Annotated in this window: 417 protein-coding genes, 4 tRNA genes and 2 pseudogenes (2 of these 423 running past the window's edge); 199 read left to right on the top strand and 224 right to left on the bottom strand. The window is 61.8% G+C overall.

The window, feature by feature from the left end:
- The 4 genes from cysK to ligD form a co-directional block, all read left to right on the top strand.
- On the top strand, positions 1-44 hold the 3' portion of the coding sequence (gene cysK, locus M9924_06970) for a cysteine synthase A (GenBank protein MCO5064145.1). 922 nt of this gene lie to the left of the window's left edge; the window shows 44 of its 966 coding nt (coding positions 923-966); the start codon falls outside the window, past its left edge; its stop codon occupies positions 42-44.
- A gap of 888 nt (positions 45-932) precedes the next feature.
- On the top strand, positions 933-1,439 hold the full coding sequence (locus M9924_06965; protein MCO5064144.1) for a ferritin-like domain-containing protein: 507 nt from the start codon (positions 933-935) through the stop codon (positions 1,437-1,439).
- Between the two features lie 60 nt (positions 1,440-1,499).
- Positions 1,500-2,330, top strand: coding sequence for a Ku protein (locus M9924_06960; GenBank protein MCO5064143.1), 831 nt, complete (start codon positions 1,500-1,502; stop codon positions 2,328-2,330).
- A gap of 3 nt (positions 2,331-2,333) precedes the next feature.
- Positions 2,334-4,808, top strand: coding sequence for a DNA ligase D (gene ligD, locus M9924_06955; protein ID MCO5064142.1), 2,475 nt, complete (start codon positions 2,334-2,336; stop codon positions 4,806-4,808).
- A gap of 12 nt (positions 4,809-4,820) precedes the next feature.
- Here ligD and mutS read toward each other — a convergent pair whose 3' ends face one another.
- Positions 4,821-7,520, bottom strand: coding sequence for a DNA mismatch repair protein MutS (gene mutS, locus M9924_06950; protein ID MCO5064141.1), 2,700 nt, complete (start codon positions 7,518-7,520; stop codon positions 4,821-4,823).
- Positions 7,521-7,683: 163 nt separating this feature from the next.
- Between mutS and M9924_06945 the strand changes: the two genes are divergently transcribed.
- The 4 genes from M9924_06945 to M9924_06930 all read left to right on the top strand — a co-directional run bounded on the left by M9924_06945 (position 7,684) and on the right by M9924_06930 (position 13,906).
- Complete coding sequence (locus tag M9924_06945; protein MCO5064140.1) at positions 7,684-9,966, top strand: NADP-dependent malic enzyme; 2,283 nt, start codon at positions 7,684-7,686, stop codon at positions 9,964-9,966.
- 174 nt (positions 9,967-10,140) lie between these two features.
- On the top strand, positions 10,141-10,410 hold the full coding sequence (rpsO, locus tag M9924_06940; protein MCO5064139.1) for a 30S ribosomal protein S15: 270 nt from the start codon (positions 10,141-10,143) through the stop codon (positions 10,408-10,410).
- Between the two features lie 257 nt (positions 10,411-10,667).
- Entirely contained in the window at positions 10,668-12,809 is a 2,142-nt protein-coding gene (gene pnp, locus M9924_06935; protein MCO5064138.1) for a polyribonucleotide nucleotidyltransferase, read from the top strand.
- A gap of 74 nt (positions 12,810-12,883) precedes the next feature.
- The gene (locus M9924_06930; GenBank protein MCO5064137.1) at positions 12,884-13,906 is read left to right on the top strand and encodes a class I SAM-dependent methyltransferase; all 1,023 of its coding nucleotides are present in this window, start codon (positions 12,884-12,886) and stop codon (positions 13,904-13,906) included.
- On the opposite strand, the gene truB is transcribed toward M9924_06930, so the two are convergent.
- The 6 genes from truB to rimP all read right to left on the bottom strand — a co-directional run bounded on the left by truB (position 13,903) and on the right by rimP (position 20,850).
- Entirely contained in the window at positions 13,903-14,835 is a 933-nt protein-coding gene (gene truB / locus M9924_06925; GenBank protein ID MCO5064136.1) for a tRNA pseudouridine(55) synthase TruB, read from the bottom strand. The genes M9924_06930 and truB overlap by 4 nt on opposite strands.
- On the bottom strand, positions 14,835-15,236 hold the full coding sequence (gene rbfA, locus M9924_06920) for a 30S ribosome-binding factor RbfA (protein ID MCO5064135.1): 402 nt from the start codon (positions 15,234-15,236) through the stop codon (positions 14,835-14,837). The genes truB and rbfA overlap by 1 nt, the downstream gene beginning before the upstream one ends.
- 90 nt (positions 15,237-15,326) lie before the next feature.
- Positions 15,327-17,912: a translation initiation factor IF-2 gene (infB, locus tag M9924_06915; protein MCO5064134.1), complete on the bottom strand. Its 2,586-nt coding sequence runs from the start codon at positions 17,910-17,912 to the stop codon at positions 15,327-15,329.
- Complete coding sequence (locus M9924_06910; protein ID MCO5064133.1) at positions 17,909-18,562, bottom strand: RNA-binding protein; 654 nt, start codon at positions 18,560-18,562, stop codon at positions 17,909-17,911. Before M9924_06910 ends, infB begins: the two co-directional genes overlap by 4 nt.
- A gap of 33 nt (positions 18,563-18,595) precedes the next feature.
- Positions 18,596-20,191 carry a transcription termination factor NusA gene (nusA, locus tag M9924_06905; GenBank protein MCO5064132.1) on the bottom strand — a complete coding sequence of 532 codons (1,596 nt, stop codon included), beginning with the start codon at positions 20,189-20,191 and terminating at the stop codon, positions 18,596-18,598.
- 41 nt (positions 20,192-20,232) lie between these two features.
- Positions 20,233-20,850, bottom strand: coding sequence for a ribosome maturation factor RimP (rimP, locus tag M9924_06900; GenBank protein ID MCO5064131.1), 618 nt, complete (start codon positions 20,848-20,850; stop codon positions 20,233-20,235).
- A 271-nt stretch (positions 20,851-21,121) separates the two neighbouring features.
- On the opposite strand from rimP, the gene M9924_06895 reads away from it, so the two are divergent.
- A complete protein-coding gene (locus M9924_06895; protein ID MCO5064130.1) occupies positions 21,122-21,277 on the top strand; it encodes a hypothetical protein in 156 nt (51 codons plus the stop codon).
- Between the two features lie 49 nt (positions 21,278-21,326).
- Here M9924_06895 and M9924_06890 read toward each other — a convergent pair whose 3' ends face one another.
- The 11 genes from M9924_06890 to miaB all read right to left on the bottom strand — a co-directional run bounded on the left by M9924_06890 (position 21,327) and on the right by miaB (position 32,624).
- Positions 21,327-22,868, bottom strand: coding sequence for a tripartite tricarboxylate transporter permease (locus tag M9924_06890; protein ID MCO5064129.1), 1,542 nt, complete (start codon positions 22,866-22,868; stop codon positions 21,327-21,329).
- Positions 22,869-22,876: 8 nt separating this feature from the next.
- On the bottom strand, positions 22,877-23,359 hold the full coding sequence (locus M9924_06885) for a tripartite tricarboxylate transporter TctB family protein (GenBank protein MCO5064128.1): 483 nt from the start codon (positions 23,357-23,359) through the stop codon (positions 22,877-22,879).
- Positions 23,356-24,300: a tripartite tricarboxylate transporter substrate binding protein gene (locus M9924_06880; GenBank protein ID MCO5064127.1), complete on the bottom strand. Its 945-nt coding sequence runs from the start codon at positions 24,298-24,300 to the stop codon at positions 23,356-23,358. The genes M9924_06885 and M9924_06880 overlap by 4 nt, the downstream gene beginning before the upstream one ends.
- A gap of 54 nt (positions 24,301-24,354) precedes the next feature.
- Positions 24,355-25,077 (bottom strand): tRNA (guanine(46)-N(7))-methyltransferase TrmB, encoded by a 723-nt coding sequence (locus M9924_06875; protein ID MCO5064126.1) that lies wholly within the window; start codon positions 25,075-25,077, stop codon positions 24,355-24,357.
- An 11-nt stretch (positions 25,078-25,088) separates the two neighbouring features.
- Complete coding sequence (metK, locus tag M9924_06870; GenBank protein ID MCO5064125.1) at positions 25,089-26,351, bottom strand: methionine adenosyltransferase; 1,263 nt, start codon at positions 26,349-26,351, stop codon at positions 25,089-25,091.
- Positions 26,352-26,459: 108 nt separating this feature from the next.
- Entirely contained in the window at positions 26,460-26,879 is a 420-nt protein-coding gene (locus M9924_06865) for a helix-turn-helix transcriptional regulator (GenBank protein ID MCO5064124.1), read from the bottom strand.
- 109 nt (positions 26,880-26,988) lie between these two features.
- On the bottom strand, positions 26,989-28,566 hold the full coding sequence (gene lnt, locus M9924_06860; GenBank protein MCO5064123.1) for an apolipoprotein N-acyltransferase: 1,578 nt from the start codon (positions 28,564-28,566) through the stop codon (positions 26,989-26,991).
- Between the two features lie 112 nt (positions 28,567-28,678).
- Positions 28,679-29,731, bottom strand: coding sequence for a hemolysin family protein (locus M9924_06855; protein ID MCO5064122.1), 1,053 nt, complete (start codon positions 29,729-29,731; stop codon positions 28,679-28,681).
- A gap of 26 nt (positions 29,732-29,757) precedes the next feature.
- On the bottom strand, positions 29,758-30,252 hold the full coding sequence (gene ybeY / locus M9924_06850) for an rRNA maturation RNase YbeY (GenBank protein ID MCO5064121.1): 495 nt from the start codon (positions 30,250-30,252) through the stop codon (positions 29,758-29,760).
- A gap of 12 nt (positions 30,253-30,264) precedes the next feature.
- Positions 30,265-31,311, bottom strand: a complete 1,047-nt coding sequence (locus M9924_06845; GenBank protein ID MCO5064120.1) for a PhoH family protein — start codon at positions 31,309-31,311, stop codon at positions 30,265-30,267.
- Positions 31,308-32,624 carry a tRNA (N6-isopentenyl adenosine(37)-C2)-methylthiotransferase MiaB gene (gene miaB, locus M9924_06840; GenBank protein MCO5064119.1) on the bottom strand — a complete coding sequence of 439 codons (1,317 nt, stop codon included), beginning with the start codon at positions 32,622-32,624 and terminating at the stop codon, positions 31,308-31,310. Before miaB ends, M9924_06845 begins: the two co-directional genes overlap by 4 nt.
- A 297-nt stretch (positions 32,625-32,921) precedes the next feature.
- Here miaB and M9924_06835 point away from each other — a divergent pair, with 297 nt between their 5' ends.
- From M9924_06835 to M9924_06800, 8 genes are all read left to right on the top strand, one after another.
- Positions 32,922-33,953, top strand: a complete 1,032-nt coding sequence (locus M9924_06835; protein MCO5064118.1) for a BMP family protein — start codon at positions 32,922-32,924, stop codon at positions 33,951-33,953.
- 38 nt (positions 33,954-33,991) lie between these two features.
- Positions 33,992-35,539 carry an ABC transporter ATP-binding protein gene (locus tag M9924_06830; protein ID MCO5064117.1) on the top strand — a complete coding sequence of 516 codons (1,548 nt, stop codon included), beginning with the start codon at positions 33,992-33,994 and terminating at the stop codon, positions 35,537-35,539.
- A complete protein-coding gene (locus M9924_06825; protein ID MCO5064116.1) occupies positions 35,529-36,578 on the top strand; it encodes an ABC transporter permease in 1,050 nt (349 codons plus the stop codon). The genes M9924_06830 and M9924_06825 overlap by 11 nt, the downstream gene beginning before the upstream one ends.
- Positions 36,579-36,582: 4 nt before the next feature.
- On the top strand, positions 36,583-37,524 hold the full coding sequence (locus M9924_06820; GenBank protein MCO5064115.1) for an ABC transporter permease: 942 nt from the start codon (positions 36,583-36,585) through the stop codon (positions 37,522-37,524).
- A gap of 103 nt (positions 37,525-37,627) precedes the next feature.
- A complete protein-coding gene (locus M9924_06815) occupies positions 37,628-38,125 on the top strand; it encodes a MarR family transcriptional regulator (GenBank protein ID MCO5064114.1) in 498 nt (165 codons plus the stop codon).
- A gap of 1 nt (position 38,126) precedes the next feature.
- Entirely contained in the window at positions 38,127-39,299 is a 1,173-nt protein-coding gene (locus M9924_06810; protein MCO5064113.1) for an HlyD family secretion protein, read from the top strand.
- A gap of 37 nt (positions 39,300-39,336) precedes the next feature.
- On the top strand, positions 39,337-40,866 hold the full coding sequence (locus M9924_06805) for a DHA2 family efflux MFS transporter permease subunit (protein ID MCO5064112.1): 1,530 nt from the start codon (positions 39,337-39,339) through the stop codon (positions 40,864-40,866).
- A 101-nt stretch (positions 40,867-40,967) separates the two neighbouring features.
- Positions 40,968-42,056 carry a pilus assembly protein gene (locus tag M9924_06800; GenBank protein MCO5064111.1) on the top strand — a complete coding sequence of 363 codons (1,089 nt, stop codon included), beginning with the start codon at positions 40,968-40,970 and terminating at the stop codon, positions 42,054-42,056.
- Positions 42,057-42,121: 65 nt separating this feature from the next.
- Here M9924_06800 and M9924_06795 read toward each other — a convergent pair whose 3' ends face one another.
- Together M9924_06795 and M9924_06790 are read right to left on the bottom strand one after the other, a co-directional pair.
- Positions 42,122-43,126 (bottom strand): cytochrome d ubiquinol oxidase subunit II, encoded by a 1,005-nt coding sequence (locus M9924_06795; GenBank protein MCO5064110.1) that lies wholly within the window; start codon positions 43,124-43,126, stop codon positions 42,122-42,124.
- 21 nt (positions 43,127-43,147) lie between these two features.
- Positions 43,148-44,509, bottom strand: a complete 1,362-nt coding sequence (locus tag M9924_06790) for a cytochrome ubiquinol oxidase subunit I (GenBank protein MCO5064109.1) — start codon at positions 44,507-44,509, stop codon at positions 43,148-43,150.
- Between the two features lie 179 nt (positions 44,510-44,688).
- Here M9924_06790 and M9924_06785 point away from each other — a divergent pair, with 179 nt between their 5' ends.
- From M9924_06785 to M9924_06770, 4 genes are read left to right on the top strand one after another with little or no spacing between them, the layout of a single operon-like run.
- Positions 44,689-45,615, top strand: coding sequence for an ABC transporter ATP-binding protein (locus tag M9924_06785; protein ID MCO5064108.1), 927 nt, complete (start codon positions 44,689-44,691; stop codon positions 45,613-45,615).
- Positions 45,612-46,373 carry an ABC transporter permease gene (locus M9924_06780; protein ID MCO5064107.1) on the top strand — a complete coding sequence of 254 codons (762 nt, stop codon included), beginning with the start codon at positions 45,612-45,614 and terminating at the stop codon, positions 46,371-46,373. The genes M9924_06785 and M9924_06780 overlap by 4 nt, the downstream gene beginning before the upstream one ends.
- 60 nt (positions 46,374-46,433) lie before the next feature.
- A complete protein-coding gene (locus M9924_06775) occupies positions 46,434-46,772 on the top strand; it encodes a hypothetical protein (protein MCO5064106.1) in 339 nt (112 codons plus the stop codon).
- On the top strand, positions 46,769-47,491 hold the full coding sequence (locus M9924_06770) for a phosphatase PAP2 family protein (protein ID MCO5064105.1): 723 nt from the start codon (positions 46,769-46,771) through the stop codon (positions 47,489-47,491). The genes M9924_06775 and M9924_06770 overlap by 4 nt, the downstream gene beginning before the upstream one ends.
- 16 nt (positions 47,492-47,507) lie before the next feature.
- On the opposite strand, the gene M9924_06765 is transcribed toward M9924_06770, so the two are convergent.
- Positions 47,508-47,996, bottom strand: coding sequence for a CYTH domain-containing protein (locus M9924_06765; GenBank protein ID MCO5064104.1), 489 nt, complete (start codon positions 47,994-47,996; stop codon positions 47,508-47,510).
- A gap of 128 nt (positions 47,997-48,124) precedes the next feature.
- Here M9924_06765 and M9924_06760 point away from each other — a divergent pair, with 128 nt between their 5' ends.
- From M9924_06760 to M9924_06745, 4 genes are read left to right on the top strand one after another with little or no spacing between them, the layout of a single operon-like run.
- Complete coding sequence (locus M9924_06760; GenBank protein MCO5064103.1) at positions 48,125-48,805, top strand: CerR family C-terminal domain-containing protein; 681 nt, start codon at positions 48,125-48,127, stop codon at positions 48,803-48,805.
- The gene (locus M9924_06755) at positions 48,802-49,746 is read left to right on the top strand and encodes an HlyD family efflux transporter periplasmic adaptor subunit (GenBank protein ID MCO5064102.1); all 945 of its coding nucleotides are present in this window, start codon (positions 48,802-48,804) and stop codon (positions 49,744-49,746) included. The genes M9924_06760 and M9924_06755 overlap by 4 nt, the downstream gene beginning before the upstream one ends.
- 4 nt (positions 49,747-49,750) lie before the next feature.
- Positions 49,751-50,668, top strand: coding sequence for an ABC transporter ATP-binding protein (locus M9924_06750; protein ID MCO5064101.1), 918 nt, complete (start codon positions 49,751-49,753; stop codon positions 50,666-50,668).
- Entirely contained in the window at positions 50,665-51,804 is a 1,140-nt protein-coding gene (locus M9924_06745; protein MCO5064100.1) for an ABC transporter permease, read from the top strand. Before M9924_06750 ends, M9924_06745 begins: the two co-directional genes overlap by 4 nt.
- A 10-nt stretch (positions 51,805-51,814) precedes the next feature.
- Here M9924_06745 and M9924_06740 read toward each other — a convergent pair whose 3' ends face one another.
- From M9924_06740 to M9924_06695, 10 genes are all read right to left on the bottom strand, one after another.
- Positions 51,815-53,092, bottom strand: a complete 1,278-nt coding sequence (locus tag M9924_06740) for an L-fuconate dehydratase (GenBank protein MCO5064099.1) — start codon at positions 53,090-53,092, stop codon at positions 51,815-51,817.
- A 139-nt stretch (positions 53,093-53,231) separates the two neighbouring features.
- A complete protein-coding gene (locus tag M9924_06735) occupies positions 53,232-53,960 on the bottom strand; it encodes an SDR family oxidoreductase (GenBank protein MCO5064098.1) in 729 nt (242 codons plus the stop codon).
- A gap of 4 nt (positions 53,961-53,964) precedes the next feature.
- Positions 53,965-54,411, bottom strand: a complete 447-nt coding sequence (locus M9924_06730) for a dehydratase (GenBank protein ID MCO5064097.1) — start codon at positions 54,409-54,411, stop codon at positions 53,965-53,967.
- Position 54,412: 1 nt separating this feature from the next.
- Positions 54,413-55,480: a Gfo/Idh/MocA family oxidoreductase gene (locus M9924_06725; GenBank protein ID MCO5064096.1), complete on the bottom strand. Its 1,068-nt coding sequence runs from the start codon at positions 55,478-55,480 to the stop codon at positions 54,413-54,415.
- A 27-nt stretch (positions 55,481-55,507) separates the two neighbouring features.
- Positions 55,508-55,837, bottom strand: a complete 330-nt coding sequence (locus tag M9924_06720) for an L-rhamnose mutarotase (GenBank protein MCO5064095.1) — start codon at positions 55,835-55,837, stop codon at positions 55,508-55,510.
- 4 nt (positions 55,838-55,841) lie between these two features.
- Entirely contained in the window at positions 55,842-56,954 is a 1,113-nt protein-coding gene (locus M9924_06715) for a mandelate racemase/muconate lactonizing enzyme family protein (protein ID MCO5064094.1), read from the bottom strand.
- A 2-nt stretch (positions 56,955-56,956) separates the two neighbouring features.
- The gene (ugpC, locus tag M9924_06710; GenBank protein ID MCO5064093.1) at positions 56,957-58,054 is read right to left on the bottom strand and encodes a sn-glycerol-3-phosphate ABC transporter ATP-binding protein UgpC; all 1,098 of its coding nucleotides are present in this window, start codon (positions 58,052-58,054) and stop codon (positions 56,957-56,959) included.
- Positions 58,055-58,090: 36 nt separating this feature from the next.
- Positions 58,091-58,957, bottom strand: coding sequence for a carbohydrate ABC transporter permease (locus tag M9924_06705; GenBank protein MCO5064092.1), 867 nt, complete (start codon positions 58,955-58,957; stop codon positions 58,091-58,093).
- Positions 58,958-58,962: 5 nt separating this feature from the next.
- Positions 58,963-59,859, bottom strand: a complete 897-nt coding sequence (locus M9924_06700; GenBank protein ID MCO5064091.1) for a sugar ABC transporter permease — start codon at positions 59,857-59,859, stop codon at positions 58,963-58,965.
- Positions 59,860-60,076: 217 nt separating this feature from the next.
- The gene (locus M9924_06695) at positions 60,077-61,393 is read right to left on the bottom strand and encodes a sugar ABC transporter substrate-binding protein (GenBank protein MCO5064090.1); all 1,317 of its coding nucleotides are present in this window, start codon (positions 61,391-61,393) and stop codon (positions 60,077-60,079) included.
- Between the two features lie 184 nt (positions 61,394-61,577).
- On the opposite strand from M9924_06695, the gene M9924_06690 reads away from it, so the two are divergent.
- Positions 61,578-62,366 (top strand): IclR family transcriptional regulator, encoded by a 789-nt coding sequence (locus M9924_06690; GenBank protein MCO5064089.1) that lies wholly within the window; start codon positions 61,578-61,580, stop codon positions 62,364-62,366.
- Complete coding sequence (locus tag M9924_06685) at positions 62,363-63,199, top strand: amidohydrolase (protein MCO5064088.1); 837 nt, start codon at positions 62,363-62,365, stop codon at positions 63,197-63,199. The genes M9924_06690 and M9924_06685 overlap by 4 nt, the downstream gene beginning before the upstream one ends.
- Here the strand turns inward: M9924_06685 and M9924_06680 are convergent.
- From M9924_06680 to gyrB, 9 genes are all read right to left on the bottom strand, one after another.
- Positions 63,196-64,320: an extracellular solute-binding protein gene (locus M9924_06680; GenBank protein ID MCO5064087.1), complete on the bottom strand. Its 1,125-nt coding sequence runs from the start codon at positions 64,318-64,320 to the stop codon at positions 63,196-63,198. The genes M9924_06685 and M9924_06680 overlap by 4 nt on opposite strands.
- On the bottom strand, positions 64,317-65,507 hold the full coding sequence (locus M9924_06675) for a CoA transferase (GenBank protein MCO5064086.1): 1,191 nt from the start codon (positions 65,505-65,507) through the stop codon (positions 64,317-64,319). The genes M9924_06680 and M9924_06675 overlap by 4 nt, the downstream gene beginning before the upstream one ends.
- Positions 65,508-65,612: 105 nt before the next feature.
- Entirely contained in the window at positions 65,613-66,452 is an 840-nt protein-coding gene (locus tag M9924_06670) for an aldo/keto reductase (GenBank protein ID MCO5064085.1), read from the bottom strand.
- A 70-nt stretch (positions 66,453-66,522) separates the two neighbouring features.
- On the bottom strand, positions 66,523-67,314 hold the full coding sequence (locus M9924_06665; GenBank protein MCO5064084.1) for a 1-acyl-sn-glycerol-3-phosphate acyltransferase: 792 nt from the start codon (positions 67,312-67,314) through the stop codon (positions 66,523-66,525).
- A 3-nt stretch (positions 67,315-67,317) separates the two neighbouring features.
- Positions 67,318-67,806 (bottom strand): GNAT family N-acetyltransferase, encoded by a 489-nt coding sequence (locus M9924_06660; GenBank protein ID MCO5064083.1) that lies wholly within the window; start codon positions 67,804-67,806, stop codon positions 67,318-67,320.
- A gap of 1 nt (position 67,807) precedes the next feature.
- Complete coding sequence (tsaB, locus tag M9924_06655; protein ID MCO5064082.1) at positions 67,808-68,479, bottom strand: tRNA (adenosine(37)-N6)-threonylcarbamoyltransferase complex dimerization subunit type 1 TsaB; 672 nt, start codon at positions 68,477-68,479, stop codon at positions 67,808-67,810.
- A gap of 14 nt (positions 68,480-68,493) precedes the next feature.
- Complete coding sequence (locus M9924_06650) at positions 68,494-70,677, bottom strand: malate synthase G (GenBank protein MCO5064081.1); 2,184 nt, start codon at positions 70,675-70,677, stop codon at positions 68,494-68,496.
- A gap of 81 nt (positions 70,678-70,758) precedes the next feature.
- Entirely contained in the window at positions 70,759-72,798 is a 2,040-nt protein-coding gene (locus M9924_06645) for a hydantoinase/oxoprolinase family protein (GenBank protein ID MCO5064080.1), read from the bottom strand.
- 22 nt (positions 72,799-72,820) lie between these two features.
- On the bottom strand, positions 72,821-75,265 hold the full coding sequence (gene gyrB, locus M9924_06640) for a DNA topoisomerase (ATP-hydrolyzing) subunit B (protein MCO5064079.1): 2,445 nt from the start codon (positions 75,263-75,265) through the stop codon (positions 72,821-72,823).
- 211 nt (positions 75,266-75,476) lie between these two features.
- On the opposite strand from gyrB, the gene M9924_06635 reads away from it, so the two are divergent.
- On the top strand, positions 75,477-76,847 hold the full coding sequence (locus M9924_06635; protein MCO5064078.1) for a cytochrome P450: 1,371 nt from the start codon (positions 75,477-75,479) through the stop codon (positions 76,845-76,847).
- On the opposite strand, the gene M9924_06630 is transcribed toward M9924_06635, so the two are convergent.
- From M9924_06630 to rph, 5 genes are all read right to left on the bottom strand, one after another.
- Positions 76,844-77,203 (bottom strand): YraN family protein, encoded by a 360-nt coding sequence (locus M9924_06630; GenBank protein ID MCO5064077.1) that lies wholly within the window; start codon positions 77,201-77,203, stop codon positions 76,844-76,846. The two genes, M9924_06635 and M9924_06630, sit on opposite strands and share 4 nt — an antisense overlap.
- Positions 77,196-78,065, bottom strand: a complete 870-nt coding sequence (rsmI, locus tag M9924_06625) for a 16S rRNA (cytidine(1402)-2'-O)-methyltransferase (GenBank protein MCO5064076.1) — start codon at positions 78,063-78,065, stop codon at positions 77,196-77,198. The genes M9924_06630 and rsmI overlap by 8 nt, the downstream gene beginning before the upstream one ends.
- A gap of 259 nt (positions 78,066-78,324) precedes the next feature.
- A complete protein-coding gene (gene hemW, locus M9924_06620) occupies positions 78,325-79,473 on the bottom strand; it encodes a radical SAM family heme chaperone HemW (GenBank protein ID MCO5064075.1) in 1,149 nt (382 codons plus the stop codon).
- The gene (rdgB, locus tag M9924_06615; protein ID MCO5064074.1) at positions 79,470-80,117 is read right to left on the bottom strand and encodes an RdgB/HAM1 family non-canonical purine NTP pyrophosphatase; all 648 of its coding nucleotides are present in this window, start codon (positions 80,115-80,117) and stop codon (positions 79,470-79,472) included. The genes hemW and rdgB overlap by 4 nt, the downstream gene beginning before the upstream one ends.
- Positions 80,118-80,120: 3 nt before the next feature.
- A complete protein-coding gene (gene rph, locus M9924_06610; protein MCO5064073.1) occupies positions 80,121-80,837 on the bottom strand; it encodes a ribonuclease PH in 717 nt (238 codons plus the stop codon).
- Positions 80,838-81,008: 171 nt separating this feature from the next.
- Here rph and hrcA point away from each other — a divergent pair, with 171 nt between their 5' ends.
- The 9 genes from hrcA (at position 81,009) to M9924_06565 (ending at position 88,246) form a co-directional block, all read left to right on the top strand.
- On the top strand, positions 81,009-82,079 hold the full coding sequence (hrcA, locus tag M9924_06605) for a heat-inducible transcriptional repressor HrcA (protein ID MCO5064072.1): 1,071 nt from the start codon (positions 81,009-81,011) through the stop codon (positions 82,077-82,079).
- An 85-nt stretch (positions 82,080-82,164) separates the two neighbouring features.
- The gene (gene sppA, locus M9924_06600; protein ID MCO5064071.1) at positions 82,165-83,115 is read left to right on the top strand and encodes a signal peptide peptidase SppA; all 951 of its coding nucleotides are present in this window, start codon (positions 82,165-82,167) and stop codon (positions 83,113-83,115) included.
- Between the two features lie 80 nt (positions 83,116-83,195).
- Positions 83,196-83,480, top strand: coding sequence for an integration host factor subunit beta (locus M9924_06595; protein MCO5064070.1), 285 nt, complete (start codon positions 83,196-83,198; stop codon positions 83,478-83,480).
- A 37-nt stretch (positions 83,481-83,517) separates the two neighbouring features.
- Entirely contained in the window at positions 83,518-83,844 is a 327-nt protein-coding gene (locus M9924_06590; protein ID MCO5064069.1) for a LapA family protein, read from the top strand.
- A gap of 15 nt (positions 83,845-83,859) precedes the next feature.
- Positions 83,860-84,828: an ornithine cyclodeaminase family protein gene (locus tag M9924_06585; protein ID MCO5064068.1), complete on the top strand. Its 969-nt coding sequence runs from the start codon at positions 83,860-83,862 to the stop codon at positions 84,826-84,828.
- 154 nt (positions 84,829-84,982) lie between these two features.
- Positions 84,983-85,921, top strand: a complete 939-nt coding sequence (locus M9924_06580) for a class I SAM-dependent rRNA methyltransferase (GenBank protein ID MCO5064067.1) — start codon at positions 84,983-84,985, stop codon at positions 85,919-85,921.
- A complete protein-coding gene (locus tag M9924_06575) occupies positions 85,918-86,760 on the top strand; it encodes an RNA methyltransferase (GenBank protein ID MCO5064066.1) in 843 nt (280 codons plus the stop codon). Before M9924_06580 ends, M9924_06575 begins: the two co-directional genes overlap by 4 nt.
- The gene (lspA, locus tag M9924_06570; GenBank protein ID MCO5064065.1) at positions 86,757-87,227 is read left to right on the top strand and encodes a signal peptidase II; all 471 of its coding nucleotides are present in this window, start codon (positions 86,757-86,759) and stop codon (positions 87,225-87,227) included. Before M9924_06575 ends, lspA begins: the two co-directional genes overlap by 4 nt.
- Before the next feature lie 23 nt (positions 87,228-87,250).
- The gene (locus M9924_06565; GenBank protein MCO5064064.1) at positions 87,251-88,246 is read left to right on the top strand and encodes an oxidoreductase; all 996 of its coding nucleotides are present in this window, start codon (positions 87,251-87,253) and stop codon (positions 88,244-88,246) included.
- A gap of 42 nt (positions 88,247-88,288) precedes the next feature.
- Here the strand turns inward: M9924_06565 and M9924_06560 are convergent, their stop codons facing one another.
- The 6 genes from M9924_06560 to M9924_06535 all read right to left on the bottom strand — a co-directional run bounded on the left by M9924_06560 (position 88,289) and on the right by M9924_06535 (position 91,910).
- Positions 88,289-88,618 (bottom strand): hypothetical protein, encoded by a 330-nt coding sequence (locus tag M9924_06560; protein MCO5064063.1) that lies wholly within the window; start codon positions 88,616-88,618, stop codon positions 88,289-88,291.
- A 29-nt stretch (positions 88,619-88,647) separates the two neighbouring features.
- Positions 88,648-89,316, bottom strand: coding sequence for a L,D-transpeptidase (locus M9924_06555; GenBank protein ID MCO5064062.1), 669 nt, complete (start codon positions 89,314-89,316; stop codon positions 88,648-88,650).
- Positions 89,317-89,324: 8 nt separating this feature from the next.
- Positions 89,325-90,260 carry an amino acid-binding protein gene (locus M9924_06550; protein ID MCO5064061.1) on the bottom strand — a complete coding sequence of 312 codons (936 nt, stop codon included), beginning with the start codon at positions 90,258-90,260 and terminating at the stop codon, positions 89,325-89,327.
- Between the two features lie 117 nt (positions 90,261-90,377).
- Positions 90,378-91,082 (bottom strand): SDR family oxidoreductase, encoded by a 705-nt coding sequence (locus M9924_06545; GenBank protein ID MCO5064060.1) that lies wholly within the window; start codon positions 91,080-91,082, stop codon positions 90,378-90,380.
- A gap of 97 nt (positions 91,083-91,179) precedes the next feature.
- A complete protein-coding gene (locus M9924_06540; protein ID MCO5064059.1) occupies positions 91,180-91,629 on the bottom strand; it encodes a universal stress protein in 450 nt (149 codons plus the stop codon).
- Positions 91,630-91,670: 41 nt separating this feature from the next.
- Positions 91,671-91,910: a YdcH family protein gene (locus M9924_06535; GenBank protein MCO5064058.1), complete on the bottom strand. Its 240-nt coding sequence runs from the start codon at positions 91,908-91,910 to the stop codon at positions 91,671-91,673.
- A 227-nt stretch (positions 91,911-92,137) separates the two neighbouring features.
- On the opposite strand from M9924_06535, the gene M9924_06530 reads away from it, so the two are divergent.
- Positions 92,138-92,530: a hypothetical protein gene (locus M9924_06530; protein ID MCO5064057.1), complete on the top strand. Its 393-nt coding sequence runs from the start codon at positions 92,138-92,140 to the stop codon at positions 92,528-92,530.
- A 79-nt stretch (positions 92,531-92,609) separates the two neighbouring features.
- Complete coding sequence (locus tag M9924_06525; GenBank protein MCO5064056.1) at positions 92,610-94,979, top strand: phosphoketolase family protein; 2,370 nt, start codon at positions 92,610-92,612, stop codon at positions 94,977-94,979.
- Here M9924_06525 and M9924_06520 read toward each other — a convergent pair.
- Entirely contained in the window at positions 94,976-96,775 is a 1,800-nt protein-coding gene (locus M9924_06520) for an acetate/propionate family kinase (protein MCO5064055.1), read from the bottom strand. The genes M9924_06525 and M9924_06520 overlap by 4 nt on opposite strands.
- 276 nt (positions 96,776-97,051) lie before the next feature.
- On the opposite strand from M9924_06520, the gene M9924_06515 reads away from it, so the two are divergent.
- Together M9924_06515 and M9924_06510 are read left to right on the top strand one after the other, a co-directional pair.
- Positions 97,052-97,309: a type II toxin-antitoxin system prevent-host-death family antitoxin gene (locus M9924_06515; GenBank protein ID MCO5064054.1), complete on the top strand. Its 258-nt coding sequence runs from the start codon at positions 97,052-97,054 to the stop codon at positions 97,307-97,309.
- Positions 97,306-97,689, top strand: coding sequence for a type II toxin-antitoxin system VapC family toxin (locus M9924_06510; protein ID MCO5064053.1), 384 nt, complete (start codon positions 97,306-97,308; stop codon positions 97,687-97,689). The genes M9924_06515 and M9924_06510 overlap by 4 nt, the downstream gene beginning before the upstream one ends.
- Positions 97,690-97,738: 49 nt before the next feature.
- On the opposite strand, the gene M9924_06505 is transcribed toward M9924_06510, so the two are convergent.
- A tRNA-Ser gene (locus M9924_06505) sits at positions 97,739-97,828 on the bottom strand.
- A gap of 153 nt (positions 97,829-97,981) precedes the next feature.
- Between M9924_06505 and M9924_06500 the strand changes: the two genes are divergently transcribed.
- From M9924_06500 to M9924_06490, 3 genes are all read left to right on the top strand, one after another.
- Entirely contained in the window at positions 97,982-98,296 is a 315-nt protein-coding gene (locus M9924_06500; protein ID MCO5064052.1) for a hypothetical protein, read from the top strand.
- Positions 98,297-98,356: 60 nt separating this feature from the next.
- Positions 98,357-99,022, top strand: coding sequence for a peptide-methionine (S)-S-oxide reductase MsrA (gene msrA, locus M9924_06495; GenBank protein ID MCO5064051.1), 666 nt, complete (start codon positions 98,357-98,359; stop codon positions 99,020-99,022).
- 170 nt (positions 99,023-99,192) lie between these two features.
- Entirely contained in the window at positions 99,193-100,182 is a 990-nt protein-coding gene (locus tag M9924_06490; GenBank protein ID MCO5064050.1) for a BMP family ABC transporter substrate-binding protein, read from the top strand.
- Positions 100,183-100,246: 64 nt separating this feature from the next.
- Here the strand turns inward: M9924_06490 and M9924_06485 are convergent, their stop codons facing one another.
- Entirely contained in the window at positions 100,247-100,453 is a 207-nt protein-coding gene (locus M9924_06485) for a SlyX family protein (protein ID MCO5064049.1), read from the bottom strand.
- Positions 100,454-100,585: 132 nt separating this feature from the next.
- On the opposite strand from M9924_06485, the gene M9924_06480 reads away from it, so the two are divergent.
- The 5 genes from M9924_06480 to deoA are packed head-to-tail and all read left to right on the top strand — an operon-like array spanning position 100,586 to position 105,943.
- Positions 100,586-102,118, top strand: coding sequence for an ABC transporter ATP-binding protein (locus tag M9924_06480; protein ID MCO5064048.1), 1,533 nt, complete (start codon positions 100,586-100,588; stop codon positions 102,116-102,118).
- Positions 102,115-103,254 (top strand): ABC transporter permease, encoded by a 1,140-nt coding sequence (locus M9924_06475; GenBank protein ID MCO5064047.1) that lies wholly within the window; start codon positions 102,115-102,117, stop codon positions 103,252-103,254. Before M9924_06480 ends, M9924_06475 begins: the two co-directional genes overlap by 4 nt.
- 1 nt (position 103,255) lies before the next feature.
- On the top strand, positions 103,256-104,224 hold the full coding sequence (locus M9924_06470; protein MCO5064046.1) for an ABC transporter permease: 969 nt from the start codon (positions 103,256-103,258) through the stop codon (positions 104,222-104,224).
- Positions 104,225-104,617, top strand: a complete 393-nt coding sequence (gene cdd, locus M9924_06465; protein MCO5064045.1) for a cytidine deaminase — start codon at positions 104,225-104,227, stop codon at positions 104,615-104,617.
- A 6-nt stretch (positions 104,618-104,623) separates the two neighbouring features.
- A complete protein-coding gene (deoA, locus tag M9924_06460) occupies positions 104,624-105,943 on the top strand; it encodes a thymidine phosphorylase (GenBank protein MCO5064044.1) in 1,320 nt (439 codons plus the stop codon).
- Here deoA and M9924_06455 read toward each other — a convergent pair.
- Together M9924_06455 and upp are read right to left on the bottom strand one after the other, a co-directional pair.
- Positions 105,937-106,491: a TIGR02281 family clan AA aspartic protease gene (locus M9924_06455; protein ID MCO5064043.1), complete on the bottom strand. Its 555-nt coding sequence runs from the start codon at positions 106,489-106,491 to the stop codon at positions 105,937-105,939. The genes deoA and M9924_06455 overlap by 7 nt on opposite strands.
- Before the next feature lie 126 nt (positions 106,492-106,617).
- Positions 106,618-107,247: a uracil phosphoribosyltransferase gene (gene upp, locus M9924_06450; GenBank protein MCO5064042.1), complete on the bottom strand. Its 630-nt coding sequence runs from the start codon at positions 107,245-107,247 to the stop codon at positions 106,618-106,620.
- 168 nt (positions 107,248-107,415) lie between these two features.
- Here upp and ubiE point away from each other — a divergent pair, with 168 nt between their 5' ends.
- The 3 genes from ubiE to coaBC are packed head-to-tail and all read left to right on the top strand — an operon-like array spanning position 107,416 to position 111,030.
- A complete protein-coding gene (ubiE, locus tag M9924_06445; protein MCO5064041.1) occupies positions 107,416-108,192 on the top strand; it encodes a bifunctional demethylmenaquinone methyltransferase/2-methoxy-6-polyprenyl-1,4-benzoquinol methylase UbiE in 777 nt (258 codons plus the stop codon).
- Between the two features lie 13 nt (positions 108,193-108,205).
- Positions 108,206-109,780 (top strand): 2-polyprenylphenol 6-hydroxylase, encoded by a 1,575-nt coding sequence (gene ubiB, locus M9924_06440; GenBank protein ID MCO5064040.1) that lies wholly within the window; start codon positions 108,206-108,208, stop codon positions 109,778-109,780.
- A gap of 32 nt (positions 109,781-109,812) precedes the next feature.
- Positions 109,813-111,030 (top strand): bifunctional phosphopantothenoylcysteine decarboxylase/phosphopantothenate--cysteine ligase CoaBC, encoded by a 1,218-nt coding sequence (gene coaBC, locus M9924_06435; GenBank protein ID MCO5064039.1) that lies wholly within the window; start codon positions 109,813-109,815, stop codon positions 111,028-111,030.
- A gap of 1 nt (position 111,031) precedes the next feature.
- Here coaBC and M9924_06430 read toward each other — a convergent pair whose 3' ends face one another.
- Genes M9924_06430 through M9924_06420 form a run of 3 tightly spaced genes read right to left on the bottom strand, consistent with a single transcriptional unit; the run spans position 111,032 to position 113,845 of the window.
- On the bottom strand, positions 111,032-112,105 hold the full coding sequence (locus M9924_06430; GenBank protein ID MCO5064038.1) for an ABC transporter ATP-binding protein: 1,074 nt from the start codon (positions 112,103-112,105) through the stop codon (positions 111,032-111,034).
- Positions 112,106-112,112: 7 nt separating this feature from the next.
- The gene (locus M9924_06425) at positions 112,113-112,934 is read right to left on the bottom strand and encodes an ABC transporter permease (protein ID MCO5064037.1); all 822 of its coding nucleotides are present in this window, start codon (positions 112,932-112,934) and stop codon (positions 112,113-112,115) included.
- Positions 112,931-113,845, bottom strand: a complete 915-nt coding sequence (locus M9924_06420; GenBank protein MCO5064036.1) for an ABC transporter permease — start codon at positions 113,843-113,845, stop codon at positions 112,931-112,933. The genes M9924_06425 and M9924_06420 overlap by 4 nt, the downstream gene beginning before the upstream one ends.
- 210 nt (positions 113,846-114,055) lie before the next feature.
- On the opposite strand from M9924_06420, the gene M9924_06415 reads away from it, so the two are divergent.
- The 8 genes and pseudogenes from M9924_06415 (at position 114,056) to rpsA (ending at position 122,507) form a co-directional block, all read left to right on the top strand.
- Positions 114,056-115,453 (top strand): aminotransferase, encoded by a 1,398-nt coding sequence (locus M9924_06415; protein ID MCO5064035.1) that lies wholly within the window; start codon positions 114,056-114,058, stop codon positions 115,451-115,453.
- 158 nt (positions 115,454-115,611) lie between these two features.
- Positions 115,612-116,637: pseudogene (locus M9924_06410) on the top strand (SAM-dependent methyltransferase).
- 35 nt (positions 116,638-116,672) lie between these two features.
- The gene (locus tag M9924_06405; GenBank protein MCO5064034.1) at positions 116,673-116,966 is read left to right on the top strand and encodes a DUF2849 domain-containing protein; all 294 of its coding nucleotides are present in this window, start codon (positions 116,673-116,675) and stop codon (positions 116,964-116,966) included.
- Positions 116,967-116,999: 33 nt separating this feature from the next.
- On the top strand, positions 117,000-118,670 hold the full coding sequence (locus tag M9924_06400; GenBank protein ID MCO5064033.1) for a nitrite/sulfite reductase: 1,671 nt from the start codon (positions 117,000-117,002) through the stop codon (positions 118,668-118,670).
- A complete protein-coding gene (locus tag M9924_06395) occupies positions 118,645-119,397 on the top strand; it encodes a phosphoadenylyl-sulfate reductase (protein ID MCO5064032.1) in 753 nt (250 codons plus the stop codon). Before M9924_06400 ends, M9924_06395 begins: the two co-directional genes overlap by 26 nt.
- Positions 119,398-119,422: 25 nt before the next feature.
- A complete protein-coding gene (locus M9924_06390; protein MCO5064031.1) occupies positions 119,423-119,962 on the top strand; it encodes a DUF934 domain-containing protein in 540 nt (179 codons plus the stop codon).
- Positions 119,963-120,011: 49 nt separating this feature from the next.
- The gene (gene cmk / locus M9924_06385; protein ID MCO5064030.1) at positions 120,012-120,677 is read left to right on the top strand and encodes a (d)CMP kinase; all 666 of its coding nucleotides are present in this window, start codon (positions 120,012-120,014) and stop codon (positions 120,675-120,677) included.
- Between the two features lie 132 nt (positions 120,678-120,809).
- On the top strand, positions 120,810-122,507 hold the full coding sequence (gene rpsA / locus M9924_06380; GenBank protein ID MCO5064029.1) for a 30S ribosomal protein S1: 1,698 nt from the start codon (positions 120,810-120,812) through the stop codon (positions 122,505-122,507).
- 391 nt (positions 122,508-122,898) lie between these two features.
- On the opposite strand, the gene pncA is transcribed toward rpsA, so the two are convergent.
- Positions 122,899-123,498 carry a bifunctional nicotinamidase/pyrazinamidase gene (gene pncA / locus M9924_06375; protein ID MCO5064028.1) on the bottom strand — a complete coding sequence of 200 codons (600 nt, stop codon included), beginning with the start codon at positions 123,496-123,498 and terminating at the stop codon, positions 122,899-122,901.
- Positions 123,499-123,658: 160 nt separating this feature from the next.
- On the opposite strand from pncA, the gene M9924_06370 reads away from it, so the two are divergent.
- The 7 genes from M9924_06370 (at position 123,659) to M9924_06340 (ending at position 131,029) form a co-directional block, all read left to right on the top strand.
- The gene (locus M9924_06370) at positions 123,659-124,510 is read left to right on the top strand and encodes a xanthine dehydrogenase family protein subunit M (GenBank protein ID MCO5064027.1); all 852 of its coding nucleotides are present in this window, start codon (positions 123,659-123,661) and stop codon (positions 124,508-124,510) included.
- Complete coding sequence (locus M9924_06365) at positions 124,507-127,248, top strand: molybdopterin-dependent oxidoreductase (protein ID MCO5064026.1); 2,742 nt, start codon at positions 124,507-124,509, stop codon at positions 127,246-127,248. The genes M9924_06370 and M9924_06365 overlap by 4 nt, the downstream gene beginning before the upstream one ends.
- Positions 127,245-128,768, top strand: coding sequence for a 6-hydroxynicotinate reductase (locus tag M9924_06360; GenBank protein MCO5064025.1), 1,524 nt, complete (start codon positions 127,245-127,247; stop codon positions 128,766-128,768). The genes M9924_06365 and M9924_06360 overlap by 4 nt, the downstream gene beginning before the upstream one ends.
- Positions 128,765-129,646: a UPF0280 family protein gene (locus tag M9924_06355; GenBank protein MCO5064024.1), complete on the top strand. Its 882-nt coding sequence runs from the start codon at positions 128,765-128,767 to the stop codon at positions 129,644-129,646. The genes M9924_06360 and M9924_06355 overlap by 4 nt, the downstream gene beginning before the upstream one ends.
- Positions 129,639-130,220 carry an amino acid synthesis family protein gene (locus M9924_06350; GenBank protein MCO5064023.1) on the top strand — a complete coding sequence of 194 codons (582 nt, stop codon included), beginning with the start codon at positions 129,639-129,641 and terminating at the stop codon, positions 130,218-130,220. The genes M9924_06355 and M9924_06350 overlap by 8 nt, the downstream gene beginning before the upstream one ends.
- On the top strand, positions 130,217-130,675 hold the full coding sequence (locus tag M9924_06345; protein ID MCO5064022.1) for a MarR family transcriptional regulator: 459 nt from the start codon (positions 130,217-130,219) through the stop codon (positions 130,673-130,675). Before M9924_06350 ends, M9924_06345 begins: the two co-directional genes overlap by 4 nt.
- 129 nt (positions 130,676-130,804) lie before the next feature.
- Positions 130,805-131,029 (top strand): hypothetical protein, encoded by a 225-nt coding sequence (locus M9924_06340; protein ID MCO5064021.1) that lies wholly within the window; start codon positions 130,805-130,807, stop codon positions 131,027-131,029.
- 9 nt (positions 131,030-131,038) lie between these two features.
- Here the strand turns inward: M9924_06340 and M9924_06335 are convergent, their stop codons facing one another.
- Positions 131,039-132,736: a hydantoinase B/oxoprolinase family protein gene (locus M9924_06335; protein MCO5064020.1), complete on the bottom strand. Its 1,698-nt coding sequence runs from the start codon at positions 132,734-132,736 to the stop codon at positions 131,039-131,041.
- Positions 132,733-134,820: a hydantoinase/oxoprolinase family protein gene (locus M9924_06330; GenBank protein ID MCO5064019.1), complete on the bottom strand. Its 2,088-nt coding sequence runs from the start codon at positions 134,818-134,820 to the stop codon at positions 132,733-132,735. The genes M9924_06335 and M9924_06330 overlap by 4 nt, the downstream gene beginning before the upstream one ends.
- 142 nt (positions 134,821-134,962) lie before the next feature.
- On the opposite strand from M9924_06330, the gene M9924_06325 reads away from it, so the two are divergent.
- Positions 134,963-135,787: a ferredoxin--NADP reductase gene (locus M9924_06325; GenBank protein MCO5064018.1), complete on the top strand. Its 825-nt coding sequence runs from the start codon at positions 134,963-134,965 to the stop codon at positions 135,785-135,787.
- Between the two features lie 188 nt (positions 135,788-135,975).
- Here the strand turns inward: M9924_06325 and ugpC (M9924_06320) are convergent, their stop codons facing one another.
- From ugpC (M9924_06320) to M9924_06300, 5 genes are all read right to left on the bottom strand, one after another.
- Positions 135,976-137,091, bottom strand: a complete 1,116-nt coding sequence (gene ugpC / locus M9924_06320; GenBank protein ID MCO5064017.1) for a sn-glycerol-3-phosphate ABC transporter ATP-binding protein UgpC — start codon at positions 137,089-137,091, stop codon at positions 135,976-135,978.
- Positions 137,092-137,112: 21 nt separating this feature from the next.
- A complete protein-coding gene (locus tag M9924_06315; protein ID MCO5064016.1) occupies positions 137,113-138,777 on the bottom strand; it encodes an alpha-glucosidase family protein in 1,665 nt (554 codons plus the stop codon).
- 2 nt (positions 138,778-138,779) lie between these two features.
- Complete coding sequence (locus M9924_06310; GenBank protein MCO5064015.1) at positions 138,780-139,946, bottom strand: carbohydrate ABC transporter permease; 1,167 nt, start codon at positions 139,944-139,946, stop codon at positions 138,780-138,782.
- A gap of 1 nt (position 139,947) precedes the next feature.
- Positions 139,948-140,958: a sugar ABC transporter permease gene (locus tag M9924_06305; GenBank protein MCO5064014.1), complete on the bottom strand. Its 1,011-nt coding sequence runs from the start codon at positions 140,956-140,958 to the stop codon at positions 139,948-139,950.
- Between the two features lie 122 nt (positions 140,959-141,080).
- The gene (locus M9924_06300; protein ID MCO5064013.1) at positions 141,081-142,436 is read right to left on the bottom strand and encodes an ABC transporter substrate-binding protein; all 1,356 of its coding nucleotides are present in this window, start codon (positions 142,434-142,436) and stop codon (positions 141,081-141,083) included.
- Positions 142,437-142,678: 242 nt separating this feature from the next.
- On the opposite strand from M9924_06300, the gene M9924_06295 reads away from it, so the two are divergent.
- The gene (locus M9924_06295) at positions 142,679-143,701 is read left to right on the top strand and encodes a substrate-binding domain-containing protein (protein MCO5064012.1); all 1,023 of its coding nucleotides are present in this window, start codon (positions 142,679-142,681) and stop codon (positions 143,699-143,701) included.
- On the opposite strand, the gene nagA is transcribed toward M9924_06295, so the two are convergent.
- The 4 genes from nagA to M9924_06275 are packed head-to-tail and all read right to left on the bottom strand — an operon-like array spanning position 143,698 to position 147,527.
- Positions 143,698-144,858, bottom strand: a complete 1,161-nt coding sequence (nagA, locus tag M9924_06290; protein ID MCO5064011.1) for an N-acetylglucosamine-6-phosphate deacetylase — start codon at positions 144,856-144,858, stop codon at positions 143,698-143,700. The genes M9924_06295 and nagA overlap by 4 nt on opposite strands.
- On the bottom strand, positions 144,855-145,880 hold the full coding sequence (locus tag M9924_06285) for an SIS domain-containing protein (GenBank protein MCO5064010.1): 1,026 nt from the start codon (positions 145,878-145,880) through the stop codon (positions 144,855-144,857). The genes nagA and M9924_06285 overlap by 4 nt, the downstream gene beginning before the upstream one ends.
- The gene (locus M9924_06280) at positions 145,877-146,653 is read right to left on the bottom strand and encodes a GntR family transcriptional regulator (GenBank protein ID MCO5064009.1); all 777 of its coding nucleotides are present in this window, start codon (positions 146,651-146,653) and stop codon (positions 145,877-145,879) included. The genes M9924_06285 and M9924_06280 overlap by 4 nt, the downstream gene beginning before the upstream one ends.
- Positions 146,643-147,527, bottom strand: a complete 885-nt coding sequence (locus tag M9924_06275; protein MCO5064008.1) for an N-acetylglucosamine kinase — start codon at positions 147,525-147,527, stop codon at positions 146,643-146,645. The genes M9924_06280 and M9924_06275 overlap by 11 nt, the downstream gene beginning before the upstream one ends.
- Positions 147,528-147,702: 175 nt before the next feature.
- Here M9924_06275 and M9924_06270 point away from each other — a divergent pair, with 175 nt between their 5' ends.
- The 6 genes from M9924_06270 to M9924_06245 all read left to right on the top strand — a co-directional run bounded on the left by M9924_06270 (position 147,703) and on the right by M9924_06245 (position 153,900).
- Positions 147,703-148,653 carry an N-acetylmuramic acid 6-phosphate etherase gene (locus M9924_06270; protein MCO5064007.1) on the top strand — a complete coding sequence of 317 codons (951 nt, stop codon included), beginning with the start codon at positions 147,703-147,705 and terminating at the stop codon, positions 148,651-148,653.
- Between the two features lie 47 nt (positions 148,654-148,700).
- Positions 148,701-149,909, top strand: a complete 1,209-nt coding sequence (locus M9924_06265) for an ABC transporter substrate-binding protein (protein ID MCO5064006.1) — start codon at positions 148,701-148,703, stop codon at positions 149,907-149,909.
- A gap of 145 nt (positions 149,910-150,054) precedes the next feature.
- On the top strand, positions 150,055-150,987 hold the full coding sequence (locus tag M9924_06260; protein ID MCO5064005.1) for a sugar ABC transporter permease: 933 nt from the start codon (positions 150,055-150,057) through the stop codon (positions 150,985-150,987).
- A 7-nt stretch (positions 150,988-150,994) separates the two neighbouring features.
- Complete coding sequence (locus tag M9924_06255; GenBank protein ID MCO5064004.1) at positions 150,995-151,834, top strand: carbohydrate ABC transporter permease; 840 nt, start codon at positions 150,995-150,997, stop codon at positions 151,832-151,834.
- On the top strand, positions 151,831-152,892 hold the full coding sequence (locus M9924_06250; protein MCO5064003.1) for a Gfo/Idh/MocA family oxidoreductase: 1,062 nt from the start codon (positions 151,831-151,833) through the stop codon (positions 152,890-152,892). Before M9924_06255 ends, M9924_06250 begins: the two co-directional genes overlap by 4 nt.
- Before the next feature lie 24 nt (positions 152,893-152,916).
- On the top strand, positions 152,917-153,900 hold the full coding sequence (locus tag M9924_06245; protein MCO5064002.1) for an ATP-binding cassette domain-containing protein: 984 nt from the start codon (positions 152,917-152,919) through the stop codon (positions 153,898-153,900).
- 2 nt (positions 153,901-153,902) lie between these two features.
- Here the strand turns inward: M9924_06245 and M9924_06240 are convergent, their stop codons facing one another.
- From M9924_06240 to M9924_06220, 5 genes are all read right to left on the bottom strand, one after another.
- The gene (locus M9924_06240) at positions 153,903-154,211 is read right to left on the bottom strand and encodes a HigA family addiction module antitoxin (protein MCO5064001.1); all 309 of its coding nucleotides are present in this window, start codon (positions 154,209-154,211) and stop codon (positions 153,903-153,905) included.
- Positions 154,201-154,485: a type II toxin-antitoxin system RelE/ParE family toxin gene (locus M9924_06235; protein ID MCO5064000.1), complete on the bottom strand. Its 285-nt coding sequence runs from the start codon at positions 154,483-154,485 to the stop codon at positions 154,201-154,203. The genes M9924_06240 and M9924_06235 overlap by 11 nt, the downstream gene beginning before the upstream one ends.
- Positions 154,486-154,542: 57 nt before the next feature.
- Positions 154,543-156,915 carry an aldehyde dehydrogenase family protein gene (locus M9924_06230; GenBank protein ID MCO5063999.1) on the bottom strand — a complete coding sequence of 791 codons (2,373 nt, stop codon included), beginning with the start codon at positions 156,913-156,915 and terminating at the stop codon, positions 154,543-154,545.
- Between the two features lie 14 nt (positions 156,916-156,929).
- Positions 156,930-158,057 carry a deoxyribose-phosphate aldolase gene (gene deoC, locus M9924_06225; protein ID MCO5063998.1) on the bottom strand — a complete coding sequence of 376 codons (1,128 nt, stop codon included), beginning with the start codon at positions 158,055-158,057 and terminating at the stop codon, positions 156,930-156,932.
- Between the two features lie 119 nt (positions 158,058-158,176).
- Positions 158,177-158,929 carry an SDR family oxidoreductase gene (locus M9924_06220; protein ID MCO5063997.1) on the bottom strand — a complete coding sequence of 251 codons (753 nt, stop codon included), beginning with the start codon at positions 158,927-158,929 and terminating at the stop codon, positions 158,177-158,179.
- Positions 158,930-159,066: 137 nt separating this feature from the next.
- Here M9924_06220 and M9924_06215 point away from each other — a divergent pair, with 137 nt between their 5' ends.
- The 8 genes from M9924_06215 (at position 159,067) to M9924_06180 (ending at position 166,687) form a co-directional block, all read left to right on the top strand.
- Positions 159,067-159,975: a LysR family transcriptional regulator gene (locus M9924_06215; GenBank protein ID MCO5063996.1), complete on the top strand. Its 909-nt coding sequence runs from the start codon at positions 159,067-159,069 to the stop codon at positions 159,973-159,975.
- A 126-nt stretch (positions 159,976-160,101) separates the two neighbouring features.
- The gene (locus M9924_06210) at positions 160,102-161,259 is read left to right on the top strand and encodes an ABC transporter substrate-binding protein (protein ID MCO5063995.1); all 1,158 of its coding nucleotides are present in this window, start codon (positions 160,102-160,104) and stop codon (positions 161,257-161,259) included.
- A 119-nt stretch (positions 161,260-161,378) separates the two neighbouring features.
- The gene (locus tag M9924_06205) at positions 161,379-162,377 is read left to right on the top strand and encodes an ABC transporter ATP-binding protein (protein MCO5063994.1); all 999 of its coding nucleotides are present in this window, start codon (positions 161,379-161,381) and stop codon (positions 162,375-162,377) included.
- Positions 162,374-163,339 carry an ABC transporter permease gene (locus tag M9924_06200; protein ID MCO5063993.1) on the top strand — a complete coding sequence of 322 codons (966 nt, stop codon included), beginning with the start codon at positions 162,374-162,376 and terminating at the stop codon, positions 163,337-163,339. The genes M9924_06205 and M9924_06200 overlap by 4 nt, the downstream gene beginning before the upstream one ends.
- A gap of 179 nt (positions 163,340-163,518) precedes the next feature.
- Positions 163,519-164,334 (top strand): ABC transporter permease, encoded by an 816-nt coding sequence (locus M9924_06195; GenBank protein MCO5063992.1) that lies wholly within the window; start codon positions 163,519-163,521, stop codon positions 164,332-164,334.
- 20 nt (positions 164,335-164,354) lie between these two features.
- Positions 164,355-165,782 carry a gamma-aminobutyraldehyde dehydrogenase gene (locus tag M9924_06190; protein ID MCO5063991.1) on the top strand — a complete coding sequence of 476 codons (1,428 nt, stop codon included), beginning with the start codon at positions 164,355-164,357 and terminating at the stop codon, positions 165,780-165,782.
- 289 nt (positions 165,783-166,071) lie between these two features.
- Complete coding sequence (locus M9924_06185) at positions 166,072-166,212, top strand: hypothetical protein (GenBank protein ID MCO5063990.1); 141 nt, start codon at positions 166,072-166,074, stop codon at positions 166,210-166,212.
- A gap of 169 nt (positions 166,213-166,381) precedes the next feature.
- Complete coding sequence (locus tag M9924_06180) at positions 166,382-166,687, top strand: hypothetical protein (protein ID MCO5063989.1); 306 nt, start codon at positions 166,382-166,384, stop codon at positions 166,685-166,687.
- On the opposite strand, the gene M9924_06175 is transcribed toward M9924_06180, so the two are convergent.
- Positions 166,672-167,205 (bottom strand): Panacea domain-containing protein, encoded by a 534-nt coding sequence (locus tag M9924_06175; protein MCO5063988.1) that lies wholly within the window; start codon positions 167,203-167,205, stop codon positions 166,672-166,674. The two genes, M9924_06180 and M9924_06175, sit on opposite strands and share 16 nt — an antisense overlap.
- A 198-nt stretch (positions 167,206-167,403) precedes the next feature.
- The gene (locus M9924_06170; GenBank protein ID MCO5063987.1) at positions 167,404-168,168 is read right to left on the bottom strand and encodes a DeoR/GlpR family DNA-binding transcription regulator; all 765 of its coding nucleotides are present in this window, start codon (positions 168,166-168,168) and stop codon (positions 167,404-167,406) included.
- Between the two features lie 160 nt (positions 168,169-168,328).
- Between M9924_06170 and M9924_06165 the strand changes: the two genes are divergently transcribed.
- From M9924_06165 to M9924_06140, 6 genes are all read left to right on the top strand, one after another.
- On the top strand, positions 168,329-169,300 hold the full coding sequence (locus M9924_06165) for an ABC transporter substrate-binding protein (GenBank protein MCO5063986.1): 972 nt from the start codon (positions 168,329-168,331) through the stop codon (positions 169,298-169,300).
- Positions 169,301-169,390: 90 nt separating this feature from the next.
- On the top strand, positions 169,391-170,401 hold the full coding sequence (locus M9924_06160; GenBank protein ID MCO5063985.1) for a betaine/proline/choline family ABC transporter ATP-binding protein: 1,011 nt from the start codon (positions 169,391-169,393) through the stop codon (positions 170,399-170,401).
- Between the two features lie 7 nt (positions 170,402-170,408).
- Positions 170,409-172,397: an ABC transporter permease subunit gene (locus tag M9924_06155; GenBank protein ID MCO5063984.1), complete on the top strand. Its 1,989-nt coding sequence runs from the start codon at positions 170,409-170,411 to the stop codon at positions 172,395-172,397.
- Between the two features lie 34 nt (positions 172,398-172,431).
- Entirely contained in the window at positions 172,432-174,885 is a 2,454-nt protein-coding gene (locus M9924_06150) for an FAD-dependent oxidoreductase (GenBank protein MCO5063983.1), read from the top strand.
- Positions 174,882-177,299: an FAD-dependent oxidoreductase gene (locus M9924_06145; protein MCO5063982.1), complete on the top strand. Its 2,418-nt coding sequence runs from the start codon at positions 174,882-174,884 to the stop codon at positions 177,297-177,299. Before M9924_06150 ends, M9924_06145 begins: the two co-directional genes overlap by 4 nt.
- Positions 177,296-178,216, top strand: a complete 921-nt coding sequence (locus M9924_06140; protein ID MCO5063981.1) for a phosphotransferase family protein — start codon at positions 177,296-177,298, stop codon at positions 178,214-178,216. The genes M9924_06145 and M9924_06140 overlap by 4 nt, the downstream gene beginning before the upstream one ends.
- Positions 178,217-178,256: 40 nt before the next feature.
- Here the strand turns inward: M9924_06140 and M9924_06135 are convergent, their stop codons facing one another.
- Complete coding sequence (locus M9924_06135) at positions 178,257-178,589, bottom strand: metalloregulator ArsR/SmtB family transcription factor (GenBank protein ID MCO5063980.1); 333 nt, start codon at positions 178,587-178,589, stop codon at positions 178,257-178,259.
- Between the two features lie 150 nt (positions 178,590-178,739).
- On the opposite strand from M9924_06135, the gene M9924_06130 reads away from it, so the two are divergent.
- On the top strand, positions 178,740-179,318 hold the full coding sequence (locus M9924_06130) for a hypothetical protein (protein ID MCO5063979.1): 579 nt from the start codon (positions 178,740-178,742) through the stop codon (positions 179,316-179,318).
- Between the two features lie 5 nt (positions 179,319-179,323).
- Here M9924_06130 and M9924_06125 read toward each other — a convergent pair whose 3' ends face one another.
- From M9924_06125 to M9924_06115, 3 genes are read right to left on the bottom strand one after another with little or no spacing between them, the layout of a single operon-like run.
- Positions 179,324-180,211, bottom strand: a complete 888-nt coding sequence (locus M9924_06125; GenBank protein MCO5063978.1) for a dienelactone hydrolase family protein — start codon at positions 180,209-180,211, stop codon at positions 179,324-179,326.
- A 59-nt stretch (positions 180,212-180,270) separates the two neighbouring features.
- On the bottom strand, positions 180,271-181,869 hold the full coding sequence (locus M9924_06120) for an urea amidolyase family protein (protein ID MCO5063977.1): 1,599 nt from the start codon (positions 181,867-181,869) through the stop codon (positions 180,271-180,273).
- 10 nt (positions 181,870-181,879) lie between these two features.
- Positions 181,880-182,641 carry a LamB/YcsF family protein gene (locus M9924_06115; protein ID MCO5063976.1) on the bottom strand — a complete coding sequence of 254 codons (762 nt, stop codon included), beginning with the start codon at positions 182,639-182,641 and terminating at the stop codon, positions 181,880-181,882.
- Between the two features lie 103 nt (positions 182,642-182,744).
- Between M9924_06115 and M9924_06110 the strand changes: the two genes are divergently transcribed.
- The 3 genes from M9924_06110 (at position 182,745) to istB (ending at position 186,522) form a co-directional block, all read left to right on the top strand.
- Positions 182,745-183,782, top strand: a complete 1,038-nt coding sequence (locus tag M9924_06110) for an NAD(P)-dependent alcohol dehydrogenase (protein ID MCO5063975.1) — start codon at positions 182,745-182,747, stop codon at positions 183,780-183,782.
- A gap of 426 nt (positions 183,783-184,208) precedes the next feature.
- Complete coding sequence (istA, locus tag M9924_06105; GenBank protein MCO5063974.1) at positions 184,209-185,738, top strand: IS21 family transposase; 1,530 nt, start codon at positions 184,209-184,211, stop codon at positions 185,736-185,738.
- On the top strand, positions 185,728-186,522 hold the full coding sequence (gene istB / locus M9924_06100) for an IS21-like element helper ATPase IstB (GenBank protein ID MCO5063973.1): 795 nt from the start codon (positions 185,728-185,730) through the stop codon (positions 186,520-186,522). The genes istA and istB overlap by 11 nt, the downstream gene beginning before the upstream one ends.
- Before the next feature lie 65 nt (positions 186,523-186,587).
- Here the strand turns inward: istB and M9924_06095 are convergent, their stop codons facing one another.
- The 7 genes from M9924_06095 to M9924_06065 form a co-directional block, all read right to left on the bottom strand.
- Positions 186,588-186,878, bottom strand: coding sequence for a SapC family protein (locus M9924_06095; protein ID MCO5063972.1), 291 nt, complete (start codon positions 186,876-186,878; stop codon positions 186,588-186,590).
- Positions 186,879-187,472: 594 nt separating this feature from the next.
- The gene (gene iolB / locus M9924_06090) at positions 187,473-188,270 is read right to left on the bottom strand and encodes a 5-deoxy-glucuronate isomerase (GenBank protein MCO5063971.1); all 798 of its coding nucleotides are present in this window, start codon (positions 188,268-188,270) and stop codon (positions 187,473-187,475) included.
- 2 nt (positions 188,271-188,272) lie between these two features.
- Positions 188,273-188,479, bottom strand: coding sequence for a DUF3329 domain-containing protein (locus M9924_06085; GenBank protein ID MCO5063970.1), 207 nt, complete (start codon positions 188,477-188,479; stop codon positions 188,273-188,275).
- A gap of 11 nt (positions 188,480-188,490) precedes the next feature.
- Entirely contained in the window at positions 188,491-189,408 is a 918-nt protein-coding gene (gene iolE, locus M9924_06080; protein ID MCO5063969.1) for a myo-inosose-2 dehydratase, read from the bottom strand.
- A gap of 31 nt (positions 189,409-189,439) precedes the next feature.
- Positions 189,440-191,290: a 3D-(3,5/4)-trihydroxycyclohexane-1,2-dione acylhydrolase (decyclizing) gene (gene iolD, locus M9924_06075; GenBank protein ID MCO5063968.1), complete on the bottom strand. Its 1,851-nt coding sequence runs from the start codon at positions 191,288-191,290 to the stop codon at positions 189,440-189,442.
- Between the two features lie 22 nt (positions 191,291-191,312).
- On the bottom strand, positions 191,313-193,247 hold the full coding sequence (iolC, locus tag M9924_06070) for a 5-dehydro-2-deoxygluconokinase (protein ID MCO5063967.1): 1,935 nt from the start codon (positions 193,245-193,247) through the stop codon (positions 191,313-191,315).
- Positions 193,248-193,346: 99 nt separating this feature from the next.
- Positions 193,347-194,186, bottom strand: coding sequence for a MurR/RpiR family transcriptional regulator (locus tag M9924_06065; protein MCO5063966.1), 840 nt, complete (start codon positions 194,184-194,186; stop codon positions 193,347-193,349).
- 140 nt (positions 194,187-194,326) lie between these two features.
- Here M9924_06065 and M9924_06060 point away from each other — a divergent pair, with 140 nt between their 5' ends.
- Positions 194,327-195,436: a Gfo/Idh/MocA family oxidoreductase gene (locus M9924_06060; GenBank protein MCO5063965.1), complete on the top strand. Its 1,110-nt coding sequence runs from the start codon at positions 194,327-194,329 to the stop codon at positions 195,434-195,436.
- Between the two features lie 12 nt (positions 195,437-195,448).
- Here the strand turns inward: M9924_06060 and M9924_06055 are convergent, their stop codons facing one another.
- The 7 genes from M9924_06055 to M9924_06025 form a co-directional block, all read right to left on the bottom strand.
- Positions 195,449-196,243 carry an SDR family oxidoreductase gene (locus tag M9924_06055; GenBank protein MCO5063964.1) on the bottom strand — a complete coding sequence of 265 codons (795 nt, stop codon included), beginning with the start codon at positions 196,241-196,243 and terminating at the stop codon, positions 195,449-195,451.
- Positions 196,244-196,252: 9 nt separating this feature from the next.
- Entirely contained in the window at positions 196,253-197,254 is a 1,002-nt protein-coding gene (gene iolG, locus M9924_06050; protein MCO5063963.1) for an inositol 2-dehydrogenase, read from the bottom strand.
- Between the two features lie 40 nt (positions 197,255-197,294).
- Positions 197,295-198,065: an ATP-binding cassette domain-containing protein gene (locus M9924_06045; GenBank protein MCO5063962.1), complete on the bottom strand. Its 771-nt coding sequence runs from the start codon at positions 198,063-198,065 to the stop codon at positions 197,295-197,297.
- Between the two features lie 4 nt (positions 198,066-198,069).
- Positions 198,070-199,143, bottom strand: a complete 1,074-nt coding sequence (locus M9924_06040; GenBank protein ID MCO5063961.1) for an ABC transporter permease — start codon at positions 199,141-199,143, stop codon at positions 198,070-198,072.
- 61 nt (positions 199,144-199,204) lie between these two features.
- Positions 199,205-200,146, bottom strand: coding sequence for a substrate-binding domain-containing protein (locus M9924_06035; GenBank protein ID MCO5063960.1), 942 nt, complete (start codon positions 200,144-200,146; stop codon positions 199,205-199,207).
- Between the two features lie 325 nt (positions 200,147-200,471).
- The gene (locus tag M9924_06030; protein MCO5063959.1) at positions 200,472-201,005 is read right to left on the bottom strand and encodes an SRPBCC family protein; all 534 of its coding nucleotides are present in this window, start codon (positions 201,003-201,005) and stop codon (positions 200,472-200,474) included.
- Positions 201,002-201,367 (bottom strand): metalloregulator ArsR/SmtB family transcription factor, encoded by a 366-nt coding sequence (locus M9924_06025; protein MCO5063958.1) that lies wholly within the window; start codon positions 201,365-201,367, stop codon positions 201,002-201,004. The genes M9924_06030 and M9924_06025 overlap by 4 nt, the downstream gene beginning before the upstream one ends.
- Positions 201,368-201,607: 240 nt before the next feature.
- Between M9924_06025 and M9924_06020 the strand changes: the two genes are divergently transcribed.
- Positions 201,608-201,937 carry a hypothetical protein gene (locus tag M9924_06020; protein MCO5063957.1) on the top strand — a complete coding sequence of 110 codons (330 nt, stop codon included), beginning with the start codon at positions 201,608-201,610 and terminating at the stop codon, positions 201,935-201,937.
- A gap of 11 nt (positions 201,938-201,948) precedes the next feature.
- Here the strand turns inward: M9924_06020 and M9924_06015 are convergent, their stop codons facing one another.
- Positions 201,949-202,425, bottom strand: coding sequence for a hypothetical protein (locus M9924_06015; protein MCO5063956.1), 477 nt, complete (start codon positions 202,423-202,425; stop codon positions 201,949-201,951).
- On the bottom strand, positions 202,403-202,927 hold the full coding sequence (locus M9924_06010; GenBank protein MCO5063955.1) for a TetR/AcrR family transcriptional regulator: 525 nt from the start codon (positions 202,925-202,927) through the stop codon (positions 202,403-202,405). Before M9924_06010 ends, M9924_06015 begins: the two co-directional genes overlap by 23 nt.
- Before the next feature lie 186 nt (positions 202,928-203,113).
- On the opposite strand from M9924_06010, the gene M9924_06005 reads away from it, so the two are divergent.
- From M9924_06005 to M9924_05995, 3 genes are all read left to right on the top strand, one after another.
- A complete protein-coding gene (locus tag M9924_06005) occupies positions 203,114-203,947 on the top strand; it encodes an N-acyl homoserine lactonase family protein (GenBank protein MCO5063954.1) in 834 nt (277 codons plus the stop codon).
- Positions 203,948-204,075: 128 nt separating this feature from the next.
- Positions 204,076-206,274, top strand: a complete 2,199-nt coding sequence (locus M9924_06000; GenBank protein ID MCO5063953.1) for an extracellular solute-binding protein — start codon at positions 204,076-204,078, stop codon at positions 206,272-206,274.
- 199 nt (positions 206,275-206,473) lie between these two features.
- Complete coding sequence (locus tag M9924_05995; protein ID MCO5063952.1) at positions 206,474-206,791, top strand: hypothetical protein; 318 nt, start codon at positions 206,474-206,476, stop codon at positions 206,789-206,791.
- 189 nt (positions 206,792-206,980) lie between these two features.
- On the opposite strand, the gene M9924_05990 is transcribed toward M9924_05995, so the two are convergent.
- Positions 206,981-207,056: transfer RNA gene (locus M9924_05990), tRNA-Thr, on the bottom strand.
- Between the two features lie 232 nt (positions 207,057-207,288).
- On the opposite strand from M9924_05990, the gene M9924_05985 reads away from it, so the two are divergent.
- Positions 207,289-208,479, top strand: a complete 1,191-nt coding sequence (locus tag M9924_05985) for a hypothetical protein (GenBank protein MCO5063951.1) — start codon at positions 207,289-207,291, stop codon at positions 208,477-208,479.
- Positions 208,480-208,484: 5 nt separating this feature from the next.
- Here M9924_05985 and M9924_05980 read toward each other — a convergent pair whose 3' ends face one another.
- Both M9924_05980 and M9924_05975 read right to left on the bottom strand, forming a co-directional pair.
- Positions 208,485-210,083, bottom strand: a complete 1,599-nt coding sequence (locus tag M9924_05980; protein MCO5063950.1) for a cisplatin damage response ATP-dependent DNA ligase — start codon at positions 210,081-210,083, stop codon at positions 208,485-208,487.
- Positions 210,083-211,093 carry a ligase-associated DNA damage response exonuclease gene (locus tag M9924_05975; protein ID MCO5063949.1) on the bottom strand — a complete coding sequence of 337 codons (1,011 nt, stop codon included), beginning with the start codon at positions 211,091-211,093 and terminating at the stop codon, positions 210,083-210,085. Before M9924_05975 ends, M9924_05980 begins: the two co-directional genes overlap by 1 nt.
- A gap of 75 nt (positions 211,094-211,168) precedes the next feature.
- Here M9924_05975 and M9924_05970 point away from each other — a divergent pair, with 75 nt between their 5' ends.
- Positions 211,169-212,077, top strand: a complete 909-nt coding sequence (locus M9924_05970) for a methyltransferase domain-containing protein (protein MCO5063948.1) — start codon at positions 211,169-211,171, stop codon at positions 212,075-212,077.
- Here the strand turns inward: M9924_05970 and lepA are convergent.
- From lepA to M9924_05955, 3 genes are all read right to left on the bottom strand, one after another.
- On the bottom strand, positions 212,074-213,888 hold the full coding sequence (lepA, locus tag M9924_05965; GenBank protein MCO5063947.1) for a translation elongation factor 4: 1,815 nt from the start codon (positions 213,886-213,888) through the stop codon (positions 212,074-212,076). The genes M9924_05970 and lepA overlap by 4 nt on opposite strands.
- Before the next feature lie 58 nt (positions 213,889-213,946).
- On the bottom strand, positions 213,947-216,085 hold the full coding sequence (locus M9924_05960) for a penicillin-binding protein (protein ID MCO5063946.1): 2,139 nt from the start codon (positions 216,083-216,085) through the stop codon (positions 213,947-213,949).
- A 201-nt stretch (positions 216,086-216,286) separates the two neighbouring features.
- Positions 216,287-216,592 carry a hypothetical protein gene (locus M9924_05955; protein ID MCO5063945.1) on the bottom strand — a complete coding sequence of 102 codons (306 nt, stop codon included), beginning with the start codon at positions 216,590-216,592 and terminating at the stop codon, positions 216,287-216,289.
- A gap of 208 nt (positions 216,593-216,800) precedes the next feature.
- On the opposite strand from M9924_05955, the gene M9924_05950 reads away from it, so the two are divergent.
- Positions 216,801-217,307: a DUF3280 domain-containing protein gene (locus tag M9924_05950; protein ID MCO5063944.1), complete on the top strand. Its 507-nt coding sequence runs from the start codon at positions 216,801-216,803 to the stop codon at positions 217,305-217,307.
- Between the two features lie 64 nt (positions 217,308-217,371).
- Here M9924_05950 and M9924_05945 read toward each other — a convergent pair whose 3' ends face one another.
- From M9924_05945 to M9924_05935, 3 genes are read right to left on the bottom strand one after another with little or no spacing between them, the layout of a single operon-like run.
- Positions 217,372-217,617, bottom strand: a complete 246-nt coding sequence (locus M9924_05945; protein MCO5063943.1) for a hypothetical protein — start codon at positions 217,615-217,617, stop codon at positions 217,372-217,374.
- A 58-nt stretch (positions 217,618-217,675) separates the two neighbouring features.
- Positions 217,676-218,296 (bottom strand): ribonuclease D, encoded by a 621-nt coding sequence (locus tag M9924_05940; GenBank protein MCO5063942.1) that lies wholly within the window; start codon positions 218,294-218,296, stop codon positions 217,676-217,678.
- A 7-nt stretch (positions 218,297-218,303) separates the two neighbouring features.
- Positions 218,304-219,695 (bottom strand): M20/M25/M40 family metallo-hydrolase, encoded by a 1,392-nt coding sequence (locus tag M9924_05935; GenBank protein ID MCO5063941.1) that lies wholly within the window; start codon positions 219,693-219,695, stop codon positions 218,304-218,306.
- A gap of 391 nt (positions 219,696-220,086) precedes the next feature.
- Between M9924_05935 and polA the strand changes: the two genes are divergently transcribed.
- Positions 220,087-223,017: a DNA polymerase I gene (gene polA / locus M9924_05930; GenBank protein ID MCO5063940.1), complete on the top strand. Its 2,931-nt coding sequence runs from the start codon at positions 220,087-220,089 to the stop codon at positions 223,015-223,017.
- A gap of 8 nt (positions 223,018-223,025) precedes the next feature.
- On the opposite strand, the gene M9924_05925 is transcribed toward polA, so the two are convergent.
- The 6 genes from M9924_05925 to aroA form a co-directional block, all read right to left on the bottom strand.
- Positions 223,026-224,210, bottom strand: coding sequence for a Gfo/Idh/MocA family oxidoreductase (locus M9924_05925; GenBank protein ID MCO5063939.1), 1,185 nt, complete (start codon positions 224,208-224,210; stop codon positions 223,026-223,028).
- 10 nt (positions 224,211-224,220) lie between these two features.
- The gene (locus tag M9924_05920; protein ID MCO5063938.1) at positions 224,221-225,276 is read right to left on the bottom strand and encodes a sugar phosphate isomerase/epimerase; all 1,056 of its coding nucleotides are present in this window, start codon (positions 225,274-225,276) and stop codon (positions 224,221-224,223) included.
- A gap of 171 nt (positions 225,277-225,447) precedes the next feature.
- Positions 225,448-226,497 (bottom strand): L-glyceraldehyde 3-phosphate reductase, encoded by a 1,050-nt coding sequence (gene mgrA, locus M9924_05915; protein ID MCO5063937.1) that lies wholly within the window; start codon positions 226,495-226,497, stop codon positions 225,448-225,450.
- 10 nt (positions 226,498-226,507) lie between these two features.
- Positions 226,508-227,923, bottom strand: coding sequence for an NADP-dependent phosphogluconate dehydrogenase (gene gndA / locus M9924_05910; GenBank protein MCO5063936.1), 1,416 nt, complete (start codon positions 227,921-227,923; stop codon positions 226,508-226,510).
- Positions 227,924-228,033: 110 nt separating this feature from the next.
- Positions 228,034-228,465 (bottom strand): transcriptional repressor, encoded by a 432-nt coding sequence (locus M9924_05905; GenBank protein ID MCO5063935.1) that lies wholly within the window; start codon positions 228,463-228,465, stop codon positions 228,034-228,036.
- A 57-nt stretch (positions 228,466-228,522) separates the two neighbouring features.
- The gene (aroA, locus tag M9924_05900) at positions 228,523-229,869 is read right to left on the bottom strand and encodes a 3-phosphoshikimate 1-carboxyvinyltransferase (GenBank protein ID MCO5063934.1); all 1,347 of its coding nucleotides are present in this window, start codon (positions 229,867-229,869) and stop codon (positions 228,523-228,525) included.
- Positions 229,870-230,073: 204 nt separating this feature from the next.
- On the opposite strand from aroA, the gene M9924_05895 reads away from it, so the two are divergent.
- The gene (locus tag M9924_05895; GenBank protein ID MCO5063933.1) at positions 230,074-230,463 is read left to right on the top strand and encodes a TIGR02300 family protein; all 390 of its coding nucleotides are present in this window, start codon (positions 230,074-230,076) and stop codon (positions 230,461-230,463) included.
- Positions 230,464-230,554: 91 nt separating this feature from the next.
- Positions 230,555-230,630: transfer RNA gene (locus M9924_05890), tRNA-Ala, on the top strand.
- Between the two features lie 172 nt (positions 230,631-230,802).
- On the opposite strand, the gene M9924_05885 is transcribed toward M9924_05890, so the two are convergent.
- The 3 genes from M9924_05885 to M9924_05875 form a co-directional block, all read right to left on the bottom strand.
- The gene (locus M9924_05885; GenBank protein ID MCO5063932.1) at positions 230,803-231,768 is read right to left on the bottom strand and encodes a LysR substrate-binding domain-containing protein; all 966 of its coding nucleotides are present in this window, start codon (positions 231,766-231,768) and stop codon (positions 230,803-230,805) included.
- 190 nt (positions 231,769-231,958) lie between these two features.
- Entirely contained in the window at positions 231,959-232,339 is a 381-nt protein-coding gene (locus tag M9924_05880; GenBank protein MCO5063931.1) for a carboxymuconolactone decarboxylase family protein, read from the bottom strand.
- Between the two features lie 118 nt (positions 232,340-232,457).
- Complete coding sequence (locus M9924_05875) at positions 232,458-233,696, bottom strand: CoA transferase (GenBank protein MCO5063930.1); 1,239 nt, start codon at positions 233,694-233,696, stop codon at positions 232,458-232,460.
- A 390-nt stretch (positions 233,697-234,086) separates the two neighbouring features.
- Here M9924_05875 and M9924_05870 point away from each other — a divergent pair, with 390 nt between their 5' ends.
- The 11 genes from M9924_05870 (at position 234,087) to M9924_05820 (ending at position 246,950) form a co-directional block, all read left to right on the top strand.
- Positions 234,087-234,518, top strand: coding sequence for an OB-fold domain-containing protein (locus M9924_05870; protein MCO5063929.1), 432 nt, complete (start codon positions 234,087-234,089; stop codon positions 234,516-234,518).
- Positions 234,519-234,571: 53 nt separating this feature from the next.
- Positions 234,572-235,774, top strand: coding sequence for an acetyl-CoA acetyltransferase (locus M9924_05865; GenBank protein MCO5063928.1), 1,203 nt, complete (start codon positions 234,572-234,574; stop codon positions 235,772-235,774).
- A 40-nt stretch (positions 235,775-235,814) separates the two neighbouring features.
- Positions 235,815-237,440 carry an AMP-binding protein gene (locus M9924_05860; protein ID MCO5063927.1) on the top strand — a complete coding sequence of 542 codons (1,626 nt, stop codon included), beginning with the start codon at positions 235,815-235,817 and terminating at the stop codon, positions 237,438-237,440.
- Positions 237,441-237,442: 2 nt separating this feature from the next.
- Positions 237,443-238,315, top strand: a complete 873-nt coding sequence (locus M9924_05855) for an SMP-30/gluconolactonase/LRE family protein (GenBank protein ID MCO5063926.1) — start codon at positions 237,443-237,445, stop codon at positions 238,313-238,315.
- 50 nt (positions 238,316-238,365) lie between these two features.
- The gene (locus tag M9924_05850; GenBank protein MCO5063925.1) at positions 238,366-239,292 is read left to right on the top strand and encodes an NAD(P)-dependent oxidoreductase; all 927 of its coding nucleotides are present in this window, start codon (positions 238,366-238,368) and stop codon (positions 239,290-239,292) included.
- 20 nt (positions 239,293-239,312) lie between these two features.
- The gene (locus M9924_05845) at positions 239,313-240,107 is read left to right on the top strand and encodes an N-acyl homoserine lactonase family protein (protein ID MCO5063924.1); all 795 of its coding nucleotides are present in this window, start codon (positions 239,313-239,315) and stop codon (positions 240,105-240,107) included.
- 501 nt (positions 240,108-240,608) lie between these two features.
- Positions 240,609-241,157: a TRAP transporter small permease gene (locus M9924_05840; protein ID MCO5063923.1), complete on the top strand. Its 549-nt coding sequence runs from the start codon at positions 240,609-240,611 to the stop codon at positions 241,155-241,157.
- 5 nt (positions 241,158-241,162) lie between these two features.
- The gene (locus tag M9924_05835) at positions 241,163-242,479 is read left to right on the top strand and encodes a TRAP transporter large permease subunit (protein MCO5063922.1); all 1,317 of its coding nucleotides are present in this window, start codon (positions 241,163-241,165) and stop codon (positions 242,477-242,479) included.
- A gap of 52 nt (positions 242,480-242,531) precedes the next feature.
- Complete coding sequence (locus M9924_05830; GenBank protein ID MCO5063921.1) at positions 242,532-243,671, top strand: C4-dicarboxylate TRAP transporter substrate-binding protein; 1,140 nt, start codon at positions 242,532-242,534, stop codon at positions 243,669-243,671.
- Between the two features lie 149 nt (positions 243,672-243,820).
- Entirely contained in the window at positions 243,821-245,452 is a 1,632-nt protein-coding gene (locus M9924_05825; GenBank protein ID MCO5063920.1) for a GMC family oxidoreductase N-terminal domain-containing protein, read from the top strand.
- 10 nt (positions 245,453-245,462) lie between these two features.
- A complete protein-coding gene (locus M9924_05820) occupies positions 245,463-246,950 on the top strand; it encodes an aldehyde dehydrogenase family protein (GenBank protein MCO5063919.1) in 1,488 nt (495 codons plus the stop codon).
- A gap of 301 nt (positions 246,951-247,251) precedes the next feature.
- Here M9924_05820 and M9924_05815 read toward each other — a convergent pair whose 3' ends face one another.
- Positions 247,252-248,694, bottom strand: coding sequence for a DUF1254 domain-containing protein (locus M9924_05815; GenBank protein ID MCO5063918.1), 1,443 nt, complete (start codon positions 248,692-248,694; stop codon positions 247,252-247,254).
- 119 nt (positions 248,695-248,813) lie between these two features.
- Positions 248,814-250,451, bottom strand: coding sequence for a hypothetical protein (locus tag M9924_05810; protein ID MCO5063917.1), 1,638 nt, complete (start codon positions 250,449-250,451; stop codon positions 248,814-248,816).
- Between the two features lie 201 nt (positions 250,452-250,652).
- On the opposite strand from M9924_05810, the gene M9924_05805 reads away from it, so the two are divergent.
- Positions 250,653-250,943 carry a hypothetical protein gene (locus M9924_05805; GenBank protein ID MCO5063916.1) on the top strand — a complete coding sequence of 97 codons (291 nt, stop codon included), beginning with the start codon at positions 250,653-250,655 and terminating at the stop codon, positions 250,941-250,943.
- A gap of 18 nt (positions 250,944-250,961) precedes the next feature.
- Here the strand turns inward: M9924_05805 and M9924_05800 are convergent, their stop codons facing one another.
- Together M9924_05800 and M9924_05795 are read right to left on the bottom strand one after the other, a co-directional pair.
- On the bottom strand, positions 250,962-252,002 hold the full coding sequence (locus tag M9924_05800; protein MCO5063915.1) for a haloacid dehalogenase-like hydrolase: 1,041 nt from the start codon (positions 252,000-252,002) through the stop codon (positions 250,962-250,964).
- A 137-nt stretch (positions 252,003-252,139) separates the two neighbouring features.
- A complete protein-coding gene (locus tag M9924_05795; GenBank protein MCO5063914.1) occupies positions 252,140-254,065 on the bottom strand; it encodes a tetratricopeptide repeat protein in 1,926 nt (641 codons plus the stop codon).
- Here M9924_05795 and M9924_05790 point away from each other — a divergent pair.
- Positions 254,009-254,494 carry a hypothetical protein gene (locus tag M9924_05790; protein ID MCO5063913.1) on the top strand — a complete coding sequence of 162 codons (486 nt, stop codon included), beginning with the start codon at positions 254,009-254,011 and terminating at the stop codon, positions 254,492-254,494. The genes M9924_05795 and M9924_05790 overlap by 57 nt on opposite strands.
- Positions 254,495-254,523: 29 nt before the next feature.
- On the opposite strand, the pseudogene M9924_05785 reads toward M9924_05790, so the two are convergent.
- The 4 genes and pseudogenes from M9924_05785 to M9924_05770 all read right to left on the bottom strand — a co-directional run bounded on the left by M9924_05785 (position 254,524) and on the right by M9924_05770 (position 258,438).
- Positions 254,524-255,325 (bottom strand): annotated as a pseudogene (locus tag M9924_05785) (transporter).
- 60 nt (positions 255,326-255,385) lie between these two features.
- Positions 255,386-256,378: a haloacid dehalogenase-like hydrolase gene (locus M9924_05780; GenBank protein MCO5063912.1), complete on the bottom strand. Its 993-nt coding sequence runs from the start codon at positions 256,376-256,378 to the stop codon at positions 255,386-255,388.
- A 69-nt stretch (positions 256,379-256,447) separates the two neighbouring features.
- Complete coding sequence (locus M9924_05775) at positions 256,448-258,100, bottom strand: arylsulfatase (protein ID MCO5063911.1); 1,653 nt, start codon at positions 258,098-258,100, stop codon at positions 256,448-256,450.
- 83 nt (positions 258,101-258,183) lie between these two features.
- On the bottom strand, positions 258,184-258,438 hold the full coding sequence (locus M9924_05770) for a hypothetical protein (protein MCO5063910.1): 255 nt from the start codon (positions 258,436-258,438) through the stop codon (positions 258,184-258,186).
- A 242-nt stretch (positions 258,439-258,680) separates the two neighbouring features.
- Between M9924_05770 and M9924_05765 the strand changes: the two genes are divergently transcribed.
- Positions 258,681-260,504, top strand: coding sequence for a tetratricopeptide repeat protein (locus M9924_05765; GenBank protein MCO5063909.1), 1,824 nt, complete (start codon positions 258,681-258,683; stop codon positions 260,502-260,504).
- Positions 260,505-260,566: 62 nt separating this feature from the next.
- On the opposite strand, the gene M9924_05760 is transcribed toward M9924_05765, so the two are convergent.
- Entirely contained in the window at positions 260,567-261,229 is a 663-nt protein-coding gene (locus M9924_05760; protein MCO5063908.1) for a GntR family transcriptional regulator, read from the bottom strand.
- On the opposite strand from M9924_05760, the gene M9924_05755 reads away from it, so the two are divergent.
- Genes M9924_05755 through M9924_05740 form a run of 4 tightly spaced genes read left to right on the top strand, consistent with a single transcriptional unit; the run spans position 261,220 to position 265,571 of the window.
- The gene (locus M9924_05755) at positions 261,220-262,740 is read left to right on the top strand and encodes an aspartate aminotransferase family protein (GenBank protein ID MCO5063907.1); all 1,521 of its coding nucleotides are present in this window, start codon (positions 261,220-261,222) and stop codon (positions 262,738-262,740) included. The two genes, M9924_05760 and M9924_05755, sit on opposite strands and share 10 nt — an antisense overlap.
- Positions 262,741-262,774: 34 nt before the next feature.
- Positions 262,775-263,728: a TRAP transporter substrate-binding protein gene (locus tag M9924_05750; GenBank protein ID MCO5063906.1), complete on the top strand. Its 954-nt coding sequence runs from the start codon at positions 262,775-262,777 to the stop codon at positions 263,726-263,728.
- A gap of 54 nt (positions 263,729-263,782) precedes the next feature.
- Positions 263,783-264,286, top strand: coding sequence for a TRAP transporter small permease (locus M9924_05745; GenBank protein ID MCO5063905.1), 504 nt, complete (start codon positions 263,783-263,785; stop codon positions 264,284-264,286).
- 4 nt (positions 264,287-264,290) lie between these two features.
- On the top strand, positions 264,291-265,571 hold the full coding sequence (locus tag M9924_05740) for a TRAP transporter large permease (protein ID MCO5063904.1): 1,281 nt from the start codon (positions 264,291-264,293) through the stop codon (positions 265,569-265,571).
- 51 nt (positions 265,572-265,622) lie between these two features.
- On the opposite strand, the gene M9924_05735 is transcribed toward M9924_05740, so the two are convergent.
- The 4 genes from M9924_05735 to M9924_05720 form a co-directional block, all read right to left on the bottom strand.
- The gene (locus tag M9924_05735; GenBank protein ID MCO5063903.1) at positions 265,623-267,032 is read right to left on the bottom strand and encodes an adenylate/guanylate cyclase domain-containing protein; all 1,410 of its coding nucleotides are present in this window, start codon (positions 267,030-267,032) and stop codon (positions 265,623-265,625) included.
- Positions 267,033-267,059: 27 nt separating this feature from the next.
- Complete coding sequence (locus tag M9924_05730) at positions 267,060-268,118, bottom strand: methyltransferase domain-containing protein (GenBank protein MCO5063902.1); 1,059 nt, start codon at positions 268,116-268,118, stop codon at positions 267,060-267,062.
- 258 nt (positions 268,119-268,376) lie between these two features.
- The gene (locus M9924_05725; protein MCO5063901.1) at positions 268,377-269,738 is read right to left on the bottom strand and encodes a chloride channel protein; all 1,362 of its coding nucleotides are present in this window, start codon (positions 269,736-269,738) and stop codon (positions 268,377-268,379) included.
- Positions 269,739-269,849: 111 nt separating this feature from the next.
- Complete coding sequence (locus M9924_05720) at positions 269,850-273,806, bottom strand: AAA family ATPase (GenBank protein ID MCO5063900.1); 3,957 nt, start codon at positions 273,804-273,806, stop codon at positions 269,850-269,852.
- 357 nt (positions 273,807-274,163) lie between these two features.
- Here M9924_05720 and M9924_05715 point away from each other — a divergent pair, with 357 nt between their 5' ends.
- Together M9924_05715 and M9924_05710 are read left to right on the top strand one after the other, a co-directional pair.
- On the top strand, positions 274,164-279,815 hold the full coding sequence (locus M9924_05715; protein MCO5063899.1) for an alkaline phosphatase D family protein: 5,652 nt from the start codon (positions 274,164-274,166) through the stop codon (positions 279,813-279,815).
- Between the two features lie 370 nt (positions 279,816-280,185).
- Positions 280,186-280,947 (top strand): response regulator transcription factor, encoded by a 762-nt coding sequence (locus M9924_05710; protein ID MCO5063898.1) that lies wholly within the window; start codon positions 280,186-280,188, stop codon positions 280,945-280,947.
- Between the two features lie 87 nt (positions 280,948-281,034).
- Here the strand turns inward: M9924_05710 and M9924_05705 are convergent, their stop codons facing one another.
- From M9924_05705 to M9924_05690, 4 genes are all read right to left on the bottom strand, one after another.
- On the bottom strand, positions 281,035-282,141 hold the full coding sequence (locus tag M9924_05705; GenBank protein MCO5063897.1) for an NADH:flavin oxidoreductase/NADH oxidase: 1,107 nt from the start codon (positions 282,139-282,141) through the stop codon (positions 281,035-281,037).
- Positions 282,142-282,262: 121 nt separating this feature from the next.
- Positions 282,263-283,315, bottom strand: a complete 1,053-nt coding sequence (locus M9924_05700) for an AI-2E family transporter (protein MCO5063896.1) — start codon at positions 283,313-283,315, stop codon at positions 282,263-282,265.
- Positions 283,316-283,465: 150 nt separating this feature from the next.
- Positions 283,466-283,714 carry a hypothetical protein gene (locus tag M9924_05695; GenBank protein ID MCO5063895.1) on the bottom strand — a complete coding sequence of 83 codons (249 nt, stop codon included), beginning with the start codon at positions 283,712-283,714 and terminating at the stop codon, positions 283,466-283,468.
- A 13-nt stretch (positions 283,715-283,727) separates the two neighbouring features.
- Positions 283,728-284,243, bottom strand: coding sequence for a DUF1269 domain-containing protein (locus M9924_05690; GenBank protein MCO5063894.1), 516 nt, complete (start codon positions 284,241-284,243; stop codon positions 283,728-283,730).
- 158 nt (positions 284,244-284,401) lie between these two features.
- On the opposite strand from M9924_05690, the gene M9924_05685 reads away from it, so the two are divergent.
- A complete protein-coding gene (locus M9924_05685; GenBank protein MCO5063893.1) occupies positions 284,402-285,733 on the top strand; it encodes an MFS transporter in 1,332 nt (443 codons plus the stop codon).
- A 34-nt stretch (positions 285,734-285,767) separates the two neighbouring features.
- Here the strand turns inward: M9924_05685 and M9924_05680 are convergent, their stop codons facing one another.
- Positions 285,768-286,742, bottom strand: a complete 975-nt coding sequence (locus tag M9924_05680) for an AraC family transcriptional regulator (protein ID MCO5063892.1) — start codon at positions 286,740-286,742, stop codon at positions 285,768-285,770.
- Positions 286,743-286,964: 222 nt separating this feature from the next.
- On the opposite strand from M9924_05680, the gene M9924_05675 reads away from it, so the two are divergent.
- The gene (locus M9924_05675) at positions 286,965-288,038 is read left to right on the top strand and encodes a helix-turn-helix domain-containing protein (GenBank protein MCO5063891.1); all 1,074 of its coding nucleotides are present in this window, start codon (positions 286,965-286,967) and stop codon (positions 288,036-288,038) included.
- Positions 288,039-288,083: 45 nt separating this feature from the next.
- On the opposite strand, the gene M9924_05670 is transcribed toward M9924_05675, so the two are convergent.
- The 3 genes from M9924_05670 to M9924_05660 all read right to left on the bottom strand — a co-directional run bounded on the left by M9924_05670 (position 288,084) and on the right by M9924_05660 (position 291,809).
- Entirely contained in the window at positions 288,084-288,536 is a 453-nt protein-coding gene (locus M9924_05670; GenBank protein ID MCO5063890.1) for an META domain-containing protein, read from the bottom strand.
- A gap of 42 nt (positions 288,537-288,578) precedes the next feature.
- On the bottom strand, positions 288,579-290,192 hold the full coding sequence (locus tag M9924_05665) for an alpha/beta-hydrolase family protein (protein ID MCO5063889.1): 1,614 nt from the start codon (positions 290,190-290,192) through the stop codon (positions 288,579-288,581).
- Positions 290,193-290,285: 93 nt separating this feature from the next.
- Positions 290,286-291,809 (bottom strand): hypothetical protein, encoded by a 1,524-nt coding sequence (locus M9924_05660; protein MCO5063888.1) that lies wholly within the window; start codon positions 291,807-291,809, stop codon positions 290,286-290,288.
- A 713-nt stretch (positions 291,810-292,522) separates the two neighbouring features.
- Here M9924_05660 and M9924_05655 point away from each other — a divergent pair.
- The 3 genes from M9924_05655 (at position 292,523) to M9924_05645 (ending at position 297,300) form a co-directional block, all read left to right on the top strand.
- Positions 292,523-294,073, top strand: a complete 1,551-nt coding sequence (locus M9924_05655; GenBank protein MCO5063887.1) for an AbgT family transporter — start codon at positions 292,523-292,525, stop codon at positions 294,071-294,073.
- 47 nt (positions 294,074-294,120) lie between these two features.
- Positions 294,121-295,329 (top strand): M20/M25/M40 family metallo-hydrolase, encoded by a 1,209-nt coding sequence (locus tag M9924_05650; GenBank protein ID MCO5063886.1) that lies wholly within the window; start codon positions 294,121-294,123, stop codon positions 295,327-295,329.
- Positions 295,330-295,464: 135 nt separating this feature from the next.
- Positions 295,465-297,300 carry an SLC13 family permease gene (locus tag M9924_05645; GenBank protein MCO5063885.1) on the top strand — a complete coding sequence of 612 codons (1,836 nt, stop codon included), beginning with the start codon at positions 295,465-295,467 and terminating at the stop codon, positions 297,298-297,300.
- A 29-nt stretch (positions 297,301-297,329) separates the two neighbouring features.
- Here the strand turns inward: M9924_05645 and M9924_05640 are convergent, their stop codons facing one another.
- The 8 genes from M9924_05640 to M9924_05605 form a co-directional block, all read right to left on the bottom strand.
- Positions 297,330-298,481, bottom strand: a complete 1,152-nt coding sequence (locus tag M9924_05640) for an alpha/beta hydrolase (protein MCO5063884.1) — start codon at positions 298,479-298,481, stop codon at positions 297,330-297,332.
- A gap of 152 nt (positions 298,482-298,633) precedes the next feature.
- Complete coding sequence (locus tag M9924_05635; GenBank protein MCO5063883.1) at positions 298,634-300,265, bottom strand: complex I subunit 5 family protein; 1,632 nt, start codon at positions 300,263-300,265, stop codon at positions 298,634-298,636.
- Positions 300,262-301,632, bottom strand: a complete 1,371-nt coding sequence (locus M9924_05630) for an NADH-quinone oxidoreductase subunit J (protein MCO5063882.1) — start codon at positions 301,630-301,632, stop codon at positions 300,262-300,264. Before M9924_05630 ends, M9924_05635 begins: the two co-directional genes overlap by 4 nt.
- 131 nt (positions 301,633-301,763) lie before the next feature.
- Positions 301,764-302,072 carry a cation:proton antiporter subunit C gene (locus M9924_05625; GenBank protein ID MCO5063881.1) on the bottom strand — a complete coding sequence of 103 codons (309 nt, stop codon included), beginning with the start codon at positions 302,070-302,072 and terminating at the stop codon, positions 301,764-301,766.
- Complete coding sequence (locus M9924_05620) at positions 302,069-303,001, bottom strand: DUF4040 domain-containing protein (protein ID MCO5063880.1); 933 nt, start codon at positions 302,999-303,001, stop codon at positions 302,069-302,071. Before M9924_05620 ends, M9924_05625 begins: the two co-directional genes overlap by 4 nt.
- Positions 302,998-303,288 (bottom strand): monovalent cation/H(+) antiporter subunit G, encoded by a 291-nt coding sequence (locus tag M9924_05615; GenBank protein MCO5063879.1) that lies wholly within the window; start codon positions 303,286-303,288, stop codon positions 302,998-303,000. The genes M9924_05620 and M9924_05615 overlap by 4 nt, the downstream gene beginning before the upstream one ends.
- A complete protein-coding gene (locus tag M9924_05610) occupies positions 303,278-303,562 on the bottom strand; it encodes a monovalent cation/H+ antiporter complex subunit F (protein MCO5063878.1) in 285 nt (94 codons plus the stop codon). The genes M9924_05615 and M9924_05610 overlap by 11 nt, the downstream gene beginning before the upstream one ends.
- On the bottom strand, positions 303,555-304,055 hold the full coding sequence (locus M9924_05605) for a Na+/H+ antiporter subunit E (GenBank protein MCO5063877.1): 501 nt from the start codon (positions 304,053-304,055) through the stop codon (positions 303,555-303,557). The genes M9924_05610 and M9924_05605 overlap by 8 nt, the downstream gene beginning before the upstream one ends.
- 869 nt (positions 304,056-304,924) lie before the next feature.
- Here M9924_05605 and M9924_05600 point away from each other — a divergent pair.
- Complete coding sequence (locus M9924_05600) at positions 304,925-306,010, top strand: efflux RND transporter periplasmic adaptor subunit (GenBank protein MCO5063876.1); 1,086 nt, start codon at positions 304,925-304,927, stop codon at positions 306,008-306,010.
- Entirely contained in the window at positions 306,007-309,096 is a 3,090-nt protein-coding gene (locus M9924_05595) for an efflux RND transporter permease subunit (GenBank protein MCO5063875.1), read from the top strand. Before M9924_05600 ends, M9924_05595 begins: the two co-directional genes overlap by 4 nt.
- Positions 309,097-309,128: 32 nt before the next feature.
- Here M9924_05595 and M9924_05590 read toward each other — a convergent pair whose 3' ends face one another.
- The 12 genes from M9924_05590 to M9924_05535 form a co-directional block, all read right to left on the bottom strand.
- Positions 309,129-310,385: an alpha/beta hydrolase gene (locus tag M9924_05590; GenBank protein ID MCO5063874.1), complete on the bottom strand. Its 1,257-nt coding sequence runs from the start codon at positions 310,383-310,385 to the stop codon at positions 309,129-309,131.
- The gene (locus M9924_05585; protein ID MCO5063873.1) at positions 310,382-311,125 is read right to left on the bottom strand and encodes an alpha/beta hydrolase; all 744 of its coding nucleotides are present in this window, start codon (positions 311,123-311,125) and stop codon (positions 310,382-310,384) included. Before M9924_05585 ends, M9924_05590 begins: the two co-directional genes overlap by 4 nt.
- Before the next feature lie 248 nt (positions 311,126-311,373).
- A tRNA-Leu gene (locus M9924_05580) sits at positions 311,374-311,458 on the bottom strand.
- 71 nt (positions 311,459-311,529) lie between these two features.
- On the bottom strand, positions 311,530-312,147 hold the full coding sequence (locus tag M9924_05575) for a 2,3-bisphosphoglycerate-dependent phosphoglycerate mutase (protein ID MCO5063872.1): 618 nt from the start codon (positions 312,145-312,147) through the stop codon (positions 311,530-311,532).
- A gap of 20 nt (positions 312,148-312,167) precedes the next feature.
- The gene (gene dapB, locus M9924_05570; GenBank protein ID MCO5063871.1) at positions 312,168-312,983 is read right to left on the bottom strand and encodes a 4-hydroxy-tetrahydrodipicolinate reductase; all 816 of its coding nucleotides are present in this window, start codon (positions 312,981-312,983) and stop codon (positions 312,168-312,170) included.
- Entirely contained in the window at positions 312,980-314,800 is a 1,821-nt protein-coding gene (locus tag M9924_05565) for an ABC transporter ATP-binding protein/permease (GenBank protein MCO5063870.1), read from the bottom strand. Before M9924_05565 ends, dapB begins: the two co-directional genes overlap by 4 nt.
- A gap of 113 nt (positions 314,801-314,913) precedes the next feature.
- Positions 314,914-315,939: a glucokinase gene (locus M9924_05560; GenBank protein MCO5063869.1), complete on the bottom strand. Its 1,026-nt coding sequence runs from the start codon at positions 315,937-315,939 to the stop codon at positions 314,914-314,916.
- A 22-nt stretch (positions 315,940-315,961) separates the two neighbouring features.
- Positions 315,962-316,291 (bottom strand): methylglyoxal synthase, encoded by a 330-nt coding sequence (locus M9924_05555; GenBank protein MCO5063868.1) that lies wholly within the window; start codon positions 316,289-316,291, stop codon positions 315,962-315,964.
- Between the two features lie 119 nt (positions 316,292-316,410).
- The gene (gene mepA / locus M9924_05550; protein MCO5063867.1) at positions 316,411-317,493 is read right to left on the bottom strand and encodes a penicillin-insensitive murein endopeptidase; all 1,083 of its coding nucleotides are present in this window, start codon (positions 317,491-317,493) and stop codon (positions 316,411-316,413) included.
- A gap of 79 nt (positions 317,494-317,572) precedes the next feature.
- Positions 317,573-318,475 carry an SDR family oxidoreductase gene (locus M9924_05545; GenBank protein ID MCO5063866.1) on the bottom strand — a complete coding sequence of 301 codons (903 nt, stop codon included), beginning with the start codon at positions 318,473-318,475 and terminating at the stop codon, positions 317,573-317,575.
- Entirely contained in the window at positions 318,472-319,632 is a 1,161-nt protein-coding gene (gene queG, locus M9924_05540) for a tRNA epoxyqueuosine(34) reductase QueG (GenBank protein ID MCO5063865.1), read from the bottom strand. Before queG ends, M9924_05545 begins: the two co-directional genes overlap by 4 nt.
- Positions 319,613-320,305, bottom strand: coding sequence for a glutathione S-transferase family protein (locus tag M9924_05535; protein MCO5063864.1), 693 nt, complete (start codon positions 320,303-320,305; stop codon positions 319,613-319,615). The genes queG and M9924_05535 overlap by 20 nt, the downstream gene beginning before the upstream one ends.
- 148 nt (positions 320,306-320,453) lie before the next feature.
- Here M9924_05535 and M9924_05530 point away from each other — a divergent pair, with 148 nt between their 5' ends.
- Positions 320,454-321,260: an undecaprenyl-diphosphate phosphatase gene (locus tag M9924_05530; GenBank protein ID MCO5063863.1), complete on the top strand. Its 807-nt coding sequence runs from the start codon at positions 320,454-320,456 to the stop codon at positions 321,258-321,260.
- A 3-nt stretch (positions 321,261-321,263) separates the two neighbouring features.
- On the opposite strand, the gene M9924_05525 is transcribed toward M9924_05530, so the two are convergent.
- Both M9924_05525 and M9924_05520 read right to left on the bottom strand, forming a co-directional pair.
- Positions 321,264-321,998, bottom strand: a complete 735-nt coding sequence (locus tag M9924_05525; GenBank protein ID MCO5063862.1) for a sulfite exporter TauE/SafE family protein — start codon at positions 321,996-321,998, stop codon at positions 321,264-321,266.
- 29 nt (positions 321,999-322,027) lie between these two features.
- On the bottom strand, positions 322,028-323,002 hold the full coding sequence (locus M9924_05520) for a complex I NDUFA9 subunit family protein (protein ID MCO5063861.1): 975 nt from the start codon (positions 323,000-323,002) through the stop codon (positions 322,028-322,030).
- Between the two features lie 176 nt (positions 323,003-323,178).
- Between M9924_05520 and M9924_05515 the strand changes: the two genes are divergently transcribed.
- From M9924_05515 to M9924_05495, 5 genes are all read left to right on the top strand, one after another.
- The gene (locus M9924_05515; GenBank protein ID MCO5063860.1) at positions 323,179-323,376 is read left to right on the top strand and encodes a CsbD family protein; all 198 of its coding nucleotides are present in this window, start codon (positions 323,179-323,181) and stop codon (positions 323,374-323,376) included.
- A 144-nt stretch (positions 323,377-323,520) separates the two neighbouring features.
- Positions 323,521-323,778 (top strand): acyl carrier protein, encoded by a 258-nt coding sequence (locus tag M9924_05510; protein ID MCO5063859.1) that lies wholly within the window; start codon positions 323,521-323,523, stop codon positions 323,776-323,778.
- A 31-nt stretch (positions 323,779-323,809) separates the two neighbouring features.
- Positions 323,810-324,991: a beta-ketoacyl-[acyl-carrier-protein] synthase family protein gene (locus M9924_05505; GenBank protein ID MCO5063858.1), complete on the top strand. Its 1,182-nt coding sequence runs from the start codon at positions 323,810-323,812 to the stop codon at positions 324,989-324,991.
- A gap of 28 nt (positions 324,992-325,019) precedes the next feature.
- Positions 325,020-325,724, top strand: a complete 705-nt coding sequence (locus M9924_05500) for a glutathione S-transferase C-terminal domain-containing protein (protein MCO5063857.1) — start codon at positions 325,020-325,022, stop codon at positions 325,722-325,724.
- A 101-nt stretch (positions 325,725-325,825) separates the two neighbouring features.
- The gene (locus tag M9924_05495) at positions 325,826-326,305 is read left to right on the top strand and encodes a hypothetical protein (protein ID MCO5063856.1); all 480 of its coding nucleotides are present in this window, start codon (positions 325,826-325,828) and stop codon (positions 326,303-326,305) included.
- 24 nt (positions 326,306-326,329) lie between these two features.
- Here M9924_05495 and M9924_05490 read toward each other — a convergent pair whose 3' ends face one another.
- The 6 genes from M9924_05490 to M9924_05465 form a co-directional block, all read right to left on the bottom strand.
- Entirely contained in the window at positions 326,330-326,938 is a 609-nt protein-coding gene (locus tag M9924_05490) for a nucleoside triphosphate hydrolase (protein MCO5063855.1), read from the bottom strand.
- Positions 326,939-326,962: 24 nt separating this feature from the next.
- Entirely contained in the window at positions 326,963-328,039 is a 1,077-nt protein-coding gene (locus M9924_05485) for a hypothetical protein (protein ID MCO5063854.1), read from the bottom strand.
- A gap of 91 nt (positions 328,040-328,130) precedes the next feature.
- Positions 328,131-329,663 carry a YifB family Mg chelatase-like AAA ATPase gene (locus M9924_05480; protein ID MCO5063853.1) on the bottom strand — a complete coding sequence of 511 codons (1,533 nt, stop codon included), beginning with the start codon at positions 329,661-329,663 and terminating at the stop codon, positions 328,131-328,133.
- A 103-nt stretch (positions 329,664-329,766) separates the two neighbouring features.
- Entirely contained in the window at positions 329,767-330,660 is an 894-nt protein-coding gene (locus M9924_05475; GenBank protein MCO5063852.1) for a D-alanyl-D-alanine carboxypeptidase, read from the bottom strand.
- Positions 330,661-330,730: 70 nt separating this feature from the next.
- The gene (locus M9924_05470) at positions 330,731-332,149 is read right to left on the bottom strand and encodes a sodium:proton antiporter (GenBank protein ID MCO5063851.1); all 1,419 of its coding nucleotides are present in this window, start codon (positions 332,147-332,149) and stop codon (positions 330,731-330,733) included.
- A gap of 82 nt (positions 332,150-332,231) precedes the next feature.
- On the bottom strand, positions 332,232-333,461 hold the full coding sequence (locus tag M9924_05465) for an FAD-dependent oxidoreductase (protein ID MCO5063850.1): 1,230 nt from the start codon (positions 333,459-333,461) through the stop codon (positions 332,232-332,234).
- 227 nt (positions 333,462-333,688) lie between these two features.
- Here M9924_05465 and M9924_05460 point away from each other — a divergent pair, with 227 nt between their 5' ends.
- The 8 genes from M9924_05460 to M9924_05425 all read left to right on the top strand — a co-directional run bounded on the left by M9924_05460 (position 333,689) and on the right by M9924_05425 (position 342,561).
- Positions 333,689-335,029, top strand: a complete 1,341-nt coding sequence (locus M9924_05460) for an MATE family efflux transporter (protein ID MCO5063849.1) — start codon at positions 333,689-333,691, stop codon at positions 335,027-335,029.
- Between the two features lie 51 nt (positions 335,030-335,080).
- A complete protein-coding gene (gene pncB / locus M9924_05455) occupies positions 335,081-336,385 on the top strand; it encodes a nicotinate phosphoribosyltransferase (protein MCO5063848.1) in 1,305 nt (434 codons plus the stop codon).
- Positions 336,386-336,396: 11 nt separating this feature from the next.
- Positions 336,397-337,818, top strand: coding sequence for a hypothetical protein (locus M9924_05450; GenBank protein MCO5063847.1), 1,422 nt, complete (start codon positions 336,397-336,399; stop codon positions 337,816-337,818).
- Between the two features lie 101 nt (positions 337,819-337,919).
- Positions 337,920-339,221 carry an ABC transporter substrate-binding protein gene (locus M9924_05445; GenBank protein ID MCO5063846.1) on the top strand — a complete coding sequence of 434 codons (1,302 nt, stop codon included), beginning with the start codon at positions 337,920-337,922 and terminating at the stop codon, positions 339,219-339,221.
- Between the two features lie 56 nt (positions 339,222-339,277).
- A complete protein-coding gene (locus M9924_05440; protein MCO5063845.1) occupies positions 339,278-340,159 on the top strand; it encodes a branched-chain amino acid ABC transporter permease in 882 nt (293 codons plus the stop codon).
- A complete protein-coding gene (locus tag M9924_05435) occupies positions 340,156-341,136 on the top strand; it encodes a branched-chain amino acid ABC transporter permease (protein MCO5063844.1) in 981 nt (326 codons plus the stop codon). The genes M9924_05440 and M9924_05435 overlap by 4 nt, the downstream gene beginning before the upstream one ends.
- Entirely contained in the window at positions 341,133-341,861 is a 729-nt protein-coding gene (locus M9924_05430) for an ABC transporter ATP-binding protein (protein ID MCO5063843.1), read from the top strand. Before M9924_05435 ends, M9924_05430 begins: the two co-directional genes overlap by 4 nt.
- Positions 341,854-342,561 carry an ABC transporter ATP-binding protein gene (locus M9924_05425; protein ID MCO5063842.1) on the top strand — a complete coding sequence of 236 codons (708 nt, stop codon included), beginning with the start codon at positions 341,854-341,856 and terminating at the stop codon, positions 342,559-342,561. The genes M9924_05430 and M9924_05425 overlap by 8 nt, the downstream gene beginning before the upstream one ends.
- A gap of 14 nt (positions 342,562-342,575) precedes the next feature.
- Here M9924_05425 and M9924_05420 read toward each other — a convergent pair whose 3' ends face one another.
- Positions 342,576-343,214 carry a LysE family translocator gene (locus tag M9924_05420; protein MCO5063841.1) on the bottom strand — a complete coding sequence of 213 codons (639 nt, stop codon included), beginning with the start codon at positions 343,212-343,214 and terminating at the stop codon, positions 342,576-342,578.
- 188 nt (positions 343,215-343,402) lie between these two features.
- Between M9924_05420 and fba the strand changes: the two genes are divergently transcribed.
- Entirely contained in the window at positions 343,403-344,467 is a 1,065-nt protein-coding gene (fba, locus tag M9924_05415; GenBank protein MCO5063840.1) for a fructose-bisphosphate aldolase class II, read from the top strand.
- Between the two features lie 17 nt (positions 344,468-344,484).
- Here the strand turns inward: fba and M9924_05410 are convergent, their stop codons facing one another.
- From M9924_05410 to M9924_05355, 12 genes are all read right to left on the bottom strand, one after another.
- Positions 344,485-345,330 carry an EamA family transporter gene (locus tag M9924_05410; protein MCO5063839.1) on the bottom strand — a complete coding sequence of 282 codons (846 nt, stop codon included), beginning with the start codon at positions 345,328-345,330 and terminating at the stop codon, positions 344,485-344,487.
- Between the two features lie 173 nt (positions 345,331-345,503).
- Entirely contained in the window at positions 345,504-346,133 is a 630-nt protein-coding gene (locus M9924_05405) for a transglutaminase-like cysteine peptidase (protein MCO5063838.1), read from the bottom strand.
- 184 nt (positions 346,134-346,317) lie between these two features.
- Positions 346,318-347,595: a polyhydroxyalkanoate depolymerase gene (locus tag M9924_05400; protein MCO5063837.1), complete on the bottom strand. Its 1,278-nt coding sequence runs from the start codon at positions 347,593-347,595 to the stop codon at positions 346,318-346,320.
- Positions 347,596-347,735: 140 nt separating this feature from the next.
- Entirely contained in the window at positions 347,736-348,029 is a 294-nt protein-coding gene (locus M9924_05395) for a DUF1330 domain-containing protein (protein ID MCO5063836.1), read from the bottom strand.
- A 10-nt stretch (positions 348,030-348,039) separates the two neighbouring features.
- Positions 348,040-348,741 carry an orotidine-5'-phosphate decarboxylase gene (gene pyrF, locus M9924_05390; protein ID MCO5063835.1) on the bottom strand — a complete coding sequence of 234 codons (702 nt, stop codon included), beginning with the start codon at positions 348,739-348,741 and terminating at the stop codon, positions 348,040-348,042.
- Positions 348,742-348,746: 5 nt separating this feature from the next.
- Entirely contained in the window at positions 348,747-349,337 is a 591-nt protein-coding gene (locus M9924_05385; GenBank protein ID MCO5063834.1) for an NAD(P)H-dependent oxidoreductase, read from the bottom strand.
- Entirely contained in the window at positions 349,334-349,939 is a 606-nt protein-coding gene (locus tag M9924_05380) for a class I SAM-dependent methyltransferase (GenBank protein MCO5063833.1), read from the bottom strand. The genes M9924_05385 and M9924_05380 overlap by 4 nt, the downstream gene beginning before the upstream one ends.
- A gap of 123 nt (positions 349,940-350,062) precedes the next feature.
- A complete protein-coding gene (gene dnaJ, locus M9924_05375; GenBank protein MCO5063832.1) occupies positions 350,063-351,193 on the bottom strand; it encodes a molecular chaperone DnaJ in 1,131 nt (376 codons plus the stop codon).
- 102 nt (positions 351,194-351,295) lie between these two features.
- Positions 351,296-353,209 carry a molecular chaperone DnaK gene (gene dnaK, locus M9924_05370; GenBank protein MCO5063831.1) on the bottom strand — a complete coding sequence of 638 codons (1,914 nt, stop codon included), beginning with the start codon at positions 353,207-353,209 and terminating at the stop codon, positions 351,296-351,298.
- 270 nt (positions 353,210-353,479) lie between these two features.
- Entirely contained in the window at positions 353,480-353,911 is a 432-nt protein-coding gene (locus M9924_05365; GenBank protein MCO5063830.1) for a DUF2852 domain-containing protein, read from the bottom strand.
- A 106-nt stretch (positions 353,912-354,017) separates the two neighbouring features.
- Positions 354,018-355,172 (bottom strand): benzoate/H(+) symporter BenE family transporter, encoded by a 1,155-nt coding sequence (locus M9924_05360; protein MCO5063829.1) that lies wholly within the window; start codon positions 355,170-355,172, stop codon positions 354,018-354,020.
- Positions 355,173-355,946 (bottom strand): alpha/beta hydrolase, encoded by a 774-nt coding sequence (locus M9924_05355; GenBank protein MCO5063828.1) that lies wholly within the window; start codon positions 355,944-355,946, stop codon positions 355,173-355,175. It lies immediately after the preceding gene.
- A gap of 238 nt (positions 355,947-356,184) precedes the next feature.
- Here M9924_05355 and infC point away from each other — a divergent pair, with 238 nt between their 5' ends.
- The 9 genes from infC to M9924_05310 all read left to right on the top strand — a co-directional run bounded on the left by infC (position 356,185) and on the right by M9924_05310 (position 363,947).
- The gene (gene infC / locus M9924_05350; protein MCO5063827.1) at positions 356,185-356,721 is read left to right on the top strand and encodes a translation initiation factor IF-3; all 537 of its coding nucleotides are present in this window, start codon (positions 356,185-356,187) and stop codon (positions 356,719-356,721) included.
- A gap of 49 nt (positions 356,722-356,770) precedes the next feature.
- Positions 356,771-357,391, top strand: a complete 621-nt coding sequence (locus M9924_05345; protein MCO5063826.1) for an isoprenylcysteine carboxylmethyltransferase family protein — start codon at positions 356,771-356,773, stop codon at positions 357,389-357,391.
- Positions 357,392-357,555: 164 nt separating this feature from the next.
- A complete protein-coding gene (gene rpmI / locus M9924_05340) occupies positions 357,556-357,765 on the top strand; it encodes a 50S ribosomal protein L35 (GenBank protein ID MCO5063825.1) in 210 nt (69 codons plus the stop codon).
- A gap of 42 nt (positions 357,766-357,807) precedes the next feature.
- A complete protein-coding gene (gene rplT, locus M9924_05335; GenBank protein ID MCO5063824.1) occupies positions 357,808-358,209 on the top strand; it encodes a 50S ribosomal protein L20 in 402 nt (133 codons plus the stop codon).
- Between the two features lie 80 nt (positions 358,210-358,289).
- Entirely contained in the window at positions 358,290-359,168 is an 879-nt protein-coding gene (locus M9924_05330; protein ID MCO5063823.1) for a serine/threonine protein phosphatase, read from the top strand.
- A complete protein-coding gene (pheS, locus tag M9924_05325) occupies positions 359,165-360,250 on the top strand; it encodes a phenylalanine--tRNA ligase subunit alpha (GenBank protein MCO5063822.1) in 1,086 nt (361 codons plus the stop codon). Before M9924_05330 ends, pheS begins: the two co-directional genes overlap by 4 nt.
- A gap of 29 nt (positions 360,251-360,279) precedes the next feature.
- A complete protein-coding gene (gene pheT, locus M9924_05320; protein ID MCO5063821.1) occupies positions 360,280-362,694 on the top strand; it encodes a phenylalanine--tRNA ligase subunit beta in 2,415 nt (804 codons plus the stop codon).
- Positions 362,695-362,753: 59 nt separating this feature from the next.
- Positions 362,754-363,332, top strand: coding sequence for a cytochrome b (locus tag M9924_05315; protein ID MCO5063820.1), 579 nt, complete (start codon positions 362,754-362,756; stop codon positions 363,330-363,332).
- Positions 363,333-363,368: 36 nt separating this feature from the next.
- A complete protein-coding gene (locus tag M9924_05310; GenBank protein MCO5063819.1) occupies positions 363,369-363,947 on the top strand; it encodes a YceI family protein in 579 nt (192 codons plus the stop codon).
- Between the two features lie 18 nt (positions 363,948-363,965).
- Here the strand turns inward: M9924_05310 and M9924_05305 are convergent, their stop codons facing one another.
- Positions 363,966-365,183: a tetratricopeptide repeat protein gene (locus M9924_05305; GenBank protein ID MCO5063818.1), complete on the bottom strand. Its 1,218-nt coding sequence runs from the start codon at positions 365,181-365,183 to the stop codon at positions 363,966-363,968.
- Between the two features lie 202 nt (positions 365,184-365,385).
- On the opposite strand from M9924_05305, the gene M9924_05300 reads away from it, so the two are divergent.
- The 7 genes from M9924_05300 (at position 365,386) to M9924_05270 (ending at position 372,414) form a co-directional block, all read left to right on the top strand.
- Positions 365,386-366,372 (top strand): Gfo/Idh/MocA family oxidoreductase, encoded by a 987-nt coding sequence (locus tag M9924_05300; protein MCO5063817.1) that lies wholly within the window; start codon positions 365,386-365,388, stop codon positions 366,370-366,372.
- 125 nt (positions 366,373-366,497) lie between these two features.
- The gene (locus M9924_05295; protein ID MCO5063816.1) at positions 366,498-367,247 is read left to right on the top strand and encodes a M48 family metallopeptidase; all 750 of its coding nucleotides are present in this window, start codon (positions 366,498-366,500) and stop codon (positions 367,245-367,247) included.
- A 40-nt stretch (positions 367,248-367,287) separates the two neighbouring features.
- Positions 367,288-367,941: a phosphoribosylanthranilate isomerase gene (locus M9924_05290; GenBank protein ID MCO5063815.1), complete on the top strand. Its 654-nt coding sequence runs from the start codon at positions 367,288-367,290 to the stop codon at positions 367,939-367,941.
- A gap of 85 nt (positions 367,942-368,026) precedes the next feature.
- The gene (gene trpB / locus M9924_05285) at positions 368,027-369,247 is read left to right on the top strand and encodes a tryptophan synthase subunit beta (protein MCO5063814.1); all 1,221 of its coding nucleotides are present in this window, start codon (positions 368,027-368,029) and stop codon (positions 369,245-369,247) included.
- Position 369,248: 1 nt separating this feature from the next.
- Entirely contained in the window at positions 369,249-370,088 is an 840-nt protein-coding gene (trpA, locus tag M9924_05280; protein ID MCO5063813.1) for a tryptophan synthase subunit alpha, read from the top strand.
- A 41-nt stretch (positions 370,089-370,129) separates the two neighbouring features.
- Positions 370,130-371,050 carry an acetyl-CoA carboxylase, carboxyltransferase subunit beta gene (accD, locus tag M9924_05275; protein ID MCO5063812.1) on the top strand — a complete coding sequence of 307 codons (921 nt, stop codon included), beginning with the start codon at positions 370,130-370,132 and terminating at the stop codon, positions 371,048-371,050.
- Positions 371,051-371,121: 71 nt separating this feature from the next.
- Positions 371,122-372,414, top strand: a complete 1,293-nt coding sequence (locus M9924_05270; GenBank protein MCO5063811.1) for a bifunctional folylpolyglutamate synthase/dihydrofolate synthase — start codon at positions 371,122-371,124, stop codon at positions 372,412-372,414.
- 48 nt (positions 372,415-372,462) lie between these two features.
- Here M9924_05270 and trxA read toward each other — a convergent pair whose 3' ends face one another.
- The 12 genes from trxA to M9924_05210 form a co-directional block, all read right to left on the bottom strand.
- A complete protein-coding gene (trxA, locus tag M9924_05265; GenBank protein MCO5063810.1) occupies positions 372,463-372,786 on the bottom strand; it encodes a thioredoxin in 324 nt (107 codons plus the stop codon).
- A 74-nt stretch (positions 372,787-372,860) separates the two neighbouring features.
- Complete coding sequence (addA, locus tag M9924_05260; protein MCO5063809.1) at positions 372,861-376,376, bottom strand: double-strand break repair helicase AddA; 3,516 nt, start codon at positions 376,374-376,376, stop codon at positions 372,861-372,863.
- Positions 376,373-379,498: a double-strand break repair protein AddB gene (gene addB, locus M9924_05255; protein MCO5063808.1), complete on the bottom strand. Its 3,126-nt coding sequence runs from the start codon at positions 379,496-379,498 to the stop codon at positions 376,373-376,375. The genes addA and addB overlap by 4 nt, the downstream gene beginning before the upstream one ends.
- Complete coding sequence (locus M9924_05250; protein ID MCO5063807.1) at positions 379,495-380,223, bottom strand: nucleotidyltransferase family protein; 729 nt, start codon at positions 380,221-380,223, stop codon at positions 379,495-379,497. The genes addB and M9924_05250 overlap by 4 nt, the downstream gene beginning before the upstream one ends.
- On the bottom strand, positions 380,220-381,713 hold the full coding sequence (gene tsaE, locus M9924_05245; protein MCO5063806.1) for a tRNA (adenosine(37)-N6)-threonylcarbamoyltransferase complex ATPase subunit type 1 TsaE: 1,494 nt from the start codon (positions 381,711-381,713) through the stop codon (positions 380,220-380,222). Before tsaE ends, M9924_05250 begins: the two co-directional genes overlap by 4 nt.
- Entirely contained in the window at positions 381,713-384,268 is a 2,556-nt protein-coding gene (locus M9924_05240) for an ATP-binding protein (protein MCO5063805.1), read from the bottom strand. Before M9924_05240 ends, tsaE begins: the two co-directional genes overlap by 1 nt.
- Positions 384,269-384,451: 183 nt before the next feature.
- Positions 384,452-385,852: an adenosylhomocysteinase gene (gene ahcY, locus M9924_05235; GenBank protein MCO5063804.1), complete on the bottom strand. Its 1,401-nt coding sequence runs from the start codon at positions 385,850-385,852 to the stop codon at positions 384,452-384,454.
- A gap of 144 nt (positions 385,853-385,996) precedes the next feature.
- Positions 385,997-386,281 (bottom strand): HPr family phosphocarrier protein, encoded by a 285-nt coding sequence (locus M9924_05230; GenBank protein MCO5063803.1) that lies wholly within the window; start codon positions 386,279-386,281, stop codon positions 385,997-385,999.
- 8 nt (positions 386,282-386,289) lie between these two features.
- A complete protein-coding gene (locus tag M9924_05225) occupies positions 386,290-386,691 on the bottom strand; it encodes a PTS sugar transporter subunit IIA (protein ID MCO5063802.1) in 402 nt (133 codons plus the stop codon).
- Positions 386,692-386,814: 123 nt separating this feature from the next.
- Positions 386,815-387,282, bottom strand: a complete 468-nt coding sequence (locus tag M9924_05220) for an HPr kinase/phosphorylase (GenBank protein MCO5063801.1) — start codon at positions 387,280-387,282, stop codon at positions 386,815-386,817.
- Positions 387,283-387,284: 2 nt separating this feature from the next.
- A complete protein-coding gene (locus M9924_05215) occupies positions 387,285-389,063 on the bottom strand; it encodes a sensor histidine kinase (protein ID MCO5063800.1) in 1,779 nt (592 codons plus the stop codon).
- A gap of 40 nt (positions 389,064-389,103) precedes the next feature.
- Positions 389,104-389,805 carry a response regulator transcription factor gene (locus tag M9924_05210; GenBank protein ID MCO5063799.1) on the bottom strand — a complete coding sequence of 234 codons (702 nt, stop codon included), beginning with the start codon at positions 389,803-389,805 and terminating at the stop codon, positions 389,104-389,106.
- A gap of 336 nt (positions 389,806-390,141) precedes the next feature.
- On the opposite strand from M9924_05210, the gene M9924_05205 reads away from it, so the two are divergent.
- From M9924_05205 to lysM, 3 genes are all read left to right on the top strand, one after another.
- Positions 390,142-391,749, top strand: coding sequence for a phosphoenolpyruvate carboxykinase (locus tag M9924_05205; protein ID MCO5063798.1), 1,608 nt, complete (start codon positions 390,142-390,144; stop codon positions 391,747-391,749).
- Positions 391,750-391,808: 59 nt separating this feature from the next.
- A complete protein-coding gene (gene arfB / locus M9924_05200; protein ID MCO5063797.1) occupies positions 391,809-392,249 on the top strand; it encodes an aminoacyl-tRNA hydrolase in 441 nt (146 codons plus the stop codon).
- Between the two features lie 73 nt (positions 392,250-392,322).
- Positions 392,323-392,841 (top strand): peptidoglycan-binding protein LysM, encoded by a 519-nt coding sequence (gene lysM / locus M9924_05195; protein ID MCO5063796.1) that lies wholly within the window; start codon positions 392,323-392,325, stop codon positions 392,839-392,841.
- A gap of 33 nt (positions 392,842-392,874) precedes the next feature.
- Here the strand turns inward: lysM and M9924_05190 are convergent, their stop codons facing one another.
- Genes M9924_05190 through M9924_05180 form a run of 3 tightly spaced genes read right to left on the bottom strand, consistent with a single transcriptional unit; the run spans position 392,875 to position 396,870 of the window.
- Positions 392,875-393,657 (bottom strand): carnitinyl-CoA dehydratase, encoded by a 783-nt coding sequence (locus M9924_05190; protein MCO5063795.1) that lies wholly within the window; start codon positions 393,655-393,657, stop codon positions 392,875-392,877.
- A complete protein-coding gene (locus M9924_05185) occupies positions 393,654-395,705 on the bottom strand; it encodes an acetate--CoA ligase family protein (protein MCO5063794.1) in 2,052 nt (683 codons plus the stop codon). Before M9924_05185 ends, M9924_05190 begins: the two co-directional genes overlap by 4 nt.
- A gap of 1 nt (position 395,706) precedes the next feature.
- Positions 395,707-396,870, bottom strand: a complete 1,164-nt coding sequence (locus M9924_05180) for an acyl-CoA dehydrogenase family protein (GenBank protein ID MCO5063793.1) — start codon at positions 396,868-396,870, stop codon at positions 395,707-395,709.
- A 70-nt stretch (positions 396,871-396,940) separates the two neighbouring features.
- On the opposite strand from M9924_05180, the gene M9924_05175 reads away from it, so the two are divergent.
- On the top strand, positions 396,941-397,918 hold the full coding sequence (locus M9924_05175) for a GlxA family transcriptional regulator (GenBank protein ID MCO5063792.1): 978 nt from the start codon (positions 396,941-396,943) through the stop codon (positions 397,916-397,918).
- A 109-nt stretch (positions 397,919-398,027) separates the two neighbouring features.
- Positions 398,028-399,224, top strand: coding sequence for an aromatic ring-hydroxylating dioxygenase subunit alpha (locus tag M9924_05170; GenBank protein ID MCO5063791.1), 1,197 nt, complete (start codon positions 398,028-398,030; stop codon positions 399,222-399,224).
- On the opposite strand, the gene M9924_05165 is transcribed toward M9924_05170, so the two are convergent.
- The 4 genes from M9924_05165 to M9924_05150 are packed head-to-tail and all read right to left on the bottom strand — an operon-like array spanning position 399,221 to position 403,864.
- Positions 399,221-399,466 (bottom strand): hypothetical protein, encoded by a 246-nt coding sequence (locus M9924_05165; protein ID MCO5063790.1) that lies wholly within the window; start codon positions 399,464-399,466, stop codon positions 399,221-399,223. The genes M9924_05170 and M9924_05165 overlap by 4 nt on opposite strands.
- Positions 399,463-400,695 carry an aminomethyltransferase family protein gene (locus tag M9924_05160; GenBank protein ID MCO5063789.1) on the bottom strand — a complete coding sequence of 411 codons (1,233 nt, stop codon included), beginning with the start codon at positions 400,693-400,695 and terminating at the stop codon, positions 399,463-399,465. Before M9924_05160 ends, M9924_05165 begins: the two co-directional genes overlap by 4 nt.
- Before the next feature lie 3 nt (positions 400,696-400,698).
- Positions 400,699-402,258 (bottom strand): NAD(P)/FAD-dependent oxidoreductase, encoded by a 1,560-nt coding sequence (locus M9924_05155; protein MCO5063788.1) that lies wholly within the window; start codon positions 402,256-402,258, stop codon positions 400,699-400,701.
- Positions 402,245-403,864, bottom strand: coding sequence for an NAD(P)/FAD-dependent oxidoreductase (locus M9924_05150; protein ID MCO5063787.1), 1,620 nt, complete (start codon positions 403,862-403,864; stop codon positions 402,245-402,247). Before M9924_05150 ends, M9924_05155 begins: the two co-directional genes overlap by 14 nt.
- Before the next feature lie 250 nt (positions 403,865-404,114).
- On the opposite strand from M9924_05150, the gene betI reads away from it, so the two are divergent.
- Both betI and M9924_05140 read left to right on the top strand, forming a co-directional pair.
- A complete protein-coding gene (gene betI / locus M9924_05145) occupies positions 404,115-404,804 on the top strand; it encodes a transcriptional regulator BetI (GenBank protein ID MCO5063786.1) in 690 nt (229 codons plus the stop codon).
- Entirely contained in the window at positions 404,801-405,883 is a 1,083-nt protein-coding gene (locus M9924_05140; protein ID MCO5063785.1) for an extracellular solute-binding protein, read from the top strand. The genes betI and M9924_05140 overlap by 4 nt, the downstream gene beginning before the upstream one ends.
- A gap of 4 nt (positions 405,884-405,887) precedes the next feature.
- Here the strand turns inward: M9924_05140 and M9924_05135 are convergent, their stop codons facing one another.
- Positions 405,888-406,163 carry a DUF1153 domain-containing protein gene (locus M9924_05135; protein MCO5063784.1) on the bottom strand — a complete coding sequence of 92 codons (276 nt, stop codon included), beginning with the start codon at positions 406,161-406,163 and terminating at the stop codon, positions 405,888-405,890.
- 260 nt (positions 406,164-406,423) lie between these two features.
- Here M9924_05135 and M9924_05130 point away from each other — a divergent pair, with 260 nt between their 5' ends.
- Complete coding sequence (locus M9924_05130) at positions 406,424-407,377, top strand: Gfo/Idh/MocA family oxidoreductase (GenBank protein MCO5063783.1); 954 nt, start codon at positions 406,424-406,426, stop codon at positions 407,375-407,377.
- An 11-nt stretch (positions 407,378-407,388) separates the two neighbouring features.
- On the opposite strand, the gene mnmA is transcribed toward M9924_05130, so the two are convergent.
- Positions 407,389-408,579 carry a tRNA 2-thiouridine(34) synthase MnmA gene (gene mnmA / locus M9924_05125; GenBank protein MCO5063782.1) on the bottom strand — a complete coding sequence of 397 codons (1,191 nt, stop codon included), beginning with the start codon at positions 408,577-408,579 and terminating at the stop codon, positions 407,389-407,391.
- Positions 408,580-408,690: 111 nt separating this feature from the next.
- The gene (locus M9924_05120; protein MCO5063781.1) at positions 408,691-409,065 is read right to left on the bottom strand and encodes a flagellar export protein FliJ; all 375 of its coding nucleotides are present in this window, start codon (positions 409,063-409,065) and stop codon (positions 408,691-408,693) included.
- A 427-nt stretch (positions 409,066-409,492) separates the two neighbouring features.
- Between M9924_05120 and ctrA the strand changes: the two genes are divergently transcribed.
- Positions 409,493-410,188 (top strand): cell cycle two-component system response regulator CtrA, encoded by a 696-nt coding sequence (ctrA, locus tag M9924_05115; protein ID MCO5063780.1) that lies wholly within the window; start codon positions 409,493-409,495, stop codon positions 410,186-410,188.
- A gap of 66 nt (positions 410,189-410,254) precedes the next feature.
- On the opposite strand, the gene M9924_05110 is transcribed toward ctrA, so the two are convergent.
- Positions 410,255-410,884: a histidine phosphotransferase family protein gene (locus M9924_05110; GenBank protein MCO5063779.1), complete on the bottom strand. Its 630-nt coding sequence runs from the start codon at positions 410,882-410,884 to the stop codon at positions 410,255-410,257.
- A gap of 272 nt (positions 410,885-411,156) precedes the next feature.
- Here M9924_05110 and M9924_05105 point away from each other — a divergent pair, with 272 nt between their 5' ends.
- Both M9924_05105 and M9924_05100 read left to right on the top strand, forming a co-directional pair.
- Positions 411,157-411,726: an EipA family protein gene (locus M9924_05105; protein ID MCO5063778.1), complete on the top strand. Its 570-nt coding sequence runs from the start codon at positions 411,157-411,159 to the stop codon at positions 411,724-411,726.
- A gap of 91 nt (positions 411,727-411,817) precedes the next feature.
- Entirely contained in the window at positions 411,818-412,879 is a 1,062-nt protein-coding gene (locus M9924_05100; GenBank protein ID MCO5063777.1) for a hypothetical protein, read from the top strand.
- On the opposite strand, the gene M9924_05095 is transcribed toward M9924_05100, so the two are convergent.
- From M9924_05095 to M9924_05070, 6 genes are all read right to left on the bottom strand, one after another.
- The gene (locus M9924_05095) at positions 412,874-413,668 is read right to left on the bottom strand and encodes an RNA methyltransferase (GenBank protein MCO5063776.1); all 795 of its coding nucleotides are present in this window, start codon (positions 413,666-413,668) and stop codon (positions 412,874-412,876) included. The genes M9924_05100 and M9924_05095 overlap by 6 nt on opposite strands.
- Positions 413,669-413,727: 59 nt before the next feature.
- Positions 413,728-414,024 carry a metalloregulator ArsR/SmtB family transcription factor gene (locus tag M9924_05090; protein MCO5063775.1) on the bottom strand — a complete coding sequence of 99 codons (297 nt, stop codon included), beginning with the start codon at positions 414,022-414,024 and terminating at the stop codon, positions 413,728-413,730.
- 156 nt (positions 414,025-414,180) lie between these two features.
- Complete coding sequence (locus M9924_05085) at positions 414,181-414,945, bottom strand: HugZ family protein (GenBank protein MCO5063774.1); 765 nt, start codon at positions 414,943-414,945, stop codon at positions 414,181-414,183.
- Entirely contained in the window at positions 414,942-415,703 is a 762-nt protein-coding gene (locus M9924_05080) for a 3-hydroxyacyl-CoA dehydrogenase (GenBank protein ID MCO5063773.1), read from the bottom strand. Before M9924_05080 ends, M9924_05085 begins: the two co-directional genes overlap by 4 nt.
- A 71-nt stretch (positions 415,704-415,774) precedes the next feature.
- The gene (locus M9924_05075) at positions 415,775-416,281 is read right to left on the bottom strand and encodes an N-acetyltransferase (protein MCO5063772.1); all 507 of its coding nucleotides are present in this window, start codon (positions 416,279-416,281) and stop codon (positions 415,775-415,777) included.
- A 165-nt stretch (positions 416,282-416,446) separates the two neighbouring features.
- Positions 416,447-416,941 (bottom strand): NUDIX domain-containing protein, encoded by a 495-nt coding sequence (locus tag M9924_05070; protein ID MCO5063771.1) that lies wholly within the window; start codon positions 416,939-416,941, stop codon positions 416,447-416,449.
- A 52-nt stretch (positions 416,942-416,993) separates the two neighbouring features.
- Here M9924_05070 and M9924_05065 point away from each other — a divergent pair, with 52 nt between their 5' ends.
- Positions 416,994-417,935 carry a metallophosphoesterase gene (locus M9924_05065; GenBank protein MCO5063770.1) on the top strand — a complete coding sequence of 314 codons (942 nt, stop codon included), beginning with the start codon at positions 416,994-416,996 and terminating at the stop codon, positions 417,933-417,935.
- A gap of 17 nt (positions 417,936-417,952) precedes the next feature.
- Here the strand turns inward: M9924_05065 and M9924_05060 are convergent, their stop codons facing one another.
- The 3 genes from M9924_05060 to leuA all read right to left on the bottom strand — a co-directional run bounded on the left by M9924_05060 (position 417,953) and on the right by leuA (position 421,156).
- Positions 417,953-418,612 carry a hypothetical protein gene (locus tag M9924_05060; GenBank protein ID MCO5063769.1) on the bottom strand — a complete coding sequence of 220 codons (660 nt, stop codon included), beginning with the start codon at positions 418,610-418,612 and terminating at the stop codon, positions 417,953-417,955.
- 76 nt (positions 418,613-418,688) lie between these two features.
- Positions 418,689-419,441, bottom strand: coding sequence for an alpha/beta fold hydrolase (locus tag M9924_05055; GenBank protein ID MCO5063768.1), 753 nt, complete (start codon positions 419,439-419,441; stop codon positions 418,689-418,691).
- On the bottom strand, positions 419,438-421,156 hold the full coding sequence (gene leuA, locus M9924_05050) for a 2-isopropylmalate synthase (protein ID MCO5063767.1): 1,719 nt from the start codon (positions 421,154-421,156) through the stop codon (positions 419,438-419,440). The genes M9924_05055 and leuA overlap by 4 nt, the downstream gene beginning before the upstream one ends.
- Before the next feature lie 356 nt (positions 421,157-421,512).
- Here leuA and M9924_05045 point away from each other — a divergent pair, with 356 nt between their 5' ends.
- On the top strand, positions 421,513-422,673 hold the full coding sequence (locus M9924_05045) for an ATP-grasp domain-containing protein (GenBank protein ID MCO5063766.1): 1,161 nt from the start codon (positions 421,513-421,515) through the stop codon (positions 422,671-422,673).
- Between the two features lie 2 nt (positions 422,674-422,675).
- On the top strand, positions 422,676-423,452 hold the full coding sequence (locus M9924_05040; GenBank protein ID MCO5063765.1) for a hypothetical protein: 777 nt from the start codon (positions 422,676-422,678) through the stop codon (positions 423,450-423,452).
- 15 nt (positions 423,453-423,467) lie between these two features.
- On the opposite strand, the gene M9924_05035 is transcribed toward M9924_05040, so the two are convergent.
- The 3 genes from M9924_05035 to M9924_05025 all read right to left on the bottom strand — a co-directional run bounded on the left by M9924_05035 (position 423,468) and on the right by M9924_05025 (position 428,317).
- Positions 423,468-424,376, bottom strand: coding sequence for a cation diffusion facilitator family transporter (locus tag M9924_05035; protein MCO5063764.1), 909 nt, complete (start codon positions 424,374-424,376; stop codon positions 423,468-423,470).
- 40 nt (positions 424,377-424,416) lie between these two features.
- Positions 424,417-426,606 carry an anthranilate synthase gene (locus M9924_05030; GenBank protein MCO5063763.1) on the bottom strand — a complete coding sequence of 730 codons (2,190 nt, stop codon included), beginning with the start codon at positions 426,604-426,606 and terminating at the stop codon, positions 424,417-424,419.
- A 262-nt stretch (positions 426,607-426,868) separates the two neighbouring features.
- Complete coding sequence (locus M9924_05025) at positions 426,869-428,317, bottom strand: helix-turn-helix domain-containing protein (GenBank protein ID MCO5063762.1); 1,449 nt, start codon at positions 428,315-428,317, stop codon at positions 426,869-426,871.
- Positions 428,318-428,570: 253 nt separating this feature from the next.
- On the opposite strand from M9924_05025, the gene aceA reads away from it, so the two are divergent.
- From aceA to M9924_05005, 4 genes are all read left to right on the top strand, one after another.
- Positions 428,571-429,860, top strand: a complete 1,290-nt coding sequence (gene aceA, locus M9924_05020; protein ID MCO5063761.1) for an isocitrate lyase — start codon at positions 428,571-428,573, stop codon at positions 429,858-429,860.
- Positions 429,861-429,941: 81 nt separating this feature from the next.
- A complete protein-coding gene (locus tag M9924_05015) occupies positions 429,942-430,181 on the top strand; it encodes a hypothetical protein (GenBank protein ID MCO5063760.1) in 240 nt (79 codons plus the stop codon).
- 141 nt (positions 430,182-430,322) lie between these two features.
- A complete protein-coding gene (locus M9924_05010; GenBank protein ID MCO5063759.1) occupies positions 430,323-431,756 on the top strand; it encodes a glutamine synthetase family protein in 1,434 nt (477 codons plus the stop codon).
- Positions 431,757-431,760: 4 nt separating this feature from the next.
- Positions 431,761-433,047: an FAD-binding oxidoreductase gene (locus M9924_05005; protein ID MCO5063758.1), complete on the top strand. Its 1,287-nt coding sequence runs from the start codon at positions 431,761-431,763 to the stop codon at positions 433,045-433,047.
- On the opposite strand, the gene M9924_05000 is transcribed toward M9924_05005, so the two are convergent.
- From M9924_05000 to M9924_04975, 6 genes are all read right to left on the bottom strand, one after another.
- Positions 433,044-434,009, bottom strand: coding sequence for a nitronate monooxygenase family protein (locus M9924_05000; protein ID MCO5063757.1), 966 nt, complete (start codon positions 434,007-434,009; stop codon positions 433,044-433,046). The genes M9924_05005 and M9924_05000 overlap by 4 nt on opposite strands.
- Positions 434,010-434,119: 110 nt before the next feature.
- Positions 434,120-435,172: a succinylglutamate desuccinylase/aspartoacylase family protein gene (locus M9924_04995; GenBank protein MCO5063756.1), complete on the bottom strand. Its 1,053-nt coding sequence runs from the start codon at positions 435,170-435,172 to the stop codon at positions 434,120-434,122.
- Between the two features lie 31 nt (positions 435,173-435,203).
- Positions 435,204-435,995, bottom strand: a complete 792-nt coding sequence (locus M9924_04990) for a heme ABC transporter ATP-binding protein (GenBank protein MCO5063755.1) — start codon at positions 435,993-435,995, stop codon at positions 435,204-435,206.
- 2 nt (positions 435,996-435,997) lie between these two features.
- Positions 435,998-437,077: an iron ABC transporter permease gene (locus M9924_04985; GenBank protein ID MCO5063754.1), complete on the bottom strand. Its 1,080-nt coding sequence runs from the start codon at positions 437,075-437,077 to the stop codon at positions 435,998-436,000.
- A gap of 25 nt (positions 437,078-437,102) precedes the next feature.
- The gene (locus M9924_04980; protein ID MCO5063753.1) at positions 437,103-437,966 is read right to left on the bottom strand and encodes a hemin ABC transporter substrate-binding protein; all 864 of its coding nucleotides are present in this window, start codon (positions 437,964-437,966) and stop codon (positions 437,103-437,105) included.
- A gap of 19 nt (positions 437,967-437,985) precedes the next feature.
- A complete protein-coding gene (locus tag M9924_04975; protein MCO5063752.1) occupies positions 437,986-439,038 on the bottom strand; it encodes a hemin-degrading factor in 1,053 nt (350 codons plus the stop codon).
- Positions 439,039-439,234: 196 nt separating this feature from the next.
- On the opposite strand from M9924_04975, the gene M9924_04970 reads away from it, so the two are divergent.
- From M9924_04970 to M9924_04950, 5 genes are read left to right on the top strand one after another with little or no spacing between them, the layout of a single operon-like run.
- Positions 439,235-441,481, top strand: a complete 2,247-nt coding sequence (locus M9924_04970) for a TonB-dependent hemoglobin/transferrin/lactoferrin family receptor (GenBank protein MCO5063751.1) — start codon at positions 439,235-439,237, stop codon at positions 441,479-441,481.
- Positions 441,482-441,506: 25 nt separating this feature from the next.
- The gene (locus tag M9924_04965) at positions 441,507-441,932 is read left to right on the top strand and encodes a hypothetical protein (GenBank protein ID MCO5063750.1); all 426 of its coding nucleotides are present in this window, start codon (positions 441,507-441,509) and stop codon (positions 441,930-441,932) included.
- 54 nt (positions 441,933-441,986) lie between these two features.
- Positions 441,987-442,811: a tonB-system energizer ExbB gene (gene exbB / locus M9924_04960; protein ID MCO5063749.1), complete on the top strand. Its 825-nt coding sequence runs from the start codon at positions 441,987-441,989 to the stop codon at positions 442,809-442,811.
- A gap of 3 nt (positions 442,812-442,814) precedes the next feature.
- Positions 442,815-443,255, top strand: coding sequence for a TonB system transport protein ExbD (gene exbD, locus M9924_04955; GenBank protein ID MCO5063748.1), 441 nt, complete (start codon positions 442,815-442,817; stop codon positions 443,253-443,255).
- Positions 443,252-444,130 carry a TonB family protein gene (locus M9924_04950; GenBank protein MCO5063747.1) on the top strand — a complete coding sequence of 293 codons (879 nt, stop codon included), beginning with the start codon at positions 443,252-443,254 and terminating at the stop codon, positions 444,128-444,130. The genes exbD and M9924_04950 overlap by 4 nt, the downstream gene beginning before the upstream one ends.
- A gap of 266 nt (positions 444,131-444,396) precedes the next feature.
- On the opposite strand, the gene gshB is transcribed toward M9924_04950, so the two are convergent.
- On the bottom strand, positions 444,397-445,335 hold the full coding sequence (gene gshB / locus M9924_04945; protein ID MCO5063746.1) for a glutathione synthase: 939 nt from the start codon (positions 445,333-445,335) through the stop codon (positions 444,397-444,399).
- Between the two features lie 161 nt (positions 445,336-445,496).
- On the opposite strand from gshB, the gene M9924_04940 reads away from it, so the two are divergent.
- The 3 genes from M9924_04940 to M9924_04930 are packed head-to-tail and all read left to right on the top strand — an operon-like array spanning position 445,497 to position 448,245.
- Positions 445,497-446,264 (top strand): SDR family oxidoreductase, encoded by a 768-nt coding sequence (locus M9924_04940; protein MCO5063745.1) that lies wholly within the window; start codon positions 445,497-445,499, stop codon positions 446,262-446,264.
- Complete coding sequence (locus tag M9924_04935; GenBank protein ID MCO5063744.1) at positions 446,261-447,187, top strand: 2-dehydro-3-deoxygalactonokinase; 927 nt, start codon at positions 446,261-446,263, stop codon at positions 447,185-447,187. The genes M9924_04940 and M9924_04935 overlap by 4 nt, the downstream gene beginning before the upstream one ends.
- 5 nt (positions 447,188-447,192) lie before the next feature.
- Positions 447,193-448,245 (top strand): D-alanine:D-lactate ligase-like protein, encoded by a 1,053-nt coding sequence (locus M9924_04930; protein MCO5063743.1) that lies wholly within the window; start codon positions 447,193-447,195, stop codon positions 448,243-448,245.
- Here M9924_04930 and M9924_04925 read toward each other — a convergent pair whose 3' ends face one another.
- The gene (locus tag M9924_04925) at positions 448,246-448,611 is read right to left on the bottom strand and encodes a septal ring lytic transglycosylase RlpA family protein (GenBank protein MCO5063742.1); all 366 of its coding nucleotides are present in this window, start codon (positions 448,609-448,611) and stop codon (positions 448,246-448,248) included.
- A gap of 704 nt (positions 448,612-449,315) precedes the next feature.
- Between M9924_04925 and M9924_04920 the strand changes: the two genes are divergently transcribed.
- The 7 genes from M9924_04920 to M9924_04890 are packed head-to-tail and all read left to right on the top strand — an operon-like array spanning position 449,316 to position 455,747.
- On the top strand, positions 449,316-449,807 hold the full coding sequence (locus M9924_04920) for a hypothetical protein (GenBank protein ID MCO5063741.1): 492 nt from the start codon (positions 449,316-449,318) through the stop codon (positions 449,805-449,807).
- 10 nt (positions 449,808-449,817) lie between these two features.
- The gene (locus M9924_04915; GenBank protein MCO5063740.1) at positions 449,818-451,122 is read left to right on the top strand and encodes an imelysin family protein; all 1,305 of its coding nucleotides are present in this window, start codon (positions 449,818-449,820) and stop codon (positions 451,120-451,122) included.
- A 57-nt stretch (positions 451,123-451,179) separates the two neighbouring features.
- Positions 451,180-451,491, top strand: coding sequence for a (2Fe-2S)-binding protein (locus M9924_04910; GenBank protein MCO5063739.1), 312 nt, complete (start codon positions 451,180-451,182; stop codon positions 451,489-451,491).
- Positions 451,457-451,951 (top strand): bacterioferritin, encoded by a 495-nt coding sequence (gene bfr, locus M9924_04905; GenBank protein ID MCO5063738.1) that lies wholly within the window; start codon positions 451,457-451,459, stop codon positions 451,949-451,951. The genes M9924_04910 and bfr overlap by 35 nt, the downstream gene beginning before the upstream one ends.
- 9 nt (positions 451,952-451,960) lie before the next feature.
- Complete coding sequence (locus M9924_04900; protein MCO5063737.1) at positions 451,961-453,553, top strand: c-type cytochrome; 1,593 nt, start codon at positions 451,961-451,963, stop codon at positions 453,551-453,553.
- Positions 453,553-454,644 carry a peptidase M75, Imelysin gene (locus M9924_04895; GenBank protein ID MCO5063736.1) on the top strand — a complete coding sequence of 364 codons (1,092 nt, stop codon included), beginning with the start codon at positions 453,553-453,555 and terminating at the stop codon, positions 454,642-454,644. The genes M9924_04900 and M9924_04895 overlap by 1 nt, the downstream gene beginning before the upstream one ends.
- Before the next feature lie 2 nt (positions 454,645-454,646).
- On the top strand, positions 454,647-455,747 hold the full coding sequence (locus M9924_04890) for a DUF1513 domain-containing protein (GenBank protein ID MCO5063735.1): 1,101 nt from the start codon (positions 454,647-454,649) through the stop codon (positions 455,745-455,747).
- Between the two features lie 158 nt (positions 455,748-455,905).
- On the opposite strand, the gene M9924_04885 is transcribed toward M9924_04890, so the two are convergent.
- Positions 455,906-456,262 carry a GFA family protein gene (locus M9924_04885; GenBank protein ID MCO5063734.1) on the bottom strand — a complete coding sequence of 119 codons (357 nt, stop codon included), beginning with the start codon at positions 456,260-456,262 and terminating at the stop codon, positions 455,906-455,908.
- 104 nt (positions 456,263-456,366) lie between these two features.
- Here M9924_04885 and hrpB point away from each other — a divergent pair, with 104 nt between their 5' ends.
- From hrpB to M9924_04870, 3 genes are all read left to right on the top strand, one after another.
- Positions 456,367-458,838, top strand: coding sequence for an ATP-dependent helicase HrpB (hrpB, locus tag M9924_04880; GenBank protein MCO5063733.1), 2,472 nt, complete (start codon positions 456,367-456,369; stop codon positions 458,836-458,838).
- Between the two features lie 36 nt (positions 458,839-458,874).
- A complete protein-coding gene (locus tag M9924_04875) occupies positions 458,875-460,200 on the top strand; it encodes an ActS/PrrB/RegB family redox-sensitive histidine kinase (GenBank protein MCO5063732.1) in 1,326 nt (441 codons plus the stop codon).
- Positions 460,201-460,278: 78 nt separating this feature from the next.
- Positions 460,279-460,839 (top strand): ActR/PrrA/RegA family redox response regulator transcription factor, encoded by a 561-nt coding sequence (locus M9924_04870; protein MCO5063731.1) that lies wholly within the window; start codon positions 460,279-460,281, stop codon positions 460,837-460,839.
- A gap of 7 nt (positions 460,840-460,846) precedes the next feature.
- Here M9924_04870 and M9924_04865 read toward each other — a convergent pair whose 3' ends face one another.
- On the bottom strand, positions 460,847-461,347 hold the full coding sequence (locus tag M9924_04865) for an MmcB family DNA repair protein (GenBank protein ID MCO5063730.1): 501 nt from the start codon (positions 461,345-461,347) through the stop codon (positions 460,847-460,849).
- A 9-nt stretch (positions 461,348-461,356) separates the two neighbouring features.
- Between M9924_04865 and M9924_04860 the strand changes: the two genes are divergently transcribed.
- Positions 461,357-461,373: the start of a DUF1902 domain-containing protein gene (locus tag M9924_04860; protein MCO5063729.1), read on the top strand. Its footprint extends 418 nt past the window's final position; only the first 17 of its 435 coding nucleotides appear in the window; its start codon is at positions 461,357-461,359; its stop codon lies beyond the right edge, outside the window.

The raw sequence follows: 461,373 nt of genomic DNA, 5'->3' as shown, positions 1-461,373 counted from the left end.
AGCGGTATCTTTCGACCGTGCTTTTCGAGGGTCTGGGCGCCTAGAGCGTTTCGCAGTTAGTTTGAAGCATTCTGCCGGCGACGGTTTGCGGCAAGGCCAAGGGGTTTGTCGCAGGTCGGGCTGGTGGCCCGGACAAGACAAAGACCGAAGGATTTGGCGCAAACCGGCCCGGCCCACCGACCGCCCCCCGTTGCTGCGCAATGGGAAAGGGCGTTCGGCAGGGAATATCCGATTGTCGATTTGCCTGACGGCAAATCGACAGGCGGGGTTTGCGTTTGGCGGGCACCCACTTCGTCATGCCGCTCGACCGGGCAACCAGCCCGTCCTTCGCGCCCTTCCTTGTGAACCGCCGCGCCAAAACGACAAACAGAATGATTCAAACTAACTGTGAAACGCTCTAGCCGGAGCCTGAAAAACAGACACCCGCGCCCGATAGGCGGGCGCGGGCGCTGCTGCCTGAGATCCGGCTTCGGAAGGGAGTTCTTACTGCGCTGCCGTCTGGCTGAAAGAGCCGCCGAGGCGGCGTGCGCAAGCGGGGCCGGGGCCGCGCATGTAGTGGCGCTCCGGTCGATAGCTTGGAGCTACAAACTCACGAATAGCCGTCGCGCAACGGGCGACCTTGATCCACACAACCATTGCCCTGTCCCCTTCGGATGTCCCTTCCGAATATGGAGCGAAGTTTTACGGTCAACTGGTGAATCGACCGTGAATGCGGTGCGACCAAAGACGCCGGCAAAGGCCGAATTTTGCCCTTTCAAGCTAATTCTTTCGAGGTAGGCGCGCATATCGGGTTTGATGTGCTGTTTTAGCAACAGCACTAAATCGCCGCTTTGAAATGAATCCCGGAACCCGGGCCAAGCTGCCGCGTTGCAAGGGCAGGAAAGCAGGTGCGCGCACGTCATTTCCAAAAAATCTCAAAACAGGAGGCCACAATGGGCTTTTTCTCAAAAGACATCAAAACGTTTGACGACCTGTTCGTGCATACGCTGCGGGATATCTATTACGCAGAAAAGGAGATCAGCAAGGCGCTGCCGGACATGATCGACAAGGCGACCAATCCGACCTTGCGAAAGGGTTTCGAGAAGCACCTTGAGGAAACCAAGGGTCACATCGCCAATATCGAGCAGGTTTTCGAGATGCATGGCGTGAAGGCGAAGGCCGTGCGCTGTCCTGCAATTGACGGTATTCTCGAAGAAGCGAACGAGGTTGCCGGCGAGGTGGACGACAAGCAGGTGCTCGATGCCGCGCTTATCGCTGCGGCGCAGGCGGTCGAGCACTATGAGATAACACGCTACGGCACCTTGATCGAATGGGCGAAGCAGCTTGGTCGCGACGACTGCGCGTCCGTGCTGAAAAAGAACCTGGATCAGGAGAAGGCGACGGACCGCAAGCTCACCGAACTTGCAGAAAGCAAGATCAATCTGCAGGCGGCAGAGTAAACATCTCGCAGGCGGCGCGGAGCAGTTCGCGCCGCTTCGCATTGCGTCAAGGAGGGAAGGATGGCGCCGCGTCCCATTTGGAAAGGCTATCTGAAACTGTCGCTCGTCACCTGCGCGATCGAGCTGTCAAACAGCACCACATTCTCCGAAAAAGTCTCCTTTCATGTCCTGAATCGCAAGACGGGCAATCGAGTGAAGCGCATCTATGTGGATGCCGACACCGACAAGCCGGTCGAAACCGACGAACAAGTAAAGGGCTATGAGGTTGAGGGCGGTGAATACGTGCTCATGGAGGAAAAAGACTTCGACGCGGCGCAGATCGAATCGTCCGATACGGTGAGTCTGGAAAGCTTCGTCGAAAAGAGCTCGATCGAGCAGATCTATCTGGACACGCCCTATTATGTCGCGCCCGGCGACAGGGTTTCCGAAGAAGCCTTCGCTGTCATCCGCGACGCGATGCGGGCGAAGAAGATGGCTGCGCTGGCGCGGATCGTGCTTTATCGGCGCGAGCGACCCGTTGTCATCGAACCTCTCGACAATGGCATGCTGCTGACGACGCTGCGCTACCAGAGCACTGTGCGCAAGCCGGAGACCGTCTTTGACGAAATCCGGAAGGTGAAGCTGGATTCCGACATGCTGGACCTCGCCGAGCACATCATCGACAAGAAGAAGGGGAAGTTCGATCCGGCCGCATTCGAGGACAAGTATGAGAATGCGTTGCTGGAGGTGATAAAGGCGAAGAAGGCCGGTAAGAAGATTGCCGCGCCGAAGAAGGCAGCGAAACCCTCCAACGTGGTCAACCTCTTCGACGCGCTGAAGAAGAGCCTTGCCGAGGATGGCGGCGGAGACACCGCGCCCAAGCCGAAATCGAAAAAGAAGAAGGCTGCATAGGCCGTGGCCGATCCTCTTCAGACATACCGGCAGAAGCGCGATTTTTCGCAGACGCGCGAACCGCCGGGGATTGTTTCAAGCCGCAAGGAAGGGGGCGGCAAATTCGTCATTCACAAGCACGCGGCGACCCGCCTGCACTATGATCTGAGGCTCGAGCACGACGGTGTGCTGTGGAGCTGGGCCGTCACCCGCGGGCCAAGCCTCGATCCCTCGGAAAAGCGGTTGGCGGTCCATGTCGAGGACCATCCCTATGACTACGGAACATTCGAAGGAACGATCCCGAAAGGGAACTACGGCGCGGGCGAGGTGATCGTCTGGGACGAAGGGTCGTGGAAGCCGGAAGGCGATCCGATCCAAGGCATGAAGAAGGGACATATCTCCTTCGAACTGGATGGCCAGAAACTGCATGGCGGCTGGCATCTGGTGCGGTTGAAGCCGCGCAAGGGTGAAAAGCGCGACAACTGGCTGCTCATCAAGGCGGAGGATTCCGCCGCGCGGCCCGAAGGTGATATTCTGGAGGAAGAGCCGCGCTCAGTGGTTTCCGGGCTTTCGGTCGAGGACATCGCCGAGGGCAAGACGCCGAAGGCGGGACGCAGGAAAGGCAAATCCGCCCCCACCACGACGCGAAAGGCGGTCACCGCTCCGATGCCCGACTTCATTCCACCCTGCCTCGCCACACTGAAAAGCGATGCGCCCGAGGGCAAGGAATGGCTCCATGAGGTCAAATTCGACGGCTACCGCATGCAGGCGCATATCGCGGGCGGGAAGGTTCGTCTGCTGACGCGCACCGGACTGGACTGGACCGGAAAGTTCGGAAAGGGGATTGCGGGCGCACTGGCGGCGCTCGATTGCAGCGATGCCATTCTCGACGGCGAAGTGGTGGCGCTGGATGAGACCGGCGGCACATCCTTTTCGCGGTTGCAGCAGGCGCTGTCGTCGGGCGACGGCGATGCGCTGACCTACTACCTGTTCGATCTTCTCTGGCTGGACGGGTCGGACTTGCGCAAGGAGCCGCTGATCGAGCGAAAAGCGGCCTTGAAGGATTTGCTCGGGCCGGAGGCGGAGAATTCGCCCCTTCGCTACAGCGATCATTTTGTGCAACCGGGCAGCATGATGCTTAAGCATGCCTGCCGGCTCGGGCTCGAAGGTGTGGTTTCGAAGCAGGCGGACGCGCCCTATGCGAGCGGGCGTTCGCCCTCATGGATCAAATCGAAATGCACGCAGCGTCAGGAATTCGTGATCCTCGGCTACCTGCCATCGGAATCAACGGGGCGCGGCCTGCGGTCGCTGCTGGTCGGGTACAACGAAAAAGGCAGGCTCAGATATGCCGGGCGCGTGGGCACGGGTTTCACCGTGGCGTCCGGCGACGATCTGTTGGCGCGGCTGAAAAAGCTGCGGGTGGAAAGCCCTGCCTTCTCCGGTGAGGGCAGTCGCCAGAAGGGCGCGGTCTGGGTGCGCCCCGAACTGGTTGCGGAGATCGAGTTTCGCGCATGGACGCAGGATGGTATTCTGCGCCATGCCTCCTATCAGGGGCTTCGCGAAGACAAACCGGCGAAGGAAGTCGTGGAGGAAAGGCCGAAGGACGATGCGTCACGTGCCGTCGAACGTTCACCGGCGAAGGTCGAGACGTCGGTGACGCTTTCCAATCCCGACAAGCCGCTTTGGCCTGACGAAGGGGTCACCAAGCAGGCCCTGCTGGACTACTACGCGCTGGTGTGGCCGCGCATGAAGCCATTTGTCGTTGAGCGGCCCCTTAGCCTTGTCCGCGCGCCTGACGGAATCGGCAAGCAGCGCTTTTTCCAGAAGCATGCGTCGAAGGGAATGGACGAGGCCGTAGGCGTGATGAAGGACGCGAAGGACGGCGAGGAATTGCTGTTCATCCGCGACTTCGACGGGCTCGCTGCGCTGGTGCAACTCGGGGTGGTGGAGGTTCACATCTGGGGCAGCACGACCGCCGAGATTGAACGCCCCGACCAGATCATATTCGATCTCGATCCTGATGAAGGGCTTTCGGTCGAGGATGTCATTGCCGCGACGCTGGATGTGCGCGCACGTCTGGACGATCTCGGGCTGGCGAACTTCGTGAAGCCCTCCGGCGGCAAGGGATACCATGTGCTGGTGCCGCTCAAACCGTCCGCCGGGTGGGACGTGGTGAAGGAGTTCGCGCATCGGTTCGCGAAAGCCATGGAGCAATGCGCGCCGGAAAAATACACGGCGACCTTGTCCAAGGCGGCGCGGAAGGGACGCATTTTCATAGACTACCTGCGCAATGGCCGCGGCTCGACAACGGTTGCGCCCTACTCGTCGCGGGCGAAGAAGGGCGCGACGGTGTCGCTTCCTGTTCCCTGGGCGGACATCGAAAAAGGGTTGCCGCCCAACGCGTTTTCCATGACCGAACTTGCAGAAGTCGAGAGGCGAATCAAGGCAGCCGATCCGTGGGAAGGGTTCTTCGAAGCGGGGCGAAAACTGCCGGGGTGAGAAAAAAGACTGCTACATCAAACTTTTCAGCCGATACAGTGCGTCGAGCGCTGCACGCGGGGTCAGTTCGTCGGGGTTGATCGCTCCGAGCGCATCGCGCACGCCGTCATTCTTCGCAGGTTTCGGCGCTTCGGTCCTCGCTGCTGCGGAGAACAGGGGCAGATCGTCGAGCATCCTGTCGGCCTTTCCCGCGACCTCGCCTTGCTCAAGCTGGTGCAATACGTCGCGGGCGCGCCGGACCACGGCGTCCGGCAGGCCGGCGAGCTTCGCGACCTGCACGCCGTAGCTGCGGTCGGCTGCGCCCATGGCGACCTCGTGGAGGAAAACGACATCGCCTTCCCATTCCTTCACACGCATGGTCACGTTGTGCAGGCGCGGCAGCTTCGCCGAAAGCGCGGTGATCTCGTGGAAATGCGTCGCGAAGATTGCGCGGCAACGGTTCTGCTCGTGCAGATATTCGACCGCTGCCCAGGCAATCGACAGCCCGTCGAAGGTTGCCGTACCGCGCCCGATTTCGTCGAGAATGACCAGCGCTCGCTCGCCCGCCTGGTTGAGGATCGCGGCAGTCTCCACCATCTCGACCATGAAGGTCGAACGTCCGCGCGCCAGGTCGTCGGAAGCACCCACGCGCGAGAACAGCCGGTCCACCACGCCGATATGGGCAGCCTGCGCGGGCACGAACGAACCCATCTGGGCCATGATTGCGATCAGCGCGTTCTGGCGCAGGAAGGTCGACTTGCCGCCCATGTTCGGGCCGGTCAACAACCAGATCGCGCCGTGACGGTCATTGTTCGTAGGTGAAAGATCGCAATCGTTCGCCACGAAGGGTGCTTCGGCGGCGCGACGCAGCGCCTGTTCTACCACCGGATGGCGGCCCCCCTCGATCCGGAAGGCGAGGCTGGAATCCACAGTGGGGCGGCAGTAGGTTTCGGCCTGCGCCAGCACGGCCAGCGCCGCCGAAACATCCAGCGCCGCAATGGCCTCGGCTCCCGCGCGCAAGGCGTCTGCGTGGCCCACCGCCTCGGCGGTCAGCGCGTCGAATACGCGCTGCTCGATGGCCAGCGCCCGGTCGGCGGCGTTGGCGATGCGCGTCTCAAGGTCGGCGAGTTCCGTGGTGGTGAACCGCATGGCGTTCGCCATGGTCTGGCGATGGATGAAGCGGCCCTTGGCGTCGTCCGAACCGTTCAGTGCGGACTGGTTGTTCGACGTCACCTCGATGTAATAGCCAAGCACGTTGTTGTGACGGATCTTGAGCGAGCGGATGCCGGTTTCCTCGATCAGGTCGCGCTCCATGCCCGCGATCACGCGGCGCGACTCGTCGCGCAGCGCCCGCATCTCGTCCAGCTCGGCATCATGGCCGGCGCGTACAAAACCACCGTCACGCTTCAGAAGCGGGAGTTCGTCGTCGAGCGCGGCGGAAAGATTCGCCGCGAAATCGGCGGGCAGGGCCCGCAATGCAGCAACCGCGCGCGCGATCTCGACCGGCGCGACCGAACCCGCCAGCACTTCGCCGAGGCTCGCCGCCGCCTCCATGCCCGCGCGCAGCGCGCCGAGGTCGCGTGGGCCTCCGCGATTGAGCGCCAGCCGCGACAGCGCGCGCGGCATGTCGGCGACACCCTTGAGTAACATGCGTACAGCCTCGCAAAGGCGCGGCTCGCCGAGGAAGAACGCAATCGAATCCAGCCGCGCGCCGATTGCGGCGGGGTCGGTCAGCGGCGACATAAGTCGTTCGGCAAGCATGCGTCCGCCGCCGCCGGTCAGCGTCCGGTCGATCGCCTTGAACAGCGAGCCGTCCCGTCCGCCATTCATGGCGCGCACCAGTTCCAGATTGCCGCGCGTGGCCGGATCGATGAACAGCGAGGAGGCGCTCTGCTCGCGCTCGGGACGGGCGAGCGGAGGGCGCTCCGCCTTCTGCGTCTTTTCCACATAGGCGATCGCGCCCGCGACGGCTGAAAGCTCGGCGCGCGAAAACGCGCCGAAACTGTCGGGCGTAACGACGCCGAAGAAATGGGCGATGCGGCCCGCTGCGCCGGACGATTCGAAAAGCGAGCCGGGCACCGGGCTTGCCGTGCGTCCCAGCACATCGATCACGTGCTTGAGTGCCGCGTCGTAGAAGACAGGTTCCGCCACGATGACCTCACGCGGGTCGATGCGCAAGATATCGGCCAGCAGGCGGTCCGCATTCGTTTCCGCGACACGGAAGGAGCCGGTGGAAATATCGATCCATGCGAGCCCGAAAATATCCTCCGGCGAACTCTTGATGCGCCCCACCGCCATCAGGAAATTGCTCTGGGCCGGATCGAGGAGCTTGTCCTCCGTAATGGTGCCGGGCGTCACCAGTCGCACCACGTCGCGCCTGACGACCGATTTCGAGCCGCGCTTTTTGGCTTCCGCCGGGTCCTCGATCTGCTCGCAGACGGCGACGCGAAAACCGAGCCCGATCAGCTTTTGCAGATAGTCGTCGGCAGCATGGATCGGAACGCCGCACATCGGGATATCCTCACCCTGATGCTTGCCGCGCTTGGTCAGGACGATGCCGAGTGCCCGACTTGCCTTTTCGGCGTCATCGAAGAACAACTCGTAGAAATCGCCCATGCGGTAGAACAGCAGCGAATCCTGGTTCGCCGCCTTGATCTCGATATATTGCTCCATCATCGGCGTCGCGCCCGCAGCCGAGAGCCGTGCGCTGTCAATGGCGGATGCGTTCAGCATGTCGTCACGGCGCGAGGCCCACGTTCAACGGTCGCAAATGTTCTGCGATAAATTCCATTCTTCCTGCTTGGCCCTTCCTTTCCGTCAAGTGTAGCCTTATTCCTCGACGCTCCACAAAAAAGCACTGCCGCAATGCACGGCATGGGTAAGGAAACGCACATTCATGGCACGAAAGACAGACCAGGCGGGACCATCCGTTACCGCTGAAGAAGCGCTCGACTTCCACGCATCCGGACGGCCCGGGAAGCTCGAAATCAGCCCGACCAAACCGATGGCGACGCAGCGCGACCTGTCGCTCGCCTATTCACCCGGCGTGGCCGTCCCGGTCAAAGCCATCGCCGAGGACCCGTCGCGCGCCTTCGACTACACCACGCGCGGCAACATGGTGGCGGTGATCTCGAACGGGACCGCGATCCTCGGACTCGGCAATCTGGGCGCGCTGGCGTCGAAGCCGGTCATGGAAGGCAAGTCGGTGCTGTTCAAGCGATTTGCCGACGTGGATTCCATCGATCTGGAAGTCGACACGGAAGACACGGACGCCTTCATCAATTGCGTGCGCTATCTCGGGCCCTCGTTCGGCGGCATCAATCTGGAGGACATCAAGGCCCCCGATTGCTTCATCATCGAGCAGAAGCTGCGCGAGATCATGGATATTCCGGTTTTCCATGACGACCAGCATGGCACCGCGATCATCGCAACGGCGGGCCTGATCAACGCGCTGGAGATCACGGGGCGCGACATGAAATCCACCAGACTCGTCTGCAACGGTGCGGGCGCGGCGGGCATCGCCTGCATCGAACTGGTGAAATCGCTCGGCTTCGCGCCTGAAAACGTGATCCTGTGCGACACCAAGGGCGTCGTCTATCAGGGTCGCACGGAAGGCATGAACCAGTGGAAGTCCGCGCATGCGGTCAAGACCGACACTCGCACGCTGGCGGAAGCGCTGGAAGGCGCGGACGTTTTCTTCGGCCTTTCCGCCAAGGGTGCCCTGACCCCGAAGATGGTGCAGTCCATGGCGAAGAACCCGATCATCTTCGCCATGGCCAATCCCGATCCCGAAATCACTCCGGAGGAAGTGGCCGAAATCCGCACCGACGCGATCATGGCGACGGGGCGTTCGGACTATCCGAACCAGGTCAACAATGTGCTGGGCTTTCCCTACATTTTCCGTGGAGCGCTGGATGTGCGCGCCACGACGATCAACGACCAGATGAAGGTCGCCGCCGCCCGCTCGCTCGCCGCGCTCGCCCGGGAGGACGTACCCGATGACGTTGCCGCCGCCTATCAGGGCAATCGCCCGAAATTCGGACCGAACTACATCATTCCCGTTCCGTTCGATCCGCGCCTGATCTCGGCCATTCCGGTCGCCGTTGCGAATGCGGCGATGGAGAGCGGCGTCGCCCGCCGCCCCATCATCGATCTCAACAAATATGCGCAGGAACTTTCGGCCCGCCGCGATCCGATCGCCTCCACCCTGCAGCGCATTTATGACCGTGTCCGTCGCCAGCCGAAGCGGGTGGTCTTTGCGGAAGGCGAGGAGCAGCAGGTGATGCGCGCCGCTGTTTCCTTCGTCAACCAGCGGCTCGGCACGGCGATTCTGGTCGGACGCGAGGAGCAGATCAAGGAGAGCGCGCGGCAGGCCGGCGTCGACATCAACAAGGCAGGCATCGAGATCATCAATGCGAGGTTGTCGCGCCGCAACGCCGTCTATGCGGACCACCTGTACGAACGGTTGCAGCGCAAGGGGTTTCTGTTCCGGGACTGCCAGCGGCTCGTCAACAACGACCGCAACCACTTTGCAGCCACCATGGTGGCGCTGGGCGACGCCGACGCGGTGGTGACGGGTGTGACGCGCAACTATTCGACGGTCCTCGACGATGTCTCTCGCGTCATCGACGCCAAGCCCGGACACCGCATCATCGGCGTTTCGATAGCGTTGTGCCGCGGGCGCACGGTCATCGTGGCCGACACCGCCGTCCATGACATGCCGAACGCCGAGCAGATCGCCGATATCGCCGAAGAGGCGGCAGGCTTTGCGCGGCGCATGGGATATGAGCCGCGCGTCGCCATGCTGGCCTATTCCACCTTCGGTCACCCGCAGGGCGAGCGGTCCGAACGCGTGCAGGAAGCGGTCAAGATATTGGACCGCCGCCGCGTCGACTTCGAATATGACGGCGAGATGGCTGCCGACGTGGCGCTGAATTTCAGCCTGATGCAGCGGCAATATCCGTTCTGCCGCCTGTCCGGGCCTGCCAATGTGCTGGTCATGCCGGCGTTCCACTCCGCCAGCATCTCGACCAAGATGCTGCAGGAACTGGGCGGTTCGACAGTGATCGGCCCGCTGCTGGTGGGTCTCAACAAGTCGGTCCAGATCGTGCCTCTCAACGCCAAGGACGCCGATGTGGTCAATATGGCCGCGATTGCCGCCTACAATGCGGGGGCGTGAGAGCGACCCCGAAAACCCACGAACCCGCTGTCATAAAAAACGGTAGCAATTTGGCCCTGCATCCACTATATGCGCGCCAGCATCGCGCAATATTGGCGCGTGCATCATGGCCCCTGCTGGACGACATCCCGGCCGAGGGCGTCCCGTTTCCTCAAAGCAGAAAGGAAAAACACGATGTCGATCACTGCTGAACGCAAGCAGGAAATCCTGAAAGAATTCGCCACAGCCATGGGCGACACCGGCTCGCCGGAAGTCCAGGTCGCGATTCTTTCGGAGCGCATCAAGAATCTGACCGAGCATTTCAAGGGTCACGTGAAGGACAATCATTCCCGTCGCGGCCTTCTCGCCCTCGTGTCGCAGCGCCGCTCTCTTCTCGACTATCTGAAGAGGAAAGACGACGCGCGCTATCAGGCGTTGATCGAAAAGCTCGGCTTGCGCCGCTAAAACGTCCGGCGGGTTTTCGCGAGGAAACCCGCCGGTCGCCAATCAGGGCCGTGAATGGCCCGCAGGGTCCGCGCGAAGGGACGCGGGACCGCCTCATGGACAGGTCATGGGGCAGGATTGCAGGATGCCCGCAGGCTTTTCGAGGCCTGGATCGCGGACCTCCCGTTGTCTTGCCCGTGGCTCGTCCGAACGAAGCCGGGAAAGGTAGGGCGCGCCGAAGGGTCGGCGCGAGCCTTTCCGCATATGAAGGACAAGACATGTTTAATCAACACAAAGTCGAAATCGAATGGGGTGGGCGTCCGCTCATCCTCGAAACCGGCAAGATCGCCCGCCAGGCTGACGGCGCGGTGCTCGCCACCTACGGCGAAACCGTCGTCCTTGCCACGGTCGTATCGGCCAAGGACCCGAAGCCGGGCGTCGATTTCTTCCCGCTTACCGTCAACTATCAGGAAAAGACCTTCGCGGCGGGCAAGATCCCCGGCGGCTATTTCAAGCGCGAAGGCCGTCCCTCGGAGCGCGAGACACTCGTGTCGCGCCTGATCGACCGTCCAATCCGCCCGCTCTTCGCCGACGGCTACAAGAACGACACTCAGGTCATCGTCACAGTCGTCCAGCACGATCTTGAAAACGATCCGGACATCCTTTCCATCGTCGCGACCTCCGCGGCGCTGACGCTTTCCGGTGCGCCCTTCATGGGTCCGATCGGCGGCGCGCGCGTCGGCTACATTAACGGCGAATATGTGCTCAATCCGCATCTCGACGAGATGGAAGAATCGAAGCTAGACCTCGTCGTTGCCGGCACATCCGATGCGGTGCTGATGGTCGAGTCCGAAGCGCAGGAACTGCCGGAAGACATCATGCTCGGCGCGGTGATGTTCGGCCACAAGGGCTTCCAGCCTGTGATCGACGCGATCATCAAGCTGGCCGAAGTCGCGGCGAAGGACCCGCGTGATTTTTCGTCGCCCTCGTTCGGGGACCTCGAGAAGGAAATGCTCGGGCTGATCGAAGGCGAACTTCGCGAAGCCTACAAGAACACCGTGAAGCAGGTCCGCTACGACGCGGTCGATGCGGCGAAGGCGAAGGTCAAGGCGCATTTCCTGCCGGAGGGCGAGGAAGCGCCGAAATACTCCGCCGATCAGGTCGCGGCCGTGTTCAAGGAGTTGCAGGCCAAGATCGTGCGCTGGAACATCCTCGATACCGGCGCGCGCATCGATGGCCGCGACCTCAAGACGGTGCGCCCCATCGTTGCGGAAGTGGGCGTCCTGCCCCGCACGCACGGCTCGGCGCTGTTCACGCGCGGTGAAACGCAGGCGCTGGTCGTTGCCACGCTCGGCACCGGCGAGGACGAGCAATATATCGACTCGCTGACCGGCACGCAGAAGGAAACCTTCCTGCTGCACTACAATTTCCCCCCCTATTCGGTCGGTGAGACGGGCCGCATGGGTTCGCCCGGTCGCCGCGAAATCGGCCACGGCAAGCTCGCATGGCGCGCCGTCCATCCGATGCTGCCGGGTGCGGAACAATTCCCCTACACGCTGCGCGTCGTTTCCGAGATCACCGAGTCCAACGGCTCGTCTTCGATGGCAACGGTCTGCGGCACATCGCTGGCGCTGATGGATGCGGGCGTTCCGCTTGCGCAGCCGGTGGCGGGCATCGCCATGGGGCTGATCAAGGAAGGCGAGCGCTTCGCGGTCCTGTCCGACATTCTGGGCGACGAGGACCACCTCGGCGACATGGACTTCAAGGTCGCCGGCACCGCCAATGGCGTGACTTCGCTCCAGATGGACATCAAGATCGACGGGATCACCGAAGAGATCATGAAGGTTGCGCTGGGTCAGGCGAAGGACGGCAGGCTGCACATTCTCGGCGAGATGGCGAAGGCCATTTCCGAGGGCCGCAAGGAACTCGGCGAGTTCGCGCCCCGCATTGAGGTGATGCAGATTCCGACCGACAAGATCCGCGACGTGATCGGTTCGGGCGGCAAGGTCATCCGCGAAATCGTGGAAAAGACCGGCGCCAAGATCAACATCGAGGATGACGGCACCGTGAAGATCGCTTCGTCCAACGCCAAGGAAATCGAGGCGGCGAAGAAGTGGATCCACACCATCGTGGCGGAGCCGGAAGTCGGCGAGATCTACGAGGGAACGGTCGTTAAAACCGCTGATTTCGGTGCCTTCGTGAATTTCTTCGGACCTCGCGACGGCCTCGTGCATATCTCGCAGCTCGCCAGCGAGCGCGTGCAGAAGACCACCGATGTCGTCAAGGAAGGCGACAAGGTCTGGGTCAAGCTGATGGGCTTCGACGAGCGCGGCAAGGTGCGCCTGTCCATGAAGGTCGTCGATCAGACGACCGGCAAGGAAATCGTCCGCGAGAAGAAAGAGGAAGAGGACGCCGCATAAGCCGCGTCTGATTTGGAAACATGCGGGCGCGGCAGCAATGCCGCGCCCTTTCTTTTGAGCATGAGGCAGATAGTGTGAGCCGGGAAACCGTCCAGACACTTTTTCATCCGTTCGGCATCGGCGAACTCGACATGCCTGCGGGCGGCGCGTCCTGCATCGTGCTCGGCGCTGGCCGCGACTTCGCCATTCCGGGCGGCTTCGACATTGACCCGATATTCGTGCAGGGGTTTCGTCCGGACTTCCTGGCGCTGCAACGGCGAGGCCTCCATGTCGCGCCGGAAGCTGCCGGCGAGGGATTTGCGCTCGCGCTCATCGTTGCGGGAAAACATCGCGGCCAGAACGAGCGTCGGCTGGCGGACGCGATCCGGCGCGTCGTGCCCGGCGGATTGGTCGTTCTGGCGGGCGGCAGGACCGAAGGGATCGCAAGCCTGCGCAAGAGATTGGAAAAGGTGATGCCGTTCGGCGGCCATCTGTCGAAAAGCCACGGCGTCGTTTTCTGGCTCTGGCGAGGGCCGCAAGCCGACGAATGGGCAGAAGCCCTTGTGCTGGAACAGACGAATGCACCGCTCGTCGAAGGTCGGTTCGAGACGGCCCCGGGCATGTTTTCACATGATCGGGTCGATCACGGGTCCCGCCTTCTGGCCGGGACGCTGTCGCATGGCATCGGCGGCATGGTCGCGGATTTCTGCGCCGGTTGGGGCTATCTGTCCGTGGTGCTTGCCGAATACGCGACGCCGAGGCGCATCGATCTCTATGAGGCCGACCATGCCTCGCTGGAAGCTGCCCGGCGCAACTTGGCGCGGCTTGCACCCGATATGGATGCACGATTCCATTGGAGCGACCTTGCGGCCGAGAAGGTAGAGCGCATCTACGACGCAATCGTGATGAACCCGCCGTTCCATGAGGCGCGCGCGGCGGACCCGGCGCTCGGACAAAGCATGATTCGCGCTGCCGCCAACGCGCTGAAGCCTCGCGGGCGGCTGCTGATGGTCGCAAATCGAGGATTGCCCTACGAAGCGCTTCTCAAGACCCAGTTCGCGTCCTGCGAAACGGTCTCGGAGGACAAGGGCTTTCGCGTCTATTCGGCGATTCGCTAACCCGCGAACACTCTCTTCGGCTTGAACATGCCCGCCTCGATTGCGCCGATGGCGACCAGCCTGCCGCGTGCCATGGCGCATGCCTCTTCTGCTTCGAGCGGCGCATCGCGCCCACGGATCACGATAGGGTTCCCGAGCCTTATCTTGCCTGCGGCGTCGTCCGAAATATCGACACGCGGCAGGCATTCGAGCGCTGCGCCGGTGTCGACCAGCAGGTCGTCCAAGGCCGCGAAATCGGGCGCCTCGCCATCGCCGCCGCGCGCCATTTCAAGTTCCTCGACGGTGACGAAATCATCCTGTGTAAACGGATCGACCTCAGTCCGGCGTAGGGTTGCAATGTGACCAAAGCAGCCGAGATCGCGTCCAAGGTCGCGCGCCAGCGATCGCACATAGGTGCCCTTGCCGCACTCAATCTCGAACATGGTCCGATCTCCGGAATGCTCGATCAGGTCGAAACGGTCGATCTCGACTTCGCGGGCGGGAATTTCCACAGTCTCCCCGCTGCGCGCGAGATCGTAGGCGCGCTCGCCGGCAATTTTTATGGCCGAAAATTGCGGCGGCGTCTGCATGATCACCCCGGTATAGTTCGGCATGAGCGCGCGTATGTCGCTCTCGGTTGGCCTCGCGTCCGAGGCTTTCGCGACTTCGCCTTCCAGATCGTCCGTAATCCGTTCTTCGCCCCATGCAACGGTGAAGCGGTAGACCTTGGCGCCGTCCTGCACATAGGGAACCGTCTTGGTGGCCTCCCCGAGCGCAATCGGCAGCATGCCGGAGGCGAGCGGATCGAGCGTGCCCGCATGGCCGGCCTTATCCGCATTGAACAGCCATTTGATCTTCGAAACGGCTTCCGTCGAGCCCATGCCCACGGGCTTGTCCAGAATTACCCAGCCGGAGACCGGCCTGCCCTTTTTCTTGCCGCGTCGCGCCATCAGTCCTTGTCCTCGTCGTCCAGGTCGCGCTTCACTTCCGGCGAACGCAGCAGTTCGTCGATCCTGGCCATGTTGTCGTAGCTCGTGTCGAGCCGGAACCGGAATTCCGGCATGTATTTCATCTGACGGAGCGCCGGAGACATGCGTCCGCGAATGAACCGTGCATTGCGGTTCAGCGCATCCACGACGGCCACGTCATCACCCGCACCCAGCGGAGCAACGAAGGCGGTCGCGATCTTCAGATCGGGAGACATGCGGACCTCCGAAACGGAGATCACGGTCCGCTCGATCAGGTCGTCGCGAATCTCGCCCCGCTGGAGCATTTCCGAAAGTGCGTGGCGAACCTGCTCGCCAACCCGAAGCTGGCGCTGCGAAGGCCCGGAAGATGAAAACCTGGACATTTTTCCAAACCGGGCGGAGGCGGGATGGAACCGCGTCCGCAATCAACATTTCCGGGAGGACGGCGATCCGCCCTCCCGCTCGATCATGTGTTACAGGGAGCGCGTCACCATCTCGACGCGGAAGCACTCGATGATATCGCCCTGCCGGATGTCCTCGTAGTTCTGGAACGCCATGCCGCATTCCTGACCGCCGGGCACTTCCGGCACTTCGTCCTTGAAGCGCTTGAGGGTCTTCAACGTGCCCTCATGGATGACCACATTGTCGCGGATCAGGCGAACGCCCGCGCCGCGCTCCACCTTGCCTTCGGTGACGCGGCAGCCCGCAACCTTGCCGACCTTGGTGATGTGGAAGACCTCGAGGATTTCCGCATTGCCTAGGAAGGTTTCGCGGCGTTCCGGCGAAAGCAGACCCGACATGGCCTGCTTCACATCGTCCACAAGGTTGTAGATGATGTTGTAGTAGCGGATTTCAATGCCTGCCTGCTCGGCGGCCTGACGCGCCTGTGTGTTGGCGCGCACATTGAACCCGATGATCGCCGCGCCCGACGTTTCGGCCAGAGAGACATCAGTTTCGGTGATGCCTCCCGCACCGGAATGAACGATGCGCGCGCGGACCTCGTCGGTGCCGAGCTTTTCCAGCGCCGTGGCGATGGCCTCGATGGACCCCTGCACGTCGCCCTTGATGACCAGCGGAAACTCCTTCAGCCCGCTTGCCTGCAATTGCGACATCATCTGTTCGAGCGAGCCGCGCTGTCCGACATGCTTGGCGACCGCCTTGTCGCGCGCCAGACGCTGGCGATAGGCTGCGATCTCTCGTGCCCGCGCCTCGTTCTCGACGGTCGCGAAACGGTCGCCTGCGTGCGGCGTGCCTTGCAGGCCCAGAACCTCGACAGGCATCGAGGGCGGCGCTTCCTCAAGATGCTCGCCGCGATCGTTGACCACCGCGCGCACGCGACCCCATTCATTGCCGGCAACGATGATGTCGCCGGGCATCAGCGTTCCGGTCTGCACCAGCACGGTTGCGACCGGGCCGCGGCCCTTGTCGAGCTTGGCTTCGATCACCACGCCTTCGGCGGTGCGGTCCGGGTTCGCCTTGAGGTCGAGGATCTCGGCCTGGAGCAGAACCGCCTCGAGCAGCTTGTCCAGCCCCGCGCCGGTCTTGGCGGACACTTCGACGTCCAGCGTCTCGCCGCCCATTGATTCCACGAACACCTCATGCTGGAGCAATTGGGTGCGCACTTTCTGCGCATCCGCCGACGGCTTGTCGATCTTGTTGATCGCCACAATGATCGGGACTCCGGCAGCTTTTGCGTGGCTGATCGACTCGATCGTCTGCGGCATCACCGAATCGTCGGCAGCGACGACAAGGATTGCGATGTCAGTGACCTGCGCGCCGCGTGCACGCATCGCCGTGAAGGCGGCGTGACCGGGCGTGTCGATGAAGGTGATCCGCTGGCCGTTCTTCTCGACCTGATAGGCGCCGATGTGCTGCGTGATGCCTCCGGCCTCGCCGGACACGACATTGGCGTTGCGGATCGCGTCGAGCAGCGAGGTCTTGCCGTGATCGACATGGCCCATGATTGTGACAACCGGCGGCCGCGTCTTGAGGTCTTCCGGAGCGTCCGGCAGGTTGAAGAGGCCCTCTTCGACGTCGGATTCCGCCACGCGCTTGACCGTGTGCCCGAATTCCGCCGCTATGAGTTCAGCCGTATCGGCGTCGATGACGTCGCCCGGCTTCATGATCTGGCCCTGCTTCATGAAGAACTTGATCACGTCGACCGAGCGTTCCGACATGCGGCCGGCAAGCTCCTGAATCGTGATCGTTTCCGGCAGCGTGACCTCGCGCGAAATCTTCTCGCGCGGCTCCTGCTGCATGGCGCGCTTGAACTTCTCCTGACGGCGGCGCGCCGCAGCCAGCGAACGTCCTCGGCTGCCCTCGCCGTCTTCGGACGACAGAGCCGAGGTGACGGTCAAGCGTCCCTGCCGGCGGTCGGCCTCACCCTTTGTGCGGGCGGGGCGCGCCGGCTCGGGGGCTACCGCGCCACGACGCGGCGGCAGGCCGCGCGGTGCGGCGGTGCCGCGCTTTGGCGCGGAAGCGGTCCCCTCTTCTTCATCCTCGCCGGATGTTGCGTCGGCCTGCGGCGTGCGACGGCGCGCATCTTCCTCGGCGCGGCGGCGGGCCTCGGCCTCCGTCTTGATCCGTGCTTCTTCCTCGGCCTGGCGGCGCGCGGAATCCTCACGCTCCTTGCGGCGGCGGTCTTCATCCTCGGCGCGTCGCTGCGCGACCTCGGCGGCCCGGCGGCGATCCTCGGCCTCGCGGGCCTGGGACCCTTCGAGCGCGCGGCGGCGGGCCTCGATCTCGCTATTCGAGAGTTCGTTCAGCACGACAGCAACCGGAGCCGCGGGTGCGGGTTGCGGCTTTGCGACCGGGGCAGGCTGCTGTTGCTGGGGCGGCTGCGGCTGCGGCGCAGGTTTGGGCTTGAAAACCTGCACGGGCTCGGGCCGCTCTCCCGGCTTGACGAATTTGCGCTTGGTTTCGACGACGACCGATTTCGTGCGGCCATGCGAGAAATTCTGCCGCACGGTGCTCTGCTCGATTCCCGGACGCTTCAGCGTGAGCGTCTTCTTGGTGTTGACGTGCAACGTCTTGTCGTCACCGGATTTCGTATCACTCATTCCATATCCTCTGCGGCGCCATCGTTCGGAGCAACTGCCGCACCTATTGCCAGAACTTCCGGGGATCCGCCCCGATACCGGTCGAGCGCTTCAACGCGCTTCACGGCCGCTGTTCCCGCGTCACCCGCGAGGACCGCAGCATGTATCACATTTGTACTGCCCAATGCCAAACCCATTTCGGGCTCGGCGAAAAGTTTATAGGCGGCGATATGAGGGCCGCCGAGATGGACGGTCGCCCGCCTTGCCTGCGTGATTTTCCGGACGCCATCGTCCGCTGCTTCGAACGCGTGCAGCACAAGGGCCGCCGTGCCGGATCGCACGGCATTTTCCACCTTTGCCGCACCGAGGGCAACCTTCCCCGCCTTGCGCGCCAGGCCGAGAGCGCCGAGCGCGGACCTGGCAAGCAGCCTGTCCACCTGATCGGCGAGATCCTTTGGGACATGAACGCCCTTGCGAAGCGCGCGGGCGAACAGCTTCTTCGAAGCGACGGCCTTTTCGATATGCTCCCGGTCTGCGGTGACCCAGCAGCCACGCCCCGGGAGATTGCGCTTCAGGTCGGGAACGACGGTCGAATCAGGAGCGGCCACGAACCGGATCAGCCGATCCGGGTCCGCGTTCTGGCGGGTGACGATGCAGGTGCGATCGTTCATCTCGTCCAAGTGTTGCTCCCGACCGACGCATAATTATGCGTCGGCGGCTTCTTCGGCGGCCTCTTGCTCGGCCGCGAGTTGATCTTCGGTGATCCAGCCGGCTTTCAGCCGGGCCGCAAGCACCATCTGTTCAGCTTCCGCGCGCGATACCTGGTGGGAAGCGAACACGCCGGGAAACTGCTTGGTCTCGCCGTCCTTGCGTTCCTTCCAGCCCACGAGATCGTCGACTGCATAGCCGGCGAAATCCTCGATCGTCTTCACGCCATCCTCGCCGAGCGTCACCAGCATGGCGGTGGTGATTCCGGGAATTTCGCGCAGTTCGTCCTGCACGCCCAGCTTGCGGCGCTTTTCGTCCTGCTCGGCTTCCACCCGCTCAAGATATTCGCGGGCGCGGGTCTGTATCTCGCTCGCGGTGTCCTCATCGAACCCGTCGATGGACGAAATCTCGTCGGCGTCGACATAGGCGACTTCCTCGACGCTCGAAAAGCCTTCGGAAGCCAGCACCTGACCGACGATCTCATCGACGTTGAGGGCATCCATGAAGAGATTCGAGCGCTCGGAAAATTCCTTCTGGCGGCGTTCGGATTCTTCCTGCTCGGTCAGGATGTCGATGTCCCAGCCGGTCAACTGCGAGGCAAGCCGCACGTTCTGGCCGCGCCTGCCGATCGCCAGCGAAAGCTGGTCGTCCGCGACGACGACCTCGATGCGCTCGGCCTCCTCGTCCAGCACGACCTTCGCGACTTCCGCCGGCTGGAGGGCGTTGACGATGAAGGACGCAACGGAAGGCGACCACGGAATGATGTCAATCTTCTCGCCCTGCAATTCGGCAACCACCGCCTGCACGCGCGAGCCGCGCATACCGACGCAGGCGCCGACCGGGTCGATGGATGAATCCCGCGACGTCACGGCGATCTTGGCGCGCGAGCCCGGATCGCGGGCGACCGACTTGATCTCGATGATGCCGTCGTAGATTTCCGGCACTTCCATCGTGAACAGCTTGGCCATGAACTGTGGATGGGTCCGCGACAGGAAGATCTGCGGCCCGCGCTGCTCGCGGCGCACGTCATAGACATAGGCGCGCACGCGGTCGCCATATTTATAGTTCTCGCGGGGGATCAGTTCGTCGCGGCGGATGATCGCCTCGCCACGCCCAAGGTCCACGATCACATTGCCGTATTCCACGCGCTTGACCGTCCCGTTGACGATTTCGCCGATGCGGTCCTTGTACTCATCATACTGCCGGTCGCGCTCGGCCTCGCGCACCTTCTGGACGATCACCTGCTTCGCGGACTGCGCCGCGATGCGGCCGAAATCCATCGGCGGAAGTTGCTCGGCGATGTAGTCGCCCGCCTGCGCGTCGGGGTTGCGCAGGCGCGCATCCTTCACCGAAATCTGGCGCGCGGGCTCCTCGACCGCTTCCACGACTTCCATCAACCGCTGGAGCTTCATTTCGCCGGTCTGGTGGTTGATGTCGGCGCGAATATTCGTCTCCTGGCCATAGCGCGAACGTGCGGCCTTCTGGATGGCATCGGCCATTGCGTCGATGACGATGGATTTGTCGATAGACTTCTCGCGCGCGACCGCATCCGCGATCTGCAACAGCTCAAGCCGGTTGGCACTGACGACCATGTTCGTCTCCCTGGGTTCGCGGACCGTGGGTCCGCCGAAGTTCATTCTTCCTGCGCGGTTTCCTGTGCGGGTTCACCACGGTGCTTCTTCGCTTCCTGCCTTGCCTTCTTGTCGGCCTTCAGGGCATCGCGGATCAGATCGTCCGTCAGAACCAGCCGCGCCTCGGCAATCGCCTCGAATGGCACGACAACGGTGGGCGCGTCGCCGTAGCTTGCCTGGTCACGCTCGATGGTCACGCCGTCTTCGCCTACAGCTGCGATGCGGCCGCGAAAGCGCTTGCGCTCGGCCACCAGCGACGATGTTTCCATCTTCACGACATGGCCGGCCCAGGCGGTAAAATCCGACTTGCGCACCAGCGGCCTGTCGATGCCGGGCGAAGATATTTCAAGGTGGTAAGCCTTCTCGATGGGGTCCTCGACATCGAGCGCGGGGGAAAGCGCGCGGCTTGCTTCCTCGCAATCCTCGACAGTCATCGTGCCGTCTTCGCGCTCCGCCATGATCTGGAGCGTCAGACCGTTCTGCCCGAACAGTCGCACCCGCACCAGCCTGAAGCCGATACCGCGCAGGACCGGACCGACAATCGCGGCAATACGCGCATCGATGCCGCTTTCGCGGATGATGCGATCATCACCGGCAATGTCCGCCACGGAATCGTTCATACAAGCCTTCGAACCGTCGTCGGTAACAAAAAAGAGCGGGACCGGGTGGACCCACTCTTCGTCATACCGACCAAGAATTTGAAGCGCATATAGCGCTGTGTCCGCAGGATTGCAAGTTAAACGTGGCTTTGGGGCGCCGCGCGTACTCTTGCGTCGCGTCCCATGCACAATCGCATGGCAGCCATGCTGCGCTGCACCTAACAAACTGCGTATGGATCACCTATCTATGGTGCACCGCACAATACGATAGTGCGATAGAAAGCAGGAGCAAATGAACAAGCGCGGCACACTTTCGGTCTTCTTCGGTTCGATCGGCAGCGCGATCAATGCGGCTCGTGCGGTGGAAGGAAACAAGCTTCCGACGGCGGGCGATCTCAAGGCACTCGGCATCGACCCGACGCAGTTCCGCAAGATCATGGGCCGCTAACGCGGTTTGAAAGGTTCCGGCGGCAACTGCCGCCGGCAAAGGCGGGTGTTCAGTCGGTATCGCCCGCGATCTGTTCGAGCACCCTGCTGCCGCGATAGCGCATATACATCGGCACCAGCACGGCACATGCGGCGAGCAGCCAGAGAATGACCGCAATCCAGGAATGGAACAGGGCGGTGACATCTCCCTGGCTGATTTGCAGGGCCTGACGCAGGCTCTTCTCGGCCATCGGTCCCAGAATAAGTCCCACCACAACCGGCGCGATCGGATAGTGGAAGCGGCGTAGCAGATACCCCAGAATCCCGAACAGCATCAGCAGCCCGAGCCCGAACGATACGGGTATGCCGGCCAGCGAGAAGGTTGACCCGTCGGCACCGATCGTGCCGAGCGTCGCAAACACGAGAATACCCGCATAGAGCCATGGCCTGGGGATCGTCAGCAATTTCACCCAAAGGCCGATCAGCGGCAGGTTCAGCACGAGCAGCATAAGATTCGCCACCAGCAGACTGGCGATCAGGCCCCAGACCAGTGTGGAATTTGTCACGAACAGCAGCGGCCCCGGTTGCAGGCCGAACTGCTGGAATCCCGCAAGCATGATCGCGGCGGTTGCGGTGGTCGGAAGCCCGAGCGTCAGCAGCGGCACCAGCGTCCCGGCGGCGGATGCATTGTTCGCTGCTTCAGGCCCCGCCACGCCTTCGATTGCGCCATGGCCGAACTCTTCCGGATGCCTTGAGAAGGTGCGTTCGGCCGAATAGGAAAGGAAGCTCGACACGTCCGCTCCGCCCGCGGGCATCGCGCCGATGGGAAAGCCGATGGCGGTGCCGCGCAGCCACGGAAGCCAGGATCGCTTCCAGTCGTCCCTGGTCATCCAGACGGAACCCTTGACCGATTCCACCTTTTCCTCGTCCATGAATTTCTGGCCGGCGACGGCAAAGGTTTCTCCGATTGCGAAGAGGGCGACCGCAAGCGTGGTGACGGAAATACCGTCGAACAGGTTCGGCAGGCCCATCGTCAGCCGCGTCTGGCCGGTAAGCTGGTCAATGCCGATCAGCCCGAGCGCAAGGCCGATCACCAGCGAGGTGATGCCGCGCAGCGCGGAATCGCCGAAGGCGGCCGAGACCGTCATAAAGGCAAGTAGCATCAGCCCGAAATATTCCGCCGGTCCGAACGAAAGCGCGAACTTGACCACAGTCGGCGCGATGAAGGCGAGTCCGAGCGTCGCGATCAGTCCAGCGACGAAAGAGCCGATGGCGGCCGTCGCCAGCGCGGGTCCGCCGCGCCCCTTTCGGGCCATCTTGTTGCCTTCGAGGGCCGTGACGATCGAGGCGCTCTCGCCGGGCGTGTTAAGCAGGATCGACGTGGTCGAGCCGCCATACATGCCGCCATAATAGATTCCCGCGAACATGATGAGCGAGCCCGCCGGATCGAGCTTGTAAGTCACCGGCAGAAGCAGGGCCACGGTGAGGGCCGGGCCGATGCCGGGAAGCACGCCCACCGCCGTACCGAGCGTCACCCCGATCAAGGCGTAGAGAAGGTTGGACCACTGCATCGCGGTCAACAAACCTTGTCCGAGCAGTTCGAACGTATTCATGTGGCTTCCTAAAAGAGCTGTTCGAACGGACCTGCGGGCAAGCTGAGTTGCAGGCCCTTGGCAAAGATCAGCCAGACAATGAACGAAAACACGATGCCGATGGGGATTGTCATCCAGAGCGGCCCCCTGCCGAAGCCTTTGGCGGTCGCAGCAAAAAGCAGTCCGGTCGCCAGCGAAAATCCTGCAGTTTTCATTGTCAGCATCTGAACAGCGAGGCCACCGACGATCCACAGCATCGGGGGCAGGTTCTGTTCCTCGCGTTCGGGGAATTCGCCGCGCAGACCGGCGATCGCGGTGAGCACCGACAATCCCGCAAGCGCCGCCGCGATGATATAGGGCACCGTTTTCGGCCCGACGGGCGAATAGCCCGCCACGCCGCCTTGCTGCGTGGTTCCGTAGAAGATCGCAAGCGCGACCGCCATCAGCACTGCGGCGATCACCAGCACCGCCCGATCGGGGCGATGCTGGTTTCCGGAGCCTTCGGCGCTCATTTCACCAGACCGATATCTTTCAGAATGTCGGTGGTGGAGGCGACGTCCTTCTTGAGCTGATCGGCAAAGGCGTCACCTGCGAGCCAGGTGTTCGCCCAGCCCTTGTCGGCCAGGGTCTTCTGCCAGGTGGCGGATGCATTCATCTTCTCGATGTCGGCTGTAATTGCCGCTTTCTGCTCGTCCGTGATGCCGGGCGCGGCGGCAACCATGCGCCAGTTCTGGATCGACACATCCACCCCGCCTTCCTTGAAGGTCGGCGCGTCGATGCCGGGTACGCGTTCGTCGCTCGAAATGCCAATGACGCGCAGCGTGCCGGCCTTCACCTGCTCAGCGAACTCGCCATAGCCGGAGATGCCGACGGTGACCTGATTGCCGAGAATGGCCGCGAGCGCCTCTCCGCCGCCGGAAAAGGCGATGTAGTTGACCTTGGTCGGATCGACGCCAGCAGCCTTGGCGATCAACCCGGCGGTGATGTGATCCGTGCCGCCTGCCGATCCGCCGCCCCAGGACACGGAGCCCGGATCAGCTTTCAACTTCTCGACAAGCCCCGCCATGTCCTTGATGTCGGACGCAGCCGGAACCACGATTGCTTCATACTCGCCCGTTAGCCGGGCAATCGGAGTGACCTGATCGAGCGTCACCGGCGAGTTGTTGGTCAGGATCGCGCCCACCATGACGTAACCGCCGACGATGAGCTGCGTCGGGTCGCCATTGGTCTGGTTGACGAATTGCGCCAGGCCGATGGTGCCACCCGCGCCCGGCACGTTCGTGACCTGCACGCTGCCGGAAATGCTCTCATCCTGAAGGGCCGACTGCATGGAGCGCGCGGTCTGGTCCCAGCCGCCTCCGGGCGCGGCGGGGGCCATGATCTTGTAGTCCGCCGCAAATGCCGGCACGGCGATTGCGCCGGCCAGAACGGTAGCCAGAATATACTGCTTCACTGATTTTCCTCCCTAGGTACTGAAGCCGACTATGACTCAGCAATTCTCATATTTCTAGCCACGGAGAGCGCCTTTCGCCGCGCTCCGCGCAAAGCTCAAATAGGCGGGCGTCCTTCCCTCGCGCAGCGCCTTGGCCTCGTATCGCGTGCCGGGCCATCCGTCATAGGGCTTGCGCCAGTCGTTTGCATCCTGCGCCAGCCACTCGAATCCGCCGTGCTTCCGGCACTCCAGGAGCGTCCAGTTCACATAGTGATCGATATCCGAGGCAAATCGGAATAGTCCACCCGGCTTGAGCACCCGCCAGATACGGTCGAGATTCGGCTGGCTTACGAAACGCCGTTTCCAGTGCTTCTTCTTGGGCCATGGGTCGGGATAGAACAGGTCGACGCCGGCCAGCGACGAGAGCGGCAGCCAGTCGAGCACATGAATGGCGTCCTCGCCATAGAGTCGCACATTGTCGAGGGGGTGGCCGGCAAGCGAGGCCGTGACCTTTGCCATTCCGTTGATGAACGGCTCCACCCCGATGAAACCGACGGTCGGATTTTCCCGTGCGCGAAAAAGCAGGTGCTCGCCCCCGCCAAAACCGATTTCCAGCCGCACGTCCCGAACCGGCGCCTGAAACAGGTCGGATAAATTGGTGGGAGCGGGCCGGGTCAGGTCGAGAGCATAGCTGTCACGCGCGGCCTCGAAGGCAGCTTCCTGGCTTTGGCGCAAGGGTCGCCCGCGCCTTCGCCCGAAAAACGCACCCTTTGGGGACGGGCCGCTATCTGACGCCATTGTGCGGCACGTCAGGCGGCGAGCGCCTTCTTCAGCGCGCCGGTCAGGTCGGTCTTTTCCCAGGAGAACGAACCGTCACGACCCGGCTTGCGTCCGAAATGTCCGTAGGCGGTCGTCCTCGCATAGATGGGCTTGTTGAGGTCGAGGTGCCGCCGGATGCCGCTCGGCGAAAGGTCCATGACCTGCCGCAGCGCGCTTTCGAGCTTGTCCTCGGGAACCTTTCCGGTGCCGTGAAGATCGACATAGACCGACAGCGGCTGCGCGACGCCGATGGCATAGGAAAGCTGGATTGTGCAGCGGTCGGCAATGCCTGCGGCGACCACGTTCTTGGCGAGGTAGCGCGCGGCATAGGCGGCGGAACGGTCGACCTTCGTCGTGTCCTTGCCCGAAAAAGCGCCGCCGCCGTGCGGAGCCGCGCCGCCATAGGTGTCGACGATGATCTTGCGCCCCGTCAGGCCCGCGTCGCCGTCCGGCCCTCCGATGACGAACTTGCCGGTCGGATTGATGTACCAGTTGCAATCGGCGGCGATCTTGAGATCGCCGAGCGCTTCACGGATATAGGGCTCCACCACCTGCCGGACTTTCCTGGAGTCCCAGCTTTCGTCGAGATGCTGAGTGGACAGAACGATCTGGGTGACCTCGGCGGCTTGTCCACCCGCATAGCGAACGGTCACCTGGCTCTTGGCATCGGGACCGAGCTTTCCCACGTCGCCCTTGCCAGCGTGACGGGCCTCGGCGAGCTTTTCAAGAATCTTGTGGCTGTAATAGATCGGCGCAGGCATCAGGTCAGGCGTTTCGCGGCAGGCATAACCGAACATGATGCCCTGATCGCCCGCACCCTCCTCGCCCTGCCGGTCGGCGGCGTTATCGACACCCTGCCCGATATCCGGCGACTGGCCGTGCAGCAGCACGTCGATCTTTGCGGTCTTCCAATGAAAGCCGGATTGCTCGTAGCCGATGGCCTTGATCGCCTTGCGCGCCACGGACTTGAACTTGGAAGGGTTCACCACGGGATGGCCGGAACTGTCCTTGAGGATATTTCCGTCCTTGTCCTTCTTGAGCAGCGTTTCGGGAACTCGAACCTCGCCCGCGATGATGACCCTGTTGGTGGTGGCCAGCGTTTCGCATGCGACGCGCACCTTCCACGGGTCCATGCCGGTTTTTCGCGCTTCACGGTAAACGAGGTCGACAATTTCGTCCGATATGCGGTCGCAAACCTTGTCGGGATGGCCTTCGGATACGGATTCGCTGGTGAAGAGATAGTCGTTGCGCACAGGTTGCCCTTTAGAAAGAAAAACCGGCCCCCAGCCGGTGGCGTCCTGTTAGCTTTCCCTTATGGCAGCGTCAAGCAAACGCCGTTCTACGAGGCCGGAAAATGCAAATCAGACTTCCGCGCTTGCGCCCGTGCTCAGCGCCTTGACGAGATCGAGCACGCGGCGACGCACCTTGATGTCGTCAATGGCGATATAGGCCCGATTGAGCTGAAGCCCTTCCGTGCTTGTGCAGAACTCCATCAGCGAAAAAGCCTTGTCGGGTTCGGCAAAGCCGTTTCGTGCAGGTTCGGCACCATTGGCGTCCTCGAAGAAAAAGGAAACAGGCGCGCCGAGAATATTCGAGATGGCCTGCAACCGGCTGGCCCCGACGCGATTTGTACCTTTTTCGTATTTCTGAACCTGTTGAAACGTGATGCCAAGCCTTTCACCAAGACGTTCCTGGCTCATACCCATCATATTTCTGCGAAGACGAATACGACTCCCGACATGAATGTCGATAGGATTGGCCTTCTTCTTGTTTTCACCCATTGGTAGCCCCAGAAGAATACAAAGAATATGCACCTACCGGATGCAGGAATAATGCTTGCAACCAGCCCGTGCCCCGTGGTGCATGCGCTACATCTAAATTAGCAAACAGTCAATTTTTGATTTTGCGGTATAGCGCCAGTATTGCCGCCAGCAGAGCAAGCGCAATCGCGATGCCGGCTCCGGTCATTTGCTGCCGCCGGGCGTTGGCTGGACTTTGCGCCGGAATGTTAAGCTGGGCGTCGAGCGCGCCCTGACTGTTTATGGCGAGCGCGTCGAGCACGCGACCCCTGTCGTCTATAAAGGCGGAAATGCCGGTATTGGCCGCACGCACGACAGGCAGTCCGGTTTCGACCGCCCGAACCTGAGCCTGACGCAGGTGCTGATAGGGTCCGGGCGTGTTTCCGAACCATGCATCATTCGTGACATTGAGCACGAAGCTCTTCGCAGGCGCGGGATTTATCATCAGGTCGGGAAAGATGACTTCGTAGCAGATGAAGGGAAGCGCGCTGAAACCTCCGAGGATCGACAGCGGGTGCCTGTTCGCGCCTGCGACGAAATTCATCGGGCCGGAAACGAACCGATTGATACCGATCTGCTCGAAGAAATCCTCGAACGGGACATATTCGCCAAAGGGGACAAGGTGAACCTTGTCGACGGCGTCGACGATCTCGCCCTTGTCGCTGATTGCAACGATCGAATTGTAATAGAGCGTCGAATCCCCGCCGCCTTCGGTTCGCGCGATACCGGCGAGCAGCAACTGTCCCTGATCCAGCATCTCACCCAGCATGCGCAGGCCGTCCGGGTGTTCCTGGAACAGGAAAGGTATCGACGTCTCCGGCCAGACGATGAGCGTGGGCTTCGGCTTGCCAGCAGCAGGCGCCTGCCGGGATAGCGCGATTTCGGAATTGAAGATGCGATCGCGCACCGATTCATCCCATTTTTCGGTCAGGTCGATATTGGGCTGCACGATGCGCACATTCAGCGGCGATCCCGGAACGTCCGGCTGCGAAAGGGCATGGAATCCATATCCGACATGCGCCGCGAGAAGCGCGACCGCCAGAATCGCGCCGACGGCCCTGTGCCTGCGTCCTGAAAGCAGGGCGGGCATGGCAAACACGAAAACAGCCAGCGCATTCATGCCGATCATGCCGACGACGCCCACGCTCTGCATGAGCAGCGGTACCGGCATCAGCCCGAAACCGACCGGATTCCACGGAAATCCGGTCAACAGCGTCTCGCGCAGCCATTCGGCAAGGGCAAAGGAAAAGGCAAGCGCTGCGATGCGCCCGATTCCATCCGTCCAGAGCAGGCGGGCAAGTGCGGCAGCCGCGCCGAAGTAGAGAGACAATATCAGCGGCAGGCCGACGATCGCGAAGGGGAGCGCCCATGCATAGGTCTGGCTCTCGACCATGACCGCGCCGCCCACCCACCAGAGCCCGGCGAGGAAATAGCCGAAGCCGAACCACCAGCCCACGGCGAACGCCGGCTTCAACCGTGCGACCGGGCCAGCGGACACGGGAGGCACCGCGCCGTCCAGCAACCAGACCAGAAGCGGGTAGGAAATGAATCCGGCAAGCACGAAATCGAATGGCGCCTGCGTGAGAACCGCAAAAGCGCCCGCAAGCACCGCTGCGAGCGTACGCTTCCCGCCGGACAATAGGACAATGTTGCCCGCCAGTCGGTTCATAAAGTCCGGGTTCCCTCGAATCACCGGCCTAGAGGTGTATCAGGCCGAAGGGCGGGGGCCAAACATTCCTTGGCTTGCCCGGTTTCTCCCGGCTCCCCAAAAAGGGGAGCATTTACTCCTGCTCGGCCTTGGGCGCGGCGCGACGGCGACGGTCGCCCTTCTGGCTTTGCACGATGCGCACGCGCTTGACGCGGCGCGGGTCGGCATCGAGAACGTGGAATTCATAGCCTGGAATGGGCTGGACGACCTCGCCGCGCGCGGGCACGCGCCCGAGCGCGTTGAAAATCATGCCGCCGATCGTATCGACATATTCGCCATGCTCGCCGGGCGCGAAATCGCCGCCCACGGCCTTTGCGACATCCTCGATTTCGGCCTTCGCATCGACGATGAAAATGCCGTCGCCGGCCTTGGTGATGAGCGGTTCTTCCTCGTCGTGCTCGTCCTCGATGTCTCCCACCACCATCTCGACGATGTCCTCGAGCGAAACCAGCCCGTCCGTGCCGCCATATTCGTCGATGACCAGCGCCATCTGCGTCCGGCTCGTCTGCATGCGCGCCATCAGGTCGGAGGCCAGCATGGACGGCGGAACGAAGAGCACGGTGCGGATGAGGTTGAGCTCCCCGATCGTCTTGCCAAGATCCACAGTCGAAAGGTCGAGCGCGGCATTGCCTGAGGGCTTGCGTCCACGTCCTTTCTTTGCGCGGGCGCTGCGCGTGACGTGGGCAAGCAGGTCGCGAATGTGAACCATGCCGCGCGGGTCATCCAGCGTTTCAGCGTAGACAGGCATGCGCGAATGGCCGCTGTCCTCGAAAATGTTCATCAGCTCGCCGACGGTCGTTCCGATCTCCACGGCCTCTACGTCAGCGCGGGGCACCATGACGTCCTCGACACGTACTTCGCGCAGGCGAAGGATATTGTTGAGCATCGCTCGCTCGCCGGGAGAGAAGGCTTCCCCCTCCGGGGCGGTTTCGGAAAGTGCGTCCGCAAGGTCTTCGCGTAGCGAGTTGCCGTTACGCTGCCGGAAAAGGCCGGCCACTCTCTCGAAAAAGGAATGGCGTTCCGGCGATTGCCCGTGACTTAAGCCGCTACTCGGACCTTCATCGGTCCGTTCAGCCTTGCCGCTTGCCGTCTCCGGCTGCGCGGCGATATCCGTTCTGTCGTTCATTTTCTTTCGTCGCTTGGACCTCCTAATTATTCATAGGGGTCGGGGATGGCAAGCCTTGCTAGCGTTCTCCGCTCCAGGCCTTCCATTTCTTCTGCCTCTTCATCAGTCTCGTGATCGTAGCCGATCAGGTGCAGGAAGCCATGCACGACAAGGTGCAGGAGGTGGTTTTCAAACGGCTTTGCCTCTTCTTCCGCCTCGCGCCGCACCGTTTCCCAGGCCAGGACGATATCTCCCAGCAAGGGCGGAAGCGCGCCGTCCCGTCTTGGCGGAAAGGCCGGGAATGAAAGAACGTTCGTCGCCTTGTCCTTGCCGCGCCACTGCGCATTGAGCGTCCGGATGTGGCGGTCATCCGTGAACAAGATGCTCACTTCGGTGCCGGAAGGCGGAATCTCGCGCCGAAGCTCGGCCTGCGCTGCATCGCAGGCGCGACGGCAGACCGCTTCGAGTTCCGCCAATGGCGGCCAGTCGCCCGCCTCCACCCCGATATCGATCGAGATGTGCGGCTCGCCAGACGGTTTCATGCTCACGTCCGGTCAGTTCTCGTCGACAGGAAGTCCGCGCGCCACCTTGCCTTCGCGGTCATAGGCCTTGACGATCTCGGCCACGAGCGGATGGCGTACGACATCCGTGTCGTTGAACCGAACGGTCACGGCCCCCGGCACGCCGTCGAGAATGCGAAGCGCCTCGACGAGCCCGGACTTCGTGTTGGGCGGCAGGTCGATCTGGCTCGGATCGCCGGTGACGATCATCCGGGAGCCTTCGCCAAGCCGCGTCAGGAACATCTTCATCTGCATCGAGGTGGTGTTCTGCGCCTCGTCGAGTATGACCGCGGCATTCGAGAGCGTGCGGCCGCGCATGAAGGCGAGCGGCGCGATCTCGATGACCTCGGCAGTCATTGCGCGTTCCACCTTGTCCGCAGGCATCATTTCGTAGAGCGCGTCATAGAGCGGGCGAAGATAGGGATCGACCTTTTCCTTCATGTCGCCCGGGAGGAACCCCAGCCGCTCCCCTGCTTCCACCGCCGGACGCGACAGGATGATGCGCTCGACCATGCCACGCTCCAGCAGGCTGGCGGCATAGGCGACGGCGAGAAACGTCTTGCCGGTGCCAGCCGGACCGATGCCGAACACAAGCTCCGACCGCTCCAGCGCGCGCATATAGGCATCCTGGTTCTGCGAGCGCGCATAGATGGTGCGCTTGCGGGTGGCGATCTGCGCCGCCGACACCTTTCCCTTGCGCTCCAGCGTCGGCAGGGTGAGCTGGTCATCGGCGGCGACCGCCATGCGGACAGCACCATCCACGTCGGATTGGGCGATATGCGCGCCCTTCTGGAGGATTCCATAGAGATGGTCGAGCGCGCGGCGCGTCTGCTCGGCTGCCACGGGATCGCCCTTGATGGTCAATTGGTTGCCGCGCGACCGTATGTCGACGCCCAGCTTCTGCTCAAGTCGGGCCAGGTTCTCGTCGAACTGGCCGTAAAGCGCGCTGGCCAGCTTGTTGTTGTCGAAGGTGAGCACAATGTGTGCAAGGTCCGATGCCCCGCCCGGGGCCGACACCTGCTTCAATTCGGCAGCGCTCAAACGTGTCTCCCTTGTGCGGCCTCGCCATACAGGCTGTTGGTTCCGAGCCGCGTGATTCGCACATTCACAATGTCGCCGATTTGGCCCACACTTTCATCAAGAATAACGGGCTGAAGCCATGGAGAGCGCCCGACCGCCTGTCCCTCCCTGCGACCCGGCTTTTCGATCAGGGTTTCGAAGCTCCGGCCGACGAGCGACGCCGCGAATTCATTCTGTTGGCGCGTCAGCAGCGCCTGCAATCGCTGGAGCCGCTCGTCCTTGACGCTTTCGGCAAGCTGGCCGGAAAGCTCCGCTCCGGGCGTGCCGGGGCGCGGAGAAAATTTGAACGAGAAGGCGGACGCGTAACGCACCTCTTCCACCAGCCGCATCGTGTCCTCGAAATCGGCGTCGGATTCGCCGGGAAAGCCGACGATGAAATCGCCCGACATCGCGATGTCGGGCCGCGCGGCGCGGATGCGCTCCAGGAGTTTCAGATAGTCGCCGGCCTTGTGCTGGCGGTTCATCGCCTTGAGGATGCGGTCCGAACCGCTTTGCACCGGCAGGTGCAGGTAGGGCATGAGCATCGGGAGGTCGCGATGCGCGGCGATCAGGTCGTCATCCATGTCGCGCGGATGGCTGGTGGTGTAGCGAAGCCGGGCGATCCCCGGAATTTCCGCGAGCCTGAACAACAGGCGGCCAAGTCGCCATTCCTTGCCGTCCGGACCCTCGCCGTGCCATGCGTTGACGTTCTGGCCAAGCAGGGTCACTTCGCGCACGCCGCCTTCGGCGAGGCGTTCGGCCTCGGCGACGATCTGCGAAACCGGACGCGAAACCTCCGACCCGCGTGTGTAGGGCACCACGCAGAAGGTGCAGAACTTGTCGCAGCCTTCCTGCACGGTGAGGAAAGCAGTGACGCCGCGCCGCGCCACCTCGGCGCGCCTCGGCTGCGGCAGGTGCTCGAACTTGTCCTCGATGGCATAGTCGGTTTCGACCACGCGCTCGCCTGCCCGCGCCTTTCTCACCACCTCCGGCAGCCGGTGATAGGTCTGCGGACCGACCACAAGGTCGACGGCGGGCGCGCGGCGCAGGATTTCGCTTCCTTCGGCCTGCGCGACGCAGCCGGTCACGCCGACGACCATTTCGCGTCCGTCCCTCGCGCGGTCGGCCTTCATCTGGCGGATGCGGCCAAGTTCCGAATAGACTTTCTCGGCGGCCTTTTCGCGAATATGGCAGGTATTCAGGAGCACGAGGTCGGCTTCCTCCATGCTCGCCGTCGCGGCATAGCCGTCCGCCGCCAACGCATCGGACATGCGCTGGCTGTCGTAGACATTCATCTGGCAGCCATAGGTCTTGACGAAGACCTTCCTGGCCTTCCCGACCGGGCGGCCATGACCGGGTTCGCGCGACTCTGTCGCACCCTCCGCCCCAATTGCAGCTTCAAAATCCATGCGCGCGCTTTAGACTATTTCCGCGTGCTGTTGAAGCATTTCAGCGCAACATGTTTTTTTGCGATGCAGGTGGCGCAAGACGCTTGATTGCAGATTGCCGAAGGTGAATAGTTCGTTTACGTTTTACTAAATGATAAAAAATCACTCAGTGTAAACCGCGGCCATAAACCCAGGGGAACTTGCATGAAAAATGCGTCTAGCAGATTTTCGTATCCGTCACGTCGTGACCTCTTGAAAGCGGCTGGCGCCGGAGCGGCGCTGTCAGCGGTTGGGCTGCCGACAAGGCTGTTCGCAGCCGAGCCCGTCAAGGTTGCGGCAATCTATACGGTGCCGGTCGAGCAGCAATGGGTGAGCCGTATCCACAAGGCGGCGAACGCCGCCAAGGAACGCGGCGACATCGAATATGTGTTCTCTGAGAACACCTCAAACAGCGATTATGAGCGCGTCATGCGCGAATATTGCGAGGCCGGGCACAAGCTCATCGTCGGCGAGGTCTTCGGCGTCGAGGAAGCCGCTCGCGGCGTCGCCAAGGACTATCCGGACACGGCGTTTCTGATGGGGTCGAGCTTCAAGCCGGACGCGGCGGCAGCACCGAATTTCTCGACCTTCGACAACTATATCCAGGATGCGTCCTACCTCACCGGCCTGATCGCGGGGGCCATGACCAAGTCGAAGAACATCGGCATGGTCGGCGGCTATCCGATCCCCGAGGTGAACCGCCTGATGAATGCATTCATGGCGGGTGTGAAGGAGAGCGCGGGCGACGTGAAGTTCCAGGTCGCGTTCATCGGATCGTGGTTCGATCCGCCGAAGGCCAAGGAAACCGCCTTCGCGCAGATCGATGGCGGCGCGGACCTGCTCTACGCCGAGCGCTTCGGCGTTTCGGACGCAGCCAAGGAACGCAAGGTGCTGGCTGTCGGCAATGTTATTGATACACAGGCTGACTATCCCGAGACGGTGGTCGCCTCCGCGCTCTGGCATTTCGAGCCGACGCTGGACAAGGCCGTCGCCGAAGTGAAGGCTGGAACTTTCAAGGCCGAGGACTATGGCGTCTATTCCTTCATGAAGCACGGCGGCTGCTCGCTGGCGCCGCTCGGAACCTTCGAGGGCAAGGTGCCTGCCGATGTCATGGCCAAGGTCGCCGAGAAGGAAAAGGCGATCAAGGACGGTTCCTTCACTGTTGAGATCAACGACGGCGAGCCGAAGTCGAGCTAGGCCTTGGAACGTTCAGGGGTCCCCGGCCTGGCAAAGCCATGACCGACGCGCTGCGCCTTGATGCGATCACCAAGCGGTTCGGTCCGCTTCTCGCGAACGATTCGATTTCGTTCTCGGTCGCGCAGGGCGAAGTCGTCGCGCTGCTGGGCGAAAACGGGGCAGGCAAGACGACGCTGATGAACATTCTCTTCGGCCACTATGTGGCCGACGAGGGTCATATCGAGGTGTTCGGCGAACCGCTGCCGCCGGGCGATCCGAAGGCGGCGCTGGCGCATGGAATCGGCATGGTTCACCAGCACTTCACGCTGGCCGACAACATGACCGTGCTCGAAAACATCGTGCTCGGAACGGAGCCTCTTTTCCGGCCCACACTCGACAAGGCAGGCGGGCGGGCCAAGGTGCGCAAGCTCGCGGAGGATTTCGGCCTTGCCGTCGAGCCCGACGCTCCCGTCGCAAGCCTCTCGGTCGGCGAGCGCCAGCGCGTGGAAATCCTCAAGGCGCTCTATCGCGATGCGCGCATCCTGATACTTGACGAGCCGACCGCCGTGTTGACGCCGGCGGAGTCGGACGCGCTGTTCGGCACGTTGAAAATGCTCGTGAAGCGCGGGCTGTCCATCATCTTCATTTCGCACAAGCTTGGCGAGGTCATGGCCGCGAGCGACCGCGTGCTCGTGCTCCGCGCGGGCAGGCTGGTGGGCGAGCGGCGAACGGCCGATACGACGCGTCACGAACTTGCGGAACTGATGGTTGGCCGCGAGGTCAGGCCGCCGACAGTGTCGCCGATGGCGCGGGGACCGGTGCTCGTTTCCCTGCGGGATGTCTCGACCGGCGCCAAGGGCAGCCGTGGACGGCTGGACGGCGTTTCCCTCGATCTCCACGGCGGCGAGATAACCGGCCTTGCTGGCGTTTCGGGCAACGGGCAGGCTGCGCTGGCCGGCTTGATCGCCGGAACGGAGAGGCCTGTCTCCGGCACGATAGCGATCGGGGCTGTGGTGCGGGGCGAGTGGTCGCCGCGCGCTGCCCTTGCGGCAGGCGTCGGTCGCATTCCGGAAGATCGTCACGCGGTCGGGTCCATCGCCGACATGACGGTGACGGAAAACGTGATCTCGGAGCGTTATCGTTCGCCGCGTTTCAGCCGGCATGGGCTGCTCGACTGGCCCGCGGCCCGCGGCTTCGCGGAGAAATTGATCGCCGACTACGACGTCAAATGTCCTTCGCCGGACACGCGCATGCGGCTGCTCTCCGGCGGCAACATGCAGAAGCTGATCCTTGGCCGCGCGCTGGATTCCGATCCGCAGATCGTGCTCGCCAACCAGCCCGTGCGCGGTCTCGATGTCGGCGCGGTCTCCTATGTCCACCAGAAGCTGCTGGAGGCGCGGGCGCGCGGCGCGGCAATCCTGCTGATCTCCGAGGACCTTGACGAGATACTGGCTCTGTCCGACCGCATTCTGGTCATCTCGAACGGCAGGCTTTCGCCGCCGTCGGCGCGCGGCGAGCGCAGTGCGCGCGAACTTGGAGAACTCATGGCGGGCCATTTCGAGCCGTCCGGCGCAACGCCAGCAGCGGAGAGACCGCATGCGTCTTGAGCCGAAGTCAGCTCCTTCGCTTGCCGCGACTTTCGCCTATCCGCTGGCGGCCATTCTGGTCACTTTGGTTCTGACCTCGCTGCTGGTGCTGGCGGCGGGCGCTTCGCCCTTTTCGATCTTCTATCTCGTAGCAAAGGGCGCTGCCGGTTCGCAGTTCGCGCTGCTGGAGACGCTGACGCGGGCGACTCCGCTCATTTTTACCGGCCTTGCCATTGCCGTGGCGTTTCGGGCAAAGCTCTGGAACATCGGGGCCGAGGCGCAGCTTTACGCCGGCGCGGTGGTGACCGTGGTGCTCGGAACGGGCGCGCTGCCGTTGCCATCTGTGGTCCTGATCCCGCTCATCATGCTAGCGGCGATGCTGGCGGGCGCGCTGCTGCTCGCCGGACCGGCTTTCCTGAAAATCCGCTTCGGCGTCGACGAAGTGGTGACGACGCTGCTCCTCAACTTCATCATGCTGCTGTTCGTGTCCATGCTTCTGGAAGGTCCGCTCAAGGACCCGATGGGGCTTGGCTGGCCGCAATCGCAGAAGGTGATCGAAGCGGCGCAACTGCCGCGCATCATCAAGGGCAAGCGCCTGCATCTCGGCTTCATACTTGCGCTGATTTCCGCGTTCGCCACATGGTTCGTAATGAAGAGAACCACGCTCGGCTATGAGATGCGCGCGGTCGGACACAATCCTGAAGGCGCGCGGTTTGTCGGCATTCCGGTCAATTCGGTGCTGATGAAAACCGCGCTGCTCTCTGGCGGCCTCGCTGCGCTCGCCGGCTTTTCGGAAGTCTCGGGGCTAAAGGGAAACCTGACGCTCGACCTGTCGCCGGGCTTTGGCTATTCGGGCATCGTGGTTGCCATGCTGGCCATGCTCAATCCGCTCGGCGTCGTTTTGTCGGCCATTTTCGTGGCGGGCATATTTGTCGGCGCGGATGCCATGAGCCGAGCGGCGGGCGTGCCGAGCTATATTGCCGATGTGATGGTCGCCACCGCCCTCCTCACGATGGTGACGGCCATCTTGTTCTCACGCTTCAGGTTGCGGTGGAGATAGGCTCGTGGAAGCGCTCGACATATTGCTTAGCGCCTCCTTCTGGGTTGCGGCCATCCGTATTGCTTCGCCGCTGATCTTCGCCACGCTCGGCGAGCTGATCTGCGAGCGCGCGGGCGTGCTCAACCTCGGCATCGAAGGCATCATGACCGCCGGAGCTTTTGCCGGGTGGTTCACCGTCTATGCGGGGGGCGACCTGTGGACCGGAATCGCCGTCGCGGCGCTTGTGGGCATGGTGCTTGGCCTGCTCCATTCGACGCTCACCGTTCCGCTCGGCCTGTCGCAACATGTCGTCGGCATCGGGGTCACCCTGCTTGCGACCAGCCTCACCTATTTCGTCTACCGGCTCGCGCTGCCGGAAGTCACCTCTCCGCCCAAGATCGAGCCGTTCCAGGTCTGGGCGATTCCCGGCCTGTCGAGCATACCGATTGTCGGCGAGGCGCTGTTCGCGCAGACGCCGTTGACATATCTGGCCTTCATCATGGCCGGACTTGTGGCCTGGCTGCTCTACCGCACACCGCTCGGGCTGGCGCTGAGGGCAGCAGGCGAAAATCCGTCAGCCGTCGAGGCACAAGGCATCAGCGTCACGGGGATCCGCATGGGCGCGGTGATCGCAGGCAGCGCGCTCATGGCGATCGGCGGCGCTTTCCTGACCATGTCGGCCTTCAACTCATTCTTCTTCGGAATGATCAACGGGCGGGGCTGGATCTGCATCGCACTTGTGGTGTTCGGATCGTGGCGGCCCGGCAAGGCTTTGCTCGGCGCGATCCTGTTTGCGGCCTTCGACGCTTATCAGGTGCGCCTCCAGCAGCTCTCGGGCGGAATCGTGCCCTATCAGGTGTTCCTGATGATGCCCTATGCGTTGTCCATTCTGGCGCTGGTTCTGGTGGCGCGGCGCGCCACATACCCCAAGGCGCTGATGGTGCCCTACCAGAAGGGCGAACGGTAGACCCAACGAATCTTCGGGGTTTCGGGCGCGCCACCATGGGGCGTGCGAAATATTTTTTGCGACGCACAATTTCCTCTTGAAATAGTAAGCATGCTTATAATATATGGCGCTTATGAGCGACCTGTCCGCACCTGTTGATGAAACCGACCGCGTCGGCTTTCTGCTGCACGATGCCTCCCGGCTTCTGCGCCGGAGGTTCGAGACGCGCGCGAGTTGCTTCGGCCTGTCCGCCGCGCAATGGCGGCTTCTGGTTCGTGTCTACAAGGAAGAAGGCGTCGCGCAGGCCCGCTTGGCGGAGCTTCTGGAAATCGAGCCGATCAGCGTTTCGCGCCTGATCGACCGGATGGTTGAAGGCGGATGGATCGAGCGCCGCAGCGACGCCACGGACCGCAGGGTCCGCATGATCTACCTGACTGAAAAGAGCAGGGAGATATTCGGCAGCATGCGCGGGATGGCGACGCAGGTTTTCGACTACGCGCTGAGCGGCCTTTCGCCTGACGAACGCCGAACGACGATCCATGCACTGAAAACCATAATTGAGAATTTGAGTGACGACGACCGGATGGCCGCCGCCCTGAAGACCCCTGGAAAGGCAGCCTGAAATGTCGAGTGCCGCAAACACGAACGAACGCAATGATGCGGAAGTGAAGCAGTTTCCGCAGCCGCAAATGGAGGCGCCCGCCCCCCAGAAGGAGGCAGCGCCCGTCGTCGAGGTCAAGATCGCTCCGAAAAAGCGAAGCCGCCGTTATGTCCTGATGGCCGTCGTGCCGCTGGCGCTGCTTGCGGGCGGCACCTATTTCTGGGTGACCGGCGGCCGCTATCAAGAAACGGAAAACGCCAATTTGCGGCAGGCGCGCATCGCGGTTACCTCGGAGGTGGCAGGGCGTATCGTGGACGTCGGGATCCGTGAAAACCAGGAGGTGAAGAAGGGCGACACGCTTTTCGTGATCGATCCCGAGCCTTATCGCATTGCGCTGGCGCAGGCGGACGCCTCGCTCGCGGCGGCCCGGCTTAAGGTCGAGGAATTGCGCGCCGGCTACAGCCAGGCGATCGCAACCCAGAGGGTTTCGGAAGAAGAAGTGAACTACTTCCGGTCCGAACTCGACCGCCAGTCCGAATTGACGAAGAAGGGCGTCGGCACCACCGCCGCGCTCGATTCCGCGCGCCGCGATCTCATCAAGGCCAATGAAGAGCTTTCGGCGGACAAGGAAGAGGTCGCGGGTGCGCTCGCGGCGCTCGGCGGCAGACCGGACATCGAAACCGACAAGCATCCGACGGTTCTGGCTGCGCTTGCCGCGCGCGACAAGGCGCAATTCGACCTGTCGCAAACGACCATCAAGGCTTCCGGCGACGGCGTGGTCTATCAGGCGGCCTCGATCAAGCCGGGCCAGTTCGTCACGGTCGGCACGCCGTTGTTCACGCTGGTCGAGACAGGCGACACCTGGGTCGACGCCAATTTCAAGGAAACCCAGCTCACCCACATGAAGGTCGGGCAGGAAGCGGAAATCACCCTTGATACCTTCCCGGACCATCCGCTGAAGGCTGTGATCGACTCCATCGGCGCGGGAACGGGTGCGGAATTTTCCGTGCTCCCGGCGCAGAACGCGACCGGAAACTGGGTCAAGGTCACGCAGCGCATTCCGGTGCGGCTCAAGGTGGAATCGCCCGACGCCAAGCTGATGCTTCGCTCAGGCATGAGCGCGACTGTGTCGGTGGACACTGGCAAGGCGCGCGGCTTCGGCAGCCTGTTCGGGACGGCCATGGCGGGCGAATAACGAAACCAGACGGTCAATTTCCCTCAAGAGCGCTCACATGAGCCAGGTCCACTCTTATACCGATGTGCCGCATCGCGGCCTCATCACCGTTTCCATCATGTTGGCGACGGTGATGCAGGTGCTCGACACCACAATCGCCAATGTCGCCCTGCCGACCATGACGGGCGATCTCGGCGCGTCGCAGGACACGATCAACTGGGTGCTCACATCCTACATCGTCGCGGCAGCGATCATGACCCCGGTCACAGGCTGGCTTTCGGATCGGCTCGGGCGGCGTGAACTGTTCGTCGGCTCCATCATCGGCTTCACCATCACGTCCATGCTGTGCGGTCTGGCCTGGAACCTTGAGGCCATGGTCGGCTTCCGGCTTCTGCAGGGTGTGTTCGGCGCGGCAATCGTGCCGCTGTCGCAGACCATACTTCTCGACATCAATCCCCGGGAGCGGCAGGGCTCGGCCATGGCGATCTGGGGTGCGGGCATCATGGTCGGCCCGATCATCGGCCCGACGCTCGGCGGCTGGCTGACCGAAACCGCGAACTGGCGCTGGGTGTTCTTCATCAACCTGCCCGTCGGCATCCTGGCGGTGCTTGGAGCCATCGCCTATCTCCCGAAATTCGCCACGCGTCGACGCGGCTTCGATTTCTTCGGCTTTGCCATGCTCTCGCTCGGCGTCGGCGCGCTTCAGCTCATGCTCGACCGGGGCGCGGAAGTGGACTGGTTTTCGTCCATGGAAATCTGGATCGAACTGGCGCTTTCGATCACCGGCTTCTGGCTGTTCATCGTCCATCTTTGCACCGGCAAGGACACGTTCATGGATGCCAGCATGTTTCTCGACTGGAACTTCGTCGTCGGTCTGATTTTCATCTTCATCGTCGGTGTCATCCTCCTGTCGGGTCTGGCGCTGCTGCCGCCGATGCTCGGGCAATTGTTCAACCATTCGACAACGCTGACCGGCATTGTGATGGCGCCGCGCGGCGTGGGCACCATGATTTCCATGCTGCTGGTCGGCAGGCTCGTGCGCATGGTGGATCCGCGCGGGCTTGTGCTGGCCGGCCTGCTGCTTACCGCGTGGTCGCTCTACATGATGACGAATTTCACGCCGCAGATGGACGATACGCAGATCGTTTTGTCCGGCATCGTGCAGGGTCTCGGTCTGGGTCTGGTCTTCGTTCCACTTTCGACGCTGGCCTTCTCGACACTTGACGCGCGCCACAGGGCGGATGCGACCAGTCTTTTCACCCTCGTTCGCAATATCGGATCGTCGATCGGCATTTCGGTGGTGTCAGTACTCCTTACGCGCAATATCCAGATCAACCATTCGGAGATTGCGGCGGGACTGACGCCCTACAATCAGAATCTGGCGACCGCGCTTCCGGGCGCCATCACCGGCGACACCACGACTTTGACGCAACTCGACCAACTGGTGAATCAGCAGAGTGCGATGATCTCTTATGTCAATGATTTCAAACTGATGATGATTGTCACCCTTTGCGCAATCCCGCTCGTTTTCCTCCTGCGCCGATCTACGGGGCCGAGGCCGGCGGTCGCCGCCGCGCACATGGACTGAATAAACCGTTCCCTACGATTTCGTTTCGATTTGAGTGAATTGGCTTAAACGTCATTTCAGCTTCACGCGCTATGACTCCCGCATAGGCGGAGACGGAGCAAATGAAACTCACATCGAAACTCCTGAGCGGCTTTGTACGCTCGGAAGACGGCAATTTTGCCGTGGTCATGGCGTTGAGCGCGGTGCCGCTGCTGCTCGGCGCCGGCATGGCGGTTGACTACAGCCGCGCCACCAACAATCGCGGCAACATGCAGAACGCGCTGGACGCGGCAACCCTGTCGATTCTGGGACTGCCGAAGACCACGACCGAAGCGCAGCGCAAGACCAAGCTGCAAGAGGTATATGTTGCTGGAGGTGGCGTCGGGACCACTTCGCTCAAGACCTTCAACATCGACAATCTGGGTGCGGCGACTGCAACCACAAGCGCCTCTTTCGACGTTCCGACGACGCTGATGAAGCTTGCGGCGATCGAGGAAGTGAAGGTTGGCGTGAAAGCAGGCGCAAGCAAGCCGCCGCAGCTTACGGAAGCCAATTTCACGCTCGATACGGTTTCGGGGTGGTGGAACAAGACCATGTATCTGTTCGGAAAGCAGTATACCGCCGGTGCGAACGATCCTGACGAGAAGCTGATGCAGATCGACTATACCTACAATGGCTTCGGCGACCCCAAGGGCTACGGCACGACGACGGCCTATGAGGTCACGATCGATCCGAAGACCAACAAGGAAGTGAAGACGAAGGTGCAGGAAGAAGTCTGCACCACCAAGAAGGTTACCAAATGGAGCAACACCACGGGTGTGAAGTTGATCCAGCAGACGTCCGGCAGCACCAAATATGAAACCACCTGCAAGACGAGCTACTACGGAGGCGATACAAAGGGTGCGGTCATCGATGTAAGCACGATGGACAATCTGTACCTGCGTATGGACGTCACCTCCGGGACCAAACGAACCTTCCGTTCGGACGATATGGCAACCTCGGAACATCTCTTCCTCGACGGCAAGGAAGTGGACAAGAATACCAAGGTGGACATCTTCTCAGCAGTGCCTTGCGGGCAGGAAAGCGCGCAGGCCTGGGAGGACGGTGGTAGTGCCCTGCCTGGGCCGGTCACTGCCGCGGACTTCTTCTACAAGGTTACCGGCAAATGCGATTATTCGCAAAAGACGGTTGGAATTCGCCTTACCCAGTAGACCATCGCTGCACAAACTTAAGGCCGCCTTTTCAGGCGGCCTTTTCTTTTGGGCGTCGCATCCGCTCAATCATACGTCAGGTCGCCGGCCTTACCGCCGAAAACCCGATACGCATAGAACGAATAAAACAGGATAATCGGCAGCACCACCGCCGTTCCGGCGAGGATAAGCGCCAGGCTTTCGGTCGCTGACGCCGCCTGCCAGATCGTCACGCGGTCGGGCACCACATAGGGATAGAACGACCAGGCCAGCCCGGCGAAACCCAATGCGAAAATCGCCGACAGTATGAGGAAAGGCGCCAGTTCCTGTCGTCCGTCCGGGCGCGGAAGCTGGAATGTCTTGCGCCAGAGGAGAAGGAAAAGAATAGCGGACAGGATCGGTAGCGGCGACAAATAAAGCAATTCGGGAAAAAGGAACCAGCGGTCGAAAATGCGCGGGCTGGCGAGAGGCGTGGCGATAGAAACCGCAACCATGCCGAACACGGTAAAGACAAGGGCGGAGCGCAGCCACAGCACCGCCTTCTTCTGGAGTTCGCCTTCGGTCTTGTAGATCAGCCACGCTGCGCCCATCGCGACATACGCCGCAGCAAGGCACATCGCGACCAGCGCGCCGAACACGAACGCCGGAAACCCGGTGCGCAGACCGAGCACATACACCCCCAGCATATAGCCCTGCGCAAGGGAGGCAGTCAGGGAGCCAAGGAAGAACAGGCGGTTCCATCGCTGCTTGTGCCCGGCGGGAACCTTGGCGCGGAAGTCGAACGCGACCCCGCGCAGGATGAGGCCGACGAGAAGGATGAACACGGGAATATAGAGGGCGGTGAGGATCGTCCCATGCGCGATTGGAAAGGCGACGAGCAGCAATCCGACCGCCAGCACCAGCCAAGTTTCATTTGCGTCCCAGAAGGGGCCGATAGCGGAAATCATCCGGTCCTGCTCATGGTCGCCGGCGACCGCGAACAGGATGCCGATGCCGAGATCGAATCCGTCCAGAATGACGTAGATCAGGATGGCCACCCCCATCAGGGTTGCGGCAATGAGGGGGAGAATCGTCGGCCAGTCAATCGTCATGCCACTCTCTCCAATTTTCAATCAGCGATCGGCGACGGGTTGTGCCAGCGCCTGTTCGAGCACCGCAGGAAGGGGTGCAGAGTCACCCTCGCGGGCAGCCTTGAGCGCCAGATGCACCAGCACGCCGAGATAGCTGGCCAGCAAACCGGCGTAGAGCAGCAGGTAGATCGCGAGTGTCGTTGCGACATGGCTTGCAGCCACACCGCCGACAGCCTCATCTGTCCGCAGGATTCCCGTCACCAGCCAAGGTTGGCGACCGATTTCGGTCGTGTACCAGCCTGCGAGCGTGGCGAGCCAACCCGACAGGCCCATCGGCACCATCACATAGGCCAGCCAGTGAGGAACGCTGTCGCGCCGCCAGAGGTAGACCGCACCCAGCCATGACACCAGAAGCATCAGCAAGCCGGTGCCGACCATGATGCGGAAACCCCAGAAGAGCGGCAGCACAGGCGGGTGATTGCCTTCGAACTGGTCGAGCCCCGGCACGACGCCGTCGGCATGGTGCCTGAGAATGAGGCTCGCGCCGTTGGGGATGGAGATTTCGAAATGGTTTTCCTTCGCACTTTCGTCGGGCCAGGCAAACAGGACGAGGGGAATGTTCGGACCTGTTTTCCAGTTTGCCTCCATGGCCGCGATTTTTTGCGGCTGATGCTCCAGCGTGTTGAGACCATGCTGGTCGCCCGCGAAAATCTGTATCGGGATCAGGATCGCGCCCGCATAGATGCCGGTGCGCATGGCCTTCATCATCGACTCGGACCGGTCGCCCGCGAGATAGCGCAGCGCGGAAATGCCGGCCATGAGGAAACAGACGGTCAGTCCCGAAGCCAGCAGCATGTGGATGAGGCGGTAGGGGAAGGACGGATTAAAGACGATGGCCCACCAATCGATCGCATGCGCGACGCCATCACGCATTTCGAAGCCCGCAGGCGTCTGCATCCACGAATTGAGCGCCAGGATCCAGAAGGCTGACATCGTCGTTCCGAACGCCACCAGAAAGGTTGCGAGCGTGTGGACTTTGTTGGGCACCCGGCGGAATCCGAAAAGCATGATGCCGAGGAATACGGCCTCGAGGAAGAAGGCGGTAAGGACTTCGTAGGCGAGGAGCGGTCCCGCGATGTTCCCGACGTGCTCCATATAGCCCGGCCAATTGGTGCCGAACTGGAAGCTCATCGTCACGCCCGAAACGACACCCATCGCGAAGGACAGCGCGAACACCTTCACCCAGGTGAAATAGGCCCGCATCCAGGCGGTATCGTGTGTCGAATTGTAGCGAAGCTTGAAAAACAGCAGCACCCAGCCGAGCGCGATGGTGATCGAGGGGAAAAGTATATGGAACGAAATATTCGCCGCAAACTGAATGCGCGAAAACATCACGGCGTCCATGAGGGCCGTCTCCATCAAATTAGCAAGATCAAAAATATTGAGCGTGGGCCTTACAGTCAAAGTGGCATGGCCGCACAGGGTCCGAATGTCGCATGTCCTGTCGGGAACTGTCAGGAGCGAAGTTGACATTTTCCCCCCGGATACGACATGCAAGCGCCTCACAACAGCAAGGCGGCTGCATGCACCCCGTCATATCCGTTTCAGGCGTTTCGAAGACATATGCGTCCGGCTTCAATGCGCTTCAGGACATCGATCTCGAAATCGCGCGAGGCGAGATATTTGCGCTGCTGGGTCCCAACGGGGCAGGCAAGACGACCCTGATCTCGATCATATGCGGCATCGTCAAGCGAAGCGGCGGGACTGTTCTCGTGGATGGGCACGACATCGAGCGGGACTATCGCACCACGCGCAGCCTGATCGGCCTCGTGCCGCAGGAGCTGACCGTGGATACGTGGGAAACCGTGTTCAACGCCTGCGCCTACAGCCGTGGCATATTTGGCAAGCCGCCGAACCCGGACCATATCGAGAAGGTGCTGCGCGACCTTTCGCTCTGGGAAAAGCGCGACGCAAAATCCATGCAGCTCTCGGGCGGCATGAAGCGCCGCCTGCTGATCGCCAAGGCGCTTGCGCACGAGCCGCGGATTCTCTTCCTCGACGAACCGACAGCCGGCGTCGATGTCGAGTTGCGCCATGATTTGTGGGCGATGGTCCGCCGTTTGCGCGACACGGGCGTCACGATCATCCTCACCACGCACTACATCGAGGAAGCCGAGGAAATGGCGGATCGCATCGGCATCATCAACCACGGCAGGATCATGCTTGTAGAGGGCAAGGCCGAACTCATGCGCAAGCTTGGCCGCAAGCAACTCACGCTTCAATTGCGCGAACCGCTGGCGGCGCTTCCCGAGCGCTTCGACCGCTACGCCCTGGAGCAATCCGGCGACGGGAAGCTGCTGACCTACATCTACGATGCGCAGTCTGACCGTCCGGGCGTCGCTTCGCTCCTACGCGAACTCGATGAAGCCGGCATCGGATTTCGCGACCTCGACACCGAGCAAAGCTCGCTCGAAGAAATCTTCGTCGGCCTTCTCAAGGAGAAGTCGTGAACCACTACGCGCTCTGGGCAATATACAAGACGGAAATGGCGCGCACCTTGCGCACGCTGTTGCAGAGCATCGTGTCGCCGGTCATCTCGACATCGCTCTATTTCGTCGTGTTCGGCGCCGCCATCGGCAGCCGCATCCAGGAAGTCGACGGCATTGCCTATGGCGCTTTCATCGTGCCGGGCCTCGTCATGCTTTCACTGCTCACGCAGTCGATTTCGAATGCATCCTTCGGCATCTATTTCCCGAAATTCACCGGCACGATCTTCGAGCTTCTGTCCGCTCCGGTTTCCTATCTCGAGATCGTAACGGCCTATGTCGGCGCGGCGGCCACCAAGTCCATCGCGCTTGGCCTGATCATTCTGATAACCGCCAGCCTGTTCGTGTCCCTGAATATCGAACACCCGTTCTGGATGCTCGCCTTCCTTGTTCTGACGGCGCTGACATTCAGCCTCTTCGGCTTCATCATCGGCATATGGGCCAACGGCTTCGAGCAGTTGCAGATCGTTCCGTTGCTGATCGTCACGCCGCTTACTTTTCTCGGCGGCAGTTTCTACTCGATAGACATGCTGCCGCCGGTGTGGCGCACGATTTCGCTGTTCAATCCCGTCGTCTATCTGGTAAGCGGTTTCCGCTGGAGCTTCTTCGGCCAATCCGATGTGCCGGTGGGCACCAGCCTCGCGGCAACGCTTGGCTTTCTTTTTGTCTGCCTCGCCATCGTCGGCTGGATATTCAGGACCGGATACAGGCTCAAGAACTGATCTCTTGACGTGGCCCCGTACATGGCCCCATTTCGGGCAGGCACAGTTCAGGCAATCACCATGAGCCTTTCCGGCGCACTGCAACTCATCGCTTCGACCCTGATCTTTCTTGCGGCGGCAAGCAGCGCCAAGGCATGGGCGCTAGCGCCAAGCCTTCCCAAGATACTGCTGACGCTCGCGCTCTACACGCTCGGAAACCTCATCATGCTCCGGCTGGTGCGCGAATTCGGCATGTCCGTCGCGTTCAGCCTGTCGGCAGTCATCCAGCTCATCTCCGTCAATCTCGTGGCGCTTCTCTATTTCGGTGAATCGCTCAGCGGCGCGCAGAGCCTCGGCATCGCGCTTGCGATCGCATCGGTGGCGGTGATCAGCTTCGGGCCTTATCTTGGCGGGCGATGAACAAACCCCAGGAACCTGCGCGTGGCTTTGCCCGCCCTTTTGATTTCTTCAACCGGATCGAATTTCCGGTTCTGCTGGCGGGGCTGTTGCTGGCTGGCGGACTGTGGGGGTTCATCGAACTTTCCGAGTTCGCGCGCGACGCGACGCCTCACAGCATCGATACGACCCTTTTGCTGGCGCTGCGCGAACCGGGGCAACTCGACAATCCGATCGGCTCGGAAAAAATCGAGGGATGGGTGCGCGACATCACCGGGCTGGGCGGTGTTGCGGTCTTGGTGCTGCTGACCAGTCTTGTTGTTGTATACCTGCTGATTGCCGGCAAGTGGCAGATTGCCCTGTTCGTGCTGGTCGCCGTTGGCGGGGGTCAACTCGTCTCGACCCTGCTCAAGCTCGGCATCGACCGGCCCCGGCCCGAACTCGTGCCGCACATGGTGCGCGAGACGAGCAGCAGTTTTCCGAGCGGACATGCAATGATGTCGGCGGTGACCTATCTCACGCTCGGCTCGATGCTGGCGCGCATCACGCCGCATCGGTGGCTGAAAATATACTTCCTGTTCGTTGCCGTGCTGCTGACCGGGCTCGTCGGTGCGAGCCGGGTCTATCTCGGCGTGCACTGGCCGACAGATGTGCTGGCAGGCTGGTGCGCCGGGTTCGCATGGGCGATGCTGTGCTGGCTCATCGCGCGATGGTGGCTGAAAAACCGGCCAACCCCGCCCTAGGTTCTGACCTTGGCCTTCAGCTTGCAAGCGCGGTCAATGTCTTCGGGGACTTGTCGCTCAGCGCCAGCACCGCGTTCGAATAGCGCTGGTCTCCGGTAACTTCCCGGCCAATCCATTCGGGCAGCGCGTTTATTGCGACAGGATCGGGTGTTTCGAGTTCGGCCACGATCAACCCTTCCAGATCGCTCGCGAACACATCCACCTCGTAAACATAGCCGCCGAACCGAACGTGGTGCCTTACGTTTTCAATGACCGAGCCGATTGAAAACGCTTGCAGGGCCCGCGCCTCATCGAGCGGGATCGGATATTCATACTCGTCGCGCTCCCTCAGGTTCGAACCGAATTTGAAGGTGAGCCGCGCGCTCGCGCCGTCGCTGATGCGCACGCGCGTGGATCGATCCGAGGCGATGGAAAGGTAGAATTGCCGGATTGCGATGACCTTTGACACGCGGTCGCGCCACGCATCGCTGCAAACCAGGAACTTGCGTTCGATTTCCTTGGCCATCGCAGGGGAATAAACCCCGTCATGTGAAGATGTGCAACGCATAATCTTCGTTGTTTGCGCGCAGGGCGGGAAAAATCATGTCGCACGTCACTTGACTTTAATCAATCGATTGATCTAAGAAGCATGACATGAGCAGCCTGCCAACATCTGCCGACACTCTTTCCGGCCCCGAGCACACCCGCGCGGCGCTGGTGAAAACCGCGCTGCGGCTTTTCGGACGGCAGGGCTTTGAAGGCACGTCGACCCGCGAGATCGCGGCGGGTGCGAAGGCCAATATCGGGTCCATCGCCTATCATTTCGGAGGCAAGGAAGGGCTGCGGCTGGCGGTGGCCGATCATATCGTCGGGATCATCCAGTCGATTGCCGCCAAGGCTCAGCTCGGCATGCCGGCGGACGCCCCGCTTGATCCGGAGGCGGCGGAAAAGGCCATGACCTCCATGATCGAGCGCATGTTCTCATTCTTTGTGACGCAGCCGGAAGCGGGCGAGCTTGTGCCTTTCGTGCTCAGGGAAATGTCCGGCCCGTCGCCCGCCTTCGACCGCGTCTACCACGGCATGATGGAGCCTCTGCACATACGCTGCTGCCAACTTTGGGAGGCGGCGACAGGGGAGCCCGCCGATAGCGACGAAACGCGCATCAACGTGTTCATGCTGATTGGCCAGATCCTCTATTTCAGGCTCGCCCGCGAAGCTGTTCGCCGCCGTATGGGCTGGACGGACATCGGTCGCGACGAGGGCGCGGAAATTACCCGCATCGCGATCGGGAATTTCAAAACCTTGCTGGCGGCAAGGAAGGACCGGACAAGATGAGTTTCTTCTGCTCGATTCCCGTTTTGGCGACGCTGCTGTCCTGCGGCCCGGGTGCGCCGCTGGCGACAGGCTATGTCGAGGGCGAGTTCGTCCGGCTGGCGCCCATCGAAACCGCGCAGGTCCAGTCTGTGGCGGTGCGTCGCGGCGACCGGGTGGAGCCGGGGCAGATCATCGTGCGGCTGGAGGATGCGGATGCCCGCATCGCCGTGTCGCAGGCCGAAGCCGCGCTTGCGCAGGCCGACGCCCAGCTCGCCGACCTGAAGATCGGCAAGCGCCCCGAGGAAATCGACGTGCTGACGGCGACACTGGCTTCGGCCGAGGCGGAGGCCGAGGAGGCCGAGCGGATCGTGGAGCGCACGCAGGACCTGTTCAACAGGGGCACGGCGACGCAGGCGCAGCTCGATACGGCGAAGACGCAGCTCAAGGTCACCACCGCCGCCATCGGCCAGGCAAAGGCAAATCTTGCGGTGGCGAACCTTCCGGCGCGCCCCGAAGCCATCAAGGCTGCGGAAAACGCGGTGAAACAGGCGTCTGCGGCCCTTGAAGAGGCGCAATGGAAACTGTCGAAGCGAAGCCTGAGCGCGGTCAGCGGCGGTCGGGTGGATGATGTGATCCGCGATCCGGGCGACATGGCCGGACCATCGGCGCCCGTCCTGTCCCTCCTGCCCGATGGCGCGGTGAAGCTGAAGGTCTATGTACCTGAGCCGGACTTTTCGAAGCTCAAGGTGGGCGGCGAACTGAAGGTGCGTTGCGACGGATGCGGCGAAGGGCTGACCGCGAGAATCAGCTATGTCTCGCCCGATCCGGAGTTCACCCCGCCCGTCATCTATTCGCTCGAAAATCGCCAGAAGCTCGTCTATCTGGTCGAAGCCCGCCCGGACGGCGACACGCGGCTCCAGCCGGGCCAGATCGTGGATGTCGATCTGGCCGCTTCGGAATAATACGATGAACGTCATCGACGTCCGCAACCTCGTCAAGCGCTTCGGTGACAAGACGGTGGTCGACCACGTCTCGATGCAGGTGCATCAGGGCGAGATCGTGGGCTTTCTCGGCCCGAACGGTTCCGGCAAGACAACCACGATCCGCATCATGTGCGGACTGCTGACGCCCGACGAAGGCGAGGGCGAAGTGCTTGGTTACAACATCGGCACCGACTCGCTGAGGATCAAGCGCGAGGTCGGCTACATGACGCAGAAGTTCTCCTTCTATGAGGACCTGACGATTGCTGAAAACCTTGAGTTCGTGGCGCGGCTCTACGAGCTGAAACCCATGGCGAAATTCGTCGACGACACGCTTGAGGACCTCGGCCTGACGAGCCGCCGCAACCAGCTCGCGGGAACGCTTTCGGGTGGCTGGAAGCAGCGTCTGGCGCTTGCGGCCTGCATCATGCACCGCCCGAAACTGCTATTGCTGGACGAGCCGACCGCAGGCGTCGATCCGAAGGCGCGCCGCGAATTCTGGGACGAGATTCATCGGCTGGCGAATGGCGGCCTCACCGTGCTTGTCTCGACCCACTACATGGATGAAGCCGAGCGCTGCCATCGCATCTGCTATATTTCCTATGGCAAGATGCTTGCGACCGGAACGGTCGACGAAGTAATCCGCGACGCCGGCCTGACCACCTACATCATGACGGGAGCCGCCCTTGGCGAGATCGCGGAAAAGCTTTCCGGCGCGCCCGGCGTCGATCAGATCGCGCCCTTCGGCAACACGCTGCATGTTGTCGGCTCCAACCACGCATTGCTTGAAAAGACGCTTGCCCCGTACCGGAAGCGAAAAGACATCAGGATCGAGCATGGCGAGACCAGCCTTGAAGATGTCTTTATCCAGTTCATGTCCGAATCGAAGGACAACATGACATGAACCATGCGCTGTTTTCGTTCTCGCGGCTCAATGCGCTCCTTAGCAAGGAATTCATCCAGATGCGGCGCGACCGCGTCACGTTTGCGATGATGCTGGGCGTGCCGATGATGCTGCTGATTCTGTTCGGCTACGCGATCAACAACGATCCGAAGCGGCTGCCCGCCGCGCTCGTCGCCACCAGCAATGACCACTATACCCGCGCGATGGTCTCGGCGCTGGAAATGACCGGCTACTACCGTTTTGACCACAGTGTCCAAAGTGCGGCGGAAGCCGAGGAGCTGATCACGCGCGGCGATGTCGCCTTCGTGGTGACCATTCCGTCGGATTTCGCACGGCGTGTCGAGCGCGGCGACAATCCGGAAATCCTGATCGAGGCCGACGCAACTGATCCTGCTGTCGCCAGCGGCGCTATTTCCACGCTTGGAACGGTGGCCGGGCAGGCGTTGCTGCGCGAGCAGGGAGACGAGATCGAGGCTGCCGCCATGGCTGCCAGCCAGCTTCAGGTCATCGTGCACCGGCGATACAACCCGGAAGGCATCTCGCAATACAACATCGTGCCGGGCCTTCTCGGCGTCATCCTGCAAATGACCATGGTGATGATGACCGCGATGGCGCTGACGCGCGAGAGCGAGCGCGGCACCATGGAAAACCTGCTCGCCATGCCTGCGAGCCCGATGGAGATCATGCTGGGAAAGGTGCTTCCCTACGCAGCCGTCGGGGCGGTTCAGGTGGTCGTGGTGCTGACCGCCGCCAAGGGTCTGTTCGGCGTGCCGTTCTTTGGCAGCCTCCCGCTCCTTCTGTCGGCCATCCTCGTTTTCGTGCTGGCGCTGGTGCTGCTCGGATATTCCATCTCGACGGTCGCGCGCACCCAGATGCAGGCAATGCAATTGACGTTCTTTTTCTTCCTGCCGTCAATATTGCTGTCGGGCTTCATGTTTCCCTATCGCGGCATGCCCGATTGGGCGCAGACACTGGGCGAAGTCCTGCCGCTCACCCATTTCCTGCGCATCGTGCGCGCCGTGATGCTGAAAGGTGCGACCTTCCCGGCCATCGCCACCGAAGTGCTTGCGCTGGTGCTGTTCGTGCTCGCCTTCGCAACGCTGGCGCTGCTGCGCTTCCGGCGGACGCTGGACTAGGGTCCTGACCCTAATCCGCAAACGTATAGTCCCTGATCGAATCCGGCTTCATCTCGATGGAAAAGCCGGGGCGGCGCGGCGGCATATAGGCAGCGTTGCTGATGATGCAGGGTTCGACGAAGTGCTCGTGCAGATGATCGACATACTCGATCACCCGGCCTTCCTTGGTGCCGGAGACGCACAGATAGTCGATCATCGACAGGTGCTGCACATATTCGCAAAGGCCGACACCACCCGCGTGAGGCCAGACCGGAAGATTATACTTGGCAGCCATCAGCAGCACGGAAAGCACCTCGTTCAAGCCGCCCATACGGCATGAATCGATCTGCACCACGTCGATCGCGCCTTCCGCGATGAACTGCTTGAACATGATGCGGTTCTGGCACATCTCGCCGGTCGCCACCTTCATCGGCTTCACCGCTTCCCTGATCTTGCGATGCCCGGCTACATCGTCAGGGCTGGTCGGCTCCTCGATGAAGAATGGATTGCAGAAGGCGAGCTTCTTCAGCCACTCGATCGCCTGCGGCACCTCCCAGACCTGATTTGCGTCGATCATCAGGAAACGGTCCGGGCCGATGATCTCGCGCGCGATTGTGAGCCGGCGAATATCCTCGTCCAGATTGGCGCCCACCTTCATTTTCACATGGTTGAAGCCAGCATCGACCGCCTCGCGACACAGGCGCCGCAGCTTCTCCTCCGAATAGCCGAGCCAGCCGGCGGAGGTGGTGTAGCAACGATAGCCGTCGCGCATCAGGATCGCCTCGCGATCCGCCCGGCCCGCTTCCGCCTTCCTGAGGATTGCCAGCGCCTCGTCCGGCGTCAGTACATCTGTCAGGTAGCGGAAATCCACGATCTTGAGGATTTCCTCGGCGCTCATGTCGGCCACCAGTTTCCAGACGGGCTTGCCCGCATCCTTCGCCAGAAGGTCCCAGACCGCATTCACCGCCGCGCCCGTCGCCAGATGCATCGCCCCCTTGTCGGGACCGATCCAGCGCAACTGGCTGTCGCTCGTCAGATGCCTCCACATGCGGCCGGGATCTTCCCTGATCCAGTCGAGGTCGAGGCCGACGAGCAAATGGCGCATGGCCTCGATTGCCGTGACGCAGATTTCATTGCCGCGACCGATGGTAAAGGTCAGCCCGTGGCCTTCGAGGCCCGGCCTGTCGGTTTCCAGCACGAGATAGGCTGCCGAATAATCCGGGTCGGGGTTCATCGCGTCCGAACCGTCGAGGCTGAGTGAGGTCGGGAACCGCAAGTCAAAGGTTCTGAGGTTCGTGATCCGGGTCATGACGCAATCCTTCGCGCGCAAAGAGAATTCCATTCCACTCCGGGGAGTGGAGCAATCGATCGGTAATGTCGGGACGGCGCTCTTGCGCTATGCGTCCGCCTTGAAGTCTGGTTTCATGCTGGTTCCCTGCTCTGCGGGTTCAAACGGACCATCCCCCGTCGATGTTGTAGGCTTGGCCTGTCGTGTAAGTTGCGCCTGCGAGATAAACCGCAAGGTCGGCGATTTCTTCGGGGGTGCCGAGTCGACCCATGGGCTGGCGCGCAACGAACGCCGCCCGCGCCTGTTCATAGTCGCCCTGCGCGCGCATCCGGTCTTGCAGCGACGGACTTTCCACCGTGCCCGGGCAGATGCAGTTGCAGCGAATGCCGCGCGTGATGTAGTCGGCGGCGACCGACTTGGTCAGGCCGATTACCGCCGCCTTGGTCACGCCATATGCGAAGCGGTTCGGCACGCCTTTGACCGAGCTTGCGACCGACGACATGTTAATGATCGCTCCCTCGCCCTGCTCCAGCATTCCCGGCAGGACGGCGCGAATGGTGCGGATCATCGAGCGGACGTTGAGGTTCACCGCGAAGTCGAAATCCTCGTCCTTCATCTCAAGCACGGAGCCGGAATGGACGAAGCCCGCGCAGTTGAACAATATGTCGATCTTTCCGATATCCCCGACCACCGCCCGCACGTCCGCTTCGTCCAGCACATCCATGCGGCGGGCCGTGATGTTTGCGGCATTCAGTTCGCCGAGCAGCTTTTCGTTGATGTCGGTCGCATGGACCGAGGCGCCCGCGGCGGCGAACGCCAGTGCCGAAGCGCGCCCGATGCCTTGCGCGGCGGCGGTTATGAGGACGGTCTTTCCGGTCAGGTCGGTCATGCTGTCAGCTCTTCCTTCGTTCGACGACGTAGATGTGGTCGGCGGCAAGCACGGTTTCGCCGCGCTGGTTCTTCACTTCGAGGCGCTCGATCACGCGGCCTGCATCAGGCCGCTTCGGGTCGTCCTCCTTGGCGGTGATGGTCGTCACGGAATGGATGGTGTCGTTGATGAAGACGGGCCGGATGAAGCGCAGCCTGTCATAGCCGTAGGAGAATGCGACGGGGTTGATGACGTTGGCGGTCAGCCCGACACCGATGGAAAACACCAGCGTGCCGTGCGCGATGCGCTGGCCGAACGGCGTGTCCTTCATGAATTCCGCGTCCATGTGGTGCGGGAAGAAATCGCCCGTGTGCCCGGCATGGACGACGAAATCCGTCTCGGTGATCGTGCGGCCCGACGTTTTTCTGGACGAGCCGATCTCGTAGTCCTCGAAATAGCTGACCACTTCCATCTCAAGGCTTCCTTGCAAGAGGTGTGGCCGGGGCCGCGCTCGACTGATAGGCGGCCTCGATCAACGCCATCGTGTTCCAAGCATCCTCCACGGAGCTGACCAGTTCGCTGTCCTCGGCGGCCACGTAGCGTTGCATATTCGCCATGCGTCCGACGAAGGCGTCAGGAAACCATTCGCCCTTGAGCGGCACCGCAATCCAGTCGCTGCCGCCTTTCGGGCGAATCTCCAGTATGTCGGGTTCGCCGCGCGGATAGTCGAGATTGACGCCGAGCTGGAGCCACGCAGCGCCCTCGGTCCCGCAGACCCGGAATTCGCAAGCCTGATGCCTGCGCCCGAACGCATGGTCATGGTTGATCGACAATGCGCATCGAACGGTCTCGCCATAGTCCAGGATCGCACTCGTGCGGGTCTGCGCCACCGTATGGTTCGGATGGCCGATGGATTTCGCGTGCACGCCCTTCGGGTCACCCAGCACCTGCCGGATGAAGTCGAGATAGTGGATGGAATGCAGCGCGAGTTCCACGCGCGGTGATTTCAACACGAAAGGCCAATGCGGCCATGGCGTGTCCAGCGCCAGCCAGGCGTCGAAATCCACCACCTCGCCCAGCCAGCCCCTTGCGATGGCGTCCTTCAGCGCCAGCATCATGGGCGCGAAGCGAAGCTGGAAGTTCACGGCTGCGGTCAGATTCTTCGCACGGCAGATCTGGAGTATCTCGGTTGCGCCCCGCAGGTCGCTCCCCATCGGTTTCTGAATCAGCGCCGCAGAATTGTCCGGCAGGATTTTCAGGACCGATGCATGGAACGCGGGCGGTGTCGCAAGATCGAAAATCGCATCTTTGACGGAAGCGGCTTCCTCCGCCGTGCGATAGGCGGCAATGCCCCATTCCGATGCAAGCTTTTCGGCCTTTTCAAGGTCGGGATCATAGATCCCCGCAATCGGGATGCCGGATTTCCGATAGGCCGGAAAATGTGCGTCTCCCACGATAGAACCGGCTCCGAAGGTAACCACCGGACGCGGATTCGACGGCGCGGGCCACGATTGAGCGAGGCTTGATGGATCGAATGTCATGCCGGCTGCTCTCTGCAATTCCCAGCCTCAATCGACATGGAACACCTCGTCCATGGTCGCCCACCAATCGCCTTCGGCGCGGGTTTCGAGCGGGACCTGCAACGGCATGTTGATGGCCCACCATTCCTGCGTCTTGGGGTCGGCGGCCATTTTCGCGGAATCGGCGGCGAAATCGGTGCCGTGATATTCGAAATAGGCGAACAGCAAGTTCTCCGGTTGCCGCAGGAAAATCGAATAGTTCCGGATGTTGCAGTCCGCGATCTTGGCGAGAACTTCGGGCCACACATCGGCGTGCAGCCGCTTGTACTCCGCAATTGCCTCGGGCCTGATACCCAGAATCGCTCCCATGCGCCGCATGTGCTTACCTCCCGATCTCGCGCGTGAATTCGGAAACGCTTTTTCCCATCACCGCGTCCCAGTCCCAGTCGACGCCGATGCCCGGTTCGGACGGGGCATAAGCGTGGCCATCCTCGATCCGCAGGCGCGAGGCCGTCAAATCATCGAGCTGGGGGATGTATTCGACGTATTTCCCGTTCTGCGCGGCGCAGACGAGGCTGACATGCAGTTCCATGAGAAAATGCGGGCAGACCGGAATGTCGAATGCTTCCGCCGCATGCGCCACCTTGAGCCAGGGCGTGATTCCGCCGATTCGGCCCACATCCACCTGCACGATGGAGCATGCGCCCTTCTGCATATACTCACGGAAATGCCGGATGGAATAAAGGGACTCGCCCACCGCGACCGGCGTTGAGGTCGCGTTGGACAGGCGCACATGCCCGTCAATATCGTCTGCGGGCAAAGGCTCCTCGATCCATGCGAGATCGAGGTCGCGCAACCGCTCGGCGCGCCGGATCGCCTCGTCCACGGTGAAGCCCTGATTGCAGTCGGTCATGATCTCATAGGCGTCGCCCACCGCCGCGCGCACCGCCGAAAGGCGCGCGACATCTTCCGAAACATGCGGCCTGCCGATCTTCACCTTCGAGCCGGCGAAGCCTTTTGCCTTCGCCTGCACGGCATCCTCGACCAGCGCCTCGGTATCGATGTGCAGCCAGCCGCCCTCGGTGGTGTAGAGCGGGCAGCGCTCCTTTGCCCCGCCCGCCAGTTTCCACAGCGGAAGGCCCTGCTTCTTCGCCCGCAGGTCCCACAACGCGGTGTCGATGGCTGCGAGCGCAATCGACGTGATCGCGCCGATTGTGGTGGCGTGCGTGGCGAATTCCAGATCGTGCCATATCGCCTCGATCATGTCGGCGTCACGCCCGATCAGGCGAGGCGCGAGATGATCCGCCAGCAAGCGCATGACCGAGGAGCCGCCCGTGCCGATCGTATAGCTGTAGCCGGTGCCGGTCGCGCCGTCCGCATCGGTGATCGTGACGATAGGCGTCTCCTGGGAAACGAAGCTCTGGATGGCGTCGGTACGCCTGACCTTGGGAACAAGGTCGACCATACGCAATTCGACACGCTCGATCTTCGCCATTGTCAGGTCCTCAGCGACCTTCCGGTTTCGGCGGAAAACAGATGCGCCTGCGACAGGTCGAAACTCATCCTGACCTTGTCCCCGGATTTCAGCGGCCTGGGGTTCAGCATGCGGGCGACGAGGTCACTGCTGTCGAAATCCGCGAACACCAGCGTCTCGTTGCCCAGCGGCTCGGTGACCGTGACAGGCAACTCCAGCTCATGGACATCGGTCGCCTCGCCGGAATGCAGCCCGTGGTTGGAGGGATAGACATCGTCGGGGCGCAGGCCAAAAACGACCTTGTCGCCCGCGGACACGCCGTCGCGGAATTGACGCGGCAGCGGCAGTGTCGCACCGTTCGGGAAGGCCAGCTTCCCACCGGTCATGGTCGCCTCACGCAGGTTCATGGGCGGCGAGCCGACGAAGCCCGCAACGAAGCGGGTCGCCGGGCGGCGAAACACCTCGTCGGGCGTGCCGACCTGCTCGATATAGCCGTCGCGCATGATGACGATGCGGTCCGAAAGCGTCATGGCCTCGACCTGGTCATGGGTGACATAGACCACAGTGGATCGAACCTTGGCGTGCAGCTTCTTGATCTCGGTGCGCATCTGCGTGCGCAGCTTGGCGTCAAGATTGGAAAGCGGCTCGTCGAACAGGAACACGTCCGGATCGCGCACGATGGCGCGGCCCATGGCGACGCGCTGGCGCTGGCCGCCCGAAAGCTGCGAAGGGCGGCGGTCAAGCAGATGGTTGAGGTCGAGGATGGCGGCGGCTTCGTTCACCCGCTCGTTGATCTCGTTTTGCGCGCGTCCGGCGATCTTGAGCGAGAAGCCCATGTTTTCCCGTACGGTCATGTGCGGATAGAGCGCATAGGACTGGAACACCATGGAAATGTTGCGCGAACGCGGCGGCAGGTCGTTCACCGGCTTGCCGCCGATCTCAACGGTTCCGTCAGAGATTTCCTCCAGCCCCGCGATCATGCGCAGCGTCGTGGACTTGCCGCAGCCGGACGGACCGACCAGTGCGATGAACTCGCGGTCGGCCACTTCGAGGTCGATGCCGTGAACGACCTCCATCGGACCGTAGCGCTTCGTCAGCTTTTTCAGGGAAACGGTTGCCATGCTCAGATGCTCTTTTTCCGTGCGGTCATCTCGGTGTCACCCCTTCACTGCGCCGGAGGTCAGACCGCCGACGAGATGCTTTTGCACAATGAAGGTGAGTGTCAGCGCGGGGATAATCATCACCACCGCCAGCGCGCACATGCCGCGCCAGTCGATTGTGAATTCGGCCGTGTAGTCCAGCAGGCCGACGGGCAGCGTCTTGGAGTTGATGGATCGCGTGAGTTGCGAGGCGAGAGCGAATTCGTTCCAAGACGTCAGGAATGCGAAGATGCCCGCCGATGCGATGCCGGGTCCGGCGAGGGGAAATTCAACCTGCCAGAACGCCTGCCAACGCGTGCAGCCGTCAATCTGCGCGGCCTCGGCGAGGTCTTTCGGCACCTGCCTGAAGAAGCCGTCGATCAGCCAGATCGTGAAAGGAATGTTCAGCGCCACATAGGCGAGGATCAGTCCGAAATGCGTGTCGATGATCCCGACGCGGGCAAAGACGAAGAACAGCGGCAGCGACAGCGCGATGCCGGGCACGGTGCGCGTCAGCATCAGACCGAGGAACATGCCCGACTTTCCCCTGAACCGGAAGCGCGCGAAAGCGTAGCCGCCTGCCATGCCGATGATGATTGCGATCACCGTCGAGGTCACCGAGATGATGAGCGAATTGCGGAAATAGTCGAGCACGGGAATGCCGCCCTTGCCGACGCCGGAAAACATCGCGACATAGGCTTCAAGCGAGAGTTCCCGAGGTATCCAGACTGGCGGCTTGGCCATGATTTCCACGGTCGGCCTCAGCGAGGAAAGGACGATCCAGATTCCCGGCATGCAGATGATGAGCATCGCCAGGAACAGCGCGATCTTGTGCGCGATGGAAAGCAGGCGCTTCTTCGTGCGGGCGGAGGCGTTGGCATCCATGGGCATCACCACTCCGCGCCGATCTGCGTGCGCGCAGCTGCGAGCTTGCGGAAGAAATAGACTGTGAACAGGATCGACAGCAGGATCGAGAAATAGGCCATCGCATTGGCGAGGCCCATGCGTGCGTCGCTGTAGCCGGTGCGCGCAACCAGCGTCCAGATAAGCTCCGTGCGGCCCGCCGGCCCGCCGTCGGTCATGATCTTCACAATGTCATAGGCGCGCGCGACATCAAGCGAACGGATCGTCATGGCGATGTAGGCAAAGGGCATCAGGAAGGGCCATGTCACATAGCGGAATGTCTGCCAGGGGGTGCAGCCGTCGACGCGCGCCGCCTCGATGGGTTCCCTTGGCATGGCAAGCAGGCCGGCGAGGATCAGGATCGCGAATACCGACGCGGACGACCAGACCTCAGCGGTCAGGATCGCGATGAAGGCGAGCGTTCCGTCGATCAGCCACGGGATAGCGCGGTCGGTCAGACCCACCGCCTGCAATGCGTTGTTCACGAGGCCGATATTGTCGTTGAACATGAACTTGAACTGGAACCCGACGAGGATCGGCGAGAACATCATGGGAAACATCATGATGGTGCGCAGCACGCGCTGCCCGCGCGACGCTTTTTCGACCAGAAGAGCAAGGCCGAGGCCGAGCAGCATTTCAAGGTTGAGCGCAACGGTCAGCAGCAGCACGGTGCGACCGAAGGCCACCCAGAAATTCCAGTCGGACAGGATGGTCACGTAGTTGCGCAGGCCGATGAAGACGAAAAAGGTCTCAGGCCGCGTCAGGCGAAACGGCGTGAAGCTGGAATAGAACGACAGCAACAGCGGCACGACCACCACCGCCGCCAGCACGATGAAGGACGGCAGCAGAAGAAGAAGCGGGGCTGAAAGTTTCCAGGATTTCATGGTTTCGTGTTGCTGTTTCTGATGATTGGCATCGCCGCCGCCCCTTATCCGTAGGTTGGGACGAGCGAATTGTTGCCAGCGTTTGTGCCAACCCGCAAATCTCGGCGATTGGCGATGCCGTGATGAAAGTATCTCTCTCCCCGCTTGCGGGGAGAGACGCCCGGCAGGGCAGTGAGGGGCGGCGCAAGCCTTTCAGCCTGCGCCACTCTCGACAGGTTTACAGCTTCCCTGCGTCCTGAAGAATCTGCGTCGCTTTCGCGGCCGCATCGTCAAGAGCCTGCTTCGAAGTCTTGTCGCCGAGGATGGCGGCCTGAAGCTCGGGATAGACCGCATTCGATATTTCGATCCATTCCGCAGTCTGCGGAACCGGGAACGCGTTCTGCGCGGCCTCCTGGAACGCCTTCAGGACTTCCGTCTTGTAGGCGTCTCCCTTGGCCTGCTCGATATCCCATTCCCACACCGCCGTGCGCGTGGGCAAAGGACCGGCGGCGGCTTCGAGTTTCTGGCTGTCCTCATTGGTCAGCCACCAGACCAGCGACGCGGCGGCTTCCTTGTTGGCGCAGTTTTCCGTCACGGAAAAGCCGTGATGGCCCGACCATCCGGTGCGCTTGCCCGAGGATCCCTTGGGCTGCACTTTCACGCCGACATTGCCTGCGACCTTGGACGATTTCGGATCATTGAAGAACCCGGCCCAGCCCGGCCAGTCGAGGTTGAGCGCTACGGTGCCCGAGGCAAAGCCCTGGCCGAGATCGTCCCAGAGGTAGTTTGTCGTGCCTGCGGGCACGGCCTTTGCCTTGTAGAGGTTCACGAACCAGTCGAGCGCGCGCACGCCTGCATCGGAATTGAAGACAGGCTTGCCGTCCTTGTCGAGATATTCGCCACCCTCTGCGACGACCATTTCGTAGAAGCGGCCATTGATGGCCTCTTCCTTGCCTGCGAACTGGGTCCCGTAGAAATCCGGGGGATTCGCAAAGAACTCGGCCTGCCGCGTCACCTCTTCCCAGGTGTCCGGCGGGGTGAGGTCGACGCCGTATTTGTCTTTGTATTCCTTCTTCTTCGCCTCGTCCTCATACAGGCTCTTCTGGAAGTAGAGCGCCGATACGTCGAACTGAGCGCGCGGAAGCATCACCAGCTTGCCGTCGATGGTCGAGGCGGCGATGTTGGCGGGCACGAATGCGTCGATTTCCGATTTCGGCAAGAGCACGGAAAGGTCCGTGTAGATGCCGGGATATTGCGGCGCGAAGGACGAGTGGTTCGACCCGACGCACCAGCTTACCGAACCGGACGCGATGTCGGATTTGATTTCCTTGTCCAGTTCGAAATGATTCTTCTTGGAGAGGACGTTGACCTTCGCGCCGGTCGCCTTCTCCCATTCCGCAATGCGCGCATAGAGCGCTTCGTATTGCTGACCGCCGATCAGCTTGGCGTCAATCGTGACGCCTTCGAACTTTCCGGGCAGGTCCTGCGCCTGAGCGCCACCTGCCAGAGCCAATACGCATACGCCGGCCGCAAGGCCCGCCAACCAGTGTTTCATCTGTTCCTCCCGTTTGTCGGCAAAAGCCGCCACGTCATTGAAGCCGCCGTTGACAAAGCTTCATTCATATACAAAGATTATTTTTACAGGTTGGTCAAGAATAAAGTTCCGGACAGGCGATCCTTCCCTTTTGCGTAGCTTTCTGCATATGTAAGGGAAGAAATTCACTGGAGAAGAGAACAAGGTGGAGGATAGTGACGACCGCTATCGCGCGCCCGCGCTGGACAAGGGGCTCGATATCCTTGAGCTGCTGTCCAGCGTCGATGGAGGCCTGACGCAGGCGGAGATTTCGAAGAAGCTCGGGCGCAGCCCCAACGAGTTCTATCGCATGCTAGACCGGCTGGTGCGGCGCGGCTATGTCACGCGGCTCGACGGCGACCGCTTCTCGCTGACGCTGAAGCTGTTTGGGCTAGGCCAGTTGCACGCACCTGTGCGGCGGCTTGTCTCCTTCGCCACGCCGATCATGCGCGAGCTTGCCGAGGTCACGCGGCAGGCGAACCAGCTCGTCGTTTTCGACCGTGGCGCGGCAGTGGTGATCGCCCAGCAGGAAGCGCCCGGCTATTGGGGCATCTCGATCAGGGTCGGCTCGCATATCAGCCTGTTCGACACCGGCTCCGGCCATGTGCTGCTGGCGTTCCGTGACGACGAGGAACGGCGCATGATGATCGGCGAACACCTGCGCAGCACCGAGAAGCCTGATCGGCCAAAGGAGTTTTTCGAGCGGCTGGATCAGGTGCGCGACCGTGGCTACGAGATGATGGCCTCCATGCAGACGGCGGGGGTCTACAATCTTTCCGCGCCGGTCCTCGCGCCGGACGGCAAGGCAATCGCGGCGCTGACAATTCCCTACATCACCGTCATCAGCCAGCCGCCCGCGCCCGACATAACACGCACCATCGAATTGCTGCTTGGGGCCGTCCAGCACCTGTCACAGCTTGCCGGATATGGAACGGGGGACGCGAACGGCCAATGATCATCGACACGCATCTGCACCTCATCGACCAGTCCGCGCTGAGCTATCCGTGGCTGTCCGGCGTGCCTGCGCTCAACCGCGATTTTCTCTATTCCGAATATGCGCGGCAGGCGCTGCGCGCGGGCATTTCGGGCGTGCTGCACATGGAAGTGGATGTCGCACCGTCCGAAATCGAGACCGAAACGGCCTATGTGGAGAAGCTCTCCCGCACGCCCGGCAACTTGATTCGCGGCGCAATCGCCGCATGCCGTCCCGAGAAGTCAGGCTTTGCCGACTATCTCGAGCGCCAAACGCAGAACCCGTTCGTGAAGGGCTTTCGCCGTGTGCTGCATGTCGAGCCGGACGCCTTGTCGGAAAGCGCCACCTTCCGGGAAAACATCGGTCGCATGCGGGGCAGCGGTCTGACCTTCGACATCTGTGTCCTGCCGCGCCAGATTCCGCAGGCCATGGCGCTGGCCGATGTCGCGCCGGACGTGCAGTTCATTCTCGATCATTGCGGCGTCCCTGACATCAAGGGCAACGCCGAACATCCATGGCGGGAACACATTGCCGAAATCTCCCGACGTCCCAACGTTACGGCGAAAATCTCCGGCGTCGTCGCCTATGCCGATTCTGAAAACTGGACGGTCGATACGCTGCGCCCATACGTCGAGCACGTCATAGCCTGCTTCGGATGGGACCGTGTGGTATGGGGCAGCGACTGGCCAGTCTGCACGCTTGGCGGCGGGTTGGCGCAATGGGTTGCCGCGACCCACGCTCTGTTGCAGGGTTGCTCGAACGAAGAGCGATCCGCGCTTCTGTCCGGTAATGCGAGGCGTATCTGGAAGATCTAGAAGCTCTTCTGAAACAGCCCGTTGAGATCGGCGATCACATCGGACGCCCGGCGTTTCTCCGTCAGGCCCTGATTGATGCAATCGGACGCCCCCTGCTGGAAGTCCATATATCCATCGTGGCGCGGCCGCACCCACGCGCCTTCGAGTGTCTTGCGGGTGGCGCGATAGAAATTACCGGTGGCATCGTTCACGGCATCGTCGTCCCATGCTGCCGCGTGTCCCGGCTGTCCACCCGACTGCGCATAGATCGTGCGCTGCACCTCGCCGCTTGCGACGAAACAGACGAAATCGACGGCTGCCTGCTTCGACCTGCTGAATGCGGAGACCGCGATTCCCGTGCCGCCGAGCGCCGATCCCGTGGGGCCAAGCTCGCCGGCTGCCGGTATGTCGGCAAAGCGCAATCCGCGCGGACGAAATCCTTCCACTGCATAGCTCACATAACCATAGATCAGCGGCGCGCAGGCGATCCGCGATTCGGGCGTCGCCATGCGTTCCGAAACGGCAATCGGGTCCATGTCGAAGCAGATCGGATCGACCAGTTCGACGATTTCGCGGATCATCTCGAACACGCGCGCGCCGTCGCGCGGCTCGACTAGCCTGCCTTCGGTCGCGCATGGCGTGCCGAGATTGGCCGCAAGCGTGAAGAACGTCATGAGCGAATGCGGCGGGCGCATCGGCAGCAGCGCCCGGCCCTGTCGCGCCAGTTCCAAAACCTCGTCCCAGCGATGCGGCGCGGCGTCGATCAGGTCGGGGCGAATGGCCTGGACCTGCGCCGCGGCATCAATTGGAAAAGCCCATTGCCGCCCCTGCCAATTGTAGCTTGGATAGGATTGGCCGACGCTTCCCTTCATCAGCGCGTCGCGCTCCGCTTCACGACCCTCTATGTCCAGCGGTTCGAGGCAATTCTCGGCGGTGATCTGCCCGACATGCGGGTGGTCGATGACGATCAGGTCATAGGCGCGGGCCAGTTGCTCGACCGGAAAGGATTCGAAATCCTGCAAGGATCGCTTGTCCCATTCGATGCCGATACCGGAGGTCGCCGTCCATGCCGCGCTGCAAGCGATCATGGGGTCATAGCCGCGCGGATGGCTCCACGTCATGCCTCTGAGGCGTGCGCTCAAAGCCCGAACTCCTTGCGGATCATTTCGGAATGTTCCCCGACGCGCGGGGCTGCGCGCGAGACACGTGGCCGCACGCCGTCGATGCGAAGCGGTGCGCGCGTCGTGTTGATCGACACATTGTCCTCGCGCTCCACCGTCTGGAGCATGTCGAGAATGGAAAAACCTTCGCTGGCAAGCAATTCCTGCCAGTTCAGCACCTTGGCGCACCAGATGTCGGCCGGTTCAAGCACGGCCAGCCATTCATCCGTGGTCTTTTGTGAGATTCTGCGTGCGATGATCTGCTTGATATTGTCGCGTTCCCTGAACCAGCTCGCCGGATCGTCGGCAAAGGCACCGAGCTCCTCCTTCAGATCCAGGAGCTCGGCAAGCGTCGGGATGGGCGTCATGGCGATGGCGAGAAATCCGTCGCTGGCGGGATATACGCCGTAGGGTGCCGACAGATAGGCATGCGCGGAGCGAAAGTTCGAACGTTTCGGCAGGCGGCCTCCGTCATTGAGATAGGTGGTCAGCACCTCGAACTGGAAATCGACCAGCGCTTCCAGCAGGCTCGTCTCGACATGGCTGCCCCGGCCGCGGACGCTCCGCTTCACCAGCGCCGCCAGAATGCCCTGGCAGGCGGCAGCGCCCGCCAGCATATCGGCCACGGCCAACCCGAAAGGAACGGGTCCCTGCTCTTCATCGCCGTTCAGCCACATCAGGCCGGACCGCGATTGCGCCAGCAAGTCCTGTCCGGGCCGGTCCACCCATGGGCCTTCCTCGCCATAGCCGCTGATCGACGCATATACGATGCCGGGATTGATCTTCCTGACGGCCTCGTAGTCGAGGCCGAGCCGCCCGATCACGCCCGGCCTGAAATTCTGGATCAGCACATCCGCCTTGCCGATGAGCGCTCGAAGTGCGTCGAGATCGGCCTTGTTCTTGAGGTCGATGGCGAGGCTTTCCTTGCCGCGATTGATCGCATGGAACAGTGTGGAATCCCCGCCGATCTCCGTATCGCTCAGGTAGAGCCTGCGCGACAGGTCGCCACCGTCGGGACGCTCGATCTTGATGACGCGCGCGCCCAGATCCAGCAGGCGCAGCGAACAATAGGGACCGGAGAGAAACTGGCTCATATCCAGCACGACGATGCCGCTCAAAGGCAGGTCGTCGTTCGCATCCGCGCCGGATTCGGCCCGAGGCAAGCTCATATAGTCCTCCCATATTCTTTTGTGAATACATTGTTCACATATGGGATAACACCGCAAGAGGCAATGCCAAACCGTTGCGTGCGGTTGGCCTCAACTCGCGCGGCTTCAGATCATTTCGAGCGAACGTTTGCGGTTCGGCGGCGGGAAGGCGCGGTCGAGCTCGGCAAGGTCTTCTTCCGAGAGCATGATATCGGCGGCAGCGCGGTTCTGGCGCACATGCTCCGGCTTCACCGCCTTGGGGATCGAGATGACGCCATCGGCGCGCATCGTCCATGCAAGTGCGATCTGGGCGACGGTCGCTCCGTGGCGCTTTGCCACTGCCGCAATGCGCTTGTCGGTCGTGAGTGACCCCTGATCGACGGGCGAATAGGCCATGACCGGAATGCCCTTGCCGCGAAGCCATGGCAGCAGGTCGAATTCGATGCCGCGCCGCGCGAGATTGTAGAGAAGCTGGTTCGTGGCCACATGCGCGCCGTCCGATCGGGAGCTGATCTCCTGCATGTCGTCGATGTCGAAATTGGACACGCCCCAATGCCGGATCTTGCCCGCCTGCCGCAGCGCCTCCAATGCGCCGACCGTATCGGCCAGCGGCGCGGAGCCGCGCCAATGGTAAAGGTAGAGATCAATACGGTCGGTGCGCAACCGCCTTAGCGAGCGCTCGCAGGCCTCCGGCACGCGCCTGCCCGATGCGTTGGACGGCAGAAATTTCGATACGAGGAAAACCTCGTCGCGTCGCCCCTCCATCGCGTCCGCGACGACTTCCTCCGCGCCGCCCTCGGCATACATTTCCGCGGTGTCGAGCAACGTCACGCCGAGATCGAGGCCGAGCCGAAGCGCGTCGGCTTCCGCGCGGCGCCGGCGCGGGTCGTTGCCCATGTTCCATGTCCCCTGACCGAGGACCGGAACCGATTCGCCCGAAGGCAGCTTTGTGGTGCGCAAGGTCATGGGTGCTCCTTTCGCGATTCGGATACACTGGATCTTTTCTCACGAATGCGAAATGGCTGAGGCAAGGTCGCTACATCGGCTGCGGATGCCTGAGCATCGCGCGAAACATGTCGCGCACCCTGTCCTCGACCTCGCGCGCGGCCTGCTTGCGGCTGCTCGCGGACGTGAAGGCGACCGGCTCGCCGAAGTGAAGTTCCACATCCAGTGCACGTTGGCTCAGGATTTCACGCAGGCTCGGCAACAATCCGGCGTCGCCCGTCCATGAAAGGAACAGCCGCCTGTATCGTCCGAGCGGAAGGGCGTGCAGGCGCGTGTAGGATATGGCGACCGGCTGGATATGAACGGTCGGCGCGCCCTCATCCAGCGCAAGCTTGGCGGCCCCGAAAAGCGTGCTCTTGAAGGGCAGGATGAAATTGCCGTCCGCCGTCGTGCCTTCCGGGAACAGGACCAGCGCATCTCCTCCGATCAGCCGCTGCGCAATCTCTCCCGCCTGTTCCCCGGCCTTGCGCTTCCGATCACGCTCGACGAAAACCGTTCGGTTGAGGCGCGCGATGGTCCCCATGCCTGGCCAGCCCGCCACTTCGGCCTTGGCGATGAAACGCACATCCGCCGTCGCGCCGAGCACCATGATGTCCGCCCATGAAATATGGTTGGAGGCGACCAGCAGGGGCCGCCGGTCGGACAACGACCCATGTGCGCGCACCTTCAGCCCGAGGCATTTCAGTATCAGCCGGTGCCACAGGCGCGGCACGATGTCCGGAGAGAAAAGCCCGCGCAATGCGAGCATCTGCGCCAGTGCGAGAAACGGGGTCGCGGCTGCGAAAAGGGCGATTGCGGCATAGATCCTGACTTTGGCGATCATGGCTCACCGCAGGTCGCGCCGCATGACGAGAGCGTTTGTGCGGCCATGCGGGCCGTTCGATTCGTAGTAGTTGGGTCGCTTGCCGACCTGATGGAATCCAAGGCGGCGGTAGAGCGCGATGGCGGGCGCGTTCGTTTCATCGACTTCGAGGAACAGCGCCTCGGCGCGATCGGCGTGCAGCTTGCGCAACACGGCATCCATCAGCCGCCAGCCCAGGCCCTCCCGCCGTCTTGCGCGCGCCACGGCGACGGTGAGTATTTCCGCCTCGCCCGCCGCCAGCCGCGCCAGGACGAAACCAGCAATATCGCTGCCGGGATAGCCAACCTCCTTACCGCCGAAACCGAAAATCGTGTCTTCGTCGAGCAACGAGGAAAATTCCTCCGAACTCCACGGACGAACGAAATCCTCCTGATGCAGGGCAGACAGCATCCCGGCATGCTCGTGGCCAAGCTCCTCCAGTGCATACTCACGGCTCACGAACGGAATGCGCATATCATGCCCTCGGCAGGACGAAACCTGATTGCGGCTTGGCGTCCGGCTCGCGAAGATAGAGCGGTTTCGGCTTTTCCGCTGCACCCTCTTTCGTCGCTGCCAGGCGGGCATAGGTCCCGATATCGGCGGTGTTTCGCTCGCTGCCGATGGAAAGCTGCAGATCGCCGGCCCCCGCGATACGCCGGGCGGCGGTTCCGGCCAGCAGCGGCCGATGTTGTTCGGCAAGGCGCAGGGCATCCTCCATGTCCAGAATAGCGGGCGCAACCAGAACATTGCCGTCCGCATCATACAGCGCTGCCTGCAATGCGTCGCCTGCGGATTCGAATGCGACCAGCACCGGATCGCCTAACGACGCCCGCGTCTCGGCTGCAACCGCTTCCAGAGTGGAAATTCCGATTGCCGGAACATCGAGCGCGAGCGCCAGACCGCGCGCCGCCGATACGCCGACCCGCACGCCCGTGAACGAGCCCGGCCCGATGGAAACGGCGATGCGGCCGAGCGCGTCGTACCCCACGCCCGCCTCGGCCAACGCCCCATCGATCACCTCCATGAGACGCTCCGCATGACCTTTTCCGAGATCGAGCGCGATCCTGCCGCGTTCGAGGCGGGATGCGGTGTCGAACACGCAAGCGGCACATTGTGCCGCCGCTGTGTCGATTGCGAGTAGCAGCATGTTGTGAGGCGCGCCTACGCCCGATTTGCGCGGCGCTGCTCCTTCAATTCGCGGCGGCGGCGATGCAACACCGGCTCGGTATACCCATTCGGCTGCGCCCGCCCCTGAAACACGAGGTCGCACGCGGCGAGGAAGGCGATGGATTTGTCGAAATGCGGCGCCATCGGCTGATAGTTCGGATCGCCTTCGTTCTGCCGATCCACGACCGAGGCCATGCGCTTCATCGTTTCCATGACCTGCGCCTGCGTGCAGACGCCGTGATGCAACCAGTTCGCGATATGCTGGGCGGAAATGCGCAGCGTGGCGCGGTCTTCCATCAGCCCGACATTGTTGATGTCGGGAACCTTTGAGCAGCCGATGCCCTGATCCACCCAGCGGACCACATAGCCGAGAATGCCCTGCGCATTATTGTCCAGTTCGCGCTGGATGTCTTCCGGCGTCCAGTTCGGGCGCGTCGCGACGGGAATGGACAGGATGTCCTCCAGCTTCGCCTTCTGCCGCGACTTGAGCTTGTCCTGAACGGCGTGAACGTCGACCTTGTGATAATGCGTCGCATGCAGCGTGGCGGCGGTGGGCGAGGGCACCCAGGCAGTGTTCGCGCCTGCCTTCGGGTGCGCGATTTTCTGCTCCAGCATGGCGGCCATCAGGTCGGGCATCGCCCACATGCCTTTGCCGATCTGGGCGTGGCCTTCGAGGCCGCATTCCAGCCCCACATCGACGTTCCAGTTCTCATAGGCCTGAATCCAGGTCGATTGCTTCATGTCGCCCTTGCGGATCATCGGCCCGGCTTCCATCGAGGTGTGAATCTCGTCGCCCGTCCGGTCGAGGAAGCCGGTATTGATGAACACGACCCGCTTTCGCGCCGCCCTTATGCATTCCTTGAGGTTGACCGTGGTGCGGCGTTCCTCGTCCATAATGCCCATCTTGATGGTGTTATCCGGCATGCCGAGCAGGCTTTCAACGCGACCGAACAGTTCCACGGCGAAGGCGACTTCCTCCGGTCCATGCATCTTCGGCTTGACGACATACATCGAGCCTTCGCGCGAATTTTTCCGGCGACCCGCCGGGCCGGTGTCATGCAGGGCAATCAGCGCCGTCATCGCAGCGTCCATGATGCCTTCCGGCACTTCATTGCCGTCGCGGTCGAGAATGGCCGGATTCGTCATCAGGTGGCCGACATTGCGCACCAGCATCAGCGAGCGGCATTTCAGTTCGAAGGAAGTGCCGTCGGGCGCCTTGTATTCGAGATCGGGATTCAAGCGGCGTGTGAAGGTCTTGCTCCCTTTGGACACTTCCTCCTCCAGATCGCCCTTCATCAGGCCGAGCCAGTTGCGGTAAACGACGACCTTGTCCTCGGCATCGACGGCAGCGACGGAATCCTCGCAATCCATGATGGTGGTGATCGCGGACTCCAGCCAGACGTCGGAAATATGCGCCGGGTCGTCCTTGCCGATAGGGGATGCGGCGTCGATCAGGACTTCGATGCCGAGCCCGTTGTTGCGGAGCAGGAATTGCGACGGCGAACCGGTTTCGCCGAGATAGCCGGCAAAGCCGTCGGGGTTTATCAGGCCGACTGTTCGTCCGTCGCCAAGCGCGACTGCCAGCCTTGCGCCCGACACGGCAAAGCTTCTCGCCTCGGTCCATGACGCGCCGCCGAGCGGAGCCGCTTCATCGAGGAAGTTGCGAACCCAATCGACAACCGCCTTGCCGCGCACTGGATTGTAGCCCTTGCCGCGCGCCTTGCCGTCCGCATCGTCGATTGCGTCCGTGCCATAGAGCGCATCGTAGAGCGAGCCCCAGCGCGCATTGGCCGCGTTGAGGGCGAAACGCGCGTTCATGACCGGCACGACAAGCTGTGGTCCGGCGATCACGGCGATCTCGGGATCGACATTTTCAGTCGACACCTTGAAGGCTGGGCCCTCCTCCAGAAGATAGCCGATCCGCCTTAGAAAATCCGTGTAGGCGGCGAGGTCGGACGGAATGCCGTTCGCCCTGTGATACTGGTCGATCTGGTCCTGGATTTCGTCGCGCCGGGCAAGCAGCGCGCGGTTCTTCGGAGCGAGATCGTGCACGATGGCGGCAAACCCGCTCCAGAATTTGGAAGGGTCCACGCCCGTCCCGGGAATTGCTTCGTTCAGGATGAAGTCGTGAAGCTCGCGGGCGACGCGCAATCCGTCGATTGCGATCCGATCTGTCATGTCTGGGCTCCAGATGCGGCTAAGTGGCAATTATTTCGGCGTTTGGCACGGGAGGCAACGCGGGTCAATTGCACAACTTGACTAGGCCGATGCTCGACCGTGATCGGCCAGACGCGGCCTGCCGCTCGCGGTCGCGACGATCTCGGCCTCGATGAACAACCTCTGCCCCTCAATCGTCGATGTGCGAATATCGCGGTCGATACCGATCTCCACGGCATCAGCCCCGGCATCTCGTGCGCGCCTGAGCGCCGTTTCGGAAACGTAACGATCGGCCTCTTCCATCGCATGCGCTTCTTCGCTGAAGTCGGCGATCCGTTCACCGGCAGCAAGTCGAAACACGCCTTCCCGGGGCTGGCTCACCCTTGCGCCGACCTGCACGCGCACCTGCCCGACGATTGCGCCGAGCGCGTTCGCCACGTCCGCATGCACCGGCACAAGGCATTCATGCCCCACCAAAGGCGCAAGGCCGGCATAGTGCAGCGCAGCCGAAGCGCCAAGGCCGATCACCGGACGGTCCAGCGACACGGTGAGGCGAGCCACCCCGGATTTGCCGTCGAGCGCCCGTTGTATGAGGTCGTGGGAAATGGTCGAGGCTCCGTCGAAACCGTCTTCCGCAAAGGCGGATTCGAGGATGGTTTCCGCCGACGCGCGCGTCACCGCCGCAAGCACGCGCTCCGAAATCTCCTCGGCGGATTCGGCGACGGGCTGGCCGCGCCCGTCCCGGCGACGCGCGAACAATTGCGCGCCCAGTCGCGCCGCAGCGGAATCCCAATTGGCCTGCTTGCCCAACACATGCGCGGCGTCCGACGGGGTGAACCCGCAGATTTGCGCAAGGCCGCGCGAAACCAGCCGGTTCAATGTTGCATTCTGCGCATTCGTGGCCAGCACGCGATCCAGCGGAAGCGGCACAGGTCCGAGCAGGTCATAGAGGCGGTTTTCCGCAGGGTTCAATCCGGCGGCGAGCCGGTCCGGCACCCCCGTTCTCAGAGCGAAGCGGCCGTCCATGCGTCCCGGATTGGCGCTGAGCAATTGCCGTTCCAGTTCATCGAGAATCGCCGGGCCATGGACCCGGCCCGCAAGGGCCAGCGGCACGAGGCGACGTGGCCCGAGCAGGATTCGCGGCGAAAGCGCGCCTTCCTCCAGCGCCACCTCGGAATCGCCGCCGAGGCCGAAAGTGTGCATGGCGACCGCTTCCACCATCGTGCGAAAGCCGCCGACCGTCGCGCCTTCGGGATCGACACGGGGGCGTCCGCCGTCCAGTACGGCGATGTCGGTCGTGGTTCCGCCAATGTCCGAGACGACAGCATTGTCCAGCCCGGTCAGGTATTTTGCTCCGACAAGGCTGGCGGCGGGCCCGGAAAGAATCGTTTCGATTGGCCGCTGCCGCGCGAAAGCCGCCGAAACAAGCGCGCCGTCTCCGCGCACCACCATCAACGGCGCGGCAATGCCGCGCAAGGCAAGGAAACTTTCGGTCGCCTCGACCAGCCGGTCGATCATCGATATGAGCCGCGCGTTCAGCAATGTCGTCAGCGCGCGGCGCGGGCCGCCGAGCTTGGTCGTCAACTCGTGGCTTGCCGTCACGGGCAGGTGCGACAGCGTCCGGATGCGCTCGCAGGCGGCAAGCTCATGTGCCGGATTGCGGGTCGCGAAATAGGCGCAGACCGCAAAGCCGGAGACCACGCCGGCAAGTTCGGGAAGCGCTGCCTCCAGCGCCGACAGGTCCAGCGGCTGCGCATTGCCATGCACGTCATGGCCGCCGGGACAGAACACCACCGGATCGGAGCCAACCGCCGCCTTGAGGCCGTCGCGGGACAATTCCTGTTCGGAGAAGCCGATCATCACCAGTGCGACGCGCCCGCCCTGTCCCTCTACCAGCGCGTTCGTGGCAAGCGTGGTGGACATCGAGGTGAGCTTGATGGCCGACGGTGCGACGGAGGATTCGGCAAGCACGCTATCCACCGCGCCGGCTATGCCCTGCGCAAGGTCGTGGCGCGTGGTCAGCGCCTTGGCCTTGGCGAGAATCCCGCCTGCCTCGGACCACAGCACCGCGTCGGTATAGGTGCCGCCGGTGTCGATGCCCAGAAAAACGGGACCGGGGGAAGCGGGCGCGCGTTCTGCCATTCAGTGCTGCAAAGCCGGTGCGTCACACATCGAGGTTTGCGACGCTGAGCGCATTGTCCTGAATGAACTCGCGGCGAGGCTCCACCTCGTCGCCCATCAGCCGGGCGAATAGCGAATCTGCATCGGTGGCGTCGTTCACCTTGACCTGCAGCAGCGAGCGGACATTGGGATCGAGCGTCGTTTCCCAAAGCTGCTCGGCGTTCATCTCCCCAAGGCCCTTGTAGCGCTGCATGGTCACGCCCTTGCGACCGGAGGCGAAAACAGCCTCGAGCAGCGCGAGCGGCCCGGAAATGGCCTCCTGGCTTTCCTTGCGGCGCAGGACAGGCAGCGCGCCATAGACCTCCTCAAGGCGCGGGGCGAAGCGGTGCAGCGCCCGTGCATCGGCGGAATTGATGAGGCCCATGTCGATATGCGCATATTCCTTGACGCCGCGCACCGTGCGCTCGAACACGAACCCGCCCGACCCCTCGTTGGAGGTCGAGGTCCTGCCTTCCCAGCCGCGCTCGGTCTCTTCCGCGATGGCATCGAGGCGGTGCGCGATCGCAGCGGCCTTTTCCGAGGCCGCGCCCAGATCGGAAAGCAGTTCGGGCGCGAGCCCTCCGGCGATGGCGGCCTGTTCGACCACGGTCGGATTGTAGCGCGAATGCAGGCCGCCGATGAGCGATCGTACGGAGATCGCGTCGTTGATGACCTGCAACAGGTCCTGCCCCGTGCGCACCTCGCCATTGCCCAGCGTCAGGGTGGCGTCGTCCATGCCCGAATCGATCAGGTAGGTCTCATAGGCCAATTGATCCTTGAGATATTGGGAGGACTTGCCGCGCGTAACCTTGTAGAGCGGCGGCTGCGCGATGAACAGATGGCCGCGCTCGATGATCTCCGGCATCTGGCGGAAGAAGAAGGTGAGCAGCAGCGTGCGGATATGCGCGCCGTCCACATCGGCGTCGGTCATGATGATGATCTTGTGGTAGCGCAGCTTCTCGATGTTGAAATCGTCCTTGCCGATGCCGGTACCGAGCGCCGTTATCATCGTGCCGATCATCTCCGACGACAGCATGCGGTCGAAGCGGACGCGCTCGACGTTCAGGATCTTGCCGCGCAGCGGCAGGATGGCCTGATTCTGGCGCGAACGCCCGCTCTTGGCGGAACCGCCCGCCGAATCGCCCTCGACGATGAACAGTTCGGATTTCGCCGGGTCGCGCTCCTGGCAATCGGCAAGCTTGCCGGGCAGCGATGTCACGCCGAGCGTCGATTTGCGGGTTATGTCGCGGGCCTTGCGCGCGGCCTCGCGCGCGGCGGCGGCCTGTATGACCTTCTCGACGACAATCTTGCCCTCGGCGGGGTGCTCTTCCAGCCATGTGCCGAGCGCTTCGTTAACGAGGTTCTCCACGACGGGCCGAACCTCGGAGGAAACAAGCTTGTCCTTGGTCTGCGAGGAAAATTTCGGGTCCGGAACCTTGACCGAAAGCACGGCGGTCAGCCCCTCGCGACAATCATCGCCGATCAGCGAGACCTTTTCCCGCTTGGTCTGGCCGGAGCTTTCCGCATAGCCCGTGACCTGACGGGTCAGAGCGCCGCGGAAGCCGGCGAGATGCGTGCCACCGTCGCGTTGCGGAATGTTGTTGGTGAAGCAGAGCACGTTCTCGTGGTAGGAATCGTTCCACCACATGGCCACTTCGACCGTGATGCCGTCGCGCTCGGCCCGGATAGCGACGGGCTTGTCGATCAGCGGCTTCTTGCTGCGGTCCAGATATTTGACGAATTCCTCAAGGCCGCCCTGATAGAGAAGTTCCTGGACCTTGATGTCCGCATGCCGCGCATCCGTCAGCACGATGCGCACGCCGGAGTTCAGGAAGGCTAGCTCGCGCAGGCGGTGCTCAAGCGTGCCGTAGTCGAATTCGGTCATGGTGAACGTCTCGGTCGACGGCAGGAACGTCACTTCCGTTCCCGTCTCGCTGCCCGCTTCGCCGGTCACGGCCAACGGCGCGTCGGCCACGCCATGGGTGAACGACATTTCGTGCACCTGTCCCTTGCGGCGGATCTTGAGCTTCAGCCAGACCGACAAGGCATTGACGACCGAAACGCCGACGCCATGCAGCCCGCCGGAAACCTTGTAGCTGTTCTGGTCGAACTTTCCGCCCGCGTGAAGCTGCGTCATGATGACTTCGGCGGCGGACACGCCCTCGGTCGGGTGCAGGTCGGTCGGAATTCCGCGACCATTATCGGTCACGGTGCAGGAACCGTCCGGGTTCAGCGTCACGGTCACCTTCGTGGCATGGCCCGCCAGCGCCTCGTCGATGGCGTTGTCGACAACCTCGTAGACCATATGGTGCAGGCCGGACCCGTCATCGGTGTCGCCGATATACATGCCGGGGCGCTTGCGGACAGCGTCCAACCCCTTCAAAACCTTGATTGAATCGGCACCGTACTCAGCACTGCCGCCGCTGCCGTTTTCTAGCTCGTCGCTCATGAAAGACTTTCAGTTTATGACGATTGCGGACGTTCAAAAAGATGTAGCGAATCGAACATCCGAGGATGGTTCAAATATAGGCATTTTGGTTCGTTTTTCCAATCGTTTACGCCATTTTCGCGGCAATCGGCGGTGGAAATGCGGCATTCCGCCCGGCCATCGACTCAAATCCGCGTTTGCGCGAAGCCGCGCGCATATCTAACTGTATGAAATGGACACCACTCCCGCACCTTTCGTGCCGCCCGCGCCAAGGCCGCGCACCTCGCCGCCCTCGGCGCTGGAGATGATCCGCATCGTCTACCGCAATCCTCTCGAACTGTGGGGCGAGCCGTCCTACAACGAACCGTGGATTTCGGTGTCCGGCATTGGCGGACCGCTGGTCATCGCCAATGATCCCGGCCTCATCCGGCATGTGCTGGTCGATAATGCGCGCAACTACAAGATGGCGACGGTGCGCCAGCTCATCCTCCGGCCCATCCTGCGCGACGGGCTGCTGACCGCCGAAGGGCAGGTCTGGAAGCGGTCGCGCAAGGCGATGGCTCCTGTGTTCACGCCGCGCAACATCTTCGGATTCGCGCAACCCATGCTGAGGCGCACGCTCGATTTCGCGCAGAAATATCAGGACGAGCCGGGCACCGTGGACATCGCGCACGACATGACGATGCTCACCTATGACATCCTCGCCGAGACGCTGTTTTCCGGCGAGATCGCCGGCGAGCCGGGCAGTTTCGCGCGCGAGATAGATCACCTGTTCGAGACGATGGGGCGCGTCGATCCGCTCGACCTCCTGCGCGCGCCGGAATGGCTGCCGCGCTTCACGCGCATTCGTGGCCGCAAGACCATGGCCTATTTTCGCCAGATCGTGTCCGACACGGTGAAACTGCGCACCGAACGCCTGAGCAGTGGCGACAAGGGCGTGCCCGAGGATTTCCTGACGCTGCTGCTGCGCGCGGAAGGACCGGACGGCCTGACCCGGCAGGAAATCGAGGACAACATCATCACCTTCATCGGTGCGGGGCACGAGACGACCGCGCGGGCGCTCGCGTGGACGCTGTATTGCCTCGCCGAAGCGCCATGGGAGCGCACACCGGTCGAGGCGGAGATTGACGCTGTGCTGGCGCGCGAGCCGGACCCGTCGAAATGGCTGGATGCCATGCCGCTGACGCGCGCCGCCTTCGAGGAGGCGCTGCGGCTCTATCCGCCCGCGCCGTCGATCAACCGGGAGCCGATCGAGCCCGAAACCTACAAGGACCTGTATATTCCGCCAAAGGCGGCGGTGCTGGTCATGCCGTGGACGGTACATCGCCATCGCAAGCTGTGGGACCAGCCGGACGCCTTCATGCCACAGCGGTTCCACCCCGGAAATCGCGAGAAGATCGACCGTTACCAGTACCTTCCCTTCGGTGCCGGACCGCGCGTGTGCATCGGCGCGGCCTTTGCTATGCAGGAAGCGATCATCGCGCTTGCCGTCCTGCTTTCGCGCTACCGCTTCGATACGGTCGAAGCGACAAATCCGTGGCCGGTGCAGAAGCTGACCACCCAGCCGCAAGGCGGCATTCCGATGCGGGTCACGCCGCGCTAACGCCCGTGAAACACATTTTCGACGTGGATCGGCCAGCGCCATGGCAGGACCGCCACCATGTCGAAGCGGACTGAAAGCCGTCCGTAGTCGCGCTGACGCGACAGCCAAAGGTCTGCGGCTGCCTCGATCCGTCGTTCCGATTGCCGGGCGATGGCCTCCATCGCTTCAACGAGCGTCCTTCGCGCCTTGACCTCGACGATCAGCACGAGGTCGCCTCGCCGCGCGATCAGGTCGATCTCGCCGAGCCGGGTGCGGTAGCGGCGCGCAACAATGCGGAACCCCTTCGCCATCAGCGCAATAGAGGCCAGGAACTCGCTGCGATGGCCCCGACGATATGCCCTCAGGCGATCAGCCATTCTTTCCGCGCAGTTCCATGAGGCGGCGGTAGAGATCCGGCTTGTGCAGGCCGGTCATGCGGGCCGCCTCGGCGGCAGCTTTCGAGGCAGGCATTTCGCCCGCAAGCGACAAAAGCAGCGCATCGGTATCTCCGGCGGAAGAAGCCTTCGCGACGGGCGGTCCGACGCACACGACAATTTCACCCTTCGGCTCGTTCTCCCCGGCATAGGCGGAGGCAAGCTCGCCCAGCGTGCCGGTACGCATTTCCTCGAAGGTCTTGGTCAGTTCGCGCCCCACGGCGGCGGCGCGGTCCTCGCCGAAAACAGCACTCATCGCTTGCAGGCTCTCGCGCAGGCGGCGCGGCGATTCGAAGAAAACGAGCGTTGCCGGAATATGCCGAAGCTCTTCCAGCCGGGTGCGGCGCTGGCCGTCCTTCGGCGGCAGGAAACCGGCGAACAGGAAGGCGTCAGTGGGCAGGCCGGAAGCGGTCAGCGCCGCGAGCACGGCGGACGCGCCGGGCACCGGCACGACGCGCATGCCCCGCTCGATCACTTGCCCGACCAGCCTGAAGCCGGGGTCCGAGACAAGCGGCGTTCCCGCATCGGACACCAGCGCCACGCTGCGCCCTTCCTCGATCGCCGCAATCAAGCGCGGACCGGCCTCGGCCGCATTGTGCTCGTGATATGCGACCGGCTTCTGCCGGATTCCGTACCGGTCGAGCAGAACGCGCGTGACGCGGGTATCCTCGCACGCCAAGATGTCGGCGGCGGCAAGCGTTTCCAGCGCGCGAAGCGTAATGTCTCCGAGATTACCGATGGGCGTCGCGACGAGGTGCAGCCCCGTCGCAATTGGCCGGGCGGGAATTTCGGTCCCGCCAATCATAAATGACTTATGTGCGCCGTCGCTCATATCCCTGTCTTGCACGCCGAAACACCGCAGGAAAGCCTTGATGTGGTCGAAGTTTTGTCGCGAGCCGGGAACAAGCTCACCTTGAACCCGTTTGAGGCGCGACAGGGAGGCCACAATGTCGTTGCAGCATCAGGATGTATTCGAGCCCTATTTCGCGCGTCCGGCCGAGGCCAAGGAGACCAAACCGGCAAAGCCCCGTAAACCGGACGAATCCAATCCGAACCGGAGCGCATCAGCGCGCCAGGTCGGCCACGAGCGCATCGAGCACGATCATGCCTTCCGGCGTAGCCCTAAGGCGTGAATTTCCTATCGAAGCCAGCAACCCTTCCTCTTGGAGGATGGAAACGCGCCGCCCCGAAAGGCTGCGTCCGGAAAGCTGCTCGTAGCGCGCAAGGTCTATGCCCTCCGTAAGGCGCAGGCCCATCAACAGGAATTCGTCGGCCTCCTCCTCGCGCGTCAGCACTTCGCCGCCGATGACGCCATGTCCGCGACCTTCTACGAGGTCGAGCCAGTGCTCCGGCATCTTCTCCGTGAATGTCACGATGCGCCGCCCGTTTTCCACGAAACGCCCATGCGCGCCCGGTCCTGCGCCGACATACTCGCCGTAGCGCCAATAGACGAGGTTGTGCCGGCTTTCGGCGCCGGGCCGTGCATGATTCGAAATCTCATAGGCCGGCAGGCCGTGCGCGGCGGTCACGTCCTGCGTCACGGTATAGAGTTCGGCGGCGTGGTCAGGGTCGGGGACGACAATCTTCCCGGCTGCGTGCAGCGCGTGAAATCGCGTGCCTTCCTCGATGGTCAACTGGTAGAGAGACAAGTGGTCGGCGGCGTGGCCGATCGCCGTCTCCAGCTCCTCGGCCCACGCCTCCGGCGTTTGCCCGGGCCTTGCATAGATCAGGTCGAAGGACAGCCTTGGAAAGGTTTCTCGCGCCAGCGCGATGGCCGACAGCGCCTGCTCGACATCGTGCAGCCGTCCAAGGAAGCGAAGGTCGGGGTCGTTCAGCGCCTGCACGCCCAGCGAGACGCGATTGACCCCGGCGGCGCGATAGCCGCGAAAGCGCCCGGCCTCGACCGAGGAGGGATTGGCTTCAAGCGTGACCTCGATGCCGTCGGGCACGTGCCAGTTGCGCGCGACCGCGTCGAGCAGCGCCTCCACAGTGCTCGGCTCCATCAGCGAAGGCGTGCCGCCGCCGATGAAGATGCTGGTGACATCGCGTGGCCCGGTGCGCTCGCGCATGGTGGCAAGCTCGCGCTCGAACGCGCGGACGAACCGTCGCTGGTCGACCGGCTGGTGGCGGACATGGCTGTTGAAGTCACAATAGGGGCATTTGGCCGCGCAGAACGGCCAATGCAGGTAGACGCCGAAGCCGGGGCCGCTCATGGCGATCCGAGCTTCGCACGCGCGAATTTCTGGAAGGCGCGCGCCCGGTGCGAAAGCGCGTCCGGCTGGCCCGGCTTCCAGCCATGCTTCTGTTCGGCGGTCATCTCACCGAACGTCAACTCATGGCCGTCCGGCCTGAAAACCGGATCATAGCCGAAGCCCAGTTCTCCGCGCGGCGGCCAGACCATCGTGCCTTCCACCTCGCCCCGGAAATATTCTGCCTCTCCATCCGGCCAGGCAAGACAAAGCACGGCGACGAAGCGGCCCTTGCGCTGTTGAGGTGCGGTGGCGCCCGCTTCCTGCAGCGCGTCCTCGGCGCGGCGCATGGCTCGCAAAAAATCGCGCTTTCCTTCCGGGCCTTCCGCCCAATTGGCCGTGTAGACGCCGGGCTGCCCGTCGAGCGCATCGATCATCAGCCCGGAATCGTCCGACAATGCGGGCAGGCCGGTTGCGGCGGCTGCAGCATGTGCCTTGATATAGGCGTTCTGCTCGAAGGTCGTGCCGGTTTCCTCCGGTTCAGGCAGGCCGAATTCGCGCGCCGACCGTGCCTCGAAGCCGAAGGGCGCGATCAGGTCTGCGATCTCGCGCAGCTTGCCCTCATTGTGGCTGGCCACCACGATCCTGCGCGCGGAAAGGTCAGGCATTCTTTAGTTGACCGCCATCTGCTGGAGGCTGACGAGGCGTCCGATGCCCTTGCGGGCAAGGCTCATCAGCGTCGCGAACTGCTCTTCCGAGAATGGCTCGCCCTCCGCGGTGCCCTGGATTTCGACGATGCCGCCCTTGCCGGTCATCACGAAATTGGCGTCCGTTCCGGCGGCGGAATCTTCGAGATAGTCGAGATCGAGGACAGGCTCGCCGTCATGGATGCCGCAGGAAATCGCGGCGACATGATCGCGCAGCACCTTTTGCAGCACGATCATCTGGCGGGCTTCCATCCATCTCAGGCAATCGTACAACGCCACCCATGCCCCGGTGATCGAGGCCGTGCGCGTGCCGCCGTCCGCCTGTATCACGTCGCAATCGACGGTGATCTGGCGTTCGCCGAGCGCCTGCAGATCGATGACGGCGCGCAGCGATCGACCGATCAGGCGCTGGATCTCCAGCGTCCGCCCGCCCTGCTTGCCGGATGTCGCCTCCCGGCGCATGCGGTCGCCCGTAGCGCGCGGCAGCATGCCGTATTCAGCCGTGACCCAGCCCTTGCCGCTGTTGCGCAGCCAGCCCGGCACCTTGTCCTCGAGGCTTGCGGTGCACAGCACATGAGTGTCGCCGAACTTCACGAGACAGGAGCCTTCGGCATGCTTTGAAACACCGCGTTCGAAGGTAACGGCGCGCATTTCGTCAAAATCGCGCTTGGATGGACGCATTCTGGTTCCGCTTTTTGAGGATTCGTTGCGGGCTTTTAGCCCCGACCGCGCGGCAGCGCAAAGGAAAAGGGGCGTCAAAGCGCAGGGGCAGACATTGACGCCCGCGCGTGTGTGCGGAAAACGCGGCGAAATCTTGCTCGCACGGCTAAGTTTTCTATATTGTTTTTGACTATGACGAAACCGATCCAAGATCCCACGCTGCAATCGCTGGATATGCGCTCGCGCGATATTTTCCGGCGCATCGTCGATTCCTATTTGCTGGACGGCGAGCCAGTCGGATCGCGCAACCTGTCGCGGATGCTGCCTTCCTCGCTGTCACCCGCCACCGTTCGCAATGTCATGAGCGACCTGGAGCAGGCGGGATTGATCTACGCGCCGCATATTTCGGCGGGCCGCCTGCCGACCCAGAAGGGGCTGCGCTTCTTCGTGGATGCCTTCATGGAGCTTGGCGACCTCACCGACGAAGAGCGCCGCAACATCGAGACCCAGATGAAAGCGTCCGGCTCGGCCAGCAGTCTGGAGCAGGTGCTGACCGAAGCGAGCCAGATGCTGTCCGGCATGTCGCGAGGGGCGGGGCTCGTCGTCGCCGCCAAGAATGAAGTCGCGCTCAAGCACATCGAGTTCATACAGCTTGAACCGACGCGCGCGCTCGTCGTGCTGGTGTCGCAAAACGGGGACGTCGAAAACCGCGTCATCGACCTGCCTGCGGGCGTCACTTCATCGCAGTTGCAGGAAGCGACGAATTTCCTCAACGGGCACATCCGGGGTTTCACGCTGGCCGAGGCGCGCGCCAATATCGAGCGATTGCGCGCCGAAACCAAGCTGGCGCTGGATGCGCTTTCGGAGCAGCTTGTCGACAAGGGGCTGGCGATCTGGGCAGGAGCCGACAGCGGCCTCCCCGCCCGGCTCATTGTTAGAGGCCGCTCCAACCTTCTCGAGAATGTTTCCGAGCAGGCGGACATGGACCTGCTTAGGCATTTGTTCGACGACCTCGAAACGCAGGAAGGGCTGATCCAGCTTCTCGACCTCGCCGAGGAAGGTTCGGGCGTGCGCATATTCATCGGCTCCGAAAACAAGCTCTTCTCCCTTTCCGGTTCCTCGCTGGTGGTTGCGCCATATCGCGACAAAGAGGCGCGGGTGGTGGGCGCGCTTGGCGTAATCGGGCCCACTCGTCTGAATTACGCGCGCATCGTGCCGATGGTGGACTACACGGCGCAGTTGATTTCGCGCCTGCTGCGATAATCACGGTTTTTGCGGGTAGCCCTGCTCACCTGCATCGGCTATTGAGGCGTCTTTCTGAATCCGACTGAACCCTGGGGAATTGCGGATGTCGCTGCCAGCGGAGAACTGGATTGAACGTCGCCAGTTGCGGCGCAAACTCACCTTCTGGCGGGTAGCCGCACTGCTCATCGCCGCAGTCGCGCTCGGCACCGCAGTCTATGTGTCGGGTGTGGAGCGTGGCGGTAGCGCCGCCGATCACATCGCCAAGGTGCGCATCGAAGGCACGATCACCGAGGACGAGGACCTCATCAAGCGATTGGAGGACGTCCGCAAGTCCGCAGCGGTCAAGGGCGTCATCCTGTCGATCGACTCGCCGGGAGGCACGACGGCGGGCGGGGAAGCGATCTTCGACGAAGTGCGCCGCGTCGCCTCCGAGAAGCCCGTGGTCGCGCAGGTCGGAACGCTTGCCGCTTCGGCTGGATATCTGATTGCCAGCGCCGCCGATCACATCGTGGCGCGGCAGACATCCATTGTCGGGTCGATTGGCGTGCTGATCCAGTACCCGGACGTGACCGGGCTGATGGACAAGCTCGGCATCAAGATGGAAGAGGTGAAGTCCTCGCCGCTCAAGGCGGAGCCTTCGCCGTTCAATCCGACGACCGACGAGGAGCGCGCCGCGATACGCTCCATGATCATGGACAGTTATGACTGGTTCGTGGGGTTGGTCGACGAGCGGCGTCCGCTCACCCGGCAGGAAGCCAACCAGATTGCGGACGGAAAGGTCTATACGGGGCGGCAGGCGCTCAACCTCAAGCTGGTTGATGCGCTCGGCGGGGAAGATCAGGCGGTTTCGTGGCTGAAGACGAAGGGGGTCGCGGACGGACTTGAGGTCGTGGAATGGAAAGCACCCCGGACCGGCCTCGCAGCCTATCTCGCTGGCGCTATGGGGCAGGACCAGACCACGAGCCTTGACCTCCAGATACGCGAGTTTCTAAAGGCGCTCGGAGCAAGACGCTTGTTCCTTGACGGTCTCGTGTCACTCTGGCAACCTGAATGAGCGATCGGCAAAGGCCGGAAACTCCATAAAAATCATTGATGTAATCGCGTTAACTGAAAATGGACGAGGGGGAGCTGCTGATGATCAAATCCGAGCTCGTGCAAATTATTGCAAATCGCAATCCGCATTTGTTCCTGAGGGACGTCGAGAATATCGTAAGCGCCATCTTCGAAGAGATCACCGATGCCCTGGCAACGGGCAATCGGGTCGAGCTTCGAGGCTTCGGTGCGTTCTCGGTGAAGAACCGGCCCGCACGTACCGGACGCAATCCGCGCACCGGCGAAGCGGTGGACGTGGACGAAAAATGGGTGCCATTCTTCAAGACCGGCAAGGAACTGCGCGAACGGCTGAACATCGCCAAATAGCTTTGCAAGCAGGATTTGCCTGGACGGGTTGGAACTGATGCTCAATCGCCTTGTGGTCGTTGTGGTTCTCGTGCCTCTTGCGGTGGTACTCATCGCATTCGCGGTGGCAAACCGGGCTGCGGTGCCGATGACCTTCGACCCTTTCAATCCCGGCAATCCCGCGCTGACGGTCGAATGGCCGCTGTTCGTGGTCCTGTTCCTCGCGCTGGCGCTCGGACTGGTGATTGGAGGCGTCGCCACGTGGCTGGGGCAGGGACGGCATCGCAAGCTGGCCAGGCAACGCGGCATCGAGGCCGAGGCGCTCAAGCAATCGCAGGCGCGCATGCTCAAGTCGGTTCCCAATCAATCCGCTTCCCGGCCGTAAGGGCATCGACACAAAATGATGATCGTGTCGCCAGAAGCGATCGACAAGGCCCTCACATTTCCCGCCCTCGTGGAAACCCTGCGCGCAGCCTTTCGCGCAGGCGCCGTGCAGCCGGTCAGGCACCATCATACTGTGGAGCGGCCCGATGGAGCCGCCTCGACGCTGCTGCTGATGCCTGCCTGGACCGATCTTGTGGCCGCCGGCACGTCGCAGGGCGGCTATATGGGCGTCAAGATCGTCACCGTTTCTCCCGACAACAACAGCATCGGCAAGCCCGCCGTCATGGGCGTCTATCTCCTGCTCGACGGCGTGACCGGCGAACCGCTGGCGCTGATCGACGGACAGCGCCTGACGCAATGGCGCACGGCCTGCGCGTCGGCGCTGGCGTCCACCTACCTGTCGAGGCAGGATTCCTCGCGCCTGCTGGTCGTCGGCGCGGGCGCGCTGTGCGGCTTCCTTGCCCGCGCCCATGCGGCGGTGCGCCCGATCCGCGAGGTGCGCGTCTGGAACCGCACCGCCACCAATGCGGTCAGGGCGGCCACCGCGCTCAAATCCTATGGCCTTGCGGCGAAGGCTGTGGAGGATCTCGACGATGCGCTGGCATGGGCGGACATCGTGTCGTCCGCGACGATTTCCGACGTGCCGCTCGTCAGGGGCGCGGTGTTGAAGGCGGGAACCCATGTCGATCTTGTGGGCGCGTTCACGCCGGACATGCGCGAGAGCGACGACGAGGCCATCCGCCGAGCGCGGGTTTATGTCGATACCCATGCGGGCGCCACGAAGGAGGCCGGCGATATCGTGCAGGCGTTGCGGTCGGGCGCGCTCACAAAGGAGCGCATCGTCGCCGACCTGCATCAGCTTGCGCGGGGCGAAAAAAGCGGCAGGCAGTCGCCGGAAGAGATAACACTCTTCAAGTCGGTGGGCGCCGCGCTTGAGGACCTCGCCGCGGGCATCGCCGTCTACGAGGCGGTTCGCCCGACCTGACGGATGCGGCTTTCTGGCGGTTCCGGTGCAACTAATTGCACGGCCTGCACAGCTGTGCCAAAAGCGGCCTCTGTCAATCAGGGACGACCTCTTGAAGCCAGCGCGACATCACCGGAGTGACTCCGCCCGGACGCCGCCGCAGGGAAACGCCCCCGTGGGGCGCGAGCCGCAGGTCCCGCGCAGGCGGGAGGGCGCTTTGCCCGCCGAAAACCTGCCGCTGATTCTCGAAGTTGCGCCCAATGCGGACTACGCACTGCTGGACAGCGGTGCGGGACAGAAGCTTGAACAATATGGACCCTACCGCATCGTCAGGCCGGAAGGGCAGGCGATCTGGCAGCGCGCATTGCCGGAACGCGAATGGCAAAAGGCCGACGCCATTTTCACGGGCGACACCGACGAGGAAGGGCTGGGCCGCTGGCGCTTTCCAAAGGCGCCGCTCGGCGAGACATGGCCCATGCGCCATGACGGGATCGACTATCTCGGACGATTCACCTCCTTCCGCCATGTCGGCGTGTTTCCCGAGCAGGCCTCGCACTGGGACCATATGGCCGGGCTGATCGAACGCGCCCGCAGGCCAGTCAAGGTGCTGAACCTGTTCGGCTATACCGGTCTGGCTTCGCTTGTCGCGGCGCGTGCGGGCGCGGAAGTGACCCATGTGGACGCTTCGAAGAAGGCGATCGGCTGGGCGCGCGAGAACCAGGCAATGGCGCGGCTGGCGGACAAGCCGATTCGCTGGATCTGCGAGGACGCGATGAAATTCGTGGAGCGCGAGCAGCGTCGCGGAAGCCGCTACGACATCATCCTGTTCGATCCACCCGCCTATGGAAGGGGGCCGAAGGGCGAGGTCTGGCAATTGTTCGACGACCTGCCGGCGATGGCCGAGTTGTGCCGTGAAATACTGACACCAAAGCCGCTGGCGGTGGTGCTGACGGCCTATTCCATCAGGGCGTCGTTCTTCGCGATCCATGCGCTGATGCGCGACACCCTTGCGGGCATGGGCGGGACGGTCGAGTCCGGTGAACTCATCATCCGCGAGCAGTCGGCGGGCCGGGCGCTCTCGACCTCGCTCTTTTCCAGATGGGTGGCGGCATGAATGTGCAGCGGCAGGGCGGTCCCGGTCAGGTCAAGGAAATCACCAGCCTGTCCAATCCGATCGTCAAGGACATCAAGGCGCTCGCGCTCAAGAAATTCCGCGACCAGCAGCAGGCGTTCATTGCGGAAGGGCTGAAACTGGTCATCGACGCGCTCGACATGGGCTGGACCATCAGGACGCTGGTCTTCGCCAAATCCAAGCTGGGTACCGCGGCGGTCGAGCAGGTCGCGGCGCGCACGGTCGCGGCAGGCGGTACGGTGCTGGAGGTTTCGGAGAAGGTGCTGGCTGCGATCACCCGGCGCGAAAACCCGCAAATGGTGGTCGCCGTATTCTCGCAGCAACTTGTGCGGCTGGGCGACGTGCAGCCGAAGTCGGGGGACGTCTGGGTTGCACTTGACCGCGTGCGCGATCCGGGAAATCTCGGGACCGTCATCAGGACGGTCGATGCGGTCGGTGCGAAGGGCGTGATCCTCGTCGGGGAAACCACCGATCCTTTCTCGCTTGAAACGGTGCGTGCCACCATGGGGTCGATCTTCTCCGTGCCGGTGGCCAAGGCCACGCAGGAGGCATTCCTCGCATGGCGGAAGGGTTTCCAGGGGCTTGTCGCGGGCACGCATCTCAAGGGCGCGGTGGACTATCGCACCGTCCCTTTCGACGGCAGGGCGGTCGTGCTGCTGATGGGCAATGAGCAGCAGGGGCTGCCGGACGCGCTTGCGGAAAGCTGCGACGCGCTGCTTCGAATTCCCCAGCAGGGCAGGGCCGACTCGTTGAACCTCGCGGTCGCCACGGGCGTGATGCTGTTCGAAATCCGCCGCAACGCGCTGAAGCTCGACGCATGAAGCTGCGCGGATTTGTTCCACTTGCTACGCTTGCCGCGCTCTGCGTGATTGTCGATCAATGGGTCAAGATGCTGGTCGAGACGCGCCTTGTCATGCATGAGCAGGTCGACCTTGTGCCGTTCTTCGCGCTGTTTCGCACCTATAATACCGGCGTTGCCTTTTCCATGTTCTCGTCGATCGGGGACAAAGGGCTGATCGCGATTTCGCTCGCGGTGATTGCTTTCATGCTCTACCTCGCCACGCGCACCTCATCGCAGTTCGCACTGGCCGGCTTTGCGCTGGTGATCGGCGGCGCTGTCGGCAATCTCATAGACCGTGTGGTCCATGGCCATGTCATCGACTACTTCCTTTTCCATACGCCCGTGTGGTCCTTCGCCGTGTTCAATCTCGCCGATGCGTTCATCACAGTTGGAGCGGCGATGATATTGCTCTACGAACTGTTCGGAGCACGCGCAGCCGGCCAATGAGCCGGTACGACAGGGAGGTATTCATGTCAGATCGCTTCAAAGCCATTCTGGTGTCCCGCGATGAGGAGAAACGCCAGTCGGTCGGTGTCGCGGAGTTGACCGAGGCCGACCTCATGGAAGGCGATGTGACGGTCGACATCGAGGCCACCACCGTGAACTACAAGGATGGCCTCGCGATCACCGGAAAATCGCCCGTGGTCAGGCGCTGGCCATTGGTTCCCGGCATCGATTTCGCGGGCACGGTCCGCGCTTCCACCCATGCGGACTGGAAGCCGGGTGACAAGGTTATCCTGAACGGCTGGGGCGTCGGGGAGACGCATTTTGGCGCCTATGCGGAGCGCGCCCGCGTCAAGGGCGACTGGCTGGTGCCTCTGCCGAAAGGCATGAGCGCGCATGACGCGATGGCGATCGGCACTGCCGGCTACACCGCAATGCTTTCGGCCATGGCGCTGGAGCGCTTCGGCATCACGCCCGCGCGCGGCCCTGCCATCGTGACCGGCGCGGCAGGCGGCGTCGGATCGGTGGCCATCTCGATCCTCTCGAAGCTCGGCTTTCATGTCATCGCCTCGACGGGGCGTCCCGCCGAGGCGGATTTCCTGAAGGGTCTCGGGGCTTCAGAGATCATCGACCGCGCCGAGCTTTCGGGCCCGGCAAAGCCGCTGGCGAAGGAGCGCTGGGCCTGCGGCGTCGATGCAGTCGGCAGCCACACGCTGGCCAATGTGCTGTCCATGACATCCTATGGCGGCGCGATTGCCGCCTGCGGCCTGGCACAGGGCATGGACCTTCCCACGACTGTCGCGCCATTCATCCTGCGCGGCGTTTCCCTGCTCGGCATCGATTCGGTGATGGCGCCGAAGGCGCTCCGGCTGGAAGCATGGAAGCGTATCGGCACCGATCTGGATGCATCGAAGCTGGCCGCCCTGTCGACCACCATCGGCTTCGGCGACATCGTCGCCGCGGCACGCGATATCATCGAGGGCAGGATTCGCGGACGCGTCGTCGTCGACATGAAAAAGTAGGCGCGCCCCGAAATAACGTGCCCGCTTCGTGCCTTGACGAAATCAGGCTGGTGTGACGGATACGTTTGTTCCGGTTGCGTCGACGGTGCAGCTCATTGGCTTTCCGTTGGCGTTGAGGTCGACGATGAAGTTGTTGGCGTCGATCTTGCGCGAGGAGACCGGCAGCACCTTCGAGCTTTCCGTCCCGGACTGCGCGGCTGCCGCATTGGCGCACATCAGTTGCAGGTCGGCTGGCGCCGTCTCCAGCGTGGTGCGCGACATCTGGTCCTGGGTCGGCGACGTCGACTGGCAGGCGCTGAGCGTCAACGCCACAAGGCCGGTAAAAGCCGCCTTGCCCGTCCGGTTGCCTGGCTGCTTGCTTCTCTCATGCATGGCTGTGTTCCCTCTCCGAGCCTTGCCCATCACACGCCCTTGTAAAGGGCCGCCCCCTGCATCAGCACGATCACCTTGGCCCCCACCTGGATGCGGCTGTGCAGATCGATAATGTCGTCATTGACCATGCGGATGCAGCCCGACGACACGTTGAGCCCCATCGTCCATGGCTCCGGCGTGCCATGGATGCGGTAGATCGTGTCCTGGTCGCCCTCGTAGAGATAGAGCGCCCGCGCGCCGAGCGGGTTGTCGGGGCCGCCGGGCTGTCCGTTCGCCCATTTCGCGGCTTTCGGATCGCGCGCCACCATCTCGGCGGGCGGCGTCCATGTCGGCCATTCCGCGACGCGCCCGACCCGCACGATGCCCGCCCAGCCGAAGCCGTCGCGCCCGACACCGATCCCGTAGCGGATCGCCGTCTGGTCGGGCTGCACCAGATAGAGAAAATGCTGGTTGCCGTCGATGATGATGGTGCCGGGCTTCTCGGCGGTGCGGAAGCGAACCACCTGCCGCTGGAAGGCCGGCGGCACCTGCTTGTTCTTGCGCCAGTATTTGTAGGCTTCGGTCTTGTTGTAGTCGGTCCATTTGCGCGTCTTGGGGTCATAGACCTGCGTCTCGGCCGCCAGCACGGGAAGCACCGCGCAAAGCGATGCGCCAAGAAGCAATGCGCCCGCTGTCAGCAGCTTGCGGCGGTCCGTCATGGTCGCACTCATTGCTTTGCCCACCCCTTCACACGTTCGCCATGTTCCTTCACCCATTGCTGCGCATAGTCGAGCGGCGCCCGTCGCTCCACCTGCAGCGCATAGCTCATGTCGATCGCTTCATCGGGCGTGAAATCGACATGCTCCAGAAAGCGCACAACGTCGGGATGCCGCTCCTTGAGCGAGCTTGCATAGGCAATGCGGTAGCTGGCCGCGTCCCAGCCGACCGGCGCGTTCGACTTCGAAAGCCAGGCCGGGTCCTCCGAAGGCAGCACGATCTTCCATTTCGACGCATCATAGGCCGGTTCGGTGAGCCGCACGATGTCATGCAGCTTGAACACCGCATTGGGCGCATAGCAGGCAAACACGATCGGGCGATCCACCGCCTCCGCCGCATCGACCGCCGCCATGCCCACATCTTCGGGCATCTCCAGAAGGTCGAGCGTCTTGGCATAGCCGTAGCTGTTGGCGCGCACCCGCTCGATGGCCGTCGACGACCAGGTCTCAGCCCCGATCCACAACTCGCCCTTGCCGTCGCCATTGGTGTCGAGCGCTGCCGTCTTCTTTACGTCCGACAGGTCGGAAATGTCCTTGATGCCGACCTTGTCGGACGCTGCGCGATTGGCGCAGATGCCCTGCCAGGCCGGCACCGAAACCGGGCTCAGCGCAACCGTGTGCGCCTCTTTCACATACCGCTCCACGAGATTGTCGAGGTTCGGCAGCCAGACTTCCGGGTGAACATCCACGCTTCCCGAGTCCAGTCCGGCAAAGGCAATCAGCGTGCCCATCTCGACGACATCGGCATCAAGGCCAAGCTCCTGCTTGATGCCAACCTTCAATATATTCGCGCTCGCCTGGCCAGACGCCCAGTTCGGCATCGCTATCGTCAGATCCGCCGCGGAAGCATTGCCGTGCAGCATCGCCGTCATGCCGAACAGCAGCATTCCCGGAAGTAAAATGCGTCTAGTCATAAATTCCGTCCCTCAATCCCGGATTTCCTGCGCCGGGTGGACGGACGATAGCCTAACTCGCCTTCTGGTTGAAGTGCGTACTGACCGATGTCACACAGAACGCATCAGGCCGCCATCGACCCGCAAGCTCTGTCCGGTGATATAGCCTGCGCCCTCGGACAGCAGGAAGGCAACGGTTGCGGCGATCTCCTCAGCCGTACCGTATCTCTGCATCGGCACAGTTTCCCGGCGCTCCTCGGTTTGAGGCAGACTGTCGATCCAGCCGGGCAGCACATTGTTCATGCGCACATTGCTGGCCGCATACTGATCCGCAAACAGCTTGGTGTAGGCCGCCAGCCCGGCGCGTGCGACGGCTGAAGTGGGGAACATCAGCGAGGGTTCGCTGACCCACGCCGTCGATATATTGACGATGGCTCCGCTCTTTTGCGCAACCATGAGTGGTGCAACCGCTCGCACCGCCCTGACGACATTCATGAAATAGATGTCAAACCCGGCGTGCCATTGTTCGTCGGTCAGTTCGAGCAGGGGCGCGCGCGGCCCGTGGCCCGCGCTGTTGACCAGCGCATCGACGCGGCCCCATTGCGCCATGGCCGCGTCCACAAGCTTCTTGAGGTCGTCATTCGACTGGTTGGATCCGGTGACGCCGATGCCGCCAAGCTCTGCGGCGAGCGTCTCGCCCCGACCGGACGACGACAGGATGGCGACACGGTAGCCGTCTGCCGCCAGCCTGCGGGCGGCAGACGCGCCCATGCCGCTGCCGCCGGCAGTGATGATCGCAACCTTGCTTTCGGGCATTGCCAAGACCTCCCTCGCGAAAAACGCGACTGTGCATGATCCGCGGAGGCTTGGCAAAGCGGCGCGCCGACGTCAATGGTCCGGCGCAGGCGTGGGCCTATTTGACGACGAGAACCGGGATGGGGCTGCTGGCGAGAACTTCCGCCGTCTGGCTGCCGAGAATGAGCCTGCCGAGACCGCGACGGCCATGCGAGGCCATCACGATCAGGTTGCAACCCTCGGCCTTGGCGCTCTGCACGATGGCTTCGGCGGGCCAGGCATCGGGTGCGTGTATGAGCTTGGTTTCCACGCCCAGTTTCTGCGCGGCTTCGCGGACCTTGCCCAGCAATTCGTCCGCTTGTTCCTTCTGCGCCTGTTCATAGCCGGCAATATCGGTTGCGGTCGGCACCCAGCCCGCACCTGCCGCGCCTGCGGGGAAAGGGATGGGCTCGGTTACGCTGATGATGACCACTTTCGCGCCCAATGCCTTGGCAAGGGACAGGCCGTGATCGACGCCACGCTGGGCCACTTCGGACCCGTCAGTCGAAATCAGAATATTGGTGTACATTTAATTCGCTCCGTCAGGTCATGACCCTGAGCTGTTGGATCTCATTTGCCCGCGAGTGCGGCCACGATCTCATCTTTCAACGCCAGCCTCTGCTTGCGCAAGAGGTGTTCGATGTCCTCGCTGACCGGGTCGATCCGCGTCTCGGCGCGATGAATCTTGTCGTTCACCTCGTCATAGCGCTCAAGGATGCGCGCAAATTCGGGATTGCTTCCTTTCAGCGCGTGAATGGCATCCAGTTGGCCCGGAAATTCTTCGCCCAGCGTGTGAGGCGTATTCGACATGGTCTGCTCCTTCAGTCTGTTATTTCCAACATAGTGGGTCGAGGCAATCCGGCCTTGATCCAGGTCAATGCGAACGAATGGCAATGGCTTGCCACGCTTGCCGGATGGTTCTTCGGCAATCGTTCAAAATCACGGCCTCCGGCTTAAATGTTCATTAGGCAAGGCTCGCGTCAGTGCTTGCAACTGAATTCGCCGTGGCGCTTCATCATGTGGGGCGAGGTGAGGCAATGGGACAGGTTTTCTCGATATTGTGGGGTGAGCGATCGCTCCCCTTTACCTATTGGGTCTGTTATATCGGCGGGTCACTGGTCGGCATAGCGGGATTGTATGGGCTGGTCTGGGCGGCGGGCGCATTCGGCAACGCGTCCATGGTCAAATGGGCGCTCTTCTTCAGCGTAAGCTGGGGTCTGTTCGTCACCTATTTCGTCGGAACCGCCGTGGTGCTCAGCGCGCTCAACAGGCAGCCGCAGGACGTATGGTCATTGCTGGCGATCGCCACCGTGGCCCTGATCGCGCTGCACAGCACCTACGACATCATCCGCAAGGACGGGCGCGACACCCAGATGACGCAGGAGCAGATTCTGCGCGGACTGAAATCATTGTCGATGTCGGGCGTGTAAGGGCGAAACATTCGGTTGCGGTCATAAAACCGATAGCGTCTATTGCTAACGGAACAGACTTCAACGGAACCGCCCTCCCATGAACGACCTGACATCTGCCGAACTCGATCTTCTCGACCGCTATTGGCGTGCCGCGAACTATGTTTCGGTCGGCCAGATCTATCTGATGGACAATCCGCTCCTGCGCGAGCCCTTGCGCGCCGAGCATGTGAAGCCGCGCCTGCTTGGCCATTGGGGCACGACGCCCGGCCTGAACTTCATCTATGTGCATCTGAACCGTCTGATAAAGAGGCACGACGCGGACGTTCTCTATATTTGCGGCCCCGGTCATGGCGGCCCGGCAATGGTCGCCAACACCTGGCTGGAAGGCAGTTACAGCGAGACCTATCCGCAGATCACGCCCGACGAAGAGGGCATGAAGAAGCTGTTCAAGCAGTTCTCCTTCCCCGGCGGCGTGCCGAGCCATGTTGCGCCCGAGACGCCGGGTTCCATCCATGAGGGCGGCGAACTGGGCTATGCGCTCGTCCATGCCTTCGGCGCCGCATTCGACAATCCCGACCTGCTCGTCGCCTGCGTGGTCGGCGACGGCGAAGCCGAAACAGGCCCGCTCGCGGCAGCATGGCATTCGAACAAATTCCTCAATCCGGCAGCAGATGGTGCGGTCCTCCCGATCCTGCACCTCAACGGCTACAAGATCGCCAACCCGACCGTGCTCGCGCGCATGAGCGACGACGAATTGCGCCACCTGTTCAGCGGCTACGGCTATGAGCCGTTCTTCGTTGAGGGCCATGAACCCGAGCCCATGCACCGCGCCATGGCCGCAACGCTCGAAACCGCCTTTGCGCGCATCCGTGACATACAGGCGCGGGCGCGCAACGCTGAGTGGAACGGCGAACGCCCGGTCTGGCCGATGATCGTGCTGCGCAGCCCCAAGGGCTGGACCGGCCCGAAGGTGGTCGACGGCCTCAAGGTCGAAGGTTTCTGGCGGTCGCATCAGGTGCCGGTGTCCAATGCGCGCGGTGATTCGGCGCACAGGAAAATCCTCGAGGACTGGCTGCTCAGCTACCGTGCGGAGGAACTGTTCGACAAACAGGGGCGGCTGAGGCCGGAGCTTGCCGCGCTGGCTCCGGAGGGCAAGAAGCGCATGGGGGCGCTGCCGCACGCCAATGGCGGTCTGCTCAAGCGCGACCTCAACCTGCCCGACTGGAAAAGCTTTGGCGTCGCCGTGGATGTGCCGGGCAGGGTCGTTGCCGAAGCCACGCGCGCCATGGGCGTCTATCTTCGCGACGTCATCAGCATGAACGCGGAAAGCCGAAACTTCCGGCTGATGGGACCGGACGAGACGGCATCCAACCGGCTCGACGCGGTGTTCGATGTCACTGAGCGGGTCTGGATGGAGAGGATCGAGCCTTATGATGTCCATCTCGCCCATGAAGGGCGCGTGATGGAGGTGCTATCGGAACATCTGTGCCAGGGCTGGCTCGAAGGCTATCTTCTGACCGGGCGGCACGGCCTGTTCTCATGCTACGAGGCGTTCATCCACATCGTCGATTCGATGGTGAACCAGCATGCGAAATGGCTGAAAAGCTGCGAGGACCTGCCCTGGCGTGCGCCCATTGCCTCGCTGAACTACCTGCTGACGTCGCATGTCTGGCGGCAGGACCACAACGGCTTCAGCCATCAGGACCCTGGCTTCGCGGATTTCGTCGCCAACAAGAAGGCGGAGACGGTGCGGCTCTATTTCCCGCCTGATGCAAACACGCTGCTGTGGGTGACGGACCACTGCATGCGCACGTGGAACCGCATCAACGTCATCACTGCCGGCAAGCAGCCCGCACCGCAATGGCTGACGGTGGAGCAGGCGGAGTCGCATTGCAAGGCGGGCGCCAGCATCTGGGAGTGGGCATGCCACGGCGACGCCGCCGCCGAACCGGATGTCGTCATGGCCTGCTGCGGCGACATTCCGACGCTGGAAACGCTGGCGGCGGTCGAACTGTTGCGCGCCGCGCTGCCGGACCTGTGCATCCGCGTCGTGAACGTCGTCGACCTCATGACGCTGATGTCGCACCAGTCGCATCCGCATGGCTTCACGGACGAGGCATTCGACAGCCTGTTCACGCGCGACCGACCGGTGGTCTTCGCCTATCACGGATATCCCTATCTCATTCACCGGCTGACCTATAAGCGGACCAACCATCACAATCTGCACGTCCATGGATTCCAGGAGGAGGGCACGACCACGACGCCATTCGACATGGTCGTGCTCAACGAGCTTGACCGCTACCATCTGGCGCTGGCGGTGTTGAAATATGTCCCCGGAACGGGTGAGGCGGGCGAGGCGCTTGCAGCGCATCTGAATGCCAAGCTCGACGAGCACTACCACTATGTGCGCGAGCACGGCGAGGACATGCCCGAAATTCGCAACTGGTGCTGGACGCCTTCGCTTTAGACCGCCTTGCGCGGATGGATGGTGGCGGGATGCCCTGGAAGCACTTCGCCATCGGCAGCCTTGCTTATGCCTGCTGCGTTCGCCTCGTCCGTGTCGATGTGCATTTCGGTCACCGAATTGCCGCCGACCCGGACCAGCGTACCCTTGAAGGTCAGGCCGCGATGTTCGTCGCCGACCCGCACGTCGACAAGCTCACCATCCTCCAGCCCGAGCCGCTCGGCATCCTGCGGGTTGGTGTGAATATGCCGCGCGGCCACGATCAGCCCGTCGGTCAACACGCTTCCGCGCGGACCGGAAATCGTGATCGAGGGCGTGCCGTCGAGCTTGCCGCTTTCGCGCACAGGCACGTCGATGCCAAGCGCGAAGCTGTCCGTACGTGAGATTTCCACCTGCGTGCGTGGCCGCAGCGGACCGAGAATGGCGACATGCTCCAGATGCCCCTTGGGACCTTCCAGCGTGACCCGTTCATCGGCAACCCAGTGGCCGGGCTGCCGCAGCGGAGCGACCGGCTTCAATTCGTAGCCTGCCCCGAACAGCGCATCGACGGAGTCGCGGGACAGATGCACGTGGCGGGCCGAAACGGCGACAGGAATGTGAATGTCGATCGGCTGCGGACGTCGGACGGCAGCGGCGGTTTCGCGCGCAATCATCAATTGCTCCGCTGTCTCCGTCACCAGCACCCGGACGCGCGAGCCATAGGCCTGTATCTGCGGTGCGGCATAGTTCGCGAGGTCGACCGCCTGGTTGCGCTCAAAGTCCAGCGACAGGCCCATGAAGCTCAGCCCGTCGCAGATGCGCCGACGCATGGAGGGCGAGTTTTCGCCGATACCGCCGGTAAACACTACAGCATCCAGCCCGCCCATCGCCGCCGCATAGGCGCCGATATATTTGCGGGCGCGATAGGCATAGATTTCGATGGCCAGTTGCGCATCCGGATGCCCGTTGGCCGCGCTCGCCTCGATGTCGCGCATGTCCGATGAGCCGGTCAGCCCCTTCAGGCCGCTGTCATTGTAGAGCGCGTCCTCGATCTGCTGGACCGAAAACCCGAACTGCCGGGACAGGAAGCCGAACGCGCCGGGGTCCACGTCGCCCGATCGCGTTCCCATGACCAGCCCTTCGAGCGGCGTCATGCCCATCGAGCTGTCCATGCTCTTCCCGCGATTGACCGCGCAGACGCTCGCCCCGTTGCCGAGATGCACGCTGACCACCTGAAGGTCGTCAAGCGGTTTGCCGATTTCGCGCGCGGCCCGCAGCGCGACATATTTGTGCGACGTTCCATGAAATCCGAAACGGCGCAGGCCTGCATCGCGCCAATCGCGCGGCACGGCATAGGTCGTCGCGAAGGGCGGGTTGGTGAGGTGGAACGACGTGTCGAAAACGGCGATCTGCGGCAGGTCCGGCCACAGTGCGCGGGTCAGGCGAATGGCCTGCAGGCTCGCAGGGTTGTGGAGCGGCGCAAGCGGCGTCAGCCTGTCGATGCGGGCAATTGTCTGGTCGTCGAGCAGGGCGGGACCGGCAAATTCGCTGCCGCCATGCGCCACGCGGTGGCCGATGGCGTCGATCCGCATGATCCCGAAGCGCGTCAAAACTTCCGGTACGCGCTTGAGCGCTGCGTCTATGTCCGCGCAGTCCGTGACGCCCTTGTCATCCGTCGCGCCGGAGCGGAACCGATAGTCGCACTGTCCGTCCCGGAAGCGGTCGAAGGACCCCTTGAGCGTTTCGACCGCCTCATCGGCAACATGGAAGACGCCGAACTTCAGGCTCGAACTTCCTGCATTGAAGACGAGAATGTTCATCCGCACCCCATATTGCCAGAAACGATCTGCGGATCCTGTACCTTGCAAATGTGAAGGCTGGCGGACAGCGGACGACGAAACCGGGACCTTTCATCTACGCCTTAGCGCTCCATGCCGGCAGAGGTCAAACCAATGTGATGGGCTGCGGCGAGATGTCGAAGTCAGTCTTTGAGGCAGAAGGGAAGAGCACGCGGGCGTACTGTTGATATGGTCCATTCAATAGTCTATCTTTCTCCTGATCTTGGACCATTTAGTGGTCTATATCAGGAGCAAGAGATGCAGATTTCAGTAACGGAAGCCAAGGGTCAATTGACAGAACTCGTCAGGCGCGCCATGGCCGGGGATGAAGTGATCTTGACGCGCTATGGTCACGCCGCTGTCCGGCTTGTTCCAATCAAAACGGTGGTTGATCGGCGATCTCGAAGAGATTTGCTCAACGCTGTCCGGGCATCGGCCGCGCAAAAGGCAGTTGACGGGCCTTCGGCTGCTCGCAGTCAGGATTTTCTCTACGACAATAATGGTCTCCCGGAATGATTGCCGTCGATACCTCTGCGCTGATGGCCATCGTTTTGAATGAGCCCGAAGCGGACGCCTGTGTCGCGGCGCTCGAAGCAGAAGATGACATAATCATTTCGGCAGGCACCGCGGCGGAGGCGCTGATTGTCGCGGACCGTGGAAATGTCGGCGAGGAGATGGCTCTATTGATCGAGGGTCTTGGAATGGAGATTGTGAGCGTAACGCCCGCCGCCGCGCGACGGATCGCGCAGGCATATGCCCGGTGGGGGAAGGGGGTCCACCCCGCAGCCTTGAATTTCGGCGATTGCTTCTCCTACGAAGTAGCCAGGGAGCACGGATGCCGCTTGCTGTTCGTAGGCGAGAATTTCGCGCAGACCGACATGGAAAACGCGATTTAGGCTGTAGGAGGCAAGCGGGGGTGTCGATGGGGCATCGTCTGGCAATTTATGGCGGACAGAGAGGGATTCGAACCCTCGATAGAGTTGCCCCTATACACGCGTTCCAGGCGTGCGCCTTCAACCACTCGGCCACCTGTCCGTATGCGCCGCCGAAAGAGGCGGCGCGCGGGTCATCTAGTCTATCCGGATGTGAATGCCAAGCCTCTGCGCATCGATTGCGCGGAAGAGATGAAAACATTCCGATTGATGCTCGCTGCATGAATGCCTATCTATCCCGCAGCGGAACGGGACGATGATCAGGTTTTTCTTTCGCCTCCTTGCAATTTTCACGCTGGCCGGTGCGGTCGTGATGGCCGTGCTCGATGCTACGCGCACTGTCGCCAACTCGTCCCTGACCATGACGCCGCTTGGCGAAAGCTGGAGCGCGGCCTTTCCCGCTACCCTGGAATCATTGCGCCTGTTCCTCGAAACCCATGCGCCCTGGCTCTGGGATCCGGCATTCGCCGCCCTGCTCAAGCTGCCCGGCTTCCTCGTTCTGGCGGTGATCGCTTTCCTGCTCTATGCCTTCGGGCACAAGCCGGAACATCTGCGCAACGACTGGGCCTGAAAGTAACAAAGCGAGCCTTCCGAACGAATGACGTTTCGGATGCACAAAGAGGAAGAAACCATGTTCTTTCTGAGCGACATGCTGAACAGGAAAATCCAGATGCCGAAGCCCGGCGAAGCGCTGCCCGGCAGGCCGCAGCCGATCCCGACGTCGGCAAAGCACTTCGTATCGAAGCGACCGCTGAAAGGCCCCTATCCCGAAGGCTTGCAGATGGCGCTGTTCGGCCTCGGTTGTTTCTGGGGCGCTGAACGCCTGTTCTGGCAGACCGAAGGTGTGTGGGTCACAGCCGTCGGCTATGCGGGCGGATCGACGCCCAACCCCACCTATCAGGAAACCTGCACGGGGATGACGGGTCACGCCGAGGTCGTGCTGGTCGTATTCGATCCGTCCATCGTCTCGTACGAGACACTGCTGAAGATCTTCTGGGAGGCTCACGATCCGACACAGGGCATGCGGCAGGGCAACGATGTCGGCACCACATACCGCTCGGCGATCTACACGTTTGGCGAGGAGCAGCATCGTGAAGCGGTCGCCTCGCGGGACGCCTATGAAGCCTCATTGCATGAGGCGGGAATGGGCCGGATCACGACCGAGATCGCGCCTGCGCCCGAGTTCTATTTCGCGGAAGCCGAGCACCAGCAATATCTGGCGAAGAACCCCTACGGATACTGCGGGCTGAAGGGAACGGGCGTTTCCTGTGCGATCGGCGAGAAGGTCGCCTCCTGAGGTCCTTCCGACGGCGCTTGGTCGCAGGCCCTTCCACGGGTGAAAAATACCGCGTGAATTTTGCCGGGCGCTGTGTAAGGTGCAGCTAAGCGGAAGCTGGAATACGGCCCGCGATCGCGAGGGTGCCCTTGTGCGCCCGGCAAAAAAACAACCGACAGGGTGTGGATCACATGAAACGTTTTGTATTGGGTCTTCTGGCCGCAACCGCGATGGCCACCTCGGCCTTCGCGGAGGACATTCAGCCTGCGCTGCTCTTCGATCTGGGCGGCAAGTTCGACAAATCATTCAACGAGGCTGCCTATAACGGCGCGGAAAAGTTCAAGTCGGAAAGCGGCATCTCCTATGTGGAGTTCGAGGTTTCGAACGCTTCGCAGCGCGAGCAGGCACTGCGCCGCTTTGCCGAAGACGGGCGCAATCCCGTGGTGATGGTCGGCTTTTCCTGGTCTGATGCTCTCGCGAAAATCGCCGATGAATTTCCCGAAACCAAGTTCGCGATCATAGACATGGTCGTCGACAAGCCGAACGTCCGTTCAGTGGTGTTCAAGGAAGAGGAAGGCTCCTATCTCGCCGGGATCATGGCGGGCATGGCCTCCGGTTCCAAGAAGGTCGGCTTCGTCGGCGGGATGGACATCCCGCTGATCCGCAAATTCGGGTGCGGATATGTTGGCGGCGCGAAGGCTGCCGGCGCGACGGACGTCATCCAGAACATGACCGGCGACACGCCGGCCGCATGGAACGACCCGACCAAGGGCGGCGAAATCGCCAAGTCGCAGATCGACCAGGGCGCCGACGTGATCTACGCGGCGGCTGGCGGCACAGGCGTGGGCGTGCTCCAGGCAGCCGCTGATGCGGGCAAGCTCGGCGTCGGTGTCGATTCGAACCAGAACGGACTCCTGCCCGGCAAGATCCTGACCTCGATGGTCAAGCGCGTGGATGTAGCCGTCTATGACGCGTTCACCACAGCCAAGGACGGCGCGTTCAAGCCGGGCATCAATGTTCTGGGCTTGAAGGAAGACGGCGTCGGCGTCGCCATGGACGACAACAACAAGCCGCTCGTCACGCCGGAAATGATCGCGGCGGTGGACAAGGCCAAGGCCGACATCATCGCCGGCACCGTCAAGGTGCACGACTACATGACGGACAATCAGTGCCCCTATTGAGCATGGGAATCCACTGACTGCGAAAGGGCCGCCGCACTCCGGCGGCCTTTTTCATTGCAGCGCTCTACCAGTGCGGCGGCTTGGTGATCTCATGGCCGGGTGCTGCCTGTTCCTCCAGCGTGAGAAAGCGTTCGGTTAGCGCGTCGAGCTTCTTCTGCAAGCGCTCGATCACTTTCCATTGTTCGGCGATCTGGGCGGAGAGTTCCTCGATCGTGCGCTCCTGCTCCGCCGCGCGCACTTCCAGAACCACCAGACGGCTTTCGTCCCGCATCCTTTTCCTTCCCTCGCGTGAACAACCGCATAATCGATTGTGCGTTTTGACCTGGCCATCCCGACCGGAAATTGACAAGTCCATAAGGAAATGTCGAAACTATGAAGGCAGGAAGCACCCAGGGGTCCGCATATGGCCGAACTCGCCATCGCGCTCAGCGACATAAACAAGAGCTTCGGTCCTGTTCACGCCAATCGCGACATCAATCTGGAAGTGCCCAAGGGCACGATTCACGGCATCATCGGTGAGAATGGCGCGGGAAAATCCACCCTGATGTCCATTCTCTACGGCTTCTACCAGGCGGACAGCGGAGAAATCCGCGTCAATGGCGCGCGCGTCAACATCAAGTCACCCAACGACGCCATCGCAGCGGGCATAGGCATGGTCCACCAGCACTTCATGCTGGTCGAGAATTTCACCGTTCTGGAAAACATCATCCTCGGCGCGGAGGGCGAGGCGCTGCTCGGCAGTTCGATTTCCAAGGCGCGCTCGGAACTCGCCCGCCTCGAACGCGAATACGGGCTTGAGGTCGACCCCGATGCGCTGATCGAGGAACTGCCGGTCGGCCTTCAGCAGCGTGTCGAAATCCTCAAGGCGCTCTATCGCGGCGCGGATATCCTCATTCTAGACGAGCCGACGGGCGTGCTGACGCCTGCCGAGGCCGACCATCTGTTCCGAATCCTCGGGCAACTGAAGGAGCAGGGGAAAACCGTCATCCTCATCACGCACAAGCTGCGCGAGATCATGGCGATCACCGACAATGTCTCGGTCATGCGGCAGGGAACGATGGTCGCCACGCGCGTGACGAAGAAAACAACGGTCGAGGAACTGGCCGAGCTGATGGTGGGCCGCCGCGTCCTGCTCCGCGTGCAAAAGGGCGAGGCGAATCCTGGGGCGGTCAAGCTGTCCGTGCGCAATCTCACCGTGCAGGATTCCCGCAAGGTCACCATGGTCGACAATGTCTCCTTCGACATCAGGGCGGGCGAGATCGTCGGGATTGCGGGCGTCGCGGGCAATGGGCAGTCGGAACTGATCGAGGCTATCGCCGGCACGCGCCGCGCCCTGTCCGGCACCGTGAAGCTCGACGGCAAACCGATAGACGTGACCGGCACCGCCGATCCGGGCGAACTGCGCGACCGTGGACTGGCCCATGTGCCGGAGGACCGGCACCATGTCGGACTGGTGCTTGCCTTCGAGGAAAGCGAGAACACCATCCTCGGCTATCACGACAAGCCGCAATATCTGAACGGGCCGTTTCTCAATCTGGTCGTGATCGAGGAAGACGCCAGGGCGAAGATCGCGGCCTACGACATACGCCCCGCAAATCCGCATCTGAAGACCGCGAATTTCTCGGGCGGCAACCAGCAGAAGATCGTGCTGGCGCGCGAGATCGAGCAGGACCCCGGCGTACTGATCGTCGGCCAGCCCACTCGTGGCGTCGATGTCGGCGCGATCGAATTCATCCACAAGCGGCTGATCGCGATGCGCGACGCCGGAAAGGCCGTTCTGCTCGTCTCGGTCGAACTCGATGAAATCCGCTCGCTGTCCGACCGCATCCTTGTGATGTTTGCCGGGCGCATCGTCGGCGAACGGGGGCCGGACGCGACCGAGGGGGAACTCGGCCTGCTGATGGCCGGTGTCGAACAGAAGGAGGCCGCGCAATGAGCGCCCCCTTCGCAAGATTGCCGCGCTGGGCGGATTACGGCCTGATCCCGCTGATCAACCTTCTGGTCGCCTTCGTCGTCGCCGGTCTGGTCGTGATGCTGGTCGGCGAGAACCCGTTCCGCGCGGCGGTGATCCTCGTTGAAGGCGCGTTCGGGCGCGGCCAGAACATCGCCTACACGCTCTACTACGCGACGAATTTCATCTTCACGGGCCTTGCGGTCGCGGTCGCGTTCCACGCCGGTCTGTTCAACATTGGCGGCGAGGGACAGGCCTATGTCGCCGGTCTCGGCGTCGCCATCGTTGCGCTGTCGCTGGACACGATCTGTCCGTGGTATGTGACCTTTCCGATCGCGCTCCTCGCCGCCGCCGGATTTGGCGCGCTCTGGGCGCTCATACCCGCCTATCTACAGGCGAAGCGCGATTCCCACATCGTCATCACCACGATCATGTTCAACTACATCGCCAGCAGCCTGATGGTCTACATGCTGGTCGACGTGATCAAGCCGCTCGGTTCGATGGCGCCCCAGACCCGCCCCTTCGAGGCCGGCGCGCAACTGCCGAAGCTGAACTGGATTCTCGAACTCTTCGGCGCGAAAATCCGCTCCGCCCCGCTCAACCTTTCCTTTATCGTCGCGCTGGTCATGGCGTGGCTGGTCTGGCTGGTGATCTGGCGAACACGCCTCGGCTATGAAATCAGAACGCTGGGCTTCAGCTCCAAGGCGGCGCGCTATGCGGGCATTTCCCAGTCGCGTATCATCATCATCACGATGCTCATTTCCGGCGCGCTGGCGGGGATGATGGCGATCAATCCGACCATGGGCGACCAGCATAACGTCTCGCTGGATTTCGTGTCGCAGGCGGGATTCGTCGGCATAGCGGTGGCGCTGATGGGCCGGTCGCATCCGGCGGGCATCATTCCGGCTGCGATCCTTTTCGGCGCGCTCTATCAGGGCGGCGCGGAATTGGCCTTCGAGATGCCGAACATCTCGCGCGACATGATCGTCATCATCCAGGGGTTGGTGATCCTGTTCGCGGGCGCGCTCGAACACATGTTCAGGCCGTCGATCCAGACGCTGTTCGCCAGCCTCAGCCCGAAAACGGTGGGGCTTGCACCGGCCAAGAAGGAGGGCGTGTGAGATGGATCTTCTCAACACCCTCGTTCTTGTCCTCGATTCGACCATCCGGCTCAGCGTGCCGTTGCTGCTGGCCTGCCTCGCCGGACTCTATTCGGAGCGGGCGGGCGTTTTCGACATCGGCCTTGAGGGCAAGATGCTGGCCGGAGCCTTCGCGGGCGCGGCAGGGGCTGCCGTGTCCGGCTCGGCATGGCTTGGGCTGTTGTGCGGCATTCTCGTGTCAGTCGGATTCGCGCTGGTGCATGGCTTTGCGTCGATCACCCATCGCGGCAACCAGATCGTCTCCGGCGTCGCAATCAATTTCATCGCGGCGGGATCGACCATCATACTGGGGCAGGCCTGGTTCCAGCAGGGCGGACGCACGCCCGCACTTGGATCGGCCCAGCGCTTCGAGGCTATCGAACTGCCGGGCGCGGCGGCGTTGCGCGACGTTCCGATTGTCGGGCAAATCTACTCCGAGCTTCTGTCCGGCCATTCGCTGCTCACCTATTTCGCCTTTCTGATGGTGCCGTTCACATGGTGGGTGCTGTACCGCACAAGGTTCGGTTTGCGGTTGCGGGCGGTTGGCGAAAACCCCGCCGCGGTGGATACCGCGGGTGTCTCGGTTGCGTGGCTGCGCTATCGCGCGGTGATCTGCACGGGCATCCTGACCGGCATTGCGGGCTGCTATCTATCCATGGTCCAGAATGCCGGCTTCGTGAAAGACATGACCGCCGGAAAGGGCTTCATCGCGCTGGCGGCGCTGATCTTTGCCAAGTGGAAGCCGGTCAACGCCATGTTCGCGTGCCTGCTGTTCGGCTTTCTCGATGCGCTTTCGATCCGCCTGCAAGGCACGCCCATAATGGGCGTGCGCGTGCCGGTGCAGTTGATGCAGGCGCTGCCCTACATCCTGACAGTCATTCTACTGGCTGGCTTCATCGGCAAGGCCATTCCGCCGCGGGCCGGCGGCATTCCCTATGTGAAGGAGCGCTGAATGAGCCACGACCTGTTCGATGCTGCGAACGACGCCATGGCGAAAGCCTATGTTCCCTACTCGAAATTTCCGGTTGGCGCTGCGCTGCGTACCGCCGATGGAAGGGTCTATTCCGGATGCAATATCGAGGTTGCGTCATACCCTGAAGGATGGTGCGCCGAAACCACCGCGCTCGGCCATTACATCATGGGCGGCGGAGGCAAGATTACGGAAATAGCCGTCGTGGCCGAGCGCATGGCGCGTGTGACTCCATGTGGCGGATGCCGCCAGCGCCTTGCCGAATTTGCGACACCCGACACGAAGCTGCACCTTTGCGACGAAACCGGCATTGTCGAAACCGTCACCATGGGCGAAATGCTGCCCTACGGTTTCCGTGGCGATATCCTGAAATAAATGCCGATGCTGCCGCAGGAAATCATACGCAGGAAGCGCGACGGCAAGGTTCTCCTGCCGGACGAGATAGGCCGGTTCGTCGAGGGCATGACAACAGGCGCTGTGAGCGAGGGGCAGGTTGCGGCCCTTGCAATGGCGGTGTTCTTCAACGGAATGAACCGGGACGAAGCCGTTGCGCTGACGCTCGCCATGCGCGATTCGGGCGCGGTGCTGGATTGGTCGGATTTGCCCGGCCCGGTCACGGACAAGCACTCGACCGGCGGCGTGGGTGACAATGTTTCGCTGATGCTCGCGCCCATCGTTGCCAGTTGCGGGGCCTATGTCCCGATGATCTCGGGGCGCGGCCTGGGGCATACGGGCGGTACGCTGGACAAGATGGATTCGATTCCCGGCTATGTCAGCCAGCCGTCGAATGCGCTGTTTCGCAAGACCGTTGTCGAGGCAGGCTGCGCGATCATCGGCCAGACTGCCGATCTCGCGCCAGCCGACAAGCGATTCTACGCCATTCGCGACGTGACGGCGACGGTCGAGTCGATCCCGCTTATCACTGCCTCCATCCTTTCCAAGAAGCTGGCCGCCGGCCTGCAATCGCTCGTCCTGGATGTGAAGGTCGGCAATGGCGCGTTCATGGCGCGGTCCCGCGATGCCACCGCGCTCGCCACCAGCCTGGTCGAGGTCGCGAACGGCGCGGGCCTCAGGACATCGGCGCTGATTACCAACATGAACGAGCCGTTGGCGACAGCGGCGGGCAACGCGGTGGAGGTCGCGAATGCCGTGGATTTCCTGACCGGTCGCCGTCGCGACCAGCGCCTTCTCGCCGTCACACTGGCGCTCGCCTCCGAAATGCTGCTTTCAAGCGGCATTGCATCCACCAATCAGCAGGCCATGCGGCTGGCGCGGGATGCGCTCGACAGTGGGCGCGCCGCCGAATCCTTCGGGCGCATGGTCGCCCTGCTCGGAGGTCCCGCCGATTTCGTCGAGAACATGGGAAAGCATCTTCCGACCGCGCCGCTGACGCGCGCCGTGACGGCGGAACATGACGGTTTCGTGCGCGAAGTCGCCACCCGCGACATCGGGCTCGCCGTGGTCGATCTGGGGGGTGGGCGCACGCGTCCGCAGGACGATGTGGATCATGCGGTGGGCCTGAGCGAAATCCTGCCGGTCGGCGCGGAGGTGCATGCAGGAGACACTCTGGCCATGATCCACGCGCGCACGCAGACCCAATACGAACGCGCCGCGCAGGCGGTTCGCAACGCTTACATGATTGGAGAGGCGAAGCCGACACCGGCACGACCGGTGCAGCGCAGGATCGGGCCTCGCTACTGAACGAGCAGCAAGGTGTGATCCTCGACCTGGAAACGATCCAGCCGCCGCAGGAAACTCATGCCGACAAGGGTTGTGTGCAGCGCATTGTCCTGCAACACCAGCGCTTCCACGTCCTTGACGTGTATGCGTCCGATCTCAAGCGCATCGATCACGGTCGCCGCCGCAAGCGTCCGCCCGTTCGCCGTTTGCACCTCGTGTCGGAAATCGGAAGGTTTGAACCTTATGCCTGCCCGCAGCGCGGTGCTGACATTGATCGCGACCAGCGTCGCCCCCGTGTCGACAAGGGCTTTGACATTGCGACCGTTGACGCGGAACTGCCCTTCGAACTGGCCCTTTCCGTCAGCCGGTATGATAACCTTGCGGCCCAAAGGCTGCGCGATCTCGCGATGCGGCTCGCTGACCGTCACAGGAGATACGGTCGCTTCGTCCGTCGATGGTCCGGTCGCCCAACGGGCGAACTCATGCAGCAGCGCGCCGTTTTCCTGCCCCGCCGAAAACCACGAGAAAACCAGAACCAACCCTGCAAATGCGAGTGCCAGGCGCAGCATGCAGCCCTCCAAACCCTATCCTGCTTACCACGGACTCGTGGCGAAGAGGCTAAGGCGGCAGGGCGCATTTTGGGATCGGCGGTTACCATTCCTTTACGCGTTGGCGGGACGCAAAGCGCGCCGGCACTATTTTGTGCCGTACATCCTGTCGCCCGCATCGCCGAGGCCGGGCAGGATATAACCCTTCTCGTTCAGCTGGCGGTCGATGGAGGCGGTGAACACGGGAACATCCGGGTGCGCCGTGGTGAAGCGCTCGATTCCCTCCGGCGCGGCGAGAAGGCAGAGGAACCTGATCTGAGTCGCGCCTCGCTCCTTGAGCTTGTCGATTGCCGCAATCGCCGAGTTCGCAGTCGCCAGCATGGGGTCGACCACAATGATGAGCCGGTCGGCGAGGTCGCTTGGCGCCTTGAAGAAATATTCCACGGCTTCGAGGGTTTCATGGTCGCGGTAAAGGCCGATATGCGCGACGCGCGCTGCCGGAACGAGGTCGAGCAGCCCTTCCAGAAGGCCGTTGCCCGCGCGGAGCACGGACGCGAAGACCAGCTTCTTTCCCTCGAGCGTCGGGGCGTCCATCGTTTCGAGCGGCGTCTCGATCCGCGTGGTGGTCAGTTCGAGATTGCGCGTCACCTCATAACCGAGCAGCAGCGAAATCTCCCGCAGCAGGCGCCGGAAGCTTGCCGTCGAGGTCTCCTTGTTGCGCATGATGCTGAGCTTGTGCTGCACCAGCGGGTGATCGACGACCGTTACGTTTTTCATGGAACTCTCCACCGGGAAACCCACCCATACTAGCGCTAAGTGGCCGTTGCGAAAGGGCTTCCGGGACATGGCCACAGCTTTGTGGCCGCGTCCGTTCACCGCGTCTTAGGCAATGGTGTGGTTTGCCGTGATCGGCTATTGTCCCGCGCGAACTGGCGATTGGAAAACATGTCTGAGCAAAGAACGACAGCAGACGGCGGAATGCAGACCTCCTTCGGGTTCCGCAGCGTCGCGCCCGGGGAGAAGCAGCCGCTGGTCAACGAGGTGTTTCATCGCGTCGCCAAACGCTACGACCTGATGAACGACCTCATGTCGGGCGGAATGCATCGCCTGTGGAAAGACGCGATGGTGGCGTGGCTCAATCCGCGCCCGCGCGAGGACTGGCGCATGCTCGACGTTGCGGGCGGCACCGGCGACATTGCGTTCCGCATCGTCGAGGCGTCGCGGCGGCAGGCCCATGCCACGATCCTGGACATTAACGGCTCGATGCTCGAAGTCGGCCGCGCCCGCGCGCAAAAGGCCGGCTTTGCCGGGAATGTCGATTTCGTCGAGGCCAGCGCGGAGGAACTGCCCTTTGCCGATGACAGCTTCGATGCCTACACGATTGCCTTCGGGATACGGAACGTTCCCGATATCGACCGGGCGCTCGGCGAAGCTTTTCGCGTGCTCAAGCCGGGTGGCCGCTTCCTCTGCCTCGAATTTTCCGAGGTCGAGACGCCTCTGCTGGACAAGGTCTATGAGGCGTGGTCGTTCAGGGCCATTCCCGAGATCGGCAGGCTGGTGACAGGCGACCGGGAATCCTATGCCTATCTGGTCGAATCGATCCGCAAGTTCCCCGATCAGCGCAATTTCGCGGCGATGATCGAGCGCGCCGGTTTTGAGCGGGTCTCGTTCCGCAACTTCTCAGGCGGCATCGCTGCCCTGCATTCCGGCTGGAAGCTTTGACGAGGCAGGTGCGATGAGCAGTATCGGTGCTGCCTTGCGGCTTGCCCGCGCCGGCTGGATCATGGCCCGCGAGGGCGTGATCGCCGCCCTGCCGGGCGATGAGTTGAGCGGCCTGCCCAGGGCGGGATGGCGCCTTTCGAAACTGTTGACGCGCTGGCGCGTGCGTGGCCGCGACCGGGGCGAACGGCTGGCCGATGCGGTTGCACGGCTCGGGCCGTCCTATGTGAAGCTTGGCCAGTTTCTCGCTACTCGTCCTGACGTCGTGGGTTCCGACATCGCGCGCGACCTGTCAAAGCTTCAGGACCGCATGGCGACCTTTCCGACAGCCGCAGCGGTCGCGACGATCGAGGCATCGCTCGGTCGGCCTGTGGGCGACCTCTATTCCGAATTCGGCGAGCCGGTCGCCGCAGCATCCATCGCGCAGGTGCACCCGGCGAAGATTGATCGCGACGGGCAGTCCCTGCCGGTGGCTGTGAAGGTCATACGTCCCGGCGTGCGCAGGCTTTTTCATCGCGACCTCGAAAGCTACTTCCTTGCCGCACGGCTGCAGGAGCGCTTCATTCCCGCATCGCGCCGCCTGCGCCCCGTCGAAGTGACGCGCACGCTCGCCCAGACGACACGGGTCGAGATGGATTTGCGGCTTGAAGCCGCCGCCTTGTCCGAACTGGCGCAGAACACAGCGGAGGACCCTGGTTTCCGCGTTCCGGGCGTGGACTGGGAGCGCACGGGCCGCGACGTGCTGACGATGGAGTGGGTCGACGGCATCAAGCTGAACGACATCGAAGGGCTGCGCGCCGCCGGCCATGATCTGGAGAAGCTGGCGGCCAATCTGGTGCAGTCTTTCCTCCGCCATACGCTGCGCGACGGTTTCTTTCATGCCGACATGCATCCGGGCAATCTGTTCGTGGAAGCCGACGGAACCATCGTCGCGGTGGACCTCGGCATAACCGGGCGGCTCGGCAAGAAGGAGCGGCGCTTCCTTGCCGAAATCCTCTACGGCTTCATCACGCGCGACTACCGGCGCACGGCGGAAGTGCACTATGAAGCCGGCTATGTACCGCGCATCCACAGCGTCGATGCGTTCGCGCAGGCCATCCGCGCCATCGGCGAGCCGATCCATGGGCAGTCCGCCGAGACGATCTCGATGGCGCGCCTGCTGACACTGCTTTTCGAAGTCACCGAACTGTTCGACATGGAGACGCGGCCCGAACTGCTGATGCTCCAGAAGACCATGGTCGTGGTGGAAGGCGTGGCGCGCACGCTCGATCCTCATTTCAACATGTGGAAGACATCCGAGCCGGTCGTCGGCGACTGGATCAGGAAGAATCTGGGACCGCGCGGCATCATGGAGGACGCGCGCGAAGGCGTGGGCGCGCTGGTATCACTGGCGCGGCAGGCGCCCGACCTCGCCGCCCGCACGGAACGACTGACGCGCGAGATCGACGCCATGGCCGAGCACGGCCTGCGCTTCGACAAGGAGACAGCGCGAGCCATCGGTCGCGCGGAGGCGCGCTATACGCGCAGCGGCCGCATCGCGCTCTGGGTGATCGCGGGCGTTGCCGTTTACCTTGCGTGGATCGTAAGCTGATAGGATGACGACGGAAAACCGGCAGCAAGCGCATGACCCTCGATAGGAAGCGCATACTCCTGATGATCGGCGGCGGCATCGCCGCCTACAAATCGCTGGACCTGATCCGCCGCCTGCGCGAGCGCGGCGCGTCGGTACGCTGTGTCATGACCGCCGCCGCCCAAGAATTCATCACGGCGCTGTCGGTCGGCGCGCTCTCAGCCGACCATGTCTTCACCGACCTGTTCGACCGTCAGGATGAGCAGGATGTCGGCCATATCCGTCTTGCGCGCGAGTGCGATCTGATCGTGGTCGCGCCCGCTACTGCAGACCTGATCGCGAGGCTTGCCAACGGCCACGCCAACGACCTTGCGTCCGCCGTCCTGCTTGCAACCGACAGGCCGGTTCTGTTTGCACCCGCAATGAACCCGAAAATGTGGAGCCACCCGGCCACCCGCCGCAACCGCGACACGCTCGCGCGCGACGGCGTCCATTTCGTCGGACCCGCCCGCGGCGAGATGGCTGAAAGCGGCGAGGCGGGCGAAGGCCGCATGTCCGAGCCGCTGGAGATCGTCGCAGCCGTCGAGAAACTGCTTGCGCCGCAGCCCGGCCCGCTCGCAGGACGCAAGATCATCATGACGTCCGGCCCGACGCATGAGCCGATCGACCCGGTGCGCTACATCGCCAACCGCTCGTCTGGCAAGCAGGGCCACGCGCTTGCCGCAGCGCTGGCGAAACTCGGCGCCGATGTCCGCCTCGTGTCGGGGCCGGTCACCATCCCCGATCCGAAAGGCGTGACAACGCTTCACGTCGAAACGGCGCGCGAGATGCAGGCGACGGTCGAGGACCTGCTTCCCGCCGACGCGGCGATTTTCGTCGCCGCGGTCGCCGATTGGCGTACGGAAAGCGAGGCCGGGCAGAAGATCAAGAAGGTCGCGGGCGAAGGACCTCCGGCGCTGCACATGGTCGAGAACCCCGACATACTGGCCGGTATCGGCCATCACAGGCAGCGGCCCTATCTCGTCGTCGGCTTCGCGGCGGAAACCACGGACCTCGACCGCAACGCGCAGGCGAAGCTGAAGAAGAAGGGCGCGGACTTCATCGTCGCCAACGATGTAAGCCATGCGGGCGGCGTGATGGGCGGCGACCGCAACCGGGTGCGGATCGTCTCGAAACAGGGCGTCGACGTCTGGCCGGATTTTTCCAAGGAAGAGACGGCGGAACGCCTGGCGCGGTTGATCGCCGAGCGGCTGGCAACGATTTCCGTTTGAATCAGTCCGCCAGCGCCACCAGCGCGTCGGGATCGTAGGCAAGCCTGACGGGCGCGCCGACAGGAATGTCGTCGGCCCCGAAATTATTGGTTTCCGACACCGAGAGCGGTTGCTCCATTCCGGGCACCTGCACGATCAGATGGGTGATCTCGCCGAAATAGTGACGGTCGATGACCTTGCCGGCGATCTCGTGCTTGTCGGTCGCATCGTCCCAAAGCACGCGCAGCCGCTCCGGGCGGATGCCGAGCGTGGCGTCCTTGCTCTTCGGCGCATATTGCGCGGGCTTTTCCGTGGTGACGCGGCCGAAGCCGGTGGTCTGGACGGTGATGCTGCGCTGGTCCTCGCCGACGATCCGGGCAGCGACGAAATTCATGCCGCCGACGAAGTCGGCCACCTGCCGGTTGACGGGCCGCTGGTAGATGTCCTTGGGCGTCGCCACCTGCGCGATGTTGCCGCTGAACATCACGGCAATCCGGTCCGACATTGCCAGCGCCTCATATTGGTCGTGGGTAACGAGAATAAACGTGATGCCGACCGCCTGTTGCAGCTTGCGCAGCTCGACCTGCATCTGCTCGCGCAGCTTTTTGTCGAGCGCCGAGAGCGGTTCGTCCAGCAGCAGAACCTTCGGTCGCATCACGAGCGCGCGCGCCAGCGCCACGCGCTGCCTCTGGCCGCCTGAAAGCTCGGTCGCGCCCCGCGTTCCAAGATGCCCCAGCGACACCTGCCCCAGCGCCTCGTCCACCCGACGCTTCTCCTCGGCCCGGTCCAGCCGCAGCCGCTTGAGCCCATAGGCGACGTTCTGCGCCACGTTGAGATGCGGAAAGATCGCGTAGCTCTGAAACACCATGTTGGTTGGCCGCCGGTTGGCCGGAATGCCGGTCATTGGCTGGCCGTCGATCGAGATCGTCCCGGAGGTCGGATTGTCAAATCCGCCGATCATGCGAAGCAGGGTGGTCTTGCCGCAACCCGATGGCCCGAGCAGCGAGAAGAACTCGCCCTTGCGGATTGTCAGAGAGGCATTGTCCAGCGCCTTGAACCCGCCATAGGCCCGCGTCACCCGATCGATTTCGATCATCGGCGTCTCAGGCATAGACACCTCCCTCGTTCTGGGCGCGGCGCGCGGCGCGGCGGCGCATGAATTCCGCAAGCGACAGCAGGACGAAAGAGGCCACCAGCAGCAATGTGCCGAGCGCCAGCACGCTCGGCAACTTGGCCGCAAATCGCAATTGCCCCCAGATATAGACGGGAAGCGTCGGCTCCGTGCCGGCGAGGAAAAAGGCGAGAATGAACTCGTCCAGCGAAATGGTGAACGACACCAGCAGGCTGGAAATGATGGCGGGCGCGACCATCGGCAGGGTCACGCGCCGGAATGTGCCCCAGGGCGACTCTCCGAGATCTGCGGAAGCTTCCTCAAGGCTGCGGTCGAAGCCCTCGAACCCGGAAATCAGCACGGTCACCGAATAGGGAATGCAGATCAATATGTGGCCGAGAACGACGGTGAACAGGGACAGGCCGATCCCCATTTGCAGCAGCACAATCAGCATCGACACGGCGACGATGATTTCCGGCAGCACCAGCGGCGCCATGATCAGGCTGCTGGCCACACGCTGCCCGCGAAAGCGGTACCGGGTGATGGCGCGCGCGGCGCAGATCCCCAGGATCGTGCTGACAATGGATGCGGACAGGCCTACGATCAGGCTGTTCCATGCCGAGGAAAGCAGTTCGGGCGTGTTCGGCAGGCCCTGATACCATTTCAGCGTATAGCCGGTGAGCGGGAATTTCGGCACCGCCGACTGGTTCACCGAGAAGATCGGCAGCAGCAGGATCGGCAGATAGAGGAACGCGACATAGAGCGCGGCATAGGCCGGCAGCCAATTGGAGAGCAATCGGCGCAGGCTGCTCATCGCGCGCGCCTCGCCGCCCATCGCAGGATGAAGACCGTCGCGCCGGCCATCGCCGTCACCACAACCATCGACGTCACGGAAAGGGCCGCGCCGAGCGGCCAGTTCGATGCCTTGCCGAACTGCGCCTGAATGGCGTTGGCGATCATCACGCCGTCCTTGCCGCCGACGAGGCGCGGCGTCACATAGTCGCCCACGGTCGGGATCATCACGATCATCAGCGCGGAAATGACGCCCGGCATGGACAGCGGCAGCGTCACACGCAGAAAGCGGCGCACCGCGCCGTCGCCGAGATCGGTGGCCGCCTCGATGAGTGTCCGGTCTACCTTCTCCAGCGAAACGAAGATGGGGAGGATGGCAAACGCCGCCCAGGCATGCGTCAGCGTGATGATGACCGCGCTGGTGTTGTAGAGAAAGGCCGTCGAGGGCTCGCTGATGATGCCGAGCGCCATCAGGCCGGAATTGAGCACGCCGTTGAAGCCGAGGATCACCTTCCACGACATCACGCGCAGGAGATAGCTCGTCCAGAACGGAATGGTTATGAGGAACAGCCAGAGGCTCTTGTGCCGCCCGCCGTGGAACGAGATGAAATAGGCGACCGGATAGGCCAGCAGCACCGTCACGATGCTGACGGTCAGCGAGACGAACAGCGACCGGAAGAGCAGGTCGCGATAGATCGGCTCGGTCAGCGCGATGCGATAGTTCTCGAGCGTGAAAGTCCGGTCGATCTCCATATAGTTCTGGGTCCAGAAACTATGGGCGAAGGTGATCAGTATGGGGACCGCCAGCATCGCTAGCGCATAGAGAAAGGTCGGGCTGATCAGCGCGATGCCCTGCGCCGCCTCGGATTGCAGAAGGGTCGATCGCCGGGTGTGGTTCACCGCACTGGCCTGCGTCCCTTCCGCCGCGCTCATCGCTGGAGCGTCCCGGGCTTCGCGTCAGGCTCGGCAGCGAACTTCATAAAGGACAACCTCACATGCGACAGAACGGCGTCGCCTCCCGCCAGATCGTATCCAGAGATTGAAATTGAAATCAACCTCTGCGATATTGATTGAACGCTTATTCAAAATGACTGTCAAGAATGCTTGTGAAAAGCGGACTTGGCGCTGATTCGGAGAAGAACGATGGCGGCCTTGAGAGAAATCGACGACGCCGGCGTGGTCGAACTGGCGGAGCGCCATCTGGTGCAGCCCTGGCCGGTGGCGGGGAACATCGGCGCGGAGGCGCGCACGCTGATCGGTGAAGGCGAGGGCATCTACATCACCGACGGCGACGGCAAGCGCCTCATCGACGGCCCGGCGGGCATGTGGTGCACGAATGCCGGTCACCGCAGGAAGGAACTCGCCGAGGCCATGTACGAGCAGGCGATGGCGCTGTCCTACAACACGCCGTGGTATACGATGAACGAGCCGTCGGTGGTTCTGGCCGAGCGGATCGCGGCGCACGCGCCGGGCGATCTCGACCATGTGTTCTTTACGACGGGCGGTTCGTCGGCGGTGGAAAGCGCGCTGCGCTTCATGCAGTTCTACAACAATGTGCGTGGCCGCCGCGAAAAGAAGCTGATCCTGTCGCGCGGCGGGGCCTATCATGGCTCGACCTATCTGTCGGCATCACTCAACGGCAGGCCGCGCGATCTCGACTGGATGGACGGCGCCGACGAGCTTGTCGTCAAGCTCGGTTCCCCCGACCCGTTCCGCCGTCCCGCCGGAATGACGGTCGAGGCGTTCGAGACGCATCTGGTGGAGGAGTTCGAGGGGACCGTCGAGCGTCTCGGCGCCCACCGCATCGGCGCGTTCGTCGGCGAACCGGTGCAGGCGTCGGGCGGGGTCATCGTGCCGCCCGGCAACTATCTGAAACGCATCCGCGAAATCTGCCGGGCGAACGACATCCTCTTCGTTTCCGATGAGGTCGTGACCGCGTTCGGGCGGCTCGGCCATGTCTTTGCCTCGCAGGACGTGTTCGGCATTGAGCCGGACATCATCACCTTCGCCAAGGGCGTGACATCCGGCTATTTTCCGCTCGGCGGAATGGTCGTGTCGGCGCGGCTCATGGAAGATCTGCGCCGCTCCAACCATCCCGACGCCATGTTCGGACACGGGCTGACCTATACGAGCCATCCCGTCGGATGCGCCGTGGCGCTGAAAAACCTCGACCTTCTGGAAGGCGGCCTGCTCGCCCATGCGCGCAAGATTGCTCCCCATTTCCAGAAGCAGCTCGGAACGCTCGAAGAGCTTCCGTTGGTGGGCGAGGTGCGCGGCATCGGGCTCATGGCCTGTGTCGAATGCGTCGCGGATCGCGAGAGCCGGAACCCCCTCAAGCTGGACAAGACGGTCGGCGCGCGCATCGACGCGCATTGCCACGAACTCGGCCTGCTCGTCCGTCCGCTCATCAATATGTGCGTGATGTCGCCGCCGTTGATCATCACCGAGTCCCAGATCGACGAGATGGTGTCGATCCTGCGTGAAGGCATCAGCCGCACGATGGACGATCTGCGCCGCGAGGGCCTGTGGATGGGTGCGTAAATCACCGACCCGGATTGTCCGGTAGACGTGAGAATTATTTTCTTCCCAACCGCCCCTTCCCGGAAAAAACATTGGCAGCCACCCTCGGGCGCGCGAGTGGATTTCTTATGTCCATGGCGTGGAGCGGGTAAAACGGACCCGTCTCAGGAGTCCGAACCGTGACTGTGAAAACGCCAAAGCTGAATGCATTCCCGGTCTTTATCCGCGTCGAGGGCGAAGTCGTCGTGATCGTCGGCGGCGGCGAGGAAGCGCTTGCCAAGGCGCGCCTCATCGGCCAGTCATCCGCGCGGCTGCGCATCGTCTCCGTCGAGGTTGAGCCGGCCTTCGCCGCATGGATCGCGGAGCACGGAGCCGAGCATGTCGCCGAGCCTTATGAAGCGCGGCATCTGGAGGCTGCGCGTCTCGTTTTTGCCGCAAGCGGCGATGCGTTGCTGGACCGCGCCGTCAGCGAGGACGCGCGGCGGCTCGGCATCCCGGTAAACGCAGTCGACCGCCCGGAACTATGCGATTTCTACACGCCCGCGCTGGTGAATCGCGCTCCGGTGTGCGTGGCCATCGGGACAGAAGGGACCGGGCCGGTCCTCTCCCAGATGCTCAGGGCGCGCATCGACCGCATGCTCGCGCCTTCGCTCGGCGCGCTGGCGACGCTGGCCGAAACCTTTCGCGCTTCGGTCGAACGGTTCGTTCCGAAGGGCGCGGCGCGCAGGCGCTTCTGGTCGGACTTTTTTGCCGGCGAGCCGGCGCGCGAAATGGAGATCGGCCATATTGAAGAAGCGCGCGCGGCGGCAACCGAACTGCTGTTGAGACGGCAGGGCATCGTCGGTCATGTGTCGCTGGTCGGCGCGGGTCCGGGCGCCGAGGACCTGCTCACCATGCGCGCGCAGCGCCATCTGATGGATGCGGATGTGATCGTGCACGACGTGGCCGTTCCCGAAGCGCTGGTGGCCATGGGTCGCCGCGACGCCGAGCGGGTTGCCGTCGGCAGGAATTGCGAGGCGGCCAGCCAGTCGGAAGTCAACGAACTGCTGGTGAAGATCGCGCGCGAAGGCAAGCGCGTGGTCCGGCTCAAGCTCGGCGATCTTCTGATGTTCGGCAAGGTCGATGAAGAGATCGCTGCGCTCAGCGCCGCCGGAATTTCGCATGAGGTGGTGCCGGGCGTGGTGCCCGCCTTTGCATCGGTTTCCACGCCTGCCCGCGAACGGGCGCTTGGAGAAGCGGCATGAAGGTGCTGACGGCAAACAGGCTCATCGACGGCGAAGCCATCTGGTATTCGGATGAAAACGGCTGGCAGGAGACGATCGAGGGCGCGGCGCTGGCCGCCGACAAGGCAGCGGAAGAACGCCTCGAAGCCATAGGCAGGGCAGCGTTCGCGGAGAATTTCGCCCTCGATGTCGATCTGATCGATGTGCAACTGGTGGACGGCCGGACCGTGCCGCTGCGGCTGCGCGAGCGCATCCGCGCCGCAGGGCCGACCAACCGGACGGATCACGGCAAACAGGCGCGCGCGGCGTAACCCAGGGCAAGGCGCTCAAGGAAGCAGTCAATCATGTATCGTTATGATGAATTCGACCATGAGTTCGTGAAGGCCAGGGTGGCTGAGTTCACGGAGCAGGTCGAGCGGCGGCTCTCCGGCGAGATTACCGAGGAGCAGTTCCGGCCGCTCCGCCTCATGAATGGCGTCTATCTCCAGCTTCACGCATACATGCTGCGCATCGCGATCCCCTACGGAACGCTCAATTCGCGCCAGTTGCGCATGCTCGCGCACATCGCGCGGACCTATGACAAGGGCTACGGGCATTTCACGACGCGGCAGAACCTGCAATTCAACTGGCCGGCGCTGTCGGATGTCCCGGCCATCCTCACCGACCTCGCCAGCGTTGAGATGCACTGCATTCAGACGTCCGGCAACTGCATCCGCAACGTGACCGCCGATCATCTCGCGGGCGCTGCCGCCGACGAGGTGGCGGACCCGCGCCCCTATGCCGAAATCCTGCGGCAATGGTCCTCCGTCCATCCGGAGTTCTCCTTCCTGCCGCGCAAGTTCAAGATCGCGCTGACCGGGGCGGCGCGCGACCGCGCGGCGATTCAGACCCATGACATCGGCTTGCACCTGAAGCGCAACGACAAGGGCGAACTCGGCTTCACGGTCTATGTGGGCGGCGGGCAGGGCCGCACCCCTATCGTTGCAAAGAAGATTCGCGATTTCCTGCCCGAGCAGGACCTGCTCTCCTACACCACCGCCATCCTGCGCGTGTACAATCTCAATGGTCGCCGCGACAACAAATACAAGGCGCGCATCAAGATCCTCGTGCACGAGACCGGCGTCGAGGAATTCGCGCGGCAGGTCGAGGCCGAATGGGCCGATTTGAAGGACACCGAGCTGGCATTGCCGGAAGCCGACATCCGGGCGATCGACGCCTATTTCGCGCCGCCGGACCTGACCGCGCGTCCCGCAGGCGACGAAGCCGTCAGGCAGGCGAGGCTGGATTCCCGCAGCTTCGGCGAATGGCTGGACCAGAACGTGACCACCCACCGCCATCCCGACTACGCAGCGGTGACGATTTCGCTCAAAGGCATCGGCGAGACGCCCGGCGATGCATCCGACGGCCAGATGGACGCGGTGGCCGACATTGCGGAGCGCTACGCGTTCGACGAAATCCGCATCAGCCACGAGCAGAACCTGATCCTGCCGCATGTGGCGCGCGCCGACCTGCGCGCCGTCTACGACCTTCTGGTGGAGGTCGGCCTGGCGACCGCGAACTCCAACCTCATCACCGACATCATCGCCTGCCCCGGCCTCGATTATTGCGCGCTGGCCAACGCACGCTCCATCTCGGTGGCGCAGGACATTTCCCATCGCTTCGCCTCGCTGGAACGCCAGCGCGACATCGGCGAGCTGAAGCTCAAGATTTCGGGCTGCATCAATGCCTGCGGCCATCACCATGTCGGCCATATCGGCATTCTCGGCGTCGAGAAGAAGGGCGCGGAACTCTACCAGGTGACGCTTGGCGGTTCCGGCGACGAGAACACGTCGGTCGGCGAGATCATCGGGCGCGGCTTCGGGCCGGAGGAAATCACCGACGCCATCGAGACCATCGTCGAAACCTATCTCACCGTGCGGCGGGATCGCGAGGAGAAATTCCTCGACACCTACCGCCGCGTCGGCCCGGCTCCGTTCAAGGAGGCGCTTTATGGCAGCGAAGCCAGAGCTGCTTGAGGCAGAGGAACAGGCGGCGGCGGAAGCTGCCGCGCTGGAAGCGCTCTATGGCGCGGCCTCGCCGCAGGACATCATCGCGCGCTCGGTCGAGCGCTTCGGCGTGACGGGCGTCGCGGCGGTGTCGTCCTTCGGCGCGGATTCCGCCGTGCTGCTGCACATGGCGTCCGGGATCGACCGCGACCTGCCGGTGCTGTTCCTCGACACGGGCAAGCATTTCGGCGAAACGCTGGACTATCGCGATGCGCTCGTCGCCGATCTCGGCCTGCGCGACATCCGCATCCTGACGCCGGAAGAGGCGGCGCTGCGCGACAAGGACCCGGACGGCACGTTGCACCAGCGGGACAACGACGCCTGCTGCGAAATCCGCAAGGTGGAGCCGCTGGCGCGTGGCGTCGAGCCGTTCCGGGCATGGTTCACGGGCCGCAAGCGCTTTCAGGCCGCGACCCGCGCCGGGCTTGCGGCCTTCGAAACGGTCGGGCCGCGCCTCCGTATCAATCCGCTCGCGCGCTGGGGCACGTCCGACCTCGCCGACTATATGCGCAGCCACAATCTGCGTGAGAATCCGCTGGTTGCCTATGGCTATCTTTCGATCGGCTGCTTTCCCTGCACCCAGCCGGTGAAACCGGGCGAGGATGCGCGCAGCGGTCGCTGGGCCGGGCAGGCCAAGGTCGAATGTGGCATTCACCTTCCCGGCCTCGAAAACTCGCTGAACGGCGCAAGCCACTGACACCGGCAGATATGGATGACCACCGATGAGTGAAACCGCCGAGCAGCCCGTAGTCCGCCTGTGGACGCTGGATGGATTTCGCCAGGACAATTGGCGGCACCTCGACGAGCCCGACGCGATCGCCGAATCGGGCGACGTGATCCTGCCGCTGGCCGCCTATCTGGCGCTCGACGCGGAGGCGCGGCGCCGCGCCAATCATCGCATCGGCGTGCGGCTCAAGCCCGGCGACAAGATCGAGGCGCTGGCCGAACATCTCGAATCGCTGCCGCTGGTGGCGTTGGAGTTTCCCGCCTTCAACGATGGCCGCAGCTTCTCAAAGGCGGAAATCCTTCGCCGCCGCTATGGCTATGGCGGCGCGGTCCGCGCGGTGGGGCAGGTGCTGCCCGACCAGTTCTCGCACATGCTGCGGGTCGGCTTCGACGAATTCGAGGTCTCTCATCCGGTCCTGCTGAGGTGGATCGAAGAGGGCCGCATCGACGGTCTCGGCCTCTACGCCCAGCCAGCGGTGCGCGCCGAGAAGCCCGCGGGCATGTATTCGTGGCGTCGCCTGCCCGCGGCCCGCTGAGCGCCATATTTCCTGTTGCGCATTTCGACCGTCTCGGCTTGATGCGCGGATGGATCAGAATCTGCTCATCGCCATCGATGGACCTGCTGCTTCCGGCAAGGGAACGCTCGCAAGGCGGCTGGCCGACTACTATCACCTGCCGCATCTGGATACGGGCCTGACCTATCGTGCGGCAGCGCACCGGATGATTTCCGCCGGCCTGCCGCTGGACGACCCTGCATTGGCCGTCGAGGCCGCGCGCAAGGTCGATCTCGCCAATCTCGACAAGGGCGCGCTGTCGGCGCACGCGGTGGCGGACGCGGCCTCGCGCGTTGCGGTCTATCCCGGGGTCCGGCGTATTCTGGTTGAAAAGCAGCGCGCATTCGCAGCTCAACCGGGCGGCGCTGTGCTGGACGGGCGCGACATCGGCACGGTCGTGTGCCCGCAAGCCGAGGTGAAGCTCTACATCACCGCCAGCCCTGAGGTGCGCGCGGCGCGCAGGCTGCGCGACATCGAATCGCGCGGCGGCACCGCGAATCTGGAAGAAATCCTGGCCGATATCGTGAAACGCGACGAACGCGATTCCGCGCGAACCGATTCGCCGTTGCGTCCAGCCCATGATGCGCACTTGCTCGATACGTCGGAAATGTCTATAGAGGCCGCGTTCCGAGCGGCGCGCGGCATCGTCGATGCTGCGCTGGCCAAACGGGACACTGGCTCTTATATGAGTCCATAAACCAGCCTGCCAGCATTCCACTGCGCCGAACGCCGCCATTCGCGGCAAGGGTTCATTCAACCCGGAGCGCCGGCAGGCCAACGCAACACGAACCACGGCGCCGCCCCAAGGCAGGGGCTTTCAGGAGTTTTAATGTCACAAGCCAACCCCTCGCGCGACGATTTCGCCGCGCTTCTCGAAGAATCATTTTCCGATGGCCATTCCGGTGAAGGCCAGGTCGTTCGCGGCACCATCACCGCGATCGAAAAGGATATGGCCATCATCGATGTCGGCCTCAAGGTCGAAGGCCGCGTGCCGCTGAAGGAATTCGGAGCCAAGGCCAAGGACGGCCAGCTCAAGCCGGGCGATACTGTCGAAGTCTATGTCGAGCGCATCGAAAACGCGCTTGGCGAAGCGATGCTGAGCCGCGAAAAGGCCCGCCGCGAAGAGAGCTGGGTCAAGCTCGAGGAGAAGTTCTCCAAGGGCGAGCGCGTCGAAGGCGTTATCTTCAACCAGGTCAAGGGCGGCTTCACGGTCGATCTCGACGGCGCCGTTGCCTTCCTGCCGCGTTCGCAGGTCGACATTCGCCCGATCCGCGATGTCACCCCGCTGATGCACAACCCGCAGCCCTTCGAAATCCTCAAGATGGACCGCCGTCGCGGCAACATCGTTGTCTCGCGCCGCTCGGTGCTTGAGGAAAGCCGTGCCGAACAGCGTTCGGAGATCGTGCAGAACCTCGAAGAAGGCCAGGTGGTCGAAGGCGTCGTCAAGAACATCACCGATTACGGCGCGTTCGTGGACCTCGGCGGCATCGACGGCCTGCTGCATGTCACCGACATGGCATGGCGTCGCGTGAACCACCCGACCGAAATCCTGAACATCGGCCAGACGGTCAAGGTGCAGATCATCCGCATCAACCAGGACACGCATCGCATCTCGCTCGGCATGAAGCAGCTCGAGTCGGATCCGTGGGGCGACATCGGCTCCAAGTTCCCGCTCGGCAAGAAGATTTCCGGAACGGTCACGAACATCACCGACTACGGTGCGTTCGTCGAACTCGAGCCGGGCATCGAGGGCCTCATCCACGTTTCGGAAATGTCGTGGACCAAAAAGAACGTCCATCCCGGCAAGATCCTTTCCACCTCGCAGCAGGTGGATGTGGTCGTGCTGGAGGTCGATCCGTCCAAGCGCCGCATCTCGCTCGGCCTCAAGCAGACGCTCGAGAATCCGTGGGAAGCGTTCGCGCGCAACCATCCGGTCGGCAGCGTTGTCGAGGGCGAGGTCAAGAACAAGACCGAATTCGGCCTGTTCATCGGCCTCGAAGGCGATGTGGACGGCATGGTGCACCTCTCCGATCTCGACTGGAGCCGTCCGGGCGAGCAGGTCATCGAGGAGTACCAGAAGGGCCAGATGGTCCGGGCGCAGGTTCTCGATGTCGACATCGAGAAGGAGCGCATTTCGCTGGGCATCAAGCAGCTTGAGCGTGACGCCGCAGGCGATGCTGCTGCTTCCGGCGAGCTTCGCAAGAACGCGGTCGTCACCTGTGAAGTCATCGGCGTCAAGGACGGCGGTCTCGACGTTCGCCTTGTCGAGAGCGGACTCGAAACATTCATCAGGCGTTCCGACCTGTCGCGCGATCGCGACGAGCAGCGCCCGGAGCGTTTCTCAGTCGGCCAGAAAGTCGATGCGCGCGTGATCGCCTACGATAAGAAGACCCGTAAGCTGCAGGTCTCTATCAAGGCGCTCGAAATCGCCGAAGAAAAGGAAGCTGTCGCGCAGTACGGCTCGACCGACTCCGGCGCTTCGCTCGGCGACATTCTCGGCGCTGCGCTGAAGAAGCAGGGCAGCTAAGCCCCGCATCCTTCGGGAATCCAGACCCCGCCGGAGCGATCCGGCGGGGTTTTGTTTTGCGTCGGGCAGACATTGCCGCGCTCGCACTGCCCCTCATCCGGCTGCCGCCACCTTCTCCCCGTAAAGGACGGGGAGAAGGGCGATAATCTACAACGCTGATGCCCCTCTCCCTGCACGCGGGGAGAGGGTAAGGGTGAGGGGCGGCGCCGGGCTTTCGGCGATTGCACAACCCCTCATCCGGCTACCGCCACCTTCTCCCACAGGGGGAGAAGGGGACCACCGTCATGTCTCGCAAATCCCGAGTCGTCGGCGATTGAAGCCGGCGCAGATGATATCTCCCTTCTCCCCCTGTGGGAGAAGGTGCCGGCAGGCGGATGAGGGGTGCGGTGCCCTATTTGAGCACAACTCCGGCGTCGCGCATCCGGCCAGTCATTTCCTCCAGCGAGCCGCCAAGATCGATTGCGCGACAGGCGTCCATGTGCACCGCGACCCGGAAGCCGAGCCTTGCCGCATCGAGGGCAGAATAGGCGACGCAATAGTCCGTCGCGAGCCCGACCAGCGTCAGGTCCGAAATCCCGCGCTCGCTCAAATAACCCCCCAATCCCGTTGGCGTCTTGTGGTCGTTTTCGAAGAAGGCGGAATATGAATCGATCGCGCCGCGAAAGCCCTTGCGCAGCACGAGTTCTGCCTTGTCCCAGATCAGTCCCGGATGGAATGCCGCGCCGTCCGTGCCCTGCACGCAATGATCGGGCCAAAGCGTTTGCGGTCCGTAGGGCATGTCGATGGTCTCGAAGGCGTCATTGCCCTCATGGCTCGACGCAAAGCTTGAATGGCCTGCGGGATGCCAATCCTGCGTCAGGATGACGTGCTCGAAATCGGCGATCAGGCCATTCACCAAGGGCACGATGTCGTGACCGCCTTCGACGGCGAGCGCGCCGCCCGGGCAGAAATCGTTCTGGAGGTCGATGACGATAAGCGCGTTTGACGACAATTTGCGGCTCCGGTCGAGAAAGTTTCCAGAGCATATCGCCTGCCCAAACCTGCGCAAGATGCGCGCGTGCTTTGACAAGCACGCCTTTCCGGATATCATTTGTATACGAATGAATTTTGACGCTGCTTGAAGGCGGGTCGGACCCAGGGAACGGCATTGCGTGATCCGTTACGCGAAACCCACCACGGTCGATGAAGCGCTGAGCCTGCTTGGCGAGGCGGACTGGCGTCTGCTCGCTGGCGCGACCGATTTCTATCCCGCTCAAGGCAATCGCCCGATCCGCGAGAATGTGCTCGACATCAATGGACTGGCGGATTTGCGCGGCATTTCGCAGACGCAATCTCATTTCGTGATCGGCGCGCGCACGACATGGATGGACATTCAGCGCGAAGACCTTCCGCCGGCCTTCGACGCGCTGAAACAGGCGGCTCGCGAAGTCGGTTCGGTGCAGATCCAGAACGTCGGAACCGTGGCGGGAAATCTCTGCAATGCGTCGCCTGCGGCAGACGGCGTGCCGCCTTTGCTGACACTGGACGCAGACGTGGAACTGCGTACGGCGCATGCATCGCGCCACGTGCCGCTTCGCGATTTCATTCTGGGAAACCGCAAGACGGCGCGGCGACCGGACGAGCTGCTGAGTATGATCCGCATTCCAAAGCAGGCGGCGCGGGGCGTCTCGGCCTTCCGCAAACTTGGCGCCCGACGCTATCTGGTGATCTCGATTGCGATGGCGGCGGTCCGCGTGGTGACCGACGGTCAACGCATACGGGAGGTGGCGATTGCGGTCGGCGCGTGTTCCGCAGTCGCGCAAAGGTTGAAGCGGTTGGAGGCCGCGTTGGCCGGCCACAGTATCGACAAGGCGAACGGGATTATCGCCGAAACACCTCTCTCCGAGCTTGCACCGATCGACGATGTGCGTGGAAGCGCGGCCTACAGGCTGCAAGCGGTGCGCGAAATCGTGCTGCGTGCGTTCGAGGCGGCGCTTTCTCGCAGCGGGAAGCACGCGCCATGAGCGATTGCACCGTCCGGTTCGACGTGAATGGCGCGCCGGTGGAGGTGGAGGCCGCGCCGCTCACCCGTCTGTCCGGTATCCTGCGCGACAGGCTTCATCTCACCGGCACGAAGGTCGGCTGCGACGCAGGCGACTGCGGCGCCTGCACTGTGCTGCTGGATGGCGAGGCCGTCTGTTCGTGCCTCGTCCCGTTGGCGTCGGCGCAAGGCTGCGAGGTGCGCACCGTCGAAGGTCTGGCTAACGGGCGGTTGACCGCGTTGCAGGAGTCGTTTCTGGCTCATGGCGCGGCGCAGTGCGGCATCTGCACGCCGGGCTTCCTGCTGGCCGCATCCGCGCTTCTGGATGTCAAGCCGAACCCGAGCGAGGCCGAAATCAACGATGCGCTTGGCGGCGTGCTGTGCCGCTGCACCGGCTATCGCAAGATCGTCGCCGCCGTGCTTGCCGTGGCCGGAGGCAACACGGTGCACCGCAAGGCGGAGGCGGCCAAGGCTGTCGCCGTTCACGCAGCCGTCGGCGCATCTCCGATCCGGCTGGACGGCGTGCCGAAGGTGGATGGCCGCGAGAAGTTCGGAGCGGACGGCTTTCCGGACGACGCGCTGGCGGTCGTGGTCATACGCTCGCCGCATCATCAGGCGCGGTTCCGCTTCGGCGATCTGGCGGCGTTTCAGGCGACCGATCCGGCAATCGCGGGCGTCTACACCGCTGCTGACATGCCGGGCGAAAACCGCTTCGGCGTCATTCCGGCCTTTGCCGACCAGCCGGCGCTGGCGGAAGGGATGACGCGGTTTCGCGGTGAAGCCGTTGCGCTTGTGGCGCTTGAGCGCGCCGCGCTGGCGGATTTCGATGCAAGCGCGTTTCCCGTCGAATGGGAGCCGACCGGCCATGCGCTAACGCCCGATTGCACCGTCGATGCGCTCCACGACCACCGCCCGGACAATGTTCTGGTGCGCGGCCATGTGGAACGCGGCGCGCCCGACGAGGCCATGCGGCAGGCGGCCCATGTCGCGAGCGGAACGATCGAGACGTCCTATGTTGAGCACGCTTATATCGAGCCGGAGGCGGGTTTCGCCGTCATGGAGGGCGATACGCTCGTCGTCACCGCATGCACGCAGGCGCCCTATATGGACCGCGACGACACCGCGAAGCTCCTCGGCCTGCCTGTCGACAGGGTGCGGATCGTGCCGACCGCGACCGGCGGCGGGTTCGGTTCCAAGCTGGATATATCGGTGCAACCGCTCGTCGGGCTGGTCGCGCTCAGGACGGGCCGCGCGGCGGCGCTGGCCTATACGCGCCAGGAATCGATGATGTCCACGACCAAGCGGCATCCGGCCAGCATGAAGGCCGAGATCGGCACGGATGAGAATGGCCGTATCGTTGCGATGCGCTTCGAAGGCACCTTCAACACGGGAGCCTATTCGAGCTGGGGACCGACCGTCGCCAACCGCGTGCCGGTGCATGCCTCCGGGCCGTACCGGACGCCGAACTATCGCGCGAACAGCGTCGCGATCCACACCAACGGACCCGTTTCTGGCGCATTTCGCGGCTTCGGCGTGCCGCAGGCGACGATGATGCAGGAGACGCTCTATGACGAGCTTGCCGAAAGGCTCGGGATGGACCGGCTGGAGTTCCGCATCGCCAATGCATTGCGCGACGGCGATGAGACCGTGACCGGCCATGTGCTGGAAAGCGGCGTCGGCATCGGTGCTTGTCTGGAGGCGCTGCGCGCGCAGTGGTTCCGCGCGCTGGCCGATTGCGAAGTCGCCAACCGGGCGAACGGCGTGGCGTGGCGCGGGGTCGGTGTTGCATCCTGCTGGTATGGCTGCGGCAACACCTCGCTCCCAAATCCCTCGACCATCCGCATCGGCGTGTCGGCGCAAGGCCGCATCGTGCTGCATCAGGGCGCGGTCGACATCGGGCAGGGTTCCAACACCGTCGTCGCGCAGATCGTCGCCGATGCGCTCGGCGTGCCGCTGTCGTCCATCGACCTGGTTGGAGCCGACACGGCGACGACGCCCGATGCGGGAAAGACATCCGCGTCGCGGCAGACCTTCGTGACCGGCAAGGCAGCGGAGAAATCGGCGCGTGCGCTGCGCGACAGCATCCTGCGCTTCGCCAACGTGTCCGGCGACGCTTCGCTCGTGCTGGAGAGCGGGCGGCTGACCATCCGCGAGGGCGAGGCGCTGCGCGACATCGACCTCGCCGCATTGCCGCGCCACGCTTCCGGCTACGTGTTCGTGGCCGAGGAGACCTATGACCCGCCGACCAGCGCGCTGGATGAGAAGGGGCAGGGGCGGCCCTATGCGGTCTATGGCTACGGCGCGCAGCTTGTGGAGCTTGAGGTGGACATGCGCCTCGGCACGGTCAGGCTGTTGAAGATCACGGCGGCGCATGATGTCGGGCGGGCGATCAACCCGTTGCTGGCCGAAGGGCAGATCGAAGGCGGCATCGCGCAGGGCATCGGCATGGCGCTGATGGAAGAATATCTTCCGGGGCGCACGGAGAACCTGCACGACTACCTGATCCCGACCATCGGCGACGTGCCGCCCATCGAGACGATACTGGTCGAGGTGCCGGATGCGGAAGGGCCGTTCGGCGCGAAGGGGCTGGGCGAGCACGTGCTCATTCCCACCGCCCCCGCGATCCTCAATGCCATCCGGCACGCGACCGGGGTTCTGGTGACGCAAATTCCGGCCACGCCGCCGCGCGTGCTGGCTGCGATCAGGGAGGCAAGCCGATGAGCGAGCTTTCGGAGCGTTTCGACACGCATGATCCGGGCGAGAAGAAGGTGGCGGAAAAGCTGCGCTGCGACGCCTGCCCGGTCATGTGCTACATCGCGGAAGGACGTACCGGGGCGTGTGACCGCTACGGCAATTTCGGCGGTCGCATCACGCGTTGCGATCCGTTGCGCATCCTCGAGCATGACCGGCTGGTCCCCTTCGAGGGCAGCGAATGGGACGGCAATTTGGTGAATACGCGCCGCCGCTTCGTCTCCGCCATGGGCGCGGGCACAACCTATCCCGACTACAAGCCTGCGCCCTTCATCGTCGGCCAGGAGGTCGAGGGGGTCGATCTGGTGACGGTCGTCACGGAGGGGATTTTCTCCTATTGCGGCGTCAAGGTGAAGATCGACACGGACCGGCACCTTGGCCCGGAAACGGCTGTCGTGCGAGCACAGGGCGAGGCGGTCGGCCATGTGACCACCGCCGAATATGGCTCGCAGATGCTGTCGCTGGGCGGCGTGCACCATCTGACGGGCGGCTCGAAACAGGAAGGCCGCGTCACCTGCGACACGCTTCTGGCGCTGTGCAATCGAGAGCCGGTCGAGCTTTCCATCGAGGGTGGCGCGAGCCTCGTCGTGCAGGCGGGCCAACCGCCGATTATTGACGGCAAGGTCGAGCAGCGCATGCGCGTCGGCTGCGGCTCGGCGACCATCGGCATGTTCGCAAAGCAATGGAGCGGGCTGGTGGACGAGGTGGTCGTCGTGGATGACCATATCACCGGCGTCGTGTCCGAGCATCAGGCGGGAAAGGTGATCGGCTGGCCGGACACCGGCATCAGGATCGTCGGCAGGCGCTCGACGCCCGGACGCTATTTCAAGGTCGCCGAGCCGGGGCTGGGCTGGGGCGGAACGGCCATTGAGGACCCGCTGCAAATTCTCGGACCGTGGAACAGCACGAAGGGCGCGCGTCCCGGCCTTTCGATGATGATGGTGTCCACGACCGGCGAGCAGTTCGCTTATTTCGAACTGGACGATGAACTGAAGCCGGTCCCGAAGCCGTTTCCCGAGCGGCTGAAGAAATCGGTCGAACTGATCGAGCAGAATTGCGAGCCTGCCCTGTGCACGGTGCTGTTCGTCGGCGGGGCCGGCGGATCGCTGCGCGCGGGCGTGGTGGAGAACCCGGTGAACCTGACGCGCTCCGTGCAGGGCTTGCAGACCTATGTGACGGTCGGTGGTGCGCCGGTCTATGTGTGGCCGGGCGGCGGCATCACTCTGATGGTCGATGTTACGCGCGTGCCCGCCAATGCCTTCGGCTATGTGCCGACGCCCGCGCTTGTCGCGCCTATAGAGTTCACGCTCAGGCGGGACGACTACCTGTCGCTCGGCGGCTATGCCGGGGAAATCCGCACGGTCGAGGATGTGCTGGCGCGGGGCGGAGAATATTGGAACGCGCGCGCCGAGGAGGCAGCGTCGCCCGGCAATCCGTGGCCGCCGGAGGCGCAGGTCGAAGTGGCGAGACTGGCGAGGACCATACGATGAAGGCGCCGCAAGCCGCGATGCTCGGGCGCAGGCTGCATCTCAATCACGGCCCCATCGACATCATTGCCGAGGCCTTCGGGGACGAGCCGGAAATACGCCTCGCCTACAGTCAGGCGGTCGCGCGGTTCAGGGCAATCCTCGAGGAACTGGTTGCGGAACTGCCGCAATTGCGCGCGCCCGTGGCGGCTGGACCGCGCCTGTTCTCCGGCCCGACCGCGCAACGCATGGAGTCGGCCGTTCAGCCTTTCTTTCCGGCATTCATCACGCCGATGGCGGCGGTTGCGGGGTCGGTCGCCGATGAAGTCCTTTCCCATATGGTCGCCGGGCGCGCGCTTTCCAAAGCCTATGCCAACAATGGCGGCGACAGTTCACTCCATCTCGCGCAAGGCGAGCACATGACGCTGGCAATCGCCGGAACCGGCAGCGGCCGTGCTGACCGCATCGTTGTCGGGTCGGGTGACGAGGTGCGCGGCGTGGCAACGAGCGGCTGGCGCGGGCGCAGTTTTTCGCTGGGCATTGCCGATGCCGTGACCGTGCTCGCGCGCTCGGGCGCGGAAGCGGACGCTGCCGCAACCATCATTGCCAATGCGGTTGATCTGCCCGGCCATGCCGCGATCCGCCGCGCGCCAGCCTCCAGTCTCCAGCCCGACTCCGATCTCGGCGGTCGGATGGTCACGGTCGGCGTCGGACGGCTCGGCCCGCACGAGGTCGCGGAGGCTTTGGACGCAGGGTTGCAAAAGGCCGAGGAATTGCGCGGATGCGGATTGATCGTCGGCGCGGCATTGTTTCTCGAAGGCGAAAGCCGCACCACAGGGTATATGGCGGCGCTCATGCCGCCACATAATGAAAAAACACCGGGGAGTTTCCAGCATGCCTGAGTTTCCGATCCGAAAGATTGCCGTGCAGGTGGAGGAAATTTTCCACGAGGGCGGGCCGGTCGCAGCCCTTCCCCGCCGCAGGGCGGCGGCGATGGCGCTGGTGAAAAACCCCTTCGCAGGGCGCTATGCCGAGGAGCTTGCGCCCGCGATGGACGATCTCAAGCCGCTCGGCCTGCTGCTGACCGACAGGCTTGTCGAAGCGCTCGGCGGCAAGGATGGCATCGACGGCTACGGCAAGGGCGCGATCGTCGGAACGGCGGGCGAACTCGAACATGGCGCCTTGTGGCACGTGCCGGGCGGCTATGCGATGCGCGAACGGCTGGGCGAGGCCAAGGCCATAGTGCCTTCGGCCAAGAAGGTCGGGGCGTTCGGGGCGCGGATCGACGTTCCTGTCGGCCATATCAATGCGGCCTATGTGCGCAGCCATTTCGATGCCATGGAAGTGGGAATCGCCGATGGGCCTCGACCGGACGAAATCCTCTTCATTCTGGTGATGGCGCGCGGCCCGCGCGTACACAGCCGCATGGGAGGATTGCAGGCGCACGAAATCAAGATCTGGGACGGACAGCGTTGAGCACCGCGGAGAACATTCTCAAGCTGGCCGGTGTCGAGCAGGAGCCGACGCCATATCAGCTTCAGGACCAGGTCGGGTTTGTGCTGCGCAAGGCGCAGCAGCGCCATGTCGCCATTTTTGCCTCACGCATTCCCGACCTGACGCCGCCGCAATTCGCGGCGCTGGCCATGCTCTACGAGATGGGTGACACGTCACAGAACCAGCTTGGCCAGATGGTGGCGATGGATGCGGCGACGGTCAAAGGCGTCATCGACCGGCTCAAGGCACGGGGTTTCGTTTCCGTGGACAAGGACGAGAGCGACAAGCGCCGACTGACGATCCGGCTGACGGCGGAAGGCAAGCAGGCGGTGCGGGAATTGACGCCGTTGGCCCGGGAGATCACCGCCGAAACGCTCTCACCATTGACTTCGCGCGAAGCCGAAACCCTGCTGCGTCTGCTGAACAGGATCGCATGAGGCGATGTTGCATCCGGGGCACGCTTTCCGGGAACAATGCTGCGACCGCGAAGCACGATATTGCAATGCAGCATAAATTGGGTAGGCTGATGTTCAGGGAGGAGCAGAGGTTCGCGAAAGGCGTGCACCATGCTCCAGGTACTCATTCTCGTGTGTTCGGTTTCCGTATCGCCGCCTGACTGCAATTCCGACACGGCGCTGGATGTCATCGTTGGTCCCGATTCCGCCAGCGTCATGTCCTGCATGCTCGGCTCGCAGGCCATGCTCGCGCGCACCGCGCAACTTGGCCAGCGTCCGAAAGAATATGTGAAGGTCCGCTGTTCGCCGCCGCGTCCGCTGGCGCGCAATTCCTAGGTGGTAACCCTAGGTTTCGGCGGGGGCTGCACTGCCGAACAGGGCGCGGGCTTGTTCGGCAGTGTAATATCCAAGCGCGATGTCTCTGCTGACCAATTGCGGATCGCGCAGGCGCGGGTCGCCATATCCACCGCCGCCCGGCGTATCGACGCAAACGCGGTCTCCTGCGTTCAACGGAATGTCCTGCTCCTTCGAGAGATGCTCCGGCACGTGCGCCTCGCCGCCCCGAAATACGGTGACCCTGTTCGGCTGTCCGTCCGCACCACCGAGCGCGCCTTGCGGGCCGAAACGGCCATGATCCATCACGAAGGATGCGCGCGCCTCGCCGCGCAGCAGTTCGACCTCATAGGAAAGGCCAAAGCCGCCGCGATGCGTGCCCGCGCCGCCTGAGCCTTCATGCAGCGCGTAGCGGCGATAGAGCACCGGAAACGCCTGTTCCATGATTTCGACGGGTGGCGATTTGGAAATGCCGATGGTCGAGCAACCATTGCTGAGGCCGTCATGCGCGGCGTTGCCGCCATAGCCACCGCCGGAAATCTGGTACATGACGAAGTCGCGTTTGCGCTCGGGATCGTGGCCCCCAAGCGCGAAATTGCCGCTCGTGCCGGCAGGTGCAGCAGTGACGAGATCGGGTATCGCCTGCACCAGCGCGGCGAACACCGCTTCGGCGATGCGCTGCGAAACTTCCGCGGCGCAGCCGGAAACGGGGCGCGGGTAATGCGCATCGAGAAAGGTGCCTTCCGGCGTCCTGACGATCAGGGGCTCGAAGGCGCCCGCGCTGATCGGCACGTCCGGGAAAATGTGCCGCATGGCGAGATAAACGGAGGAAAGCGTGGTGGCGAGCACGCTGTTCATCGGCCCCGCGCAGGGCTTCGAGGACTGCGAGAAGTCGAATGTCAGCGCATCGCCGTTCTTCTCGACCACCAGCGCGATGGTCAGCGGCTTGTTGACCACGCCGTCTGAGTCGATGAACGCTTTCGAGCGATAAGTGCCGTCGGGTATGCCAGATATGTGCGCCCGCATCTGGCTTGCGGCACGGCGGCGCAGTTCGGCAATCGCTTCGACGACCGTATCGTCGCCGTAGCGGTCCAGTATCGCGGTCAGCCGTTCCTCGCCGACGCGCAGTGCGGCGGCCTGCGCGCGAATGTCGCCGATGCGCTGTTCTGCAACGCGGATGTTGGACGAGATGATCGCGTGGATTTCCGGGTCCAGCACACCCTTCTTGAACAGCTTGACGGGCGGCAGGCGCAGCCCTTCCTGCTCGACCGCCGTGGCCGATGCCGAAAATCCGCCCGGCACCGAGCCGCCCGTGTCCGGCCAATGGCCCGTATTGGACAGCCAGCAGAAAGTCCGGCCATTGCGCCAGACCGGCATGGCGAAGCGCACGTCCATCAGGTGCGTGCCCCCCAGATACGGGTCGTTGACGATGTAGATGTCGCCGGGTTCGGGCGGCAGGCAGCGCCCGTCGCGGATCATGCCGATGATCGTGCGCGTCGAATATTGCATGACGCCAACGAAAACGGGCAGCCCTTCCGACCCCTGCGCGATCAGCGAGCCGTCCTCGGCGGAATAGATGCCGTCGGAGCGATCATTGGCCTCGGCAATGACCGGCGAGAACGCGGCGCGCGAAAAGGTCAGGTCCATCTCGTCGCATGTCTGCTGCAACGCGGCCTGGATGACGGAAAGGGTAATGGCGTCGAGGCTCATGACGATTTCCCCCCGATCTCGATGATGATGTTGCCGTTACTGTCCCCGGAAGCGCGGTCGCCCGGTTCCAGCACCGTCGTTGCGTCGAGTTGCTCAAGGATGGCCGGGCCGCTGATCGCGGCGTCGAGCGGCAGCGCCTGACGGTCATAGACCGGCGTGTCCAGCCATTCACCGTCGAACCAGACGGGGCGGTGCTCGACAAGCGCGCCTTCGGGCGTTGCGGTGCGCCCGGCCGGATCGATCAGCCGCGACAGGTCGACCTGCGGGCGAATGCCGGTCACCGATGTATTGAGGCTGACGAGATTGGCGCGGATTTCCGGCAACTCGACCTTGAACCGTGCAAAATAGGCGCGCTCAAACAGCGTTTGCAGCATCGCGCGGTCGATCTCGCCGGACGGCAGCGGCACGTTGAGGATATGCGTCTGCCCGACGAACTGCATGTCGGCGGAATGCGCGACCTCGATGCGCTCGGGCTTCACCGCTTCCTTGGCGATCAGCGCCCCGCCTTCGGCGCGCTGCGCGGCGAGCATCGCGCGCATGGCGGGTTCGTCCAGCACTGCGACCGGCTGGTTGACCGTGTTGACGAAATCCTGCCTGAGATCGGCAACGACGCAACCGAGCGCATTGGTAATTCCGGGGCGGGCAGGCACGATCACCTTCGGCAGGCCGAGTTCCCGTGCAAGCGCGCTCGCATGGAGCGGTCCCGCGCCGCCGAAGGCAAACAGCGCGAAATCGCGGGGGTCATGGCCGCGCGCCACCGACACCATGCGGATGGCGCCCGCCATCTTTACATTCGCAAGGCGCAGCACGGCGCCCGCGGCAGCCACGCCGCCGAGGCCGGTGGCCTTGCCGATCCGCTCGGCGAAGATCGCCGTCACCCCGTCGGCGCTGACCGGCGAATCGACCGCCAGCAACTTGCGCGCGCTCAGCCTTCCAAGCACGAGGTTGGCGTCGGTGATCGTCGGCTCCGTGCCGCCCCGGCCATAGCAGATAGGGCCGGGCGCAGCGCCAGCGCTTTCCGGTCCGACCTGGATCAGGCCGGATGCATCGACGCGCGCAATCGAGCCGCCGCCGGCCCCCACCGTGTGGACCGCCACCATGGGCACATGGATCGGCATGGCATATTCGATCTCGATCTCGTTCGAGACGGCGGGCCTCGCATCGCGGATCAGCGCCACATCGGTGGAGGTGCCGCCCATGTCGTAGGTCACGATATCCGGATAGCCCGCGCGCTTCGCCGTATAGGCGGCGGCGATGACCCCGGATGCGGGGCCGGACATTACAGTCTTTGCAGCCTCGCGGCTGACGAAGCGGGCCGAGATCATGCCGCCATTGCCGTTCATGATGAGAAAATCGCGGGCGTAACCGCGTTCCGCCAGCACCGCGCGCAGCCGTTCGACATAGCGTTCGAGGATCGGCTGCACCGAGGCGTTGACGGCAGCCGTCACACCGCGCTCGAACTCGCGCGCTTCCGAAAGCAGCGCATGGCCCATGGTGATGTAGCCGTTCGGCCAAAGCCCGGCGGCGATTTCGGCCGCGCGGCGCTCATGCGCCGGATTGGCGTAGGAATGCAGGAAATGAATCACCAACGCTTCGCAGCCCGCGTCGAGCAGGTGCCGGATCGCGCCGCGCAGTTCCTCTTCATCGAGCGCGTCACGCACGCGGCCCGACGCCTCCACGCGCTCTGTGACCTCGAGGCGCAGGTCGCGCGGAATGACGGGCGTGAAGGTGCCGGTCATGCCATAGGCTTGCGGGCGGGTGCGGCGGCCAAGCTCCAGCACGTCGCGAAACCCGCGCGTGGTGATCAGGCCGGTTCGCGCGAGGCGGCGCTCAAGCACCGCGTTGGTGGTCGTCGTCGTGCCGTGGACGATGAGGTCGATTTCGGAAATGTCGAAGCCGGTCCGGTCCAGCGCGGCGACCACGCCATGCGCCTGGTTTTCCACCGTGGTCGGCGTCTTGGCGATGCTGACTGCGCCGGTGCGTCCATCGATCAGCAGCAGGTCCGTGAAAGTGCCCCCGACATCGATGCCGGCCACGACAGCTTCCTTCGATATTTCCGCCGCCGTGGAAAATTTCTTCGCCATCCACAGTTTCCGAAACGCACGACCTTCCTGCACGCCGATGTTTGGAACCGGGTTTCAGGCCGCAATCTTGACCGGATAATCGTTTGTATACTAATAAAACCGCGATACAAGGTCCCGCTGTTTGAACAGGTCCTGACTTCCGATGCAGCATGCAGCTTCGATCGCGGCGGTCGAGTCCGACGCGCCCAGCTTTCCCATTCCGGCCAATGTGTATGCCGAGACGGTCGTCTCCGTGCATCACTATACGGATCGGCTTTTCAAGTTCCGCATCACGCGTCCGCAGAGCTTCCGGTTCCGCTCCGGCGAGTTCGTGATGATCGGCCTGCCGAATGCCGAAAAGCCGGTGTTCCGCGCCTATTCCATCGCCTCGCCCGCATGGGACGAGGAACTGGAGTTCTTTTCGATCAAGGTGCCGGACGGGCCGTTGACCCAGCATCTCCAGCGCATCAAGCCGGGCGACACCGTGCTGATGCGCCAGAAATCGACCGGCACGCTGGTGGTCGATGCGCTGACGCCCGGCAAGCGCCTGTTCATGATCTCGACGGGAACCGGCATTGCGCCTTTCGCCAGCCTCGTGCGCGACCCGGACACTTATGACCGGTTCGAACAGCTCTACCTGACGCACACCTGCCGCGAGGTCGCGGAACTGACCTATGGCAAGGAATTGATCGCGAACCTGGCCGACGACCCGCTGATCGGGGAATTTGCCTCGCGGGTGACGCTATATTCGACCACGACGCGCGAGGAATCGGAGCGCATGGGCCGCATCACCACGTTGATCGAGAACGGGAAATTCAGCGCCGATCTGGGCATCGCGCCGCTCGACCCCGCGACGGATCGCGTGATGATCTGCGGTTCCATGCAGATGATCCAGGATGTGAAGGCGCTGGCCGAAAAGCTCGGCTTCGAGGAAGGCTCGCTCAGCAGCCCGAACAGCTTCGTTCTTGAGCGCGCGTTTGTGGGGTAAGGAGTGGTCTGCGTAGCAGACAAAAAGCCCCGGAATGGGCTTTTTGAACGACGAACGCCCGGAGCCATAGCGTAGGGCCGGGGCGTTCCGCGTAGCAGACAAAAAGCCCCGGAATGGGCTTTTTGAACGACGAACGCCCGGAGCCATAGCGGAGGGCCGGGGCGTTCCGCCGCGCCAGCCCTGCACAGCTACGCCGCCTTTGCCTCCACCTCGTGCGGCACGAAGGATGATCCCTTTCCGTCGAAGATGTGCAGATCACCCGCATCGGCGTCGAGCCGCAGGAATTGCCCGCGCTCGATCCTTGCATTTCCGGGCAGCTTGGCCGTGAGCGGATTTTCCGCGCCGCGACCAATATCGACATAGACGAGCTGCACCTCGCCGAGTTGCTCTATGTAATCGACCTTCCCCTCGAAAAGCGAATCCTTGCCCTTCGCCACGAACAGATCTTCGGGGCGCACGCCGAAACTGATTTCCGTGCCGGCCGCGCCTTGCGGCGTAGCAATCGGCACGGAAACGCTGCCGCCGCCATCGACAGCTACCTCTGTTGCCGCGCCTGCCTTCAGGACACGCGCAGGCAAGATATTCATGGCCGGAGAGCCGATAAACTGGGCGACGAACAGATTGCCCGGCCTTTTGTAAAGCTGCATGGGCGAGCCGACCTGTTCGACGCGTCCGTCCTTCAGCACAACGATCCGGTCTGCCAGCGTCATTGCCTCCACCTGATCATGGGTGACGTAGATCATCGTCGCGTTCGGCATGGATTCCTTGAGCTTGGCGATCTCGATGCGTGTCGCGACGCGGAGCGCGGCGTCCAGATTGGACAGCGGTTCGTCGAAGAGGAAAACCTTGGGATTGCGCACGATGGCCCGACCGATGGCGACGCGCTGCCGCTGGCCGCCGGACATGGCCTTGGGCAGCCGATCCAGATATTTCGTAAGCTGCAATATTTCGGCGGCCTGCCGCACGCGCCGGTCGATCTCCGCCTTGTCTTCGCGTGCGATCTTCATGCCGAAGGCCATGTTGTCGTAGACCGTCATGTGCGGATAGAGCGCATAAGACTGAAACACCATCGCGATGCCGCGCTTGGACGGCGGCACGTCGTTGACGACCTCGTTGTCGATTTCGAGCGTTCCGCCCGTGATCTCTTCAAGTCCGGCGATCGAGCGCAGCAGCGTCGACTTCCCACACCCCGATGGTCCGACGAACACAATGAATTCGCCGGACGTTATGTCGAGGTTGATGCCATGGAGGATTTTCAGGCTTCCATAGGCTTTCTCGACGTTGCGCAGTTTCAGATCCGCCATGTTCTCCTCCCGGATTTCAGCCTACAGGACCCGCCCGAAAAAGGCGCAGTAGGGTTTGAGCTTGATCGTGTCGCCGTTGCGCTCGGAATTGAAGCCGTGGCCGGCGAGCGGCTCGGCCTTCAGTCCGCTTTCAAAGTTCCGGCCTTCCGCGCCGAGATTGAAAACGCACAGAATGGTCTCGTTGCCGAAGCTGCGCAGGAAGGCGACCACATCCTCCGGCGCCTCGATGAACTCGATCTCGCCTTTCGCGAATGCCGGATGCGCGCGGCGAAACGCGATGAAGCGACGATAGTGTTCCAGCACGGAGTGCCTGTCGCCGAATTGCTGGCTGACGGCCATCGGCAGATGCTCCGCCGGCACCGGCAGCCACGGCCTGCCGTCCGAGAATCCGCCATTTTGCGACGTGCGCTCCCACACCATGGGCGTGCGGCAACCGTCGCGGCCCTTGAATTCCGGCCAGAAGCGGATGCCGTAGGGGTCCTGCAAATCCTCGAAGGCAAGTTCCGCTTCGGTCAGGCCAAGCTCCTCGCCCTGGTAAAGGCAGACTGACCCGCGCAGCGACATGATGAGCGCCGAAAGCAGCTTGAGATAGCCTTCGCGATCCTTTTCGCCTGCGCCCCAGCGGGTGGCATGGCGAACGACGTCATGGTTTGAAAACGCCCAGCACGCCCAGCCGTCGCGCGCCACGCGCCCGAAATCCTCCAGCACGGCCTGCACCCTGGCGGCGCTGATCTTTTCGGGCGCCAGGAAGTCGAATGCGTAGCACATGTGGACACGTTCATTGCCCGACGTATAGGCCGCGACGACTTCGAGGCCGCGCTGGGAATCGCCCACCTCGCCCACGGACGCCGCCGCCGGATACTCGTCCAGCACGGCGCGGAACCGCTCCAGGAAGCCGAGATTCTCGGGACGGCTCTTGTCGTAGACATGGTCCTGGAAATTGTAGGGATTGACGGCGGGCGCCGTCTGGTCGTTGCGATCCTCCGGCCTCAGCGGCGGATTGTCCTCAAGGCCCTCGCTGTGAAAATAGAAGTTGATCGTGTCGAGGCGGAAACCGTCCACGCCGCGATCCAGCCAGAAGCGCGCGACATCCAGAAGCGCGTCCTGCACATCCCGGTCGTGGAAGTTCAGGTCGGGCTGCTCGGAAAGAAAATTGTGCAGGTAATACTGCATGCGGCGCGTGTCCCACTGCCATGCGGAACCGCCGAAGATCGACAGCCAGTTGTTGGGAGGCGTGCCGTCCGGCTTCGCGTCGGCCCACACATACCAGTCGGCCTTCGGGTTACCCCGCGAGGAACGGCTTTCCTTGAACCATGGATGCTGGTCGGAGGTGTGGGAGATCACGCCGTCCACCATGACCTTCAGGCCGAGCCCATGCGCCGTGGCGATGAGATCGTCGAAATCCGACAGCGTGCCGAACATCGGATCGATGCCGCGATAGTCCGAGATGTCGTAGCCGAAATCCTTCATCGGAGAGGTGAAGATCGGCGAAATCCAGATCGCATCCACGCCAAGTTCGGCCACATAAGGCAGGCGCTCGATGATGCCGCGAAGGTCGCCGATGCCGTCGCCGTCGGAGTCCTGGAAGCTGCGCGGATAGATCTGGTAGATCACCGCGCCGCGCCACCAGTCGCGGTCGGGCGCGGCTTGCGGCTCGGTTTCCACGCGCTGGACTGCCTGGGCCATCCTCAACCTCCCTTGACGGAGCCGGCCAGCAGGCCGCGCACGAAATAACGCTGCAACGAGAAGAACACGATCAGCGGAACGATAATGGTGATGAAGGCGGAGGTCGTGAGGATTTCCCAGTCGCCGCCGCGTGAGCCGAGCAAGGCATTGAGGCGACCCGTCAGCACCAGTTGGTCGTTGCCGGAACCGAGGAACACCATCGCCACCAGCAGGTCGTTCCAGACCCACAGGAACTGGAAGATCGCAAACGACGCCAGCACGGGGAATGACAGCGGCAGCACGATCTTGACGAAAATCTCGAAGTCGCTCGCACCGTCGATGCGCGCGGACTCCATCAGTTCGCGCGGCAGCCCGGCCATGTAGCTGCGCAGCAGATAGATGGCGAAGGGCAGGCCGAACCCGGTATGCGCGAGCCAGATGCCGAGATAGGTTTTCGACGGCACGCCGAACAGATTGCCGACGCCGTTGTACAATTCCAGCAGCGGTATAAGCGCCATTTGCAGCGGCACGACCAGCAGGCCGATGATGACCGCAATCAGCAGCGCGCGGCCCGGAAAGCGCATCCATGCCAGCGCATAGGCGGCGAAGGCGGCGATCATGATGGGAATGATCGTTGCCGGGATCGTGACGGTCAGCGAATTGAGGAAGGAACGCCCGATGCCTTCCGAAAACAGCACGGTCCGGTAGTTTTCATGCGTGAATTTCGGCGGAACGGTTGCCGCGAAATAGACGCGCCGGCCATTGTTCCCGTCGAAGGCGACGGGCGAGGAATAGACATAGGACCCGTCCTCGTTCACCTGCAGGGTCACGCCGTCCTTGAGGTCGGCCACGTCGCCCGCCTTGAACTCCGTCGGTTGCGCCGAACGCGTGCCGAAGGCGCTCACGGCGGAAGTCCCTGGCGTTTCGAAGAGATTGCCTTCGATGACGAATTTGCCGTCCTTTTCAACCTGCGCCGAAGGCGGTGCGAGTCGTGTTGCGCTGGTCTGCGTCGATGACGCGAAGGAGGTCCACCAGCCCGATCCGACGATCTGGTCCTTGTCGCGCAGAGACGTTACCAGAATGCCGATGGTCGGCAGCGTCCAGAGCAGGACGAAAAACAGCACGGCGAGGTGAACGCCGAAGCGTCCGAAGAAGGATTTGCCGGCCGACTTGCCGCTGGGTTGAGCCATGTCAGCGTCCTCCCTCTTTGTTCGCCTGCCGGATATTCCAGATCATGATGGGCAGCACGCCGATCATGATGACGATGGCAATGGTCGCGCCGCGCCCGAAATCGCCGCCGCCCCGGAACATCCAGTTGAACATCAGATTCGCGAGAACCTGGCTGCTCCACTGACCATTGGTCATGGTCAGCACGATGTCGAACACTTTCAGCACGAGAATGGTGATCGTCGTCCACACCACGAGGATCGTTCCCCAGATCTGCGGGATCATGATCTTCCAGAAAATCTGGAACGGGTTTGCGCCGTCGATCACCGCCGCCTCGATGGTTTCCTCCGGTATGCCCCTTAGGGCGGATGACAGGATGACCATCGCAAAGCCGGTCTGGATCCAGATCAGGATGACCATCAGGAAAAAATTGTTCCAGAAGGGCAGCGAAATCCAGACCTGCGGCTGGCCGCCGAAGGCTTGCACGATGGCATTCAGCAGGCCGATCTGCTCCTGTCCGTCGCCGCGATATTCATAGACGAACTTCCAGATGACCGACGCGCCGACGAAGGAAATCGCAAGCGGCAGGAAGATGAGGCTCTTGGCGATGGTGCCCCACCAGATCTTGTCGGTCAGCACCGCGATCACGAGACCGAGAAACGTGCATGCGGCGGGCACCACGATCAGCCACATGAGATTGTTCAGGAGCGAATTGTGAAACTCCTGATCGCTGGCCAGCCAGGCATAGTTGGAGAGGCCGACGAAATTGTCGCCGCCCTTGTCGTAGAAGGAATAGATGAGCGTCGAGATGACCGGATAGATCAGGTAGACACAGAGGATAAGGATCGCCGGACCGATGAAAAGCCAGGGGCGGATCAGGCCCTGCCGCCTCAGATTGTCCACCGCCGCAGCGCCGCTCACGCCGCGCGAGGGAAAGACGAGATCGACAAGCTTGTTGGCGCCCCAGAAATAGGCAAGGCATCCACCGACGCCGACCACGATCACGATGATTGCCGAAAGAACCTGCGAAGCCATTGTGAGTCCCCTCTCGTCTGATCGTAACGGACCGTACCCTCAATCGTTGGGGGCGGTCGTGGACCCCCGAAAGGGTCCACGACCTCGGGCTGGAGGCCCGGGAGGAACTTGGGGTCGCGATCCTACTTGATCGCGTCCCAGCTCTTCTGGATATCGGTGGCGACCGCTTCCGGCGACTTGCCGCCGACGAGATCGATCATGCCCGTCCAGAAGGAGCCCGCGCCGATCTTGCCGGGCATCAGGTCCGAGCCGTCGAAGCGGAAGGTCGTGGCGTTGACCAGAATGTCACCCTGGCGACGCAGTGCATCATTGGCATAGGCCTCCGGCTTGGCCGATTTAAGTGGCGTCAGGAAGCCGGATTGGGCCATCCAGATTTCATGCGCGAGCGGCATCTTCAGGAATTCGATGAAGGCGCGCGCGGCCTTGGAATCCTTGGTGATGGTGACCAGCGTTCCGCCGCCCAGCACAGGCTTGCCGAGGTCCGCATGCTCCTCCATCGGCGGCAGGTAGAAGAAATCCGCGCCTTCACCGAGCACTGTCCCCTGCGGGAAGAAGGATGAAATAAAAGATGCCTGACGGTGCAGGTAGCATTTGGGCGGAACGGTGAAGAGGCCGCCGGGACTGTCGCGGAAGTCGGTCGCGGCAACCGCCGCCACGCCGCCGTCGACATATTTCGGATTGGTCGCGATCTTGGAGAAGATATCCAGCGCATTTACCACGGCCGGGTCGTTGAACGGAATTTCGTTGCGGGTCCACTTGTCGTAGACGTCGGGCGACTGGGTGCGCAGCATGATGTCCTCGACCCAGTCCGTCGCGGGCCAGCCCGTGGCCCCGCCAGAGCCAAGCCCGATGCACCACGGCACGCCGCCATCCGCGACGATCTGGTCGGACAGCTTCATGAGGTCTTCCCAGGTCTCGGGAACCTCATAGCCGTTTTCTTCAAAGTTTTCCGGCACATACCAGACGAGCGATTTCAGGTCGGCCTTGTAGGGAAAGGCGAAATATTTAGAGCTTCCGTCCTTGTCCTTGTAGGTGCCGAGATCGACCCATGACTGGCCCGCGCCGTAATTGTCCTTGACGAAAGTGGCGGTCGCATCGTCCAGAGGGATCAGCAGCCCCTTGGACGCCAAATCCTGGATAAGGCCCGGCTGCGGCAGGATCGCGATGTTCGGCGGGCTGCCCGCCTGCGTGTCTATGACGATCTGCTGCTCATAGTTCTCGGACGAGGCATAGTTGATCGTCGCGCCTGTGGCTTCCGAGAAATACTCCAGCACCGAACGGATCAGCGCTTCGTCCTCGCCCCGCCATGGGCCGAAGATGGAAAGCGTCTCTCCTTTGAGGTCAACCTTCTTCAGTTCGTCGTAATTGGCCCAGTCGAATTTCGAATCTTCACCCGGCGCGAATTTCAGTTCCGCCGATGCGGGTGCGGCGAAGGCGGCCAGCATGAATGCCGCCCCCAGCATGAGTTCTTTCTTCATGACACTTCCTCCCTGGTCATTCCGAAATGCCGGAACAGGGTCCGGCGGCGCCTTCTCCTCAAAGCGCTTTGGCAATTCGTCATTTGAGCCATCAATGCGCGCAACTGTCAAGTCTGCGAATTGTCTAATCGATTGAATTTTTGCAAGATCGGATTTTTGCGGGCGTATTTTCAGTGGCTTTGATCAAAACGCTTGAAAGTTCGGGGGTGTACACAATAATAAAAGCGCTTTGGGGATTGGTAATGAATCTCAAACAGCTATCGCAGATGCTGGAGCTTTCGCAGACCACGGTCAGCCGTGCGCTGAACGGCTATCCCGAGGTCAACGAGGAAACCCGACGCCGCGTCATGGACGCCGCCCGCCGCCACGGCTACCGCCCGAACCCCAGCGCACGGCGGCTGGCGACCGGCAAGGCTGGGATGATCGGCTATATCCTGCCCACCGGCAATGCGGTCGATATCGACCCCCATTTCGTGGAGTTCCTGTCGGGTCTCGGCGACTATGCGCGGGCGCATGACCTCGACCTCGTTCTGAGCCCCGCAGATGCGCTGGACGAAGAAACGACCTATCGCCGTGTGGTCGCCAACAAGCAGGTCGATGCGCTCTATGTCTCGTCGCCCAGACCTGCCGACAAGCGGGTCAAGTTGTTGGAACAATTGGGACTTCCCTACATCGTCCATGGCCGCAGCGAGGGGCTCGGCTTCGACTATCCCTTCACGGACATCGACAATGAGGGTGCGTTTCATCAGGCCGGGCGACTGCTCGTGCAGCTTGGCCACCGCAGGATCGCCCTCATCAACGGCCAGTCAGCCGAGACCTTTGCGATCTTCCGCGAGCGGGGTTTGCGCACTGCGCTGGAATCCAGCGGGGTCGGGCTCGAAACGGCGATGATCCGCTCGCTCACCATGACGGAGGAGAACGGCTATCGCGCGGCCAGAGGTCTGCTGGAATCCTCGCCGCGACCCACCGGCATATTGTGTTCCAGCCTGATCATGGCGCTGGGGGTGGTGCGCGCAGCACGCGATCTCGAAATCGACATGCCGAAGGACCTTTCGCTGATTGCCCATGACGACGTTTTTCCGTGGCTGAAGCCTGAGAATTTCTCGGTTCCGCTGGCGACCACGAGATCTTCCATCCGCACCGCGGGCGCCCGCATAGCCGAGCGGCTGGCCGCCCGAATTTCCGGCCTTGAGGAAGGAAAGCACGGCGAAATCTGGCCGGTCGATCTGGTCGTTCGCGCCTCGGTCGCGGGCGCTCCGGCCTAGGATTCCGGCGCGGCTTCCCCCGCGATCCAGACGCCCAGAATGTCGAGTTTGTCACCGATATGGACGAAATCGGCGCGCGCGCCATTGCCGAACTGGCCATGTGTTTGCGCGACGCCCGCGACCCGCGCCGGGTAGAGCGAGGCCATGCGTAGCGCCTCGCTGAGATCCACGCCGATCGTGCGAACCATGAACCGCACAGCCGACATCATGTCGAGGTCAGCCCCTGCCAAAGTCCCGTCGAGCAAGGTCAATCGGCCGCCTGAACGCTTGATGGTGCGACCGTTCAAGGTGAACTCGGTGAGGTCGGTGCCCAGCGTCGCCATTGCATCGGTCACGAGGAAGATGTTGCCCGGCCCGCGCTTGGCCCTGAGCGCGATGCCGATGCTTTCCGGGTGGACGTGGTAGCCGTCCGCGATCAGTCCCGCCGACACGCCACCGATTGCGAGGACGGCCCCGACCAGGCCGGGTTCGCGGTTGCCGATCTGGCTCATTGCGTTGAACAGATGCGTCACCGTGGAAGCGCCGGCCTCGAAGGCGGCCTGCGCGGCAGCGAAGGTGGCCTCGGTATGGCCGATGCTGACCTTCACGCCTGCTCCCGCCAGTGCCGCAATCTGCTGCGGCGTCACCGATTCCACCGCGACGGTGGTGAGCAGGACCGGCAATTGCTTGCGCGCCGCAATGAGATTGGCAAGGTCGCTCTCTTCCATCTCCCGGATCAGGTCTGGCTCGTGCGCTCCCTTGCGCGCCTGCGACAGATGCGGGCCCTCGAGATGCAGCCCCAGAAATCCCGGAACGCCCAGCCTTGCGGCCTCGATGCCTGCGCCAACGGCTTCCGCCGTGACCTGCGGCGTGTCCGTGATAAGTGTGGCCAGTAGCGCCGTGGTGCCGAAGCGCCGATGGGCCGCACAAATCGTGCGGATGCCGTCGACGCTGCGGTGGTCGTTCAGCATCACGCCTCCGCCGCCGTTCACTTGCAGATCGACAAAGCCCGGCGCGAGGAATCCATCGGAAAATCTGGTGGTCTCCGTTCCGGCAGGCAGGTCGCCCTGCGGCAGGATCGCCGCGACGGTTCCGTCGGCCACCAACAGCGCGGCATTCTCATGCCAGCGTTCCCCGTCGAAGATGCGGGGCGCAATATATGCGATTTGCCCGGTCATAGTGTCTCCGTGACCTTGCGCAGATTGCGCGGCTCGTCGGGGTTCAGCCCACGGCGCAAGGCAAAGGCTTCGATGAAAGAATAGAACGAAGCGACCAGTGCCAGCGGATCGGTGAGCCAATGGCCCGTCGCCGCATAGGGCAGGCGGGCCGCCGCCTTCACCTTGCCGGATGTCGCAAAGACCGCCGCATGCCGTTCGGCCAGCCCGTCCGCCGATTGCGTGACGGTTTCCTCCGATTTATCGCGGCTCGCCAGCACCAAGACCGGAAATCCGGGTCCGACCAGCGCCAGCGGCCCATGCATGACTTCGGCGGCGCTGTAGGCTTCCGCATGGATCGAACAGGTTTCCTTGAATTTCAACGCGACCTCGTTGGCGATTGCCAGCGATGGCCCGCGCCCCAGCACGAACAGCGAATTTTCGTCGCCCACCGCATCGGCGAACATGGACCAGTCGCAGGCAATGGCGTCTTCGAGATGCCGGGGCAGAGCGTGCAATGCGCGCAGTAGTTGGTCATCCCTGATCCAGTACGCCAGCAGGGCGAGACCGGCCACGGCGGAGTTGACGAATGTCTTTGTCGCGGCGACTGACAGTTCCGGTCCGGCGGCAATGTCGATTGCGTGGTTCGAAACCTGCGCCAGCGGCGACCCCGGCGTGTTGGTGAGAGCGATGGTCAGTGCACCGCCTTCGCGGGCCGTTTTTGCCATCGCCACAATGTCAGGGCTCTTGCCGGACTGCGAGATGGCAAGGCAGGCGGCATTCGTCAGTCTGAGCCGCGCTCCGTAGATCGAGCCGATGGACGGCCCGAGCGACGCCACCGGAACACCTGCCGTCAGTTCGATTGCATATTGCAGGAAGGAGGCCGCATGGTCCGAGGAGCCGCGCGCCACGCTGACCAGAACATGCGGGTCGAGCGCCCGCAACGCATCGCCCGTGCGCTGCATTTCCGCCGCCGAACTGTCCAAGAGGCGCGCCACGGCGTGCGGAATTTCCAGAACCTCGCGCCGCATATGGGTCTGCGTCATGCCGCTGCTCCTTCGCCGGAGCCAAGCCGGAGTTCGGCCACGAAATCATAGGCGTCACCGCGATAGACCGAACGCGTGAACTCGACCACCTTGCCGCTCGGAAGGTAAGATATGCGCTCGATGTTCAGGCTGGCCGATCCCGGCTCGACGTTCAGCAGTTCCGCATCCGCCTCGCCGAGATTCGCAGCCGAAATGCGCTGGACGGCCCTGACCGGCTTGCAGCCCTGTTCTTCAAGTGCGGCGTAAAGGGAAGAGCCGATCATATTCGGATCGGGCAGGAACCCGGCCGAAATGGATGCCCGTTCGATGGCAAGCGGCATGTCGTTCGCGATGCGCAGCCGGCTGACGCGCGACACCATCGCATCGGCGGAAAGGCCGAGCGCCATCATTTCTTCCGGGGAGGGTGCGTAGACGCCGCGGTCCAGCCAGACCGAACGCACATCGAGGCCGCGCCGCGCCATATCCTCGGTGAAGGAGGTCAGCCGCGATAGCGATTGCTCGACCCGTTCCATGCGCGGGGCAACGAACGTGCCGGAGCCGTGGCGCTGCACGAGAACTCCATGCTGAACGAGGTCCTGAATGGCCTTGCGCACCGTGACGCGGGAAATGTCGGCGCTGGCGGCGATGTCACGTTCGGAAGGCAGCGCATCGCCCGGCACCAGCGCTCCGCGCCGGACCGCATCCTCGATCGCCTTGCGCAGCCTGACATAGAGCGGGGCTCCCGGCCCGGCTTCTTTCAGCGGTGCGAGGATCAGCGCGGCGTCACCGGACATCCTCGCCTCCCGTTTCCCCGAACAGCCGCGCCGCCATCGCTACCGCCCCGCCCAGAGCATCCCATTGCGGCGGCTGAAGCAGGGAGCGGAAGCGGCTGGAAAGGCGCGGCGCAAAGAGCGGCGCCATGCCGCCAAGCAGGCAAAGCGGCGCGCCGGGCCGAGGGTCCAGCGCATCCAGCGAGGCCTCGATAGCCTGCCTTGCGCGCTCGACAATGCGCAAGGCCGTCTCATCGCCCTTCGCCGCATGGGCGAACACCATTGGAGCAAATCCGCCGAAGTCGCCGGGCTTGGCGGAAGTGGTGAATTCCACCACGTCACGGGGGTCGTTTCGATAGATCGCAAGCACGGCTTCGGTGAGCGCGGTGGCCTTTACGATGCCGTCATGCGCCAGAAGCGTTTCTTCAAGCAGGTCGCGCCCGATGCGCGCGCCGCTGCCCTGATCGCCGATGATGAACCCCCATCCGCCGATGGCCCTGACTTCGCCGCCCTTGCGCGACATGAATGCCGTTCCGGTGCCGAGGATCGCGATTGCGCCGTCGCCCGCGCCGACTGCGCCCTCAAGGGCGATCAATGCGTCTGTCACGACCCGGCTCGTCCTGAACGGTAGGATGGCCTCGACCTGCTGCGCATAGGTACCCACATTGGCTCCGGCAAGCCCAAGGACCGCGGCGGTCTGTGCGAAGATGTCCACGTCCAGTCCCGCATCGGCCAGCGCGAGTTCCGCCGCCTTGACGATGCTGGCGCGCGCGCCGGACAAGTCCGTGCGAATGTTGGCCGATCCGCTGGAGCCGCGTCCGATGATGCGACCGTCAGCCGCCGCCAGAGCGGCGCGGCAGCTCGTGCCGCCGCCATCTATGCCGAGTACATAAGCCAAACGGGCCTCCCTCTGCGGCAATGATACCAATAAAATACCAATTGCCAAGCGTTAACTTTCGGCCTGCTAAAATTTGAACGAAAATGCGCAATTAAGGGATATTGAATGTCAAATCGTTAACGCCCTCTGGACAAGTGGTATTTTTTTGGTATTACTTTGGAGAAGGAGGATGCGAATGGCGGAACGTCGCACCGAGACGCAGCACAGCAAGGCGCAAGGCCTCGACCTTCGCGCGCCGGAAGCGGTTTTGCGTGTGTTGGCCGATGGTCAGACGGAAGCGGCGCGCGCCGTTGTGGCCGCCATTCCTTCCATCGCCCGGGCTGCCGAGGCGGTTGCGCGCGCCTTGGCGGACGGCGGCAGGATCGCATACGCGGCGGCGGGCAGTTCAGGCCTGATGGCGCTGGCGGACGGGCTGGAACTCCCCGGCACCTTCGGGCTTGCGCGTGACCGCATCGTCATCCTGCTGGCGGGCGGCGCGGCCAATTTCCATGAATTGGCCAATGGCGCGGAAGACGACGCGGATCTTGCGCGCTCGGACGTGGCAAATGCGCGGATCGGTGAGGGCGACTGCCTGATCGCTGTGTCGGCAAGCGGCACCACGCCCTATGCGCTCGGCGCGCTGCTGGAAGCGGGGGTTCGCGGCGCGACGACGGTCGGCATCGCCAACAATGCCGGAGCGCCCCTGTTCGACCTCGCCGATGTGCCGGTCCTGATCGAAACGCCGGCGGAGGTGATCGCCGGCTCGACGCGCATGGGTGCGGGAACGGCTCAGAAGATCGCGCTCAACATGATGTCGACCATGATGGCCATTCATCTCGGCCATGTGCACGACGGCTATATGGTCAATCTTCGTCCAGACAATGTGAAGCTCAAGGACCGCGCCGCGCGCATCGTCGCCGCGATTGCCGGTTGTGCGCCGGAAACTGCGGCCGAGCTTCTCGGGAGAAGCGGTGGCTCGGTCAAAGCTGCAATCCTCATGGCGTCAGGCGCCAGGGATGCGGCGGATGCCGAGCGCCTGCTGAAAAGCGCCGGTCAACGACTGCGACCGGCCTTGGCAATGATCGAGGGGAGCACCGGCTCCAATCATAGCGGGGCGAAAACGCCCAAACAGGGAGAATGCAAATGAAAAACAGAGTTCTGATCGCCCTATTGTTGGGATCGAGTGCTATTGGTATGGCCAGCGGCGCATTCGCGCAGGATGCCACGCTGACCATAGAGAGCTGGCGCAATGACGACCTGTCCATCTGGCAGGAGAAGCTCATTCCGGCATTTGAAGCCGCGAACCCCGGCATCAAAGTGACATTTGCGCCGTCCGCGCCCACGGAATACAACGCGGCGCTCAATGCCAAGCTTGATGCCGGTTCGGCAGGCGACCTCATCACCTGCCGCCCGTTCGACGCTTCGCTCGAACTTTTCAACAAGGGTCATCTCGCTGATCTGACCGGCGTGCCCGGCATGGAGAACTTCACCGATGTCGCGAAGTCCGCATGGACCACCGACGACGGCAAGGCCACCTTCTGCGTGCCCATGGCCTCGGTGATTCACGGCTTCATCTACAACAAGGACGCATTCGACCAGCTTGGCATCGCCCCACCCACGACCGAAGCCGAGTTCTTCGCCGCGCTCGACAAGATCAAGGCCGACGGAAACTACATTCCGATGGCGATGGGCACCAAGGACCTCTGGGAAGCCGCCACCATGGGCTACCAGAACATCGGCCCGAATTACTGGCAAGGCGAGGAAGGCCGCCTGGCTCTCATCAAGGGCGAGCAGAAGCTGACCGATCCGCAATGGGTTGCACCCTTTGAGGAACTGGCGAAGTGGAAACCCTATCTCGGCGACGGCTTCGAGGCGCAGACCTACCCCGACAGCCAGAACCTTTTCACGCTTGGCCGCGCCGCCATCTATCCGGCGGGTTCGTGGGAAATTTCCGGCTTCAACACGCAGGCGCAGTTCAAAATGGGTGCGTTCCCGCCGCCGGTGAAGAATGCGGGCGACACCTGCTACATCTCCGACCACAATGACATCGGTATCGGCATGAACGCCAAGACGGCGAACCCAGAGGCGGCGAAGAAATTCCTCTCCTGGGTGGCCTCGCCGGAATTTGCGACGATCTATGCCAATGCGCTGCCGGGCTTCTTCAGCCTGTCCTCGACGCCGGTGAAGATGGAAGACCCGCTGGCTCAGGAATTCGTGTCATGGCGCGACAAGTGCAAGTCGACCATTCGTTCGACCTACCAGATCCTGTCGCGCGGCACGCCGAACCTGGAGAACGAAACCTGGGTGAAATCGGCCAATGTGATCAACGGCACGGAAACGCCGCAGCAGGCTGCCGAGGAACTGCAGAAGGGTCTGGATAGCTGGTATAAGCCGGCAAAGTAAGGCCAAGGCCCTCACCCTTTCCCCGTTCACGGGGAGAGGGTGGCGAAACCTTGAATGACCGCGTCTCTCTCCCCGCAGGCGGGGAGAGATGTCCGGCAGGACAGTGAGGGGCAGAGCCGCCCGCAAAAGGGTAACGACGACAGCCATGGCGACCGAAACCGCATATGCACGACGCCCCTTCCGCTGGCACATTGCGGTGTTCCTCGCGCCCGCGGTGCTGGTCTATACGGCGGTGATGATCCTGCCGCTGTTCGGCACGCTGCAATTGTCACTCTTCCGGGCAGTTGACGGCATCAGCCGGTTCGTCGGACTGGAGAATTTCCGCACGCTTTTCGGCGACCCGCGCTGGTCTTCCAGCTTCTGGAACGCGCTGGGCAACAATATGTGGTTCTTCATCATCCACATGCTGGTGCAGAACCCGATCGGCATAGCGCTGGCGGCGATCCTGTCGCACCCGAAGCTGCGCTTCGCCGCCCTTTACCGCACCGCGATCTTTGTACCGACGGTGCTTTCCTTCGTCGTGGTGGGCTTCATCTGGAAGCTGATCCTGTCGCCGCTCTGGGGCGTCGCGCCCTCGATGATGGGCCTCGTCGGCCTCAAGAGCTGGTTCACGCCATGGCTCGGCAAGGAGGAATACGCGCTGACGGCGCTCGGCCTGATCTCGGTGTGGCAGTTCGTCGGCATTCCGATGATGCTGATCTACGCCGCGCTGTTATCCATCCCCGACGAGGTGATCGAAGCGGCGGAAATGGACGGCATTACCGGCATGGCGCAGTTCTGGAGGATCAAGCTGCCGCTGATCCTGCCCGCCATCGGCATCATTTCGATCCTGACCTTCGTGGGCAATTTCAACGCCTTCGACCTGATCTATTCGGCGCAGGGCGCCATGGCGGGACCGAACTACTCGACCGATATTCTGGGCACGTTCCTCTACCGCACCTTCTTCGGCTTCCAGCTCCAGCTCGGCGATCCCAACATGGGCGCGACGATTGCGTCGATGATGTTCTTCATCATTCTCGCCGGCGTCTGCGTCTATCTGTTCGCCATCCAGACGCGCCTCAGGCGCTATCAGTTCTGAGGCGAAGATGAGCAAGGCAACATCCTCCCCCGTTTGCTCGATCGCCGCCCATGCGGTGCTGATCGCCTACACGCTGATCGCGCTGTTTCCGGTGTTCCTGATCGTCATCAATTCGTTCAAGTCTAGGAACGCCATCTTTCGTTCGCCGCTTTCGCTGCCGGGGCCGGAAACATTCGATCCCATCGGCTACACGACCGTGCTGAAGCAGGGCGACTTCTTCCTCTATTTCCAGAACAGCCTGATCGTGACCGTGGTGTCGCTGTTCCTCGTGCTGCTGTTCGGTGCCATGGCAGCCTTCGCGCTCTCGGAATACCGGTTCAGGGGCAACACGCTGATGGGCCTGTACCTGGCGCTCGGCATCATGATCCCGATCCGGCTCGGCACGGTGGCAATCCTGCAATTGATGGTGGCGAGCGGGCTGGTCAACACGCTGACGGCGCTGATCCTTGTCTATACGGCGCAAGGATTGCCGCTGGCGGTGTTCATCCTGTCCGAATTCATGAAGCAGGTTTCGGACGATCTGAAGAACGCCGGACGCATCGACGGGCTGTCCGAATACCGCATCTTCTTCCAGCTCGTGCTGCCGCTGGTGCGGCCCGCCATGGCGACGGTCGCCGTGTTCACCATGATCCCGATCTGGAACGATCTGTGGTTCCCGCTGATCCTCGCGCCGTCCGAACAGACCAAGACGGTAACGCTCGGCGCGCAAATCTTCATCGGGCAGTATGTCACCAACTGGAACGCGGTGCTGGCGGCGCTTTCCCTCGCCATCCTGCCGGTGCTGGTCCTCTATGTCATCTTCTCGCGGCAGTTGATCCGCGGCATCACGTCGGGAGCAGTGAAATGAGTGCGCAGAAGCCCTTGCGCGTTGTCGTGGCGGGCCTTGGCAATATGGGCCGCAGCCATGCGCTGGCTTATGAAACCAATCCCGGCTTCAAGATCGCTGCGCTGGTGAACCGTTCGGACGTGCTGCTGCCGGAGCAGTTGAAACATCACGCCATCCGCCGTTCGTTCGACGAAGTTCTGACCGATGAAAGGCCGGATATCGCTTCCATCAACACCTATTCGGACAGCCATGCCGACTATGCGGTGAAGGCGCTTGAAGCGGGCTGCCATGTGTTCGTGGAAAAGCCGCTGGCGACGAGTGTCGCTGACGCGCGGCGCGTGGTGGCGGCCGCAAAGGCGAACGGCCGCAAGCTGGTGATCGGCTATATCCTGCGCCACCACCCCTCCTGGGTGCGGCTGATCGCGGAAGCGCGTGCGCTGGGTGGACCCTATGTGTTCCGCATGAACCTCAACCAGCAATCCAGCGGGCCGACATGGGCAACGCACAGGCAGCTCATGCAGACCACGCCGCCCATCGTCGATTGCGGCGTCCACTATGTGGATGTGATGTGCCAGATCACCGATGCGCGCCCGGTCGAGGTGCGGGGCATGGGGCTGCGGCTGTCGGACGAGATAGCGCCCGACATGTACAATTACGGGCATCTGCAGGTCCTGTTCGAAGATGGCTCGGTTGGCTGGTACGAGGCGGGTTGGGGGCCGATGATCTCGGAAACGGCCTTTTTCGTAAAGGACGTGATCTCACCGAAGGGCTGTGTCTCCATCGTCATGGATGAAAGCGCCAGATCGGACGACATCGACACGCACACCAAAACCTCGCGGCTACGTATTCATCGCGCCGCTACAGGAGCGGATGGGAAATTCACCACGCCGGACCAATTGCTTTCGATGGAAGGCGAGCCGGGGCATCAGCAATTGTGTGACCTTGAGCAGGCGTTCCTGCTGAAAGCTGTCCGCGAGGATATGGACCTTTCCCGCCACATGGACGATGCGGTCAAGTCGCTGGCGGTTTGCCTTGCGGCGGACGAGAGCGTGCGCACCGGGCGCGCGGTGAAGCTATAGGAGTTTGCCGTGGGTTCGCTTGCAATCGAAAAAGTCACGAAGTCCTTCGGCAAGGTGGATGTGCTGAAAGGTATCGACCTTGATGTGAAAGACGGCGAGTTCGTCGTTTTCGTCGGGCCGTCCGGGTGTGGCAAGTCAACTTTGCTCAGGATCATCGCGGGGCTGGAGGACGCGACCTCCGGCGGCGTGAACATCGACGGACAGCGCATCAACGACGTTCCGCCTGCGAAGCGCGGCATCGCCATGGTGTTCCAGACCTATGCGCTTTATCCGCACCTGACCGTGAAGAACAATATGGGCCTCGGACTGAAGCAGGCGGGCGAAGAGGCGAAGGAGATCGAGCGCCGGATCGGCGTGGCGTCCACCATGCTGTCGCTGGAGCCGTATCTTGAGCGCCGTCCCGCCGAACTGTCCGGCGGCCAGCGCCAGCGCGTGGCGATCGGGCGCGCGGTCGTGCGGGAGCCGAAGCTGTTTCTCTTCGACGAGCCTTTGTCAAATCTGGATGCCGCGCTGCGGGTGAACACGCGGCTTGAGATCGCCGAACTGCATCGTCGCTTGAAGTCGACAATGATCTATGTGACGCATGACCAGGTTGAAGCTATGACGCTGGCGGACAAGATCGTCGTTCTGAACGCCGGACGGATAGAACAGGTCGGCGCGCCGATGGACCTCTACAACAGTCCTGCCAACACGTTCGTCGCGGGGTTCATCGGTTCACCGAAGATGAACTTCATCGATGGCGCACGGCTTGGCGAGAAGGTGAAAACCGTGGGCGTTCGGCCCGAGCATATTTCGGTCGATGCCAAAGCGGGCGACTGGAAAGGTGTCGTCATTCATGCCGAGCATCTCGGCGCGGACACGAATCTCTATCTGGATACCGAAAAGGCCGGGCGCATCACTGTGCGCCTGTTCGGGGAATACAAGGTCGAGCCGGGCGCAGTCCTGTACGCTACACCCGCGCCGGGACGGGTCTACAGGTTTGGCGAGGACGGGCGAAGGATTGCGTGATCCTACGCCACTTTCAGGGTTTCGATACCGCTGACGTCGATTTCGCGTTCAGCGTGCCATGTATCGTAGGCCGCCTGCATCCTGATCCAGACACCGGGCCCGTCTCCGAAGAGCTTGCCCAGCCTAACGGCGATTGCCGGGGTAACGGGCTGTTTCCGATTGAGCAGGTCATACAAGGTCTGCCGAGAAATTCCGAGCAGACGCGCGATCTCCGCCTTGCTCTTGCCTGTGGCAGGAATCATGATCTCGCCAAGCATTTCGCCCGGGTGGGCGGGTTCAATGGATGAATGGCGCAACGTCTCAGTCGCCATGATAGTCCTCCATTTCGACATCGGTGGCGTTTTCATTGTCCCATGAGAAGGTGATCCGCCAGTTCCGGGAAATCCAGACGGCGAAGCGCCCCGCCTGCTCTCCTCTGAGCACATGAAAGCCAAATCCGATGACATCCATGTCATCGGGCTCACGAGCCGCATCCAGGCGTGACAAAAGAATACGAACCTTCTTTCGCCAGTCCGGCCTGATCCCGGTGTCGTCCCCCTTGGTCCAGTACCGCTTAAGGGCCTTGCTGCGAAAGCTCTCGATCATTGATGAGTGTAAGCTAACTCCGACAAAGTGTCAAGTTATGCCTTACATATTTCACACTCAATCCCCATAAGGCACCCAGACGTTCTTCACCTCGACGGCGCGGCGCAGGAATGCGTCGTTGTGGGAATCCGATGTCCAGTCGATGGCGCGTCCGTTGCTCGTCCAGACCCGCTTGAGATTGCCGGCGGACTCGGATTCAGCATCGGCGCAGGTCTCTGCATCGGCGACCACCCAAAGCCCGTCCACATCGTCGTGGCGGGCGAGAACCGCAGTCAATTCCGACGGATAGCCGGTCACGATGTTGATCGCACCCGCTGGCAGGTCGGAATATTCGATCACCTCGTAGAGCCCGGTGGCGATGAGCGGTGAAACGGCGGAAGGCACGGCGACGACCGTGTTGCCCATGGAGAGGGCAGGCGCGATCATGGAGATCAGGCCGAGCAGGGGAGCATTGTCTCCCGGGACGGCTGCAAGGACCCCGACCGGCTCGTGCAACGACAGCGCGACTGTGCGCGACGGCGGCTGGTGCACACGCCCTTCGAACTTGTCGGCTATTCCCGCGTGGTAGAACAGCCGTTCAATGGAAAGGTCGACTTCAGTCCGGGCAGCAGCGGGCGCGACTCCTGAAAGCTGTGCGATTCGCGCGGCGAACTCCGCAGCCCGAACGGACAGGTTTTCGGCAAAGTAATAGAGCACCTGCGCGCGGTTGTAGGCGGTCGTCTCGCCCCATGCTTTGCAGGCCCTTGCCGCGGCGACGGCATCGCGTATGTCCTTGCGATTGCCTTGGCCGGATTCTCCCGCCAGCCGTCCCTTCTTGTCGAGGACGGGGAAGGAGTAATTGCCGTCCGGGCGAACCTGCTTGCCGCCGATAAACAGCTTTGCGGTGCGGTCGATAGAGAGGATGTCGTAGTCGCTCTGCCGCTGAAAGCCCGTCTTGGTCACCGGCTTGATCTCGGCTCCCGGCGCGGCCCTCGGCGCCAGATATTCGAACATGCCTTCGCGTCCGCCTTCGCGTCCGAAGCCGCTTTCCCGATAACCGCCGAAACCGCAGGCGGCGTCGAACATATTGGTGCCGTTGATCCACACCACGCCCGCCTTGAGCTGCGGCGCGACGTGCAGCGCAACATTGAGGTTTTCACTCCAGATCGACGCGGCAAGGCCGAAGCGCGTATTGTTGGCAATCTCGATCGCTTCGTCCTGGTTGCGGAAGGTCATCGTGGCGAGAACCGGGCCGAACACTTCTTCCTGCGCGAGGATATTGGATGGCGATACGCCGGTGGCGAGCGTCGGCAGCACGAAATAGCCCGAGGCGGGCAGCGCGAAATCCGGCTGCCAGCAATCCGCGCCCTGCGCGGTTCCTTCGGAAACCAGACCCTTCACACGTTCAAGCTGGGTCTTGTCGGCAAGCGGCCCGATGTCGGTGTTCTTGTCGAGCGGCAAGCCGACGCGCAAGCGCGACATGCGCTGCTTGACCTTGGCGATGAGCGCATCCGCGACGCTTTCCTGCACCAGCAGGCGCGAACCGGCGCAGCAGACCTGCCCCTGGTTGAACCAGATGCCGTCCACCAGACCTTCGACCGCGCTGTCGAGATCGGCATCGTCAAAAACGATGAATGCTGATTTGCCGCCGAGTTCGAGCGACAATTTCTTGCCCGATCCCGCAGTCGCCCTGCGGATGATCTTGCCCACCTCTGAGGAGCCGGTGAACGCGATCTTGTCGACGCCCGGATGGTTGACGATGGCTTCGCCTGTATCGGGTCCGCCGGGAATGATGTTGATGACGCCCTTCGGCACGCCCGCGCGCTCGCAGACCTCCGCGAACAGAACCGCCGTCAGCGGCGTGAATTCAGCAGGCTTGAGGACAATGGTGCACCCTGCCGCAAGGGCGGGCGCAATCTTCCAGGCAAGCATCAGCAGCGGGAAGTTCCAAGGGATGATCTGCCCGACCACGCCGACAGCCTTCTGGTCGGGAAACTCCTTCTCCAGCGTCTGCGCCCACCCGGCATGGTGGAGGAAGTGGCGGATCGCGAGCGGCACGTCCACGTCGCGGCTTTCCCGGATCGGCTTGCCGTTGTCGATGGATTCCAGCACGGCGAAAAGACGCTGATGGCGCTGCATCCCGCGCGCGATCGCGTAAATCACCTTCGCACGCTCGAAACCGGTGGTCGCGGACCATTTCGGCAGGGCCTTCTGCGCGACTGCGACAGCAGCATCGACGTCTGCCTTGGTCGCTTCGGAAACGCGCGTCAGCACCCGACCCGTCGAGGGGTCGCGCGTTTCGAACGTCTTGCCGTCCGAAGCGGCGCGCCATTCGCCGCCGATGAACAGGGCCTTTGAGAAATCCCGTGAGCCGAGCCAGATGTCGGCTTCCTCCCGGCTTTCCGGTGCCAGGCCGTATTCCATTGCGTGGAAGCGTTCGAGAACATTCATGGCCGAACTCCCCCTCAAGCCAGCGCGTGGCGATGGTTGGCCGAGTAGTGGCCGGTTACATGATGTTCGAGCTGACGCTCGATGTCGGTGAGCAGGCTCGATGCGCCGAAGCGGAAAAGCTCCGGTTCCAGCCACGGCCGTCCCAGCTCTTCCTTGATCAGGACGAGCCAGTCCAGCGCGGCCTTGGCGGTGGAAATGCCGCCCGCCGGCTTGAAGCCGATCATGTAACCTGTCTCCTCGAAATAGGCGCGGATGGCGCGCACCATGGCGAGGCCCACGGGTAGCGTTGCGTTGACGTTTTCCTTGCCCGTCGAGGTCTTGATGAAATCGGCGCCCGCCATCATCGCCACCATGGAGGCGAGCGTCACGTTGCGCAGCGTCGCAAGATCGCCCGTGCCGAGGATCACCTTGATATGTGCGTCGCCGCAGGCCGCGCGCATGGCGGCAATTTCATCATAGAGTTCCTGCCATTTGGCTTCGTAGACGAGGCCGCGCTTGATCACGACGTCGATTTCGTCCGCGCCGTCCGCGACCGAAGCCTCGATTTCCTTGAGCCTCGTGTCGAGCGGCGCAAGCCCGTGCGGAAATGCAGTGGATACGGCGGCAACATGGATTCCCGATCCTTTCAGCACGTCCACGGCGGTCGCGACGAAGGGATGATAGACGCATATGGCAGCGGGACGGATCGCGGTCTGGCCGAGCCCGAGACCGAGCGCAATGTCGCGGCGAAGCGGTTGCAGCGCCTTGGCGCAAAGGCGACGGATGCGCTCGTCCGTGTCGCCGGAGTTGAGGGAGGTGAGGTCCATCAAGGCAATGGCGCGCAGCAGCCAGGCCGCCTGGTTGTCACCCTTGATCGAGCGGCGTTTCGCCATGGTCTGGACACGGCGTTCAAGCGCCGAGCGGTTGACGTTGCGCAGCGACTCCACAAAGCCGATGTCGAGCTTCATGCCGGGGTTGCGCGCAATGCCGTGGCCGGTGTGGGCCGGCGTGTTGGCGGGCGCCGGCGCGCTGGCGGGTGCCTTCTTCTCGGCTGAACCCGGAGCGTCACTGCCCTTCGTTGACGGTGGCTCGACGGATTTGCGGATAGGGATCTGCGGGAGGTCGGTTACTTCCGCGTCATTGGGCCGAGCTTTGCCTGTCATGGAGGGTCATCCTCATTCTAGCCGCTGAACGCGCGGATACTATTGAGGTCGAAGCCCGAGCACAAGACAAGCAATGTCTAATATATAAAGAATCTTGCCCCATCCTGACCGCCCCTGCGTCAGACGTGCTGGCCGCCATTGATGTGGATTTCCGCCCCGGTGACATAGGACGACTGGCTGGAGCACAGGAAATAGATGATGTCGGCGACCTCTGCGGTAGAGCCGAGGCGGCGCAACGGGATGCCTTCGACGATCTTGTCCGTTCCTGGCGACAGGATAGCGGTGTCGATTTCGCCGGGCGCGATGGCGTTCACGCGGATGCCGTGCGGGCCGAAGTCGGCGGCCATTTCGCGGGTGAGCGCACCGAGCGCTGCCTTGGAGGTGGCATAGGCCGTTCCTGCGAACGGATGCACGCGGGTCCCCGCGATCGAGGTGACGTTGACGATGGACCCCTTGCCGGCGGCCAGTTCCTTGAACAGGCCGCGCGCCAGCATGATGGGCGCAAAGAAATTCACCTGGAACACGTCGCGCCACACATGCATCGGCGTATCGATCGAGTTCATGCGTTCGCCGCCGTTCGGCAGCTTCGGAGAAATTCCCGCATTGTTGACCAATGCGGTCAATTGACCCTCATTGGCCTCAAGGCGGTGGCGGATTTCGGAAACGGCCACGCCGACATCCTCGGGATCGGCGAGGTCGACCTTGATGTGGTCCTCCGGGCCGGCCGGCCAGGGACAGTTTTCCGCAAATGCCTGGCGGGAGCAGGTTATGACGCGCCAGCCTTCGCGCGAAAAGCGCTTTACGGTGGCGTGGCCGATGCCGCGGCTGGCACCCGTCAGGACGAGGGTCTTTCGTGCGTCAGGACCAGCCATCGGAATCTCCCATGCCGGTATTTCTTTCCGGGCAGACTCCGATTTAGCGCAAAGCGCGAACAAAACAACTGTGGCATCGAAACGCCGGGCGACGATTCCGCCTTCCACGCCGCCCCGTGTCCGTATTTATTGCGGATATGGCGTTCACCCTCAGGCAGTTGCAGTTCTTCGTGGCCGTTGCGGAGCAAGGCACGGTATCGGGAGCGGCGCAGGCATTGTCCATCTCGCAATCCTCGGTGACGGAAGCAATCAAGGAGCTTGAGGCCGACCTCGGCGTGGCGCTGTTCGAGCGGCACCCGCGCGGGCTCAACATCACGCATCAGGGCCACCAGTTCCTGCGGCATGCGACGAAGATACTGACCGGCGTGTCCGACGCGCGCCGCGCTTTTTCCGGCGAGGCGGCGGAGCGCGGGGGGAAACTGCATCTCGGCGTCACGTCGCTGGTGGCGGGCTACGTGCTGTCCGACCTTTTGGCGCGATACCGCCGCGCTTTTCCGGGTGTGCAAGTGTCTGCGGTAGAGGACAATGGCGACTATCTGGAGCATCTCCTCATCGGCGGGGAACTCGACGTCGCCGTGATGGTAATTTCAAACCTGCGTGATCGCATGGCCTTGCAGGCCGAGATCATCGAGGTATCGCCCTACCGGCTGTGGCTGCCGCTTGGGCACCACCTCGCGGGCGCGGAGATCATCGGCCTGCAGGACCTTGCCTCCGAGCCGCTCATCATGCTCACCATCGACGAGATCGAGGAGAACACCGGCAAGCTGCTGGCAGCGCTCGGGCGCAAGCCGCATGTCGCCTTTCGCACGCGCTCGGTCGAGGCGGTGCGCAGCCTCGTCGCGACGGGCGCGGGCGTCGCGCTCCTGCCCGACCTCGTCTACCGGCCATGGTCGCTGGAAGGCGACCGCATCGAGTCGCGCGACATTTCGGGCACGCTGCCCGTGGTGCAGGTGGGCATGGTCTGGCGGCGCGGGTCGGGGCTGACCGCAACGGCGCGCGACTTCATCGCGGTGGCTCAAGGGCAACGCGCGACAAGGCAGCGCTGATCTATCGGAAATTCCGATATCGACGTTCTGACAAATGAATTTGCGAATGGTTGAAATTCAAAGCACCTTTCAACCAGGGGATGACACCGCCGTTTCAGAGCGGGCCCTGCAATGGGAGATGTCACGATGCAATCTATCATGAAATCATGTACCGCACTCGCGTTGGTGCTGAGCTTCACCGCCCATGCTGCTGCGCAGGTCAAGGAAATCGGCGCTGCGGAAGGCCAGGTCAGCATTGTTGCCTGGCCGGGCTATATCGAGCGCGGCGAAACCGACAAGAACTTCGACTGGGTGACCAAATTCGAGCAGGCGAGCGGCTGCAAGGTCAACGTCAAGACTGCCAACACATCGGACGAGATGGTGGCGCTGATGAACGAAGGCGGCTTCGACCTCGTCACCGCGTCCGGCGACGCCTCGCTGCGGCTGGTTGCGGGGAAGCGCGTCCAGCCGATCAATGTCGACCTCATCAAGAGCTGGTCGGCGGTGGACGACCGCCTTAAGGACGCGCCGTGGCACACGGTCGACGGCGTGCATTATGGCGTCCCCTATATGTGGGGGCCGAACGTGCTGATGTACAACACCAATGTCTTCAAGGAAGCGCCGAAGAGCTGGAACGTGGTGTTCGAGCCGATGGACCTGCCGGACGGCAAGCCGAATGCGGGCCGCGTTCAGGCCTATGACGGCCCGATCCACATCGCGGACGCTGCGCAATATTTGATGGCGCACAAGCCCGAACTTGGCATCAAGAGCCCTTACGAGCTGAATGAGGACCAGTACAAGGCGGCGCTGGACCTGTTGCGCGAACAGCGCAAGCTTGTCGGCCGCTACTGGCACGACGCATTCATCCAGATCGACGACTTCAAGAACGAGGGCGTGGTCGCCTCGGGGTCATGGCCGTTCCAGGTGAACCTGCTGAAGGGCGAGAACCAGCCCGTCGGCTCGACGTTCCCCGAGGAGGGCGTGACCGGATGGGCCGACACCACCATGATGAGCGTGGACTCGGCCAATCCGAACTGCGCCTATATGTGGATGGAGCATACGCTGTCCTCGAATCTGCAAAGCGACCTGTCGGTGTGGTTCGGCGCCAATCCCTCGGTGCCTGCCGCCTGCACGGACGGCAGCGGGCAGCAGACCAAGGAAGGCTGCACAACCAACGGCTTCGATAATTTCGAGAAGGTTCATTTCTGGACGACGCCGACCTCGAAATGCGCCAGCCAGAACGACGCCTGCGTACCGTATTACCGTTGGGTCTCTGATTATATCGGCGTGATTGGCGGCCGCTGATCCGGCACGGCCATCCAGAAAAGGATGGCCGTGCAAGGGTCTAAATGCCTGCAAATTCGGCTGAAAATCCGTCAGCGTGGCATCCGCCGCGCTTACGGATGCTTGGAAGAGGAACCGCCATGGTTTCCGCAGTTTCATTTCAAAAGGTTTCCCGGCATTTCGGCGCGGTGAGGGCGGTCGACGCGGTCGATCTCGACATCGAGCCGGGGGAGTTCTTTGCAATGCTCGGCCCGTCCGGCTCCGGCAAGACGACCTGCCTGCGGCTGATCGCGGGGTTCGAACAACCGACCTCGGGAAGCATCTCGATATTCGGCGAGCGGGCGGAAGGTGTTCCGCCCTATCGGCGCAATGTAAACACCGTGTTTCAGGACTACGCACTGTTTCCGCACCTCAACGTGCTGGACAATGTCGCTTACGGCCTGATGGTGAAGGGCATTGGCCGCGCCGAGCGCCTGCGGGAAGCCGAGGATGCGCTGTCGCTGGTGCGCCTCCCCGGCTACGGCGCGCGCATGCCCGGCCAGCTTTCCGGCGGGCAGCGGCAGCGTGTGGCGTTGGCGCGCGCCCTCGTCAACCGGCCAAAGGTGCTGCTGCTGGACGAGCCGCTCGGCGCGCTCGATCTCAAGCTGCGCGAAAACATGCAGGAAGAGCTGAAGCTGCTGCAAAAATCGCTCGGCGTGACATTCATCTTCGTCACACACGATCAGGGCGAGGCGCTTTCGATGGCCGACCGCGTGGCGGTCTTCAACGATGGCCGGATCATGCAGGTCGGCACCCCGCACGATATCTATCAGCGGCCCGCTTCGCGCTTCGTCGCTGATTTCGTCGGCTCGTCCAACGTGCTGCCGCCTGATTTCGTCAAGCTTCATTCGGGGCAGGGTCGCTGGGCAAGCCTGAGACCGGAATCCATTCGCGTGAAGCGCGAACTCGGCGGGGCCGGCATTCCCGCCGATGTGGTCGCGCTCAACTATCTCGGCGCCTCGACCCGCGTTGCGCTCGACACCGGCGGCCTGCGGCTGCATGCCACCATTCCGGCGGGCCAGCCGCTGCCCGAGCCCGGGGAGCGGGTGACTATCAGTTTCAATCGCGAGCAGATCCATCTCATGGACGGCGAGGCATGAGCACAGCATCCGCCGCCATCCAGTCGGGGAGCGCGGTACTGCCGCGCCGTGGCGGTGTGCTGAACGCGCTGTCGGATGCGTTCTGGCGCAATCCGCGCCTGCTGCTTTTCCTGATGCTGACGCCGCCGGTGCTCTGGCTCGGCATCGTTTATCTCGGCTCGCTGCTCGCCCTGCTGCTGCAAAGCTTCTTTTCGATCGATGAGTTTTCCGGCCTGATCAATCGCCAGTTCACGCTCAAGACCTATGGCGAGCTTCTGCTGCCGTCCAACATGGACATCATGATCCGCACGGTGGTCATGGCGGCGGCGGTGACGGTTGCCGCGGCAATCGTGGCGTTTCCCATCGCCTATTTCGCGGCGCGCTATGCGCGCGGCAAGTGGAAGGCGCTGTTCTATCTCGGCGTCATGCTGCCGCTCTGGTCGAGCTACCTGGTCAAGGTCTACGCGTGGAAGCTCATTCTCGCCAAGGAGGGCATCCTGACATGGGCGCTCGGCAAGCTGCACCTGCAGTGGCTGCTGGATGCCTGGCTGTCGCTGCCCATCATCGGCGGCAATTCCCTGTCCGTGTCGTTCACCGGCACGTTCATCGTGTTCGTCTATGTCTGGCTGCCGTTCATGATCCTGCCGATACAGGCCGCGCTCGAACGTGTTCCGGGAAACCTGATAGAGGCATCGGCAGACCTTGGCGCGTCGCCTGCGCAGACCTTCCGCAATGTGCTTTTTCCGCTCGCGCTGCCGGGGATCGTCGCAGGGTCGATCTTCACGTTCTCCCTGACCCTTGGAGATTACATCATTCCGCAAATCATCGGGAACTCCCAATATTTCATCGGGCAGGCGGTCTATTCTTTGCAGGGCACGGCGGGGAATATCCCGCTCGCCGCCGCATTCACCGTCGTGCCGATCGTCGTCATGGGCCTCTATCTCTGGATGGCCCGCCGCCTGGGGGCGTTCGATGCACTGTGAGGTTCACCCCTCATCCGCCTGTCGGCACCTTCTCCCACAAGGGGAGAAGGACGATTTCGGCAACGTCGCGCAAATTCGGGAGCGCTGGCGATTGAAGCCGGCGCGTATGACATTTCCCTTCTCCCCTTGTGGGAGAAGGTGCCGGCAGGCGGATGAGGGGTACGCTACGGGAGTCACCCATGCGCTCTGACCGCCTGACCACCGCGCCTGTCGGATTGAAGATCGCGGCGGCGGCGGGGCTGCTGTTCCTGCATGTGCCGATCCTGCTGATCTTCGTCTACGCGTTCACGACCGAGGAAAAGAGCTACCAGTGGCCGCCGCCCGGCTTCACGGCGAAATGGTTCGCGGTGACCTGGAACCGCCCCGATGTCTGGGAAGCGCTGACGCTGTCGGTAAAGGTCGCGGCGATCTCGACGCTGATTGCGATCATTCTCGGCACGCTTTGCGCGGCAGCGGTGAGCCGCTCCAAATTCTTCGGGCGCGAGACGATCTCGCTGCTGGTCATCCTGCCGATTGCGCTGCCGGGCATCATCACCGGCATCTCGCTGCGGTCGGCCTTCAGCCTGATGAACATTCCGTTCTCGACATGGACCATCGTGCTCGGTCATGCGACCTTCTGCATCGTCGTTGTCTACAACAACGCGGTGGCGCGCTTCAGGCGCACATCCGGCTCGATGATCGAGGCTTCCTACGATCTTGGCGCGGACGGTTTCCAGACCTTTCGCTACATCGTGCTGCCGAACATAGGAACCGCGCTGCTGGCGGGCGGCATGCTCGCCTTCGCGCTTTCCTTCGACGAGGTGATTGTCACCACTTTCACCGCAGGACAGCAGCAGACTTTGCCGATCTGGATGCTGGAGGAACTGGTGCGGCCTCGCCAACGCCCCGTCACGAATGTCGTGGCGATGGTCGTCGTGCTGGTGACGCTGCTGCCGATCCTCGCCGCTTACTATCTCACCCGGGACGGCGACCAGGTCGCCGGTTCCGGCAAATAAGAATGAAAGGGAGTTCCGAAATGTTCAACGAAATGCTGATCGGATCGAAGTTCGAGGCCGGGACCGAAACCGAGGAACCCATCCTGAATCCAAAGACGGGCGAAACCATATTCCACATGCCGGAAGCATCACCCGCGCAGATCGAGGCGGCTGTTTCGGCGGCGGAAAAGGCGTTCGCGAGTTGGTCGCAGACCACGCCCGCACAGCGTTCCGGCTATTTGCTCCAGATCGCCGACCGCATCGAGAAAGAGGCGGAGGAATTCGCGAAGCTGGAGGCGCTGAATTGCGGCAAGCCCATCAACGCCGCGCTCAACGATGAAATTCCGGCCATCGTGGACTGCTATCGATTCTTTGCAGGCGCTGTCCGCACGCTGCCGGGCGCGGTGGCAGGCGAATATCTGCCGGGCTTCACCTCGATGATCCGGCGCGACGCGATAGGCATCGTGGCCTCCATCGCGCCGTGGAACTATCCGCTGATGATGATGGCGTGGAAGCTGGCGCCGGCCATCGCGGGCGGCAACACTGTGGTTTTCAAGCCCTCCGAGCAGACGCCCCTGACCGCGCTCAAGCTGGCGAGGATTTTGGCCGAGGTGCTGCCGGAAGGCGTCGTGAACGTCATTCTCGGGCGTGGCGAAAGCGTCGGCAACGCGCTCATCAACCATCCCAAGGTCAACATGATTTCCATTACCGGCGATGTCGCGACCGGCAAGAAGGTCATGCAGGCGGCATCGAAAACCGTGAAGCGCACGCATCTCGAACTCGGCGGCAAGGCCCCGGTGATCGTGTTCGACGACGCCGACCTGGAGAGCGTGGTGAGCGGCTTGCGCGCGTTCGGCTATTACAATGCGGGGCAGGATTGCACCGCCGCCTGCCGCATCTATGCGGGCAGGAAGATCTACGACAAGCTCGTCGCGGACCTGTCCTCGGCGGTCTCGACCATCAAATTCGATCAGGCCGACGATACCGAAAACGAGATCGGGCCGCTGATTTCGCGCCGCCAGCGGGACCGTGTGGCGAGCTTCGTGGAAAGGGCCTCCGAACTGAAGCATGTCGAGATCACGACCGGCGGCAAGCCGGGCGCGGGCAACGGCTTCTTCTACCAGCCGACCGTGGTGGCGGGCGCCTTGCAGGACGACGAGATCGTGCGGCGCGAAGTGTTCGGCCCGGTGGTTTCGGTCACGCGGTTCTCGGACGTGGACGAAGCCGTGACATGGGCGAACGACAGCGACTACGGCCTCGCATCGTCGATCTGGACGCGGGATGTCGGGCGCGCCATGGCCGCCGCCGCCCGCCTGCAATATGGCTGCACATGGATCAACACGCATTTCATGCTGACCAACGAAATGCCGCATGGCGGCATGAAGCAATCCGGCTACGGAAAGGACATGTCTCTCTACGCACTGGAAGACTACACCGCCGTTCGGCATGTGATGGTGGCGCACGGATAGGAAAGTCGAAACGGCCACTTTCATTTTAGAATATCATGGAATATGTTCCCCGGCAGGTCTGGTTGTCCGGCTGGACCTTGGGGCGTCGTAGCTCCGATGTGAGCGGTCAGTGCCGACCGGAACGGTACTTCCTCGTGTCGCATGGCCGGGGGGGCCCCGGCATATGTCCAGAGCTTCGCGGCTTAAAAGCCGGGGCGGCCGACTTGCACGGTCTACGACCCTCCCGGTCACCAGAGGGGTATATGGGGCTTTGGGACCCCTCGGTGACCGATCACACAGAGGGGTCGCAATGGACACATGCAGCGTTTTCCAGGACTTATTCCGCACCTATGTCTCGCTGTCCGACTGGATCAAGGCGTTGTGGCTTGTCACTCCGCCGGCATTCGCGCTCGGGTTGACGTGGATCGTGGTCAATCGCCCGCGCGGATAGGCCTTATTCTTGGCGATGCCGTCCGTCATTTCTTTTGGGACATCATGATCGCGTTGATCGGCGGGAAACGGATCAGTCCGGAAGGCAGCTATAGCCGCTAGAAAAGCGCAGACAGATTCGCGATCGCCAAATTCACGAAGCGCGGCGGCAAGGTCTTTGGCGGGTTGCTTTGCAGGAACTCTACGACCCGCCGGGCAAGGTCCGAAGAGATAACGCCACGATGTTGCGCGGCGTCCAACTCGTGTTGCGCGAAGGTCGTCACGCGGGAGCAGTCAAGAAAGCAGTCGTGCGAAAGCGCACCATGATCGGCGGCGGCGAGCTGAAGCTGCCCGATGCCGTGGCGCTGGGGGTTCGTGTTGATCCAGAAGAAGAGGTTTTGAGCCGCGCAAATGCAAACGGTGATCTTATCTTTCGGCGGACGAGCAAGCGTCGTGTAGATGACGTAAACGTGGCCGACAGTCACAAAACACCGTAGCTCGCAAACTCTCGTGCCTCGGCGAGGATGACTTCCCGATCCTCGCCCTCAATCATGTGCTCATAGTCCATAGGACCATTGGCGGGCGCTTCGAGCCAAGCGCGCTCCTGATGCGTCAAACCCGACAACGCGCCAAAGCCACGGCCACGACAAAACACAATCGCTTCGTCCAGGCATTCCAAATCGCTCTGCGACAGCGCAGCCAAGTCGGGCTCTCGCTGGGCAGCCACACGCGGATAGGGGTCGCGCTCGATCAAAAGCGCAGCCATGATCGCATCGGGGTCGCCAGCCTGATCGAGCTTGCCTTTGATGAAATCATATAGCGTCGAAGGCACCGGGCCGTTCGGCATGGCAATAAAGGTGTCCCCGACAATTGGACGTGAATAGCGATTTAGGTGCTGCTTCTCAGCGAAGAAAAGCACCTTTGCCGCGAAGAACGCGGTCAAGCCGGGCCATTTTGACGCGACGTAGGTCAGCGCCTCCACACCCTTCTTTTCGTCAAACTGAAATCGCAACATTACTTGTCTTCCTGCGCGAGGCTATCTCACAAAACCCTTGACTTGTCACTTCTTATATGGCGGGCGAGGTTCTCCATGCGTCTATCTGTCTGGTCGTTTTGTAAAACCTGTAGGAAGTAAATGCGGGAATTTGCGCGCGCAACCACAGCCTTTTCCAGAATGAGCAGCCGAAAGCATCGAAAAGCATCATAATGCGCACTATTCCGGTGCGACGGTCAGCATGCCGCCTGCATTCTGAATGGCGGAAACGATCTCGCGGGGCGGCTGGCGGTCGGTGATGAGTTCGTCGAACCCGTCGAAGCCGCACACCTGCACAAGCCCGTGACGCCCGAACTTGGTGTGATCCGAGACGACCGCCGTCCGTGCGCCGCATGACAGCACCATACGTGCGAACTCCGCCTCTTCGAGATCGTAGTCCATCAGGCCGAGCCGCGAATCGATTGCGCCTGCCGTGACGAAGGCGTGGGTCACGCTGAAACGCGACACGAACTCGTTTGCCGACACCCCGAATGCTGCGCCGTTGTCGCTGCGCAGTTCGCCGCCCGCCATGTAGACCTTGTTGCCGTTCACAGTCGCCAGCGTGCGGGCAATGTCAGAGGAATTCGTAACCACCGTCAGCCGTCGATGGCCGAGAAGCTCACGCGCCAGGTAGCTCGTCGTGGTGCCGGTATCCAGCATGACGGAATCGCCGTCACTGATTTTCGCGGCGGCATGGCGGGCAATCGCGCGCTTGGCGTCCGCATTGTCGCGCATGCGCCGCTCGAAAGGCGCTTCGCCCGTCAGGTTCGGCAGGCCGATTGCGCCGTGCATCTTGATGACCGAACCCTCGTCGGCGAGGGGCTTTACGTCGCGCCGCACCGTCTCCAGCGACACGCCGAGCTGGCGCGCGAGGTCGGAAACGGTGATCGTTCCCCCGGCCTGCAACAGCCGCATGATCTCGCCATGTCGTTTCGAATGCATCACGCCCGGTCACCATGTGTTGAGAGATTCTGCGGCTTATTCCCCAAAAAGTGAATCATGATCAGGCAAAAAGCCATGAAATGCCACAGAATTCTGTTGACGCTGGACCAATGCCGCGCAACACTCCGTCAAACAAAAAAATAAAAATACCTGCCAGAGGAGAATGCGAATGAATCGGGCACGGCGTTTTTTGCTGGGCTGCGCGGGGGCCGTCGCGTTGTCGGCGGCCATACTGGGCGGACCGGCTGCGGCTCAAGAATCCACTGATCCCATAAAGCTTACCCTGCATGACTGGACCGGCCAGCTCATCACCACCCATATCATGGGCGAGGTGCTGAAGAAGGCGGGCTACAGCGTCGACTACGTTCAGGCCGACTATCTCGCCCAGTTCGCGGGACTGGAGACCGGCGACCTCGATGTGGCGATGGAAATGTGGGAAACCACCGGGCGCGACGCCATGGACGCCGCGACCGCGACCGGCAAGGTCGAGAACTTCGGCCCGACTGGCATGAAGGCCAAGGAAGAGTGGTGGTATCCTGAATATATGAAGGAGAAGTGCCCCGGCCTGCCCAATTGGGAAGCGCTGAAGGACGAGAAATGCGCCGAGGCGTTTTCCACCGCCGAAACCGCGCCGAAGGGCCGCTATCTCGGCGGCCCCGTGACATGGGGCGGTTTCGATGACGAGCGCGTCGAGGCGCTGGAACTGCCGTTCGAGGTGGTTCATGCGGGCACCGACGCGGCGCTGTTCGCCGAGCTTGAATCGGCCTACCAGCGCAAGGCGCCGATCATGCTGTGGATCTACGCGCCGCACTGGGCGCCCGCGAAGTATAAGGGCGAGTGGGTCGAGTTCCCCGAATACACCAAGGAGTGCTATTCGGACCCGGCCTGGGGGTCGAACCCGAATGCCATGTACGATTGCGGCAAGCCGCATGGCGAAATCTGGAAAGTCGGCTGGGCAGGCGTCAAGGACAAGTGGCCGGGCGCCTACAAGGCGATCAAGGCCTTCACCATCGACAATGACGAGATGGGCGCAATGATCACCAAGGTCGATCTCGACGGCAAGTCGGTCGATGATGTGGTGGCGGAGTGGATGGGCCAAAACGAAGTGCGCTGGTCGGAGTGGATCAAGAAATAGGAGCTTGGGGGAGCCCGCCGCCGGGGGCTGCGGCGGGCGCAATTCGCGCTTGCGCGCCACCGACACAAAGACGGGCAGACCGGAAAAAGAATGGCGGAAGAAAAGCTCGTTTGCCGCAATGTCTGGAAAATATTCGGGTCGGGGGCACGCGAATTTCTGATCGCTTCAGGGGGCAGTCCCGAGCCTGAAGAACTCGGGAAATCAGGTCTCGTCGGTGCGGTGCGGGGTGTGAACCTAGGGGTCCGCGCCGGCGAGATTTTCGTCATCATGGGTCTGTCGGGTTCCGGCAAATCGACGCTGGTTCGATGTCTCTCCCGGCTGATCGAGCCGACCTCCGGCGAAATCATCTTCAACGGCGAGAACCTGCTTGCGGCATCCGATGCGCGGATGATCGAAATCCGTCGCCACCAGATGGGCATGGTGTTCCAGAATTTCGCCCTGCTGCCGCATCTGAGCGTGCTCGCCAACGTCGCCTTTCCGCTCGAAGTGCAGGGCGTGGACAAGCAGGCGCGCGAGGCCCGCGCGCAAAAGATGATCGAACTGGTGGGGCTTGCGGGGCGCGAGCGCTTTTTCCCGCGCGAGCTTTCCGGCGGCCAGCAGCAGCGCGTCGGCATTGCGAGATCGCTGGCGGTGGAGCCCGAACTGTGGTTCCTCGACGAGCCGTTCTCCGCTCTAGATCCGCTGATCCGCCGCGAAATGCAGGACGAGTTCATCCGCCTGCAATCGGTGCTGAAGAAAACCATCGTTTTCATCACGCATGACTTCGACGAGGCCATAAGGCTGGCCGACCGCATCGCCATCATGAAGGACGGCATGATCGTGCAGGCGGGAACCCCGGAGGAACTGGTGCTTCAGCCCGCCGATTCCTATGTCGCGGCGTTCACGCGCAACGTGGCGAAAGCCAAGGTCCTGAAGGCGGCGTCGCTGATGAAGCCGGTCGGCGGCGCGGGCGGCCCCACCGTTGCAGCGCGGGCGACGATTGCCGATGCCGCGACCCGGTTCTCGGACGGTGTCGACGTGTTGACCGTGCTTGACGAAAGCGGCGAGCCGGTCGGCGCGTTGCATCGCGCCGATGTCGTCGATGTGTTGATGCAGGGCTGAGATCGTCATGCGCGCGCCACCCCTTGTCCGCCACTCGTCTGCAATTGGCTGGCTGATCGCGATCGCTGCCTTCGTGCTGCTGTGGCAGTTCGGGGAGCCGGTCGCGAAGTGGGCGTTCGACTATCCGAAGGCATGGACCATCCCGGCTGCCGCATGGATCAGCAATGCGTTGAAATGGCTCCTGAACGACGCGACCTTCGGCTTCTTCACCTTCACGCAACTGACGCGCTTCATCGCGGCGGTAGTGGATGTGCCTTACCGCATCGCGCTCAGCCTGCTGGCGACGGGCTTCCTGTCGGGTCAGGGATCGGCCGCGGTGCAGATATTGCCGCCGCTGTCGTGGATCGCCGTTATCGCCATCGTCGGCATGATCGGCCACTATGCGGGCGGCTGGCGGCTGGCGCTGTTTTCGGCGGGCTGCTTCCTTTTCCTTGCCGTTTTCGGCCAGTGGAACAGCGCGATGGTGACGCTGGCCTCCATTCTGGTCGCAGCGCCCATCGGCGTGGTGGGCGGGCTGTTGCTCGGCCTTGCAGCCTATCGCTGGCCGCCCTTCGAGAAGGCACTGACGCCAGTGCTGGACCTGATGCAGACCATTCCTGTCTTCGCCTATCTCGTGCCGATTCTTTTCCTGTTCGGCTTCGGCCCGACAGCGGCGATTGTGGCGACCGTCATTTACGCCATGCCGCCCATGACGCGCATCACCGTGCTGGCGCTTCGCGGCGTGCCGTCAGAAGTGCAGGAACTGGGCCGCATGATCGGCTGCACGCGTCGCCAGATGACGTGGCGTGTCATGGTGCCGTCCGCACGCGACAGCCTGATGGTTGGCGTCAACCAGGTCATCATGCTGTCTCTGAACATGGTCATCATCGCGTCGATGATCGGCGCGGGCGGGTTGGGCTTCGACGTGCTTGCAGCACTTCGCCGCCTCGACATTGGCGCGGGGCTGGTGGCCGGTCTGGCGATTGTGGCGCTGGCCGTCGCGCTCGACCGGCTGAGCCAGGCAATGGCGCTGAAAATGGGCGATTTTCACGCTGATGCCGCAAGGAAGGGACTTTTCTCACGCTATCCATACCTGCTTTCGGCGCTGGCCATAATCGTCTCGACCGCAATTCTCGGCCTCGGCCTGTCCGCCTTTCAGACCTATCCGCAGGCCATGACCATTGCCAGTGGCACCGCAATTGGCCGCGCGGTCGAATGGATCAACGTGAACTATTTCGACACGCTGGAAGCGATCAAGAACGCCATGCTGTTGAATGTGCTGATCCCGTTCAAACGGCTGCTCGGCGGCTTGCCTTGGCTCGGCGTGATCGGCCTGCTGGCCTATACCGGATGGCGGCTGGGGGGGCATCGGCTCGCGCTTCTTGTCGCGGCACTGGCCTTTCTCATCGCCGCGACCGGCCAATGGGAAAAGGCGATGATCACCGTCTATCTCTGCGGCGTGTCGGTGGTGATCGCCGCGCTGATCGGCATACCCATCGGCATCGTGTCGGCTGAGCGCAGGCAGCTCTGGCGCGTCGTGCAGGCCGTCATCGACACGTTGCAGACGCTGCCTTCCTTCGTTTACCTCATGCCCGCCGTCATGCTGTTTCGGGTCGGCGATTTCACCGCCATGCTCGCCGTGGTGGCCTACGCGATTGCGCCGGCGATCCGTTACACAGCGCTCGGGCTGCGAAAGGTCGATCCGCGCCTCACCGAGGCGGGCAGGGCGATGGGATGTACGCGGTGGCAATTGCTGACCAAGATCAAGCTCAAGCTTGCTCTGCCGGACATCATGCTCGGCATCAACCAGACCATCATGTTCGCGCTCTCGATGCTGGTGATCACCGCGCTGGTCGGCACGCGCGACCTCGGGCAGGAAGTCTATATCGCACTCACCAAGGCCGATACCGGGCGCGGGCTTGTCGCGGGCCTTGCGGTCGCTTTCATCGCCATCATCGCCGACCGGCTGATCGCAGCCGGCGCGGCGCGCACCAAGACCAGGCTCGGCCTGCAATGACAAGAACACTGATCCTGACCGGGGAGACGTCCCAATGACCCTGCCATCCCATGCCCGCATCGTCGTGATCGGCGGCGGCATCATCGGCTGCTCGACGGCCTATCATCTGGCGCGGGACCACAAGGCGGAGGTTGTGCTGCTCGAGCAGGGCAAGCTCACCTCAGGCTCGACGTGGCATGCCGCCGGGCTTGTCGGGCAATTGCGGTCGTCGGCATCGATCACGCGCGTGCTGAAATATTCGGTCGATCTCTACAAGCGGCTGGATGAGGAAACCGGGCTTGCGACCGGCTGGAAAATGACCGGCTGCCTGCGGCTCGCCACCAACGAGGATCGTTGGACGGAGTTCAAGCGGCTGGCCACGACCGCCCGGAGCTTCGGCATGGAGATGCATCTGGTTTCGCCCGAGGAGGTGAAGAAGATGTGGCCGCTGATGGATACGCCCGACCTCGTCGGGGCGTCGTGGCTGCCGACAGATGGACAGGCCAACCCTTCCGACATCGCGCAATCGCTCGCCAAGGGAGCGCGCTTGCATGGAGCGAAAATAGTCGAGGACGTTCGCGTCACCGGCTTTCTTATGGACGGGCAACGCATCACCGCAGTCCAGACGACGCAGGGAGATATCGCCTGCGAGATCGTCGTGAACTGCGCCGGGCAGTGGGCGCGGCAGGTGGGCGCAATGGCGGGGATCAACGTTCCACTTCAACCGGTGAAGCACCAATACATCATCACCGAGAAGATAGATGGGCTGTCGAGCAATGCGCCAACGATCCGCGATCCCGACAGGCGGACCTATTTCAAGGAGGAAGTCGGCGGGCTGGTGATGGGCGGCTATGAGCCGAACCCGCAGCCGTGGGAGACCGGCCTTTCAGGCGGCGACGTGCCGAACGACTGGGAGTTCCGCCTGTTCGACGACGATTACGACCATTTCGAGCAGCACATGACCCAGGCCATTGCGCGTGTTCCGGCGCTTGAGCGCGTGGGCGTCAAGCAGATGATCAACGGGCCTGAAAGTTTCACCCCGGACGGGAATTTCATTCTCGGCAGCGCACCGGAATGCGCCAACATGTTCGTCGGCGCAGGGTTCAATGCATTCGGCATCGCGTCAGGCGGCGGTGCGGGTTGGGCGCTGGCGCAATGGGCCATCGATGGCGAGGCGCCGCTCGACCTGTGGGTGGTCGATATTCGCCGCTTCTCCGGCCTGCACCGCGACCGGCAATGGGTGAAGGACCGGACGCTGGAGGCCTATGGCAAGCACTATACGATCGGTTTCCCGCACGAGGAATATGAGTCCGGTCGTCCGGCCATCGTCTCGCCCCTCTATGAGAGGCTGAAGGCGCGCCGCGCTGTGTTCGGTTCCAAGCTCGGCTGGGAGCGGCCCAACTGGTTTGCTCGCGAGGGCGAGGAAGCCAGGGACATCTATTCGATGGGTCGACAGAACTGGTTCGACACGGTGGGCAAGGAGCATCGCCATGTGCGCGAGGCCGTCGGCCTGTTCGATCAATCTTCCTTCGCGAAATACGAGATGAAGGGTGCCGACGCCCAGAAGGCGCTGGACTGGATCTGCGCCAATGACGTGTCCAAACCGGCGGGGCGGCTGACCTACACACAGCTGCTGAACACACGCGGCGGCATAGAGGCCGACCTGACCGTGGCGCGGCTGGCCGAAGATCATTTCTACATTGTCACGGGCACCGGCTTTCGCACACATGATCTGGCGTGGATCGCGGATCATGTCGATCCCGCGTTCGATGCCACGCTGACGGATGTGACCGAACGATTCGGCACGCTGTCGCTGATGGGCCCCAAAGCGCGTGACGTGCTGGCAAGCGTCACGGATGCCGACGTGTCGAACGAAGCGTTTCCCTTCGGTCATGTGCGCGAGATCGGAATTGCAGGAGCGACCGTACGGGCGCTGCGCATCACCTATGTCGGCGAACTGGGCTGGGAACTGCATATCCCCATCGAAGCCACGGGCGATGTGTTCGACGCGCTGATGAAGGCAGGCGAAGAGTTCGGCATCAGGCTCGCGGGCTACAGGGCGATTGAATCCTTGCGGCTTGAAAAGGGCTATCGGGCATGGAGTTCCGACATCACCGCCAACGATACGCCGCTCGAAGCGGGGTTGGGCTGGGCGGTGAAGCTGCGCAAGAACGTCGATTTTCTCGGACGTCGCGCTCTGGAAAATACCGTGGGGAAACCGCTTCAGAAACAACTTGCGACCTTCACCGTCGAGGATCCGGATATCGTGCTGCTCGGGCGCGAGACGATCCTGCGCGACGGCCAGCCGGTCGGCTATCTCACAAGCGGAGGCTATGGCTATACCGTTGGGCGCAATATCGGCCTCGGCTATGTGCGCAACAGCGACGGTGTGGCCGATGAGTGGCTGGCCTCGGGCAAATATGAGCTGGTGGTTGCGATGCGCAATGTGCCGGCAAAGATCCATATCGAACCGCTCTATGATCCCGCAGCCGAAAAGGTGAAATCGTGACGTTCCACGCCGACCGGCATGTTCACATTCTGATTATCGGCGGGGGAGCGATCGGCACGTCGCTCGCCTATCATCTGGCGCGCGACGGCGCGAAGGACGTGCTGCTCGTCGAGAAGGCGCAACTGACCCATGGCTGCACCTGGCATGCGGCGGGACTCGTGGGTCAGCTTCGCTCCAAACGCAACCTGACCCGGTTGATGCAAAACTCCGTCGCCGTGTTCGACAGGCTGGAGGAAGAAACCGGACAGGCCATTTCCTGGAAGAAGGTGGGTTCGCTGCGCCTTGCCGGGAGCCGCGACCGCTGGAGCGAAATCCGGCGCTCCATGGGACAGGCAAAAAGCTTCGGCGTGGAGTGCCATGCGCTGACGCCTGCCGAGGCGAAGAAGCTCTTTCCCTTCATCGTCGAGGATGGGATCGAAGGCGCGGCCTATATTCCCGGGGACGGCTATATCGACCCGTATTCGCTGACCATGGCCTATGCGAAGGGCGCGCGGCAATATGGCGCGAAGATCGAGGAAGGCGTGTGCGTCGAGGAAATTGCGCTCGATGGCCGAAGAGTGCTGGGCGTGGTCACCAATGCCGGGAACATCGCCTGCGATATTCTGGTCAATTGCGCGGGACTTTGGGCAAAGCGCGTCGGAGAGATGGCGGGTGTTTCGCTGGCGGCAGGCATTGTCGAGCATCAGTATTTCCTCACCGAGAAGAAGCTGACGCTCGATCCCGACCTGACCACGCTGCGCGACCCGGACAATAATTTCTACCTCAAGCCGGACACGGGCAGCTTTGCCATCGGCGGCTGGGAGGACGGCAGCAAGGGCTGCTGGCGCGGCAAGCCGCCGCTCGATTTCGGGCGCGAACTGTTCGAGCCGAACATGGACAGGTTGGAGCTTTTTGCGCTTCCCGCGGCCGACCGCCTGCCGGTTCTGAACGAAATCGGCATACAGACCGTCATCAACGGGCCGATCCCGGTTTCCTATGACGGCGAGCCGATCATCGGCCTCGTGCCGGAACTTGACAATTACTATACCGGCTGCGGCTTTACGGCGGGCATCGCGGCATCGGGAGGCGCGGGGCTGGCGCTGTCCAACATGATCCTGCACGGCGACGCGGGCATGGATTTGTGGCCATTCGACACGCGCCGCTTCGGGCCGTTGCATGCACAGGGCCGCTATCTCGAACAGCGCGCGATCGAGGCGTATGGCGCCTATTACAAGATTCATTGGCCGGCGGAGGAAGCGCATGCCGGTCGCGGCCTGCGGCGCTCGCCTCTGCATGAGCAATTGCGCCGCAACGGCGCGGTGTTCGGCTCCAAATTCGGCTGGGAAAGGCCGAACTGGTTTTCACTGCCGGGCAGCGAGGCCGTGGAACTCGGCAGTTTCGAGGGCAAGCCCGGCTGGTTCGATGCGGTGGGCGGCGAAGTCAAGGCGATCCGCGAACGCGCCGTGCTGATCGACCAGACATCCTTCTCGAAGTTCGAGATTTCGGGAAAGCACGCGCTGGAGGCCATGCAGCGGATTGCGGCGAACGAACTCGGCGGCGCGGGCGGCCGCGCCATCTATACCCAGCTCTGCAACGACAATGGCGGCATCGAGGCCGATGTCACCATTCTCCACCTTGCCGCTGACCTGCTCTGGCTCATCACCGGGTCGGGCTTCGGGGTGCGCGACCGCAACTGGATCGAAAGGCAGTTGCCCGAAGGCGTGACGGTTCGAGACATCACGAACCAATACGCGGTCATCAACATTTGCGGCCCGAAATCGCGGGATATCCTGCAATCCGTGAGCGATGATGATCTGTCGAATGAAGCATTTCCGTTCCTCACAGCACGGCGGATCGAAGTGAGCGATGCGACAGCGCTCGCCGTGCGTGTCGGCTATGTGGGTGAACTGGGCTGGGAGCTTTACATTTCCCAGGAGTTCGCGCCGCATGTCTACGACACGCTGAAGGAAGCGGGCGAACCGTTCGGGATTGCCGACGCGGGCTATCGCGCCATCGAGGCTTGCCGCCTCGAAAAGGGTTACCTTTATTGGTCCGGCGACATCACGCCCGACTACAATCCCTATGAGGCAGGGCTTGGCTTCGCTGTCGCGCTCGACAAGGGTGAGTTTCGCGGGCGTGAGGCGCTACGCACGATCAAGTCGGATGGCGTGCAGCGCAAGCTCTGTTCGTTCACCGTCGAGGGCTTCGCGCCGTTCCACGGCGGCGAGGCGATCCTGTCCGGCGGCGAGGTCGTCGGCTCCACCGCCTCGACCGGCTATGGCTACACGCTCGGCAGGACAATCGCTTTCGGCTACCTGCCGGTATCGCTGGCGGAGGAAACCTCCTTCGAGATCGAGGCCTTCGGCAAGGCCTATCGGGCGGTGCGCGGCCCGCGTGTGCTGTATGATCCGAAAATGGAAAGGCTCAAGGCATGAGCGACGACATCCTGCTCGCGAAGGAGGCCATCCGTGTCATCCCGATGCTGGTCGGCAGGGGTGAACCGGAGCGACTGGGCGGTCTGACCAATCTCGTTTTCAGGGTCGGCGATTATTGCCTGCGCATCCCGGGCAAGGGCACCGAGGAATATATCAATCGCGCGAATGAGGAAGTGGCCGCGCGCGAGGCGGCGAATGCGGACGTCTCGCCTGGGCTCGACTATTTCGATACCGGAAGCGGCGTGATGGTAACGCGCTTCATCGACCGCGCAACCACGATGACGCCTACCTTGTTCAAGACCGTGAAAGGCGCTCCAGCGCGCGCCGGCGAAGCGTTCAGCAAGCTGCATGGTTCGGGGGCGAAGTTTCCGTTTCGCTTCGAATTGTTCTCGATGATCGACGATTATCTCAGGATCCTGTCCACCAAGGATGTCGCCCTGCCTCCGGGCTATCATGAGGTGGTGCGGGAAGCCGAACGCGTGCGCGCGGCGCTTGCCGCGCATCCATCGGAGGTCGTGGCGTGTCATTGCGATCCGCTGTGCGAAAACTTCATCGACACGGGTGAACGCATGTGGATCGTCGATTGGGAATATTCGGGGATGAACGACCCGATGTGGGACCTGGGCGACCTTTCCGTTGAAGGCGGCTTCGAGCCGTGGCAGGAAGAGGAGATGCTGACCGCCTATTTCGGAGGAGAGGCTACACCTCAGCAGCGGGGCCGCATGGTGATCTACAAGGCTATGTGCGATCTTCTCTGGACACTTTGGGGCCTGATCCAGCTCGCCAACAAAAATCCCGCCGACGATTTTCGCGCCTATGCCGACGGGCGTTTTGCGCGTTGCAGGATGTTGATGGAGGGGCCGGATTTCGAGCGCCATCTGAAGGCAGTCGAGACGAACTCAGGAGCGCAACATTAGGCGGCAAAGAATCCCGTGTCGTGCAAGACGCAGCCAATCGTCAGCTTTCAAAATAGATCTCGGCAAGCGCCTGTATGAGCAGCGCGGCTTTCTGGTCCGCGAGACTATAGAATACCTGTTTGGCTTCCCGACGCGTTTCCACAATGCCGGCTGATCGCAATACGCCCAATTGCTGTGAAAGCGATGGCTGATGTACGCCCAGTCTTTCCTCCAGCCCGCCGACGGAATATTCTCCATGCACCAGGGCAGCTACCATCAGGAGCCTCGCCGGGTGCGCCAATGCCTTGAGCAAGCCTGTAATCTCTTCGGGTCGGTTCGCGAGCGTCTTTAACACGGCTGATTCATCTGTCCCGACGCCTGCACTTTCAGCCATTCTTCTCCCCACAATTCCGCCCCGACGAAACGCAGGACGCGGTAACGCATTCTTCTATATAAGCAGAATATAATGTATTGTATTGATACGTAAGCGACACCCATTGATCAAGCTGCACCATCGGCTACAGAAATTTCCGCAGCCAAACTGGTGCAATGGATGCAACTTGCAATTGTTCCCAAAAAGCTGCACCTCGGCGGGATGCGGAAGGTTTTGGTTTGTTTCGGCGCAATGGCTGGAATTCTCGTCGGCGTGAGTCTGGCGGGAAGCGGTGAACCGCCTGGACGTACAGCTCTTGCCGAGGCTCCAGCCTGCAAATTGGTCGAGTCCCACGAACTGGAAAACTATATCGGCGTACCCATGTTTGTGAAGGCGTCGAGCGGCACCGACACATCCACCGCATTCTGTTCATGGGGGGGCGGCACCGAGGGAGTGACCGTCGAAGTGATGCTGTTTCCAGCCGAAAGCCATGGCATCGCCGAAGGCGACGAGCGCGCCCGTTTCGATCTCATGATCGAAGCCCAGAAACACAAGTTCCAGCCCGGCGAGTTCGTGCCGGTTCCCGAGTTGGCCGATGATGCCTGGGCGCTCGACCTGTCCGACAACCCCGCCCAGTATATCGTCGTCTATCTCTTCAAAGGCGGCGACAACGCGACCATCACCACGAGAGAGATCGGGCTGGAAGCGACGGTGGAAATTGCCCGTCAGGTCGCCGAACGAATGCCGTAGCGCGCCTACGCCAGATATTTCTCGAACCAGGCGACGGTTCGATCCCACGCAAGCTTTGCAGCCCCTTCGTCGTAACGTGGAGTGGTGTCGTTGTGGAAGCCGTGATTCACGCCGGGATATATGTAGGCCTCGTAAGTCTTGCCCGCCGCTTTCAGCGCTTCCTCATACGCCGGCCAGCCTTCGTTGATGCGCGTGTCGAGTTCGGCATAGTGAAGGAGCAGCGGTGCCCGGATGCGGGTGACGTCCTCGGAATTTGGCTGCCTGCCGTAAAAGGGCACCGCGGCGCTGAGTTCAGGATAGGCGACCGCGGCAGCGTTCGCGACACCCCCGCCGTAGCAGAAGCCGGTGATGCCGACCTTGCCTGTCGTGCGGTCGTCCTTCATCAGAAATTCGACCGCCGCGAAGAAGTCGTTCATCAACTTTTCGGGATCGACCGTCTGCTGCAATTCGCGGCCCTTCTCGTCATTGCCGGGATAGCCGCCGACCGATGTCAGTCCATCTGGAGCGAGCGCGATGAAGCCCGCCTTCGCAACGCGGCGGGCGACATCCTCGATATAGGGATTGAGGCCCCTGTTCTCGTGCACGACAACGATCGCCGCGACCTTTCCCGACGCTTTTGCCGGGCGCACCAGATAGCCGCGCACGTCGCCGTGGCCGTTTGGCGACGGATAGGTGATGTATTCGGGAACGATGTCTGGATCGGTGAACTCGACCTGGTTCGCCAGCGCGTAGTCCGGGCTGAGGGAAGCGAGAATCGCCGCGGCGGTCATTCCGCCGACGGCATACTTGCCGGCGCGATCGAGAAATTCGCGCTTGGTGATCTTGCCATGCGCATAGAAATCATAGAGCTCGAGCAGTTCCTGCGGAAAATCCTTGGCAGTCAGGCGTGTCATCGGTCCGTTCCTCCGATCAGATTCGTCCAGACAATAGAACGTAGTTTCCAGATTTGAGTTCAATTCTGCGGGAACGGCAGCTTTTTGAAGCGCAGTTTCACTCCGGGCGGCAACTGCCCCGCGAGGTCCAGATGATGCGCTGCGACGTTCGCGATGACGGGATAGCCGCCCGTGACCGGATGGTCGGTGAGGAAAAGCACCGGCTGGCCGCTGAGCGGAACCTGGATCGCACCCTGCACCGTGGCTTCGCTGGGCAGCTCTGCCTTGCTAATGCGCTCAAGAGGTTGCCCGTGGAGCCGGATTCCGGTCCTGCTCGATTCTGCGGTGACCGTCCATTCCTCTGACAGGAAGCGCTCGACGGATTTCTCGGTGAACCAGTCGGCGCGCGGACCGAGCGTCACGTCCAGACTCACATGGCCGCCGCTGACGGGCATGGCGAAGGGTTCGCGTTCGCCTGCCGAAACAACGGCATTGCGCGGGGGAGGCAGGATGCCGATTTGTGCACCAGCCACAAGTGGCAGCGGCCCGATCTGCGCCAGCACGTCACGGGAGGCGCTGCCAAGCACAAGGGCACTTTCGAAGCCGCCGCGAACGGCCAGGTAGGAACGCAATCCCGAGGCGGGCGAACCAATGGCGACGACATCCCCATCCATCAGCGCGACAACTTCATGCCGACCGGCATTCATCGTGGTTCCTTGCTTCCTCTGCACAGTGAAAGGCGCCGGGGCGCCCGAGAGCGCCATGAATGTCTTGCCGTGGACCCTGAGCCGCACCTGTCCAAGCGTGATCTCAAGCGCGGGAGCTCCACGATCATTGCCGACCAGACGGTTGGCTATCCGGTAGCTTGCCTTATCGGCGGCCCCGGAAATGCTGACGCCTTGTCTCGATTGGCCCGCTCGTCCCCCATCCTGAACAAGAAGCGGAAAGAGCGTCGACAGGATTTCCAGGCGACCGGCCGCTTCTACCGAAGGCCGCCTTGGTGCGGCTGGTTTACTCATGTCGATGACCATGTGCCTGGCAGAATGCGCCATGTCGATAAAGCGCACGCGCGAACCGGGCTGCAGGAGTGCCGCCGGATTGCGATCGGGATCGAACATCTTGAGCGGCGTTGAGCCGATAAGCCGCCAGCCGCCCGGACTGTCCTTCGGGTAGATGCCGCAGAAATTCCCGGCGAGCGCAACCGAACCTGCCGGAACGCGCACGCGAGGCGTGGCGAGGCGAGGGACCGTGAACCGGGAATCGTCTGACGAAAGGTAGGCAAAGCCGGGCGCGAAGCCCACGAAGGCCACCTTGTATTCGGTGCGTGTGTGCCACCGCACGAACTCGCGCACCGGCACGCCGAGCAACTCCGCCAGCCCGGCAAGGTCCTCGCCGTCGTAGCGCACGGGGATTTGAACGAGCGGGCCATCGACGGGCTGAACTTGCGCGAGGTTGCGGCTCGAAATCTGCGCGGCGAGTTCATGGGGACGAATGCGCTCAATGTCGAATGTCACAAGCACCGTACGCGCTGCCGGTATCATCTCCAGAACGCCCTCGACAGGATCGCGCTCCAGCGAGTAAACCAGCGCCAGCACCCGGTCCAGGTTCTCAAGTTCAACGAGAACCGAACCGTCACGGACCGGCAGGAACCTGATTGGCTGATCTCCGGCGCTCACCATTGCCGGGGGTCTATCCTGCAAATGACCTGATCTCAAACCCCGCTTCTTCCAATCCGTCGCGCAGGCGTCGCGCGATCTCGACCGAATGCGGAGTGTCGCCGTGGACGCAGATGCTGCCGGCGTCGACACGCACCACGCCGCCGTCGATGGCAGGAACCGTTCCCTGCCCGACCATACCCGTCATGCGCTTTGCAATCTCGGTCGGATCGTGCAGCACGGCGCCTTTCTCGCGGCGCGAAACGAGGTTGCCCTGCGAAGTATAGGCGCGATCCGCGAAGGCCTCAGCGACCACGCCGAGGCCGGCGGCGCGCGCCCATTCGACAAGCGGCGATCCGGCCAGCGCCATCAGCACGAGGCCCGGATCGGTGCTGCGTATTGCGGTGATGACGTCATTCGCCTGCCGCTCGTCGACGGCAATCGTGTTGTAAAGCGCGCCATGCGGCTTGACATAGGATACGCGCGTTCCGGCAGCGGCAGCGAGTCCTTTGAGGGCTCCGATCTGGTAGATTACGTCCCCGACAAGCTCTTCACTTGAGGGGTCCATGTTGCGCCGCCCGAAACCGGCAAGATCGCGGTAGCCGACATGCGCACCAACTGCGACGCCGCGTCGGGCGGCTGCCCGCAGCGTCCGGAGGATGCCCGCGGGATCGCCCGCATGGAACCCGCAGGCGATATTTGCGCTGCTGACAATTTCAAGCATGGCCGCATCGTCGCCCATGTTCCATGCGCCGAAGCTCTCGCCCAGGTCGCTGTTGAGGTCGATTGAAGGCATGCTGCTCGCACCCTGATTGCCCACGGCGAAGCAACCTCTATGAATGCGTTTGGCATGAATGTACACCAGCATTGAGGATGTGCCGACGGGAAAGGATGCGCCGATGCTTGCCCTTGTGCTGGAACGCAAAGGTGAATTGTCCCTGCGCGACATCGAACTGCCCGGCACGCCGGGTCCCGATGACGTGAAGGTCGCGATTCACACGGTGGGCGTATGTGGTTCCGATGTGCATTACTATACGCACGGCGCCATAGGTCCCTTCGTCGTTCGTGAGCCGATGGTGCTGGGGCACGAAGCGGCAGGGACGGTCATCGAAGTCGGGGCGAACGTGCGCGGCCTCAAGGTTGGCGATCGTGTCTGCATGGAGCCGGGCGTGCCGAACATGTCATCGCGTGCGAGCAAGCTCGGCATCTACAATGTCGATCCTGACGTGCGCTTCTGGGCGACGCCGCCGGTCCATGGCGTGCTGACGCCGGAAGTCATTCATCCCGCCGCGTTCACGTTCAAACTTCCCGACAATGTCAGCTTCGCCGAAGGCGCCATGGTGGAACCCTTCGCCGTCGGCCTCCAGGCCGCGACACGTGCCCGCATTGTGCCCGGCGATGTGGCGGCTGTTATCGGCTGCGGACCGATCGGAATAATGACGGCGCTGGCCGCGCTCGCGGGAGGCTGCTCGCGGGTGTTCGTCACAGACCTGAGCGCACCGAAGCTGGAAATCGCGGGCCGGTATGCGGGCATCGTACCGATCGACATCACCCGGCAGTCGGTTGCGGATGTCCTTGCGGACGCCACCGACGGCTGGGGGGCCGATGTCGTGTTCGAAGCCAGCGGCAGTCCGCGCGCCTATCAAGGTATTTTCGACCTCGTTCGCCCGGGCGGCGCGGTGGTTCTCGTCGGGCTCCCGGTCGAACCCGTTTCCTTCGATGTTCCGGGCGCAATCGTAAAGGAAGCCCGTCTGGAGACCGTTTTTCGCTATGCGAACAATTTCGACCGCGCCGTAAACCTGATTGCATCCGGCAAGGTCGATTTGAAGCCGTTGATAACGGAGACGTTCAGGTTCGAGGACAGCATCGCGGCATTCGACCGCGCCGCAAGAGGGCTGCCGCAGGATGTGAAGCTGCAAATCCGGCTCATGTCCTGATTTTGAACGAACGCATTACCCGCTCATCTTCGGCAGAATTTCGAGCCGCTTTCCTTCCATAAGACTGAGCGGGACGTAAAGTCGCCCGAAAGCGATGCCGCATTTCCCGCACCCTGCGTGAGGCCGCCCTTTTCGGACCGCTGTGTATCTTCAGGATCACAACCGACCCCCCCGGTCCACCCGCAAACCCTCGTCCCTGTTGATGATTTCCCTGCACCTTCATCCACATAGGAGAAGTGAACGAGGTTGACTTTTTTCTAAATTAGCAATAGATAATTCTTGGGGATGTATATGGGTGTATGGGTATCATGATTGTTGATTTCCGCCGAGAACTGACCCGGGATTGCGGGATTTTTCCATCGAGAAGTGACCCATGTTTGAACTCACCCCTGCTTGACGATCGCAGGGGACTTTGGAGTGATAGACATGGCGTTACTGAGCGTTATCCGGCGCTGGCATCTGCGGGATGGACTTTCGATCCGGGAGATTGCGCGGCGCACGGGACTGTCGCGGAACACGATCCGCAAATACCTGCGATCCGACGAGGTCGAGCCCCGCTTTCGGGTGCCGGAGCGGCCGAGCAAGCTCGATGCCTATGCCGAGCGGCTATCTGCCTGGCTGAGGACGGAAGCAAACAGGCCGCGCAAGCAGAAGCGCACGGTCAAGCAGTTGCACGCCGACCTGATGAGCTTCGGCTATGAGGGCTCTTACGGCCGTGTCGCCGCCTTTGCGCGTGACTGGAAAGAAGAGCGTCAGCGGCAGATGCTAACGAGCGGTCGCGGCACCTTCGTGCCGTTGGCGTTCGAGCCTGGTGAGGCGTTCCAGTTTGACTGGTCGGAAGACTGGGCCGTCATCGGCGGCGAGCGCACGAAGCTACAGGTGGCGCACTTCAAGCTCAGCTACAGCCGTGCCTTTGTCGTGCGAGCTTATCCCCTTCAGACGCACGAGATGCTGTTCGATGCACACAACCACGCCTTCCCGGTTCTGGGTGGCGTGCCGCGGCGCGGGATCTACGATAACATGCGCACTGCGGTCGACAGGATCGGCCGGGGCAAGGATCGCCAGGTCAATGCCCGCTTCTCGGCGATGGCCAGCCACTATCTGTTCGAGGCCGAGTTCTGCAATCCAGCCTCGGGCTGGGAGAAGGGACAGGTCGAGAAGAACGTCCAGGATGCCCGCCACCGGTTGTGGCAGCCGATGCCGCGCTTTCCATCTCTGGAGGCGCTGAACGACTGGCTGGAGCAGCGGTGCCGGGAGCTGTGGCAACAGATTCCCCATGGCCTCAGACCCGGAACGATCGAGGACGCCCGGTCCGAAGAGGCCCAGTTCCTGATGCCAATGCCTCGCCCCTTCGACGGCTTCGTCGAATACACCAAGCGGGTCTCGCCTACCTGCCTGGTCCATCTGGAGCGCAACCGCTACAGCGTGCCGGCTTCCTTTGCCAACCGGCCTGTGAGCCTAAGGGTTTACCCGGAACGGATTGTGGTTGCCGCCGAAGGGCAGCTCCTCTGCGAGCACCGCCGCATCATCGAACGGTCGCATGACGGTCCCGGTCGAACCGTCTACGACTGGCGTCACTATCTGGCGGTCATCCAGCGCAAGCCAGGTGCTCTGCGCAACGGCGCACCCTTCACAGAGCTTCCCGAAGCCTTCAAACGGCTGCAGCAGCATCTGCTCAGGAAGTCCGGCGGCGATCGGGAGATGGTCGAGATCCTGGCCCTTGTCCTGCAGCATGATGAGCAGGCCGTGCTGGCGGCAGTGGAGATGGCACTCGAGGCCGGGGTTCCGACCAAGGTCCACATCCTCAATCTCCTGCACAGGCTGGTCGATGGCAAGCCGATCGCGACGCCGGTCGTGGATGCGCCGCAGGCGCTGAGCCTGGCCAAGGAGCCGCAGGCCAATGTCGAGCGCTACGATGCGCTGCGCCAAGCTCGGGAGGTGCGCCATGCGTCATGATCCCGCCAGCGGCGCCATCGTCATTATGCTCAGGAGCCTGAAGATGCATGGCATGGCGCAAGCCGTCGCCGAGCTCACCGAGCAGGCCTCTCCAGCCTTCGAGGCCGCCATCCCGATCCTGTCGCAACTGCTGAAGGCGGAGATGGCAGAACGGGAGGTCAGATCCACCGCCTATCAGCTCAAGGCAGCCCGCTTCCCTGTCTATCGCGACCTGGCCGGCTTTGACTTCGCCAGCAGCGAGATCAACGAGGCCCTCGTGCGCCAGCTCCATCGCTGTGAGTTCATGGACGAGGCCAACAACGTCGTGCTTGTCGGAGGTCCAGGCACCGGAAAGACCCACATCGCCACAGCTCTCGGCGTGCAGGCGGTCGAGCATCATCGCAAGCGTGTCCGCTTCTTCTCCACCGTCGAACTCGTCAACGCCCTTGAGCAGGAGAAGGCCCAGGGAAAGGCCGGCCAGATCGCCAACCGGCTCGCCCATTCCGATCTCGTCATCCTGGACGAACTCGGATACCTGCCCTTCAGTGCGTCAGGTGGAGCGCTGCTGTTCCATCTGCTGAGCACGCTCTACGAGCGCACCAGCGTCGTCATCACCACCAACTTGAGCTTCAGTGAATGGGCCACCGTCTTCGGCGATGCCAAGATGACGACGGCGCTCCTCGATCGCCTCACCCATCATTGTCACATCCTGGAGACCGGAAACGACAGCTTCCGCTTCAAGAACAGCTCGGCAAAGACACCCGCCGCAAAGAAGGAGAAAGCGCCCACCTTGACCAAATCCTGAGACCCAAACCATACATGAGACGGGTCACTTCTCGGCGAAAATCCCGGGTCAGTTCTCAGCGGAAATCAACAGTCCGGCTCGACAAAGAGGTTTTGTCTCTCCTTCAACCCAAGCAAGGCCACGGGCGTGGGACGATCGCCAGCGGTAAAGAGTATTGGATAGAACCGAGCGGCGTGCGCAAATTCGCCAAGCATGAGTGGCACGACCGGAGTTGCAGCACTGAAGCCAAATCCGTTGAACGGTTTGAGCGCTTTGCCGCTATGCTGGTCGAAACTCAGGACCGCCGTGTCCTTGTAAAGCGGCGGCAGAATGTGCGCTGCGGAATTTCCAGATGTACGCGGTTTTTTCGCTTTCATTCGGGATCACAATCCGGTGCATGCGTCGTATGGAATCCTGAATGCTCGCGCGGGGGCGGATTCGATATATCGAGCGTGCGCACGGCTTCTTGCCATCCTCTGATGCAGTGGAGAGCGAACCGCCATCCGAGCAGGACCGTTACCGCAATTCCAATACAATTAGAATATGTTTTTTAAGCATATACTTAAATAAGGCGGAGATCACATCAAAGGGTTCGCACACATGCGCATTGAGCAGCCGGGTAGTCTCGGGTCAAGCCCTACCCTCTATGACTTCCTCCCAGCACATCTGGTAGACCTCGTCGTCAAGTCGCTTGACGGTCCTTCTTATGATGCCTCTCCGTTCCAATGCCTCGATCGTCCGCTGACGGTTTTTTGCGTGATCGAAATGCACTGAATCAGGTTCGTCATGGCGACCGGCGCGTATTTCCGCCAGCACATGCCTCATTTGCGGAGTCAGCCTCCGCGTCGATTGCGGCATCCGGTGCCTCTTGTTGTTGCAGCCACCCCGCCTGCACAACCAAAATGAGCAGACATTCTGGCGCAGGATGCGAGACTTTCCAGTTCCACTTTTGGTGGATGCTTCACGCCGGTTCAGGCGTTCAAAAGCCATTGATGTTCGGGTGCGTTGTGGAATCTCCAGATCCGCTTGGGGCCGGCCATGACATTGAGATAGTAGAGATCGTAACCATGGCAGGCCGCGCAGGGATGGTACCCCCTGGGCACAAGCACGATATCGCCGTCCTCGACGGTCATGGTTTCGTCAAGCGAGCGATCGTCGGTGTAGACGCGCTGGAAGGCGAAGCCCTGCGGCGGGTTGAGACGATGATAATAGGTCTCTTCCAGATAGGATTCGTCGGGCAGATTATCCCGGTCGTGCTTGTGCGGCGGAAAGCTCGACGTATGCCCGCCCGGTGTGATGACCTCGACGACGAGCAACGAGTCCGCGGGTTCCGTTTCCGGCAGGATGTTGGTGACATAGCGTGTGTTGGTTCCTTTGCCGCGCACCTGCCGACCGACCTTGTCGGGACCGATAATGCGTACAGGCAGGCCTCCGCCGAGGCCGGGCGCGGAACAAACGCCGAGTTCGAGCGGCGTTTCGGCCACGACGGACCATTCTGATCCTTGGGGAATGTATACCGACCAAGGCGCGCCGTCGAACGGCGACATGCGTTCGCCGAGCAAGCCGAGCCGTTTGCCCGAAACCGTCACGTCGCCCTTGCCCGTGACAAAGACAAGGCAGAGTTCATTGTTGCCCGAAGAACCTGATGCGGTTTCACCCTGAGCGAGCCGATGCAGGTCGAATCCCACATAGTTCCAACCAGCGCTCTCAGGCGTGATCCGCGCGACGAGCCCGGTCTTCTTTTCAGGTCTCACCCGGAGTTTGGACATTGTCAGCCTTCCTTGTCGGTGTTCCTCGATGAGGGCGTGTAGGCATAAAGATATGCATAGGCTCCATAGACCGTCACCGCTCCCACCAGCGTCGCCCACATCGGTGTTCCGTAAAGCAACTCGACCACGCACCAGGCGGCGCATGCACCGATCAGGACAACGCGCCGCCACAGCGGATCGAGAAAAGGGTGAGACGTATTGTTGGCCACTAATTATCCGATCAGCCGCTGGGGAAACCTTGAGTTTCCACCGTATAGCCTGCCAAAGCCATGACGCGCATCAATTCCTTGTGGCCGATTTCCGCCATCCGTTTGGGAGGGGCCTTTTTCGGATCCTGCTCGGCTTCGACTACAAACCATCCCTCGTAGCCGTGATCCGCGAGACGCCGGACGATGGCCGAGAAATCGAGCGAGCCGTCTCCCGGCACCGTGAACGCGCCGAGAGCAACGGAGTCGAGAAAAGATTGTCTGTTCCAGTCGAGGCCGTCGAGCACATCCATGCGGACATCCTTCACATGGACATGGGAGATGCGCTTGTGATGCTTGTCGATCACTCGCAGGACATCCCCGCCCGCGAAAGCCAGATGCCCTGTGTCGAAAAGCAGGGGAATGCCTTCGCCTGAATGGTTCATGAAGGCGTCGAGTTCCTCCTCATACTGTACGACCGCAGCCATGTGGTGATGATAGGAAAGCGGCATTCCTTGATCCGCGCACCACTCGCCGAATTGCGTGAGCTTGCGCGCGTAAGCCTTCATTTCCTCGTCGGCCAGCACGGCTTTTTCGGCGAGCGGCTTCGATCGGTCACCCTGAATCGAACGGCCGACCTCGCCATATACGATGCAAGGTGCATTGACCGCCTTGAAGAGCTCGATCATCGGCTGAATACGTTCCTTGTTCAACGCGATCTCTTCATTGACAAGCGTGCCGGAAAACCAGCCGCCACACAGCGTCACATCCGCCGCTTTCAGGACGGGCAGCATTTCTTCAGGGGTCGAAGGAAAGCGGCGGCCCTGCTCCATGCCCGTGAATCCGGCGGCTCTCGATTGGTGCAGGCATTCCTCAAGCGAAACGTCGTCGCTCAGTTCGGGAAGGTCATCGTTCCACCATGCGATGGGGGACATGCCGAGGCTGGCTTTCACTTATGTGCTCCGTTGGTGGAAGGTCCTGACCCTAGTTGCCGACCTTTTGCAGCTTCGTCGCCTGCTCGTAAGCCTTGCGGGCAGCGTTGATGGATTTGCGGTCGCTCACTTCCGGAACCGCGACATCCCACCAGTGGCCGCCCGCCTCGGTGGAAATCAGCGGATCGGTTTCAATCACGATTACGGTGGTGCGATCAGCCTTGCGCGCCCTTTTGAGCGCATCCTCCAGATCGGCGATCGAATCCGCTTTATCCGAGCTAGCGCCGAGGCTGCGCGCATGGGCAACGAAATCGATATCCGGCAAAGTTTCATGCTTTGTATCAATGAGCAAATTGTTGAAATTTGCGCCGCCGGTCGCCATTTGCAGCCGGTTGATGCAGCCGAAGCCGCGATTGTCGAGCAGGACAACGGTCAGTTTCAAGCCAAGCATGACGGAGGTGGCGAGTTCCGAATTCAGCATGAGATACGAGCCGTCGCCGACCATCACCACGACCTCCTTGTCGGGATGCGCCATCTTTACGCCGAGCCCGCCCGCAATCTCGTATCCCATGGTCGAAAAGCCGTATTCGGCGTGATAGGAACCCGGCACGCCGGCCTGCCACAGCTTGTGCATCTCGCCCGGAAGCCCGCCCGCGGCATGCAGCGCGACGATATCCGTGCCCATGACGCGCTGGACGGCTCCGATCACCTGCGCATCGGATGGCAGGGCGGTGTTCGTTGCGGACGTGACCCGATCGGCGGCCTTGCGCCAGTCCGCCTTTCCCGCCTTGGCCCTTTCGATCCATGATCTGGGCGCTTTCCAGTCTCCGACTGCCTTGTGCAACTCTCTCAAGCCTTCGCGGGCATCGGCCACCAGCGGCAGGGCGCGGTGCTTGCCCGCATCGAAGGGCTGAACGTTCAGGCCGACAATCGTCTTGTCGTCATTCTTGAATAGAGCCCACGAGCCGGTCGTGAAATCCTGAAGCCGCGTTCCGATCGCGAGCAGGAGGTCTGCTTCTTCGGCAAGACTGTTCGCCGCGGAGGTTCCAGTGACGCCGACGGCTCCCATGTTGAGTTCAGCCTCATCGGGAAGGGAGGACTTACCGCCCTGCGTCTCGCAAACGGGAATGCCCGTCGCCGTCACAAACTGCGCCAGTGCCTCGGACGCTCCAGAATACAGCACACCGCCACCAGCGACGATGATCGGTTTTTTCGCGTTGCGCAGAGCGTCCGCCGCGCGTTTCAACTCATGCAGGTCGGGTCGCGGACGGCGTGGCGTCCAGACGCGCGGTTCAAAAAACTGCGCCGGATAATCATAGGCCTCGGCCTGCACGTCCTGGCAAAGCGCCAGCGTTACCGGGCCGCATTCGGCGGGATCGGTCAGCACCTGCATGGAGCGGGCAAGCGCCGGGATGATCTGCTCCGGGCGCGTGATGCGGTCGAAATATCTGGAGACGGGCCGGAAACAATCGTTGACCGTCGTCGTGCCGTTGCCGAAATCCTCGGCCTGCTGAAGGACAGGGTCCGGCACGCGGTTCGCAAAGACATCGCCGGGCAGAAAAAGCACTGGCAAACGATTCACATGGGCAAGTGCGGCGGGCGTGACCATATTCAGGGCGCCCGGCCCGATGGATGAGGTGCAGGCCATGAACCGGCGGCGAAAATTCGCCTTTGCATAAGCGATTGCAGCATGCGCCATGGCTTGCTCATTGTGGGCGCGAAAGGTCGGAAGGCGATCCTGCAGCGGGTGGAGCGCCTCGCCGATTCCGGCCACGTTGCCGTGGCCGAAGATTGCCCATACGCCGCCGAAAACAGGCACCTCCTCGCCGTCAATTTCAGTCATCTGCGCGGCAAGAAAACGGGTGAGGGCCTGAGCCATCGTGAGGCGGACGGTCATTGTCAATGGTTCCTCCCTTGTCGCCGGATCAAGCCGCACGACGTCCGCGCGTGGCAAGCCAGGCATCGCACAATTCGCCAAAACGGACCGCCATGTCTTCGATGGCTGCATCGTCGCTGATCTCCCCGGCCATCCAGCGCGGCGCGACGTCCGCGAAGATGGAGCGTCCGACGGCGAACCCCTTTACGATCGGTGTCGCGGCTGTCGCGTCAAACGCCTTGCGCAATTCAGAGGCAGGCGCTTCAAGGCCGAGCAACACGACGCCACGGCAGAGCGGGTCATGTTCCAGTATCGTCGCCTCGATCTTCCGCCATGCGGCAGGTGAAGCCTGCGGTTCGAGCTTCCACCAGTCCGGCCTGATGCCGAGCGCATAGAGTTCCGCCAACGCCTGCGGGATCGTATCCGTTTCGAGATTTCCGTGCTTTCCCGCGATAATCTCCACCAGCAATTCGCGCCCGACCCTGCGGGACGCTTCGAATAAGGCGAGCAGTTTTTCCTGCTGCTCTCTTTTCAGGTCGGCCGGATCGTCTGGACGGTAGAAACACAGGCACTTGATGCAATGAGCTAATGGCCACTCGATGAGCTGCGAGCCGATGTCCTGACCGAATTCGAAGCGCAGGGGACGCGAGCCGGGAAGCTCGACAGGGCGACCCAGCCAAGCGAACGGATGCCGAGCAAATTCCTCCATCGCCTTGCGCCCGTATTTTTCGTCGAGCAGCATGCCATAGCCGGGTCGCCCGTCAGCAACTTTCGCGGCGGCCTTGACGGTAAGCACCTTGAATTGATCGATCAGCCCGGCGGGCGCGCGGACAGCATTTGCAATTTCTTCGAGCTGGGCGCGATGATCGCAGGCAAGCGCCATGAGTTGAGGAATTTCGACATGGCGGGTGGTCGACCAGTGGATCTGGTTGATGGTTTCATCCTTGCGCAGCGCGAAGTCCCGGCTGCCATTCTTCAGGAAGAATTGCAGTTCCGCCCAGCTTGGATATTCGGGCGAGCAAAGCAGGCGTGAAACGGCAAACGCACCGCCTGCATTCGCCCAGGTCGCAGAGGTCGCCCAGTCTTCCTCGCCCAGCCAGCCGCGCAAAAGCCCCGACATGAAGGCATCGCCGGCACCAAGAACGTTGAACACTTCAATGGGAAAACCCCGCCCCACAATGCCGTCCTCGAGATCGTCGCTGATAGGTCCGTCAAAGACGATGCAGCCCATGGCCCCGCGCTTCAGAACGATGGTGCCTTTTGAGATCGCGCGGATCGCCTTGAGCGCGCCCAACACGTCATCGGCGCCCGAGGCAATCATGATTTCCTCTTCGGTTCCCACGATAAGGTCGCAATCGGGAAGGACTGCCCTCAACCGGGTGGAAACCTCGTCGGATTTCACATAGCGGGCAAAACCGTCCCCATGCCCCGCCAGCCCCCAGAGGTTCGGGCGGTAGTCTATGTCGAATGCGACCTTCCGGCCATGCTGCCGCGCAATGCGGATCGCCTTGAGCTGAGCGGATGCGCTGTTGGCTCGGGAGAAATGCGTGCCGGTGACAACGATTGCGCGCGCGGAGGCGATGAAAGCTTCATCGATGTCCGTTTCGTCCAGCGCCATGTCGGCGCAGTCGCTCCGGTAGAAGATCATCGGCGACACGCCTTCGGCTTCGACGGCCAGGAGCACCAGCGCGGTCAGGCGTTCCGTGTCGGTTTTCAAGCCGGCAACGGAAACACCCTCGCGCTCCATTTGTTCACGAATGAAACGCCCCATCTGCTCGTCCCCGACCCGCGACAGGAGAGCGGATTTGAGCCCGAGCCGAGCGGTGCCGATGGCGATATTGGCGGGACAGCCGCCGACCGATTTTGCGAATGAGGCAATATCTTCGAGGCGCGAACCGATCTGCTGGCCATAAAGGTCAACCGAACAGCGTCCAATCGTGATGACGTCGAGCGAGGCAGGCTTGGTGCCTCCGCTGCTGGCCATGGGCTCCTCCCGGAAAACAGCGCACGCAAAAGGTGCGTGCTTTGTCACCCAATATGAAACGTGAATTTCATTTATTCGTCAATATGGAATAATCATTCCCTACTTGGATTTCTGTTTTCGGGATTCCGCTCTCCGTTCGGCAACGGCGACCGCGAGCGTCATTGCCAGCGCCATGGTTGCGGACAGGGACCGGAATCCGGCGCAATCAGCCTCGGCGACTTCGAACCAGACACTGGCGGATTGGGCCAGCGGCGAGAATGCGCTGTCGGTGATGGCGATGACGGGAACGCCCTGTGCGGCCATGGAGCGCGCGTGATCGACGGTGGCAGGAGCGTAAGGTGAGAAGCTGATCGCAACCACGGCGTCGCGCGGCGTAGCGAAACTCGTCATCTCTGGTTCAAGTCCCGATGCGGACTCAACAAGCATGTTGCGCACCCTCAGCTTGCCGAGCGCATAGGCCATATAGCTTGCCACGGGGAACGAGCGCCGACGCGCCAGCAGGTGAATTGTGTCGGCGCGAGCCAAAATGTCCACGGCCCGGTCAAGCAACTGGTCGTCAAGCGTGCGCGACATGGATTCGAGCGATCGCAGCGAGGCGTCGACAAAGCCGTCGAGTACGCCCCTGTTGCGAGGGGCGCCACCGCTCCTCAGCTTTTCAAGCCTGTCTTCATAGGACGTGGTTCTTTCGCGCAGGCGTTCGCGAAAAACCGATTGCAGGCTGGTGAACCCGTCGAAGCCAAGAAACTGCGAAAAGCGGATGAGGGTCGATGGCTGAACGCCCGCCGAAGCCGCGATGCTCGCGGCGGTGCCGAACGCGATCTCGTCGGGATTGTCGAGCGCATAGGCCGCAATTTGCGCGATGCGCTTGGGCAGCTTGTCGCGCTTCTCGATAACCAGAGTGCGCAGCGAGTCATAGTCTTGCGGCAATGCGGCATTCATGGCTTTCACGAGGACCCATCTATTTCAGACGGCAAAGCATAGACGTCTCGACAACACATGTCACATGGATCATGCATTCCATTCCGGGCAAATCTGGATTAAAGAGTGCAAATTGTCTCGCATCGACCCCGGAGGATGGAATGATCGGCGTCGGCCTCATTGGAACGGGGTTCATGGGCAAATGCCACGCGCTGGCATGGACCGCCGTGCGGCCTGTGTTCGGAGACGTGCCTTCACTACGTCTTGTCCACCTCGGGGAAGCAAGCCAGGAGACCGCAACGCGCAAGGCTGCGGAGTTCGGATTTGAGCGGGCATCGGGAGACTGGCGCGCGGTGATTGCCGACCCGGACGTGACCGTGGTGTCGGTCACGACTCCCAACCAGTTCCACCCGGAAATGGCGATGGAGGCTTTGAAGGCTGGCAAGCATGTATGGTGCGAAAAGCCCATGGCGCCTACATTCGCGGAAGCCGAGGCGATGACGGCCGCCGCGCAGAGTGCGGGCAAGGTCGCGGCGCTCGGCTACAACTACATTCAAAGCCCGGCGGCAAGGCACATCCGGCAATTGCTGGCTGAAAAGGCAATCGGCGAAATCAACCACCTTCGCATCGAGATGGATGAGGATTTCATGGCCGATCCCGATGCGTCTTTCACGTGGAAGCACGAGGCCGCCTCAGGCTATGGCGCGCTTGACGATTTTGCCGTCCATCCCCTGTCGCTGGTGCAGTCGTTTTTTGGACGCGTCGCGGCGGTGATGTGCGATATGACACGGCCATATGCCAGCCGGACCATACAGGGCGGGGGAACACGCGAAGTCGAAACATTCGACATCGCCAGTTCGCTGATCCGGCTGGAAAACGGCATCTCCGGGACGCTGCTGGTCAATCGTTCGGCATGGGGCCGCAAGGGGCGTCTTCAGGTCCAGATATTCGGTTCGAAAGGCTCCATTGTCTTCGATCAGGAGCGCTTCAACGAGTTGCAGCTCTTTGTGACGTCCGACCGTTCGACCGAGCAGGGCTATCGCACGATACTGGCCGCCCCCCATCATCCTCCGTACGGGCAGTTCATTCCCGCGCCGGGCCACGGTCTCGGCTTCAACGATCTCAAGACCATAGAATGCCGCGAATTGCTTTGCCGCATCGAAGGAAAGCCTGCAATGCTGATCGAGTTCGATGAGGGGCTGGAGATAGAACGGACCGTGCACGCCATGGCACGGTCGTTCAGGGAACAACGATGGGTTGAGGTTCGATAGAGCCTTTTGAAATCATTCGCCGAATGCGCCCGCAATGTTCTGGTCATAGTCGACCAGCGCGCCGGTCATGACACCTGACTGCGGGCTTATCATGTAGGCAATCAGGACGGCCAATTGATGCGGCTTCACCAATTGCCGCATCGGCTGTGCCGCTTCAGCCTTTTCCAGCCAGTCATCCGGTGCCCCGTGCCACTTCTTTTGCACAAGGTCCTCGCCCTCCGTATCCATCCAGCCCGGCAGTACCGCGTTGCAGCGGATCCGGTTTGACCGATATGCGTTGGCGACGTTCTTAGTCAGTATCGTCAGCGCGCCTTTGCTGGCGGAATAGGGCGTCAGGAAAGACTGGCCGGCATGGGCCGACATTGACACCACGTTGACCATGGAACCCGGTGCATTGGTTTCGATCAACCGTTTCACCACAGCCTGCATGAGAAAAAACGGACCGCGCACATTGGTGTTGAACAGGAAATCGAACAGTTCGGGCGTCGTGTCGGTCAGCGATCCGCGCGCCGACGACGCGGCGGCGTTGACCAGTGCGTTGATCGTCCCGAAGCGTTCGGTCGCTTCATCGACCGCGCGCAGGCAATTGGCCGGATCGGCAACGTCGGCGCTGATGAACATGGCCCGTGCGCCCAGGCCTTCCAACTGCGCGACCGCAGCCGCGCCCTTTGCTTTGGAGCGCCCGACCAGAGCGATGGCCCGGCATCCTTCATCGACAAGCTGCCTTGCAACTGCGAAGCCGATGCCTTGCGTCCCTCCGGTAACGATCGCGCGCGTGTCGCTGTTGCGCTTGTGCGCGTCAGACATGGACATCCCTCAGTCTTCGATCTTTACCGACTTGCCGGTCAGGGCCGACTTCAGCGCGGCGTTGGCCAGGATAAGCGCGGCCAGACCATCCTCACCGCTCGGTGACGCACGCTTAGCGCCTTTGCGGGACATCGACGCAATGAAGCTCGCAATCTCGTTGGCGTAGGCTTCGGTGTAGCGCGTCATGAAGAAATCATGCAGCGGGGGTCGCGTGTATCCCTTGCTGTCCGCAATTTCGATGGATACAGGCCGCTGGTTTTCCGCCGAAACCACCCCTTTCGAACCATGCACTTCGATGCGCTGGTCGTAGCCATAGGTCGCGCGGCGCGAATTGGAAATGGCCGCCTGTTTGCCGGTCGCGGTTTCGAGTATGACGCTCACGGAGTCGAAATCGCCTGCATCCCCGATCTTCCTGTCGACCAGCACCGAGGCAAAAGCGGATACCTTTGTCGGCTCCTCGCCCAGCAGGAAACGCGCCATATCGAAATCGTGGATGGTCATGTCCCGGAAGATGCCGCCGGAACGTTTGATGTATTCAACCGGTGGCGCGCCGGGATCGCGGGAGGTGATCGTCACCATCTCGACGTTGCCGATAGCCCCATCGTCGATTGCCTTCCGCACGGCAGCAAAATGCGGATCAAAACGCCGGTTGAAGCCGACCATGAGCGTCGCGCCGGTCTTTTCGACGGTGGCGAGGCATTTCCTGACGCGCCTGACATCGAGGTCGATGGGCTTCTCGCAGAAGATTGCTTTACCGGCTTTTGCGAAGCGCTCGATCAGGTCGGCGTGTGTATCTGTCGGTGTGCAGATAATCACAGCGTCGATGTCGCCGGCCTTCTCTATTTCATCGACCGAGCGGACCGCCGCGCCATACGCGTCGGCAATCTCCTTCGCCGGCTTTTCGAAAGCATCCGCCACGGCGACGAGCTTCGCGCCCGCGTTGGACGCCACCGCCCGTGCGTGCACCTTGCCTATGCGGCCCGCGCCGAGCAGGCCAAATCGCACTGTCATGTTCAAAACCTCTCCACGCAATTGCCGGGCGCGCCGCCGCTCATGCGGCGTCGGCATATTCCGGCTGTGTCTTCGCGCCCGTGATATAGGCGACCACATCCTGTCCGTCAGTCTCTTCCTTTTTCAGGTTGGCAACGATACGCCCGCGTCGGAATACGACGATGCGGTCCACCAGATCGAAAACCTGACGCATGTTGTGGCTGACGAGGATAAGAGGTTCACCATTGGCCTTCAGGTTACGAATAATGTCCTCGACCTGCGCGGTCTCCCGCACGCCGAGCGCGGCGGTAGGCTCGTCCATGATGATGAGCTTTGATGCGAAGGTCGCGGTGCGGGCGATGGCAACGCATTGGCGCTGGCCTCCGGACATGTGCCGGATCGTGTTTCCGAGATTGGCGATCTTGACCCCGGTTTTCTCCAGCGCGTTTCGTGTTGCTTCGCGCATTGCCCGCCGGTTGAGGATCGAGAACGGGCCCAACCGCAGAAGAAATTTTTCCCGGCCCAGGAAAAGGTTCGAAGGCACGTCGAGATCGTCGGCCAGCGCGAGGTTCTGATACACGGTCTCGATGCCGGCCTCGCGCGCCTCGATGGGGCCGGTAAATTCCACTTCGTTTCCGTCGAACCACATCTTGCCGCGTGTGCGGCGCTCGACGCCGGTTATCTGGCGCACGAACGTGGACTTGCCCGCGCCGTTGTCCCCCATGATCGCCACATGCTCGCCCTTGCGAAGCTCGAAACTGGCATCATTCAGCGCGTGGAGGCCGCCATAGTGTTTGGTTAGGCCCTCGGTCCTGAGGATGATGTCCGCCATTGGTTCAGCCCTTCGCCGCGCGGCGACGCTGCCGCCACTGGTCCAGCACGACCGCGCCCACGATGATCGCGCCCTTCACCATCTCCTGATAGTAGGCGTCGAGGCGCATGAAGGTGAAACCGGAAATGATGACGCCGAAAATCAGCGCGCCGAGCACAGTACCGATGATCGAGCCTCTTCCCCCGGACAGTGAAACGCCGCCAATGACCGCCATCGCGATTGCGTCCAGTTCGTACATCACGCCCATGCCGGATTGCGCGGTGAGGTTCTTCGAACAGAGCACCAGCGCGGCGACGCCCGCCAGCATCGCGGCAATCGTGTAGACCAGCACCTTATGGCCGGCCACATTAATGCCGGACATCCGCGCGGCGTCTTCGTTGGAGCCGATTGCGTAACAGTGCTTTCCATATTTCGTGTAGGTCATGATGAGCTGGAACAGGATCGCCAGCGCCACGAATATGAGGACGGGCATCAGCCCTTTTCCGATCGATGCGAAGCTCTCCGTAGGAAACGAGATCGGATTTCCCTTCGACCACCATTTCGCGAGGCCGCGCGCCGACACCATCATGCCGAGCGTGGCTATGAAGGGCGGTATTTTCGTATAGGCAACGAGGAGGCCGTTGATCATTCCCGCCACCATCCCGCAGCACAAACCGACGATCACCGGAACGATCACCGGCAAGTCCATCAATTCCGGCCCGAAGATCGCCTTGGGATTGGGGTTGCCATTGACCGTGGCAACTTGCGCAAAACTCATGGCGATCATGGCCGTGGCGCCAACGACGGACCCGGATGAGAGATCGATTCCACCCGTGATGATGACCTGCGTGACACCTATGGCGATGATGCCGACGATCGACACCTGGAGAATGATGATCGACAGTCGCGCCTCGTTGAAGATCGCATCGACATTTGGCCGAGTGTTGAACAGGAAGGAATCTCCCAGGAACGTTCGTCCTGCTATCTCGAATCCGGCCACGAGCAGGATCAGTGCGATAAGAACGTTAAGTTCAGAAGGCCAATGCCTCCTTCGTCGGTCGAAAGCGACGCCGCCGACGCCGAGAGAGGTATCTGACAATTGGTTGCTCCTCCATGGAGCGGCGTCTCAGCGCCGCTCCGTCGAGCCCGGGAGATCGCGCTCAGTTCTTCTTCAGGTAGTCGTTTATGTTCGCCGGGGTCACCAGTTCGAAGGGCACCCAGACCTTCTGGTCGACCTTTTCGCCTTTTGCCAGTTTCAGCGCGGCATCGAGGGCGCCGGACCCCTGCGCGGCCGCGTTCTGGAACACGGTCACGTCGAGATCGCCCGCCTGCATGGCGGCAAGGGCGTCTTGTGTGGCGTCGACGCCGCCGACTATGACATCTTTCATGTCGATACCCGCGGCCTTCATGGCCTGTATCGCGCCGATGGCGGATTCGTCATTGTTGGCGATGACAGCTTCGAACGGCTTGTTGGTGGAAAGCCAATTGGTCATCAGGTTCTGGGCTTCGTCGCGCTTCCAGTTCGAGGTCTGCTTGTCGATAATGTTGAGCTTGACCGCGCATTTGCCGCCATCGATGACATCATGAATATCCTGTGTCCGCTGGACGGCGGCCTGGTTGGACAACTCGCCCATGATGACATAGGCGTTGGCCTCGGTCTTCCCGGCCTCCTTGAGAAGGCGGCACACCTCGATGGTTTCCAACGTCCCGGAATCGACCTCGTTCGACGCCACAAAAGCCTGGTTGTCGGGCAGCGTATCGAGGTTCACCGGCTGGCGATTGACGAATACGAGCGGAATATTGGCCGCTGCCGCCGCGTCGGTCACGGCCTGCGTGGCAGAGGTATCGACGGGGTTCACGATGATTGCGTCGACACCTGAGGCCGCGAAATTCTTGATCTGGTCGAGCTGTTTCGCGACATCGTTCTGCGCGTCCTCGATTTGCACTTCGACGCCGTTCTGATCGGCATAGGATTGAATGCCGTTTCGCAGCACTGTCAGGAAATTGTCATCGAAAAGCGCCATCGAAACGCCGACTTTTTCGGCGTGCGCCGCGCTCGTCATAAGCGCCGCCATGGCGACGCCCAGCATGAACTTCTTCATTTTACTTTCCTCCCAATTGGTGCCGCTGGCACCGTCAAAATTCACCGTGGCTCCCAGGGCCACTGATCCGCACTTATGCGGCCTCCCACATCCGCCAGGGTGACAGATCGGCATCCATGTGATTTCGGAATGCAAACATCATCTGAGTGCCAATATGAAATGATTATTCCAATTTTGGCTTTTTCGTCAAGACGAATCTCCGTGAGGATCGGGACATTCCGCGCCCCCGGACCGAAAGGGAATCGTGATCCGGCATCGCGAGCCCGGAACGATAAACGCATAAAAAAGCCCGGCATTGCCGGGCTTTCTTCGTGAGAGGCGTGCGTCAGGCGGGCAGTCGCTCCCGATAATCTTCCTTGAGGTGAAGCCAATGGTCCCAGAACGCGGGGAAAGATCGTTCCTCGATCCGGGCCGCGAGAACATCGAGATGCGCGTGCCAGCCGGGCGCGATGTTCGCCAGTGCGGACTTGTCTCGAATGCGTCTGTGAGTGAGCGTGAGCAGGACGGAATTGGCGCGTTCCACAAGCTCGATCGTGACGCCGCCAGTGCTTCCCCATGTGAAGGCGATCTTGTGCGGCGGGTCCAGTTCGGTAATCTCCGACTCCATGCTGTGTTCTTCGCCAAATCCTTCGGGCCGCTTGGATGGTGCGTCGGACAGTTCATCATTGCGCCACGTCAGCTTGAACGGTGCGCCGACCCGCATTTCCATTTCGCCGGCGGCCAGCCATTTGCGGCGCAGTTCGCTCTCCGTCAGGTAAGCCCAGACACGATCGATCGGGCCCGGCAGAACCCGCCGGATTGTCAGCGTCGAATCCTCGCTCAGTGCGCCATACTGGTCCATTCTCGCAAGCTCGGTCATTTGTCTTCTCCTTCGGCCTTTGGTGTTTTTCGCATATCTTCCTCGCGCAGCAGGCGGTCGAGAACGTCCAACCTCGAAGTCCAGAACTGTTCGTAGAACGCGAGCCATTCTTGCGCTCCGGCCAGCGGCGTGGCCTCCAACCTGCAGAAATGTTCGCGGCCCCGCACTTCGCGCCGGACGAGGCCCGCATACTCCAACGCCTTGATGTGTTTCGAGGCGGCGGCGAGCGACATCGAAAACGGCTCCGCAAGCTGGCTGACGGTGCGTTCCCCCTTTGTGAGATCGCGCAGCATCTGGCGGCGCGTGGCATCGCCCAGAGCGTGAAACACGGTGTCGAGATCATGTGCGCTTAATTCAACCATGTAGTTGAATATACATTGTTCTCGCGAATAGTCAACCAATCGGTTGAATATTTTCCGTGTCGGTTCTGCCTTGCCCGGGCCAAACTGGCAGGGCTGAATATAACATTGTCTTGGCCACCAAACGGTCGATGGCGGGACTATTGCCGCCCCATTGGTGTCATTGACCGCCACACAGGAGCGAGGTCGGATCATCCATCGTAGGAGATGACGTTACGTAGTGCCGCAGGCATAATTTCAGCCATGTCGAAAAGCATCTTCCCATTGCCGATGATTGACGACTTTGCCGATGCGAGCACGCTCGGCGAGCATATTGCTGCAGGATATCAGATCAGGGCCCGGTGCACGCACGCGGGGTGCAATCACAACGTCCAGATCAATCTCGTGGTGGTTGCGCGATATCTTGGCATCGACCACGGGGCATCGGCGGAAGACCTGAAGCCTTATTTCTATTGCCCGCCCTGCCGCACCGCCGGAGTGAACGATGGGCACATCGTTTTCGCGCACTATCCTCCGACGGCGCCCCACTGCGTGATCGCGGAGCGCTGGATCGCCGACCGGACGGCGGCCTGAGCGGCAGGACTTCAGGAGGGCTCGATGGCTCGGCCAAGACGTTCCAGCTCAAGGGCGTAGCAGAACAACGAAAACAAAACGGCCAGAAAGCCAAGGCCCTTTGCCGTTCCGATCCAGACAGGCGGGAGCATCTCGATCCTGGGCAGGTGTCGGAAGACCACTGCCGAGAAGAGCGCTGCGCCGAAGAAGAAGCTGGCCCTGCTTGCAAAGAGCACAAGGTGGCCGATCAGGGCGTTGTGGAACGGAACCCAGACCCGCACCCGGGAATATCTCAGCCAATAGGCGGCCTGGATGACAAGAGCACTCACGAGCGAAATCAGGATCGTCGGAGAGCTCAGCATTTGCGGCCTGCCCGTGTCGCTCAGGATTGCCTGGAACACAGGGAACGTCGCCCAGAACAATGCGGTGGCCGCCGCTGTCTGGACGCAGAGCAGCAAGAGGTAGCGGGCAGGGGCGGGTGCAGAATCAACGCTTCGTTGCTCGGCCAAGATCTTTTCCTCGCACAAGGCCGGACAGGCCGACACTGACTTCGCTCGGCTCGACATCGCCCAGCAGCGCGGCCTGCACTACAAAGCCGAGAATGATCGACAGAAGCGATTTGGCGACGTCATTGCTGTTTATGGTTGCAATGACAAGACCGGCCTCTTTCCAGGCTGGCACGCAGCCGGCCAGGTCATTGCGAAACGTGCGATAGAACGACTGCATAAGGCTCCGCAGTCTTTGGTTTGTCTGAGCCTCGCTCCAGCCCAGCAAAGCGATGCGCTTGAGATCATAGAGGTCGCCCTTGGTGAATGCGCTGATGGAGGTCGTCACCTCGCGCACCAGCCAGTCAGGGCCTTCATCCCTTGCCTTCGCGACCAACGGCCCGAGCTGTTCGGCGAGGCCACCGAGCGAGGTGGTTACAGCGGCAAGGATAATTTCCTCCTTGCTCGGAAAGTAGAGATAGACGGCGCCCGCCGACAATCCGCTGGTCCGGATGATGTCGTCCATCGTCGTCGCGTGGAGGCCCTGCGCCTGGAAACAAGTCCAGGCCGCCCGAATTATCTGAAGCCTGCGCTCGGCTTTTCTTTCGTCTGAAATCTTTGGCATGCAAGAATATAAAACGAACAATCGTTCTTTACAAGGGCGCGGGATGAGATTAAAAGAGAACGATCGTTCTTTTTAAGGAGACAGGTCATGATGAGGGTCACGGCCATCGAGACGGGCAAGGCGCGAATGAAAACGGCACAGCGAACCGGCAGGCCCGACCGGGGCGCACTCGGACGCAAGATCGACATCTTTGCGGACAGGGATTGGGTCGAGCCGCTGCCAATCCTGTGCTTTCTGGTGGAACATCCGGAAGGCCGGTTCCTGATCGATACAGGCGATACATGGCGCAATTCCGTTGCCGGCTACCTGCCTGGGTGGAACCCGTTCTACAAGCAGGTCTCGATCCGCGTTGCTCCGGAAGAGGAGGTCGGGCCGAGGCTTCGCAATATGGGTATGGACCCCGCACGCGATATTGCAGCGGTGATCCTGACGCATTTCCATCACGACCATACGGGCGGTCTGGACCACTTTCCTCACACCCGCATCCTTGGTCCGCGGGAGAACTATGCGGTATCGACCGGCATCCGTGGCAAGATGATGGGATGCCTGCCGCATCGCTGGCCGGTCTGGTTCAAGCCGGAGCTGTTCGATTTCGATGGCCCGCCCATCGGCCCTTTTGCGCGCTCAAAACCGGTGACGAGCGACGGCAGGGTGGCCATCGTTCCAACACCGGGCCACGCGACCGGGCACGCTTCAGTTATCGTGCAGGGCGAAGATGTCACCTATTTCATCGCCGGCGATGCAACATATTCCGAGACCAACCTGCGCGCTTTGCAGACGGACGGCGTGACGAATGATCCCGCATTGGCGCGCGATACACTGGCGAACATCTGCGATTTCGCGAAGAGCCGGCCAACGGTGGTGCTTCCGGCTCATGATCCGGAGTCGGTGCGTCGCCTCAACGAAAATCTCGTTTTTTGAAGGCTCAGGAAGCGCCGCGCGGACCCATAGGAAGCTCGCAGGCCCGCAAACTATCTCGTTACTTTCCACAAACGCCGCCGTCGGGTACTATCGGCTAGCTGAGGACCTGCAACATGCTGCGGCGAGTGTTGTCTGTTGCTGTAATCGTGCTGATCTGCGCCTGCGGATTGGGTTTAGGCACGAGTGACGTTTTCGCTCGCCAGTTGGCGGCGGCGGGGTCCGGGGGACGTGTGGCCCTTGTCATCGGCAATTCCCGCTATGCTTCGGTTGCCCCGCTGGTCGATCCCCAGCGCGACGCCATGGCTGTGGCGTCGGTTTTCGAGGAACTCGGCTTCTCGTCGGTGACACTCGACGCGGACCTGACGCGGGATCGCCTGCTCTCGCGCCTGAAGGCGTTCGGCGAACTCGCGGAAAACGCCGAGTGGGCCGTCATCTATTACGCAGGACATGGCCTCGACCAGGCCGGCCGGAACTATGTCGTGCCGGTGGATGCACGGTTGATGTCCGACGCGGACCTCTCGGAAGAGGCTGTTTCGCTTGATAGCCTCATTGCGGCTGCCTCTGAGGCCAGCAAAGTGCGGATGGTGATTGTCGACGCGTCGCGCAACAACCCGTTTCTTGCGAGCATGGTGCGCAAGACAACCGGCAAGGCCGGAACCGTCGGTCTTGGAGCTATTTCTCCGGAAGGCGGCGTCGCCGTCGTTTCCGCTGCCAAGGCCGGCGAACTGGCGCAGGATGGCGGCAAGCTTGGCAACAGTCCTTTTGCAAGGTCCCTGATCAAGGCGCTGCGAACTCCGGGCGTCGATCTTGAATCCTTGTTCCAGCGTCTACGAAACGAAGTCATCGTATCGACGGCGGGTAGGCAGTCGCCGGTCCTGTATGGCGATCTTCCGAAGCAGGCGTATTTTTCCGATGCTCCTGCCGGTCAGGGCGAGGGCAGGCCGGACGACGTGGCATGGGATTCACTAGGAGGCGGCGTCGGATCCGACAAGCTTCTCGATTTCACGAGAGCCTTCCCCAAGAGTCCGTGGTCACCCGCTGCTTATGTACGGCTTGCGGCGCTTCAGCGGGATCTCGTGGTCTCGGACGCTGCGATGTCAGACAGCGCGCAGGCGACGAGCAACGATGCGGCATCGGCCACACCACTGACGATCTCGTGCGGAACGCCGGGCGTGGAATTGACGTTCTGCCAACGGGGTGTCGAACTCTGGTCGAAGAGCACAGGAAAGAAGGTGAAGGTCGTTCCGGCCCCGGATTCGATGGACGACCGCCTCAATGTGTACCGTGACAGCTTCGAGAGAAAATCCGCGGATCTCGACATCGTGCAGATCGATGTGACGTGGTCCGGCATGCTGGCGGAGCATCTGGTGGATTTGTATGCCTACTCGAACGGTGCGGAGAACGGGATCCTGCCGCCTGCGCTCGATGCTGCTGTCGTTGACGGGCGGTTGGTCGCAATACCCTGGTTTGTTGATTCCGGGCTTCTCTTCTATCGCAAGGACCTGCTGAAGAAATATGGGCAGCAGCCGCCGCAAACCTGGGAGCAGCTTGCCGAGAGCGCGGCGATCATTCAGAAGGGCGAGCGAAAGCGCGGGATCAAGAGCTTCAACGGCTTTCTCTTCAACGGACTTTCGGCCGAGGGCCTCACCTGCTTCGCGCTCGAAATGGTGAACGCATATGGCGGTGCTATCTCGACCGATCAGGATGGCCGGGTCTCGATCGATTCTGCCTCAGTCGAGCAGGCGCTGGAAACGATGACAGGATGGATCGGCAAGATCGCACCGAAGCAGGTGGTCGACTACAATGAGGAGGCCGCGCGACAGGCGTTCCAGAACGGAAACGCGGCCTATATGCGCAACTGGCCCTACGCGCTTTACCTCGCCGAGGAAAAGTCCAGTCGGCTGCGCGGGAAGGTCGGTGTCGTTTCGCTTCCGCGCGGGGGCGCTTTCGGCAATCGTTCAGGCGTGCTGGGCGGTTGGCAACTGGCGGTATCGAACTATTCGCGCCATCGCAAGGATGCCGCTTCGCTGGTCATGTTTCTGACCAGCGCGGAGAACCAGAAGGAACGTGCCATTGAGGGCGGCTTCGCTCCGGCCGTCGGCGCGCTCTACAGCGATCCTGAAGTGCTGAAGGCCAATGCCCTGTTCCCCGACATGTATGCCGCCGTAACCAACGCGATCGTGCGGCCATCGCGAACGCTCGGTCAAAGTTATGATGCGTTTACGGCTGTGCTTCGCGAAGAAGTCGCACGCGCATTGGCAGGTCAACAAACACCCGAAAATGCGTCAGAGAAGATTGCAGCCCGACTGGCCACCATCCCCCATTGAGACCCACAAAGCCATTGCCAAAATCTCCGATACGCGAGTAGTTTTTGTTGGAAGCCGATCTTGGCCGCTGCATTCATTTGAACCATTGTACTTGATGCCAGGAGGTATCCGAATATGGACAAGACGTTCGGAATGCGTCCTTCGCGACCGAACTGTCGGTCGCTCTTCACCCGATGCAAATGATTCAAAGGAGAACGCTGTGAGGGCCAACACGAATGGGGTGTTACTTGTGCTTTTGTCGCTGGGTCTGGTGGGCTGCAGCACGTCTGGCGGCGGGGGTGTTTCGGGCGCGCCAGCAACCGGTACTGTGGTCGCGCAGAGCGACATGCCGGAGTTTTGTCAAAACGCGGCCGTAAGCAAATACGGTGTCTCGGCCGATAGTATCAGCACCAATTCCCCGATGACGCGAAGCTTCGGCACGCTGGTCCAAGGTTCGGTATACAAGGATACGGTCACGGTCGGATTTGACTGCCGCTTCGATACCAAGGGCGCATTCCTGGGGGTGATCGAACAATAGAAGATCGACAATAGCGCGGTCGGCGCGTTCAGAAAGATCTCAACCGGCCGGGGTACTGCCCGTAGGCGCGAGATCGTCAAATATTTCCTTGTGGCTGCGTGCATGAAGCATGCCGCGACTTGCCTCAAAAAATCGGGAGGGCGACTATAGGTCAAAGTGCCCGCAATCATCAGTTCCGTTGGGGTAGAGTGGTGCCGCTTAGGTGACTCGAACACCTGACCCCATCATTACGAATGACGTGCTCTACCAACTGAGCTAAAGCGGCCCTTGCCAGCGCGTGGCGGGAGTTTGCGCCTGATAGCCTCATTGGGCGGCAAGATCAAGCCACCTGCGAATAAGCCCGCTGAGCTCGGTTCGAGATCATTCTGTGTATTCTGAACGAAGGGCGCTGATCTGCGGTGCAGACGACGGCGCTACGGCTTCCTTTCGCGAATTTTTCGTATAGTAGGAATCGGAGACATAGCTGCGATATAGTCGCATTTTGTGAGGAAAAGCATTTGGACGTCATTGAAAAGGCGATCCGTAACGCGTTCGAGAAGGGTGATGCGTCCGATCAGGCCTTCCGCGAGCGGGTCTATCGACAGGCTTTCGCCGCGCTCGACCGCGTTCTTCAGGCCAATCCGGGTGTGACGGTCGAGTCGGCGATCAAGCGCCGCAAGTCCCTCCAGGCGAAGATCGTCGAGATCGAGCAGGAGTTCGTGCACCCGGCAAAACCGGCGTCCGCCGACCCGCTTTTCGTGAACGTGCCGCCCTTGCCGACTGGCGGGCAAACTGCGCATGCTGTTCCGGTTTCCGCGCCACCCGCCATCAAGGCGGATGAGGCGGCTGTGGCCGAAGCGCACAGCCATGCCGCGGAAGTTTCGCACAACGAGGAAGAGACTAACGCCGAGTCTCGACTTCCAGAGGCGGATATTCCCACCGTTTCCGTCGAGGTAGGGGAACAATATCAGTCGGACGAGCCGATCGTTCCTACGATCGATCGCGAGCCAACCCACGCTCCCGCTCAGCAGGAGCTTCTAACGGCCGAGCGCGTGGTTGCGCCCGAGCGCCGTCGAAGGCCGATGGCTGCCATGTTCGTGGCAGTCACACTCTTTTCCATCCTTGCCATCGGCATCTGGTGGGCCATGCAGACGGGACTGCTCGGAAACACCACCCAATCCGAACCCGTTACGACAACCGCACCGGAAGGCGAAGATTACGAACCGGGCGCGGACGAGCCGCCGGTCGCGCCGGGCCAGGCGGATGCGGCCCGCAACTGGATTCCGGTTTTCAACGGAAACGACCCCAATTCGATCAGCGCTCCGGGGGATACTTCCGCCGAGGCAATGCATGAGGAAGGCTCCGATTTCGTGAGGATTCGCTCAGGTGCCAGCGGCTCCGCAGTGATGATTGACGTCAATCAGGGTGTGCTGGAACAGATTGCGGGAAAACGCGCAACCTTCGATATCGTGGCCAAGGCCGAAGAAGGCCAGGACACCCAGATGTCGGTCACCTGCAATTTTGGTGAGTTGGGCGATTGCGGCCGCAAGCGCTATGCGGTCGGGAATGCGCGCTCCGACTTCCTGTTTGAGTTGGACGTTCCGGCCGCAAAGCCCGGAGCAGGCGGCACAATCGCGATCAATTCGGATTTCGACAAGGAGGGGAAATCCGTCGATATTTACGAAATCAAGGTGTCGGTGAATCAATAGCGCTTTCAGCCGTCCAGAAGGGCTTCCAGCGTTTCGATCCGGTCGGCTTCGATCGAAGGCTTGTCCCAGCGCAACCGCGATATTCTGGGAAAGCGCATGGCCACCCCCGATTTGTGACGCGTCGACCGGTTCAGCCCCTCGAATGCGACTTCGAGGACCAGCCCGTGTGCGTGATCGGCGCGCACCGACCGCACCGGCCCGAACCGTTCCACCGTATTGTCCCGGACATATTTGTCGATCTGGCGAAGTTCTTCGTCAGTGAAGCCGAAATAGGCTTTCCCGACCGGCACCAGTTCTTCCGCGCCTTCCGCACCCGTCCAGACGCCGAATGTGTAGTCGGAGTAGTAGCTTGAGCGCTTTCCGTGGCCTCTTTGTGCATACATCAGAACGGCGTCGACGGTGTGGGGATCCCGCTTCCATTTGAACCACGGGCCTTTTGGCCTGCCTGCGAGATAGGTTGAATCGAGCCGCTTCAGCATGATGCCCTCTATGACCGGATGCGACGGATTGCGGCGTAAGGCGTCCAGTTCATTCCAGTCGGAAAACGGCACGTTCCGCGACACGTCGAAGCGCGAAGGGTCGAGTGTTGCGACGAGTCTACCCAGTGCCGAACGCCGATCCGAATATGAGAGTGGCCGCAGGTCGTCATTGTGGATCTGCATAAGATCGTAGGCGCGCACAAAAACCGGGAACTGACTGCGCATTTTCGGGGAAACGCTCTTGCGGTTCAGGCGCTGCTGAAGGTCTGAAAAGGTGCCGGTTTTTCCGCGCGGATCGCCGACAAGCAATTCACCGTCGAGCACGCCCTCGAAATTCATCGCCTCGACAAGGTCTGGAAATGCGCCTGAAATGTCATCTCCCGTGCGCGAATAGAGGCGGCGCAGACCACCTTCGGCGACCGCCTGCACACGAATGCCGTCCCATTTCCATTCGGCGGCATACTCCGCTGGGTCAAGCTTCTCGAGATCGCCGTCGCCGACAGGCTGGGCAAGCATGACCGGCCTGAACAGCGCCGCCGCCGCACGCTCCGGGCGTGCCGTGCGGCCTTCGAGCCAGTCGAACAGCGGCACGTAAGGCGGCGTCAGCCCATGCCAGATTTCTTCGATTTCCGAAACGTCGACACCGCCCATATCCGCGAGCGCCTGCTTCGCCATCCGCGCCGAAACCCCAATGCGAAGACCGCTGGTCACCAGCTTGATGATGGCAAAGCGCGACGAGACGTCGGCATGATCGAGAAGCGTTGCAAGCGTTTTCGGTGCATCGGAGCGGCTGGCTCGCTGGAGCGCCGTCACTGTTTCGGCCAGGGTCAAGCTTTGGCGGTCATCGTGCGCGCCGGTCGGCCAAACCAGCGAAACGGTTTCGGCAAGGTCACCGACATAGTCGTAGGAATAGCCGAACAGGACGGGGTCCATGCGCTCGGCTACAAGCGCGCGCAATATTGCGGGTTTGACGGAAGCAAAGCTGAGGTCGCCGGTGATGGCTGCCAGCGTCAACCCCCGATCGGGATCTTCCACTGTGCGGAAATAGTCCGCCAGCAATTTCAGCTTGCCGTTGCGGGAAGGCGTCAGGACAAGGCGGTCGAGCAATTCGGCGAAACGCTGCATCAGTCGCCCTCGTCCTCATAGCCGACCAGATGAAGCGGGCGAGCCGCGATTCCATTCAACTCGCCCCAGCGCACCAGCGCTTCTTCGCGGCCATGCGTGACCCACACCTCCTGCGCGCCCGTTTCCACTATGGTCGATGTCAGCTCGTTCCAGTCCGAATGGTCGGAGATGATCAAGGGCAGTTCGACGCCACGCTGCTTCGCCCTCTGGCGTATGCGCATCCAGCCTGACGCGAAGGCCGCGACCGGATCCGGGAAGCGTCGTGCCCAACGATCGGAAAAGGCCGACGGCGTGCCGAGAACGATTGCGCCCTCGAACTGTCCTTTGCGGCTCGATTCCACGGTGGCCGGTTCAAGGCGGCCAAGGTCGATTCCCTCCGAGACATAGTAGTCGCAGAGCTTCTGCAACGCCCCATGGAGATAGATCGGCGCATCATGCCCCGCATCGCGGACGAGGCGGATCACGCGCTGCGCCTTGCCCAGTGCATACGCGCCGACCAGATGCGAGCGGGTGGAAAACTGCGCGGCCGACCTGAGCAGCCGGGCGATCTCTTCACTTGCAGGCGGATGATGAAAAACCGGCAGGCCGAAAGTCGCCTCGGTGATGAATATATCGCACGGGACGACTTCAAATCCCTCGCAGGTGGGGTCCGGCTGGCGCTTGTAGTCGCCGGAGGCCACGATGCGAAGCCCACCATGTTCCACCAATATCTGGGCAGAGCCAAGTACATGGCCCGCCGGATGAAAACTGACCTTGACCCCATTGATGTCGATCTGCTCGCCCGGCGCGGCGGCTTGGGTTCCGCCCGCGAATTGCGGACCATAGCGCAGGCCCATGATGTCGAGCGTCTGTTGCGTGGCAAGCACCCTGGCGTGACCGGCCCTCGCGTGGTCGGAATGGCCGTGCGTTATCAACGCGCGGTCTACCGGACGCACAGGGTCGATGAAGAAATCCCCTGCGGGGCAGTAGAGACCCTCGGGGCGAGGGTGGAGGAGATCGCGGGGGCGCATGCCCAGAAGATAGGCGTTCCCGGCGGCGATAGAAGCCCATTGCGCGAAGCCTGCTGACAAGCGCATAGAACGATCATGCCGACGATCGACACCTCTTCGCACGATATTCTGGCCGACCGTCGCGCCGACTATGCCGAAATGCTGTTCGCTGACGGTGATTTCGCGGCTGCCGCGGCGCTGATGATGGATGCGCTGGAACGCGCGCCCGGGTGGGCGCTCGGATGGTTTCGGCTCGGCGAATTCCACGAAGCGGCAGGCAACATGGACCAAGCGGTCGAAGCTTGGCAGATGGTCTTGCGCATCGATCCTGACGATCGCCCGGGCGCTGAATTGCAGCTCGCGCTCGCCGGCGTCTTGCCTCGACTTGAGAAACCGCCAAGTGCATTTGTCGAGACGCTGTTCGACCAATATGCAGATCGCTTCGACACGTCGCTCGTCGAAAAGCTTGGCTATCGTGTGCCGGACCTGATGATGTGGGCCATCGCCATGGTGCACCCGCAACAGTTCAAACTCGCGCGTGATCTTGGATGCGGTACGGGCTTGATGGGCGAGCGCCTGCGTGACCGTGCGGACCGTCTGGAAGGTTTCGACATTTCGGGAGAGATGCTGCGCAAGGCGCGCGCCAAAGGGGTCTATGACCTGCTCGAAAAGGCGGACCTGCAAAATCCGCCGCCGTTTTCGGTGCCGGCCGATGTCGTCACCGCCGCCGACGTGTTCATGTATCTCGGGGCGCTGGACGGTGTGTTCGCCGCCGTCGCAGCGATGCAGGAACCGGATGCGCTATTCGCCTTTTCCGTCGAACGGCACGTGGGAACGGAAGACTTCGTGCTGCTGCCTTCCCGAAGATTCGCGCACTGTCAGGCTTATATCGAGCGGGTATTGGACAAGAACGGCTACGCGCCTCTATCGATGGAAAATCATGTGATCCGCATGGATCGCGATGCCCCCATCGAAGGGATTTTGACGGTCGCTCGAAAGCTCTAGTTGTCGCCCATTTTGAGCGCCTGAATGAAGGCTTCCTGCGGGATGTCCACCTTGCCGAACTGGCGCATCCTCTTCTTGCCTTCCTTCTGCTTTTCGAGAAGCTTTCGCTTGCGGGTCACGTCGCCGCCATAGCATTTGGCGGTCACGTCCTTGCGCAGGGCCGAGATGGTTTCGCGTGCGATGATGCGTCCGCCGATAGCAGCCTGAATCGGAATCTTGAACATGTGCTGCGGGATCAGCTCCTTGAGTTTTTCGCACATGACGCGGCCCCGCTTTTCCGCCGCCGTCCGGTGCACCAGCATGGAAAGCGCGTCCACCGGTTCGTCATTGACCAGAATCGACATCTTGACGAGATCGCCTTCGCGATAGTCTGTCAGGTGGTAGTCGAAGGAGGCATAGCCTTTGGATATGGATTTCAAGCGGTCATAGAAGTCGAACACGACTTCGTTGAGCGGAAGGTCGTAGACCAGCATGGCGCGCTTGCCGACATAAGACAAATCCGCCTGAATGCCGCGCCTGTCCTGGCACAGCTTCAGAATGCTGCCGAGATATTCGTCGGGCGTCAGGATCGTTGCGCGAATCCATGGCTCCTCGATGGAAGCGATCTTCACCACGTCCGGCATGTCGGCGGGGTTGTGCAGTTCCTTCTTCGTCCCGTCGGTCAGGTTCATGCGATACACCACGCTCGGCGCGGTTGCGATCAGGTCGAGGTCGAATTCGCGTTCAAGTCGTTCCTGAATGATTTCGAGATGCAGAAGTCCGAGGAAGCCACAACGAAAGCCGAAACCGAGTGCCGCCGACGTTTCCATCTCGTAGCTGAACGAAGCATCGTTGAGGCGCAGCTTGCCGACTGCGGCGCGAAGATCCTCGAAATCGGCGGCATCGACCGGAAACAGGCCGCAGAACACCACCGGCTGCGCAGGCTTGAAGCCCGGCAGCGCCTCTGCGGTCGGTCGGCGGTCCTCGGTGATCGTATCGCCGACTCGGGTGTCGGCAACTTCCTTGATGGAGGCGGTGATAAAGCCGAATTCGCCGGGTCCGATTTCATCGGCCTGCACCATTTTCGGCGTAAAATAGCCGGTGCGTTCCACCGGGTATTTCGCTCCCGTGCCCATCATGCGGATCGTCTGGCCCTTCTTCAGCACGCCGTCGATGACGCGCACCAGAACGATGACGCCGAGATAGGCGTCGTACCAGCTATCCACCAGCATTGCCTTGAGCGGCTTCGACGCGTCGCCCTCCCGCGGGGGCGGAAGGCGATTGACGATGGCTTCGAGGACTTCCTCGATGCCGATCCCCGTTTTGGCGGAAATCATCACGGCGTCGCCGGCGTCAAGGCCGATCACCTCCTCGATCTGGTCCTTGACGCGTTCCGGCTCGGCGGCGGGCAGGTCGATCTTGTTGAGCACAACGACGATTTCGTGGTTGTTGTCGATTGCCTGATAGACATTCGCCAGCGTCTGCGCCTCCACGCCCTGGCTGGCGTCGACCACCAGCAGCGAGCCTTCGCAGGCCGCGAGCGAGCGCGAAACCTCATACGCAAAGTCGACATGGCCGGGCGTGTCGATGAGGTTGAGGATATAGTCCTCGCCGTTCTTCGCCTTGTAGTTGAGCCGGACGGTCTGGGCCTTGATCGTAATGCCGCGCTCGCGCTCGATGTCCATATTGTCGAGCACCTGTTCCTTGCCGGCCATTTCGCGCGCGTCCAGCCCACCGGTCATCTGGATGAGGCGGTCGGCGAGTGTGGACTTCCCGTGGTCGATATGGGCGACGATGGAAAAGTTGCGGATATGAGAGATCGGCGTCGTCATGGTGCCGGGCTTTAGCAGGGAAGCGCCAAAAGGCAAGGGGAACCCGGTTTGCCGGGGCTCAATTGCCGAGGATGATATCCAGCAACGACTTCTGGCTTTTGGCACGCGGTGCGCCGACATCCGCCGAAGGGCGTCGGATCGACCCCGTGGATACATCGCTGGCGCGCTGCGAACGCATCACTCCACCGCCTTCCGCTTGCGCCATCGGCTCGCCGACATCCATGGGCGGCAACGGCGTGCGGTTCCATCCGCCCGGCAGCTTGCGCACCGGCACGCCCTCATGCGCCGCCGCCATGAAATGATTCCAGGCAATGGTCGGCAGGGAGCCGCCCGTGATGTTCTTGGTGGGGCTACCATCATCATTGCCGAACCAGACGCCCGTCGTGAGGTTGGCGGTGTAGCCGATGAACCATGCGTCCTTCGACTTCTGGCTTGTGCCGGTCTTGCCTGCGGCGGGCCAGCCGAAATCGGCCTTGCCCGCCGTGCCGTCGCGGATCGTTTCCTGCATCATCGCATTCATCATGCCGACCACTTCCGGCTTGAGAACGCGCGGAGCATTGGCCGCAGAGGCCCGGTAGAGTTGCTTGCCGCCCGCAGTGCTGATGCTCCTTATGAAATGAAGTCTGGGACGATAGCCGCCATTGGCGAATGGTACATAGGCGGCGGTCAGTTCAAGCGGCGTGACCTCGGAGGTTCCAAGCGCGATCGATCCGTTGGCCTGCAAGGTCGATTCGATGCCGAGCCGCTGTGCGGTGGACACAACTGTCGCCGGGCCCACTTCCGCCGCCAACTGCGCCGCGACGGAGTTCAACGATTTGGCAAGAGCGGTCGTCAAGGTTACCGGGCCATAATACTTGCCCTTGTAGTTCTGCGGCGTCCAGTTGCCGATGCGGATGGGTGCGTCATTGCGAACGGTGTCCGGCGTAGCGCCATGCTCGATGGCCGCGAGATAGACGAAAGGCTTGAAGGCCGAGCCGGGCTGGCGCTTTGCCTCGGAGGCCCGGTCGAACTGGCTTGCGGCATAGTCATATCCGCCCACCATGGCCCGAACCGCTCCCGTATTGTCGATCGAGACCAGCGCGCCCTGGCTGACATTCAGCTTCTTGCCGTCCTCCCGGATCAATTCGCGGATGGAGTTTTCCGCAAGCTTTTGCAGGTTCAGGTCAATCGTCGATTCCACCACGATGTCGGTGCGCACCTCGCCAATCAGGTCGGGAAGCTGATCCATAATGTAGTCGGCGACATAGTTCTCCGAGCCGCTCCAGTACGAGGCCGCACGGGTCGGTGCGGCCTTCATCGCTACGGACAATTCCTTCGCGCCGATCATTCCCTGATCGCGCATCGTGGCGAGAACGACTTCGGCACGCTGCGCGGCGGCATCTGGATCACGCGCCGGTGACAGTTTGGACGGCGCCTTGAGGAGCCCTGCCAGAAGCGCTGCCTCGGCCAAAGTCACATTCCGGGCGGATTTTCCGAAATAGCGTCGCGACGCGGCCTCGACACCATACGCTCCCGAACCGAAATAGACCCGGTTGAGATACATTTCGAGGATCTGGTCCTTGGTGTGGTTCTGCTCGAGCCAGAGCGCAAGCAGAACCTCCTGAACCTTGCGCCTGAGCGTGCGGTCGGGCGACAGGAACAGATTCTTGGCAAGTTGCTGGGTGAGGGTCGATCCGCCTTGAGACAGGCGTCCGCCGACGAGATTGGATGCGAGCGCGCGCCCGACACCAAGCGGATCGATGCCGTAGTGCGAGTAGAAGCGCCGATCTTCAATCGCGATCACCGCTTGCGGAATATAGGGCGACATCTCATGGAGGCCTATCGCCTCACCTCCGGTCATGCCGCGATTTGCCAGTAGCTTGTCGTCAACCGTGACGATCTTGACGTTAGGCGGACGTTTCGGAACCGCCCAGGTGGTCGCGCTTGGCATCTGGGCGCCGTAATAGGCGACCACGCCCAATCCTGCGATGCCCATCCACAGGCAGAGTACAAAGCACCAATAGAAGAGGCGTCCGGCAACGCCGAAGCTGCCGCGACGGCGGCGGCTGGGCCTGCGTGCCGATTTCCTGGCAGATTTCGTTTTGCGGCGGGATGGCACAACCCTATCGTCCTCGCTCACTTCAAAGCTAGCGGACGACGCGGAACGCCTGTTGTCGAAAGTTGGCTCGATGCGCCGGCTTCCGCCCCTTTTCGCCATATCACCCTTGACCCGAACGCCCTTGGCGCGTCGGTGAAGGGTAAATGCGGCGATTTAAGGGGGGGTTAAAGGGAGCGAAATCTTTTCGAAATGATTTCAATCCCTTGGCGAGAATTCACAACCCCCACCACCACCAGTGCTATCTATGCTTGGATCGCGAATCTCATGCGCAAATCTGCCTTCACCCAACGGACCGGCGACCTACATGTGCCGCTGCTGCCAGCATGGCGCCTCGAATATGCGGCCGTAGGGATCACGGAACCGGCATATGTCGCCATTTCTCTGTCCTGAAGGCGTCGAAGCGGCCCCCAATACCGCCCCGCCAATTCCACCAGCCGCAGCGCCGATCAAGGTCGAGGTGGTGTTGCCACCGACTGCCTGGCCTACCAGTGCACCGCCAGCAGCGCCGAGAGCCATGCCCGTGCCCGCTCGGCGGTCTTGTTCGGTTGCGGCACAGCCGGCGAGCAGGCCGACCGCTACCAGAATAGAGGCGATGTGGAATTTCATTTCGATCTCCTTAAGCGGGAAGTTCAACCATGCTTAACAGGAAAGCTTCCGAAGTTCATGGCATTTCGCTCGCTGCACGGATGTTTGAGCGGAGTGGCGGGGGCATCCGCAAGCCTAGTTCCCCGAGGCCTTTTAAGTGATCGGCTCGGGTCGACAAAATGGGTCGGCAGTATATTCTTGGTTCAGGGCACCTTTGGAGACTTGGACGATGAGACATCGCCTTTCCGCGGTGCTTCTAGGCTTGTTTCTGCTGCCTTCGGTTTGCTCAGCAGGCAATGGAACGACCCCCTATCGAATTGCTGTCGCGAACTTTGATTTCAACGATACGTCCGGCGAACCGAACAACCAGGATTTGAAGCATTCGACACTGCTGGCTCGCTTCGATGATGCGCTGGAATCTGCCCTCGCCGATGACAGCGAGTTCAAGGTCTCTCCGCTTACCTGCCGCGACGAACCTTGCTCTCTTGCCAATTCAGGGTTGCAGGCCCTGTTGGATGCCGCAGCCGACACCGATGCAGATTATCTGCTGATCGGCCAAATGCATAAAATGAGTACACTGGTTGGGTGGACGAAGTTCGCCTTGGTGGAAATCGCGACAGGGAAGGCGGTATGTGATCGCTTTTTGACCTATCGCGGCGATACTGAAGAAGCGTGGACGAGAGCAGCAGCCGGCGTCGGTCGAGATATCAAGCGCCACTGCCTGAAGCGCTCATAGTCAGTGCTGCGTGGGAAACACGCCGCTGTCCATTGAGCAAGGGAAGGGTGCGCGCCGCCCAGGATCAATCGGCGTCGTTATCCGCTCGCGGCGACCACTGATGTGGCTCGATCCGCTTCTGGGTGGTTCCATCGATATATGCCCACCAGCCGGTATCGCTTTCATCCCAGTCGCCGCCGCCGGCCTTGAGACGGTCCAGCGAGCGGTATTGGGCGATGGATTCGTTTTCCTGTCCGTCCATGTCGGTCCAGAAAACCGTGACCTTCGAGCCGTCGCGCGGCGCGGTCGAAATCGGCTGCCTGCTGCCCATGTCGAGTCCTCCATAGATGTGCAGGGCGTGGAAACCTGCATGCAAACCGAAAGTTCCGTCAGCTGTGCGAAAAGATGTCCTGTTCGTCCCAGCCCATGAGATCGAGCTTCGCGCGCGTCGGCAGGAACTTGAAGCAGGCTTCCGCTTCCTTCATGCGACCGTCGCGATTGAGCCTCGAAACCAGTGCTTCGCGCAGCGCATGCAGGTGCAGCACGTCGGAAGCGGCATATTCAAGCTGTTCGGGGCTAAGCGTGGCGGCTCCCCAGTCGGAAGACTGCTGCACTTTCGAAAGGCTCACGCCCAGAAGCTCGTTGCAGATGTCCTTGAGGCCGTGCCGATCAGTATAGGTGCGCACGAGCCGAGAGGCGATCTTCGTGCAGAATACCGGTGTCGCCATCACGCCGAACGCGTGGAAAAGCACGGCGATATCGAAACGGCCATAGTGGAAGATCTTGGTCTTGCGGGAATCACGCAGGAGAGCGGCGAGATTGGGCGCGCGCTTCTGTCCCACCGCGATCTGCACGATGTCGGCAGTGCCATCGCCCGGCGAAAGCTGCACGACGCAAAGCCGGTCTCGGTGCGGGTTCAGGCCAAGGGTTTCGGTATCGATGGCGACACCGTCTCCCTGATAGTGGGAGAGGTCGGGCAGGTCACCTGTATGGAAACGGATCTTGCTCATGAAAGTCCTATTCGGCGAGCGCGGAGAGAATTCTTGCCCAGGCGCGCTGCCCCTTGTGGAAAGAATCGAAATTGTATTTCTCGTTGGGCGAGTGGATGCGGTCGTCATCCAGCGCAAAGCCGACCATCAGCGAATCCATGCCGAGATGGGTCTGGAAGTCGCCGACGACAGGTATCGAGCCGCCTCCGCCGAGCAGCAAGGTCGGCTTCCCCCATTCCTCGGCAAGCGCCATTCGCGCCTTGGTGAGTTCCGGTGAATCGAAAGGAAGCTGGATCGCCGGAGACCCCCCATGTGGATGGAACTCCACGGAGCAATCGGCGGGAATGCGTTTCCGGACGAAGGCGCGAAAGGCTTCCCTGATCTTCACCGGGTCCTGCTTGTGGACGAGGCGAAACGACACTTTCGCGTTTGCCTCCGCCGGTATGACGGTCTTGAAACCAGCTCCCGTATAACCCCCGGAAATACCGTTGAATTCCGCCGTGGGCCGCGCCCAGGTCAATTCCAGGATCGAGCGGCCCTGTTCGCCGGATGGAATCGAAAGCCCGATCTCTCCGAGGAATTTCTGTGGTGTTTTCCCGAGTTTTTCCCAGGCGTCCAGCACCTGCGTCGGTGTCTCCTCGACGCCGTCATAGAAGCCGGGGATCGTGACGTGTCCGTTGCCATCGTGAATGTCGGCAAGCACTTTCGCGAGGATACGGATGGGATTGGCGGCAGCACCCCCATAGTAGCCGGAATGCAGGTCGCGGCTTGCTGCCTTGACCACCACTTCCTCGCCCACCAGCCCGCGCAGGCTGACACAGATCGAAGGAGTCTGCGCGTCATACATCGACGTATCGCAAACGAGCGCAATGTCGGACTTCAATTCCGCCTTGTTGGCCTCCAGAAACGGCTTCATCGAGGGAGAGCCGGATTCTTCCTCTCCCTCGAAAAAGATCGTCACGCGGCAAGGCAACGATCCGTGGGTTTTCTTGTAGGCCCGGCAAGCCTCGACAAAGGTCATCAACTGGCCCTTGTCATCCGAGGAGCCACGCCCCGTTATGATCTTTGCGCCCTTGTCGCTCTTGCCGATGGCAGGGGCGAAGGGGTCGTCATGCCACAGTTCGATAGGGTCGACGGGCTGGACGTCGTAATGGCCGTAGAACAGCACGTGCGGCGCGTCCGGCGTTGCCCCCGCATGGTGACCGACCACCATGGGATGGCCCGGCGTATCGCGCACGCTGGCGTCGAAACCTATATCTTTCAACTCCTTCACCAGCCATTCTGCGCCCTTGCGGCATTCGCCGGCATATTGCGGATCGGTCGATATGGTCCTGATGCGCAACAGGTCGAAGAGTCGTTCGACAGAGGCGTCGAGCGAGCGATCGATTTCGTCAAGCACCGGGGCAAGCTTGCTGTTCATTGGAAATGGCCTTTCGAATCTGGTCGCTAAACTATCCAGAAGCTTCGGAAAGGCAAAGCCGGCCTGTTGAGCCACAGAAAAAACGGCAAAAAAATGCCGCCGTGGTGGAGGGGATACCACGGCGGCGCTTTTAAATGATGCGGCAGCCTGGAGAGGGGGATGAGGCTGCCGCAAACATCCGGCATAGGCGGGGGACGGGCCTTACTCCGGATTCGGCCGAAGCCGATGGTCCGTAAATGGCGAGTCGAACATGGCGATTCAAGGGCAGCCAGATTACAAGTTTGTAACCAATGCGTGAGGAATTCCGGGGCATTTCGCGCGGTACGCGCGGTGTCAGTAACCTTTCCCAAGCCATGGACAGGCGGGGTCGGGAGCGCTACCCATTCGACCCATGAAAAAAGGCGATCACCTCTTCCTTGTTGACGGCTCGGGTTACATTTTTCGCGCCTATCACGCGCTTCCGCCGCTGACACGCAAATCGGACGGGCTGCCGGTCGGCGCGGTCTCCGGCTTCTGCAACATGCTCTGGAAACTTCTCCGCGATGCGCGCAACACCGATGTCGGGGTGGTTCCGACCCATTTTGCCGTCATCTTCGACTATTCGTCCAAGACGTTCCGCAACGAGCTTTACTCCGAATACAAGGCAAATCGGTCCGCTCCGCCGGAAGACCTCGTTCCACAGTTCGGCTTGATCCGAGAGGCGACCCGGGCCTTTGACCTTCCCTGCATTGAAATGGAAGGCTTTGAGGCCGACGATCTGATCGCCACCTATGCGCGATTGTCGCGGGAGGCCGGCGGGGACACGACCATCATCTCTTCCGACAAGGATCTGATGCAGCTCGTCGGGACAACGGTTAGTATGTACGATCCGATGAAAGACCGGCAGATTGGCATTCCAGAAGTCATCGAAAAATGGGGTGTTCCGCCGGAAAAGATGATCGACCTGCAAGCGCTCACCGGCGATTCCATCGACAATGTGCCCGGCGTTCCGGGGATCGGGCCAAAGACCGCGGCGCAACTTCTGGAGCAGTTCGGCGACCTCGATACGCTTCTCGCCCGCGCCAGCGAGATCAAGCAGGAAAAACGACGCCAGTCGATCATCGACAATGCCGATGCGGCCCGTATTTCCCGGCAATTGGTGCATTTGAAAGAGGATGTTCCGGTGTCGGAAGGTTTGGACGCGTTGGTCCTGCAACCGCCGAACGGGCCAAGGCTGATCTCGTTCCTCAAGGCGATGGAGTTTTCTTCACTGACGCGCCGCGTGGCGGAAGCAAGCGGCGCGGATGCCTCGGCCATCGACGCGGCGGAAGTGGTGGTGGAGGCCGGCCAGTTCGCCCATGGTCCCGATGTGGGTTCGGGCGCGCCGCAGCCTCCCGCTGCCGATGCAAAAATGGCGGAAAGGCCACGAAGCGGCGAGATGACGCCGCTTGCGCTTGCCGATGCGCGCGCGCAGGCGGCGGTTGCGGACAAGATCGATGTCAACGCCTATGTGTGCATTCGCGACCTCCAGACTCTGGCGGACTGGATCGCCGAAGCACGCGAAGCCGGGGTCGTGGCCTTCGATACGGAAACAGATTCGCTCGATCCGATGCAGGCCGAGCTTGTCGGCTTTTCGCTGGCCACCGCGCCGGGCCGCGCCGCCTATGTGCCGCTCACCCACAAGGAAGGCGCGGGCGATCTGCTCGGAGGAGGGCTGATCGCCGGCCAGATTACCACGCGCGAGGCGCTTGCTCTGCTGCGGCCCTTGCTCGAAGACCCGACGGTGCTCAAGATCGCGCACAATCTGAAATTCGACATGCTGGTGATGAGCCGACACGGGGTGGGGGTCGAGCCCGCCGACGATACGATGCTCATGTCCTACGCGCTGGATGGGGGAACCAATGGCGGCCACGGCATGGATGCGCTTTCCGAAAAATGGCTCGGGCACGCGCCCATTGCCTTCAAGGAGGTTACGGGGACCGGCAAGTCCTTCGTCACCTTCGACAATGTGCCCATCGATCGCGCAACCTGCTATGCCGCTGAAGACGCCGATGTAACGCTGCGCCTGTGGCATGTCCTCAAGCCGCGCCTGCCGACGAAAAAGGTCGTTTCAGTCTATGAGCGGCTGGAACGGCCTCTGGTCCCGGTATTGATGCGCATGGAGCAGCGGGGCATTTCCGTCGACCGGCAAATCCTGTCCCGGCTTTCCGGCGAACTGGCGCAGGGTGCGGCCCGCCTGGAGGACGAGATTTACCAGCTTGCCGGCGAGCGCTTCACCATCGGCTCGCCCAAGCAGCTTGGCGACATATTGTTTGGCAAGATGGGCCTCCCGGGAGGCAGCAAGACGAAAACCGGGCAATGGTCGACTTCGGCGCAGGTGCTGGAGGATCTTGCCGCCGAAGGGCGCGAACTGCCACGCAAGATTGTGGACTGGCGGCAGCTTACCAAGCTCAAATCGACCTATACGGATGCGCTGCCGGGCTTTATCAACCCCGAGACGAAGCGCGTTCACACGTCCTATGCGCTTGCGTCCACGACGACCGGGCGCTTGTCGTCGTCCGATCCGAATCTCCAGAACATCCCGATCCGCACAGCCGAAGGCCGCAAGATCAGGACGGCTTTCATCGCCGATCCCGGCCACAAGCTGATTTCGGCTGACTACAGCCAGATCGAGTTGCGGGTTTTGGCGCATGTCGCTGAAATCCCGCAATTGCGTCAGGCGTTTGCTGATGGCCGCGACATTCATGCCGCAACGGCGTCGGAAATGTTCAATGTGCCGATCGAGGGCATGCCCTCTGAAATCCGGCGTCGCGCCAAAGCGATCAATTTCGGGATCATCTACGGGATTTCCGCTTTTGGGCTGGCCAACCAGCTTTCCATCCCGCGCGAGGAAGCAGGCGACTATATCAAGCGCTATTTCGAACGTTTCCCGGGGATCCGTGACTATATCGAGGAGACGAAGGCATTTGCGCGCGACAAGGGGTATGTCGAGACGATCTTCGGGCGGCGCGTGCACTATCCTGAAATCCGCTCTCCAAATCCATCGGTACGGGCATTCAATGAGCGGGCGGCGACCAATGCCCGTTTGCAGGGAACGGCGGCGGACATAATCCGTCGGGCCATGATCCGCATGGATGGCGCGCTGGAGCAGGCCGGGCTTTCGGCCCGCATGCTGTTGCAGGTCCACGACGAACTGATATTCGAGGCGATGAACGACGAGGTCGAAGCCGCGATTCCAGTCGTGAGGTCCGTGATGGAGATGGCGGCACTGCCCGCAGTGTCACTATCCGTGCCGCTGCAGGTCGATGCGCGCGCCGCCGACAATTGGGACGAGGCGCATTGAGGGCAATCCTAAAGCTTTGTCCAGGCTGCGTTTTTCTTCGACGATTTTACGCAGGCTTCGACGAAAGCGACGCCTTCGACGCCATCCTCAACGGTAGGAAAGATCACTTCCTTCGGCAGCTTGCTGCCGCGTTTGCGGGCCGCGCGAATGGCGCGCGCCGCCTCGGCATAGATATTGGCAAAGCCTTCGAGATAGCCTTCCGGATGGCCCGGAGGAACACGGGTTACACGCGCGGCGACCGGAATCGAGCCCGCACCGCCGCGCGTGATCAACTGCTTCGGTTGGCCGAAGGGCGTGTACCAGAGATAGTTCGGATCGGCCTGCACCCATTCCAGGCCGCCCTTCGTGCCGTATATACGCAGCTTCAGTCCGTTCTCATTTCCCGGCGCTACCTGGCTTGCCCAGATCATGCCGCGCGCGGCGACGCCATTCTTCGATTTGAAGCGCAGCATGATGTTTGCATTGTCGTCCAGCACGCGTCCGGCACCGAATGCGGACAGGTCGGCGGACAGGCTGTCGAGTTCCAGCCCGGATACGAAGCGCGCGAGATTATAGGCATGTGTGCCGATGTCGCCGGTCGCGCCGCCCGCGCCGGAGCGCTTCGGGTCCACGCGCCATTCGGCCTGTTTAGAACCTGACTTTTCCGCCGCCTCGGTAAGCCAGTCCTGTGGATATTCGGCCTGCACAAGTCGGATTGCGCCCAACTGGCCCGTGGCGACCATTTCGCGTGCCTGCCGGACCATGGGATAGCCGGTATAGTTGTGGGTCAAGACGAAAACGCATCCTGATTTCGCGGCGACGGCGGCGAGTTTCTTGGCGTCGGCGAGGTTGGATGTCAGCGGCTTGTCGCAGATCACATGGATTCCAGCTTCGAGAAACGCCTTGGCCGCCGGATAATGCATGTGGTTCGGCGTGACGATCGATACCGCCTCGATGCCGTCCGGTCGCTTTGACTCGGCCTTGGCCATTTCCGCAAACGTGCCGTAGTTGCGGTCGTCGGCTATGCCGAGTTCCTTGCCCGATGCTTTCGCCCGTGCGGGCTCGGATGAAAATGCGCCCGCGACAAGGTCGAATTCACCGTCTATGCGTGCCGCAATGCGGTGCACGGCCCCAATGAAGGCGCCCTGTCCCCCGCCCACCATGCCGTATCGGATGGGTCCGCTGCCGGACTCGATCGATTTACCGCTAACCATTCGATCCTCCCTATATTCCCATCATGGCGCGTAGCAGCTTCCTGTCCGTTTTGCCGCCGGCGAAATCGTCGAACGCCTTTTCAGTGACCCGGATGATGTGGCGCTGGATGAAGGGCGCACCTTCCGCCGCGCCATCTTCCGGGTGCTTGAGGCAGCATTCCCATTCCAGCACAGCCCATGAATCATAGTTGTGCTCGGTCAGTTTGGAGAAAATGCCGCCGAAATCCACTTGGCCGTCACCGAGCGAGCGGAAACGTCCCGCGCGCTGCACCCAACCCTGATAGCCGGAATAGACCCCCTGCCTGCCCGTCGGGTTGAACTCCGCATCCTTCACATGAAACGCCTTGATGCGTTCGTGATAGATGTCGATGAACTCCAGATAGTCGAGTTGCTGAAGGAGGAAATGGGAGGGATCGTAATTGATGTTGCAGCGTTGGTGACCCTTCACGGAATCCAGAAACATCTCGAAGGTCGCGCCGTCGAAAACATCCTCGCCCGGATGGATTTCATAGCACACATCGACTCCAGCCTTGTCGTAGGCATTCAGGATCGGCGTCCAACGCTTGCCGAGTTCCGCAAAGGCCTCTTCGATCAACCCCGCCGGACGTTGTGGCCACGGATAGAGGTAGGGGAAAGCAAGAGCGCCGCTGAATGTCACAGAGGCATTGAGGCCGAGATTCCGTGACGCCTTGGCCCCCGCCAGCATCTGGCCGACCGCCCATTCCTGACGCGCGTTCGGATTGTTGTGAACTTTGGCTGGAGCAAACCCGTCGAACTGGCTGTCATAGGCGGGATGCACGGCCACCAACTGGCCCTGAAGATGCGTCGAAAGTTCGGTAATCACTACCCCGGCATCCGAGCAGATTCCCTTGACCTCGTCGCAATAGGCTTTCGAGCTTGCCGCCTTCTCGAGGTCGAACAGTCGTCCATCCCAGGTGGGAATCTGTATTCCCTTGTAGCCGAGGCCTGCCGCCCATTCGGCGATGCTCTTGAGCGAATTGAACGGCGCGGCATCACCTGCAAACTGGGCAAGAAAAATAGCCGGTCCTTTGATGGTGGTCGACATTGCGAAGGTTCCTCCCAAACCATTGCGGTTGCATCCGCTTTCAGCCGCGCCGCATCGCCCCACAGGCATGGACCTGCCGGCGGAACGTTCTCCTTGCAGCGTCGAATATAGCCAGCTTGTACGGGTTTTGATCTGGCGTCAAGATCTGGTCCTACCAGATTCGGAGAAGAGCTATTTGTGACGCGAAGGGCCTTTGCGTTCAGCCGAGGCGGCCCAGAGATTGATGTCCGCGTCTTTGGCGAAGCGGTCGATCTCGGCGAGTTCGGCAGCGTCGAAATCAAGCCGTGCGAGAGCGCCGACGGATTCCTCGATCTGACGTGTGCTGCTCGCGCCGACCAGTGCACTCGTCACATGGCCACCGCGCAGCACCCATGCGAGCGCCATCTGTGCAAGGCTCTGGCCGCGTTTTTCCGCAATCGCCGCGAGGCCGCGAATGCTCCTCGTCACTGTGTCGGTCAGGAATTCGGCGCGCAGTGGGCCACCCTTGGCCAGCCGGCTATCCTCCGGCACCCCGTCGAGATATTTTCCGGTCAGAATGCCCTGCGCCAGCGGCGAGAAAACGATCGATCCAATGCCGAGTTCTTTGAGCGTGTCGATCAGTCCGTCCTCCTCCACCCACCGGTTTATCATCGAGTAGCTTGGCTGATGGATCAGGCAGGGCGTGCCCAAATGTTTGAGGATAGCAGCCGCCTCTCGGGTGCGCCGGGAATTATAGGATGAAATGCCGGCATAAAGCGCCTTGCCGGATCGCACGGCATGGTCCAGCGCTCCCATCGTCTCTTCGAGCGGCGTATCGGGATCGAAGCGATGGGAATAGAAAATGTCCACATAATCGAGCCCAAGCCGCAGAAGGCTCTGGTCGAGGCTTTGAAGCAGGTATTTCCGGCTGCCCCACTCGCCATAGGGTCCGGACCACATGCGGTATCCGGCTTTGGTCGATATAACGATCTCGTCGCGGAGACCCGCAAAATCGTCGCGCAGCATCTGGCCGAATGCCTCTTCTGCCGCGCCGCCCGGGGGGCCATAGTTGTTGGCGAGGTCGAAATGGGTGATGCCGAGATCGAAGGCGCGCCGCAACATATCCCGCTTGGCGCGGTGCGGCGTTTCTTCTCCGAAATTCTGCCACAGGCCGAGCGAAATGGCCGGCAGCTTGAGGCCGGAATGTCCGCACCTGTTGTAGATCATTGAATCATATCGCGTGTCGGCGGGGTTCCAGTTCATGGCCCGTCGCCTACACCGTTCCGCCCCACGGCCCATGGTGCGCGCCCTGTGCGTCGATCCTCTCGAAACCGTGCGCTCCGAAGAAATCGCGTTGAGCCTGAATGAGGTTGGACGTTCCGCGCGCCTGCCGATATCCATCGAAATACGCCAGCGCCGCCGATAGAGCGGGTACAGGAAGTCCCGTTTCCGCTGCCAGCGCCACCACCCGGCGTAGCGACGGATGCGCCTCTTTCATCATCTCGATGAAGGCGGGCGCCATCAGCAGGTTGGCGACCGGACCTTTGCCGAACGCTTCGGCGATGGTGCCTAGGAACTGCGAGCGGATGATGCAGCCAGCCCGCCAGATCTTCGAGACCGTGGGAAGCGGAATGTTCCAGTCAAATGCTTTCGATGCTGCGTCCAAAACTGCGAACCCTTGCGCATATGCGGAAATTTTGCCGGCAAACAATGCCAATTCCAGGTCATGAAACAGGGCTTCGCGGTCGCCCTTGATGTTTCCCGCCGCGTCCCCATAGATCTTTGCCGCGGCCTCGCGTTCCGCCTTCATCGAGGAGATGACGCGGGCGGCTACGGCGGCCTCGATCGCGGTTGCCGGCACGCCGAGCTTCTGCGCTTCGATCGCCGACCATTTGCCGGTGCCCTTTTGCCCTGCGCGGTCGAGGATCACGTCTACGATGGGCTTGCCGGTCTGTGGATCGTCAACTTCCAGCACCTTAGCCGTGATCTCGATGAGATAGGAATTGAGCCTGCCTTCGTTCCATTTGGCGAACACCGGCGCGATCTCCTTTGCGCCCATTCCAAGGCCGTCGCGCAGCACGCCGTAGATTTCAGCGATCATTTCCATATCGGCATATTCGATGCCGTTGTGGATCGTCTTGACGAAATGTCCTGCTCCATCTGGACCGAGCCAGGCGGCGCAAGGCTCGCCCTGATACTTGGCGGAAATGGCGGTTATCACATCCTCGACGCGCCGCCAGCTTTCCTCGGTGCCGCCGACCATGATGGACGGGCCGTGCCGCGCGCCTTCCTCGCCCCCCGAAACACCCATGCCGATGAAGGTCAGCCCCGTGCCTTCCAGTTCGGCGAACCGCCTGCGTGTGTCGTTGAAATCCGCATTGCCGGCGTCGATGATGATGTCGTTTGGCGAGAGCACCTCGCGCAGCAAAGCGATCTGGTCGTCCACGGCCTTGCCGGCGACGACCATGAGGATGATCGGGCGCGGAGGCCGGATCGCGGCGGCCAGTTCCTGCATGGAATGGCAGGGGACGATGCGACCGGCAAGTTCGCCCGCCTGCGCCTTGAACTCGTCGACCCGCGCGACGGTGCGGTTGAACACCGCGACGGTGTGGCCTTTTTCCGCGATGTTGAGCGCCAGGTTCGAGCCCATCGTTCCAAGGCCGATCAGGCCGATCTCGGCTTGCGCCATGTCTCAACTCCCTGTGCGTTCGGATTGGCCGGAACCGGCCTGGGTTGGGGAGTGCGATCTTTGTCCTCTGCCGCCGCCGCGTCAACAGGAATGACGCCGGGAACCGGAACCTATGCCGACCTCTTTTTACGTCCGTAGAGCTCGAGCCGGTGATGAACGATCTCATAGCCAAGCGCGCGCGCGATTTCGTCCTGCAATTGCTCGATGCGGTCCGATTTGAACTCGATCACATCACCCGATTCGATGTCGATCAGATGATCGTGATGATCGCCGCCTGCCTGTTCGAAGCGGGAAGGACCGCCTTCGAAGGCGTGCCGATGAATTGCGCCCATGGCCTCAAGCAACTTCATCGTCCGGTAGACGGTCGAAAGGGAAATCGTCTTGTCAATAGCGACGGCCCGCTTGAATATCTCAAGCGCATCTGGATGATCCTCGCTTTGCGAGAGAATGCCGACGATCAGCTTGCGTGGCCGCGTCACACGCACGCCTGCCTTGCGCAGCATGCGCTCGTAATCCGGCTTGCGGGTCGGTGCGGCGATCATGTTGGGAGTATGCGCCAGTTGACAATCAGTTGCAAATGAACCGCGATGCGACGTCGGTCAGGAAAGGTCGATTGACGCACCCAGTCCGGTCATCAGATCCATGAATTCCGGAAAGCTCGTCGCTATCATCGACCTGTCGTCGACGGCCACGGGTTTTTCAGCGGCGAGGCCCATGACGAGGAAACTCATGGCGATGCGGTGATCCAGATGCGTGGCGACCAAACCGCCGCCGAGGCCCTTGCCTCCGGGCAAGCCGCGCACCGAAAGGCTGTCCTTTCCCTCCGTGCAGTCTACACCGTTGGCTTCCAGCCCGCGCGCCACCGCCGCCAGCCGGTCGGATTCCTTGACGCGTAATTCGTCGAGGCCTTCCATCAGTGTTTCGCCTTCCGCGAAAGAGGCCGCGACAGCAAGCACCGGATATTCGTCGATCATCGACGGAGCACGGCCAGGCGGAACCGTTACGCCTTTTAATTCCGAAGACCGGACCCGCAGGTCCGCAACGCTTTCTCCACCCGCGCTCCTTTGGTTGAGGAGTTCGATGTTCCCGCCCATCTCCTGAAGCGTGAGGATCAGGCCGGTTCGCGTCGGGTTCATGAGGACATTTTCGATGACGATGTCTGAACCCGGAACGATCAACGCAGCCACCAGCGGAAATGCTGCCGAGGAAGGATCGCCGGGAACGGAAATGGTCTGTCCGGTCAGTTTGCCCTGTCCCGCGATACGGATATAGCGAACGCCTTGTGCGTCCGTGTCCACTTCGAGGTCTGCGCCAAAGCCTTTCAGCATCTTTTCCGTATGATCGCGGGTCATGACCGGCTCGATGACGGTGGTGATGCCCGGCGCATTCAATCCGGCCAGGAGAACCGCGGATTTCACCTGCGCGGACGCCATCGGCACACGATATTCGATCGGAGCGGCATGTTTCGGCCCATGCAGGGTCAGCGGCATGCGATCTCCCGGCATGGCGTCGACAACCTGCACGCCCATCAATCGCAGCGGATCGAGCACGCGGCCCATGGGCCGCTTGGAAAGCGAGGCGTCGCCGATGAAAGTTGTTCGCATGTCATAGGTGCCGACCAACCCCATTGTCAGGCGGGACCCGGTTCCGGCATTGCCGAAATCAAGCGGAGATTCGGGTTCCAGCAAGCAGCCATTGCCGACACCCTGGATGACCCATTCGTCGCCTTGCCTTGAGATGGCGGCGCCCATCGCCTTCATGGCTTCGCCCGTGCGCATTACGTCCTCGCCTTCGAGCAGGCCGGTGATACGAGTCTCGCCCGAGGCCAGGCCGCCGAACATGAAGGATCTGTGGGAGATGGACTTATCACCCGGAACGCGTGCCGTGCCCGAAAGCGAAGATGAGCGCCGCGCAGTCGCGGGGTTTGGAACGGCGTCATGCGCCATTGGCGAAATCCTGAGTCTTTTCGGCCACGGGCCGCGGGTGGTGTCGGTTGCGGGGTCTAACTATCATGGCGTCCGGAAACCGTCACCACCCGAAATTGCCGTGAGAACAGCCGGAAATCGGCCATTGGGCCGCATTGTGATTTGTCTTTGACAGCGTGGAAAAGTGTGAGTAAGGGGACCCCTGTTTTTTCGACGAGGCGTGACGTGGCGAAGGCTGAACTGGGCACAAAGCGGATCGACCCGGAGACGGGCCGCAAATTCTATGACCTGAACAAGGATCCGATCGTTTCCCCCTATACGGGCAAGAGCTATCCGCGATCCTACTTCGATGCCGGCAACGAAAAAGGTGTCGAGGAAGAAGAAGAGGTGGAAACCAAGGAAATCGACGCCGAGGAAGAGGGCGCGGAACTGGTTTCGCTGGAGGATGCGGACAGTGAGGCATCCGGCGGGGACGATCTTCCCGATATTGACGACGATGACGACGACGTCGATCTCGGCGACGACGATGACGACACGTTCCTTGAGGAAGAAGAGGAAGGTGACGACGACGTTTCCGACATTATCGGTGTTGGTGACGAAGACGAGGAAGGTTAGGGCCGTTTTAGACCTTGATCTTGTATTGAGGGCGGTCTAGAAGCCGCCCTCGAACGGTGCCCCCAAGCACCGTTGCCGCCGAAGCGGCAGTGGGGCCATAGCTCAGTTGGGAGAGCGCTTGAATGGCATTCAAGAGGTCGTCGGTTCGATTCCGATTGGCTCCACCAATCAGTCCCGGTGTTTCCTGCCTTACTGCTCGTCTCTCAAAACCTCGGTGTTTTCCATGGGTTACGATTGCCTGACGGTGAAGGCTTGGCGAACTAAGTATCCGAGCCTTGTTCGAGGATGCGCCACACCTTCTTAGGTACGATGACACCGATAGCTTCCACGGCTGCAACTTTACGATGCTTTGTGGTTTAACTGAGTTCCTTGCCAGCTAGTATTCCTGAGCGGCATCCAGGTTCCGTCGTCGACAAGATCGCGGACCAGTTGGGTAACTGTCTTTGCAAGGAAGCGCGTGGTGAACGTAATCGGCCTCTGGGTCGATGTGGCGAGAACCAGGCGGCGCGAAAGGCAAACATCTTCGATGCGCATGGCGACAAGCTGGCCCGCATTGACCTTTTTGATGACGCTCGCATAGGGAAGCACGGTGTAGCCCACACCCAGCTCCACGAGCTGCAAGGTGGTGCTGAGGCTGTCGATCTCGCATTCGATATTGGCTGTCACGCCCACGCTTCCCAGTATCGATTCGACAAGCGCCCGGATGCCATGCGGAGGAGATGGCAGGATCAACGGAAGCTGGCCAAGCATGGTCGCTGACACGGGGCCGGTGCGCATGTATTCCGGTGTGCTTGCGGGACCGACCAGCAACAATTCCTCGTCGATCAGCGTCTGCGTCATCAGCGTCGAAATTTTCGGCGCGTTGTAGAGCACGGCGACGTCGATCTTGCCGTTCGCGAGCCACTCCAGCACGTGGCCGTTGAAGCCTTCCTGCACGCTCAGCCTGATCTGGGGATAGATCTCCCGAAAGCGAGTGATGAGCGGAACGGACAAGACCGGCGCCATGGAAGGCGGCAAACCAATGGCGAGCTTGCCGGTCGGGCTGGCGCGAAGGGTGTCGACATCGGCCCGGATCATTGTTTCTGCATCGACGATCGAGCGCGCGTGATCGATCAGCCGATTGCCGGCTTCGGTCAGCACAATGCCGCGACCGTTGCGGTACAACAGCGCGATGTTCAGTTCTTCTTCAAGCTTTTGAACCTGTCGGGAAAGCACTGACTGAGCCATCGAAAGCGCCACTGCCGCCTTGGTGAACCCGCCATGATCCGCCACGGCAAGAAAATATCTTAGCTGCTTAAGTTCCAAAAACGCCTCCCAACCACACAAGTCCGCATGAACTTCCGCCTAGAGCGCAAAACTATCATGGTGTGAGGCCAAGGCAAACGGCATTGCATCGCAATGTCGGCAGGCAGCCCCGGAGCGCGGAGCCGCTATGGAGTGGGAGGCTTACCCTGTGTCGCCGCAGGCGATTTCAATCACATTCGTGGTAAGCTGCCTAAGCTTTGTCGATCTCCGCGAACACCTTGCGGGCGGTGCGGAAACTGTCGATCCCCGCCGGCACGCCGCAATAGATCGCCACCTGCATGAGCACTTCCGAAATTTCTTCGCGCGTCACGCCGTTGTTGAGCGCGCCTTTCACGTGGATCTCGAGTTCGTGCGGTCGGTTGAGCGCGGAAAGCATGGCGAGGTTCAGCATGCTGCGCGTCCGGCGATCGAGCCCTTCCCGGCCCCAGACCGCGCCCCAACAATATTCGGTAACGAGTTCCTGCAAGGGCCGGTTGAATTCGTCGGCGTTCTTGATCGAGTTTTCGACATAGGTCTTGCCGAGAACCGCGGTACGGATTTCGAGCCCCTTGTTGAAGGTCTTGGTGTCCATTGAATTTTTCCTGGTCATCAAAATCGCCGCAATACGTTGTCGCGGACTGGACTGCACTATGCATATGGGAACACCGAGTAATAGCCTGCGGATCGCTCATAGCTGGTATCTCGATTGGTCATCGCAGCGTGCCTGCGGCAGGCCCGGCAGCAAGACCTGCGTCGTGCAACTGACCGATCTCGCGCGATGAAAGTCCGAGGATCGAGGACAGGATTTCATCTGTGTGCTCGCCCAACGCCGGCGAACGCCGCGGAGGCTTCCGCCCGAGATCGCCAAAGTTCACCGGTGCGCCACTTGCATGATAGCGCGCACCTCCGGGAAATTCGGTCATGGAGAACAAGTCATTGCTGTCCGAGATCAGCCGCCCCGGACCGATGACATCCGTGAGCCTGTTGCAGGGAGCCCAGCACACCGCCGTCCCGCGGAATATCCGCTCAAGCTCCGCGAAGGCGATATTCGCCACGGTGCGTTCGACAAGGTCATTCAAAGCGTCGCGATTGGCGAACCTGGCGGATTCGTCCTTGGCGAAATCCACGCCCAGGTCACGCTCGATCGTGCGAACTTCTTCACGAATGTCGAGCGCACCCGAAAGCGCCAGCCAGTGCCGCTCGGTCAAGGCCAGGATGAACACCTTCTTTCCGTCCGCCGTTGTGAAATCCTTGCCGAATCCCCCGAAAAACTGATTGCCCATCCGGGGGCGATCTTCCCCACTCAGTTCCGCTTCGGCGATCATTCCAAGGTCGGACAGCACCGACATGGCGACATCCCCAAGAGCGATGCGAATATCGGATCCCAATCCCGTTGCACGGCGGCGGCGCTCGGCGGCCAGCAGCGCAAAAGCGCCATGGCCGGCGACGGCAATATCCCACGGCGGTATCACGTTGTTGACCGGGGCATCTCCTGCTCCTTCCGGGCCAGTCATCATGGAGACGCCGAGTGTGCTGTTCACGGTGGCGTCCGTCGCTGAACTGCCGTCGCCCCATCCGGTGACACGAACGGTAATCATATCCGCCCTGCGGCGGGACAACACCTCATGTGACAGGAAGCCATCGACAGGGTAGTTCGTAACCAATAGGCCGGCTCCGTCTCCTGCCGCTGTCGCGATGGCAATGGCGAGGTCTCGGCCTTCGGAACTTCTCAAGTTCAGCGCAACCGATCTCTTCGCCTTGTTCAGCCCCTGCCAGTAAAGGCTTGTTCCGTCTGCGGTGATCGGCCACCGATGAGCGTCCGGTCCACCGCCGATCGGGTCTATGCGTATGACGTCCGCGCCGAGGCGGGCCAGATTGAGCGCACAGAGCGGCGCAGCTACAAAGGATGCAGCCTCGACAATGCGCAGATCGGAAAGAAGGTCATACATGCTTCATGTCTGCTCCGGCTGTGCCGGAGACAATCTCCGGCGCAGATCAATTACTGCATGCGGAAACAAGGTACCCGGCATAGCAGATATTCATTTCAAGTCTGCCTTTGGATCAGTGTACGAATGAACCCGGCAAAGGGCTATGCGGACCCTGCATAACTAAAATGCCATTTGCGCTCATTGCCTGCCGGCAGGGCTGCGACTAATCAAAACAATCAAAAAATACGCCATGCGCGGATAGGGAGAATCGTTCCGACAGGTCCGCATGGCATGTCGATTCAGCGGATGGCCAGCGACGTCGAAACCGACCTCGCACCAAGCGGGCAGACCTTCCGAAACGAATGGCGCTGTCCATATGAGTCCATGTCCTGGAGCCAACGGGAAGACCAGATGAGCTACCTACCGAGCACAATGCCTTCACCGGAACCCACACCGGATGACAAGCCGTTTTGGGAGGCATGCGCCAGGCGCGAATTGCGCATACAGCGATGCGCCAAATGCGGCCTGTTCCGCCATCCTCCGACACCTGTTTGTGGCCGCTGCGGCAGCACCAGCAGCGAATGGCCGGAAGTTGCAGGCACGGGCACGGTCTTTACATATACGATTGCGTATCACCCGACACACCCCGCCCTCAAAGGCGCGACGCCCTATAACATAGCGGTCGTCCTGCTCGACGGCGCCGACGAGGTGAGAATCGTTTCGAACGTCATCGATGCGGCTCCTGAGGAAATGGCCGTCGGCCTGCCGGTGACTTTGGTCTGGGAGGAGGCGGGCGAAGGCATGTTCCTGCCCCGTTTCCGCAAACAGGTCGCCCCCGGCTGAGCTTGGTCCTTACCCAACATCAAGACGCGGCGAGCAGCAAGGAAATCGCATCAATGGCAAATATCGGTTCAACAGCACCTGAAGCGAAGTTCGCCGACAAGACCGCAATTGTCGGCATGGGTGCGACGGAGTTCGCCAAGCGCGGCGGGATAATGGACCGCACCGAATTCCAGCTTTGCTGTGAGGCGATCCAGGCCGCCGCTGAAGACGCGGGAATCGATGTCAAGGAGATCGACGGCTTCTGTTCCTACGCACAGGAGCGACATGAGCCCGTGCTTGTGCAGGTAGCCCTCGGCATACCGGAACTGAGGTTTTCCAACCTCGTGTGGGGCGCGGGCGGCGGCGGCGCTTCCGGCTCCGTGATGGATGCCGCGCTGGCGATCCACGCCGGCATCTGCCGCTACGTCGTGGTGTATCGATCGATCTGTCAGGGCCAGTACGAGCGCTACGGCCAGTATCGGCCGCGCCCCATCGGCGGGTCCTACATGGCGCCATTCGGACTGATGAGCCCGGCCCAGATGGCCGCGCTGCCGTTCCGTCGGCACATGCATCTCTACAATACGCCCGTCGAGGCGCTTGGGCACATTGCCGTGACGTTCCGGGAACACGCGCTGCGCAATCCGGTTGCAATCCAGTACGGCAAGCCGCTCGACCTTGAAGGGCATGCCAATTCGAGGATGATCACCGATCCATACCGTCTCTATGACTGCTGCCTGGAGTCGGACGGCGCAGCCGCCGTCATCGTGACCTCCCAGGAGCGCGCAAGGGATCTTCGCCAACGGCCTGTGCGTGTGCTTGCGGCAGCTCAGGCGAGCGGCCCCGGCTGGGGCCTTGGCTCGTCCGGCTCGAACAACATGCCGATCAACGACTATCACACGACCAATTCCCGCGCCCTCTCCAAGCTGCTGTTCGGCATGGCGGGCATGTCTCCGAGCGATCTCGATTGCGCGCAGATCTATGACGCCTTCAGCGGCCTTATCATCATGGCGCTGGAAGACTACGGCATCTGCAAGCCTGGCGAGGCCGCCGCCTTTGTCATGGAGGGCAATCTCAGTTGGTCCCGGAAAGGGAAGCTGCCGTCGAACACCGCAGGCGGCCTGTTGTCCGAAGGATATCTTCAGGGGTTCAACCTCATTCTGGAAGGTGTGCGGCAGATACGCGGAACATCCACGACGCAGGTCGAGGACACGGAAACCTGCCTGATCACTAGCGGCGGCGCACAGGCACACAAGAGCGCGCTGATCCTGGCCAGATGAACCGCGCAGGTGAAGCACCTCGATCAGAACAGCATACAAGATGTTGAGTGAAGTGGAAAAGACGTCGGAAATATACCTGCCGCTCGGGCAGCGCGTTCTCGGACCTCTGCTTGCGGACAGGGCTCGAACCGAGGGAGAGCGCCCCTATCTGACCTTTTCCGGGCGCACTTTGAGCTACGCGCAAACAAACCGCGACGTGCGCGCCATCGGAGGCGCGCTTCGCCGGCTTGGCGTGCAAAAGGGCGATATGGTCACGCTGCTCGCGGGCAACAGCGTTGAATTCGTGCTGACCTGGTACGCATGCTGCGTGGTCGGCGCCGTCTTCGTGGGCGTCAACCTATCCTATACGGGCGATATGCTCGACTATGTGATGAACGACAGCCGGCCGCGCGGAATGGTCATCGACCGACGCTTGATCGGGCAGTTGGCCACGCTGCCGCAGGAGACCCTTGAGCGTCTGGACTGGGTGGCTGTCATCGGCGGCACGGACGGTCTGGAATTGCCCGCGGGACCCAGCCGATATTTCGATTTCGGTGACATGCTGACCGGGCAAGGGGATGACCCGCAGGTCGATTGTACCTTCGGCGACATCAATTGCGTGTCCTACACTTCAGGGACGACCGGTCCGTCGAAGGGCGTCCTGATTCCGAACGGGCTGGCTTTCGCCAACGCGGTCACCTTCATGCGCGCGGTCGGGTTGGGACCGGACGACATCCTCTACACGCCCCTGCCGCTTTTCCACGGAATCGCGAGCCGGCAGGGCGCGCTTTCGGCTCTTGTCGCGAAAGCCCAAGTGGTGATTGACGAGAAGTTCAGCGCCCGGCAGTTCTGGCGCCGTGCGACGGAAACGGGCGCAACCGTCGCCCACACCATTTTCACCATTCCAGTCATACTGAAAACTCTACCCCCCTCGGAATGGGATACGGCACACCGCCTGCGCGTGATGTACAACGCCCATCAGGACCCCGAGTTCGAGGCCCGCTTCAATGTGCGCCTCGCAGAGGCCTATGGCCTTACGGAGACCGGGCTGACCATTTTCACGCCTTGGCCTGAAAGCCGTCGCGAGGGCTCCAGCGGGCGCGCGCACGAGGATTGGGAAATCGGCATCGTCGACGACAATGACGTCCCCGTCGCCGACGGCGTCGTGGGCGAACTCGTGGTTCGACCGAAGCTGCCCTCGATCCTGATGCAGGGCTATCACAACAAGGACCGCGAAACGCTGGCGGCATTCCGCAATCTCTGGTTCCACACCGGTGATTTCGCGCGGCGCGACGCGGACGGATATCTCTACTTTGCCGGACGCAAGAAAGAACGCATCCGCAGGCGCGGCGAAAACATCTCCGGCTACGAGGTCGAACAGATCATCGCCCGGCACCCGGAAGTATCCGAAGTGGCCGCCCTGCCCTATCCCGCCCCCGCAGGTGAAGACGACCTGCGCTGCGTCATCGTGCGTGCGGAAGGGTCGACGCTGTCGGCGGAGGCGCTGGCGCAATGGCTTGAAACCCGCATGCCGCCGTTCATGCAGCCCCGCTACATCGAGTTCACCGACGACCTGCCCCGGACCGCGAGCGCCAAGGTCGAGAAGTACAAGCTGATCGAAGCAGGATTGGGCTCTTCCGTGTGGGACCGGGAGGGACAGGTACGTCCCGGCGGCGTGGCAGGATGAGAATGAAGCTCGACGTCGAACCGCTGGCGGATGTCGCCGCCGAACTCGGGGAAGGCCCGCTGTGGTCTCCTGCGGAAGGCGCGCTGTACTGGTTTGACCTGCTTGGTCGCGTGATTTTCCGGACCGATGCGACAACGGGCGACACTGCGCGCCTTGCGATCTCCGGCATGCCCACGGCGATCGCGTTGCGCAAGGGAGGCGGACTCCTTGCCGCGCTTCGCAACGGCTTCGCTTTCATCGATTTCAATGCCGGAACCGAGACCCGGCTGCCGTCGCCGATGGATTTTTCCCGGGAGCGCTTCAACGACGGCAAATGTGACCGACGGGGCCGATTTTTCGTCGGATCGATGGACAAGACGCTCGCCGAGCCAATCGGCGGTCTTTTTCGTCTGGATCCCGACCAATCCTTCACGCGCCTTGCCACAGGCATGACCCTGTCGAACGGTCTCGCATGGTCGCCCGACGACCGTATTCTGTACCACTGCGACTCCCGGCCCGGTTACGTTTACGCCTACGACTATGACATCGAAACAGGCGGCGTGGCTGGCCGGAAACTGCATATCGACTTCACCGGGACCGGCATACACCCCGACGGCTGCACCGTGGATGCCGAAGGCTGCCTGTGGATCGCAGAACTGGGTGCGTGGACCGTCGGTCGCTATGACCCGGCGGGAAAGCGCATCGGCGGAATCGAACTGCCGACGCGGAGGGTCACCAGCGTGACATTCGGTGGTGACGATCTGGGAACGCTTTTCATCACCACGATGCGCAACAACCTGACCGACACCGAGCTGGGCGAGCAGTCACACGCGGGAAAGGTGTTCGTCGCGCGACCGGGCGTCATGGGAATAGCCGAAGTGCCGTTCGACGGTTGAGGCGTTTGGGAAAAATCGAAAATTCGTTCAGGCGTAAAGGGACCAAAAAGTTGGACACGGATCAAGCGAGAAGGACCATGGACGAAGAAATCGGTTTCATCGGCCTCGGCAACATGGGCGCACCGATGGCGCGCCGCCTTGTCGATGCAGGCTACAAACTGGTCGTAACCGACATCAGCGAAGACGCCCGGCACAAGTTCGAGGCGCTCGGCGCCCGCTCGGTTGGCAGTGCGAAGGAAGTCGCGGACGCGGCCGAGACCGTGTTTGCGAGCCTGCCCACCCCGTCAATCGTCGAGGCGGTCACCATCGGCCCCGGCGGCCTCATGGAGGGTGCACGCATAAGGCGCTTCATCGATCTTTCAACGACTGGCGCGACAACCTCGAAGCGCATTTCCGAGAAGCTGGCCGAGCGCCAGATAGCCCACTTCGACTCGCCCGTTTCGGGGGGGAAATCGGGCGCCGAACGCGGCACACTTGCGGTCATGGTGTCAGGTCCCCGGCATGAATACGCCGAAATCGAGCCGATGCTGAAGAACATCGGAAAGCTGTTCTTCATCGGCGAAATATCAGGCGTCGGTCAGACCATGAAGCTGATCAACAATCTGCTCTCCGCAACTGCGTTGGCAGCCACCTCGGAAGCGGTGGTGATGGCCGTGAAGGCGGGCATCGATCCGAAGATCGCAGTGGAAGTCATCAATGTCGGCTCCGGCCGTAACAGTGCTTCGCAGGACAAGTTTCCCCACGCGATTCTTCCGCGCAAATTCGACTACGGCTTCACCACCGGCCTGATGTACAAGGACGTAAGGCTGTGCATGGATGAAGCCGAGGCGCTCGGCGTCCAGATGTGGGTCGGCAATACGGTCAAGCAGCTCTGGCAACTGGTCAACAACCAGATCGGACCGGAATCCGACTTCACCCAGGTGGTTGAAATGCCGGAGCGTTGGGCGGGCGTTCAGGTCGGGACAAAAGAAGGCTGACGGCGCCGCGCGGGGGAAGCATGGAGGACGACAAATATCGAATATACATGCTTCGCTACGCGCGGGCGGACAGGCGTCGGGCCGAGAATTTCATGGACGGCGATCCGCATGACGGCCCGATGCCTATCGACTATTTCAATTGGGTCATAACCAACGACAAGCGCACTTTCGTCGTCGACACGGGTTTCGATGAAGCGATGGCGAAGCGCCGGGGCCGACAAATGCTGAAGCCAGTCGGCCTTGGGCTGAAAGCGATCGGCGTCGATCCGGAAGGCGTGACCGACGTCATCATCACACATATGCACTACGATCACGCCGGTAACGCCGATCTGTTGCCACGCGCGCGCTACCACTTGCAGTCATGCGAGATGGCGTTCGCGACCGGCCCCTGCATGTGCCACCAACTGCTGAAGTACCCGTTCGAAGAGGAAGACGTGGTTTCGATGGTGCGAAAGGTATTTGCCGGTCGCGTCGAGTTCTACGATGGCGACGTCGCAGTCGCGCCGGGCATCACGGTCCACAAGATCGGTGGCCATTCGCGCGGACTACAGGCCGTTCGCGTCAACACCGAGCGCGGCCCCGTGGTGCTGGCAAGCGATGCATCGCACTACTACGAACACATGGAACAGGATCGCGCCTTTACCATCTTTGAAAGCCTGTCGGACCTGCTTGAAGGCTATCGCAAGCTCAAGCGCCTTGCGCCTTCAATGAAACATATCGTGCCCGGCCACGATCCCAAGGTATTCGAAAGATACCCTTGCGTCGAAGGCATGGAAGGCTGGGCGATCCGCCTGGACCTTTCCCCTTCCCGATAGAGATACGGCCTTACCGGCATACAGTCGCGGCGAGTTTCTCGCGTGCCTGCAACGCGCCGGCTTTGCGTTATGTGCATTGGGCATCACTCATGCCAACGGGGCATAACTAGAATGCCTCCCACGTTCATTGAATGTCATCTGCACGGCAGGTACATACTTCAAATATAGAGAAAATCTGCTCGGAGGAGGAGTAGGAGCTGTCCGGCAACCGATCGAAGTGACTGTCTTGCTGGCTAATCTTTTCCAGCTCATGCGGAACGCGATCGACATACGTTAAGGACCCCTATCGGCATTCTTCACGGGTTCTGTTTTGCAAAGCCGAAAGCGCGGGAAACAACCAACCTTCGGAAGATTTCACAAGAGCATCCAGTTCAGGACGCTCCAATGTCCGAAACGCAGGTTTTCCCAGGCGCAATGCACGAACGAAATAGCGGGGCACAGCGCAGGCATGCTGCTGCGATCCCTCAAATCTAGACGCCTGTGTCGGGCGAGGGAGGGGCCATGAGCCCATTGGCGACATTCAATCGCCGCGTTGAGCGGGTCCTTCACGCGATGGCGTGGATAAGCGGGGCATTTCTTGTGCTCATGGCCGTCCATGTCTGTGCCGATGTCTTCATGAGAAATGTTTTCAACAAGCCGCTTCCCGGAACACTGGAAATCGTTTCTTCCCACTACATGGTCTACTCCGTATTTCTTCCCCTGCCCTTCGTGGAATGGCACAGGAAGTCGATCGTCGTAGATTTGTTCTTCAACGCCATGCCGCGCGCAATGAAACTTTTCTGCGTGGTCGTCGTCCTTGTTATGATGACCGTCGTATATGCCGGCTTTACCTGGCAGACCTGGGGAGACGCGGTCAAATCTTACCTTCGTGGCGAGTATTTGATGGGCGGAACAGTACAGATCGTGGTCTGGCAGGCTCGATTCATTTTGCCACTCGCATTCGCGACGGCAACCCTCGTTGTGTTTTGGCAGCTTCTTGGCGTCCTGCTCGGATTCGATCGTGAATCATGGCTGGAGCCGATGGATGTCGAAGAGCTGGCACCGGAGTGATTGTTGTGGGTTTGGACAATGTAGAAATCGGCCTGCTCAGCGTGGTCGCTGCGCTAATCCTGATGTTCATCAGGATGCCGATAGGAATTGCGCTGGCTGTCGTCTCGTTCGTGGGCATCGCGATGATCACCGGCATTCGCGCAGCCTGGAGCGTCGCAAGCATCGTTCCCTACAGCTTCGTGGCGACCTGGGAATTCAGCGCGGTTCCGATGTTTCTATTCATGGGATACATCTCCGCCCGCACCGGCATTGCCAACGGGCTGTTTACGGGAATGCGCATCCTGTTTGCGCGAGTGCCGGGCAGCCTCGCTTCGGCATCGGTTGCGGTCAGCGCCGTGTTTGCCGCGTCATCCGGCTCTTCGCTTGCCGCTTCCGCTGGCCTCGCCCGCATCTGCGTCCCTGAAATGCTGAAGGCCGGCTATGACAAGGGCCTCGCGACAGGCACCATTGCCGCTGCCGGCACGCTGGGCTCTCTTATCCCGCCATCCATTCTCATGGTGATTTACGCGCTGTTCACCAGCACGTCGGTCGGCTCGCTTTTCATGGCCGGGTTCCTGCCGGGCGTGCTTACCGCAGCCGCCTTCATCGCGATGATCACAATCAGGGTCATTGTCAGGCCGGAAATCGCTCCACGCGATACGCGACAGTTCACCGCTGCGGAAATATCTGCCGCGAGAAGGGACATCTGGCCGCTGCCGACCCTGATCCTTTGCGTGCTTGGAGGAATCTTCACCGGCATCTTCTCACCCACGGAAGCAGGCGGCGTTGGTACGCTGCTCGCGATTGCGATTGCAGCCGCCCGGCGTTCCATCTCATTGCGGATCATCCTGCACGCGGGCATGGATGCGGCGGTTGGAACGTCCGTCATGCTCATCATCGCCGTGGGCGCCGCGATGTTCGTGCGTCTCATGGGGTTGAGCGACGTCCCCGCCTATTTCTCCAGTGCCATACTGAACATAAGCGATAATACTTATGTCATCCTGTTCCTCATATCGATCATTTTCCTGATCCTTGGGTGCTTCATCGACTCGATCGGCATTATGCTGCTCATGCTTCCGATCCTGATGCCCCTGCTCAAGGAACTGGACATCAATCTCATCTGGTTCGGGATCATCACGATCAAGCTGCTGGAGATCGGGCTCGTAACGCCGCCAGTCGGAATGAACGTCTACGTCGTAAAGACGTCCCTCGGCAATCTGGTCGATCTTCCGACGATCTTTCGCGGCGCGGCCTGGTTCATGCTGACCGACCTCGTGGTCCTGCTGATCCTCGTCATGTTTCCGGCCATATCGCTTGTCCTGCCGACGCTGATGGCGCCGTAGGGACTTTTACCGGGGCAAAATAAAGCAATCAACAAACAGGGAGAGTACTACTATGGCAAGATTTGGAAAACTTGCGTCTGCGTTGCTGATGGCCGCCGCATGCGTCGCGGCGCCATCCGTGGCAGGGGCAACCGACTACACTTTTTCAACTGAACTTGAGCCAAATCATCTGCTTACCAAGAATGCCCATGAGCCTTGGGTGGAGGCGATCCGGAACCGGACCAACGGCGAAGTGAACCTCAAGGTCTATTCGGCGGGCGCGCTATTGCCGCCGAAGGGAACGCTTCAGGGCATCAGCGACGGGGTCGTGCAGGGCGCTTTCGTGTCGGCAGGCTATCTGCCATCCGAAATGCCGCTTTGGAACGTCATTGGCGATATGGGCTTCGTGCATCCCAACGACTGGGTGCTGGCGATGGCTGCGACGGAATTCGGGCTGATGGATCCCGATGGCAGCGACGACTGGAAGAGAAACAACGTCGTCTATCTCGGCACCACTTCCACCCCGATCTACCATTTCCTGTGCGGCAGCGAATTGAAGTCTCTGTCGGATTTCGCCGGCAAGAGGGTTCGCGCACCGGGTGGCGCATGGTCCCGCTTCGTCGAGAGCATCGGCGCCGTGCCGGTCAACATCGGCTCGACGGAAATGTATACCGCCTTCGAGCGCGGCGCGATCGATTGCAGCACCAGCGACGTCACCCACATCACGGGAGGCGCAACCCTCAAGGACGTCATCCGCTCGATCAACATGCTCGACATCGGGCCTTTCTTCTCGCAGGGAACCTGGGTTCTCAACAAGGAGTTCTGGGCCGGACTGACCCCGGACGAACGCGCGATCATCATCGATGAAACCGCGCGCGGGATTGTGCGCGTGCAGATGGCCGCCAAGGCCGCGGTTGACTTCAACCTTCAGGCGGCGAAGGACACGGGCCGCACCACCATCGTCGACCCGAGTGAAGATCTGCAGGCGGCATACAAGAAGTTCGTTGACGGGGGATTGGGCGGACTGTCCGAGATCGCTGCAAAGAACAATGTGCCCAACCATGAACGCGCCCTGAAGAGCCTCGGCGCACTGATGGACAAGTGGGAGGGCCTTCTGGCCAACGTCGACAAGAACGACGAGGAAGCCTTGGTCAAGCTCGTCAAGAGTGAAATCTTCGACAAGCTCGACGTGAATTCCTACGGCATCAACTGATCGACGAACCGTCGGTCACGCCGAAACGATCATGGCAGCAGCCGGCTCCGTAGATAGCAGCGGACCGGCGGGCCTCACGGACAACACAACATGGGGCGGGTGCTCAGCACTGGGCACCCGCACCGCAATTTCGACCAAGGAACAGACGCATGCCAGAGGAGTTCGACTACGTCATAGTGGGGGCAGGAAGCGCGGGCTGCGTTGTGGCCTTGCGATTATCGGAAGCGGGAAAAACCGTGTGCGTCCTCGAGGCTGGTCCGACCGACAAGGACCCCTACATTCAAATTCCCGCTGGCTATGTGAAGAACATCTTCAGCACCACCCGTACCTGGAATTTCCTCAGCGAGGGAATACCCGGATCCGATGGACGGCAGATCAAACTGGTTCAGGGACGGGGCGTCGGCGGTTCGAGCGCGATCAACGGCCTGATCTACAATCGCGGACAGCCGGACGATTTCAACACCTGGGCGCAGAAAGGCAATCCGGGATGGGGCTATGAGGACGTCGTGCCGTATTTCAAGCGCTCCGAGCGGCGCATCGGCAAGGGCGACGCAAGGTATAGGGGCTTCGACGGGCCGCTTACCGTCACGGATGCCCATTCGCGCGATCCGCTATGCGACATGTTCGTCAAGGCCGCGACCAGCCTCGGTTTTCCCTACACGGACGACTATAATGGCGACGGCCAGGAAGGTGTCGGAACCTGGCAGTTCACAATCGACACCACCGGGCGGTGGCTCATTCGACAGAGCGCGGCGCGTGCATTCCTGAAGCCCGCCCTGAAGACCGGCCGGGTTTCATTGCGCGCCAACAGTTCCGCAACAAGGATATTGTTCCGCGACGGCGAGGCGGTCGGCGTGGAATATCGCAAGGGCGGCAAGGGCGGTCCCGTCTCGGAAGTGCGGGCGCGGCGCGAAGTGATCTTGTCGTCGGGTGCCCTGAATTCCCCCCGCCTTCTGCAGATTTCAGGCGTCGGCCCGAAGGAACATCTGCGCTCGCTCGGAGTGGAGGTGATCCGAGATATTCCCGGCGTCGGAGCAAACCTCTCTGACCATTTCCAGTTGCGCGTCGCCACAAAGGTGCGGGGTCTCAGCACGGTCAATGAACGCGGTCGGGGCATTCCGCTGGCGTGGGAAATCGCAAAATGGGCGGCTGGCAGACCGAGCCTGCTCGGCATGGCGCCCACGCTCATGCGTCTGTTTTTCCGCTCCGACCCGGCGCTGGACAATCCCGATCTCCAGATATCCTTCACTCCGGGAAGCTATCAGGAAGGAATACCGGGCCTGCTCGACCGCTATCCCGGTATCACGCTTGGCGGCCATCAGCAGCGACCCGAAAGCCGTGGCTTTGTACGCGCCCGCTCGACGGACATCGACGTCCAGCCGGCAATTCAGCCCAACTATCTGAGCACCGAGGCAGACCAGAAGGCGATCATCCAGATCGTTCGCACCGCGCGGCGCATCCTCCACACACCGACATTCGCCCCCCATGTCGTGGAAGAAGTCTTTCCGGGGTCCTCCGTGCAAAGCGACAGCGAAATCCTCGACTTCGCCCGCAAGCGCGGCGGGACCGTCTACCATCATACCGGGACAGCGCGCATGGGACCGGACGGTGACGCGGGCGCCGTCGTCGATCCGCGCCTCCGAGTGAGGGGCTTGCGCGGCCTGCGTGTCGTCGATGCCTCCATCATGCCCACTCCGATCTCGGGACCGACAAACGCCGCATCGATCATGATCGGTGAAAAAGGCGCGGACCTGATCCTCGAGGATGAGAAAGCCGCCTGAGGTGACTGCAATGGACGAACTGGCAAAGGAATATCTGGCGAACCTTGTGCGGTTCATGGGACCCGCAGGCAAGATTCTCATCAACGGCAGTTGGATCGCGGCAGGGTCTGAAGAACCGATCGACGTCCATAATCCGGCGACGGGCAAGGTCATCGCTCATATCGCTGCGGGTGGAAAGGCGGAGGTCGATCTTGCGGTCAAGGCCGCGAGAGCCGCCTTTGACGAAGGCCCGTGGACGCGGATAACACCAACCGAGCGCAGCCGGTTGATCTGGCGGCTGTCCGACCTGATCGAGGCGAATTCCGAGGAGTTCGCGCTTCTGGAAACGCTCGACAACGGAAAGCCGTTGGGCGCGGCACGCGCCGATGTCGCGACCGCCGTGGGGCATCTGCGCTACAATGCCGGATGGCCAACGAAGCTGACGGGCGACACGATCGCTCCATCGAGCGAAAACGCGCTGCTCATGTACACCTTGCGCGAACCGGTTGGCGTCGCGGGGCTTATCGCCCCGTGGAATTTTCCCCTTGTCAACGCGATCCTCAAGCTTGCGCCTGCCCTCGCGGCGGGCTGCACGGTCGTTCTGAAACCTGCCGAACAGACCTCCCTGACCACCTTGCGTCTGGGGATGCTGATCTGCGAAGCTGGCATTCCCGATGGCGTCGTCAACATCGTCACCGGCTATGGGCGCGAGGCAGGAGCGGCCCTGACGGAACACCCCGGCGTCGACAAGATTTCATTCACCGGCTCGACGCAGGTTGGCCGCAACATACTTCGCGCGGCGGCGGGCGACTTCAAGCGCGTCAGCCTCGAGCTTGGCGGCAAATCGCCGGTCATCATCTTTCCGGACGCCGATCTGGAGCAGGCCATCGAGGGTGCGGCTGCCCGCATATTCGGGAACGCCGGCCAGGTCTGCACCGCCAATTCTCGCCTCTACACGCATCGCGACGTGTTCGACCGGGTTGTGGAGGGTGTGTCGGAACGTGCCGAAAAGATCAAAGTCGGACCGGGATTCGACGCCGGATCGCAGATGGGCCCGGTCATTTCGCGCGAGCAGCGGGACCGCATACTCGGCCATATCGAGGCCGGCGTTTCCGAGGGAGCGACCTTGACGACGGGCGGCCGAGGCATCGGAAGTGAAGGCTATTTCATCGAGCCCACCGTCTTTGTGCAGACGAAGCCGGACATGAGCGTGATGCGCGAGGAAATATTCGGTCCGGTTCTTTGTGCCGCATCTTTCAGCGAAGACGATCTCGACAGCATTGCCCGCGAGGCAAACGACACGGTCTACGGGCTTTCTGCGGCGATCTGGACACGCGACCTCACGACCGCGCATCTGCTTTCCCGGAAACTGAGGGCTGGTTCGATCCGTATAAACGGCGCGGGCAATGACTTCGCGTTGCCGTTCGGAGGCTACAAGCAATCCGGCTTCGGACGCGAAAACGGACGCGAAGGCGTCGAGGCATTCACCGAATTGAAAAGCGTTTCAATAGGCCACTAGAAGAGCGGGCACTATCGTGATTGTTCGCAACGCCGTGGCGCTGCAATCGCCAAATGACCTGTTGAAAACGCCTCCAATTCCGAATGCTTGGTAGCTTTCCGTCGCGGCACTGTTGCTACCTTCGCGCAAATCTCACCGTGAAAGGCACATCGGAAGCGCTTGCTCTGACGCAAGTGCACATTCCCTGCACACTTACCCAGCGATCCCTGATGGTGGAAGACAAATTCCTTGCTCTGCAGTCCCCTTGACGAACTAACAAAACCGGCAAAACCCTCACCCGTGCGCCGCGCCTTGTCAGTACTCAACTCACCTTTCTAACCGGAGGAATTGTCCAAGTTCCATCGATGATCGACGGATTGCTTTCGTTCGGCCAATACAGCCGCATCATCAGGATGAACTTGCCCGGAGGCGCGGGAAGCCAGTTGGACTCCTTGTCGGAACCAGGGGATTCGTGCTGGATCAGCAGATCGATCGAACCATCCGCGTTGGCCTTTAGCGGTTGACGCGCGCTGATCGAATAGCGGTTCAGCGGATTGTCGACAAAGAAGTAATTCTCGTCATACATGGTCAGCGACCAGAAGCCGGAGACGGGTGGAGTGAGATCCTTTTTGAAGGTCAGGACGTATTTTTCGGATCCGTCATATTTTCGGTTGATGATCTCCCCATTGGACTTCTGCGACGTTGGATAGATCGCGTCCTGAGGTCTGTTTGCTCCGAGTCCGACGGCTGTTATGAGCGCCCGCTGGACATAGTTGGTACCGTAGATGCCGGTCTTCATCGTAAAGCCCCAGCCATCAACGTCCTTAATATCGCCATCGCTGAACTTGAAGTGCAACATGATCTTGGCGAAGCCAATTTGCGGGACCCGCTTTGCGAAGGCTGGATCGAACTTCGATTTGTCGAAATCCTTTCCGGGTACGATTCCAATCTGCGCAAGCTTCTCCAGCATCGGCGCATCGGCGTCATACGGTGGATTACGCTTCAGGAGCTCGGCCAGCAGAGTGAAATATTCGACCGCGTCCATCTTGTTGACCTGGTCGCGCACCGCCGTCTTCATATCGATCGACGGGTCTACGTTCCCCGCGGGTGGCGTCCATTCCTTCCCCCATGCGCTCAACGGATACAACTTCACCTGATCCTGAAGCTTGTGAACCTCCGCGTAATCTTCCTGCGTACCCGTGCAGTAGATGCGGCCAAGGAGCCAGACAATGCTGGTCGGTGACTTGTACTGCTTGACGCCCTCCGGCAGCGTTCCTTCCCAGCCGGGGCCGGTTATGGCGTAAGTCTGCGCCTGCGTCCCCGTGGTCCGCTTGCCGGGAACCTCGAAAACGGTGGTCCAGCCATCCAGCATCGGAAATAGTGCGTAGCGATCGTTCATGTCTGGCAAGCTGACGATCCATGGTTCTTCGCCGACGTCGAAAAAAGCCGTCGTGTAAAGCGTGTCCGCATTGGGCGCGGTAACATCCCGGAACTTGGCATCCGGATACTCACGCAATCTGATGAGATGACCCATCGGCGCCCTGGTCCCCTTAGGCTCGGCGACATTGGTGATGACGCGGCGCGTCATCTCCATCGTCACAAGTGGATAGCCATAGGCATAGGCTTCAACGGCAAGACCGAACTCATCGGACCCCTCCATGAGATCCGAGATCAAGCCGTCGGCAAGCGCTGACCCTGAACTGAGCGAGGTTGCGGCGAGCACGCTAGCGGCCCCCAGCGAAACGGTGCGGCGAAGAAGTTTCATCGTACAATCCTCCAGTATCCGACAGGCGTTCTTGCTTTAAGTTGTGCCGGATCGAATGATGATAAGGAACGTAATTAACTGTAGGCTACCAGTAGAGAAGTGCGTGGATCCATTTCGCATCAGTCCTTGATGTCGAGTCCTGCCTTCTTCAGCGATCCAAGAAAAAATTCGACATCGCCCGGGCGCATGAAGCGGAATGACACTTCTTGCCGTGCATTCTGTATGAGTGCTGGCACGTTGGTTTCCAGCCATGCCCGTTCATGAGCGGCCTCAGTCGCATTGCCGCTTTCACCAAATATGGCCGCAGCGATTGCGTGATAGTTCGGATTTCGTACAGCTGGTGCGCGCCTGATCAAGGCTGCAGCCTGCTCATAGTTGCCGGCAAAATACGCGCATAACGCCAGAGCTGTTTCATAGTAGGCTAAGGGACCCGGGTTTCGATCCCGGGCTTCTGCAATCAGCAGACACCCTTCCGACCAGTTTCCCGATTGGGCCAGGCGATAGCCGTATTCACCCATAAGCTCCGTATCATTTGGATTGATGGTCATCGCGCGCTTGCCTACCGCCAGAGCGGCGTCAACATCCTTGGCAAAATAAAGTGCGAACATCTGTGCCTGCAGACCACGGACATTGAACGGATCAAGATCAACCGCGCGCTTTGCCGCAGCGAGCGCCATTTCGATTGCCTTGGAAGATGTATGGGGGTCAAATGGATATCTGAATCGTATCCCGTCTATATAGGCTTGCGACAACAGCCCCCATGCGGTCGCATAGTTCGGGAATTGAGCGACGGCTCGTTCGAGGCAATCGCGCACGCCGGGCAATTGATTCAAATCAGCCTCCGCACGATATGCATAGAAAGACAGGGTGCAAGAGTAGGCTGCCCAATCGTCTGGCGGATTGTCCATGACCAGGGCTGCATCTGCCTTGGAGATGACGCCATAGGCCTGGGCAAGCGTTGTCGCTATGTTGCGTGCCATGTCAGATTGCGCCCGGACAAGCTCTCCGACACTCATCCTGCCGTCATAACTGTTGGCCCACAAAATCGAGTCGTCGTCGCGATTGATCAGCCGCACCCGAAGCCGAAATTCGTCTGCCGCCAGATCGACACTTCCGGCGAGGGCAAAACGTGGCAGAGTAACAGAGCGGTCTGGGCGCACATCGTCGGATTCGACGACGACTACGTCTTTGAACTTTGAAAGCTGGCTGACAATCTCTTGTGAAAGTCCCTTCACAAATGCCGAGGAAGCGTCTGTGCCTGCCAAATCTTCGAAGGATTGCACCAGAAGCCGAGGCCGTTCCGGCTCCCGCTGCTTGGTCCCGGATGGAGGCAACCACCATACAATCAAAGCCGCCAACAGCACCGCTGCAACAAGAGCCGACGCGGCGGCAAGAGCAAGTGTACTACCGCTGTTCGGCCCTGTAGTTACCGACGGAGCCGGCGGTATGGCAGGGCGAACTTCGTGAGACTGACGCGAGAACGTAGGAACATAGCCGCCCTTGGAGATAGTGATGAGTATCGGGTCGGCTCTCCCGGCGGTCAGGTAATAGCGCTCCAATGCCCGCCTCAGATGTCCGGCTTCGATGCGAACAACAGGATCTGATTCTGGATCAAAAGACGCATCCCGACCGAAGACCTCGATCGCAACAGAATAGGCTTTGATGCGAGTACCGCGCCCTGACAGGGTTTCCTCGACGACATAGCTCAGAAAGCGATGCACGCGCTCGGTCGTGTCGAAATCCGGACTGGCGAGCACACGGACGAGTTGAGCGCGGCAATCCGCCGCCGAAACGTTCTCCCTGTCGGTCGACGATTCTGCCTGTCCCAGGGGCCCCTCCCGCCTCGCTCGCGATGCGTATGCGCATCGCGTCTGGGTTCAATCTGGTCACGTAAATTACATACAAATCATAGCCGCGCCAGAAGCACGTGGCTAACCTGCTGATCACAGGATTGTAAGATGAAGGATGCACGGACCAATAGACGAGAATCTTTCTCGGCCGCAATTCGCCGTTTCCCGCATTTCGAACTGGCCATCAGGAGGCTGATCAAAACCGACGAAGTGTTTCGGGAAGTTTGCGAAGAACTTGAGGAGGCAGAACTGGCCCTTTCGTCAACAGACAGGGAGCCCGCTCATTTGCGCGATGTCAGGCGAGTTGAATGGCAAGCACTGGTCGATCGCCTTGTTGGTGAAATTGCGGCAGCAATCCGAGCGGATGCCTCTGCGAGAGCAACACGCAAAGCCCCATAGGTTGGCGCTTGCCAGAAATCATTTGGAATCAAATGAAAAGATTATCTTCCAATCCTTCTGCATGTCGACGACGGTCCAGTGATTGACTGAAGCGGCTTCGAGCGCCTTGTCGAGATGTCCGAAGGATGACTGGCGGTCGTAGGCATATTCACGCTCTGCATCGGTATGATGGACAATAAGGCCGAAGCTGGGACCGGCTCCCATCGTCGTCCATTGCAACATCTCCAGGTCGCCGTCGGAATTGCCGAACGCAGCAATCGGCCTCATACCTATGTGCTCGTTGATCCCGACCGGCTTTCCCGGACCATCATTGACAAAATTGACTTCGGGCAGGCGGAAGAGCGTGGGAACGCCATCGCGCATCGTGAACTTGGTCTTGATGGAAGATCCGATCACCTGGTCGGAGGGCACCCCGTAGATTTGTTCGCTCCAGGGGCGCATGAACTCGATGCCTCCTCCTGATACAATGAATGTCTTGAAGCCCTTGGATCGCAGAAAGGCCAGCAGCTCAATCATCGGCTGGTATACCAGTTCGGTATAGGGACGATTGAAGCGCGGGTCTCTGGCTTCACTCAGCCATGTCGTAACGATGGTTTCGAATTGCGCGACCGTCATCCCGGCATGCGTTGCCATGACGAGGTCGAGCAATCCCTTTTCCCCGCTCGCTGCCAATGCCTTGAAATCGCCTTCCAGCGCCGCCTTGAAGGGCTGTGTTGTCTTCCACTCCGGATGAGAGTCTGCCGCCTGCTTGACACGGGCCAGGGCGAACGCGAGTTGGGTATACATCGGCTGTTCCACCCAGAGCGTTCCGTCATTGTCAAAAACGGCAATGCGCTCCGCCTCGGGCACGAATTCGCTCGAACTCGGATTTGTGACCTGTTCTACGAAGTCGATGATGGCGGCCTTCGGCCCACTGTCATTCCATGATGCGAGTGGCTCATCTGCTGCAATCGCGGAGCCTAATAGCCCTCCTGAGGCGGCAAGCGCAGGAAGCAAGGCGGCCGCCGAAAGCAATGAACGTCGATTGAGATGGAGCGAGGTGGTGCTGTCAGCTTTCATGTGTCAGGTGCTCCGATCGAACTGTTCGCCCGCTTGTCGCCATTTCGCTTCGATATTTCCAACACTAGCTGCGGGCGGTACGACCAGACTAGGTACGAACATGTTCCAACCATCCGTTTCGTGAGTTGGGGCCTCGATCACGGAAGCGTAGCAAGCGCCTCGAGTTTGGGCGGAAGACGCAGGTTGGGATAGGCGCGCTTCAGTTCCCGCACGGTTTCACGGCTTCCGACCAGATCTCCGAGGGCGAGTTGATGGGATGCGTGCAGGATCATCACTTCGGGTTGCTGCGGATTCGATAGGCGCAAGCGTCCGATCTCCATCCCGGCCGCTTGCAGATCGCCAGTCTGGAGCAGCGCATATGCAAGATTGATGCGGGTATGCAGATCATCTGGTACGACCTCAAGGAGATCGCGAAGCACCGGGATTGCATCGGGAAGGCGTCCTTGACTGAGCAGTAGTTGAGCGAGCGCGCCGCCGACATCGGCGCTCGCCGGATTTTGCGTATAGGCGGCATTAAGGATCGCAATTGCCTCGGCGTTGTCGCCGAGCGCACCTGCAATCCGCGCCCGCGTCAGCCAGACCTGCACCAATTGGGGATCCATAAACACAGCCTCGGCGAAGGCCTCCTGCGCAGCGACCCAATTCCCACTCGCCACTGCAAGTCCGCCGATGGCCATCTGGCCCTCGGGGAAATCAGACTTTGCGGTCATAGACGCGCGCATCTCCTGAAGTGCGGCGTCGAGACCGGAACGAGTTTCCATCGGCAGGTCGTCCGGCTTGATGGAAGCCATTTCGAGCGCGGCGGCAATTCTCACAGTGGCGACCGGGTCCTTGAGCAGTGGCATCAATATGCGCACCCGTTCGGGTCCGGGCACCGAACGCCACAGTCGCGGAGCCTTTGAACGGACGAGTTCACTGCTGTCGGTCAAAAGCCTGGACAAGGGCTCCAGCATGGCCGGGTCGACCTGGTCGCCCATGTCGTCCAATGCGCTGGCACGTACGACGTCTGGCTTTCTGGTGTCCTGCGCCAAAGTTGCCAGTTCGGAAAGCCGCTCGCTGCTCAGGCCTTTCTGTAGAACATCGGAAAACAGCAACGCGGTGGAATGGTCGGACGGCGCACGGTCGGGCGACCAAGAGTGGATTGCGGATGCCCCCCATTCGGCAGTTTTGTCGGTGTGGCAGGTCCCGCATGCGTCCGGCGAACCTATCAGTTTCGAAAGCTCCGGATCTGGAATCCGGAAGAAATGGTCACGCCGTCCGTCCACGGTCATATATTTGCGCTCGGGCATGTGGCAGTTCACGCATTGCGCACCGGGCGTGCCTTCCGTGTGATGATGGTGTTGGGGAGAATCGTATTTCTTCGAGACGAGCGAAGGAAATTCGGCGCGGCCCGACTCGTTGTGGCATTGCGTGCATATTGCGTTGCCTTCGGCCAGTGTCCGACCCGAATGCGGATCATGGCAGTTGGAACACGTGACCCCTTTCTCATGCATTTTCGATTGCAGGAACGAACCTAGTATATAGACCTCCTGGTACTGCTGACCGTCGGCGAAATAGAGGCCGCCGAGCGGGGTCAAGGCGTAGTGGTCAGAGAAGTGGTCGCCCGGCAAGGTGCTGTCTGCGCCGAGTGGATCGCGACGCGAGTGACACGGGCCGCACATATCCTGTTCGATCGACTGCCTGCTGTTCGACTGTGGCTTCAATAAACCGTTCGGGAGGAGACCGGTCCACTGACGCTGGGGCTTCTTCTGTGCCCATGCGACGTGTGTCCCACCCGGGCCATGGCATGCCTCGCAACCCACCGTCAGTTCCGACCATGTACTCTGATAGCTATGGGTTTCCTGCTTATAGTTCTTGCGAAAGTCGGTCTGATGGCAGACCGCGCATCGCGCCTGCCAATTTTTGTAGAAGCCTGTCCAGTGAAGGCCGTTTCCCGCAGTCGCGTCCTGATCGGGATAGAGATGGTACCAACGCCCGGCGACAGTGTCCCAGGCGATATCGAGCGCTTGAAGCCTGCCGCCGGGAAGTTCGACCAGATACTGCTGAAGCGGCTCGACCCCCACGACATAGCGTATCTTGAATTGGTCGAGTCGACCGTCTGGCCCATCGGTTTCAACGACGTAAGCGTCGCCATCGCGGAAGAACCTCGAGACGACACCCTTATGTTCGAAACGGACATCGTTGAAATTGCCGAGTACATTTTCCGGCGCAGGCTCGCGCAATGCCCATCCGTGATGCGAGCCCGACCAAGTGTGCATCTCCGCCTGATGGCAGGTTCCGCATTGTTGGGACCCGACATAGTCTGGCGCGTCCATGGCGCGTGCGCCTGTCGCCAGACCGAACATCGCAAGAAAGAGAACCGTCAGGAAATAGTGCATCGTGCTGACCTGGCTGGCCCTCTATCAAGCAAACGACTTCATGTTCTCTCGCCTTGGCTGAACGGTGAGGTTGCTAAACTGGGCGTGACTGCTGTTCTGCGGGTCGATCCCTGAAACGGGCGGGCGACCGGAATTGGTTGAGGTTATTTCTTCGGGAACAGGAAAGTGATGGCAAAGCGTGCGCCAAATCCATCAGGTCCGCCGTCCGGACTCGAAGCCCAATAGCGCAGACCAGCCTGGAAATTGATGGGCTGCTTGTTGATCGTCACCAACTTGCCCACCATGAAATTGATGGGCACGGACCATGCTTCGGCTTCCCAATCATATGTCGATTCAGTGTTGAGCGCGAAGGTCCACGCATCCTTCGTCGTGTAGCTGATGAAAGGTTGCAGGAAAGTCGCGTTTATATCGCTGCGATCGTCGTCGCCCGCGAACGACCATATCTGGTTGGCCAGGACGCCATAGGTCCACGGGCCACTCTGTTTCAGGACGACGCCGGTAGGACCTGCCCCCCACTTCTCTCCGCTCAAGAGCGGGTCCGTTCCGGTCGGCAGAAGCAGCACAGGACCGACGCCCCAGATGAGACCACCAGGACCGGGCGCTTTTGGCGAGAAGAACAGGCTCTGGGTCGTATCGCCGAGGCCGAACTGGCTTCCGGAGTCGCCGGCGATATCGTTGCCATGCAATCGGAACAATTGTGCGCGAGATAAGGTTCCAGTCTTCGTTGAGGGAAATCGGAATTACCGGCTGCACATTGACCGTGGCCTTCGATCCGTCCTCAGAGCCATATCCGGTATCGTAGTTGAATTGGAAGGGTACGCTGATGAGCGAGGCGATGGGATTGGACAGTTGCTTTGCAAGGTCGGCATCCTCGGCAGAGGCATTAGATACCGCAGTCAGAGTGGTGACACATGACAGCAACCCGAACGCAAACAGATTTTTCATGGCTTCCTCTCCTCAGGAATCGTGCTTCCAACTCTGCTGTGCCACCCGGCCCAATCCGCGTTATTGTGGATAAACTTGATTCCAGTCTGCCTTAATACTGACAATTGTCCAGCCGTGCTTTGGTGCGGCGTCGAGCGCCTTGTCCAACTTGCCGAAATGTGACTGGCGATCATATGCATATTCGCGGTCGGCATCGTCGTGGTGCACGATCAACCCGAACCTGCGTCCGGGGCCGGAAGTTGTCCATTCGAGCATCTGGAAGTCGCCGTCTGAATTGCCGAAGGCGGCGATGGGGCGCTTTCCGATGCGGTTGTAGATGCCGACGGGCTTACCTGCGCCGTCGTCAATGAAATCGACCTCTGCCAGACGAGAAATGACAGGTGCGGCGCCGCTGTCATCATACTTGGCCTTGATGGATGATCCCACGACCCTCTCTGAAGGAATGCCATACACGCGTTCGGTCCATGGCCGCATGAATTCCATGCCGCCGCCCGATACGATGAATACCTTGAACTCATTCGACTTGAGGTAGTCGATCAACTCCAGCATCGGCTGGAACACCATTTCGGTATACAGACGTCCAGTCTTGGGATGCCTGGCGCTCTCGATCCAGTCGGTTGCGATTTTAGTGAATTCCTCGCTCGTCATTCCGGCGTGGGTCGCACCGACGACTTCCATGAGCCCCTTCTCCCCCGACGCGGCCACGCCGACAAGGTCGTTGGCAAGGATCGACTTGAAAGGCTCGGTGTCCTTCCATTCCGGGTGGTCGGGCGCCATCGCCTTAACGCGATCCAGCGCAAACGCGAGCTGGACATACATGGGTTGTTCGCCCCACAGCGTGCCGTCATTGTCGAACGTGGCGATACGGTCCGCCGGGGCCACGTAGTCCGGGCCCCCTTCTTTGGTAACGGCCGTAACAAAGTCGACGATGCTTTGTTTCGTCGCGCCTTCCTTCCACGAGGGAAGGTCCTGTGCAAACACAGACGCTGTCGATCCAAATGCGAATGTCGCGACGAGCGCGAGTTTCAAGAAGGTACGTCGTACATAGTTCATGGAATTCTCCACCGATGAAACAGAAAACGATCGCCGGGAGAAGTCCCGGCGATCGATCGCAATCAGTCTTCAGTTACCGGTGGGCAGTCCGATGGTTACCCCATCTTTGGCCAACTCATCGCGGATGAACTGGAAACGCTGGTACTGAGTCAAGGTGATCGGGCCCGAATAGCTCTCGCTCTGCAACTTGCGGGGCGGATACTTTACATAGGTCTGCATCAGGTCGTTGATCGCCTGGCTGATCGTAACCATGGTCCAGGTGCGCTCGGTGAAGTTGTTCATGAAAATATCATAGCGTTCCTGGGGATCCTGCAGGATGTCAAATACCTGAGGAACAGTTGCGGCATAGCTCTCCGCACCCTTCCAGCCGAGGTTCGAGTCAACTGCGAGACCGCCGGTTGATGCGCCATCGTCGCCACGCAGGTTGAACACCGCCTTATAGTGGTCCACGCGGGCCGCGCCGGGGGTCAGTTCGTTCTCGGTGAAGTAGAACCAGGAATTGCGCTTGGAAGGACCTGTTCCTTCCCAGACGGGCGTCATGTCGTAGCTGTCGAAGATGATCGGCTTGCCTTCCCGATCTTCCGTGGGCAATTTGATTCCAGCGACAGAAGCGAAGGTTGCCATGAGGTCGAGGCCGCCGACGATGGCCGCGCTCTTGCCCTCCGGCTTAACGTGGCCAGGCCAGCGGACCATTGCGGGAACGCGGTTGCCGCCCTCACGCACGGTGCCTTTTGTTCCACGGAACGGCGTATATCCAGCGTCCGGATAGACGTCCTGCCATGCACCGTTGTCGGTGGTGTAGAACACGATGGTGTTGTCACGTAGTCCGAGGTCGTCGAGCTTTTTCAGGATGTTGCCGATACGGGTATCGAGTTCCACCACTGAGTCGGCATATTTGCTTTTCGAGATGGACTTGCCTTGAAACTCCGGTGCCGGAAGGTTCGGCTGGTGGACCTTCATGAAGTTCACATTGATATAGAACGGCGTGTTCGGCTTCTTCGCGGCTTCGTCGAGGAATTCCAGCGCCGCCTTTTCGATATAGCCGTCAAAGAAGGGGATACCCACCACACCCTTGTCCGGTGTGTCGACATACTGACCATTGATCTTGAAGTCTTCAGTAGCCTTCTCGCCGGCCTTGCCCGAGAGAGAGCCCTTGGTCACCTTCTCGAACATGGCGCGCAGATCGGGAGTCATGTCCGGGAACCAGGTCGGGTCTGCATAGGTGTAGGCGTTCAAATGGTACAGGCCGACATACTTCATGACGTCATAGCCCTGCGCGTTGGGGAGTGCGTAGTCGTCCTCGCCCAGGTGCCACTTGCCGGTGAAATAGGTGTCATAGCCGCCCGTCTTCATGACCGAGCCAAGTGTCCATTCCGCCGCAGGCAGGCCGCCGCCCTGGCCCTGGAAGGCCACGGTGGTCATGCCCGAACGGTTCGGGATACGGCCGGTCTGCATCGCTGCGCGACCGGGAGTACAGGATGGCTGGGCATAGAAAGAGGTGAACATCATGCCGTCATGCGCCAACTGATCGAGATTGGGAGTGGGCATGCCGCGGTTCTCGCCGCCCAGATAGGCGCCGAGGTCGCCATAGCCGGTGTCATCCGATACGATGAACAGAATGTTTGGTTTGGCCTGATCCTGCGCGGCCGCAGGCAAGCCGCCTAGCAATGCCAATCCGGTGGCCAGCAGCCATCCGGATGGTCGAAAGATACGAGGGGTCATTTTCAGTGCTCCTGGGGTCATTTTCGGAAGCAGGTCTGAAAGATCGAAGTGATCGCCCGGGTTGAAAAGCTGGCCACCCGCCATTAGCACCAGCCCCTGTCCGTCGTCTGTCTCGGCGCGTTGAGGAATTCGAGGATCTCGGCTTCAAGCTCACCGACCAGCCGGCGATAGTCTTCTGCTCTTGTTAGGTCTGCCTCCCAGAAGGCGAGTGCGCGTGTGGCAGCCGCATAGTCCTCACAAACCACCCGAAAATCGGGGTTGGAGGCGTAAAGCCGTCGAATTGCAAACTCGTGCAATTCGAATCGGCGGGTCACAACGGCTACGTCTATCCATGACATCAGTTGAGCCTTGGCCCGACCAACACCTTGCGCATGCTTTCGCGTGTGTTCGCGCACGGCAAGGTACGAACATGTTCGTACCTGTGTTCGACGAAATTTAGCGCCGCTCAACGGGCCCGTTACGCAGCGTAAGCGAGTTTGTTAGGAGTAACGCAATTTGCTATAGATCAAGGCGTCGAGACCAGATCCAAACGATAGTGGTTTTGGCGGGGTAGGCGGCCTCTGTGCGGAGATTGGATGCAATGGTTATCGCCACCCTCAGAGAGGGGAAGTCGGTTGCGGGGGAGCATATTCGCCCGGGCGACATCGAAGATGAGCTTGAACGAATACTTGGCAGCTCCGAATTTCGGGCGTCGTCGAGACGCAAGGAGATGCTGCGCTTTCTGGTAGGCGAAACGCTTGCCGGTCGCGACCGTATGCTAAAGGGTTACGCGATCGGGGTTTCGGTATTTGGACGCGGTCCGGATTTCGATGCTCAGGCAGACCCGGTGGTCCGGCTCGAAGCGCGCCGGCTGCGTCGCGACCTCGCCAGCTACTACGTTGCTGAAGGGCGCAACAATCCATTGCGCATATCTATCCCGAAAGGCGGTTACGCGCCTGAAGTGCACCGGACCGGAGCCGATCTCGCTTTGCGTGCTGCCAATCCGTCAGCTGAGGTTCTTTCGGAAGACCCGGAATATCATGCGCCTGAGTTAGCATCACCTTCATCAGTCGTCATCGCTACGACAGACCGGCTGAAGACCGTTTCGGGATTGATGTGGACCTTTATAGCAGGCGGTGTGGCGGTGGCTCTGGTTGCCCTGCTGAGCTATGTCGCGCTTGGCGATTGGTATAGGCAGCCCGCCAAGGGGCCAGTCATCTCTCAGCCGTCGGTTATGGTGCTTCCATTCGACGCCGTGGGCAGCAGCCAGGAAAATGCTTTCCTAGCTGTGGGAATTGCGGATCAGATTGTGACTGAACTCAGTCGCTTTTCGGATTTTCGGCTTTACTTGCCAAAGGTGCCGACCGGCCAGCAGGTGGCAGAGGATCCGTTGGAAACAGGGAGTCGTATCGGCGCGACCTACGTGGTTGCTGGCCGTGTCAGTTCGGATGAATCCGGTGTCCGCATTGGAGCAAGATTGTTGGAGGTGCCCTCCGGGCGTGTGCTTTGGGCCGACGAGTTCGACAGAGCAATGGCGCCGCAGAAGCTCCTGACTGTACAGGGTGATATCGCCGACGCAATAGCGACGGCGTTGGGTCAGCCATACGGAGTGATCAAGACGGAGATGACCCGTCAGTTGGCTGCCGGGTTCTCTCCAACCATGACAAGTTATGAATGCGTCTTGCGCGGCTACGCGTATCGCCGCAGCTTCGCGAGAGAACTACATGCGCCGGTATTGACGTGCCTGCAATATGCGGTCAAGCGCGACCCGGAATACGCCGATGCGTGGGCGATGCTCGGCTGGCTGTATCTTGACGCCGCGCGGTTCGACTTTGTGCCGAAGGAAAGCAGGCCAGACACTTTTGACAAGGCGCTCGACGCCGCTTCGCATGCCGTTTCGCTTGACGGAAAGAGCGTGCTGGCGCTCAAGGCGCTCGCTTCGATCAATCATTATCTTGGGAACTATGAAGAGGCCGAACGTACACAGCGTCAGGCTCTGGCACTCAATCCGAACGATCCCGATACATTGGCCCAACTCGGTTGGCGCATGGCCGTTCGGGGAAACTTTGAGGAAGGCATACCCTACCTTCGCCGCGCCATCGAGAGGACAGTCAATCCACCGGGCTGGTATTTTCATCTCATTGCTGTCGATCACTATTTGAACGGAAGGTATCCTGAAATGCTTGCTGCCGCGAAGCGGGGTATCGGTGATGGTTCTGGAGTGAGTTGGTCTCTTGCAGCTATTGCCTATGGCGCGATGGGCAACGCTCCGGCAGCGCAAGAAGCGCTGGTCAGGATGGTGGAAATAGCACCGGCTCTCGGAAAAGATCCGGCTGAAGTCTATCGCCGGCACGGCGCGACCGACGACATTGCCAACGCGCTCGCCGCCGGTCTGCGCAATGCTGCTCGAGTGGCATCGAACTGAAAGCAGTCTTTTCTCGACCTGCCAGCTTCAGAATTTCTTCGCCGATGCGATCGGTTGCGTACCTATCCGCGTGGTCGGGCAATGCGTTCCGCATCAGGCTGGGTGTGTCGATGCGCTAGTGCGAAGGCCCGATCGGCGTCGCCGCTGCATATCGCATCAAGCAATGGTTCGTGCAGATCGACGATGATCTGCGGCTCAGGATACAAATGGTCCGCCATCCTGAGAAACAAGAGGGCGGGACCCACCAGACGTCTATAGAGCTCAATTAGCCGTTCGCTGCCCGCGATTTCAACCACTGTTCTATGAAAGGCCAGATCGAGTTCAATGAGCTTTTGCCGGTTTCCGGTACGGGCGGCGTTGCGCATGTCGCCGAATACGCGCTCCAGTCGGCGGCGTCCGTCGTCGTTGATCGTCTGTGCCGCCAATCGAGCGCCCAAAGATTCCAAAGTGTCACGCAAGATGGAGATTTCACGAACGTCCTGTTCGGAAATCTCTATGACAAAATGACCGCGCCGGGGACGATGGACCACCAATGCATCGGCCTGAAGATACTTCAGCGCGCCACGGATGGTGCTTTGGCTCACACCGAAGCCATTCGCAAGATCCATTTCGACGAGCCGATCGCCCTGCTTCCAAATTCCGCCAAGTATGTCATTCCGTATCAAATTTGCCGTTTCGGCTTCAAGGCTCGGACGAGACAATCGGGCTTTTCGCGTTGCGCTCAAAACGCCCTCCCAAGTTCCATGACATCTGCTGCACCAGTGCATCGCGCAAGCTGTGCCATTGCTGCATACGCCAACGACGAACAGAAATTCAACCCTTGCAACAATTATCGATAATCGATAATGAAGGTGTAGGGGAAATTGACACGATGCTTGAGCAAAAGCCGCGCAGTGGAATTTTCTATCGGGACTATTCCGCCCATTTGCCTGTCGCGGCACGCGCAGATGGCGTGTGGATCGAAACGACAGACGGACGCAAATATCTTGACGCGGTAGGCAGCGCGGGCGTGGTCGGGATCGGCCATGGCCGCACCGAAATCTACGATGCGCTGGCGCGGGAGGGGAAAGACGTCAGCTATGTCTATACCGCCTCTTTTACGCATCCGTGGCAGGAACGCCTTGCCGAGGCCGTGCTTTCTGTCGCGCCGAAAGGCATGGCTTCCGTCTATTTCGTTTCGGGCGGGTCGGAGGCAAATGAGACTGCCTTGAAGCTTGCGCGGCAATATCATGTTGAACGCGGCGAGCCCAAAAGACACAAGATGATTGCGCGATGGCAGAGCTATCATGGTGTCACCATTGCCACGCTGTCCTTGTCAGGGCGCACGAGCTGGCGAGCGGCCTACGATCCCTATCTTCTGCCGGTTGTGCATGTGGCGCCGCCCTACGAGTATCGTTGCGGATACTGTCGGGACCGCGGTGGATGCACAAATGCGTGCGTCGAGGAATTGGAGCGGGCGATCCTGTTGGAGGGTCCCGAAACGATCTCCTGCTTCTTTGCGGAAACGATAGTCGGTACGACCGCCTCCGGAGTAACGCCGCCGCCGGATTATTACCGCCAGGTCCGTGAAATATGCGATCGCTACGGGATACTGTTTATCGCTGATGAGGTCCTGATGGGCTACGGGCGCACCGGCCGGCCTTTCGCCATTGAAGACTGGGGTGTGCTGCCTGACATGATCACTTGCGGCAAAGCGATTGGTTCAGGATACGCGCCGCTGGGAGCCGTTATCGTCAACGACAGGATTACCGATTTCTTTGAAGAAGGTCGTCGGCGTTTCGTGCATGGGTTTACCTACAGCGGCCATGCAAGTTCGTGTTTTATTGGACTTCAGGTTTTTGACATCATGCAGCGTGAGGGCCTGTTCACTCGCGCTTCGACCGTCGGGCCTTACCTGCACGGACGTCTGCGCGACCTGCAACAGCGACATCCGCTCATCGGCGAAGTGCGCGGTCGCGGATTGTACGCCGGGCTGGAATTCGTAGCTGATCGCGCGACGCGCGCGCCGTTCTCTCCCGACCTCAATTTTACCGGCCAGCTTGTTTCAGCCCTGCGAGACCGTGGCGTGATCGTGGGCGGAGGCGTGCCGGGCGCCAACTTTGGCAAAGGCGGAGATCACATCCAGATCAGTCCACCATTCACGATTGAAGAAAGCGAAATCGACATGCTGGTCGACGCGCTCGATGAGGCGTTGGTGCAGTTTGCCGGAAAGCTGGACGCCCAGGCGGCAGCCTGAGGTCCGATCATACAAACTCAAACAGGGGAATAAGATGAAAGCCTGGATCACCACACTTGTTGCCGCAGTCTGCCTTGCTGGCACGGCGCATGCCGACGTCTCCATTCGAATTGGAGGAGCTGGTACAGATGCCAGCCCGGACACCAAAGCGATGGAAGTCTTTTCTGAAAAGCTCAAGGGCCGGCTTGGGGACGCTGCATCGGTCGAGCTGTTTCCCAACTCCCACCTGGGCACCGTCGATGAGATGGTCGAGCAGGTGAAGGGAAACGTGCTCGAATGCCTCTATGAAAGTGTCGGCGTACTGGGTTCATTTCACCCGGCGGCCAATATTGAAGGCGTCGCGTATATCTATCGCGACGAAGACCATTTTTTCCGCATCTGGCGCAGCCCTGTCGGTCAGGAGGTTCTTGACGATATTGCCAAGCAGGCCGGCATTCGCGTCGTTGGACCGGCATTCCACGGGTTTCGTCACATGTTGACCAACAAGCCGATCACCAAGGTTGAAGATCTTTCGGGGCTCAAAATTCGAGCTCCGGGCATTCCCGCTTACATCGAATCCATTCGAGCTCTCGGTGCGAACCCGGCTACAGTCGCTTTCGAGGAAGTATATGCCGCCCTGCAAAGTCATGTCGTTGATGGCGTTGAACAGCCCTTGACGGCAATCAAGGACAAGAGGTTCTATGAAGTCGACAAGAACCTGGCGCTGACCAGCCATATGGCTGAAACAATGGGCTTTATGTGCAACGCCCAATGGTTCGACGGCCTTGATGAAGCCACTCAAAAAGCTATCGTCGATTCAGCGACGGAAAGCGCGGACTGGTACAAGACCTACACTGACGAAACGCAGGCTGCCCTCTTGAAGGAACTGGAAGCGGAAGGCGTTGTCGTCACCAAGCCTGACCTGGCTCCCTTCATCGCCAAAGCGGCAGAAGCTCAGTATGATCCGGCCTTGCAGCCAGTCATCGAGAAGTTCCGTTCGGTAAAATAGAACTACACATCCGCCCGCCCTGTTGGGCGGGCGGATGGTTCTCGGCAATAGGTAATGACGGCTATTCTGACGACCATTGGCGGCATCTTGCGCGGGGCGCTGACGTTCTTTGTGGGGGCGGCACTTTTCTTGATTGTCGCACTGGTTTTCTACCAGGTCATAACCCGCTATTTTACCGGGACCGCGACCCCCGGGCTGGCCGAAATCTCTCGCTTCCTCTTCATCTGGCTTGTTTTTGCCGGAGCCGCCTGGCTGATAAGCAGGAATGAACTCATTGCAATCGATTTCCTGTCTTCCCGCCTCAACGCAGCGGCGCAACGACTGCTTCGCCTTTTCGTCGATTTCTGCACCGCAGCCCTGCTTGTAGCTTTGCTGTCATACTCCGGAAAGCTGCTCGACGTGGTTTCGACGAAACATGCGCCGGCAACGGGCATCCCCTATGTTTGGGTATACGCGGCGCTACCACTCTTTGCGCTCATAGGCTTGATTTTTCTCCTGGAGCGCATGGTCACAACCCGGTTTGGCAAAATAGTGCCGTCAGACGCGGGCAGGGATTGACGCCATGCTCATGCTGCTGACCCTTGCCCTTGTCCTTTTTACCCTCATGTTTCTCGCAGTTCCGGTCGCAGTCGCGTTGGGGCTCGCTTCCGTCGTCATCATCGTCATATGGGGAACACCTGGATTTATCCTTGCCCAGAAAATGGTGAACGGCGTGGATTCCTTTCCCTTGTTGGCTGTGCCGTTTTTCATTCTCGCAGCATCCATCATGAACAGCAGCGGCATCACGCATCGGGTCGTAGGCTTGCTTGGAGCCATGCTTGGACGCTTGCGCGGGAGTTCCGGCACCGTGAATGTGGGCACAAATGTCTTTCTTGCAGGGATATCCGGCTCATCTGTCGCGGACGCGTCTGCAACGAGCGCACTTCTTGTTCCCGAAATGCGGAAGGAAGGTTACACTGGTGGTTTCGCGGCAGCATTGACAGCAGGTGCCGCTTTGCTCGGACCGATTCTGCCGCCATCAATCCCACTCGTTATCTATGGGGTCATCGCTCAGGTTTCGATCACAAAGCTTTTTGTAGGCGGCTACATACCCGCGCTGATAATGGCCCTTGCGCTCATCCTCTACGTAAATTGGCACGCAAAGCGCCAAGACCTTAAGCGTCGGGGATCACAGGACTGGGCCACGATCTGGGCCCTGTTTCGTTCCTCGATCTGGGCGCTCATGATGCCTGTGCTGCTGGTCGTCGGAGCGAGAGGAGGGTTTTTCACTGTCACCGAGATTGGCGCGGTGCTCGTGGTCTATGCCTTGTTCGTTGGTTGGGTGATACATCGCGAATTTCGCTGGAAGCAGTTCCCGGCCGTGCTTGTCGACGCGGGTATGCAAACGGCAAACATCCTGCTGGTCGTTTCGACCTCGTCGTTCGTAGCCTATCTGATGGTGGTGCACGGCGTGCCAAAGGCGTTGATGACCTGGATGCAGGAGACTCAATTGTCGCCGACCGCCTTTCTGTTGATGATCAATGTCGTGCTTCTGGTCGCCGGTGCATTCCTGGATTCCACTCCAGCCACGATCATCATCGTTCCCATTGTTCTCCCAACGGCGTTGTCCCTAGGCATAGATCCGGTGCATTTCGGGCTCGTCGTTGTCCTCAACCTGATGATCGGGCTGATCCATCCTCCAATGGGCCTCAATCTGCTCATCACGCAATCGGTGGCGAAAGTTCCGATGTCGGAGGTGATCAGGGAGAGCTTGCCAATTCTGGCGCTTATGATCGCCATACTCCTGTTCATCACTTTCGTGCCAGCGACGGTCCTCTGGCTTCCGCAACAGTTCGGGCTCTGACGATCTCCTCACTCCGATCACGTGAAATCGTGAGAGAAGAAAGCCGTGCTCTCATGGAATCTCGTAGACATGAAAGGGATTGCCCAGCCCTTTCAACTCGACGTCGTGTGGCCTGGGAACAATAGATTTCTGGCGAAGGAAGTGTTCGGTGGCAGGGTCATTCACGATTGAATCGGTGACGAAAATCGACCTCGAATCGGCGAGCCCCTGCACTCTCGATGCAATATTGACCGTCTGTCCGAAATAGTCCTGGCGCTCGTTCATATTGACGGCAATGCAGGGTCCTTCGTGAACGCCGATCTTGAGAATGAGCTCGCGTGCACCGGAATCTTTTCCGATTGCATTGATTTCATCGCGCATCCTCAAAGCCGCGGCCACGGCGCGGTCGGGCGTCGCAAACGTCGCCATGATTGCATCGCCTATTGTCTTGACGATCGCGCCCGCCTCGGATCGAACGATGTCGTGCAAGCAGTGGAAGTGCGTTCTCACAAGATCGAAAGCGGTGAGATCCCCCACTGCCTCATAGAGTTCGGTGGATCCCCGCAAATCGGTAAAGAGGAAGGTGAGGCTTGTAATCTGCAGGCGCTGAGCGACATCGAGCGTTTCAGTCCGGAACAGGTCACGAAATGTCTGGTTCGTGAGCAGCCGCTTTGCGGTAAGAAAGCTCCTGCGGCGCGAGAGCAGATCATGCAACACATCGCCAGCCAGGATGATGCTCGGCAATATGCGGGTATCGGTCTTGTTTTCTATGGAAAGGCGAAACGGACCGGGTCGCATCTTCAGGGTCTGGTTGTGCGTGTGTTCGCGGTCATATGAAATCGAGATCGACTGACGCTCCTGTGTCGGTTCTCCCTCGACTTCTATGAACTGCACCATGTGGGTTACAGGGTCGAACACCACGACGAAGCCCGATGGCAGGAGGACCGACAGAACCATCTTCTCGCCGCTGCCGACTTCGACATGGTCGATAATGAATTGGTTGGTGACCTCTTCGTAGCTGTCCTCGGGCAGGTCGATCGCAGAGCCCCAATACATTTGTCGATAGTACTCAAGGGCAGGCAACTGATCGGGAGAATGCGCAGCGATCCGACGGACACGTGTGCTCACGGTGAACGTCACTTCGACCATTTCGTCCAGGGTCGGTTGATACCCCTCGGCGCAGATCGAGCATACATATGACTCTTTGCGGATCGTCTTCAGGCTTTCATTGGTGTCCAGAACACCTCCACAGCCCGGACAAAGGACATTCCAGGTTATGGTGAAAAGGCCGATCTGGACCGCGTGGAGAAAGCCGGAGATTGTTTCTTCCGGATCAAGGTCGTTTCGCTCCGCAAACGCCAGCGGATTGATACGAAACAGCCTTCGATCGGGAGCATCCGCAATTTCCCTCTCTATTGCGTCTGCGACAGGTGCGGCGACATGTGTCCGCAAAAGCCCGAACATCGATTGAATGTCAGTCATGCGCATTCTCCGCATGTATGCGTGGGACTACACCTGAATTTCGAGCACCATATTGAAAGGGGTTTCAGCGGCGCGGCGGACACGCGAAAATCCCGCTTCCTCCGCCACGCTTCTCAGCCGCGCTTCACCGGCCTGCGCTCCCAGCGCCAGCCCGACCTCCTGATCAAGTGAAGCCGGAGTGCAGATCATCGTGGATGCAGCGTAATAGACACGGCCCACAGGATTGAGATTGTCCTGCAGACGGTCTCCGGCCAGCGGCTCGACGAGCATGCAAACTCCATCGGGCTTCATTGTCCGGCGGATATGCGCCAGCGCGCCGACGGGATCGCCCATATCATGCAGGCAATCGAAAAAGCAGACCAGATCGTAGTCATTTGCCGGCACGTCCTTGGCCACACATTGCGCAAAGCTCACGCGGTCGGCCAGGCCAGCCTCGATTGCCGCGTTGGCGCCGTCTTTGATAGATGGCAAATGATAATCGAATCCATAGAACCGTGACCTCGGAAAGGCATTGGCCATCAGCAGGGTCGAGACGCCATGGCCGCATCCGACATCGGCAACGCGTGCGCCGCGCTCAAGCCTGTCCACCACGCCGTCGAGGGCGGGCAACCAGTCTTGAATGAGATGATGCTTGTATGTGGTGCGGAAAAACCGGGCGGTTCCGCAGAAAAGACATTCCGAGCGCTTGTCCCATCCAACGCCTCGACCGGATCGAAAAGCGCTTGTGACCAAGGGTTCGTCCCGGAATGCGGCCGCGACGAGGTCCCCGACCGCGCCCAGGAAGACCGGGCTGTCCTCGTCGGCGAAAACACATGCCTGTTCAGGCGGCAGCGAGAACCTGCCATCGGCCGGATTGAATTCTACATAGCCTGATGCCGCCTGGGCGGAGAGCCACTCCCGAACATAGCGTTCCGTCGTTTTCGTCCTGGTGGCCAATTCATCCGAGGTGAGCGGACCGTGGTCTGCCAGGGCTCTGTAGAGACCCAACTTGTCCCCCAGCAGAAGAAGCGAGGCATTCATCGCTGCTCCGATGTCGTCCAGCATCTTTCCCATGAATGCGTTCAAGCGTTGTTCATCTATGGTCATGACGACCAGCCTCCTTGTTTTCCGGCTATGCAATGGAATGCGTGCCGATTCAGGAGAGCAAACGGCGATGGTTGGCTCCAAGTCCTACGGAAGGAATATATCTGGAGTGCCAGCAACAACGGGTCAGCCTCCCGACTGAGCCACAAAACGCGATTAAAACGGTCACGTCATCCGCATTGTATGCATGCCACGCCATCATTATAGCATGATCGGCAGGCCTGCGGCAGGGGATTTTAGATTGGAACTGCCGCCGAAATCTCAACTGACTGCGCCCGTGGCGCGCCGCCGTTTAATTGCTTCTGCAACAAAAAGGCGGGCCAGCGCGTGGTAGAGTGTCTCGCGCGTGACCAGCCGCGCCGTGCCATATCCTATCATTGCGGCGCCCATCACCGGGATTACGTTGTCATGGTTTCCCGTCATCTCAAGTATAATGACAAATGCGGTCATCGGGGCCTGCACGACACCCGCGAAATAGGCAGCCATGCCAAGGATTGCCGCGGCTCCAGTGGGGGCGCTGAGAAATTGACCTATAGTCGCCCCAATCCCCGCTCCGATGGAAAGCGAGGGTGCGAAAATGCCTCCGGGGATGCCTGAGATCATTGAGAGAAAACTCGCCGCAAATTTGAGGAACGGATAGGCTATCGACGGGGGGCTGCCCTCAACGGCCAGCCGTGCCTGTTCATAGCCCGTGCCAAACGTATCTCCGCCGGAGAGAATGCCGATAAGTGCGACCCCCAACCCGCAACCGGCCGCAATAAGGAGTGTTCTTGGCATAGGCTGATAGCGGTTCCACGCTCGGATCTGTCGAGTGCATCTCAATGCGAGCGCCGAAAACCACGCTCCTGCGACGCCGCCTGTCGTGCCGCATGTGCCGATGAGCAACCAGTCATCAAGCGAGATAGTTTGATCGGTGACGCCGAAATAGGTGTAGCTGCCCAACAGCGCCATGGACGCAAGGCCCGCGAGAATGACAGCGGAGAGAATCAGGCCATTGGTGCGGGCCTCGTAGGTGCGGCCCATTTCCTCGATCGCAAAAACGATACCGGCGAGCGGTGTATTGAAAGCTGCTGCAATACCCGCCGCGGATCCGGCGAGTATCAGTCCGCGCGCCCGCGCCATGCCTCCCCATCGTGCCGCCGTAAGCATGATTGATGCGCCGACCTGAACCGTTGGACCTTCGCGTCCGATCGATGCGCCTGAAAGAAGTCCCATCACCGTAAGGCAGACTTTACCGACGGCGAGCCGAAGCGAGAGAAGGTGAGCCCGGTCATCGTCTTCCCGCAGGTGGCGCGACGCGATTGCCTGGGGAATTCCGCTGCCCTGTGATCCCGGGAAGAAACGCGCCGCCACCCATGCACAGGCTACGAACCCCATCGGAGTCACAATGACAGGAATGAACTCGCGCCAGATTTGGTCCGTACCTGCGGCGGGCGTGATCGCCAGATGGAATATCCTCTGAGCCTCATCCGCGAGGACGGCGAATGCAACGCTCACTAGGCCAATGGTCGCTGCACCCGTCCAGAACACCAATCGTGGAATCCACACCCTGCGGGAAATGCCTATGACCCGTGAACGCCTCAGGAGCTTGCTGCGGGTGAATTTCCTGCTGTTGATTTCCATGGCTGACGATTTTCAAGCGAAGCTTAGGTGCGGAAGCGATGACGCTTCACGTTAGCAGACATGGCGACTTATGACACAGGCTTCTGGCGGGGGGTGAGATTTATGATGCGACTAGGCTCGATCCTTCCGCCTCCGAATTTCCGCAGCGATCATGGACTCGTCTTTTCGCAGGTGAAAACTGCGCGCATCGGTCGTCGCCTTTTGCCAGCTAGCCAGCGCTTCGTCCTTGCTGCCATTCAACCACTGGGAGGCCCCGGCCCACATACCAAGTTGCGCGATGCCGACGGGAAAGACGCCGACATATCGCTTCAATTCGGTCAGCGCCTCATGCTCCCAATCCTGCCAATGCTCATAGCGTTGAAGCAGGCCGACCTCGCGGCCCCGGACAAGGACTTCGAGCGCGCCCGCTATGCCGACGAGGATGCTGTGGGAGGAAGGTCGCCGCATCTCGCGCAACAGGCGGAGCGTTTCGCCTACGGCATCGATGCTTTGCGCGGTGTTGCCGATCCTCGAAAGCGCCAGTGCCAGTGCGCCCATCGCGGAAATTCTTGCCGCAAGATCGACCGATCCCGGCATCGCGGAGGTAATGAGCCGCAATATGTCGATCGCCTCGCGCGGCCGATCCGTGTGGAGCAGGCACAGCGCCTTGCACCGCAGTGCCCAGATTTCCTGCTGGATGTTGCCGGCGTTCTGCGCGTGCGAGAGCAGTGCCAGCGAAGTCGGCTCCCAGGCATCCTGGTCGCCGCGATAATACTGGGACCAGAAGCGCATGCCCTGTGCATTGCACCAACGCAATTGATCGCCTGCCTTGAGCGAGAGGCTTTGCGATTGGTCGAGGCGCTGATCCACCATAACCCAATCTGCGCGGCCCAACCGCCAGAGTGCATCGAGATTGCAGACATGCGAGTGGAGAGCGGGATCGCCGAGCGCAATGGCCACATTCTCCGCGCGCCGCATGAAGTGGTCGCTGGCGCGGGTCCATCCCATGATGCCGAGGCCACAGGCCAGTTGCGATGATGCGATGGCCAGCTCGACGGACACTCCAGTGCGCTCGGCATGGATGGCGGCGCCGACGAGATTGCACATGCCGCGCGTGAAGCGAAGTTCGAAATAGTCGACCATCGCGGCCTGGCTGAGGCAGCGCGCGAGTTCACAATCCCAGTTCTCCGGCTGGCCGGGGCCGTCCGGGACGGAAGCGGGAGGAAAGGCCTGCTGGAGCGTGAGACGGATCGAACGAGCGAGAAGTGAGGCTAGTGTCGCCGGCTCACCATAGGGAACCGGCCGCCCGGCGACATCCAGTGCATGGCGCACCGCCACGCCCTGCGCATGAATGTCACCGCGGCTGTAGTGCGCCTCCGCCAATTGCCGTCTCCAGCGCACCGAACGCAACTCCTGATCCTGGCTCCATGATTGCCGGGGAGGCTCATGCGCGAGGCAGATATCGATGAATGCCTCGACTTCGCGAAACGCGCCGATCTCCAGCGCGCTGCGGGCCGCAACGTCGGCAAACTGGACGGCCTTGTCGTGGTTGCCTCCAGCCTCGTGGTGCTGCACGAGGGCGGCAATCTCGGCTCCCATCGCTTCGGAGTGATTGGCCTCGATCCAGCTTGCGAACGTGCTGTGCAGGCGCGTCCTCACATCTCCCGGAATCGAATTGTAGACCACGTCACGAATTTGATCGTGGCGGAATTCATATCCGTCTGTGCCCGTTTCCCGGCGCACCAGCCGCGCCTCGCAAAGAACTTCCAGCGAGTTTCCCGCAATGCCACCGCACAGAGCGCCCAACGCCTCGCCGGTAAATGAGCGACCGATCACCGCCGCCGAGCGCAGCACGTCCTGCGCGGGCGCGCTCAACCTGTCCACGCGTTCTCGGATAACCCGTTCCACGCCTTCGAAATGCTTGAGGTCGTCCAGCGGCCTGATCGAACGCCACTGACCATCACGCTCGGCGATCAGGCCTTCATCCTTCAGCGTAAGCGCAATCTCTTCAGCAAAGAACGGATTGCCGCCTGCCAGCGTAGCGACGCGGCGGATGATCTCGTCGTGAGGCGGCACGCCGCCAATCGTCCGCACGACAAGCTCCGATATCGCAGCATTTCCCATTTCCGTCAGTTCAACGACGCGAATGTGCCCTTCATCGCTTTCGGCATTTGTCCATAAGGCCCGAGCGCGCTGCTGGAGGCTTCGAAGTTCTTCGGGGACTTCTCCCGCACGCACGCATAGAACAATCATCAAGGGAGAAAACGATCCGAGAATCCATTCGACCAGCCGCCACGATGCCGAGTCGAGCCACTGGCTGTCTTCCAGAACCAGCGTCATGGGGCGGGGCGCCAAAGCCTCGATTATCTCGCCCAGCAGCCGCATCGTAGCATCCGCCCTGTGCGCGCCCGTGAGATGCCGCGTCCCTTCTGATTGAAGATTTTCGATGGACAGCACGTCGCCGAGCAGGCCAAGGCGCTCGGTTATGGCCGGCCAATGGGCGGTGCGGCCAGAGATGCGTTCGAATACCTCGTTGGCGTCGCTGTCATGCGGTAGGTCCACCAGCGATTCCAGGACGCGCCGCCAACCGAGGAGCGACGTTCGCCTGTTGTCGCGTTCGGCTTTCGAAATGAAGACGGGCAGGCCTTCCTGCCGCAGATCCTCAGCGAAGGCGTTGGCGAGGGCGGTCTTGCCTATCCCCGGCTCTCCCTGAACGATCACGAGCCTGTTGTGTCCCGCCGCCATTTCCGCATGGGCGCGCTTCAGGACAGCGATCTCCCTTGTGCGACCGATCAGCATGCTGGCGGGCAGGGCGACGGTGGCAGGGGCCAACGGGCTATAGATCGGCGCCATGTCGCCCAGCCCCTCCAGCCGCAGGGTGCCGCGACTTTCGAACCGGTACGCCGACCTGGCCGCCCTTTCGGTGGGAGCATCGCAGACGATCTCGTTAACGACCGAAGTCATCAGGCGTGCAGCACGGTTCACGGGGGGCCCGAGGATCATCAGTTGCCGGCGTCGCGGGCTGCCGACGACCCGGACGAACGTATCGCCTGTCGCTATTCCGACCGACACATCGAGGCCGAAGTCGAGGGCTGCTTGCCTGATTGCGCGGGCGGCCTCGATGGCGCGCTTCGGGTCGTCCCTGTGGAAGGTCCCGCGCATGCCGAATGCCGCGACAAAAATCAGGCCCTTGTCGTCGAACATCAGCTCGCCCGCCGGGCCGCCCAGATCGCGCAATATGCCTTGCATCGAAGCACAGAGGAGATGGTGGCGGCGCAGCGAATTCCCTTCCGTGGGATCGAGGCCGGAAACGCGCGCGAGCAAGGTGGAGATGGGCCTGATTTCCGAAAGCGCATCGAGGCGCGCATCGACGGGCGATGGCATAAGCCCGGCCTCGTCACCTTCATCGGCAACGATCTCCTGCAGGAGTGGCGGAAGAAACTCGGCCAGCCATGCGGTCGGTGCGGATGTGGGCGGCGGATCGCCCGGCACCTCTTGTTCGACCTCGGCTGCGTCATGCAACAGTTGCTGCGCGTGGTCGGAAATAACGAACTCCCAACTCCGCGCTCCTGCGAGCGCCCTGGCTCCGTCGGCCACGGCCTCGCCTCCCACAATCAGGTTCCATGTCGGCTCGCCGCCGACCGCTGCTGCCCAAATCTCGCCTACGCCGATGCCGAAATGCAGCGCCGGCTCGTTTTCGTCATGATCGGTCAGGCGTTCCCAATGCTCCCGACAGATTGCGTCAGCGCATTCCGACGCGCTTCGGACGGCGTCGGCGACCCCAAAGGTGTCGACCGGCCAGTAGGCAAGCAGCGAGTCTCCCGCGAAATTTGCAACTTCGCCACCGCGCGCGCCCACTTGTTCCGCGCATCGCGAATATGCCATTCCAAGCAGTCGGGGCACTGCTTCCAATCCACCATGGCCGCGCCGGGCAAGCTGCTCGACAAGGCTGGTGAACCTCGAAACGTCGATAAAGAGAACGGCGGCGGAAAATTTGATGGCGACAGGTCTTTCACCGTCGATCGCGTGGAGCCTGCCAAGCAATTGCAGTGGCAGAAAGCTCTCAAGCAATTGCCTGTTCTGATCCATTCCCCAAGGCCTCGCGCTTGCGCGGTCCAGTTCAGATCAGGGGCATTGCCCGATTGCGCCAACTCGAGTTTCGAGCAAATTCCCCGCAGTATGCTTCCGCCTTTTTGCCCGTCATCGGGATCTTTGCATCATGCCGGTTCCGCAACGGCAACTCCAGCGAAATCGCTATACAATCTTAAGTAAAGGAGTAGACTGAAACTGCTGGAATACGGACTGCATGCAACTGAGGGACTTGCCATGCTGAGTTTCGTACAGAATACCGGCAGCAACGGAGCCGTTTTTACGCTTCACGGCCCGCAAACCTGCGCGACGAATTTCGCATCTTCTTTCGACACAAATCCGGCCCAGGCATGAAACATGCCACGTCCCCGGGACTTGTCGTATGACGACTCGTTGACGGCCTGGATTTCCAAGGGCTTCGAGCATCTTGTCGAGCGCGTCCGCAAGGCTGAAAGAGAGATTCATTTCGATGTCCTGATCGTCGGCAGCGGCTATGGCGGTTCCGTCGCCGCGTCCACTTTTGCCGGGCTCAGCCGCGATGGAAAGCTGATACGGGTCGGGGTGCTCGAGCGTGGAAACGAGTATCTGCCGGGCTCGTTCGCGACCGGCCTGGAAGAATTTCCGCGATACGTCCGGCACGGCAACAACAAGCAGGGCCTATACGACATCCGTGCGGGCAGCGGCGTTATAACCGTTGCGGCTAACGGACTCGGCGGCGGGTCACTCGTCAATGCGGGCGTGATGGTTCGCCCGCGTGATCGCGTATTTGCAAAAGGCTGGCCGCAAGAATTATCCAATGTCGGCGACTGGTCCGGCTATTTCGACCGCGCCGAAGAATTGCTCGGTGCAAGGATAGGCGGCAAGCCGAACACGATAGCATCCCATCCCGATGGGGTTCCCCGGAAATCGAAGGCAATCGGCGAGCTCGACCCCTCCCATTTCTCGTATGCGCCTCTGACGGTTGCGATGAGCGATACAAGGAGCTCGGGCAATGTCGCGCTGAAAATATGCAAGAGGTGCGGCGATTGCGCGACCGGCTGCAATTTCGGGGCAAAAAACTCCCTCGACGTGAATCTACTCGCGAAGGCGCATCAAAACCGCGCGGAAATCTTCACCGGCGCGACCGTGTTGAACGTCGCGCGGCATCCGGAGGAAGGCTGGTTGGTGGAGACCGTCTACACAGATGCAACCTTGCGCAGGCGCGATCAGGGAAGCATCAGGATCAGGACGCGCAAGCTCATTCTCTCGGCCGGGACGATGGGGTCGACGGAAATCCTGCTGCGGTCACAGGAGAGCGGCCTGCGCCTGTCGTCGGCCCGGATCGGAAAGCAGTGTTCGACCAATGGCGACATGCTGGTGGTCGATTTTGCCACGCAGGACAAGATCAACTCCGTGGCGGACAGCACCGTCAAGCCGTCAGAGCGGGCCATCGGCCCGACGATCACAGGCATGATCGATCTCCGCGACGGTCCCGAGGGTGTATTGGTCGAGGAACTGTCCGTGCCTGCCAGCCTGCGCGTGGCTTTTGCGGAAATCTTCGCAACGGCAAACACGCTACACGGTCTTGCCGAGATTGACTGGAGCAGGCACGAGATCGCTTTCCCGGCTGACGACGGTATAGCCGTCACGCCAGGAAACATACTCAACTCGGCACTCTATGCAGTGATGGGCGACGATGGCGCTTCCGGCAGCATTGAACTTCCGCATCGGAGCGCCCTGCCTGAGGATGAGTCTCGGCTCGCGCAGGACGGCGTCGCGACCATGCGCTGGGCAACCCTGCCCGACTTGCCCCTCTTCGCCCGGCAGGCGGAGACGATCGAAAGCATCACCGAGGCCAGCGGAGGTCGCAAGATTGCAAATCCGATGTGGAGGCTGCTGCCTCCGAAATTCGCCTGGTTGCTCGAGAACAAGCAAGGGCCGCTCACGACGGTTCACCCGCTTGGCGGTTGCGTCATGGGAGATGACGGCGGCAGCGGCGTCGTCAATCATCTCGGGCAGGTGTTCTCCGGTGACGCGACCGCATCCGTTTACGACGATCTGGTCGTGCTCGACGGCTCGATCATCCCCAGCGCGCTTGCTGCAAACCCTGCCCTGACGATTTCAGCGGTGGCGTTGCGGGCGTCGGAGATCCTAGCGGAACGATGGGCACTCAAGGCAGGAGCGGACGCAGACTCGGATGGCACCCAAGCTGAACTGCAAAGGCCGGTCTTCAGGGGCACCGATGTCGCGGCTGTTCCTTCCGACACCGAAGTCGAGATCGTCGAGCGCCTTGTCGGCCCGGTCCGGCTCCAGACGGCTCCGGGAAAGTCGAGAATGTTCATTGCCGAACTGACGCTTCGCATCGAGCCGAAGGCGATTTGCAAACTCATGCCGGGTATGGGCGGCGACGGGGTTCTTCGTGTTTCCCAATCTCCGTCCGGAGCGTTGAAAAGCCGGCTTCGCATATTCCCGCTGCTGGCGTGGAAACGACTTGAAGGCATCTCACTGCCGCCGCTCAAGCGTGAACGAAAGCTGGAAGCCATGGCTGTGTTCAGCGCGCCCGTGACAGGGACGCTCAGCGTGCTGCATCGTGCTCCCTCCGGGATCATAGGCCGCATCTGGCGCGCCGGAACCGCATGGCTCCTCAACCGGGGTTTGAGAGACACTTATCAGTCCCTCGTGGATGGGGACGGCGGCGGTCAATACACAGGGGGTTGGCAGCGTATCAAGGCCGGGTTGGGAATCGCCAGCAAATCGGGCGCCATCAGGACATTGTCATATGATTTGACGGTCGGGACGCCTGAACTCGAACCGTCGCTGAAGCTGACCGGCATGAAAATCTCCGGCACCAAAACGTTCAGCTATATGCGCCGCGGCAATCCGTGGCGGCAGTTGATGGACGTCTCGGTTGACCGCTTCCCGGGCCTCCAGCGTGGCGAAACATTCACGCTAAAACTGGACACCGGCTACCTGGCGCAGATCGGCATTCCGCTGTTTCAGATAACGAAGCAACTGAATGCGGTCGGCGCGCTCGCGGAACTGGGGATGTTCGCCGGGTACTTCATCCGCCTGCTCCTGACACACCACATCTGGAGCTTTCGCGCTCCGGATATAGACGTCGATCCGGCCAACGACTATCCGGACTTCCTTCCTCCCAGGTTCCTCAGCTTGAGCGACGGCCGCAAGGTCAAGGCGGAAACCATCCACATTCCGATTGTCGAAATTCCTCAATTCGAGGGCAAGGAAGTCGATGGAAAGGTCTTGATCACCCGCTATCCGCAAGAGGATACGACAACGGCGCGCCCGGTGGTGATGCTGCACGGCTATAGCGCGGGCGGCACCACCTTCGCGCATCACGCGGTAAATCCAAATCTTGCCAGCCACCTGTGGGAAGCCGGGCGAGACATCTGGATTGCGGATTTGCGAACCAGCCCGGCCCACGACGCGACCTGCCAGAGGGGGTGGAGCTTCGATCAGATCGGCAAGAAAGATGTTGCGGATGTCATCGAACTGGCCGCATCGCACTCGGCGACAGGCGAGGTCGATGTTGTTGCGCATTGCATGGGGACCATCGTCTTCAGCTTCGCCATGCTCGGCGAAGACAGGCTGGCGGGCAAGGTAAACCGGGCAGCGTTCACGCAGGTCGGGCCGCTCGTTGTTTTCACGCCGGCGAATGTTTTTCGCGGATACATTGTGCACTACCTGCTCAACTATCTTCCGACGACCTACAGCTTCAATCCCTCCAAGCCCTCGCTGGCGGACGATCTGTGGGACCGGGCGCTGGCAACGCTTCCCTATCCGGTTGAAGAGTTCGACATCGAAAATCCGGTGCTACCGTGGAAGCGGACTCCCTGGACACGCACCCGTCACCGCATGGATGCGCTCTACGGCAGGGACTTCAGTCTGGCTAAAATGGAGCCGGACGTGCTGCGCTTTATAAACGAGCATTTCGGAGCTCTGAATCTCCGGACCGTTGCGACAACCTTGCACTATGTCCGTCATGCGATGATGACCAACTACAAAGGCCGAAACAAGCTGGTCTCCCGCTCAACGCTCAAGGAGCGCTTCAATTTCCCGCTATTGAGTATTCACGGAAAGGAAAACGGGCTTTCCCACTTTTCGACCGTCAGTCGAATGAAGACGATCCTCGATGATGCCGGGTGCAAATTTGTCAAGCCGTTCATCAACCCGGGGGCAGGACATCAGGACTCCCTGATAGGCACGACCAGATATCCGGTCTTCGCAAGAATTTCGGAGTTTCTCGACGATCAAACCCGCCATCATGAAAATAAGGCGGATACCGATCTGTGTGCGTATCCCCCATGGATCGGGCCGATCCTGACGAAGGAGAGTGCTCTCGGCGCCGATCCACTTGCTCCGCCGGTCTGGAGCATGCGCATCGGCTCGCTTCCATCACACCCCGAAGTGGTCGGGGGTGTCATCCTGCCGGTCAAGGCCGACTCAGACGGGATCGTGCGGCCTGACGGGCAGGCGTGGACCGAGAACTATATCGCCAATCACATGGTGCTCTTCTGGTCGGAAGAGTTGAGTCGGGAGGGATGGGACACATTAGATCTGAGCAAGCTTGTTTCGAAGCTGCCGTGCAGCAATCCCGATCACAGCGGCAATGCGCTCCTGCTGGTTCTGATCTATGCCGAAGACGACACGCTCGCCCGAAAGGGGACCGGCGTCGAAAACAACGCCGACATCGCATTCGATGTGAGGCCAAGGCTTTCGAGACGGAGTCCGCTGAACACAAACGATTCGCAAACCATCAAGACGACTCTTGACAGGGATCGCTTCGATCGATCGGCAAAGGCCGTCTACGATGCACTGTTATTCCAGTCACGTCCCCGGAGAATTGCCGGTCGGCCTTCCTCGCTCGACGAGAATTTCGACTCGGACAGGATTTTGACGGAAGGGATCATACCGCGCGACGTTCTTGAACAGCCTGCGACGATACGGAAGCGGACCGGTACGACATTCCTGCTGGCTTCCTGCCAATATCCGGCGGGGCTGCTCGACACAAAGGCGGCCTATCGTTCCTATGAGCTAATCTCCGAAAGACTGGAACTGGACCCACCGCAAGCGCCGCGTTTCATGTTGTTCGTAGGTGACCAGGTCTATGTCGATCCGACAGCCGGGCTTTATGATCCCGCGAGCCTCGATGACAGGTATCGCCTTCCTTACGAGAATTGGCTGAGGCAGCCTGCGGTTCGCAAGGTGTTGCGCCGGGCGCCCTCGTTTATGCTGCTCGACGATCATGAGATCGACGACAATTGGGAGCCGATCCCGAATGATCGACTGAATGAAGACAAGATGGATCTTGGACGAAAGGCCTACCGGAAATACCAGCGTGGGTTTCAAAAGGACCTCGAAACATTTGAGTTCGATGGCTTCCATTTCTTCCTGATGGACACACGTTCCGAGCGCTTTCACCGAAAGGTCGGCAATCTGCACGAAGCGCGCCTCGTTGCCGGCCCGACAATGGCCCGGTTGAAGAAGTTCCTGCGCGAAAAGCCGGGGCCGAAATTCGTGGTGACGCCGCTCATGCTCCTTCCACGGCACAGACGCGCAGTGCAGTGGGACAGGCGACTGGACAGTTCAAACCTGAGCGCGTTGCACTCGGATGGCTGGGACGGCTATCCGGACACGCTGCGTGAACTGCTCGGCTATATCGCGATCAACCACATTGAACAGGTCGTGTTTCTCTCTGGCGACGAACATCGCGGATGCATCGCAACCGGCGAGTTGCGTGATGGCAGGGGCAAGAAAATCGTCGAAATACATTCCATCCACACTTCAGCGCTCTACGCGCCGTTTCCCTTCGCCAACGGCGTAGACCAGGAGATTGTCGACGAGGAAGAGATCGAGTTCGGATATGGAGGCCGCCGTTTCAAATGCGCGGTCAAGGCATTGCGACCTACTCCGGGCGACGGCGCGACGTTCCTGAAAGTTCGGAAACAAGGGCGCGGCTGGCGACTGGATTGTGAATTTTCCGACGGCATCCCCCATTCGCTTCGACTTTGAAAGCCCGCCGCGCGCACAATCCCCAGCGATTGCAGGCGTTTGCGCGTTTCAAACGGTCGCTAACCGACGATTTACCAATCGTTCGGCCCGCCAAAAAATATCTAGCTCGATTGATGTGTGTTAATGCGGATGGAGTGGGGAGTAGTTAAATCAGCTTAAATCAATGAGCAAGGGATTAGCTGCTGACTACGGAAATACGGGCGGGGCGGTAAGTCAAATACGGCGTTAAGCCGAACAATTCGCACATGGTATCCATACGGTTCTGGCGATGTTGCCTTGGGTTGGCGGCGGCGCACGTCGGAATGCTGCGCATTGTCATATCGCTTCTCCTTCTTTGTGCAAAACCAGGCGATCAAAAGGGGTAAGGGCTATGGGCATCGCAAACACATCCACACTGAAGTCGGGCGACGTACTTTCGATGTCGTCCATGCAGGCAAAGCAATTCGCGCTTCATCATGACTATGACCGCATGCTGGCGCTGATCGATCCGCGTGCTCTGGATCGCGAGTGCTTCGCGCAGAGCCTTCGTTCGCATGATGCGACGACGGAGATCACGCCGTTTGCGTCGATCCAGGACTGGAAGCAGGCGCGTGATCGTCACGCGCAGTTTTCGGCGATCCTGTACAATATCGGCGGTCGGCGCGTGACCGACCCGGCTGTCGGCGAGGAGCTGGCGAAGCTCGCGGCGGAATTCAAGTCGATCCCGGTGATCGTACTTGCCGACACGGATGATCTGGCGCAGATCCTGAAGGCGCTCGAATACGGCGCTCGCGGCTATATCCCGACCTCGGTCGGTATCAGCGTGTGCGTCGAGGCCATCAGCCTCGCCCTTGCAGGCGGCGTGTTCGTTCCCGCCAGCAGCGTCATGGGCGTTCGTCAGGTACTGACTTCTCAGAGTGAGGCCGCGCGCCACATGGCCGGCATGTTCACCGGTCGCCAGACGGAAGTCGTAGAGGCACTGCGCCGCGGCAAGGCGAACAAGATCATCGCCTACGAGCTCAACCTGCGCGAGAGCACGGTGAAGGTTCACATCCGCAACATCATGCGCAAGCTGAAGGCCACCAACCGCACCGAGGTCGCCTGCAAGATCAACGAGATGTTCCCGAGCGACATGTCCGCGGCGCGCGTCTGATCTGAAATCGACCGTTCATTGAACGGCCTCCGGGCCGGTCCGGAAACTAACCCGGGCCGGTCTTTTTTGTGCACAGCACCTCCTGCGCTATGCGCGCTCTTCGAAGGCGCTCCATTTCCTGAACAGATGGGCCGAGCGCTCATATTGCAGCGGGAGCTGCAACGGTTCGCCGAGCGCGACAGCCACGCGAAGCGGCCAGTGGGAGTCGGCAAGCACAGCGCGTGCGACGGCCACCATGTCGGCACGTCCGGACTGCACGATCTCCTCGGCCTGCTTCGCGGTGTCGATCATCCCGACGGCGCGCACGGTTGCGCCCGTGTGCTTGCGGATATGTTCCGCCAGATGCACCTGATAGCCCGGCCCGGAGGGAATCTTCTGCAAGGGCGAAATGCCGCCACTCGAGCAACAGATATACCCGACGCCTTCGCTCATGAGCGCCTTGACAACCTCGACGCATTCTTCTTCGTCAAATCCGCCATCAACCCAATCCTTAACCGACAGGCGCACACCGAGCATCATCGAAGGCACTGCCTTTCGGACTGCACGCACCACTTCCACAATGAAGCGCATGCGGTTTTCGAGTGAACCGCCCCAGCGATCCTTTCGTTCATTGGCGAGTGGTGAAAGGAACTGGTGCAACAGATATCCGTGTGCACCGTGCAGCTCCAAAAAGTCGAAACCCGCGCGCTCGGCGCGTTGCGCCGAAACGGCAAACTTCTCGACGATCTCAAGGATTTCATCCTCTTCGAGAGCGCGGGGCGTGTGATACCCCTTGTCGAACGGGATCGGCGATGCGGAAACCGTCTCCCAGGGGTCCTGATCGGTTTGCAAGGGACCACCACCTTCCCATGGGCGTTGACAGGACGCCTTGCGACCCGCATGTGCGAGCTGCACGCCGAATTTCACCCCGGGAGCCGCAACAGCCCGCGCGGCATCGAGCGCGCGCTTTGCGGCAGCGGTATTGTGTTCGGTGTAGAGCCCGTGGCAGCCATGCGAGATGCGCCCGCGGCGTTCCACATCAGTCATTTCGAACGTGACCATGCCAGCCCCGGACATGGCCAGATTCATCCAGTGGAAAAGGTGCCAGTCGCTCGCCGAGCCGTCATCGGCGGAATATTGGCACATCGGCGCGATAGCGATGCGGTTCGGAAAGGTCAAGGCGCCGATCTGGATTGGCTGAAACAATGCGGACATGAAGGTGATTCCCGTGGAGAGGTCCGCAATCTAGAGCGATTTAGGCACTGATGAAAAGGTGGCCCAAGGGCTATGAGAGAATGGCTCTGATCTAGTTGAGGGATTGCCGACGAACTAAGCCTCAATCTTCCTGCACGACCTTTTCCGCCAGCAGGACGGATACGAATCGCGTAGGTTCGAAAGCTGCGCAGACAATAGCAATGATCGAGGTCATAGGGACCGCAAGTATAGCTCCCGGCAACCCCCAAAGTGCACTCCAGACGGCAAGCGCTGCCAACACCACGAACGGGCTCAGGTTTACCCGCCTGCCAACGATCTTGGGATCGAGGATTGTTCCAATCACAGTCTGAACCAGTGCCAGCAGCCCGCACAACACCAGCGTGCTCCAAGGGTTGCCCCATTGCGCCAGCGACAAGATTACTGGAGGAGCGACGCCCATGGGTCCACCAACGTAGGGAATATAGTTGAACAGGCCGATCAGCAAGGCCCAGAAGAGGGCAAAATCGACTTCCATCCACCAGAGTATAGCATATGAAGTGGCCGCGAGAATGACGTTGATTAACGTCTTGGCCGCAAGGTAGTTTCCAATTTGAAGATTGATCTGTTCGACAATCCGCAGCGTTTGTTCTGCCTGATTGCCTGATGGGAGTGCGGCCGCGAGCTTTTGCCCGAAGCTGGATCGCTCACCCAAGAGGAAGGCCGAGTAGAGCGCCACAAGAAAAATACTCATGCTGAAACTGGTCACACCTCCAAGAAGTCTGATGAAAAGGCTCTGCAGGTTGATCTGTTTGAGGGTGACCTCGATGACCTCATCGAGTGTCTGGCTGTTTTCGAGCCAACCGTGATGAGCGAGCCGATCGATCAATACCTGCAGGTTCACCTGGTAGCGGGGGAGTGCGAACAAAAGCTGGTTGACTGTAATCTGCACGACCAAAGCGAAACTGATCAGCCCGGCAGTAAATGCCAGCAGGACCAGGAGATGTCGAACAAGTGGTGGAAAGCTGCGAAGCACCGGCAGCCTTCCCATGATCTCGGATGCGGTTGTCAAAACATAGACGGCGATGACCGCCATCACGATCGGCAAGACGATGGCTTGGCCCACGAAAAGAAGCCATCCTGTCATGAGGATGAGTGCGATCGTCAGGACAAGGTTCAGGAAGGGCGAATTGCGCATTTCTATCGTTTTGGCCAGACTGGTCTTCGGTCGGAAGCTGGTGACGCTATCCGCAGTTCGTCGATCCGAACGACAAGCTGATTCTCGAAGATCTTGCAATCCGCAACAATTGAGCCTCGGCGCGAGTCTTCCGCACCAAGGTCCTGATTGCTAGCAGCGAGCCGTATAAAGTCGTCCCGTTCGCGGATTGCGATACTGGCAATAGCCGTTGCGAAGATTCCGGACGAGGAGACCTCCGGCAGCACCTGCCGCGGCGCCCACGGCCGCGCTCGTTGCGTCTCCGCCTGCGGCCAGTCCAACAGCGCCACCCAGCGCGGCTCCGGTTGCCACATCGCGCTCGGTGGTCGTGCAGCCACCAAGCGCGCCCGCGAGGGCGATTGCGAGTACAATTTTCTTCATGTTCCTGGCCTTCTCAAGTTGTCTTCTCGGAAGCGGGTTCACTCGAATGACCCTTAAGGGCATCGCGCAGGACCTGTTCCTTCGTCTCGTCGAGGGAAGTCTTGAGCACCACCCCTCCAAAGCCTTCGATTTGCTTGAGAACCTTATCTGCGGTCATCTCCTGGACGAGCACGAAAAGCGCCGCACTTCCGGGCGCCAGAGATGCGGACAAGTCCTTCATGAACCTATCGTTTATGCCGACATCAGTCAGCGCTCCGCCGAGCGCACCTGTCGTGGCACCAACCGCAACTCCGATCAGTGGATTGAGAAACAGGACGCCTACAAGCAGTCCCCAGAAGCTTCCCGAAGCAGCACCAGTCGCTGTGGTGTTGATCAGCTGGTTCAGCTTCACCTTTCCCGCTTCAGTCCTGGTAGCGATGACGGCATCACCAAGCTTGATGAGGTATTCTTGTTGCAGCTCCAGCAGCTTCGTACGGACTTCTTCAGCCTTCGCCTCGGTTGGGTACACAATTACGATAAGATCCGACATAGGGAAGCTCCTGCCGATTGTCGCCATCTGGACTGTTTGGCGACGACTCTTACGCCGACCGCTGCTCGAAGAAATCAGCCGGGAATCTTGTGGCTGTGCGGTTTGTCCCTTTTCTTGTATTCAAATGGCCCGATTTCATTTGACGGGATGAAACGCGGTTGCAATGTTGCAGTCAGTTTGAGGGAACTGCCGCTATCGCAAAGGTCTTTGAAGAGGCACCGTCTTATCTGCCTGTCGAAAGGCGTGCACGTGCGTTTGCGGGAGCTCTCCTCTGCAACGCACTTGAGTGGTACGACTTCGCGATCTACGGGATTCTCGCACTCAACATTTCGCAAGCTTTTTTCCCGCAGGGTGATCCCACCGTCGCTATGCTCGCGGCGCTTGCGGTATTTGGGATCACCTTCGTCGTACGGCCGATCGGAGCGCTGCTGCTGGGAGGGCTCGGCGACAGGAGGGGCCGCAAGCCTGCTCTGCTGATCACCGCTGCGATGATGGCAACCGGCACGGTGATGATCGGTCTGATGCCGACATATGAAAGTGTCGGTATCTTGGCGCCAATCCTTCTTCTTGTCGCCCGGTTGCTTCAGGGCCTTTCCGCAGGCGGCGAATGGGGCGCCACAAACTCGTTTCTCATTGAATGGGCCCCATCCGAACGTCGGGGGTTCTGGACCAGCTTCATGTCACTGACGGTGGCCTTGGGTAGCGGCCTGGCCAGCGCGATCGCGGCGATCCTGGTCACATTCCTGGAGCCGGCGGAGATGTCCGCGTGGGGATGGCGTATTCCATTCCTTCTGGGCGGCCTCCTCGGAATTGTCAGTTTCTGGCTTCGCAGCGGGTTGGACGAAACCCCGGCCTACATCCGATCGACAAGAGCGCATAAAGGTTCAGCAAATCAGGGCGCACGTTCCAAGCTGCGGCCATTCCTGACTGTATTCGGGATCACCATACACTGGACTGTCTGCTATTATATGTTTCTGATTTACCTTCCGATACTTACCCGTTCTCACGGTCAGGTAACTCCTGCGCAGTCGGCATGGTCAAATACGATCTCCACTATTGTCATTATTGCTCTGGTTCCATTCATTGGCCTGCTCTCTGACCGTTACGGCAGACGTCCGTTTATGATGGCGTCCTGTGCCTTGGTCCTGATCCTGGCAATTCCGGCGTTCTGGCTGATCGGCGCCGGATCGGGCTTTGGTCAGATTATCGGAATCCAGATGCTTTTTGGCGTTGCCATCGCATTCTATTCCGGAGCGGCTCCTGCGGTTGTGGCCGAGCAATTCGCGACGGCGGAGCGTTCGCGATGGTCATCCGTTTCCTACGCAATTGCTGCTGCGGTGTTCGGTGGTTTCGCACCGTTCGTGTCGGTGTGGCTGACGGATCATTTCGACAGTGTTCTGGCGCCGGTGGCGTACGTCCTTGTCGCTTCAACCGCCAGCTTTCTGGTCGTTTGGTTCATGCCCGAAACCTCGCACCTGCCCCTGGATTGACGGGGCTTGCGCCTTCCGGGTCAGTTCGATTGGCTTATCCGATAGGTTGATCTTCCGACTGGGCAGGCGCATGGCCGTAGTGAGCGTGATACGCTCGCGAAAAGCTTGAATAGCCTTCGTAGCCGACCCGTCTGGCAATCTCGCTGATCGATAGTGTCCCATCGCGGAGCAAATCTTCCGCGCGCTCCATACGTCTCATAAGGCCGTAATAGTGCGGAGTAGTGCCAAACATATCTCGGAAACCGTTGGTCAGGTCGTTCCGGTTCAATCCGACGCGCAGAGCAAGCTGCTCGATAGTGGGCGGCCTGCTGACCTCGCGCCTGTAAATATTTGCCGCGGTTTCGATCGCCTGCGACTTTTCAAGTGAAGTTCTGAGCCGTATCGGTCGCTGCGTTGCATGTGTGTTGATCTGCAACACGATATCGCAGATCAGTTCGATGGTCTTGGCCCTTAGATAATGGGATCTGAGGGGTTCCGTGAGCTTGCAGGAAATAATCTGATCGGCGATCGAAATTGTCGATTGTGAGTTTGGGAGCTGCATTACCTCAGCTACGCCGACGTCGCTGGTGAAGATCAAGCGATATGGCGTTGGAAGCCGGTCGACATTCACAGCATATTGATCGAGCAGATACTCCCTGTCGCACACAAGCAAAAGACCGCGGAATTTTGTTCCTGCCTCTGCGTCTACAACCGACCGTTGCGAGTTGGTGATGTGTATCATTGCAGGGCTAACCAGATCGGTGCGGTCGCCTACCAACCGACTATATGCCCCCTTGATGTTGATCTGAACGCAGACGAGGCCTTTTCTCCCCATTTTCAGACGATATGGTTGGCCTGCCTCAAAGCTCATCACGTGGAGGAAAACAGGATCGCCGATGTGGCGGTATCCATGCTCCTTGGTAACGAAGATTTCCTCTGTGGGACCAAGCACTTCACTGCTACGCACGAACTTCTTCGTCAGAAGCTCGGTTCGGATCTCTTGCAGGTCGAGCGACAGGAATTTGTGCATAGATTCGCGCCAGACCTTATTGGGATACCGATGGGGCAAGTTGGCTGCTGGAACCCGGCCTGCGACGCGCAACGAACGAACCAGTCCATGTATCGCAATTCGTCACAGCCTATGTCAATATTTCACGACACAACCCATGCGGGTAGAGCGCGAGGCTGCGCAATATTAGAAACACTGGTCTGTTGGGATAGTTCGATACAGATGTAGTCCGGGACCTTTCTAATGTATCAGGTGTCTACGCTTCAATCGTTCTACAAGCTTGAGCGCAGCAGGGACCAGTATCACCGGTCTTTGGACTTTTCGACCGACGACCTCTTGCCTCAAGAGCAATTCCAGGCGTTTCGCTCTGCCTTTCAAGGGGTCATGGACTTATCTTGCCAGGCACGTGAAAGAGAACCATTTGCTGCTAGCCAGAAGGTCTGGAACCTTGACTGTCTGGCGTTCATGCGAACCGAACTTCCCGGAAAAGACCGCCCGCATCGCAGGAAACACTTGAAGAAAAGTGTGCTCGACCACTGGTATATCGATCTTCCATTCAGGGCACTGAATGGTGGCAATTTTTCAGAAGAAGGAGCAGCCTTTCCCGAACTTCATTGCCTGGGAACGCCATTTGACACGCAAATTGATGTTGACGGGATAGTTACGCTCTTCATTCCGCACGATCTGTTCACCTCCTCGACCAATTTATACCGAATGCTGGACTTCAGGATCGACGGAGGGATGGGCAAGCTTCTGGCAGACTATCTATTCATCCTGAATCGGTCGCTCGAAGAATTGCGCGCGACAGAGATGCCCAACATCGTTGCGGCCACACGCAGTATCGTTGCCGCCTGTCTGTCACCTTCGCAAGACCGCTTGACCGAGGCCAAGTCCCCGATTGATGCGACGCTGCTGGCGCGTGCCCGTCGCCTGATAGACAGCAGGTTGACGGATCATGAGCTTTCGCCGGAGATGCTATGCGCATCACTCGGCACCTCGCGGTCACGCCTCTACCGGCTCTTTGAGCCGCTCGGTGGAGTTGCCTCCTACATACGCAAGCGGCGGTTGCTGCGAACGCGCGATGCGCTCTCGGACATAGCTGATGGCAGATCGATCGCCCGTATTGCGGAGCAATGGGGCTTCCTGGATGCTTCGGCATACAGCCGGACCTTTCGCAACGAGTTCGGAATTTCGCCCAAGGAAGCGCGGGATATCGCATGGGCCAGCGATGGACTTGTCATCGCACGGGAATCCCATCTTCGCGCAGACCAGCCTTCAACGCTGTACGAGCTTCTGCGCATCGTAAGCGGAGGCTGAGCTCTCCAGTTCCAGCAACTTTCTCTGCAAGAGTTGAAGCGCCGTTCAAAGTTTCTCGAGACGCGCAACCGCGTTACCTGTCGCGTCGATCAGTTTCAATTGTCCATCCTGCAGTGAATAGGAGGCAGTTTTCTCCAAAGCGGCATGGAAATGCGCTTCCTGCCTGGATTTTTCCTCTTCGCAGGCCATCATTGTCGTAGCCAGCGGACTGAACTTCATCGCAGTTCCGTTGATCTTGACGCTCCCGCGAAATCTGTTGCAGCCGCCGCTCCCGCTCACCACCCCTCCCTCGCTGAATGCCAGCGTCGACACCACGCCCTCAACAACCTTCTTGCCGTCGAGTTCCTGTACCCGCCACTCGCTTCCTTCCAAAGGAGCGCTCTGCACAGCTTCGCCGTCGGTCTGCACCAGAACGAACGGGACGGAGTGAGCATAGTTTGAGGTGCCGGCTGCCGGCATTCCAAGACATGCTGCTGCAAGAGCTATCGATATTTTCATTGCTTCGTTCCCAACATTGAGCGTCCATCGGCGGTGCGGAAGCTATCCGCTGATCGATTGTGTCTCACCCCTTTCGATGAAAAAAGCTTTCAACCGCTCCACATCTTCGGGCCTGATACCGGGCGGATTGGTAACTGCCATCCAGGCATCGATATAGTGTTGCGGCGCAAAGACGTGGCCGTAGCCCATCGGCGTGGTGGTCGCGATCGCCATGTCGACGGCAAGCTGCAACATCGTAATCAGTGGATACCACCGTACCTTTTGCGAAACATCAGGCCCTCGCGGCGTCTTCATCCAGTCGGGCTCGCGATAGAGCGTCCCGGACTCGAAAAATGTGATCGGATCGCTCGCATATTGGAGATAGACGATGCGAACCGGTCCCCAGCCTGCGCCCTGCAGATCAAGGGCATTGGTCTGGGTGGTAAAGCGGAACGCCGAACCATCGCGAAAAACGGGGAGCCATTCGGGAGATCCGGCATTTCGCGCATCCGTTGCGGATCTCCAGATTGGGCTGGGGAAGGGTGGACCGCTCCAGAGTGCGCCTTGAAAAGAATCGGTGACGACGTCGAACGGACTAAACGAAAGCTCCGAATTCATGGCTCCGAGGCTGAGACCTTGAAGATAGAGTTTCGGGCGACTGTCGCGCGGAAGTGACGACCAATATCCGTAAACTTCCCGAAAGAGGGCCTTGCCGGCCTCAGCGCCATATTCGGGTTCGACAAGCAGGGACAGCCAGCTTGCAAGATAGGAATATTGCATAGAGACGGTGGCAACGTCGCCCTTGTGGAGGAACTCGACTGGATCCTGTGCTGCCGGATCGACCCAACCGGTTCCGGTCGGCATAGCTATGATAAGAATAGAGCGGGAGAACGCGCCCGTTCGCTTCAGTTCCTCCAGCGCGAGCTTTGCGCGGCCATCGGTCGTATCGGAGGAATTCATTCCGACGTAGACCCGTATCGGGTCCATGGCTGTCGTATTGAAGAATGCACCGATTTGCGCGCCGGTCGGAGCGGAACTGACGAAATGGCGGCCCTGCCGTCCGAGATCATCCCACGCCAGCAGCGATGCAGGGCTACCGGTCTTGAGTGAGGTTTCGGGCCTTGCGAGGTCGTCCTCGATGAGTGCATCCATCTCCTGGAAAGACGAGTCGAGGATGCGAAGCGTCAGCCTGAAAACCAGGCCTTCCACTGCCGACCAGAAAACGATGATTGCGAGCAAACCACCCACAAGCTTCGAAACGCGCTTTGGCACATATCTGTCGAGCCACCGCGAGAACATCCGGTACGTGTGTTTGAAGAGCCGCGCCAGTCCCATGAGAACAGCGAAGACGAAAGCGGCGATAGCGCCGATTTTGAACGGGTTGCCCGTGTCAAGTGGCGCCATACTCATCAGCACGCGAATCGAATTCTGCCAGTCCGTCGTTTTCCATAGGAAGATGATGGCTGCTACGGCGCAGGCTGCGCATATCGCGCGACGCACGAGCGTCTGCGCCCGACCCTGCAACTGCGGCAATTCGAGATACGTCCAAAACCAATAGCCGAGGACGCCGAGCCCGTATCCGATCCCTGCCGATAGCCCGGACAGAACGCCCTGTATAAGATAGGATCGCGGGATCAGACTGGGTGTGAGAGACGCCGCGAAGGATAGCGTCCCCACTAATATTCCGGCTGTTACAAGAGAATCTATCAACTTTCGCACGGGACCACACATCAGCAACGTCGACGCCGGATTGGGAGCCGACTTTTGGTGTCAGGGAGATTTGACCAGTCCGGAGAAACCGGCGACAGCCAGAAGGCTGAGCGCCCAACCCACGATGGACTGAAAATAGAAATAGGCAATAGTAAACGCTCCGCCTGGTTCGGGTGGATTGGGGCGCCAATACTCTTTCTGACCCATTTCCAGTACAGGCAGGAGCGTGTCCAGCGAATACATCCAGGGATTGAACTGCGGATAGCTTGCTGCTTCGAACTGGTCACGAAAGCAAGAAAGTTGCGTCTGTCCCGGCTTTGCACGACCATCCATCGTGGTTTGGGGGGCAATCAGGAACTGTTCTTCAGACGTGTTGATGCCGCAAAGAGTCCATTCTGGCGAGCGAAGGACGACTGCGCTGTTTGGCTTGAGGGCGCCGAGACGATCCGCGTTCCAGAAAACTCCGACCCCGACAGCCCAGAACAGAAGCAACCAGGCCAATGCCAGCAAGGGTTGGCGTCCATAGGCAACCGTCACCGCCAGAATGCCATCCTGAACGGCAAGGATTGCCCACCACAGGCGGTTCTTCGCGCGCGCCCTGCGTGCGCGCCGTTGTCGGCGTTCCTTGACGATCAAGACCGCACGTGAGTCTTCGATGTGCCCCATTTCCCGAAAGACCAGCCCAAGCTGCTCATAGGGCTGAGGCCAGAAGTCTTCGCCCCAGCGTTCAGGATCCTGCCGCGCCAGCCAATCGAGCCTGCTCCCGGCATCGACGGGGCTGTCGATGAAGGCGCGATAGAGACACCGGTTCAGAAGCAGGTCTCCTGCCTTCGGCCAGCAGGGGGAACTGTCGTGGATTGTATCAATCGATGCTCCAGTCATCGCCAGAACGCCGTCGACCCGCGCCTTGCCATGCAGGAAAAACGCGCCTTTGATAACAGTGCGGCTCATATCCAGAGCACTCTTTCCAGGATTGGAGAGAACAGCGTCGGTGCAGTCGAAATCTCCCTCGATCAGGGATGCGACCAACCGGATTTCGCCGTCGACTTCCGCGCCTCGCACCGTAAGGCTGCCTCGATTTTCACTCTTTTCGAAGTCGATTGCCACACCCTCTGGAAAGGAGATGGTCGATCCGCTGCCATCGAAGTCAGCGGCCAATTGCGCGCCATGCAGGTTGATTCCGCCCTGCAGGCGCGCGCGCCGGACCAGCACGCTACGCACCTCGATACGTTCGGCATCGATAGCGTGGTCCTGTGCCCGGATCGTCGCGCCGTCACATTCGAGGTTTCCACCCAGTCGAGATTGCGCGAGGACCACTGTACCGTCGACCCTGGCTCCACGCAGATAGATTCCTCCTCGCACTTCGAGCCGTTCTGCCTGAAGGCCGGGAAAAGAAGATCCATTCAAGAACAGGCGATTGATGATTGCCGCTCGGAGGATGGGCGCCTCCTCGAAATGGCAGTTGTTCAAGCCGATGTCGCGAGACACTCGGCAAGCTTCGAGATCAAGCACGTCCTTGATCCATGCGCCGCCGACTCTGATTCCTTTTTCATGAGGTCTGCATCCCTCTTCGCCACCAAGCATGAGGAAACGGAGGAATGATGCGCGAACGACCCGGTCGGGGTCTGCTTCCTTTGGGAGTGACCCGTCACCGAGCCGATCGAACTTGCCGCTGAGCAGATGGGCAATGATCGTCGATTCCGCAGGCAGCAGAGGCTGGAAGTCTTCAAGGCGCCGCGTCGGCTCCGGCCACGATTCGCCCTCCGCGTTGAAAACGTTTCCTGATTCAACAATCATATCGAGGCAGGACCCGGAATGCGTTCAAGGGCGGCGCTTTCACCTGACCGGGATCCCGTCGGAAATGTTGGATCCAAATCTGAGCCTATATTTGAGCTGCTTGTTGCTGTTTCAAAGGCCATTGCGATCACATCTGGGTCGGCACCCGAAGTTGCATGACAAAGCTCGCTCGTTCAAACGTCCTGAGCGGGCACAGGACCCTATCGGCAATTTGTAGGCTGGGAATGAGCGAAAAATCCAAAGCCTGCGCCGTTCGTCCCAAAAACCGCGCCGCACGCATGCTCCGAGGATGATTCTCGGCCGTTTGCCATGTGTTTCCTGCGAAAAACTTCGATCAAATTCGGGACATCAGGTCAACGTTATGGATTCTACACTCATGACTCTTTGACACAGCAAATTAAATTTGCAGGCCTGACGGCTCGTACGTCTCGTCGATGAAACATTGGTTTCACCGCGAGGCGAATTAAGGCTTGTCACCGCTTGATTGAGGGATAAGCACGATGGCCACTACCGCGGCGCCTCCGAAAACAGTGATGCAGAAGTTTCTCGACGGCGTCGAGAGGGTCGGAAACATGGTGCCGCACCCGGTCATCATCTTTCTGATCCTGATCGCTATCGTCATTGTTCTCTCCGGCATCCTGAGCATGTTCGGGGCAGCAGTCAGTTTTGAGCGCATCAACCCGGACACGCACGAGATAGAAACCGCGACGACCGAAATACGAAGCTTGATGAACATCGAAGGCATCCGCTTCATCTATTCTTCGCTCATTCCAAACTTCATGGGCTTCACTGCCGTCGGCTTGATGATTGTGGCGATGATCGGCGCTGGTGTTGCGGAAGAGTCCGGCTTGGTGACTTCACTGATCCGCAAACTTGTGATCGTTTCTCCGGGTTGGGCGCTGACCTACATTTTGGCCTTCGTGGGCATCCTCGCATCGATCGCGGCGGATGCGGGCTATCTCGTGCTTATTCCTCTTGCCGGCATTGCCTACCTGGCGGTCGGCCGCCATCCACTTGCTGGTCTGGCGTTGGGATTTGCTGCGGTCGCCGGCGCGTTTACAGTAAACATGCTGATCAAGCCGCTTGACGCGGTGCTTGTTGAATTCACCAACGACGCAGCGGCGCTGGTGGACCCTAACCGGACGATCGGCCTCGCGTCGAATATCTGGTTTTCGATCGCATCGGTGCTGTTCCTCACCGTTATTATCGCGTTCATCACTGACCGCATGATCGAACCGCGGCTTGGAAAGTTCGATCCGAGCAAGTCAGCGCCAGGCGCTGTTGAAGATCAGAGTGCGCCCCTCGGCGAGGCGGAATCGCGCGGTTTGCGCTACGCGCTGTACGGCCTCATTGGCTTGATCGTCATATTCGGCTTTCTGACCTTGCCCTCGGGAGCACCGCTGCGCAATCCGACCACGGGCGAGTTGATCGGCAATTCGCCCTTCATGAATGGTCTGATTGCATTGATCATGCTGATCTTCCTCACCACAGGTTGGGCCTACGGCATCGGTGCAGGAACGTTGCGGACGCTCTCCGAGGTCATCGCCGCGATCGAGAAATCCATCAAGAGCCTCGGCGGCACGATCTTCCTGTTCTTCGTGCTCAGCCAGTTTGTCGCCTATTTTACCTACACCAATATGGGCACCGTTATGGCCCTGAGCCTGTCCGGCATCCTGCAGGCCGCGAATATCGGAGCTCTGCCGCTGCTGCTCGGCTTCATCGTCGTCGTGGCGATCATCGATCTCTTGTTGACTGGCGCCATCGCCAAATGGGCGATTTTCGCACCGGTCTTCGTGCCTTTGTTGATGAAGCTGGGGGTCGAACCGGAAGCCGTGCTGGCCGCCTATCGCGTCGGCGATTCACCAATGAACGCGATCACGCCACTCAACGCCTACTTCGCGCTCGTGGTTGGTTTTGCGCAGAAATATGACACATCGGCAGGTGTCGGCACGATTGTATCGCTTATGCTGCCCTATGTGATCTGGATGTTCGTCCTGTGGACCGCGCTCTTTGCTATCTGGCAGTCGCTCGGCTTGCCGTGGGGCTTATAAGCCCGTCGGACATTGCATCGCGAAATCCCAATAGAACAATAGATCGGATGGATATTATGAGCACTTCTGTTCCCCTCGATGTCCCGGCCGCTATAGATCACCTCATGAACTTCCTGTCGGTTGAAGGTGTCACGGGCCAGGAAGCAAACATTGCGGCGGCCGTGAGTGATGCCTTGAAGAAAGTCGGCGTACCGGCATCGGCCATACGCTTCGACGATGCCAACAAGCGCATCCCGCTGCCGACCGAGACGGGTAATCTGATCGTCGATATTCCGGGAACCCGGCCCGGTCCTCGCCTGCTCTTTTCAACCCATCTCGACACGGTGCCTCTTTGCGCCGGCGCCAAGCCGAGGCGTGAAGGTGACCGAATTGTTTCCGACGGCACGACTGCGCTTGGCGGCGACGCGCGCACAGGTGTGGCGCTTCTCGTCGTGGTCGCCGAGACACTTATCAAGAACAAACTTCCGCACCCTCCGATCACATTGCTCTTTACCGTTCGGGAGGAGAGCGGTCTGCATGGCGCGCGTGAACTGAACCCCGCTGAGCTTGGTGGGCCGGTGATGTGCATCAACGTCGACGGCCAGTTGGCGTCCGAATTGATTATTGGCGCTGTCGGTCAGGAGAACTGGGAGGTCGAGATCACCGGTCGCGCCTCGCATGCCGGCGTGGCACCCGACAAGGGAATTTCTGCCACCATGGTAGGTGCTCTCGGACTGGTCGAAGCGAGAAAAGCCGGCTGGTTCGGGAAGATCGTCAAGAAAGAGGGCCGCGGCACAAGCAATATTGGTATCTTCGGCGGCAAGGATGGCAAGCCGGCAGGCGATGCCACCAACGTTGTCACCGACTATGCCTACCTGAAGGGTGAGGCGCGCAGCCCCGAGGCATCTTTTGCGAAGGCCATAGCTATTGGTTACGAGCAGGCTTTTGCCAAGGCGAAGGCCGAGATCACTGATCACGAAGGCGATACGGCCGAGGTCAAGTTCAGCTACGTCACGTCCTACCCTCCCTTCAAGCTCGACGAAAAGAGTCCAGTCGTGGAACGGGCGATCGAGGCGCTGGGCATTTTGGGCATCGAGCCGAAGACCCTCTTCTCGAATGGTGGTCTCGACGCCAACTGGCTCGACAAGCATGGCATACCCACGATCACCATTGGCGCCGGTCAGGCCGAGATCCATACGATCAAGGAATACGTGAACTTGACCGAATACGAAAAAGGATGCCGCCTCGGCATACTGATGGCGACGCTGGAACAATAGCGCGCCGGCTGTTTCCCCATGCATCAAGTCCAGCGCGCCGCGCTGGACTTGATGCATGTTGCATATTCGCGTCGTATGCCGGACTAGTTGCTTCATGCGGACGATTGGTAACCGGACAAGGAAGGAACCAAGCGCTTGAGCCCAATTACCTATATTGCCCTGATCATCGCCGTTGCGGTTGTCCTGTTCGTCTGGAACAAGATTCCGGTGGTAATAGTGGCCATGGGCGTCGCGCTGGCGCTTTGGGCAAGCGGTGTGCTGACGATTGGCCAGGCGCTCAGTGGTTTTGGTGATCCGGCAGTCATTTTTATCGCGTCGCTTTTCGTCGTCAGTACCGCGCTGGAGGTCACTGGCGTGACTGCATGGGCAGGGCAGTTATTGATCCGTGGCGCGGGAGAGGAGAGCCGGACACGGCTGCTGGTCTTGACGATGTTGCTGGTGGCGCTGCTAACCGCGCTCATCAGCGTCAATGGTGCAGTCGCCGCTCTTCTTCCGGTGGTTGTCGTGATAGCGGTGAGGCTTAGACGGAACTCGTCGCAACTCCTTATGCCACTGGTATTTGCCGCGCATGCGGGTTCGATGCTTGCGTTGACCGGCACCCCGGTCAACGTGTTGGTTTCCGAAGCCGCGGTTGACGCGGGCGTAGCGGGATTCAGTTTCTTCGAATTTGCCCTTGTCGGTGTTCCGCTGCTTGTCGGCACAATAGCGATCATTGTTCTTTTCGGACAGCGTCTGCTTCCTGAGCGTAACGGCGCAACCATGCCCGCCGACTTTAGCCGTCACGCCAAGACATTGGTCGAGCAATATGGTTTGGCGAGTGGCGTCTATCAGGCGAGAGTGCGAGCAACCTCGCCATTGGTCGGCGCGACGCCGGAGTCGATTGATCTGACAAGCGTGCAGGGGCTCAACCTCGTTGCAATCCAGGAGGGCGACACCGCCAGCCCCTTGCGTCGCAAGCAGATCGCGGAAGGTGACCATTTGCTGCTGCGCGGCGATGCGGAAACGGCAGCGGCCTTCGCCGCAGAAATGCATCTCTCCTTCCGCGATGAGGAAGCCGTTGCGGGAAAAGGCGAGGAGACATTGTTCAACCGCCGCTCAGGTCTCGCCGAAGTGGTCATACCGCCGCGCTCTGGGCTCGTTGGACAGAAGGTTTTTCCTGGCATGGTTACGGAAAGCGGGGATCTCATCATTTTGGCCGTCCAGCGCGCCGGCAATGAAGTTCTCGCAGACAAGGCCGGTAGTTCGGGAGGCATTGTGCTGCAAACCGGAGACACCATGCTTCTGCAAGGAACGTGGAAGGCGCTGGACATCAATCTGGATGATCCGAACGTCCTCGTTGTGAGTTCGCCCGAACTTGTCCGGCGTCAGGCAGTCCCAATGGGACCGGGCGCGCGTCAGGCCATTGTCATCCTGCTCGGCATGGTACTGCTGCTCGCCACGGGTTGGGTGCCGTCGGCTGTCGCCGGCTTGCTCGCCGCCGGCGCGATCATTCTGTCCGGCATCCTCAGCGTAGAGCAATCGTATCGCGCAATAGGCTGGACGACAGTGATCCTGGTCGGCGCCATGATGCCACTGTCGACCGCCATGGTGGAAACCGGTGCAGCGCAGCTAATGGCGGAACGTCTTGTTGCGCTCGTCGGCGATGCGGGGCCCCTGGCTCTACTGGCCGGCCTGTTCGTCCTGACCGCTATCATGGGACAACTGATCAGCAATACGGCCACTGCATTGATTATCATCCCAATCGGCGTCGCAGCAGCGATGAACATGGGCATCTCGCCCCGACCGGTGCTGATGAGCACGGCAGTCGCGGCGGCGGCAGCTTTCCTCACCCCAATCGCGACCCCGACGAACCTGATGGTTATGGGACCCGGTGGCTATGCTTTCAGCGATTACTGGAAGCTTGGCCTGCCTCTTATGATCTGGTTCTTCGTGGTCTCTGTGTTTCTTGTACCCATGATATGGCAGTTCTGAAGCCAAAACAGCAGGCGCAGGCAGCCTTTCTATTCAAGTGGCTCCATTACGCTTGCAGCTGCACTACCGACCTGGTTCACCTGCTCGTTATAAGTTCGGCGCGAATTCGGATCGAGCACCACGATCGGCGCGGTGATGACCGCGCCAGTTGCCCCGCCGACCGCCGAACCGACGCCCATGGCGGCAATGCCGATCCGCTCGCCGAGGCTGGGGTCTGAATCGTCTATGACCTGCCCGGCCACCAATCGCGTGCCAATAAGCCGGACGACTTCCGGGGATTCGGCGAACTTGCTATGGTTCAGAGAGTCCCCGACGCGCAGACCGCTGAGGCTGATTATGACGATGCCGGCTTTTTCCAGTGGCGCGTAGTTGGCGGCAGAATTGACATCGATTTGACCAAGCCGGTCGATCCTGCCAGCAAGCCGGCGCGACAGCGCCAGAGCCCGATCCGCTTGCGAAACGAATACCGTGAAGCGAACCGCCGGGCTGTTCAAAGCCTGCCACTGTGTCCTGAACACATCGACGTCGATGTCGGGAGAAGCCAGGATGACGTTGTGGATGCTGTCGGGCAACTTTCCGTGGCGTATTGCTAACTGCCGCAAGCTTTCCATCACCAGCCATGCGCCCATGGAATGCCCCATTATGGTGACGTCGCTCACCGTCGGATCCTGCGCAATCCTCCAGACCGTTTCTTCGAACGCATCGCGTGAGAAATTTGCACTTTCGCGGTCAAACCCATAGGCGAAGACACTGCCGCGCGATGGCCAGGTGAACAGAACGGGTGCCGCATCCGCATGTGAATCGTGTGCGATCTGGGCAAATCGATAAACTGCGTCCTCGAACCCGTTGTTGAAACCATGAACGAAGATCAGTACGCGGCGGCTCTTCGGCAAGTGCTTCTTCAGCCAGCCGCGAGCCTCGGCTGCTCCGGTTAGCGGAGTAACACCAATCGTCGTGAAATCGCGCGACGGGTCGGGGGGCAGCCGGGTTGGCCACTGCACCTGACCCACCTGCCGATTCTGGTCAGGCGGAATGGAAATCGCGAAAGACGTAAGCGAAATTCCCGTTCCGCGCTCGCCTGAATAGACGATGCCGGGAGTGTCGGAGGGCGCCCGTGTGGTCGCCACCAGCATATCGACCTTCGTCGTGCCGGGTGCAGTTGCATTGTACACGCCGAGCACTCCGGTCGGCCTGGAGGCGCAACCCGCGAGCAGGATTGCCAATGAAAGCGCAATACAGAAGCGTCGCTGACACAGGTCCGATGGTTTCAGGCGGCGGAGCCGTCGCGATACGCTCGCGCTGATGGCGAAGAATAACCGCTTGGCTCTGCGGATCATGAAATCCGTCCCAGCGCCAAACCAAGGGCTAGCGCGATACCGACGAGAAGCATGCCGGCTATGGGCCAGCGTCGCAAATACACGTCAGCGCGAACGAGTCCGTCGCTGAAACGAACAAATGTGGGAACGGCGGCATCTGCGATAACCACTATGTCGCCCTCTGGTATCGCTGGCAAATGCCTACCATAGCGTCTCACAAGCAAGGCGAAAGCTGCGCCGAGAAGGATCGGGAAGACCGACTTCCAGAGAGCGGACGGAGTGAAAGCAGCCATCAATCGGTAGCCCGTCACCGGTTCAAACAACATAAAGGGCGCGATAATTGAGGCGCAAGCGACAAGAGACCACGGCAGAACCAAACCGCGCTCCGGCTTTTTGTCGGCTTCGGATTTGCCATGGGCTGACAACAATTGCATGAAATGCACCATTAGCAGAGCGCTGCCAACAGCGGAAAATGTCGCCAAGGTGCTGGCGAGTCCATAACCAAAAAGTTCCTTGGCGGCAAACTTCGCCAGCGCACCGCTCGTGAACGGTAGTCCAGCAAGGCTGAGGGAGAGCACCGCGCAGACCACAAGCACCACTGGCAATCGCTGCCTCCGCATGCCTCCGACGACGCCGACGCCGAGAAACAGGGCGCCTTTCGCAAGCATGTGATGCAAAGCGTAGAAGGCGGCCAGCGGAACGGCGGCAATGTCTCCCGCAGCTACCCCGGCCCCCAGTATTGCAGCAATGAAGCCCATCTGGCTGATCGTGGAATAGGCCAGCACCGTCTTGGGGTGTCGCTGTACGATACCCACGGCGACAGCGTAGAACGTCGTTACAAATCCCAATGTCATTAGCGCCGTGCCCCAAGAGGCAAGCGCGGAATCGAAAGGCAGAAAACGTATGAGGCCAATGACACCGGCCTTGACGACGATTCCGCTGAGCACGGCTGAGGCAGGCATCGGAGCGACCGGGTGGGCCAATGGCATCCAGACATGGAGCGGGAAAAGTCCCATCTTCAGGCCGAAGCCAAGAACGAGGAGACAGATTATCGTATCTCGCCATTCAGAGCGGGATATCATGGCCACCGCATCCGCGATCTGCGGGTTTCCCTGCTGGGTGATGGTCGACATCATGACGAAGGCCAGCAGCAGGAACGCTTCTCCAGCGACCGCAAGGATCATATAGACCAAGCTGGCTCGCGCCGCGCGGGGCGTTCCTTCGTGGCAAACCAGCTGATAGGCGCAGAGGCTTACCAGCGCAAAAACCAGGTAAAAGCTTGCGAGGTCGGCGACAAGAAAGACGCCGAGGCTGCCGGCAAGTGTCAGCAGCCAGCCGATCGCGAAACTCTTGATACGGGGATCGTCACGCATATAGCGGCCGGCATAGAGGCCGGCGCAGAACCAGAGAAAAGCCGCCCCGCCCAAAAGCACTGCGCCCGGACTATCCAGTGAAAGCGTGAGACGCATTGGGGCGGGAGCGAATACAAGCACCCCGCCAGGGGCGAAGAATGCCGCCAACAGCCCCGGCAAGGGTGCGAGCGCAAGCATCGACAAGAGCCCGCTACGCGTCCGAAGTTTGACACAGGCGAGCGCCAGAACCAGTGGAAACGCAAGGGTGGTGGCAAGCAGGAATCCGGCGAGTGTCATGGGCCGACACCTGCTACTGACCGTCCGATGTCGAGAAAATCGAGCGGCTGCAACGGGATGAAACCGATCGCGACCGCGCAAAGCGCGAGTATCAGTGGGATGATTTCCCGTGAGCGGGGCAGGATCATCAAGTTCGGCACATCGGCACCCGGAGACGCCGTCGTCTTGCCCACCACACGAAAGACATAGGCTGCGGCCAGCACGCCGCCGACCAGGATTGTCACCGCAATCCACCACTCACCTACGGAAACCGCTCCGCTCAGCAACATGACCTTCGCGACGAAGCCACCGCTCGGCGGCAGGCCCATGAGCGAAAGGCCGGCGATGGCAAAGGCGAGAACGCTGAGTGGCGCGGCCTTTCCGGCGCCGGCAAGATCATCTATGCGATCATGCCCGAGGGCTTCGACGATCAGTCCGGCCGCGACGAACATTGCCGCTTTGGCGAAAGCGTGAGACATCAACTGCAGGATGCTGCCACTCCAGGCGATGCTGCCCCACGGGGCGAGGCCATCGGCACCCAGAAGCGGAAAGACCAGGAATAGATAGCCGACTTGTGCGACTGTGGAATAGGCGATCATGAGTTTCAGCCGACTCTGCCGGAGGGCCAGAACACTGCAGAAAAGAATCGAGGCTGACCCCGCTCCGGCCAGTAGCCCCGCCGCCGTTGTGCTGTTCATGGGCAGCATGTCGAACCACAGTCGCAAGATAATGAAGAAGGGTGCCTTTATGACCAGCGCCGAAAGGATGGCGCTCGCTGGTGCCGGCGCACCGGAATGCGCGGGCGGCAACCAGATATGAAGCGGAAACACCGCCGTCTTGGCCATAAGTCCCGCAATCATCAGCGCGACCGCAATCGATGTCGCTGCCTCGTTACGGATCAGGCCGTGCAACGTACCCAAATCCAATGCCGCGTAGTTCGCGTAGATCAGCACAACCCCGAGCAAGTAAAGCACGGAACCTGCCAACGCGAACAACAGATAGCGCAACGCTGCACTGAGCGTCTTTGCCCGGCCGTCGAGGCTGACGAGCGGCACCGCGGCGAATGTCAGGAGTTCCAGCGCGACGAAAAGATTGAAGAGATCCTGCGCAAGGAAGACGAGATTGAGGGCGCTCGCTACACCGAGAAAGAGAGCCCAGAACACAAGTGTCTTCCGGGTTTCTCCGCCGGTTTCGGAGCTTTGAAACTCTGGCCTCGCGGAGAGCCCTACAAGGCACAAGATCAGACCGGTCATGACCATCATGGCTGCGGAAATGCCATCTGCGCGTAGCCTGAGTCCGAGCGGCGGCGCCCACCCGCCAAGATCGTAACCCAAGGCGGAGTAGTTGCGGACCACCAGCGCCAGAACAGCGAAGGACAGCAGAAGCATCAATGCCAAAACGGCAAACGCGACCCGTTCCGGCTTTCGCGGCCTCAGCCCAACCATGATGAGAATACCCGTGACGGGCGTCATTATCATGAGCACGAGAAGCGCGCCGCCTACGGAACTGTCGGCGCCTGTCATATTTCGTCGTCCTCGTCGGCCCTGTCCGGGGCTTCGGAAAGCCGAACAAGCAGAGCGACCGCCAGTGCCGAGGCCGAAAAGGCAACCACAATGCCGGTGATGACCAATGCCTGAGGTACGGGATCGCTTGAGAAGCCGACGGCGGCGCCACGTTTTCCAGCAACGCCGAAAAGCAAGAAAACGCCGGCCCCAATGAGATTGAAGGACAGAAGCTTGCGCAGCGGGTCCGGCTGTACAATCAGACCAAACAGGCCGATTCCAATCAAAGCTGCCGCACAGAGGCCGAATAGCAGGGCGGGGCTCATTTTGGCGCTCGCGCCGCTGGACCGGCGACAAGCAGACCGATGATGACGGCGATCGAAATCGTCAATGCGATCTCGACTGCGACGATGATCGGTTTGGCGAAACCAGCGGGGTAGGCGAGGAAACTGTCCGCAATAAAAAACCCGGAGAGTCCGACAAGTACGAAAGACACCGGCCCAACCGCGATGAGCCGCCGAACAGTGAGCGAGCCGGTCTGCGGCATGGGACGTAGCCTGGCCATCTGAACCAAAAGCCACATACCCGCCAGCACTGCGCCGCCCTGGAATGTCCCACCCGGTTCATCCGCGCCATTCCAAACGAGATAGATGCCAAGGACGATGCCGACTGGCGGCAACAGGCGGGCGAGCAGGACCAGCGGTCCATCAGCGATACCCTGCTTCAGATCCGCTGGGGCGCCACCCCAGGAACTATCTGTAGCTAGCGACCAGACACCGATGAGCGACAGCACGACCACCACCTTTTCAAGCAGCGTATCGAAGGCGCGGTAGACCAGAAGAACAACCGTTACAGGGTTCCCGAGGCCGCTTGCGGACATGTGCTCCGCGACTCGCGGGGCGAGTGTTCCCGGAGGCTCGGGCATCGCCAAGACGGCCATGCCGATGGCTATCGAGACGGCCGCGCAGAACAGGGCGGCAAGGACATGGACTGCTGTTCCCGGCCGTTCGCGCCGGGGGTTGGCGGAGCCGACGCTCGCGCAAGCTCGCAGGAGCAATATGCCGGTTGCTCCGCCCCCGATCGCAACTTCTGTCAGAGCGACATCCACCGATGAAAGTCGGACCCACGCCAGCCCGAGAAGCAAGCCTAGTCCGATGAAAGCAATCACAGCCGAGCGGGTATCGCGGGAAACAAGCGTCCCGACCGCCACCGTTAGAACCAGCACGATCAGAATCAAGTCCAGCGCCAGTGTCATTGATCCTTGCCGTCAGGCCGATGAGCGATACGCGCGATGATTTGGCTACTGGTAGCTGCGGCGCATTGCACGAGGCCCCAGATGAACAGCAGCTTCAGCCCATCTTGAAGGTTGCCCACCTGCGGCATGAGACCAAGGGCGATCAAGCCCAGCCCAAGATTGTCAGCCTTCGTCAATGCGTGAAGTCGGCTAAGTGAATCTGGAAACCTCAACAGACCGGCCGTGCCCGCGAGAAAAAAGAAGGCTCCGGTCACGACCGCGACGATGGTAAATCCGCTAGCCAGCATGATCGTCACTTTCACCGCCGGTGCGCGAGTGTTCGGCAAGACTGAGAGCCGCTACCGCGGAGACTGCCAGCAGGCCGAGCGTCAGCGCAACGTCGAAAATAGCACTGTTCCGCGTTGCGACCGCCAGAAGCAGGCAAATCGCTCCACCCCCGGTCCCCAGCATCTGGACCGCCATGATGCGGTCCGCCGCCGATGGGCCTCGCAACAGCCGCAGGAGACCCGCGCCGACCACGACGAGCAAGAAAACCGCGACCGAGAGAAGGAACTCAGCCATGGTCTGTTTCTATCCCGAACGCTTTCGCAAACAACATTTCCTCTCTGGCGAAACTTTGCGAGACAGGCTGGTTCTTGTTCAGGCAATGCACCAGCAGCACGCCGCCAGCCTGTTCTTCCACGGGTAATGATCCCGGTTGCAAACTCATGAGTGCCCGGAATGCACAGCGTGGCATTGCGCCGCGCAAGCTCATGGGACAAGTCACGAAACCGGGCTGCAGCGGCATGCGCGGATCGAGGGCGCGGCGCGCAACATCCAGCCCGGCCAAAAAGGATTGAATCAAGAAGAACAGTGCAATTTGCGCAATAGCAAGAAAGGACCTGCTCGAATGTGGCGCGGGGGGCAGCAAGAGGATGCTCGCCCAACTTGCGATCCCTGCAGCCACGGCGCCGGCAACAACATCGGCGATGGTCCAGTTGGCAAGGGCGAGCCAGAACGCAAAAAGCGCCACGGCGCGAACTGCAGCGACTGCTAAGACCGCGCGCTCTTTCATATAGCACCCAGGCAGGTGATTCTTCTGCTCATACGCATATTTGACGCCCGCCTCGGAAAGCCGCTTCGAACCATAGCGTCCTCTCGCCCTGACCAGATCGATCGCAATTCATTTAGATTACACAGGGTTGTGCATGCAAGCAAAAGTTCCATCCGATAGCTATCGGCGCCCGGCAAGCGTATTTTGATATTCATCACAATAGAAATTAAAGTAGCGTAGATAAAACAAGAAATATGTCAAAATATACACGGAATTTTCCAGAGGAAGGCGCAGAAGTATACGGAAGGGATGCGTAGAGGTTAAAAATACGTTGGTTCTACTTGGATTTGGCGGCGGTCTTTGAATCGATCAATTTCCCCTTGGAGGCAAGGCTCAATACCTCGCCGGAGTTCCGCCAGCCTCAAATTCCTTCGTCCAGATGGTACAGTCAGTTCCCTCGCCACCGAATTTGGGATGCCATGCATAAATGCTGGATTCCAGGCCGATTGCAGGGAACCATGGGGACACTATACTACTGGTGCGTAGTGCCTGCCGCGAGCAAGCAGAGGTGCTTTGCGTCCATCGAACGGAATGCATTCAGAAATATCGCTCGTCGATGATAAGAAATGTATAAGTATACATCACAGTATATTTTAGATACAGGTGAACTGTACTTATGTATATTGTGCACTAGTCTGAAAGTCGGTCGGCCGCAGCATGTCGAATAACAAAGAACATAGAGCCCATTGCCGCTTGGGCTCCATGCAGGATTGCGTTGGCTTCCAGACTTCGCGCTGGGGTAGTGAAGAGGCTGCGCCCGGTGGTATAGCAAGTGCAACCTGCTTCGACCGTATGCCTGAGACCGAACATCTACCGAAGGGTTGAGTGCGATGCTTAAGAACCGTCGAAGTCTGGTATGCGGCCTCGTGTTGTTGGCGGCGGTGCTATCCGCATGCTCCGACGAGAAAAAGGAAACTGCGGCGTCGCCCAGGCTGGTTCGGGTCGTTGTCATCGATGAGAACAAGGGCGGGCAGACCGTTGAACTGGCTGGTACGGTAGAGAGCCAGGTTGAGGTCGGGCTTGGCTTCCGTATCGGAGGCAGGGTGATTGAGCGCCTGGTCAATGTCGGGGACACGGTCAAGGCGGGCCAGATTATTGCGCGTCTGGACGCGTCGGATGAGGAAAATGGACTTCGCGCGGCCGAAGCCGCGTTGACCGCCGCTGAGAGCCAACTTTCCGAGGCCCGACTTACCTATGACCGGCAGCGTCGGCTGTACGAGCGCCAAGTCGTTGCGCTCGCCGCGGTTGATCGCGCCGAACAGGCGCTCAACTCGGCGCAGGCTCATGTTGACTCTGCGCAGGCGCAGGCTCGAATTGTGCACAGACGGCTCGAGGACACAGTTCTTTACGCGGATTCCCTTGGCGTGGTCACCGCAGTCGGAGTCGAGGCGGGTGAGGTTGCCGCTGCTGGCCGCCCGATCGTGCAAATTGCACGCGATGAAGGCAAGGATGCCGTTTTCAACGTCCCTGCCGCAACAATTGCGAATAGTCCGCCCGATCCCGAAGTTCTGGTGGCTCTGTCGATGTCGCCGGGTGTCACCGCGCAAGGGCGGATCCGAGAAGTGGCTCCGCGCGCCGATGCTGCAACAGGGACATTCCAGGTGCGTGTCGGCCTGATCGATCCTCCCGCCGAAATGCGACTGGGTTCGACGGTGACCGGTCAGGCGCATTTCGGAGGCGTTGGCGGCATAGAAATCCCGGCCAGCGCACTGACCCGAACGGAAGGCGCGCCGGCCGTCTGGGTTGTTGACCCTGCGACTAACAAGGTCGCGCTCCGCAAGATCGATATCGCGGATTTCTCACCGGCGTCGGTGCTGGTATCCGATGGGCTTGAAGTGGGTGAGTTGGTCGTTACAGCCGGCGTACAGGCACTTCGCCCCGGTCAGGAAGTTCGCTTGCCTGGTGGCGTATCATGATAGGGCCCAACCTTTCAGGCTGGGCAATAAGCTCGCGATCTCTGACAATCTACTTCATGCTGGTTGCGATCGTAGCTGGCGCGTTTGCGTTTGTCGGTCTCGGTCGCGACGAAGATCCGACTTTCACGATCAAGACGATGCTGGTCACGGCTGTCTGGCCGGGCGCTACTCTTGAAGAAACGCAGAACCAGCTCACCGATCGGCTTGAACGCAGGCTTCAGGAGACGACCGGACTGGATTCCCTGAGGTCGATCACACGTCCGGGGGTTGTGACTATCTATGTTGATCTCGACGGCGCTTTCCCCGCCGACGACGTCGGCAGCGTCTGGCAGCAGGTCCGAAACAGCGTAGCGGATATCCGTCATACACTTCCGCAGGGTGTCGTCGGTCCATTCTTCAATGATGATTTCGGCGACGTATTCGGCATCATCTATGGCTTCACGTCGGACGGCTTTACCCATCGCGAATTGCGCGACTATGCCGATGAAGTGCGTTCGAACCTGATCCGCGATGTACCTTCCATCGGAAAGATAGAATTCATTGGTGTACAGAACGAGGAAGTAACGATCGAACTGCAGCCCGATCGGGTGGCCGCCATGGGGCTCGACTACGGTCAGGTCTTCGCCGCGGTCGCTGCGCAGAATGCTGTACGTCCTTCGGGCACTATCAACACCGGCCTCGAAAACCTGTCGCTGCGGGTTTCAGGATCATTCGAGAACGAATCGGAAATTCTGGATGTGCCTATCAGCGCAGGCGGACGTCTGATCCGACTTGGCGATGTCGCCGAAGTTAAGCGCGGGCTCGTCGAGCCGCCATCTTCCATGTATCGCGTCAATGGCAAGCCGGCAATCGGACTTGGCATCTCGATGCGTGAAGGTGGAGACGTCCTCGAATTGGGGCGGCAGGTCAGTGCATCGGTCAACAGGTCTGTGGCCAACCTGCCAATAGGCATCGATACGGTTCTTGTATCCAATCAACCTGACGTCGTTGATGTCGCAATCAACGATTTCACGACTTCGCTTTATCAGGCTGTCGGCATCATCCTCGTGGTGAGTTTCCTTACGCTCGGTGTCCGGCCCGGCGCTGTGGTCGCCATCGCTATCCCCGTTACCCTTGCGACTGTGTTCCTGGTCATGCAGGTGATGGGCATCGATCTGCACCGGGTTTCCCTTGGAGCGTTGATTATCGCACTTGCCCTTCTGGTGGACGACGCGATGACCACGGTCGACGCCACCCTCCGGGGACTGGCCAATGGCCAGACCATGACTGATGCCTCCAAATCGGCATACTCGAAGCTCGCGGCTCCAATGCTGACGGGCACGCTGATCACCATTGCCGGTTTTGTTCCGATTGGCTTCGCGCAGAGCCAGGCCGGGGAATACACGATCTCGCTGTTTCAGGTGGTCGCAATTGCCCTGATTGCGTCTTGGTTCGTCGCTGTCGTCTTTACGCCGATCATTAGTTCATATCTCCTGAAAGCCCCAAAGCCCGGTGCGTCCAGCGGCGAGGACAGCTTTCTGGTGCGCACATATTCCCGTTTTCTCGTCTCCGCCATTCGTGCGCGGTGGCTGACAATCGGCATCAGTGTCTGTGTGATGGTCGCGGCTGTCCTTGGGCTGTCACGTGTCGATCGGCAGTTTTTTCCACCGTCCGATCGCAACGAATTGATGATCGATTTCCAGTTGCCACGCTCCAGTTCCATTTTCGCCAGCGAGGCGGCTGTCGAGCGCATTGAAGCCTGGCTCGGGAAAAGCGAGGACGTGAATTTCTGGAGCAGCTATGTTGGCCGCAACGTTATCCGCTTCTATCTGCCGCTCGCTATCCTTCCGCCTAGCGACAATCACTCACAACTCGTCGTTATGGCGAAGGACATCGACGCTCGTATTCGCCTGCAGCGCGAACTTGAGAAATACCTCTCCGAGAACTTCCCTGAGGCGATCAGTCGCGTCAGTCCGCTGGAAATGGGCCCGCCCATTGGTTGGCCACTCCAATGGCGCCTGAGCGGGCCTGATATCGAGATCGTCCGGGACAGGGCGCTGGAACTGGCAGACATTATCGCAACCAATCCCGGCGCTGACCGAGTTCATTTTGATTGGATAGAGCCAGCGAGGCAGTTGAAGATCGAAGTCAATCAGGATCAGGCGCGACGGCTGGGCCTGACGAGCCAGAGCCTGTCTGCGATTCTCCAATCCGCCGTTTCCGGCGCACCCGTCACGCAACTTCGCGACGGTATATATCTCATCAATGTCGTGGTGCGCGCGCCCTATCAGGACCGTATATCGCTGGACAATCTGGCCTCGCTACAGGTTCCGATACCCGGCGGGCGCACGGTGGCAATGAGTACTTTCGCCAATTTCTCCTTTGAACAGGAGCAACCCCTGATTTGGCGTCGTGACCGGGTGCCGACGCTCACCGTTCTCGCTGATGTGAGGGACGGCACAACACCCGAGGCGGTCGTTGCCGATGTCGAGGACAAGGTAGATGCGTTCGCCACAACTCTACCGGCGGGCTATTCGATTGAACTCGGCGGAACGGCGGAAACGAGCGCGGAAAGCCAGGCCGCAGTGTTCGCCGTCATCCCGGTCATGATTTTCATCATGCTCACCCTCCTGATGGTTCAGCTTCGAAGCTTCGCGAATACCTTCCTGGTATTGGTGCTGCTGCCTCTGGGCCTGATCGGGGTCGTCGGCGCATTGCTTCTCTTCGGGCGTCCACTCGGCTTTGTTGCCATTCTCGGCATACTGGCGCTCATCGGCATGATTGCGAAGAATGCGGTTATCCTGATCGTCCAGATCAACGACGAAAGGGCAGGCGGCCTGGGCATCAGGGATGCGGCCATAGCTGCCGCCTCGGGTCGTTTGCGTCCGATCCTGCTGACGGCGCTGTCGACCGTGCTGGGTCTCATTCCGATCGCGCCGACACTGTTCTGGGGGCCGATGGCTTTCGCGATCATGGGTGGATTGCTCGTCGCGACGGTCCTGACGCTCATCCTTCTGCCGGTTCTCTACATAACCATCTACGACCGAGAGCCGCGTAAGGATCGAGACAAATCGAACGCGGATGAGTTTATCGCAGGAAGCGCCTGACGCCGGGAAGCCTGACGGCCGACGCTTGAAGATCAGCGTCTGGCCATCGCCTCGGTCAGTCTCTTCAAATGATCCGCTGCAAAGGTCCAGTAGCGGCCCTTTGGGCGGGCATCTTCCTCTTCCAGACCCCGGTCGGACGGCGAGAGATGGAAAAGGAGCGTGGCCAGCACATCAGTCGAAACCCATGGATCTTCGTACCAGAAGGTGTGCGACCATCGTGACATGCCCGGAATATTTTCAGGACGGACTTGGACGACCTCAAGGCCGTATTGCTCTTGAGCTTCAAGCAACCATGAGCTGGCTTCCGGACTGAGTTCGGTCAAGTCGGGGCGGCCGGCGCGGGAAGCACGATTGACGAGTTGCGACAAGCGCAGCGCGGCGTCGTTCATGTTCACCGCGACTGTCATGCGACGCGCGATGGCAGCGTACTTCTGCATGTCGTTAACGAAACTCCGGAAATCGGCATCCGGTGCGGCATGGTAGACTTCGCCTATGCGGGGATTCTGGCTACCATGCAAGGTGACATCATCACCAATCCTGCCCAGCGCGTCGCTTCCAACTGTGCCGCCGGCACTGTATGTGAGTACATCGATGTTGCGTGCGGTGGTGTTCCCGGCCAGGAGTTCGATCAGTTTGGCCAGATGAGGAGCAGCGCCAAATGCCGTTTCCATGTCCCGGGAATAACGCAGGAAGTTTTCGGCGGTTGGCCATGCGAACATCACGACCACCGAGTTTCGTCCCGTGAAATGATGCAACTGAGCGGCTTGTCCGGCCGCGCGCTCCATGGTCGTGTTTGCACCATGGACGTAAACCGTGATGTCCTTGTCCAGACTGTTCTGTAGCGCCGTTTCGATCTCGGCAAACCAGGCCCTGGCTTCCGCATCAAGCTTACCGTCGCTTTCGATGTTCGCCTGCTCATTGAGGTTCTCCAAATGGAGAAACGGTCGCGTGTCATCGCCTGCCCCGGTGGAGAGAGCATAGATATTGTCCCAGGTCGTACCTTCTTGTCCGATGCGCACCGTCGCAAGTCCAAGATGCACGTCGCGACCTGGAACGATGGCGTAAATCCTGTTGGCTCTTGGGCCGATCGGCAACCGGTTGGTGGCATAGAACACTTTGATCTCAGGGTCCTCACTGAGATTTGGGTTGATGCTGAAAGGATTTCGTTCGTTGAGGAATACGGTGGGTGCGGGCATCAGTCTCATCGGGGGCTGATAGAGCGATAGCCCGACGACGAGAGCGATGAGCGCGAGCAGGAAGTAGACGAAATAGCGCAGCCTCGCCTTCATTGTACTTCTCGCCCTCGCAACGCCCGTTGAAACACCTTCCCCATCGTCAACTCGTGATCAAACCGACCGGTGCGGAGAAACTCGATCGTCTGCGCGATGACGAGCGGATTGTTCATCATGAACGTATGCGTGGTGCTGATAACAATGTGATCTGTCATGCCTTGCAGTTTGGTGCTCTCGACCGAAACCTTGCCGTCGTTCGGTCCCCTAAACATTGAGGACAACAGTGGATTCACCGAATGGGATCCTGCAATGATCCCAAGCTCGAAATCTGCCGGACCTAGCTTGTTGGGTAAGCTATCTGGACCGGTGCCGAGCTGCATTCCGGCTGGCCCGTTGAAAAACTCAAAGAGTTTAAGTTCGCCGAACACATCGACCAGTTCCGATCCATGGTTTGGCGGTCCAAGCATAACGACGCGGCTGAAATTGGCGGGTCGGTTCTTGGATAGCCAGGCGCGCACCAGAATGCCGCCCATCGAATGGGTGACGAAATGCAATTTCGAAGACGTGCCGCAAGCCGATACAGATTTGTCGACATAGGAGATCAGCTCGTTGATCGGAGCATCGACCGAAGGATAGCTTTCGTTCACAACCTTGAAATCGAATGCCCTCAAGGCCTCTTCCATGACCCAGAAGGAGTTGTCACTGCGTGACAATCCGTGCAGGAGCACAACGCATTCCTGCGCCGATGCAGCCGGGATTACGATCTGGGAAAGAAGTAGAGCTATTACGAAACGCATGAAATTCCCATGCTCTGGCGGTACATCCTGGAACAAAATGTGTTGTTCCTCAACCTGCCACCAAAAACTCTACAGCCGAGGTGAAATGGCCTACCCCGAAACTTGATGCATTCCGAGGTCTGGATCATTTCGCCCCATCGGTGCGACCAGCCGGAGACCTGCGTTACGCACCTTTGTGCACGGCAAGGATGAGCGCAAGGCTTTGAAAGGACCTAGCTTTTTGTAAGGGCACAATTTGTGCATGGGAATGGTGCCCAGAAGAGGACTCGAACCTCCACGCCTCGCGGCACACGGACCTGAACCGTGCGCGTCTACCAATTCCGCCATCTGGGCTGGTGCGCGGTGATGTAAGCGGGCAAGCCGCCGCTGTCAACGCGCATTTTCTGCATGATGCATAGAAAGGCTCAGGAGAGCACCTCTTTGGAGGCCACCGTCGAATCGGCGTTCAGCCGATAGACGATCGGCACCCCGGTTCCGAGTTCAAGCTTGACGATCTCTTCGCCGGTCATGCCTTCCAACGCCATGATCATCGCGCGCAGCGAGTTGCCGTGCGCGGCGACGAGCACGGTCTCCCCGCGCAGCACATGCGGCTGCATGACGTGCATATAGTAGGGCCAGACGCGCGCGCCGGTGTCCTTCAGGCTTTCTCCACCCGGCGGGGGCACGTCGTAGGACCGCCGCCAGATGTGCACCTGTTCCTCGCCCCATTTCGCGCGGGCATCGTCCTTGTTCAGGCCCGAGAGGTCGCCATAGTCGCGTTCGTTGAGCGCGACATTGCGGATCGTCTGAAGTTTGTCCTGGCCCATAACATCCAGAATGAGCTGGCAGGTCGCCTGCGCGCGCTTGAGGTCCGATGTGAATGCAATGTCGAATTTCAAACCAAGGGCCTTCAGCTTCTCTCCTGCCGTGCTGGCCTCCAGCCGGCCTTGTTCGGTAAGTTCGACGTCGCGCCAGCCCGTGAAGAGATTCTTCAGGTTCCATTCGCTCTGGCCGTGACGGACCAGCACCAGGGTTCTGGACATTGTGTCTCCTATGTTCGGATTTATGAATTGAGTCCAAGTACGTCGCGCATGGCATAGAGGCCCGGTTTCTTGTCGCGGGCCCAAAGCGCGGCGGTGATCGCACCTTTGGCAAAAAGCGCGCGGTCCTCGGCATGGTGCGAAAGCACGATGCGCTCACCGCTGCCGGCCAATATCACCGAATGATCACCTACCACGGAGCCACCGCGCAGCGTGGCAAAGCCGATGGTGCCTTCCTTGCGCGGCCCGGTAACGCCGTCACGAACACGCACGCTCTGGTCGGCAAGCGTAACCCCGCGTCCGCTGGCCGCTGCTGCGCCAAGCATCAGGGCGGTGCCGGACGGGGCATCGACCTTGTGCCTGTGGTGCATTTCCAGAACCTCTATGTCGAAGTCGGTCGCGTCGAGTGCGCTAGCTGCCTGCTCCACAAGCGCTGCGAGAAGATTGACGCCGAGGCTCATATTTCCCGATTTGACGATTGTGGCGTGACGGGCGGCGGCGGCAATCTTCGCGTCGTCCTGAACCGAGCAACCTGTCGTGCCGATGATGTGGGCGATGCGCGCCTGCGCGGCGTAACCGGCGAACTCGACCGTGGCGGACGGAGAGGTGAAATCGACGACCCCGTCCGCGCTTGCGAATGCGGGAAGGGGGTCATCGGTGATCGCAACGCCGATCTTGCCGACGCCTGCCAACTCGCCCGCATCGCGGCCAATCTGCGCGGCGCCCTTGCGCTCGACGGCAGCGGCCAACGTAACGCCGGGCGCCGCGGCGATGGCCCGCACCAGCGTCTGCCCCATGCGACCGGCTGCGCCGACCACGACCAGCTTCATTTCGCTCATGCTTTTGCCCTCCGCCGCTTCGCGACCTTTGGCGCCGGCTCCGCGTCGGTGACGGTCTCCCCCTCAAGGCCCAACCCGCCCTTGTCCGTCTGAAGCAGGTAGAAGCGCGCATAAATTCCGTTCTTGTCTGCGAGCAATTGGCGATGGGTGCCTTGTTCGACCACCCGGCCCTGTTCGAGAACGATGATCTTGTCCGCGTTGATGACCGTCGAAAGCCGGTGGGCGATAACGATGGTTGTGCGGTCGCGCATGATTTCAGTGAGCGCAGCCTGCACCAATGCTTCCGATTCATTGTCGAGCGCCGAAGTCGCTTCGTCCAGAAGCAGGATCGGCGCATTTCGCACGATGGCCCGCGCGATGGAAAGGCGCTGGCGCTGTCCGCCGGAAAGCGTTGCGCCATTCTCGCCAACGGATGTTTCATAGCCTTGTGGCTGCTGGCGTATGAAGCCGTCGGCCGCCGCCTTGCGCGCAGCAAATTCCGTTTCGGCGTCGGTCGCGTCCGGACGTCCATAGCGGATATTGTCGCGGATCGTCCCTTCGAACAGGTAAGGCTGCTGGGAAACGAAGGCCATCGAGTGGCGCAGCGACGATTTCGTGATCCGGGCGATGTCCTGTCCGTCGATAAGGATCGCTCCATCGTGCACGTCGTAGAAGCGTTCCAGCAAGGAAACGAGGGTCGATTTGCCCGCGCCCGACGCTCCGACGATGGCCGTTGTCTTGCCTGCCTCGGCAATGAAGCTGACGCCATGGAGAACGGGCGAATTGTCGCCATAGGCGAAGGTCACATTGTCGAAGCGCACTTCGCCCTTGCCGACGGCAAGTTCAACCGCGCCGGGCTCGTCCCGCTGGCGCGGCTCCAGATCGAGGATTTCGTAGATCATGCGCGCATTGACCAATGCGCGTTCCAGCCCGACATGCACGCGGGAAAGCCGGCGGACCGGATCATAGGCGAGCAGGAACGCGGTGATGAACGAGAATATGTTTCCCGGCGGCTGCTGGAAGGCGATGGCGCGATAGCCCGCATAGGCGATGACACCGGAAATCGCAAACCCGGCCAGCGTCTCGGTGATGGGACCCAGCCGCTCCGTAACGCTTGCAATCTTGTTCGACCTTTCCTCCGCCTGCCCGACCAGTTTCCGGAGCCGCGTCGAGAGCTGGTCTTCCATCGTGAAGGCCTTGACGACCGCGATGCCCTGGGTCGCTTCCTGCATCGCGCCGATCAGGCGGGAATTGATTTCCACCGACTGGCGCGTGACCGCCCGCAGCCTTCTGCCGAGATAGCCGACGCCGATCACGAGCGGCGGGCCGATCAGCAGCACCATTCCCGAAAGCAGAGGGTCCTGCCAGACCATCACGCCGAGCAGAAAGACGAGGGACACGGCGTCACGCGCAATCGATGTCAGGGTCAGCCCGACCAGATCGCGGATGCCGGTAACGTTCTCATTGATCTGCGCGGCAAGTGCGCCCGAGCGGCGGTCGGAGAAGAAATCGATGCCCAGCCTCATCAGGTGATCGAAGATTCTGGCCTGATAGCGCGCGATCAGATTGTTTCCGATGCGCGCCATGGTCAGCGACTGCCAATATGTGGCGACGCCGCGCAAAATGAAGGTGCAGAGCACCAGCCCGCTGATCAGCGCAATCAGGTCGCCCCGCTGGCGATAGAAGATATCGTCGATCACGTAACGCATGATAAGCGCGAAAAGACCGGACGTTGCGCCGATGACAATCAGCAGAATCGTGGCGAGAATATATTGCGCGCGATAGTCGCGCCCGTTCTCACGCAGGATCCGCGCAATAAGGTCTGCGATCTCGCCCATGTTGCGGTTGCTTTTTGACGCCTTTTCCACGCGCGGTGTGAGTCCCTGAGGGGTTTTGCTCCGGGCCCCCTATAGCGGCAAGTTTGCCTTTTGCCTATCGCCGGACCATGATTTTACGGCGCTGTGGCGTGCCAGCGGCGACCTTCCGTTTCGACGCCGAACGCGGCCTGATTGCGGGCATAAGCGCCCAGTCCCTGCAGGGCGGCAAGCGGGTGCGTAATGACATGAATCGGAATTTCGCTCATCCATCCGCGATGCGGGGCCTTGTCGTCGAAGGCCTCGCGGAATGCGCCTTCCTGCAAGGCCGGAACGATCTTCTGTGCGATGCCTCCGGTCAGGAACACGCCTCCCTGGCTCTTGAACACGAGGGCAAGGTCGCCGGCTGTCCGCCCGAGATAGGTCGTGAAAAGAGAAAGGGCTTCCACGGCCACCGGGTCGGATTTGGACAGGGCCGCAAGGGTGATTTCGGACGGCTGCGTATAGGCAGGCGGGATACCGTCAGCCTTCGCAATCGCGCGATAGAGGTTCACCAGTCCACGCCCGCAAAGAATCTGTTCGCCGGAAATTCGCCCGTCCAGTTTTTCGATGAAGGGAAATACCTGGAAATCGCGCGGCGACCGTGGGCCGAGATCCATATGCCCGCCTTCGCCGGGAACCGGGATCCATCGCCCCGCCGAATGAATGAGCCCCGCCACGCCAAGTCCGGTGCCGGGTCCGAGCACCAGTTTCGCGGCATCCTTCTCGGCATCTCCGCCGCCGATCTTTTCCAGATGCTCGGATCCGAGCGCGACGACCGCAAGCGCCTGCGCTTCGAAATCGTTGAGCACCACCACGTCGCTGAATCCGAGTTCGGCGATCATGCTTCGGGGCCGCACGACCCACGGACAATTGGTCAGCTTGATCTCGTCGCCATCGACCGGCCCGGCAATGGCGATGATGGCGGACCGGGGCTTGACGGGCGAGCGGGCAAGGACCGTTTCGGCGATGGCGGCATCAAGCGTCTCGAAATCTTTGGTCTGCACCACGGGAAATTCAATCGTGGGGTGCTCCGCGTCTGGCACGACGGCGAAGCGCGCATTCGTGCCGCCAATGTCGCCGATCAGGGTCGGTGTCGCGATCTCCCGATGCGCTTTGCTCATGCTCCCCCCGAACCTTGAACGGTTAGCCGTCTTTCCGCGCGTAGAGAATTGCTTCTGCGGTCGAACGGTTGAGCGCCATCGGAATGTCGTACACCGTTGCGAGCCGCGTCAGCGCCTTCACGTCCACGTCATGCGGCATGGGCGTCAACGGATCAACAAAGAAAATCAACATGTCGATCTCACCTTCGCTGATGAGGGCGCCGATCTGCTGGTCGCCGCCGAGAGGCCCGCTCTTCATGCGCGTGATGCTCAGTTGCGGGCACGCTTCGGCAATGCGCTGGCCCGTCGTTCCGGTCGCAACCAGGATACACTGCGAAAGAAAGCCGACATGCTCGCTGGCGAACGCCACCATGTCGTCCTTCTTCTGGTCATGCGCGACAAGGGCGATACGCAGTGGCAAAAGGCAGGTCCTTCCCGATTGACTACCCGACCCTAATCAAAGTCGCGGCGGATCGAAAGGGGCGCTGCCGGCTATCGGTTTGAACCTCCGATTGCCGCGCGTGGTCGCGGAACCGGAATGCCGACATCCGGTGTTGCGCTGTAGGCGTTCGCTGCGGCGGGCGGCTGGGCGGTGTCGACCGTTGGCGTTGGTTCGGGTCCTGACGCAACCGAAGTTTGCGGCACGCCCCCGCCGCCAAGGGTCACCACCGCCTCGGATTCCGGCGATGGCGCATTGAGGACCGCGACGCAGGCCTTGGGCAGGTTCGAAAGCTTCATCAGGTCGCGTGCCTTCGGCGCATCGGGGTTCTTGTTGGGCCGCCACGGCTCCTCGGTAAACCACCAAGCCAGCGACTTGTCGCATCCGTCGCCCTGTGGCGGCGCGGATTGTTCCTTGCAACCCGCGGATCCCGGCTGGCACCCGATGCGAACGTGGAAGTGATAGTCATGACCCCAGAAAGGCCGGACCTTGCGCAACCATGAGCGGTCTCCGGTCACCGTGTCGCAAAGCTTCTTCTTGATGCCCGGATGCACAAGGATGCGCTCGACCTCTGGATAGCTCGCGGCCCTCTTGAGCAAGCGCATGCGCGAGTCCGACCAGCGTTGGTCGTCTACGGTCAGCCCGCCTTTCTTGATCATCGAAACCGCGCTGACGCTTTCGCGCTGCGCGACAGACAGTCGCTTTTTCGGCATGGGCGTGAACCAGATGTCGGCGTCCAGGCCGATCTGGTGCGACGCATGCCCGGACAGCATAGGTCCGCCGCGAGGCTGTGAGATGTCTCCGATCAGAAGCCCGGGCCAGCCGTCCTGCACCGCGTCCTGCGACAGCTTTTCCAGCAGTCGGATCATTGTGGGATGGCCCCAACGCCGATTGCGCGACAACCGCATCGCCTGCCATGTCGGGCCGTCTGCCGCGATGGCCATGCCTCCTGCGAAACAGCCTTTGCTGTAGAAGCCGTAGGACTGCGGCTCGGCGGCAGCAGGAAGTTTCTTTGCGCCAAAGAGGTTCTTCGCGAGACCATCCGCCTGTGCGGTCGGTGCGAACACGCTGAACGACAGCGCGACGGCAAGCAGCAAGGACGCCTTCCTGAAACCTCTTTCAACCCATCCGGTCATGTCAGCGTCCCCGAAAAAATGCGGTGCAAGATTGGAGCGGGATGGTTACGCAATCGTAAATTCTCACCTCGCCCGGTCCCTACGGTCTTATGGGGCTGCGCGCATCGGAACGGTCCGATCCCCGCCAATTCCCTTCACGCCACATTGCCGAAAGTGCTGCCCGATAGTCCGGGTAGCGGAATGAATAGCCCTCAGCCTTGAGCAATGCGTTCGACACCCTCTTGCTCTCGCCATAGAAAGAGCGCGCCATTGGCGAAAGTTGGGCAGACGCGAAAGGAATTTCGGGTGGTGGCTCGACGCTCATCAATTGCGCGGCATATGTCACGACATCCTGCGGGGGTGCAGGCTCGTCGTCCGTGACGTTGAATATGCCACCCGTACCGGAAGCCACAAGATGCCAGATCGAGCCGGCAATGTCGTCGACGTGAATACGATTGAACACCTGCCCCGGCTTTATCAGCCTTTTGGCCGTCCCGTTGTGAAGGTTCACGAAGGCGTTGCGGCCCGGCCCGTAGATCCCCGAAAGGCGCAATATGGCGGCAGGCAGGCCCCGCGACGCGGCAAAATCCAGCCACGCCTTTTCAGCGTCGACTCTCAGGCGCGAGCGGTTTGAAACAGGCTTGCACCTGCTGCCTTCGTGCACCCACATTCCGCCATAGTCGCCGTACACGCCGACGGTCGAAAGATAGCCGATCCATCTCAGCTTCGGCATTGCGCCGGGCAAGCTTGCAAGGGCCGCCAATATCGGATCGCCTGCATCGTCCGGTGCAATAGACACGACCAGATGCGTGGCTTCCTCCATTACCTGCTGCAATCCATTCTCGATCGGCTGGCCGGAAAAGACGAACGGTTCGATGCCTGCGCCGCGCAGCATGCCGAACTTTTCGCGGGTGCGCGTGGTGCCGGCAATCGCCACGCCGCCGGGCCGCATCTCGGCAAAGCGCCTGCCCGAATAGCCTGCGCCGAACACCAGCACGTTCATCCACCACCTCCCATGGCTGCATCACCCGTATCGGATGCGAGCGCAAGACGCCATTCGTGCACCACGTCCGCATCGGGGTCGTCGCTCGCCAGCCCGGCCAGCGTCGAACGATCCAGCAGGCGCGACAGTGCCCACACCGCCGCACCGCGAACCAATGGAGAGTCATCCTGCAACAAGCGCTTGCATGGTTCGGCGAGCGCCGGCTCGGCGGAATTTCCCGCCGCGATCAGCACGTTGCGGATGAAGCGGTCCCGCCCTATCCGCTTCACCGGCGAGCCGGAAAACCGATGGCGAAACGAGGCATCGTCCAAGGCCAGCAAATCGGAGAGGGCAGGGGAACGCAAATCGTCGCGCGCCGCGAGCTTGGCTTGCGACGCCATGCTTGCAAACTTGTTCCAGGGGCAGACCGCAAGGCAGTCGTCACAGCCATAGATGCGGTTGCCCATCGCCGCACGGAAAGCGTGCGGGATCGGTCCTTTGTTCTCGATGGTCAGATAGGAAATGCAGCGCCGCGCATCGAGCCTGTAGGGTTCGGGAAACGCGTTTGTCGGGCAAATGTCGAGGCAGGCGCGGCACGAGCCGCAATGGTCGGCTTCGGGCGCGTTGGGTTCCAGCACGGCAGTCGTGAATATGGAGCCGAGGAACAGCCACGAACCATATGTGCGGCTGACGAGATTGGTGTGCTTGCCTTGCCAGCCGATGCCAGCCGCTGCGGCCAGCGTCTTTTCCATGACCGGCGCGGTATCCACGAAAACCTTGACATCGGCGTCGCCCTGCGCGGCGATCCTGCCGGCAATTTCCTTCAACCGCCCCTTGATGACATCGTGATAGTCGCGGTTGCGCGCGTAGACGGAAATCGTCGCGCGGTCGCGCCGCTTCAAATCGTCCAGCGGGTCGCTGTCGGGGCCGTAGTTCATCGCCAGCATGACGATGGAGCGGACTTCCGGCCACAGGTTCCGGGGATCGCTCCTGCGCCGCAGCGTTTCTTCCAGCCATGCCATCGAACCGTGAAAACCTGCGGCGACGAATTGCTCGAGTTGCTTTCCTGCCAGCGGCGCGGCGTCAGGAGTTGTCACGCCCACGACATCGAACCCCGCCTTGCGGGCATCGCGCTCGATGAGCGCCCGGAGCTTATCGCTAGAAATCGAGGTCCGCATAGTGCGCTGCCGGGGCAAGGCCCCTGATGCGATCGTTGAGCAGCGAACGGAAAGATGGACGCGACTTGACGCGTGCATACCATTCGCGCGCGGCGTTGTTGTCGCGCCAGTCCACCTCGCCCAGATAGTCGAGCACCGAAAGCGCCGCCGCTGCTGCGAGGTCGGCATAGGTCAGGCGCGGACCGGCCAGCCAGTTGCGCGATCCGGCCAGCCAGTTGGTGTATTTCATATGCTGCTTGATGTTTGCGCGGGCCGTACGGATCGCGGTGGAATCGGGCGAGCCTCCTCCCAGTTCCTTCGGCATCATGGGCTTGAATATGCGTTCGCGCACCAGATGGCGGCTGACCTCGCCGTCGAGCTTGACCAGATACCAGTCGACCAGCCGGCGAATTTCCGCGCGATCCATCGGGTTTTCCGCCAGCAGCCGCCGGTCCCGCTTCAATATGCCTCGCGTTTCATCCAGATATTCGGCAATCACGGTTGCGCCCACGATTGGAACGTCGCCCTCGGCGAGCAACACCGGCAGCGAACCCGCCGGATTGATCGCCAGAAACTCCTTGCGTCGGCTCCAGGGCAGTTCCTCGATCAGCTCCAGTTCCTCTCCGTTCTCTCCAAAGGCGAGCCGGATGAACCGGGATGACGGAAGCAATGGATGATGGAAGAGCGTGAGCATGAATTTGCAACGAATGATCTGGTAAACTGCGTGCCGGCCCGATAAGTCTTCGGTCGCCCTTGGGCAGAATCGCAGAGACCTATAGGGTCTGTTCGGGGCGAACACAAGCAATCGCAGGGAATGCACTCCCGCCACATCCGAGAGCATCATGGAAAATCAGACGATTGTCGAAGCGCTTCTGCTCGGCCTGCTGGAAGGGTTGACCGAATTTCTGCCGGTGTCCTCGACCGGCCATATCCTCCTTGCGGGCCACTTCCTGGGCTTCCAGTCCACGGGCAAGGCATTCGAGGTGCTGATCCAGCTCGGCGCGATCCTTGCCATCCTCTCCGTCTATGCCGGAAAGCTGATCGACCTTGCGCGCAACCTGCCCTCCGACCCCAAAACACAGCGCTTCGTGGCGGGAATCTTGCTTGCCTTTCTGCCTGCCGCCGTCATCGGCGCCCTTGCGCATGATTTCATAAAGACCGTGCTGTTCGAGACGCCCATACTGATCTGCATCATGCTGATCATCGGCGGTGTCATCCTGCTTCTTATTGATCGCGCGCCTCTGAAGCCGCGCTATTTCGATGTGATGGATTTCCCGCTGTCGCTCTGCTTCAAGATCGGCCTCGTGCAATGCCTTGCCATGATTCCGGGCACCTCGCGTTCCGGTGCGACCATCGTCGGATCATTGCTGATGGGGGCCGACAAGCGGTCTGCGGCGGAGTTTTCCTTCTTTCTCGCAATGCCCACCATGGCCGGGGCCTTCGCGTTCGATCTCTTCAAGAACCGCGACATTCTCTCCGCAGCCGACCTGCCGATCATCGCAACCGGCTTCGTCGCTGCCTTCGTGATGGCGGTCATCGTCGTGCGCTCGTTGCTGGGCTACGTATCGAAGCACGGCTATTCGGTGTTCGGCTGGTGGCGTCTGATTGTCGGCGGGCTCGGGCTTGCCGCCCTGCTGGTCTACGGCTGATCCTCAGACGGAAGCCATCAGCCCGCGCCGGACAAGATCGATCGCCAGCAGTGTCAGGCCGATCCTGAACCATGTGCGGAAGGCCTGCTCCGGCATCCTGTCCAGCAGCAGGCTACCATAGCGCGTGCCGAGATAGCCGGTGAAGATCATCGCCCCCACCATTGGCAGCCAGTCGCCGAAGGCAAATCCGGCGAGGCCGAAGACCAGTATCTTTAGCCCGTGCTGGGCCACCATGCTGGCTGCATGAGTCGCGACAAGTGCCTTGCGGTCGTTCGGTATGAACTGCGCGAGGATCGGCGAAACCAGCGGTCCGGTCGCACCGACGATCATGGAAACTAGGGCGAGCACCGCGCTTGCAACGGCAAGCCCGGCCCTGCCCAGGCGATCGATGCCGGGAATCTTCGCCCATGTGATCAGCAGGATGAAAGCGCCGAGAACGATCTTCATCAGCGCATCGGGAAGCTGCACAACGAGAAACACGCCTGCAACCGCGCCGATCACGCTGCCTGCGATGAAGGGCGCCGCCACATCCATCCGAATCGACGCGCGCTGGACCCAGGCCCTGCCGGTGTTGGAACCCAGTTGCACGGCGCCATGGACCGGGATCAGCACCGAAACGGGTACGAACATGCCGAGCAGCGCCAGCATCGCGACCCCGCCGCCAACACCGAAGGAGGCGGTCAGCGCGGAGGTGAAGAAGCTTGCGACGATGAGAAGCGCGGCCGCAGCCGCGCCCATGCCATCAGGCAGGAAAGAATCGAGCGGTCCTATGCTTCGTTCTTTCGCGTGAACTGGCCGGCGGCGCGATAGCGCCAAAGGTAACTTGGAAGGACTGCGCCGACCGAGGTCGGCGTCATGCCGAGCCCTGCGAAAGTTCGCCCGTCCTTCTCGGCCTTTTTCGACACGACATTGTGGGAGCGCAGGAGAATGACCTGATCTTTCGTCAGCAGCGGATTCGGCAGCATGCCCAGCACGCTTCCCTGAAGCTCCGCCAGCCACCACGGAACAGGGACGAAGAGGCGCTTGCGGTCGATTGTTTCGAGCATGGTTTCCATGCACTGCCGGAAGGTGAGTTGCTGCGGGCCGCCCAGTTCATAGGCCTTGCCGCCCGCAACGCTTCCGTCCACGGACCGCGCGATCGCTTCAGCCACATCGCCCACGAAAACCGGCTGGAATTTTGTTTCTCCGCCGCCGATGAGAGGCAGGAAGGGTGAGAAGCGCGCCATGTTCGCGAACCGGTTGAAGAATGAATCCTCCGGTCCGAAAATGATCGACGGTCGAATGATGACCGCATCCTTGATCGTTTCTTTCACGGCGATCTCGCCGAGCGCCTTCGTGCGCGCGTAGTCGGATGCGGAATCTTTGTCCGCGCCGATGGCCGAAACATGCGTCAGGCCCGCGCCGACCGACCGCGCCGCCTCGGCCACGGCCCGCGCGCCGAAATCATGCACCGCGTCGAAGGTCTGGCGTCCGCTCTCGTGCATGATTGCGACAAGGTTGACCACATGGGCAGCGCCCTGCACCGCGCGATCGACCGACCAGCGCACCCGAAGGTTGGCCTGCACGGCCTGGATCTGGCCCACATTGCCGAGCGGTTGCAGGTAGCCTGCAAGGTCGGGCCTTCGGCATGCGGCGCGCACCAGATAGCCGCGCCGCGCCAATGCGCGGACAACATGGCGGCCAAGGAAACCGGCGCCCCCGAAAACCGTGACGAGCTTTGGGGTTTGCAGGATTTCGGTCATCGAAAGCGTCCTTGAACTGTGGGTGCGTTGCCTGTTCATAATCTCTTTCGCGATGCAGGCAAAGTGGCTTTGCCGCGCCCCGCCGCCGCAGGCAATCCGGAACATATCTTGAGATGTCGCGTTTCTTTCACAGCGCGCAAAGAGCGCCGCAACGAACAGATATCAGGAGATCTCACATGAACTGGGACCGCATCGAAGGCAATTGGGAGCAATTCAAGGGCAAGGTTCAGCAGCAGTGGGGCAAGCTTACCGATGACGATCTTGACGTCATCAAAGGCAAGCGCCGCGAACTCGCCGGACGGCTTCAGGAACGCTACGGGCAAACGCAGGACGAGGTGGAAGCTGAAATAGACGGCTGGCTTTCCGGCCACTGACAGGAAACCGTCTCAGGCCGATGGTTGAAGGCTCCGCCTCCGGCGGGGCCTTTTCCGAATGTGTTGCACCATGGAGGCGCGGTTTCTATAGAGGGATGCACCTGTTGACATTTGGCAGGTAGAATACCGCGGGGGACGAATTGCATGACAGACGAACTGACCCGGGACATCATCGCAAAAATTCAGGAACATGCCGATCCTGAGATCGGCGAAATCACGCCGCAGACCGAGCTTACCGCGCTAGGGATTCATTCGCTTGAATTGACCGAGATCATTTTCGACGTCGAGGAAGCCTACGGAATCGAGATCGAGATGAATACGGTGGACGCGTGGAACCGCCTGAAAAATGTCGGCGATATGGTTGCCGCGGTTCGTGCCCTCGTCGAAAAGAAGAACGCCTGACGTGCAGCGCCAGCGGATCGTTGTTACCGGCATGGGCGGGCTGTGCGCGCTCGGAACCGATGTGCCCGCGATATGGGACGCGATGAAAGCCGGCAGGTGCGGCATTGGCGAGCTGACGACACCGCTGATCCGCGATGCGAAGTCGCGAATCGGCGCTGAAATCAAGAGCCTTCCAGAATGGAACGTCGACCGTCGCAAACTGGTCGCAATCGACCGTTTCGCCTTGCTGGCGGCAATGGCGGCAGGCGAGGCACTGCGCAATGCGGATATTTTCGTCGGTGAGGCGGAGAGCAACCGGATAGGTGCGGTCATCGGAACCGGAATCTTCGGGGCAGAGACGGCGGACGATAACTATTTCGGCCTTCTCACCGAAGGCAGGACACGGGCAAGCGTATTCTGTGTCCCTCGCATCATGCCGAGCGCGGCTGCCGGGCAGGTCAGCATGATTCACGGATTGCGCGGCCCGGTTTTCGGCGTCACCTCCGCTTGTGCTTCATCGAACCACGCATTTTCCGCCGCCGCCGACCAGATTCGGCTGGGCCGGGCGGACGTCATGCTGGCCGGCGGCACCGATGCGCCTCTGGTTTACGGTGTCGTCAAAGGCTGGGAAGCACTTCGCGCTCTTGCGCGCGAAACCTGCCGCCCGTTCTCCAACGACCGTGACGGGCTCGTTCTCGGGGAAGGCTCCGCCGTACTGGTCCTTGAGAGCTACGAGCATGCCCGTGCGCGTGGAGCGAAGATATTGGCGGAATTTGCCGGGGCAGGGCTTTCGGCGGACGCCGCCGATATCGTTTCGCCAACGGTCGAAGGTCCCGCCGCCGCGATGCGCGCCTGCCTCACGGATGCCGGGCTTGGGCCTGCTGACATAGACTATGTCAACGCTCACGGCACAGGAACCAAAGCCAATGACCAGATCGAGACGACAGCAATAAGGTCGGTGTTCGGCGCATATGCCGACGGGCTGTCTGTCTCGTCGACCAAGTCAATGCACGCGCATTGCCTAGGCGCGTCCGGCGCCATCGAGGCGATTGCGTGCATAATGGCAATCAGGGACGGCATCGTTCCTCCGACTGCGAACTATCGCGAGAAAGACCCTGAATGCGATCTCGACGTAACGCCGAACATTGCGCGCGCCCGGCCCGTGAAGGCCGCGATAAGCAACGCGTTCGCGTTCGGGGGGACGAATGCCGTGGTGGCCTTCACCTCGGTGTGATGTAATCTCACACGAAAGAACCGCACGAATGACCGATCTTCTTTCATTTCCCATCTCGGCGCGCTGGCCCGCGCAGCATCCCGACCGGATCCAGCTTTATTCCTTTCCAACGCCGAACGGCGTGAAGGTTTCGGTGATGCTTGAGGAAGTCGGCCTGCCATACGAGGCGCACAAGGTCGACATAACCAAGAATGAAACGTGGACCGAACCTTTCCTCTCGCTCAATCCGAATGGAAAGATACCGGCCATAGTCGATCCGCACGGACCGGACGGCAAGCCGATTGGGCTGTTCGAATCCGGGGCGATCCTGGTCTATCTGGCGGAAAAGACCGGAAAGCTGCTGCCCGCCGATCCGGCCGCCCGCTACGAAACGCTGCAATGGCTCTTCTTTCAGATGGCCGCCATCGGGCCGATGTTCGGCCAGTTCGGCTTCTTCTACAAATTTGCCGGTCGCGAGATCGAGGACAAGCGGCCCCTCAATCGCTATCGCGACGAGGCAAAACGTCTGCTCGGCGTGCTCGACCAGCGGCTGGCGGGTCGCAACTGGATCATGGGTGACCAGTACACAATCGCCGACATCGCGATCTTTCCATGGGTGCGGGGCGCCAAGGTGGTCTATGAAGCCGGCGACATACTCGGCCTGGACAATCTCAAGAACGTTGAGGCCTGGCTTGAGCGTGCGCTCGCGCGCCCGGCTTCACAGGCAGGGCTCGTCGTTCCTCCGCGCGGATAGGGGGCGTAAAATTACGCGGAGCATTCGCGCTCCGCTCCAAGGGCGACATCCAGATATGCACGCCTGTCGGTCCGGTCGCGCCGGGCCGGGGTCATGCCTTTTTGGATGCGCTTTTCTTGGCTCCAACCGCCGAGACGACCGCTGCCACGGCGCTCTTGGCGGTTTTCTTCACTGTCTTGACTGCCTTCTTTGCCGTCTTGGCCACGGTTGCCGCCGCGCCATTTGACTTGGCGGCGGGCTTTGCCGAAACCTTTGCTGGGGCCTTGGCTTTTGCGGGTGTTTTCGCCTTTGCCGCCACGGGCTTCGGGGCCGCCTTCTTGGCCGGTGCTTTCGCAGCCGGCTTTGCTGCGGGCTTGGCCGTTGCCTTGGCGGCTGGCTTCGCTGCAGCTTTGGTCACTTGCTTGGTCTTCGCAGCGGCCGGCTTTGCGGCAGCCGCCTTGGTGGTCTTTGCGGCCGGCTTCGCCGTCCCCTTGGCTGCGCTTTTTCCGCCAGCAGCCTTCGTCGCCTGCTTTGCCATCGAACTCTCCTTTGTCGAAATGGCTCCACCCTCGATCGTCACCTGCGACCAAATCGCGCGGTGATTCGGGGAGAATCAGCCTTGCGAATCAGATCGTCAAGTCAGCAGCGCGTCTGTGCAGAAGAACTCGGTTGACATTCGGCAAATCATTTGAGTCCACCCATGCGCGGCCCTCGGCCTCGTCTCGCCCGTGATCGCGCCAGCGCTGGAGAAGTCGGCGCTCGAGCTCATCCGGCGGCACATCGAGAAAAATGGTGAAATCGAACAGAGAAGCCAGTCCCGACCATGGCTTCTCGTCCAGCAGGAGGTAATTGCCTTCAACGAGGATGAACCGATTTTCGGCTCCGATGATCGATGCGCCGGCTCGCGCTAGTTCCATGTTCCGGTCGAAAACGGGAATCGCAATGTCCTCCTCTCCAGCGCGAATGCGCCGCAGCAAATGCTCGAAACCGGCATAGTCGAATGTTTCGGGCGCACCCTTTCGGTTGCGCAAGCCGCGTTCCTCAAGCACGGCGTCGTCGAAATGAAATCCATCCATCGGCACCACGATGGCGCTCCGCGAAGGAAACAAGTCGACCAGCGCGGCGGAGACCGTCGATTTGCCCGAACCCGGCGGACCTGCGATTGCCACTATGCAGCGGCCATCCCGGGGCGCGTGCTTGAAAATGGCTGAGGCGATATGTGCTATCTCCGACATCGAAACCTCCTCCGGTATTCGAAGCTAGACTCCTTGCAGAAACTTCGTATCGAACGGGGCGGTCGTCCTGACGCCCTCGATCGTCAGTTCAAGTCCGTCCTCCACCAACTCGACGGACTGGGGCAGGGCCTGAATCGGCAGCGCGCCGATCACATGACGGAATTTGACCGTTCCCTCCGGCGTCAGGCGGAAGCTTGTCGGAATGCCCTCGGCCTTGAGGCTGTTCTCCTCGATGGAAGCGCGATGACCCACCGCCGTGCGTCCATCCTCGATGCCCAGAACCCCAAGATGACGGCCATTCCATGGTGCGTATTGCCGCCCGCCATTTGAGTACCACAACATTGTCACCGGCAGCTCGCGAGGGTTCTTGAGCACGAGTACGAGATCGCCTTCCGCCGCGCGCGAAAGTGCTGTCCATCCCAGCGCGTTTTCCGGTTGCTCGACAAGCGTCAGGAAATCCTCGCGCAGATCCCCGGCGCGGTATCGGGCGAGGTCTGTCGCGCCGCCGTCCCGCGTCGGAAAACGGTGGAGCTCCTCGCTGCGCGCCGGATAGGCCAGCATGGAGCGTCCACGGGCGGCATCGGGTTCCAGCGGCGTGTCGGGTGTTTCCGCATATTTCTTGGGGGAAAATGCCAGCGTTCCGCCCCGCGCCATAATGCTCATCGCATGATGTGAGACAGGCAGTTCGCCAAGGCCGCCTTCAATGCTGTGCTCCTGATAGAGGAAAGGGTGGTTGTCGCGAAGCGTCAGCGTTTTTCGGATCGTGGCGCCGAGAACAGGCCGGACCAGCTCGAGCGTGGCCCGCCAGCCGCCGGGAATAGCCGAGCTGGACGTTACGATCCAGGGACTGTTCGCCGACCAGCCGTGCCCGGGCGCTTCCTCGACATCGCTACGGGAAAATGGCGCGCACAGGAAATCTCCGGACAGGCGTTCAAGCCCTGGCGCGATGTCCGCGGGCAGGCCTTTCTCCCCGATCCACGGGGCGCGGTGAAGCGGGCGCAGCATGCGCTCACCCTCTTCTATGGCGAAATCGGCAATATGCCCGACCGACAGATCGACCGCGACTGAGACGCCCGCTGCGGAGAAGGCAAAACTGGTCAAGGCAATTGTCCCGTCGTCACGCGTTCGTGCCCGGCACGATGCCGATGAATGGCGACAATGCAAGTCCAATCTGAAGGCGCTGCAAGGAGCATCAGGCGGCCTGCATCATCCGTTCGCTCGGCAAGCGATAGGATATCGCCTCGGCAAGATGGATGCGCCCGACGCCGGCGCTGCCGTCAAGATCGGCCAGCGTTCGCGCCACCCGAAGCACCCGATGATAGGCGCGGGCGGAGAAGCCGAGCTTTTCGCTTGCATCGGACAAGAGCGCCATGCCGGGACCATCCGGCGCGGCTACCTGCTCGATCAGGGATGCCGAGCAATGCGCGTTCGTGGCGAGGGGAACGCCGAGCGCGGCATAGCGGGTGCGCTGCGCTGCGCGTGCCCGCGCCACCCTTTCGGCGACCGCCGCGCTCGTTTCACTACGTCCGGGACGGACGAGGTCCGATGCGGAAACCGCCGGCACATCCACCCGAATGTCGAGCCGGTCGAGCAACGGCCCCGAGATTCGGGCCTGATATTCGCTCTGGCAGCGGGGCCCACGCGCGCAGGTATGACCCGGCTCACCCGCCATGCCGCATCGGCAAGGGTTCATGGCCGCCACGAGCTGGATGCGCGCCGGGTAGGAAACGCGGTGGTTTGCGCGGGCGATCATGCATTCGGCTGTTTCGAGAGGCTGCCGCAGGGAATCGAGCACGGCAGGCGAAAACTCAGGAAATTCGTCCAGGAACAGCACGCCGTTGTGGGCGAGAGAAACTTCACCGGGACGTGCGCGCGACCCGCCGCCCACCATTGCCGCCATCGACGCAGAATGGTGCGGCGCCCTGAAGGGTCGCCTGTCGCTGAGCTTGCCGCCGGCAAGCAGGCCGGCGATCGATGCAATCATCGACACTTCCAGTAGTTCGCGCGGTTCCAGCGATGGGAGGATTGAGGGCAGGCGCGCCGCCAGCATGGATTTGCCCGAACCGGGCGGCCCAGACATCAGCAGGTTATGCCCGCCGGCCGCCGCCACTTCGAGCGCGCGGCGCGCAGTTTCCTGCCCCTTTATGTCTGCAAGGTCGGGCATCGCCTTGGCGTCCATATGCTGGATTGAGGGAACGGGCCGCGACAGCACCTGCGTTCCGCGAAAGTGATTGGCAGCCGAGATCAGGCTGTGCGGCGCGAGAATGTCGATATCCGTCCCCGCCCATGCCGCTTCCGGGCCACAGGCGGCGGGGCAGATCAATCCTCGGTCCTGCGCATTGGCGGCAATCGCGGCGGGCAACACGCCCGCGACTTCCGCGATGGTGCCGTCGAGCGCCAGCTCTCCCAGGACGACGAAGCCGGAAAGGGCGTCTGCCGGGATTGCCCCCATCGCGGCCATCAATCCGAGCGCGATGGGCAGGTCATAGTGGCTGCCCTCCTTCGGAAGATCGGCGGGAGCAAGGTTGATCGTGACGCGCTTGGCCGGCATGGAAAGGCCCGACGCATGCAGCGCAGCCTGTACCCGCTCGCGGCTTTCCGCGACGGCCTTGTCGGGCAGTCCGACGATCTGCATGCCCACCTTGCCCGGAGCGATCATGACCTGCACGTCGACGGGCAAAGCCTCAATGCCCTGAAAGGCGACCGTGTGCACGCGCGAAACCATCTGCCCAATCCATGCTCAGGCAGCGCCGCCACGCGCCAACTTCTCTGAAGCCCGACAGCTCTCACATTATTTAGAACATTACAAGAACAAAATGCATGCGCCGCTATGGCTGCAGGGCGAGGGATGGTTGGCCCATATAGGTTGCGATCAGGCCCTTGACCTCGTCGTCCCTGATGCGCGCCGTCTGGCCGCCCATCACCACGACGACAAGGCTCTTTCCGCCGGACCGAACGGAAGTGACTATGTTGAAGCCGGATGCGCGGACATAGCCTGTCTTGATGCCGTCGACGCCGTCGACCCTGCCGAGCAGATCGTTGTGGCCGCGCACGAGCTTGCCCCGGAAGTCGAAGCTCGTGGCGGAAAAGTACTGGAACTTGTCGGGGAAGCGGCGACGCAGCGATATGCCGAGCAGAGCCATGTCACGGGCGGTCGTCACCTGCTCGGGGTCGTGCAGGCCGGATGCGTTGCGGAAAGTTGTGTTTCGCATCCCGATTGCGCGCGCCTTGGCGGTCATCATCGCGGCAAACTGTTCTTCGCTGCCGCCCAGATATTCTCCGACGGCAACTGCAACGTCATTGGCCGATTTGACCGTCAACGCGTGGATCGCCGTGAGAACATCGATCTGGTCACCCGCACGCAGGCGCAGATTGGTCGGAGGTTGGCGCGCAGCGTGGTCTGAAACTGGAATCATCGTGAAGAGATTGACGCGATGGCTCTCCAACGCTTCGAACAGCAGGTAGAGCGTCATCATCTTCGTAAGCGATGCCGGATGCCGAAGGGCGTTCGCGTTCATCGAATAGAGCATCCGCCCCGATGTGGCATCGACGACGGCGACCGCATGGCGTGGCGAGTCGTCCACATTCTCGGTGGACGTCAGCGCAGAAGGCTCGACGCTCTGCATGGCCTCGGTCGTGGTGCAGGCAGACAGCAGCAGAAGCGCGAGCAGCGCGACTGCGAAACGAAGAATGTTTCCCCTGAAGCTCAAGACGTCGAACAATGCAGTACCGCACCCGCCCGTTAGGCACACAAGCCGAAGGTCGCTTACATCAGAAGGCGAGCGGCGTCCATCACATGAAGAACAGATAGCTTGCCATCAGGAAAACCGGAACGAGGATGGCGCCTGACCAGAGCATGTAGCCGAAGAAGCTCGGCATGGCGATTCCGCGCCCGCGCGCAATGGCGTAGACCATGAAATTAGGCGCGTTTCCGATATAGGTATTCGCGCCCATGAACACCGCGCCGGACGAGATTGCCGCGAGCGTCGAGGCGTAGTCCGTCATGAGGTGCTGCGGGTCGCCTCCCGCCAGCTCGAAGAACACGAGATAGGTCGGTGCATTGTCGAGGAATGACGAAAGAACGCCTGTCAGCCAGAAATAGGCAAGGTCGTTGGGCTGGCCATCCGGGCCGGTGACCAGTGCAACGAGGCTCGATAGTGCGCCGCCCGTACCCGCCTTGAGAATGGCGACCACCGGAACGATCGCGATGAATATCCCCGCGAAAAGCTTTGCAACCTCCAGTATCGGACCCCAGGAGAATCGGTTGGCGGAGCGAAGGCTCCCGGGCGTGAGCAGGAATGACGCTAGCGCCGCACAGAGAATAATGATGTCACGCAGGATGTTTTGAAGCTCCACATGCACCCCGCCAATGTCAAATTCCACGCCCGGCTTCCAGCTTGCCGACATCAGGATCGCGCCGATGACACAGGCAAGGAGGGGCACATTGATCAGGCCCCGAAGTCCGACGCGTGAATCCGGGGTCGGATCCTTGATCTTTGGCAGGCCTTCCTCACGAATATGCAGGATCACGTCGATCACGACGAACGTGCCGAGCACGACAGCCGCCACGAACAGCGTTTCAAACAACAGGTGCTGCGTGGTCCAGAAGAAATCCACACCGCGCAGGAAGCCGACGAAAAGCGGCGGATCGCCGAGTGGCGTCAGCGAGCCGCCAATATTCGAGACAAGGAAGATGAAGAACACGATGACATGGGCGTTGAACGGCCGATTGTCGTTTGCGCGGATCATCGGGTGGATCATGATCATCGATGCGCCCGTCGTGCCGACTACCGATGCAAGCAGGGCTCCGATCACCAGCAGCAGCACATTGGTCGCGGGTGTCCCGTGAATGTTTCCCGTCACCACGATGCCGCCGGCAATGGTGAAAAGCGCGAAGAGCAGGATGATGAACGGCAAATATTCGAGCAGGACCGCGTGAAGGATCGCCTCGGTCGTGGACGAAGCCCCAAAGTTGAAGAACAAGGCGACAACGACGAGAAGCGTCCAGCCGAGCGTGATCTTGCCGTAGTGGTGCTCCCAGAAATGTGGGTAAAGGAGAGGCCCCGTGGCAATGGACAGGAGGATGCCGGCAAAGGGCAGGCCCCACCAGAGCGGCATGATCTCGCCGGGCAACGCTTCCGCGGCAAAAGCCGGAGCCGATTGAACCAGCAGCGCCGCAAGGAGCGCAATCGAGATTTTTGCAAAGGCCATCCGTATTCCCACAAAGAAAAGGTCCGGCCTTATCTCCGCGAACCGCAACGGGTTCAAGAAAAATCGGATAAAATCGGCGCGATCACTTTTTCATTTGCCATTCGGCAAAAGCGGCCTTCAGCCCATCGGGGTTGGCGGTCAACACATCGAAATCGGGTGAGAACTCGGTCGCAAGTATGCGTCTGCCGATCATGTGGTCGGCAGGGCGGTTGACTGTCTCGATTGCGGTCAGGTGATCGCCCGCGAAATGGAACACCGCAAACCTGTTGTCCTCCTGCGAGCCGGCAATGACATGCCTGTCTTCACGCCCGACCAGACCGACCATTTGCAGTTTCATGTCGCCGATATCCGACCAGAACCACGGCACCGCATCATATTCGCCGGGATGCCCGAGCACGGTTTTCGCGGCGCGGCGCGCCTGGTCCGTTGCATTCTGCACGGATTCAAGCCGCACCTCCGTGCCCGTCATCCAGTGCCGGAAATTGACGCAGTCGCCGATGGCAAGGATGCCCTCCGCCGATGTCCGCATGGCTCCGTCGACCTTGATTCCGTTCCCGACAGCAATTCCTGCCGCTGCCGCAAGCTCGACGTTCGGAACCACCCCGATGCCGACGATGACGAGTTGCGCGGGCAGGCGCTCGCCGCTTGAAGTAACGACCCCGGATGCATGTCTTGCCTCGCCTTCAATGCGCTCGATGGAAGTCGACGTGAGGATGCGCACGCCGCTGGCTTCGAGCCGCCTGTGCACATGCGCGCCGATGATCGCTGCGACGCCGCGCCCCAGCACGCGGGGCTGCGCCTCAACCACCGTGACACGCCGTCCGCCGGTGTGAAGCGTGGCAGCGATTTCGAGGCCGATGAAGCCGCCTCCGAGCACCACGACATCTTCGGCGTCGTGTGCCGCCTCGCGAATGCGCCGCGCGTCGGCAATATCGCGAAGCGACATGATGCCACCAAACTCGGCCCCCGGCAGATCCAGAATGCGTGGCCGCGCGCCCAGCGCAAGAATTGCGTGGTCGAACTCCAGCGCGTCGCCACTCTCGACTGCCAGTCTGCCCGGCTCGATCCCGGTGATGCGTCGTCCGAGGCGAAGATCGATTTCGTGCGATGTATAGAAGCTCTCCGCGCGCAGGATCTGCGGTCCTGCCGCGTCGTCCTTGATGAACGTCTTGGAAAGCGGAGGCTTGTGATAGGGCAATTCATTCTCTTCGCCCACGAGAATGACAGGACCTTCATAGCCTTCCTCGCGCAGGCTGGCGGCAGCCTGCACACCTGCGTGCCCGGTTCCGACGATTACCACGCCCTTCGCCATCGATCGCTCCCTCTGCCCATGGGGGTCGCACCGCAAGATATGACCTGTCAAGCCTGCTTCAGGCTGGCTCAACAGCGACAGCGCTCAGCGTCTTGCGACTTCGGCGATGTTCGTCCAGAAGCAGCGGCTCCGGCCCGACAAAGCGGCCCGGGAGGATTTGAAGCGGGTTTGTGATGCAGGCAGGGAGCCAAACGGCGAAACGTCCCTGGCGCGGAGAGATTCGCGCCATGCTCGCGCTTGCGTGGCCGATGATCCTGACGAATCTGGCGCAGGTCGCCATGACGGCGACAGACGTGGCGATCATTGGGCGGCTCGGCCCGGATGCCCTTGCCGCCGGCGCGCTCGGCTCCAACCTCTATTTCGCCGCGCTGATCTGCGGCCTGGGCCTGGCCTATGCCACGGCGCCCATGATGGCCGCCGAACTCGGACGCAAGCGGCATTCCGTGCGCGATGTGCGTCGCACGGTGCGGCAGGGTCTGTGGCTTTCGGTGCTGGTGTCGATCCCGCTCTGGATCGTGCTCTGGAACGGCGAAGCCATTCTACTTGCTATGGGCCAGCAGCCGGAACTCGCCGCGCAGGCAGGCATCTACTTGCGCTACCTGCAATGGGCGATCCTGCCCTTCTATGGCTACATTGTGCTGCGGTCTTTCATCTCCGCGCTGGAGCGCCCGGGCTGGGCGCTGGCGGTCATGGTCGTCGCGGTGATCCTGAACGCACTCGGCAACTGGGCGCTGGTGTTCGGCCATTTCGGCTTTCCGGCGCTTGGCATCGCCGGTTCCGGCATCGCGACCACCATCGCATCGATCTTCATGTTCGCGGGGCTGGCCGTCGTGACGATTTTCGAGCGGCGGTTTCGGCGCTACCACCTCTTCGGTCGCTTCTGGCGCTCCGACTGGCCCCGATTGATCGCCCTTCTGAGGCTAGGTGCACCGATATCCGGCATCCTCGCCTTTGAGGTGACGATCTTCAATGCCGCCGCCTTCCTGATGGGGCTGATCGACCCGGTGCAGCTTGCCGCCCATGCCGTCGCGCTGCAAATCGCCTCGGTCACATTCATGGTGCCGCTGGGCATCGGCCAGGCGGCAACGGTGCGCGTCGGGCTTGCCTATGGTGCGCGCGATCCGCAAGGCGTCACCCTTGCGGGTTGGACCGCCTACGCGATCGGGGTTTCATTCATGGCTCTGATGGCGCTGGTCATGCTGGCGTTTCCCAGGATACTGATTTCCGCCTTCATCGACATTTCCGACCCCGCAAACGCGGCTGTCGTTGCCTATGCAATCACCTTCCTGACATTTGCGGCAATGTTCCAGATTGCCGACGGTGCGCAGGCCGTTGGCGCGGGGATGTTGCGGGGCATTCAGGACACGAAAGTGCCGATGCTCTATGCCGCAACAGGCTATTGGGGAGTCGGCCTGCCGCTTGGCGCGCTGCTCGCCTTCCATTTTGGCTTCCAGGGCGCAGGAATCTGGCTTGGCCTGGTTCTCGGACTTGCGGTCGTGGCCGTGCTGTTGCTCTATCGCTGGCTGCGGCGTGGTTCCCTGCTTCTCTTGCACAAGCAGATTGTTTGAGAATCAGGGATCCTCAATGCTATAGGACCGATCGCGATCCGAGGGAGACCCATGCCCACCACCGACATTGCCCGCAGGGTTTACGATCACGCCTGGAAGCTCGATCCGATCATTCGCAGCCTGCTCGACACGGATTTCTACAAGCTGCTGATGCTCCAGATGATCTGGGGGATGTATCCGAAGGTCGATGCCACCTTTTCGCTCATCAACCGCACCACGCGGGTCAAGCTCGCCAAGGAGATCGACGAGGAGGAACTGCGCGATCAGCTCGATCACGCGCGCACGCTGCGCATCACCAAGAAGGAAATGATCTGGCTTGCCGGCAACACTTTCTATGGCCGCAAGCAGATTTTCGAGCCAGAGTTCCTGGCCTGGCTTGAGAATTTCCAACTGCCCGAATACCGGCTTGAGCGCGTCGGCGACCAGTACGAACTGGAATTTCCGGGGCCGTGGATGTACACCTCCATGTGGGAAATACCGGCGCTCGCGATCATCAACGAGCTGCGCTCCCGCTCCGCCATGAAGCATTTCGGCCAGTTCGAGCTTGATGTGCTCTATGCCCGCGCCAAGGCGAAGATGTGGGACAAGACCGAGCGTTTGAAGAAATTGCCGGGCATCAGGATATCGGATTTCGGCACCCGCCGCCGGCACAGTTTCCTTTGGCAGCGCTGGTGCGTGGAAGCGCTGAAGGAAGGCATCGGCGATGCCTTCACCGGCACCAGCAATGTGCTCTTGGCCATGGACACAGATCTGGAGGCCCTCGGCACGAACGCCCACGAACTTCCGATGGTCTATGCCGCGCTTGCCGACAATGACGAGGACCTTAAGAAGTCGCCCTATCGCGTGCTTCAGGACTGGCAACGCTATTATGGCGGCAATCTGCTCATCGTCCTGCCGGACGCTTTCGGCACGGATGCTTTTCTCCGCGACGCGCCCGACTGGGTGGCGGACTGGACCGGCTTCCGGCCCGACAGCGCGCCGCCCATCGAAGGCGGGGAGCGCATCATCCGCTGGTGGCGGGAAAAGAATGTCGATCCCAGGAAAAAGCTGCTCATTTTCTCGGACGGCCTCGACGTGGACACCATCATACAGACCTACAAGCATTTCCAGGGCAAGGTGCGCATGACCTTCGGCTGGGGCACCAACCTCACCAATGATTTTGAAGGCTGCGCGCCGACATCGACGGACCGGCTGGATGCGATCTCGCTGGTCTGCAAGGTCACTGAGGCAAATGGCCGTCCGGCGGTCAAATTGTCCGACAACCCGGAAAAAGCGACCGGCGACGCCAAAGAGATCAAGCGCTACATACGCCTGTTCGGAGAGAGCGGTCGGGTCAGGCAGAAGGTCTGGGTGTGAGGCAGCCGGGCATGCTTCGAGGGTCGCGGGCCTGCGCCGTTCCGGCATTGTTCGCCGGAAGCTTTCTTGCGGCTATTTCCTTTCCGGATGCCGCATTTGCCCATGCGTCGGAGCGCGGCCATGTCCTGCTGCTGCCGACCGGGTATTATCTGCTTGGTGGCGCGTTCGCGGTGGCGGGGAGCTTCGCTATCCTGCTGTTCGTGCGGCCCGCTGCGCTCGAAGCCTATCGCGCCTTTCGCCTGCCGCTCGGAGAAGCGCCTGAGCGCTTGCGGCCGTTCACAAGTGCGCTCTCCTTCGTATTTTTCCTGCTGTTGATTGCGACGGGCCTGCGCGGAAGCCCCGATCCCACGCACAACCCGCTGCCGCTCACCATCTGGACCCTGCTGTGGGTGGGCGTGACGCTGGTGCAGGGGCTGGTCGGCAATCTCTGGCGCTGGATCGACCCATGGTATGCGCCGTGCCTTGCGGTGCGCGTGCTTCTGCGGCGACCGGAGGCGCCTTTCGACGAGAATACCGCCAGCTATGTTCCCGCAGTCATTCTGTTTGCCGGCTTTGCCTGGTTCGAGCTGGTCTATATCGCGCCGGAAGACCCGCCGCGTCTGGCGGTCGCCACGCTGTCCTACTGGATCGTCACCTTCGTCTTTGCGGTCGCCTTCGGTCACGAAAGATGGACAAGGCAGGGCGAATTCCTGACCGTGTTCTTCAGCATGATCGCCCGGTTTGCAGTGGTTCAATCGTCCAACCGCGCCCCGACCCGGATTGAGCTTTGTTTGCCCGGTGCCGCCGTCGCGGATGCCGGGCCGCTGCCGCCAAGCGGCGTGATCTTTCTGCTCGCGAATCTGGCGGCGGTTTCCTTCGACGGGTTTTCCAAGACATTTGTCTGGCTTGGAACCATCGGCATCAATCCGCTTGAATTTCCGGGTCGCTCCGCCGTTACGATTCCCAACACGATCGGACTTGCGGCGGCGATGATCGCGTTCCCGATTGTCTTTGCACTCATGGTGCGCGCGGGGAAATTGCTCGCCCGGCAAGGCAGACCGCGATCCATCGGCACGCTGGTGTGGTCCATTGTGCCGATTGCGCTTGCCTATCACTTCGCGCACTACCTCACCGCCTTGCTGGTCGACGGCCAGGCGGCACTGATCGCCCTGTCCGATCCTTTTGCGCGCGGCTGGAACCTGCTTGGCCTGAGCGGAAGCCATGTCGAGGCTGGCATCGTCCTTGGCCACGAGGCGGCATGGCTGCTTTGGAACACGGTTTCGGCGGCCATCGTCGCAGGGCATGTGCTTGCCGTGCTGATCGCGCATATGCTTGCCATCCGTCTCTACGGGGATACGCGCGCGGCAATGCTGAGCCAGCTTCCGCTGGCGGTCCTCATGGTCGGCTACACACTGCTCGGCCTGTGGCTTCTTTCCACCCCGTCGGCGGGTTGACACAGCTTGCGGCTATGCGTCTTTGATGCTCTATTTCGCGCATGCGAACTGACGTGGGTTTTGCCGCGCAGGCATGCCAGCAGATATCACAGGGGAACGGCATGACCAGGAAGTCATCTATCATTCTGCCAAACAAGACGATCTCGCGCCGCAGCGCGTTGAAGGGAATTGCAGCCGCCGGATCGCTCGCGGCCGCGCCCGGCTTCGTCCGCTATGCGCAGGCTCAAAGCTCGGCGCCCATCAAGATCGGATTTCAGGCGCACAAAACCGGCATCGGCGCAGCCTATGGCCGCTGGTACGAGCGCACCACTGCCGCCGCAGTGAAGGCGATCAACGATGCGGGCGGCATTGGCGGGCGTCCGATCGAGATCATCACCGAGGATGACGGCACCGATCCCAAGCGCGGCGCGGAAGTCGTCGCCAAGCTCGCCAACCAGCATCAGTGCGACCTCGTCTACGGCACGCTGTTCAGCCATGTCGTCGTGGCATCCGCGCCGGTCGCGGGCGAACTCAAGATTCCCTATTTCGTGGTCAGTGAGGGCTATCACGTCGCGTCCGGGAAGATGAATCGCTATTGCTTCCAGCCGGGCATCACCGATGTGCGCTCGCAGGTTACATCCATGGCGCCGTGGGTGGCCGGAAATCTCGGCAAGAAGGTCACGATGATCTATCCGGACTACGCGTTCGGCTATGACCACCGCGATTATTTCACCCCGGCCATCAAGGCGGCGGGCGGCGAGGTCGTCGCGCAGATTCCGATTCCGCCGACCGAAAGCAGCTTTACCAAATACTTCCCGCAGATCCCGGCCGAAACCGAGGTCCTCTACCATGTCATGGTCGGGCCGGCGGTGTTGACCTTCGTGAAGGAACTGGGCGAGTTCTACGGCTCCAACAAGCCGCAGCTTTTCGGCTTCATCGACTCGCTGGAGGCTGTGGACATCAACAGTCCCGGCCTCGAATTCCTCGACGGCACCCATTTCTGGGAAGGCAGCCCGCGCTATACCCAGCCGAACGATTCCGAGGGCATGAAAGCCTATCGCGCTGCCGTGGGCATCGATGACAACGGGGCCGCCGTGGGCGATCCCAAGGACGTGTCAACCGCCGCCCACATGTTCGGCTGCTGGGAAACGCTCTATGTCATCAAGCAGGCGATGGAGGCCGCAGGCTACCAGGGTCCCGCTGATCGCGCCAAGCTGATCGAGGCCACCGAAGCGATCCAGGGCTTCGAAGAAGGGCCGGAACATCCGCAGGGCGACAAGATCTTCGACGGCAAGCTTCACCAGGTGTACGGCCACCAGAACATCTCGAAGGTGCAGGACGGCAAGCTCGCCGTGGTGCACCGCACCGAGATCAAGGACGGCATGTATGAGGCCGAGGGCGACTACACCCAGCAGGCGCTGTAGTGGGTTGCGCATGGCATGCGACCGGCCCGCGCCCGACCAGAGCGGGCCGGTGAGAAATGGCGTTCGGCCCGCATTTCCTGCTCGCCGCGCTTGAGGGCCTCGTAACGGCTGCGGTGCTGGCGCTCACTGCGCTTGGCCTGTCGCTGGTTTTCGGCGTGATGCGCGTCGTCAATGTCGCGCATGGCGAGTTTTTCATGCTGGGCGCGGTCATCGCCTGGGCCGTGGCGTCCATGGTCACGGGAAATCCGGCGCTGGGGTTTGTCGCGGCGCTTGTCGTCAGCCCGCTCGTCGTCGGCGCGGTCGCCTTCCTGTCGGAGCGGCTGGTCCTGCGGCGGCTGGAATACAATCCCGAAGCCACGATCGTCGCCACGATCGGCCTCCTCTACATTATCCAGCAGGCCACGCTCACCTTCTACGGGCCCGAAGCGCGGCCCGTCGAAGCACCGTTCACCTATCGCATCCAGTTTCCGTGGTTCGGCTATTCGGGCTACAAGCTGTTTGTCATCGCGGCGTCCATTGTCCTGCTGGTCGCGGTATGGCTTCTGCTGACGCGGACGCGCATCGGCCTTGTCATGCGCGCAACGCAGATCGACCGCGAAATGGCGCGCGCCTTCGCCATTCCCGTCGAGCGCGTCTATGCGGGCGTGTTCGCGCTGGGAGCCATGCTGGCAGCCCTTGCCGCCGTGCTGATCGTGCCCATCCAGCAGGCGCACTACCTGATGGGCCTCGACCCGCTGCTGCTGTCCTTCATCGTCGTCATCATAGGCGGGCTCGGCTCGCTGCGCGGCACGGTGGTGGCAGCCCTCATCATTGGCCTGTCCGACGGCATCATATCGATGTTCTTTTCGCCCACCCTTGCGAAGATGATCGCGACCGCTGCCGTCGCGCTGGTGCTCGTCTTCCGTCCCCAGGGGCTGTTCGGGACGGCGGCTGAATGAGCGTCACCGGAAGGCAGATTGCACTGCATGTCGCGGTGATCCTGCTGCTTGCAGGCCTCGACCATGTGCTGCCTGTCTATCACCAGGGCGTGTTCGCGCGCATCATGGTGCTGGCCGTCTTTGCCATGGGCTACAATCTCCTGTTCGGCTATACGGGCCTTCTCAGCCTTGGCCATGCGATGTTTTTCGCGGCAGGCATGTATGGCGCGAGCCTCACCGTCTATCATCTTGGCTGGACCCTGCCTGTGGCCTTCGCCACGGGCATCGGCTGCGCTGCCCTGCTGTCGCTGCTGATCGGCCTGCTGGCGCTCAGGACCACGGGCGTCGCCTTCATGATCGTCACCATGATGTTCGCGCAGGTGTTCTTTCTCGCGAGCTTCTATTTCAGTCGATGGACGCGCGGCGACGAAGGCATCGTCCTGCCGCAACAGACCCGGCAGATCGACATTGCCGGGTTCCATCTCGATCTTTCCGACCCGGCAAACCGCTACTATGCAGCGCTTTGCCTCTTCGCGCTTGTGCTCCTGCTCACGTTCATCGTCGTGCGCTCCCGCTTTGGGCGCGTCCTCGTCGCCATTCGGGAGAATGAGGAGCGCACCCGCATGCTCGGCTACAATGTCTTCGCAAACAAGCTGTCGGCGGTTGTCATTTCCGGCGCTTTTTCGGGCGCTGCGGGCGCTGCCTATGCGCTCCTGTTCGGCTATGCGGGCTCCACCTTCGCCTCGGTGCAATATTCCATCCTGCCGCTGCTCTGGGTGCTGCTCGGCGGCGCGTCCACGACGCTCGGACCGCTCATCGGCACGGTGCTGATGTACTATCTCGTCGATTTTTCGAGTGACGTCTTGGCACGTGTGCTGCCCGGCTGGAACTTCTCCTACCTGGGCGTTGTGGGCATTGCGTTGATCGTGCTTGTCCTGTTCTTTCCAAAGGGCATTCTGGGCACCATCCGGGCGCGCTGGGCGAGGTGGCTGCCATGAAGCCGCTGCTGATCGCACGCAACCTCTCGCGGCATTTCGGCGGCCTGAAGGCGGTGGACATGGTGGATTTCGCCATGGACCCCGGCGAGGTGCGCGCCGTGATCGGCCCAAACGGGGCAGGCAAGACCACGCTTGTCAGCCTCCTGTCCGGGCGCATTGAACCCAGCACCGGAGTCATCGGCTTCAACGGCGAGGACATCACCCATGTGCCCGCCCATCGCCGGGTGCGGCTCGGCATCGCCTATACGTTCCAGATCACCAGCATTTTTCCGAATCTGCCGGTCTATGACAACGTCGCGCTGGCGGCGCAACGCACATTGACCGACGGGCGCTCGCGCAAGGCGCTGGACGCGAGCGTGCTGGACGCGATGCATCGCGTGGGTCTTACCGAGCGTGCATCGACGCCCGCATCCGCATTGTCCTACGGACATCAGCGCCTTCTGGAAATCGCGATGGGACTGGCGCTGCACCCCCGACTGCTCATCCTCGACGAACCCACGCAGGGACTCTCCGACGGCGAGATCAAGGACTTCATCAAGCTCGTGCGCGACATTCGCAAGGAGACCACGGTGCTGCTGATCGAGCACAACATGGATGTCGTCATGAAGCTGGCGGACCGGATCACCGTGATGGACAACGGGCGCATTCTCGCGGAGGGCGCGCCGCGCTCGATCCGGGCGAATGCGAAGGTTCAGCAGGCCTATCTGGGGACTGCCGATGGCTGATCTCCTGACGCTGTCCGGCCTCGACTGCTTCTATGACGAAACGCAGGTGCTGTTCGGCTTCGACCTGACCCTGCAGAAAGGCGAGGTGCATTGCCTGTTCGGGCGCAACGGCGCGGGAAAGACCACGGCGCTCAAGGCGATCATGGGACTGGTGCCTGCCCGCAGCGGTTCGATCATGCTCGGAGAGGTGAACCTTGCAAAGCTTGCCCCCGAAGAGGTGCCGAAGGCGGGAGTCGCCTATGTGCCGCAAGGCCGCCGCCTTTTCGGCGAACTCACCGTGTCGGAAAACATCGAGATCGGGCTGATGGCGCGCGGCAAGGGCAGGGACACGCGCGACAGGGTGCTGGACCTGTTTCCGCTTCTGCGCGAGCGGCTAAAGCAGCGCTCGTCGACGCTCTCCGGCGGCGAGCAGCAGATGCTGGCCATGGCGCGGGCGCTATGCCTCGAACCGGATGTGCTTCTGCTGGACGAACCGACCGAGGGGCTTATGCCCTCTATGATCGCAAAGATCCGCGAAACCGTATCGGCGCTCGGCAGTCGCGGTGTCTCGACGCTTCTGGTGGAGCAGCGTGTCGATGCCGTGCTACCGGTGGCCAACCGTGTCACCTTCATCGAGAACGGCCGCAATGTCGAAACCATGCCGGTCGAGGCGCTGCGCTCTGATCCGGACATTGCAAAGAAATATGTCGGCGTGAGTTAAATCGTCACTACGATCTAGGGCGCTTTTTCGGTCGCCAGCTTGATGCCGAGCGCGATGAACACGACGCCGCTGGTGCGGTCGATCCATTTCGCGGCGCGGGCAAAGGCTGCGCGCATGCGCGGCGTGGTCATGAAATAGCTGACGCCCACAAACCACAGGATCAGGCAAGAGGCCATCACAAGCCCGTAGCCGAATTTGACGGTGGCGGGCGTGTGGACGCTGACGACGCTGGCGAACACCGACAGAAAGAAAAAAATCGGCTTCGGATTGAGCGCATTGGCCGCAAAGCCCAGACCGAAGGCACGCAAGCCCGATTGCGCCGATTTCCGCTTTTCGATTGTCTCCGGCGAGGCAATGTCCGTGCCGCGTGCGCTGAGCGCCTTGATGCCGATATAGACGAGATAGGCAACGCCGCACCATTTCACGACGTTGAACAACAGCAGCGATCTGGAGATGATCAGGCCGAGCCCGATGATCGTGTAGCTGATGTGGAAAAGGAGCGACACTCCGATTCCGAAGGAGGTGATGATCGCGGCCTTGCGCCCATGCGTCAGCGACTGGCGGATCACCATTGCCAGATCGGCACCCGGCGAAACGATAGCAAAGGCAAATATCGCCATGAGCGTGGCGAGTTCGCTGACATAGGGATGCATGAATGGCCTCGAAACTGGAATGCATGATCCCTATCCGGCGACAGGCAAGAGCGCAATATGGGCGCTGAGTCTTTTGGTTGATCCCGGCTAAACCGTTTTAGATATTAACCTATTTGGAATAGCGGTTGCCGAGGAATGGTTTTTTCCCTATGCCGCCAGTCACAATGATTTCCATCGGAGGATAAGAAGTGGCCCGTATCACGCTTAGGCAGTTGCTCGACCACGCAGCCGAACATGGCTACGGCGTGCCCGCCTTCAATATCAACAACATGGAACAGGCGCTCGCGATCATGGAAGCCGCCGACGCCGTGGACGCGCCGGTGATCCTGCAGGCGTCGCGCGGCGCGCGCGCCTATGCCAACGACATCATGCTGAAGCACATGATGGATGCGCTGACCGAAATCTATCCTCACATTCCTGTCTGCGTACATCTCGACCATGGCAATGAGCCGGGAACCTGCATGACCGCCATTCAGGCGGGCTTTACCTCCGTGATGATGGACGGCTCGCTCAAGGCCGACGGCAAGACGCCGGGCGACTGGGAATACAATGTCGGCGTGACCAAGACGGTCAGCGACATGGCGCATCTTGGCGGCATTTCCGTCGAGGGTGAACTGGGGGTTCTCGGCAGCCTCGAAACCGGGATGGGCGACAAGGAGGACGGCCACGGCGCCGAAGGCCAGCTCAGCCACGACCAGTTGCTCACCGACCCCGATGAGGCGGTCAAGTTCGTCAAGGAAACGAAGGTGGACGCGCTTGCCATCGCCATGGGAACCTCGCACGGCGCCTACAAGTTCAGCCGCAAGCCGGACGGCAAGGTGCTGGCGATGAACGTCATCGAGGAAATTCACCGCAAGCTGCCGACCACGCACCTCGTGATGCATGGTTCGTCCTCCGTGCCGGAGGAGCTTCAGGAAGTCATCAACAAGTTTGGCGGCAAGATGAAGCCGACCTGGGGCGTGCCGGTGGAGGAAATCCAGCGCGGCATCAAGCACGGCGTGCGCAAGATCAACATCGATACGGACAACCGCATGGCGCTGACCGGGGCGATCCGCAAGGTTCTGACGGAGGACCCGAGCGAATTCGACCCGCGCAAATATCTCAAGCCCGCAATGGCGGCGATGACCAAGCTGTGCAAGCAGCGCCTTGAAGAGTTCGGTACCGCAGGCAATGCCGGCAAGATCAGACCGCTGCCGCTTGCGGAAATGGCGAGGCGCTACAAGGACGGAAGTCTCGATCCGAAGATCGGCTGAGCGCTGCCCTGCTTTTTTTAATGGCTGCCTGAAAAGGCGAGCAGGACCACACCGGCGGCCACGATGATCGCTGACACGATCCGGCCCCGCCACGGACGTTCGCCGAACAGGACGACGCCGATCAGCGCCGCAATGATTACGCTCGATTCCCGAACTGCGGAGACCGCGCCGATGGGAGCGATGGTCTTGGCATAGAGGACGACACCGTAGGCCGTGACCGATACAATTCCTCCTACGAGGCCGATGCAATAGGTGCGCGCGTCGAACTTGATGCCGTTGCGCTTTCGCCGCGCCAGCACGGCGATAACGACCGGCGATTCCAGCAGGAAGAGCCATCCCATATAGCCGGTCGGATCGTTCGACCACCGCACGCCGATGCCGTCCGCGACCGAATAGGCAGCGATGGTCAGGCCGAGCAATCCGGCGGCGACCAGCGCGCGCCGGTCTGCATGCGCAGCGCCTCTCTGCAAGGCAAGAACGCCAATGCCCGCGCTTATCGCTGCCAGCCCCGCAAGGGCAAGTGGGCTGAGGCTTTCCCCAATCAGCAGGAAGGTGCCCAACGCCACCAATGCAGGAGCCATTCCGCGTGAGATCGGATAGACTTGGCTCAGGTCGCCGAGCCGGTATGCCTGAAACATCAGGACATAGTAGAAATAGTGAAGCAGCGTGGATATGGCGATCGACGGCCAACTCGCGGGTGCCGGCGGACCCGACAGGGCAATGAGGACTATTCCCGCCAAGGCGTGCATGGTGGCGATCGCGGCAATCGTCAGCGCCCTGTCCGTCGCCGCCTTGACCACAGCATTCCAGCTTGCGTGAAGCACCGCCGCTGAAAGGACCAGAGTGAGTGCGAAAGCGGACATTGGAACCAATGGGGTGAAGAGAGCGAGCTTAGACCCGACAGAGGTGCCGGACTCTCTTCACTTCCAGCTTGCGCAAATCACGTCAAGGGAAACCGATCCATTTGCCGGCGTAATATTCGTTGCGCCATGTGTCGCGTGCGGCATGGCGGAACGATCGATCGGTTGAGCTGAAATCAGTCCCGGACGGAGGCCACCGTCGAGGTCTGGCCCTTGCGGATTGCAACCCAGCGACCGGTGTTCTGCTCGGACTGGCGCTTCAGGTAAAGATAACCCGTGTCGCTCCATTCGCGAACTTCATCGCTCAGATTGTCCAGAATATAGTCACCATCGTCGGTGCGCACGGTGAGCACCGCGTGACCCTCGCCATCCGGCTTGCGGACGACCGTGATGAGCAGATTGGCCATGGACAGCCCGGCCTTGCGCAGCCTGCGCTGTTTTTCAAGGACATAGTCCTCGCAATCGCCGACGCCGCTGACGGGCAGCGCCCAGACCTCTTCCCGGCCATATACATCATTATCGCTTTTCGGCTCGACGCTCGAATTCACAACCAGATTGATGTAGCGGATTTTGCTCAGAAGCGCGGCGTTCATGTGCTCCGGCCGCGTATCGCGCGTACGGATGGCACAAGCACTGGGATTCGACCTGCAATATTCGTAGTGGCCAATCGGCTGCGAAGTCAGACCGCCCACTACCATCGCCGATCCGGCGGACGCCTCAAAGGTACCGAGGCAGAGGACCGCAAATACGCTGATCGAGCGCAATGCAGCCCACACGATCGAAAACGATTGATCGACCCGTCCCATTCTGCCCCTCTGCTTTGTTAACAAAAGGTTAAAGGCGAACAGGGCGAAAAGTCAATGCGCTATGGTTACTAATATATGAACATGGTTACTGCGATGGCGCCCCACAAGCGGTAGACGCAAAAAAATGGCGGCAAAGGCATGGCCCTTGCCGCTTCGCGCCGCGTGTTTACGGCTTCCGGACGTCCTAGCTTGTGGCGGAACGAACCAGTTTCGGCCTGGGCGCGTTCTGGCGCAGTTTTCCGTGGCTGTTCATGAAATCCACGATGCGCGGGACGATCTCCGAACGGAAGCGGGAACCATTGAAAACGCCGTAGTGCCCGACCTTGGGCTGCACATAGTGCGCCTGCCGCGCTTCCGGAATGTTGACGCAAAGGTCGTGCGCCGCCTGCGTCTGGCCGAGACCGGAAATGTCGTCGTTTTCGCCCTCGACGGTGAACAGCCCGACATTGCGTATTGCGGAACAATCGACGAGCGCGCCGCGATGTGTCATCTGGCCCTTGGGAAGCGCATGACGGACGAAAACGGTATCGACGGTTTGCAGGTAGAATTCAGCCGTCAGATCCATCACGGCCATGTACTCGTCATAGAAGTCGCGGTGCTTCTCGGCGTTGTCGCCGTCGTTCTCCACCAGATGCATGAAGAAGTCCTTGTGCGCCAGTATATGGCGATCGAGGTTCATGCTCATGAAGCCGGAAAGCTGGAGAAAGCCGGGATACACATTTCGTCCGACGCCGGGCAGCGGCCACGGAACCTGCATGATGACATTGTCGCGGAACCACGCAATTCCCTTCTTTTCGGCCAGCAGGTTGACGGCGGTGGGATTGCGGCGTGTGTCGATCGGGCCGCCCATGAGCGTCATCGTGGACGGCGCAAAACGGTCACCTCGAGATTCCATGACGGCGGCGGCGGCGAGCACGGGAACTGAAGGCTGGCACACACCGATAACATGGGTGTCCTCGCCCAGTTCATGGAGCATTTCGATTATATAGTCGATGTAGTCATCCAGGTCGAAACGTCCGTCCGTGGCCGGCACCATGCGGGCGTCGATCCAATCGGTGATGTAAACATCCGCATGCGGCAGCATGGCCTCCACCGTGCCGCGCAGCAATGTCGCATAGTGCCCGGACATCGGCGCAACGATCAGCAGTTTTGGATCGGGGCGGCGGTTTTTCGGCAGATCCCGCTCGAAATGGATGAGGTTGCAAAAAGGCTTGGACCAGACGATCTCTTCAACGACGGGAATGGATTTGAAGTCGACCTTGATCGCGTCGATGCCGAAAGCCGGCTTTCCATAACGTCGGGTGGATCGTTCAAAAAGTTCAGCCGATGCTGCGATCATTCGGCCCATCGGAGTGTGAGACCACGGATTGAGCGGATTTGTGTAGAGGATCCGCGTCGCATCGCTCAATGCCCGAAAGGGCTGGAGCGCAGCATAGTTCATCTCGTAGAGCTGATAGAACATATATGTTCGCCTCGACTTTGCCCGTGGTTGTAGACGCCCGCCAGCGAACGCAGTTTCGAAGCTCCACGTTAACAAACAAATGCTGCAACGCAATAGACACTATCGTTGCAAGTTTTTTCTACTTTGGTCCAAAGCCGCGCTCAGCCTTCTACCGCCTCCACAAGCACGATTTCCCCGTCGGCGAACTGATGGCGGATCGATCTAGCGTGCTGGTATTCGGGCGAGTTGTAGCAGTCTCTGGCATCGTCCATCGAGGCGAACTCGATGATGACGTTGCGCGCGCGACCCGGTCCCTCGACCGCCTCCGCCTTGCCGCCTCGTGCCAGAAAGCGGGCGCCATAGCGCTCGAAAGCAGGCTTGGCCGCAGCGACATATCCCTTGTATCCCTCCGGGTCGCGGACATCGACGCGGGCAATCCAATAGGCTTTCGGCATGTCCTCTCCCTCAGGCGCTTTCCATCTCGGCGATGATAGCGCGGGCGGCGGCCCTTCTGTCAACGACGCCGATGATGGGCCGCGCCACGACCAGATGGCTGGCGCCACGCCGCACCGCGTCGGCCGGAGTGACGACACGCTTCTGGTCGCCGTGATCTGCGCCTGTGGGCCTGATACCCGGCGTCACCACCGCGAGGTCCGGCCCGACAATGCGGCGGACAGCTGCCGCCTCGTCGGCGGAGCAGACGACCCCGCCCATTCCGGCCTGAAGCGCTTGTTCGGCGCGCCGCAGGACAAGCGTGTGCGGGTCATATTCATAGCCCGCCGCAATGAGGTCTTCCTCATCCATCGAAGTCAGCACCGTGACGCCCAGCAGGCAGAGGCCGGACCCTCTGGCGGCCTCGACGGCTGCCCGCATCGCCTTGGGATAGGCGTGCAGGGTCAGCATCGTCATGCCCATGCGGACGATGGCCTCCACACCCTTTGCCACCGTATTGTCGATATCGAGCAGCTTGAGGTCGAGAAACACTTTCGCGCCGCTGTTGGCCAGTTCGCGGGCGAAATCCAGGCCGCCCTCGGCATATGCGAGCTGATAGCCGATCTTGTAAAAGCCGACCGTGTCGCCAAGCTCTGTAACGACCGCTTCTGCCTGCTTCACGTCCGGCACGTCGAGGCCGACGATCAACCGTTCGCGCATTGCCTCGACAGCCATGGCGTCTATTCGTCCGCGGGCATGTGCAGGGACGCCGCCTCGATGAGCGCGCGGCAGGTGCGGTTCATGCCGTTGCGCAGTCGCTCGGCCTTGAAATCACCGAACTCGTCGAAAGCCTCGCCCGCATTGGGTACGGAGACCTGTGAGGCGATCACATCCATCTGGATATGCGCCAGCACCTGCCGAAGATGCGAGGCGCTGCGGATTCCGGCGAAATGTCCGTTGGACGATGAGCAGATGCAGCCGATCCTGCCGTCGAACGCGCGGACGCTCTTGCCGTTTTCCTTGACGCGGCTGATCCAGTCGATGGCGTTCTTCAACAGCGGCGGTATCGACCCGTTATATTCGGGGGTGCAGATCATGACGGCGTCATGGGCGACGAACAGTCGCGCGAGCTTTGCCGCGTTTTCGGGCACGCCCTGTTCGGCCTCGAGGTCCTGATTCATGATAGGCAGCGGAAAGTCCCCGAGCGAAATGCGCGTGACCTCCGCGCCTTGCAGCGCCAGCTCCTTCTGTGCAGCGTCCGCGACCTTGCCGCTATAGGCGCCGGTGCGGGTCGATCCCGCGAACAGAAGGATGCGGGGCGCTCGGCTCAATGCTGGCGTCTCCGGCGATAGATCCACAGGCGTGTCGGCGGAATGTTGCGCAGGATGAAGTCGAGATGTTCGACCGTATAGTCGCCCAGTCCGGGCGGTATCGGCGATTTTGGCCCGTAGGTGAGCTGCACGACCGGCCTGCCGGCGGGCAGGCGCTGCAGCAGCCCTTCCAGATAGTGGACGCGCTTCTGCACCGGGAAATTCAACAGGGGAACACCTGAAACCACGGCGTCGAACAATTTCGGGGTACTGCTTCCAAGCGATTTGTCGAGGTCGAATGCATCGCCCTCGATGACGTTCACCTCGGGGAAAATCCGCCGCAGGTGCATGACGAAATCATGCGAATATTCGAGCGTGTAGAGATCGGACGGCTTCACCCCGTGCTTGAGGATGTATTTGGTGATGATGCCCGTTCCGGGACCCACTTCCAGGACCGGCAGCCCGGAAGCCGTATCGATCACCGACGCCATTTTTCGCGCCGTGACCGAGCTTGTCGGCATGATAGCGCCCACTGCTTTCGGCTTGTCGATCCAGCCTTTGAAGAACTTCAACTCGTCATCGAATTTCGCGGCAAGCTTGCGAAGTCCCAGACCAGCCATCAGCAAATCCCCTCGTTCGGAAAGCATCGCGCACCGGCCATCGCGTGCCAACTGGTGATCGGACTATCATCCTGCCCTGCAAACGCAAGGCGAAACATGGTTCGCCCACCGATAATCACATTCCAGCTATTCGCCGAACGATTCGAAGAATTCCTTCATGCGCGAGAAAAAGCCGGCGGATTGCGGCGAGTTTTCCTTGGACGAGATGGAATCGAACTCTTCCAGCAGTTCGCGCTGCCGCTTGGTCAGGCTCTGCGGGGTCTCGACGGCGGTCTGTATGTAGAGGTCGCCCATCTGCGCCTGCCGCAGCACCGGCATGCCCTTGCCCTTGAGGCGGAACTGCTTTCCGTTCTGAGTGCCTTCCGGCACCTTCACGCGGGTCTGGGTGCCATCGAGCGTCGCAACCTCGAATTGGCCGCCAAGCGCGGCGGTGGTCATGGAGATCGGCACGCGGCAATAAAGATCGGCCCCGTCGCGCTGGAAAAACTCGTGCGGCTTGACCGAGAGGAAGATGTAGAGATCGCCGGAAGGTCCGCCGCGCAAGCCCGCCTCGCCTTCATTGGCAAGCCGGATGCGCGTGCCGTCCTCGATTCCCGCCGGTATGTTCACCGAAAGCGAACGCTCCTGAACGATGCGACCCTGGCCGGAGCATTTCGGGCAGGGGTCCTTGATCATCTGGCCGCGCCCCTGGCACTGCGGGCAGGTCCGCTCGATTGAGAAGAAGCCCTGGCTGGCGCGCACCTTTCCATGTCCGCCGCACATCGTGCAGGTCACGGGCTGGGTCCCGGGCTTTGCCCCAGTGCCCGAACAGGTCGTGCAGGAAATGGAGGAGGGGACGCGTATCTGGGCGGTCTTGCCCGCATACGCTTCCTCCAGCGTGATTTCCATGTTGTAGCGCAGGTCGGCGCCGCGCTCGCGACCGCCGCTGGAACGGCGCCGCGCGCCTCCCATCATCTCGCCGAATATGTCTTCGAAAATGTCGGAGAAGCCGCCGGAACCGAAGCCGTTCGCGAAGCCCGCGCCACCGCCCCCATGCTCGAAGGCGGCATGGCCGAAGCGGTCATAGGCCGCGCGCTTCTGCGGGTCTTTCAGGCAGTCATAGGCTTCGCCGATTTCCTTGAACTTGATCTCCGCGGCGTGGTCGCCCGGATTGCGGTCGGGATGGAACTGCATGGCGAGCTTGCGATAGGCCGCCTTCAACTCCTTTTCGTCCGCGCTGCGCGAGACCCCCAATGTCTCGTAGAAATCAGCCTTCATTCTGCCCCGCCCGACCTGTCCGGCATAGCCAAACAATCATGAAAGTCCCTCGCAGGTTACAAAAAGCCCGGCATGCGCCGGGCTTTTCGATCACAACCGCCCTCAGGCAGACTTCTTCTTGTCGTCCTCGTCGATTTCTTCAAAATCGGCGTCGACAACATCGCTGTCCTTGGCCGCATCCGCCTTGGCGTCAGCCTCGGCGGCTTCTGCCTGCGAGGCTTCGTACATGGCCTGGCCGAGCTTCATGGTGGCTTCGGTCAGCGCCTGCGCCTTGGCGTCGATAGCCTCCACGTCATCGCCTTCAGTTGCCGCCTTGAGCGCGGTAATCGCGTCGGCGATCGCGGTGCGATCGGCTTCCGAGACCTTGTCGCCATAGTCCTTGAGCGACTTCTCCGCCGAATGTACCAGCGCCTCGCCCTGGTTGCGGGCCTCGACCAGCGCCTTCCGCTTCTTGTCGGATTCGGCGTTTGCCTCGGCGTCCTTCACCATCTTCTCGATGTCCGCGTCGGACAAGCCGCCGGATGCCTGGATGCGAATCTGCTGCTCCTTGCCGGTGCCCTTGTCCTTGGCCGAGACATTGACGATGCCGTTGGCGTCGATGTCGAACGTCACCTCGATCTGCGGAACGCCGCGCGGTGCGGGCGGGATGCCGACCAGATCGAACTGTCCGAGCATCTTGTTGTCCGCTGCCATCTCGCGCTCGCCCTGGAAGACGCGGATTGTCACGGCGGACTGCGAGTCCTCGGCGGTCGAAAAGACCTGGCTCTTCTTGGTCGGGATCGTGGTGTTGCGCTCGATCAGACGGGTGAACACGCCGCCCAGCGTCTCGATGCCCAGCGAAAGCGGGGTCACGTCGAGCAGCAGCACGTCCTTCACGTCGCCCTGCAGCACGCCGGCCTGGATCGCCGCGCCAAGTGCCACCACCTCATCGGGGTTGACGCCTTTGTGCGGGTCCTTGCCGAAGAACTGCTTCACGATCTCCTGTATCTTCGGCATGCGGGTCATGCCGCCGACCAGAACGACCTCATCGATCTCGCCTGCCTTCAGCCCGGCGTCCTTGAGGGCCGCCTTGCAGGGCTCGATGGTGCGCTGCACTAGATCGTCCACGAGGCTCTCGAACTTGGCGCGCGTGAGCTTCATGGTCAGGTGCTTCGGGCCGGTGGCGTCTGCCGTGATGAAGGGCAGGTTGATTTCGGTCTGCGCCGAAGAAGACAGCTCGATCTTCGCCTTTTCGGCAGCCTCTTTCAGGCGCTGCAAGGCGAGCTTGTCGTTCTTCAGATCGATGCCCTGTTCTTTCTTGAATTCGTCGGCCAAATATTCGACCAGGCGCATGTCGAAGTCTTCACCGCCGAGGAACGTGTCTCCATTGGTGGATTTGACCTCGAACACGCCGTCGCCGATTTCGAGGACGGAAATGTCGAAGGTGCCGCCGCCGAGGTCATAGACCGCGATGGTCTTGCCGTCCTTCTTGTCGAGGCCGTAGGCGAGCGCGGCTGCCGTCGGCTCGTTGATGATGCGCAGAACCTCGAGGCCGGCGATCTTGCCCGCGTCCTTGGTGGCCTGGCGCTGTGCGTCGTTAAAATATGCGGGAACGGTGATGACCGCCTTGTCGACCTTCTCGCCGAGATAGGCTTCCGCCGTTTCCTTCATCTTCTGCAGGATCATCGCCGAAATCTGGCTGGGCGACTGCTTCTTGCCGCCTGCCTCGACCCAAGCGTCGCCATTGTCGCCCTTGACGATCTTGTAGGGGACAAGCTTCTTGTCCTTGTCCGTCACCGGGTCGTCGAAGCGGCGGCCGATCAGGCGCTTGACCGCGAAGATTGTGTTTTCAGGATTGGTGACCGCCTGACGCTTCGCCGGCTGTCCCACGAGGCGCTCGCCGTCGCCCGTGAATGCGACGATGGATGGCGTCGTGCGCGCGCCTTCAGCATTTTCAATGACCTTGGCGTCCTTGCCGTCCATGACGGCGACGCAGGAATTGGTCGTTCCGAGATCGATGCCGATTACTTTTGCCATGTTCTTCTCTCCAATTAGCAGGCTTTCAGGACCCCGAAGGCATTCCGGCGAAAGCCCCTTTCGTCAGGATTTCCTTGCTGCGACCAACCTTTTACGGCAGCCGACACAAAGCTGCGGCGTATATAGGAATAGGTCCATTCGCGCGCAAGCGCCTTGCGCATGTTCCGCGCATCGAAGTTTCGGGCGCATTTTGCCGCAATGGCACGACCTGAATACGGAAACGGCGCCGCTGGTGCGGCGCCGTCAAATGCATGCCCGGCTAAGAGCGTGTCAGTCGTCGAGCAGGCCGGAGCCCTTGCCGCGTTTTGCCGGAGCCGTCGGCTTGTTGCGGTTTGCCATGAAGCGGTCGAACTCTTCCTGGTCCTTCGCGCGGCGAAGCTCGCGTGCGTAGGCATCGAACTCGTCGCGCATCTCGTCGAGCTTGCGGCGCTCTTCGGCCAGCCGCTCAAGCTCTTTCTCGCGCCAGTCGTCGAAGGCGATGTTGCCGGTGGCGGCGGTCGCCTTCCATGAAGATCGGCGGCAGCCGGCGAATACGCCATCCGTCGCGCGGTTCACCTCGCGCTTGAAACCGTCAAGCCGGTCGCCCCAGATGATATAGGCAAGCATGGCCAGCCCAAGAGGCCAGAACACCACGAACCCGATCACCATGAGCGCGATGGTCGCCGGCGTCCAGGCCGGGCGGATCAAAGCAGTCGTCGACATTTTTCCCGTTCCTTCGGTTGCGCAGCGAGCACCGTTGCGCTGCTGATGAAGGACATGGGAAAGCGATTGCCGCCATTCAAGACGGCGCCTTGCGAAACGCAACAGCCTATTGATTCCAATAAGACTTTTTGAAGTGCTCAAGACCGAGCACGAGCAGCCCGCCGACCAGGCCCCAGAACGCCGAGCCTATGCCCAGCACCACGAGGCCCGAAGCGGTCACGGCGAACGCCGTGGTTGCGGCAAAGCGCTCGCGCTCGTCGGCAAGCGCGATTGCCAGCGCATTGGCGAGCGCGGGCATCAGCGCCAGCCCCGCCACCAATGCGATCAATGCCGGCGGCAGGACTGCAAACACGGCCACCAGCGAAGCGCCGAACAGCGCGAAGATTAGATAGAAGAGCGCGTAGAACGGCCCTGTCTTCCAGCGTTCCGCCGGGTCGGGATGCACATCCGGCCCGGTGCAGATCGCAGCCGAAATGGCGGCGAGGTTCGAGGTGGATGCGCCGAACGGTGCGGTGAGCAGCGAGACGAAGCCGGTCACGCCGATCAACGGCCCGGCGGGCGGTTCGTAGCCCGCCGCCTTGAGCACCGCCAATCCCGACAGGTTCTGCGACGCCATCGTAACGAGATAGAGTGGGATCGCGAGGCCGAACACCGCGCCGGCCGTGAAGCTCGGCGCAATCAGCGTCAGGGTCGATAGCTCCGGCGCGGGCAGCGTGCCGATGCGTCCCGAAACGAATGCCGCGGCCCCGCCGCCGATCAGAACCGCCAGTACGGAGAGGGAGGGATTGACCAGCCTGAATATGAAGAAGGCGGCGATCAGCGGCAGGATAAGCCACGGATCAATCGGAATCGTGCGGACCGCGTTGATGGCGAAGGTGACGACGATTCCAGCCAGCATGCCCGATGCGACGGAATGGGGTATGCGCGAGATCAGCCGCGTGAGCGGGCGAAACAGCCCGGTCGCGACCAGCAGCACGGCAGCGACGATGAAGGCGGCGACCGCTTCGTTGATGTTGAACCCGCTGGACGCCGCGATCAGCGCGGCTCCCGGCGTGGACCATGCGGAAATCACCGGCATGCGCGTGCGCCATGATAGCCAGAAGCTTTCCACCGCCATGGCGATGCAAAGCGCCGTCACCCAGCTCGCCGTTTGAAGTTGCGTCGCGCCAACGGCATTGGCGGCAGCAATGATGATGGCCAGCGTGCCGCCAAAGCCGACAATAGCCGCCACGAAGGCGGCGGATGGGATAGACAGGCGCATTCAGGCGATTCGCTCGATCATGGCGTCGACCGCGCCAACGAGCAGTTCGAGGTCTTGCGGTCTGGACAGCCGATGGTCGCCCTCCGGCACGAGCGAAAGCGTCACATCGTCAGCGGGCATCAGGCTGGCAAGCTTCAGCGCATGGGCATAGGGCACGTCGGGATCGGCAACGCCCTGTATAATCTGTACGGGACAATGCGTGTCGATCGGCCCGCCCATCACGAGGTTCCTCGCGCCGTCCTCGATGAGCGCGCGCGTATAGATGTAGGGCTGGTCGGAATATTCCGATGGCGTCTCGAAATAGCCCTTTTCGGCAAGGTCGCGGCGCTGCGCGTCCGTGAGCTTCGGCTCCACCAGTTCGCGCGTGAAGTCGGGCGCCGGCGCAAGCAGGATCAGCGCGCCAAGCCTGTCGCTGTCGTTCGCCTTGCGCAGTTCCTGTGCCATACGCAGCGCGATCCATGCGCCCATGGACGAACCCACCAGTATCTGCGGCCCTTCGCTGAACGCGCTTAGCACGGCAAGGCTTTCAGCCAGCCAGCGTGAGATCGTTCCGTCCTTGAAGTCACCGCCCGATTCGCCGTGGCCCGAATAATCGTGGCGGAGATAAGCGTGACCCTTTTCCCGCGCCCATGCGTCAAGCGTTTCGGCCTTGGTCCCCAGCATGTCGGAGCGATAGCCGCCCAGCCAGACGACACCGGGAGCGATTCCAGACTGCCTGCGGACGGCAATTTCGGCCCCGCCCACGTCGAGGGTTGTGCACGTTTCGCTTGCCATTCCGGTTTTCGGCCTTATCTGAACGAGGGCTGCGTCATGCCACAGGCCATGGTCCTCGAAAAGCCCACCGTTGAATGCATGCTGTAGGCCAGCAAAGCCGTCGAAACCGTGCGTCGGCGCAACGAAGCGCCGGAAAGCAATGAATGGTGCACATTTTCGCGGGCTGTGCTATTGACAGCCGCCGCGCCGCAACCACATTGGCGCGGCTTTTCATCAACGGCTTAAGGAGAAGAAAGCCATTCGCAGACCGTTTAAAGCCGCCGCACCCGTCAAGGACGGCCCCCGCGCAAACCGCGACATACGCGTTCCACAGGTTCAGCTTATCGATGCCGAAGGCCAGAATCGAGGCGTTGTTTCCATAAACGATGCTCTTTTGGCTGCCGAGGAAGCCGGACTCGATCTTGTCGAGATTTCGCCGAACGCCGCGCCGCCGGTCACCAAGATTCTGGATCTGGGCAAGCTGAAATATGCCACCCAGAAAAAGGCCGCCGAGGCGCGCAAACACCAGAAAGTCATCGAGATCAAGGAGATCAAGATGCGCCCCAACATCGACACCCATGACTATGAGGTGAAGATGAAGGCGGTGCGCCGCTTCTTCGAGGAGGGTGACAAGGTCAAGCTGACGCTTCGCTTCCGTGGCCGCGAGATGGCGCATATGGAACTCGGCATGGAGCTTCTGAATCGCGTGCGGGAAGAAACCGCAGCCATAGCGAAGGTCGAAGCAGAGCCGAAACTCGAGGGCCGCCAGATGATGATGGTGCTGGCGCCGAAGTAATTCCGCGGCGTTGGATTCGTTCAGCGCCCGGAAATTTGGATTGAAATCTATGACACTGCCAGCCGACAAGGCGATGACGGAATACCAGCGCCTGCGCCGCATCGTGCTTGCGGCTGTCATTTCCGTGATTGCGATTTTCCTGATATTCGGCAGGTCCAGCCAGCCCGAGGAAATCCACGAGCGTATCGAATGGCTGGGCCAGATGCTGATCCTGATCGGGATCGGGGGGCGGATGTGGTCGACGCTCTATATCGGCGGACGCAAGTCTTCCGAGGTTGTGCAGACCGGGCCATATTCGATAACGCGCAATCCGCTGTATTTCTTTTCCGCGATAGCTGCTGCCGGGGTAGGCGGCCAGATGGGCAGCCTTATCCTGACCGCCGTGTTCGGCATTCTGTGCTGGATCGCTTTCTCTATCGTCATTCGCAAGGAAGAAGGCTTCCTGGAGGCAAAGCTCGGCAAGCCCTATCTGGATTATGCCGCCCGCGTCCCGCGCTTTCTTCCCAATCCGTCTCTCTATCGCGATGAGGAACTGGTCAGTTTCCGTCCAACGCTCCTGCTGAGGACACTCAAGGACGGGCTTGCGTTCTTCTTATCCGTGCCACTTTTTGAGTTGATTGAGACCTTGCAGAACAAGGGCGTCATCCCGGTTCTGTTCCACCTCTGGTAGTCCACTTCCCACTTGCGCGGCAAATTTCTTGCTGATATGGAGCCGCGTCTCAAGAAAAGCCGCCCGGCAGGGCATGCCGTGGCGGTCTTTATGCTTTTCGGACTTTGGTCGGTCCGAAGCAAACAACAAGGCGCATGTCAAATGCGCGCGAGAAAGGAAGCAAAATGCCCAAGATGAAGACCAAGTCCGCTGCGAAGAAGCGGTTCAAGATCACCGGCACCGGCAAGGTTCTGTCCGCCGCCGCCGGAAAGCGCCACGGCATGATCAAGCGCTCCAACAAGTTCATACGCGATGCTCGCGGCACGATGGTGCTGGCCGAGCCGGACGGCAAGAAGGTCATCAAGAACTTCCTGCCGAATGGCGGCGGTATCTGAGCCCGGTCCGAACGAACAGCGCGAATTTAAGGAGATCATGACATGGCACGCGTCAAGAGGGGCGTAACCGCCCACGCAAAGCACAAGAAGGTCCTGAAAGCCGCGAAAGGCTTCTATGGACGTCGAAAGAACACCATCCGCATCGCCAAGCAGGCAGTCGAGAAGTCGCTGCAATATGCATATCGCGACCGCAAGAACCGCAAGCGCAATTTCCGTGCGCTCTGGGTCCAGCGCATCAATGCGGCCGTGCGCGAGCATGGCCTGACCTATGGCCGTTTCATCGACGGGCTGAACAAGGCGGGCATCGAGATCGACCGCAAGGTGCTGTCCGACATGGCGATCCATGAGCCGCAGGCATTCGCGGCGCTTGTCGCCCAGGCGAAGACGGCGCTTGAATACCTCAAGAACACCACGCCGAATGCTTTTGAAAGCGCTGTGGCCTGATCCAGCGCTTCCCAAGCTTCTGCACCACTGATTTTTGGGAGACCCGCGCTGGCTTCGCCGGCGCGGGTTTTTTTGACGATATGACACCTACCAAGCCTCGGAGCGACATCGATCGGCTCAGCCCGCAAGGGCTGGAGCAGATCCTGCGCCTGCTGGTCGCGGGGCAGGGCAGGCGGGTCAGTTCGGCGGTGGTGGATGGCCGCACGGTGTGGATCAAGCGCATGGGTGCGCAAGGTCGTCCATTTTTCAAGCAACTCCACGCGTTGGTCTCCCCGCTGATCCCCTGGCCGATGCTGCGCTCTTCGAAAATCATTGGGTCGCAGGACATGGCGCTGCGCGAGGAGCGCAAGAATGCCGCATTCGCGGCAGCCGGATTTCCTGCTGTGCAACTGCTGTTCCGGCAGGGCGGCAATCTCGTGCTGAGCAGCGCCAGCGGTATCGTTCAGGACGAACTGGACTTGCTCAAGGATACCGACGCGTCCGCGCATGACGATCTGCTCGTCGATTGCGCCGAGGCGCTTGGCAAGGCGCACGGCGCGGGTCTCTGTCACGGACGCCCGCATCCACGCGACATGATCCTTGAAAACGGCCGCATCGGCTTTCTCGATTTCGAGGAAGCGCCTGAAGAAACCATACCGCTGGTCGATGCGCAGGCGCGCGACCTGTGGCTGCTGTTTCTCCAGATTTGCGGCCAGTCGCTGTCGGATGCCACGCCGCAGCGGGCGCTGGACGCCTATCGTGCCGATTCGCCGCCGGACGTCCTGCCGCGCCTTGCTTCCATGCGCGGGCCGGTCGGTTTCCTCCTGCCGTTCCTTCGCCTTCTGCACCATGTCGGGCTCGGGGCGGACGGCAGGCGGCTTCTCAAGGCGAGCGAGTTTCTCTATCCAGCGCTTGCGCACACTCCAGACCAAAGCGTACCCGGCCCGCTGCCGGGACAAAAACCGAAGGCCAAGCAATGACCGATATCAGCCGTATCGAAACCGATGTCCTGGACGCCATTGCCGCGGCGCCGGACGAGCAGGCAATCGAGGCCGTGCGCGTTGCGGTCCTCGGCAAGAAGGGGTCCGTCTCGGAACTGCTCAAGACGCTTGGCGGCATGTCGCCCGAGGAACGGCAGGTTCAAGGCCCGGCCATCAACGGGTTGAAGAACCGCGTGACCGAGGCGCTTGCGGCACGCAAAGGCAAGCTGAGGCACGCCGCAATCAGCGCGCGCCTTGCGGCTGAGCGGGTGGATGTCACCTTGCCGGTTCGCGAGTCGCCCTCCGAGCGCGGCCGCATTCATCCGATCAGCCAGGTGGTCGACGAGATCACCGCGATTTTCGGCGATATGGGGTTCGCCGTCGCCGAAGGTCCGGACATCGAGACGGATTACTACAACTTCACGGCGCTGAATTTCCCGGACGGTCATCCGGCGCGCGAGATGCATGACACCTTCTTCTTCAATCCTGACGAAAAGGGCGAACGCAAGCTCCTGCGCACGCACACCTCGCCCGTCCAGATACGTACGATGGAGGCGCAGAAGCCGCCGATCCGCATCGTCATCCCGGGCAAGACCTACCGCATGGATTCCGATGCCACGCACACGCCGATGTTCCACCAGCTCGAAGGGCTGGTGATCGACAGGACGGCCAACGTTGCCAATATGCGCTGGGTGCTGGAAGAGTTCTGCAAGGCGTTCTTCGAGGTGCCGAGCCTGAAAATGCGCTTTCGCCCGAGCTTCTTTCCGTTCACCGAGCCGAGCCTTGAAGTGGACATCCAGTGCGACCGCTCGCGCCCCGGCGAAATCCGGTTCGGCGAGGGCAATGACTGGCTGGAAATCCTCGGCTGCGGGATGGTGCATCCGAACGTGCTGCGCGCCGGCGGCCTCGATCCCGACGAATATCAGGGCTTCGCCTGGGGCATGGGCATCGATCGCATCGCCATGCTGAAATACGGCATGCCGGACCTGCGCGCCTTCTTTGACGCTGATGTGCGCTGGTTGTCGCATTACGGCTTCCGCCCGCTCGACATGCCAACTCTCTTCGCTGGCCTCAGCGCCTGATCCAACAGCCGAAACACGGGTAGCGACACATGAAATTCACCCTTTCCTGGCTGAAAGAACATCTCGAAACCGAGGCAACGCTGGACGAGATCGTCGAGCGGCTGACCTCCATCGGCCTTGAGGTCGAGCATGTGGACGACAAGTCCGCGTTGAAGCCATTCGTCATCGCCAAGGTCCTGACCGCCGCCAAACATCCCGACGCGGACAAGCTGCAGGTGCTGACCGTCGATACCGGCTCCGGCGACCCGGTGCAGGTCGTGTGCGGCGCGCCGAATGCCCGCGCCGGTCTGGTCGGGGCGTTCGCCGCGCCCGGAACCTATGTTCCCGGCATCGACGTGACGCTTGGCGTCGGAAAGATTCGCGGCGTCGAAAGCCGGGGCATGATGTGTTCGGAGCGCGAGTTGCAGCTTTCGGACGAGCATGACGGGATCATCGACCTGCCCGCCGACGCCCCGGTCGGCGCCAGCTTCGCCGCCTATGCCCATCTGGACGACCCGGTTGTCGAGATCAACCTGACGCCGAACCGCCCCGACGCCACCAGCATTCACGGCATCGCCCGCGATCTCGCGGCAAGCGGCCTCGGCACGCTAAAGGACAGGCCGATAGCTTCAATCCGTGGCGAAGGTCCGTGCCCGGTCAAGGTGACGCTCGATTTCGGCGACACGCCCTCGCTTTGCCGGGGTTTCGCGCTGCGTCTGGTGCGCGGCGTCAAGAACGGCCCGTCGGCGAAATGGCTTCAACAGCGGCTGCTCGCCATCGGCCTGCGCCCGATCAACGCGCTGGTGGACATCACGAACTATCTCACCTTCGACAGGGGTCGTCCGCTGCACGTCTTTGACGCAGCCAAGGTCGCGGGCAATCTGAGCGTGCGGCGCGCGACGGACGGCGAGAAGGTGCTGGCGCTCGACCAGCGCGAATATACGCTCAACCCGGAAATGTGCGTAATCGCCGACGGCAAGGGCGTCGAGTCCATCGCGGGTGTCATGGGCGGCGAGCATTCCGGCTCCGATGAAAGCACGACCGACGTGCTGATCGAATCGGCGCTCTGGGAACCGCTCAACATCGCCCGCACGGGGCGGGCGCTCGGCATCATCACCGATGCGCGCTATCGCTTCGAACGTGGCGTCGATCCCGAATTCATGGTGCCGGGCCTCGACCTCGCCACGCAGATGGTGCTCGATTTCTGCGGCGGCACACCGACCGAAACGGAAATCGTCGGCTATGGGGGTTACACGCCGCCGGTCATTTCCTTTCCCGTTTCCGAGGTGAAGCGGCTGACCGGTCTCGACGTGCCGAAGGCCGAAGGTATCGATATCCTCGCCCGCCTCGGCTTCACGCCAAGGGGCGACGGCGAGGTGATCGAGGTTTCGGTGCCGTCATGGCGTCCCGATGTCGAAGGCAAGGCCGATCTGGTCGAGGAAGTCATGCGCATCCACGGTGTGGACGCCATTGCGCCGCAACCGCTTTCAAGCCACGGCGCGGTCAATGCGAAAATCCTCACCACCTTGCAGGTGCGCACGCGCCTTGCCAAGCGCACGCTGGCCGTGCGCGGCATGATGGAAGCGGTCACGTGGTCGTTCATTCCGGCCCGCCATGCTGAGGTTTTCGGCGGCGGCAGGGCCGCGCTGAAACTTTCCAACCCGATTGCCGCCGAGATGTCGGATATGCGCCCCTCGCTGCTGCCGGGCCTCATCGCGGCGGCGCAGCGCAATGCGGATCGCGGATTTGCCGATGTCGCCCTGTTCGAAGTATCGGGCGCCTATGAGGGCGACACGCCGGACACGCAGCGCCGCGTTGCGTCCGGCATCAGGCGCGGCACGGCGAAGCTCGACGGATCGGGCCGCTCATGGTCCGGCAATGCAGGGCCTGTCGGTGTGTTCGACGCCAAGTCGGACGCCATCGCCGTGCTGGAAGCCTGCGGCGCGCCTGTGGACCGGCTCCAGATCGAGGCGGTTGCGCCTGATTGGTATCATCCGGGACGATCCGGGCTCATAAAGCTCGGTCCCAAGGTCGTGCTCGGCCATTTTGGCGAGTTTCATCCATCCACGCTGGAAGTGCTGGATGTCGCCGGTCCGCTGGCAGGTTTTGAAATCTTCCTCGATGCCATTCCCGAACCGAAGGCGAAGGCCACGCGCACGAAGCCGAGGCTTGAACTGTCGCCCTTCCAGGCGGTGAAGCGGGATTTTGCCTTCGTCGTCGAAAAGGCGGTCGAGGCCGGAACGCTGGTGCGGGCAGCGCTTGCCGCGGACAAGAAGCTGATAACCGGCGTTACCGTATTCGATGTGTTCGAGGGCGCAGCGCTTGGGGCGGACAGGAAGTCCATCGCCATCGAGGTCTCGATCCAGCCGACGGACAAGACCTTGACCGACGAGGATTTCGAGGCGCTTGCCTCGCGTATCGTCGAGAACGTGCGCAAGCAGACCGGCGGCACGCTGCGCGCCTAGCGGCAAGATTCGGGAAGACTATGATCTCCGTCTGCGTTTATCGCGGATGGAGGCCGTAGATGCTTGGAAACACAAGGCGCAGCTATGGGCTGGTCGCGATAGTCCTGCATTGGATAATCGCACCCTTGTTTATCGGGCAGCTTGTTCTGGGCTTCCTTATGGTTCGTCTCGACGACCAGCGCCGCGCTTTCGAATTGATACAGCTTCACAAGTCGCTCGGCTTTCTGATCCTTGCGCTGGCCGTGCCGCGCCTGTTGTGGCGACTTGGCGGAATATCGCCGGAGTTGCCGGAGAGCATGTCGCGATACGAGCGCCTCGCAGCAACGCTTTCCCACGCCTCGCTTTATGGCTTGATGATCGGGTTGCCGCTGACAGGCTGGATTCTTGTTTCGGTATCGACGCTCGGGATCGTTACCTTTGCTTTTAATTTTGTCGTCATCCCGAATCTGCCGCTTGTGCCATCGGACGGCGCCGAGGCGTTCTGGTCGTCAACGCACATGGCTCTGGGCTTCATCGCAGCCGCTGTCGTCACCTTGCACCTCTGCGCCGCAGCCTGGCATCAGTTCATACGCAAGGACGGCCTTCTCTCGCGAATTCTTTGCCCGCGCCGGGATGATCGCGGCTGCCCACCGCGTTAGCAGATAGCCGATGAACATTTAAGTCGGGAGGCTTCCATGCGGATCCGTTGTCTGTCTGCAATTGCCCTGCTGTTTGTTGCGTTCAGCCATGGGGCGAATGCCGCGGTCGATCTTGCAGATGCGGGCGGCAGGTATCTCATCGATTCCGGGGCCTCCCATATCGGCTTCACCATAGACCAGATCGCAGGGCGCGGCCTGACAGGCGCGTTTGGCCGCTTTTCGGGAACAATCCGGATCGACACCAGACAAATCGCCCGATCCGAAGTCGACATTCGCGTTGTGCCGGCAAGCGTTGCCACCGGGCAGGGACGGATTGATGACTTCCTTCGCTCCAGCGCCGTCTTCGATGCGGATCACGAAAAGGAAATATCCTTCCATTCGACGTCGGTAAGGCTGCTGGACGCGACATCGGCGGCGGTCGTCGGCCAGATGACCGCGCGCGGCAAGACAGCCACGGAGACCTTCATAGTCCATCTCAGCTCTCAATCGGGAAGCAGGATCACGTTCCAGATCACGGGTAAGGTGTTGCGATCACGATACGGAATGGATGTTGGCACACCAATCTATTCAAATATCGTCGATTTCGACATGCGGCTAAGTGCAGACCGGCAATAGCTGCTGGTCCGAAACGCCCTATTGGCCCGGTTTGTACAGCAGGTAGCGGAATTCAAGGTCGCCGGCCTTGTAGGCCGCGACCCATTGCGACGGCAGACTGACGTGAATCCGGTTGCTCCTGGTGTGGTTGGTATAGCTGCAGATCTCTCCGTGCCCTGCGGTATTTTCGACGAGCGTCCACTCGACGCGGCTGTCGTCGGGAGCCTCGATCGTAAGTGACAGGTTGGCGGATTCGCACATGCCGACATGAAAATCCGCCGAAGCAGGGCCGTCGGGAAAAGGGGCGTGTTCCAGAAAGCCGAACATTGAATCATGCTGCATGAGGCTTGCGCGCGCGTAAGGCCATACGAACCTGCGCAGGAAGTGCTGGTCGGCGAAATGCGCCGAAACGACGGGTTCGCGCAGGAACATATCGACAAGCATGCGCATAGGCGGCAACGCGCCGCCCACGCAACCCCACAGGCCAGCAAGCATCAGTTCGGTATGCGATTGATAGTCTCGCATCTGGTGAAAGCGCCGTCCGCTTTCGACCCAGGCGGAAACCGCATTCGCCTCCCTGGTCGAGATAAGGGAATCCGCGTCGCGGAAGATGACACGATGCAGGCCTGGCGCGTCATAGGCAAGGAGCCGCCACATCGGGCCGGGCCAGCCTTTGGCAAAATCGGGAATCTGTATGACTCGTCCATTCGCCGCCCTGAGGCGTGCGATGACCTTCTGAGGCACTGTTTCGTCGACATAGAAAATGCATGTCCAGTCCGGATAGATCAGTGGTTGCGCCTCGGCGTTATGTACGGCTGTCTCGCAATATTTTGGCAATGCCCCGAACAGCGAGAACGCAATGAGATTGTGCTCGCGCGTCTGCGGCGAAGGCGCGGGCGGCAGGTGCGGGGGATCATGCGGGAATACCGGCGGGCCGGAGGCGGCTTCAAGGCGCATTTCGAGGGCCATCCGGCCCCATTTGCGCACCTCGTCGAATTGGCCGAGGCAGCCATAGGCATGGCTCAGCACATCCAGTGTCGACATCGTCGGTGGCCGGTAGCGAAGCGCGGCCTTGCAATGTTCGACCGCCTCCTGCCAGCGGTTCAGGTGAAGGCAGCAGATGGCCGCGTCATTGTGGCAGCCCGGCAATTGCGGAACGAGCGAAAGCGCGCGTTCACAGCAGGCCAGCGCCTCGTGGTAGCGCTGCCGGGACATGTTCACGCGGAAGTCGCCCGTGATCGCCTCGATCTCGCGCATACGTTCAGGCGCAGGAGGTTCTGGGCGGAAGACACCGGGTTTGTCGGAGGTCGTCATCGATTGCGGAAAACACGGGCCAAACATTAGGGAAACCTAACCTATCGGCCGGACATCGCAAAGCGAATTTGGCCAATCGATCCGTGCCTTGCGCCTTTGGCCGTTTCGGGCAAAGGTCCGCACCTCACAATTGGAGGAGGTGTGGATGTTTCGCTGGGGTGTTCTTTCGACGGCCAAGATTGCGCGCGAGCAATTGATCCCCGCGATTGTCGAAGCCGAGGGGAATGTACTGTCGGCGATTGCCAGCCGCGACATCGCAAAGGCGCGGAAGCTGGCAAAGCATTTTGGCGCGCAACATGCATTTGGCTCCTATGAAGAGCTGCTTGCCTCCGATCAGGTGGACGCCGTGTACATACCGCTGCCGACGGCGCAGCATGTCGACTGGACGGCCAAAGCCATTGAAGCCGGCAAGCATGTACTGGTCGAAAAGCCGCTGGCGCTCGATGCCGGCGAAATCGCGCCGCTGATAAAGCTGCGCAACCGCAGGAAGGTGCTTGTGTGCGAGGCCTTCATGGTGACCTATCATCCGCAATGGCTGAAGGTCCGTGAACTGGTGCAGTCCGGGGCCATCGGAACCCTGAAGTTCGTGCAGGGCGCGTTCACCTACTACAATGTCGATCCGAACAATATGCGCAACCGTCCGGAACTGGGGGGAGGCGGCCTGCCTGACATTGGCGTCTATCCGACCGTGTCCACCCGTTTCGTAACCGGGAAAGAGCCGAAGCGCGTGCAGGCGACCGTCGAGCGGGACAAGAGGTTCAAGACCGACATCTTCTCCTCGGTGCGTGCCGATTTCGGCGAATTTGAACTCTCGTTTTATATCGCGACCCAACTGGCCGGGCGCCAGTCGATGGTTTTTCATGGCGACAAGGGCTTCATCGAAGTCTCCGCGCCGTTCAATGCGGGGCTCTATGACCATCATCGCGTCGAGCTCCACAACCAGCGCCACACGGAAGCGCAGGTGTGGCGCTTTCCCGGCGCGCAGCAATATCGCTACGAAGTCGAGACCTTTGCAAAGGTTGCGCAGGGTGGCGCGGGCGAGGTGTTCACCCTCGAAAACTCCGTGAAGAACCAGAAACTGATCGACGCGATCTACCGGGCCGGCAAAGCGGGCGGCTGGGAAAAGGTGTGAAAACGGGAAAATCTCGGTTCTCACGCCCCGCTTCTGGAAAGCGGCGGGCCGCCTTCCCATTTGTTGAATAAGCGTCCCGTCGGATGCCCTTCGCATTTTCATCCGAATCAGCAAACACTGGGGTCATGTTGGGCTTTTTCAGGCGCACGCCGCAGTCGGTCCTGCCGATAGAGCGGGAGCATGAGGTTGCGGGCCGCACACTGCCGCTCAGGATCGTGCAGAACGACCGGGCGAGACGGCTGACGCTGCGCATCGACGCGGGCGGGCGGGGCCTGCGCATCACGGTTCCGCCGGGCGTGCCGAGCAATGAAGTGGAGCGTTTCCTGTTTCGCCATCAGGGCTGGCTTGAGCAGCGGCTGGCGAAGGTTCCGGATCGACCGCAGGTCCGCCCCGGCATCAGGATACCCTTGCGGGGCGTGCCGCACCTCATCGTGCACGAACCGGCGGCGCGCGGCACGGTCAGCATCGACCAGGACGAGCGCGGCCCCTTGCTCGTCGTGCATGGCGACCGGCGTCACCTGCCGCGCCGCATCGCCGATTTCCTCAAGCGCGAGGCCAGGCGCGAGATCGAGGCGCTGGTGGCGAAGCACACCGCCGCGCTTGGCAAGCGGGCGAAATCGATACGCTTCAAGGACACGTCGAGCCGCTGGGGGTCCTGTTCGTCGGAGGGCAACCTGTCCTTCTCATGGCGCATCATGATGGCCCCGCCCGCCGTCATCAACTATCTGGTCGCGCACGAGGTCGCGCATCTGAAGGAGATGAACCACGCGCCGCGTTTCTGGAAACTGTGCACGCAATTGTGCCCCGATACGGAGCGCTGCAAGGCATGGCTGAAGCGCAACGGCTCCGCGCTTCAGGCGATCGCCTTCGACTGACGCGCTCGACTTTCGCCGCGCCACGTCCTATCTGGCGTTCATGGACATCAAGATCTGCGGATTGAAGACGGAGGAGATCGTAGCGGCTGCGCTCGATGGCGGCGCCAGCCACGTCGGCTTCATCTTCTTTCCCAAGAGCCCGCGCTATGTCGATCCGGCAGAGGCGGGGCGCTTACGCAAGGCCGCGCGCGGCAGGGCGCTGGCTGTCGCGGTCACCGTCGATGCGGACGATGCGACGCTCGACGCAATCGTCTCGGCCATGCAGCCAGACCTGCTACAGCTTCACGGCAAGGAAACGCCGCAGCGCTTGGCGGAGCTCAAGCAGCGCTACGGCCTTCCCGCGATGAAGGCGCTCGCTGTCAGTACCGCCGCCGATCTTGAAAGGTTGACGCCGTTCTACGGCATTGCCGACCGCTTCCTGCTCGACGCGAAGCCGCCTGCCGGCTCGCAATTGCCGGGCGGCAACGGGGTCGCATTCGACTGGCGGTTGCTCGCCGGCCTGCCGCGAGACACGGACTATTTGCTGTCGGGCGGCATAAACGCGGCCAATGTCGCCGATGCGCTGCGGATGGCGACGCCACGCGGCCTCGACATATCTTCGGGCGTTGAAACTGCACCGGGAAAAAAGGATCCGGCGTTGATCTCCGCTTTTTTCCGCGCCGTGCGGCAGGCGCAGTCGCAAAGCGCTGCGTGAATCGCACAGAAGCGTTTACATTCCATGCCGGAAAAGGATAAGCGGTAAGCCGAAATCCGGTCGCCGGCCAAGGAAACGCCCAAGAATGAACAAGCCTGTCCAGCCAAATTCATTCCGCACAGGTCCAGACGAACAGGGCATGTTCGGCATTTTCGGTGGCCGCTTCGTCGCCGAAACGCTGATGCCGCTGATCCTCGAGCTTGAGCGGCACTGGAACGAGGCCAAGGACGATCCGCAGTTCAAGGCCGAGCTGACCGCATTGTCGACGCACTACGCCGGGCGGCCTTCAAAGCTCTACTTCGCCGAAGGGCTGACGCGGCATCTCGGCGGGGCGAAGGTCTATTTCAAGCGCGAGGACCTGAACCACACCGGTTCGCACAAGATCAACAATTGCCTTGGGCAGATCCTGCTGGCGAAGCGCATGGGCAAGACGCGCATCATCGCCGAGACGGGCGCGGGACAGCATGGCGTGGCATCGGCCACGGTCTCCGCACGGTTCGGCTTTCCCTGCGTGGTCTATATGGGCGCGACCGATGTGGAGAGGCAGAAGCCGAACGTGTTCCGCATGAAGCTGCTCGGCGCGGAGGTCAAGCCCGTTTCCGCCGGTCACGGAACGCTCAAGGACGCGATGAACGAGGCGTTGCGCGACTGGGTAACGAATGTCGAGGACACCTATTACCTGATCGGCACCGCCGCAGGGCCGCATCCCTATCCCGAACTGGTGCGCGAGCTTCAGTCCGTGATCGGCGTGGAAGCACGCGCGCAGATGCTTGAGCAAGAAGGCCGCTTGCCCGACGCGATCATCGCGGCGGTGGGCGGAGGCTCTAACGCAATCGGCCTTTTCCATCCCTTCCTCGACGACAAGGACGTGCGCATCATCGGCGTCGAGGCCGGCGGGCACGGGCTGGACGGCATCGAACATTGCGCGTCGATGAATGCGGGGCGCCCCGGCGTCCTGCACGGAAACCGGACCTATCTCCTGCAAAACGAGGACGGCCAGATTCTCGACGGCCATTCCATTTCCGCCGGTCTCGACTATCCGGGCGTCGGGCCGGAACATTCCTGGCTGCGCGACAGCGGGCGGGTGGAATATGTGCCGATCCTCGACGATGAGGCGCTGGAGGCCTTCAAGCTGACCACGAAAGTGGAAGGCATCATTCCCGCGCTCGAATCCGCGCATGCCATCGCGCAGGCCGTGAAGCTTGCGCCGACGATGGGCAAGGACCGGATCATCATCGTCAACCTGTCAGGCCGCGGCGACAAGGACGTGCACACCGTGGCTTCGATGATGGGGATGGAGATCTGACATGACCGACACCCGCATCGACCGCCGAATGGCAAAGCTAAAGGCCGAGGGGCGCCCCGCGCTTGTCACCTATTTCATGGGCGGCGATCCCGATTTCGCAACATCGCTCAAGATCATGAAGGCGCTGCCGAAGGCGGGCGCAGATGTCATCGAACTGGGCATGCCGTTTTCGGATCCGATGGCCGACGGTCCTGCCATCCAGGCGGCGGGCCTGCGTGCACTGAAAGGCGGGCAGACGCTAGCGAAAACGCTCGACATGGCGCGCCAGTTTCGCAGCGGCGACGACGAGACGCCGATCGTGATGATGGGATATTACAATCCGATCTACATTTATGGCGTGGACCGCTTCCTCGTGGACGCGAAAAAGGCCGGGATCGACGGGTTGATTATCGTGGACCTGCCGCCCGAAATGGATGTGGAACTGTGCATCCCCGCCCTCAAGGCCGGCATCAATTTCATCCGGCTGGCGACGCCGACCACCGACGACAAGCGTCTGCCCAAGGTTTTGGAGAACACGTCGGGCTTCGTCTACTATGTCTCCATGACCGGCATAACCGGCTCGGCGTTGGCCGACACGACAAAGGTTGCAACCGCCGTGAAGCGCATCAAGGCGCATACCGACCTGCCCGTCTGCGTCGGGTTCGGCGTCAAGACCGCCGAGCAGGCCCGCACCATCGGCGCCTCTGCGGATGGGGTGGTGGTGGGCACGGCCATCGTCAACGCCATTGCGAGCGTGCTCGGGCCGAACGGCCAGCAGACCGCCGATCCAGCCGAAGCCGTCGCTACGCTCGTCAACGGCCTTTCGCAGGGTGTGCGTTCCGCGCGTCTTGAGACCGCATAGAGCGCGCATTATTTTTTCACGACGACCCAAGGGATCGCGCGATGAACTGGATCACCAACTACGTCCGCCCGAAGATCAACTCGATGCTGGGCCGGCGCGACATGCCGGAAAATCTCTGGATCAAGGATCCCGAGACCGGCGAGATGGTGTTCCACAAGGATCTGGAAAGCAATCAGTGGGTCATTCCCTCGTCCGGGCACCACATGAAGATCGCCGCGAAGGAACGTCTGCGGTTTTTCTTCGACGAGGGCAGGTATGACGTTATCGAAAACCCCAAGGCGGCGCTCGATCCGCTGAAATTCCGGGATGAGAAACGGTACACGGACCGCCTCAAGGAGGCCAAGGCGAAGACTGGGCTGGAAGATGCGATCCTGTCGGGCCTGGGCACCATTGAGGGCCTCCCGATCGTCGCCACCGTGCAGGATTTTTCCTTCATGGGCGGATCGCTCGGAATGGCGGCGGGCGAAGCCATCATCCGGGCCTTCGAGACGGCGCTCGAAAACAGGCGTCCGCTCGTCCTGTTTGCCGCATCGGGCGGCGCGCGCATGCAGGAAGGCATCCTCTCGCTGATGCAGCTTCCGCGCACCACCGTCGCAGTTGACCGGCTCAAGGAAGCAGGCCTGCCCTACATCGTCGTGCTGACCAACCCGACCACCGGTGGCGTCACCGCATCCTATGCCATGCTCGGCGACGTTCACATTGCCGAACCCGGCGCATTGATCGGCTTTGCCGGGCCGCGTGTCATCGAGCAGACCATTCGCGAAAAGCTGCCGGAAGGCTTCCAGCGCGCGGAATATTTGATGGAGCACGGCATGGTCGACATGGTCGTCTCGCGCCTCGAATTGAAGGCGACCATTGCGCGCCTGCTCAAGATTCTGATGAAGGCGTCAGAGCCTGCCGCAATCGAGCCTGAAATACTGCCGCCCGCCAGGGTAAAGGCTGAGAAAAGACCAGGCGCCTGAAAGCAGGCGCTTCCGCAAGGCTTGTTGAATTGACCAAGGAAAAGGCCGCAGACCGCGAGATCGAGCGCCTTATGGCGCTGCACCCGAAGGGCTTCGACCTTTCGCTGGAGCGTGTCTCGCGGCTTCTCGATAAACTGGGCACTCCCCAGGACCGCCTGCCACCGGTCATCCACATTGCGGGAACCAACGGCAAGGGTTCAGCGGCCGCCTTCGCGCGCGCGCTGATGGAGGAAGCGGGCTACAGCGTCCACGTGCACACATCGCCGCATCTGGTGAACTGGCACGAGCGCTACCGGCTGGGCGCGCCGGGCGGCGGCAGGCTGGTCGCCGACGATGTGCTGGCGGAAACCATCGCGCGGATCGCGAAGGTCAATGACGGCCAGACGATTACCGTTTTCGAGATCCTGACGGCGGCGACGTTTTTGCTGTTCTCCGAATATCCCGCCGACGCGGCCATCATCGAAGTCGGGCTTGGCGGGCGCTTCGACGCCACGAACGTCATCCGCAATCCTGCCGTTTCGCTCATCATGCCGATCTCGATGGACCATGAAGCCTATCTCGGAGACCGGGTCGAGCTGATCGCAGCCGAAAAGGCCGGAATCATAAAGCCGGGATGCCCGGTAGTGATCGGCCAGCAGGATCATGACGAGGCGGAAGCTGTGCTGGTCGACCGGGCCGTGCGGCTGGGTTGCCCCTTGCTCGTCTACGGTCAGGATTTCTTCGCCTTTGAGGAAAACCGCCGCATGGTCTATCAGGACGAGACCGGGCTGATGGACCTTTCTCGCCCGCGCCTGCTTGGCCGCCATCAGTTCGCCAACGCGGCAGCGGCCATCACGGCGGTACGGACCGCCGGGTTCGAGTTCGACGCCGACGATGCGGACCGGGCGATGACGAATGTCGAGTGGCCAGGACGCATGCAGCGCCTCACCACCGGGCGGCTGGCGGAACTTGTCCCTCCCGGCGCGGAATTGTGGGTGGATGGCGGTCATAATCCCGGCGCGGGTGTGGTCGTCGCCGAAGCGCTCGCGGAACTGGAGGAAAAACAGCCGCGCCCACTGTTCCTCATTTCGGGAATGATCAACACGAAGGACCAGACCGGCTATTTTCTACCGTTTCACGGCATGGCGCGCCATGTCTATACGGTGCCGGTCAGCATGAGCGACTCCAGTGTTCCTAACTCTGAGCTTGCGGTCTATGCGCAGGCGGCAGGGCTTTCGGCGGAGCCTGTCAGCTCGGTCGCAAATGCGCTGATGCTGCTGCGTGACACATGGAGTGCTGCCGAAACGCCGCCGCGCATCCTGATCTGCGGGTCGCTCTATCTCGCCGGGCAGGTGCTGGCCGAAAACGGCACGCCGCCCACCTGAAACGAAAAAGCCCGGCAATGCCGGGCCTTTCCGTCAGCGATAGATGCTTCAGGCGACCGCGCCGTTGATCCAGTGCGAAAGCGCCGTCTTGGGGAGCGCGCCGACCTTGATGTCGGCCACTTCGCCGCCCTTGAAGATCATCAGCGTGGGAATTGAACGCACGCCGAACTGCGCGGCGAGTTCCGGGTTTTCGTCGATGTTCAGCTTGGCGATCTTGGCCTTGCCGCCGAGTTCGCTCGAAATCTCTTCCAGCGACGGGCCGATCATCTTGCAGGGACCGCACCACTCCGCCCAGAAATCGACAACGACGGGCTCCTTGGCGTCGAGCACATCGGCCTTGAAGTTGTTCTTGTCTACCTTGACAGTGGCCATGCTGAATTCCTCTCGAAATCGAAGTTGCAACCAAATGTGGTGGTTCGGCGCCCGCCTTTCAAGCCGATCTTGTGTCACGCTTGAGTGAGTCGGGCAAGCGCTGCGGCCAGCGCATTTTCCGGCACCGGAATCAGCCTCGGCGCTTCGGTGTAGAGCAGGGCGGCGCGTATCACGCGGCCCGGATAGAGCGGCCTGAGCAATTGCGCATAAAGTGAAAGTTGCAGCACATAGGCGACCGGCACCTGGTCCAGCGAAAGCGGCGGAGGCCGGTTCGTCTTGAAATCGACGATCTGCACGGCGTCCTGCGTCACCGCGAGCCGGTCGATTTTGCCGGATACGAAACGTTGCTTCCCGCGGATGTCGAGCGTGCCCGCCACCGCAACTTCGGCGCGCGAGCCCTCGGCAAAGAGCGGCGCGTAGAACGGATCGTTGAGGATCGTCTGGACAGACCGCCATGCCGCCTGCCGCTCGCTGTCCGGCCAATCTCGCGCGAAGAGCGACAGGAAGCGCCCGGCGGCCGCACTCCTGTCCGCCTCGGGAACGGCGGGCAGCGCCTGCAACATGCGATGCATTGCCGAACCGCGCGCGGCAGCGAACGAGGTGTCTGCCTGCCCGTCGAGGACCGGCGACCGAGGATCGAAGGCGGCTTCGGGGGCCGGTTCGATGATGGCCGCCGCACCGGAGGGCGAAAGCGGTCGCGGCAGCACCTCGGGGGGGCCAAGCGGCGGCAGCGAGAAAATTTCCTCCGCCTCGCTTGCCTCGCCAGCGGCATCATCCGCCGCAACCGGCTTGCCCGGTGTCTGCGTCACCCGATAGCGGATAATGTCGCCTTGCCCGTCAGGATGCGGGTGCCGTTCGATGGACGCTTCGTTGCTCAAGGCGTTCATCACCAGCCGGTGCCACACATTCGGCGCGGGCGCACGCCTGCCATGATAGCCGCACACGATGAGCCGGTCCTCCGCGCGCGTCATGCCGACATAAAGTAGCCGCCTGTATTCGTCGTCGGCGCGATCCTTCAAATCGTCGCGAACGCGCTCCGTCACGCTGTTCTTCACTTCGGAGTCGGAGCGCCAGAGGAAGCCTTGCACATGCCGCATGTCGCCTGTCGGCGAAAACGGCATGAGGCGCGGCAAATGCTGGTCGGAGAAGGGTGCACTGCCGCTGTCGACCAGAAACACGACCGGCGCTTCCAGTCCCTTCGATGCGTGCACCGTCATCACGCGCACCTCGTTGCGGGTCTGGTCCATCTCGCGCTTGATTTCCGGCCCCGCCGTTTCCAGCGTGGTGATGAAAGCAGTCAATCCGGGCAGACCGGTCCGCTCTTCCGCGAGGCAGAAACTCAGGAATTCATCCAGAATGTCGCCCGCTTCATGGCCGAGCCTCGCGATCATCCGGCGCCGCACCTCGTCGCGCTGGAGCACGTTGCTGTAGAACTCGAAGGGCGGCTTGTAGGCCGCCTCGCTCGACCAGCGGTCGAGCAGTTCGACCACGGCGCGCACGTCGGCCTCGTCGGCGGCAAGCCGGCGCATGGCGTGAATGAGCGACATGCCGCGCGGACGCCGGGCGGCCACGTCGAAAAGCCGTTCCTCGCTGAGGCCGAAGATCGGGCTTTTGAGGAGGGCGGCCAGCGAAAGATCGTCTTCAGCCTGCAACAGGAAGCGGCCAAGCGCCAGCATGTCCTGCACGGCGATATGGCCCGCGAGCTTCAGCCGGTCCGCGCCGGCCACGGGAATGCCCAGCTCCTTGAGGCTGCGCGAAAGCGCGTGCACGAAGCTGTCGCGCTTGCGCACCAGCACCAGCACGTCGCCGGGCCGCACCTGCCTGCCCTTGCCCTCGATAATCTCCCGGTCATTCAGCCACCCGGCGATGGTGCGCGCCACCTGTTCGGCAAGCCTCACCGCCGGGGCGGCGGCATGGTCGATGGCCCTGCGCCAGTCCTCCGGCTCCTCGACCTGTTCCGCGCCGATCGATTCCCAAACCTCGACATAGCCGGGCTCCTGGTCGCGCAACGCGGTGTGGACGATGGTTTCGTCGGCCAGTCCGCGCCGGGCCTCGGGGCTTTCGAACACGCGGTCCACCGCGTGCAGCACGTCCTTGGTGGACCGGAAGGAAAGCGTGAGCCTCACCGGCTCGAAAGGCTTCTTCGCACCGGCAACCAGCCGCGCGAACTCCCGCCCGGATTCGGCGAAGCTTTCCGGCGCCGCACCCTGAAACGAATAGATCGACTGCTTCTCGTCGCCCACCGCGAAAATGGTGCGCGCCGCATCGCGCGCGCTCTGCCCTGAAAAGAACTCGCGCGCTATGCTTTTGACAACCTGCCACTGGTCGGGACTGGTGTCCTGCGCCTCGTCCAGCAATATGTGGTCGATGCCCTTGTCCAGCTTGTACTGGACCCACATTCCCGCATCCGGTCGCGACAGCAGCCGCACCGTGCGCGTAATCAGATCGTTGAAGTCAAGAAAGCCCCGGCTGGTTTTCAGATATTCGTAGCGCCCGATCAGCCGGTCGGCCACCGTCAGCGCCGCCGCCGTGCCTTCGAGCATCCGATAGAGCGCCAGCCGGTCGCGCGCGGTGCGCAGCACCTCCGCCGCGTTGGCGCAACGCTCGATGATGTCGGGGATGCGCTGGCGCAGTCCCTTGGCGAACGACCGCTCGCCATAGGCCTGCCCATCCTTTTTGAGAAAGGCTTTGGCAAGCAGGCCCAGCCTGCGCACAGGATCGGTTTCCTGAAAGCCGGCGATTGCGTCCGGAAGTATGTTGTTCTGCACGAAGGCCGCGCCCGCGGCATCCGCCGCCTGAACGAAATCGCTGAACTCGGGCGGTGAAAAGCCGGGCAGCGGCCACACGCTGTCCGCGATGCTTTCAGCCGTCTCCGCGGGCAGGAAACCGAACTCCGTGAAAAGCGGCGCAAAGGCGCGGTCGGTTTCGTCAGGCCCGAAACGGGAGACATCGATGAACCGCCGGATGCCGTCGCGCCGCTGGATGATCTCGCCCAGCAGCTTGTCGAGGCCGAACTCGCCGCCGCGTTCCAGCACTGTTGCGAAGGCGTCCGCCAGTTCCAGATTGCCGCCATCCGCTGCGCCGGAAATCAGGTCGCGCCGCGCCTCCTCGACCAGTGCCTGCTCCATCTTGGAGTCGAGCAGTTCAAAATGCGCGGCAATGTTGGCCTCGAGCGGAAACTGGTGCAGCACGGATTCGCAAAACGCATGGATGGTCTGGATCTTCAGCCCGCCAGGCGTTTCGAGCGCCTTGCTGAAAAGCCGCCGCGCAAGCCCAAGCTTCGCCGCTCCGGGGCGCGCGCCGTCGAGCCGGGCGATTGCGTCCGCCAGCTCTTCATCCGGCAGTGCCGTCCATGCCGACAATTCCCTGAAGACCCTGTTCGCCATGTTCGCGGCGGCGGCGCGCGTATAGGTCAGGCACAGGATGCGGGCCGGATCGGTGTTGCCGAGCAAGAGCCGGATGACGCGCTGCGACAGCACATGCGTCTTGCCGGAACCCGCATTCGCCGAGACCCAGGCGGAGTTGCGGGGATCCGACGCGGTTGCCTGCGCGGCGAGCGTTTGCGGAGGAATGACGCGCGGTTTGTTCACGCCTCGCCTCCTTCCGGCGCATCGCCGCCCGCAGACCATTCCAGAACGCGCGCGAGATGGTCGTAGTCGCCGTCCGTCGCGCCTTCGCGGAAGGGAAGGGCGCGTGACAAATAGCCATTGTCCTCGACCTTGTAGTGGGCGAGCAGTTCTTCGAGGCGCAGCCATGACAGCGCCGCGAGTTCTCGCCCGCTGATCTCGCTGCCCCTGATATCGAGCAGGGATTCGTGCTCGACTTCGCCATCCGGCCTGAGGCGGACATAGGCAAGGTCGGCCACCTCATGCGCGCCGATTTCACGGAACGCGCCGCGCTGCAACAGCGCTGCTTCCAATGCGAGCTGCGGTGAAACCAGCATCCGCGCCTGCCGCAGGGAGGGTGAGGAGCCGGTCTTGTAGTCGATGATGTCGACCATTCCGCCCGCCAGCAAATCCATGCGGTCGGCGTCGCCCGACAATGTGACGCCGGTTGCCCCGACGACGGTCCTTTCCGCATGCACTTCGGCATGCCGCGAGACGACGTTGAGGGCGCGGCTTGCCTCCCATTCCAGAATGCCGCTCGCAAGGCGCTCGAAGCGCGGCCACCACACCGCGTGAACGTCGTCGGGAAGGTCCGCTTCGCCAAAACAGGCGCGACCATCGGACAGGAGCCGGTCCAGCGCCACAGGGCTGCGCGGGTCGATCCCGGACAGAGAAAAGCGGTGCAGGATGGCGTGGAACAAGGTGCCGCGCTCCGCCGCGCCGGGGTCGCGGATCAGCGGGCCGAGCAGCTTCAGGTCGAGGATGCGCCGGGCATAGACCGCGTAAGGATCGCGCCTCAACGTCTCGATTTCCGTGACGGAAAAATGCGTGGGGCGCAGTTCCAGCGGCGGCTTCGGGTTCGGGCGGCGCGCAAAGGATTGGCGCTCGCCTTCGTCCAGCGCGCGGCTCGACCGTATCAAGCGGTCGCCGCGCCTTTTCATCGGCGTTGCCTGCGCCTCACCGACAAAGGCCAGAAGCCGTTGCAGCCAGCGCGACGGAACGGCGGGTGCGTCCCCGTCGCGCGCGGAGCGGCTCAGGATCACATTTTGCGCGCCCATCCCCATCTGGAAGTCGTGCGCGGCAAGACCGATGCGCCGCTCCGGCGGTTCCAGCTCGATTCCGGCCTTCATCACGCGCGACATCAGGCGGTCGGATTCGGGCTTGCGCGGCCAGCTTCCTTCGTTCAGGCCGGCCAGCACCAGCGTGTCCACATCCTGCAACCGCGCCTCAAGCGCGCCCCAGATCGACACGCGCGGATCGCTTACGCTTGTTGGCTTGACGACTTCCGGCGCAACCAGAGCGTTGAGCACGGCGGGCCATTCCTGCGGCTCCAGCGCAAAGGACACCGACGTGCCGATCAGGTCGCGCAGGACATCGGCAAGCGAAGCCCCGGCCTCATGGCCGTAGAGCGCGTCAAGTGCGCCTTCTTCCGAGCGCCCCAGCGCCTCGAACGCCTGCACCGTCGCCGTCAGCAATGCGGTCAGTTCGATGCCGCGGGCGGTGCGCATGCGGGCGAGAGGCTCCAGCGCCGCATGGAGCCGAGCAAGCACCTCCCTTGCGTCCTGCAAGCGCTCCGCACCGAGCCTGTGCATCCAGTGTGGCGGATGCCGCTTTTGGCGTGCGAAGTTCTCCAGCCTCTTCTCGAACAGTTCGCCAAGACGGGCGATGTCGGGTCGCCCCACGCCGCCGCGCAATGCGACCAGTTCGATGGTTTCGGCTGCGTGCCTGACGGCGCGGCGGGGCATTTCGAGATGCAGCAGCGGATGCTTGAGCAAGGAGAGGATCGCGACCGGGTCGCCGGGCTCGAAAACGGCCTGTACGAGAAGGCGCAGCATGCCGGCAGGCGGGGTGTTGGCGAGCGGCGTCCCGCCCGAATCGTCCGCCTCGATGCCGAAGCGGCGCAGCTCGGTCGCAACGCGTCGCGCCAGGCTCCGGTCGCCTGTGACCAGCGCGGCGGTAGCGCCTTCGCCTTCGATCGCCAGCCGCAGGGCAAGCGCCACGGCTGCCGCCTCGTCGCGCTCATTGGCCGCCTCGATGAGGCTGACATTGGCAAGCGCCTCGCCGATGCGCCCGGCACTTCTTGCGGCGCGGCTTCCGATCCATGCGTCGGTCGCCTCGGCTGGAAGCAGCGCCTCGCCCACGATCCATGATCGATCCTGCAACGCAGGCGAAGGCGAACCGATTTCAGCGATTTCGGAGCGTGATGCCCCCATCTTCCCCAGCAGCTTGGCCAGACCGAATTGCGGATGGCCGAAAACGGACGCATCGGAATCGGCGTCCATGAGCAACCGCCATGTCGGATCGTCCATGTCCTTGTCCAACCCCGGCAGGACGACTGCGCCGTTGGGCAGCCGGGCGATGACCGAAAGGAGGTCGGCTGTCGCCGGTATGGAGCCGGTCGAACCCGCCGCGATCACCGGCCCGGCGGGCGGTCGGGCGGCGAGCCGCCGCGCTTCGGCGCGCAGCAGCGCGTCCCTGTGCGCCGCCGGGTTCGATTGTCCGCGCTCCGCAAGAATGGCGGGCCAGTGGCTTGTCACGATCTCCAGAAAGCCGAGCGTGACCTGCCACCACCCGGCAAGATTGTCGGTCACCAGCGTTTTCAGGCGCGCCCAGTCCGCGCCTTCCAGTTCCACCTCGTCCATCAGCGCGGCAAGGTCGCGCGCCAGCCACAGCGCATCCGCTGTGGAGGCCGGCACGATGACTTCCTCGTCATAGAGGCGCGCAACCGTGCCGGGCAGGTTCTGTTTCCATTGCCTGACCAGCGGGGCCAGCAGCAACAGGCGGTCGAAAGGCGAAATCGGCGGCACGAGGGTGAGCGCTTCGGCATCCGCCTCGAACGCAGCTTCCTCGACGTCGAACTCGCCCAGCGCCTTGATCGTAGGCAGGATCGCCGCCTTTCCCTTGCCCAGTTCCGCAAAGGCGGCCCTCAATTCGCGGGCGGCGCGGCGGGTCGGGACATAGATCGTGGCGTCGGCCAGCGCCAGCGGGTCATCTTGCGGCTGGAAGCCGGGCACCAGCCTTCCGCCCGCAAGCGCTTCGGCCAAAGTGGTTAGAAACGGCGCGCCCGGTGCAATTGTGAACAGGCGCGGTGTCCGGCGGTCGGTCATGCGCTGCCGGCGATTGCCCTTGCGACGGCGGCTTCGGCGGGAGCCAGCGCATCGGGCGTCCCGACGGTGATCCAGCTACCCTCCATCCTGACGCCGTACAACCGGCCCTGCTCGATCGCCCTATTGAAATAGGCGTTCAGCGAATGGGGAACCGCCTCCGCGCCATCGAAAATGCCAGGCGAAACGATGGCAACGCCCGCATAGATCAATCCTGCCGGGTCGCCATTCGCACGGCTCAACCGGCCGTCTGCGTCAAGCAGAAAGTCGGTTCCACCCGAATGGCCCGTGGCCTGATCGAATCCGGCAAGCATGAGCAGAATATCCATCCGCTGCGGCTGCCATGCAAGCGCGAGGCGGTCGAGATCGGGAATGCTCCTGTCAATCCAGAACGTATCAGCGTTGAGCACGTAGAACGGCTTTTCGCCGAGAAGGGGCAGCGCCTTGACGATGCCTCCCGCCGAATCCAGCAATTGTGCGGTCTCGTCGGAAATCGTCACACTCGGTTTGGTCCGGCCCGCGACATGGCGCACGATCTGGTCGGGCAGGTAGTGCACATTGACGACCACGCTCGCGACCCCTGCCGCTGCAAGGCTGTCCAGCCCCCGGTCGATGAGCGTCTTTCCCGCCACCTTCACCAACGGCTTCGGGATCGTGTCGGTGATTGGCCTCATGCGCTTGCCGAGCCCGGCGGCCAGCACCATGGCGTGGTCGGGCCTGAAGCTCATGCGCGGTCCTCGGCCAGCAGGCCGTGCCGCTCATAGAAATGGCGCAGGTCAGACAGGCCGGGATGCACCAGCGCGCGGCGCACATAGTCCCGGATGCGCGGCAGATGCCTGAGATAGGCGGGCTTGCCGTCGCGCCGGTCGAGCCGCACGAACCCGCCGAGGATTTTCGAGTTCCGGTGCGCGGCCATTGTTGCGTAAGAAAGAGCGAACATATCGTGGTCCAGACTGTCGGTGGCGCGCGCCTCCTGATAGGCATTGACGATTGCCGCTTCCAGTTCGGGCGGGATGGTGACGCGCGCGTCCATCGCCAGCGATGCGAGATCGTAGCTTGTCGGCCCGATCATCGAATCCTGAAAATCCAGAATGCCCATCCGGTCGCTGCCCGTCCTGTCGCCTCGCCAGACAATGTTGGGCGAGTGGAAATCACGCATCAGCAGCGAGGTTTCCTCCCCGGCGATCCGGTCGAGCGCGGCGTTCCACAGCGCCTCGAAATCATCGCGCATCGCACCGGACGCGGGCGCTCCGGTCATGTAGGGCACGTACCAGTCGAGGAGCAGGCCGACTTCGATCAGCATCGCGTCCCGGTCGAAAGGTGGGACTGTGTGGCGCGCGCCATCCACTTCGATGTCGGTCGGCCATTCGTGCCGGTGCAGCCCGGCCAGCAGGCGCGCCGCCGCTTCATAGCGCTCGCGAACGGGTTCGCCGTCATCGAGAAACGGCCCCGTGCCAAGGTGTTCGATCAGAAGGAAGCCCTTGCCTAGATCGGAGGCATAGATTTGCGGCGCGGCGATGCCGGCCTTCCGCAGAACATGGTCGATGGTGACAAAGGCCGAAACGGTCTGCGCGGTGTGTGCAAGCACGGCGTAAGGTTTGCCGTCGCGCACAGGCGGTCCGAGCACCAATGGCGGCGAATTCATGACGATGCGGTCGCGCACGCCGGACAGGCGCACTGTTTCGTAAGCGCGCGCCGACGCGTCGCCCAACAGGTAGCGCCGTTCGGCCTCGCCCCAGCCGTATGCGGACAGAAACGCCCTTATGTCCAGTGAGCGGCGGATGCGTTCGAAGGCCGAACCATCTCCACTGATGACCGCTTTGCGGCCTTCGCCCTCATGTTCCAACGAGATGGTGACGGCGTTTTCGGGAAGCGCCGCGCGTTCCGGCCACTCCACGAGGCCGACGCCCGTTTCCAGTGCTTCGGCAAGCCCCAGTTCCTCCAGTTCGTCCGGTGAGGTGAGGCGATAGAGGTCGAAATGGAAAACGGGCACCCGCATGTCGTAGGGCTGCACCAGCGTGAAGGTCGGGCTCGGCACGTCCAGCGTGTCGTCCTCGGCAATCGCGCGGATCAAGGCGCGGGCAAGTGTCGTCTTTCCCGTTCCGAGATCGCCGCTCAGCGCAATCAGGTCGCCGGGGCGCAGCGCGAGCGCAAGGTCGGCGCCAAGCCGCGAGGTCGCCAGCTCGTCGGCCAGAAAAAGCGTCAGTTCTGACGGCATTACTCGGCTGCTTCGCGCACGCCGCCATCTGGCGGGAAGGGGAAGAAGCAGATCACGGTCGTGCCCTTGTCGGCGCCGGTCTCGATCCGCACCGTTCCGCCGTGCAGTTCCACGAAGCTCTTCACGATGGAAAGGCCCAGGCCCGCGCCGCGCCTGCGCCCGCCATTCGCCCGCGATTCGAAGCGCGAGAATACGATGCCCAGCATCTCCTCGGACATGCCCGGCCCGTCGTCATGGACCGAAAACTCCACGCCGTTCGTCACTTGACGGCAGGCCAACGTGATGGTGCTGGCGGGCGGCGCGAAATTGGCGGCGTTGCTCAAGAGGTTGTAGAGAACCTGTTTCAGGCGCGCCTCATCGCCGAAGAAGGTGCGCGGCGCGCCCTTCGTTTCGAGTTTCAGTGCGATGCGATGTTCCGCCAGCCGCTCCGCCACAAGCTCGGCTGCGGCATCGATGGCCTCGCGCACGGGAACTTCGCCGAGGTCGAGCTGCATGAAACCCGCATCCACGGTGGCAAGGTCGAGAATGTCGTCGATCGTGTCGGACAGGATGACAGACGATGCATTGATGTGCTGGATATATTCGCGCTGGCGGTCGTTGAGCGGCCCGGTTTCGCCCATGGCGAGAACCTCCGCGAAGCCCCTTATGTTGGTCAGCGGCGTGCGAAGCTCATAGGATACGTGCTGCACGAAATCGTTCTTGAGCTGGTAGGCGCGCTGGAGCGCATCGTTCTTTTCCTGCAACGCGCGCTCGACATTCACGCTGGCCGTAACGTCGATGAAGGTCACCATGACCTGATCGTTCGGAAGCGAAATAACGGCGTAGCGCAGCACGGTGCCGCTTTTCAGTTCCGTCTGGTCCTGACGGTCACGGCGCGAGGCGTCGAAGCCGGTGATGTCGGCCATGAGTTCGCCCCACGGACTGTTGATCGCGACATCGTCGCAGCGGGCGCGCAGCGCCGAAATGTGCATGTCCGTTTCGAGACTGCCCGGCGCAAGGCCCCAGAAGCGCATGAAAGCCGGGTTGAACAGCTTGATCTTGCCGTCATGTCCGAACACGGCAACGCCCTCGGCCAAATTGTCGAGCGTTTCGCCACGAACACGGACTTCGGTCGTGTAGCGGCTCTCCAACTCCATCTGCTCGGTCAGGTTCTCGAAAACCCAGGTCACACCGCCATTGGCCTGCGGGCTGCCCACGACGCGCAGGGTGCGGCCATCGGGCAGGTGCCACCAGTCTTCCTTCGGATCGACGGCCCTATATGCCTGGAGCACGTCCTCTTTCCAGCGCCGCCAGTCAGGCCGTTCGCCGATCTTGCCCTTGCTGCGCAGATGATCGAGCAGCAGCGCATTTTCAGGTGCGCTATCCAGATAGGCGCTGTCCACGTCCCACAATTGCTGAAACGCCTTGTTGTAGAAGCGGAGCTTCTGGCGGGAGTCGAAAATCGCAACCGCCGTCATCAAATGGTTCAGCGTCTCGACATGGTTCTGCTCGGCGCGCTTGAGCTTGTCGCGCAGCATCTCCAGATCGCTGATGTCGCGCGCCAGCCCGGTTCCGCCATTGGCGCCGGAGAAGTCCACCACGGTCATCATTCTGCGGTCGCCGCGCACCACTGTCGAAATATCGTCCCTGTAGAGTGCGGCGGCGCGGTGGCGTCCGGCAATTTCCTCGCGGACCTGGGTGCCAAGCAGTTCGCGAGCCGAATGCACCGCGGTCTCCGGGTCGGGCGCTTCGACCGCATCCGCATAGGCGCGGTTGACCCATTTGAGCTTTCCGTCATAGCCGCGCACCCAGGCCGGCATGTCGAGCCCGTCCATCATCGAGAGCACATCGTCATAGTCGGCGGCGAGCTTCTGGTTCTCAAGCCGCAGCCGCGCCTGCGATTGTTGCAGCCCTGAAAGCGCGATGAACCGCACCAGCGCCGAACCGGCGCTCTGGCGTCCCTGCACCTCAAGCACGGAGCCCTGCTGCGTATCCACCATCAGGTCGAAATTGCGCTTTTGTTCGCGCAACGCCGTGATGGCCTGGTCGAGCGCCGCGGCGGATTGCGGGCTAAGCCAGCGCCCGAATGCGAGGAACTGCGCCCGGTCGTCCGGTGCACCGCTGTCGGAGGGAAGCGCGCCGACGATCTCCGCCTTTCGCGAGTCCGACGCCCAGACAACCGTGCGCTGGTCGCGAAAGCTCATCAGCGCTTCGTAGCGGCGCGCGGTTGCGGCACTCTCGACAAGACGCGATTTGAGTTCTGAATTTTCGGATGCGATGCGCGCGCGGTCGCGGATCAGGATGATTGCCGTCAGGAACGTCGCGGACAGTACGCCCGCGACGATTGCCAGTTGCAGCACCTCGGGCGTCGACAAGGCAGGGAAGAAGGACACGGCCGCTGCCGGCTCCTGCGCGAGAACCTCGGCAGCGCCTGCCCCGAGCGCGATCCCGAAGGCAGCCGTCCGCATGAGCGCCTTCTTCAACGCCAAGCGTGCCGGCATTCGCACCAGCATTGTGGAATCGATCTTGCCGCCCGACCCGGCATTTCCCGCGTCGCGCGGGCCTTCCCCCGGCATATGGTACCTCTCCGCCGCAACGGTGACGCGCGCTCTCCTGTTCCCCGCTGACCCAATCGAGCGCTCGCGAATCACTAAGATACCGAATGGGCGAATCGGCGTGAAGGCGGCGCGGCGCAAAAAAGTAGGCCGGGCGAAAAGTCAATCGCCCGGCCACAATATCTTGTGTTTTTTCAGGAATGGTTAATAGCGGTAGTGGTCGGCCTTGAACGGGCCCTGCTGCGTCACGCCGATATAGGTGGCTTGTTCCTTGCTGAGCTGGGTCAGTTTTGCGCCGAGCTTGTCGAGATGCAGCCGCGCAACCTTCTCATCGAGATGCTTGGGAAGCACGTAGACCTTGTTCTCGTAGGTGCCCTGGTTGGTCCACAACTCGATCTGCGCCAGCGTCTGGTTGGTGAAGGAGGCCGACATCACGAAGCTTGGATGGCCGGTGGCGTTCCCGAGATTGAGCAGCCTTCCTTCGGACAGAAGGATCATCCGCTTGTTGTCGGGAAAGGTGATCATGTCGACCTGCGGCTTGATGTTCGTCCACTTGAGGTTGCGCAGTGCCGCCACCTGAATCTCATTGTCGAAATGGCCGATATTGCCGACGATCACCATGTCCTTCATGGAACGCATATGGTCGAGCGTGATCACGTCCTTGTTGCCGGTCGTGGTGATCACAATGTCGGCGGTGGGAGCCGCGTCCTCCAGCGTCACCACTTCGAAGCCGTCCATCGCGGCCTGCAGCGCGCAGATCGGGTCGATCTCGGTCACGCGGACGCGCGCGCCCGCACCGCGCAGCGACGCCGCCGATCCCTTGCCGACATCGCCATAGCCGCACACGACGGCCACCTTGCCGGCCATCATCGTGTCGGTCGCGCGGCGAATGCCGTCCACGAGCGATTCCTTGCAGCCATATTTGTTGTCGAACTTGGACTTGGTCACAGAGTCGTTGACATTGATGGCGGGGAAGGGGAGCAGGCCGTTCTTCTGGAGCTGGTAGAGCCGGTTGACGCCCGTGGTGGTCTCTTCCGTCACGCCGCGGATCGCCTCGCGCTGCCTTGTGAAGAAGCCCGGCGTGGCCGCCATGCGCTTCCTGATCTGCGCAAAGAGGATTTCCTCTTCCTCGCTGCCCGGTTTGGACAGCACATCCTCGCCGGCCTCCGCGCGCGCGCCGATCAGGATATACATGGTGGCGTCGCCGCCATCGTCGAGGATCATGTTCGACAGGCCGCCATCGGTCCACTGGAAGATCCGGTCGGTATAGTCCCAATAGTCGGTGAGCGATTCACCCTTGATGGCAAACACAGGCGTGCCGCTCTCCGCAATGGCCGCAGCGGCGTGGTCCTGCGTCGAGAAGATGTTGCACGACGCCCAGCGCACGTCGGCTCCGAGCGCCTTGAGCGTTTCGATGAGGACCGCCGTCTGGATCGTCATATGCAGCGAACCGCTGATGCGGGCGCCCTTCAGCGGCTGCCTTTCGCCGAACTCTGCGCGGCACGCCATCAGGCCCGGCATTTCGGTTTCAGCGATGTCGATTTCTTTGCGACCCCAATCGGCCAGCGAAATATCGGCAACGACAAAGTCTTTCTTGGCAGCCATGTTCGGTATCCTGCTTGTGGGTGGTGCGGCCGGGCAACGCATCCGTGCGTGCGGACCGGGCGCGGGTTTGCAGCGTCCTACCAGATCGCCGCCTGAACGGCAATCAGACATAAAGAAATCATTATCTGTGCATGTGAGGGAAGATCACACTTCCTCGCCAAAGCGGCTGGCGACCAGTTCCTCAAGCGCCTTGAGCGCTTCGTCCGCCTGCGGGCCGGTGGCCGATATGCGGATCTTGCAGCCGGGGCTCGCGGCCAGCATCATCAGCCCCATGATGGAGGTGCCCCCAACGCTCGTCCCGTCCTTCTCGACGGTGATCTCCGCGTCGAAGCTGCCCGCCATCTGGACGAACTTCGCCGAAGCGCGCGCATGCAGTCCGCGCTGGTTGACGATCAGGACTTCGCGGGCGGCATCGTCTGTCTCGGGCATGGGATGGATCATTTACCCGCGAGCAACTGGCTGGCGACGTTGATGTATTTTCGCCCCGCCGCCTGTGCTTCCTCGACCGCCTTCTGCAGGTCGCCGGTCTTGCGCACCGATGAGAGCTTGATGAGCATGGGAAGGTTCATACCGGCGATCACCTCGACGCGGCCTGCCTCCATGACTGAAATTGCCAGATTAGAAGGCGTTCCGCCGAACATGTCTGTGAGCACGATCACCCCGTTCCCGGTATCGACGGCCTGAACCGCATCGACGATGTCCTGGCGGCGTCTCTCCATATCGTCGTCGGCTTCGATGGAAACAGTTGCCAACCGCTCCTGCGGCCCCACGACATGTTCGACGGCGTTGAGAAATTCCTCGGCCAACCGTCCGTGCGTCACAAGCACGAGTCCGATCATACTCTACTGGCTCCTGTCAGGCCGACTCTGGCCGCACTCTACTTTCCATCGCGCCAAGCGCCTAGGGTGGGGCGCTATCTTGTCGAGCCGCAGCCCGTTTACAAGTGGCAAATTGCAGTCGGCTTAACCATTTTGCCGCATGTGCACAGCATCAAAAGGGCCAATGCCCAGTCGTGCGATGACAACTGACGCAGCGTCATGGACGGTGCGCGCGGCCAGCTTCAATTCGGGCAGGCTCACCGAATGCAGCACAACGGAGCCCGGCTCCGGCATGCGTTCGGCCTCAGCCGGATCGATCAGGGTGACCACAAGATCGATGACGGCGCGTTCCTGCCATTCGATGGGACGCGGCCCGAGGCCCCTGACTTCCACCAGCCCGGCAATGGTTTCGGGAGCACGCAACACCAGCCGCCCGCCGCCCGTAGATGCGAAGAGCTGGTCGTCTGCCACAAGGCGCGCGAACAGCCCGTACATGCGGGCGCGCGCCAGAAGTTCGAGCGCCAGTTCGGTCTTTCCGCTGCCCGAACTGCCGCGCACAAACACGCCCCGGTCCCCGAGGATGATGGCCGTTCCATGCAGGTTCGAGGCCACGATCAGCTTTCAGCGGGGAAGCTCGCCACGAAGCGGGCGCCTTTCAGGTCCCCCGGCTTCGTGCCCGGAATGTTTTCCGCGACCAGCCTGCCGCCGTGGGCTTCGACGATCTGGCGGCTGATCGAAAGGCCGAGGCCGGAATTCTGGCCGAAGGCTTCGGTGGAAGGCCGGTCCGTATAGAAGCGCTCGAATATGCGGTCTATGTTTTCGACCCTTATGCCCGGCCCGTTATCCTCCACGGAAACGACGTTGAATTTGCCCGCCCGTGCAAGGCGCACAATGATCCTGCCGCCTTCGTCCGGCACGAACGACCGCGCATTTTCGATCAGATTGGTCAGCACCTGCCCGAGCCGGGATTCATGGCCATTGACAAAAAAGCCCTTTGCTCCCTGCGGCAATTTCTCTGCGACGAACTCGATTTCGACCTGCTTCTTGTTCCGGCTGCCGTCCTTCGAGGCCGCGACGAGGTCCGACAGGAACTTGCGCAGGTCCACCCTTTGCGCATCCTCGCGCGCCAGTTCGGCATCGAGACGCGAGGCGTCTGAAATATCCGTGATGAGCCGGTCGAGCCGCCTTACATCATGCTGGATGACCTGCATCAGCCGATCCCGCGAGACGTCCGTCCTGGCGAGCGGCAATGTCTCGACCGCGCTGCGAAGCGAAGTCAGCGGGTTCTTCAATTCATGGCTGACATCGGCGGCAAAGCTCTCGATTGCGTCGATGCGTGCATAAAGCGCATTCGTCATGTCCCTGACCGCCACGGAAAGGTTGCCGATCTCGTCTTGCCGCGCCGAAAAGTCAGGGATTTCCTCGCGCTTCTTGACGCCGCGCCGCACGCGAACCGCCGCCGCGGCCAGCCGCCGGAGCGGATTTGCGATGGTCGAGGCAAGCAGCACGGACAGCACGGCGTTGGCGAGCGCGGCAACGCCGAATACGCGCAGGATGGCCCGCCGCTCGCCGGCGACGATCTTGTCGATGTCGTTTCCTTCCGTCGAGAGCATGAGTACGCCCAGCACCGCGCGGAAACGCTGGATCGGAACCGCAACCGAAACGATCTGCTCGCCCTGTTCGTTGACGCGGACCTGCGTCGAGGGGCTGCCCGTCAGCGCCGTCATCACCTCGGGGAAACCCGCACCGCTGCCGCCGGGCTGCTCCTTGTAGAGCGGAAGGTCGGTGTTCCTGAAAAGGTCGAACACATATCGTTCGACGCGTTCCAGTATGCCCTCGTCCTCGTCGTCTACAGAGGGCAGGTCGTAACGCAATATCTGGCCGCGCGAATAGAGATGCCTGGAATCGAGCAGCAGGTTCGCATCGCGGTCATAGACGCGGGCGCGCGTTCTGGTCGGCGAGATCAGGCGCCGCAGGACCGGCGCGACCTTTTCGGGATTGATGGGAAAATCGAGGCTTCCGAGGTCGGAACCGGGGCCGATATTCTCGCCCGCCTGCAATTCGAAGAGCTTCTCCGGATCGATGTTGAGCGAATCGGTCTCGACCGTCGCCGACGCGGCAATCGCGCCCGCGATGATCTCACCCTGTGTACGAAGGCTTTCCACCCGCGCGTCGATCAATCCATCGCGGAACTGGTTGAGGTAGAGCACGCCGACGACCAGCACCGCCAGCGCGGCAAGGTTCAGGATCAGGATTCGCCTTGTCAGGCTCGAAAACAGATGGTGCTCGAAGAATGTGCGCACGGAGGTTCCGGCCCGGCGCAGGAATCTCGGCGCGAGACGACGACGCGGCTTTGCCGCGATCGGTTTGCTCATCTGCGCTTCAACTGCCATTCACCGGATCCGTAGGGGTTGCCGCCAGCCGGAACCACGCTCAGGCCTCGCGGAAGCGATATCCCACGCCATAGAGCGTTTCGATCATCTCGAAATCCTCGTCCACGGCCTTGAACTTCTTGCGGAGGCGCTTGATGTGGCTATCGATGGTGCGGTCGTCAACATAGACCTGCTCATCATATGCCGAATCCATCAGCGCGTCGCGGCTCTTCACAACGCCCGGACGTTGCGCCAGCGAGTGCAGGATCAGGAATTCGGTTACGGTCAGCGTCACCGGCTCGCCCTTCCACGTGCAGGTGTGGCGCTCCTGGTCCATGACGAGCTGGCCGCGCTCCAGCGATCGCGCCTGCTGGGCGGGCGCCTTGGCGCCGGCCTCGCGGGCGCTTGCGCGGCGAAGCACCGCCTTGACGCGCTCCACCAGCAGGCGCTGGGAGAATGGCTTGCGGATGAAATCGTCGGCGCCCATCTTGAGGCCGAACAACTCGTCGATCTCATCGTCCTTCGAGGTCAGGAAGATCACCGGCAGGTCTGTCTTCTGACGCAGGCGACGCAACAGCTCCATGCCGTCCATGCGCGGCATCTTGATGTCGAGGATGGCGAGGTTCGGCGGTCTTGCGGCCAGCCCCTCCAGCGCCGATGCGCCGTCCGTATAGGTCTCCACGCGGTAGCCTTCCGATTCAAGGGCGATCGAAACAGAGGTGAGGATATTCCTGTCGTCGTCGACGAGGGCGACTGTCGCCATGTCTTGCGGCTCCTTCATTTGCTGAGAGTCCCTTCCGGAGTTGCGTAGGGGCTCATGCAAAACAAATTGGGTACAAAATGTGGCACACATTCATGCAATTGTCACAGGGCGGTTGGGCTTCTCCTGTGGTCAATGGTCCCTTCAATTGGTCGGACCACGTGGATTTCAACCGATTTTGCCCGCGCATTTAAACGATTTAGATATTTTGATCGTTTTTTAAATCGATTAATGATTTGAAATCATTATGCTTTTCTGGTTCTCGTTCTGAACGCCGGAACGACGAGCAGCGGTCGGCGTGTAGCGAACCGGTTCTGGCGATAACAGGGGAATTAGGGAATGGCGACGAATGGGCACGAGCCGGTTGCACGGCTTGCGGGCAGGGAACTTGCAACCAGCGGCAAGGTGTTCACCAATCTTGCGGCGGCGGAGCTTTATGAAGAGGCGGTGCGCCGGGGCGAGGCGAAGATCACCGCCGAGGGCGCTCTGGTCGCCTATACCGGCCAACATACGGGCCGTTCTCCCAAGGACAAGTTCGTGGTGCGCGACGCCACGACCGAAGGTACCATCTGGTGGGACAACAACGCCGCGATTGCGCCGGCGCAGTTCGATGTTCTGCTGGACGACTTCATTGCGCATGCAGCGTCTCTCGACCTTTTCGCGCAGGACCTGATCGGCGGCGCGGACGAGGCGCAGCAGCTTCCCGTGCGTGTCGTCACAGAATATGCGTGGCACTCGCTGTTCATCCGCAACCTGCTGATCCGTCCCGACGAGGCGGCGCTCGCCGGTTTCGCGCCGAAGATGACCATCATCGACCTGCCGTCCTTCCGCGCCGATCCGGCGCGGCACGGCACCCGCACCCAGACCGTCATTGCCGTCGACCTGACGCGCATGATTGTGCTGATCGGCGGCACGTCCTATGCGGGCGAGATGAAGAAATCCGTCTTCACAGTGCTCAACTTTTTCCTGCCGCAGTCCAAGGTCATGCCGATGCATTGCTCGGCAAACACCAACGACACCGGCAACTCGGCCGTGTTCTTCGGCCTGTCCGGCACAGGCAAGACCACCTTGTCCGCGGACCCGTCGCGTACGCTTGTCGGCGACGACGAGCATGGCTGGGGGCCGGACGGCATCTTCAATTTCGAAGGCGGCTGCTACGCCAAGACGATCAAGCTTTCGGCGGAAGCCGAGCCGGAGATTTTCGCCACAACGCAGCGCTTCGGCACCGTGCTTGAGAACGTCGTTCTGGATGCCCGTCGCACGCCCGACTTCAATGACGGTTCGCTGACCGAAAACACGCGCTGCGCTTATCCGCTCGATTTCATCCCTAATGCGAGCAAGACCGGCCGCGCGCCGCATCCGAAGAATATCGTCATGCTCACCGCCGACGCATTCGGCGTGATGCCGCCCATTGCGAAACTGACGCCCGCGCAGGCGATGTATCACTTTCTGTCCGGCTACACCGCCAAGGTTGCCGGGACCGAAAAGGGCGTCACCGAGCCGGAAGCGACCTTCTCGACCTGCTTCGGCGCGCCTTTCATGCCGCGCCATCCGTCGGAATACGGCAATCTGCTGCGCGAGCTGATCGCCGAACACAATGTGGATTGCTGGCTGGTGAACACGGGCTGGACCGGCGGAGCCTATGGTGTCGGCCACCGCATGCCGATCCGCGCGACCCGCGCTTTGCTCGCGGCCGCGCTCGACGGTTCGCTCAAGGGCGCGGAGTTCCGCACCGATCCCAATTTCGGCTTCGAGGTTCCAGTGTCGGTGCCGGGCGTGGACAGCAAGATCCTCGATCCGCGATCGACGTGGGCCGACGCAAACGCCTATGATCGGCAGGCCCGCAAGCTTGTGGACATGTTCGTCACCAACTTCGCCAAGTTCGAGGACCATGTCGACGATCACGTGCGCGGCGCAGCGCCCGGTCTGCGGATCGCCGCCGAATAAGCATTCGAAAGGCCGGAGCTTTTCCGGCCTTTTCTTTTTGCGCGCCAGACGGCATCAAGATGCTTATGGCGGAAGACATCATTCGCATCAGCGCCGAGGCGGCGATCCATCCCGGCGACCTGTCGGAGAGCTTCATCCGTGCGTCGGGACCGGGCGGGCAGAATGTCAACAAGGTCGCGACCGCGGTGCAGCTTCGCTTCGACGCGGCAAACGCGCCGGGCTTGTCCGAGCGCGTTCGTGCACGCGCACTCAAGCTTGCCGGCCAGCGCGCCACGCGCGATGGCGCAATCCTGATTGAAGCGGCGCGCTTTCGCACGCAGGAGCGCAACCGCGCCGACGCGCTGGAACGACTGGTCGAACTGTTGGCGCGCGCGGCGGAACCGCCTCCGCCACCGCGCAAGAAAACCCGGCCCACCAAGGGCTCAGTTGAGCGACGGCTGAAAGCCAAGGCCGGGCGCTCCACCGTCAAGAAGATGCGCGGAAAGGTTGACCGGGACTAATCACAACAACTTGCCCTTGCTCTAAGGCAATGCCAATGTCGGCCCGGATATCTGCATCAGGAGGCCATCAGGCATGGGCATTTTCGATTTCGTGAAGAAGGTCGGTCACAAACTCGGCATAGGTGACGATGAGGAAACGCCCAGTGCCGATGCGCTCAAGAAGGAACTCGATTCCAACAAGCTCGGCACCGAGAACGTCCAGATCGAGGTGCAGGGCGACAAGGCGATCCTGAAAGGCGTGGTGGCCGATCAGTCGATTTTCGAGAAAGCGATCATTGCGGTCGGCAACACGCTTGGCGTTTCGAAAGTCGAAGCAGGAGAGTTGAAGATCGTGCCGCCGGAATCCGGCATCAAGCTCGATGGCGGCGTGGACATGACCGAACTGGTCAAGGCCGCCGCTCCTGCAAAAGAGCCGAAATTCTACACGGTGAAAAAGGGCGACAATCTGTGGAAGATCGCCGAGGTCAACTACGGCAAGGGCAAGGGCGCAAAGCACACCATCATCTTTGAAGCCAACAAGCCGATGCTCAAGCACCCCGACAAGATCTATCCGGGACAGGTGCTGCGCATTCCCGACATCGCGGAAGCGTAGGCAGGCGGATGAGGGGCAGCGCCTGCCTTGCCGCTATCGCCCCTTCCACACCGGCTCGCGCTTTTCGGCAAAGGCCTTGAATCCCTCAAGGCCATCCTCCGACGCATAGAGCACATCCACGGTGCGGAATTTCCGCTTCGTGACCCAGTTCATCGCGTCCTGGAACTCCATCGCTTCGGCGCGGCGGGCCACTTCCTTGATCGCGGCAAAGACCAGCGGCGGGCCGCTTGCGAGCAATCGCGCAATCTCCCAGACCCGCGCATCGAGCTTGTCCGTCGGCAGGATTTCGTTGACCAGCCCCCAGCGATGCGCCTCCTGCACATCCATCCAGCGCCCGGTCAGCAGCAGGTCCATCGCGACGTGATAGGGAATGCGCTTCGGCAATTTGATCGTCGCCGCGTCGGCCAGCGTCCCCGCCCGTATCTCCGGCAGCGCGAAGCTCGCATGCTCCGCCGCGTAAATCAGGTCGCAGGAAAGCGCGAGTTCGAACCCGCCGCCGACCGCCATGCCGTTGACGCAGGCGATCACCGGCTTGTTGAGGTCGCGCAACTCCTGCAAACCGCCGAAGCCGCCGACGCCATAGTCGCCATCGACCGCATCACCCGCCGCCGCGGCTTTCAGGTCCCATCCGGCTGAGAAGAACCTGTCTCCCGCCGTCTTCAATATGGCGACGCGCAGGTCGGGATCGTCACGGAAAGCCTCGAACGCCTTGCCCATGATGCGCGAGGTCGCCAGGTCGATGGCGTTCGCCTTGGGCCGGTCGAGCGTGACCTCCAGAATGCCGCCCTCGCGGCGTGTCTTGACCACTGCGCTCATTGCTTCCTCCGAACCATCAATGCATCGGCAACCCATGCGCCCTTGCCTTCAGCGCACACGATCAGGGGGTTGATGTCCAGCTCTTCGAGATCGTTCGAAAGCGCGAAGGCGGCAATCGCGCGGATCGCGTCGATGGCGGCGCGGACATCCGCCTTCGGCCTGCCCCGGTACCCGTCCAGCAGGGGAAACATCTTCAAACCGCGCAATGCCCGCTCGATCTCTCCGCGCAAGGCAGGCAGGAGCAGCGTCGCACTGTCCTGCAAGAGTTCGACCAGCACGCCGCCCGTTCCAATGGTCATGACCGGCCCGAAAAGCGGATCGTGCACAATTCCGACGATCAATTCGGCTATCCCCCCTGCAATCATCGTCTCGACATAGACGCCGCTTCCAAGCGGCAACAGGTCGCGCGCGGCGTCCTCGACGGCCTGCTCGGTTGCGAGATTGAGCCTGACTGCGCCTGCCTCCGACTTGTGCGCCACGCCCAGCGCCTTGAGCGCGATTGGGTAACCCAGATTCTCCGCCGCCCGCACGGCATCCGCCGGCGAGTGAACGACAACGCCTTGCGGCACCCTCAGACCGGCCTCGCGCAGCAAGAGCTTGGCGCTTGCTTCATCGAGAGTCTCGCGGCCCCCGCGCGCCTCGCCGCGTTTTGCGCCGTTGACAGCGGCGGGAGGTGGCGCGCCCCATGCCGCGCCGATTGCGCTTGCGGCCTGCGCGGCCTCCATCGCTTCTTCGATCCCGAATAGCGGCGCGATACCCCGCGCGACCAGCGATTGAGCCTGAGCCTCCGGCATGTTTTCGGGCATGGAGGCCACCACGGCCCCGCGCGCGGCGTTCGTCGTCAATGCCGTCTCGAAGGCGCGCAGCGTCGGTTGCCAGTCGGCGTCGGAACAGCGGTCGCTCCTCGGAAAATCCAGCACCAGCATGTTCAGGTCGAAATCGCCGGAAACCATCGCGGAAAAGGTGTTCCGCATGGCCTCCTCGTCGTTCCAGATGAAGGTATGGTAGTCGAGCGGGTTGGCGACGGCGACGAGCGGTCCGAGTGTTTCGCCGACGCGCTCGCGATGAGCCTCGCCCAATGCCGGAAACACCAGATTTCGGCCCTCGACGCTGTCGGCCATCACGGAGGCTTCGCCGCCCGAACAACTCATGGAGGACAGGCGGTTGCCCGGAAGGGCCCCATGCACGTGGACCAGCTTCAGCGCTTCGAGGAAGGCGGGAACGGAATCGAGCCGCGCGATGCCCAGCCGCCGCAAAAAGGCGTCAGAGGCGGCGTCCGATCCGGCGAGCGAGGCCGTGTGCGACAGCGTTCCGGCGCGCGCCTGCTCGGAGCGCCCGACCTTCATGGCGACGATCGGCTTGCCGAGGTCGCGCGCCCGCGCCGCGAGCCGCTCGAACCCCTCCACCGAATCGAAGCCCTCGATGTGCAGGCCGAGCGCGGAGACGCGCTCATCCTCGATCAGGCCGAGCGCCAGTTCGGACAGGCCCGTTTGCGCCTGGTTGCCCGCCGTCATGACATAGGCCAGCGGCAGGCCGCGCTTCTGCATGGTCATGTTGATGGCGATGTTGGACGACTGCGTCAGGATCGCCACGCCGCGCCCGCCGCTGAGCCGTTCGCCGCCATGCTGGTCGGGCCATAGCAGCGCGCCGTCCGCATAATTGATCAGGCCGTAGCAATTCGGCCCGATGATCGGCATGTCCGCCGCCGCCGCGAGAAGTTCGTCCTGCAACCGTGCGCCCTCCGCCCCGGCCTCCAGAAAGCCCGCCGCAAAGCAGATCGCACCGCCCGCGCCGCGCTCGCGCAACTGCCGCACGATGTCGATGGTCAGCATCCGGTTGACGCCGACGAACGCGGCGTCCGGCACGTCTGGAAGATCGTCCACGCCTCGATAGGCTTGCACGCCGTGCACCTCCGCCTTGCTGGGGTGAACCGGCCAGACCTCGCCGGCAAAGCCCATCTTTCGGCATTGCTGCACGACATTTGCCGCGAACGACCCGCCGAACACGGCGATGGAGCGCGGCCTTAAAAGCCGTTCAAGGCGATGCATGTCAGCCGCCCACGGCCCGCAGGAGCGCTCGCGAAATGATATGGCGCTGGATTTCGCTGGTGCCTTCCCAGATCCGCTCGACGCGCGCGTCGCGCCAGATGCGCTCCAGCGGCAGGTCGTTCATCAATCCCATGCCGCCGTGAATCTGGATCGCTTCGTCGGCCACGAAGGCGAGCATCTCGGTGGCCTTGAGCTTGGCCATCGCCATGTCCTCGTCCGTCACGGTGTTCTGGTCGTATTTCCAGCCCGCCTCGAACACGAGCAGGTTGGCGGCCTTCATTTCCGTCGCCATGTCGGCCAGCTTGAAGGATACGCCTTGGAACTTGCCGATCTGCTGGCCGAACTGCCGCCGCTCGGCGGCATAGGCAACCGCATGTCCGAAAGCCCGCTCGGCGCGCCCAAGACAGGTCGCCGCCACCTGCAACCGCGTCGCGCCCAGCCATGTGTTTGCAACCTCGAAGCCCTTGTGCACCTCGCCCAGCACCTGGCTCGCGGGCACGCGGCAATCGTCGAACTCGAGCACGGAATTGGTGTATCCCCGATGCGAGACGTTCCGGTATCCGTCGCGAACGGTGAAGCCCTGCGTGCCCTTGTCCACGAAGAACGCGGTGATCTTCTTGCGCTTGCCGCGCGGCCCGTCCTCCTCGCCGCTCGCCATGAACACGATTGCGAAATCGGCCATGTCGGCATGGCTGATGAAATGCTTGGTGCCGTTCAGCACCCAGTCGTCACCGTCGCGGACGGCGCTCGCCTGCATGCTGCGCAGGTCGGACCCCGCATTGGGTTCGGTCATTGCAAGGCAGTCCGATTTTTCGCCACGAATGCAGGGAAAGAGATATGTTTCCCGCTGCTCCGCCGTGCCCGCCAGCAATATGTTGGAAGGCCGCGCCACGCAGTTCCAGTGCAGCGCGTAGCTGGCGCGCCCAAGCTCCTTTTCGTAAAGCAGCCATGTCACCGTATCGAGGCCCGCCCCACCGACATCGGCGGGCATGTTGGCCGCGTAGAGACCGGCGGCGATGGCTTTGGCCTTGATCTCCTCGATCAGCTCGCGGCGCAGGGTGCCGGTGCGCTCAACCTCCGCCTCATGCGGGTACAACTCGTTTTCCACGAATGCGCGCGTCGTATCGACAATGAGTTGCTGTTCTTCGCTCAATCCGAACTGCATGGGCTGCTCCCGCAAGACGCGCCATCATGCCAGCCTTGCGTTCACATGATTCACCAATTACGAAACGTGATTGATGAAAAACGAAATACGCAACGTGTTCAGGGAGGAGCGCGCGCCATTGTCGATCACCGTCCTGGTGCTCGCCAACGCCTCCATCATGTGCGTCGCCTCGACCATCGATCCGCTGAGGGCCGCAAACCGCATTGCAGGCGAAAGGCTGTTCGACTGGCGGATATTCTCGGTGGACGGCGAGGCGCCGCGCACCACGAGCGGCCTGCCGGTCATGGTCGACGGCGCGTTCCGGGCCGAGGCGTCCGATATGCTCATCGTCATCGGCGGCTTCGGCACGCGCGAAACCGTGTCGCGCCCGCTCTTGTCGGCGCTGCGCAAGGGCGCACGCATGGCGCGCAGCTTCGGTGGTGTGGAGGCCGGTTCATGGCTGCTGGCCCGGGCAGGGCTGCTCGACGGGCGTCAGGCCACCACCCACTGGGAGGATCTGGAGGATTTCGCGCAGGCCTTTCCGGCCATCAATGTGCGGCCCGACCGCTATGTGATCGACGGCCCCGCATTCACTGCCGGGGGCGCGTCGCCCATATTCGACCTGATGCTGCATCTGATCCGCAGCCGCCTCGGCATGGCGGTCGCGCTCGATGTCGCCAGCGTGTTCATCTACGATCAGGCGCATAACGCGGCGGACACGCAGCCTCTCGTCTCGCTGGGCCGTCTCGATGGCTTCGACCGGCGCGTCGCGCAGGCCATCGGGTTGATGGAGAGCCATCTGGACGAACCGCTCAGCACAACCGTGCTCGCCGCCCGAACCGGCGTGACGACCCGCACGCTGGAAACCATCTTCCGCAAGGCCATCGGCGAGACGCCGGGCGCCTACTACCAGCGCCTGCGCCTCAGCGCCGCGCGGCGACTCGTGATCGATACGCGCCTGCCCATGGCCGATGTCGCGGCGCGCACGGGGTTCGGTTCGACCGCCAGCTTTTCGCGCGCATTCTCCGCCGCATTTGGAAAGCCGCCCGGCCGTCTGAGGCGGGCCTGAAATCCGTCAACCAGATCAATGGATTAATTGAAATATCTTCTAACGCATTGCGTTTTAATGAGAAATATGCTTCTATTGAATGAATATTCAATAAGTTAGAGCTATGAAAATGGACCAGCACCTGCTCAATGTGGCAGTGCCGGACAATTGGGACCGGCGTGGCCTACCGGGCTGGAGCTATCACAGCCCTGCCTTTCTCGAGCTGGAGAAAGAGCACCTGTTCCGCAATCACTGGCAGATCGCCTGCCATGTCGCGGACGTACCCGAACCGGGCGACTATCTCACCTTCGACGCGGTGGGCGAGCGCGCGCTCGTCCTGCGCGGCAAAGACGGCGTGGTGCGCGCCTTTCACAATATCTGCCGCCATCGCGGATCGCGGGTCGTGGCCGACGAAAAGGGCCATTGCAGGAATGCGCTGGTCTGCCCGTTTCACGGATGGGTCTACAATCTGGATGGCACCTTGCGCGGCGCGGCGCGTCCGCGCAGCTTCCCCGACCTCGACAAGACCGAATTCGGCCTGATCCCGCTCGATCTGGAAATCTGGATGGGGTTCGTATTCATCCGCTTCCGGCGCGGTCCGCAACCGTCCGTGGCCGAACTGTTCAGGCCGATCGAAGGGGAAATCTCCCACTACAACATTGCCGACCTCGTGCCGGTCGCGGAGCCGTGGACGCAGACCACGCCGGTGAACTGGAAGTCGGTGCGTGATGTGGACAATGAGGGCTATCACGTCGCGATGGCGCATCCCGCCTTGCAGGACCTTTACGGCTCGACCTATTTCGACGAGCCGTTCGTCAACGGCGTGTCGCGTTCGTTTGCGACCTACAACCCGCATGCGGGGCGGCGCTGGAGCGTCAGGAACTATGTCAGCATCGCGCCGGAGCCGACCCATCTACCTGAGCACCTGCGCAAGGCATGGATCTATTACGGGCTGTTTCCGAACAATGTCATCACTCTGATGCCGGAGTCGGTGCAGTTCTATCAGGAATTCCCGCTCTCGACCGGCGAATCCGTGCTGCGCGGCTCGGTCTATCGCTTCCGCGACGAAAGCCGGGAGCAGGTTGCCGCGCGCTACCTCGCCATGCGCATCGACCGCGACACCATGGCAGAGGACGTGCAACTGTCAGTCTGGTCGAACGAGGCGATGCAATCGCAGGCCTTTGCGGGCTTCTTCCTCTCGGACCTCGAATATGGCGTGCGCACGCACCACGATCACCTGCGCAGGGAATTGCCGGTGCTGAACCTCGATGACGCCCCGCGCGAAAAGGACATGGCTCGGATCAATGAGGAGATGCGCGCGAGTTAGCTCGCGTGTGCCTCTACTTTCGTCAGCCAGTCCTTACCGATGCCGCGCTCCCGGATGATCGATAGCGGATCCTGATTGTCGAGCCGCGACGAGAGCCGGTAGACCTCCAGCGTCTCCGCATTCATCTCGCCGCGCCGGTAGAAATACATCGCCGCCGCATACCGCGCGCGGCCCGACCACGCCTCGCCGACCGGGGAGAGGACCAGCCACCAGTTTTCCGCTTCCTCGTCCGGTTCGCTCATCGTTCGCCCGGCGGGTTGGCGGTGCGGCGGTCGAGCTTGACGAAGGGGCGCGGCACCACTTTCGCGCGCTTCATCATCTTGTGGTACTGTAGCTCGCGCATCGCGTAGATTTCGACCCAGAGATCGTCCAGCACCGTGTCGCCATAGGGCCGCTCCAGGCTGGCGATTGCGATGTTGCGCTTGGCAGTCGGCGACCAGATGGCGGCGCTGACAAGGCCGACCTCCCGCTTGCCGCGATGATAGACGATGGCGTTCTCCGCCGGGATGTTCCCCTCGATCTCCAGCCCCACCAGAATGTGCTTCAACGTCTTGTTCCTCCGGGCGGAAAGAATGGCGTGCTGACCGTTGAAATGTCCCTTGGCCGGATCGACCATGAAGCCCAGCCCGATTTCGTCGGGCATGCGCAGGCGGTCGGCGCGGATCGCATGCTCGGCGGTCACGAAATCCGCATTGGCGACGATAAGCCCCGCTTCGATGCGCGCCCGGTTCAGCGCGGTGTAGCCGATCGGCCTGATGCCGTGCAGCCGCCCGCCCGCGATCAGGCGATCCCAAAGGCTGAGCGCATGCCTGGCCGAGACAAACAGTTCGCAGCCGAGATCTCCCGTGAACCCGGTGCGGGAGATCGTGACCGCCCCCTTTTCGTGCGCAAATTCGGCAATATCGAATATTTTCAGCTTCTCGACGCCTTCGAACCCGCAATCGCGCAGCACGGCGAAGGAGGTCGGCCCCTGCAAGGCGAGACCGGCCACATCCTGCGTTTCCTCGACGATGTTCACATCATAGCCGACGGCGCTGTCCAGCAGCCACGGCAGGTGCCGCTCCTGGCAGCAAAGCCGGAAGCGGTCCGGCGCGAAGCGGAACAGGGTGCCGTCATCGAGCACGTGGCCCTCGTCATCGCACCAGGCCGTGTAGTGCACACGGGCCGGTTTGAGCTTCGCCACGTCACGCAGCGTGACGCGGTTGAGAAAGGCTTCCGCATCCGGCCCCTCGATGCGGTACTTGACCATGGGGGAAATGTCGAACAGCGCCGCCTGGCTGCGGATCGCGAAATATTCCAGTTCGTCGTCCCACAAAGCGTGTGGCGCCTTGTAGCCCGCCCAGTCGTACCAATCCTGCTGCGCGGCCAGCGCCTCAAGGCGCGGCTGGAAGGGCGAGGGCAGACGCAGCGTGCGGAAATGCGCCTGTTCGGCCAGTATCCTGCGGGATTTCGTCGGGGCAACGGCAGTCATTGCTCAACCCTTTTTCGCCAGCACGCGCCGTGCTGCGTTCAGCCCCGGCACGCCGGATATGCCGCCGCCCGGATGCGAGCCGGACCCGGCGAGATAAAGCCCCTCGACCGGCGTGTCATATCCCGACCAGCCCGCGACCGGCCGCGACATCAGCATCTGGTCGGCCTGCAATTCGCCGTGGTGCCAGTGTCCGCCCGGCATGCGATAGCGCTGCTCGAAATCCGGCGGCACCAGAAGCTCGGCGTGGCGCACCAGCTTTCCGATGCCCGGCGCAACGCTTTCGAGCTGCGCCATCACGGCCTTGAGGAATTTCGCCTTGCCCTTCTGCCAGCCTTCCTTCAGCACATAGGGCGCGAACATGATGTTTGCCGAAAGCACGCAGCCCCCGGCAGGCGCGAGGGAAGGGTCGCTCAGGCTCGGCAGCACGATCTCCATGACGGGTTCGGGCGAGAAGCCACCATATTTCGACGGGTTGAACGCGCGCTCGACATGGTCAGTCGAAGGCGCAAGCACCAGCCTGCCGCGCAGATCGTCCTCCGCCACGCCCGTAAAAGCGGGGACTCCGTCAAGCGCCAGATGCAGCTTTGCGACCGAGCCCTTCATCCGGATGTTCCTGACCTTGCGCACAAAGCCCGTATCGAAGTTTCGTGGCCCGGTGAGTTGCATCAGCGCGGTTGCGGGGTTCGTCGCCGCCAGCACGACCGGCGCGGACAATTCCTCGCCATTGTCGAGCACGACGCCCGCAACCTTTCCCTCATGCACGCTGATTCGCGCAACGGGAGCGTTCATGCGCAACGCAACGCCCGCCTTGCCCGCCGCATGTGCCATCGCCGCGACCACTGCGCCCATGCCGCCGCGCGGCATGAGTTGCGCGCCGGTTTTTCCGGCGATTTCGCCCGTGAGCCGATAATAGAGGCCGAGCAGCGATGTCGGCGAACGCGGCCCAAGATGGCTGCCCAACACCGCGTCGAAGGCGAGCAGGCCCTTCAGCCGGTCGTCGGTCAGGCAATCGTCTGTCACGTCCGCGACGTTCATCAACAGCATGCGCAGGAAGTCGCGCATGTCCTCCTTGCCGAGACGCCGCAGCGACAGTCCGACCATGCCGAGCGCCGATGTCTCGCCGAACGACATGCCCGACAGGTCCGGCGGCCTGCGCGTCAGCATGGGCTTCAATATGCCCGCATAGCGAACCAGTTGCGCGCGCAGGTCCGACCATGCCTGCGCTTCGCTCGGTTGCGCGCCCAGGAGACCTTCGCCATAGGCGCCGGTCAGCACCAGCGGCTCGCCGCCGGGCGACAGCGCAACGCTTGGCATTTCGGATTGTGCGAGGCTCAGCCTGTTGGCTTCGAGAGCGAGTGCCTTGACCACTTCGGGGTGAAGCCGGTTCAGGATATGCGCGACCGATACGCGAAAGCCCGGATGAAACTCCTCGGTACGCGCCGGCCCGCCAGGCTCCGGGCCCGCCTCCACCAGCGCGACGTGCCGCCCGCTCTTGGCCAGCACCACGGCGGCCACCAGCCCGTTATGGCCGCCGCCCACGACGATGGCATCAAATGACGTCATGGGCCGCACTCATGTGATTTGCGCCGCGCTTCAGGTCGCGCAGGATTTCGACAGCGGCGTTGCGCCCCGGCGCACCCATCACCCCGCCGCCGGGATGGGTGGACGAGCCGCACATGTAAAGTCCGCCGACCGGCGAACGATATTGCGCATAGCCGGGGACGGGCCGGTTGAACAGCAACTGGTCGAATGTGAGTTCACCCTGGAAGATATTGCCTTCGGTCAGGCCGGTTTCCGCCTCGATTTCGCGCGGTGTGCGCACTTCCATGTGCACGATCCGCTCGCGGAAGCCGGGCGAATAATCCGCGATCTGCGAGATGACGCTTTCTGCGAACCCGTCGCGGTCCGCGTCGGTCCAATCGCGCCCCTCGACCTTCGGCGGGGCATATTGCACGAAGCAACTCATGAAATGCTTGCCGGGCGAGGCCATCGTCGGGTCGAGCGTCGTCGGTATCACCATGTCGATGAAGGGATCGGCGGACCAGCGCCCCGCCTTCCAGTCATCATAGGCGCGCTCCATGCGCTCCACCGAATCCGTGAAATGCAGGTCGCCCCGGTAGCAGGGCGAGTCATCCGGGAGGGCCGGAAAGACCGGCATCGAATCGAGCGCGATGTTGACCTTGCCCGAGGAGCCGCGAATCTTGAAATTCCTGACGCGGCGCAGGAAAATGTCGGGAAGCTCTTTCGGTTCGACCAGTTTCAGGAAGGTGCGCTTCACGTCGGCATTGGAAACGATCAGCCTGCCGCGCACCTCTTCGCCGCCCGAAAGCACCACTCCTTCGGCATGACCACCCTTCACCAGCACCTGCTCGACTTCCGCGCCCGTGCGGATCGTGCCGCCGGACGCTTCGAAGGAGGCAGCCAGCGCCTGCGTGACCGCGCCCATTCCGCCGCGTGCATAGCCCCATGCGCCGACCGATCCGTCGACCTCGCCCATATAATGGTGCAGCAGCACATAGGCCGTGCCCGGCGACATCGGGCCAAGAGCGGTTCCGATGATTCCCGACAGCGCGAAGTTCGCCTTGATGACATCCGTCTCGAAATATTCGTCGAGGAAATCGGAAATGGACATGGTCCAGAAGCGCAGGGTCAGCGCCATCTCCTCCGGCGTCATGCCGGCGAACTTGCGCCCCAGATAGATCAGCTCGCCGATGTCGCGCGGCCTGAAACTGGTCGGGTCCGGCGCGGTGCGCATCAGCAGCGGCTGGATGAAGCGGCATTGCCGCGTCACGTCCCGCGCATAGCGCTCGTAGGATTCGGCGTCGCGCGGCGAAAAGCGGGCGAATTCGCGCCTGTGCGCGTGGTGGTCGCGATAGTTGGCAAGATAGTCGCCATCCTGCGTGAAGACCGCGCCGCCCTCATACGGGATGACCTGCAGCCCGAAGCGCGGCAGTTCAAGGTCGCGCATGATCTCGGGCCGGAACAGCGAGCACACATAGGAGCAGTTCGAATAGGTGAAGCCTGGTGTCAGCGAGCGGCTGGTTGCCGCGCCGCCCACCCAGTCCTTCTGTTCCAGCACGACCACGTCCAGCCCTGCGCGCTGGAGATAGCACGCGTTCACAAGGCCGTTGTGGCCGCCGCCAATGACGATCACGTCAAAGCTTTTCATGGCAGGCGCATCTCCCATTGCCCGAAATCTGCCACGAGCAAAGCCTCGCTGTCCATAGCAATTGAATGTACGTTCAACAAATAGACTTGCGTTTCTTGCGGCACGGGTTAGGCTTGGGCCGTACATGCACCTGCATTGCGTCCCGCTCGCCCGGAGTCGTTTAATGGCACTTGACATTGCCGACACTCCCTCGTCTCAACTGCGCCAGCGGCGCATCCCGCGCATCGCGAGTGAGTCGGGCATGGACAGAATGACCAGGTCGTTATCCGGCAAAGGAACTTCGGGCGAGAAGGCCAGGCCGCGAACGGCGGCCAAGGATGTGCGTCGCCAGCAGCTCATCGAGGCCACCATCGACTCCCTTGCCCGGCGCGGCTATTCGGAAACCACGATGGCCGATGTCGCCGACGGGGCGGGCCTGTCGCGGGGCATCGTGAACTTCCATTTCGAAAGCAAGGAAAAGCTGCTCGTCGCGACCCTGCAATATATGTCGGACGAGTATGCGGCGCATTGGCGGACGAGCCTTGAGAAGGCCGGGGACATTCCCGCCGACCAGCTTCGCGCTCTCGTCGCGGCGGACTTCGACCGCGCCATTTGCACGAAGAGAAAGCTTGCGGCGTGGTGCGCCTTCTGGGGCGAGGCAAAGTCCCGCCCGACCTACCAGGCGCTGTGCGGTGCGCGCGACGAATCCTATCAAAGGATTTTCGCCGATCTGTGCCACGCGCTCAAGCGTGAGGCCGGCTATGATTTCGATGCGGACGCCATCGCCCTTGCGCTCTGCGCGACGCTGGAAGGGCTTTGGCTGCGGCTGATGATGGGAACTGCGGATCTGAACCGTCAGGGCGCGTTGGAAAGCGCGCTGGAATATCTGGCGGTTGCCTTTCCGAAGCATTTCGAACGACCAAAGGAAACGAAAGAAGAAAAACAGGGGAAATCGGAATGACGGGATTGTTGAGACGCACAGCGATTGGCCTGGCTGCCGCCGGGCTGTTTTCCTTTTCTCTGGCGGGAATTGTCGCCGCCGACGATGGCGAACTGACCATATTCGACTGGTCCGGCTACGAAGCTCCCGAATTTCACCCCGATTATGTTGCGAAGCATGGGGATTCTCCGACCTTCACCTTCTTCGGCGACGAGGAAGAAGCGTTCCAGAAGCTGCGCTCCGGCTTCAAGACCGATCTTGCCCACCCCTGTTCCCAGAGCGTTGCGAAATGGCGTGACGCCGGTCTGCTTGAGCCGCTCGACACGTCCAAAATCACCGCATGGGCGGACATGAACCCGCAGATCATGGGCATGAAGGACCTCGTCTCCACCGCCGACGGCAAGGCATGGTTCCTGCCGTGGGAATGGGGAAATTCACTGCTGACCTATAATTCCGAGAAGGTCGATCCGGCTGACATCGGGTCCCTGCGCTCGCTGGCCGATCCAAAATTCAAGGACCGCGTTTCCATTGGTGACAATGTAGACGATGCCTATGCGCTGGCCGCGCTGGCCATCGGTCTGAAGGACTGGACGCAGATGACTGACGAACAGTTCAAGGAAGCTTCAGATTTCCTGCGGGAGGTCCACAAGAATGTGCGCCTTTACTGGACCGATACGACCGAGATCGTTCAGGCGATGAGCGGCGGCGAGGTCGACCTCGCATGGGCGTGGAACGACGCCGCGGTGCAGTCCGCGCTTGCGGGTGCGCCGATCAAATCGACCCGTGACACAAAGGAAGGGCTTTCGACCTGGGTTTGCGGATATGTACGCATCAAGGACGGTCCCGGCAGTGTGGACAAGGCCTATGACTATCTCAACGCCATCAACACGCCCGAAGTGGCCACTTACCTGCTCACCGATTGGGGCTATGGCCACGCAAACGCCAAGGCGATGAGCGGGATCGACCCGGCGGTGGTTGCCGAGCAGGGCTATGCCGACGTCGACAAATTTCTCGACAAGACGCTGTTCCAGTCGCCCTTGCCGACTGAATTGCGCCAGAAGATGATCGAGGAATTCGAAAAGATCAAAGCTGGATACTGAGCGGCTAGTGCCGGTATTGCTGGATGCGCGTTGTCCGCAACCCGGCGAGGCCGAATTCGTCTATCGACGCCTGCCAGGAGAGGAATTCCTCCGTGGTGAGCTTGTAGCGCTGGCATGCCTCTTCGAGGCTGAGCAAGCCGCCCCGCACGGCAGCGACGACTTCGGCCTTGCGGCGAATCACCCAGCGACGGGTGTTGGACGGGGGCAGGTCCGCAATTGTAAGCGGGCTCCCATCCGGTCCAATGACATATTTGACACGCGGTCTAATCAGATCGGTCATGCTACTCTCGATACAAAACACAATTGAACCAATCGGATTCAAGCTAAACAAACAGCTTTAAAAATTGCCTAAGTGGTTGGTAATCAACTGATAAGCTTTGTAAAGGAACTGTTAGTACGTGTGGCGCCGGTGCGGCAGTTCCTTGGCCGACGAATTTTCACGCAATGTGACTGGCATCTGCGTCTAGTTGACGACCCCGACAGCTTGAGTTCGGTGCAACGCCTCGTTATGTCTCCGCAAAATTCTTGCTGGTCCTAAGTATGAAGCCGCGCATTGCTGTTCTGGGTTGTGGTTACTGGGGGTCGAACCACATTCGCACCCTTTCGTCCCTCGGGGCGCTTCACGCCGTTTCAGATGAGAACATGGCCCGCGCCGAGGGCTTTGCGAGCGATCAGGACGTCGAGGCAATCGACCCCGCCGAGCTTTTCACGCGCAGCGATGTCGATGCGATTGTCATGGCCCTGCCGCCGCAGTTTCACGCCGAAACCGCGATCAGGGCGGTGGAAAACGGCAAGGATGTGCTGGTCGAAAAGCCCATCGCGCTGACAGTGGCCGATGCGGAGCGCGCCGTGGCGGCGGCGCACGCCAACAAGCGCATCCTGATGGTCGGCCATGTGCTGCGCTTTCATCCGGCTTTCGAAAAGCTCAAGGCGTTGATCGATGCCGGAGAACTGGGCGAGGTGCGCTATATCCATTCGCACCGGCTGGGTCTTGGCAAGTTCCATACGGAAAACGATGCGTTGTGGGACCTCGCGCCGCACGATCTGTCAATGATTCTTGCGATCACCGGGCAGGCGCCAGTCGAAGTGCGCGGCGAAGGCGCGGCATTGCTCGACCATCTCAGCGATTTCGCGCATCTGCACATGCGCTTCCCCAACGGGTTGCGCAGCCACCTCTTCACCTCGCGGCTCAATCCTTACCGTGAGCGGCGGCTGACCGTGGTCGGCAACAAGGCCATGGCCGTGTTCGACGATGTCGAGCCATGGGAGCGCAAGCTTGCGGTCTATCGCCATGCGGTCTGGCAGGACAGCGGCCACTGGGCCTTCACACATAACGAGCCGTCCTACGTCCACGTCGAGCAGGGCATGCCGCTCACGCGCGAGCTTGAGCACTTCATCCACTGCATCCGCACGCGCGAAGCACCGCGCACCAGCGGCGAAGAAGCGGTGGATGTGCTGAAAATCCTGACGGCCGGAACCGTAAGTCACGACTGACGAGTAGGCGTTTACGCGTTAGCGCCCTGCAAAGAGGTCATGCGAAGGCGCGCCAGCATGGTCTCGGCTTCGTGGCTGCGTTCCGACCTCTCGATGAAGCCGCCGCCGAAAACGCGCGCCTCATTGCTGTCGTCGCTGTAGAGCACGCAGGCCTGGCCGGGCGCGACGCCTGCCTCGCCGGCCGAAAGATCGACCCACACCGCCCCGTTCGCATGATGCAGTTGCGCGGGGCGTGGAGGGCGGGTGGAGCGCACCTTCGCGTATAGTTCGATCCCTTCGGGCGGTATCCCGTCGATCGCGACGTCGCCCAGCCAGTTGACGTCTCGCAGGTAAATGCGATGCGTTTCCAGCGCCTCGCGAGGGCCGACGATCACCCGGGCGCGCTCGGCATCCAGATGCACGACATAGAGGGGCTCGCCGGAGGCGATGCCGAGGCCGCGCCGCTGGCCGATCGTATAGTGAAGGATGCCTTCATGGCGTCCGAGCGTGCGCCCGTCGATATGCACCACGTCGCCCGGGGTCGCCGCTGTCGGGCGCAGCTTGGCGATGATGTCGTAATACTTGCCCTGCGGCACGAAGCAGATGTCCTGGCTGTCGGGCTTCGCGGCGACCACGAGCCCCATCTCTTCCGCGATTGCCCGGACAGCGGGCTTCGGCATGCCGCCCAGCGGAAACCTCAGATAGTCGATCTGGTCCTGCGTCGTGGCAAACAGGAAATAGCTCTGGTCGCGGTCCGTATCGACCGGGCGATAGAGTGCGCGGTGCGCGCCATTGGCCTTGCTGCGGATATAGTGGCCCGTCGCAAGCGCATCCGCGCCGAGATCGCGCGCCGTCTGCAACAGGTCGGCGAACTTCACCGTCTGATTGCAGGAAACGCAGGGGATCGGGGTTTCTCCGGAGACATAGCTCTGCGCGAAAGGATCGATGACCGCCTCGCGGAAACGCGATTCATAGTTCAGCACATAATGCGGAATGCCGAGCGTTTCGGCCACGCGCTGCGCATCTGCGATGTCCTGCCCCGCGCAGCACGATCCGGTGCGGTGGACCGCAGCGCCGTGGTCGTACAATTGCAGGGTGACGCCGACGACATCATAGCCCTCGCGGTGCAGCAGTCCGGCGACAACGGATGAATCCACGCCGCCTGACATCGCAACCACGATGCGGGTGTCCTGCGGACGCCCTGGAAGATCGAGACTGTTCATGTGTTCACGTTCCGCTCGTCGGCGGTCTCTTCGCGCCGAAAGCAATATAGGTCAACCCCCGCGCGAACGCTACCTGCGCCCCACATTTCCCGGCGCGGCGGCGCTTGGGACTTACATCGCGTTGCGGATATCGTGGTCGCCGTCGCGCCCGCGGCCGTCGCGCGATTCCAGAAGCTCCGCCTTGGCGAGGTCGGCTTCTGCCTCGGCAAGTAGCGTTTCCGCCGTCTTGCGCTGGTCCATCAGGCCCATCTGGGATGTTTTTATATTGTCGCGGCGCAGCCGTGCCGCCTTGGCGAAGGTTGGATAGGCGAAATGGTTGACATCCGTGATGCCTGCCTTCTTCTCCTCTGCCACCACCTGCATCTCCAGCTCGGTGGCCATTCGGTCGAATTCGGCGATCATCTGATCGAGCTGTGCAAGCTGGCGCCGCTTTTCGTCGACTTGAAAGCGCTTCAGCCTGACCAGATTTTCACGAGAGGATTTCATCGTCATACTCCGAAAACACGCCGGCGCCGCCCTTTGGACAGCCGGGCCGCAATCGCCGTTCGGCCCGCGGAACTTTACAAACAAAATCTTTCACAATCGCTCGCCCGGTAACCATTCGTTTACAGGGATGGTTAATCCTATGGCAAAGCCCTTAAGGCACCGTAAAAATTTCGGTTACCATGTGGGGGCGAAGATGGGAGTCTTTGGAGTCGCTTACGCAGGGTTGTTCATGCTGTTGCGTCAAATTCTGAATCAATTTTAACCATCTATATCAATGAGATGGAACAATTTTCTGAATTGTGGTGCTGGCCGTTGCGTAAGTAATTAGGTTTTGTTAACCATTTCGTGGCAGCTTCGGCTTCGGCAATGGCTGCTCTCCCCCGGGGATGTGACAAACGGGGGGCTTGAGCGGAAGAAGGGGATCTAGATGCGCGTTCTGCTGATTGAAGATGACAGTGCAACCGCACAAAGCATCGAGTTGATGCTGAAATCCGAGAGTTTCAATGTCTATACCACCGACCTTGGTGAAGAAGGCGTCGATCTCGGCAAACTGTACGACTACGATATAATACTTCTCGACCTCAACCTGCCGGACATGTCCGGCTACGAGGTGCTGCGGACGCTCCGCCTCTCGAAAGTCAAGACGCCGATCCTGATCCTGTCGGGCATGGCCGGAATCGAGGACAAGGTTCGCGGGCTGGGTTTCGGCGCGGACGACTATATGACCAAGCCGTTTCACAAGGACGAGCTTGTGGCGCGCATCCACGCAATCGTCCGCCGCTCGAAGGGGCATGCGCAATCCGTCATCGCCACCGGCGACCTGATCGTCAATCTCGACGCCAAGACGGTCGAGGTCGGTGGCCAGCGCGTGCACCTGACCGGCAAGGAATATCAGATGCTGGAGCTGCTCTCGCTGCGCAAGGGCACCACGCTGACCAAGGAAATGTTCCTGAACCACCTCTATGGCGGCATGGACGAACCGGAACTCAAGATTATCGACGTCTTTATCTGCAAGCTGCGCAAGAAGCTCGATGCGGCTTCGGGCGGCCAGAACTATATCGAGACGGTCTGGGGCCGCGGCTATGTGCTGCGCGAGCCGGACGATCTGCGCGAAAGCGCCTGACCCGCAACTGGACAGAAAAAAAGCCGCTCTCGGGCGGCTTTTTTGTTTTGGATCGGACGAGCCGGCTCACTCGGCGGTCAGGACGACCTCTTCCGGGGTTGCGTGGATATTGATCGTCATGCCTGCCTCGCGCGCCAACAGCAGCGTGTAATAGGGCTGCACGGCATGGGCGTCGATCGGCTCCTCGGATTTCCCCGAAGAATGCAGTTCGAGGAAACGGGCGGGCACGCGAAGCATTGGCCCGCTCGAAGCGAGACGGAACTTCGGTTGCGTCTCAAGATTTTCCAGCGTCACCACGATCTTGCCGCCGCGCGGAATCGCGGCATTGGCGATGAGGATGAGATTGAGCAGCAGCTTGACCTTGTTCTTGGGCAGGAGCGCGCGCGCCCCGTTCCACACGAGTTCGGGCTTCTCGCCCTTCATGAAGGAATAGGCGACGGACTCGGCGTCGCCCGTGTCGATCAGCATTCCGGCCGACCCAGCCGCCCCGAACGCGATGCGGGCGAATTGCAGTCGGGCCGACGCGTTGCGCGCGCTCGCACGAATGAGGTTCATCGCGTCCTCGTCGGCGCCGCCCTCATCGAGTAGTTCCAATCCGTTGTTTATGGCGCCGACCGGCGAAATGATGTCGTGGCACACCCTGCTGCAAAGGAGCGCTGCGAGATCCGCTGCGGACAGGTTGAAAAGATCGGCCATAGGCTCATTCTTCCATGCTGGGACAGGCTTTTTACCGCGCGACCCGACGCGTCGTCCGAATCAGGCGTTAGTCAGTAATTCTGGTTACACAGCGTTCAGTCGCCGTTCAAGGAAGGCAGGGGAAGATAGGCGCTGCATCAAAGGGGTTTCACCTTTGATCAGGGTTAACAATTGGAAAAGATTTTCCGGTTAATTTTCATCCAATGGGCGCATTCGCCGGACAAGCTCGCCTTTCCCGTGCTGCCGTGCGCTTCTCGACGGAGATTGGACATATGGACCGCAACAAAGTGACTCGCCGTTCGGCGCTGATTCTTTCGGCCGCCGGTCTCGTGACGCTGGCAGCGCCTGCGCTTGCTGCGAACGAATATTCGATGCAGGAGATCGTGGATTCGGGCCACAGGTTCTTCGGCGCGACCTCCGGGGGGCTCGCCAGCGTCGTTGAAAAGGCCTTCGCTTCCTATGGCCTGCCGAACGGCTATGTGCTGGGCGAAGAAGGGTCCGGCGCATGGATCGGCGGGCTCACCTATGGCGAGGGCATGCTGTACACCAAGAATGCGGGCGACCACCGCCTCTATTGGCAGGGGCCGTCGATCGGGCTGGATTTCGGCGGTCAGGGATCGCGCACCATGATGCTGGTGTACAACATGACCGACACCAACAACCTCTACAACAGGTTTGGCGGCGTCGCGGGCTCGGCCTACGTCGTTGCCGGCGTCGGCTTCAACGTGATGAAGCATGGCGACGTGCTGCTCGTGCCGATCCGCACGGGCGTAGGCGCACGCCTTGGCGTCAATGTCGGCTATCTCAAGGTGACCGAACGCCCGACCTGGAACCCGTTCTGAGCAATCGGGCATTCCGAAAAGGATTGGATTCGCCCTTTTTCGATGGCACATACGGCCATTCCGGTATGGCATCCGGTTCGATGAGGCTTAGGTGATCCAGTCCGTCATTGTCTTCGTGCTCGGCTTCCTTTGCGCCACCTTTGTGGCGTTGCTGGCGCTGCCTGCCGTCTGGCAGAGGGCGGTGCGGCTGACCCGGCGTGGCATCGAGGCGTCGCTGCCGCTGACGCGCGAGGAAATGCTGGCGTCGCGCGACCAGCTTCGTGCGGAATATGCAATGGCGCTGCGGCGCGTGGAAATGCAGCTTGCGGACGCAAGAACGAAATCGTCGACGCAAACGGTGGACCTCGGGCGACAGCGCCGCAAGCTCGACCGGGTTGCCACCGAGCGCGATCAGTTGCGGGCGCGGATCGCGGAACTGGAAGAGTTGAAGAACACGTTTCAGGCCGAGATCAGGGCGCGCGACGACATTGTGAAGCAATTCGCCCACAAGGCCGAGGAGGTCGAAAACGCGCTCGCGGGCCGCATCGAGGAGCTGGGCCAACTTGGCCAGCTTTACGAGGAGGCGAAGCTGACTTCGACCGCGCGGCACGTGGAACTCCTTGCGAATGAAACGGAAATCGAGCGGCTGGGCCGGGAAATGGCAAAGCTGAGGCGCGAGCGCACACGCGCCGTGAAGAAGCTCGAAACCGTGGAACTGACTGATAAATCCGTGACGGACAGCATTGAATATGAGCGCAGGCGCGTACGCGAATTGCAGGAAAAGCTCGACAGGTCCGTTGCGGAGATCAGCGACCGGGATGACAAGATCACCCGCCGCGAGCGTGAAATCGCGCGCCTCAAGGCGCGCACGCGCGAATCCGTCTCGGACGATCTGAAGGTCGTCGAACTGCAAAAGGAAAACCTCCAGCTCGTTTCCGAACTGGAGGAGTTGCAGGGGCGGCTGGAAGGCAGCGAGGCAAGGCTGCGCGAAACCATGCACGATCTTGCGGCGCGCGTCGTCGTGCTGACCGCATCGCGTGAGGGTCAGCGCGAGCCGATCCTGCGGGCGCTGGACAAGCAGGCTCCCAAGTTTCCCGACCGCACGGTCGAGCCGCCGCCAAGCCTTGAGGACCGTATACGCCGTGTCAGCCGTGAGGCAGCGCGGTCCTCATAAGTCGGCGAAGCGGTGCAGCGCGATGGCGGTAGCCGCTGCGGCATTCAGGCTGTCGAAATCGCGGCTGATCGGAATGCGCACCGTCTGGACCCTTTGCAGGATCGATTGGGGCAGGCCCGGTCCCTCCGCCCCGACATAGAGCGCCACGCGCCCGCCATTTGCGACCGAGCCAATATCCGTGTCGCCGCCGGGGGAAAGCGCAAACTGTCGGAAGCGCTGCGCATCCAGCATGTCGCGCATCGCATCGAGGCTTTCGAAGCGCGCATAAGGCACCTTCAGCACCGCGCCGACCGAGACGCGCAGCGCCTTTCGATACAGCGGATCGCAGCAGGTCCCGTCGAGAAAGACCGCTCCGGCCCCGAATGCCGCGGCATTGCGGAAGATCGAGCCGATATTGTCGTGGTTGGATATGCCGACGCAGACCACCGCCATGGCCTGGTCCGGCAGGCCGCTTGCTAGCTCCTGCGCGCTTTCCAGCGGTCGGCGCCTGCCGATTGCCAGGATGCCGCGATGGACGTTGAACCCGGCGATCCGGTCCATCAGCGCAGCGTCGACGCAAAAGGCCGGCACGTCCGGGCGGGCGCGAAGCTGTTCTTCGACCAGCGGCACGCGACGGTCGAGCAAGAGGACGGATTCAGTCAGGAATCGATTCGATTGCAGGAGGATGCCAAGAACGACCTTGCCTTCGGCGACGAAGCGCTCCTCGCGCCCGACAAGATCACGCTCCCTGATGTCGCGATATGGAGCGATGCGCGGGTCGTCGGGGTCGTCTATTGGAATCAGCGTCATTCAGAAACAGATAAGCCGGCCACACAGGGCCGGTCCATCTGCATTGGAGGGTGTCCTGGCTACATTTCGCCGAATATGTCGTTCAGCGTGTTGTAGATCTTGCGCACTTCTTCAGAGTTGCAGGAATAATAGATCATCTGCCGGTCACGGCGCGTTTGCACCAGGTTCAATCCGCGAAGCTTGGCAAGATGCTGTGACAGTGCCGATTGACTTAGCGATACCTGCTCCGCGATTTCGTTGACTGACATTTCCTCGTCAAGAAGATGCCCTACGATTGCAAGCCTCTTCCGGTTGCCCAACGCTGTCAGCAGCTTTGCAGCATCACCGGTTACATCCGCTTTCTGTTTGTTAAGCATTCTAATCCGCCAATTAGCTTTGCAAGGGCCGTCCGCACAGCCCTGCCAATCCTAGTTCTCCGTCGGGATGTTACTCCTCACACATGCTAATACTATCACGCAACCGTCCAACGGCAATACGGAACCGTCGGCCCCCAGCATGCAACAATAGGAGTATTAGCAGTCAGTATCATTAGCAACCCCAATACGTGCGAGTTTCGCGAGGATTCCGCGAAGGTCACCGCAATTTTGCATAGGTTGCGGGTAGGGGAGCCGCTTGAAGCGCGTCTCGGATGCGAGATCGACGCCTTCGGCATCGATGCCGACCAGCCGCCAGCGCCCGTCTTTTGCCCCGGCAGCCCGCGCATAGCGCTCGACCGCGTCCACATGGTCGCTGTTCATGTGATCGAGCGCAGATTGCTCCAGATGATCGAGTTCCTCGTTCGGTCCGGCTGTCAGCAGGTCGCTGTCGGTCAGGCGATAGGCCTTTCCGAAGCCTCCATTGAGGCTGGCGCGTTCGATGGGCAGGGCGAAGAAATTGAAATCGCCGAGGTCGACATAGAGCTTCGCCTTGGGGTGGCGGTTCAGGTACCGGCGGCGCGCGGATTGGTAGGCCGGGCCGTCACGCTCGATGCGTTTGGCGCGGCAGGTCAGCGAAATGCGCGGATAGGCGAGCGGATCGCCCTTGCCGGGTTCGCCGAGCAGAAGTGAGCAGCGCGGATCGGCCAGCAGCGCCTGCGTGTGCTGCGAAAGCAGCGAAACGAGAATGATCGGCGTCCCGTCCAGCAGGGTGGCCACGCCCGCGCGGCTGACGAATGGCGAACCGTCGTCCTTGTCGAGCACGGCCAGTGCGCCAAACTGGGCCGTGCGCAGCAACTGCTTGCCGAGCGCAACCGCCTCGGCGTCTGTCGGGCGGATGACGTCCTTTTTCGCCTCGCTCATCTGGGCGCCATGCGGATCGCTCCATCAAGCCGGATGGTCTCGCCGTTGAGCATCTGATTTTCAACGATATGCAGCGCCAGCGCCGCATATTCCGCCGGTTCGCCAAGGCGCGGCGGGAAGGGCACGGCGGCGCCGAGCGAATCCTGCACCTCCTGCGGCATGCCCGCCATCATCGGGGTCTTGAAGATGCCGGGCGCAATGGTCGCGACCCGGATCCCAGATCGTGCGAGGTCGCGCGCGACCGGCAGGGTCATGCCCACGACGCCACCCTTGGACGCCGAATAGGCGGCCTGCCCGATCTGGCCATCATAGGCCGCGACCGAAGCCGTGTTGACGATCACGCCGCGCTCGCCGCCGTCCAGCGGGTCGAGCCGGGAGGCGCGGTCGGCGAAAAGGCGGATCATGTTGAAGGTGCCGATCAGGTTCACCTCGATGACCTTGCGAAAGGCGTCCAGCGGGTGCGGCCCGTCCTTGCCGACGGTTTTCACGCCGATGGCGATGCCGGCGCAATTGACGAGAATACGCGCCGTGCCGAGCTTTTCCGCGATCTGCGCAAAGGCTGATTCCGCGCTTGCCGCGTCGGAAACGTCGCATTTGACGGCGAGCCCGCCGATGCTGGCGGCAACCTGTTCGGCGCGTTCAAGCCCGAGATCGACAACGGCGACTTTCGCGCCCCTGGCGGCAAGCGCCCGCGCACTTGCTTCGCCGAGGCCGGAGCCACCACCTGTTACGATTGCGATTTGACCTTCCGCGTTCATGCGGCTCTCCCCCATTGGTTTGCCCTGTCTGTAAGACGCGCGGGCCTGCCATGCAACGGGAATGCCTGCGGTCAGGCGAGGTCGATGTGCTTCATCTGGCCGCGCAGCCCGGCAAGCGCGCCCGGCTCGATCTCATGGGCGAGGAAGCGGCGCGGATCGACGGGGCGGGGCATGATGATCTGCCCGGGCGGGATCATGGCAAAACCGAGCGGGCCGTAATAGGGCTCGTCGCCCACCAGCACGACGACCTTGTGGCCCTTGTCCGCAGCCGCCTTCTGCGCAATGGCGACCAGCTTGCGGCCAATGCCGAGGTTCTTGTGGGCCGGGCGCACTGCAAGTGGTCCGAGCAGCAGCGCGCGACCGGAACCGACCGCCACCGGCGTCAGCCGCACGGAGGCGACCACCTCGCCGTTGCGGATCGCCACGAACGACAGCGCGCGGTCATGCGGGCCGCCTTCGCGAATCTTGTAGGCCGCCTTGGTGAAGCGTCCGGGACCGAAGGCTTCTTCATTGATGGCTTCGATTTCGGCGTCGTGGGCCGGAGCTTCCGGCAGGTAGAGCACGTCCAGAGGGAGCATTGTGTCACTCGTCAGCAAGGGATTGGCCGCGCGTGGCGGCACGAAGGGCGATCGCTCAGGCGATGGCCGGTCGTCGTCGTTCGATCCTGATCTGCTTCGACACAATTTTCATGGGGCGAACCCGCTATCACCAAATTTGCCCGGCGTCCAGACGCAGTTGCGGCTCTACCAGAATGGCGATGCGGGATGGCCGCCGACAATCTCGCCGAGCCTGCGTCGGGTCGCGGGCGTGGTGTCGGCGGGAAGGGCGTCGAGCGGAAAGAAGCCAGCTTCTGCGATTTCCTTGTCGGGCCGCTTCGGCCCGGTCTGCCGGAACGCTTCGACCAGAAAGACCGCGATATGGTCGCGCGGGCTGGACTGCCGGTTGAAATGCAGGCTCGCCAGCACCGGCGGCGCCGTCAGCTCGATATTGCCTTCCTCGGCAAGTTCGCGCTCCAGCGACTGCTGGAACGTCTCCTGGCGCTCAACCCCGCCGCCCGGCAATTGCCAGCCGGGCACATAGGTGTGCCGGATCAGGAACACCGAGCCCGCATCGCGGTCGAGGACCAGTCCGCGCACCCCCAGGGTCATGGGCCGCCGCAACAGGAAATATGTGTGGAACAGCCGGGCGCGCAGCCGTGGCCAGCCCGTTTGACGGAAACGTGCTTCTTCATCCGCCATCAGCGCGATTCCCGGGGTGACAACGCCGCGAGCGCTGCCCTAAAAACAGACGATGTTCAGGCTCGCACATATTTCCGACGTTCACCTCGGCCCCCTGCCGGACATATCCTATCGCGAACTCGCTTCCAAGCGCATGGTCGGCTACGTGAACTGGCGCCGCAATCGCCGCCACTCCATGCATGACGGGATCGTCGCGTCCATCGTCGCGGACATCAAGGCGCATGAGCCGGACCACCTTGCCGTGACCGGCGATCTGGTCAACCTCGCGCTGGATGCGGAACTGGAGATTGCGCGCCTGTGGCTGGAAACGCTTGGCCGCCCGCACGATGTCTCGGTCGTGCCGGGCAATCACGACGCCTATGTGCCGGGGGCGTTCGGCAAGTGCTGCCGTGCGTGGCAGATGTGGATGACCGGCGACGATCAGGTCGCGCCGCCCGGTCGCGAGACGTTTCCCTATCTGCGCGTGCGCGACAATGTGGCCTTGATAGGCCTTACCTCGGCCCGCGCTTCGGCGCCTTTCATGGCGTCGGGCTATTTCAAGAGCGGTCAGGCGCGGCGGCTGCGCGCGGTGCTCGACGAGACCGCCAAGGCGGGCCTTTTTCGCATCGTCATGATCCATCATCCTCCGGTTCGGGCTGCTGTCGCGCAGCACAAGCGGCTTCTGGGTATTGGGCAATTCCAGCGCGTTGCGCGCGCGCATGGCGCGGAGCTTGTCATCCATGGCCATTCCCACCTGCCGTCGCTGTTTCACATCGAAGGGCCGTCCGGCCCGATCCCGGTGGTCGGCGTCGCAGCCGCAGGACAGGCGCCGGGTGGTTCAAAGCCCGCCGCACAATGGAACCTCTTTGAGATCGGCGGGCGGCCCGGCCACTGGTCGCTCAAGCTGACCCGGCGCGGCCTGACAAGCATTTCGCTGCCGCCGTCGGAAATGCAGGCGCTCGACCTGATGCACGCCCCGATTCCCGTCATTGAAAAGGCGACGGCGGACGATTGAACTAGCTTTGAAACGCTCTATGGATTGGCGATGCGATCCCACAGATAGTTGGACAGCAGCGCGACGCCGAACAGGCCACCCAGCAGGAATATCGCAACGCCCCAGAAGAAGGACTTCCAGCCGCTTCTGCGGGTCGATGGTACGTCCGCGCCCTGCTTGGCCGGAGCCGCCGCAGTCGGGTTGACGTCTTCCATGTCGAGGCCGCCAGCCTGCCCCATGACGGACGAGGCGGGATCGACGCGGTAACTGACCGGCGCGCCGCCCACAAGCAAGCGCTCGCGCTCGACAAGCCGCTCCGCGATATAGCGCGTCACCTGGTCCGCCACCTGCGTTGGATCCGTAGACTCGGCAAGGATGATGCGCCCGTTGCGCGTGTCCTTCAGAAAACGGTAGGTGCGCTTGTCGCGCCCCATGCTGACATGGCTCACGCCGTCGATCCAGAAGCGCGGCTTGAGGCCGGACGAAATCGCAAAATCGAAAATATCGATGCTGGGCGGAACCTCGGCGATGACCGATGCCAATTCGTTGGCGAGTATTTCGAGCCGCATGCGCTCGGCATCGCGCAATTCTATGACGACATCCTCGCGGTCGGCGTCGGCATTCTTCACAGAGCGAATGACCTCGTCGAGTTTGCGGACGGCATCGAGCACTTTCACATTTTCACTGGCTTCACTCATTCTTTCACTCAACCACGCATGTATGGTGAACAAAACGTTAACATAGCTATTTGTGAAATGCATCAGATTCGTTCGGTTATACCGACATGCGTGCGATCAGCTTCGCGACTTCGCCGGGCGCTTCCTCAAGCAGCATATGACCCGCGCCTTCAAGCGTGATCTTCGTCCAGTCGGGCGGCATAGTGGCCATCTGGGCGTATGGAAGCACGCGATCCTCCGTGCCCCAGATCACCGCGACCGGCATGGCAAGCGCCGCAACATCGGCAGGCGGGAGCACGCCCTGCCGTCCGTCGCGCGTAATCAGCGCCGCGATCTTCTCCAGCATTTCGCGCTGGCCCGCGACGCCACGGTCCCGCTCCATTCGCTCGGCCAGCCCGGCAGGCATTTCCGCCTCCGGCCCGCACATTTCGAGGAAGCGGCGGGTAATCTCGTCCTTCTCCACCGCCGCGCCATAGTCGCGCAGCAGTGGCGCATTGATCTGCGGTCCATAGCCACCGGGCGCGATCAGCGTGAGGCTCGCCACGCGTTCGGGTGCCATGAGCGCCACCAGCGTCGCTATGGCCCCGCCCATTGAATGCCCGGCAAAATGTGCCGCGCCTGTTCCGCGTTCTGCAAGGTCGGCGATGATCGCCTTCGCGGCAATGCCGGGCGAACCGGCATTGGGGTAGGCGAGCGAGCGGCCATGCCCCGGCAGGTCGTAGGCCAGCACGGCGTGGCTGTCCAGCGCCTCGATCACCGGCCCCCAGGCGGCGGATGTCGAGCCGAAGCCGTGCAGCAGGACGACAGGCGTCCCGCTGCCCGGCAGCGTCTCGGCGTGGAGTTCGCTCATGGCTTCGAAACTATGCGGTTGGCGGCGGAGACGATGGCCTCCAGCGATGCGGCGACGATGTTCGTGTTGACGCCCACGCCGAATGTCCGCTTTCCGTCGTGCTCGACCTCGACATAGCTGATCGCGGCGGCGTTAGAGCCGTGCTGCATCGAATGCTCCGAGTAGTCGAACACCGACATCGGCACGCCGACATAGCGCGAGAGCGCATCGACGAAACCATCGATCGGTCCCGTTCCCGAACCCTTGATCGTCACTTCCTTGCCCTTGTCGAGAATCGTCGCCTCGAGCTTCCTCCGGCCCTTGTTTTCCGGGTCGGTGAAGGTGTTGTGATCCACGAACTTCAACCTCGCGCCGGGCTGGTCGACATAGACGCTCATGAAGCGCTCATAAATGCGCTTCGAGGAGACTTCCTTGCCTTCCGAGTCGGTGATGGACTGGATATCCTTCGAGAATTCGATCTGGAGGTTGCGCGGCAGGTTCAGTCCGTAGTCGGCCTGAAGCACATAGGCGATGCCGCCCTTGCCCGACTGCGAGTTGATGCGGATGATCGCCTCATATGTGCGGCCTACATCCTGCGGGTCGATGGGCAGGTAGGGCACCTCCCACAATTCCTTGTTGGCTTTAGAAAGCGCCCTCATGCCCTTGTTGATGGCGTCCTGATGCGAGCCCGAGAAGGCCGTGTAGACCAGTTCGCCCACGTAAGGATGGCGCTCGGCGATGCGCAACTGATTTGAATACTCGTAGACGTCCTTCATGCGCGGAATGTCTGAACAATCCAGTTCCGGGTCCACGCCCTGCGTGAACATGTTGAGCGCCAGGTTGACGATGTCCACATTGCCCGTGCGCTCACCATTGCCGAACAGCGTGCCTTCCACGCGGTCCGCGCCCGCCATCAGGCCGAGTTCCGTGGCCGCGACGCCGGTTCCCCGGTCGTTGTGCGGGTGCAGCGAGATGATGACCCTGTCGCGGCTGTCGATCTGGCGGCACATCCATTCGATCTGGTCGGCATAGATGTTCGGCGTCGCCATCTCCACGGTCGCGGGCAGGTTGATGATGAGCTTGTTTTCGACGGTCGGCTGCACGATCTCGATGACCGCGTTGCAGATCTCCAGCGCGACCTCCAGCTCGGTCCCGGTGAAGCTCTCGGGCGAATACTGGAAGCGATAGCCGCCGCCTGCCTTAGCAGCCATGTCGGTAATCATCTTTGCCGCGTCGGTGGCAATCCGCTTGATTCCGTTCACGTCCTTGTCGAACACCACGCGGCGCTGCAATTCGCTGGTGGAGTTGTAGAAGTGGACGATGGGGGTCTTTGCCCCTTCGAGCGACTCGAAGGTACGCGCGATCAGTTCGGGGCGGCATTGCACGAGGACCTGCAGGTCGACATTGTCGGGCACATTGCCTTCCTCGATGCACCAGCGCGCGAAATCAAAATCCGTCTGCGAGGCGGAGGGAAACCCGATCTCGATTTCACGGAATCCCATGTCCAGCAGCAACTGGAACATGCGCGCCTTGCGCTCCTGGCCCATCGGGTCGATCAGCGCCTGGTTGCCGTCCCGCAGATCGACGGAGCACCAGACCGGCGCTTTTTCGATCCGCTTCTCCGGCCATGTGCGGTCCCGCAGCCCCACCATCGGATAGGGTTCATATTTGCGCGACGCGCTCGGCATTCCCTTTGCGACGCCTGTCGCCGTTTGAATGGATTGAGGTACGTTCATTTCATCTTCTCCCGGCGCGTTAGCGGTCCGGTCAGGGCCTGGCTGCTGCGCCAAATGCAAATTCAGTCGGTGATTGGGTGCTGGCAAGGAGCATGCGCACAAGGCGGGTCATCGACCGCCGGGCGCTCCTTCAACGAGCCCGGCGATCGCCAGTAAGGCTGAGGAGAAGCAGCGCCGAGGCAAGCGCGCGCACGGTCTCGACCGCGAAAGCGGAGGATCGTGACAGGTTGTTTGCGCGCAACGAAGACATGGGAGTGCCTAATAGCCGAGACGCAGGCGCTTCACAAGGCCGGAGTTCCGCCTTTTCGACGGCGTTCAAATGCGCCACAGTGAGGCGGCATCCTGGGAGGGGTTTCATGAATTTCGTGTTCTTCTCGCCGCATTTCCCCAATACGGGGTCCGATTTCTGCGACCGGCTGAAAAAGGCGGGAGCCACCGTGCTCGGCATCGGCGATGCGGCCTACGAAGCGCTCGACCCGAAACTGCGCGCCGCGCTTTCCGAATATTACCGCATCGCGGATATGGAGGACTATGACCTGACCTATCGCGCGATGGGCCATTTCATCCACAAATGGGGCCGCATCGACCGTTTCGAATCGCTGAACGAGCACTGGCTCGACCTGGAAGCCGGTATCCGCACCGACTTCAACATCGAGGGCATCAAGCTCGACTATGTGAAGAACATCAAGCGCAAGAGCCGCATGCGCGCATCCTTCCGCAAGAGCGGGGTGGATACCATCGCCCAGCGCAAGACCTCGGAACGCTCGGGCGCCTTGGAGTTCATCCGCAAGGTCGGCTATCCGGTCGTGGTCAAGCCGGATTCGGGCGCTGGCGCTGCGCACACCTACAAGATCTCGAATGCGGGCGAGCTGGACGATTTTTTCCGCATCAAGCCGCCGGGCGTCACTTTCGTGATGGAGGAATTCATCGACGGGCTGGTCGTGACCTATGACGGGCTGGTGAACCGCGACGGCGAGATCGTGTTCGCCGCCAGCACCAAATATGACGGGTCGATCATGGATGTGGTCAACAAGAACCTGCATATGAGCTATGTGTGCCGCCCCGGCGTTCCACCCGAAATCGAGGAGGCGGGCCGCAAGATTGTCAAGGCTTTCGCCCTCCGGGAGCGGTTCTTCCACATCGAGCTGTTCGAGACGAAGGACCACCGCGTCGTCGCACTCGAAGTGAACATCAGGCCGCCGGGTGGCTACATGACGGATGCCATCAATTACAGCTACGACATCGACATCTATGCCGAATGGGCGAACATGGTCGTCAACAATCGTGTCAGCGGCGATTTCATGGGCAGATATTTCACCGCCTATGCCAGCCGCAAGAACCACTACCGCTATCGCCACAGCCATGAGGAGGTGCTGGCGGCGCTCAACGACATAGTTGTGCGGCACAACGCCATCGAGCCGGTTTTCGCCCGCGCCATGGGCGACTATGCCTATCAGCTTCGGTCGAAGGACCCGCAGGCGCTGCGCGAGGCCGTCGCCTTTATCCAGGAGGTCTGATCTTGGACATTTCCTACCACAAATTCCACAGCGCCGCGCTCGGTCGCGACATGGAATACAAGCGATACGGCTATGCGGGCCGTCCGGTCGTGGTGTTTCCCACCTCCGAAGGGCGCTTCTACCAGTTCGAGGATTCGGGCGGGGTCGGCGCGCTGGCGCGTTTCATTGATGACGGGCGCATCCAGCTATTCACGCTCGACGGCGTGGACAGCGAGAGCTTTTTCGCGCGCGGTGCGGACAATACCGGGCGCATTGCCCGCCACGAAGCTTATTTTCGTCATGTGCGGGAGGAGGCGCTGCCGCAGTTTGTTGCCACCGCTGCGGCCTCCAATGGTGGGCGCGCGCTCAAGCCGCTTTTCTCCGGCTGCTCGATGGGCGGCTATCATTCGTCGAATTTTGTCTTTCGCTTCCCCGACCTTGCCAGCGGCGTGATCGCCCTGTCGGGCGTGTATTCGACGCGAGATTTTTTTGGGCGCGACATTGCCGGGGAGATCTATTTCAATTCGCCGCTGGATTACCTGCCCGGCCTCAACGACGGCGCCGTCCTCGATCGCATCCGCTCCCTGCGGCTCATTTTCTGTTGCGGGCAGGGCGCGTGGGAAGAGCGCATGCTTGAGGACACGCGCGACCTCGAACGCGTCCTTCATGCCAAGCACATTCCGGCCTGGGTGGACTATTGGGGCGGCGACGTCGACCATGACTGGCCGTGGTGGCACAAGCAGCTCGATTATTTCATGTCGCGCTGGCTGGACGAGGACCTCAAGGACCGGCTGGATTAGCGGCTGTTCTGCCAATCACGCAAACGGCACGGCGACGGTGCCCTTGGGCAGCTTCGCCTCATCGTCCGGTTCGACATGGATCGTCACGCGTACACTCGGAACTTCCGCCTTGAGCGCCTCTTCGATGCGGTCGCAGATGACGTGGCTTTCGCCGACGGTCATGTCCGAATCCACCACCAGATGAAACTCGATGAAGGTGGCGCGCCCCGCAATGCGTGTCTTGAGGTCGTGCACTTCGAGCGCACCCTTTGAATTTGCCGAGATGATGTCGCGGATATGAATCGCCTCGGCGGGTTCGACGGCCTTGTCCATCAGGCCGCTGAGCGACGATCCGATCACGTGCCAGCCCTGATAGAGGATGTTGACGGCGACGAGGGCCGCAAGCGCGGGGTCGAGCCAGTACCATCCTGTCGCGATGGCACCGAGCAGGCCCACCAGCACGCCGACGGAGGTGATGACATCCGTCATGATGTGCTTGCCGTCGGCGACCAGCGCAGGCGAGCGCGCCGTGGTTCCGGCGCGGATCAGGATCGTTGCCCAGATGCCGTTCAGCACCGATGCGAGCGCGTTGACGCCGAGGCCCGGCCCCGGTTGTTCGATTCCGCGAGGGTTCTGCCAGACATGCCACACCTCGTTCAGGATCAAGAGCGCGGCAACGACGATCAGCACGCCTTCGAGCACGGCGGAGAAATACTCCGCTTTGTGGTGTCCGTGCTGATGGTCGTTGTCGGCGGGCTTGTGGCTGACCTGAATCGCCCAGAACGCAGCAACAGCCGCCACCACGTTCACGATGGATTCCATCGCGTCCGAATAGAGCGCGACCGAGCCCGTCAGCCACCAGGCGACGAGCTTGAGCGCGAAAACCAGCGTCGCGACGGGGATAGACCACATCGCAAGTGCGGCAACTTTTGCTTTCCGGTCCATGACGCCGTCCGTTGTTTGCCGTCCGGGAAAAGGGCGCGCGTCAGGCAGCCTTTTCCTTTGCCTTGCGCGGCAGGTGCGCCACGATGTTCTCGATCATCCGCATGCCCGCATTCTGCCCGAGCGTCATGATCGATTCGGGATGGAATTGCACCGCTGCAATCGGTTCTTTCCTGTGCTCAAACGCCATGATCACTCCGTCTTCCGTTTCCGCGGTCACGAGGAAATCGTCCGGCAGTCGCACCGGATCGGCGAAGATGGAATGATAGCGGCCGACGGTCACTTCTTTCGGCAGACCGGAGAAGATGACGCCCGGCTTGGAAACCCGGATGCGCGACGGCTTGCCGTGCATCGGCACATGCAGGTGGCGCAATTCGCCCCCATAGGCTTCGGCTAGCGCTTGCAGCCCGAGGCAGACGCCGAAAATCGGCAGGTCCCGCTTGCGCGCGTTCTTGATCGTCGCCGCGCAGTCGAAATCCTTCGGCGAACCCGGTCCCGGCGACAGCACCACCAGATCGGGGTGCAGCCGGTCGAAGATTTCATTGGGGACAGGCGTGCGCACGGTCGAGACGTTTGCGCCGGTCTGGCGGAAGTAGTTCGCAAGCGTGTGAACGAAGGAATCCTCGTGGTCTACCAGCAGGATATTGACGCCTTCGCCGACACGGGCGGTCTGGCGCTCCGTGCCGGCGGCATTCGCGGTCTTGGCATCGCGGATTGCAGAGAGCATGGCAGAGGCTTTCAGTTCGGTTTCGGCTTCTTCTTCCTCGGGATTGGAATCGAACAGGAGGGTGGCCCCGGCGCGCACCTCCGCGATCCCGTCCTTGATGCGGATCGTTCGCAGCGTCAGACCGGTGTTCATGTCGCCGTTGAAGTTGACCATGCCGATCGCCCCGCCATACCAGGCGCGCGGGCTCTTTTCGTGCTTTTCGATGAAACGCATCGCCCACAGTTTCGGCGCGCCCGTCACCGTCACCGCCCAGGCGTGCGACAGGAAGGCGTCGAATGCGTCCATGCCTTCGCGCAGCCGTCCCTCGATGTGATCGACGGTATGGATCAGCCGCGAATACATCTCGATCTGCCGGCGGCCGATCACCCGCACCGATCCGGGCTCGCACACGCGACTCTTGTCGTTGCGGTCGACGTCCGAGCACATGGTCAGTTCTGACTCGTCCTTCTTGGAATTCAGCAGCTTGAGGATCTGCTCGGAATCCGAAATGGCGTCGCTGCCGCGCTTGATCGTGCCGGAAATCGGGCACGTCTCGACGCGCCTGCCGTTGACCCGCACGAACATTTCGGGCGAAGCGCCGATCAGGTACTCGCCGTCTCCCAGATTGATGAAGAAGGAATAGGGCGAAGGGTTGATCGATTTGAGCTTGCGCGAAATCTCGGAAGGCTGCGTTTCGCAGCGTTCGTAAAACATCTGGCCCGGAACCACCTCGAACAGGTCGCCCCGCTTGAAGCTTTCCATCGCCTCGCGCACGAGCGCGGCATATTCGCCGGGTTCGTGGTCGCCGCGCGGCGGAATGCGGTCCGAGGTCCTGAACGGCTGTTCCACGCTTTCGCGCGGCAATCCCTCGGTCGTGTCCCCGGCAAAGGCGAAATCATAGGAATCGATCCAGGCCGAGGCGGTGTAGTGGTCAACCACAAGGATTTCGTCGGGTAGGAAAAGCACCAGGTCGCGCTGATCCTCGCTGCGTTCGAGATGCAGGTCCACGGGGTCGAACTGAAATGCGAGGTCGTAGCCGAACGCGCCGTACAGGCCGAGATTGGAATCGTCGTGCGTTTTGAACAGCGAGGTGATTGCCCTGAGCACCGTGAAGACCGACGGAGCGCGCGAGCGCTCCTCCTCGGTATAGACGCGTCCCGGTTCTGCAATGTCCAGCCGGATGACATCGTTGCCCTTGCGCGCGACCTTCACATGCGTCAGCCCGGACAGCGCCTTGCATACGATGGCCAGTAGCGCGCGTCCGCGCGGGTTCAGCGCCTCGACATGCATGACGCGGCCGCGTGCGGTTACGACAAGCGGCGGGTCGATGATCGCGGTGTCCCAGCGCGTGTAGCGGCCGGGATATTCGTAATTCGAGGAGAAAACCGCCCCGCGTCGGCTGTTCAGCCCATCCACATAGCGCTCGATTGCGCCGTCATAAACGGTCGAGCGCCGTTGGCGCGTGATCGTCACGCCGCCTTCGGTGATGAAGCGCTCGGCTCCATTGTCCAGAACTTCCAATGTCATCCCTGTCTCCAACGTTCAGGCAAGGAACCCTGGGCACCCAAGAAAAAGCAAATGGCCGCCCGGATTTTCCGTTGCGGCCACCACATTCCACGCGCACGCGTTTGCTCAGGCCGCTCTCAGCAAGCCCACCACCACGCGGTTGCGATCGATTTCATCTTCATGGGAGCATCCATAGCCGCGATTGAAACCTGCTGCAACTGTTTCTGATGGCATGCGCGAGCATGCAAGGGCAGCACAAACCCCGCCCGGTGCAATTCCGCCCTCATTGGAAATCGAATGCGCTGAGGCCTGTCGCCATTTCGTCCAGCCCGAGCGGGCGCGTGACGGGCGGCTCGGCGCGGGCAAGGCATCCCTGCCGTTCGCAGAGGCGGCAGGCGGGGCCGACCGGCGTTGCGGCCACCTGCCCGATCCGGGTCGAGGCGCCCGGCGCAGGAGCAGGCAGCGCGGCGCTGTAGACGATCTCGTCCTTGAACCCGATGTCGCAGCCAAGCAGCAGGGCGGTGCGTCGGGGCCGTTCCGCGAACGAGCCCTGCGGCCCTTCAAGCGTGCGCGAGACGGTGAGGAACTCCGCGCCATCGGGCATTTCCACCGCCTCGACGAATATCTGGCCGGGCTGGGTGAAGGCCGCATGCACCGACAATTTCGGGCAACCACCGCCGAAGCGGCTTTGCGGAAACCCCTGCGCTCCCGCGCGCCGGAAGCGATGCCCGGCATTGTCGACCTCCAGCATGAAGAACGGCGCGCCCGCCGCGCCGGATCGTTGCAGCATGGTGAGCCGGTTCGCCGCCTGCTCGAAGGAAACGCCGAAGCGCGAGCGCAGCACGTCGATATCGTATCGCGCGCGCAGCGCCGCAGATTGAAACGCGGCGTAAGGCATCATCAATGCGTGGGCGGCATATCGCCCAAGCTCGAAGCGGGCCAGCCGCCGCGCCTCGTCCGAAGACAGTTTCAGCGCCTGTATCTCGCCCGCCACCGCCACCTGCATGCGGATGAGGCATGCCTCCATCGCCACCTCGCGCAACTGGTCGAAGGGCGACAGGCGCTCGGAGATGAACAGGCGCTGCGAGTGCCGGTCGTAGCGCCGCCGCCAGTTGGGCATTGTGGCGACCGGCAGCACCTTGACGACGATGCCGTACTCGCGTTTCAGCCACGCCTTCAGCGCGCCGAACAGGTCGTCGCCGGGATCAAGCAGCCGCGTGAAGGCTTCCGCCTCCTCCTCGATGTTGGGATAATGGTTCGCCCGCCGCTCGAAAATATCGCGAACCTCGTCGATGGGCAGCCGAGCGGAGGACAGAGCAGTCGCATGGCCCTCCCGCGTCATGATCTCCGACAGGTCCGACAGCCGCTCCGCCTGCTCGCGATAGGCGCGGAACAGCTTGACCATCGCGGCGGCCGCGTTGGGGGCGGTTTCCACGACCTCGACCAGTTCCTGGTCGCCCGGCAATTCGCCTGCCAGCAGCGGGTCGGAAAACACCTCCCTCAGCGCCGCGACCGACCCTTTCGCCTCGCCCTGCAATTCGACCGGGTCGACATTATAGGTGGAGGCGAGCTTGAGGATGAGTTGCACCGTCAGCGGGCGCTGGTTGCGCTCGATGAGGTTCAGGTAGGAGGGCGAGATTCCCAGCCCCTCCGCCATGCCGGTCTGGGTGAGGCCCTTGGCATTGCGGATGCGGCGGATGCGCGGCCCGGCGAAAATCTTCTGCTCAGCCATGGAATTGCCGCTCCCGCCCCGGATTTACAATCATTTACACGCAAGCGCACCAGATGACGTTTTACATCTTTTATAAATTTACACAGAGGTCCAGTCAAACACAATACAGATTTTCCCTAAAGATTTTGGGCTAAATGCGAAATTTCTCGCGTTTGCTTCGCACTGCAATGTAAACGATGTCAAAGGCAGCGCGGGCTGATTTCTCCGGGACCGCGCTTCTTGCAACGAACACAGGCAGATTGGAGTTGTCGCAATGACTGATTTTTACAACCTCGTTCCGTCAGCGCCGGAGGGCCGCTATGACGGCATCGACCGCACCTATTCGCCGGACGATGTGAAGCGTCTGCGCGGCTCCGTGCAGGTGAGGCACACGCTTGCCGAAAACGGCGCGAACCGCCTGTGGAAGCTGATCCACGAGGAGGATTTCGTCAACGCGCTCGGCGCGCTTTCCGGCAACCAGGCCATGCAGATGGTGCGCGCCGGGCTGAAGGCGATCTACCTTTCCGGCTGGCAGGTGGCCGCAGACGCCAACACGGCGTCCGCGATGTATCCCGACCAGTCGCTCTATCCGGCCAATGCCGCGCCGGAACTGGCGCGCCGCATCAACCGCACGCTCCAGCGCGCCGACCAGATCGAGGTTTCCGAAGGCAAGGGCCTTTCGGTGGACACATGGTTCGCGCCCATCGTCGCCGATGCCGAAGCCGGTTTCGGCGGGCCGCTGAACGCGTTCGAGATCATGAAGGCATTCATCGAGGCGGGTGCCGCGGGCGTCCACTTCGAGGACCAGCTCGCTTCGGAAAAGAAGTGCGGCCATCTTGGCGGCAAGGTGCTGATCCCGACCGCCGCGCATATCCGCAACCTTACCGCAGCGCGGCTTGCCGCCGACGTGATGGGCGTTCCGACGCTGATCGTCGCGCGCACCGACGCCGAGGCCGCCAAGCTGCTGACCTCCGACATCGATGAGCGCGACAAGCCCTTCGTCGACTACAAGGCGGGCCGCACCGTCGAGGGCTTCTACCAGGTGCAGAACGGCATCGATCCGTGCATTGCGCGCGCCATTGCCTATGCGCCCTATTGCGACCTGATCTGGATGGAGACGGGCAAGCCAGATCTGGCGCAGGCGCGCAAGTTCGCGGAGGCCGTCCAGAAGGTGCATCCGGGCAAGAAACTGGCCTACAACTGTTCGCCGTCCTTCAACTGGAAGAAGAACCTGGACGACGCGACCATCGCCAAATTCCAGCGCGAGCTGGGCGCGATGGGCTACAAGTTCCAGTTCATTACGCTGGCCGGGTTCCACCAGCTCAACTACGGCATGTTCGAGCTGGCGCGCGGCTACAAGGATCGCCAGATGGCGGCCTATTCCGAGTTGCAGGAGGCCGAGTTCGCGGCAGAGGCCAACGGTTACACCGCGACCAAGCACCAGCGCGAGGTGGGCACCGGCTATTTCGACGCCGTGTCGGTGGCCATCACCGGCGGCCAGTCGTCGACCACGGCCATGCGCGACTCGACCGAGCATGAACAGTTCAAGCCGGCTGCCGAATAGGCACCGCGCGCCGGGAATGTGCGGAGGACCGAATTCCCGGCGCCACAAATCCAAACCCTCAGACCATCAAGGGAGAATGACATGACGCCAAGAACACGGGTCAAGGAGCGGGCCGCCGAACAGGCTTCGGCGATGAGCGACGAACAGCAGGCCGCCATCCGCATCGTGGCAAACGACCTGCACAGGCTGAACCAGGCTGTGATGAAAGCGGTCGAGGCCGGCGTCTCCGTGGAACTGGTGCGCTCCGCGCGTCACCATGGCGGCAACGGAAACTGGGGCGACCTGCTTATTCCGGTGATCGTTACACAGGCGCACGGCTGACCGTTCCCCAGTCGCTCGCGCGGCCCCCGTCGCCTTGGTGGCGGGGGTTTTTGTTTGGTTCGCCGCTTATCCACACCCTCCCCCTTTCCTTATTTCCGCCGCAGTGGCAGATTCCGTCATCCGCAACCAGATTGGTGATTGATGCCAGACGCGAAGAGGGAAGCCCGCCCGAAAACATCCGGCGCAAGAAAACGAATACCTGCCTTTCTCAACAAGTCCCGAGGCGTGAAGAGCTGGAAGGAAGCGTCAAGCTGGCTCGAATGGCGCGGCATCGAGGACATCGAATGCATCACCCCCGACCAGGCAGGCGTTGCGCGCGGCAAAATGATGCCGTCGAACAAATTCACCTCCAACACCTCGCTCGCGCTGCCGTCCGCGCCCTTCATGATGACCATTTCCGGCGACTACCCGGAAGACGGCAACGGTTTCGAATATCCGGAGGATGACGGCGACCTGAAACTGGTGCCGGACCTTTCCACGCTTTCCGTCGTGCCGTGGGAATCCGATCCCACCGCGCAGGTGATCTGCGATCTGGTGCATCAGGACGGGCGCATGGTGGAGTTCACCCCGCGCAACGTGCTGCGCCGCGTGGTCGAGGCCTATGATGCGCGCGGGCTGAAGCCGGTCGTCGCGCCCGAGATCGAGTTCTACCTCGTGCGCAAGAATCCCGACCCCGACTATCCGTTGTCGCCGCCGGTCGGCCGCTCGGGCCGTCCCATTGCCGGCGGCTCGGGATATTCCATCGCGGGCGTCAACGAATATGACGAGCTGATCGACGACATCTACCATTTCTCCGAGGCGCAGGGGTTGGAGATCGACACGCTGATCCACGAGGAGGGCGCGGGCCAGCTTGAAATCAACCTGCGCCATGGCGATCCCGTCGCGCTTGCCGACCAGGTGTTCATGTTCAAGCGCACCATCCGGGAAGCCGCGCTCAAGCACGATGTCTATGCCACCTTCATGGCCAAGCCCATTCAGGGCCAGCCCGGCTCGGCAATGCATATCCACCAATCCGTGGTGGACCGAAAAACCGGCCGGAACGTTTTCACCAATGCCGACGGCACCGAGAGCGAGGCTTTTTTCCATTTCCTCGGCGGCATGCAGAAGCATGTGCCGAACGCGCTCGTGATGTTCGCGCCCTATGTGAACTCCTACCGGCGGCTGACGCAGGCCGCATCGGCCCCGGTCAACAACAAATGGGGCTACGACAACCGCACCACCGCCTTCCGCGTGCCGCGCTCGGACCCCGCCGCGCGGCGCGTCGAGAACCGCATTCCTTCCTCCGACGCCAATCCCTATCTCGCGCTGGCGGCGTCGCTCGCCTGCGGGCTGATCGGCATTGTCGACAAGCTACCCTGCGAAGCCGCCGTCACCACCACGGCGAACGAGGACGAGATCGACCTGCCGCGCGGGCTGCTGGAGGCCGTGGACCTGTTCGAGCAGGACGAGGAATTGCGCAAGCGGCTCGGTCTGCAATTCGCCAACACCTACGTCGCCATCAAGCGCGCGGAATTCGAGACCTTCATGGAAGTGATCTCGCCGTGGGAGCGCGAATATCTGCTGCTGAACGTGTGACGGCATGGCCTACCAGTCCCCCATTTCCCCCGGTCGCTCGTGGTATGAGGATTCTGTCGCGGAGCGCCCCGCTTTTCCGGCGCTGGACGGCGACCGGCAGGTCGATGTCGTGGTTGTCGGAGGCGGCTTCACGGGCCTTTCGGCGGCGGTGCACCTGGCCAAGGCCGGAACCCGCGTCGCGCTGATCGAGACCCACCGCTTCGGCGACGGCGCATCGGGCCGCAATGGCGGCCAGTTCGGCACCGGCCAGCGCGCCTGGGCCGAGGAAATGGAAGCCGAATATGGCTTGACGCGCGCGAAGGCGCTGTTCGATCTGGCCGAGGAAGCCAAGGCGCACCTGCTCGAATTTACCGCCGCCAACGGCATCGACATGGACTTTCGCCCCGGCCAGATGTCGGTCGCGCACAAGCCGCGCTTCGTGGACGACTACCGCGCCCATGCCGAGATCATGGCGACACGCTTCAACTATCCGCATATCAGCTTCATGGATGCTGCCGAGACCGCCGGGCGGCTCGGCTCGACGCAATATTTCGGCGGCACGCGCGACACCGGCACCGGCCACATCAACCCCCTCAAATTGCTCGTCGGCACCGCCCGGGCCGCCGCCGATGCAGGCGCGGAGCTTTACGAGCAGACCAGCGCTTCCGCCATTTCCTCGTCCGGCGGCAAGGTGTCGGTCGCGACCCCGCGCGGCACCATCACCGCCGACAAGGCGCTGATTGCCGTCAACGCCTATGGCGGCGATCTCGAACCGCAGAGCGCCGCGCATGTCATGCCCATCGGCTCCTTCATCGGCGCCACCGTGCCGCTGCCTGCCGACACGCCGGTCCTGCCGGGCGGCGAGTCCGTGGACGACAGCCGCTTCGTCGTGCGCTATTTCCGCAAGTCGCCCGACAACCGCCTTTTGTTCGGAGGCCGCGAGATCTACGCGGTGAACGATCCAAAGGACATTCACATCCACATCCGCAAGCAGATCGCGGAAATCTATCCCTTCCTGAAGGATGTCGAGATCACGCATGGCTGGGGCGGCTATGTCGGCATCACCATGCCGCGCAAACCGTGGGTGCGCGAGGTCATGCCGAATGTCATCTCGGCGGGCGGCTATTCAGGCCACGGCGTCATGCTGTCGAATTTCGTCGGCAAGCTCTACGCCGAGACGGTCGGCGGCAACCGCGACCGGCTGAAGCTGTTCGAGGACCTGAAAATCCCGGCGTTCCCCGGCGGACGGCGCTTCCGCGCCCCGCTTCTGTTTCTGGCGCTCAACTGGTACGCGCTGCGGGACCGGCTTTAGGCTGCGCCGCCCCTCAGCAATTCCTGCCTGGCTTCCTCATACTCGCGCACCAGTCGATCGACCAGTTCGGCGGTGGGCACGACCTTGTCGATGACACCGATGCCCTGCCCGCAGCCCCAGATTTCCTTCCACGCCTTGGCGTCCGTCGCGCCGAAGTTCATCTTCGTCGGATCGGATTGCGGAAGGTTGTCGGGGTCCATGCCCTGCGCGCGGACGGAGCCCTTGAGGTAGTTTCCGTGCACGCCGGTAAACAGGTTGGAATACACGATGTCGGCGGCTTTCGAGTCCACGATCATCTGCTTGTAGGCGTCCGGCGCGCGGGCTTCCGTGGTCGCGATGAACGGCGAGCCGATATAGGCAAGGTCGGCGCCCATCGCGCACGCCGCCAGCACGGCGCGGCCCGTGGCGATTGCACCTGACAGCAGCAACGGCCCGTCAAACCATTGCCGGAGTTCCTGCACCAGCGCGAAGGGCGAGAGCGTTCCCGCATGGCCGCCCGCGCCCGTCGCGACGGCGATCAAGCCGTCCGCGCCCTTCTCGATGGCCTTGCGCGCATGCCGGTCGTGAATGATGTCGTGCAGGACGATTCCGCCATAGGAATGCACCGCCTGATTGACCTCCTCGACTGCTCCCAGCGAGGAAATGACAATCGGCACCTTGTACTTCACGCACATGGCGAGGTCGTGCTGGAGCCTTGTGTTCGACTTGTGGACGATCTGGTTCACGGCAAAAGGTGCGGCGGGGCGCTCCGGATGCTTCGCGCTAAAACCAGCGAGTTCCTCGGTGATCTCGGCCAGCCATTCGTCCAGTTGCGCCTCGGGGCGCGCATTGAGCGCCGGAAACGACCCGACCACGCCCGCCTTGCACTGCGCCAGCACCGACGGCGGATGCGCGATGATGAACATCGGCGCGGCAACCACCGGAATGCGTAGATTGTCTCTCAGCACGGCAGGCACCGCCATCGTCCGCTCCTCCATTGACGTTTTCGTAAACGTTAGTTTCTAGCGGGATGCGGAAGAATAGCAAGTGGAGGGGTAGACCTTGCCGCATCGTCGCGCTGCCACTGCTGCGGTCAATCCTCCAGTGCGCCGGGGCGGTGCGTTGCGCTTGGCCGGCTCCCGATCAGCTTTATGAGGTCGTCCCCGGCAAAGGCGGCGCGGTGATTGCGCCGTGTCAGGATCAATCCGCCCTGCGGTGCGAGGACGTCCAGCCGACCGTCCGGGTCGCCGGGTGCATGAACGATCGTCACGAGGCGGGCACCCTGTTCCACGCGGTCGCCCGGCCTGACATGGTAGAGCAGCGCTCCGGCGCGGGGCGCGCGGATCATCTCCACATGTTCGACGGGAGCCGCAACGCCCTGAAACGGGGACGAGGCGGGCACGCCGGGGTCGGCAACCACGCCGCGCGTCACCAGCAGCCGGTAAAGCCCCTTGGCATCCTCCCGCGCAAGCGAGGGATCCACATCGGTCATTCCGCGATATTCGACGGTGGAAACCACGCGCCTGTCGAACCGTGCCAGCGCGGCGGGACCCGAGATATATGGATCGATGGACGCCTGGTCGAATGCCGCCCCACAATCGCCGTCCCACAGGATCACGGCCTCCATGTTCATTGCCGAACTGCAATCCTGCATCGAGGGCCAGAGCACGGTCGGAACATAGAGATAGGCAAGACTCTCGTCGTCGCAGTGGAGGTCGAGCACGATGTCATGCCCCATCGAAAGCTTGAGCAGGCGGGCCTTCAGCCGCTGGTCTGCCGTCGCGTTGTCGAGCGTCGCCTCAGGGTCCTCGTCGGGCGAGGCGAGCAGTGGAAACTCGCGGTTGAAATTGGTCTGGGTGCCGAAGTGGAAGCGGCCCATCAGCTCGCCCGCCTGATATTGCGAGCGGCCTATCGGGTTGGCGGACGGCACGATGGTAATGCGTCCGCGAATCCTGCCCTCGTCATCGGCCTTGCGCAGCATCGGCATGAGCGCGTCGATGGCCACGACGCCCGGCAGTTCACCGCCATGCAGCGCGGCCTGCAGATAGGCCGACGGCGCATCCTCCCGGCCGTCGAAATGAAAGACCGGGAAGGCGTAGGAAACGCCCTGCGTATCGCCCGCGATCAGCTCAACCGTTCTGCGCATCGGCCCTTTGTGGGCGGTTTGCGCGGCGGGCTCAAGGGGAAAAAGACTGGGGCAGGATGAACGGCATGTTGCCGGGCGGCGTCTTTCCGACGCTGAGCCTGCATTCAAAGGCCGCGCCGATCACCTCGTCGCGCATCACCTCGGTCGGCGAACCGCTCGCGGCCATTCGTCCGCGCGACAGCACCACGATGCGGTCGCCATACATGGAGGCGAGATTGAGGTCGTGCAGGATGGCGACAACGCCGCCGCCGCCCTCGGCATAGGCGCGCGCGGTCTCCATGATTGCGAGCTGGTGCTTGATGTCGAGGCTCGACACCGGCTCGTCGAGAAACAGGAAGCGCGGCGTGCCGTCGAGCACCGGCTCCCACACCTGGCACAGCACACGCGCGAGCTGCACGCGCTGTTGCTCGCCGCCGGAAAGTTCCTGATAGAGCCGTCCGGCAAAGCCTCGAAGGTCGACGGCGGCAAGCGCGCGTTCGGCGAGTTGGGCATGGCGCGCCGGTTCGACGCCGCTGCGTCCCGAAACGATGCCGAGATTGACGATCTCGCGCACGGTGAAGGGAAAGGAAAGCGTCGTCGCCTGCGGCAGCACGGCGCGCATCGCCGCCTGCCTCGCGGGCGGGGTCGACGACACGTCCTGCCCGTTGAGCCGGATCGAGCCGCGATAGTCAGCCTCGCCGGACATTGCCTTCATCAAAGTCGTCTTGCCCGAGCCGTTCGGGCCGACGATTACCGTCACCTCGCCTGGGTGCGCCTCGAAGCCGATACCGTCGACGATGGTGCGCGTGCCGATGGCGACGGAAACATTGTCGAGCGCGATCATCGTCAGAGATCCAGCATGCCGCGCTTGCGCAGCAATATCCAGAGAAAGAACGGCGCGCCAGCAAGTGCGGTCACGATGCCGATGGGCAATTCGGCGGGCGCGACGATGGTGCGCGACACGGCGTCCGCCAGCAGCAGCAGGCTTGCGCCGAGCAGCGCGGAGGCCGGAAGCAGGTAGCGGTTGTCGGGGCCTATGGCGAGCCGCAGCATATGCGCGACGACAATGCCAACGAAGCCGATGCCGCCGCTGACCGCCACCGATGCGCCGACCGCAGCCGAGACCGAGAGGATTGCCGCATATTTCAGCCGTTGAACAGGTACGCCGAGGTGATGCGCCGTCGGCTCTCCCAGCGCGAGCGCGTTGAGACCGCGCGCGAGAAAGGGGCTGACTGCCAGCGCGGCGACGATGATCGGCGCGATGGCCCAGATTTTCGACCATGTGGCCCCGGCCAGCGAACCCAGCGACCAGAAGGTGAGGTCGCGCAACTGCCGGTCGTCGGCCATGAAGATCAGTATGCCCGTCAGCGCCATGGCGAGCGCGGCGAGCGCAATGCCCGCAAGCAGCATGGTCGCGACCGAAGTGCGCCCGTGGCGGGTGGCGACCTGATAAAGGATGAAGGTGGTGGCGAGGCCGCCCGCGAATGCCGTCACGGGCAGGGCAAGCGGCCCGAGTGCGGCGTTCAGCGGCCCGAGCAGCGTCGGCCCGATGACGATCATCGTCACCGCGCCGAGGCTTGCGCCCGACGAGACGCCGACCAGTCCCGGATCGGCCAGCGGATTCCGAAAAAGCCCCTGCATGACCGCGCCGGACACGGCGAGCGAAGCACCGACGAGAACGCCCATCAGCAGGCGCGGCAGGCGGATGTCGTAGATGATGATGCGGTCCCGCACGCTGACCGCGCCCTCGCCGCCCAGAATGTCGCGCAGCACGGTTGCCGCCGTCACGTCGGACGCGCCCGAAGTAAGGCTGAACAGCATCGTCGCGACGAGCAAGAGGAACAGAAGCACGATGGCCAATTGCGCGCGGCGGCTACGGTCGCCTTCCGCTGCGTTTCCGTTTTCGATCCGCTGCTCGGCGGCCATCGTCTGAAGCGCCACGATCCGCGTCTCAGTTCGCCAAGGCGTCGCCGTAGAGGCCGGCGGCAAGCTCGCGTACCGCGCTGGCGGTGCGCGGCCCGAACCCGAGCAGGTAGGCGCCGTCCATGCGCAGGACTTTCTTTCCCTCGCCAGCCGGGGTCGAGGCGATGGCTGGATGCTGCACGATCTGCTCGTCGCTGATCGACTCGCCGGACCGGTCCATGACCAGCACCACATCGGGCCGCGCGGAAATGACCGCCTCGTCCGTCAGTTGCTTGTAGCCGGTGAACCCGTCGATCGCATTCACCGCTCCCGCCAGCTTGATCATGCCGTCGGCGGCGGTGTGCGTGCCGGAGGCCAGTATTTTGCCGCCCTGCAACGACAGGACGAAGAGCACGCGCTTGCGGTCGGAAATGCCCTTCGTCAGCGTTTCGGCGGCATTGAGGTCGGCATCGACCTGCTTTGCAAGCGCGTCGGCCTTGGAAGGTTCTCCGATCGCCGCGCCGACGATCTCGATCTTGTCCACGATTCCCTTGTGGTCGAAGGTCTCGGGCACCTCGACATAGGGGACGCTGGCCTTCTTGAGAACGTCGACCGCCTCCTTCGGCCCCGCGCTCTGCAGGGCAATGATGCCGGACGGATTGACCGACAGAACACCTTCCGGGGAAAGCTGGCGCATATAGCCGACATCGGGCAGCGTGAACGCTTCCTGCGGATACACACTGGTCGAATCGCGCGCGACGAGCTTCTCCTCCGCGTCGAGTGCGTAGAGGATCTCCGTCACCGACCCGCCGATTGCGACGATGCGGGTCGTGTCGGGCAGTGCCGCCACTTCCTCCGCCTCCGCCGCGCCTGCAAAGCCGACGCACACAAGCGCGACGGCTGCAATGTTCATCACTTTCATGGTCACGACCTCAAGCTGCGCTCTGCGCCGGAAGGCGCGGCAATGCTTCGACCAGCATGCGCCAGTCATTGCGCTCGGCATGGCCCTCGTGCCGCTTGCCGAAGAACTGGATGATCATGCGCCCTTCCGCGTCATAGGCTTCGAGCGAGGTGACATGGCCGTCCTTGGTCGGCTTGCGCACGCCCCAGACCTCACGAATGTGATCTGTGCGAAGATGCAGATGGAACGTCTCGTCGAGTACGTTGAGCCACGGTCCCATCGGCTTGACCGAGGCAATCGGCCCGGAATGGATCTGGATGCAGCCGCGATTGCCCACGAAGCACATGATCGGCAAGCCCGATTCGGCGGCACCCTCCATCATGGCGGCGACAGCCTGTGGGTCGAGCGTCCAGGCATAGTCCTGCCCGACCATGCGCATCGCTTCGCGGCGCGACAGTTTCAACGCGCGCAACATCCCGAAAAATTGATGCACATCCGTCATCTTGCTCCAGCGTTCGCGAAGCTCGTCCGCCGTGGCTGATGATTGTTCGGGCGTCTCGGGTAGGATCGGCGCGACGGTGACGGTCTGGCTCTGGTCCGCCGAGACATGCGCTGCGACCAGCGCTTCATAGGCTGCAATGTCCGATGCAGGGCGCAGATGCACCTTATGGACCGCCTCGCCGGATGCGTCGAAGAACTGGAGTGAGCGGCGAATTTCCTCGCCGTCGCGCTTTTCCACCGCGAAGCCGTGCGTCCAGACATGCGGGAAAATGCGCAGGTCGATCTGTTCGCCGAGCGTCAGCACTGTGTGGTCGCCGGCAATCACCTTGTCATAGACGCCGATCTTTTCGTGGACCGCGCTGTCGTTGCGGGTCAGCGCCATCACCTCGCCCACCGCTTCCAGCCCGCGCAGAAGGGCCGCGACCTTCGGCTCGATGCGCGTGACGCCTTCGCCGCAGTGCGCTGCAACAAACTCCGCTTCCGAAATGCCGAGGCTGACCGAAAGATCGCGCTCGCGCATTTTCGGATTTTCCTCTCGCGCGCGCCGGATATCCGCCGGGGCCGGCTTCATTGCAATGTTCATTCAACCCTCTCTGTTGCCTTTGGGCCGCAGTCCGATTTGCGAGCATTCGCAAGGGCCTGCATTTATCTTGACTCGACAAGTCAGCTTTAATAGCTGTGCATTACCGGAGTTTGAGAGTCAAGTTTAGACAACCGGAATAGGAGTGCAAGCAAGCGTGTTGCGCAAGCCAGCATCGGCAACGCAATTGGAGTGGGAAATGGGGATAATTCGGCTTAACAGTCTCGCGCTTGTGTGCAGCGCGGCATTCGGGGCGAGCGCTTTTTGCGGCGCGGCATTGGCACAGCAGCAGGAACAACCTGTCGAATTGGCCCCTGTGGTCGTGCAGACCCAGCAGCAGGCGGACCAGCCCGTACAGAACGCCACCGAAACCACGATCGGCCGGCCGGTGCTTCAAAACCGCATGGCCGAGGATTTCGACGATGTCGGGCGCCGCATCGACGCCGGCGTGAATTTCAACGACCAGAACGCGAGCATCAACCTGCGCGGCCTTCAGGACGACCGCGTGCTGACCACCATCGACGGCGTACGCGTTCCGTGGCTCGTCGACCCCCGCGACAGCGCGAAGGGCGGACTCAACGCATTCGATTTCGATTCGCTCTCGACGCTCGATATCGTGCGCGGCGCGGATTCCAGCCGCTACGGGTCGGGCGCGCTTGGCGGCGTTGTCCAGTTGCGCACCATCGACCCGGAGGACCTGATCGAGGACGGCAAGCAGTTCGGCGCAATCCTCAAGGGCGTATATGACAGTGCTGACAGGAGCTGGCGCGGCAACGCTGCGGTCGCCGGTCGGGCGAACGACACCTGGCTTCTCGTGCAGGGCGGCTATCGCCGGGGTCACGAGACGGAGAACATGGGTGATGTGGGCGGTTACGGCTCCACCCGCACCGAGCCCAATCCGGGCGACTTTGACCAGCGCAACCTGCTCGTGAAGCTGCATCAGTATATCGAAGGCGGCCATCGTCTCGGCCTGACGGCGGAACTGGCGAATCGCGACTTCGACTACGACAATATGAGCGGCACCACGTCGAGCTATGTGCCCGGCAGCTTTGAGTCGGGCGACGAGACCGACCGCAAGCGCGTTTCCGCCGACTACAAGTTCGAATCTCCCGACAAATCGGACATCGTCGATACGGCGAACCTGACCGTTTACTGGCTGGAGCAGAAGCTGAACGCCACGACAGACGCCATTCGCGTGCCGGATGCGCGTTCATTCATCATCCCGGGCGATCCGTTCATGTACGGCTACCCCTACGGCCCCTATACCCGCGACAACTGGATCAAGCAGACAAGCTACGGCTTCACCTCGGACGGCACCAAGGAGCTGGACCTCGGCGGCCATTCCAACGAATTGCGTTTCGGCGCGGAACTGTACGGTCAGAAGACGACGCAGTTTTCGAGCGGCGAGGACAATTGCCCGGACGTCAACTGGAACTTCATCCCTGACTTTTTCGGCCCGCAAAGCTGCCGCTTCCTGCACACCAACACAGCCGACATGCCCGAGGTGGACAGCACCTTCTTCGGCGCTTTCCTCGAAGACGACATCAAGTTCTACGATGACCGGCTGACGCTGACGCCGGGGCTGCGTTTCGACTGGTACCGGCACAGCCCGAAGTCGACGCCCGAATATCAGGCAAGCCCGAACTACGATCCGGCCTATCTGGTGGACAACAGCGATTCGCGCGTTTCGCCCAAGCTCAGGCTGGCATGGCAGGCGACGCCCGATGTCGAGCTGTTCGCGCAGTGGGCGCAGGGCTTCCGCGCGCCGAGCGCAAGGGAACTCTATGAGAACTTCGCCAATGCCGGCCAGTATGCCCGCATCGGCAATCCCGACCTCAAGCCCGAAACCAGCAACGGCTTCGAGATCGGCGCGGCCTACACGACCGCCGACTACGGGATTTCGGCCAACATCTTCAACAATTACTACCGGAATTTCATCGAGGACGTCTCACTCCCTGCGACGCCGGACTATCCGCTCGTCTTTTCGTACCAGAACCTCGCGCGTGTGCAGATCTATGGTGCGGAGGTGCGTGGCTATGCGCGTTTCAACAGCAACTGGAAGGCGTGGGGATCGCTTGCCTATGCCGAAGGCAAGAACACCGACACCGATGAATACCTGAATTCGGTGCCGCCGCTGCGCGCCATTCTCGGCCTCGGCTACGAGCAGGAAACATGGGGCGTGGACGTCTCGACCACCCTTGCGGCGGCGCGCGACAAGGTGAGCGGAACCGGCTTTGCCGCGCCGGGATACGGGATCGTCGACCTGTCCGGCTACTGGGAGCCGGCTGAGGTCAAGGGACTGCGCATCCAGGCGGGCGTCTACAATTTGTTCGACAAGAAGTACTGGAACGCGCTCGACGTGCCGGATGGCACCAATCCCGACATCTACGACCGCTATTCCGAACCTGGCCGGACCTTCCGACTGGCCATAACGCAGAAGTTCTGAGGGGTCTCGATTGTCCAGGACAGGCATGGCCATGGCTGCCGCGGTGCTGCAATTCGCAGCCGTCGCGGCGGCGCAAGCACAGGACGGGGGCGCGCCACAATCGGGCACGCTCTCGCTCGAACTCAATGCCGCCCAGCCTTCCGACAAGGGCTGCCGCCTGACATTCGTCGTGAACAACGGACTGCCCGCCGATATCAAGACAGCGTCGTTCGAGCTTGTGCTGTTCGACAGGTCCGGGGTAGTTGACCGCATCACCGCTTTGGGTTTCAAGGAAATGCCTGAGGGAAAGACGAAGGTTTCGCGCTTCGACCTTTCGGGAGTGGATTGCGGCAAGCTCGGCCGCGTGCTTGTCAATTCCGTGACGGAGTGCGCGGGCGAGGGCATCGAGCCGGAAAACTGTTCGCGCCGGCTCAAGACATCCACCAGGGCAGGCATCGAATTTGGAATGTGAGGCCCGCGCTCAAGATGCGGGACGAGAAAAGTGATTCAGACAGAACGAAAAGCCATGCACGTCACAACCCGAGCGAAAGCATCGGTGCCGGTTCCAGTGCTCGCCATTCCAGCAGCGATCGCCGGGATGACCTCCGGGGCGTTCGCGCAGGAGGCGGGCAGCGCGCACTCCATCGTGCTGCCCGTCAACCTGTCGCCATGGGGCATGTTCATGAATGCCGACATCATCGTGAAGGCGGTGATGATCGGCCTCGCCTTTGCCTCGCTGGTCACGTGGACCGTCTGGCTCTACAAATCGCTTGAGCTTTTCGCGGCCCGCAGGCGTGCAGAAAAGGGGCTGGTCACGGTCGTGCATGCCTCCAGCCTGAACGAAGCCATCGAGGCGGTCGGCAAGCGCGGCGATGCGTCCTCGCTGCTGGTTCGCGCCGCAGCAGAAGAACTTGAAATGTCCACGCCCGTCATCGACCGCGCGGGCGGCGAGGGCGTGAAGGAACGCGTCGCCTCGCGGCTTTCGCGCATCGAGGTCCGGGCTGGCCGCAATATGTCGCGCGGCACCGGGGTCATCGCGACCATCGGCGCAACCGCGCCCTTCGTCGGCCTGTTCGGCACGGTGTGGGGCATCATGAACTCGTTCATCGGCATTTCGGAAGCCCAGACGACCAATCTCGCCGTCGTTGCCCCGGGCATCGCGGAAGCGCTGCTGGCAACGGCCATCGGCCTCGTTGCGGCCATTCCGGCGGTGGTCATCTACAATGTGTTCGCGCGCTCCATCGGCGGGTACAGGCAATTGCTCGGCGACGTTTCCGCCGGTGTCGAACGGCTGGTCAGCCGCGACCTGGATCGCCGGGCGATGCCGCGCCACAGGCTTGCGGCGGAGTAGGTCATGGCCGCGCGCATCCGAGAAAACAGCGGCGACGACCTCGAGGAATCGCACGAGATCAACGTCACGCCGTTCATCGACGTGATGCTGGTGCTGCTCATCATCTTCATGGTGGCGGCGCCGCTTGCCACGGTCGACGTCAATGTCGACCTGCCCGGATCGACCGCGCCCGCCACGCCACGCCCGGAAAAGCCGGTATTTCTTACCGTCAAGGACGATCTCAGCCTGTCGCTCGGCAACGAGACCGTCGCGCGCGAGGCATTCGGCGCCAAGCTCGTGCAGCTGACCGACGGCGACAAGGAAGCCCGCATCTTCCTGCGCGCCGACAAGGATGTGCCCTATGGCGAACTCACCGAAGTCATGAACCTGCTGCGCGGCGCCGGCTATCTCAAGGTCGCGCTGGTCGGACTGGAAAGTGCGCCGGTTCCGGCGGCGGGGCAATGATCGCGGACCATCACGACCACGCCGAACTCGACCGCATGCCCTGGCGGCGCGATGTGCTGAAATGGGGCGCGGCGGCGTTCGTCGTCTGCATCGCGCATGGCGCGGCGGCCTACGGCGTCATCGCGCTCGCGCCGGAACAGGAGCCGCAGGCCGTTGTCGAGGCGATGAACATCGAACTGACGCCGCTCAGCGTCAGCACCGCCGAGCCGGTGACCGAAGACGCCGCCGCCGAGGTGCTGCCGGAGCAATTGGCGGAAATCCCGGACCTGCCGACGGAGGTCACTGAAACCGTCGAGGAAGAGCAGCCCGAGGAAGTCACGGAGACCGAACAGGAGGAGCCGGACGATCCCCGGCCACCCGAAGTCGCCCGGGCCGAGGTGACGGAAGAGGTCGAGGAACTCGAACCGATCCCGGAAACGCCCGAGGCGGTCGTTGCCCTGCCGCAGCCGAGGCCCGAGATCGTCGAGGAGACGGTCGAGGTCGAAAAGCCGAAGCCGCGCAAGCCCAGGCCGCGCAAAGTCGAAGAAAAGCCGGTGGTCAAGACGGAGAAGCGTCCCACCCAGTCGCGCCAGTCGATTGCGGGCGCCGCCGCGCCGCGCGCGCCGAGCATCAGCCCCAATCGCTGGTATGCACAGGTTCAGGCGGCAATTGCGCGCAGGAAGCCGCGCGGCATGGGCGCTTCCGGCAAGGTTGCGGTGCGCTTCGTGGTCAATCGGTCGGGCGATGTCGTCTCGTCCGGCATTGCGCGTTCATCCGGCAATGGCCAGCTCGACAGCGCCGCGCTCGGCATGGTGCGCGGCGCGCGCGTGCCGCCGCCGCCCGCCGGCATCACCAGCCACACCTTCACGATCCCCGTATCGTTCGAGATGCGTTAGAGCGTTTCACAGTTAGTTTGAATCATTCTGTTTGTCGTTTTGGCGCGGCGGTCCACAAGGAAGGGCGCGAAGGACGGGCTGGTTGCCCGGTCGAGCGGCATGACGAAGTGGGTGCCCGCCAAACGCAAACCCGAAGGGCCGGGCCGGTTTGCGCCAAATCCTTCGGTCTTTGTCTTGTCCGGGCCACCAGCCCGACCTGCGACAAACCCCTTGGCCTTGTCGCAAACCATCGCCGGCAGAATGCTTCAAACTAACTGCGAAACGCTCTAGCGCTTCGCTTCCACGGCGTCCCAGAACAGCGCCGCGACATCCGCGCCGCCGAAGCGCTTGATCTCGCGGATGCCGGTCGGCGAGGTCACGTTGATCTCGGTCATATGGTCGCCGATGACATCGATGCCGACGAGGATGAAGCCGCGTTCCCTCAGCGACGGCCCGATGCGCGCGCAGATCTCGCGCTCGCGCGCTGTCAGTTCGGTCTTTTCGGCGCGACCGCCGACATGCATGTTCGAGCGCGAATCATGGTCCGCCGGCACGCGGTTGATCGCGCCCACCGGCTCGCCGTCGATCAGGATGATCCGCTTGTCGCCCTTGCGCACATCCTTCAGGTAGCGCTGGACGATATAGGGCTCGCGGAACAGTTGGCCGAACATTTCGAGCAGCGAGGCAAGGTTCCTGTCTGCCTCGGCCATGTGGAAGATGCCCGCGCCGCCATTGCCGTAGAGCGGCTTGACGATGATGTCGCCATGCGCCTTGCGGAAAGCGGCCACCTCCTGCGGGTCCTTGGTAATCAGCGTTTCCGGCATCAGGTCGGGAAACTCCGTGACGAATATCTTCTCCGGGCTGTTGCGCACCCAGGCCGGGTCGTTGACCACCAGCGTGGCCGGGTGGATGCGCTCCAGAAGATGCGTGGTGGTGATGTAGTTCATGTCGAAGGGCGGATCCTGCCTCAACAGGATCACGTCCATTTCCGACAGGTCGGTGCGCACCGGGTCGCCCAGCGTATAGTGATCGCCCTTCACGTCGCGGACCTGCATCGGCTCGATGCGCGCGAAAACCTTGCCGTCCTGCATCGAAAGCCGGTCGGGCGTGTAGTGAAAGAGCTGGTGGCCGCGCCGCTGTGCCTCGAGCGAAAGCGCGAAGCTCGTGTCTCCTGCGATTGTGATGGTCGACACATGGTCCATCTGGACGGCGACTTTGAGCGGCATGTGAACTCCGGCGCTGCGACAGTTTGCTCTCATCTACAGCCTCCACGCCATGCTGCCAATCGGTCCGCGCACCGGCGCGTTGGTCCAGACGACCGGCTTGCGCGCCGAGCGTCGGCAGGCGTAGAAACAGGAGGCAGGTCTCAGGGAGGGATTTCAGGCCAATGCAGTCAGCGGTCCGCTATCCGGAACTCGACGGCGCATCGGTGCTCATCACGGGCGGCGGCTCGGGCATCGGTGCCGCGCTGACGGAAGGTTTCGCGCGGCAGGGCAGCAAGGTCGCCTTCCTCGACATAGACGAACAGGCGAGCATGGCGTTATGCGCGCGCGTCGAGGCCGAAACCGGCATCCGCCCGCTCTTCCTCAAGACCGATTTGCGCGACGTCGCCGCGCTCCGGCACTCCATCGCGCGCGTTGCGGAGATACACGGAACCATCACGGTTCTGGTCAACAATGCCGCGCGGGACGAGCGCCATGCGCTTGACGAAATGAGCGTCGAATACTGGGACGACAACCAGGCGATAAACCTGCGCCCCCATGCTTTCACCGCACAGGCCGTCGCGCCGGGCATGAAGCGGGCAGGCGGCGGCTCGATCATCAATTTCACCTCGACCGCCTATCTCATCAATCATCCCGACATGCCGTCCTATACGGCGGCGAAGGCGGGCATTGTCGGCCTGACCAAGGGACTGGCGGGCCTGCTCGGCAAGGATCGCATCCGGGTCAATGCAATAGCGCCCGGTTGGGTCATCACCGAGCGCCAGCGTCAGCTTTGGGTTACGGAGGAATCGTTGTCGTCTCATGTATCGAGGCAATGCATCAGGGATGTCATGACGCCCGACGACATGGTCGGACCTGTGCTCTTCCTGGCGTCAAACGCATCGCGCATGCTCACCGCGCAGACGATGATCGTCGATGGAGGCGTGTTGTGAGTGCCGCGCCCGCCATAGCGGCAGTGGATTGGGGCGTCACGCATCTGCGGGTGTGGCTGCTGGACGGCGCGGGCAACGCGCTTGCCGAACGACGCAGCGGCGAGGGCATGTTGTCCGCGGCCGGAACGGGTTTCAGCAAGGTGCTTGAGCGCAATCTGTCAGAACTTGCCGCCCCAGCGGACCTGCCCGTCATCATATGCGGCATGGCGGGCGGGCGGCAGGGCTGGTTCGAAGTGTCCTATATGGAGACGCCTGCCCTGCTTGAGGCCGTGCTCGGCGGCGCGGTTTCCGTGCCGGGCGCCGGCCGCGATGTCCGCATCGTGCCGGGACTGGCCCAGCGCGCCGCGGATGCGCCGGACGTGATGCGCGGCGAGGAAACCGGGCTGGCCGGCCTGCCCGAACTGCACGGGGCTGGAAATCATGTCGCCTGCCTGCCCGGCACCCATTCGAAATGGGTCGCGCTTTCGAACGGCGCGGTGACGGGGTTCGGCACATGGATGACAGGTGAACTCTATGCCGTCCTCACGCAGCAATCTGTGCTGAAACATTCGGTCGGCGGCGGCGCGACGGCGTTTCCTCCTGCGTCCCCATCATTCGCGAAGGGCGTGGAAATCGGATTGGCTGACAGGGCAGACCTGACGAGCCACCTGTTCGGCATTCGCGCGGGCGGGCTTCTGTTCGGCCTCAGTTCGGAAGATGCGGCGGCGAAGTTGTCCGGCCTGCTGATCGGCGCGGAAATCGGCGCGGCGGAGCGGCGATATCCTGCGGCGGGGCCAGTCATGCTGGTCGGCTCCGGCCTTATGTATGCGCTCTACCGGAGCGCCTTCTCCATTGCCGGCATCGAGGCGCACTATGCCGATGCCGAAAGCGCCGTGCGTGCGGGATTGTTCGAAGCGGCACGGCGCTGCGGCATGCTCGACTGACATCGATGGCGCAGCCGGTCCTGATCCTCGCCTATGAAACCGAGGCCGCATGCAGGGCGCGCCTCGCCAATGACGGGATCGACGCCGCGCACGCCCGCGAAATAAGCTCCTATCTCGCGCAATCCACAGACCTCAGCGAAGAGTTCGGCGAGCTGGAACATGCCTGCGCACGCTTGGGCATGGCCTTCCTTCCGGTTGAATTGGACGACCTCGACGCTGCGCTGTCGCGCTGCGATCCGTCGAAATCGCTGGTCTGGACGCTCACGGACGGCATTGCCTATTTCCGGGGAAGCGCCGCGCCCGCGCTCGCCCGCCTCCGGGGCTTCCAATGTTTCGGCTCGGAGGATTCTCTGTTTGCACTCTGCCAGGACAAGTTCCGTTCCGGCGCGGTCCTGCATGCGCTTGGCCTTCCCTGCCCGAAAGGGGGGCTCGCGCGCGATGGCGCGTGGCTGGTCGAGCCGCCCGCTTCGGCGCTGGGCTGGTTCGTGAAGCCGAACAGGCTCGGCGCGAAGATCGGCATCTACCCCGACTCCCATGTGCAGCAACTGAAAGACGCGCTTGCGCTGAGCCGACGGGTCTTTCGCGCCTATCGCGACGACGTCGTTGTCCAGCCCTATGTCGGCGGGCGCAATGCGCGGGCAAGCTTTCTCGGCGTGGAGCCGCAGGCCTCGACCGGGCGCATCGGTGTCGGCTTCGTGGAGTCCGGCTCGGACTTCCAGACCATGCAGGAAAGCCTTGCGCTCTATGGGGAGAGCGGCGCGGCGGCAAAGGCTGCCGGGACCTACGCAGAGCCCGTGATCGAGGAGGTGGGCCCCACCATGCCGCACGCCGAACGCGAGGTCCGGGCCATCGCCGCCAGAATGATGGCCGGGCTCGGCCTGCGCGACGTGTTCTCGCTCGACCTTCGCGTCGAGCCGGACGGCGCCGTGCATCTCATCGAGTTCGAGGTCTGCCCGGGCCTCCCGTGCTTCGATTTCCGCGACTATTGCCGCCGCACCTGGGGTCTGGAACTGCCCGAGGCGATGGCGCGCGCGGCGCGAGCGCGGCTGGCGGGCTGATCAGACCTTGGCGATGCAGACGGAGGCGGAACCGCTGCGCACCATGCCGATCTGGCTGGCAGCACCCTTGGAAAGGTCGAGCATCCGACCGCGAATATAGGGACCGCGATCATTGACGCGCACGACGACGCTCTTGCCGTTGCGCTTGTTGGTGACGCGAAGCTTTGTGCCGAAGGGCAGGGACTTGTGCGCGGCGGTCATGCTGGACTGGTTGAAGCGTTCTCCGCTGGCGGTCGAGCGGCCATGGAAACCTGGCCCGTACCAGGAGGCTTTGCCGCATTGCGCATGCGCGATGGATGTTCCTGCCACCGTAAGCAGTGCTGCTGCGACGATCCCGGCGCGCGCCGAGCGCTTCATTCCCTTCATCAGGCAAGTCCCATGCTGTTGACGATGGATGCCGCCTAGAAATGAATCGTGCAGATGTCTTGGCCACAATGTGACCATTGGAAGGCAACTTCGCGATGCCATTCATGATGTGTGAATATATATTTCTAATATTTCCAAGAATATCCGTTGGTCATGAATAGGGATACTGTCCTATTGGCCTTTCACGTGGAGGGATATGCTTCATGAGAATTTCACTTTGGATCACCGTTGATATGCGATGGTCCGGCATAACGTGAAAACAGCGGTCGCCGTCATATCGTTCCATTCTCCTGCGCGCTCAAAGGCGGCGAGGGATGGGCTGGATCGCGCTGCGCTGGGGGGTAAAGCCTGCGGCAGTCGGTCGCGCAGGAAGTCGCGAAGCTGTCATGCCCGCCCTGGAGCGGCGCCAGAAGCGTGCAAATGCAGGCACTTGGCCTGGCAGATAACTGGACTATTCTAGTTTAGAATAATTCTAAGATATTGAAATTAAAGGATTTTGCGATCGCATTTGTTGACAGTCGCGGGCGATTGGGTTTTATGGCGATGAACCTTTGATGTGTGGGCCTTTAACCCATTCGATTGGAGGAAATGGTGGTTTTTCTTTTTCGCGCGCCCTTTCGCGTGCGCCGACACATTCGTGCAAGCAGCATGCTGTCGCCCGTGCCGGGGTTGGCTTCCGCTTGTCCTGCCGGGGGCGCTTTCAGATGAATGCGTCGGCGGATTTCGGCTGCTATTTCGAGCGCGCGCCTGAAAAGCTCGTCCTCGAAGGCTATCGCCGCTGGATGGCGGGTTTCGAGACCGGCTCGGTCACGCCGTGGGAAACGGCCTGGGGCGTCTATGCGGAAGTGCTCGGCCCCACTGAAGCGCGCCGCGCGCTGGCCGAACTGTCCTATTTCGTGCGCACCTTGCGTCATTGCGCCGCGTGTCCGTTGCGCAGCTTCCCGTTCGGTGCGCGCCACATCTGCCGCGACGAATGCGTGACGCTCGGCCTGATCGCCGGCCTCCAGCACGGTGATTCGCGAGCGGCCGACAGATGCCTTGAGGCAATCGCCTGCCCGGCGCTTGCAGACATGGTCTGCGAGGCGGCCTCCGGGTTCGCGCATGTCCTGTCGGATTGCGAGCAGCATCTGCTGCCCATCCCGCTCGCCGCCATCGAGGACGTTCTTTCGCGCGCAGGCCGCGCAACAATTCATTGAGGAGATCATAATGGGAAAAACATCGCTCGTTTCGCCGCGCCGGGGCCGGCTTGCCGCCATCGCGGCAACCGCAGCACTTACAGCGGCGGTTTTCGTGCTGCCCGCCAAGGCGGCCACCGACACCGGGGCGGTCATCAAGAATTATTCCGACATCGCGCTCGCCATGTACGAGGATTCGCTGACCACGGCGCAGGCGCTCGACGCCGCGGTGGACGCGCTGATCGCGAAGCCTTCCGCCGAGACGCTGGATGCCGCGCGCGCCGCATGGAGAGCCGCCCGCATCCCCTACCAGCAGACGGAAGTCTACCGCTTCGGCAACGCCATCGTGGACGACTGGGAAGGCCGGGTGAACGCGTGGCCGCTGGATGAGGGCCTGATCGACTATGTGGACAAGTCCTACGGGAGCGAGTCCGACGAGAACTCGCTCTATACAGCCAACGTCATTGCCAACAAGGAAATCGAGATCGACGGCCAGAAGGTGGACGTCGCGAAGATCACGCCGGAGCTTCTGTCGGGCACGCTCCAGGAAGCCGGCGACATCGAGGCGAACGTCGCGACCGGCTATCACGCCATCGAGTTCCTGCTCTGGGGGCAGGACCTGAACGGGACCGGCCCCGGCGCCGGCAACCGCCCTTACACCGACTACGACACGGCCAACTGCACGGGCGGCAATTGCGACCGCCGCGCCGACTATCTCAAGGCGGCGACCACGCTGCTGGTCAGCGACCTTCAGGAAATGGTCGACAACTGGAAGGACGGCGGCGAGGCGCGCAAGACGCTTGTGGACGGCGACGCCACTGCGGGCATATCGACCATCTTCACCGGCATGGGCTCGCTCTCCTATGGCGAGCTGGCGGGCGAACGCATGAAACTCGGCCTGCTGCTGCATGACCCGGAGGAGGAGCATGACTGCTTCTCCGACAACACCTATATTTCCCATCTTTACGATGCGGTCGGCATCCGCGACATCTATCGCGGAAGCTACAAGCGGATCGACGGTTCGGAGGTTTCCGGCCCCTCGGTCTCCGACCTCATCAAGGAAGCCGATCCGGCCATCGACACCGAACTGAACGGCAAGCTCGACGCGACCGTCGCGAAGATGGAAGCCATCCAGAAGCGGGCCGAGGGCGGCGAGGCCTATGACCAGCAGATCGGCGAGGGCAATACGGAAGGCAACGCCACCGTGCAGGCGGCCATCGACGCCCTCGTTGACCAGACCAAGTCCATTGAGCGCGCGGTGTCGGTCCTCAAGCTCGACGCCATTGCCTTCGAGGGATCGGACAGCCTGGATGCACCCGACAAGGTGTTCCAGTAAGCGGAGCAAACAGCCAGCCGGGGCCGCGCGCGACCCCGTCAGCCATCAGAGAAAAACATGCTGATCTGCCACTGCAACCTCATCACCGAGAAAGAGATCGAAGCAACGATTCTCGAATTGCTCGATGAGGATGCGTGGCAGTTGATCGTGCCTGCGAAAGTTTATCACAGGCTTCGCATGCGCGGTCGTTGTTGCGGCTGTTTCCCAAATGTGGTGGAAACGATTATTCGGATAACCGAAGCATATCATTCGCGCTCGGAGGCGAGCGGACTGGATGTCGTTTCACACCTGGACCGCGTCAGGGAACTGCGCGTCCAATTTGGGTGCAGGACCTATGAAGGGCGACAAAGAAATCATCGAGCGGCTTAATGAAGCGCTTTTCCTCGAACTTGGCGCCGTCAACCAATACTGGCTCCACTACCGGTTGCTGGAAGACTGGGGTTTCATGAATCTCGCGAAGAAAGAACGCGCGGAATCCATCGAGGAGATGCAGCACGCCGACAAGCTCGTCGCGCGCATCATCTTCCTCGAAGGCCATCCGAACCTCCAGTCGGTTGCCCCGCTGCGCATCGGCCAGAACGTGAAGGAAGTGCTCGAAAGCGACCTTGCCGGCGAGTACGACGCCCGCACCTCCTACAAGAAGTCCCGCGAAATCTGCGCGGACAAGGGTGACTACGTCACCATGAAACTGTTTGAGGAACTGCTCATCGACGAGGAAGGCCATATCGACTTCCTCGAAACGCAGCTCCAACTGCTGGAAACCATCGGCGAAGCCAAATACGGCCAGCTCAACGCCGCCCCGGCCAACAAAGCCGAGGACGATCACTAAGGAAATGCCATGCGGTGCAGAATAGACATTTTGCGCCGCACGGCCTGTGCAACCACCATGCCGTTCATGCGCCGTCACGTCCGTCCGTTCGGGCGCGGCCTGTTTCTCCTGTTCCTCACTTTTGCTGCGCCAACCGGGGCAACCGAGCCGGATGCGGCGCTGCCCACCGTTCGCAGCGATGTCGGCAAGGAGGACATCGCCCGCGTGCGCGCCGTGACCGCGCCGACGCGCGACTTTTCAAAGGCCGAGCAATTCGAACTCCTGCCGGGTGGCGCGGGCACCACGAAGAAGCGCCCCAATCAGGATGCATTCTCGCAATCCTCCGCGAACATAACGTTCGAGGAGGAAGCGACCTTCAAGCTCGGCAACGGCCTGTTCCGCAAGGTCTGGGTTTCCGCGCCGTCGTCCACGCAGGCATCGGACGGGCTGGGGCCGCTTTTCAATGCGCGCGCCTGCCAGAGCTGCCATTTGAAGGATGGAAGGGGCCACCCGCCGGAAGGCGCGCCGGACAGCACCTCTATGTTCCTGCGGCTGGCGCGGGCTGCCGAAACGGAGGAGGAAAAGCGGCTCGTCGCCGAGCATCGCGTGCTCAATTTTCCCGACCCCGTCTATGGCGCGCAATTGCAGGACCTCGCTGTTCCGGGCCTTGCGGGCGAAGGCCGCATGAAGATCGCCTATGAGGAACTGCCGGTCACATTGGCGGACGGCACCGCGCTGTCGCTGCGCAAGCCGAGCTACACAGTGGAAAACCCCGCCTACGGGCCGCTCGACCCGCGCATCGCGCTTTCGCCGCGCGTCACCCCGCAGATGATCGGCCTTGGCCTTGTCGAGCAGATCCACCCCGCCGATATCCTCGCCAATGCCGATCCCGACGACAAGAACGGCGACGGCATATCGGGTCGCCCTAACATCGTGCGCAACCGGGACGGCGAAATCGCGCTTGGCCGCTTTGGCTGGAAGGCGCAGACGCCCTCGATCCGGGAGCAGGCATCCGATGCGTTCGCCGGCGACATGGGCATATCCACGCCCGATGTCCCGAAGAGCTATGGCGACTGCACCGAAGCCCAGGCCGCCTGCCTCGCAATGCCGGTCGGCGTGCAGACGCGGCTCGGCCCGGTGGAGGCCCCCGATCCGGTCATGGATCTGGTCGAGTTCTATTCGCAGAACCTTGCCGTTCCGGCGCGCCGGGGGATGGACAAACCGAATGTGCTGGAAGGCAAGCGGCTCTTCTACGAAAGCGGCTGCATTTCCTGCCACACGCCGAAATTCGTCACCCGCAAGGACACGCCGAACAAGGCGCAGAGCTTCCAGCTCATCTGGCCCTACTCGGATTTCCTGCTGCACGACATGGGCGAAGGCCTGGCCGATGGCCAGCAGGTCGGCGAGGCGAGTGGCGCCGAGTGGCGCACGCCGCCGCTTTGGGGCATCGGCCTGACCAGGCGGGTCAACGGCCACACCCTGTTCCTGCACGACGGTCGCGCGCGAAATCTCACCGAGGCGATCCTGTGGCATGGGGGCGAGGCACAGGCCGCGCGCGATGCCTTTGCCGGATTGTCCGCGGGGGACCGCCAGAACCTCATCGATTTCCTGGAGTCGCTGTAATGACCGTCCTGTCGCGTATAGCCTTGAGATCGAGCCTCCTTCTGGCCTTCCTCGTCCTGATGTCGGGCCTGTCTGCGGCGCATGCCGCCAATCAAACCATTGCCGACGCCGTGGACGGTTTCATCCGCCCGGCCTATCGCGAGTTCGCCGCGAAAACCCATGAGATGGTTCCGGTCGTGAGCGCGCTGTGCAAGGCGCATGGGCCGAAAGAGTTTGACGCCGCGCGCGCTTCATTCGGGAATGTGGTGGAGGCGTGGAGCGAGATCGAGACCGTCCGGATTGGTCCGGTCACGCAGGACAACCGGCAGGAGCGCATCCTTCATTGGCCCGACCGCAAGAGCATCGGGCTCAAGCAGGTGCAGGCCGCCCTTTCGAACGAGGACGCGACGGCGACCGACGCGACGCGGCTTGCCGGCAAGAGCGTCGCCATGCAGGGGCTGGGCGCATTGGAATTCTTGCTGTTCGGCACGGGCGCTGACGATCCCGCAGCATGGACGTCCGGCTATCGCTGCCGCTATGCGGAGGCGATTTCGGAGAATCTCTCGAACATGGCCGGGGACATCAGCCGCGAATGGGAGGCTGCGGACGGCTTCGCCTCGACCTGGGAGAATCCCGGCTCCGCCAATGCGCTTTATCGCAATGACGATGAAAGCCTGACCGATCTCATGGACATCCTGGTGCAGGGCACCGAAATGGTCCGCGATGTACGGCTGAACGGCTTTCTCGGCGAGAACGCGGATGACGACAAGCCGAAACAGGCGATCTACTGGCGCTCGAACGGCACGGTCGATTCGCTTGCCGCGAATATGGAGGGCATCGCGAAACTGTTCGCCGCATCACATCTGGCGGAGCTCGCGACCGGCGACAATGCCTATCTCGGAAGCTCCATCGATTTCGAGTTCGGAAATGTCCGCACCGCGCTGTCCGCTCTCAAAGGCAAGCCGCTGGACACGATCCTTCCCGACAAGGACGCGCGCTCGAAGCTTTCCTATTTCGGGGTTGTCACCTCCAGCCTGTCCGACCTGTTCGGCACCCGGCTTTCGGGTGCGCTCAACCTGACGGCGGGCTTTTCCTCGCTCGATGGAGATTGATGATGGCACGGCATCTCATCGATCGCCGCTCTTTCATGAAGGCCGCCGGCATCGGCTTTGCGGCGGCGCTTGCCCCGCGCGGGCTTGCTGCTGCCGCCGAGGCCGATGCCGTGTTCGCCACCGCCTACCAGAAGCGCGACGGCAGCTATGGTGCCGCCATTCTGACGGAACGAGGCGAGCTTGTGCATTCCGTGGCGTTGCCCGAGCGCGGGCATGACGTCGCCTTCGATCCCATCACGCGCCGCTCGGTCATTTTCGCCCGCCAGCCCGGTACATTCGCAATCGTGTTCGATCCGGCCGGAAAGTCCGCGCCGGTCACCATCGACAGCGTGGAAGGCCGGCACTTCTTCGGCCACGGCGCGTTTTCGCCGGACGGCGGATTGCTCTACGCGACGGAGAACGATTTTGACAACGCCGCCGGCATGGTGGGCATCTACGACGCGCGCGACGGCTTCCGCCGTCTCGGCGAATTTCCCACCTACGGCGTCGGCCCGCACGAGCTGATCCTGCTCGGCGACGGCCGCACACTTGCCGTGTGCAATGGCGGGATCGAGACGCATCCCGATTTCGGGCGCGCCAAGCTCAACGTTTCGTCCATGAAGCCGTCCTTCGTGTTCATCGACCGGCTGACCGGCGACCTGCTCGAGAAGCACGAGCTGCCGCCCGACCTGCACAAGCTTTCGATCCGCCACATGGACGTGGCCGCAAACGGGGCGATCTGGTTCGGCTGCCAGCATGAGGGGCCGGAAAGCGAGACGCCGCTGCTTGTCGGCAAGGCCGAGCGCGGCAAATCGTTCGGCCTGGTCGACATGCCGGAGAAGATACTGGGCGGCTTCCGCAACTATATCGGCTCGGTCGCGGCAAATCGCGATGCGGGTACGGTCGCAGTCTCATCGCCGCAGGGCAACGCCTTCGCCATACTGGATGCTGCGAGCGGCAAGGTGCTTTCCGCGACCAGCCTGACCGAGGTCTGCGGCCTCGCGCCCGACCGCGCGGGGTTCCTGGTCAGCACGGGAAAAGGCGAGATCGTCGCGCCGGGCGGCGATCCGGTCAGCGAGCCGGAATTCGTCTGGGACAATCACCTGCTGCGGATTGTTTCCTAGAGCGTTTCACAGTTAGTTTGAAGCATTCTGCCGGGCCGGTTTGCGCCAAATCCTTCGGTCTTTGTCTTGTCCGGGCCACCAGCCCGACCTGCGACAAACCCCTTGGCCTTGTCGCAAACCATCGCCGGCAGAATGCTTCAAACTAACTGTGAAACGCTCTAGAAAGACCGACCGTCCACCTTTTTCGGGTCCAAATTGTCAGGTTCGACACCTTCAAGCCATCGGGCATTGATTGCGATCATGTCAGAGCCATCTCTTCCCTTGCCGCGAGCAAAGGATTCAATCCCGCAGGTTGAGCAGAACAGGTGATGGATGACATGCTTGTTGAACTGATAGTCCGTTAGGTCGTCTTCACCTGAGATCAGCCGGAATGCGTCAGTGGGCGCAAAGGTCAGGATCGAGCCCAGCCGTCCGCATCGCGAGCAGTTGCAACTGATCGTATTGTCGAGATCGGCTTCCACTTCGTAGCGCACCGCGCCGCACTGGCAGCTTCCCTTGTATGTCTGAATGGCCAACGTTCATTTCCTCAAGGTGGATCGTCGTCCAGATGAAACATCTTTGCGGTCGTCGCCGCAACCCATGTCTGGAATCCCTCCTGCCAAGCTGATAACCGGGCGGCATGGCGCGCACGTTTGACGAAATCCGGATCGACCTGCCTGTCCGGGCAGCGATCCCAGACCTGCTCGAAGCTCTTTCGCAAGGCAGCAGCGCCGTGCTTGTCGCCCCTCCGGGCGCGGGCAAGACGACGCTGGTGCCGCTTGCGCTGCTGGACCAGTCCTGGGCGAGAGGCGGCAGGATCGTCCTGCTCGAACCCCGCAGGCTGGCCGCCCGCGCCGCCGCGCGCCGCATGGCCGAACTGCTTGGCGAGGAGGTCGGGCAGACGGTTGGCTACGCGATGCGCATGGAAACACGCGTCTCGGCAGCCACCCGCATCCTTGTCGTCACCGAAAGCGTGCTGTCGCGCATGATCCTCGACGACCCCGAGCTTTCCGGCACTTGCGCGGTGCTGTTCGACGAGTTCCACGAACGGTCGCTGGACGGCGATTTCGGCCTCGCGCTCGCGCTCGACGTGCAGGGCGCGCTGCGGCCCGACCTTCGCGTGCTGGTGATGTCCGCGACCATAGATGGCGCACGGGTCGCCGCGCTCTTGCGAAACGCCCCCGTCATCGAAAGCGAGGGCCGCAGCTATCCCGTCGAAATCCGCTATTCCGAACGCCCGCCCGGCGAGGCGATCGAGGATGCGATGGCGCGCGCGATCCGGGACACGCTGTCCGGCGAAACGGGAGGCATTCTCGCCTTCCTTCCCGGCCAGCGCGAGATCGTGCGGACGCTGGAGCGGCTGCAAGGGCGCGTTCCCGCCGATACGGACCTTGTGGCGCTTTATGGCACGATGGACGGCAAGGCGCAGGACATGGCGATACGCCCGGCGCCGCCCGGTCGCCGCAAGGTGGTGCTGGCGACCGCCATCGCCGAAACCTCCATCACCATCGACGGCGTGCGCGTCGTCATCGATTCCGGTCTCTCGCGCCTGCCGCGCTATGAACCCGCGACCGGCCTGACGCGGCTCGAAACCGTGCGTGTCTCGCGCGCTTCGGCCGACCAGCGGGCAGGCCGCGCGGGCCGCACGCAACCGGGTATCGCGCTGCGCCTGTGGCGCGCGGAGCAGACTGCCGCGCTGCCGCCTTTCACTGCGCCGGAAATCCGCGAGGCCGACCTTTCGGGATTGCTGCTGGACAGCGCCGCCTTCGGCGTTTCCGATCCGTCCACCCTCGCTTTTCTCGACCCGCCGCCCGCTGCCGCGCTGGCGGAAGCGCGGGCTCTGCTGGGCGAACTCGGCGCGCTCGATGAAACGGGCCGGCTGACGGCGACCGGTGCTGCCATGCGCAGGCTCGCCCTGCCGGTGCGCCTTGCGCACATGGTCGCCGAAGCGGCGAAGCAGGGAAGCGCCTCGCAGGCGGCGCGCCTCGCCGTGCTTCTGACCGAGCGCGGACTGGGCGGTGATTCCGTCGATCTGGAGCAGCGCATGGCACGCTTCATATCCGAACGTTCGCCCCGCGCGAATGCGGCGCGGCAACTGGCCGAGAGGCTGGCGCGGCAGGCGGGCGGCGGCGCGGCGCAATCCGACCCGCCGCTCGGGCGATTGCTGATCGACGCCTGGCCGGATCGCGTGGCGAAAGCGCGTGGCGCGCGCGGAAGTTTCGTCCTCGCGAACGGGCGTGGCGCAAGCGTCGACGAAGCCAGCCCTCTGGCGGGCGCACCGTTCCTCGTCGTGGCCGATCTTCAGGGCAGGGCGCAGTCGTCGCGGATCGCCGCTGCCGCCCCCGTCGAGGAGGCCGACATCCGGGCTGCGCTCGGCAGCCGGATCGAAAAGCGGACAGTCACCGAGTTCGACCCGGAAAAGGGCGCGGTGCGGGTGCGCGAACTGACGCGGCTTGGCGCGATCACGCTTTCCGGGCGCATGCTGCCGCAACCGGCGGGAGCCGAGGCCGACAGCGCCGTCGTCGCGGCGGTGAGGGAACACGGGCTGCAAATCCTGCCGTGGAGCAAGGAGGGCGAACGCCTGCGGCGCAGGCTGCATTGGCTGCATCGCGGGCTGGGCGACCCCTGGCCGGACATGTCGGACCCGCACCTTCTGGCGCGGCTGGACGACTGGCTGGCGCCCTTCCTGACCGGCGAGGCCAACTTGAAGCGCATCGACCCGTCATCGCTGCGCGAGGGCCTGCTGTCGCTGGTGCCGCACGACCTCCAGCGCAAGCTCGACCAGATGGCGCCGACCCATTTCGCTGCCCCGTCCGGCAGCCATGTGCCCATCGACTATGATCGTGAGCATCCGACGCTTTCCATCCGCGTGCAGGAACTGTTCGGCTTGGGGACCCATCCTTCGATCGCCAACGGCACGGTGCCGCTTGCGGTCGAGCTGCTTTCGCCTGCCCACCGCCCGATACAATTGACCAGCGACTTGCCCAGCTTCTGGCGGGGCTCATGGGCCGATGTGCGTTCCGATATGCGTGGCCGCTACCCGCGGCATGTGTGGCCGGAAGATCCCGCCGCTGCGCAGGCCACGAACCGTGCGAAGCCTCGCGGCAAATGATTGCCCGCCAGCCCCTTTTCATCGCATAACACGCCCATGAAAGAACCTGGTCTTTCCGGTCCGGCGCAGGCGCACAGGCTTCGCCTCAATACGCTCATTCGCCTGCGCTGGCTGGCGATTGTCGGGCAAAGCCTGACCGTGCTGACGGTCGCATACTGGCTGGACTATCCGCTGCCGGTCAGTTTCTGCTTCGCGCTCATCGCCTGCTCGGCCTGGCTGAACCTTTTCCTCGCCTTTCGTTATCCGGCTTCCCATCGCCTCGTGCCGCTCGCGGCCTTCAGCATACTGGTGTTCGACAGCCTGCAACTCGGCGGCCTTCTGTATATGACCGGCGGGCTGACCAATCCGTTTTCGCTCCTGCTCACCGTGCCTGTGGTGATTTCAGCAACCTCCCTGCCGCTCAGGCTGACGGCGCTGCTCGGCGGCTTCGTCATGGCCGTAGCCACGCTGCTCGTTTTCTTCCACCTCCAGCTTCCTTGGGTGGACGGCCAGCGGCTCGAAATCCCCTTCGTCTATGTGGCCGGCATGTGGATGGCGGTGTTTTCGTGCATCTCCTTCACCGGGCTTTACGCCTTCCGCGTCGCGGAAGAGGCGCGGCAGCTTGCGGATGCGCTGGCGGCGACCGAACTCGTGCTTCAACGCGAGCAGCACCTGTCTGCGCTGGACGGCCTTGCGGCTGCCGCGGCGCACGAACTGGGCACGCCGCTTGCCACCATCACGCTCGTCGCGCGGGAAATGGAGCGCGCGCTCGACGGTGACAGCCGGTTCCGCGAGGACGTAACGCTCCTGAGAACGCAGGGCGAGCGGTGCCGCGAGATTTTGAAGCGCCTGACCAGCCTCTCAAGCGAGAGCGAGGCGCATCTCGCGCGCCTCCCGCTGACCTCGCTGATCGAGGAGGTCACGGCTCCGCATCGGGATTTCGGCATCGCCATCGAGCTTGTGCCGGGCGAGCGCATCGGGCCCGAGCCGGTCGGCCAGCGCAACCCCGGCGTGATCTATGGCCTCGGCAATCTGGTGGAAAACGCGGTCGATTTCGCGAAGGAGACGGTCACGATCAAATGGGAATGGGACTTTGAGTCCGTGCGCATCAGCGTGCTCGATGACGGCCCGGGCTTCCCGCCGGAAATCATCGACCGCATCGGCGAGCCCTATGTTTCGACCCGCCAGGCGAACCCTGACGCGGCGGGCGGCGGGCTGGGTCTTGGCCTGTTCATCGCAAAGACACTTCTGGAGCGTTCGGGCGCGGAGCTTCGCTTCGGCAATTCGATGGAAAGGGGAGAGGGCGCACTGGTGGACGTGTCATGGCCGCGCGGCAATTTCCTCAGCAGCACCGAGTCGGACCGGCAGCTCGAGTTTGGATGAGGAATATCGAATGCTTTGCTGGCAGGTGGTACGCAAACTGGCTATAAGTGATCAAGAAAAAGGCAGCAGTGGTTGAAAATGAGCACAGAGACGAACACGCCACAGGTCACCGGTGATGACACGTCGCTTTTGCTGGTGGACGACGACAAGCCGTTCGTGACGCGGCTTGCGCGCGCGATGGAAGCGCGCGGCTTCGTCGTGGACACGGCGGAAAGCGTGGCCGAAGCGGTGGCCAAGGCCAAGTCCAACCCGCCCGCCTATGCGGTGGTCGACATGCGGCTTGGCGACGGAAACGGTCTCGACGTGGTCGCCGCGATCCGCGACAAGCGGTCCGATGCGCGCGCGGTGATCCTCACGGGCTACGGCAACATCGCCACCGCCGTCACCGCCGTGAAGCTCGGCGCCATCGACTATCTCTCCAAGCCCGCCGACGCCGACGATGTTTTTGCAGCATTGACCAACAGCGGGGAGCAGCGCGCGGCTCCGCCCGAAAACCCGATGTCCGCCGACCGTGTTCGCTGGGAGCACATCCAACGCGTTTTCGAGATGTGCGACCGCAATGTTTCCGAAACGGCGAGGCGGCTCAACATGCATCGCAGGACGCTCCAGCGCATTTTGGCCAAGCGCGCGCCGCGCTGACGGAGCGCTACTCGCTTTCGCCATCGAGCGCGGCAATCGAGACACCCGCAAGCTCGGCCGCAAGCAGCCGCGCGGCGCCTGCGCGCGCAAGCCGCAGCATCAGCGCCTTGCGCGTGGCGGCGGCCAGCCTGTGTTCCGGCGCGTCGCGCAATATCTCCGCCCCATAGCCGTCGGAGAGAATGAAGCCGCATTCCTGCGGAAATATCTCCATCGGCACACCGGGATGCGTCGCGAAGAAGAACCTGTCCGAATGCAACCTGTATTCGGGCCATTTGCGGTCCACCCGAAAATCTTCGACGGAGGATTTCACCTCGATGATCCAGATGTCGCCATGCCGGGTCAGCGCCACGAGATCGGCGCGCCGTCCCGATGCCAGGCAAAGTTCGGGCAGCACATGCATTCCCATGTCGGTCAGCAGGCGCTGCACGCCACGCCTCACCAGCATGGCGCGCTCGGACTGACGGCCATCGGCCAGGGGATTGGAAGCTATCGGCGAAACAATTGGCATGGACTCAACATGGCATGCTTTGTTCA

This window comes from Rhizobiaceae bacterium, assembly GCA_023953835.1.
In the GTDB taxonomy this organism is placed as follows: Bacteria; Pseudomonadota; Alphaproteobacteria; order Rhizobiales; family Rhizobiaceae; genus Mesorhizobium_G.
The sequence above is the reverse complement of the archived record's forward strand: the minus strand, read 5'-3'. Positions and strand labels throughout refer to the sequence as shown.

Bases quoted from the DNA above. Each gene is read 5' to 3' on its own strand.
- M9924_06965 (MCO5064144.1), top strand. From the start codon at position 933: ATGGGCTTTTTCTCAAAAGACATCAAAACGTTTGACGACCTGTTCGTG.
- M9924_06960 (MCO5064143.1), top strand. From the start codon at position 1,500: ATGGCGCCGCGTCCCATTTGGAAAGGCTATCTGAAACTGTCGCTCGTC.
- mutS (MCO5064141.1), bottom strand. From the start codon at position 7,520: ATGCTGAACGCATCCGCCATTGACAGCGCACGGCTCTCGGCTGCGGGC.
- M9924_06945 (MCO5064140.1), top strand. From the start codon at position 7,684: ATGGCACGAAAGACAGACCAGGCGGGACCATCCGTTACCGCTGAAGAA.
- rpsO (MCO5064139.1), top strand. From the start codon at position 10,141: ATGTCGATCACTGCTGAACGCAAGCAGGAAATCCTGAAAGAATTCGCC.
- pnp (MCO5064138.1), top strand. From the start codon at position 10,668: ATGTTTAATCAACACAAAGTCGAAATCGAATGGGGTGGGCGTCCGCTC.
- truB (MCO5064136.1), bottom strand. From the start codon at position 14,835: ATGGCGCGACGCGGCAAGAAAAAGGGCAGGCCGGTCTCCGGCTGGGTA.
- rbfA (MCO5064135.1), bottom strand. From the start codon at position 15,236: ATGTCCAGGTTTTCATCTTCCGGGCCTTCGCAGCGCCAGCTTCGGGTT.
- infB (MCO5064134.1), bottom strand. From the start codon at position 17,912: ATGAGTGATACGAAATCCGGTGACGACAAGACGTTGCACGTCAACACC.
- M9924_06910 (MCO5064133.1), bottom strand. From the start codon at position 18,562: ATGAACGATCGCACCTGCATCGTCACCCGCCAGAACGCGGACCCGGAT.
- nusA (MCO5064132.1), bottom strand. From the start codon at position 20,191: ATGGTCGTCAGTGCCAACCGGCTTGAGCTGTTGCAGATCGCGGATGCG.
- rimP (MCO5064131.1), bottom strand. From the start codon at position 20,850: ATGAACGATTCCGTGGCGGACATTGCCGGTGATGATCGCATCATCCGC.
- M9924_06895 (MCO5064130.1), top strand. From the start codon at position 21,122: ATGAACAAGCGCGGCACACTTTCGGTCTTCTTCGGTTCGATCGGCAGC.
- M9924_06890 (MCO5064129.1), bottom strand. From the start codon at position 22,868: ATGAATACGTTCGAACTGCTCGGACAAGGTTTGTTGACCGCGATGCAG.
- M9924_06885 (MCO5064128.1), bottom strand. From the start codon at position 23,359: ATGAGCGCCGAAGGCTCCGGAAACCAGCATCGCCCCGATCGGGCGGTG.
- M9924_06875 (MCO5064126.1), bottom strand. From the start codon at position 25,077: ATGGCGTCAGATAGCGGCCCGTCCCCAAAGGGTGCGTTTTTCGGGCGA.
- M9924_06865 (MCO5064124.1), bottom strand. From the start codon at position 26,879: ATGGGTGAAAACAAGAAGAAGGCCAATCCTATCGACATTCATGTCGGG.
- lnt (MCO5064123.1), bottom strand. From the start codon at position 28,566: ATGAACCGACTGGCGGGCAACATTGTCCTATTGTCCGGCGGGAAGCGT.
- M9924_06855 (MCO5064122.1), bottom strand. From the start codon at position 29,731: ATGAACGACAGAACGGATATCGCCGCGCAGCCGGAGACGGCAAGCGGC.
- ybeY (MCO5064121.1), bottom strand. From the start codon at position 30,252: ATGAAACCGTCTGGCGAGCCGCACATCTCGATCGATATCGGGGTGGAG.
- miaB (MCO5064119.1), bottom strand. From the start codon at position 32,624: ATGAATGTCTACGACAGCCAGCGCATGTCCGATGCGTTGGCGGCGGAC.
- M9924_06835 (MCO5064118.1), top strand. From the start codon at position 32,922: ATGAAAAATGCGTCTAGCAGATTTTCGTATCCGTCACGTCGTGACCTC.
- M9924_06830 (MCO5064117.1), top strand. From the start codon at position 33,992: ATGACCGACGCGCTGCGCCTTGATGCGATCACCAAGCGGTTCGGTCCG.
- M9924_06825 (MCO5064116.1), top strand. From the start codon at position 35,529: ATGCGTCTTGAGCCGAAGTCAGCTCCTTCGCTTGCCGCGACTTTCGCC.
- M9924_06815 (MCO5064114.1), top strand. From the start codon at position 37,628: ATGGCGCTTATGAGCGACCTGTCCGCACCTGTTGATGAAACCGACCGC.
- M9924_06810 (MCO5064113.1), top strand. From the start codon at position 38,127: ATGTCGAGTGCCGCAAACACGAACGAACGCAATGATGCGGAAGTGAAG.
- M9924_06805 (MCO5064112.1), top strand. From the start codon at position 39,337: ATGAGCCAGGTCCACTCTTATACCGATGTGCCGCATCGCGGCCTCATC.
- M9924_06800 (MCO5064111.1), top strand. From the start codon at position 40,968: ATGAAACTCACATCGAAACTCCTGAGCGGCTTTGTACGCTCGGAAGAC.
- M9924_06795 (MCO5064110.1), bottom strand. From the start codon at position 43,126: ATGACGATTGACTGGCCGACGATTCTCCCCCTCATTGCCGCAACCCTG.
- M9924_06790 (MCO5064109.1), bottom strand. From the start codon at position 44,509: ATGGACGCCGTGATGTTTTCGCGCATTCAGTTTGCGGCGAATATTTCG.
- M9924_06785 (MCO5064108.1), top strand. From the start codon at position 44,689: ATGCACCCCGTCATATCCGTTTCAGGCGTTTCGAAGACATATGCGTCC.
- M9924_06775 (MCO5064106.1), top strand. From the start codon at position 46,434: ATGAGCCTTTCCGGCGCACTGCAACTCATCGCTTCGACCCTGATCTTT.
- M9924_06770 (MCO5064105.1), top strand. From the start codon at position 46,769: ATGAACAAACCCCAGGAACCTGCGCGTGGCTTTGCCCGCCCTTTTGAT.
- M9924_06765 (MCO5064104.1), bottom strand. From the start codon at position 47,996: ATGGCCAAGGAAATCGAACGCAAGTTCCTGGTTTGCAGCGATGCGTGG.
- M9924_06760 (MCO5064103.1), top strand. From the start codon at position 48,125: ATGAGCAGCCTGCCAACATCTGCCGACACTCTTTCCGGCCCCGAGCAC.
- M9924_06755 (MCO5064102.1), top strand. From the start codon at position 48,802: ATGAGTTTCTTCTGCTCGATTCCCGTTTTGGCGACGCTGCTGTCCTGC.
- M9924_06750 (MCO5064101.1), top strand. From the start codon at position 49,751: ATGAACGTCATCGACGTCCGCAACCTCGTCAAGCGCTTCGGTGACAAG.
- M9924_06745 (MCO5064100.1), top strand. From the start codon at position 50,665: ATGAACCATGCGCTGTTTTCGTTCTCGCGGCTCAATGCGCTCCTTAGC.
- M9924_06740 (MCO5064099.1), bottom strand. From the start codon at position 53,092: ATGACCCGGATCACGAACCTCAGAACCTTTGACTTGCGGTTCCCGACC.
- M9924_06735 (MCO5064098.1), bottom strand. From the start codon at position 53,960: ATGACCGACCTGACCGGAAAGACCGTCCTCATAACCGCCGCCGCGCAA.
- M9924_06730 (MCO5064097.1), bottom strand. From the start codon at position 54,411: ATGGAAGTGGTCAGCTATTTCGAGGACTACGAGATCGGCTCGTCCAGA.
- M9924_06725 (MCO5064096.1), bottom strand. From the start codon at position 55,480: ATGACATTCGATCCATCAAGCCTCGCTCAATCGTGGCCCGCGCCGTCG.
- M9924_06720 (MCO5064095.1), bottom strand. From the start codon at position 55,837: ATGCGGCGCATGGGAGCGATTCTGGGTATCAGGCCCGAGGCAATTGCG.
- M9924_06715 (MCO5064094.1), bottom strand. From the start codon at position 56,954: ATGGCGAAGATCGAGCGTGTCGAATTGCGTATGGTCGACCTTGTTCCC.
- ugpC (MCO5064093.1), bottom strand. From the start codon at position 58,054: ATGGCAACCGTTTCCCTGAAAAAGCTGACGAAGCGCTACGGTCCGATG.
- M9924_06705 (MCO5064092.1), bottom strand. From the start codon at position 58,957: ATGGATGCCAACGCCTCCGCCCGCACGAAGAAGCGCCTGCTTTCCATC.
- M9924_06700 (MCO5064091.1), bottom strand. From the start codon at position 59,859: ATGAAATCCTGGAAACTTTCAGCCCCGCTTCTTCTTCTGCTGCCGTCC.
- M9924_06695 (MCO5064090.1), bottom strand. From the start codon at position 61,393: ATGAAACACTGGTTGGCGGGCCTTGCGGCCGGCGTATGCGTATTGGCT.
- M9924_06685 (MCO5064088.1), top strand. From the start codon at position 62,363: ATGATCATCGACACGCATCTGCACCTCATCGACCAGTCCGCGCTGAGC.
- M9924_06675 (MCO5064086.1), bottom strand. From the start codon at position 65,507: ATGAGCTTGCCTCGGGCCGAATCCGGCGCGGATGCGAACGACGACCTG.
- M9924_06670 (MCO5064085.1), bottom strand. From the start codon at position 66,452: ATGACCTTGCGCACCACAAAGCTGCCTTCGGGCGAATCGGTTCCGGTC.
- M9924_06665 (MCO5064084.1), bottom strand. From the start codon at position 67,314: ATGATCGCCAAAGTCAGGATCTATGCCGCAATCGCCCTTTTCGCAGCC.
- M9924_06660 (MCO5064083.1), bottom strand. From the start codon at position 67,806: ATGCGCATTCCGTTCGTGAGCCGTGAGTATGCACTGGAGGAGCTTGGC.
- tsaB (MCO5064082.1), bottom strand. From the start codon at position 68,479: ATGCTGCTACTCGCAATCGACACAGCGGCGGCACAATGTGCCGCTTGC.
- M9924_06650 (MCO5064081.1), bottom strand. From the start codon at position 70,677: ATGACAGATCGGATCGCAATCGACGGATTGCGCGTCGCCCGCGAGCTT.
- M9924_06645 (MCO5064080.1), bottom strand. From the start codon at position 72,798: ATGGCAGAACGCGCGCCCGCTTCCCCCGGTCCCGTTTTTCTGGGCATC.
- gyrB (MCO5064079.1), bottom strand. From the start codon at position 75,265: ATGAGCGACGAGCTAGAAAACGGCAGCGGCGGCAGTGCTGAGTACGGT.
- M9924_06635 (MCO5064078.1), top strand. From the start codon at position 75,477: ATGGACACCACTCCCGCACCTTTCGTGCCGCCCGCGCCAAGGCCGCGC.
- M9924_06630 (MCO5064077.1), bottom strand. From the start codon at position 77,203: ATGGCTGATCGCCTGAGGGCATATCGTCGGGGCCATCGCAGCGAGTTC.
- rsmI (MCO5064076.1), bottom strand. From the start codon at position 78,065: ATGATTGGCGGGACCGAAATTCCCGCCCGGCCAATTGCGACGGGGCTG.
- hemW (MCO5064075.1), bottom strand. From the start codon at position 79,473: ATGAGCGGCCCCGGCTTCGGCGTCTACCTGCATTGGCCGTTCTGCGCG.
- rdgB (MCO5064074.1), bottom strand. From the start codon at position 80,117: ATGCCTGACCTTTCCGCGCGCAGGATCGTGGTGGCCAGCCACAATGAG.
- rph (MCO5064073.1), bottom strand. From the start codon at position 80,837: ATGCGTCCATCCAAGCGCGATTTTGACGAAATGCGCGCCGTTACCTTC.
- hrcA (MCO5064072.1), top strand. From the start codon at position 81,009: ATGACGAAACCGATCCAAGATCCCACGCTGCAATCGCTGGATATGCGC.
- sppA (MCO5064071.1), top strand. From the start codon at position 82,165: ATGTCGCTGCCAGCGGAGAACTGGATTGAACGTCGCCAGTTGCGGCGC.
- M9924_06595 (MCO5064070.1), top strand. From the start codon at position 83,196: ATGATCAAATCCGAGCTCGTGCAAATTATTGCAAATCGCAATCCGCAT.
- M9924_06590 (MCO5064069.1), top strand. From the start codon at position 83,518: ATGCTCAATCGCCTTGTGGTCGTTGTGGTTCTCGTGCCTCTTGCGGTG.
- M9924_06585 (MCO5064068.1), top strand. From the start codon at position 83,860: ATGATGATCGTGTCGCCAGAAGCGATCGACAAGGCCCTCACATTTCCC.
- M9924_06575 (MCO5064066.1), top strand. From the start codon at position 85,918: ATGAATGTGCAGCGGCAGGGCGGTCCCGGTCAGGTCAAGGAAATCACC.
- lspA (MCO5064065.1), top strand. From the start codon at position 86,757: ATGAAGCTGCGCGGATTTGTTCCACTTGCTACGCTTGCCGCGCTCTGC.
- M9924_06565 (MCO5064064.1), top strand. From the start codon at position 87,251: ATGTCAGATCGCTTCAAAGCCATTCTGGTGTCCCGCGATGAGGAGAAA.
- M9924_06560 (MCO5064063.1), bottom strand. From the start codon at position 88,618: ATGCATGAGAGAAGCAAGCAGCCAGGCAACCGGACGGGCAAGGCGGCT.
- M9924_06555 (MCO5064062.1), bottom strand. From the start codon at position 89,316: ATGACGGACCGCCGCAAGCTGCTGACAGCGGGCGCATTGCTTCTTGGC.
- M9924_06550 (MCO5064061.1), bottom strand. From the start codon at position 90,260: ATGCTGCTGTTCGGCATGACGGCGATGCTGCACGGCAATGCTTCCGCG.
- M9924_06545 (MCO5064060.1), bottom strand. From the start codon at position 91,082: ATGCCCGAAAGCAAGGTTGCGATCATCACTGCCGGCGGCAGCGGCATG.
- M9924_06540 (MCO5064059.1), bottom strand. From the start codon at position 91,629: ATGTACACCAATATTCTGATTTCGACTGACGGGTCCGAAGTGGCCCAG.
- M9924_06535 (MCO5064058.1), bottom strand. From the start codon at position 91,910: ATGTCGAATACGCCTCACACGCTGGGCGAAGAATTTCCGGGCCAACTG.
- M9924_06530 (MCO5064057.1), top strand. From the start codon at position 92,138: ATGGGACAGGTTTTCTCGATATTGTGGGGTGAGCGATCGCTCCCCTTT.
- M9924_06525 (MCO5064056.1), top strand. From the start codon at position 92,610: ATGAACGACCTGACATCTGCCGAACTCGATCTTCTCGACCGCTATTGG.
- M9924_06520 (MCO5064055.1), bottom strand. From the start codon at position 96,775: ATGAACATTCTCGTCTTCAATGCAGGAAGTTCGAGCCTGAAGTTCGGC.
- M9924_06515 (MCO5064054.1), top strand. From the start codon at position 97,052: ATGCAGATTTCAGTAACGGAAGCCAAGGGTCAATTGACAGAACTCGTC.
- M9924_06510 (MCO5064053.1), top strand. From the start codon at position 97,306: ATGATTGCCGTCGATACCTCTGCGCTGATGGCCATCGTTTTGAATGAG.
- M9924_06500 (MCO5064052.1), top strand. From the start codon at position 97,982: ATGATCAGGTTTTTCTTTCGCCTCCTTGCAATTTTCACGCTGGCCGGT.
- msrA (MCO5064051.1), top strand. From the start codon at position 98,357: ATGTTCTTTCTGAGCGACATGCTGAACAGGAAAATCCAGATGCCGAAG.
- M9924_06490 (MCO5064050.1), top strand. From the start codon at position 99,193: ATGAAACGTTTTGTATTGGGTCTTCTGGCCGCAACCGCGATGGCCACC.
- M9924_06485 (MCO5064049.1), bottom strand. From the start codon at position 100,453: ATGCGGGACGAAAGCCGTCTGGTGGTTCTGGAAGTGCGCGCGGCGGAG.
- M9924_06480 (MCO5064048.1), top strand. From the start codon at position 100,586: ATGGCCGAACTCGCCATCGCGCTCAGCGACATAAACAAGAGCTTCGGT.
- M9924_06475 (MCO5064047.1), top strand. From the start codon at position 102,115: ATGAGCGCCCCCTTCGCAAGATTGCCGCGCTGGGCGGATTACGGCCTG.
- M9924_06470 (MCO5064046.1), top strand. From the start codon at position 103,256: ATGGATCTTCTCAACACCCTCGTTCTTGTCCTCGATTCGACCATCCGG.
- cdd (MCO5064045.1), top strand. From the start codon at position 104,225: ATGAGCCACGACCTGTTCGATGCTGCGAACGACGCCATGGCGAAAGCC.
- deoA (MCO5064044.1), top strand. From the start codon at position 104,624: ATGCTGCCGCAGGAAATCATACGCAGGAAGCGCGACGGCAAGGTTCTC.
- M9924_06455 (MCO5064043.1), bottom strand. From the start codon at position 106,491: ATGCTGCGCCTGGCACTCGCATTTGCAGGGTTGGTTCTGGTTTTCTCG.
- upp (MCO5064042.1), bottom strand. From the start codon at position 107,247: ATGAAAAACGTAACGGTCGTCGATCACCCGCTGGTGCAGCACAAGCTC.
- ubiE (MCO5064041.1), top strand. From the start codon at position 107,416: ATGTCTGAGCAAAGAACGACAGCAGACGGCGGAATGCAGACCTCCTTC.
- ubiB (MCO5064040.1), top strand. From the start codon at position 108,206: ATGAGCAGTATCGGTGCTGCCTTGCGGCTTGCCCGCGCCGGCTGGATC.
- coaBC (MCO5064039.1), top strand. From the start codon at position 109,813: ATGACCCTCGATAGGAAGCGCATACTCCTGATGATCGGCGGCGGCATC.
- M9924_06430 (MCO5064038.1), bottom strand. From the start codon at position 112,105: ATGATCGAAATCGATCGGGTGACGCGGGCCTATGGCGGGTTCAAGGCG.
- M9924_06425 (MCO5064037.1), bottom strand. From the start codon at position 112,934: ATGAGCAGCCTGCGCCGATTGCTCTCCAATTGGCTGCCGGCCTATGCC.
- M9924_06420 (MCO5064036.1), bottom strand. From the start codon at position 113,845: ATGAGCGCGGCGGAAGGGACGCAGGCCAGTGCGGTGAACCACACCCGG.
- M9924_06415 (MCO5064035.1), top strand. From the start codon at position 114,056: ATGGCGGCCTTGAGAGAAATCGACGACGCCGGCGTGGTCGAACTGGCG.
- M9924_06405 (MCO5064034.1), top strand. From the start codon at position 116,673: ATGAAGGTGCTGACGGCAAACAGGCTCATCGACGGCGAAGCCATCTGG.
- M9924_06400 (MCO5064033.1), top strand. From the start codon at position 117,000: ATGTATCGTTATGATGAATTCGACCATGAGTTCGTGAAGGCCAGGGTG.
- M9924_06395 (MCO5064032.1), top strand. From the start codon at position 118,645: ATGGCAGCGAAGCCAGAGCTGCTTGAGGCAGAGGAACAGGCGGCGGCG.
- M9924_06390 (MCO5064031.1), top strand. From the start codon at position 119,423: ATGAGTGAAACCGCCGAGCAGCCCGTAGTCCGCCTGTGGACGCTGGAT.
- cmk (MCO5064030.1), top strand. From the start codon at position 120,012: ATGGATCAGAATCTGCTCATCGCCATCGATGGACCTGCTGCTTCCGGC.
- rpsA (MCO5064029.1), top strand. From the start codon at position 120,810: ATGTCACAAGCCAACCCCTCGCGCGACGATTTCGCCGCGCTTCTCGAA.
- M9924_06365 (MCO5064026.1), top strand. From the start codon at position 124,507: ATGAGCGATTGCACCGTCCGGTTCGACGTGAATGGCGCGCCGGTGGAG.
- M9924_06360 (MCO5064025.1), top strand. From the start codon at position 127,245: ATGAGCGAGCTTTCGGAGCGTTTCGACACGCATGATCCGGGCGAGAAG.
- M9924_06355 (MCO5064024.1), top strand. From the start codon at position 128,765: ATGAAGGCGCCGCAAGCCGCGATGCTCGGGCGCAGGCTGCATCTCAAT.
- M9924_06350 (MCO5064023.1), top strand. From the start codon at position 129,639: ATGCCTGAGTTTCCGATCCGAAAGATTGCCGTGCAGGTGGAGGAAATT.
- M9924_06340 (MCO5064021.1), top strand. From the start codon at position 130,805: ATGCTCCAGGTACTCATTCTCGTGTGTTCGGTTTCCGTATCGCCGCCT.
- M9924_06335 (MCO5064020.1), bottom strand. From the start codon at position 132,736: ATGAGCCTCGACGCCATTACCCTTTCCGTCATCCAGGCCGCGTTGCAG.
- M9924_06330 (MCO5064019.1), bottom strand. From the start codon at position 134,820: ATGGCGAAGAAATTTTCCACGGCGGCGGAAATATCGAAGGAAGCTGTC.
- M9924_06325 (MCO5064018.1), top strand. From the start codon at position 134,963: ATGCAGCATGCAGCTTCGATCGCGGCGGTCGAGTCCGACGCGCCCAGC.
- ugpC (MCO5064017.1), bottom strand. From the start codon at position 137,091: ATGGCGGATCTGAAACTGCGCAACGTCGAGAAAGCCTATGGAAGCCTG.
- M9924_06315 (MCO5064016.1), bottom strand. From the start codon at position 138,777: ATGGCCCAGGCAGTCCAGCGCGTGGAAACCGAGCCGCAAGCCGCGCCC.
- M9924_06310 (MCO5064015.1), bottom strand. From the start codon at position 139,946: ATGGCTCAACCCAGCGGCAAGTCGGCCGGCAAATCCTTCTTCGGACGC.
- M9924_06305 (MCO5064014.1), bottom strand. From the start codon at position 140,958: ATGGCTTCGCAGGTTCTTTCGGCAATCATCGTGATCGTGGTCGGCGTC.
- M9924_06300 (MCO5064013.1), bottom strand. From the start codon at position 142,436: ATGAAGAAAGAACTCATGCTGGGGGCGGCATTCATGCTGGCCGCCTTC.
- M9924_06295 (MCO5064012.1), top strand. From the start codon at position 142,679: ATGAATCTCAAACAGCTATCGCAGATGCTGGAGCTTTCGCAGACCACG.
- nagA (MCO5064011.1), bottom strand. From the start codon at position 144,858: ATGACCGGGCAAATCGCATATATTGCGCCCCGCATCTTCGACGGGGAA.
- M9924_06285 (MCO5064010.1), bottom strand. From the start codon at position 145,880: ATGACGCAGACCCATATGCGGCGCGAGGTTCTGGAAATTCCGCACGCC.
- M9924_06280 (MCO5064009.1), bottom strand. From the start codon at position 146,653: ATGTCCGGTGACGCCGCGCTGATCCTCGCACCGCTGAAAGAAGCCGGG.
- M9924_06270 (MCO5064007.1), top strand. From the start codon at position 147,703: ATGGCGGAACGTCGCACCGAGACGCAGCACAGCAAGGCGCAAGGCCTC.
- M9924_06265 (MCO5064006.1), top strand. From the start codon at position 148,701: ATGGCCAGCGGCGCATTCGCGCAGGATGCCACGCTGACCATAGAGAGC.
- M9924_06260 (MCO5064005.1), top strand. From the start codon at position 150,055: ATGGCGACCGAAACCGCATATGCACGACGCCCCTTCCGCTGGCACATT.
- M9924_06255 (MCO5064004.1), top strand. From the start codon at position 150,995: ATGAGCAAGGCAACATCCTCCCCCGTTTGCTCGATCGCCGCCCATGCG.
- M9924_06250 (MCO5064003.1), top strand. From the start codon at position 151,831: ATGAGTGCGCAGAAGCCCTTGCGCGTTGTCGTGGCGGGCCTTGGCAAT.
- M9924_06240 (MCO5064001.1), bottom strand. From the start codon at position 154,211: ATGGCGACTGAGACGTTGCGCCATTCATCCATTGAACCCGCCCACCCG.
- M9924_06235 (MCO5064000.1), bottom strand. From the start codon at position 154,485: ATGATCGAGAGCTTTCGCAGCAAGGCCCTTAAGCGGTACTGGACCAAG.
- M9924_06230 (MCO5063999.1), bottom strand. From the start codon at position 156,915: ATGAATGTTCTCGAACGCTTCCACGCAATGGAATACGGCCTGGCACCG.
- deoC (MCO5063998.1), bottom strand. From the start codon at position 158,057: ATGACAGGCAAAGCTCGGCCCAATGACGCGGAAGTAACCGACCTCCCG.
- M9924_06220 (MCO5063997.1), bottom strand. From the start codon at position 158,929: ATGGCTGGTCCTGACGCACGAAAGACCCTCGTCCTGACGGGTGCCAGC.
- M9924_06215 (MCO5063996.1), top strand. From the start codon at position 159,067: ATGGCGTTCACCCTCAGGCAGTTGCAGTTCTTCGTGGCCGTTGCGGAG.
- M9924_06210 (MCO5063995.1), top strand. From the start codon at position 160,102: ATGCAATCTATCATGAAATCATGTACCGCACTCGCGTTGGTGCTGAGC.
- M9924_06205 (MCO5063994.1), top strand. From the start codon at position 161,379: ATGGTTTCCGCAGTTTCATTTCAAAAGGTTTCCCGGCATTTCGGCGCG.
- M9924_06200 (MCO5063993.1), top strand. From the start codon at position 162,374: ATGAGCACAGCATCCGCCGCCATCCAGTCGGGGAGCGCGGTACTGCCG.
- M9924_06195 (MCO5063992.1), top strand. From the start codon at position 163,519: ATGCGCTCTGACCGCCTGACCACCGCGCCTGTCGGATTGAAGATCGCG.
- M9924_06190 (MCO5063991.1), top strand. From the start codon at position 164,355: ATGTTCAACGAAATGCTGATCGGATCGAAGTTCGAGGCCGGGACCGAA.
- M9924_06185 (MCO5063990.1), top strand. From the start codon at position 166,072: ATGGACACATGCAGCGTTTTCCAGGACTTATTCCGCACCTATGTCTCG.
- M9924_06175 (MCO5063988.1), bottom strand. From the start codon at position 167,205: ATGTTGCGATTTCAGTTTGACGAAAAGAAGGGTGTGGAGGCGCTGACC.
- M9924_06165 (MCO5063986.1), top strand. From the start codon at position 168,329: ATGCGAATGAATCGGGCACGGCGTTTTTTGCTGGGCTGCGCGGGGGCC.
- M9924_06160 (MCO5063985.1), top strand. From the start codon at position 169,391: ATGGCGGAAGAAAAGCTCGTTTGCCGCAATGTCTGGAAAATATTCGGG.
- M9924_06155 (MCO5063984.1), top strand. From the start codon at position 170,409: ATGCGCGCGCCACCCCTTGTCCGCCACTCGTCTGCAATTGGCTGGCTG.
- M9924_06150 (MCO5063983.1), top strand. From the start codon at position 172,432: ATGACCCTGCCATCCCATGCCCGCATCGTCGTGATCGGCGGCGGCATC.
- M9924_06140 (MCO5063981.1), top strand. From the start codon at position 177,296: ATGAGCGACGACATCCTGCTCGCGAAGGAGGCCATCCGTGTCATCCCG.
- M9924_06135 (MCO5063980.1), bottom strand. From the start codon at position 178,589: ATGGCTGAAAGTGCAGGCGTCGGGACAGATGAATCAGCCGTGTTAAAG.
- M9924_06125 (MCO5063978.1), bottom strand. From the start codon at position 180,211: ATGACACGCCTGACTGCCAAGGATTTTCCGCAGGAACTGCTCGAGCTC.
- M9924_06120 (MCO5063977.1), bottom strand. From the start codon at position 181,869: ATGGTGAGCGCCGGAGATCAGCCAATCAGGTTCCTGCCGGTCCGTGAC.
- M9924_06115 (MCO5063976.1), bottom strand. From the start codon at position 182,641: ATGCCTTCAATCGACCTCAACAGCGACCTGGGCGAGAGCTTCGGCGCA.
- M9924_06110 (MCO5063975.1), top strand. From the start codon at position 182,745: ATGCTTGCCCTTGTGCTGGAACGCAAAGGTGAATTGTCCCTGCGCGAC.
- istA (MCO5063974.1), top strand. From the start codon at position 184,209: ATGGCGTTACTGAGCGTTATCCGGCGCTGGCATCTGCGGGATGGACTT.
- istB (MCO5063973.1), top strand. From the start codon at position 185,728: ATGCGTCATGATCCCGCCAGCGGCGCCATCGTCATTATGCTCAGGAGC.
- M9924_06095 (MCO5063972.1), bottom strand. From the start codon at position 186,878: ATGAAAGCGAAAAAACCGCGTACATCTGGAAATTCCGCAGCGCACATT.
- iolB (MCO5063971.1), bottom strand. From the start codon at position 188,270: ATGTCCAAACTCCGGGTGAGACCTGAAAAGAAGACCGGGCTCGTCGCG.
- iolC (MCO5063967.1), bottom strand. From the start codon at position 193,247: ATGGCCAGCAGCGGAGGCACCAAGCCTGCCTCGCTCGACGTCATCACG.
- M9924_06065 (MCO5063966.1), bottom strand. From the start codon at position 194,186: ATGAATGCCGCATTGCCGCAAGACTATGACTCGCTGCGCACTCTGGTT.
- M9924_06060 (MCO5063965.1), top strand. From the start codon at position 194,327: ATGATCGGCGTCGGCCTCATTGGAACGGGGTTCATGGGCAAATGCCAC.
- M9924_06055 (MCO5063964.1), bottom strand. From the start codon at position 196,243: ATGTCTGACGCGCACAAGCGCAACAGCGACACGCGCGCGATCGTTACC.
- iolG (MCO5063963.1), bottom strand. From the start codon at position 197,254: ATGACAGTGCGATTTGGCCTGCTCGGCGCGGGCCGCATAGGCAAGGTG.
- M9924_06045 (MCO5063962.1), bottom strand. From the start codon at position 198,065: ATGGCGGACATCATCCTCAGGACCGAGGGCCTAACCAAACACTATGGC.
- M9924_06035 (MCO5063960.1), bottom strand. From the start codon at position 200,146: ATGAAGAAGTTCATGCTGGGCGTCGCCATGGCGGCGCTTATGACGAGC.
- M9924_06030 (MCO5063959.1), bottom strand. From the start codon at position 201,005: ATGACCGAGCTTGCGAGAATGGACCAGTATGGCGCACTGAGCGAGGAT.
- M9924_06025 (MCO5063958.1), bottom strand. From the start codon at position 201,367: ATGGTTGAATTAAGCGCACATGATCTCGACACCGTGTTTCACGCTCTG.
- M9924_06020 (MCO5063957.1), top strand. From the start codon at position 201,608: ATGTCGAAAAGCATCTTCCCATTGCCGATGATTGACGACTTTGCCGAT.
- M9924_06010 (MCO5063955.1), bottom strand. From the start codon at position 202,927: ATGGACGACATCATCCGGACCAGCGGATTGTCGGCGGGCGCCGTCTAT.
- M9924_06005 (MCO5063954.1), top strand. From the start codon at position 203,114: ATGATGAGGGTCACGGCCATCGAGACGGGCAAGGCGCGAATGAAAACG.
- M9924_05980 (MCO5063950.1), bottom strand. From the start codon at position 210,083: ATGCAGCGTTTCGCCGAATTGCTCGACCGCCTTGTCCTGACGCCTTCC.
- M9924_05975 (MCO5063949.1), bottom strand. From the start codon at position 211,093: ATGCGCCCCCGCGATCTCCTCCACCCTCGCCCCGAGGGTCTCTACTGC.
- M9924_05970 (MCO5063948.1), top strand. From the start codon at position 211,169: ATGCCGACGATCGACACCTCTTCGCACGATATTCTGGCCGACCGTCGC.
- lepA (MCO5063947.1), bottom strand. From the start codon at position 213,888: ATGACGACGCCGATCTCTCATATCCGCAACTTTTCCATCGTCGCCCAT.
- M9924_05960 (MCO5063946.1), bottom strand. From the start codon at position 216,085: ATGGCGAAAAGGGGCGGAAGCCGGCGCATCGAGCCAACTTTCGACAAC.
- M9924_05955 (MCO5063945.1), bottom strand. From the start codon at position 216,592: ATGAAATTCCACATCGCCTCTATTCTGGTAGCGGTCGGCCTGCTCGCC.
- M9924_05950 (MCO5063944.1), top strand. From the start codon at position 216,801: ATGAGACATCGCCTTTCCGCGGTGCTTCTAGGCTTGTTTCTGCTGCCT.
- M9924_05945 (MCO5063943.1), bottom strand. From the start codon at position 217,617: ATGGGCAGCAGGCAGCCGATTTCGACCGCGCCGCGCGACGGCTCGAAG.
- M9924_05940 (MCO5063942.1), bottom strand. From the start codon at position 218,296: ATGAGCAAGATCCGTTTCCATACAGGTGACCTGCCCGACCTCTCCCAC.
- M9924_05935 (MCO5063941.1), bottom strand. From the start codon at position 219,695: ATGAACAGCAAGCTTGCCCCGGTGCTTGACGAAATCGATCGCTCGCTC.
- polA (MCO5063940.1), top strand. From the start codon at position 220,087: ATGAAAAAAGGCGATCACCTCTTCCTTGTTGACGGCTCGGGTTACATT.
- M9924_05925 (MCO5063939.1), bottom strand. From the start codon at position 224,210: ATGGTTAGCGGTAAATCGATCGAGTCCGGCAGCGGACCCATCCGATAC.
- M9924_05920 (MCO5063938.1), bottom strand. From the start codon at position 225,276: ATGTCGACCACCATCAAAGGACCGGCTATTTTTCTTGCCCAGTTTGCA.
- mgrA (MCO5063937.1), bottom strand. From the start codon at position 226,497: ATGAACTGGAACCCCGCCGACACGCGATATGATTCAATGATCTACAAC.
- gndA (MCO5063936.1), bottom strand. From the start codon at position 227,923: ATGGCGCAAGCCGAGATCGGCCTGATCGGCCTTGGAACGATGGGCTCG.
- M9924_05905 (MCO5063935.1), bottom strand. From the start codon at position 228,465: ATGATCGCCGCACCGACCCGCAAGCCGGATTACGAGCGCATGCTGCGC.
- aroA (MCO5063934.1), bottom strand. From the start codon at position 229,869: ATGGCGCATGACGCCGTTCCAAACCCCGCGACTGCGCGGCGCTCATCT.
- M9924_05880 (MCO5063931.1), bottom strand. From the start codon at position 232,339: ATGGACACCAAGACCTTCAACAAGGGGCTCGAAATCCGTACCGCGGTT.
- M9924_05875 (MCO5063930.1), bottom strand. From the start codon at position 233,696: ATGTATGACCTTCTTTCCGATCTGCGCATTGTCGAGGCTGCATCCTTT.
- M9924_05870 (MCO5063929.1), top strand. From the start codon at position 234,087: ATGAGCTACCTACCGAGCACAATGCCTTCACCGGAACCCACACCGGAT.
- M9924_05865 (MCO5063928.1), top strand. From the start codon at position 234,572: ATGGCAAATATCGGTTCAACAGCACCTGAAGCGAAGTTCGCCGACAAG.
- M9924_05860 (MCO5063927.1), top strand. From the start codon at position 235,815: ATGTTGAGTGAAGTGGAAAAGACGTCGGAAATATACCTGCCGCTCGGG.
- M9924_05855 (MCO5063926.1), top strand. From the start codon at position 237,443: ATGAAGCTCGACGTCGAACCGCTGGCGGATGTCGCCGCCGAACTCGGG.
- M9924_05845 (MCO5063924.1), top strand. From the start codon at position 239,313: ATGGAGGACGACAAATATCGAATATACATGCTTCGCTACGCGCGGGCG.
- M9924_05840 (MCO5063923.1), top strand. From the start codon at position 240,609: ATGAGCCCATTGGCGACATTCAATCGCCGCGTTGAGCGGGTCCTTCAC.
- M9924_05830 (MCO5063921.1), top strand. From the start codon at position 242,532: ATGGCAAGATTTGGAAAACTTGCGTCTGCGTTGCTGATGGCCGCCGCA.
- M9924_05825 (MCO5063920.1), top strand. From the start codon at position 243,821: ATGCCAGAGGAGTTCGACTACGTCATAGTGGGGGCAGGAAGCGCGGGC.
- M9924_05820 (MCO5063919.1), top strand. From the start codon at position 245,463: ATGGACGAACTGGCAAAGGAATATCTGGCGAACCTTGTGCGGTTCATG.
- M9924_05815 (MCO5063918.1), bottom strand. From the start codon at position 248,694: ATGAAACTTCTTCGCCGCACCGTTTCGCTGGGGGCCGCTAGCGTGCTC.
- M9924_05805 (MCO5063916.1), top strand. From the start codon at position 250,653: ATGAAGGATGCACGGACCAATAGACGAGAATCTTTCTCGGCCGCAATT.
- M9924_05800 (MCO5063915.1), bottom strand. From the start codon at position 252,002: ATGAAAGCTGACAGCACCACCTCGCTCCATCTCAATCGACGTTCATTG.
- M9924_05780 (MCO5063912.1), bottom strand. From the start codon at position 256,378: ATGAACTATGTACGACGTACCTTCTTGAAACTCGCGCTCGTCGCGACA.
- M9924_05775 (MCO5063911.1), bottom strand. From the start codon at position 258,100: ATGACCCCTCGTATCTTTCGACCATCCGGATGGCTGCTGGCCACCGGA.
- M9924_05770 (MCO5063910.1), bottom strand. From the start codon at position 258,438: ATGTCATGGATAGACGTAGCCGTTGTGACCCGCCGATTCGAATTGCAC.
- M9924_05765 (MCO5063909.1), top strand. From the start codon at position 258,681: ATGGTTATCGCCACCCTCAGAGAGGGGAAGTCGGTTGCGGGGGAGCAT.
- M9924_05750 (MCO5063906.1), top strand. From the start codon at position 262,775: ATGAAAGCCTGGATCACCACACTTGTTGCCGCAGTCTGCCTTGCTGGC.
- M9924_05745 (MCO5063905.1), top strand. From the start codon at position 263,783: ATGACGGCTATTCTGACGACCATTGGCGGCATCTTGCGCGGGGCGCTG.
- M9924_05740 (MCO5063904.1), top strand. From the start codon at position 264,291: ATGCTCATGCTGCTGACCCTTGCCCTTGTCCTTTTTACCCTCATGTTT.
- M9924_05735 (MCO5063903.1), bottom strand. From the start codon at position 267,032: ATGACTGACATTCAATCGATGTTCGGGCTTTTGCGGACACATGTCGCC.
- M9924_05730 (MCO5063902.1), bottom strand. From the start codon at position 268,118: ATGACCATAGATGAACAACGCTTGAACGCATTCATGGGAAAGATGCTG.
- M9924_05725 (MCO5063901.1), bottom strand. From the start codon at position 269,738: ATGGAAATCAACAGCAGGAAATTCACCCGCAGCAAGCTCCTGAGGCGT.
- M9924_05720 (MCO5063900.1), bottom strand. From the start codon at position 273,806: ATGGATCAGAACAGGCAATTGCTTGAGAGCTTTCTGCCACTGCAATTG.
- M9924_05715 (MCO5063899.1), top strand. From the start codon at position 274,164: ATGCCACGTCCCCGGGACTTGTCGTATGACGACTCGTTGACGGCCTGG.
- M9924_05710 (MCO5063898.1), top strand. From the start codon at position 280,186: ATGGGCATCGCAAACACATCCACACTGAAGTCGGGCGACGTACTTTCG.
- M9924_05705 (MCO5063897.1), bottom strand. From the start codon at position 282,141: ATGTCCGCATTGTTTCAGCCAATCCAGATCGGCGCCTTGACCTTTCCG.
- M9924_05700 (MCO5063896.1), bottom strand. From the start codon at position 283,315: ATGCGCAATTCGCCCTTCCTGAACCTTGTCCTGACGATCGCACTCATC.
- M9924_05695 (MCO5063895.1), bottom strand. From the start codon at position 283,714: ATGAAGAAAATTGTACTCGCAATCGCCCTCGCGGGCGCGCTTGGTGGC.
- M9924_05690 (MCO5063894.1), bottom strand. From the start codon at position 284,243: ATGTCGGATCTTATCGTAATTGTGTACCCAACCGAGGCGAAGGCTGAA.
- M9924_05680 (MCO5063892.1), bottom strand. From the start codon at position 286,742: ATGCACAAATTCCTGTCGCTCGACCTGCAAGAGATCCGAACCGAGCTT.
- M9924_05675 (MCO5063891.1), top strand. From the start codon at position 286,965: ATGTATCAGGTGTCTACGCTTCAATCGTTCTACAAGCTTGAGCGCAGC.
- M9924_05670 (MCO5063890.1), bottom strand. From the start codon at position 288,536: ATGAAAATATCGATAGCTCTTGCAGCAGCATGTCTTGGAATGCCGGCA.
- M9924_05660 (MCO5063888.1), bottom strand. From the start codon at position 291,809: ATGCTTGGTGGCGAAGAGGGATGCAGACCTCATGAAAAAGGAATCAGA.
- M9924_05655 (MCO5063887.1), top strand. From the start codon at position 292,523: ATGGCCACTACCGCGGCGCCTCCGAAAACAGTGATGCAGAAGTTTCTC.
- M9924_05650 (MCO5063886.1), top strand. From the start codon at position 294,121: ATGGATATTATGAGCACTTCTGTTCCCCTCGATGTCCCGGCCGCTATA.
- M9924_05635 (MCO5063883.1), bottom strand. From the start codon at position 300,265: ATGACACTCGCCGGATTCCTGCTTGCCACCACCCTTGCGTTTCCACTG.
- M9924_05630 (MCO5063882.1), bottom strand. From the start codon at position 301,632: ATGCTTCTGCTGTCCTTCGCTGTTCTGGCGCTGGTGGTCCGCAACTAC.
- M9924_05625 (MCO5063881.1), bottom strand. From the start codon at position 302,072: ATGAGCCCCGCCCTGCTATTCGGCCTCTGTGCGGCAGCTTTGATTGGA.
- M9924_05620 (MCO5063880.1), bottom strand. From the start codon at position 303,001: ATGACACTGGCGCTGGACTTGATTCTGATCGTGCTGGTTCTAACGGTG.
- M9924_05615 (MCO5063879.1), bottom strand. From the start codon at position 303,288: ATGCTGGCTAGCGGATTTACCATCGTCGCGGTCGTGACCGGAGCCTTC.
- M9924_05610 (MCO5063878.1), bottom strand. From the start codon at position 303,562: ATGGCTGAGTTCCTTCTCTCGGTCGCGGTTTTCTTGCTCGTCGTGGTC.
- M9924_05605 (MCO5063877.1), bottom strand. From the start codon at position 304,055: ATGAAAGAGCGCGCGGTCTTAGCAGTCGCTGCAGTTCGCGCCGTGGCG.
- M9924_05600 (MCO5063876.1), top strand. From the start codon at position 304,925: ATGCTTAAGAACCGTCGAAGTCTGGTATGCGGCCTCGTGTTGTTGGCG.
- M9924_05595 (MCO5063875.1), top strand. From the start codon at position 306,007: ATGATAGGGCCCAACCTTTCAGGCTGGGCAATAAGCTCGCGATCTCTG.
- M9924_05590 (MCO5063874.1), bottom strand. From the start codon at position 310,385: ATGAAGGCGAGGCTGCGCTATTTCGTCTACTTCCTGCTCGCGCTCATC.
- M9924_05585 (MCO5063873.1), bottom strand. From the start codon at position 311,125: ATGCGTTTCGTAATAGCTCTACTTCTTTCCCAGATCGTAATCCCGGCT.
- M9924_05575 (MCO5063872.1), bottom strand. From the start codon at position 312,147: ATGTCCAGAACCCTGGTGCTGGTCCGTCACGGCCAGAGCGAATGGAAC.
- dapB (MCO5063871.1), bottom strand. From the start codon at position 312,983: ATGAGCGAAATGAAGCTGGTCGTGGTCGGCGCAGCCGGTCGCATGGGG.
- M9924_05565 (MCO5063870.1), bottom strand. From the start codon at position 314,800: ATGGGCGAGATCGCAGACCTTATTGCGCGGATCCTGCGTGAGAACGGG.
- M9924_05560 (MCO5063869.1), bottom strand. From the start codon at position 315,939: ATGAGCAAAGCGCATCGGGAGATCGCGACACCGACCCTGATCGGCGAC.
- M9924_05555 (MCO5063868.1), bottom strand. From the start codon at position 316,291: ATGGTGGCGTTCGCCAGCGAGCATGTCGGCTTTCTTTCGCAGTGTATC.
- mepA (MCO5063867.1), bottom strand. From the start codon at position 317,493: ATGACCGGATGGGTTGAAAGAGGTTTCAGGAAGGCGTCCTTGCTGCTT.
- M9924_05545 (MCO5063866.1), bottom strand. From the start codon at position 318,475: ATGAACGTGCTGGTGTTCGGCGCAGGCTATTCGGGCAGGCGCTTTGCC.
- queG (MCO5063865.1), bottom strand. From the start codon at position 319,632: ATGCGGACCTCGATTTCTAGCGATAAGCTCCGGGCGCTCATCGAGCGC.
- M9924_05535 (MCO5063864.1), bottom strand. From the start codon at position 320,305: ATGCTCACGCTCTTCCATCATCCATTGCTTCCGTCATCCCGGTTCATC.
- M9924_05530 (MCO5063863.1), top strand. From the start codon at position 320,454: ATGGAAAATCAGACGATTGTCGAAGCGCTTCTGCTCGGCCTGCTGGAA.
- M9924_05525 (MCO5063862.1), bottom strand. From the start codon at position 321,998: ATGGGCGCGGCTGCGGCCGCGCTTCTCATCGTCGCAAGCTTCTTCACC.
- M9924_05520 (MCO5063861.1), bottom strand. From the start codon at position 323,002: ATGACCGAAATCCTGCAAACCCCAAAGCTCGTCACGGTTTTCGGGGGC.
- M9924_05515 (MCO5063860.1), top strand. From the start codon at position 323,179: ATGAACTGGGACCGCATCGAAGGCAATTGGGAGCAATTCAAGGGCAAG.
- M9924_05510 (MCO5063859.1), top strand. From the start codon at position 323,521: ATGACAGACGAACTGACCCGGGACATCATCGCAAAAATTCAGGAACAT.
- M9924_05505 (MCO5063858.1), top strand. From the start codon at position 323,810: ATGGGCGGGCTGTGCGCGCTCGGAACCGATGTGCCCGCGATATGGGAC.
- M9924_05500 (MCO5063857.1), top strand. From the start codon at position 325,020: ATGACCGATCTTCTTTCATTTCCCATCTCGGCGCGCTGGCCCGCGCAG.
- M9924_05490 (MCO5063855.1), bottom strand. From the start codon at position 326,938: ATGTCGGAGATAGCACATATCGCCTCAGCCATTTTCAAGCACGCGCCC.
- M9924_05480 (MCO5063853.1), bottom strand. From the start codon at position 329,663: ATGGTTTCGCGCGTGCACACGGTCGCCTTTCAGGGCATTGAGGCTTTG.
- M9924_05470 (MCO5063851.1), bottom strand. From the start codon at position 332,149: ATGGCCTTTGCAAAAATCTCGATTGCGCTCCTTGCGGCGCTGCTGGTT.
- M9924_05465 (MCO5063850.1), bottom strand. From the start codon at position 333,461: ATGGCGAAGGGCGTGGTAATCGTCGGAACCGGGCACGCAGGTGTGCAG.
- M9924_05460 (MCO5063849.1), top strand. From the start codon at position 333,689: ATGCTCGCGCTTGCGTGGCCGATGATCCTGACGAATCTGGCGCAGGTC.
- pncB (MCO5063848.1), top strand. From the start codon at position 335,081: ATGCCCACCACCGACATTGCCCGCAGGGTTTACGATCACGCCTGGAAG.
- M9924_05450 (MCO5063847.1), top strand. From the start codon at position 336,397: ATGCTTCGAGGGTCGCGGGCCTGCGCCGTTCCGGCATTGTTCGCCGGA.
- M9924_05445 (MCO5063846.1), top strand. From the start codon at position 337,920: ATGACCAGGAAGTCATCTATCATTCTGCCAAACAAGACGATCTCGCGC.
- M9924_05440 (MCO5063845.1), top strand. From the start codon at position 339,278: ATGGCGTTCGGCCCGCATTTCCTGCTCGCCGCGCTTGAGGGCCTCGTA.
- M9924_05435 (MCO5063844.1), top strand. From the start codon at position 340,156: ATGAGCGTCACCGGAAGGCAGATTGCACTGCATGTCGCGGTGATCCTG.
- M9924_05430 (MCO5063843.1), top strand. From the start codon at position 341,133: ATGAAGCCGCTGCTGATCGCACGCAACCTCTCGCGGCATTTCGGCGGC.
- M9924_05425 (MCO5063842.1), top strand. From the start codon at position 341,854: ATGGCTGATCTCCTGACGCTGTCCGGCCTCGACTGCTTCTATGACGAA.
- M9924_05420 (MCO5063841.1), bottom strand. From the start codon at position 343,214: ATGCATCCCTATGTCAGCGAACTCGCCACGCTCATGGCGATATTTGCC.
- M9924_05410 (MCO5063839.1), bottom strand. From the start codon at position 345,330: ATGTCCGCTTTCGCACTCACTCTGGTCCTTTCAGCGGCGGTGCTTCAC.
- M9924_05405 (MCO5063838.1), bottom strand. From the start codon at position 346,133: ATGGGACGGGTCGATCAATCGTTTTCGATCGTGTGGGCTGCATTGCGC.
- M9924_05400 (MCO5063837.1), bottom strand. From the start codon at position 347,595: ATGTTCTATCAGCTCTACGAGATGAACTATGCTGCGCTCCAGCCCTTT.
- M9924_05395 (MCO5063836.1), bottom strand. From the start codon at position 348,029: ATGCCGAAAGCCTATTGGATTGCCCGCGTCGATGTCCGCGACCCGGAG.
- pyrF (MCO5063835.1), bottom strand. From the start codon at position 348,741: ATGGCTGTCGAGGCAATGCGCGAACGGTTGATCGTCGGCCTCGACGTG.
- dnaJ (MCO5063832.1), bottom strand. From the start codon at position 351,193: ATGAAGGCTGATTTCTACGAGACATTGGGGGTCTCGCGCAGCGCGGAC.
- dnaK (MCO5063831.1), bottom strand. From the start codon at position 353,209: ATGGCAAAAGTAATCGGCATCGATCTCGGAACGACCAATTCCTGCGTC.
- M9924_05365 (MCO5063830.1), bottom strand. From the start codon at position 353,911: ATGTCGACGACTGCTTTGATCCGCCCGGCCTGGACGCCGGCGACCATC.
- M9924_05360 (MCO5063829.1), bottom strand. From the start codon at position 355,172: ATGCGCCTGTCTATCCCATCCGCCGCCTTCGTGGCGGCTATTGTCGGC.
- M9924_05355 (MCO5063828.1), bottom strand. From the start codon at position 355,946: ATGGCAAGCGAAACGTGCACAACCCTCGACGTGGGCGGGGCCGAAATT.
- M9924_05345 (MCO5063826.1), top strand. From the start codon at position 356,771: ATGACACTGCCAGCCGACAAGGCGATGACGGAATACCAGCGCCTGCGC.
- rpmI (MCO5063825.1), top strand. From the start codon at position 357,556: ATGCCCAAGATGAAGACCAAGTCCGCTGCGAAGAAGCGGTTCAAGATC.
- rplT (MCO5063824.1), top strand. From the start codon at position 357,808: ATGGCACGCGTCAAGAGGGGCGTAACCGCCCACGCAAAGCACAAGAAG.
- M9924_05330 (MCO5063823.1), top strand. From the start codon at position 358,290: ATGACACCTACCAAGCCTCGGAGCGACATCGATCGGCTCAGCCCGCAA.
- pheS (MCO5063822.1), top strand. From the start codon at position 359,165: ATGACCGATATCAGCCGTATCGAAACCGATGTCCTGGACGCCATTGCC.
- pheT (MCO5063821.1), top strand. From the start codon at position 360,280: ATGAAATTCACCCTTTCCTGGCTGAAAGAACATCTCGAAACCGAGGCA.
- M9924_05315 (MCO5063820.1), top strand. From the start codon at position 362,754: ATGCTTGGAAACACAAGGCGCAGCTATGGGCTGGTCGCGATAGTCCTG.
- M9924_05310 (MCO5063819.1), top strand. From the start codon at position 363,369: ATGCGGATCCGTTGTCTGTCTGCAATTGCCCTGCTGTTTGTTGCGTTC.
- M9924_05305 (MCO5063818.1), bottom strand. From the start codon at position 365,183: ATGCGCGAGATCGAGGCGATCACGGGCGACTTCCGCGTGAACATGTCC.
- M9924_05300 (MCO5063817.1), top strand. From the start codon at position 365,386: ATGTTTCGCTGGGGTGTTCTTTCGACGGCCAAGATTGCGCGCGAGCAA.
- M9924_05295 (MCO5063816.1), top strand. From the start codon at position 366,498: ATGTTGGGCTTTTTCAGGCGCACGCCGCAGTCGGTCCTGCCGATAGAG.
- M9924_05290 (MCO5063815.1), top strand. From the start codon at position 367,288: ATGGACATCAAGATCTGCGGATTGAAGACGGAGGAGATCGTAGCGGCT.
- trpB (MCO5063814.1), top strand. From the start codon at position 368,027: ATGAACAAGCCTGTCCAGCCAAATTCATTCCGCACAGGTCCAGACGAA.
- trpA (MCO5063813.1), top strand. From the start codon at position 369,249: ATGACCGACACCCGCATCGACCGCCGAATGGCAAAGCTAAAGGCCGAG.
- accD (MCO5063812.1), top strand. From the start codon at position 370,130: ATGAACTGGATCACCAACTACGTCCGCCCGAAGATCAACTCGATGCTG.
- M9924_05270 (MCO5063811.1), top strand. From the start codon at position 371,122: ATGGCGCTGCACCCGAAGGGCTTCGACCTTTCGCTGGAGCGTGTCTCG.
- trxA (MCO5063810.1), bottom strand. From the start codon at position 372,786: ATGGCCACTGTCAAGGTAGACAAGAACAACTTCAAGGCCGATGTGCTC.
- addB (MCO5063808.1), bottom strand. From the start codon at position 379,498: ATGACCGACCGCCGGACACCGCGCCTGTTCACAATTGCACCGGGCGCG.
- M9924_05250 (MCO5063807.1), bottom strand. From the start codon at position 380,223: ATGAGCTTCAGGCCCGACCACGCCATGGTGCTGGCCGCCGGGCTCGGC.
- tsaE (MCO5063806.1), bottom strand. From the start codon at position 381,713: ATGCCGTCAGAACTGACGCTTTTTCTGGCCGACGAGCTGGCGACCTCG.
- M9924_05240 (MCO5063805.1), bottom strand. From the start codon at position 384,268: ATGCCGGGGGAAGGCCCGCGCGACGCGGGAAATGCCGGGTCGGGCGGC.
- ahcY (MCO5063804.1), bottom strand. From the start codon at position 385,852: ATGGCTGCCAAGAAAGACTTTGTCGTTGCCGATATTTCGCTGGCCGAT.
- M9924_05230 (MCO5063803.1), bottom strand. From the start codon at position 386,281: ATGCCCGAGACAGACGATGCCGCCCGCGAAGTCCTGATCGTCAACCAG.
- M9924_05225 (MCO5063802.1), bottom strand. From the start codon at position 386,691: ATGATCGGACTCGTGCTTGTGACGCACGGACGGTTGGCCGAGGAATTT.
- M9924_05215 (MCO5063800.1), bottom strand. From the start codon at position 389,063: ATGGCAGTTGAAGCGCAGATGAGCAAACCGATCGCGGCAAAGCCGCGT.
- M9924_05210 (MCO5063799.1), bottom strand. From the start codon at position 389,805: ATGGCGACAGTCGCCCTCGTCGACGACGACAGGAATATCCTCACCTCT.
- M9924_05205 (MCO5063798.1), top strand. From the start codon at position 390,142: ATGGCGACGAATGGGCACGAGCCGGTTGCACGGCTTGCGGGCAGGGAA.
- arfB (MCO5063797.1), top strand. From the start codon at position 391,809: ATGCTTATGGCGGAAGACATCATTCGCATCAGCGCCGAGGCGGCGATC.
- lysM (MCO5063796.1), top strand. From the start codon at position 392,323: ATGGGCATTTTCGATTTCGTGAAGAAGGTCGGTCACAAACTCGGCATA.
- M9924_05190 (MCO5063795.1), bottom strand. From the start codon at position 393,657: ATGAGCGCAGTGGTCAAGACACGCCGCGAGGGCGGCATTCTGGAGGTC.
- M9924_05185 (MCO5063794.1), bottom strand. From the start codon at position 395,705: ATGCATCGCCTTGAACGGCTTTTAAGGCCGCGCTCCATCGCCGTGTTC.
- M9924_05180 (MCO5063793.1), bottom strand. From the start codon at position 396,870: ATGCAGTTCGGATTGAGCGAAGAACAGCAACTCATTGTCGATACGACG.
- M9924_05170 (MCO5063791.1), top strand. From the start codon at position 398,028: ATGGACCAGCACCTGCTCAATGTGGCAGTGCCGGACAATTGGGACCGG.
- M9924_05165 (MCO5063790.1), bottom strand. From the start codon at position 399,466: ATGAGCGAACCGGACGAGGAAGCGGAAAACTGGTGGCTGGTCCTCTCC.
- M9924_05160 (MCO5063789.1), bottom strand. From the start codon at position 400,695: ATGACTGCCGTTGCCCCGACGAAATCCCGCAGGATACTGGCCGAACAG.
- M9924_05155 (MCO5063788.1), bottom strand. From the start codon at position 402,258: ATGACGTCATTTGATGCCATCGTCGTGGGCGGCGGCCATAACGGGCTG.
- M9924_05150 (MCO5063787.1), bottom strand. From the start codon at position 403,864: ATGAAAAGCTTTGACGTGATCGTCATTGGCGGCGGCCACAACGGCCTT.
- betI (MCO5063786.1), top strand. From the start codon at position 404,115: ATGACCAGGTCGTTATCCGGCAAAGGAACTTCGGGCGAGAAGGCCAGG.
- M9924_05140 (MCO5063785.1), top strand. From the start codon at position 404,801: ATGACGGGATTGTTGAGACGCACAGCGATTGGCCTGGCTGCCGCCGGG.
- M9924_05135 (MCO5063784.1), bottom strand. From the start codon at position 406,163: ATGACCGATCTGATTAGACCGCGTGTCAAATATGTCATTGGACCGGAT.
- M9924_05130 (MCO5063783.1), top strand. From the start codon at position 406,424: ATGAAGCCGCGCATTGCTGTTCTGGGTTGTGGTTACTGGGGGTCGAAC.
- mnmA (MCO5063782.1), bottom strand. From the start codon at position 408,579: ATGAACAGTCTCGATCTTCCAGGGCGTCCGCAGGACACCCGCATCGTG.
- M9924_05120 (MCO5063781.1), bottom strand. From the start codon at position 409,065: ATGAAATCCTCTCGTGAAAATCTGGTCAGGCTGAAGCGCTTTCAAGTC.
- ctrA (MCO5063780.1), top strand. From the start codon at position 409,493: ATGCGCGTTCTGCTGATTGAAGATGACAGTGCAACCGCACAAAGCATC.
- M9924_05110 (MCO5063779.1), bottom strand. From the start codon at position 410,884: ATGGCCGATCTTTTCAACCTGTCCGCAGCGGATCTCGCAGCGCTCCTT.
- M9924_05105 (MCO5063778.1), top strand. From the start codon at position 411,157: ATGGACCGCAACAAAGTGACTCGCCGTTCGGCGCTGATTCTTTCGGCC.
- M9924_05095 (MCO5063776.1), bottom strand. From the start codon at position 413,668: ATGACGCTGATTCCAATAGACGACCCCGACGACCCGCGCATCGCTCCA.
- M9924_05090 (MCO5063775.1), bottom strand. From the start codon at position 414,024: ATGCTTAACAAACAGAAAGCGGATGTAACCGGTGATGCTGCAAAGCTG.
- M9924_05085 (MCO5063774.1), bottom strand. From the start codon at position 414,945: ATGAGCGAGGCGAAAAAGGACGTCATCCGCCCGACAGACGCCGAGGCG.
- M9924_05080 (MCO5063773.1), bottom strand. From the start codon at position 415,703: ATGAACGCGGAAGGTCAAATCGCAATCGTAACAGGTGGTGGCTCCGGC.
- M9924_05075 (MCO5063772.1), bottom strand. From the start codon at position 416,281: ATGCTCCCTCTGGACGTGCTCTACCTGCCGGAAGCTCCGGCCCACGAC.
- M9924_05070 (MCO5063771.1), bottom strand. From the start codon at position 416,941: ATGGCGGATGAAGAAGCACGTTTCCGTCAAACGGGCTGGCCACGGCTG.
- M9924_05065 (MCO5063770.1), top strand. From the start codon at position 416,994: ATGTTCAGGCTCGCACATATTTCCGACGTTCACCTCGGCCCCCTGCCG.
- M9924_05060 (MCO5063769.1), bottom strand. From the start codon at position 418,612: ATGAGTGAAGCCAGTGAAAATGTGAAAGTGCTCGATGCCGTCCGCAAA.
- M9924_05055 (MCO5063768.1), bottom strand. From the start codon at position 419,441: ATGAGCGAACTCCACGCCGAGACGCTGCCGGGCAGCGGGACGCCTGTC.
- leuA (MCO5063767.1), bottom strand. From the start codon at position 421,156: ATGAACGTACCTCAATCCATTCAAACGGCGACAGGCGTCGCAAAGGGA.
- M9924_05045 (MCO5063766.1), top strand. From the start codon at position 421,513: ATGAATTTCGTGTTCTTCTCGCCGCATTTCCCCAATACGGGGTCCGAT.
- M9924_05035 (MCO5063764.1), bottom strand. From the start codon at position 424,376: ATGGACCGGAAAGCAAAAGTTGCCGCACTTGCGATGTGGTCTATCCCC.
- M9924_05030 (MCO5063763.1), bottom strand. From the start codon at position 426,606: ATGACATTGGAAGTTCTGGACAATGGAGCCGAGCGCTTCATCACCGAA.
- M9924_05025 (MCO5063762.1), bottom strand. From the start codon at position 428,317: ATGGCTGAGCAGAAGATTTTCGCCGGGCCGCGCATCCGCCGCATCCGC.
- aceA (MCO5063761.1), top strand. From the start codon at position 428,571: ATGACTGATTTTTACAACCTCGTTCCGTCAGCGCCGGAGGGCCGCTAT.
- M9924_05015 (MCO5063760.1), top strand. From the start codon at position 429,942: ATGACGCCAAGAACACGGGTCAAGGAGCGGGCCGCCGAACAGGCTTCG.
- M9924_05010 (MCO5063759.1), top strand. From the start codon at position 430,323: ATGCCAGACGCGAAGAGGGAAGCCCGCCCGAAAACATCCGGCGCAAGA.
- M9924_05005 (MCO5063758.1), top strand. From the start codon at position 431,761: ATGGCCTACCAGTCCCCCATTTCCCCCGGTCGCTCGTGGTATGAGGAT.
- M9924_05000 (MCO5063757.1), bottom strand. From the start codon at position 434,009: ATGGCGGTGCCTGCCGTGCTGAGAGACAATCTACGCATTCCGGTGGTT.
- M9924_04995 (MCO5063756.1), bottom strand. From the start codon at position 435,172: ATGCGCAGAACGGTTGAGCTGATCGCGGGCGATACGCAGGGCGTTTCC.
- M9924_04990 (MCO5063755.1), bottom strand. From the start codon at position 435,995: ATGATCGCGCTCGACAATGTTTCCGTCGCCATCGGCACGCGCACCATC.
- M9924_04985 (MCO5063754.1), bottom strand. From the start codon at position 437,077: ATGGCCGCCGAGCAGCGGATCGAAAACGGAAACGCAGCGGAAGGCGAC.
- M9924_04980 (MCO5063753.1), bottom strand. From the start codon at position 437,966: ATGAACATTGCAGCCGTCGCGCTTGTGTGCGTCGGCTTTGCAGGCGCG.
- M9924_04975 (MCO5063752.1), bottom strand. From the start codon at position 439,038: ATGAACATTGCAATGAAGCCGGCCCCGGCGGATATCCGGCGCGCGCGA.
- M9924_04970 (MCO5063751.1), top strand. From the start codon at position 439,235: ATGGGGATAATTCGGCTTAACAGTCTCGCGCTTGTGTGCAGCGCGGCA.
- M9924_04965 (MCO5063750.1), top strand. From the start codon at position 441,507: ATGGCCATGGCTGCCGCGGTGCTGCAATTCGCAGCCGTCGCGGCGGCG.
- exbB (MCO5063749.1), top strand. From the start codon at position 441,987: ATGCACGTCACAACCCGAGCGAAAGCATCGGTGCCGGTTCCAGTGCTC.
- exbD (MCO5063748.1), top strand. From the start codon at position 442,815: ATGGCCGCGCGCATCCGAGAAAACAGCGGCGACGACCTCGAGGAATCG.
- M9924_04950 (MCO5063747.1), top strand. From the start codon at position 443,252: ATGATCGCGGACCATCACGACCACGCCGAACTCGACCGCATGCCCTGG.
- gshB (MCO5063746.1), bottom strand. From the start codon at position 445,335: ATGCCGCTCAAAGTCGCCGTCCAGATGGACCATGTGTCGACCATCACA.
- M9924_04940 (MCO5063745.1), top strand. From the start codon at position 445,497: ATGCAGTCAGCGGTCCGCTATCCGGAACTCGACGGCGCATCGGTGCTC.
- M9924_04930 (MCO5063743.1), top strand. From the start codon at position 447,193: ATGGCGCAGCCGGTCCTGATCCTCGCCTATGAAACCGAGGCCGCATGC.
- M9924_04925 (MCO5063742.1), bottom strand. From the start codon at position 448,611: ATGAAGGGAATGAAGCGCTCGGCGCGCGCCGGGATCGTCGCAGCAGCA.
- M9924_04920 (MCO5063741.1), top strand. From the start codon at position 449,316: ATGAATGCGTCGGCGGATTTCGGCTGCTATTTCGAGCGCGCGCCTGAA.
- M9924_04915 (MCO5063740.1), top strand. From the start codon at position 449,818: ATGGGAAAAACATCGCTCGTTTCGCCGCGCCGGGGCCGGCTTGCCGCC.
- M9924_04910 (MCO5063739.1), top strand. From the start codon at position 451,180: ATGCTGATCTGCCACTGCAACCTCATCACCGAGAAAGAGATCGAAGCA.
- bfr (MCO5063738.1), top strand. From the start codon at position 451,457: ATGAAGGGCGACAAAGAAATCATCGAGCGGCTTAATGAAGCGCTTTTC.
- M9924_04900 (MCO5063737.1), top strand. From the start codon at position 451,961: ATGCGGTGCAGAATAGACATTTTGCGCCGCACGGCCTGTGCAACCACC.
- M9924_04895 (MCO5063736.1), top strand. From the start codon at position 453,553: ATGACCGTCCTGTCGCGTATAGCCTTGAGATCGAGCCTCCTTCTGGCC.
- M9924_04890 (MCO5063735.1), top strand. From the start codon at position 454,647: ATGGCACGGCATCTCATCGATCGCCGCTCTTTCATGAAGGCCGCCGGC.
- hrpB (MCO5063733.1), top strand. From the start codon at position 456,367: ATGGCGCGCACGTTTGACGAAATCCGGATCGACCTGCCTGTCCGGGCA.
- M9924_04875 (MCO5063732.1), top strand. From the start codon at position 458,875: ATGAAAGAACCTGGTCTTTCCGGTCCGGCGCAGGCGCACAGGCTTCGC.
- M9924_04870 (MCO5063731.1), top strand. From the start codon at position 460,279: ATGAGCACAGAGACGAACACGCCACAGGTCACCGGTGATGACACGTCG.
- M9924_04865 (MCO5063730.1), bottom strand. From the start codon at position 461,347: ATGCCAATTGTTTCGCCGATAGCTTCCAATCCCCTGGCCGATGGCCGT.